Origin of the sequence: Bizionia myxarmorum, from assembly GCF_008086205.1 — a bacterium.
GTDB classification, from domain to species: domain Bacteria; phylum Bacteroidota; class Bacteroidia; order Flavobacteriales; family Flavobacteriaceae; genus Algorimicrobium; species Algorimicrobium myxarmorum.
Genome location: NZ_VSKK01000001.1, coordinates 1,038,084 through 1,499,456, shown reverse-complemented (window position 1 = coordinate 1,499,456; position 461,373 = coordinate 1,038,084). Strand labels below are relative to the sequence as shown.

The window sequence follows — 461,373 nt, the reverse complement described above, 5'->3', positions numbered from 1 at the left end:
TTATGACTATAAATTGTAAAGGAAACCTGATAGATATATCGTCACCAAAAGTGATGGGGATTTTAAACCTTACCCCAGATTCCTTTTATGACGGCGGAAAACACCAAGATATTAGCGCCGTACTTTCTCAAGTGCATGGTATGTTGCATGATGGAGCCACATTTATTGACGTTGGCGCTTACAGTTCTAAACCTCAGGCTGATTTTGTTTCGGAAGCTGAAGAATTAAATCGCCTAATACCTATAATTCAAGTCCTAATTTCCGAATTTCCAGATATTCAACTTTCGGTTGACACGTTTAGAAGTCAGGTTGCTAAAGAAAGTATTTTAGCAGGCGCCTCCATTATAAATGATATATCGGCAGGGAAATTAGATTCGCAAATGTTAGAAGTTGTTGGAATACTAAACGTACCTTATATTATGATGCATATGCGTGGCACACCACAAACCATGCAAAGTTTAACCGAATATGATTCGTTAATAAAAGACATTTTATTTTATTTTTCTGAACGTTTAGCTGCTGCCAAAAAGCATCAGATTCACGATATAATTATTGATCCAGGTTTTGGGTTTGCTAAAACACGTGAACAAAACTTCCAATTATTAAGACATTTGGAGCATTTTAAAATTTTAGAAAAATTACTTCTGGTGGGTTTCTCCAGAAAATCGATGATTTATAAAACATTGGAAAACACGCCACAAGACGCCTTAAATGGTACAACCGTTTTAAACACGATTGCTTTACAAAAAGGCGCGAATATTCTTCGAGTCCATGATGTAAAAGAAGCTATGGAGTGCATAAAACTTACTAATGAACTGACTTAGCAACCTATGAAATACTTAAAATTTTTAATCCCCTTTTTACTTTTAGCTTGTAATAATGACAAGATTATAATACTTCCAGAAGTAAAACAATCTAATATTCAAGAAGTTTTAGATGTTTCGCCTGCATACTTGTTTTATGATTTTACAGCAGTGAACGGTGTGGAACTAAATAGAAAGAACTTAATTATATCTACCAATTGGCTTGTTAATATTGATAAACGACTCACTTTAAAACAGGTTATTCCTCATATTCAATTTCTTCAAAATAAAAAGCGTAGCTCCGAATTACATAAAAACGAAGATGCTAAAAACTTCTACTCTTGTAATGATACCAGCATCAAAAATCTAGGTTTCATTGAATTTACAGAAGTCTATTATCATCTTAAAGATTCGGTTGCGAGTTATGATAAAACGTGGTCTAATTTAGAAGAAAACAGTCTGAAAATTCAGGTTGAAAGCTTGAAGGAAATTCAAATATCCTCCTTGGATAGCACCATTAATCTTCAAGGATTGGTTACTGAATTAAAAAATAAGCCTAAAACAGAAACCGAAATTGTGGTTTTAAAATTGTCTGAAACCTTAACATTTCAGGATTATATAAGTTTGAAATCGGCCTTAAATTCAGTCCTTTCAGATAAATTAGTTCTAGATGAAAATGAATTTATTTATTAATCATAAAGTATTACATTTACAAAAATCACACGCGTTTGGATATTTTTGACGACCTATTAAAATTTACTGTAATAGACATTATTGATGTCGTTCTGGTTGCCGCACTACTCTACTATGTTTACAAACTAGTAAAAGGCACGGTTGCTATTAATATTTTCATAGGTATTGTTATTGTTTACCTGATTTATTTAGTGACGGAAACCTTACAAATGAAAATGTTGAGTCGGATTCTGGGCGGTTTTATGAGCGTCGGAATTATTGCTTTAATTGTTGTTTTTCAGCAGGAAATAAGAAAATTTCTATTAATGGTTGGATCTACAAATTTTAGTAAACGTGGGAAATTTTTCAGACAATTTAAATTTTTACAGACTGAAACTGAAAATGAAACCGATGTGGACATTATTATTTCGGCTTGCAACAAAATGAGTGCTTCTAAAACGGGTGCCCTAATTGTTATTGAGCATAACAATAATCTAGATTTTTTAACCACCACTGGTGACGCTATGAATATTACCGTAACGCAACCTATTATTGAAAGTATCTTTTTTAAAAATAGTCCGCTGCACGATGGCGCTATTATAATTGCCAACAATATTGTAAAAGCAACACGCGTTATTTTACCTGTAAATAATGATAAGAACTTACCAAGTCGCTTTGGTCTACGTCACCGTGCTGCTGTTGGCATTACTGAAAAAACGGATGCTTTAGCCATTGCTGTAAGTGAAGAAACAGGACAGATAGCCTATTTTAAAGATGGCGAGTTTGTTATGTTTGACGACACCGATGAGTTAATTGAATTGATTAAAAAAGATTTAACCTAATGACCTGTAGAAACTGCGAGAAGGTTTTAGTGGAAACAGATGATTTTTGTAGTAATTGTGGCGCCAAAGTTATCAGAAACAGGCTAACTACTCGTAATTTATTTGCTCATTTCAGTGAAACTTTCCTTAATTACGACAACAAATTTTTAAGAACCTTTATTGCTTTATTCACCAAGCCTGAAGTTGTTATTGACGGCTATATTCAAGGTGTACGCGTTAAATACGTAAACGTTATTAGCTATTTTGCTATTTCATTAACGTTGGTTGGTCTACAGCTTTTTATAATGAATCAATTTTTTAAAGATGCTCTAGATTTTTCATCATTAAATAAAGATATGTCAGTAAACGCGAAGTCGCCAGAAGATTTCATAAAAATGCAAACGCAGATACAGGACATAGTAGCTAACTACCAAAGTTTTATATATATCTTATTTGTTCCTATAACATCATTTGTTACGTGGTTAGTTTTTAAAATCACCAACAATAGAACTTATAATTTTACCGAGCACATTGTAATTAACTTATATTACTCAGCCCAAGTTATAATCGTGATGGCTTTATCTACAATCATATTAATGATTTTGGGTGTAGACTATTATGCTATAACTGGTATACTAACAGTTTTGTCTTTTATATATTTAGCGCTTTTATTTAAAAAATTATATAAGTTAAATATTAGTGAAACCCTTTTAAGCATTTTACTATTTGCGCTGTTTTACGGTTTAATTTTATTACTTGTAATAATTTGTGGCTCTTTTATTGTCTTTATAACGCTTCTAATATCCGATGGAAATTTAAACACTTAAACCACTTCTTCCTTTGCAAATTGCACATCATGTAAATTTCTGTAGTAGCCGTTTTCTTTTTTAAGAAGTTCGGAGTGTGTGCCTTGTTCTACAATCTGTCCAGCGTCCATAACAATAATCTGATCAGCTTTCTTAATAGTTGCTAATCGGTGTGCAATAACAATAGACGTTCTATTTTTTGTTATTTTATCTGTCGCGTTTTGAATAAGTTGTTCTGAATACGAATCTACAGACGATGTCGCTTCATCTAAAACCAAAATACTTGGGTTGGTGACATAAGCCCGCAAAAAAGAAACTAATTGGCGCTGTCCAGATGATAACATAGCGCCACGTTCTTTTACATTATAATGGTAGCCATTTGGCAAGGTCATAATAAAATCGTGAATGCCAATTGCTTTTGCAGCTTCAATAACATCAGCTTCAGTAATGTTTGGATTATTTAAAGTAATATTACTTAAAATAGTATCTGCAAATAAAAACACATCTTGTAAAACCACGGCAATTTGCTGACGAAGTGACGCTAAAGTAAAGTCTTTAATATCCGTACCATCAATTTTAATAACACCATCATTAATTTCGTAAAAACGATTTAATAAATTAATAATCGTGGATTTTCCAGCTCCTGTTGCACCGACGATGGCAATGGTATCGCCTGCTTTCACATTTAAAGAAACACCTTTCAATACTTCTTCATCTGTTATATAACTAAAACGCACATTTTCAAACTGAATATCACCCTTAAAAGTGGAGGCCACTTCAGTTCCTGTATCATCAATTTGCGAAGTTGTTTCTAAAACTTTAAAAACGCGAGTTGCAGCAACCATTCCCATTTGAAGGGTGTTAAATTTATCAGCAATTTGACGCAATGGACGGAATAACATAGGAATCATCATAATGAAAGCCGTCAAATCACCTAAAGTTGCGGTGTCATCAACAACAGCGTTCAAACCACCATACCAAGCAATTAAACCAATGGTTATAGATGATGATAATTCAGCAATCGGGAAAAATATGGAGTTATACCAAACCGTTTTCAACCAACCTTGCTTGTGGCGCTCATTAATTTTAATAAAGTTTTTATATTCGGTATCTTCTCTAGTAAATAACTGAAGAATTTTCATTCCTGTTACCCGTTCTTGAACAAAGGAATTTAAATTGGAAACTTCAGTACGCACTTCTTCAAAGGCTTTTTTCATATACTTTTGAAAAATTCGCGTCGCATATAAAACCAAAGGCAACATTAAAAACACAATAAGACTTAACTGCCAGTTCATGTAAACCATCACACCTGAAACGACGACCATGGTTAATAAATCGCGAAAAATCATAAATAAACCTTCGCCAAAAATATCAGCTATTCGCTCCATATCTGTAACAGCTCGGGTGATTAAAACACCAACCGAGGAATTATCATAATACTTCATTTTAAAACGAAGCATGTGGTTAAATAACGTAACCCGAATATCTTTTACAACCGTTTGCCCAAGCCAGCTGGCATAAAAAATAAATAGTAATTGGCTAATAACTTCAAAAAGTAATAAAGCAGCCATTATTAGAATATACGGCAGAAAACCTTCAAGTGTTTTTGTAGCAATATTTTTATCGATTGCTTGTTGCAAAATATAAGGTCTGGCGGCACTTAAAAGCGCCAGCAAAACCACCACGAATAATACGCCCACAAAAACGTGGTTGTAAGGCTTCATGAATTTTACAAGCTTTTTTAGTAAGTTGGTGTCTAGTATTTTATTTTCTGTATTAGTTGCCATTTTTAAGCGTCTCTGGATACGATATATGAATTAAATACAAACCATGAGCCGGAACCGAATAGCCAGCCTCTTGTCTGTTTTTAGATTTTATGATAGTGTGTAAGTCGGATAAATTTAATTTTCCTAACCCAATATTAATTAAAGTGCCCACAATAGCACGAACCATATTGCGTAAAAACCGATCGGCTTGAATGGTAAAGTGTAACTCATCATCCACTTGATCGAATTTCACGTTCATGATGTTACAATTATAAGTTTTTACATCGGTATTTGTTTTGGAAAAGCATTGAAAATCTTTATAGTTTAATAAGCTATCTGCCGCTATTTGCATGGCATGAATATCCAATTTTTTCTTTATGAAATATGCCGAATCAAAATTGAAAGGATTTTTCTCCAAGGCAATTCGGTACAAATAAGTTCTACTTGTAGCATGAAAACGCGCGTGTGCATCTGCAATTACCGGAAATACACTTCGAATGGCCACATCCTTTGGTAAAAAGGCATTTAGATTATAACAAAGCCTTACACAATCAAGTTCATCATTGCAGTCAAAATGCGCAAACATTTGTTTAGCATGCACGCCAGCATCTGTTCTGCCCGCACCCATAATAGCCATTTTTTGACCTAATATAGTAGACATGGCTTTTTCAATAACTTCCTGCACTGAAATAGCATTTGGCTGATTCTGCCAGCCGTGATATGCTTGTCCATTATATGAAAGTTCTATAAAATACCGCAAGATTGTCTATTTTTGTAAAGCGCAAAGATAGAATTTTAATCGTTCTTGAAATTTCAAAAAAAAGTTAAATAAAAGTACATCAACTAATACTAAAGATTCCCATTTTCATGGGAACTGCCGATGAAAAAAATATTACTCCTTTCCGATACCCATAGTTATATAGATGACGATGTTTTAAAATATGTCAAACAAGCTGATGAAGTTTGGCACGCTGGCGATATTGGCAATTTAAAAGTTACCGACGCTATTCAAGCTTTAAAACCTTTACGCGGCGTTTATGGGAATATTGATGATGAAAAAGCACGATTAGAATTTCCATTAGATAACCGGTTTATGTGCGAAGAAGTTGATGTTTGGATCACGCATATTGGTGGCTACCCAAATAAATATAACGTGAGAATAAGAGAGATGATTAAGGTGAACCCGCCAAAAATCTTTATTTCAGGACATTCGCATATATTAAAAGTGATGCCAGATAAAAAATTGAATTTAATACATATGAATCCTGGTGCTGTAGGCAAACAAGGTTTTCATCAAGTAAGAACCATGTTACGTTTTACTATTGATGGGAAAAAAATTGAAAATTTAGAGGTGATTCAATTCAAGAAATAACTTTTATTTTTTTTATAATCCAAACTAAAAAAGGATAAGATTCCTGTAAATATGCCAACAAATATAGATGTTACCAAAGAAAAATCCGCTAATGTGTAGAGCACTATTGAAAGTACGGCACCTGCAATAAAATGTTTGATAATGGTTTTTAACATTAAGTTTCTCACTAATTAATAGCATATTTATTAGCTCCAATCTTCCGCAAAAACACACCATGTTCGACTGTTTTATCAGAACTAGTCACTTTTAGGAAAAAAATTGATTCGCGGGTTTCTACATTCAAAGATTTTAAAACTTCAAAAGACGTAAAATGAATTTTATTTAAAGTAAAATCCTCATTGAATTCTGCTGCCCACTTTTGTTTTAAATAATCAGTAGACACCAAATTTTCTTGATTATCTACCAAATCATAAAGTTTTACATGAGTAATATCTTCCAAGTTTTTAGATTCTTTTCCTACGATAAAATCCTGTTCCTCGTTACTACAGGAAGTGACTACTAATAATAAAACTAGAAGCAATAAATTAATTTTTCTCATAATAATAAATTTAACGGTTAATATACCCAATAATAATAACCTAATAATCAGCAATATTATAACAAAAAAAAGCCCAAGATCTTCACCTTGGGCTCACTTTATATTTACATATTTATACAATACTATTTTACACAAATAGACATACCTCCCAAAAGACCACCATGGTGAACCACAAAGTTAACAATATCTCCATTTTCCATCTGCGATAAAATACCTCCTACGGCATCCGCTACGCAATCCTCACTCCAACAAACATCAACTACACTCATTCCATCTGGACAATCCCACACAGGTGGAGCCGCTGGGCCACCAGTATCAGTTTTATTAGACTCTGTCATGCTACCATCTGTAACATCATCTAAAATAAAGTCTTTTATTATCACTTCTTTGTTGTTAGCAATTATTCTATATGAACAGCCATAGAAATTAGCATCATTTTTTGCCCGAAAATCAAGTTGATTATTTATTTTGTTTATAGCTTCAACGACATTGTTGGCGTCTAATACTTGTTTTGAAAAACTATCAACCTTTAAAACAATGCTTTTAGAATCATTGAAATTAATATTTAAATCTAAATCATCAAAATCCATTTTTGAAAATAATTTATCTGATTGATTTGTTTCATCAGTTGAATTTGCATCACTACTACAAGCACTAATAAATACAAACGCAAAGATAACCAAAATTGCTTTTAATTGATTTTTCATAAGTTTTAAGGTTAAGGTTAGCTTAATAATAATAATAATAATAATAACACCAACCTAATAAAGCACAATATAAAAACAAAAAAAAGCCCAAGATCTTCACCTTGGGCTCACGCACTAATACTACTAAGATGATAGGTTTATCGTAATCGATCTACAGATTTCACAAGATCTTCATCCTTTTTGATGGCCTTATTGGCTAATGCCAATAACACGATAGAAATAATAGGAAGGAAGATCCCAATACCCTTCTCAGAAACAACCGTTTCTCCAGATAAATTTAGCGATTGATACACAAATAATCCTAGTAAAAAAAAGTTTAATATGATGTTAAGGCGCCCCATAATAAATTGAGACTTCCTTTTTTTATAATTAGCTATAGATAAAACAGAGACTACTGCAGATATTAAAAACATAGCAAATACGTAATTAACATCCATAGCAAATACTTTTACACCTTCTGGCGTAGTCCATAAGTCAAACACAAAAATTAAACCACCAGACACTATAGCGGCCAATAAAAGAAATACAGTTTGAATTCGTTGAAGCATTAATTATCTTATTTATCAGCGGCAAAAATAGCAGTTTCTTTTAAAATTAACACAAAGAAAAGAAAATAAAGTTGTATAATTGCAGTAATGATTTACAACTATCAGATTTGTAAGCCATTAATTCTTCAAAAAAATAAGATCAATTTTTCTACGGAAACATTCAACTTAACAACATTAAAATAAAACATTCAATTCAACATCAATGTTTGAAATATCTCAATTAAAAGCGATGAAGCTTCCTGAATTGCAGGACATAGCTCACAAACTGAACGTCTCAAAATATCGTTCTTTAAAAAAATTAGATCTAGTATATCAAATTTTAGATCAGCAAGCAGCCAATCCAAAAGCAGTTAAAGAAGTGGTTGCTGTAGAAACCAAAATGGAAACTCCCGCTGAAAAGACTGCTGATAAACCAGCAGAAAAATCAGTAAGAGCTCCAGCAGAAAAAGAACCAAGAAAACGGGTTCAAAAACCAACTCGCGACACTACGCCTAAAGTAGAAACGCCAGTTGAAACAAAAAAACAAGAGGATTCTACTCAAGAAAATTCTAACAATAGCGAAAAGGTCGTTTCAAGAAATAAGCCTAATCCAGTGCAATCTAGAGACAACACCAAAGAAGCTGTAAAAACTCCTTCAAAACCAAACAAACCTAATCCTAGACCAAAACCTAACCCACCACAGAAACGTGAGCGTGAGGATAAAAACGGTAATACCCAGGATGACAATCAAAAGGACAATCGTCCAAATAAACACGACAAAAAAAATAACGGTAATAAAGATACCCGCAATCGCTATAGAGAACCAGACTTTGAGTTTGACGCTATTATAGAAAGTGAAGGTGTTTTAGATGTTATGCAAGACGGTTACGGCTTTTTACGTTCGTCTGATTATAACTATTTATCGTCACCAGATGATATATATGTATCACAATCTCAAATTCGTTTATTCGGATTAAAAGTTGGAGATACTGTTTTAGGTCGTGTTAGACCTCCAAAAGAAGGTGAAAAATATTTTCCACTTATAAAAGTTATTAAAATTAATGGTCAAAGTCCAGATGTAGTAAGAGATCGCGTTTCTTTCGAGCATTTGACACCTTTATTTCCGCAGGAAAAATTTAATCTAGCTGAAAAGCAAAGTACGATTTCAACACGAATCATGGATTTGTTTTCACCTATAGGAAAAGGACAACGTGGTATGATTGTTTCACAACCTAAAACTGGTAAAACCATGTTACTAAAGGATGTGGCGAATGCTATTGCAGCGAATCATCCTGAAGTTTATCAAATGATTTTATTAATTGATGAGCGTCCTGAAGAAGTGACGGATATGCAACGTAATGTGCGTGGTGAAGTAATTGCTTCTACATTTGATAAAGAAGCACATGAGCACGTTAAAATTGCTAATATTGTTTTAGAGAAAGCAAAAAGATTGGTAGAATGTGGCCATGATGTGGTAATATTATTAGATTCTATTACCCGTTTAGCAAGAGCTTATAACTCGGTTCAGCCAGCTTCTGGAAAAATATTAAGTGGAGGTGTGGATGCCAATGCATTACACAAACCAAAGCGTTTCTTTGGTGCGGCTCGTAATATTGAAAATGGCGGATCTTTAACCATTATTGCTACGGCATTAACGGAAACAGGTTCTAAAATGGATGAAGTAATCTTTGAAGAATTCAAAGGAACTGGAAACATGGAACTACAATTGGATAGAAAAATTTCTAACCGTCGTATTTTCCCTGCTATTGATTTGACCTCATCTAGTACACGTCGTGATGATATATTATTAGATGAAACAACAATTCAAAGAATGTGGGTGATGCGTAAATACCTAGCGGATATGAATCCTGTAGAGGCTATGGAGTTTATTAATGAGCGTTTTAAACAAACAAAAAACAATGAAGAATTTTTGATTTCCATGAATGGATAAAAAATCCTTAATTGATACCATTAAAAAATGCCTTGAGAAATTCTCAAGGCATTTTTAATTATGAACTAAACTGGATTTAAACTTTCTTAATTTGAAGGTAAAGCACAAAAAAAAGCCTCTCATAAAGAGAAGCTTTTATATTATGAACTTTTCTTAATTAGGCTAGTGCAGCAATATGCTTCGCTAAACCAGACTTTAAGTTGGATGCTTTATTAGCGTGAATAATATTCTTCTTCGCTAATTTATCGATCATAGCAGTAACATCAACAAACAATACTTCTGCTTGTTTCTTATCAGCCGTGTCACGCAATTTTTTAATTGCATTACGGGTTGTCTTATGCTTATACTTATTTGTTAAACGTTTAGATTCGTTACTTCTAATTCTTTTTAACGCTGACTTGTGATTTGCCATTTGTTTCTTTTCTTATTAAAAATTGTAGCCCGTAGGGGAGTCGAACCCCTCTTACCAGGATGAAAACCTGGCGTCCTAGCCGATAGACGAACGGGCCATTTTGTTTTTCAGTTGGCAAATATAAAACATTATATTTAAACTTGCAAACCTTTTGTTTTTCAAAATAACTTACAATGTTCCCATTGCGGATGCAAAAATACAACTATTTTTAAATGTTGCAACAACTATTTGAAGTTTTTTAAAAAAACTTTCAATTAGTAGGCTTTTGCAAAAAGCACACGACGTTTAGAAGGCTTTCCAGTGTACACACAATCACCGCTTTGCGTGTCGTTATCCATAGGAATACATCTAATTGTAGCTTTGGTTAATTCTTTAATTTTTGCTTCGGTTTCTGCTGTTCCATCCCAATGTGCTGAAATAAACCCACCTTTTTCTTCTAAAACAGTTTTAAAAGATTCAAAATCGTTCACTTCCGTCATATGTGAATCTCTATAATCAAGCGCTTTTGTATATAAAGCGGTTTGAATTTCTGTCATTAAGCTTTCTACACGAGCCGTTAAGTTATCTATAGAAATCACTTCCTTTGTCATAGTGTCGCGTCTAGCAAGCTCTACAGTTCCATTTTCAAGATCTTTAGGACCAATAGCCATTCGCAAAGGCACACCTTGTAATTCGTGTTGTGCAAATTTAGCACCTGGTCTAAAGGTGGTTCTATCATCAAACTTCACTGTAATGCCTTTAGAGCGTAATTCACCCACTATTACATTAACAAGCGTTGTAATCTCTTCTAACTGCTCATCATTTTTATAAATAGGAACAATAACAACTTGGTTCGGTGCTAAATTTGGTGGCAATACTAAACCATGATCATCACTATGTGTCATAATTAATGCACCCATTAAACGCGTAGAAACACCCCATGAAGTTGCCCATACATATTCTTGGGTACCTTCTTGGGTAGCAAATTTCACATCAAAAGCTTTGGAGAAATTCTGACCTAAAAAGTGTGATGTTCCTGCTTGCAATGCTTTTCCGTCTTGCATTAAGGCTTCAATACAATACGTTTCTACTGCACCTGCAAAACGTTCGGTATCGGTTTTTACGCCTTTAATAACGGGAATAGCCATGAAATTTTCAACAAAAGTAGCATACACATTATTCATTAATTCTGCTTCTTTGATCGCTTCCGCTTTAGTAGCGTGCGCGGTATGACCTTCTTGCCATAAAAATTCGGCAGTTCTTAAAAATAAACGTGTCCGCATTTCCCAACGCACCACATTGGCCCATTGGTTAACCAAAATTGGTAAATCTCTATAAGATTGTATCCATCCTTTATAGGTACTCCATATAATAGCCTCACTAGTTGGTCTTACAATGAGCTCCTCCTCTAGTTTGGCGTCTGGATCAACACGCAATTTCCCTGGTCTATCTGGATCGTTTTGCAACCTGTAATGTGTAACAATGGCACATTCTTTCGCAAATCCTTCGGCATTTTTTTCTTCAGCTTCGAATAAACTTTTAGGAATAAATAGAGGAAAATAAGCATTTTGATGCCCGGTTTCTTTGAACATACGATCCAACTCCGCTTGGATTTTCTCCCAAATAGCGTAGCCATATGGCTTGATTACCATGCAACCCCTTACTGCTGAATTCTCGGCAAGGTCCGCCTTGACAACCAATTCATTATACCATTTGGAGTAATCTTCGTCTCTAGTTGTAAGTTTTTTGCTCATATACAGGATTTTGGCACAAATATTGCGTCTATGTTAAATATAGAAATAGTTTCGCAAAACTAACTATTTTTGTTATGTTCAACAATAAAATTAAGAGATATGTCCTATAAAAACTACTTTACAGAAAAAATGCCCACTATAGCAATTATTAGCAGCTTGCTTTTAATGACAGCTTGTGGTACTTACCAACAAGTAGGTACTGATAATGATGGAATTTACAGTTCCACTACACCTTCAGTTGAACAAGAAACGTATGCAGAGGTTAATAATACGGGCAGTAATTATTATGAAAATTACTTTAAGGAGAAATCATCTGAATTGGAATTATATGCTGAAGATGAAGTTTTCACGGATGTTGATGATTATGAAGGGGATTATGTAGAAAACGATTCGGTACAAGTTCAACGCGAATCTTACGCTGGATGGGGGCAAGAAAATTCCAACGTTACTATAAATGTTTACGGAAATTCTGGTTTTTATAATGCCTACTACTCACCTTTCTACTATGGTTATGCTAATTTTTATTACGGCTATTACCGAGATATAATTATGGTTACTACTCCCCTTATTATGGATACGGTTACGGTTACGGATATGGCGGTTACTACCCACCTTATTATGGCGGTGGTTATTACCCACCTTATTATGGCGGTTACTACGGTGGATCTTACTATAGAAACAATGTAGCTTATGTAAATGGTAGACGTGGCTCTTATGCTAATTCATCTGGACGATATGCGTCTTCTAGATATTATGACACGGATAAAATTTACACAAATAACACGAGACGTAATGCGACAGATAATAATACAGTAACAAGACGTAGTAGAACAAAATCAGCATATCCTTCAACAGGAACACGTTCAGAAAACGACGTTCGTACACGTACGAATTCAGATGTGAATACACCAGGTGTAAGAACTAATACGAATAGTACACCACGAGTCAGAACGAATACAAATAACACACCGCGTGTGCGAACTAATAATGTTCCTGCACGTACAAATACAACACCTACTGCTCCACCAAGGAGTAATAATACGAATGTAACGCCAAGAAGGAACTCAACTCCGAGTCCTAATATGAGTGGTTCTAGTGGCGGTAGTAGAAGTTCTTCGGGTAGCACGAGAGGAAGTTCTGGAGGTAGACGTGGAGGCGGAAACTAACAGATAATAAGAAAAAGAAAAAAACGTATTATGAAAAAAGTAATTTTACTGTCAGTAGCCATACTGACTATGTCTCAAATTTATGCGCAAGACATAACAGATGCCTTACGCTACTCACAAGATAACATTCAAGGAACTGCTAGGTTTAGAGCTTTAAGCGGTGCCTTTGGAGCTTTAGGAGGCGATATGAGCGCTGTAGGTATTAACCCTGCAGGATCGGCTGTATTTAACGCTGGACATATCTCCATGTCTTTGTCTAATAATTATACCAAGAACAAAACGGGCTATTATGATGGCTTTTCGGAAACAACAGGGTCTAGTTTCGATTTAAATCAAACAGGTGCCGCTTTTGTTTTTTACAATACGAATCCTAATTCAGCTTGGAAAAAATTCACCATTGGAGCCGCTTATGATAAAATTAGCAATTATGATGATAACTGGTTTGCTTATGGAACCAATCCAAATCGATCTATTGGATCCTATTTCACCAGTTTTGCCAACGGTTTAAGATTAGATGAAATTTCAGGTTTACCTGGCGAATCTTACTCCCAGGCATACAGCGAAATTGGCGGGATTTATGGTTATGCAAACCAACAAGCCTTTTTAGGGTATGAGTCTTATATATTGCAACCATTGACTAATGATGATGCTAACACGGCTTATTCTTCTAATATTGCACCAGGCAATTATTACCAAGAATATAGCTACGCATCTAGAGGTTATAATGGGAAATTCACATTTAACGTGGGAACGCAATTAGGTGAAAAACTATATTTCGGTATTAACTTAAATTCTCATTTTGTGAATTATGAGCGTTCCACCTTTTTAAATGAAAACAATAGTAATACGGGCTCCGTAGTAAGTAAAGTTCGTTTTGAAAATAATTTATTTACAACCGGTTCTGGTTTTTCATTCCAATTAGGAACTATTTATAAAGTAACCGAAAGTTTACGTGCTGGTTTAAGTTATAACTCGCCAACATGGTTTACAATTAATGAAGAATCATCTCAATCTATTTCAACATTAAGAGATGATAGTGGTGTAAATGTGTCGCAAGTAGTTAATCCATACATTACTAATATTTACCCAAGTTACCGCTTACAAAGCCCAGGTAAATTTACAGGGAGTTTAGCTTATGTTTTTGGTACTTATGGTTTAATAAGTTTTGATTATTCTTTAAAAGATTATGGAAATACGCAATTTAAACCAACATCTGATGGTTATTTTAATGCTGAAAATAACAGAATGAGTAATTTATTAACGAGCGCTTCTACCTACAAGATTGGTGGAGAAGTTAAATTTAATAATTTAAGTGTTCGAGGTGGATACCGATTTGAAGAAAGTCCTTATAAAAACGCTTCTGTTGTTGGAGATATTAATGGTTACTCTGTTGGTTTAGGTTATAATTTTGGAAGCTCTACTAAATTGGACTTAACCTATGATCAAGCGCAACAAAATAACGAAACACAATTGTATAACGTAGGTTTAGTTGATCGTGCTAACATTGATAGTCGTAACTCTAACATAACGCTTACTTTGAGTTTTAATCTATAAAGTTACTATATACTGCTTTCTTTAGTAGAAATAAATATAGAAACCCTGAAACAAATTTGTTTTGGGGTTTTTTGTTTTGTGAAAGGTTCCATCATTGAGACTTCTCTACAGTTGAGCATACTAAATATTTCAGCAGCGTTTCAGACTACTCCTTTTTTCATGTGCGCTTGTATAATGCCCGTTTTAAAATATCTTATTAGAAAACTTCATATACTAAAACCAATCTCAATGCGTAGTGTATTTATGTTTGAGAAAATATTAGTGTTCCCATACACTATCCATACACTATCCATACATCGTCTATACACCATCCATACACCATCAATGAATTACACATAATTGTCCTTAATTCGAAGAGCATTAAGCATTACAATAAACAGGTATCTATTCAGTCTTTCATTGTATCCTACTACTTTAAACCTACTTATTCAGCTCAATTCCCTATTCCTTTTCAAGCGGAGTTTATGTTTTGTTTACATTGCAAATCAAATGGAGCAAGCAAAAAAAAAGACCAAACAATTATATTTCTATAAAAGTTTAGTCTTTTCAATGGTTGATTGGTTAATCTGTTATCGTTTCAAAGTGAAATGCGCTTTAAATTGCTTCATTCCTTCATCTGGTAATTCCTTATAATCTATAGTAAACCAGTAATCACTGGATGGTAAATCGTAGCCATTAAGCGTTCCATCCCATCCTGGTCCATTAGGATTTAGTTGTTTTAGTAATTTTCCATATCTATCGAAAATTAATATTTTAACATTCGCTAATGCTGGACTATTGGTTATTTGCCATGTGTCATTATCACCATCGTTATTAGGTGTAAAGAATAATGGGTAGTCTAACACCAACACCGAAGTAACGGCTTCACCACAACCATTAATGTCACGTGCTCTAATAACATGGCTGCCAATAGAAACGTTTGAAAAGGTATAGGTATTTGTACTTGGTGTATTGCTTAACCATGGACCATTATCAATACTGAACTCGAATTGAGCTGAACCTGTTCCTGTTGCAGTAGCTGCAATTTCGTGATTATTAGCAAATGCAAATGTTGTAACCTCAGCAACCAAACTTGGTGGTGAACTTAAAATAACTTCTGTTGTCAACATACTTGGACACAGATTCGTATTATCTGTAACCAATATAGTATAAGTTCCTGCGGCAGTTGCCTCATAACTAGAATCCGTTCCAATAATAACTGTTGGATCCGCAGCTTCAGTCCATTCAAAAGTAAATAAACTAGCATCTAATTCTGTATCTAAAATAGGCGCTCCTACAACTTCCGTTCCGTTGGTGTCCACACATAAGGTGTAAGAATCTTCCAAGGTAAAAGCTGGAATAGAATCTACTGTTAAGGTCATAGTTGTAATATCAAAACAAATATCATCCGCTGTTGTATCATTGTCTACACGTACATAAATAATTTGAGGATTTACCGTGTTTTCATAAGGTGCATTTGTATCAATTGCATTTTCTCTGATATCAGCATCTGCTTGATTTTCATAGTACGAAACGATAAAGTTTGCTGGATCTTGTCCATCTAAAACAGATCCATTTTGCGATACTAAATCAAATCCTACAGAATCATTAGTTGTATTACCATCAAACTCCATATTATCATCACATAAAGAAAATTCTAATGGCATATTATCTGGGTTTGCTACGGCAGCTTCTTGCACTATAATAAAGAAACTCGTTGTTGCAATATCACAATTAGTAGTTGTATTTCTAATATTTACAAATATCTCTTGCGGATTAACCGTGTTTGTAAATCCTGTTGGATTAACAATCCCTCCTGCTCCCAATTCCGCTGCAGCTAATGTTGTATAATAGGTAACATTAAAGTCCACATTGTTTTGGTCACCTAAAATTTGGGCTTCTCTATCTTTTAAGTTAAAAGTATAAAAGGTATCAAACGGATCATCACAGGCAATAATATCATCAACGGATGCTGGTGCATCTGGCAATGGATTTACAATAATATCAAAAGTTACAACTGTAGCACAACCGGTTCCTAAATCTAAAGGATCATTAGGATCACCCGTTTTCGTTACACGCACATAAATAGTTTGTGTTGGCGTAAGGTTGGTATATGTTGTAGGATTTGGAATTGGATTTGCTCCTGATTCTGCATCCGCCATATTTATATGGTAAGTTACCGACTCATTGAATTCATTCATCATGGCAGCTTCATTAGCTGTAATATCAAATTCCTCTTCTAGATCGCCAGGATTGTTATCATCACATAACTCCATATTTAGCAAGGTCGGTGTTGGTGTTGGCAAGGCATTAACTATTAAAGTTAAGGTTGTTATGGCCGTACAATTACTACCACTAGTTGTTTCTGTTACTTTTACAAATATAGTTTGTGGATTGTGAGGTAAACCGTTTACAGAAGCATTGGTATAATCCGCATAGTTTGGAATTGGCGTTCCAGCTATAACATCTGCCATGCTTTCGTAATAGTCTACATTTAAAGATGGGTCATAACCTGTTATTATATCGTCTTGTGAGATTAAATCGAAACTTGCATATCCATCATTACTGATATCATCATCACAAATTGGGAACAACCCATCACGCACAGCTATAGTTGGTGGTAAATTAACAACCAAATTAAACTGACCTGTCGTAACACAACCATTTAAACCTTGTAAACGCACATAAATAATAGTATCGGCGCTCACATAGTTGGATAATTGCGGTTCTAAAATTGGATTAACACCAGGTTCTGCTTGCGCATCTGCTAATGTTTCATGATAGGTTAAATCATAATCCGCTGGATTTTGAGTATCATAAATAGTAGCATCCATATTCGTTAAATTGAAGGACGTAATGCCATCATAATCCACATCACACTCTTCATAATCTGCGATATTTTGTGGCACAACTGGCGTTGGATCTACAATTAACGGTAATGGCAATATGGTTGGACAGTTGGCACTTGGTCCATAATCTACACGTATGTAAATAATTTGGCCCATAACGTTTGCTAAAACATTTGGCTGTGGGTTTACATCATCAATGGCATTTTGATTGGTTAAGTGAAAGGACACTTCAAAAGTAGGATCCATTGCTTCAATATCATTTCTAATATCTGTTAAGTCGAAAATACCAAATCCATTATTATCTGGATCGCAATAATGTAATGCTGTAGGCGCCGGAACTGCTGGCGCTTCTACCACGTTTAACGTTAATGATGTGGTATCAAAACATCCTGTAGTAGCATCTTCCACGCGTACAAATACCACTTCATTATTGGTACCTATATACGCATTAGCTGAAGGCGTTACTTGTGGTGTTCCAGCAATGGCTGCCGCTGCTGAATTATAATAAGTTACATTATAATTGGGATTGTTTCCTGTTATTCCAACATTTTTAATGGTTAAGTTCATTACAGTCATACCATCTGCCACATTATCGTCACACTCCACTAATGGTGCTGGTGCGAAGATTGTTGGCAATGGATTAATAGTTACAACAAAACTATTTTCAGCGGAACAATTTGGCGTTGTCCCAGTTTCAGCATACACATAAATAGTTTGAGTCGCTGTAATAGTTTCACCCGCAGTTAAAACTGTTCCAGTTCCGCCTGCTCCTGAATAGTAGGTCCCATTTGTTATTGCTGGTAAGGTGTATGTGACACATTCCGTAACATCAGCAGGATCGTCCACTAAAGGTGTGGTATTAATAGTGACTGTAAAGTCATTTTCATCAAAACAATTTGGCGTAGTTCCCGTTTCTGCAAACACATAAATAACCTGTGTCGTGGTTATACTTTCACCTGCATTTAAAACAATTCCTGTTCCTCCTGTACCTGTATAATAGGTTCCAACGTTTAAAGCTGGTAAAATATAGGAATCACAAATGGTTACATCAACAGGCGCATCGGCTATTGGTGTATCATTTATAGTTACTAAAAAGCTGTTTTCAGCTGAACAATTTGGTGTTGTAGCGGTTTCAGCGTAAACATAAATAGTTTGCGTACTTGTAATATCTTGTCCGGCCGTTAATGCTGTTCCTGTTCCATTAGCACCTGTAAAATAAGCACCATTGGTTAAGGCTGGCAGGGTATAACTATCACACATAGTTACATCTATGGGTGCATCTACTATAGGAGTTGTATTAATGGTTACATCAAACACATTTTCTATAGAACAATTTGGCGTGGTACCTGTTTCGGCATACACATAAATAGTTTGTGATGTAGTAATGATGGTACCTGCAGCTATAATACCGCCAGTTCCACCAGTTCCATTAAAGTACTGCCCACCTGTTAAGGCGGGAAGCTCATAGGAATCACAAGCAATAACATCTGCTGGAGCATCTATAACTGGCGTATTATTAATAGTAACATCAAAGCTATTTTCATCTGTACAGTTTGGCGTTGTTGCCGTTTCACCATACACATAAATAGTTTGGCTTGTTGTTACAGATTCACCCGCATTTAATAAAAAGCCTGTTCCGCCTGTACCTGTATAATAATTTCCACTTCCTAAAACTGGTAACACATACGTATCACATGCAGTAACATCTATAGGATCATCCACAATTGGTGTGGTATTAACCGTGATAGTTACCGTATTGGTTGCCGTATTATTTGGTGCTGTTAACCCACTATCCGTTAAGGTTACTTCATAGGTTGTTGTTACGGCTGGTGGTGGTGAAATAAGATATGTATCGTTAGTACCTAAAACCGTTGCATCCCCTTGAACATTCCAGCTATAGCTGTAAGTTCCTATAGCTGCTGCTGGCGTAGGCGTTGCTGATAAAGTAACGTCCAATCCGGCATCATTACAGATGGCTAGCATATCGGCATTAGCCGTTACAGAAATGGTACAAATATTAATAGTAACGTCAAAGCTGTTTTCTGTGAAGCAATTTGGAGTTGTACCCGTTTCAGCATACACATAAATTGTTTGTGAGGTTGTAATTGTATCTCCAGCATTATATGACGTTCCTGTTCCACCGGCACCTGTAAAATAGGTTCCATTAGTAAGTGCAGGTAAAACATATTCATTACAGATGGATACATCTCCTGGTGCATCAGCAGCTGGCGTATCATTAATAGTCACTACAAAACTATTTTCAGCCGAGCAATTAGGAGTTGTTGCTGTTTCTGCATATACATAAATGGTTTGTGTGGTATTTATAAAGGAGCCAGCCGTTAGTAAACCGCCAGTACCTCCTGGACCATTGTAATATTGTCCTCCTGATAATGCAGGTAATTCAAAAGTATCACAAGCGGTAACATCTGCCGGGCTATCTATAATTGGTGTATCATTGATAGTAATTAGAAAACTATTTTCATCTGAACAATTTGGCGTGGTTCCTGTTTCGCCATATACATATAAGGTTTGCGTGGTAGTAATTGACGTTCCATCCGCTACTAAAGTCCCTGTTCCACCTGGACCTGTATAATAATCACCACTTGTTAAAGTAGGCAAGGTATAGGTATCACATTCTGTAACATCTGTTGGGTTATCTACTATAGGTGTGGTATTTACAGTAACAGTAACCGTGTTTGTTACCGTATTATTTGGTGCTGTTAAGCCATCATCTGTTAAAGTGACTTCGTAAGTTGTGGTAACTGTTGGCGGTGGTGAAATAACATAAGTTGAATTAGTTTCTAAAGGTGTTGGATCACCTTGAACATTCCAGCTATAGCTATAGTTTCCAATAGGTACTGTTGGTGATGGTGTGGCCGTTAGCGTTACATCAGCCCCTGCATCACTACAAATTGTAACATTGTTTGCACTTACAGCAAGTGTACAGGCATCTATTGTTATAGTAAACATATGTTCGTCAAAACAATTTGGTGTAGTTCCTGTTTCAGCGTATACAAAAATATCTTGTGTGGTTGTTATAACATCCGTTGCATTTAAAAGAGTTCCAGTTCCGCCTGGTCCACCAGTTGCTGTATAATAATCGCCAACTGTTAAGGCTGGTAATTCATAATCATTACAAGCGGTCAAATCTGCTGGTTCATCTACAACTGGTGTTGCAAAAACACTAATGGTTGTTGCTAAAGACAAGGGCCCACCACAAACTGAATTCAAGTTGTCTGTATTTGTTATAGTTAACACTTGATCTACTGTAGCGCCCACAATTGGCGGTACATTAAAAATTCCCGTAGCATCTAAAGTAACAGTCTCCGTAGGGGCTCCGTTGATATTAAATTGGACTACATCATTTTCGCCTCCTGTTAATGTAAAAACGGCATCATCACCCTCACATATATCACCACCTGTTGTTACAGTGATAACTGGTGTTGGTGATACAACTACAGTTATTGGTTTATAAGCCACATACTCTGCTCCTGTTGTAGTATCTGTATAGGTCACTTGCGCTACATAGGTAGTTGTTTCACTTGGAGTAACCGTTAATCCTGTTGGATCTGTACTTAAAACGGTTCCATCTTCAGCTAACCATTCAAAAGTTGTTATAGTAGTTCCGCCATTCGGCAAAAACTGATAGGCTTCAGGATCAAGAAAATCAACCGTAAAAACATTATTTGCTCTGCCTGGAGGATAAGCTCCTTGCGTCATAGCCGGATTCTGGATACCTATTGAGGCTAAACTACCATTCCAAGAACATAAGCCTTTTTGAGAGATATAAGTTTCTATAATATTAGTAGACTCATAAAACACAATCATTTGATAAGTTTTTTCAGCTGTGCACTGAAAATGGGCCACATTACGAGTACTAAAAACAAAGGCTCTAAAAGGTGCTTCTCCTTTAACTTGATAATTAATATCGTAATCCACACCTTGCACCCCAGATGTCCCTGGATTCGTGTCGTGCATAGCACCAAAAATATTGGCGCCATTCCACGGTGCGGCTGTATTTGGTAAAACCGGTGGCGCTCCCTGCATATTCCATGGATGGTAAACACCTGCTTTACCTAAATTAAAACTTACCGCCCCATTAGTAGATAGCACACACTGGGTGTAAGTTTGTCCGTAAAACTTAAAATCAAAAATAAAATTCAGTACACCACTCCAGTCGTCATCTGAAGTTAAAGGAATACCAGCACTAGCCTCTGCATAAGAAAAAGGTGGGTTTGGATCAATAGGATTTACAACATAGCTATTCGTATTTCCTACTACATTGAAATCAGCAGATAAGGTTAAAGGTGGAATGGTACCCGTATTTAAATCTACACAGTACTCGTCGGTAATACATACACTTCCACCACAATTAATGCCACCCGTATCCGTTGAAACTGTAATTTCAGAAGAACCAGAACCGGAGCTTATAGTGGCTGGAAAAACGCGCACTTCTATTTGAGCCGTATCACAATTAGTAGGATTGGCATTTTCGCAAATTTGATAGGTAACATAATAAATACCTTGTGGGGTATTTGGCGCTATACTTACAAAACCTAATGGATTAAATGTAATAAAGCCATTTGGATCTGCCACTGTTTCCGTCATTGTAAACGTAAGATAGTTGGCAAAGGTAATTGCCGTTCCATTAAAGTAATCGTTTATAAAAATACGATCACCAATAGCTGGCCCACCGATTGGATTATCAGCTCGCCCAACCACCACGTCATCTATAGCAATAAGTTGTGCGTAGGTTGAAGTAATAAACAATAAACAGACTAATGTAATTATCTTTTTCATAAGAATTTAACTATACTTTCTATTGAAGACTGGGGTGCTCCTCAATAAATGTTAATATACTATTAAAGTTTTGCGGTGTAAATTAAGAAAAATTTAAGGAATCCCGCCAAATTTTTGAATGGAAATTAATTGTTTGTTAATTCCCTTAACAAAAAAATGGAATTCCTTATCTTTGCGGATTAAAAACCTTTTTATTTCGAAATAATGAAAATTAATGATAATACAGCTGATTTTGACGCTATTGGTGATGACCATGTTGGAACGTCAGCTGACACACCATTGCGCAAAGATGCTTTTGTTTTAAATTCAGAAGAGAAAATTGCTATTATCAAAGAAGATGTACGCCATATAATGGAAACATTGGGTCTTGATTTAACAGACGACAGTTTAAAAGGCACTCCAAACCGCGTGGCTAAAATGTTTGTAAATGAAATTTTTAGCGGCTTAAATCCTGCCAAAAAACCAAGCGCATCCACTTTTGATAATAAATATAAATACGGTGAAATGCTTGTTGAAAAAAACATTACTGTTTATTCAACCTGCGAGCATCACTTACTTCCTATAGTTGGGAAAGCACATGTTGCTTATATTTCCAACGGTACTGTTGTTGGTTTATCCAAAATGAATCGGATTGTTGATTATTTTGCTAAACGTCCGCAAGTACAAGAACGTTTGACAATTCAAGTGGTTAAAGAACTTCAACGTGTATTAAACACGGAAGACGTGGCCTGCGTTATGGATGCCAAACATTTATGTGTGAATTCTAGAGGCATTCGAGATACGGAAAGTAGCACAGTGACGGCAGAATTCGGCGGTAAATTTAAAGACCCTGGAACACGACGTGAATTTTTAGATTATATTAAATTAGAAACGCAATTTTAGTTATAGAGTTGGTCGTGGAGTTGTTAAGTTGTGGAGATAACATTTTAACGACTCCACAATTTAACAACTCCACAATAAATACCTAACCTAGTAACATCTCAACTCCTAAACAACCAAGCATGCAATTATATAACCATCAAAGCATTCAGATTTACAATACCTTAAGTGGTGAAAAAGAATCCTTTCAACCCATTACAGATGGTTATGTTGGTATGTATGTTTGCGGACCTACGGTTTATAGCAATGTGCATTTAGGAAATGTGCGAACTTTTATGTCTTTTGATGTTATTTTTAGATATCTAAAACATTTAGGCTATAAAGTACGCTATGTTAGAAACATTACCGATGCCGGTCATTTAGAAAATGATGCCGATGTTGGTGAAGACAAAATCACGAAAAAAGCACGGTTAGAAGCCATTGAACCCATGGAAATTGTGCAGCGTTACACTGTTGATTTTCATAATGTACTGAATACTTTTAATTTTTTGCCACCAAGCATTGAGCCTACGGCAACGGGTCATATTATTGAACAGATTGAATTAATACAAACTATTATTGACAATGGGTTTGCTTACGTAGTAAATGGTTCCGTTTATTTTGATGTTCACAAATACAACGAATCCAACGAATACGGTATTTTAAGCAAGCGTAAATTGGAAGATTTAATACACAACACGCGTGCGCTTGATGGACAAAGTGATAAGAAAAATCCGCAGGATTTTGCCCTTTGGAAAAAAGCTGAACCCACTCATATTATGCGTTGGCCTTCACCTTGGAGCGATGGTTTTCCGGGTTGGCATTTAGAATGTACAGCCATGAGCACGAAATATCTTGGTGATCATTTTGATATTCATGGCGGTGGAATGGATTTGAAATTTCCACATCATGAATGTGAAATTGCACAAAACCAAGCTGCCAAAAAGCAAACGCCAGTAAAATATTGGATGCATGCTAATATGCTCGAATTGAATGGCGCTAGAATGAGTAAATCTACAGGGAATTATATCAATCCTGCGGAATTGCTTTCTGGGGACAATGATATTATGTCCAAAGCCTATAAACCAAGCGTTGTTCGGTTTTTTATGATGCAAGCTTCCTATAGAAGTGTATTGGATTTAACGGATGCCGGACTTCTGTCCAGCGAAAAAGGTTTTAACCGTTTAATGGACGCTGTAAATTTATTGCATAGTTTAAAAGCATCTTCTGCATCAACACATGATATTTCTGCATGGAAACAATCGTGTTACGATGCTATGAATGACGATTTTAATACACCCATTCTTATTGCTAATTTATTTGAAGCCGTAAAATACATCAACCAAATAAACGACGGTCAAGCTACTATAACGGCAGAAGATTTAGACATCTTAATTGCAACTGTATATGCTTTTGCTTTTGATATTTTAGGACTTGAAAATGTAGCCAAAACGGATAATTCTTCCGGAAAATTAACGGGTGCTGTTCAGTTATTGATAAAATTAAGACAAGAAGCACGTGCCAATAAAGATTTTGCTTTATCGGATCAAATTCGTGATGAATTAGCTGAAGCTGGAATACAATTGAATGATAGTAAAGAGGGAACTAGTTTTACATACTAAAGTGTGAAGGTGGCTAGTTGTTTGTCGTGTAGGTGTTAAGAACATTTAGTTAAAATTAAACTATATTGGCCTGTAATTCAAAAACTTAAGAAATGCACATTTATTCATTTGAAAAATTAATTGTTTGACAGGAATCCATAGATCTCGCCATAAAAACTTATAAAACAACTGATTTATTTCCATCGCAAGAAAAATATGGATTGTGCTCGCAAATGAGACGATGTTCTGTATCTGTTTCCTCTAATATAGCTGAAGGCACTTCAAGATTGACAAATAAAGACAAAGCTCATTTTATGACGATTGCATATAGTTCAGCTATCGAATTATTAAATCAAGCCATTATATCTAAAGAGCTGAAATTTATTTCGGAAGCATCTTATTTAGAAATTAGAAAAGATATCGAATCGATAACCAACAAAATAAATGCACTTAGAAAAAGTTTTTTAACAAGTTAACGACAAACATCTTAACTTCTCAACGACTCAACAACTTCTCATCTTAACAACTCAACATTCTATTTTGTTAAAAAAAATCCTCACATACCCATTTCTATTAATAATAAAGGTTTATCAAACTTTTATTTCGCCATTAACACCTGCGTCTTGTCGTTTTCAGCCTACTTGTTCGCATTATGCGAAAGAAGCTTTGGAGAAACATGGTTTTTTTAAGGGTGGTAAATTAGCGGTTATTCGGATTTTTAGTTGTCATCCTTGGGGACGTTCAGGATATGATCCAGTTCCGGACAAGGATGACAACTAAAAATTGCCAACGCGCCTGCTCGCCCGTTCTCTAAAAATGTACACCGTACATTTTCTTTACGCTCCGTCGCCTTGGGGACGTTCAGGATATGATCCAGTTCCGGACAAGGATGACAACTAAAAATTGCCAACGCGCCTGCTCGCCCGTTCGCTAAAAATGTACACCGTACATTTTCTTTACGCTCCGTCGCCTTGGGGACGTTCAGGATATGATCCAGTTCCGGACAAGGATGACAACTAAAAATTGCCAACGCACCTGCTCGCCCGTTCTCTAAAAATGTACACCGTACATTTTCTTTACGCTCCGTCGCCTTGGGGACGTTTAGGATATGATCCAGTTCCGGACAAGGAGCAAGCTTAAAATCCTCTCCTGAATCCTCTCCAAAGGAGAGGACTTTTCAAACTGCATGAAAAAGTTTTATCAAATTTTTATTTCAACTCTGACACCAGCGACTTTCTGCTTTCAGCCTACTTATTCGCAATAAGCAAAAATGATGATTTCGTAGTAAGCGCATTCGTGAAATTCGTGTCAAAAATTGAAGTTGAGGTTAAAATTCAAAAGATACAAGTATGGTTTGATTTTGCTTTTTCAATGGTATCACTTCACATTGTATTCGTATTTCTTCGTAAAAAATATCTAAATAAAAGAATTAACATGTCATTATAAGTTCATGGCTTTCGTATCCATTTGCAATTGTATATATTTACGCTTATAAAAAATAACGCATGTTAGCACTACAATTTGATTGGAATCCCATAACTGGGATTGATCTTTTCGGAATTCTTGAATTACACTTCTATAGTGTTATGTGGATAGTTGCTTTCCTTTTAGGATGGCAAATCATGAAATATATCTTCGTAAAAGAGCATATCAAATTAGAATATTTAGATCCGCTTTTCCTATATACCGTTTTAGCAACTATGCTTGGTGCGCGTTTAGGTCATGTGTTTTTCTACCAATCGGAATTAATTTCGGAAGATTTTTTTAGCATCTTTTTACCTTTCAAATTTAAAGGTGGCGTTGAGTTTACCGGATTTCAAGGTTTAGCGAGCCATGGTGCCGCTATTGGAATTATTATAGGTATGTATTTGTATCGTAGAAAATACAAGTATAAATCGCTTATGTGGATTTTAGATCGTGTGGTGATTTCTGTAGCATCTGGAGCTGTTTTTATTAGAATTGGTAATTTTATAAATTCCGAAATTATTGGAAAAGTAACGGATTCGCCTTTAGGTGTTCGTTTTGTTCAAGATTATTATAGCAAGCGTCAAATAGTTGGTGAAACCGGTATTGAAAACTATAAGGATGCGTATGCGGCTGTTACTAGTAATCCGCAGTTTCAGTATTTATTAGATGCGGTTCCTGTTCGTCATGCAGCCCAATTATATGAATCATTTTGCTACATATTTGTATTTCTTATTCTTTGGTTTATCTATCAGAAAACTAATAAAGGCCAACAAAGTGGCTTTTTATTCGGTTTGTTTTTAGTGTTACTATGGACGGTTCGATTCTTTGTAGAGTTTGTAAAAGAATCTCAAGGCGATGAATACATTACCATGTTTGGTTTAAATACCGGACAAATTTTGAGTATTCCATTTATAATTATTGGTCTTTATTTTATGTTTATGTATAAACCGAAGCCACAAAGTAAATAATATGATACGTCGTTATTTTAAAGTTATCTGTTTATCCGCAACCTTGGTGGCGTTGGCTGCCACATCTTGTAAAGAGGAACCCAAAAAAGCCGAACAGGCCGAAGTGGTTTTTAAAAAAGAAGGTGAATTGCAGTTATTAGAAAAAACTACGGATTCGGTTTTAGTAAAATTGGATATTGAAATTGCCGATAATGAGTTTGAAACCCAAACCGGCTTAATGTATCGGGAGTCTATGAAAACGAATCATGGGATGTTATTTGTTTTCCCAAATGAACAACCGCGCTCCTTTTATATGAAAAACACCCGAATTGCTTTAGATATCATCTATTTAGACGCCAATAAAACCATTGTAAGCTTTCAAGAGAATGCCCAACCCTTTAATGAAGGCTCTTTGCCTTCTGAAGGTGCAGCTAAATATGTGCTAGAGGTTAATGCTGGATTAGCTAAAACTTGGCAATTGAAAGTCGGTGATAAAATGAGGTATTCAACTTCTAAATAAACTGACCTTTTAAATCCACTGCTACTACTTGTATGACTGTTTAACGCCTAATGAGAGCCAAAAGGTTTCGTATAAACATTCTTAACGCGTAACACCAAAATATCCACTCGGACTACCCTCGGCTTTAGGTCGGAGTTAGGTCGGAGTTAGATCAAATCTAAAATGGCCCTTTTTCCATGTCATAAAATATCTATTGAAAACAGGTCTTTTAGCAAAACCTATATATTCTTATAGCATATTTGAAATAGGTGTCATTTGTAGTATTTCAAAAAAAATCTATTAACAGTAATAAGATTATAATTCGAAGCATTAAATTATCAAATTACAGTCCATAAAAAAAGCCTTTTTGAGAATCTCAAAAAGGCTTTTTTAATAAGTATTGACATGTAGATTACACTATTTCAGCTTCTTCTACTTTCTGCTTTTCTTTTAAAGATTCTGCAGCGTTACCTCTTTTCACAGCATCATACATTAAAGGTGTTGCAATAAATAATGAAGAGTAGGTACCTACAACCACACCAACTATTAATGCAAACATAAATCCTCTAATAGAATCTCCACCAAAAATGAAGATTGCTAATAATACCACTAAGGTTGTTAAAGACGTGTTTAATGTTCTACTTAAAGTACTACTTAAAGACACATTAATTACTTTATTAAATGGCCAAACAGAATGCTCGTTGAAGAACTCACGAATTCTATCAAACACTACCACGGTATCATTTAACGAATAACCAATAACGGTTAGAATAGCCGCAATAAATGCCTGATCTATTTCCATACTAAATGGCATGTATTTGTATGTTAAAGAGAAAACTCCTAACAAAATCAATACATCATGGAATACAGCCGCAACCGCACCCAATGAGAATTGCCATCTTTTAAAACGTACCAAAATATATAAGAATACTACGATTAAAGATCCTAAAATAGCCCAGATAGAAGCAGTTTTAATATCATCTGCAATCGTTGGACTTACTTTATAGTATTTCATTAATCCCACCGTTTTATTGGTGTCTCCACTAATGAACTCGTCATAAGTTAGACCCTCAAAATACGGTTGTAATTCGGTAAATAATGTATTTCTGATTTCTTCATCAATAGCATTATCTGTTTCGTTGACTTTATACTTGGTTGTGATTTTTAACTGATTAGCACTACCAAAGGTTTTAGCCTCGGCGCTCCCAAAAGCATCAGATAATTTTTCTGAAATTTCATTAGCACTCACATCATTTGCAAAACGCACTTGATACGTTCTACCACCCACAAAATCCACACCTTGATCTAAACCGTTAGTGAATAAAGATCCTAAACTAATAACAATAGCTACTGAAGAAATGATATAAGCAATTTTACGTTTCTTCAAGAAATTGATATTGATATTTCTGAATAAATTTTTAGTAAGAGCCGTTGAGAAATCTAAATTCCCATTTTTGCTTGCATACCAATCTACTAATAATCTTGTAATAAAGATGGCTGTAAATAAAGAGGTAGCAATACCTATGATTAAGGTAGTAGCGAATCCTTTAATTGGACCAGTACCGAAAATAAATAATATTAAAGCGGTTAAACCCGTTGTAATGTTAGCATCTAAAATAGAAGATAAGGCATTACTAAAACCGTCATTAATGGCCGCTTTAAGATCTTTACCTTTAGCAATCTCTTCCCGAATCCTCTCAAAGATAAGTACGTTCGCATCCACGGACATACCGATGGTTAATACAATACCGGCAATACCAGGCAATGTTAAAACAGCTCCTAATCCTGATAGTACACCAAAGATTAAAAGAATGTTGAATAACATAGCGATATCAGCAAATAAACCTGCCTTACCGTAGTATAAGAACATCCAAACCAATACTAAAGCCAATGCAATTAAGAATGACATTTGGCCACTTTCAATAGCTTCTTGACCTAATGATGGTCCAACAACTTCACCTTGAATAATATCTGCAGAAGCAGGTAATTTACCAGCGCGTAATACGTTTGCTAAATCCGTTGCTTCATTTAATGTGAAATTTCCTGAAATAGATGAGTTACCACCAGCAATTGGTCCAGTTGTAACACCTGGTGCAGAATACACCACGTTATCTAAAACAATAGCAATGTTTGAACTTTGTGTAAAAGCTGCTCCAGTCATTTCTTCCCAGATTTTAGCACCTTTAGAGTTCATTTGCATCGATACCGTTGGTTTACCCATTGGATCGTATTCTTGACGTGCGTCTGTAACAACAGCACCACTTAATCTAGGAATGTTATCTCTATTTCCTTCTAAAGCATATAATTCAACAACCTCACTATCTTTAGCTGGCTTACCAAATGCGAATTTCACAAAACGCTGGTCGCCAGGCAATAAAGAACGCACTTGAGGCATATTTAAATAATTCAATACTTTTTCTCTGTCATTCAAATTAACCATAGCAATAGCTGCTGGGTTTTGAGACTGGAATAATAAATCACGTAATGGATTTACTTCTGTAGCCGTAGAATCAGGATCAGATCCTAATAAATCTTCAATAGTTGAATTTTGTGCATCTTCAGCATCTTCAACATCTTGAGGCTCCATTTCTTCTGTTTGATCTGCAATGTCCTCTGTTTGATCAGTACCATTTTCTTTTGAAACAGCTATTTCTTTTAAAAGTGTGTTAGCATCAAACAAAAACTGTCCAAACATATCACGTTTGTACACATCCCAAAATTCTAATTGAGCCGTACTTTGTAATAAACGAATAGCACGTTCTTTATCTTTAACACCTGGAAGTTCCACCAAAATTTTACCAGAACTACCTAAACGCTGAATGCTTGGAGATGTTACACCAAATTCATCAATACGCTTACGCAATACTTCAAAAGCAGAAATGATGGACTCATCAATTTTTCTTTTAATAATAGGCTTCACTTGATCATCCGTCATGCTACCTTCTATCTCGCCATCTAAGGAACGGGTGTAGAAAATCTCTGGAGACGCTAATTTAGTATCACCTTTTATTTTATCAAATGCTGTAAAGAAATCAGAAACGTAATCTTCTTGACTTGACTTCTGCATTTCAGAGGCATCCTCTAAAGCTTGGTTAAAAACAGGATTCTTGCTGTAGTTTGCTAATCCTTTTAAGATATCTTTTACAGATACTTGAAGAATAACACTAACTCCACCTTTTAAATCCAAACCAAGATTCATGGAATTTTCCTTAACTTCAGCATAGGTATAATTGGCAATTCCCAAGTTATAAACTTCTACATTATCAAGAGAATCCAAGTACTTTCGCTCTTTTACCTCATCGCCATTTGCATATGCTACAGCACTATCGTCAATACTATTCGCCTTAAAAGTGAAAGACAACTGGTAAATACTTACCAGCCCAAACAAAATTGCAAACAGTTTTACTAATCCTTTATTTTGCATTATGTGTTAAATTATGTTACTTGTTGATATTTTTAAAAACGAGCAAATATATATCTTCTATAATGATTTAACAAAAGGTTTGCATAGTTTCTATTGCATTTTAAACAAAAAAAAACAGCTAATTCAGCTGTTTTTTCTTCAAATTATAAATTTAGGAAAATTACATTCCCATTAATTTATCTGTTTTTGTGTACCCTTCAGGTGGTGTCATATCAAATTTTTCAGCTGAAACAGTTTCCTTTTTAATAGAAGTGACTTCATTGGTAATTGTCAAAGACATTCCCGCTTGACTCACATCCATTTTCATATATAAAGGAAAACCTTCCAATTTAGCGCCCATTTGAGCCACTTGTTGAGACATAGCTTTAATTTGATCTGTAACATACACATCCATCATAACTGTTGCACCACCTTTTTCTAAAGAAACGTTATACTCTTGGCATTCATAACCTAAAATAGTTTTGGTTTCATCACCTTTAGTTACAGTTACGCCTTCCATATCTTCTGCAGAAGGTTCTGTACTTGCCGTGGTGTACATTTTACCAACCATTTCGTTGTCCATGTACATTAGCATTTCTTTAGCATCGCCGTCCATAATAGTGGTAGTTGTACCAGACATTAGGTTAAACGTTTCAGAGCGTGAATTGCCTTCTTTGAAATACGTTGTTGTTAATACATCACCAACCATTGCTAACTGCGCTTGCATTTGCTCGTTATCACTAGACATGGTTTGTTTAGATTTTATAACACCTTCGTTTATGGCTTCTTGCGCAAAACTGGTTAGGCTTAATGCCAATACTAAAACAAAAAGTAGTTTTTTCATGTAAAATTATTTTTTATAAATTATTAATTAAGAGCCGTTTTAGCCTTCTAAAACAGCTGGTTTCAGTTTATACAATTATAATGCCAGAAGGTCATTTGTTTTCTTAACACCTTCAGCACTTTCTTTCATGTGGGCTTTTTCGGCATCATTTAATTCAATCTCCACGATTTTTTCAATACCATTGCGACCTAAAATTACAGGCGCTCCAATACAAATATCGTTTAAGCCATATTCACCTTCTAAAAGAACTGAACATGGAAACATTTTTTTCTGATCGCAAGCAATAGCTTGAACCAAACCACTAACAGCAGCTCCCGGAGCATACCAAGCAGATGTTCCTAATAATTTGGTAAGCGTTGCACCACCAACTTTGGTATCTTCTTTAACTTGGTTTAAACGCTCTTCTGATAAGAAATCAGAAACCAACACACTATTACGAGTTGCTAAACGTGTTAAGGGCACCATTCCAGTATCACTGTGTCCACCAATTACCATTCCATCAACATCACTAATAGGAGCTCCCAAAGCCTCTGCTAAACGATACTTAAATCGTGCAGAATCTAAAGCGCCACCCATTCCGATGATGCGGCTTTTTGGTAAACCTGTTGTTTTGTGAACCAAATACGTCATCGTATCCATTGGATTACTCACAATAATAATGATGGTTTTTGGTGAATGCTTAATTAAACTAGACGAAACCGTTTTAACAATTCCAGCGTTGATATCAATTAATTCTTCACGTGTCATGCCTGGTTTTCTAGGAATACCAGAGGTAATTACACAAATATCACTATCGGCAGTTGCCGTATAATCATTAGTAATTCCGGTTATTTTTGTATCAAATCCGTTTAAAGAGGCTGTTTGCATTAAATCCATAGCTTTACCTTCAGCAAAACCTTCTTTAATATCTAATAAAACAACTTCTGATGCGAAATTTTTAATAGCGATATATTCTGCGCAACTGGCTCCTACTGCTCCAGCTCCTACTACTGTTACTTTCATGTATATATGTTTTTTTACTTGTGAAACATTAATTTTCACAAATTTAATATTTTTAAATCACATTTGATTATAGATTTTATGAAATCTAAAACGAAAATTGTAATCCTAATGAAGCTGAATTAAATTCGGCCAACGTATAATCGGCATTTATTGCAAAAAATCCCAACTTTAAATTAAGACCTAACGTGGTGCGCATTCCGGAATCTTTTTCTTCAATAGAAAATGGATTGACAATAGACTCCGAGAATAAAAACCCATCTGAAACCACATAGGTTCCTAATAAATCCGTTTCAGTTTTTCCGCTTATATAACCCAAAGCACCATAAACATTCAGCATTTTAAACTTGGTGGAAACAATAAGCTCATAAAGCATGGTATTAACTTGTGTTTCCACTTGTTGATTTTGCCCATTTACGACTCCTTGGTCCGTAAAATCATAATTCCCGTCCAAATGTGTGTACGCTATTAATCCGGAAATGGCCACTGGAAATAACTCTTCTTTAGGAAGCCAGGCCGTAAATTCTTGCTGTAAACCAAATCCGTACAATCCTGTTTCAACATTGTCCACTTCAATTTTTGGAAAATAGCGCGCTTTTAATTGCGTTCCTCTAAAGGGTGAAAAACCTACTTGTAAAAAAGCTGCGGGAATGACGTTAATATCACTAGATCCTAAACCGGTTGGTAAGGTTATTTCTGTTTCTTGATTTCCAAAAATAGGATCTTCATATCTTAATATAACGGTTATATCCGGCGTGTTACTTCCTAATGCTGTGGCTACCATTTTAGAAGCACTATTATCTGGAAAGCGAATATTATCATAATCACTAACGCGCATTTCAAAAGATTTTTTACTGGAATTAATAAACGCGGTATTGGCAATTAGTCCTATTTCAAATCCAAATTGCTTCTGCCCTTTTCCATGATTAAACCAGCCATTATTTATACCATAAACTAAACCTTCGGTGGCAGGTGCTAAATAATCTTTACTGAAACGTTCGGCATCTTTTACACCCGCCGCCAGTAAATCATCAATATTTTGTTGCGCGTAGATGCCGGATGAAAGTAGAATTAAAGCACCCAAAATTATATATTTCATATTTGTCATTTTTAAATGGTCTTTCCAATATAAACGAAAAAACGCGCTTATTGGTTTAAAAGCGCGTTTTTTTTTAATGTGTAAAAGTTGTTATTTAGGCATCAATGTTTGCATAAATAGCATTCTTTTCAATGAATTCTCTTCTTGGTGGAACCTCATCTCCCATTAACATAGAGAAAATACGATCCGCTTCTGCACCGTTATCAATTTGTACTTGACGTAACGTTCTAAACTCCGGATTCATAGTTGTATCCCAAAGTTGTTCTGCATTCATCTCTCCAAGACCTTTATAGCGTTGAATTTTACTTCCATCACCATATTCATCCATAATGGCAATACGTTCTTGATCTGACCAAGCGTATTGCTTTCTAGCACCTTTTTTAACTAAAAATAATGGTGGTGTTGCAATATAAATATGGCCGTTTTCAATTAATTCCTTCATATATCTGAAGAAGAAAGTTAAAATTAACGTTTCAATGTGGCTACCATCAATATCGGCATCACACATAATCACTACTTTATGGTATCTTAATTTTGATAAATTAAGTGCTTTACTATCTTCTTCAGTACCAATAGTAACACCCAATGCGGTAAAGATATTTTTAATCTCTTCGTTTTCAAAAACCTTATGCGTCATGGCTTTTTCTACATTCAGAATTTTACCACGTAAAGGCAAAATAGCTTGAAAAGCACGATCACGACCTTGTTTAGCCGTTCCACCTGCGGAATCACCCTCAACTAAAAACACTTCACATTTTGCAGGATCTTGCTCCGAACAGTCACTTAACTTCCCAGGTAAACCACCAATACTCATAACGGTTTTACGCTGCACCATTTCACGTGCTTTTTGCGCTGCGTGACGGGCCTGGGCTGCTAAAATTACTTTTTGAACAATAATTTTAGCTTCATCTGGATGTTCTTCTAGATAGTCCGTTAACATTTCAGAAACCGCCTGACTTACAGATGCAGATACTTCACGGTTACCTAATTTGGTTTTTGTTTGACCTTCAAATTGTGGCTCTTGAACTTTTACAGAAATAATAGCTGTTAATCCTTCACGGAAATCATCACCTGCTATTTCAAACTTTAAATTCTTTAATAAACCCGAATCATCAGCATACTTTTTAAGGGTATGTGTTAATCCACGACGGAAACCTGATAAATGCGTTCCACCTTCATGTGTATTAATATTGTTTACGTACGAGTGTAAATTTTCGGCGTATGATGTATTATAAATCATAGCAACCTCTACAGGAACACCGTTTTTCTCACCTTCAAAAGCAATAACTTCTTTAATTAAAGGCTCACGGTTTCCATCTAAAAACTTGATAAACTCTTTTAAACCTTCTTTAGAATGAAATGTTTCACCTTCAAAAGAACCATCATCTTTTTTATGACGCTTATCAATTAAATGAATTGTAATTCCTTTATTAAGATAAGCCAATTCGCGCATTCTACTTGCAAGCGTGTCATAACTATATTCTAAACTATGAGTAAAAATTGTTGGGTCTGGTTTAAAAGTAACAGTCGTTCCTCTTTTATCCGTTTCGCCAACCTTTTTAACAGGATACATAGGTTTCCCTTTTTCATATTCCTGCTCCCATATTTCACCTAATCTATAAACTGTTGCTGTTAAATGTTCAGAAAGTGCATTCACACAACTCACACCAACACCGTGCAATCCACCAGAGACCTTGTAAGAATCTTTATCGAATTTTCCACCAGCACCAATTTTAGTCATTACTACCTCCAGTGCAGAAACGCCTTCTTTTTTGTGTAAATCAACTGGAATACCACGACCATCATCTTCTGTTGTAATAGAGTTGTCTTCATTGATGATAACGGTAATATTATCACAATGACCTGCCATGGCTTCATCAATAGAGTTATCCACCACCTCATAAACCAAATGGTGTAATCCGCGAACACCCGTATCTCCAATATACATGGAAGGACGCATACGCACGTGCTCCATGCCCTCTAGGGCCTGAATACTATCTGCGGAATAATTATCCTTATTAAATTCTTCTCTTTTATCGCTCATAAAAAAAACGTTTGTTTTATGTTGTTAATTTCGTTGATGACTCATTAAAAAAATGATTTCACAAAAAAATCCCATTCTATATCGGGATTTTTTGGATACTAGCAAATATACGCATATTTAACGCTTTTTAAAAGCATTTTATAGATAGAAGTTGATAATTATCAACATTTGTTAATTAGTTGAAACGCGCTTAAAAAGCTTAAAAAGCATCTTAAATTTGATCTGAATGACTTTTTGAGTTTCTAAAAAATTGCAAATCACTAAAGTGGATACAAAGGCTTTATTTTACGTGAAAAAGCTGTTTCTCATTTAAAAAGTTCCAAAGAAAAACAGCTTTTTAAACTTATTTAAACTTACTTCTTAATTAATAGGCATCGGCATGCACATTAGCAACCGCTCGCCCGCTTGGATCATTCATGTTTTTAAAACTCTCATCCCATTCTAAAGCAATTTTGGTGCTACAGGCTACGCTAGCTTCTTGAGGCACGCAAAGTGCTGCCGCATCACTTGGGAAATGTTCTGCAAAAATAGAACGGTAATAAAATTCCTCCTTACTGGTTGGTGTTTGCAATGGAAATTTATACTTCGCATTTCGTAATTGCTCATCGGTAACTTCTCTCGCAACAACTTGCTTAAGCGTATCAATCCAGCTATAACCTACGCCATCACTGAATTGCTCCTTTTGGCGCCATACCACACTTTCAGGAATCATGTCTTCAAAAGCTTTCCGAACCACCCATTTTTCCATGCGTTCACCATTAATCATTTTATCTTGCGGGTTAATGCGCATAGCCACATCCATAAATTCTTTATCTAAAAATGGCACACGACCTTCAACGCCCCATGCCGCTAAACTTTTGTTGGCGCGCAAACAATCATACTGGTGCAGTTTGCTCAATTTTCTCACCGTTTCTTCATGAAATTCTCTGGCGTTAGGCGCTTTATGAAAATATAAATAACCGCCGAATAATTCATCAGCCCCTTCACCAGATAAGACCATTTTAATTCCCATAGATTTAATAACGCGTGCCATTAAGTACATAGGCGTACTAGCGCGAATGGTTGTTACATCATAAGTTTCCAAGTTATAAATGACATCACGAATAGCGTCTAACCCTTCCTGAATAGTAAATTTTATTTCATGATGAATAGTTTTAATATGATCGGCTACTTTACGAGCTGCAGCTAAATCTGGAGAACCTTCTAAACCTACTGAAAAACTATGTAACTGCGGATACCAAGCATCTGCAGTGTCATCACTTTCAATCCGTTTTTGGGCATATTTTTTTGCTATAGCAGAAATCACAGAAGAATCTAAACCACCTGACAATAAAACGCCATAAGGCACATCACTCATTAATTGTCTATGCACGGCCGCTTCTAATGCTGCTTTAATTTCAGAAATACTGGTTTCGTTATTTTTTACAGCATCAAACTCGGTCCAGTCCCGTTTGTACCATTGCACAAATTCACCATCTTTACTAGACAAATAATGTCCTGGAGGAAATAATTCTATTTTAGTACAATAACCTTCTAACGCTTTTAATTCTGAAGCTACATAAAAGGTTCCATGTTCATCCCAACCAATATATAATGGAATAATTCCCATATGATCTCGTGCCACAAAATATTCGTCTTTTTCAACATCATAAATTGCAAAACCAAAAATGCCATTCATTTCATCTATAAAATGAACGCCCTTTTCTTGATACAGTGCTAATATTACTTCACAATCACTTTCGGTTTGGAAGTTGTAATCTGAAAATTGCTTACGCAACGCTCTATGGTTATATATTTCACCATTGGCTGCTAATACTAATTTTTTATCAGCGCTAATTAAAGGTTGTTTACCAGATGCTGGATCTACAATAGCCAAACGCTCATGCGCCATAATAGCTTTATCATTATCATAAATTCCGCTCCAATCTGGTCCGCGATGACGAATTTTTTTCGCCATTTCTAATACTTGAGGTCTTAAGTCTGCTGTTTTTTGTTTCAGCTCAAATGCACATACAATTCCACACATAATATTTCGTATAATTGATTTAAAGAAGCAAATATCATAATTATATTATGAATCTTAAACACTAAACGCTAATTTGATTTCAATTGACAACTTTTATTTATCAATTACATTTCGAATGAAAGTATTTGGTCACATTTTTACAAATAATTCTTTTAATTTGTAAATAATTAAGAATCCTTACGACTTTTAAGAAATTATTAAATATTTTTAGCTAAATAAATTTTACAAAAAAGAATTATGAAAAAATCATCATTAATTACATCCGTAGCATTTACGTTTGTTATGCTATTTACAACCACGCTTTCTGCTCAAGAATTTCCTAGTCTAGATAAAAGCCCAATGGATGTGGCTTCGTTTCCTTCCGACTATAAAGACGCTAATAAAACGGTAAAAGTAGTTTACAGTAGACCTCAACTTAATGACCGCTTATTATCTAAATTAGCGCCTAATGATAAGGTTTGGCGCACTGGAGCAAATGAAGCTGTAGAAATCACCTTTTATAAGGACACGGATTTTGGTGGAAATAAAATACAAGCAGGTACGTATTCTTTAGCAACTATTCCTGGTGATAAGGAATGGATTGTTATAATCAATAAAGACCTGAATACTTGGGGTTCTTATTCCTATAAAAAAGAAAACGATGTTGCTAGAGTAACGGTTCCTGTAAAAATGGCTGACGAATCTTTAGAAGCATTCTCCATTAGTTTTGATGAAAACGCAACTATGCATATGGGTTGGGATAAAGTACGAGTTTCCGTTCCTACTTCAACAAAATAATCAATTACAGTTTAAGTAAAAAAAAACGCCTTGAAATTTCAAGGCGTTTTTTTATTAAGGTATATTCAAATATTTATGTGTTTGAAGGGATACTTTCCATTGCGGATTATTCATTACGTATTCCACTATATCTGGCACCATTTTATCACGCTTACTCCATTCCGGTTGTAAATATAAAATACAATCTTTATTTACTTTTGCAGCTTGCTCTTCAGCGAAACGGAAATCATCTTTATTAAATATAATCACTTTTAGTTCATGTGCCTTATCATAAACTAGTTGCGTTGGCAATTTTAGTTTTTTAGGTGACAAGCAAATCCAATCCCAAGTTCCTGTTAATTCATAGGCGCCGGAAGTTTCAATATGCGTTTGTAAACCTTTTGCTTTTAACTGGCTCGTTAAAGGATTCATATCCCACATTAAAGGTTCACCACCCGTTACAACTATGGTTTTACTGTATTTTTCAGCATTATCAACAATTTTTTCAATTTCTGTTGGCGGATGCAATTCAGCTAACCAGCTTTCTTTAACATCACACCAATGGCAACCCACATCACAACCACCAATTCGAATAAAATAGGCAGCCGTTCCTTTATGGAAGCCCTCACCTTGAATGGTGTAAAACTCTTCCATTAGGGGCAATAACAACCCTTTATCTAACAACTCTTGTCTTTCACTTTTTGTCATAGTCTGCAAAGATATAAAACGGATTTCAGTAAGTCCTATGATGTCCGTTATTTTTAGCATGGATATCCGCTGCACTTGTTAGTTTGATTTCAACCGAAAACTTATTTGCAAAAGGTCATTCAAAGTTTTATAAATGCTGATATTCTTAAAAAAATTTCCACAGATTAGCTTAAGAATTGTATTTTTATACAAATTTTCAAAAATGACCAGAAAGGAGACTTTTTTCAACCATATTCAGGAAGGTAATACCAACAAAGGTGAGTTTATAACTTTAGGTGCTGCCATGCTAGATGGTGAAACCGTTACGAATGCTTTTGTAAACGTACCCTTACGAACCATGAATAGACATGGTTTAATTGCGGGAGCAACAGGAACCGGAAAAACGAAAACGCTGCAAGTTCTTGCTGAGAATTTAAGCGAAAAAGGCATTCCTGTTTTATTAATGGATATTAAAGGCGATTTAAGTGGATTGGCCCAAGCAAGTCCGGGTCACGCCAAAATTGATCAACGGCATGCACAAATAGGACTTCCTTTTGATGCGAAAGCATTTCCAGTTGAAATTTTAACGCTTTCTGAACAGAACGGTGTTAGACTTCGCGCTACCATTAGTGAATTTGGCCCTGTTTTAATTTCTAGAATATTAGATGTTACAGAAACCCAATCGGGTATCATTTCTGTAATTTTTAAATACTGTGATGATCATAAATTACCACTTTTAGATTTAAAGGATTTTAAGAAAATCCTGCAGTATGCCACCAATGAAGGTCGGAAAGAATTTGAAGATTCTTATGGACGAATTTCTACCGCATCAACAGGCGCTATTTTACGTAAAATAGTAGAAATTGAGCAACAAGGTGGCGATTTGTTTTTTGGTGAAAAATCCTTTGAAGTGGATGATTTATTGCGTTTAGATGAAAACGGTCGTGGTTACATAAACATTATTCGCTTAACCGATATTCAGGATAAACCAAAATTATTCTCGACTTTTATGTTGAGTTTACTGGCAGAAATATATTCAACTTTTCCAGAAAAAGGCGATACAGACCGACCCGAATTGATCTTGTTTATAGACGAGGCACATTTAATTTTCAATGAAGCTTCCAAAGCCTTATTAAATCAAATAGAAAGTATTGTCAAATTAATTCGTAGTAAAGGCGTTGGAATATATTTTGTGACTCAAAACCCTACAGATGTTCCAGAAGCGGTTTTAGCCCAATTAGGTTTAAAAATTCAGCATGCATTGCGTGCATTTACGGCCAAAGATAGAAAAGCAATTAAACTTGCTGCTCAAAATTATCCTGACAGTCCTTATTATGATACAGCCGAAATTTTAACGGCATTGGGAACAGGAGAGGCTTTGGTATCTGCTTTAGACGAAAAAGGCCGCCCAACACCATTGGCAGCAACTATGATGCGAGCGCCTATGAGCAGAATGGATATTTTAAACGATTCTGAACTTCAAAATTTATTATCGGAATCCAAATTAGTTAAAAAATACGCTGAAGAAATAGATCGTGAAAGTGCTTACGAATTACTTAATAAAAAAATTGAAGAAGCCGAAAGTGAGGAATTAAAAGAAAAAGCAAGGCAAGAAAAAGAAGCACTTAAAAAAGCAGAATCCAAGAAAAGCACCACAAGATCAAGCAGTAGAATAAATCCTATAGTAAAGGTTTTAACAAGTGCCACTTTTATTAGAAGTGTCTTTGGTATTTTAAGCAAAGCCATGAGTAATTCAAAAAAAACATAAATAATAGAATCCTAAAAACGTATAATACGCATGAAGAAAATAATTTTAAGTTTAGTAATTGTTGGTTGTTTATTGTCAAGTTGCTCTAAAGAACAAGATCCTTTTTTAATTGCCAATAAGCAAATTGGCATGTTAACGGATTCTACTCAAGTCAGCGATTTAAGCATGGTATTCCCTAACGATTCTATTGTTAAATTAAAAAACGAAGAAGCCTTTCAAAGTGCCAATTACGATATTGAAGTATTTGATAAAAGCGGAAAATTATTATTGATTTTAAGTCCTAAAAAAATGTTGGACTCCACGTCTTTAATTAGTACTATTAAAATTGAAGATGCCCGTTTTAAAACCAAAAAAGGAATTAGCATAAATAGTACCTTTGGCGATATTCAAAAAAACTACAAAATTTCTAGCATTCATAATACGTTAAAAAATGCCGTAATTTTTGTGAACGAAATCAACGCCTTTTTCACTATTGATAAAAAGGAGCTTCCTGCCAGTTTACAATTTGACACCGATACAGAAATTGAAGCCATTCAAATTCCAGAAACAGCTAAAATAAAATATTTCATGATTGGCTGGAACTAAAAACATATGAGACCCTACTTAACAAATTTATTAAAAAAGATTGCTCGCATGCAGCTTGGTTCAAGCCAAGCGAGCGTTAGCGATGGTCAACTGGTTCCTCTAGTTAAAAACCTTCGGGTAGAATTATCTCATGCTTTAAAAGAATCACTGTTTATATGTGTTGGCGTTTTTTCAGCTGGTTTTGGCTTAAAAGGGTTTTTATTACCCAATCGCTTCATTGATGGTGGCGCTACAGGTATTTCGCTATTATTAAAAAACATTACCCATTTAGATTTTAGTTTGTTATTAATTCTAGTGAATATTCCGTTTATTATTCTGGGCGCCAAAACGTTCAGCGTGCGTTTTGCGGCTAAAAGTATTGTGGCTATTGGATTATTAGCGCTTGTTGTTCATTTTGTGGAATACCCAACTATCACCGATGATAAGTTATTGATAGCCGTTTTTGGTGGCTTTTTTCTAGGTTTAGGAATTGGTATGGCCATGAGAGGCGGCGCTGTTATTGATGGCACCGAAGTTTTAGCATTGTACGTCAGTAGAAAATCATCCATAACCGTTGGTGATGTATTATTATTAATTAACCTAATCATCTTTTCTTTTGGTGCCTATGTACTTTCGGTAGAAATAGCACTCTATGCAATTTTGACCTATTTAGCAGCAGCAAAAACAGTAGATTTTGTGATTGATGGTGTGGAAGAATATGTAGGCGTCACCATTATTTCAAATCATCACGAACAAATTCGTGTTATGATTGTTGAAAAATTAGGACGCGCTTGTACTATTTATGCAGGAAAAGGTGGTTATGGTGGTAACGGTGAAAGGTATGATAAGGATATTATTTACACGGTTGTTACCCGCTTGGAGCTAGCTAAATTACATACCGAGATTGATAAGATTGATGATAACGCTTTTATTATCATGGGCGTTGTAAAAGATTTGCGGGGTGGCATGATTAAGAGAAAACCTTTAAAATAGTTAACATGAAAAATTATAAAATCCAAGATAGTCCGTTTGTAGTTCCAACTACAGATGGAAAAATAATTAAAGAACACTTTGGATTAGCAACGGATGGTAATTCAGAAATAAGTATTGCCCACATGATTGCACCTGCCGGTTGGAGCGAACCGTTTCAAACGCCACAGTTTGATGAATACACCTTTATTATTCAAGGGAAGAAACAATTTATTATTGATGGTGACGAAATTGTTTTAGAAGCTGGTCAGTCTATAAAAATCAATAAAAATACACGGGTACAATATTCCAATCCGTTTACCGAGCCTTGCATTTATTTAGCTATTTGCAGACCGGCGTTTTCAATGGATTTAGTAAACCGGGAAGACCTATGATATTTATTCAAAAAAGCGTTGGTTTTGTTATAAATTTTATTGGAATATTTTCAAAAAGAACAGCGGGACAAATGGCTATGTATTTATTTACAACGCCACGAGCTGGACAGATAAATGAAAAGCAGTCCGATTTTTTAGACACGTCTTTTAGAGAAGAAATTAAGGTGAACAATTTCCCTGTTATGACCTACAGATGGTTGGGCAAAGGAAAAACTATAGTGCTGGTTCATGGCTGGGAAAGCAATTCGGCTAGGTGGCAATATTTAATTGAACCGCTAAACAAATTACAGTATAATATTATTGCCTTGGACGCACCAGCGCACGGCCGTTCCGGAAGCAAACGCTTTAATGCCGTGCTTTATGGTGAATTTATTAAAGTAGTTACTAAAAAATTTAAAGCAGATTATATTATTGGGCATTCTGTTGGCGGCATGGCTTCTGTTTTTTCGCAAACCAATACGGATTATAATGCCATTACTAAACTTATCTTATTAGGTACACCTTCAGAATTCACCGATGTTTTAAGTCGCTATTACTCAATGATGGGCTTTACAAATCGCACGGTAAAAGGAACAAACCAATTTATTACAGATAAACTAAACGCAGAACCTGAAAGTTTTTCTACGGCGAAGCATTTAGAAGCTTTAAATTTGGAAGGCCTAATTATTCACGATGAAAAAGATAGCATTATTCCATATGAAGATGCACTCCTAATTAAAAATAGTTTGAAGAATAGCCAATTAGTTACCACTACAGGTTTTGGCCACTCCTTAATTGATGACAGCATATCCAACCATATATATGAGTTTTTAAAAGGCTAAATTGATACCTTTGTACCATGGAAGAAAAATTAACGAGACTCAATAAATATTTAAGTGAAGTAGGTTATTGCTCACGCCGTGCAGCCGATAAACTTATTGAAGCAAAACGCGTAACCATAAATGGCGCTGTTCCAGAAATGGGAACTAAAGTAAGCGAAAACGATGTGGTTGAAGTTGATGGAAAAGAAATAGTTTCTAATGATAAGCCCTTTGTTTATTTGGCTTTTAATAAACCCATTGGCATAGTTTGCACAACCGATACCCGTGTTGAAAAAGATAATATCATTGATTTTATAAAATACCCTAAACGGGTTTTTCCTATTGGCAGATTGGACAAGCCGAGTGAAGGCTTGATTTTCCTTACAGATGATGGTGATATTGTGAATAAAATTTTACGCGGAAGCAATAATCATGATAAGGAATATATTGTAACAGTAGATAAACCTATATCACAAACGTTTATTGAGCGCATGCAAAATGGAGTGCCCATTTTAGATACCATTACGAAGGAATGTGTGGTTGAAAAACTGGACACTTTTAGGTTCAAAATCATCTTAACTCAGGGTTTAAATCGTCAAATTAGACGCATGTGTGAGTATTTAAATTATGACGTTGTTGCCTTACAACGCGTTCGAATTATGAATATTTCACTAGACATTCCGGTTGGCGAATACCGTGAATTCACTAAAGACGAATTGGCCGAATTAAATATTCTATTAGAAGATTCTGACAAGACATTTGAAGAAAATTCTAAAATTAAGAGATAGATATTTTCTGTTTTAATTTCAAGTTTTTTGTAAAGTGCAAATCATCCTTTTTTTATTCTAAAATATTTTCAAGACCCCTATTTTCTTCTATTTTAGAGGTGAAGTTATATGTGTTAAAATATTTTTGAAATGAGATAATTAGATACATGAGGTTTCTTATCTTCCATCAAAATAGATAAAATTATGATTAAAGTTTTAGCATTAGTTTTAACGATAGGTGGAATGATTGGTTTGATACTGGGTATTCTAGGAATATTTGGAAACGATGTAGTTGGTTTGAGTCCTTGGGCCTTGACCATTTTAGGCGTCATTTTCTTTATTGCGGGCGTCACGATGCTTAAGTATAGAAAAGATGAAACCGCTTAAACCGAATATTATATGATTTCAAAAATAAGTCCATTTCACATTGCCATTCCCGTGCACAATTTAGAAGACTGTCGCCTATTTTATCGCGATGTTTTAAACTGTGAAGAAGGCCGAAGCAGCGATCATTGGTTCGATTTTAATTTCTTTGGACATCAGTTGGTTATTCACTACAAACCTAAATCAGAAGAAGTCGTTCATACCAATAGTGTGGATGGGAAATCCGTTCCCGTTCCACATTACGGCGTTGTATTGGATTGGGATAAATTTCAAGAATTTTCAGCGCACTTAAAATCTAAAAACATCGAATTCGTTATCGAACCTTATATTCGCTTTGAAGGTTTGGTAGGTGAACAAACCACCATGTTTTTTTATGATCCTGCTGGAAATGCTTTGGAGTTTAAAGCTTTCAAAGATAGGAATCAGCTATTTGCTAAATAACATTTTCTAGTTGGTTTGATAGAATTCTTATTAAATTAAAATTTCTTAAAAGAAAACAATGTAAGTGGCTATTCTAATTGGAAAAACCAGAATATCCTTAAACTAATTTCTTAAAATTTCCTTCTTTTTAGTAATATAAAATGGCAAATAAATCAATAAAAAGAATGGGATTAAAATAGCTTCCATTACTAATAAATAATATGGCCATTCACCCAAATAATCTAAAGCAGAAGCAGATTTAGGTTTTCTATTTAAATACGAATAATTAGCATCCAGTAAATAGTTTATTCCCATTACAACAACAGCATATACTTGAAGCGTTAAGAAGGATTTAAAAACACTTTTTAATGTTGGTCGCATTTTTAAAACAATCGTGGCATAAATAATAATCGTTAGTAAGCCTAAATGTACAATCCAATACCTGAAATAATCAAAACTGGGAAAACCTTCAGAAATATCAGGCGTCACAACACCTTGCAACGTTCCAGCAATTATCCAAAATAAGAGAATTTCATACATCCAATATTTCCTGAAGTAAGTGAAAACCGGAATAATCAAAGCTAAAAAGCTACATAAGAATAATGGCAAATCTTCCGACAAATTATAGCCGCCAAGACTAATTTTATGAAGATGAAATAATACGACAGCTAAAGATACGAATGCACCCAAAAGCTGAAAAATATTTTCTTTTTGTTGTTGAAGAACTCTCCGATTAGAGAAGTGAATAATAGCAATCCCCAATAGTATAGCGGAAAAAATTGGCACTAGATGTTCTGCACTACCAATTGAAACACGATTTAAAACGACTATAGATAGAATCAAATAGGAAATCATGTTGCCATATAAATAGTTTATTTTTTACGATGCAATTCACGCGCAAGAAGCGTGTTTTTCAATAGCATTGCAATGGTCATCGGTCCTACACCACCTGGAACAGGCGTTATAAAACTCGCTTTTTTGCTGACATTTTCAAAATCCACATCACCTGTAATAACATAGCCTTTTGGTGCCGTATCATCCGCAACGCGCGTAATACCGACATCAATAATTACCACATCATCTTTAACCATTTCGGCTTTAAGGAAATTAGGAACTCCTAAAGCTGTAATAATAATATCTGCTTGAGAGGTTATTTGTGTAATGTTTTTTGTGTGGCTATGGGTAGTGGTTACCGTAGAGTTTCCTGGAAAACCTCTTCGTCCCATTAAAATACTCATAGGACGGCCTACAATATGCGAACGGCCAATAACTACCGTATGTTTCCCTTTGGTTTCAACATTATACCTATCCAATAACTCTAAAATACCGAATGGCGTTGCTGGGATAAAAGTAGACATATCTAAAGCCATTTTTCCAAAATTCATGGGATGAAAACCATCCACATCTTTATCAGGATCAACAGCCATTAATACTTTTTGCGTATTAATTTGCGGTGGTAATGGCAATTGAATTATAAATCCATCGATATCTGGATTCTCATTTAATTCTGCAATTTTATCAAGTAGTTCAATTTCACTAGTGGTATTTGATAAGCGCACCATGGTAGATTCAAAACCCACACGCTCACAAGCTCTAACTTTACTTGCAACATAGGTTAAACTAGCACCATCGTTTCCAACAATAACAGCAGCTAAATGAGGTACCTTCTCCCCTTTTGCTTTCATTTTTGTTACTTCTTCCGCAATTTCATTTTTAATGTCGTTGCTTATTTTTTTACCGTCTAAAATTGTCATAAAATTCAGTTTTCAGTCGCAGTCGCAGTTTTCAGTGCCTACTATTGCGGATTACTATGTCTAAAATTAATTAGACTTCTTTAACTCCGAATTTACCCGGATTATGTATCATATAATTAATTAATTTACCAACTTCAATTCCTTTGTTGGCTAAATCAACATGCTGTTGTTTTGAAATATAATTACAAGCTAGAGCAAAAAAGTAACCATGTACTTGTTTCAGAATTTTCACCATCAGCATCCGTTAACTTACTAGTAAAATGCTTCGTATAAATTCTTTTTCTATAAGCTTCAGCTAAATTAGCGTTCACAGCTCGAGAACTTCTTCTTATTTGATCAGTTAGTGAGTATGTTTCCTCTTTCGGAAAACTTTTAGACATTTCAAAAATGCACATCGCTAAATCAAATGCCTTTTGATACGCTAAAAGATTTTTAAATTCCATTTTATAGTTACTGTTAAATTGTAAAATATGGATCATAGCTGACAACTGCGACTGAAATTTATTGCATATTCTTCATAGCCTGCATCATACGTTTTCCGCCACCGCCTTGCATCATTTTCATCATTTTACTCATTTGGTCAAATTGCTTTAATAGCTGATTAACTTCTTGAACCGATGTTCCCGATCCGCTACCAATACGTTTTTTTCTACTCGCATTTATAACAGATGGATTGGTACGCTCTAAAGGTGTCATGGAATGAATAATGGCTTCAATACCTTTAAAAGCATCATCATCAATATCAATATCTTTCATCATTTTTCCTGCACCAGGAATCATGCCGATAAGATCTTTCATATTACCCATTTTCTTAATTTGCTGAATCTGTTTTAAGAAATCATCAAACCCGAATTGGTTTTTTGCAATTTTCTTTTGAAGCTTTCTCGCTTCCTCCTCATCATATTGCTCTTGCGCTCTTTCCACAAGTGAAACCACATCTCCCATTCCTAGGATACGTTCTGCCATACGAGCTGGATAGAAAATATCAATAGCTTCCATTTTTTCACCAGTTCCAATAAACTTAATTGGTTTATCTACAACCGATTTAATAGAAATAGCCGCTCCACCACGCGTATCACCATCTAATTTTGTTAGGATTACCCCATCAAAATTCAATACATCGTTAAAGGCTTTTGCTGTATTAACCGCATCTTGACCTGTCATGGAATCCACAACAAATAAGGTTTCTTGGGGTTGAATGGCTTTATGAATATTTGATATTTCGGTCATCATAGCCTCATCAACAGCTAAACGACCTGCGGTATCAATAATCACCACATTATGCCCGTTTGCTTTTGCAAAAGCAACACCTGCTTTGGCAATAGCTACCGGATCCGTATTTCCTTTATCACTAAAAACGGCTACCCCAATTTGATCACCTACAACATGCAACTGATCTACGGCTGCAGGACGATAGACATCACAAGCTACTAATAAAGGGTTTTTAGTTTTCTTTGTTTTTAAGAAGTTAGCCAATTTACCAGAAAAGGTAGTTTTACCAGAACCTTGTAAACCAGACATTAAAATAATGCTTGGATTTCCAGATAAATTAAGGCCTTCAGCTTCACCACCCATTAACTCCGTTAATTCGTCTTTAACGATTTTAACCATTAATTGGCCTGGCTGAAGTGTTGTTAATACATTTTGTCCTAATGCTTTTTCTTTTACACGAACGGTAAAATCTTTAGCAATTTTAAAGTTAACATCGGCATCTAAAAGGGCTCTACGTACTTCTTTTAAAGTTTCGGCAACGTTTACTTCCGTAATGCTTCCGTGACCTTTTAATACGTGTAGCGCTTTATCTAACTTTTCACTTAAATTATTAAACATAATCTTATATCAATTTTAGGAGGCACAAAAATAGCAATTTCAAGTGTAAATTTAAAGTTTAGTTTGTATTATAATTATATAAAAAAGGCCACTAAAAATAGCAGCCTTAGAAACTTAATATATTTTGAAATATCTTTAAACTAAAATGTTAAGAATCCTCAAACCCATGAACGGTTGCAATAGATTCTACATACGTTCTGGGACTTGAATACCTAATAAACCAAACCCTTTTTTAATGATTTGTGCCACAGATTGAGCTAATTGTACTCGGAAAATTTTCTCCGTTTCAGAATCAGCACCAAGAATAGATACATTTTGATAAAAGGAATTAAAGCCTTTTACCAAATCGTAAATATAATTAGCCACTAAAGCGGGGCTATGGTTTTGAGCCGCATTTTGAATCACTTCTGGAAACAATTCTATCTGTTTAATCAAATCACGCTCTTTTTCGTGCAAGCTAATCTCTTTGATAGCTTGAGAATAATCGAAATCAGCTTTTCGTAAAATAGCTTGAATTCGCGCATAGGTATATTGAATAAAAGGTCCTGTGTTTCCTTGAAAATCGACCGATTCTTTAGGATCAAATAAAATACGTTTTTTAGGATCTACTTTTAAAATGTAATATTTTAAAGCACCCATTCCAATAGTTTTATATAGCTCCTGCTTATCCGTTTCCGAGTAACCATCCAATTTCCCTAATTCATTAGAGATTTCTTCAGCTGTATCCGTCATATCTTGCATTAAATCATCTGCATCTACAACCGTTCCTTCACGACTTTTCATTTTCCCACTAGGTAAATCTACCATCCCATAACTTAAATGGAATAGATTTTTAGCCCAATCGAAACCTAATTTTTTCAGTATTAAAAATAAAACCTGAAAGTGATAATCTTGTTCGTTCCCAACCGTGTAAACCATTCCGCCAACATCTGGATAGTCCGTAACACGCTGAATAGCGGTTCCAATATCCTGCGTCATATAAACTGCTGTACCATCAGCACGCAAAACAATTTTTTCATCTAGTCCGTCTTCGGTTAAATCGCACCAAACAGAACCGTCTTCTTTTTTGTAAAAAACGCCGGTTTTTAAACCTTCACTTACAAATTCCTTTCCTAATAAATAGGTTTGGCTTTCAAAGTATAAACAATCAAAATCAACACCTAAATTAGTATACGTTGTTTCAAACCCTTTATAAACCCAAGCATTCATCTTCTTCCAAAGCGCAACAACGGCTTCATCACCAGCTTCCCATTTACGAAGCATATTTTGTGCCTCCACTATTATGGGTGCTTCTTGTTTAGCCTGGTCTTCTGTTTTACCTTGACTTATAAGTTCAGCGATTTCCTTTTTATATTCTTGGTCAAATTTAACATAGTAGTTCCCAACTAACTTATCACCTTTTAAACCTGTTGATTCTGGCGTTTCGTTATTTCCATAGCGTTCCCAAGCCAACATACTTTTACAAATATGAATGCCTCGATCGTTAATTACCTGTGTTTTATATACTTTTCTACCCGATGCTTTTATAATTTCAGCAACACTAAAACCCAATAAATTATTTCGAATATGTCCTAAATGCAAAGGTTTGTTCGTGTTTGGAGAAGAATATTCTACCATAACAGCCTTCTCATTTTCGTTAGGTGATACAAAACCGAAATCGGCATTATTTAAAACTTCAGAAAAGAAATTAATATAATAAATATCTTCAATTTCAATATTCAAGAATCCTTTTACAACATTAAAACCTTTTACTAATGCTACGTTTTCTTGCAAAAACTGACCAATTTGTTCCCCAATTTGCACTGGATTTCCTTTCACTTCACGCAACATAGAAAAAACAACAACAGTTAAATCACCAGGAAATTCCTTGCGTGTTGCTTGGAATTCAACCGAAGAAATATCGACGTTATAAATGGATTTTACAGCTTCTTTTACAGCTTGTGAAAGGGTTTCTTGAAGATTCATTCGTTTGCATTTTAAGAGGGCAAAGATACTATTTTAATACAAGTTTTTGTGTTATTTTCTATCTAGACTTAAAGCTAACATCCAATCAGAGGGAATTTTTCAACTTACCAACATTTCTATTTATGCATGAAATATGCTCCAAAATTTCAAAAAATCACTCAAATAATGACATTTATACGTTAAACAGCATAAAAAGCGCATGTGCATTTCATCGACAAAAGTGTCGTTATTCCAAGATAATTACCTTTAAACGGAAACACTAAATTTGAAGAATTTCACTCTTGTCATTTCAACTAATTTATTGGTATTAAAACCTAAAAATTAGCTTATTATAACTCTTTTAACAACTTTTGTTAAGTAAATGCTATTAATCCCCAAATTGATGGGCTTTCTAACTAACTAATATTTTTTGTGCTTAAACGTTGTAAATGAAGGTTTCATAAAACCCGATTTCCAACTTGTTGTGGCCGTTTAATTGTATGAGGCAATTCATTACTTTGTTAATTTTTCTACCTATATTTTGTTTTTCACAAACAAAAGAACAGGATAGTCTTACTATACAATTAGCCTTTCAAAAACCAGACACTTCCAAAGTTAAAACGTCCCTGAAATTAATTAAAGTTCTCTACAACCAAGGTTCCTTTGATACCGCATTAAAATTTATTACAGAAAGCGAAAAATTATCCAATTTCTTAAAATTTGATAAAGGAACTGCTGAAATAACATATTTTAAAGCTTTAATTTTTGCGGAACATGATGATTATATCAATGCTCTTGACAATTATACCAAATCCAAAGATTTATTTATTGCGTTAAATGATACATTAAGTATTGCAAAAGTAAATAACAGCATTGGCATCATAGAAATTGAACGCGGCAACTACAATAAAGGCATGCAATATGCGATTTCTTCTATTTTAGAATTTGAGAAACGCGGTTTGTATTCAGAGTTATGCATGGCCTACAAAAATTTAGCGAATGCCTATGAACGCACTAACAACCGACCAAAAGCTATAGAATTTAATTTAAAGCGATTAGAGGTTGAAAAAATAATGCATAAAAAGGAAGGCATTATTGAAAGTTATAAAAAACTAGCAGAACTGTATTCCCTAGAAAAAGAAAGCAGAAAAGCCATAGATTTTTATGAAATGGTGCTTCGGGACATATCTCCAAATAATGATTCTATTAAAGGTGAAATTTTACCTAGATTAGGTGCGGAACACTTGCAATTTAGAGATTACGAAATAGCTTCCAATTATTTAATGGAAGGTTTAGCTTTAAACAGAAAAACTGAAAACTCATTAGGTCTATTAATTTCTTTAAATAATTTAGGAAAACTTAATCTTCAGCAAAACAGAACACGCCTCGCCGAGGAGCAATTAATAGAAGCTGGCGCCATTGCCAAAAGTATTGATAACCCATCCGAATTACTTATTAATTATAAATTGAGAATTGCTTTGGACTCTACCACAAGAAATTATCAAGGTGCTTTTGAGTGGCAACGTGCTTATTATACCTTAAAACAAAACATGGCTGTTGTTCATGCTGGTGAATCTAGAGAATCAAAGGAGGCTTTGCCTGGATTTACCGATATTAACGCCATCAGCGCATCGGTTGAAGCTACCATCTTGGAGCAACACGAACAAGAGAATTCTGAAAACGAAAAAAAATTAAATGATTTAAGATTTATATTTTACATTCTATTAGCGGTTTTTGCCATTGTCCTTACCTTTTTTATTTTAATTTACGTAAAACGAAATAATCGTTTAAAATACACGCGAGATTTAGAAGAGAAAAATCAGAAGATTGAATTACAAAATGCGGCCATTTTAGAACAAACCAGACATCTTGAAGATATTAACAAGGTGAAAGATCGCTTATTTTCAATTGTTTCACACGATTTAAAGGACTCTTTAACTTCCATCAAAGGATTTATAGATTTATTAAATGAAGGCTCACTTACCCAGTCTGAATTTAATTCCCTACTTCCAGAATTAAGCGAAAATGCCAACAATGCTTCTCTATTACTTTTCAACTTATTAAACTGGTCCAAATCCCAACTACAATCTTTAGAATCGCATCCGAGTTTATTTGATATTCAAGAAGTTTTCACAGAGAAAACGCATCTTTTAGAACAAAAACTAGAGAAAAAAGGGATTATTTTGCGCAATACAACCTTACGCGATTATGTATATGCAGATAGAAGTATGATAGAAATTGTTATTCAAAACTTACTGACCAACGCTATTAAATTTAGTAAATCTGGTGATACCATCACCTTGACCAATCATATAAGTAACGGGCGCAGCATCATAAGCATTTCAGATACAGGCGTGGGAATATCTCCCGAGAATATTGAAAAATTATTTAAGAATAGTACGTTTACAACCGTTGGCACTAGCAACGAAAAAGGCACAGGTTTAGGACTAACTATTTGTAAGGAATTAGTAGACCTAAACCATGGTAAAATTTGGGTGGAAAGTTCACTAAACAAAGGCAGTACTTTTTATATTGAACTACCAAAATCCAACCCTAACCCCTAAAATTTATGCTTTTGGCAAAAATATTTCTGCCATCATGCAACGTGCACTTCCACCACCGCAGGTTTCAATAGTTTCTAAAGAACTAGAAAGTATAGGACAGAAACTTTCAATCTGTGCAATTTGCGCTGCTGTTAAGCTCTTATGAGCCGCTTCACTCATTACTAAATATCGATTGTTTAAATGACCTTGAACTTGTAGCATATTGCCTGCAAAATGGTGCATTTGTTCTTCAGAAATGGCTATAACCGTTTTACCATCTTCTTTTAAGTTACTCAATACAAATTTACGCTCCTTTTTATCATCAATCGAATCTAAACATATTACCGCGAATTTTTCGGCTAAGCACATCATAACGTTTGTATGATATATTGGTAGGCGGGCATTATCCACTGTTTGGTATGCTTTAAATAGAATAGGTGCATAATCAAAATCCTCACAAAATTCTATAAATAACTCTTCATGAGCTCTGGCAGATAACGCACAATAGGCTTTTTTATTAATACGATCTAATAACAAGCTTCCTGTTCCTTCTAAATACACACCATCCTCTTCTGCTTCCGTATAATCAATAATATTTTCAATTATAAACCCGCGTTCTTCCAAATTACTGAATATATCTTCACGTCTTTCAGCGCGTCTGTTTTCTGCAAACATCGGGTAAAGAGCAACATCCCCATTTTCATGAAAACTTACCCAGTTATTAGGAAAAATAGAATCGGGCGTATCTTTAGATTTAATATCATCTTCCACAATTACGTTCACACCAACTGCTCTTAATTTTTCTACAAAAGCATCAAATTCTTCTTGAGCTTTCGCATTAATTTCAGCATTTTTTAAATCCAAATCTTCTTGGAAATAATTATTTACAGCTGTTTGTTCATTCATTCTAAAATGAACCGGACGAATCATTAAGATTGTATTGGTTGTTTGTGGCATACTATTTCAATTTGATTGCAAAACTATGATATTTTAAAGAATCATGAGCATGCTTTATCAACAAAAATAAAAATGATTTAAACAAAAAAAGACTGCAAAATGCAGCCTTTTTTTATTCGTTATATATGCGTAATTATTTACTACTACCCACAATTATTTTTTGTGAAAAATTATTTCCCGAAAGAATATACACGCCAGTTGCTGTTGTTGGTGGAATGGTAATTCTAGCAGTGCCATTAAATCCATCATACTGTGTATTTGAAATGGTAATAAGACGCCCACTTACATCATATAATTTATAGTTGTCATTTGCTGATGCATTAGTAACATAAAGATTGCCACCAGAAGCTACAGGATTTGGATAAATGGTGGATACATTGGTATTAAAGGAGTCTGTTCCCAGTGTGAAATTTTTAAAATATGGAAGCGCGAAAATATAGGCTTCAATACCCACTGTTTCACCAATTAAACGCCCCGGAATATCGTCAGCTGGCGGATGGATACCACCCCAGATTCTTGATAAACTACACTGATCGGATGCATCACGATAGGTTGCCCATTGTAGTGTAACATCCATTGATGGTCCATTTTCAAAAACTAAAAACTCATCTTTTCTTGCTACAAATTCTGCAACGCCGCCAGGGAAGTACTCATCACCTGTAATAAGCGTCATAACTTCCGCACCAGCTCTAGAGTACGTAGAATGTCCTGAAATAAAACCAGCAAAAGGTGGTGTTACGAAAGATGGTCTTTGGTAAGGCCACCAATTTTCAGATAAAATCCAACCCACGCCAGCCGTATCTGTATCCGTATTATTAACATTAGCATGCCCTTTCCATGAGAATAGTTTAATTTTACCAACATTTTGATTGAAACCACCAGCCAATGGATCACCAGCTTGTACTATTTCAATGTAACCAGGCTCCAATTTAATACCTTGAGGATGATAACTTACTAATTGGTCATCTGAACTTTGACCTAAATCTGCCATATAACGAATGGCGGAAATTGGACGAATATAATCATACCATCCTTTAATTCCCCATGCTGTAATAGCGGCATCATGCATAGCACCACTTAATATAAAGTAGGATTTTACATCCCATTCTATCGGATCTAAATCTGGACCAACACCATTAAATTTCTTCTGAAATAATGGATGATCTGAAACCTGATTTAACAACGTAAACCAATGTCCTGGAGGTGTTTCAGAATCTGGACCATCTGCCCAAAATTCTGCTAATACACGCGTGTAATCACCACGAGGCACAACTTGAGACTGATAAGGTTGATTGGTAACAGGATTTAAATTGCGTCCAGTTCCAGGATCCCCTCCATTTATATAATCATAGTAGTTTTCATACTGCGAATAATCTGATGGGAAAGCTGAAATATCTGTATTTCCAATAGCGTTTGGTGAAATATCCATCATCACGCCATCTGTAGGATCTAAATGAGCACCCCAAATAGAAACCATTGAGAAATTCCATTTATAAGCCTCACTTGAAGCACTTGTATTGGTGTTATCAATATACGGTGGTGCACTTGGGTTGTGGTACACATTATAAGTATCACCATCACGCATAAAGGTATCTTTATCACCATCATTCATAGCAAATGGAAGAACATTTCCCCATTCTGGACTTAAAAAGTTAATTACGTCGCCATCAATTAAGTTTCCACTTTGATCAATATAGGTATCTAAACTTAAGGATTGCCAGCGGTTTGGATCTGTTAAAGAAACGGCTTCGTAAGCAGGAGCTAAAGGTGGATTTACAGGAAGATAATAAGCATTATCATAACTTGTAGCTTCTCTAGCGCCATCTGAATTTCCATAATCAATTAAAATTTGACCAATGTAATTTCCTAAAGCTGCCGCGTCCCCAGTTGTATAGTCCGTTGACGTTACACCAACGCTATACCCTAATTGGGACATTAAGAAATTAAATCGCTCTTGTGTTTCAAAAGCACCAGGAGAATTTTGAAACCTATGCATTAACAACCTGTACATAGCATAACTTACTGCTTTGTTTATGTTGTTAGTTTGGTTATTTTCTGCAGGTATGAAAGGTTCTAAAGTACTCGTAAAACCATTCAATGTATTTCCTACTATATAAGTAACTGGATTATAGGCACGTGTAGGATTGGCTATTTTATCATAAATAGCCCAAGTATCGTACATAGCAACACTAGTGTGAAATAAATTTCTCGCATGAACGGTTGGTCTCGCAAAATCTTTTCGAATAGCGCTTAAAAGTGTCTCATTCCAAAGTCGAGCTATAGAAACATCACTTTGAGTTTCATAAATAACTATATTAACATTTAAAGATGCAACAGGACTAGAGCATAAAACGCTTTTTTCGGTAACCGAAATTTTACCTGTTGTATTCACACCCCATTTTACTTTAACGGTTGACGTGCCATGACCACTTATAATTTCACCGCCTGAAACTGTCCACTTTGCAACAGAATTCGGGTCGGTTAAATTATAGGTGTAATTTTCTTCTCGTAAAAAACCAACTGTTGTAGTTCCTGTTATAGCACTTGCTGGCAAATAGGTACAAGAACCATCGTCTACCGTTGCCAATGGATTGTATGAACAAGAGGTTATATCGGTACAACCTAAAACCTTAACGCTTGGAGAAATATTTAAATTCACCATATCTACACCTTCAGTCGCTTTGAAGTGCGAATCGCCAACGATGTTTGTATAGGTTTCAATTAATCCTGATGGCCATTTAATTTTAACCTCACTAATTTCAGTTTCTGTATTTAAACCAAAATGAACCGGTTTAATACTCTGTCCTAAAAATCCAACACCCGTAAAATAGCGTTTGAAAGTTCCTAAATTCGTGGTGATGCTTACCTCTGTTCCAATGGCACTTTTATTAGACGTAGTTCCTTCCAATGATAATTTAAAGTAATGTATCGGATTTGGTTCACCCACATTTAATGTGGTGTTTTCATATAAAAAGGAAGTAATATCACTATTGGTTAGATATAAATCTAAATCGCCATCGTTATCATAATCAAAATCTACGGCTTCAATACTGATAGTTAAATCATGAAGATTGGATGCAACCGTTGCATTCTCAAAGTTATTTTGACCTTCAACATACCTATTTTTATAATACACATTGTATTCGGCATTTCTGTTTTCAAACGTATATCCATTGGCAATAAACAAATCCTCATCACCATCTAAATCAAAATCAGCCAAAGTATTACCCCAAGCCCAGCCATTTCCAGCAATATTATTTGCTACACTTTGCTCTATAAAGGTATTTGTTCCTGTATTTGTAAAAAGCGCAATTTCATCAATTCCAGTAATGAAAAAGTCGAAGAAACCATCATTATTATAGTCACACATGGAAATGCCCATGTCGTCAAAATTATTATCTAAACCTACCGCATTGGCATCTTCAATAAAACCTGTTCCTGCTTGATTAAGGTATAAATAATTAATTGCATCAAAATCGTTACTAACGTATAAATCCATGTAACCATCTCCATTAAAATCGAATGGCATAGCCGTAAAACTTGATCTTGGCGTAATTTCGGCAATACCCATAGCAACGGTTACATCGCTAAAAGTTCCATCGGCGTTGTTATGGTATAATAAGTTTGTGGAACATCCGCCCCAATCATTTATATAAATATCCAAATAACCATCATTGTCATAATCAAACCAAGTAGCTCCCATATATTGGCAGTTGCTTGCTAAATTAAATCCAGCTGTTGCGGTGATATTGGCAAAAGTACCATCACCATTGTTTTGGTATAATAACACATTAAAGGTATTGGTAATAAATAAATCTGGAAAGCCATCATTATTATAATCACCCCAAAATGCACCTTGTTTAAAACCATCAAAACTATAGAAAACGCCATCTTGGCTATAATCATTAATTAACATGTTATTTAAACCTGCTGCAACCGTTACATCGGTAAAAGAGCCATCGTTATTGTTTTTGTATAATTTACTATGTGTGCGTTCCACACCATTTCTATCAATAGCTTCTGCTACCACAAAAATATCCATGGCATTATCACCATCGAAATCTGCAACAGCAACACCACTATTTTGTTCAAGGTTTCCTAATCCGGAAACAGCTTCGGCTCGTTGAAAAACTTGTGCTGAAGTTTGTAGTGCACAAGTTAAAAAAAATAGACCTCCTAATAAGCCTTTGAATAGTTGATTTTCCCTCATTTGATTAATATTTTACCCAAATGAAGACATATTTATTCTCACCTAAAAATTTATTCTACAAACTGCTAAATAATTACTTTCAATGGTAAAATACATGCCAAAATCTCTTAACTAAACGTTAAACAAAACCCTCAAGATTCTGATTTATCGAATTTTAAGGCGTCGAATTTGAAACTTGTAAAAGTTTTCCATTGTAGAATTTTTGGCCAGTTGTTGCAAATTCAAAAATATAATTCGCCATAGATTCTGGTTTTGTTGGTACTTCAAAACCTGGAAAAGCTTCCGCTAACATTTCAGTTTGAACAGCACCTAAAGCCAAGACATTAAAACAAATTCCAGATTCCTTATATTCTTCAGCCAAAAGTTCGGTTAAAGTAATAACCGCACCTTTACTGGAGCTGTAAGCCGATAATCCAGGGAATTTCATACTTCCTTGAACACCACCCATAGAACTAATGGTGAGAACATGACTTTGTTGCTTCATAAAAGGAAGAATAACACGGGTCATTTCAGCTACACCAAAAACGTTGGTTTTATAAACATATTCGAAATCGGCTAAAGTGGTTTCTGAAAACGGTTTATTTACAATGGCTCCGGCATTATTGATTAAAATATCTACCTGCTTCCATTCCTTTTTTATGAATTTTTCTACCTTTTGGAAATCGGCCTTTTCTGATAAATCAAAAGAAATTGCCGTAACATTTGCCAAATTTAGTGCGTTGACAGGCTTTTCATTTCTAGAAAGCGCCAAAACTTGATATCCATGATTGGCAAATTGTTTCACTAATTCAAAGCCTATACCTCTACTAGTTCCTGTTATAATAACGTTTTTACTCATTGTTTAATATAATTTCTTGGGTTGCCGTATTACTCATATTTTCAATTCCTGGGATAAGCTGATTAATTAAATTAGCCATATGCTCATAATCTAATTGTTCAATTTCATCATGAACATGGTGGTAGAAATCATAGTTGGATAAATCGCAAGAGGAAATAGTATGTGAAGGCATTTTAAAAACTTCATAAAACGGATAGTTATCCGAAGCTTTAAATAAATTGTATTGTTTCGCAATTTCCGATTCGCCTAAAAATTTAGAACCTACATAATCATTAATCTTTTCAGCCATATTGGATTTGCCGTAACCTGTTACAAAAGCCACATAATCGCGATCTTTAAACGGTACACCAATCATTTCCATATTAACAACCGTATATAAATTAGCATTTTCAACTTTCAAGCGGTTAGCCAAATGTTTTGAACCTAACAGGCCCATTTCTTCTGCTGAAAAAAGCACAAACATTAAACTACGCTTATTGGTTTTTTTAGCTCCAAAATAACGAGCCATAGCCAAAACAGATGATGTTCCCGCCGCATTATCATTAGCGCCATTGGCAATTGAATCGCCTTCAACCATTTTTGCTTTTGTTCCAATATGATCGTAATGTGCACCAATAATGATAATCTCATTTTTTAATTTAGGATCATTTCCTTCTAAAAAACCTACAACATTATATGCATCCATTTCTTGCACTTTAAAAGGGTCACGATAGGTTTCATAATAAGGTTTGATACCAAAAGCTTGTAGTTTTTTCTCAATATAAGTTGCTGAAACGTCTATTCCTTCGCTGCCAGTTCCACGACCCATTTGATCATCCGATGCTAAAAAAGCAACGGTTTCTTTCACTTCGTTGGCTGTAATAGTGCTATTTTCAACGGCTTGAAATTGTTGACTTTCCTGTTTTGCTTTACAGCTAAACATGCTGATGGCAACTAATAAAATGATAAGCTTTTTCATAAAAATAAATCGAGTTTACAGTAGTTAGATATAATGCTAATGATTAAAAAATGATTAAAGTTTAAATATAAAAAAATCCCGCTTGATTAAGCAGGATTTCCTATATATAAAAGCTAATACATGGTATTTATTAAATTAAACCAGCATGGTAATTGGATTCTCAATATAACCACGTAGAGTTAATAAAAATTGAGCACCTGTTGCACCATCAACCGTTCTATGATCGCATGCCATTGTTAATTTCATCGTGTTACCAGCTAATACTTGTCCGTTTTTAACAACAGGCTTTTCTAAAATAGCGCCAACAGATAAGATTGCTGAATTAGGCTGATTAATAATAGAGGTAAAACTTTCAATACCAAACATCCCTAAGTTAGAAATCGTAAAGGTACTACCTTCCATTTCTTGAGGCGTTAGTTTTTTGTTTTTCGCTTTACCAGCATATTCTCTAACAGCTGCTCCAATTTGCGGTAAGGATTGCTCATTAGCAAAACGAACTACAGGAACCACTAAACCATCAGGAACCGCAACGGCAACACCAATATGTACGTGATTATTAAGTCTCATTTTATCATCAAACCACTGCGAGTTTACTTGCGGATGCTGTTTTAAAGCTAACGCACAAGCTTTCACAATAATATCGTTGTATGAAATTTTAGTATCAGGAATAGAATTGTATTGCTCACGGAATGCCATAGCATTTTCCATGTCAAATTCTACATTTAAGTAATAATGTGGGGCCGAAAATTTAGATTCCCCTAAACGTTTCGCAATTACTTTACGCATTTGCGAATGTTTCACCTCATCAAAATCCTCTTGACCCGTAGGAACAAATTTCCCAACGGTTGCAGCAGAACTAGCTCCTGGTTTAAAGTTCTCGATATCGCGTTTTACAATACGACCATTTTCTGCAGAACCTGTTACTTGTGACAAATCGATGCCACGTTCTTCAGCCATTTTTTTAGCTAAAGGCGAAATGAAAACACGACCTGTTGAATTTGAAGTAGTAGTTTTTGCAGGAGTCGGACTTGAAGTTGCCTCTTTTTCTACTTTCGGTTCTTTCTTATCCTCTGATTTCGATTCTTTTTTAGCTTCTGGCTTCGCTTCTTTATCCGCTTTTGGTTTTTCTTCTTTTTTATCAGAAGTTGCACCAGTTTTAAAGTTTTTTGCAATACCTGAAACATCCGTTCCTTCCGGACCGATAATGGCTAAAAGTGCATCCACTTTAGCTGATTCACCTTCATCTAAACCAATATACAATAAGGTTCCAGATTGAAAGGACTCGAATTCCATAGTGGCTTTATCTGTTTCAATTTCAGCTAAAATATCACCTTCTTGAACTGTATCTCCTATTTTTTTTAACCACGTAGCAACCGTTCCTTCTTCCATAGTGTCGCTTAAACGCGGCATGGTAACAACGATTACACCTTCTGGTAAATCAGAATCGTTTGATTCTTTATTCTCTGAATCTTTAGAAGACTTCTCTTCTTTTTCTTTAGAATCATCATCAGATTTTCCCTCTTCATCTGAATCATCATCCGATTCATCTGTAGTTTCAGATTTATCTTTGGTATCTTCAGAAGCATCATCCTCATCTTCATCCTCGTCTGCAGATGAATCTTCTTCTTTTGTGGCTTTTGAACCGCCTTTAAGTAAATCCGAAATATCTTCACCTTCTTCACCAATAATGGCTAAAAGCGTGTCTACTTTTGTAGTTTCACCTTCTTGAACACCTATATGTAATAAGGTACCTTCATGAAAGGATTCAAATTCCATTGTGGCTTTATCAGTTTCAATTTCAGCAAGGATATCACCTTCTTCAATCTTATCTCCAACTTGCTTTAGCCACGTTGCCACGGTACCTTCTTCCATGGTATCGCTTAAACGGGGCATGTTTATAATTTCAGCCATTGTTTAAAGTTTATGTTGTATAAATGGGTAATCTTCTTGGTCATAAACCACGTCATACATAACAGATTTCTCTGGGTATGGCGAGTCTTCAGCGAACTTTTCACATTCTTCAACCAACGCTTTTACACGTTTATCAATTACTTTAATTTCTGCTTCTGTAGCATATTCTTCAGCAAGAATAATATCTTTTACTTGTGTAATTGGATCTATTTTCTTGTATTCAGCAACCTCATCTTTGGTTCTATAATGCTGCGCATCACTCATAGAGTGACCTCTATAACGGTATGTTTTAAGCTCTAAAAATGTTGGTCCATCACCGCGTCTAGCACGCTGAATAGCTTCATCAAAAGCTTCTGCTACTTTAATTGGGTTCATACCGTCTACGGGTCCGCAAGGCATTTCATAACCTAAACCAAGTTTCCAAATATCAGTATGGTTTGCCGTGCGTTCAACTGACGTTCCCATGGCATAACCGTTATTTTCACAAACGAAAACTACTGGTAATTTCCACAACATAGCCATGTTAAAAGTTTCGTGTAAGGATCCTTGTCTAGCAGCACCATCACCAAAACAACATAAAGTTACAGCATCACTTCCATGATATTTATCACCAAATGCAATACCAGCACCTAAAGGAATTTGTCCACCGACAATACCATGACCACCATAAAAACGGTGTTCTTTAGAAAAAATATGCATAGAACCACCTAAACCTTGTGATGTTCCTGTTGCTTTTCCATACAACTCGGCCATAACACGTCTAGGATCCACACCCATACCTATTGGCTGTACGTGGTTTCTATAAGCGGTAATCATTTTATCTTTTGTTAAGTCCATAGCATGCAAAGCGCCTGCTAATATGGCCTCTTGACCATTGTATAAGTGAAGAAATCCTCTTACTTTTTGTTGAATGTAAACGGCTGCTAGTTTGTCTTCAAACTTTCTCCAGAAATACATGTCTTCATACCACTTTAGGTATACTTCTTTGGTTATCTTTTGCATTGGTAACGTTAATTTGATAAACGAATAGACAAAAGTAACACTTTAGTTAGTAACGAAAAAACCGAAAAACGTAAAAATTGCGTTAAAAGAATTTTTAGAAAGCCTGAAGTCTTTATAACGAGCTTTTATCGAAAATTAAGGGTAAAATATTGGCAAGCGAATCTGATTTCACCACTTTCCCTGTTTCACCCATAAAATAGATTTCAATAGGCGTGTTTTGTTTTACTTCATATTCCGCAATGGCTTGTCGGCAAGCGCCACAAGGCGGAATTGGTGTCATGGTATGCTTTACATTAGAACCTGCAATTACAGCCATTCTAATTATTTTAGCATCTGGATATTGTGAGCCTGCATAATAAATAGCCGTTCGTTCTGCACAAAGTCCAGACGGGTAAGATGCATTCTCTTGATTACTTCCTGTTATAACCTCATCATTGTCCAATAATATAGCCGCCCCAACACTAAAGTTAGAATAAGGCGAATACGCTTTACTACGAGCTTCAGTAGCTTGGGTCATTAAAGCCGCTATGTCTTCTGGAAGTTCATCATAATTATCATAAACTTGTAGAATGGTTTCAATTTTTACTTCTTTCATAATCTATTTTATAACGCACTAAATTAAGAAACTATTTCATAGCAATCTAACCAAATAATGAAGTAATAAATCGTTTAATATTTAAACCGCATAATTAAATTAAATTGGTATTAGACAAAAAAAACTATTGCTAGCAGCAATAGTTTTTTTGTTATTCTTTATTCTATTAATTAATATTCTCTGTAAGTTCCAGGACCAAAGTTAAAGGTTAGAGAAAAACGCAACGTGTTCTCCAACGGGTTTTGCACTTTAGAAGCCGAGAATAGATATGATAAATCTAAACCAATTACATTGTATTTAAATCCGGCACCAATAGCAAAAAATTGTCTTGCACCTTTTTCATCGCTTTCATTGAAATAACCAGCTCTAAAACCAAAAGAATCTTGGTACATATATTCCGCACCAACAGCATAGGTAAATTCTTTTATCTCTTCTTTGAATCCGCCTGGCGCATCACCAAATGATTGAAACATCCCTTTGAAAAAGCCAACATTAGGATCCTTACCTTCTACAATCACATTTGGAGTTACAACAGCACCTAAAGTATCTTCATCACTCTGAAAACCTGGATTTGCACCACTTTCAGTATAGTTAAACTCTGTTCCATATACTGGAGGAGTTGGCACTAATAACTTCGTTACTTCAGCCGTTATAGATACTTTATTAAAGTCGTCCAAAATAAAATCAAATCCACCACCTAAACGTAAGTTAGTTGGTTGGAAGTTTTCTTGGCCACCATCATCATATTTAAAAGTTGGTCCAATATTTTGAATGGCAAATCCTAAACGGGTACGTCCATTAAAACTAGCATAAGCTTGCTCTTCACTTTGGTAATAACCGGCTATATCCACACCAAATGAATTTGCTGCAGTAGCATCGGCATCAATAGCATCAATTTTTAAATCCGAACGTGAATAACGCATAGCTACAGACATAGCAAATTGCTCACTTAATTTTAGAGAGTAAGATCCGTCTAAAGAAATTTCATTCGGCTTCACCACTAACGGTGTCGAATTTTCATCTTGAACCAATTCAATTTCTCCTAATCCGAAATATTTCAAACTTACGGCAAAACCACTGCGTTCATCAATTCGGTTATAATAAGTTAAATACGCTAATGATATGTCATTTACAAGCTTGGTAAGGTAAGGTGTATAACTTAAACTGAAGCCTTGCTTATTTTCTGAAAAGGCATATTTAGAAGGGTTCCAGTTTTGAGAAAACGCATCAACCGATGTTGCAACGCCCATATCTCCCATAGCGGCACCTCTAGCCTCTGGCGCAATTAACAAAAATGGCATACCAGTTGTTATAACACGAGAATCGTTCGTGTTAGGTAAAACAACAGTTTGCGCATAAATTTGATGCCCAAAAACAAGTGTAAATAGTAATAAAATTCGATTTTTCATGTATTGATTTTATTTAGCAAATATAATGTATTATTAAAGTATTACAAGTTTCTCAATTTTTTCAACGGATTTATTTAGGAGTGGCGATCTAACGGTTAATTTATATATATAAACGCCTTTTCCTATTTTATCTCCAAAATCATCACGACCATCCCAAACTATATCTCGGGATAAAGCGGATGTACCTTTTCCGCAGCATTCTGAAGAATTGGTCTGACCATTTAATGTTTTTACCAACTTCCCAGAAACGGTGAATATCTGTACTGAAACGTCCAAAGCATCGGAACTATTGTGGTTGAACCAAAATTCGGTGTAATTAACGAAGGGATTCGGATAATTTAAAACATTTTCGATAACAAGGCTCTGATTCTCGTTGTGTACCACAAATTGAATCTCTGAAATAGATGAATTGTTATAAACATCCCATGCTTTTAAACTTAACGTATGTAATCCAGGCTGAATATTTCTTAAGGGGAAATTAGCAGTTCCCTTTTGATAATCGTCTATTTCCGTTTGATAGTAATCATTTAAAATATACGGATTGGTTTCATCGCCATCCAAAATCGCTACAATGTCATGACCAATTCCGCTGGCGGTATTAATCCCGTTTTCATCTTCTAACTTCACCAATAAACTTGGTGATTCGTTGGTGATACCTCCTGAAACGAAATTTTCATCGTTCATATATAATTTAATAACAGGTCCAATAGCATCTTCTGGTGCATTTTGGTTCAGGCCTCCAATAATTACTGCAGTAGAATTTGCACCGGATTGATCATCCAATGAATTATTTTTCTTCGCATAAAAACTAACGCGACCATTACCTTCTGGAATACCAATGTCACGAGGCACGATAAATTCAAATTCAAATTTTCCGTTAGTTACAGAAGCTTGACCTCTAAAAATAGTTGCGCCTAGGGTTTCAAAATTCATTTTAATAAGCTGTCCAGCTTCACGAATACGGTCATTTGCCAAAGTTGTACGCTGTACTTTTTTGTCATATATATTTACGGAAAGCACCCCGTTATAATCTGTAATAACATTTCCTGTTTGGTCTGTAACTTCTCCGGTTAATTTAGCGCGACTTAAGGCTTTTAAGGGCGGCGTAGCCTGGTTAACAGGCACATCATTTACTTTAGTTAAGCGAATACTTGGTTTTGGAATGGCCAATTTCATGGCAGGATCTCCAATAAAAAACACCAAACGTCTTTGACCAATTCCTGAAATGGCTGGATTTGTTTTAGTTAAACGCAAGGCTTCTGCCATACTTGGATATTCATCATCATCATAATCATCATTCGCATTAAAAGAGAATAAATATTCTTCTAATATAATATTGAATGAAATACCAACACTCACAAAAATCTGTCTGGTAGTTGTAATTAAACCAATGGCACCTCCAGTTTTATTCCAATACGTGTATTCACCAGCGGTTGGACGCATTGGATTATCAAAACGGGTATATTCACAGGTTACAGTTACAAAGCAATTTAATTTACAAACGTTATTCAAGTTTTGTGCATCTGGCTTCGTAAAAATTCGCTCTTTAGCCAAGCCATCTTCACCACCATGACCAAAATAATTCACAACTAAAACGCCACTTTCTATAGCATTTGTTATAGCCGTAGTAACAGAAGGATAGGCATCACCACCAGCGGAAGATTCTTGGATATAAGCATCCGTATGTATTTTAGTTACGTTTATAAAAGGTTTGGCTAACGAAATATTATCACCAATGGTATTAGTTGTTAATTGAATATCCTTTTCCCAGCCTTCATCTACATCATCCGAAATTACCACCACATTATTACGCCAATTTCCATAAGATGATTCTATATAATATGAAGCCACTTTATCCACCAATTCATTAGCACGTTGAGGAGAATCGGCTAAAACACGACCAACTGCAATATCCAATTTATCAGAAGTTTGCATATTCCCTTCATTAGCGTCCATCATTCCATAAAAATCATCGGACACAAAAGAGCTGGTTAAATTAAAGCTGTCATAAGCATGCCATAAAGGAACAATATTGGTGTTATTAGAAACTCTGTCTTTATAATCAAATGAACCATCGCCAAACAAACACAGATATTTGAGTCGTTTTTCTGGAGCGCTTGCATTATCATATACATATTTAACGAAATTACGAATGGCGCCAATATCTTGAACGCCTGGTCCAAACTCGGTATAGATATCTGCTAATTTTACAACCTTAACGTTTAAATTATATTGGTTTCTATTAATTTGAGCCAAACGTTCGGCTTGTGAATAAAGATTAGCTGGCGTTATAATGATATAATCTACATCTTGAAAAACACCTTGAGCATTATTGAAAATGCTACCTTTTAAATTTAGGTTGCTAACATAAGGATTGGAAATTAAAGTAGGTTCATGATATCCACCCGAAGCTACAACCGCAAAATTTCGCAAGGTTCCTAAATTTGAAGTAAAGGAAATTATAGGATTAGCGTTTGTGTTTTTTAATGCTTTAATGTTGTATAAATCCGTGATTTCCCATATTTCGTTAACCTGCGCTGCATTGGTCATGGTGTACTGCCCTATTCCCGAAGCCCCTGCAACAGCACGATTTCGGAACGTAAAAGGCTTTCCTGCGTATGTCAATTCCCGAGTAGCTTCTAAAGAAATATAATCTATATACGCTAAAGCAGAGGGATTACCACCATTATTATATTCTAATGTTACGGCTAAATTAGGACTGGCAACAGAAATATTATTATTGTAAATAGCTTCACTGGCCAAAGTAGAATTTGTTACAGATGGAATGACCAAGTTTGCTATAGCAGCACTGTTTACATTTAGCGCCATGGTTGTAGTAATTTCGGAAGTGGAAGCTACATAAGCTTTTAAACGAACCGGTAGCGAGGTAACTAGATTAGGGAAAGAAAAATCGAAAGTTTTTGTCGTTTCTATTCCAAAACGATCGCCAAACCAGCGCCTTCCTACACTAGCTAAATTGTACTCATCTACTTCATGATATTGATAATCTTGAAACGTGTTAATCATCATATCAGGCGCGCCAGATGGTTGAATCATGGACTGGATTCGTTTCCCGTTTCCAGAACTTATATTAATATAATAGGTAGTTGCTGTATTATAAATATTAATGTTGGTGTTTCTGGCAACATCATAACCATTTGGACCTTCAGCATAAAACAACATATAATCGCCATCATGAAAATACCCATCTGATTCACCTATAATACGAACTGCATTTTCTTGCAAATCCATAGGATAAGGCGCCGAGTTAGCATACGGAATCATACGCCCACCATTACCAAATAATTTAATGGTTCTTGGATCTACGCTATCTATATTAATTCCTAACTGCTCCAAAAAGCGTCTCGTGATAATAAATACGCCTGATTTGTCCACTTGAAAACGATACCAAGAGCCCGAACTTAAAACGGAATTGGTAATGGCTGACCGGTTACCTGTTCTTAAACTATTTTTGGTGCCATAATTTATAGTGAAACTTGTTACTTTTTTATATGCGCCATTTTCTCTAATAATAGGAGAAAGCGTTAAAAATGCACCATTTTTATTTCGAGCAGTACTATTCTGAAGTGAAAATTCCAATTTATTTGGAATAGTATTTAGATCCACATCTTTTAATTCATTTTTTGAAATGGGTGCGTAGGAAATATTCGAAATTTGTGCAGAATTTTCATTTACTAATTGCGTCATCTCCCATTGAGCAATAAACTCCAAGCCATTATCGAGATTGTAGCTATAATATTCAGAATTGAAAGCGGGAACTTCAATAGAAAAACTTTCATTACTAAAGGATTTCGTTCCATTCCAAGTGATGTCGAAGCGCTTTTGTTGCGAAAAAACCGCAACAGAAACGCATAAAGCAAGTAGTAATAATTTCTTTTTCATTACACAAATAACGCAATTAAGTGTTGCTTATTATTAAATATCAAACAATTTTAATAAAAGGAAACGAAATTACGATAATAAATTATAAAATTGGGCGTTATAATTAGACATAACATTAGCTAAAAGTTTTGAAAGCATCGTTAAAACGTTGAATTAACGGGATGAAATGCGCAATATTTTAAGTTAATTTTAAATAATTGCTTGGATAATTACGCAGAATTCATATATTGCGTCACCAAAAATATTAATAGCTTACTTAAACGTATGGATATGAAAAAAGTATTAACAATAAAATTATTGTTAGTTTTAACACTAGCTGTTACAGCTGTTGGTTGTAAACGATCTTCTAGCTCCAATAGCTCTCGCGCTACTGGTTGGGATATTAACTCAAAAGATGGAGGCTTCCAATACAACACAAGTTTTAAAGGACAAGAAGCAGGTCCTGGATTAGTTTTTGTAGAAGGTGGAACCTTTACAATGGGTCGCGTTCAAGATGATGTGATGCATGATTGGAATAATACTCCAAATCAGCAGCACGTTCAATCCTTTTATATGGATGAAACTGAAGTTACCAACTTAATGTATTTAGAATATTTAGATTGGATTAAACGTATCTACCCACCTATTGAAGATAATTTCAAAGCTATTTACGATGGTGTTCTTCCAGATACTTTAGTTTGGAGAAACCGTTTAGGTTATAACGAAGTTATGACAGAAAACTATTTGCGTCATCCTGGTTATGCTGAATATCCAGTTGTTGGTGTAAGTTGGATTCAAGCAGTTGAATTTGCTAACTGGCGTTCTGATCGTGTTAACGAGTCTAATTTAGAAGATGCTGGTTATATTCAAAGAGATGCTAAATTAAATGATGTATCTGCGGATGCTACTTTTAACACAGATACTTATATTAATGCACCTTCACAAGTTTACGGAGGAAATACAGCACTTACAGATCCAGCAAATACACGTCGTCGTGTTCAAACTAATGCCGCAGGCGATCAAATTAACGTAAATGCTACAAGAGAAACAGGAATTATTTCACCCAAATATAGACTTCCAACAGAAGCTGAATGGGAATATGCCGCATTAGGTTTAACATCTATTCGTAGCTATAACGTTTATAGAGGTCGTAAAAAATATCCATGGGATGGCCAATATACACGTTCAGGAAAACGTAAAATTAGAGGTGACCAAATGGCTAACTTTAAGCAAGGAAAAGGTGATTACGGTGGAATTGCAGGATGGTCTGATGATGGTGCTGATATTACTAACGCTGTGAAATCTTACGAGCCTAATGATTTTGGTTTATATGATATGGCTGGAAACGTAGCCGAATGGGTTGCCGATGTTTACAGACCAATTGTTGATGATGAATTTAGTGATTTTAACTACTACCGTGGAAACGTTTACACTAAAAATGAGTTAAACGAGGATGGTACCGTAAGAATTGTTACGCCAGATGAAATTAAATTTGACACCTTACCTAACGGAAAAGTTGTAGCTAGAAATTTACCAGGTGAAATTCACCAAGTACCAGTTGACGAAAATGAAACGTACTTAAGAACAAACTTTGATACGAGTGATAACCGTAACTTTAGAGATGGTGATAAACGTTCTTCTCGTGATTACCGTGATGGTTTTAGTGAAGATGAAGAAGGTACGGATGCAACGCATACTAGTGTCATGTACAACTCACCAAAACATAATGTTGAACTAGATTCAGCAGGACAGTTGATTCGTGAGTATGACCGTTCAGATAAGCGTACTTCATTAATTAATGACGAAGTTCGTGTTTATAAAGGTGGTTCTTGGAAAGATAGAGAGTATTGGTTAGATCCTGCTCAACGTCGTTATTTCCCACAAAACATGGCAACTGATTATATTGGATTTAGATGTGCTATGTCTCGTGTAGGTTCCAAATCAGAGAATAAAAACAAAAGTAAAAACTAAATAGTTTATTTCAAAAATTATACAAAGTCCTGGCGGTAGTCAGGACTTTTTTTATACTTTTATTTTATGGAAATACAAACTTTACATGAACGCTTTTTATCCTGTGAGGGCGTTTGTACAGACACACGAAAAATCACTAAAAACTGCCTGTTTTTTGCCTTAAAAGGTGAAAATTTTGATGGCAATACCTTTACGCAACAAGCTCTTGAACAAGGGGCTAAATTTGTAGTTATAGATGATAGCAGCTATGAGAAAGATGACAACACCATTTTAGTAAATGATGTTTTAAGCGCTTTACAAAAACTAGCAATGTTTCATAGGGATTATTTAGGTATTCCTATAATTGCCTTAACCGGAAGCAACGGGAAAACAACGACTAAAGAATTAATACATACGGTTCTTTCTAAAAGATACCGAACAATAGCCACTGTTGGAAATTTAAACAATCATATTGGTGTGCCCTTAACTTTGCTATCCATGACCAAGAATACCGAAATGGGCGTGGTTGAAATGGGCGCCAATCATCAAGGTGAAATAGCGTTTTTATGTAAACTAGCTAAACCAGATTTCGGATATATAACTAACTTCGGAAAAGCGCATTTAGAAGGTTTTGGCGGAACTGAAGGCGTTATTAAAGGAAAAAGTGAAATGTATAATTATTTACAAGATTATGGTAAACAGATTTTCATCAACAACTCTGACCCTATTCAAGTTGAAAAAAGTAGAAACGCGAACACCATTTTATTTGCTGACAGCGAACTGGAGAATCAACTTAAAATTCACTTTTTAGATGCTAGTCCCTTTGTACATTTAGAATTTCAAAATCAGCATATATCCAGTCACTTAATAGGCTCTTATAATTTCAATAATATAGCCGCGGCTATTGCTATAGGAAACTTTTTCAAAGTTCCTACTGATTCTATAAAAGAGGCTATTGAAAGTTATATTCCCACCAATAATAGATCTCAAATAATAACCAGAGGTTCAACAGAAATTATTTTGGATGCCTATAATGCTAATCCATCAAGTATGACCGTTGCTTTGGTGCATTTTTCAAAACAGAAACACGCCAAGAAAATTGTCATTCTAGGTGATATGTTTGAATTAGGCCCTGAAGCCAAAATTGAACATCAAGCAATTGTAGATCTTGTTGAAAAACTTGACATTCAACAAGCACTATTTTTAGGTGAAAACTTCAATAAAGCTAAATGTAACAATCCCCAAACCATATTCTACGATTCATTTCAAGCTTTTAGAGAAGACTTTAATACTGAATCACTAAATAGCGCGCTTGTGTTAATAAAAGGCTCTAGAGGGATGGCTTTGGAGCGGGTTATGGAACTTTTAGATTAATTGCATTGATCCATAATAAATCTGGTTCTGCAAATGTAAATCGGAATGCTCACGCAAAATCCCATTTAATAAATCCTTATTACTAAACTTTAAATTAAGAAAACTTATTGGAGTTTCTTATATACGTCTTCAAAGCAAGCTTTGAAATTGTTTATTGGATTAATTGCATTGATCCAAAATTAACGCACTCCGACAAATGTAAATCTGAATGCTCACGCATTCTGGATTTTTTTATTGGAAAAAACCCTTCAAAGCGCGCTTTGAAGGGTTTTTTCCAATAAAAAAATCTGCATTCCCATGCAGATTTTCGCTTGATGTGGGTCATACTGGATTCGAACCAGTGACTTCCACGTTGTCGACGTGACACTCTGAACCAACTGAGTTAATGACCCCTATAACTAAAAAAAAGTCCGTTAGAAACGGACTTTTTTGTTGTGGGCGATGAGGGATTCGAACCCCCGACCCCCTCGGTGTAAACGAGGTGCTCTGAACCAACTGAGCTAATCGCCCTTCGTAATTGGATTGCAAATATACTAGAGTTTTTAATATTCCAAAACTTTTTTTGAAGAAAAATTAAATTATTTCTGCTACTACAAATGTACTGCCACCAACATAGATCATATCATCACAGTTAGCTTTACTTTTTGCAGCCATAAGTGCTTTATTTACACTACTATATGTACTGCCTTGAAAACCATGTTCTAAAAATATAGCGCTCAAAATATTTTCATCTAAACCTCTTGGCACCTCGGGTTTGCAGAAATAATAGACGGCATTTCTAGGTAAAAGGTCTAAAATGCTCAACACATCCTTGTCATTAACAACCCCAAAGACCACATGAAGGACATTAAAAGTTAATTCCTGCACTTGTTGCATCACCAATTTTAAGCCGTCTATATTATGAGCCGTGTCACAAACAATTAAAGGTTTATTTTGTAATATTTGCCATCGTCCTTGAAAGCCCGTATTAAGTGTTACTGCAATTAAACCATTGACAATATGAATATCGTCTATTTTATAATCAAGAGCTCTTAAAACCAGTACGGCTTGTAAAACGGTTTGTTTGTTTTCGGTTTGATAAATGCCTTTTAAATCAGATTCATAATCTACATGAGCTAGTTGGTCTGCAAAGGATATTGGTGAATGCAAGCGTTCTGCAATAGCTTCAAAAACAGGTTTTGTTTCTAATTGTGTTTTTCCAATAACTACCGGAATGGTGCTTTTAATAATTCCAGCCTTTTCAAAGGCGATTTTATCCAAGGTATCACCTAAAAACTGAATATGATCTAAACCAATGTTTGTAATAATAGAAAGTTCTGGTCTAATGATATTTGTAGAATCTAGACGACCGCCTAAACCGACTTCAATGATAGCAATATCCACATTATTTTTTGAAAAATAATCGAAAGCCATTCCCGATGTCATTTCAAAAAAAGATAAACCCGTATTTTCTAAATAGACTTTGTTGTGTTCAATAAAATCAATCACAAATTGCTCACTTACCATTTGGCCATTAATACGAATGCGCTCCCTAAAATCTTTTAAGTGTGGTGAAGTAAATAATCCAACTTTATAGCCGGCTTCTTGCAGAACAGACGCCAACATATTACTAGTAGAGCCTTTTCCGTTGGTGCCGCCGACATGGATGGTTTTGATTTGATTTTGAGGATTATTTAAATGATGAGCGAAACTTATAGAATTATCTAAATTCGCTTTAAAAGCAGATTTACCTTGTCTTTGATACATTGGAAGTTTAGAAAACATCCAATTTAAAGTATCTTGATACGTCATTAATTATTGGCCTAAAGTGAAATTTACATTTACAAATCCAACTTGCTTACTTGGTGCGTTGTTATCTGGTCGCCATTTATGAGATAAAGCTATTTTTCTAGCAGGCTCTAACAGACACGCAGCCGTATTAGTTGTGCCTTGAACACCCGGAGTGGCTTCAATAACATTTCCGGCACGGTTAACAATGATTTTAACGATTACTAAGCCCGATTCATTACAATCTTGTTTTAATGTTTGGTATGAGGCTTTACCCCTACCTTTTAAACCGTAACCTACGCCTCCACTTCCTGAACCAGAGCTCCCAAAATAGCTCGCCGCATACGGATCTCCATCTAACTGACCTTTATCGCCTGCTTGCTTATCATCACCTTCCCCACCAGTGGTTTTACCTTCTGATTTACTAACACCGCCTATTAAAGCATCTAGATTTTTCTTTTTAGCTTCTTTTTCAGCCTGTTCTTTGGCTTTTTTTTCAGCTTCCGCTTTAGCTTTGGAATCGGCTTCCGCTTGTGCTTTAGCCTTGGCGTCAGTTATTGCTTTTGCTTTGGCATCGGCAATTGCCTTTGTTTTAGCATCCGCTTGTTTCTTTTTTTCAATGGCTAGTGCCTCTTCATTTTCTTCAGTCATCAAATCTTCAGCTTTTGTTTTTGCCGCTGATGATGCTTCAGGTTTTGATTCTTGAGGTTTAGTCACCGCTTCTTCAGGTGGACGCTCAATATTTTTAGGTTCAGACTTAACGGGCTCTGAAGGTTGCACATTCCCGCTTCCTACTTCTGAATTTCCAAAGTTAACGGCCACACCAAACTCTTCAGGTGGATCCATATAAGGAGCTCCAACTACAAATAATAGTAAAACCAGGATAACTACTATTAAAGAAGTTATCTTGGCTGAATTACGTTCGTGTTTGGTCTCTAAATATTTCATGAATTTGTAACCTAATTAGGTTTAACCGCTAAAATAACCTTAATCTTATTTCTATTGGCAATATCCATAACTTTCACAACATTATCTACTGGCACCGATTTTTCAGCACGCAAAACCACAGTTGGTTTTTCCTGACTGGATAAAGCATTTAGCAACTCACCTTCTAACATGCTTTCGCCTACTAATTGCGAATCAATATAATAACGCAAATCTTTGGTGATGCTAACAGCAACAGATTTTTTATTTTCTGTTTTCCCACTTGCATTTGGCAGTAAAATATCAATAGCACTAGTTGTTACCAACGTAGAAGCTATCATAAAAAATATAAGTAAAAGGAATACAATATCCGTCATAGACGACATGTTGAATTCAGGCGTTACTTTATTTCTTCCGCGTATATTCATATTAAATAGGTTCGTTTAAATGATCTAAAAATTCTAAAGAATTTGCTTCCATTTGATACACCACCTTATTTGTTTTTACTACTAAATGGTTATAAGTAATGTAGGCAATAATACCTACAATAAGTCCAGCAACTGTTGTAGTCATTGCTGTATACAAACCGCTAGCAAGTACATCCATTTGAATAGTTCCGCCTGCATTTGCTAATTCGAAAATAGCGATAATCATACCAACAACGGTTCCTAGAAATCCAATCATTGGGGCAGCACCAGAAATAGTAGCCAAAACACTAACATTCTTTTCTAGTCCGTATATTTCTAAACGACCCGCATTTTCAATGGCTGTGTTAATATCTTCTAGTGGTTTTCCAATTCGCGTAATTCCTTTATTAATTAATCGAGAAACGGGTGTATTGGTTTGAGCACATAAAAGTTGAGCTGCCTCCGTTTTCCCATTACTAACATAATCTTTAATTTGATTCATGAAATTACTATCCACTTGAGATGCTGCTTTTATGGCAAACAAGCGTTCAAAATAAATGTAACATGCAAGAACTAGAAGTAAAAAAAGTATGGCAATTATAATTTGACCTGCCATGCCTCCACTAATAATTAATTCAATGATGGAGAGTGTTTTTTCAACTGGTTCACCGTCTGTAATTATTTCAGCACCTTCTTGAGCGTCCTGAACACTTTGGATTATTGTATTTATCATAAAATTTGTGACTATTAAATTGTTAACGCTATAAATCGATCAAAATTATACTAAAAAATGGTTCTTGTAAACATAAATGCTATGGCACCGACAATAAAGCCAACTAGGGCCAACCAAGAAATGTTTTTAAAATACCAGAAAAAGTCAATTTTCTCCATTCCCATAGCCACAACTCCTGCTGCAGAGCCAATAATTAACATACTACCACCTGTTCCAGCAGCATATGCGATAAAATGCCAAAGCTCATGATCTATGGAATGGTTAAACATTCCCAAACTCGCGGCGACTAAAGGAACGTTGTCAATAACAGCTGATCCGACGCCCATTAATAAAACCACCAAATCTGAAACGGGTCCACCAGTATCACCCACATTATGGAATTCTGTACCTAACATAGGCATGTTATCTTGTAAGGTTGTTGCAAAACCAAATAATATTCCTAAAGATTCTAAAGCCGCAACAGCCATTAAAATTCCTAAAAAAAATAATATACTCGGTAATTCAATTTTTGCTAATGATTTATGTACGGGACTATGATGTCCTTCATGATCTGCCGCTTGATCTGTATCAAAAGACATGGCAAATTTTCTATTACTATAAATTTCCGCAAAAATAGCGACCACACCAAGCGCTAACATCATACCAACATAAGGTGGTAAATGGGTAACCGTTTTAAAAATAGGTACGGAAACAATTCCACCTAAACCTAAATAAAGCATTTTGGCACTATATCTACTTTTTGGTTTTTCTTCACCTGCTTCTGGGTTATCAATATTACCTTTAAAGGCTGGTAAAAAAGAGGCAATAAATGTAGGTATTAACATACATAATAAAGACGGTACAAATAAGTAAACGAATAAATGTCCGGTAGTTACTTTTTTACCAATCCAAAGCATGGTCGTTGTTACGTCACCAATTGGAGACCAAGTACCACCAGCATTGGCAGCAATAATAATTAAACCAGCGTACCAAATTCTTACGTCACGATTATATATTAATTTTTGAAGAATAGATATTAAAACAATTGTAGCTGTTAAGTTATCAATTATTGCAGACAAGAAAAATGCTAAAAATGCGAATATCCAGAGAATGCGGCTTTTACTTTTTGTTTTTATAAAGCCTTTGATAGTTGCGAAACCATCAAAATAATCAATGATTTCAACAATAGTCATGGCACCTAAAAGGAATATTAAAATTTCTGCAGTTTTACCTAAATGATGTAATAGGCTTTCCTCCATGATTATTAACTTTTCTTCTTGACCTAACAATCCGAAATTATCAACAATCGCATGCTTTGCTGAATCAAACCAAAGCGGGAATGAATTTAAGCCTAAAGCAATTAGTGCCCAACATATGGCCATCATGACCAATGCAGGAATTAATTTATCAATTTTTAGGTTATGCTCTAAAGTAATGGCTAAATACCCAACAATAAAAACGATAATAATTATTGATCCCATAAAATTCTGTGTATTAAACTAGTTGACGTAATGCGATTTCAAAAGCAGTTTTACTCAATTCTTTTTTCGAAGTATTCTCCTTATAAACATTTTGTAAAGCCTTTTTAATGGTTGCTGAAGTATCCTCAAAAATAGATTCATCCGTCATTTCTACTTTACTTTCCATTAAATATGCAAATACACGTGCCATACCACAATTGGATATAAAATCGGGTATTAAACTAATGCGCTCATCGGTATGCTCCATAATAGGACCAAAGAAAATTTCTTTATCGGCAAATGGCACATTGGCGCCACATGATACAACTTCCAAACCACTATTTATCATAGCATCTACTTGCTCTTTCGTAATTAAGCGCGATGCAGCACATGGTAAAAATATTTCAGCTTCTAGTTCCCAAACTTTCTCATTCATTTCTTGAAATGGGATTAAGTCATCGCCACCAAGCGTATTTCCTTGTTTATTTAGATAGAGGCTTGTTACTTCTTCAAAAGTGAAACCGTCTTTATTAATAACGCCTCCAGCAATATCCATAATGCCGACTACTTTAGCGCCCATTTTAGACATATAAAAAGCAGCAGCGGCTCCTACATTTCCAAAACCTTGAACTACGACACGTTTTCCTTCTACAGAACCTCCAAAAATATCATAATAATGTTTTACCGCTGTAGCAACCCCAAAGCCTGTAATCATATCGGCAACGGTATATTTACGTTCTAAACTTGGCGAATATTTAGTGCTTTCAATAACTTTAATAACACCGTGACGTAATTGTCCTATTCTATTAATTTTTTCGCCTGGGGTTGGTTTAAAATGACCTTCAAAAACACCTTCTTGTGGATGCCAAAGCCCCGTTTGCTCCGTCATTGGAATCACTTCATGACTTTCGTCCACGTTTAAATCGCCACCCGTTCCATAATAACTTTTTAATAAAGGTGAAACAGCTTTAAACCAACGCTCTAAAACACCTTTTTTACGAGGATCTTGCGGGTCAAAATTAATTCCCGATTTTGCACCACCAATAGCTGGTCCTGAAACGGTAAATTTAACTTCCATTGTTTTGGCTAAAGATAATACTTCATTTACATCCAATCCTTTTCTCATACGGGTTCCACCGCCAGCAGCACCGCCTCTTAAAGAGCTAATAACCGTCCAACCTTCAGCTTCCGTTTCCGGATCTTTCCAATTGAATACAATTTCTGGTTGCTTATTCTCGTACTTTTGAAGTAAATCTTTCATTATATAGACATTAGTTTTTACTAGTAAGATATTCTAAATTTCCCAACAAATATAAAAAACAATAAACGGCAAAATATGAATTTTACCATAATTTTATGGATGATACATTTTTCCTGAACTATGATCGATTTTTGCTCCTGTAACACTGGCCAAACAATTTACTTCATTTCGAAATTTTAAGGCCCCCAATAAACTGAATATCAAGGCTTCTTTGTATTCGATTAAGGAATTATCGGGTATAGTAATTTCAGTAGATGTTTGTTCTTTAATTTGTTCCATTACAAACACATTATAAGCTCCGCCTCCTGTTATAAGCGTTTTACCTTTATTAATCTGATTTCCTATTTGAATAGCTACATGAATACTAAACGTTTTTAGAATATCAGGTGTTGCAAGATTAAAAGCATCTATACATGGAAAAATATACTGTTCAACCCATTCTAATCCCAGTGATTTTGGATACGGTTTTTTATAAAACTCTAGATTATTTAGTTCTTCTAATAAATTAGTATCACAATTTCCAGAAGCTGCTATTTTACCAGCATCATCATATTCTAATCCTAAAGTTGCTACGTAATGATTCAAAACAATATTAGCGGGACAAATATCATAAGCAATGCGTTTACCAGCTATTTCTGTTGAAATATTAGCAAAACCACCAAGATTTACACAGTAATTAAATTCTGGAAAAAGTAGTTTATCGCCAATAGGAACTAATGGCGCGCCTTGGCCTCCAAATTGCACATCTTGAAGTCTGAAATCACAAATAACATCATGGTTTGTTAAAACGGCAAGTTCTTTTTTATTACCAATTTGAACGGTTATACCATTTTCAGGCTGGTGCAAAGCCGTGTGTCCATGGGAACTTATGAAGTCTAATTCCGAAATATGATGTTTTTTTAAAAACGTATTTATAATGCCGCCTAGATACTGGGTATAATCCTCATCTATTTGGTTTAATTCTAATGAAGAAACCCCTACAAGGTTCTTCAGTTTAATGAGCCAATCCATGGAGTAAGCGATTGTTTCACAGGCTAAAAATTTGTAGTGCCATTTTCCATCATAACTCAAATTAATATATGCCAAATCCACACCATCCAGAGAGGTTCCAGACATAACACCTAATATTTTATAAGTAGAATTCATCATATCTGTAAAAATACTAATCATAATTGATAAAATGCGGCTAAAACATTATCTTTGCATTCACTTTTTTTTACAATTCAACAATTACAAATTACTATGGATTTTAATCTTACCGAAGAACATATAATGATTCGCGACGCAGCGCGCGATTTTGCACAGTCAGAATTATTACCTGGCGTTATAGAACGTGATAACAAGCAAGAATTTCCTCAAAAATTAGTTAGAAAGATGGGCGATCTTGGTTTTATGGGTATAATGGTAGATCCAAAATATGGCGGAAGCGGTATGGATGCCATTTCTTATGTTTTAATTATGGAAGAATTATCCAAAATTGATGCTTCGGCTTCAGTAATTGTTTCTGTAAATAACTCACTAGTTTGTTACGGTATTGAAGCTTATGGTAATGACGCGCAGAAAGATAAATATTTAAATAAATTGGCCACTGGTGAATTTGTTGGTGCTTTTTGTTTAAGTGAACCAGAAGCTGGAAGTGATGCCACATCCCAACAAACAACGGCAATAGATAAAGGTGACCATTATATTTTAAATGGCACAAAAAACTGGATTACTAGTGGTGGTCGTGCCGATGTTTATTTAGTGATTGCACAAACGGATAGAGATAAAGGACATCATGGAATTAATGCTTTTATTGTTGAAAAAGGTATGGCAGGTTTTCACGTTGGCCCTAAAGAAGATAAATTAGGAATTCGTGGTAGTGATACCCATACATTACAGTTTAATGATGTTAAAGTTCCTAAAGAGAATAGAATAGGTGAAGATGGTTTCGGTTTTACATTCGCTATGAAAACATTATCTGGCGGACGAATTGGAATTGCTGCACAAGCATTAGGTATTGCAGCTGGCGCTTATGAATTAGCTAAAAAATACTCCAAAGTGCGTAAAGCATTTGGTACTGAAATTTGCAATCATCAAGCTATTGCTTTTAAAATAGCAGATATGGCTACACAAATTGAAGCAGCGCGTATGTTAGTGATGAAAGCAGCTTGGGATAAAGATCAAGGTAATAACTATGATATGTCTAGTGCTATGGCAAAACTATTTGCTAGTCAAGTGGCTATGGATACTACTATTGAAGCGGTCCAAGTGCACGGAGGAAATGGATTTGTTAAAGAATACCATGTTGAACGTTTAATGCGTGATGCCAAAATTACACAGATTTATGAAGGTACTTCAGAAATTCAAAAAATAGTCATTTCTAGAGGTGTATTGAAAGACTAATCTTAAAAAGATTCTATAAATAAAATCCCAATGTTTCATTGGGATTTTTTTATTTAAGGCTTTCTAAAACTAGTCGTATTTCACCATAATCATACTTATCATCTAGCTGCTTTTTCAAGTCTGATAAATTTTCATAGGAAATTTTAGGAATGAGTTTTTCAAGTTCTTTAAAATGCGATGCACTCATTAAATCTGTTACTTTTATTTTACCACTGGAAATAAAAGTTACTAAATGACCAAAAATAGTATTCTCATTTAACTCCCGCACATTAGCAATTTCAGCAATAGTTTTACCAGATTTAAAAAGGTTTAAAGATTGCAATTTGGTATCCACTTTGGGTTCTTTCTTTTTTTCGGGTTTGGACAATTCTAATACTTCTTCAAATTCAATGTCATTTTCCTCACAAAATTCTTGAATCACTTCCAAAATAGCTGTGCCATATTTTTCAACACGCACTTTTCCCATATCCACAATATCTAAAAGTTCTTTTTTAGTTGTTGGCAAGGTTTCGCAAATGGCATAAAGCGCTTTTTGGGTGAATACTTGATAATGCACTAGATCATTTTCTTGAGCTATGTTGTTTCTTAAAACGCGAAGCAATTCAAATAATTCCACATTGGTAGTGCCATCAATAATTGCTTTCTTAAGTTTTTTAGGTTTTTCTTTAACCAAAAATACGGCTTTAGCGCGTAAATCTAAAAACAAGCGGGTTTTAAAACCATCAGTAAGTTCTTTAAAATATAAAATTTTAGTTTCTAAATGCTCTTCTATAATATCACTTTGGTTTGAAATATCCTTTTCCAAAGCCTGATTGTCTGTAGTGAAATTAAATTCTTTAAAAGAAGATACAATAGTAGAATCTAATTCCTTTTTAAAATACGAAACGGCTTTAATAAAACGCTCTTGAATTATGTTGCTCGTTTCAGGTAAATTTTCTTCATTAGAAATCGTTTTTAATTGATTATTGAAGGAATTACTAACTTTTAAAAGTTTAGTAACCGCATCTTTCATAGCTATTAAAGGTGCTTCTACTTTCCCTTCAATGCTCCCTCTATTTTTATAATATATATCCAAAATGCGATTCATAGGATATAAAAATGAATAGAAATCGAAAACTTCAGAAATCAATCCTAATTGAAACCTTTTTTGTGATGTTTCTAATTCCACTTCATCCGGCTGATTCTCATTGGCAGACTCATTAAACAAAATTACCTGACTATCACTAATTATTTGACTAGAGGTAATTTTACTCTTCAATACCAAACCTTCCAATGATTTACATCGGCTTAACGCTACATAAGTTTGCCCATGAGCAAAAGCACCTTGGGCATCAATTATAGCTTTTTCAAAAGTTAAACCTTGACTTTTATGAATGGTAATGGCCCAAGCCAAGCGCAAAGGTATTTGAGTAAATGATCCTATTTTATCTTCCGTTATAGCTTTTGTTTCTTGATTAACACTGTAGTTAATATTATCCCATATTTCAGGTTTAGTAACAATATTAAAATCGTCATCAGGACAACGCACTACAACTTCATCTTTATTCAACTTGATAACTTTGCCTATTTTCCCATTGAAATAACGTTTCTCTTGGGAACTATCATTTTTAATAAACATAACCTGCGCACCAACTTTTAAAGCTAAAGTTTCCTTATTGGGATAAGCATGCTCCGGAAACTTACCAGATAATTGGGCTTCAAAATTTTGAATTTTAGTTTTCAATGCGTCGAGCTCCTTTTGATTAGTAAGCTCTGCTCTATTATTATGCGTGGTTAACTGAATATAACCCTCATCTGCATTTGGACTGAAATCTGGTTGAAAGCGCTGATTTAATATTAATTCGGCTTCTTTAGAAAGTCTATTATTCCGAATTTCATTTAGAATGTTGATAAATTCGGGATTCTCTTGTCTATAAATATGTTTTAATTCTATAGTAATAGACTGACATTGTTGATAAGCATGACTACTAAAAAAGTAACCATTAGCATAATATTTTTTAAGCAAAGACCACTCATGATCTTTAATTACAGGAGATAGTTGTTGCAAATCGCCAATCATTAATACCTGAACACCGCCAAAAATCTTATTCTTATTCCGAAAGCGTCTTAATGTTTTATCAATACCATCTAATAAGTCGGCTCGTACCATACTAATTTCATCAATAACCAATAGATCCATAGATTTAATGATATTGATTTTAGTTTTACTGAATTTCCTATTAAAACCTTGAGATGCCTTCACATCCGCATCGGGTAAAATAGGCCCGAAAGGTAATTGAAAAAACGAATGAATAGTAACGCCCTTCGCATTAATAGCGGCCACTCCTGTTGGCGCAACGACAACAGTACGTTTAAGTGATTCGTTTTTTAATTTATGAAGAAAGGTTGTTTTACCAGTACCTGCTTTACCTGTTAGAAAGATAATTCTATCCGTTTCAGTGACAAACTGCCAGGCAAGATTAATATCAGGATTGGTATTCACGATTGATAATTTAGAATTTATCATGTAAATATACGAAGTATAAACATTTTAGAACAAAAAAAATCCTCTTCAGTTATGAAGAGGATTCTTAAAAAAGGCGGCGACCTACTCTCCCACGAGATGCAGTACCATCGGCGCAAACGGGCTTAACTACTCTGTTCGGAATGGTAAGAGGTGAGCCCCGTCGCTATAACCACCTTAAGTTATAGCTAAGGTAATAGGTTTTTAGGCCTATTACATCAGCGTCACATATAGATGTGACAAATATCTTAACATATTGAAAAAGAATTACATGATTTGTTTTGTAAACTTTGTATAAAAAAACAGGCGTACAATAAGCCTATGGGTTATTAGTACTACTCGGCTATGACATTACTGCCTTTACACCTATAGCCTATCAACGTGGTAATCTCCCACGACCCTTTAAAGAAATCTCATCTTGTGGTGGGTTTCGCGCTTATATGCTTTCAGCGCTTATCCCTTCCAAACGTAGCTACTCTGCAATGCTCCTGGCGGAACAACAGATACACCAGAGGTTTGTCCAACTCGGTCCTCTCGTACTAGAGTCAGATCCACTCAAATTTCTAACGCCCACTGTAGATAGAGACCGAACTGTCTCACGACGTTCTGAACCCAGCTCGCGTGCCACTTTAATGGGCGAACAGCCCAACCCTTGGGACCTTCTCCAGCCCCAGGATGTGACGAGCCGACATCGAGGTGCCAAACCCCCCCGTCGATATGAGCTCTTGGGGGAGATCAGCCTGTTATCCCCGGCGTACCTTTTATCCTTTGAGCGATGGCCCTTCCATGCGGAACCACCGGATCACTATGCTCTACTTTCGTACCTGATCGACCTGTATGTCTCTCAGTCAAGCTCCCTTATGCCATTGCACTCTACGCACGATTACCAACCGTACTGAGGGAACCTTTAGAAGCCTCCGTTACTCTTTTGGAGGCGACCACCCCAGTCAAACTACCCACCAAGCACTGTCCCCTTTTTTGAAGGGTTAGACTCTAGATAAGCAAAGGGTGGTATTTCAACAATGACTCCACAACGCCTAGCGACGCCGCTTCAAAGTCTCCCACCTATCCTACACATTACTTATCCAAAACCAATACTAAGCTATAGTAAAGGTGCACGGGGTCTTTTCGTCCCACAGCGGGTAATCGGCATCTTCACCGATACTACAATTTCACCGAGCTCATGGTTGAGACAGTGTCCAGATCGTTGCACCATTCGTGCAGGTCGGAACTTACCCGACAAGGAATTTCGCTACCTTAGGACCGTTATAGTTACGGCCGCCGTTTACTGGGGCTTCATTTCAGATCTTCGCCGAAGCTAAACCCTCCACTTAACCTTCCAGCACCGGGCAGGTGTCAGGCCATATACGTCATTTTTCAATTTAGCATAGCCCTGTGTTTTTGATAAACAGTCGCCTGGACTCTTTCACTGCGGCCCCCCCGGAGGGGGGCGACGCTTCTCCCGAAGTTACGCGTCTATTTTGCCTAGTTCCTTAACCATGAATCTCTCGAGCTCCTTAGAATTCTCATCCCAACTACCTGTGTCGGTTTAGGGTACGGGCTGCTTCACTCGCTTTTCTTGGAAGTCGATTTGCTGGATTATCACCGCAGCCGTAGCTTTAGTGTACTATCGGAGTGTTACCACATCCTTCAACGTACTATTCCGTCAGTACGCACCAACTTTTCGCCTCCGTCACTTTTAGTGTGAGCAGGTACAGGAATATTAACCTGTTGTCCATCCACTACCCCTTTCGGGTTCGCGTTAGGTCCCGACTAACCCTCAGCTGATTAGCATAGCTGAGGAAACCTTAGTCTTTCGGAGTGCGGGTTTCTCGCCCGCATTATCGTTACTTATGCCTACATTTTCTTTTGTAGCTTCTCCAGCAAGCCTCACGACTCACCTTCGACGACACTACAATGCTCCCCTACCACTTATTAATAAGTCCATAGCTTCGGTAATATGTTTATGCCCGATTATTATCCATGCCGAACCGCTCGACTAGTGAGCTGTTACGCACTCTTTAAATGAATGGCTGCTTCCAAGCCAACATCCTAGCTGTCTAAGCAGTTCAACCTCGTTTTTTCAACTTAACATATATTTGGGGACCTTAGCTGATGGTCTGGGTTCTTTCCCTCTCGGACATGGACCTTAGCACCCATGCCCTCACTGCTGATTATCATTATATAGCATTCGGAGTTTGTCAGGAATTGGTAGGCGGTGAAGCCCCCGCATCCAATCAGTAGCTCTACCTCTATAAAACTATAAAATCAACGCTGCACCTAAATGCATTTCGGGGAGTACGAGCTATTTCCGAGTTTGATTGGCCTTTCACCCCTACCCACAGGTCATCCGAAGACTTTTCAACGTCAACCGGTTCGGTCCTCCACTGTATGTTACTACAGCTTCAACCTGCCCATGGGTAGATCACACGGTTTCGCGTCTACCACTACTAACTAAAGCGCCCTATTCAGACTCGCTTTCGCTACGGATCCGGACCTGAAGTCCTTAACCTTGCTAGCAACGGTAACTCGTAGGCTCATTATGCAAAAGGCACGCCGTCACCCCCTAAAGGGCTCCGACCGCTTGTAAGCGTATGGTTTCAGGTTCTATTTCACTCCCTTATTCAGGGTTCTTTTCACCTTTCCCTCACGGTACTAGTTCACTATCGGTCTCTCAGGAGTATTTAGCCTTATCGGATGGTCCCGACTGTTTCATACAGGATTACTCGTGTCCCGCACTACTCAGGATACCACTATGTTTGTCTTCTTTACCTATACGGGACTATCACCCTCTGTGGTCGCTCTTTCCAAAGCGTTCTAATTCATATGACATTCAATGTTGTGGTCCTACAACCCCAAATTTGCCGTAACAAATCTGGTTTGGGCTAATCCGCGTTCGCTCGCCACTACTTACGGAATCACTATTGTTTTCTTCTCCTCCGGGTACTTAGATGTTTCAGTTCTCCGGGTTTGCTCACCTTACGGTGTAACATGTCTTCAACATGCTGGGTTGCCCCATTCGGATATCTGCGGATCAACTTGTATGTGCCAATCCCCGCAGCTTTTCGCAGCTTATCACGTCCTTCATCGCCTCTGAGAGCCAAGGCATTCCCCATACGCCCTTATTTAGCTTATTGTACTATTTGCTTTTTTAATGAGTTTACTGTGATTAATTAAAAGCTCGTAACCCTAATTAATCACTTTTTTAATCTAATAATTAGACGATTCTAATTATTAGATTTCATGTATCTTTTTCAATATGTCAATGAACGTTGGTTCTCTAATAAATTAGAGACCTCACTTGGTTGTCTTTCAATTAAATTGACAGCATTCCTTATGAGATACCCACTTTCGTGAGTATGTTTGTGGAGAATATCGGAGTCGAACCGATGACCTCCTGCGTGCAAGGCAGGCGCTCTAGCCAGCTGAGCTAATCCCCCATGTTCTAAATGAAATTTCGAAATATAAATTCCTAATTCCAAAAAGGAGAGGTATCTCAACTTCTAAAATTTCCTTTCAGTATGTAATGAACGTTTTCAAACCTTAATTAATCAAGTTTTGAACTCTTTTTTGTTGTAGTCTCAGGCAGACTCGAACTGCCGACCTCTACATTATCAGTGTAGCGCTCTAACCAGCTGAGCTATGAGACTCTTTTCAGTTTTTAAGTGTTTTAATTCAATTTTTAGTATTAAATACTGCATTATGAACTATTATACTGTGAACTGATATTATTTTAAATTAACAGCTTGAGAATAAGCCACTTCTTTTATTTAGAAGTATTCAAATTAGTCGTCTTTCTCTAGAAAGGAGGTGTTCCAGCCGCACCTTCCGGTACGGCTACCTTGTTACGACTTAGCCCTAGTTACCAATTTTACCCTAGGCCGCTCCTTGCGGTGACGGACTTCAGGCACTCCCAGCTTCCATGGCTTGACGGGCGGTGTGTACAAGGCCCGGGAACGTATTCACCGCATCATGGCTGATATGCGATTACTAGCGATTCCAGCTTCACGGAGTCGAGTTGCAGACTCCGATCCGAACTGTGATAGGGTTTATAGATTCGCTCCTGGTCACCCAGTGGCTGCTCTCTGTCCCTACCATTGTAGCACGTGTGTAGCCCAGGACGTAAGGGCCGTGATGATTTGACGTCATCCCCACCTTCCTCACAGTTTGCACTGGCAGTCTTGTTAGAGTTCCCGACATGACTCGCTGGCAACTAACAACAGGGGTTGCGCTCGTTATAGGACTTAACCTGACACCTCACGGCACGAGCTGACGACAACCATGCAGCACCTTGTAAATTGTCCGAAGAAAAGTCTATCTCTAAACCTGTCAATCTACATTTAAGCCCTGGTAAGGTTCCTCGCGTATCATCGAATTAAACCACATGCTCCACCGCTTGTGCGGGCCCCCGTCAATTCCTTTGAGTTTCATTCTTGCGAACGTACTCCCCAGGTGGGATACTTATCACTTTCGCTTAGTCACTCAGTCCGAAAACCGAACAACTAGTATCCATCGTTTACGGCGTGGACTACCAGGGTATCTAATCCTGTTCGCTCCCCACGCTTTCGTCCATCAGTGTCAGTGTATTATTAGTAATCTGCCTTCGCAATTGGTATTCTATGTGATATCTATGCATTTCACCGCTACACCACATATTCTAACTACTTCATAATAACTCAAGATAACCAGTATCAAGGGCAATTCTACAGTTGAGCTGCAGACTTTCACCCCTGACTTAATTATCCACCTACGGACCCTTTAAACCCAATGATTCCGGATAACGCTTGGATCCTCCGTATTACCGCGGCTGCTGGCACGGAGTTAGCCGATCCTTATTCTTACAGTACCGTCAAGCCCCGACACGTCGGGGTGTTTCTTCCTGTATAAAAGCAGTTTACAACCCATAGGGCAGTCTTCCTGCACGCGGCATGGCTGGATCAGGCTTGCGCCCATTGTCCAATATTCCTCACTGCTGCCTCCCGTAGGAGTCTGGTCCGTGTCTCAGTACCAGTGTGGGGGGTCCCCCTCTCAGGGCCCCTATCTATCGATGCCATGGTAAGCCGTTACCTTACCATCAAGCTAATAGAACGCATACTCATCTTTTACCGCCGAAACTTTAATTATCAATTGATGCCAACTAATAATACTATGCGGTATTAATCCAAATTTCTCTGGGCTATCCCACTGTAAAAGGTAGATTGTATACGCGTTACTCACCCGTGCGCCACTCGTCAGCAAATTAGCAAGCTAATTCCTGTTACCGTTCGACTTGCATGTGTTAAGCCTGCCGCTAGCGTTCATCCTGAGCCAGGATCAAACTCTTCATCGTTAATTCTTAAATATTATTTAACAACTAATCGAAATAGATTTAATTCTCTAATTACTCAAAATGGTTTATTCTCTTTTGTTCAACTTAACCGTTTCCAGTTAAATCTTACGCTGTCAATTCAATATGTCTATGAACTTTTTAATCTGTTTCTTAAGGCGTTTATCTCTTAAGCGGGTGCAAATATAATTACTCTTTTTGTAACCCGCAAACTTTATTTTAGAAAAAATTTAAATTTTTTCCCAAACTCCGTTTTCAATATTTCCTCTGGAACTTTCTAAGAACGTTGCCGTTTTTAGCGGCTGCAAATATACAACCTTTTTTATTCCTGCAAAGCTTTTTTAGATTTAAATTGAAATTAAATTCTAATGTCAAAATCTTAATCTTTATTGTGCTTCTCAATGAACGTAGCTTCCAACAGCGTTGCCGTTTTTAGCGGCTGCAAATATACAACCTTTTTTATCCCTGCAAAGCTTTTCTTGATTTAATTTGAAATTAATTTTTTAACCTCCTATCTTAATCCTTTTTTGCCTCTCAATGAACGTAGCTGCCAACAGTGTTACCGTTTTTAGCGGCTGCAAATATACAACCCAATCTTTCCCTTTTACAAGCTTTTTTTAAAGTATTTTTGATTTAATTTTCTAAAAGCAGAATATCAAGACGTTACAACTCAAATTTTATAATCCTAAATGCACTTTTAATGTGCTTTGAACCGCCTTTGTTTGGAAATGGGATTATAAGTGGGATTTTAGGTAGGAATTTGGGGTTGTGTTATACTATATATAGATATGAAAAGCACATTTCAGTTCTTCATATTATAAAAAGAAGTTCCAAACTACACCAAACCGAACGGCAAAATCTCTGTATGGATAATTGGGTGCTGAATAAAAATTGTATCCAGTCCAAGCCGAATTGAAATGTTCTGCCTTCAAGTAAATCCGTATTTGGCTAATTTTAGCATTTACGAAAAAATCGAATCTTGGGAAATTTCCATAGTCACGATCGTTCTGAACATAAAATTCTGCCAATAATGGATCATAGCCATTCATTTTATAATTACTGAAGTAGCTAAAGGTAATTCCCGTTTGCAGGAATAGCGCATCTTTGAAAAAGCCATTAGAATACATCAAGGTATTGCGCGTTGTTAATTCAGGCAGATTAAACACGGCGCCATTATCCTGAACATTCTGATACATGATGGTATTATATAAGGTAAACTTTCTAAAAAAATCAAAACCCTTCTCCCACCTCACCTTAACGTAACTTATAGATTGATCGGTTTGAAATGGTTTTATTAAATTATTAATACCATCTTTCTTAAAATAGGTGAAGTCGTTGATGTTTGTGAAATCTAAAGTGGCTGTTCCTAATAATTTAGATTCCACCAGGAAACCCAGTTGCTGTGTTTTGGTATTTTTAAAGCTGTTTTGCCAGTTGTAGTTAGCATATACACTTTGAAATAATTGATAGTTATAATTTGGCGCTCGGGAATTGTGGTTTACATGTGCTCCAAATTTGAAATTCTCGTTCATTGTATAAGAAGCGTTTCCGGATATATAGTTGCCATCGAAATCGCCAGTTACATTCAGGCCCGCTTCCGCATGAAGTTGGAAGCCGCTAATAATTTTGTTGTAAGCACCATTTACCGATACGACATCACCTTTCAATCTGTTGGTAATATACCGACCATTTAATAAGGCTACCTTATCATAACCATAATTATAGTTGGTATGGGCTACATTGAATTTTACATTACCTATAATGTTGTTCTCATAATTTAAACCCAATTCATTGTAGAAATTCTCCAGCGTTACACGATCTCTTAATCCTTTAGATTGAAAAGCATTACCAAAATAATCGTTGGCCGCATCTTGATTATATTCATAAAACTTATCTTCAAATGAAATAACATGATTAACACTTAACGCATTTTTAGATAAAGAATCTGTAGGTTTAATAATGTAGTAGTAATGATCTAAATGAAAACGCTTCCCTTTAAGGATGTTTTCAGCATCTTGAAAATTAACCGCTAATACCCCACGATCTAGAAATTCTGGATTGCCGGATTCGAAAAAAGGAATATTATCATCGCGAACGCCGCCGTTTTCTTGATTCATTAAATCTTGCATCACAATATGTGCATTGGCAAAATACCGTCTGTTTTTGGTATTATAACTAGTAGTAAACCTAAAATTCCCTGTACTGGTTAGGATATGTTGGTATTTACCTAAAGATCGCAATCCTTTATATGCTAGAGAAAAGTTGAGCTGTTTAGAGGTATTCACTGTAAAAAACGCATCAATCTGCTGACCTTGTTTAAATGCCGTTTTGTAATATAACTCCGTAAATGGTGTTGGAACTTGATAATACTTAATATCTTCAATTTCCATATAATTAAAATGGCGTGCTCTTGCTCCAAACAATGGCATGAGTGCATCTTGTTTATAAGTATAGCTTAAGGAATTATAGGTTTGGCCAGCATTTGAAAAAGGAAGCAATTCAAAATTATCGCGACGTAGGTAGTTGAATTTATACTCTTTTTGAATGGTTAAAGTCGTATCAACATAAGTGGTATCATTACTTTCTGTTATAATAAGGTACTGCTCTATTTTAGCATCTAGATTTTTAATATCCTTAATACTGGTACTTTCAGTGGATCCTCTTGAAACCGAATCGTTATAACGCGGGTTTGCTTGATCAACAGTTCCCTCGCTATTTATTCGCTGTTTTATTTGACCAACCACTAAATTCATGCAGAACACTAAAAAAAACGCTAAAATTATTTTCCTCATAATTATTTTTTCGACCTTGCAAATGTATATACAATTTATAATACCGTTGTTATATTAAGAATTATTTACATGCTAAAATTACACTATTCAAATTTTAAAAACGAATGCGGCACCGACGAGGCTGGCAGAGGTTGTTTAGCCGGACCTGTTACAGCAGCAGCCGTTATTCTTCCTGAAAATTTTAAAAACGGTTTATTAAACGATTCTAAACTTCTATCAGAAAAGAAACGCAATATATTGAAACCTATTATAGAGTCCGCCGCTTTAACATTTAGTTTTGCGCATATTTTTCCAACGGAAATAGATGAAATTAATATATTAAATGCTTCTATTTTAGCCATGCATCAATCTATAGCCAGTTTATCTATTAGTCCTGAATTCATTATTGTGGATGGCAATAGGTTTAAACCTTTTGAAAAAATTCCACATGAAACCATTGTAAAAGGCGATTCGAAATTTTTAAGCATTGCGGCAGCTTCCATTTTAGCTAAAACTTATAGAGATGCTTATATGGAAACTATTCATGAGGAATTTCCTATGTATAATTGGAAGCAAAATAAAGGGTATCCCACTAAAGAACATCGGGAAGCCATTAGAAAATATGGTCCTACAAAATACCATAGAAAATCCTTTCGACTACTGCCAGAACAACTAAAAATGCCATTATAAGTTCGGGAGTATTCATTTTAAAGCTATTATTTATTTATGTAGTTTTGTACAAACTCTCCCTTCAATGAAAAACATTTGGTTTTTATGTATTTTAAATCTGCTTTTTATAGGTTGTAATTCTTCACAAAAGAAAACGCAATTAATGGATTACTTAAATAATGACGCAGCCGTTATTATAAAGGTGAAAAATGTAGGCAGCTTGAAAAGCAATATTAGTAATAATGCTTTTTTAAAGGCTTTGGAGGTTTCGCCAAGTTATGACCGACTTTCAGAAAAACTGAATCTTTTACACTATTTAAAAACGGAAGATGATTTATATCTCTCCTTATTTCAAATAAAAGATAGTTTAGAGTTTTCTATTGTAACAAAATTAAAGTCTGATTTGTTTTTAATAGATTCACTTCCAAACCATAGTATTGAAACTTTAAAGTATGCCAAACACACCATTACTAAAAGCGCGGTTGGCAAACACGAGTTATTTAGCATTGTAAAAGATAGCGTTTTTATTGGAGCATCTACCAAAGACTTATTAATTTCATCTCTGGAAGATGCTAAAATAGACTCCAAAATTAAAGCCTTAATTAATTCTTCAAATGCCGAGAATCAACTTTCCGTTTTCATAAATAAACAAAAAGAGAATCGTTTAAATAGCTTTTTTATAGATGCGGAAATTAGCACCTTAACTTTAACCGACTATTTGTTTTTTGATATGGATATTGAGCAAAATGCTCTAAAACTAAATGGTGTTATAAAATCTGCCGATTCCACGAAAAAATTAATAGATGTTTTTAAAAACACATCACCACAAGAAAACAAACTTGCAACTATTACACCAGCTAATAGCGATGGTTTTTTAAGTTTGACATTTGGTGATTATGCTGTTTTCAATAAAAACCTCAACACTTTCCGAAAAGTAGATTCAATACAAACAACCACACTTTTGGATAATGTTATTGAAGCGGGTGTTATTTATGAAGGCTCCAATCGCGCCATTGTTTTAAACTCTTTGGATGTCTTCATTACTAAAGATGCCTTACTAAACGATCAAGATATTATAGAAAACTATCGAGAAATTGATATTTATAATTTTAGTCAACCGGAATTATTCTACAACATTTTATATCCATTTGTAACTTTTAAGGAAGCTAACAAATATTGCATCGTTGATAATTTCGTGATTTTCTCTAACGATTTAGAAATGCTTCACACTATTATTGCTAGCTATAAAAACCAAACAACCTACAGTTCCCGCAATCATTATAAAACGTTAACGGATCAGTTTAGTGATGAATCGTCTATGTTAAGTGTTGTAAATCCTAGTTATTTGGAAACTATTGTAAACCGAAATTTAAAGGATAGTTTAAATTTGATATTGGATGCTTTTAGCACAACGGGTTTACAATTTATATATGATACAGATTTTGCACATGTGAACGCTGTTATTCAAAAAGGAAAAACGCGAGCAGTAGAAAATGCTGTAACTGAAATTGCCGCCGTAAAAATAGATGCCGATATTTTAAACGTCCCACAATTGGTAACCAATCATAGTACTAGCGAAAAGGAAATTGCCGTTCAAGATATTAAAAACAATCTCTATCTAATTTCTAGTACTGGAAAAATTCTGTGGAAAAAACAACTTCAAGGCGCTATTCTAGGTAAAATTGAACAGATAGACATGTTTAAAAATGGCCGTTTACAATTAGCATTTGCCACCACCAATCGTGTTTATGTTTTAGATAGAACGGGGAAAGACGTGGCTCCTTTTCCTTTGAAATTTAACGATCCTATTACCCAACCGCTTTCTATATTTGATTATGATGGAAATAGAAAATACCGCATTATGGTTACCCAAGGAAAAAATGTCTTGATGTTGGATGACTCAGGGAAATCAGTAAAAGGTTTTAATTTTAGTGCTGCGGCAGATAATTTAATTCACAAACCCCAACATATTAGAATTGGCAGGAAAGACTATTTACTTTTTAAAACGGTTAAAAAGCTATACATTCTGGATCGGGTTGGAAAAACACGTGTAACGCCAAAAGGAGATTTCAACTATTCAGATGAAGCCGTATATTTATTTAATGGAAATTTCGCCACTACAACTACGAATGGGAAACTAGTCACTATAGATTCCAAAGGAAATACCTCTACTAAAGATTTAGGATTAACGGATAGTCACCATTTAGAAACCACCACTAAAACGCTGGTTGCTTTATCTGAAAATCGTTTAACCATTAAGAACAATACGTATGAATTGGATTATGGTAATTATAGCAAACCGAATATATTCTATTTGAATGATAAAATTTATGTATCCGTAACCGATAAGCAAACGCAGAAAGTATACCTATTTGACAGCAATGCTAAACTCATGGCAAACTTCCCTGTTTATGGTACTTCAGCTATAGATATGGCAAATATGGATAAAGGAAGAAATTTAGAATTTGTAACAAAAGGTGATGCGAATACGGTTTTGATTTATCAGATTAACTAATTAAAATCAGTTATTTAAAAATAAAATGATGTTTTTTCACAATAAAATGTAGTTAAATATGTTAACTTTATAACATACCCCATATTAAAGTATCTATTATATAATTAATATTAGAATTATGAGAAAAACGATTTTCACTCTACTCCCAATGCTCCTCCTTATTTTTATGGTAGTGAGCTGTGAAGACGACGAGGATTTAACTGGCGATAATAACGATAAAATTGTTTTAACCACTGAAAACAATTTGTATGAAGGTGATTTATATGTTATCTATTTAGAAGAGGAAATAGACGATACGCAAAACACCATTCTTATGCTTCAACAAATGATTGAAAATGGTGAAGGTACTGCTGAAATAGAATTACAGTTATCAGAATCAGAAGCACAATTGCAAATACTTAATGATAATTTAGCCTATCAAATAGGTATCGAAGTGGAATATCTTTTACCACCACGTAAACCTAGAAGACCACCAAATCCACCGCCTCCACCATCACCATGTATCGGTTGTGTTCCATTGGAAGGCAATTTTTCTTATTTAACGATTACTCCAGACATAACAAATATAACTATCCGGTTTTTAGATTATAATACCGAAGCGGAACTAGAGGTGGTAAATTTTAATGTCTTTAATCCTTCAGAAGATTATAATGGGGTTGTTTCTATCCAACCAGCATCTTTAAATAATTTTAAAGGTCAAGTTATTATTATTGTAGAAAGACAAGACGTCAATGATGTTAAAACTTCGTACAGCTTAAACGCTCGGTTTTATTAATCTAAATACATATCATTATAAAAAAGCTTTTTGTAGTTTTACTTAAAGCTTTTTTTATGCGCTATATTAAAATATTGGTTTTTATCATAACCGTTTCTCAAATCAGTTATGCCCAAAATGCATCTTATATAGATGATCTAGATGCAGACTTTGAAAAAGCCTATGAATATTATTACAGTTCTAAAGATTCCTGCTATTTTTATTTCAATCGAATTAAAACAACGGCGACAGCGAATCAAGATATCCCCTATTTACTTGAAGCTTTATTAAGAGAGTCTTGGTCAGCCAATTTTCATAATGATTTACCGATCATCAAAAAGAATCTGCGTCAATTAGATTCTATTGAAAGAAATAATAAGGGTGTTATAGATACGCTCTATTTGAGAAATTATTATAAAACATCTATTCAGTACACCAAAGGACTTTATGAATACGATTTAAACAATTATAAAAATGCCTTAAAGTATTTCAATCAGTTTGTAAAAACCATTGAAGATAATCCTGACTATTTAGAAGATCCGGAAGTTTTAAAATTGTATTTATCTACAACAAGTTTTATAGGAAACCTTTATGTTAAAGAAGGTAAATACAAGCTTGCTACAGATTTTTACGAAAAAAACTTAAGAACCATAAGACAAAATGATGACATTGGTATTGGCTTTTCTAATAACATTCAAATTTTACTGGCTGATATTTATCAAAAAGAAGGTCAATATGAAAAAGCGAATAGCAGTATCCTTAAAGTTTTAGATTATTATATTTCGATTACCAAAAACAACAATCGCGTTATTACTTCCTATCAACGCGTTGTTGAAAATCATTTAAAACTAGGCCAATCTGATAGCGCTCGATTCTATTTGGCTAAAATGAAACCTTTTATTTCGGAAAAGCATCCGCTATCAAAAATATATCTTGCCTCAAGTGCTCAAATAAATAAAGCATTAAACAATTATAGTGCTGCAGAAAAGGATTTAGAGCACGTAATCGGCTATCTCATAGCTAAAAACAAACCTTTGCCAGATGAAGAGTTAGCGCAAGCTTATCAGGAAATAGGCTTATTACATATGTATTTTAGGCAACCTAAAAAAGCTTTGTCTTCTTATGAATTAGCAATTCATAAAATTGCGGATCCTAGTAAATCGACCTTAAGCCAAACTATTTATTTGCAAATACTAAAAAACAAATTAGAAGCCTTAAACAGTTTGGGGTCTTATCAGGAAAGTTTAGAAACAACACAATTAGCTCTAGATGTACTTGATAATTTAAAGCCATCGTTTAAGAACAATTCAGATAAAATGTTTTTAATGGAGGACGCATTTCCTGTTTTCGAATCGGCGTTAGAAGCAAGCTTTAATTTGTTTGATCAAACACAAGAAGATTCTCTTATTGATAAAGCTTTTTATTATTCTGAAAAGAGCAAAAGTGTATTATTAACAGAAGCACTTTTAGGAATGCAAGCCACGGAATTTGCTAATATTCCTAAAAATATAACTGAAAAAGAACAGCTTCTGAAATCCCGAATTACCTATTTAGAAAAGCAATTAAACAATTCTCCCAATGATGAGTTGGCATCTGAATTATTTGATGTTAAAAAAACATACCGCGAATTGATCTCCACTATTGAAACAAACTACAAAACCTATTTCAATTTAAAATACAACGCTCAAGTTATTTCATTAAAGGAGGTTCAAAATTTATTGGATTCTAATACCGCTTTAGTTTCTTATTTCTACGGAAACAAGGCCATTTATAGCATTACAATTACCAATAACAGCAAATCGATAAATCAAGTAAATCATCATGATGCCTTGGAGAAAAATATTAATAGCGTTTATTCTATGTTGAAAAATCCGAAATCGAATTTGGAGGACCTCAACAACCAATCGTTTCAGCTATATTCTTATTTAGCGGAACCAAGCATAAAAAATCTAAATGAGGAAAACATCATCATTATAACAGATGGCTTGCTAAATTATATTCCATTTTCCAGTTTATCTGTCAATGGTGCTTCTAAATATTTAATACAAAATCACGCCATTAGCTATGTTAATTCTGCTACGTTATTTAAACAGCTTTCAGAAAAGGAAGTTATGAATACGAAGGTTCTAGCATTTGCTCCAAGTTTCACGGACTCAAAATCCAGTAAATTATTGGCTTTACCACATAACAGAACGGAAGCCGAAGATATTCTAAAGTATTTTAACGGTAAAACCCTAACGGATAATGATGCTACACTTCAAAATTTTAATTTAGAAAGTACCAATTATGGCGTTTTACATTTTGCAACCCATGCCATATTAGATGATGAAAATCCCGAATATTCCTATTTAGCATTTCAACCAAAAGAGAATGGTAGCAGTTTATTATATGTAAGTGATTTGTATAATTTAAACCTCAACACCAGTTTAGTAACCTTAAGTGCTTGCGAAAGCGGCATTGGTGACTTAAAACGAGGAGAAGGTTTTATTAGTTTAGCGCGCGGATTCTACTTTAGTGGCGTTACTAGTATTTCAAGCACCTTATGGAAAATTAACGATGCTTCCTCTTTGAACATTATGGAAGGCTTTTACAAAAACTTATCTGAAGGTTTAAATAAAAGTCAGGCATTGCAACAATCACAAATTTCTTTTATAAAGGACAATAGCCAAAATGCCTTGTCGCATCCGTATTATTGGTCGGGCTTTGTTATTTCAGGAAATACTAAAGCCATGGTGACTTCTAATAACTGGATTTGGTATGTCGTTGGCTTTACTGGACTTATTGTAGTTGGCTATATTATAAGGAAACGCCGGAAATCTAGTTAAGTTTTTTCAACAACTCTTTCGCTTCTGCTTGATTGTAACTGTAGTTGGCAATTAATTTTTCTAAATAATCGGTAGCCTGCTCTTTATTCTTTTCTTTAATAGCTATTAAAGCTAAATACCAAGTTGACTCCGCTGCGAAATCAGTTTTATTTGAAACTACTTGTATAAATAATGGCTTCGCTTTTTCAAGATTATCTATAATTAAATACGACTGTGCTTTATAAAACGGAATATATTTCTTTTGATCAGCTTCTGGAATCTCATTAAAATAATCTAAAGCCTTCTCATAATTTTTGGTTTCATAAGCTACAAAAGCATCGCGTTCTGCAGAAACAGCATCATCACCTCGCGTAATGGAATAAGCCGTATTTGGATAAGCCGTAAAATTAGAAGCGTATAAATTGTCATAATTAGTACGGAATATGGAATTATAGCCAAACCAGCCCATTAAAAACAATAAGCTCGCGGCAATGGCCAAAAAGGCAAATTTGAAATTCGTGTTTTTAGGTGTTTTAAGTTCACTTTCAAAACCTTGCAATTTGGTTTTTAAAGCATCAGACTCATGACTTTTAATAGCTTTCTTCAAATTATTTTCATAATCAAATTCAGACTTAAAGTCGGGGTCTGTTTCCAGAAGTTTTTTGAATGTAATTTCCTGTTCAGCGGTTAAGCTGTTAGAAAAATAGTGATATATTAAATCTTGATTATTCATTGCTATTGCTATTAATACGTTCTTTAAGGGTTTTCATACAACGTGATTTGGCACTTTTTACTACATTTTCGCTGGTATATTCACTAGTTTCAATGATATCTTTAATAGTATACCCGCGGTAATAAAATAAGGTAAGCAGTTCTTGACATTTTTTACCTAATGTAGAAAAGTGCTTTTTCAATAAAACTTGCTCTGTTGTTAAATCATCCAGATCTAAATCAAATGAGGCATCCACCAAAGCATCACGTTCTCTAATAAGCGACAAATCAAAATCTGGATTTATAGTCTTATTATTTTTTCTCATTTTATCAAAAATTAAATACTTCCCAATACTGAACAAATAGGTTGAAATAGAGCTTGTAAATCCCTCTATTTTACCTTCCATTACATTATTATAGAAAATAATATAGGCATCTTGATAGACATCAATAGTATCGTCTTGCGACAGATTATACTTTCTAGCAAAATTGAGAAACTTCTCCCGATTGTCTTCATAAATTTCTTTAAACAGTCTATCGGAGCCTTGTTTTAAGTCTTCAATTGTAATGTTCTCTTGAACGCTTTCCATTTAATAGCCTAGAATTAAAAAGGTTAACACATTTCTGCTAAATTAACTTTTTTTGTGAATATGTTATGATTTTTGTAGGAGATATGTCACACCTTAAGTAAATAGATACCCTTTATTAAACCTGAAAATAATTGGCTGTACAAGAATGTACCTTATAAAGCATCTGGATAAAAACATAAAAAGTCAATACATCAACTAAAAGCATTCATTTGTGTTCCTCACTTCACTTTAAAATTGAAATTCAATTTGCAAGATTATTTTTCAAAATCAACAATATGGCCAATAAGCTAAAACGAAATACATATTTATACTTTTTTATGATCTTATGTTAACCTTTAAGGTTATAGGACATTAAATTAAAACATCAATAATTTAAAATATTAAAAACATGAAATTAGTAAACATTAAACGATTCAAAAACAAAAAGGCCTTATTAGTATTTGGCCTTATTATTATGGGAGCTTTTCAAACTCAAGCGCAAATTGCCATCGGTGGCGGATTGGGTTATAATGAAAAAATATCTGCTCCAGGTGTCACCGTAAAGGCAGAATTTACTATAACAGATGACATTGCTGTATCACCAGGCGTTTCGTATTTCTTTGGAAACAGCTTATATGGATTCAATCAAAACACACTAGCTATAGACGTGAATGCTCATTACTTTTTTGAAATTATAGAAAGTAAACTCAAAATATATCCTTTGCTTGGTTTAAATTATTCCAGTTATAAATCTGGTGCTTCATATTACAGTTTTTATTATGACACTTATGAAGTAAGCGATAATGCTTTCGGTGTAAACATTGGCGCGGGTGGACGCTGGAAATTTTCAGAAAAATTAAGTGTGTATTTAGAACCTAAATATGTGATTAGTGAATACGAGCAAATAATAATTAATGCCGGTATTTTATTCCAACTCTAAAATTCTATTATTTTATTTGAATTAGTCTTCAAGTTAAAAGTCGGAAAATTATTTTCCGACTTTTTTTTATGATTTACGTTAACCTTTTATTAATCAACTTCATAAAAAAGTAAATCTAAAATATTTATACGATGAAATCATTTAAAAATCAAACCGAAAAACAATATATAAGAAAGACACTTATATATACCTTTTTAAAAACATGTTGTGTTTTTACTTTGGGAATTTTAATGTACAACTGTGAATCAGATGACAGTCCTACTAATGATGATCCGACGCCACCCTCACAAATCACGGCCTATTCGGAAATTAAGAATGCTAATTGGCGTGATAATATTGGAAAGGAATTTGAAGTTGAAGGCATTCTTATTGAAGAAAATGGTGTCGCTAAATTACTGATAGATAAAGACGACTATTATATTGATGCAATGACGCCTGAAGAAAATTATATCTATATAGATAGAATTTCAGAACTAGATAATAGTATAAACTTTAGTGAACATTTTGGCAAGAAAGTAAAGGTTAAGGGAATTTGTCAGGAAAATGATAATTCCACGATTCGAAATACTGCTGAATTATTTGGAAATAGGTCATTAGCAACTATAGTGATCCAAACCATTCCTAATTTTAAAATTATAACTACTAACATACTCATTCCAAGACCATCAATTATAAATATCTGTGTATTGTATCCACAATTATGTGAATTCGATTTTTCGCAAGAAAATAAAACAGCTTTGTTATATAGTGGGGGAATAAATGCTGCAAGTGCACATTTAAGATATTGGAACGATTTAAAATTAATGTATAGCATCCTACGATCCAAAGGTTATCCTGAAAATAAAATTCGCGTAGTCTATAAAAATGGTATTGGCGAAGATGATGAAATTCCAGTTCACTATGCCGCAAATCCAACAGGGTTAAATGAAGCTTTTAGCTATATAGATGAGTATATGAATTCCACAACCAAATTCTTCTTAATGATGAATAATCATGGAGGCGGCAAAGATAATTTTGGTCGTCGTAGTACAGGAGTAAATGATAATAACGGTGATGATAATAGAGGTAGTATTTCAGACAATACAGATGAGCAATATTTCTATTACAATTCGTCTACGCCATTAACAGATGATTATTTAGCCACTAAAATCAACGAATTGTCTATGGGTTCTATGATAGCAGTTGTTAAACCATGTTATAGCGGTGGCGTTATTTGGGATTTTAAAGGACCAAATAGAGTTATTATGACTTCTGGAACAGAATTTCAAGTCACTTGGTCTCACCGTTCTGGACAATATGGTGAATTTACATACCACTTTTTTGCAGCAATAACAGGAATAGACCCAATATCTGGTGCTACAGTTAATGCCGATTTAAATGGAAATGGAAGTATATCCATGTACGAAGCGCAAATGTATATTTTAGCAAATGACACCGCTTCTGAACAACCGCAATATGAAGATAACAATGATGGCATAGGAACCTCATCACCTAACGCAACTGGATTTGGTGCATCTACTTATTTATAGCTAAAACCTTGAGCATTTAAAAAACCGAAACGTGAACGTTTCGGTTTTTTATTTAGTTCATGTTAACCTTTCTAGCCTCACTGACATTAAACAAAACCAAGACATTGAAAAAATACTCAAAACTACAGGTTGCAACATATGTACAAGACTAAAGAACATTTGTGTTGTCCTAATTAGATGCTTCCAACTAGATTTGAACAGTATAACATGTTAGATATCACGTATTCATCTTTGATAGAACAATCATTGAAAATAATGTATTCACTAAAAATAATTAATAATCAATAAATTTTAAAATCATGAAAATAATTCAAACAACAATTCAAACAACAATTTCAAAATCAAAGTATGTCTTATTGGCGCTTTTAGTAGTATTTAGTTTTTCCTGTTCTACAGAAGATGGAGAAGATGGCCCAATTGGACCTGCAGGAACAAATGGTACAAATGGTACAAATGGTCAAGATGGTAATGCAAACGTTCAAACATTTATATATGATTTTTCGGCTAAAAGTGGGAGTTCAGTATCTCAAGCAATTCCAGAATTAACAACCGATGTTTTGACAAATGATGTGGTATTAACTTATATAAGTGCATCAGATGTTTATTATCAAGTACCCAATATAATGAACCCTTCGGGAACAACAATTTTTGTTAGAAATTTTTCGGAAACAGGTAATATGAATTTTAGATTTTCATTGGCTTCAGATAATACATCATATTCCCTGCCCGAAGGAACTATTGATGAACTAAAGGTAATAATCATAGAATCTTCTAGTATAACAACAACTGGACGAACAATATCGGGAAAACAACAAATCTACAATGAGCTTAATCAGGCTGGAGTAGATATTAACGACTATCATGCTGTTTGCGATTATTACGGAATTGCATACTAAACTAATCTATTATCAATTTTATAAAAACCGAAGTTAAAAGCTTCGGTTTTTTCATGTATAAATGTTAACCTTTTATTAATCCAAACATAAAGTAGAAATAAACAATAAATTTTAAAGTCATGAAAACAATTAAGAAAACGATTCAAACAACAATTTCAAAATCAAAGTATGTATTATTAACACTTTTAGTAGCTTTTAGTTTTAGCTGTTCACCAGAAGACGGAAACGATGGTGCAGTAGGACCTGCAGGACCTGCTGGCTCAAATGGTCAAGATGGTAATGCTAATGTCATAGCTTCAGATTGGATTCCAATAAGCCTTTCAGATGGTTCTGCTTCACAGTTTGATGTTATTGACACCAATATCAATGCCGAAACTTTATCAAGTAGTTTAATAGTGGTTTATGGAAAGTTCACCGCTCAAGATATTGTAGGAATACCATTCACATATAGCAATAGAACATACTATTTTGTAGCCTTTCAAGACACCAATACATTCCGAATTCTTGGTAGAAGTTTAGATGGAACTTCTGAAAGTTTTAATGATATTAGCGATGTTAGGTATATAATTATTCCATCTAACAATTCAACAAGAGGCAATATTGACTATACTAAAATGTCGTACCAAGAAGTCATAAACCACTTTGATTTGGAAGAATAACCTCCCAAACACTTCCCTAAAAACCGAAATTAAAAGCTTCGGTTTTTTTTATGCCTTTTTGCCTTGAAATGATTAGTATTGTAATCTCAATTTTAAGACTATGATTTCTAGAAAAAACGCCTCCATTTCCAAATGTATTATTCACAAAGTAGGAAATAAACATAATAACACAAAAAATGCGTTTTCTGAAAAAGAAGTCATTTTTGACGAGGCTAGTTATGAACTGATGTTACCGTTTTTATTAAGGCCATTTGCATCGGCTGTGCAAACATTCCGTTTTAACCATCATGCTGATATTTCTCTTAATGAAATAAACACCTATAGTGCGCAGGTTTTTGCGGATGAAGAAAATTTCATTGAAACGTCTCAACATATTGTAAAACATTTATTTGAACAATCCAATTCGGCACAAATAAAAACAGGCGATGTTTTGGTGGTACTTTTTGAAGGTATTGAATTTAATGAAATGACCACCAATGCTATTGGAATTTTTAAAATTGAAAACAAAGTGAATTTCTTTCAAACCTATTTGGAAAACAATAGTTATGATGTATTAGTTCAAAAAGGAATTAGCAGTAAAAAAGTAGATAAAGGCTGTTTAATTTTAAATCAAAGCGATACCGAAGGACGCATCATCTTCAGTGCGGATAATAACAACTACGATGCCCAATATTGGACCAATCATTTTTTGAATATTAAATATGCTGATGATGCCAATAGTCATACCCAACAATACATTGAGTTATGTAAAGATTTTTCTGAAGATATTTTAAAAATCTCCTATGGAAATCAAGAGCAAAATACGTTTTTAGCGAAAACCATCGACTTTTTCAAAGAACATGAGGTTGTAAATGTAGAAACCTTTAAAGATGAATTGTTTCATGAAGACAAGCACAAAACCTTGTTTGACGACTATAAGAAAACCTTTGAAAGCGAGAAAAATCTCGTGATTCGAAATCAGTTTGATGTAGCTGAACTCGTGGTTAATAAAGAAAAGAAAAAGATAAAAACTGAAATTAAACTGGACACCAACATTCAAATTAAATTAGATATTGATGCACCAGAAGCATCTAGCGAATATTTAGAACGTGGTTATGACGATGAAAAGAAAATGCATTACTATAAAGTGTTTTTTAATACAGAAGGATAAAGATTTCTGATTGTTGATTGTTAATTGTTGATTGTTGATTAAAAAGTAAACCCAATTTTAATACCACCATATTTGGCCGAAGAACCTGTTTCAAATTCCCTAGTAATAGCAGATCTGGAATATTCAAAATATAAGGTTTTAGTTTGCACCACAAAACCATAATTAAAGGTCGCAGTTAAGCGTTCAATCTCATTAGAATTTATAGTATAAACGCTTTTTCTATTCAATAAACCGCCTTGCAAAGTAGCATTATAACCAATAACATGTCCAATGGTTTCAGCATAAGCATAAACTCGAAACCCTTTTTTACTTTTAGAATCTGTAAAAGCCGTGTTTATTAATCCTAATGTCGCATTCAACCCTAAAGAAGCATTTGTAAATAGGGTTCCAATTTCAACACCAGTTTCGCCTTGCAGTGAAAACACATTTTGGATGTTGACTAGCTGCTTTTCATAATCCAAGCTGTAATTTAAAACCACATCATTCTTTACTTGATGCTGCCAACCTTGAGGAATTTTATTTCCGGTAGCTTCATGAATTCCTACTTGCATTTCTTTTCCAAATGCACCGGGCCCGATAATACCCAAACTATAGGATTGGGATAAACGATATTTCTGTTTGGTATTAATGGCAATTATAAACGACTTCAGCATAATGGCTGCAGCAAATGGCCTATCACCTATTTGTATTTCCTTGCTTGCATAATCATTAGGTGTAAAACCAATATGTTCAATAGCTAATCCATATTTGGTAGTTGATTCCTTCGCTTTGAAAAACAAACTATTAATTGGATTATTCTCTAAAATTGGCAAAACTATTTCCAAATTATAGCCTTGAGTATAATTTTCATCAGTAGCTGCAAAATAATCATTATCATAGTTAAACCTGAAATAGCGTTCACTTCCCATGTCGCGGAAGGATTTGAAGTGCTCAATTTTTTGGGCAAACACAGATAAAATGCAGGTAAGAAAAGTAATGAGAAGTAGCTGTTTTATTTTCATACCAATACCTACGAGAATTAAAGCGTGCTGGTTTTGATTTGTAATCATAAAAGTCGAACTTTAATTCAAATATTTTCATCATGAAACTTTCAAAAATAGTACTATCCCTTCTCCTTCTTTTATTTTCCCTAAACCTTTCAGCCCAAGATCGGGACATTAGTTATATGACTTCTGGTGGCGAAATTCATCCTATACAAGCTAATATGGATATTAGACATTACACTATTAATTTAGATGTGGATATTGAAAATGAGTCGATTAATGGTTTTACAGAAGTTACGATGCTTCTTGAAAAACCAAGCGATTCTCTACTGTTGGATTTAATACATTTTCTGAAAGTAAATAGTGTTTCTGTGAATGGTGAAACAACAGCGTTCTTTCAGAAAAAAGACTATTTATACATTGTAAACAAAAATTCCTTCCAAGCCGGAAAACAACTAGTAAAAATAGATTACGGAGGCAAACCACCTGTTGCTATTAAGCCACCTTGGGATGGTGGATTTACATGGACACAAGATAAAAGTGGTAATCCTTGGATTGCTATTAATTGCCAAGGTGAAGGTGGAAAAATATATTTCCCTTGTAAAGATCACCCAAGTGATGAACCCAATGAAGGTGTCGATTTATTTATATCCGTTCCTACAGGTTTAAAAGTGGCCAGTTTTGGACTATTACAAAGTAAAACTTCCCTACCAAATAACAAAACCCAGTTTCATTGGAAAACAAATTACACCATCAGCAATTACTGTGTGGTTTTTAATGTGGCCAAATACCATGTAGAAAAACGCATGTATACCACTATAGATAATAATGAAGTTCCTATGGAGTTTTATATTTTGGAAGAAGACAAAGAACACGCTAATAAAGTGTTAGATATTCGAGAACGCGATGCCCGAGTTTTAGAAAAGTATTTAGGTGAATATCCTTGGGTTAATGAAAAAATAGGCATTGCACATGTGCCAAACCCTGGAATGGAACACCAAACGATGGTTACTTTTGGCGATCCATTTGATTTTCAACAAGTCTATGGCCAACCGTACTCACCTAATTTATATCATGAATTTGGCCATGAATGGTTTGCTAATAAAGTCACCAATAGTGATTGGACGCATATGTGGATTCAAGAAGGCATTGACACGTATACCGAGTCTTTTTTATTTAAAGAAATTGGAGGCGAAAAAGCTTATGATAGTATTATAGCAAAATTTAAAAAAAGTATTAAAAATAAGCAAGCTCTCGTTTTGCGCGATCATGAAACGGAAGCCGCAATTTATACCGGAGATATTTATACAAAAGGCGCCTTTTTTATGCATTCCTTGAAAACCGTAATTGGAGATGATGTCTTTTTCAAAACACTTAAAGAACTAGCTACCAATCCAAAATACACCTATGACAATACAGTAACAACGGATGATGTGGAGCAACTATTCAGCATGCGCTCAGGGAAAAACTTAAAACCTTTTTTCGATTTCTATTTACGTACCACCAACACTTTAAATGTGCAAGTTAAAAAAGGAAGAAATGGAAATTATACCATTCTATCTTCCAACGCGCCTATTCCGTTACCCGTGAAAGTAACAACGAATTCAGGGATTGTTGAAGTTTTACTAGAAAAAAACAAGCCTGTTTCTATTTCGAGTAAAACACCTCCTATTTTAGATGCCAGTAAAAATTATATAACGGATATTGATTTTAAATAAAAATGAAACATAATTTCAGTGAATGAATTAATGCGAAACAGTAATAAATATTGATTTTTAAAATTTAGTAAAAGATTAAAGAATTATGAAAAAAACGCTTCAAATAAGTAATGGTGTGGCTTTAGTATCTACCATTATTATCAACTATTTATCGAATACCGGTAAAATAAATAATGCCACCATTGGAGAAGTTTCAAAAGAATTGAATTCCCTTTTTACACCTGCAGGTTATGCTTTTTCTATTTGGGGATTCATTTATTTATTACTTCTTGGGTTTATTATTTATCAAGGTCGCAGTTTATTTGTTAAAGTAAGAAACGACGATTTTATTCTAAAAACCGGTTGGTGGTTTGTCATTTCTTGCCTTGCCAATAGCGCCTGGGTATTTGCATGGTTGTATGGATATACAGGATTATCATGCGTTTTTATTTTCCTATTGCTGTTTTCACTTCTTAAAATTGTTTATGCCAATGCCATGGAGCTTTGGGACGCACCACTTTCAACTATTGCTTTCTTGTGGTGGCCGTTTGTGTTTTATAGTGGTTGGGTAGCCGTTGCTAGTATTGCTAACGTATCCTCCTATTTGGTTAAAATTAATTGGGATGGTTTTGGTTTATCACCAGTTTCATGGACACTTATAATGATTGGTATTGCCACTATTATTAACTTGGTTATAACTTGGACCCGGAATATGCGCGAATTTGCCTTGGTTGGCGCTTGGGCATTAATTGCCATCGCAATTAGAAACCAAACGAAACAGGAAACGATTTATGCAACCGCAGCTATTGCAGCGGCAATACTAATAATTAGTTCTGGAATTCATGGATTTAAAAATCGGGCTACCAATCCTTTTAAGAAATATATGGAGCGTCATGAAGGTAAATAAGCTATTAAATCGTGGTTGATTCCAATGTAAATGTCGATTCAAAAAGTGCTGAAAAATGTTTCAAAAGCTTGGCTTTGAGTTCATCTTCGTCTATCACTTTTTTACCTAATTCTACGTTTAAAGAGGTCACTGCTTTTCCTTTAATACCGCAGGGAATCATATGATCAAAATAACCCAAATCCGCATTCACGTTTAACGCAAAACCATGCATGGTTACCCAACGACTAGCGCGAACACCCATAGCACAAATTTTTCTCGCAAATGGCGTTCCAACATCTAACCAAACGCCTGTTTCACCGGGACTACGTTCTGTTTTAAGTCCGTATTCATCTAAAGTAAGAATAATCATTTCTTCCAAAAAACGCAGGTATTTATGAATATCCGTAAAGAAATTTTCTAAATCCAATATAGGATAACCAACCACTTGACCAGGCCCGTGATAGGTAATATCACCACCCCGATTTACTTTATAAAATTTGGCGCCTTTTTCTTCTAGTTGCTTTTCGGAAATTAAAAGGTTAGACAAATCACCACTTTTACCCAAAGTATAAACGTGTGGATGTTCCACTAATAAGAAATAATTAGCGGTTTCTAAATTGGCATCTTCCCGTCTATTCTTGATTTTCGTATCTACAATACGCTTGAAAAGTGTTTCCTGATAGTCCCAAATTTCTTGGTAATCGCGGAGTCCTAATTCTTGTAGTGTAATTTGCTTATTCATAGATGGCAAAATTACGATAATTTCTTATGAAACTTTAAGTGTAAATAGAGAAACTGCACATAGAATATTTCGACTTTAAACTAATTTTTTGGATTATTCAAGATAACCAAAGCAGCAATTACGCCAGGAACCCAACCGCAAATCCATAGTATAAAAACGATTAAAATAGAACCGCAGCCTTTATCCAAAACAGCTAAAGGAGGACATAAAATAGATAGCAAAACACGCCAAAAACTCATAATAAATTTGATTTAATGATTGATGTATCTATAGGACTACAAAAGTACCCAAACGTTACAGTTGATTTTCATTACAATATATTGAAATGCTAAGTAATAGTAATTATCTTTGTAGGCTTATAAAAACATTCAATTTATACATATGTCGCAGTTATCAGAGGTAGAAATCGTAAGAAGAGAGAAGCTAGCCAAATTACGTGAATTAGGAATTAACCCATATCCAGCAGATTTATATCCTGTAGAAGAGACTTCTAAACAGGTAAAAGATAGTTTTATTGAAGGCAAAAAGGTGGTTATTGCTGGACGTTTAATGACACGACGTATTCAAGGAAATGCTAGTTTTGCCGAGTTACAAGATAGTGCTGGCCGTATTCAATTATATTTTAATCGTGATGAAATTTGCACGGGCGACGATAAAACACATTATAATACCGTCTATAAAAAACTATTAGATATTGGTGATTTTATTGGTATTGAAGGTGAACTTTTCACAACTCAAGTTGGTGAAAAAACCGTTATGGTTAAAAATTTCACACTTTTAAGTAAAGCGTTAAAACCATTACCACAGCCACGTGAAGATGTGGATGGAAAAGTCCATGATGCCTTTACAGATCCAGAGCAACGTTACAGACAACGCTATGTTGATTTAGTTGTTAATCCGCAGGTGAAAGAGGTGTTTGTAAAACGAACCAAATTATATACAGCCATGCGTAACTTTTTTGATAGCGCTGGTTATATGGAAGTAGAAACCCCAATTTTGCAACCCATTCCAGGAGGTGCGGCCGCTAAACCATTTATAACACACCACAATAGTTTAGATATGCCTTTATACATGCGTATTGCCAACGAATTGTATTTAAAGCGATTAATTGTTGGTGGATTTGATGGTGTTTATGAATTTTCAAAAAACTTCCGTAATGAAGGTATGGACAGAACCCATAATCCAGAGTTTACGGCTATGGAAATCTACGTTTCTTACAAGGATTATAATTGGATGATGGATTTCTGTGAGAAATTATTAGAACATTGTGCTATTGCGGTAAATGGAACTTCTAAAGCGACTTTTGGCAAACACAATATTGATTTTAAAGCGCCTTATGCACGTGTTACCATGGCGGAATCTATAGAACACTTTACAGGTTTTGATATTACAGGAAAAACAGAAAGTGAAATTTTTGATGCTGCAAAAGGCATGGGAATTTCTGTTGATAAAACCATGGGTAAAGGCAAACTGATTGATGAAATTTTTGGTGAAAAATGTGAAGGAAACTATATACAACCAACTTTTATAACGGATTATCCAAAGGAGATGAGTCCTCTTTGTAAAGAGCACCGGGACAATCCAGAATTAACCGAACGTTTTGAGCTTATGGTTTGCGGTAAAGAAATAGCCAATGCCTATTCCGAATTAAATGACCCAATAGATCAGCGCGAACGTTTTGAACACCAATTAAAACTAGCCGCAAAGGGTGATGACGAAGCCACCGAATTCATTGATTATGACTTTTTACGCGCTTTAGAATACGGCATGCCTCCAACATCAGGTATGGGAATTGGCATGGACCGATTGATTATGTTTTTAACCAATAACCAATCCATTCAAGAAGTTCTATTTTTCCCACAAATGAGACCCGAGAAAAAACAAGTCGCTTTAAGCGATGATGCTAAATCTATTTTGGAAATTTTGAAAAAATCAGAGCGAATGGAATTAAATGATTTGAAAGAAACGTCTGGTTTAAGTAATAAAAAATGGGACAAAGCCATTAAAGACTTAACCAAAAATAAAATGGCTAGCGTTGAAAAAGTAGACGACGGATTATTTGTCCAAATTTCTTAAGTATATTTAAAAAGAACTGTTTTCACAAGCAGTTCTTTTTTATTTTAAAATAAGGTGATACATTTATAAACACTATATCCTCAATATGAAATCCCTAGTATCTCGAATTTATAAAACGGTTGTCCAGAAAACCTTTATGCTTCCGATATTGGCTTTTATTTCTATTACAGCATTAGTTTTTACGCTTTGGGATAAATCCGTCTTGGATTATCAGGTTTGGGTTAAAAGTCAAATTCAACAAGCGGGGGAAATAACGACACAGGAATTTATTAGCTCTGTACGAAAGGAAATCATCCAAATAGAAAATCTTAAAAATAGGATACAATTTACGGAAGGGAACCATCAAAAATTTTGGGATCAAGACGTGAACATGTTACTAGAGCAATCCAATTCCATTAAATTTGTGGAATGGATAGATACGTCTATGGTGGTCCGAAAAGTGAATCCGACCAAAGGCAACGAAGATATCTTAAATCTTGACATATCAAATTTAAATTACCGAAATGAAGAATGGATTGCTCATACTTTGGATAGTTCCATAAATATCACACCTTGGATAAAATTGACTCAAGGTGGAAATGCTTTACTTATTGATGTTCCTACCTATTACGACAATAAATTTCAGGGAACTGTTACTGCTGGAATGGATTTCACTTCCAATTTCAATAAATTCGCGGCAAGACTGCGCGATTACTGTGTTGAATTAAGAGATGATAAGGGAACTTTAATTTTCGAATATAATGAAGATAAAAAAGCGGTAACCGATTCAAGTTTCATCTTTACTAAACAACTCACCATTGATTATTTAGAAAAGCATTTCTGGCATTTAAAAATCTATCCTACTAATGATTTGTTGTTTCTAACGAATAAACGAACCTTCATTAATTACACCTTAATTTTCGGTATTACATTATCATTTTTAATTAGTATGCTTATTTACTTCTATTTAAAAGCATTAAATGCAACCTCACGCGTTTTAAATATAAACCGAAAACTAGCCAATGTAAATACGAGTTTAAATATACAAAAGCAGAAAGCTGAAGAAGCATCCATAGCCAAAACAGATTTTCTATCTAATATGAGTCATGAAATACGCACACCTTTACATGCTATTTTAGGTTTTATTCAGGTTTTAAAAGGAAGTAAGCTTGAAGAAAAAGACAAGGAGTATGTCAATTTAATGGATAAATCATCTAACAACCTATTAACAATTGTTAATGATATATTAGAAATTCACAAAATTGAATCAGGCGCTATCAGTTTAGAAGAACACCTGTTTTGTCCATCTAAAAAATTGCAAGAACTCATTGAAACCTATGCATATCATTTTAAAGAAAAAGGTCTTACACTTAATTTAAATTTAGTAGAACCAGCGGGTTTGAATGTAAAAAGTGACATGAGTAAATATTCACAAATCATTACAAACTTATTAAAAAATGCTTTAAAATTCACTATAGATGGAGGTGTTGAAGTTGAATATAAGGAAGAACGCATAGCCGAGAAATTAAAAATAAGCATCATCATAAAAGATTCGGGAATTGGTATTTCCAAAAATAAATTGAAATCTATTTTTAACCGATTCACACAGATAGAAAGCAGTTTAAAAAAACAGCATGAAGGTAGTGGTTTGGGTTTATCTATCAGTAAAGATTTTGCCGAACTATTAGACGGCTCAATTACAGTTATAAGCAAGCCAGAATCTGGAAGTTCATTCACTTTTAATGCTATGCTAAACATTAGTGACCAAAATATGCTTCAAATTAATGAAACTTTTGATAATTTGAAGCTGCCGCACTTAAAAGTACTGGTCGTAGATGATAATACGATTAATGTTATCGTGCTTAAAAAACTACTTCAAGATATTGATATTCAAGTTGACGCCGTTTCTAATGGACAAATGGCTATAGATAAATTCCGCACTGAAGATTATCAATTGATACTTATGGACGTTCATATGCCACAAATGGATGGTTATGAAGCCACCTCAATCATTAGGGAAGAAGATGATAAAATAATTATTATTGGACTATCTGCTAATGTTACTTCCACAGCCATTCAAAAAGCATTGGATAGCGGAATGACTAATTACCTAACCAAGCCTTTCACTAAAGAACGTCTATACAAGCTTATTTTAACCTATTTTACTTAAAATCAATATAAAAGCCTTTAAGACATTTTTGATCTGCCGCAAAAAACGTATTTTTAGTTTAATGAATTCTTAAAAAATCACTTGAAATGAAAAATCACCTTTTTAGTGTTATTTGCTTTTTGACGCTTTCCACTTTTACTTTTTCGCAGACTATTAATAGTGAAAAATCTGTGGTAGATTTTAATATAAAGGCAGGTGGTATTTTTAATGTGAACGGCACATTTACAGAAATGCAAGGCACATTTAATTTTGAAGAAGCTGCAGTTGAAAATGCCTGTTTTGATATTTGTATTAATGCGAAAACCATTAATACGGAAAACAATAAACGAGATACACATTTGCGAAGTGATGATTTTTTCGCTATTGAAAACTACCCAAGTATTTGCTATAAATCGGATTCGGTTTCTAAATTAAAGGATGGATTTAGTACTACCGGAAATTTAACCATTCATGGCGTTACGAAAACAGTTATAATTCCTTTTTCCTATAAGAATAATGTTTTTAAAGGCGAAATAGAAATTAATCGTTTCGATTACAATATAGGTGATGATTATGGGTCTTGGCGCGTTGGAGAAACAGCTTCCGTAATCATCACCTGTATCATTAATTAATCACGAAGTAAAGGCATGGTGCTGCAACGCAACAAACCTTCTTGCTTGGCAATTTCGGCGTAAGGAACTTCTTCAACCGTAATGTCATTGCTTCTCAACCACGCATTTAAACGTGTGAAGTTTTTCTCGGAAATAACCACATCTTCAGAAATTGAAAATATGTTACTATTCATATTATACATTTCATCTCGTGTAATATGAAACAGATTATCTTTTCCAATTAAATCTACTAAATACATATAATCACTCTCTTCACGGAAGCCACTTTTGTAAATAATACCCAAGTTTTTACCAACCGGTTGGAAACAACAATCTAAATGCAAGGCGTTATCACGCGGTTCAATTTTAGATTTTATCAAATCGAATTCCTTAACCGTCTTATTTGGGAATAAATCTTTGATGTATTGCACGCCTTCCATATTAGTTCTGGCAGTGATATAATTTTTATAATCGCTCCCTTTATAAGTTCCAATGAAAATATGATCATTATAAAGCATGACATCGCCACCTTCAATATGCGCCTTTTCTGGAGGACGCACCACTTTTTTAGGATCAATTTGATCTATTATATATTGAACTGCTTCCAGTTCTTCTTCACGATTAGGAAGAATATTCGCTTTAATAAAAACATCATCGATGACAAATGCAATGTCACGCGTGAAAATCTGATTGCAATCTTTAATTAATTCAGGTCTGTAAATTTTAACATCATATTTTTTAAAGATGTCTTCAACAGCCTGCATTTCTTTAACCATATCAGCTTCTAGCGGATAGGTTCCCGCTTTTATATGCTCCAACGATTTCGGGTCATAAGCTTCATGTTCCTTTGGTGTTGGTCCATTGCTTATTGCGGTGCCTAATACTACAGCACGCAATCTTGATGTTTCATTATGTACGTTAAGTTTTATCATAATTTTGTAAACCTAATAAATTAATTTTGGAATGAGAATTTCAATAAATTTTTGATATAAAAAAAAGCTCCATTAATTAAGAATGAAGCTTTTATATATTTTGAAAAACACTAACGTTTTTCGATAGCTTTGAAAGATCTTAAAGTTTCACCAACATAAATTTGTCTTGGACGACCAATTGGCTCATTGTTTAAACGCATTTCACGCCATTGGGAAATCCAACCTGGTAAACGACCTAATGCAAACATTACCGTAAACATATCTGTTGGGATACCCATGGCTCTGTAAATTATACCAGAGTAGAAATCCACATTTGGATATAATTTTCTATCTACAAAGTAAGCATCTTCTAAAGCTTCGTTTTCTAAAGCTTTGGCGATATTTAAAATAGGATCATCAACACCCAAATCATTTAAAATTTCATCTGCAGCCTTTTTAATAATTTTAGCTCTAGGATCAAAATTCTTATAAACTCGGTGTCCAAAGCCCATTAATCTGAAAGGATCTTCTCTATCTTTAGCTTTAGACATGTATTTAGCCGTATCACCACCATCTTCATTAATGGCTTCAAGCATTTCTAAAACGGCTTGGTTTGCACCACCGTGAAGTGGTCCCCAAAGTGCAGAAATTCCTGCAGAAAGTGAAGCAAATAATCCAACATGAGATGACCCTGCTATTCGTACCGTAGAAGTAGAACAATTTTGCTCATGATCCGCATGAAGTATTAATAATTTATCCAAAGCATTAACTACAATGGGATTGAATTTATAGTCTTCATTAGGTTGCTTAAACATCATTTTCAGAATGTTTTCTACATAACCTAAATTTTTATCACCGTAATCTAATGGTAAACCATTCTTTTTTCTGAAAGTCCAAGCCACTAATACTGGAAATTTCCCTAGTATTTTTACGATAGCTTTGTACATATCTTCCTCTGATTTCACATTGACAGAAGACGGATTAAAAGCAGTTAAAGCACTCGTTAAAGAAGCCAAAACACCCATTGGATGTGCAGACTTTGGAAATGCGTCAACAATTTTTCTTAAATCTTCATCAACAACAGATTGTTCTTTTATGTCTTTATGAAACTTGTCTAATTGATCTTGCGTTGGCAACTCTCCAAAAATTAACAAGTAAGCAACTTCTAGAAAATCGGCTTTTTCAGCCAGCTCTTCAATAGAATAACCGCGGTATCTCAAAATGCCTTTTTCACCATCTAAAAACGTAATAGCACTTTCACAAGAACCTGTGTTTTTATAGCCTGGATCAATAGTTACGACACCGTTGGTAGTACTTCTTAAATCTTTAATATCGATTCCAATTTCATTTTCTGTTCCTTTAACTAAAGGAAATTCGTACTTTTCGCCATTAATTTCTAAAGTAGCTGTGTTTGCCATATATCTATATAATTATTATAATGTTGTTTGAATTCTTATAGGTTTACGAAAATACAAAATATCTACCTATTTTTAAAGTGAATTAACAAGCTTTTATCAATAAAGACATTGGTAAAATTGATACAAAAAAAATAGCGATTACTAGGCTGCTAGTAATCGCTATTGAAATTTTACTCTCAAAAATTAGGGCTTAATTCTGAACGAAAACGAAAGCGAATTACTGTTTTACTTTAAATGCTTTCATTCTAGGGTAATAAGCTACATCCCCTAATTCCTCTTCAATACGCAGTAGTTGGTTGTATTTAGCCATACGGTCACTTCGGGATGCCGAACCTGTTTTAATTTGTCCGCAATTTAAAGCCACAGCTAAATCAGCAATGGTATTATCTTCTGTTTCTCCTGATCGATGTGACATAACAGTTGTATAACCCGCATTTTGAGCCATATTTACAGCAGCAATCGTTTCCGTTAAGGTTCCTATTTGATTTACTTTTATTAATATAGAATTGGCTGTTTTGGTCTCAAAACCTTTTGATAAACGCTCCACATTGGTAACAAAAAGATCATCTCCAACTATTTGCACTTTATCCCCAATTAGTTCGGTTAAATATTTCCAACCATCCCAATCGTTTTCATCCATTCCATCTTCCACGGAGATTATTGGATATTTATTGCACAATTCAGCAATATAATTTGCTTGTTCTTTGCTCGTTCTTACTTTACCTGAATCACCTTCAAATTTCTTATAATTGTATTTACCATCTACATAAAACTCGGCAGCAGCACAGTCTAAAGCAATCATAACATCATCACCAAGTTTGTAACCTGCGTTGTCCACTGCTTTCTTAATAGTATCTATAGCATCTTCCGTTCCGCCTTCTAAATTAGGTGCAAATCCGCCTTCATCACCAACGGATGTGCTTAAGCCACGATCATGTAAAACTGCTTTTAAATGATGAAAAATCTCGGTTCCCATTTGCATGGCATGGCTAAAGTTTTTCGCTTTAACAGGCATAATCATAAACTCTTGAAACGCAATGGGCGCATCACTATGAGAACCGCCATTAATAATATTCATCATTGGCACCGGAAGCGTGTTGGCGGAAACGCCTCCAATATAACGGTATAATGGTAAACCTAACTCATTTGCAGCCGCTTTAGCCGCCGCAAGGGAAACCCCTAAAATAGCATTCGCTCCTAAATTGGATTTATTTGCTGTTCCATCCAATTCAATTAATATTTGATCTATTGTGTTCTGTTCAAATATAGATGTTCCTAATAATTCTTGAGCAATAATAGTATTCACATTTTTAACGGCTTTGGTTACACCTTTACCCATAAATGCTTTACCGCCATCGCGTAATTCTACCGCCTCATGTTCACCTGTAGAAGCACCTGATGGTACGGCGGCGCGTCCTAAAAAGCCATTTTCAGTAGTCACATCTACTTCTATGGTAGGATTACCACGTGAATCAAAAATTTGTCTGGCGAAAATATTTATTATAATGCTCATAATTTTGGTTTTAAGTTTAGCAATGTCAATTTACGAAATCTTAAAATGACGGTAAATTCAATCTGCTAATTTTATGTAAAAGTTTTGCGAGAAGGTTCTCAAAATGAAAAAACCCCAGAGACATTTAAATATCTTTGAGGCTCTTGTGATTTTTATGTTTATGCGTTTTTTATATTTTCAATAAATTGATCAAAAAGATAGGTGGCATCATGTGGACCAGGACTAGCTTCCGGATGATATTGTACTGAAAAACAATTTTTACTTTTCATCTTAATCCCCGCAACCGTGTTATCATTTAAGTGAACATGGGTAATTTCAATATCTGTGTGCTTTTCTGTTTCCTCTCTATTAATAGCGAAACCATGATTTTGTGATGTAATTTCACCTTTTGTAGTAATTAAATTTTTTACAGGATGATTTATACCCCGATGGCCATTATGCATCTTATAGGTTGAAATACCATTTGCAAGTGCAATAACTTGATGCCCTAAGCAAATACCAAATAAGGGTAAATTACGCGAAATAATTTCTTTAGCTAAAGTTTGAGCTTCTACTAATGGCTCCGGATCGCCAGGCCCATTGGATAAAAAATATCCATCTGGTTTAAAAGCCTCCAAATCTTCAAACTTCGCATTGTAAGGAAACACCTTTACGTAAACATCGCGTTTGGCTAAATTCTTTAATATGTTCTTTTTAATTCCAATATCCAAAGCTGCTACTTTATAAGTGGCATTTTCATCACCATAAAAATAAGATTCTTTGGTAGACACTTTAGAAGCTAATTCCAAACCAGCCATATTAGGCACGTCTGCAAGTTGTTTTTTTAATTCGGCTATGTTATCAACATCGGTTGATATAAGCGCATTCATGGCACCATGATCTCTAATATAGCTTACAAGCGCACGTGTATCCACATCTGAAATAGCCAGCACATTCTGTTTTTCAAAAAACTGTTCTAAACTACCTTCTGCTGACGGTCTAGAATAACTAAAACTAAAATTTTTACAGATTAGACCAGCTATCTTAACAGAGTCCGATTCAGTTTCATCTTCATGCGTTCCGTAATTACCAATATGTGCATTGGTAGCAACCATTAGTTGTCCAAAATAGGAAGGATCCGTAAAAATTTCTTGATAACCCGTTGCTCCTGTATTGAAACACACTTCGCCAAAAGCGGTTCCTTTTTTACCAATTGATTTGCCGTGGAAGATAGTTCCGTCTGCTAAAAGAACTATGGCTTTTTCTCGTTTGTTATATTTCATTCGTTCAAAATGTTTGGCAAAATTGCATAAAAAAAAGGATAAACTAAAATGTTTACCCTCTTTTAAGACAATTAATTTCTTTTACCTTAAAGTGTTTTGTTATAACGAAGCATTTTTAAAAAATCAGCTTCATTTTTTATAGAAAGGTTATTATCTTTAATAAAATTTTTCATTTTTTTATCGTTGTCCTTAAAAAGGACTCTGAACGTTTTATTGTTAAGTTTTATTTCTTCTAATTTATCATTTTGGAGTAAATAAAAATCTTGATAAACAAAATATCTATCGTTTTCCATTTTTTCTTTAGTCATTTTACTAATAGAGCCCTTAATAATTTTGGCTTTAATTCGCTTTAAAATGGTAAATTCCTCATTCTGATCAAGAACAAAAAAGTATTTCATCTCATTATTTTTATCCTTAAGTTTTAAAGCTTTCGTATTATTTATCATAGCGAAGTCAATATCAGAATCATTGAATTCATAAAATAAACCATTTTCTAATTCTATAACCAATTTATCATTGAGACCATTATAATTACCTTCCTGGAACTTGTAATACTTATCATTTTTTGCATGAATTATTAACGTATTATCTTTGCCCTCAAAACCTAGCGGAGAACCATCAACGGGTTCACCCATTTTTGAATTGTTATTGAGTGGATTTAAAGCATCCGTAATATAAGACGATGAACCGAAATAATCTTGAGCAGCAAGCACCTGATTGGGCATCAATTCAATTGCTTGTGGAACATAATAGGTGTTTTCTGATATTTGAGAGAACCCAAACATAGAAGATGCAAGGAATGTAAAAAGTATATAATTCGTTTTCATGTGTAAGTATTTATCGTTCTGCAACTTAAAGTAATTAAAATTATTTACATGAGCAAACAAAATCTTAACTGCTGTATTATATCTATGAAAAAAATAATTTCGTTATTTAATAAAATATCTTTAAGAATTTAGGAAGCACGCTTGAAATAGTAGTTATCCAGTATAAAAAAAGGGATAAACATAAATGTCTATCCCTTTTATTTAAAAGTAAAATGGATTTATAAAGTCGAATAGTAATTAAATATTTTTAAGAAATCATTTTCATCTTTAATATTTAAGTCATTTTCCTTTATGTATTTCTTAATTTCAGTTTCTTTATCAGAAAATAATTTAGAAATCAGTTTCTTCTTTAACTTAAGACCTTCTAATTCATCACCATTTTTGATATACAAATCTTCAACCATATAATAACGATCGTTAGATGTACGAGCCTGCGTCATTTTATTAACACCGCCTGGTTTAATTTTGGATTGTCTTTTTTTAAGAATATAAACATCTTTGTTAGATGCTAAAACTTCATAAAAACGAGCGCGTTCTTTTTCACCGCTAAAACGTTTCATTTTTTTATTATTCATAAGTGCATAATCAATTGATAATGCATTCATAACATAAATAGAATCTTGACTAATTACCGATACAAACTGATCAATTTGTGCGTTATAGTTACCGTTTGGAATATTGTAATTAGTACCATCATTAGCTACTAAAACTAGTTTATTGCCACCAAGTTCAAAAGCTAAAGGCGTTCCATCTACGGAATATCTGTTTTCTACTGGTAACCAACTACCTCTTGAATTTAAAGCATCCATGGATTGACCCAATGAATTACTTTGTGTTCCTTGTAGATTTGATAGGCCACCACTACTGCCTTGCGCAAAGGAAGTCCATACTGATAGTGTTAGTACTGCTAAAATAAAAGCGTTTTTCATATTGTTTTTTTAAAATTACTGAAAACAAAAATAGGGTAAATTTTAAAAATTTACCCTATTTATACAATTCGTTAACAAAATTTAACGTTTATTCCTCTTCTTCGTTTGAAGTTTTGGTTTCTGCAGCAGGTGCAGCAGCTGGTTTAGAACCGCTTCTTCTGCTTCTACGCGTTGTTTTCTTGCTTGCTTTATCAGCGTTGTAGATTTCGTTATAATCAACTAATTCTATCATAGCCATATCAGCGTTATCACCCAAACGATTACCTAATTTGATAATACGTGTGTAACCTCCTGGACGATCACCAATTTTTGGTGCAACATCTCTAAATAGTTCAGTAACTGCATCCGTTTGTCTCAATCTAGCCATAACAATACGTCTGTTGTGAGTCGTATCTTCTTTTGATTTAGTAATCATTGGCTCAACAAATTGCTTTAAAGCTTTTGCTTTAGCAACTGTTGTGTTAATACGCTTGTGTTCAATTAATGAACAAGCCATATTAGCTAACATTGACTTTCTATGAGCAGTTTTTCTACTTAAATGGTTTATTTTTTTTCCGTGTCTCATGACATTTGTTTTATCATCTTGCTACTAAACTCGACATCGAGGAGCAAAATATGATTAATTAATCTTTATCTAATTTGTATTTTGATAAGTCCATTCCGAAGTTAAGACCTTTAACATTTACAAGCTCTTCAAGCTCTGTTAAAGATTTTTTACCAAAGTTACGGAACTTCATTAAATCGTTTTTGTTGAATGATACCAAGTCACCTAATGTATCAACTTCTGCAGCTTTCAAACAGTTTAATGCACGAACTGACAAGTCCATATCAACCAATTTGGTTTTCAATAATTGTCTCATGTGAAGCGATTCTTCATCATAAGTTTCTGTTTGTGCAATTTCATCAGCTTCTAATGTAATACGCTCATCAGAGAATAACATGAAGTGGTGAATAAGTGTTTTAGCAGCTTCCGTTAACGCATCTTGAGGGCTAATTGAACCATCTGTAATGATTTCGAAAATTAATTTTTCGTAATCTGTTTTTTGCTCTACACGGAAATTTTCAATGCTATATTTAACATTTTTTATTGGTGTGTAAATAGAATCCGTAAAGATAGTACCCATTGGTGCAGATGCTTTTTTGTTTTCCTCTGCAGGAACATAACCTCTACCTTTTTCTATGGTAATTTCCATATTGATATTTACTTTCGGATCTAAATTACAGATTACTAATTCTGAATTTAATACTTGGAATCCTGAAATAAACTTTTGGAAATCGCCAGCTGTGATTTGATCTTGACCAGAAATAGAAATAGAAACAGATTCGTTATCTACATCTTCTATTTGGCGCTTAAAACGAACTTGTTTTAAGTTTAAAATAATTTCTGTTACGTCTTCAACCACACCAGCAATTGTTGAGAATTCGTGGTCTACTCCTTCTATTCTAACTGATGTAACTGCAAATCCTTCCAAAGAAGATAATAAAACTCTTCTCAATGCATTTCCTACTGTTAATCCATAACCAGGTTCTAAAGGTCTGAATTCGAATTTTCCTTCGAAATCAGTAGAATCAATCATGATTACTTTATCAGGTTTTTGGAAATTAAATACTGCCATATTTTCTTCGTTTTAATTGTTATTTAGTTGCGCGATTTAAAAGCATGAAGAAAACTTATAAATCCTTTGGCTAAATACCAATATGTTAATTATTATTTAGAATAAAGTTCAACGATAAATTGCTCGTTGATGTTTTCTGGAATTTGAAGTCTAGCAGGAATAGATACATAAGTACCTTCTGATGTAGAATTGTTCCAAGTAATCCATTCGTAAACAGTGCTTGAATTAGCTAAAGAGTTAGTAATAGCTCCAAGTGATTTAGATTTTTCTCTAACAGCAACAACATCACCAGCTTTAAGTTGGTAAGATGGAATGTTTACTATTTCACCGTTAACAGTAATATGTCTGTGAGAAACTAATTGTCTAGCACCGCTTCTTGAAGGAGAAATTCCCATTCTGAAAACAACGTTATCTAAACGTGACTCACAATATTGTAACAATACTGTACCCGTAATTCCAGGAGCAGCAGTTGCTTTTTTAAACATGTTTCTGAATTGTTTTTCTAAAATACCGTAAGTATATTTAGCTTTTTGCTTCTCCATTAATTGGATTGCATATTCAGATTTCTTTCCACGACGCTTGTTTGCACCATGTTGACCTGGAGGATAGTTTCTTTTTTCAAAAGATTTATCTTCTCCGAAGATAGCTTCGCCAAATTTACGAGCTATTTTAGTTTTAGGACCAGTATATCTTGCCATTTTAAATTGTGTTATGAGAGTGATTATGAATTAAGGTCTTAATCTTATCCTTCGATAACCGTTAATCTCTCGTTGATACTTGTTATTAATTATTTTTTTCAGTTTGCAAATTTACATAATAATATTGACATCAACTATATAAATAATGTTGATGTCAATTATTAAAATATATATAAATTATACACGTCTTCTTTTAGGAGGACGACATCCATTATGTGGTAAAGGCGTAACATCAATAATTTCTGTTACTTCAATACCTGCATTATGAATAGAACGAATAGCAGATTCTCTACCATTTCCTGGACCTTTAACATACACTTTTACTTTTTTCAATCCAGCTTCTTGTGCTACCGCAGCAGCATCTTCAGCAGCTAATTGAGCAGCATAAGGTGTGTTTTTTTTAGACCCTCTGAATCCCATTTTACCAGCTGATGACCATGAAATTACGTCACCTTTTTTGTTGGTAAGAGAAACAATGATGTTGTTAAAAGAAGCAGCTATATGAGCTTCTCCAACAGCGTCTACTATTACTTTACGTTTTTTTGTACTTGACTTTGCCATATTGTTATAGTTTCTAGTTGTTAGTTTTTAGTGTTAGAATCCTAAACATTGCTATTTCAAACAGATTCATCTAACGGCTAAACTCTAATGACTAATGTCTATTAATTATTTAGTTGCCATTTTTTTGTTAGCAACAGTTTTTCTTCTACCTTTTCTAGTTCTAGAGTTGTTCTTCGTACGTTGTCCACGTAATGGAAGTCCGGATCTATGACGTATACCTCTGTAACATCCAATATCCATTAATCGCTTAATGTTTAATTGTGTTTCAGAACGTAATTCACCTTCAATAGTAAATGATCCAACAGCTTCACGAATGTTTCCAATTTCGTCATCTGTCCAATCTTGAACTTTTGCGCTTTCGTCAACTTTAGCAACTGCTAAAATGTCTTTTGCTCTACTTCTACCTATTCCATAGATATAAGTAAGCGAGATAACTCCTCTTTTGTTTTTTGGTATGTCTACACCTGCAATTCTTGCCATAATTATCCTTGTCTTTGTTTGAATCTAGGATTCTTTTTGTTAATGACGTAAAGTCTGCCTTTTCTGCGGACGATTTTACAGTCTGCACTTCTTTTTTTAACTGATGCTCTAACTTTCATCTGTTCCTTTATTATTAGTTTAAAACTGTTTAGATAAACCTTACGGATTTATCTTTTTAGTATCTATAAGTTATTCGAGCCTTAGTTAAATCGTAAGGACTCATTTCTAATTTCACCTTATCACCTGGTAACAACTTAATGTAATGCATACGCATTTTACCGGAAATATGGGCTGTCACAATGTGACCGTTTTCTAGTTCAACACGAAACATAGCATTTGATAATGCCTCAATAATTGTTCCGTCTTGTTCTATTGCTGATTGTTTTGCCATAGTATAATTATTGAGCTACTGCTTTTCTATTTTTACCGGTTTTCATCAGGCCATCATAATGTCTGTTTAACAAGTAAGAATTTACTTGTTGCATTGTATCAATTGCAACTCCAACCATAATTAAAAGTGAAGTTCCTCCGAAAAACAATGCCCATCCAGATTGTACATTCATAAGTTTAACGATAATCGCCGGGAACACAGCAATAAGTGCTAAAAACATAGAACCTGGTAAGGTTATTTGAGACATAATTTTATCTAAATATTCAGATGTTTCTGTTCCTGGACGAATGCCTGGAATAAAACCACCGCTACGTTTTAAATCATCTGCCATTTTATTGGTAGGTACTGTAATTGCCGTATAGAAATATGTAAAAACAATAATCAATAATGCAAATACTAAATTATACCAGAAACCAAAAATGTCAGTAAAATTTGTAGCCATCCATTGGCCAGAAGCCGTATCCTTAAGAAATGATGATCCACCAATTAAACTTGGTACAAACATAATAGCTTGAGCAAAGATAATAGGCATTACACCAGAAGCATTAAGCTTTAATGGAATATACTGTCTAGATCCAAAGACGTTTTTCTCATAACCACCAGAAGCAGTTCTTCTTGCGTATTGCACTGCAATTTTCCGAACTCCCATGACCAGCATGATAGAAGCTAAAATAATTAGCAGCCAGATTACCAATTCAAAAAGAATTAGCATAACACTGTTTGACTCTAATCTAGAAGATGCGTTTAATAAGAAGTTTTTAGGTAATGTAGCAATAATACCCACCATAATTAATAGTGAAATACCATTACCGATACCTTTATCAGTAATTTTTTCACCTAACCACATCGCGAAGATACAGCCTGTTACTAAAATGACGATAGATGAGAAATAAAACAAACCACCTTGACCTAATAAGAATGCCGATGGTGGAATTCCTAAAGCTGGTAAACTTGCTAAATAACCTGGAGCTTGAACTAAACAAATAGCAATGGTTAACCATCGCGTAATTTGATTAATTTTCTTTTGTCCACTAGCACCTTCTTTCTGAAGTTTTTGTAAATAAGGAATCGCAATTCCCATTAACTGAACTACAATAGAAGCCGAGATATATGGCATGATACCCAATGCAAAAACAGAAGCATTTGCAAACGCACCTCCTGTAAAAGCATTTAATAAACCTAATAATCCGTCTTCAGTACTACCTTGTAAACCTTCTAATTGCGCCGCATCAATACCCGGTAATACAACCTGGGCACCAAAACGATAAACCAATAACAAACTTAATGTAACAATAATTCTGTTTCTTAATTCTTCTATTTTCCAAACATTTTTTAATGTCTCTATAAATTTCATGCGCTTAAACTAGATTATAACGTTACTACTTCACCTCCTGCAGCCTCAATAGCAGCTTTTGCTGAAGCGGTAAACTTATGTGCAGATACTTTTAATTTTGACTTTAATTCGCCACGACCCATAATTTTAACAAGATCATTCTTGTTAATAAGACCTAAACTCATTAAAGATTCAAAATCAACGACATCATTTATTTTCTTTTCGTCTACCAATTTTTGAAGCGTATCAAGATTAACACCTTGATGCTCTATACGATTGACATTCGTAAAGCCAAATTTAGGAACACGTCTTTGAAGAGGCATTTGCCCACCTTCAAAACCTACTTTCTTAGAATAACCAGAACGAGACTTTGCTCCTTTGTGACCACGAGTTGCAGTACCACCTTTTCCAGAACCTTGTCCTCTACCTATTCTTTTTCCTTGACTTTTAACTGAACCTTCTGCAGGTTTTAAATTACTTAAATCCATTTTCAGTATTATTGTTTAGAATCTTCAACAGAAACTAAATGTGAAACTTTAGCTACCATACCAAGGATGTTTGGGCTGGCTTCATGCTCTACAACTTGACCAATTTTTCTAAGACCAAGAGCTTCTAAAGTTCTTTTTTGTCTTAGGGTACGATTGATTGCGCTTTTAACTTTTGTTACTTTTATCTTTGCCATCGTTCTTATCCTTTAAATACTTTTTCAAGAGAAATACCTCTATCATTAGCAATTGTTTTAGCGTCTCTTAATTGCAATAAAGCATCAAAAGTTGCTTTAACAACGTTATGTGGGTTAGATGAACCTTGAGATTTTGATAAAACATCATGAACTCCTACTGCTTCCAAAACTGTTCTCACAGCTCCACCGGCAATAACTCCTGTACCAGGAGCTGCAGGAATAATGTTTACTCTTGCTCCACCGTATTTACCTTTTTGTTCATGTGGTAAAGTTCCTTTAATAATAGGAATACGAACTAAATTTTTCTTAGCATCTTCTATTGCTTTAGCAATTGCACTAGCCACATCTTTAGATTTACCTAAACCTTGACCAACAACACCTGCTTCATTTCCAACAACAACAATTGCTGAAAATCCGAATGCTCTACCACCTTTAGTTACTTTTGTAACTCTCTGTACACCAACTAAACGATCTTTAAGATCTAATCCACTTGGTTTTACTAGCTCTGCGCTTTTGTATTTATGATACATAATTTCTTAAAATTTAAGTCCTGCTTCTCTAGCACCATCTGCTAATGATTTAACTCTCCCGTGGTATAAATAGCCACCTCTATCAAAAGAGATTGTATTTACACCTGCTTTAAGGGCTTTTTCAGCAACAGATTTTCCTACCATTGTAGCAATTTCTGATTTTGTACCTTTTGCAGAACTAATGTCCTTATCTCTTGAAGATGCTGCGCTGATAGTTTTACCAGAAACGTCATCTACAACTTGTGCATAAATTTCTTTATTGCTTCTAAAAACAGATAATCTTGGTCTAGCTTCTGTTCCAGAAACTATTTTACGAACTCTGCTTTTTATTCTTATTCTTCTCTCGTACTTTGTTAATGCCATAACTATCTTATTAAGCTGATTTACCTGCTTTTCTTCTTAATTCCTCGCCCACAAACTTCACACCTTTTCCTTTATAAGGTTCAGGTGGTCTAAAGCCGCGAATTTTGGCAGCTACTTGACCAACAAGTTGTTTATCATGAGATGTTAACTTGATTATTGGGTTTTTACCTTTATCTGATACTGTTTCAACCTGTACTTCTGGAGCAATGTGTAAAACAATATTGTGAGAAAAACCTAAAGCTAAATCAAGTTTTTGTCCTTGATTACTTGCTCTATATCCAACACCAACTAACTCTAAATTTTTTGTCCATCCTTTAGATACACCTTCAATCATATTATTGATAAGTGATCTATAAAGACCATGCTTTGCTTTTTCGTCTTTCTTATCAGAAAAACGTTCAACTATAACATTTCCTTCTTCAACTTTAATTGCTACGTCAGAAAATTCTTGTGTTAATTCACCTAATTTTCCTTTAACCGTAACCAACTTATCGTTGATTTCAACTGTAACTCCTTCTGGAATTACTACTGGGCTATTACCTATTCTTGACATGCTTTATAGTCTTTTTTAATTAGTAAACGTAACAAAGTACTTCGCCACCAACATTATCTCTTTCAGCTTGTTTGCCTGTCATTACACCATGAGATGTAGAAACGATTGCAATACCAAGACCGTTAAGAATTCTTGGAAGTTCTTTTGAGTTTGAGTACTTACGTAAACCAGGTTTACTTATACGCTGAATCTTTTTAATTACAGATTCTTTAGTATCCTTATTGTATTTAAGCGCTATTTTAATAGTTCCTTGTACAGCTGAATCTTCAAATTTGTAACTTAAAATATATCCTTGATCGAATAATATTTTAGTGATTTCTTTCTTTAAATTAGATGCTGGAATCTCTACCACTCTGTGGTTAGCACGCACTGCGTTTCTAATTCTTGTTAAATAATCCGCGATTGGATCTGTATTCATAATTATAAATTTACGGTAACGGTTTTCAATCCCGACTATTCCGGACTAAACCTGAAACCAATTAATATTTTTTACCAACTTGCTTTTCTAACACCAGGTATTAAACCTTGGTTAGCCATTTCTCTAAACATTACACGAGACAAACCAAATGTTCTCATATAACCTTTAGGTCTTCCTGTTAATTTACAACGGTTGTGCAAACGTACAGGTGAGGCATCTTTAGGTAACTTTTGTAATGCTTCGTAATCGCCTGCTTCTTTTAAAGCTTTACGTTTTTCAGCATATTTCGCTACTGTTTTTTCTCTCTTAACCTCACGGGCTTTCATTGATTCTTTAGCCATATCTTAATTTTTTTGAAAAGGTAATCCTAATTCGGTTAATAGTGATTTTGCTTCTTTATCAGTTTCTGCATTCGTAACAAATGTTATATCCATTCCTGAAATTTTGTTCACTTTATCAATGTCAATTTCTGGAAAGATAATTTGTTCTGTAATTCCTAAATTGTAATTACCTCTACCGTCAAAACCGGTTGCTTTAATACCACCGAAATCTCTAACACGTGGTAATGCTGATGTAATTAATCGATCTAAAAATTCGTACATATTTTCACCACGTAAAGTAACTTTAGCGCCAATTGGCATTCCTTTACGTAATTTAAATGAAGCAACATCCTTTTTAGAAATTGTTGCTATTGCACGTTGTCCTGTTATAGTTGTTAATTCTTCCACTGCGTGGTCAATTAACTTTTTGTCTGCAACTGCTGCACCTACACCTTTAGATAAAACTATCTTTGTAAGTTTAGGTACTTGCATAACATTTTTATAACCAAATTCGTCTTTAAGAGCTGCAATTACTCTGCCTCTATACTCTTCTTTAAGTCTCGGTGTATATGCCATAACTATATTACTTCATTTGATTTTTTAGAAAATCTCACTTTTTTGTCGCCTTCCATTCTGTATCCAACACGAGTCTCTTCACCTTTAGCGGTTAATAAAGACAAGTTAGAAATATGAATAGCTGCTTCTTTTTCAACGATTCCACCTTGAGGACTTTGTGCACTTGGTTTCATATGTTTTTTCACCATGTTCACACCCTCAACAATCGCCTTGTTCTTATCTGTTAATACCTTTAGTACTTTACCTTCAGATCCTTTATGATCTCCAGCATTTACTTTTACGGTATCTCCTGATTTTATTTTAAGCTTTGTCATTTTATTTTTCATTAAAGCACTTCAGGTGCCAATGATACAATTTTCATGAATTGTTTATCACGAAGTTCTCTAGCAACAGGACCAAATACACGTGTTCCTCTCATTTCACCCGTTGGGTTTAATAAAACACATGCGTTATCATCAAATCTTATATAAGATCCGTCTGGTCTTCTTACTTCTTTCTTAGTACGTACTACTACTGCAGTAGAAACAGCACCTTTTTTAATGTTTCCATTAGGTGTTGCATCTTTTACGGAAACAACAATTTTGTCTCCTACAGAAGCGTATCTTCTTTTAGTACCACCTAATACACGAATGGTTAAAACCTCTTTCGCGCCGGTGTTATCAGCTACTTTTAATCTAGATTCAGTCTGTAACATAATTACTTCGCTCTTTCAATTATTTCAACTAATCTCCAACATTTAGATTTACTCATAGGTCGTGTTTCCATGATCTTTACAGTATCTCCAATGTTACAATCGTTCGTTTCATCGTGTGCAACATATTTCTTTGTTTTCAACACGAATTTTCCATACATAGGATGCTTTACTTTCTTAACTTCAGCTACTACAATAGACTTCTGCATCTTGTTGCTAGTAACAATTCCTATACGTTCTTTTCTTAAATTTCTTGTTTCCATCATTCTGCAGAATTATTGTAATTCTCTTTTTGTTAATTCTGTTGCAATTCGCGCCACGTTTCTTCTTGCAGAACGCAACTGAATTGGATTTTCTAGAGGCGAAATTGCATGAGTCATCTTCATTTCTGAATAGCTCTTCTTTGTCTCACCAAGTTTCTCTTGTAACTCGGCTACAGATAATTCTTTAATTTCTGATTGTTTCATAGTATCAAATAAATTATGCTTCGTAATCTCTAGCAATTATAAATTTAGTTTTAACTGGCAATTTCTGTGCTGCCAATCTTAGTGCTTCTTTAGCAACCTCAAGTGGTACACCACCGAGTTCAAAAAGTACCCGGCCTGGTTTAACTACAGCTACCCAATATTCTACGGCACCTTTACCTTTACCCATACGTACTTCAAGAGGTTTCTTTGTAATAGGCTTGTCTGGAAAAATTTTAATCCAGATAGATCCTTCTCTCTTCATGAAACGTGTGGCGGCAATACGTGCAGCTTCTATTTGACGTGCTGTAACGAAACTTGTCTCCATTGACTTTATACCGAAGGTTCCGCTAGAAAGTAAATGCCCTCTTCCGGCATTTCCTTTCATACGTCCTTTTTGCATTTTACGAAATTTTGTTCTTTTAGGCTGTAACATTCTTTCTTTTCTTTAAAAAATTACTTTCTACGACGAGGTTTACTGTCTTTACTTGGACCACGTCCACCTTTTCCTTGCTTTTTAGATAATCCAACAAGCGGAGAAAGCTCTCTTTTTCCATATACTTCACCTTTCATGATCCATACTTTTACACCTAATCTACCATAAGTAGTATGTGCTTCAACTAAAGCATAGTCAATATCGGCTCTAAAGGTTGATAAAGGAATACGCCCTTCTTTGTAGTGCTCGCTACGTGCCATTTCAGCTCCGTTTAAACGACCACTAATCTGAATTTTGATTCCTTCAGCATTCATTCTCATAGTTGCAGCAATGGCCATCTTAATCGCACGTCTGTAAGAAATACGATTTTCAATTTGACGCGCCACACTAGATGCAACTAAAAAGGCATCAAGTTCCGGTCTTTTGATTTCAAATATATTTATTTGAACTTCTTTACCAGTAATCTTTTTAAGTTCTTCTTTTAACTTGTCTACCTCTTGGCCACCTTTCCCGATAATAATACCTGGTCTAGCAGTAGTGATAGTAACGGTTACAAGTTTAAGCGTACGCTCAATAATTACTCGTGAAACACTAGCTTTAGATAGACGTGCATGAACGTACTTTCTGATCTTATCGTCTTCGGCTAGTTTATCACCATAATCGTTTCCTCCGTACCAGTTAGATTCCCATCCTCTGATAATTCCTAAGCGATTTCCGATTGGATTTGTTTTTTGTCCCATATCTCTATCTTAACTTTGTGTGTTATTGTTAGCTCCAACCACTATTGTTACGTGGTTTGAACGTTTTCTAATTCTGTGAGCACGACCTTGTGGTGCTGGACGCAATCTCTTTAACATTGAGCCACCATCCACACGGATCTCCTTAACAAATAATTCAGCTTCTTCAATACTTGCATCTTCGTTTTTAGCTTGCCAGTTTGCAATAGCAGACATTAACAAAGTTTCTAAACGGTTTGATGCTTCTTTTTGGCTAAATTTCAAAATATTAAGCGCCTTCTCTACGCGTTCACCTCTTACTAAATCGGCTACTAAACGCATTTTTCTCGGTGATGTAGGACAGTTATTAAGTTTAGCAAAAGCGATTTCCTTTTTTGCTTCCTTAATAGCGTCTGCCATTTGTTTTTTACGACTTCCCATAGCTTACTACTTTTTACCTTTATTTTTAGCACCTGCGTGACCTCTAAAAGATCGTGTAGGTGAAAATTCTCCTAACTTGTGTCCTACCATGTTTTCAGTTACATATACCGGAACAAACTGACGTCCGTTATGTACTGCTATAGTTTGACCAACAAAATCTGGAGTAATCATAGAGGCTCTAGACCACGTTTTGATTACTGTTTTTTTGTTGCCCTCTACATTGGCAGCCACCTTTTTCTCTAATTTATAATGAACGTAAGGTCCTTTTTTTAATGATCTTGACATGACTTATTATTTCTTTCTACGTTCTACAATATATTTATTACTCGCTTTTGTTTTAGAACGGGTTCTATAACCTTTAGCAGGTATACCATTTCTAGAACGTGGATGACCACCTGATGATTTACCTTCACCACCACCCATTGGGTGATCGACTGGGTTCATCACTACTGGTCTTGTACGAGGTCTTCTTCCTAGCCATCTTGATCTACCAGCTTTACCTGATACTAACAATTGATGATCTGAATTAGATACCACACCTACTGTAGCCATACATGTAATTAACACTAAACGTGTTTCACCTGATGGTAATTTAATAGATGCAAATTTTTCACCTCTAGCCATTAATTGTGCAAATGTTCCAGCACTTCTAGCCATAACAGCTCCTTGACCTGGACGTAATTCAACACAAGAAATAATAGTTCCTAATGGGATTTGAGAAAGTGGCATTGCATTACCAATTTCTGGAGCAACATTACTTGTTCCTGAAACGATAGTTTGACCTACTTGTAAGCCAGTTTGAGCAACAACATATGCTTTCTCACCATCTTGATAGTTTAACAACGCAATAAACGCTGTTCTGTTTGGATCATACTCGATAGACTTAACTTCAGCTGGAATTCCAGTTTTGCTACGTTTGAAATCGATTATACGATACCTTTGTTTATGACCACCACCTATGTAGCGCATAGTCATTTTACCTTGACTGTTTCTACCACCAGACCTTTTTTTCGGAGCTAATAGACTTTTCTCCGGCTTATCAGTAGTAATGGCGTCATACCCATTTACTACTCTAAATCGCTGTCCTGGTGTGATTGGTTTTAATTTTCTTACTGACATTTTTTTTTGTCTTTAATTACATGTTACTGTATAAATCAATCATTTCACCTTCCGCCAGTTGTACAATTGCCTTTTTAACAGCATTTGTTTTACCATGTTGAATACCTGTTTTTGTAAACTTGGTACTTCTATCTGGACGGACATTAATAGTACGAACTTTTTCAACAGAAACGCCATAAGCAGCTTCCACCGCTTTTTTGATTTCTACCTTGTTCGCCTTCGTATTCACCGCGAATGTATAGCAGTTTCTTAACTCGCTATTTGCAGTCGCTTTTTCCGTGATTATAGGTTTAATTAAGATGTTCATCTGTTTCTTATTTACTTAAATTCGATTCAATTCCTTCTAAAGAACTCTCAAAGAGCACAACTCGATTTGCATTTAAAATCTTGTAAGTGCTTATTTCTGAACTAGTTATAACTTCAGAGCCTTTTAAATTACGTGAGGACAAATATACATTATTATTTGAACCACCCAACACAAAGAGAGATTTTTTGTTTACTAGGTCTAATGCTTTTAAAACTGCCGTGAAATTTTTTGTCTTTGGAGACTCAAAACTTATGTCTTCTAAAACTACAATTGACTTCTCATTTGCTTTCATTGTTAAAGCAGATTTACGAGCCAATCTTTTCACGTTTTTGTTTAATTTAAAGCTATAGCTTCTAGGTCTTGGTCCGAACATACGTCCACCACCTTTAAAAACTCCAGACTTAATACTACCCGCACGAGCAGTACCAGTTCCTTTTTGTTTTTTTATCTTACGTGTACTTCCAGAAATTTCTGCACGCTCTTTTGCTTTATGAGTCCCTTGTCTTTGGTTAGCTAAATATTGTTTAACATCCAAATAAACTGCATGATTATTAGGCTCAATAGCAAACACATCATTTGACAAGTCAACTTGTCTTCCTGTGTCTTTTCCGTTTATATCTAAAACTGCTACTTTCATTATTTTCTAATAATTACATAAGCGTTTTTATGTCCAGGAACACATCCTTTAACAACAAGTAGATTCTTTTCAGCAACTACTTTTAAAACTCTTAAATTTTCAACTTTTACTTGATCAGTTCCCATTCTTCCAGCCATCTTCATTCCTTTAAATACTCTTGCAGGATATGAAGCCGCACCAATAGAACCTGGAGCTCTTAATCGGTTATGCTGACCGTGAGTCGCTTGACCTACACCAGCAAAACCATGACGTTTTACAACACCTTGAAATCCTTTACCTTTAGATGTTCCAGAGATATCTACGAACTCACCTTCCATAAAATGTTCAACAGTGATAGCATCACCTAATTTGTACTCCTTATCAAAACCTTTGAATTCAACGATCTTGCGTTTTACAGAAGTTCCTGCTTTTTTAGCATGACCTAAGTCAGCTTTAGTAGCGCTTTTTTCTGTCGCGTCATCGAAACCAAGTTGTACAGCATTATAACCGTCAACTTCTTCAGTTCTGACTTGGGTAACGATACATGGTCCAGCTTCGATTACTGTACATGGAATGTTTTTTCCATTTTCATCGAAGATGCTGGTCATACCGATTTTTTTTCCAATTAACCCAGACATAATTTATCTTTATTATATTATGGACAACTCGCGATTTGTCCTGCTTGTTTTTTGTATGATTTAGTCGCGACTAAACCGTTTTTTAGAACAAGTATTTTTGTTCCTAAAAGAATTAAGGCTGAAAAATACATTTCAGCCTTGAATTGTAATTTTCCGTTTTTCCTTAACCAATCGTTAAGGACATGTAAGTTTATAACTAAACTTTGATCTCTACTTCTACACCACTTGGCAACTCTAACTTCATTAGAGCGTCAATTGTTTTTGAAGAAGACGAGTAAATATCTAATAAACGCTTATAAGAGCTTAATTGAAATTGTTCTCTTGACTTCTTGTTAACGTGTGGTGAACGTAATACAGTGAAAATTTTCTTGTGAGTTGGTAATGGAATTGGTCCCGTTACTACTGCACCTGTACTTTTAACTGTTTTTACAATCTTCTCAGCAGACTTATCTACTAAATTATGATCGTAAGACTTTAATTTTATTCTAATTTTTTGACTCATTTTCTTAAGATTTACGATTCGATACCTTTAGCAGCTTTTATAACTTCTTCTGAAATATTAGAAGGCGTTTCAGCATAGTGTGAAAATTCCATTGTTGATGTTGCACGTCCTGAAGACAATGTTCTTAATGTTGTTACATAACCGAACATTTCTGATAAAGGTACAGTAGCTTTTACAGTTTTTGCACCTGCTCTATCTCCCATATCACTCATTTGTCCACGACGACGGTTTAAATCTCCTACAATGTCACCCATGTTTTCTTCAGGAGTAATTACCTCAAGCTTCATGATTGGCTCCATTATAACAGCTTTAGCCGCTTTTGCGCAATTTCTAAATCCTATTTTAGCCGCTAATTCGAATGATAATTGATCCGAATCCACATCATGGTAAGACCCATCTCTCAATGTTACTTTCATTGAATCAATTTCATAACCAGCTAAAGGTCCATTAACCATGGCCATTTTAAATCCTTTTTCAATTGAAGGGATAAATTCTTTAGGAACGTTACCACCTTTAATTACAGACTCAAATTGAAGACCTACTACACCTGGATCTGCTGGTTCAACCGTAAATACGATATCAGCAAATTTACCACGACCACCAGATTGTTTCTTATAAACTTCTCTATGATCAGCTGCAGCCGTAATGGCTTCTTTATATTCTACTTGTGGCTCACCTTGGTTCACCTCTACTTTGAATTCACGACGTAAACGATCTACAATAATATCTAAGTGAAGCTCACCCATTCCTGATATAATTGTTTGACCTGAATTTTCATCAGTTCTAGCTGTAAACGTTGGATCTTCTTCAGCTAATTTAGCTAAAGCCATACCTAATTTATCAACATCTGCTTTCGTTTTTGGTTCAACCGCAATACCAATTACTGGGTCTGGGAAGTCCATAGATTCTAAAACAATTGGATGTTTTTCATCAGACATGGTATCACCAGTCTTAATATCTTTAAATCCAACTGCTGCTCCAATATCACCTGCTTCGATATAATCAATAGCAATTTGTTTGTTAGCATGCATTTGGTAGATACGTGAAATACGCTCCTTCTTCCCTGAACGGTTGTTCAAGATATACGAACCAGCATCTAAACGACCTGAATACGCACGAAAAAATGCTAAACGACCCACAAAAGGATCTGTTGCAATTTTAAAGGCTAAAGCAGCAAAAGGCTCCTTAACATCTGGTCTACGTTTTTCTTCTTTATCTGTATCTGGATTAACGCCTATTACACTTTCTCTATCCATAGGAGAAGGTAAATAACGACAAACAGCATCTAATAAAAACTGAACACCTTTATTTTTGAATGATGAACCACAAACCATAGGAATGATTGCCATATCCATAACAGCAGCTCTTAAAGCAGCATGTACTTCATCTTCTGTAATAGAGTTTTCGTCTTCCATGAATTTCTCAAGAAGATTCTCGTCGTAACTTGCAACTTCTTCAATCAATAAAGCACGATATTTACGTACTTCCTCTTTCATATCTTCTGGAATCTCTACTACATCAAAAGTAGCCCCATAATTTTCATCATGCCATACGATAGCTCTATTCTTTACTAAATCTACAATACCTTTGAAGTTTTCTTCATCCCCAATATTTAAAACAATTGGCACCGCATTGGAACCTAACATTTCCTTAACTTGCTTACAAACCATCATAAAATCAGATCCTTGACGGTCCATTTTATTAACGAAACCAATTCTAGGCACTTTATAGTTATCTGCAAGTCTCCAGTTAGTTTCAGATTGTGGCTCAACACCGTCCACTGCACTAAATAAGAAAACTAAACCATCAAGAACACGTAATGAACGGTTTACCTCTACGGTAAAATCTACGTGACCTGGTGTGTCAATAATGTTAAAGTGATAACTTTGTGCATCTGCAGTAGGCTCCGCGTTTTCCATAGGAAAAACCCAGTCACAAGTTGTTGCAGCAGACGTAATTGTAATACCTCTTTCTGCTTCTTGCTCCATCCAGTCCATTGTAGAAGAACCCTGGTGTGTTTCACCCATTTTATGGTTAACACCTGTATAAAAAAGAATACGCTCTGTTGTCGTTGTTTTACCAGCATCAATATGAGCAGCAATTCCGATATTTCTTGTTAATCTTAAATCTCTAGCCATATGTTAAAATCTAAAGTGTGAGAATGCTTTATTCGCTTCTGCCATCTTATGCGTGTCAACACGTTTTTTAACCGCCGCGCCTTCTTCTTTAGCTGCTGCTAAAATTTCTGATGCTAAACGTTGTGCCATAGATTTTTCGTTTCTCTTACGTGAATAGGTAATTAACCATTTCATTGCTGTAGAAACTTTACGATCTGGACGAATTTGCATTGGAATTTGGAATGTTGCACCACCAACACGACGACTACGCACTTCTACGTGAGGCATCACATTAGACAAAGCATCTTTCCACAACTCTAAAGCTGTTTTCTCCTCATCTGTTTTCTTTTCTCCTACGATATCAATTGCATCGTAAAATACTTTAAAAGCTACTGACTTTTTACCATCCCACATCATCATGTTTACGAATCTAGTTACTAACTGATCGTTAAAACGTGGATCTGGCAAAAGAGGTCTCTTTTTTGCTGCTTTTTTTCTCATGTCTTCTTCTTAAAGTTTTTTAATTACTTCTTAGGGCGTTTAGCACCATACTTAGATCTACGTTGCGTTCTACCTGCAACACCTGCTGTGTCTAAGGCACCACGTACAATGTGATATCTAACTCCTGGTAAATCTTTTACCCTTCCACCTCTAACCAATACTATCGAGTGCTCTTGTAAATTGTGTCCTTCTCCTGGAATATAAGCGTTTACTTCTTTACCATTTGTTAACCTTACCCTTGCAACTTTACGCATCGCAGAGTTAGGTTTTTTAGGTGTAGTAGTATAAACACGCGTACATACTCCACGTCTTTGTGGACACGAATCTAAAGCAACCGATTTACTCTTCTTGGTTATTTTGGTTCTTCCTTGTCTTACTAATTGTGAAATTGTTGGCATATATTTCTATATAATTTATGTTTAACCTCTCATTTGAGGGCTGCAAAGGTAGAAATAAATTTTTATTTTTCAAATCATAATCCATTAATTTTCAATAGAAATTAAAAATCAACACTAAATTTATATCAAAACAGTTCTTTTTGCGTTAGTTTTACAGTTCTAACACCAAAAAACAAGCGTGCAGAAATTTTTAATTTTTCTCCTCATAATATACGCTAGTTCATCAACCGATTTGATGGCACAAAATTTCTATTTAAAAATAGAGGACTCTATATCAAAACAACCCAATGTTCTAGATTCTATAAATTATTTTAAACGCCATTCGGATTATAGCGCTTTAAAACAAGAAGTAGATAGTGTAAAAAGCAAATTATACAAATTGGGGTATTTGGATGCCCATTGGAATAATTTAGAAAAAGAAAATGATTCTGTATTTCATGTAGCTGCTACTTTAGGACAACCTTATAAAAATATTCGAATTTATTATGATACTAAGAAATTACCGCCAACCGCGTTAAGACAATTGCGGATTCATGATAGTAACACGTATTTCACTTTACCATTTAAAGAAGTGGAACAAACCCTCAAGTTTATAAATCAAAAAATATCTGACCAAGGTTTCCCATTCAACACCGCTCAACTTCAAAATATAACAAAAGCAGATAATCATAACTTAACTGCAAATCTTATAATTTCAGGCCAAGACAGCAAACGTTATGTTGACAAAATTTTAGTTAAAGGCTATGAGAAATTTCCGAAATCTTATTTAAAATATTACTTAAAACTTAAAACGGGTAAAACTATTAACTTATCCGAAGTGAAACAGCAAACCAATTTATTACAAGAACTACCATTTGCTAATCAAATTAAAGAACCGGAAATATTATTCAGTAAAGATTCTACCATATTATATGTATACATAGAAAAAACCAAAAGCAATACCTTTGATGGCTTTTTAGGTTTTGGCACCAATGAAGAAACAAGTAAGCTAGAACTTACAGGTTATTTGAATTTAGAATTGACCAATAACTTAAATTATGGCGAATCCTTATCACTAGCATACCGAAGTGATGAAAGCGAACAAAAATCCTTCAACGCTCAAATTAAATTACCCTATTTATTCAATTCACCTATTGGAACAGAATTGGAGTTGGACATTTTCAAAAAAGACTCCTCTTTTACAACGGCATATCAAGCGGCGAAAGTGACCTACCAATTAAATTCTAAAAATCAGTTTTCGTTGGGGTTAAAATCCATCAAATCCAATAATCTTTTAAGTACGGCTAATTTAAATCCGTTTATAAAGGATTATCAATCCACTTTTTACAACATAGGTTATCAATTTATTAACCGTTTGAAAAATGAACGCCTTTTTAAGCGCAATGCCCAGATACTATTTGAAACAGGTTTAGGAAATAGAACTATAAAAACCACAAAGGATAGACAAGTACAATATTATCTGAACGCATTTAAAATATTCAACTTGAACGTTACCAACAGTATTTATCTAAAAACCGCTAGTTTCGGCTTATTTTCCAATAGCTATTTAGAAAATGAATTATCGCGGTTTGGAGGTATTAATTCTATTAGAGGTTTTGAAGAAAATAGTTTAAATGCTACTTTTTACACGCTTTTGGCAACAGAATACCGATATGCTCTGAGTCCTATTTTATACATTCATTCCATTATTGATATAGCCTATTTTGAGAACCAAATAATTGATCAAAAAGAGAAGTTATATAGCTTTGGTTTTGGATTCGGATTAGAGACCAAAGCAGGCCTGTTGCGCTTTAACTATGCCAATGGTAAAAGCGAAAATCAAACTTTCCAATTTTCGAATTCCAAAATACACCTCAGTTTATCAGCACTATTTTAGCGTTAATAGTAGATAAATTGGGAAGCTTTTTAAAATAATTTGAAATTTTAACCCTTATTTATTGTTTAATTAACTTTTTATTATGATTTTTGGCGTAGACTAATTCAAATAAAATATAAAATGAAAACAAAGTTTAGTGGAATTTTAACGCTGTTTCTAGCGTTTGTTGTGCAACTTACGTTTGCGCAAGAAAAGACAATTTCAGGAACGATTTCCGATGAAAACGGATTACCTCTTCCCGGAGTTAATATTATTGTAAAAGGTACTACAACTGGAACACAATCGGATTTCGATGGTAATTACGCCATTAATGCGAGTACTGGTGCTGTATTAGCTTATTCCTTCATTGGTTACACAACAAAAGAAATGACTGTTGGTACATCCAACAAAATTAGCTTTGCAATGGAAGTGGACAGTGAAGCCCTTGAAGAGGTAATTATTACAGCTTTAGGTGTGGAAAGAACTGCAGGTCAGTTAACAGCCGCTACGAAAGTAGTAGACGCTGAAGAACTGACGCAAGCAGCTAACCCGAATGCTGTACAGAGTTTAACAGGTAAAGTATCTGGTTTAAAAATTAACACTACGAATAATGGTGTTGATCAAACAACTAGAATTGTATTAAGAGGTAGCCGTTCATTAACAGGTAACAACCAAGCGTTGATTGTTATTGATGGTGTAATCTCTAGTGCAAATACTTTAGCTAACTTAGCTCCAGAAATCATTGCTTCTACCAACGTAATTAAAGGTGCGGGTGGTAGTGCTTTATATGGTTCTCAAGGTTCTAACGGTGTTATCATCGTAACAACTAAAAGTGGATCTGCAAGCGAAAAAATTGAAGTATCTATTAACTCATCTATCTCTTTTGAAGATGTAGCATTTGTTCCTGAGCGTCAGACTAAGTACGGTCAAGGTTGGGATGGTGTTCACACATCTTACGAGAATGGTGGTTGGGGTCCAGAATTTGATGGAACTATGCAGCCTGTAGGTTTACCTCAAGCTGATGGAAGTTATATCATGGCGCCTTACACGGGTGATAGTGATAACATCAAAGAATTCTTTAAGACTGGTACTATTTTACAAAATGGTGTTACGCTTTCTTCTGGAGATAAAACAGGAAACGTTTTACTTTCTGTTAACAACCAACAAACTGAATTCGTTGTTGAAGGTGATGAATTAAACAGAACTACTGTTTTATTTAAAGCTGGAAAACAATTAGGTAAGTGGAATGTAGGTGGTAACGTATTGTATAACACATCTTCTGTTAAAACTACAACTTCAAACTTATTTACTGAATTATTACAAACAGCGTCTAACGTTCCTGTTGCACAATTTGCTAACTCTGGAAACGAAGGTCACTGGACTGCATATTACAGAAGTCCATATTGGATGAGAGATAACATTAGAAATGCTAGTAATACTACTAGAATGAATGGTGTTATGAATGTTAAGTACGACATTAATGACAACATTAATGTTGTAATGAACTCAAGTGTTCGTAACTTCAAGTCTTACACCAGAAATTACACTAACGAATATATTGATAACATCGGTATTGGTGGTGGAGATCATTCTACAATTTCTCAATTTGGACAAAGCAACAGTGAAGAAACTAATATCTACAATGATATCTTCGTGAATTTTGACTATATGTTAACTGATGATATTTCGTTAACTGCTTTAGTAGGTAACAACATTCAAGATAACATGTTTACTGCAACTCAAGTATCTGGTAGTAACTTAACTATTCCTGGATACTATAACATTGATAACATTACAGGTAAACCAACTACATTTAACACTATTCAGAGAGACCGTCGTTTTTCTTTATTAGGAAGTGTGGATTTAGGTTATAAGGATTTCTTATACTTATCCGTAACAGGACGTAATGACTGGACTTCAAGATTAGCTTCAGATCGTAACAACTTCTTTTATCCATCTGTAGGTTTATCATTCGTACTTTCAAACGCTTTCCCAGATTTGAAAAAAGGTGGTGTATTAAATTATGCTAAAGTTTCAGGAAACTGGGCTAAAGTAGGTAACGACCGTGTTGGGCCTTACCAAATTCAGTCTACATTAAACCAGGCAACTGGATATCCATTTGGAGGTTTAAACTCTTTCGTATTAGATCAAACAATTGCTGATCCATTATTAGTGAATGAGTTTATTGAGTCTTATGAGTTAAACCTTAGTTTAGCTTTCTTTAAAGGTGATAGAGTACGTTTAGATGTTTCTGTATACGAAACTAAAAACACGGATTTAGTTACAGGTATTACTACCTCTGCTACTTCTGGTTTAGCTAACACAACTGTTAACGTTGCTTCTTCTACAACTACTGGTTTTGAAGTAGATTTAGGTTTAACACCTATTAGAACAAAAGATTTCCGTTGGGATTTAGATCTTAACTTTGCTACGGATAAAACTATCATTGACAAAATTTCTGATCAATCAAACGAAGTTGCTTTAGCTGCTTTTGATGATGTAGGTATTTTTGCTACAGCTGGAGAAGAGTTTCCTTTAATTAAAGGTACTGCTTACCAAAGAGATGATCAAGGTCGTGTATTAATTGACCCATCAACTGGTAACCCATTAAAAACTGGAAGTTTCCAAGTTTTAGGTAAATCTAACCCTGATTATATAGTTGGTTTAAATACAGCTGTTAACTACAAAGGTATTAGACTTGCTGCTGTAATGGATTATAGAACTGGTCACCAATTTTGGGCTGGTACTAAAGACTGGTTATCTTGGTCAGGTCACTTAGTAGAATCTGCTGAAGGTGGACGTAGAGGATTTATTTTCCCTAACTCTGCAATCAATACAGGTACTGCTGCTAACCCAGTTTACCAAGCAAATACAAATATTATTACAGGAGGTACAACTTATTCTAATTACCTAAACTATTTCTCTAATGAGTATAGAAGTGTAAGTGAAAACTTTGTATTAGATGCAACTGCCTTTAAAGTAAGAGAATTATCATTAAGTTATGCTTTCTCAAAAGAGATGTTAGATAACGTAGGATTAACAAGTTTAAGACTAGGTATTAACGCAAGAAACCCTTTCACTGTATTACCTGCTGAAAACAGAGGTTATGCGGATCCAGAAATCGGAAGAAGTTCTGGTAACGATCAAGGTTTAAGTGTTACCGGTCAATATCCTATTACAAGAACATACGGTATGACTCTTAATTTAACTTTTTAATAAATAAACATGAAAACGAAATATAAATTTTTATTATTAGTAGTCCTTGCGATTACTGTATCATGCAGCGACTATTTGGATGTCAACGACAACCCAAATTCACCTTCTGCTGATGATGTGACACCGGATTTAATTCTAGCAGGTGCTATGAGTAATACTTATAGAACACAAGCTAGATCTATGAACCGTCTAGGTAATGTTATGATGAACAACTGGGGTGCCAACGTAAATTCATATACGGGTGGCTTCGCTGAAGAATTCTCATTAGCTATTAACAACAACTTCTACAATGATATCTTTACAGGATTATATAGAGGTACTTATAACTTCCAAGCAATCATTGATTATGAAGGAGATGCGTATAACAACCACAAGGCTATATCTAAAATCATGAAATCTTTCTACATGCAATATGTAGTAGATTTATATGGTGATGTACCTTACTTTGAAGCACACCAAGGAATTAAAAACTTGACGCCTGCTTATGATAATGACCGTGTTGTTTACGAAGAATTATACAAGCAAGTAACAGAAGCTATTGATTTAATCAATGCTGCTGATGCTAACACTATTCCTGTAGGAAGTGAAGATATCATCTTTAACGGATCTATGTCTAGCTGGATTGCTTTTGGTAACTCTTTAAGATTACGTATTTTATTACGTCAAACTATAGATGCTGAATCTGGAGATGCTGAATCTTTAGCTTTCATTACTTCTAAATTTCCTGACTTACAAACTGTTGGTTTTTTAAACAATAATGCAGCTATTAACCCAGGCTACTCCAATGGTAGTACTGCTCAACAAAACCCTTTTTATAACCTTTTTGGTTTTTCTAATAACGAAACAACTTCAACTGGTTATAATTTCTATAGAGCTTCTAAATATGCTGTAGACTTCTTAACTAATACTGGTGATGATCGTCTTAACAGATTATATGACAAAGCTGATGATGGTAGTGGTGTGGTTGTTGGACATGAGCAAGGAGCTGATAGTGATAACTCTCCAGCTGGATTATCTCCACTTGGCGAAGGTGTTTTAATCAATTCTGCTCAAGATGGTTATGTAATGACTGCTGCTGAAAGTTTATTAATGCAATCAGAAGCGCAGTTAAAAGGTTACATTCCTGGAGATCCAAAAGCAAGTTTTGAAGCGGCAGTTACTGCTTCATTCCAATTGTTAGGTGCTGATGAATCAGGTTATGATACAGATGGTCTTCCAGCCGGTATTGGATGGACCGGAACTCCAAGTGATCAGTTTGAAGCTATCATGAGACAAAAATGGATTGCTACAAATGGTGTAAATGCTATTGAATCTTATATCGAGTTCACAAGAACTGGTTTCCCAGATGATATTCCTTTAGCTTTAACCGCTCAATCTTCAACAAGACCAAAGCGTTTAATGTATCCATCAGATGAATACATTTCAAACTCTGCAAACGTACCTGCACAAGTTAGTGCTGATGTATTTGCTACTGGTCCATTTTGGGCACAATAATATAAAAAAATAGAAATTATGAAAAATTTAAAAATTTATTTTACAGCCATCATGGCTTCCGCGTTATGCTTCTCTTGTTTAGTAGATGACGAGGTAGAAAATACAACTCAAAATGAGGACTTATCTAGAATCATTGGTTTTAAAGAAGATGTTACTTTAGGTAACTTCGTTCAAGATGCCGGTGCTACTTTTAACTTTGGGGTTCCAGTTCACCTTTTAGGTGGTAACAATGGACAACCAGCGGATGCAAATATTACTGCAACCTATGAGTTAGGTGACATTGAAGATTTGAACTTATCTCCAACGGATTACACGAGTATTTTTACTTTAAGTAAAGATCAAAGATTAGCTTTAGAAGCTGGAACTGCAACAATCTATGATTATGTAGTTAAAGGTGAAGAAGGTACTCATTTTGATTTAGTTGATACGACGTTGGAATCTACAATTCCTGCTAACACAACGTTTGACTTAATTGACACAAACATTTATAATGATGCATTGGATGCTGGTAAAATCACGTTTTTTGTTTTAAATTTAAAAACGATTACCACAGTAGGGGATGTTGTTATTGCTGAACAATTAAAAACTACTATTGTTAAATTACAATTATGTAGAACTGATTTAGGTGGTAACTACACGATCAACTATGCTACTGGACCACAAACGTTCGTAATTACAAGTTTAGGTTCTGGAAACTACCAAATGAGTAGTATGTTCGGTTGGTCTGCAGCCGCTGGTTACACATCATTCTTTTATGCATGTGCTGGTCAGTTAGTATTTACAGAGTGGGCTTTCTCTAACGCAATTATTCAAGGTGTTCCAGGTTATGAAGCAGCTAACGGTAATTTAGTTTTCGAACAGTTTGGTATAGAAGATGTATATTCCAACAGAACGTATACTTTAGTTCCTCAATAAGCATTACTAATAATTAAATTTAAAAAAAATGAAATACATAAAACATTTAATGCTTTCAGCTTTAGTTCTAGCAAGCTTTACGTCGTGTGAAGATGATGATACAGATTACACGTACCGTACAAAAGCTTTAGTAACTATAGATAATGTATCTGAAAGTGCGATTACTGAAGGTGAAAGTGTAACTGTTACCTTAACAGTAGATACTCCTTACAAGGAAACTTTAGATTTCAAATTAGAAATGATCTCTGGAGGAAACAACGCTGATTTTAACACGGGTGACCCAAGTGAGCCAAACGCAGAAACTACTGCTGATGACGGTTTTGGTAGCACAGGTTATTTAGTTCAGATTCCTGCTTATGCATCTTCTTACACATTCCAAATTAACTCTTTAGTTGATTTAGATGTTGAAGGTACTGAAAAGTATACTTTTAGATTAACTAATACTAGAAATAGTAATGCGTTAATTAGTGGTAATAACATTATTTCTTTTGATGTTGCTAACTACGAAGATGACAACATGGGCTTACGTTTAAGCTGGTCAAAAACTGAAAACTATCAGATTTTAAAGCTAAACCATGAGGATATTCTATTGGACGACGATGGTAATGCAGTGCTAGACGCAAATGGTGACACAATACCAGTGGCTTTTCCTAGTGATGATCAAACGTTAGCAAAATCTAAAGATTTATGTGATGTTGTTGATTTTGACATGTTTTTAGATGCAGCTAACGTATTTGCATACACTGGTGATTGTCCAGAACTTGCTATGACTGGAACGGCAGTACCTAACGCAAATAACACTGAAGTTCTTGCAGATGGAACATACCAAGTTATAGTAGACATGTGGACGTTTGATTTAGCCTTGAAGGATGATGAGTCTTTAATTGGTAGTTTTGCAGTTCCTATTGAAATAGAAATTGCTAAAACTGGTAAATTCAAAACGAGTATTTCTTACCCTAGTCTATATTTCTCTTACACTGAAGTAAGTGATGATGTAGCTGGTTCAGGAGAAAGAGTTGTTGCAACAGTTGTTGTAACAGGTGGTAAATACACAGTTTATGATAATGAGGGTACTTTAGTTGCTCAAGAATAGTAAATAATCATTTTATATTTTAAAACCGCTTCCCTTTGGAAGCGGTTTTTTTATACCTTTGTTTTATGGAAAACGACACACTTATTTTTGGTTTACATTCAGTTATAGAAGCTATTCAAGCCGACAAGACTATTGAGAAAATATTTATTCAGAAAGGCTTGCAAGGAAGTCTATCACAAGATTTAGAATCTCTTATTAGAAAGGAAGGTATTAACGCTTCCTATGTTCCTGTTGAAAAGTTAAATAGATTAACCTCCAGTAATCATCAAGGTGTGGTGGCGCAAATTTCGCCAATAGCTTATTATGATATTGAGAATTTAGTAATGGATGTAATTGAATCTGGTAAAACGCCTCTATTCTTACTATTAGATCAGTTAAGTGATGTCCGGAATTTTGGTGCCATAATTCGCACAGCCGAATGCACCGGGGTAAACGGTATCATTATTCAGAAAAAAGGAAGTGCACCAATTAATGGTGATACTATTAAAACAAGCGCTGGTGCTGTTTTTAAAATGCCTATTTGCCGCGTGGATCATATTAAAGATGCCATGTTTCATTTACAAGCTTCAGGTATAACCGTTGTGGCTGCTACTGAAAAGACAAACGATACTTTATATGATATTGATTTTACGGTGCCTTGTGCCATCATCATGGGATCTGAAGGGCGTGGAATTAATCCATCTGTATTAAAACTTGCAGATCATAAAGCGAAATTACCCATATTAGGAACTATAGAATCTTTAAATGTTTCTGTAGCCTGCGGTGCGTTTTTATATGAAGTAGTAAGACAACGTTTAGTCTAATGGTTCATCCGTCTTTTTGAAGATATAATTTATAGTCATTGGCTGTTGTTCCTCCTGCCCTATTTCTGGTTCCAATTCTATTGGTTCAGGCTGGCTTTCAATAAAGTTTCCATCGGCATCAAAATGTTTTAAAAACGGATCGTCTTCTTCCTTATAATGTGGTTGTTCCCAATGGTATTTATTAGGTTTCGGAATATCCTTCTTAAATAAAAAGGCGAAGACCAAACCCACAATTAATCCTGATAAATGGCCTTCCCATGAAACGCCTTCCTTTATTGGTAATACATACCAAATCATACTTCCATACAGAAATATAACTAATAAAGACAAAGCAATCAATCTGAAATGTTTTGTTATTATTCCTTTAAAAAAAAGAAAGCTTACTAATACGTAAATCAAACCACTGGCACCAATATGGTAGGCAGGCCTTCCAATACTCCAGGTTAGTAATCCGGATAATAAAACACCCATTATCAAGATTTTCCAAGCCATGTTTCTATAGAAATAAAATAGAGCGGCCGTCAACACGAATAAAGGAATGGAATTATGATAAAGATGCGTTATATTAGAATGAATAAACGGACTAAATATGACGCCACGTAAACCGAAGAGTTTTTGAGGAAAAACACCAAAATTAGTAAAATCGAAGCCAAAACGAATTTCAAACCAGAACACAGACCATATAATCAAGGTGAATGCCACGGGAACTAAAATCACGCTGTTTGAAAATTTAAACTCCTCTGGGTTTTTCATACATCCTATTTTACAAATAGCTATCCATTTTTGAAATTATGTAAAATTGTCAGTCTTACTATAAAACTCATATTTACAGATTAATAAGCAAAATGTACAAAACCGTTCCCATAGAACCTATAATTTATTTTAAATTTGCATTATGAATGAACCTTTAGCAGAACGTTTACGCCCCAAAACATTAGATGACTATATTAGTCAAGCGCATTTAATTGGTCCAAATGGCACATTAACCAATCACATTAAACAAGGGTTAATTCCTTCACTTATTTTATGGGGACCTCCTGGCATTGGAAAAACAACATTGGCGAATATTATTGCCAAAGAATCAAACAGACCTTTTTATACGTTGAGTGCTATAAATTCTGGTGTTAAGGACATTCGTGAAGTTATAGATAAAGCCAAACAGTCTGGCGGTTTATTTACCACTAAAAATCCCATTCTGTTTATTGATGAAATTCATCGTTTTAGCAAATCACAACAAGATTCTTTATTACAAGCTGTTGAAAAAGGTTGGGTTACCTTAATTGGTGCCACTACTGAAAACCCCAGTTTTGAAGTTATTCCGGCGCTTTTATCCCGTTGTCAGGTTTATATTTTAAATGCCTTCAATAAAAGTGATTTAGAAGCGCTTTTAAAGCGCGCCATGGAAAAAGACAGCTACTTGTCTCAAAAAAACATTACGCTTAAAGAAACCGAGGCTTTGCTGCGTATTTCTGGAGGTGATGCCCGTAAATTATTAAATATTTTTGAGTTGATTGTTAATTCTCATGAAACTGAAGATATAGTTATTACCAATGAACTCGTCATGCAGCGCATTCAAAATAATACCGCACGATATGACAAAACTGGTGAACAACATTATGATATTATTTCAGCACTTATAAAATCCATTCGTGGAAGTGATCCTAATGCTGCCGTTTATTATTTAGCACGCATGATTGAAGGTGGCGAAGATGTGAAATTTATTGCTAGACGTTTACTCATTCTTGCCAGTGAAGATATTGGCAATGCCAATCCAACAGCTTTGGTGATTGCTAACAATACGTTTCAAGCTGTTTCTACCATTGGAAATCCCGAGTCGCGTATTATTTTAAGCCAATGTGTAACATATTTAGCGTGTTCAGCTAAAAGCAACGCTGCTTATGTAGCCATTAGTAAAGCACAGCAAATAGTGAGGGAAACGGGCGACTTAAGCGTGCCATTATCCATAAGAAATGCGCCAACAAAATTAATGAAGGAAATTGGTTATGGTGAAAATTACCAATATGCGCATAATTACGAAAACAATTTTGCCAATCAAGAATTCTTACCAACAGAAATTAGCAATATAAGATTCTATGAACCGGGAAATAATCCGAGGGAAAATGCACAACGCGACTTTTTAAAGCAACGTTGGAAAGATAAATATGGTTATTAAAAATTGGTGTTTAATTTTTCAACTTTTAATGTGCCATCCGCCAATTTTTTGGCAATAACCCAACTTCCATCTTTTTTGTAAACGGTAGCTTGCATGTCTTTTACCATATAAAATTCTTCTTTTCCTGAAAACAGCAAGGTGTACACAATTTCAGAATTAGCATTCAGCAATTCATAATCTGAACCATTAGCTTTGGCTTTAAGCACTTGAGAGTTATCGGTTTTAATTTCAGTAATGCTAACTTTAGAAGGTTTTGGAACGGAATTCGTTTCTGCCTCAACTGCTTCCACTTCTGTTTTAACATCCTCAATTCTGGGTTTCATTTCGGCAGCAGGAACCTCCATTACTACAACTTGAGTTTCCGTAATGCCTTCAGGCTTGTAGCTATAATTTAGAGTTTTAAAAGATTCAAATGCTTGACGTAAGGCCAAATTATAAGCAACTTTATATTTCTTTTCTCTAGACTGCCCCATTCCAGAAGTGTAAACAACCTGTTTACGGCAGTTTTTAAGTTCAATGACAAATTTAGTAACAAACATATTCGATTCATTTCTAACATCAGCCCATAAAGCCAAGCAGCCATTATTAATTAAATCTTCAGGCAAAGCGTCATCAGCCATAAGGACTTCAAATCCTTCCTTCTGAAATAAAAATTTGGACAACGTATTTAATTGATATTGATCTGGTTCTATGGTGAAATCAAAGGAATTTGGCACAATAACATATTTAAATGCATCCAATTCGCTTTGTGCAAAACTAGATTGAAACGTAAAGTATAAAACAAAAAGTAAGCAGATTTTTTTTATCATGATTCCATTATATATTATCAAATAAATATACTGTAAAATTACAAATAGCTTTTCAATTCTAGCAAATTTGTAACTTGTTTTATGTGTTCATCAATTTTCGAACCATGATAGTTAAAACAAATGGCATCCATACCGTAATTCAAAGCACCCAAAACATCAGCTTCCATATTATCGCCAATCATTAAACTTTTCGTTTTTACCGTTGTGGCACTATTTAATGCGAAATCAAATATGATGGGGTTTGGTTTTTTAACTCCCGCTAATTCCGAATTGGTAACCGTAGTAAAATATTCAGAAATTTTACTTTGCTGCATTTTTTTATCTTGCGCTTCTTGAAAACCATTGGTTATTATATGTAAACGATAATTTGGTTTTAGATATTCCAACAAATCTAAAGTCCCTTCAAACAAATGATTGAAAGTGGGCAAACTTACTATATAATCTTCAGCTAATTTATTAATTACCTCATCAGAAACTGAAGTTTGAACGGCGTCAAAACTTTCTTTTAACCGTCTATATCTCAAAGATTCTTTATCAATTTGATCATCTCTATAAAGTTTCCAATACCTTAAATTTATGGGTTCATAAACTTTTAAAAAATCAACTATATTAATTGAGATTTGATGGGTTTTAAAAATTTTATCAAATGTTAATGCTGAATTTTTATCAAAATCCCATAGCGTGTGGTCTAAATCGAAAAAAACATCTGTTATCCCTTTAATCTTCATTTCCTGCATCCAATATCATATTAAATAATTCCTTAAAACCATTCCATCTTTCTATATCACTAAAGGTATAATTGTGAAAAACCGATACAAATTCACCATTAACGTCCTTCACTTGATTAATGACACGCTGAAGCGCTTCTTTTTTATCTAGTAAGGAATTATGTTTTAGAAGTGTATAATCTAAAACATGATATCCTGTTATTTTTAAAGGTGTTTGTATTTCAAAATCTAAATCATAGAAGAAAAATGGCGTACACGTTCCGGCACGAAAACCAAGTTGATTGACATAACCCATAGTATAATCTTCTAAAATTTCTAACTCCACCAAATTCCTATAAGACATAGGTAAATTCAGTTTTGAAAAAGATTGACGCGATGCCACTAGAGAGGTGTTTACTATGGATTCCATCCGTTTCTTTTCTTTCCTTAAAAGCGCTATATTATCTAAAGCAAAAAAGGACGCTTTTAAACCCACATTGCAATAATCTGCTACTTGTTTAATGAGCGATATAAACTCTTTTTTCTGGGGATTTACGCCTTTATCATAGGTTGAATAATCACCCAATAAAAAGAAAAATTGAAATTTTGTTTTATAATGTTTTTGTCTGTTAATTATATATTTAAAAGTATCATCTGGATCATGCTTTAGTCCCAACAAAACCATGTACCGCGTGTATATTCTATGAAATTTTAAACCTAAAATATCCTTAAGTGTTCCGCCAACGGTTCGCATCATACCTTTAGCCTTAAAACTATATGCTGATGGTACGTCTATTATTGGTTTTACTGAAAATGTTCTCGTTGGAAATATAAAATCGGGAAACTGTTTTTCTAGAATTTTTTTGAATTTATAAGCCCAAATATCTACAACAGGTTGGTGCAAGAAACCATGTGCATAAGCTAAACTTTCGCCAGCGGTAAACCGGCCATATTCATCCTTTACATGTGGTAGATATTCTTCATACCGACTTAACATATAAAAAGTAGCGGCAAACAAATCATATGGAATGCAACTTTTCTCGTTGGTGGTAAAAAAGCATTTGGTCTCTTCCCAATCGTGTACTTGAACCTCTACATCCGATAAGCCTTGCTCAAACATTAAATCGTTGCTTTTTATAAACAATTCATTGCCTAGAGGTTGTTTGGTATAGGATATTTTTAATGAATGATGCGAAATAAAATCTTCAACAGTTGTTGTAAAAGAAACAGGAATTTGTAAAACGCGCGTAAAAATGTGCTTAAAAGCGTATTTAATTCTGGGCGTAATGTTGTGCGTGTATATGAGGATCATTAAAGTAAATTATCGTCGGCAAAGCTAAAATAAGCCTTTTCCGTTACTATAATGTGGTCTAAAACTTTAATATCTAAACTTTCACCCGCTTTTTTTAGTTTTTGAGTAATTTGCTTATCCGCTTCACTGGGTTTTAAGGTACCGGAAGGATGGTTATGAGCCAAAATAAGGCCGACGGCACCAAATTCTAAAGCCGTTTTAAGCACTAATCTCACATCTACCAACGTACCGGTGATTCCACCTTTGCTTAATTGTTGCTTTTGAATAACCTTGTTGGAATTATTTAAATAAATAATCCAAAATTCTTCATGTGGAAGTTCTCCAATTATAGGCTGCATAAGTTCGAAAACGGACGAACTAGAAGAAATTTGTTTCCGTTCCAAGGCTTCTTCTCCCCTACGCCTTCTACCTAATTCCATGGCAGCTGCAATAGAAATAGCTTTGGCTTCACCTATTCCTTTAAACGCCATAAGCTGCGTTAAACTTAATTTACCTAATTGATTTAAGTTATTATCCACACTGGCTAAAATACGTTTAGATAAATCTAAAGCGCTTTCATTTCGACTTCCGGATCCAATGATGATGGCTACTAATTCCGCATCACTTAAAACGGCTTTACCTTTATCGCGCAATTTTTCGCGTGGTTGATCATCTTGAGACCAATTTTTAATGGAAAATGAAGATTCTTTTTCACTCATAGTTTAAAGATAAATATTGTAAATTTCAACAGTCATTAATTATCAACTTAAAACATATTTCCAGAGATATCTGGATCCCTATTTTGAGCTATCCATCCAAACACCATCAAGATACGAATAAGAATAATATGATTCAGGTTATTAAAACCTATCCTTTAGCTACCGTTATATCGGTTTTAAATAACGAACCTATTATTACACATCTGCCTCTAATTTATAAAAACAATGAATTGGTTGGACATTTAGATCAGAATAATCCGCATGCAGAATTACTTAAAAACAATAACAAAGTAACGCTTATTTTTTCTGGACCGCAGTGTTATATTTCACCCAGCATTTATAAAACCAAACAATTGCCAACCTGGAATTATATTTCTGTTCATTTAAAAGGTATTGTTTCTGAAATTAAAGATACTGAAAGTATCAAGCAAAGTATGGTAGAAATGACAGAGTTTTTGGAGCAACCAGACCATAAATACCGCTTAAACCATAATGACCCTGATATGGAAAAATATATACCTTTTGTGAAGGGCTTTAAAATTAATATTACAGATTGGGAGGGAAAATTTAAAATGTCTCAAAACAGAAATCCCGAAGATTTTGAGTTAGCAAAAAATGAATTAATCCAACGAAATCAGGTACATTTATCTGACTTTTTAAATACTATATTATAATTTTAGTAAACTCCTTATGAAAAAAAACCTACTACTACTTACGCTTGTATTTTCAAGTCTATTTGCGGGAGCCCAAAACACGATTCTTTGGAAAGTAAGCGATACTATCAATAACAAAACATCTTATATAGTAGGAACATTTCATCAGTTTGGTAATTCTTTTGTAGATAGTATTCCACAAATTCAAGAAGCCATATTAAAATCAGATTTAGCAATCTTTGAGTCTATTGATGACGCTGATAGTACGCGTGAAATTATTGACGCTAGAGATGCGACAAATGCCATTGACAAAAATTTTAATAAACGCGATTTACAAAAACTTCAAGCTATTACCACTAATTGGAAAGTGGACATTTATAAGTTACAACCTATAGAACTACGTTGGAAATTGCAGCAAGAATTTCAGAAAATTATATGTGAAACGGTCAAACCAACAGACACTTGGGATCATTTTGATAACTATTTACTACACATTGCTAAAGCGCACAATATTAGCGTTTTAGGATTAGAAACCGATAGTTTACAATTGAAGTTGATATCAAAAGAAAATAAAAATCCGAATTGGAAACAAGAACGAAAAGTAATTTCAGAACTCATTGATCTGCTTACCCTTAAAAATCCCTCTGTAGATTACTGTGCACTTGCCAAAAAATACCGAAAATTTGAATTAGACTATGGCTTTAATGAACCATGTGATGAAAGTATTCTAATAAAAGAGCGAAATGAAAACTGGTTAGCCGTCTTGCCTGAATTGCTAAAAACAAACAACTGTTTTATTGCCGTTGGCTACGCGCATTTACGAAACAGCTGCGGATTATTAGAACAATTAAAACAGCAAGGCTTTTTGGTAGAATCTGTTATGTTAACTTCTCGAGATTAGCTTATTTATTGAACAAAATAAGTATCTAATCGGCGCTCAATGCTATGATGAGCCGTTGAAATAAATGAGGTCGTATCATAAATAAGTCCAATTCCTTCCGCATAATAGAAATGATCTAAACCAGGAAATTGTTCACCTTCTGTTGATTTTGCATATCGTTGTGAAAACACGCAATCAAATGCTCCGGCTTCCACAGTGATTGATGCTTCATCTGCATTTAAAGTTTCATAAGTAGTTCCCCAAGAATCCGTATTTAAAAGGCGTTCGCTATAATTTGAATTGGTGAATTTAACAGCACCAAGCTCATTCACAAGATTGCCAAGCGAATCTCTTAAATATTCAAAATGTTCGCCGTTAGGATTACAAAAAGTAATGTTTGCCTCATTCCCGATAGTATTTCTTCTAAATTTAAAATAGGTACTCCCATTAAATTCTTGTGTCCCAACAATGCTCACGGAGTCTATCACACCCGTGTCATCATAAGCTTCCGTATTAATATTACGTTTGTAGTTTTTATAAGTCCACGAATTGCCTACTTGAAGGGCATAAAAACCAGGATCAACTTGTTCATTTTCATCAGGCACTATGCTTGGTTCTACATTGGTATCATCTGAAGAGCAGGAATACGTTATTGTTAAAATAAAAATAATTAGAAGATTACGTATCATTTTTTATACATATTAGATGGTTAGTACAGGCCAATTAAAATCGATGTTATTAATTGGTTTACATGGCTTTAACGATTTAGATTTGTGATTATTGCCTTTTGAAATTTTAAATATTTATATTTGAATCTATTAATTTAATTTCTTAAACTTTAAAATGAACTTCAGCACATTTCCAGAAATTCAAACCGAACGATTACTACTTCGACTTTTAAGAACCTCTGACTGGGAGGCTATTTCTTATTTACGATCCGATAAGGATATCAATAAATTTATTAAAAGATCTACTGCCGAATCTAAAGAAAAAGCTTTCGAATTTATAGAGAAAATTGAAAAGGGTTTTAATAAAAACGACATGTTATATTGGGCCATAACTCATAACAATCCGGATGAAATGGTTGGAAGTGTTTGTTTATGGAACTTTTCTGAAGATAGAAAAACAGCCGAAGTTGGTTATGATTTAAGTGCCACGCATCAAGGAAAACGCATTATGGATGAGTCTTTAAAAAGTGTTGTTAATTATGGATTTAATACGCTAAACTTAAATACAATTGAAGCTTATACCCATAAAAGGAATACGCGTTCTAAAAACCTATTAAAAAGAAATGGGTTTAATTTATTGACAGAGAAACAGGATGAAAATAATTTGGATAATGCTGTTTATGAGTTGAAAAGGGCCCTATAACTATAAATTATGTATTTAAAAATATTTCGGTAAATCGCGACTACCATGCAAGACTCTAACAACATGTATGTAATTTCCTATTACATAATAAAAAATAACTTGTTGCTGCTCAACAATACTTATTAATCCATCTTTTATTTCGTTTCGCTTTCTCCCTATCTCAGGATTGGAAACCAAACTATTAAAAACCGCTTCTAAATTAAAAAGGTATTCTACAGCTTGATTGAAACCATATTCCTTTTCAGTATAATCAAATATAGAATCAATATCTAAATCAGCAGTATTTGAAAGCTCGTAATGCGTTATTTTACTAGACATTTAACTAGCCTTTCGTTTTTGTTTATCAGCTATGATATCTTTTACGGAACGGTTGCTAGTGCCACTAGTCCAACCTTTTTCGATTTCAGCTTTTAAATCTGCAATAATTTTATGTCTGTAAATTTCATGAAGCCGAAGGGCATCTCGAACTAATTCACTGGCATTTTGAAAATCTCCAGAAGCTATTTGTTCTGCAATATATTCCTCCTGTTTTTTGGTTAAGCTAACATTCATAATTCCTTATCTTTACTATAAATATACTAAAAGTGGCTATATTTAGCAAATATGGATATTGTTATTTAATTATTTGCTTTTATTCTATGCCATTTTCTAGTTCAAAAGATCCTTCACCGCATCAAAATCCAATCCTCCATAATTTCCTGAACTCATTAATAACAACGCTTTATTAGTAAAGTCTTGAGAAAACAAGAAACTTTTAAATTCATCAGGATTGGTATAAATAATTAAATCGTCACGCTCAAATGCATTGGCAATCTGTTCTTTTGAAACAGCATCTAATTTTTTAATTTCAACGGCATCCGGAGAATAAAATACTACCGCAACATCTGCAGCATCCAAAGCGCCTTTATATTCTTTTAAAAAATCGGCATTCAAGCTGCTATAGGTATGCAATTCTAAGCAGGCAATTAATGTCTTATCTATATATTGAGCTTTTACAGCTTGCGTTGTAGCCAAAACTTTACTAGGCGAATGCGCAAAATCTTTATAAGCCACGCTTGTTTTACTTTCGGCAATTTTTTCCAAGCGCTTACTCGCACCTGTAAATGTCGCAATAGCTTCATAAAAATCGTCTTCATCAATTCCCATATGCTGACAAATCCACTTGGCGCCTGCTAAATTGTTTAAGTTGTGTTTCCCAAAAATTTCTATCGGCAATGGCCCTTCAGGTGTTTCTAAAAACGTTTCACCATTTTCAACCGTATATTCCGGCGTATAATAAGGAAGTTTCCGAATAGGATTGATAGAAGACTCTACTGCTTTAACCACTTCAGTATCTTCAGCATTATAAGTGATGCTGCCACCATTAGCAATACTGTCTACAAATATTTTGAATTGCTCCACATAAAAATCATATGTAGGAAATACATTGATATGATCCCAAGCAATACCGCTTAACAACGCAATATTAGGTTTGTACAAATGAAATTTTGGTCGCTTATCAATTGGTGAACTTAAATATTCATCACCTTCCAAAACTATAAAATCATTGGTGTCCGTCAGTTTAACCATAACATCAAAACCTTCCAATTGTGCGCCAACCATATAATCTACATCACGATTATGAAAATGCATAACGTGTAATATCATAGAAGTAATAGTCGTTTTTCCGTGACTACCACCAATTACCACACGCGTTTTATTCTTGGATTGTTCATACAGAAATTCTGGATAACTATATATTTTTAAACCTAGTTCTTGCGCTTTCAGCAACTCCGGATTATCCGCTTTGGCGTGCATGCCTAAAACAATGGCATCTAAACTAGATGTAATTTTTTCTGGAAACCAACCTAATGTTTCTGGAAGTAAACCTTTGGCTTTCAAACGGGATTTTGATGGATCAAAAATAGAATCATCACTTCCTGTTATCTGATAGCCTTTATTGTGTAAGGCAATGGCTAAATTGTGCATGGCTGCTCCGCCTATGGCTATAAAATGTACGTTCATAGAGTTATTCTGAATAAAAAGTAAAGATAGGAATTGGAATTAGTTTGAATTAATAATTATACAGTAATTTTTTAGACACGGATTTCATAGATTTACCCAAATTGTTACGGGAAGATTTACGGAGTTTATATTAAAGAGAAAAAAATAATTTGAATAGATAGTTTTTAAGCAAACTGTTTTTGATACGAATTTCAAGGATTGACACAAATTGTTGCGGGAAGATTTGCGGAGTTTCGCCCTTTTTGAAAATAGATTAAATTTTATTAATGCTTTTTTTGGAGGCTTCCATAACCAAAAGTGCTTTTTCAGGTTGGTTTTGATTTTCGTAAAAACTAGCTAGCTTTTCATAACAGGTCACAGAACCGCCAATATTTACAGCCATTTTATAATATTTTTCTGCTAAATCAGGCTTTTTATCGTATTCATAAATAGTGCCTTTGGCCAAATAACCATCCACTTTTGAAATGCCTTCCAATTCATCGGCATATTTCAATGATTTCTTAATACTACCCCCAACAATTGCGGGTAATTTCATGTATAATTCCACTAAAGCCCATCGGGTATTAATATGTTTACTATCTAATTCCGCAGCCTTTAAAAAAGATTTTTCTATATCGTCAATCAACAACAAAGCACTAAACTTATTTACTTCCAAAGCCTTCATGCCCATAGCTCCGCCGTACTTATAATAGTAGTTGGCTTCATTTTGGTCCAATGCTACCAATTGTTTATATTGTGTAATAGCAGCGTCCCAATTAGCTTGATGGCCATAGGTATCGCCCAATAATTCTACAGCTCTTTTACTGGAATTATTTTGTGCAACAAAGGGTTTTAATAAGTTTTCAGCCTGTTTGTAATGCTTTTGTTGAAGCAATTTGTCAGCTTGGTCCAAAGTTGGTTGCGCTATTCCAATAAGCGGCAATAGTAAACAGAAAAGCACTTTTTTTATCATACCATTTTCAATTAGTCAAATATACCTTTTCCAATGCATATTTGGTATTAACGCTTTTACAGAAGCAAATATTATCTAATCTTAAACGCTTTGCTCCCTACCCCAAACCCTCAACTCACGAAACCAAACATCGTATTTACCCATTATCACTTTTTTGGAACAACTTTTGAATGTAACCTTTGAGAAATAAAAACGCCTTCAAACGGCTTCCAATAAAATATGGAAATCCATTTTGAAATGCGTAATTTTAACCAATGCTAAACCCCATAACATCAAGGAATAGCAATAAGATAATATACATGAAACAGCTGACAACACTTTTAATGATTATACTTTTCGCCAATTTTACCGAAGCGCAAAACACCGATTATACTATTTTATGGAAACAAGTTGAAAAACTAGAAAATGACGGATTGAGCAAGTCAGCTATGGAAATGGTATCCAAAATTTCAGCTAAAGCAAAACATGAAAACAACAAATCACAGATTATTAAATCTTTATTGTATAAAAGCAAGTATTCCCTGACGCTTGAAGAAGATGCGCAATTACAGATTATTTCCGACTTTAAAAATGAAATAGCTGGAAGCCAAGCGCCAACTAAAAATATTTTAGAAAATATGCTAGCCACCATGTATTGGCAGTATTTTCAACAGAACCGTTGGAAATTTTATGAGCGCACAAAAACGTCAGAAAAAGTAGATGAAACCGATTTCAGAACTTGGGATTTGGAAACGCTATTTGCAGAAATTCAATTTCATTATAATCAATCTTTAACCGATGAAATTATTCTTCAAAAAACATCTGTTTCTGATTTTAAAGACATCATTCAAGAGCAAAAAAATTCCAAGCAATTTAGACCAACCCTTTACGATTTACTAGCAAATAATGCCATAGATTTCTTTAAAACAGATGAAAATAGTATCAGTAAACCATCTTATAAATTTAAAATAGATTCACCTGAATTTTTAAGTCCTAACAAAACCTTCTCTCAATTAAAATTTACTTCAAAAGATAGTACATCATTACAATTACAAGCCTTGAAAATTTATCAGAAGTTGATTCAATTTCATTTAAAAGATTCAGATACTAAGGCTTTAGTAGATTTAGACATTGCCAGACTAAAATTCGTTTTTGAAAACGCTTCTTTCACCAATAAAGAGGAATTATTTTTGAAAACGCTACAAGCGGCAAGTTCTGCCAATACTTCCGAAGAATCCGCTTTATACGATTTCGAAATTGCTCAATTATGGCAAGATCAAGGTGCTAATTACGATCCAAAGGCAAATGATAATTTACAATGGAAAATTAAAGATGCTTATGAGTTATGTGCAAAAGTAATAGCGAAATTCCCTAATAGCATTGGCGCCGAAAAATGTCAAGTTTTACAACAGGAGATTCAGTTACAGAGTTTACAATTAAAAACTGAAATAAATCTTCCACTACAACAGGAGGCTAGAATGTTGGTAACCTATACTAATTTCAAAACCTTAAGTTTTAAAACGTTCAAAGTCAATGAAAAGGAATTCGAAGCCTTTAGCAATATGTATCGAGATGATGAGCAGTTAGCATTCATCAAAAAATTACAGGTTTCTAAAACTTGGGAAGCGAGCTTAAAAAATGAAGGCGATTATCAACAACACCAAATAGAAGTGCTTTTACCGGCCGTGGAAAATGGACGTTATATTGTAATGGCCAGCACGAATAATACAGAAGGTACTTTCGCCATTCAAGCATTGCAGGTTACAAATATTGCTTTGGTTGATAAATCTGAAAACGACAAGCAAACCTACCAGTTTATCAACAGATTAAACGGACAGCCCATTCCGAATCTTACTGTGAAAATTTCATATAAAAAGAATTATAATGGGGGTAATCTTTCTAAAACCTTCATTACCGATTCAAAAGGAATGGTTGAAATCATTAAAAATCAAGAGCGTTGGACACACATAAAAGTGGTAGCCAATTCAAAAACGGAAACGGCTCATTTTGGAGATTATCATATTAATTCAGAATTCAAACATACTAAAAATAAAACGGCTTATAAAGGCTTTCTGTTCACCGACAGAAGTATTTATAGACCGGGTCAAACGGCTTATTTTAAAGGAATTTTAATTAAAACAATAGATGCAAAATCTGAAATTTTAACAAATGAGGAAACGGATGCCGTTTTATACAATGTTAACGGTGAAGAATTAAAACGATTAAGCTTAAAAACAAATGAATACGGTTCTGTGTCAGGTGAATTTATTTTGCCAAATACGGGTTTAACTGGACAATATAATATTCGTTTAATAGGAAAATCGCATCATTTAGGAAGATCTGAAAGCTATTTTTCAGTGGAAGAATATAAACGTCCAAAATTTGAAACCAAATTTAACCCTATTTCAGAAACTTTTAAAATTAACGATTCTATAACCGTAAAAGGCAATGCATTGGCTTACGCTGGCAGTAATATTACGAATGCCAAAGTGGTTTATAAAGTTCATAGAAAAGTACAATATCCAGATTGGTATTACTGGTATCGCCCTTCCTTTAATAGTGAGCCGCAGGAAATTACTCATGGTGAAAGCAGCACTAATGATAAAGGCGAATTTGAAATTACTTTTAAAGCCCTACCAGACAACAGCGTCGACAAAAGCAGTTTACCGATTTTTAATTATGAAGTCACCGCAGATGTTACCGATATAAATGGTGAAACCAGAAGTAGCACTACCGTTGTAAATGTAGGTTATCATGCAATGACTGCTTCTATTTCTGTAGCTGATAAATTGGATAAAACAGATAAAAAACATAGCATAGAAATAGACACTAAAAACTTAAATGGTGAATTTGTACCCGCTACAGGAACCTTAAAAATATTTAAGCTTAAAGCGCCAGAATTTGTATTGCGTAATAATTCTTGGGAAACTCCAGATTATAAGATGCTTTCAGAAGAAGATTTTAAAGCGAAATTCCCGCATGATGCTTATGCAGAAGAAGCTAATTTAAACAATTGGAAAAAAAGCGAATTGGTTTTTGAAAGTAATTTTAATACGGAAAAGTCGAAAACCATCGCATTAGGAACTATTAAAAAGTGGGATTCTGGCCAGTATATCCTTGTTTTGGAAAGCACCGATAAATTTGGTCAGGCTGTTAAGGCAGAAGCTAAAACAAGTTTATATAGCCATCTAGATAAAACAGTTGCTGATAAGGCCTTATTCACTATTACAACTAATAAAAATCAGTATCACCCAACAGAAAATGTGGTTTTAACTATTGGTTCTGCTGCCCAGAATTTGGTGGTTACCATTGATATTGATAAAGACAGAAAAACTATTAATACCTATCTCTTAACACTTAACAATAATAAGAAATCACTTGAAATTCCTGTTACTGAAGCTGATTTTGGTGGTTTTGCCGTGCATTATAGTTTCGCATTCTCGAATAGTTATGTTTCTGGTTCAGAAATTATTTCGGTTCCCTATCCTAAAACAGATTTAGAAATTGAAACCACCACCTTTAGAGATAAACTACAACCGGGAGCGGACGAAACTTGGGCATTTAAAATTAAAGGACCAAAAGGCGATAAAGTGGCTGCTGAAATTTTAGCCAGCATGTATGATGCATCTCTAAATCAATTTCAACCACACAATTGGACATTTACTCCTTTAGAAAAACCAATGTATCAAGCGCAAGGCAGAAGACAAGCTGGGTATAGTTTTGGAATACTAAATTTTAGAACCCAAAATGGACCACGATTTATGGGTATTTTCCCGCATCAAGCTTATGACCAATTAAATTGGTTTGGCTTTTATTTGGGTGATAGCCATAATTTATACATTGATCGCGTGTATGATATGACCGCTACTGAAGGTAATGTTGTTGAAAGTTTACAAGGGAAAGTTTCAGGATTAGTAATAAATTCAGATAAAGCTGATTCTAATGCCGAAACAAAAATTGTATTGAGAGGAAATCGTTCTATGACTGGAGCTAATCAAGCCCTGATAGTAATTGATGGTGTCATATCCAGTGCTGAAACTTTGACCAGTTTAGCTCCGGAAAGTATTGAGTCCACAAATATTCTTAAAGGTGCCAATGGAACGGCGCTTTATGGATCTCAAGGTGCAAATGGTGTTATAATAGTTACTACAAAGAAAGATAATTTTACTCAAGTTAAAGTCCGCAAAAACCTCCAAGAAACGGCTTTTTTCTTTCCGCAATTACAAACGGATTCTGAAGGTCATGTCAGTTTTAGCTTTACCACGCCAGAAGCATTAACCAAATGGAAATTACAACTATTGGCGCATACAAAAACATTGGAAAGTCAAATAACGAGTCTGGAAACCGTAACTCAAAAAGATTTGATGGTTATACCAAATGCACCAAGGTTTTTACGTCATGGTGATGATATTACTATTAGTACAAAAATCGCCAATCTTTCTAACGAAAAATTAACAGGTCAAGCCCAACTTCAATTAATAGATGCCATAACAGGAAAACCAATTGATGCTATTTTAGGAAACACAAACAACACGAAAAGCTTTGAAGTAGACGCCAAAGGCAATACACAAGTTTCTTGGAATTTATCAATTCCCGATACTGTAAATGCTGTTCAATATAAAATAGTGGCCAAATCAGGAGACTTTAGTGATGGCGAACAAAATGCCATGCCGGTTTTATCAAACAGAATGTTGGTAACCGAAACCTTGCCTATGTGGATTAAAAGCAACGAAACCAAAACATTTACTTTAAATAAGTTGAAGTCGAATAGGTCTACAACCTTAAAAAACCACAATTTAACACTTGAAATAACCTCTAATCCCGCTTGGTATGCAGTTCAGGCACTTCCTTATTTAATGGAATATCCTTATGACTGTAATGAGCAGACTTTTAGTCGTTATTACGCAAACGCGTTGGCAAGTCATATAGCAAACAGCAATCCGCGTATTCAAGACGTTTTTAATCAATGGAAAAATTCAGATGCTTTACTGTCTAATTTAGAAAAAAATCAGGATTTAAAAAGTATTTTAATTCAAGAAACACCTTGGTTGCGCGATGCTCAAAGTGAAACGGAACAGAAAAAACGTATTGCACTTTTATTCGACTTGAATAAAATGACAAACGAATTGCAAAATGCATTAGGTAAATTAGAACAAAGCCAAATGGAATCGGGTGCTTGGCCTTGGTTTAAAGGCGGTCGTGAAAACCGTTTTATAACCCAGCATATTATAACGGGCTTCGGACATTTAGATAAATTAAATGCCATTAAAGAAAATGATCAAGTATCCGAAATGATTTACAATGCCGTTCACTATTTGGATGATGCCTTTGTAAAAGAATATAAAGATTTAAAGAAATATCAAAAAGATATCGATTTAAGCAAGGATCATTTAAGTTATACGCAACTGCATTATTTATATATGCGAAGCTTTTTTCCTGAATTACAACAAAGTCAGGAAGTCAAAGATATTTCGGCTTATTATATGACGCAAATTGAAAAATATTGGTTGTCACGTTCTTTATATGCCAAGGGTTTAATGGCGCTTATTTCGCATAGAAACAAAGCCGATAAAACCGCCGCTAAAATTTTAAATTCTTTAAAAGAAAACAGTATTACTAATGAAGAATTAGGCATGTATTGGAAAGATAACAAAGCATCTTGGCATTGGTACCAAGCACCCATTGAAACGCAAGCCTTGATGGTTGAAGTGTTTTCAGAAGTTGGTCCTAGCATTCAAAGTGAAGCTAAGAATCTAAATGATATTGATAACCTCAAAATGTGGTTGTTAAAAAATAAGCAAACCAACAAATGGGAATCTACGAAAGCTACAAGTGAAGCCGTTTATGCACTTTTATTGCAAGGCAGTGATTGGTTATCAGTAACAGATGCCGTTACTGTTTTAATTGGAAATAAGAAAATTGAGCCTTCAAAACTAGAAGCCGTAAAAGTGGAAGCAGGAACGGGTTATTATAAAACCTCTTGGAAGGGATCTGAAATAAATTCAGAAATGGCCAATGTTACACTAACTAAAACAGGCGATGGTATTGCTTGGGGAAGTTTATACTGGCAATATTTTGAAGATTTAGATAAGATTTCAACAGCAAAAACACCACTAGAATTGAAGAAAAAACTTTTCATAAAAACGAATACAGATTCCGGTGAAGTTATTTCAGAAATAACTCCTGAAACAGCCTTGAAAGTAGGCGATTTGGTTCGAGTACGTATTGAATTACGAAGTGATCGTGACATGGAATTCATTCACATGAAAGATATGCGTGCGGCTGGATTAGAACCTGTAAATGTGCTTTCCGAATACAAATGGCAAGCTGGTTTGGGCTATTATGAAAGCACGAAAGATGCCAGCACAAATTTCTTTTTCGACTTATTACCAAAAGGCGTTTATGTTTTCGAGTATGATTTACGGGTTAATAATGCGGGTAATATGAGTAATGGTATTACAACTATTCAAAGTATGTATGCTCCAGAATTTACTAGTCATAGTGAAGGCGTACGTATTTCAGTAGATTAAATTAATCTTATATATCATAAAACATGTAATGACTTATAAATGAAAACACTATTTTTATCGCTTTATAAATTAAGCTATTACTCATGAAACATACCCTTATTATAATAATAATCCTTTTTGCGGTAAACACAACTGTTCTCGCGCAAAGCAGTCCGTTAATTCAGCAGACTGAAAAAGCAACAGATAGCATGGTTTTTCTAACCTATCACATATCTAAAACTTCTAAAGCAGCTTCTAATTTAGAATACAAGAAAACTATTTTAGCCAAGGGTCGGATTAAAGGTTTTCATGCGGAAAAAGCGCTCAATAAAAAAGGAAATTTAGTGTGTGAATTATTAGATGCCGATTTAAATGTTATTGAAAATCTTTACATAGAAAATCCATTAGAAAAAATTATTGAGTTTGTAAACGACTCTGGTGATTTGGAAAAACGTTCAATTTCATTGGATAAAACCGATTTCACTTTCAGAATGCCTTACACTAGCGCAGCTAAATTTGTACGTATGCATATTATTGCTAATTCTGACACCATCAATTATATAATGCTCAAGCTTTAATTGTTATGAAAAAAATACTACTTCCCTTATCATTCTGCCTTTTTGCAGCATTAGCATTTTCTCAAACTTTTGAAGTTGAAACTATTAAATATGCTGGTGATAATGATAAACGTATTAACATTGTTATTTTAGGTGATGGTTACACCGAAAGCGAGATGACTACATTTCGTGACCATGCTTTAAATTTTTCAAATGATTTCTTTGGCCAGTCGCCGTTTTCACAGTATGCTGATTATTTTAATGTGCACATTATAAAAGTTATTTCTAATGAAAGTGGTGCCTCGCATCCGCAAAATACTGCAGATGCAGGTTGTGCAACACAACCCATAAAATCTGTAGATAATTTCTTTGGTAGCACTTATGATGGTTATGGATTTCACCGTTTATTATTTGCTCCAGAGTATGATTTAATATTGAGCGTTTTAGCAACTAATTTTCCAGAATATGATCAGGCTTTAATTTTAGTTAATGAAACCTATTATGGCGGAAGTGGCGGCCAGTTCCCCGTTTCGGCAACAGGCTCTAGTGCTGAAGAAATTGCCATTCATGAAATAGGACATTCTTTAGTAAATTTAAAAGATGAATATTATCCTGGTGACGCGTTAGCGGAAGAAGGCATTAATATGACTCAAATTACTGATCCAGCTTTAGTGAAATGGACCAATTGGATGGGAACCACTGGTGTAGGAATATACCGTTATTGTGCATCTGGAAGTTGTGCTTCTTGGTACAGACCTCATCAAAATTGTAAAATGCGTTATTTAGGAAGTCCTTTTTGTGCGGTTTGTAAAGAAGGCATAATTGAGAAGATTCACGATTTAATATCGCCAATTGATAGTTTTTCACCATCTAGTTTAACGGTTGAAAACCCAATTTTTCCTATTGATTTTAATCTAACACTTATAAACCCAACTACTAATTCGTTGGAGAATTCTTGGACCTTAAACGGTACTATTTTCGACACGAATGTTAGTATGGTTTCAGTACTTGAAACAGATTTAAACGACGGTTTAAACAGCCTTTCAGTGGTGGTTTCAGATAACAGTGATTTTCTGCGAATTGATGATCACCAAACAATTCATGTCAATGTGGTAACCTGGAATATAGACAACAGTACTTTAGGTATTACAGATATTCAAGCTGAAGAAAACGCATTTTCATTGAGCTTATATCCAAACCCAACAAGCAATCAACTTTTTGTAAAGTTTGATAGTTTTCACACGACATCTTTACGATTAGAATTAACCAGTATGGACGGCAAACAGGTTTTGTCTACCAATTTGGAGGCTGGAAAAACAAACACGATAAATTTAAATCAGCAAGCTGCTGGAATATATATCGCTAATTTCTACAGTGACTCCTTGTTATTAGCACGCAAAAAGATTGTGAAAAATAGATTTATTTTTTAGGCGGATATTTCTCTAGTAGTTTCAAAACAACTTTTTGAAATTGTGCAGAACGTGCTTCTGGCGAATTTGCAGGAGCCGATGGTTCACTGCTTACACCTTGCCAAAATAGCTGCTGATTATTAGCGTCTACAAAATCTAATATAATACGTCGGGAAACGGAATTCTGACCTATAGGAATACCAACTGAAACGCCTCCGCCACCTGACCCAACACCCATTCCAACTGAACTGGATTGTGGCGTTTGAAAGGTTCTACTTTTTACATCAATAATAAAATCTGGAGTTTCAGAAAGCACAAAGCCTTTGCTTTGAAGTGAAGTATCTAAAACCTCAAAAAAACGTTTAGAATCCAATTCACTCAAACCGGTTTCCATATTATCAAAATAATTATAGGTTTTGTATTGGGTGAAGTCTGTACCTTTTTCGTAATCGTAATTTACGGAAACGCCACAAGAAGTTAGTAGCAAGGCTAGAATTAGGGCTTGAAATATTTTCATTTTTTATTTTAAATATACGAAAATTATTCAGTTTTACTATCTACGGATTTGGTTAAAGCCGAGGAAATAATACCTGTTGGAATAGCCACAATCCCCAAACCAATCAGTAAAATGATAAAGGTAAACACTTTTCCTCCAACGGTTATTGGGTAAACATCGCCATAGCCAACGGTTGTTAACGTAATAATGGCCCACCAAAGACTATCAAAAATAGAACGGAAGTGTTCAGGCTGCGCTTGACCTTCAAAATAGTAAATGCCAACAGCCGAAAAGTATATTAAAATTAAAGTGATAAATAGGAATAGGATTATTTGTTCTTTGGCAGATTTTATAGCAAAAATGAAATCATTTAAAGCTTTGTTATAGCGCACCAATTTCAGCACGCGGAACAGTCTTAAAAGTCTCAACGCACGCAACGAACGTAAATCGATTCCAAAGGATAAATAGAAAGGTACAATAGCGAACAAATCAATAATACCAAAGAAACTGAAAACGAATTTGCGTTTGCTATCCGCTACATAAATACGGAAAATGTATTCAAACGTAAATATAATAACACTAAAGGTTTCAATAACGCGTAAAATTTTACGCGTGGTTGGTTCCAAATCGGGCTCGGTTTCTAACGTAAAGGTAACAATAGATATTAAAATTAATAGTTGAATGGCAAAAGCAAAAATTTTACTTTCTAAATTATCATTAATTTCAATTATGTTTTTAATACGTTTTTTCATACCCCATTACACGTTCAAAGATTTCCAGAGTTTATCTTTTAATTCTTGAAGTCCTTGTTGTGCAACAGATGAAATAAAAAGGTAATCTACGGGCAAATCCCCGTCTAATTCGGTTTTTAATTCGGCTTTAAGCTCATCATCCAACATATCACATTTTGTAATAGCAATAATACGTTCCTTATCTAAAATTTCTGGATTGTAACGTTTCAATTCGTCTAATAGAATATCATATTGCTTTCTAATATCATCCGCATCTGCTGGAATTAAAAATAGCAAAAGTGAATTTCGTTCAATATGTCGTAAGAAATAATGTCCAAGACCACGACCTTCGGCAGCACCTTCAATAATTCCTGGAATATCTGCAATAACAAAAGACTGATGATCACGATACTCTACAATACCTAAATTGGGTTTCAATGTCGTGAATTCATAATCTGCAATTTTAGGTTTCGCAGAGGTTAAAACCGACAATAATGTTGATTTTCCAGCATTTGGAAAACCGACCAAGCCTACATCTGCTAACAATTTTAATTCTAAAACGACTTCAATTTCTTCACCAGCAATTCCTGGCTGTGCATAACGCGGTGTTTGGTTTGTAGACGTTTTAAAATGCCAGTTTCCACGACCACCTAAACCACCTTTGGCTATAATGCGTTCTTCACCTTGCTCGGTAATTTCGAATAAAATATCATTCGTTTCTTTATCACGAACAACGGTTCCTAAAGGCACATCCATATACACATCACCACCATCAGCACCGGTACTTCTACTTCTACTGCCATGCTCGCCATGATCTGCTTTAAAATGTCTTTTAAATTTATAAGTATATAATGTCCAAAGATTCTTATTGCCACGCATAATTACATGACCACCACGACCACCGTCACCACCATCTGGGCCACCTTTTTCTAAATATTTTTCACGATGTAAATGTGCAGAACCTTTTCCGCCATTTCCAGAGGACACATATAATTTTACGTAATCCACGAAATTTCCTTCAGTCATAATTATCTCTTATTTTTTTTAACTTAAATTTGAAATTTTCTCCAAGCTATTTTATGCGTTGAAGGTCAATCCGCTAATAAGTTGCAACTAGTTCCCTAAACGGGATTCTTTATATAATTTCTAATTCTAGAACTTATTAAACATTTAGACGTTAAATAAGTAAGAAAAAAGATTTTACAGCTTGTCAATTACCTGACTTAATCTTTTGGTAATGTCCTCAATACTGCCAACACCATCTACTCCAAAATATTTATCTTGGGCAGAATAATAGTTTTTTAATATGGCTGTTTTATTGTAGTATTCCTTAATTCGGTTTCTTATAATAGACTCGTCCGCATCGTCTGCTCTACCACTTGTTTTTCCGCGTTCTAATAAGCGTTTTATTAACACCTCATCATCTACTTCCAAAGCAATCATAGCATCAATTTGCGAATCTTTTTGCTCCAATAATTTATTTAAAGCATCAGCTTGCGCATTGGTGCGTGGAAAACCATCAAAAATAAAACCTTTAGCATCGGCATTTTTATCTACTTCGGCATTCAACATATCTATAGTGACATTATCTGGTACCAATTCACCTTTATCCATAAAGGATTTGGCCAACATACCAAGCGCCGTTTCATTTTTTATATTAAAGCGAAACACATCACCTGTAGAAATATGCACTAAACTATATTTCTGTTTTAAAAACTCGGCTTGTGTTCCTTTCCCTGCTCCTGGAGGTCCAAATAGGACTAAATTGGTCATGTGTTGTGTGGTTTTAAGTTGGTATATTTCAGGTAAATCACGCCCTAATCCATTGTAGTCTAAACCGTAGCCCACAATAAATTTATTTGGAATTTCAATACCTACGTAATGTAATTTATAATCTTTTTTATAAGCTTCTGGCTTGTAAAACAACGTGGCAATAAGCAGTTGTTTTACTTGCTCATTTTCAAAAATCCGGTGGACTTCCGTAAGCGTGTTTCCAGAATCAATAATGTCTTCTAAAATTACAACTGTTCTACCTGTTAAATCCTGTGTTAATCCAATAAGACGTTGAATATCTTCTGTAGATTTTACACCTTCATAGGAAGCTAGTTTTATAAACGTGACTTCACATGGTTTCGGGTATTTTTTAACAAAATCACTCACAAACATGAACGATCCATTTAATATTCCAATAAACACAGGTATTTCATCGCCTAGTTCATCTGCAATTTCATGAACCATGCGTTCTACAGCAACCGCTATTTCTTCTTGAGAAATAAACGGCTTAAAATATAAATCGTGAAGCTTTATCACTTGTTATTAATTTTAGAAAGGCAAAGATAATCATTTGATTAACGTTTTACGAATTCTGATATATATTGTTGGGAAATAAGTTTTTTCGCAGACCTAACCTTTGTATTTTTGTTGTGAACTAATTATAAGGTCGTAATCCGGCTTTAACTTAAAATCTAATGAATTACTTTTCTTCAAAATTTAAATTAGGCATTTTAGGCGGTGGCCAATTAGGAAAAATGCTTTTGAATGACACGCGAAAATTTGACATTTACACCAGTGTTTTAGATGCTAGCAACGAAGCACCTTGCAAAATTGCCTGTAACGAATTTCACATAGGAGATTTAATGGATTATGATGCCGTTTACAACTTTGGAAAGCAGGTAGATGTTTTAACTTTTGAAATTGAAAACATCAATATCAACGCTTTGGAAGATTTAGAAAAAGAAGGTGTTAAAGTATATCCGTCCTCCAAAACTTTACGCACCATTCAAAACAAAGTCACTCAAAAATTATTTTATATAGACAATGGCATTCCCACGGCCGATTTCACACGTTTTGCGTACACCAACGAAATTGAAGATGCTATAGATAATGGCGGTTTAAAATTACCGTTTGTTTGGAAAAGTGCACAATTTGGTTACGATGGAAATGGCGTTAAAGTGGTTCGGAAAATGGAAGATTTAAGTGGCCTTCCCAATGTAGAATGTCTGACAGAATCCCTAATTCCGTTTAAAAATGAATTAGCTGTTATTGTTGTTAGAAACGCTAATGGTGACATGGCAACCTATCCCGTTGTGGAAATGGAGTTTCATCCAGAAGCCAATCAAGTGGAATATGTTATTTGTCCAGCACGAATTGATATGGAAGTCGCTCTAAAAGCTACAGAAATTGCATTGCGGGTTTCCAAGGCTTATAATCATGTTGGTTTATTGGCGGTTGAAATGTTCCAAACTCAAAACGATGAGATAATAGTTAATGAAGTGGCTCCAAGACCGCATAATTCAGGGCATCAAACTATTGAAGCCAGTTATACATCTCAATTTGAACAACATTTACGAGCTATCTTAAATTTACCATTAGGAAGTACAGAAAGTAAAGCTGCTGGTGTTATGGTAAATTTAGTGGGAGCTGAAGGCCATACTGGTGACGTTATTTATAAAAATATTGAAGAAATAATGGCTATGCCTGGTGTAACGCCTCATATTTATGGCAAGAAAGAAACCCGTCCGTTTCGAAAAATGGGTCATGTCACTATTGTAAGTCCATCTGTGGACGAAGCAAGACGCATTGCTGAAGAAGTGAAGAAAACAATTAAAGTAATTAGCGAATAAATAAGAATAAACAAATTCTAACAATTTGGAATTTGGAATGTAAAATTTGGAATGTATTATGAAAGTAGGAATAATCATGGGAAGCAAAAGCGATTTGCCAATAATGCAAGACGCGATTGACATTTTAACCGATTTCGGAATAGACATTGAAGTGGATATTGTATCGGCGCACCGAACTCCAGAAAAACTTTTCGATTACGGAACAAACGCCCACAAACGCGGCATAAACGTTATCATTGCTGGCGCTGGAGGTGCCGCTCATTTACCAGGAATGGTGGCCTCACTATCCCCATTACCAATTATTGGCGTTCCAGTAAAAAGTAGTAATTCTATTGATGGCTGGGATTCTGTTTTGTCTATTTTACAAATGCCAGGTGGCGTTCCTGTTGCTACAGTTGCTTTAAATGGCGCTAAAAATGCGGGTATTCTAGCAGCCCAAATTCTAGGTTGCTCCAATCAAAAAATCATGGATAAAATTATCGCGTACAAAGAAGATTTGAAAACGAAGGTTATAGAGTCTGCCAAATCTTTAAATCAAAATTAATACAAAAAATAAACCCCGACTGTGAGGCCGAGGTTTAACGCTATTAATCAATAATTTAAAATGAGCATGAAACTCTCATGAAAAATCTACTGCAAAAGTAATACTTATTAGCAACACCTTTTTAAATTAAAATCTTAAATTTTAGTTAATAATAAGCCTTTAATTGTTGTTGTACGAAAGGATATACAACTTTACAGTCTCAATACAAATTGAATCAAATTCAAGGTGAAATTTCACCACGTATTTACGTTTTAAAACACATGTTATGAATATACTGAACACCAAATTCCAAACACCTTTTCAAACCGCACCTTTTTCTAAAATTACCGATAGTGATTATCTACCTGCTTTTGAAATAGCAATAGATAAAGCCCGTTCAGAAATTGATGCCATAACAGCAAACACCGAAGCACCAACTTTTGAAAACACAATTGAAGCTTTAGATTTTTCAGGTGAAGAATTAGATCGGTTATCCAGTATATTTTTTAATATGAATTCCGCTGAAACAAATGACGCGATTCAAAAAATAGCACAAGATGTTTCACCATTATTATCGGATTTCAGTAATGATATTACTTTAAATCAAGCCTTGTTTGAACGCGTTAAAACTGTATATAATCAAAAGGATACACTTCAATTAAACACAGAGCAACAAACGCTACTGGATAAAAAATATAAAGGTTTTTCTAGAAATGGCGCCAATCTTCCAGAGGATAAAAAACAAGAACTCCGTGATATTGACAAAGCTCTAAGTAAATTTAAATTAACCTTTGGAGAAAATGTTCTAGCAGAAACTAATAATTTCGAATTACACATCACCGACGAAGCCGATTTGGCAGGTTTACCAGAAGGTGAAAAAGAAGCGGCCAAAGATTTGGCTGAAAGCAAAGATAAAACAGGCTGGTTAATTACTTTGGATTACCCAAGCTATATTCCTTTTATGACCTATGCTGATAATCGGGAACTTCGCAAAAAACTAGCTATTGCTTCAGGTGCTAAAGCATTTCAAAATAATAAATTTGATAATCAAGAAAATGTTTTACAGATTGCCAAACTTCGATTTAAACGCGCCAATTTATTAGGTTATAAAACCCATGCACATTTCGTTTTAGAAGAGCGCATGGCTAAAAACCCAGAAACGGTTGAAACCTTTTTAAATGAATTATTAGAAAAAGCGAAGCCTGCTGCCGAAAATGAGTTTAAAGAACTGGAAGCTTTTGCTAAAGATTTGGACGGTATTGACCAGCTTCAAAAATGGGATGCTTCTTATTATGCTGAAAAATTAAAGCAGAAACGTTTCGATTTAGATGACGAAAAACTAAAACCCTATTTCAAATTAGAAAACGTTATCAAAGGCGCTTTCACCATTGCTCAAAGATTATATGGTTTACATTTTGAAGAAATAACAACTATTGATAAATACCACGAAGACGTACTTACTTATAAGGTAACCAACACCGAAGGCGATTTAATTTCTATTTTTTACGCCGATTTCTTTCCTAGAGCAGGCAAACGAAATGGTGCTTGGATGACGGTTTACAAACCTCAATACGTTAAAAACGGAGAGAATAGTCGACCGCACATTTCCATAGTATGCAACTTTACCAAGCCAACAAAAACAAAACCATCATTATTAACTTTCAATGAAGTAACCACTCTATTCCATGAGTTTGGTCACGCGCTTCACGGCATGTTAGCTAACACCACCTATCCAAGTTTATCTGGAACGAGCGTATTTTGGGATTTTGTGGAATTACCAAGCCAAGTGTTAGAAAACTGGTGTTATGAAAAAGAAGCCTTGGAAATTTTTGCCACGCATTATGAAACTGGTGACGTCATTCCAATGGATTTAATTAAAAAAATTAAAGCATCAGCAACTTTCCATGAAGGCATGCAGACCATGCGACAAATAAGTTTCGGATTATTAGATATGAACTGGCATGGCCAAGACCCAACAGCCATTACTAATGTTAAGGCTCAAGAATTACAAGCTTTTGACAACACCAAATTATATCCTGATGTTGCGGAAAATTGCATGAGCACGTCATTCTCTCATATATTTCAAGGGGGTTACAGCTCTGGGTATTATAGTTATAAATGGGCTGAAGTTTTAGATGCAGATGCTTTTGAATATTTTCAAGAAGAAGGCATTTTCAATGAAGAAGTAGCTAAAAAATTTAAAGATCATGTTTTATCTCAAGGTGGAACAGAAGACCCCATGATTTTATACAAACGTTTCCGTGGAAAAGAGCCACAACCAGATGCCTTATTAAAACGTGCGGGACTGATTGAAAAATAGTCTATTTTTGAATTAAATTGTTGAAACACCCATATGCCTAAACACCTTATAAATCCAGATCATTGGATTGATCGTTATTCGGATTACTTGTTTAATTTCACGATTTCGCGTGTTAGCGATCGTGAGATATCCAAGGATTTGGTGCAGGATACTTTTTTTGCAGGGTTAAAATCCATGAAAAATTTTAAAGGAGAAGCTAGTGAACGGACCTGGTTAATTTCCATATTGAAGCGAAAAATCATTGATCATTACCGGAAGATAAATTCAAAAAAAGGTCAGGCTGAAGTTCGGATGACCTATAATACCAATGAAGATGAAGGCGATTGGTTGGAAGAACGCGTTGCCGATCCTTTTGATAAAACAGCTCAAGACACGCTTGAAAACGAAGAGTTAGGCGATGCCATTTATAGTTGTTTAGAAAAACTTCCTGAAAAGCAAGCCATCGTTTTTAAGATGAAAACTATTGAGGGACTTGAAACCGAAGCTATTTGTAATGAATTAAATATTACGCCGTCTAACCTATGGGTAATTGTTCATAGAGCCCGTACAGCTATGGCAGAATGTATGGAAAAAACCTGGTTTAATTAATGGCATGAAAAAACGATTTTTATTTATTTCTTTTAAAGAGGCACAGCATATTTGCGACAAAGCGCAATATGATGAAGCAACAGGTTGGGAAAAAACCAAACTAATGATGCGTTACGCCTGGTGCCGAATAACACGCGCTTACGTCCAAAGAAACTCCAAATTGTCTGACTCGGTGAAAACATCAAAATTGAATTGTTTAAACGCCACAGAACGCCATCATATTAAAGCGCAGTTTGATAAAGAGTTAACCAAACAAGAGCGTTAAAACCAGCCATATTATTGGGATGCTTTCTACCCAAAATCCGCTAAAATACCGCCCCTGATTCTTTCTTGAGAATATAATACTGAAAATTAAAAGCAGTGTAATTCCCAATTGAATTAGCAATTTACTTAAAGGCTTTTCAGGCATAAAAAACTCCAATCCAAAAAATAGCAGACTTAAAACGAGCCCCATTATTTTCGTGTTTTTAATACCTATGCGTTGCGGTATGGTAGCTAATTTTATACTATCAAATTGCATATCCCGAATTTCAAAAGGAAGCATAAGTGCTAAAACCAAAAAAAAACGTTGTGCAAAAGCCCAAATAACGGTTGTATCTAAAAGCTGATTGTTGTTAATAAGCGGAATCAATACGGTTACACCAGCCCAAACTAATGCAATAACATACACTTTCAACCCGCTTACATTTCGCAAATTTTGTTGTGTATCTAAATAGAACTTTTTAGGGATAAAAGGAATGGCATATAGAAAAGTTATCGTTGCAAAAACACCTAAATACAAAATAGTTTTAAGCTGCAATTTAGAAGCAAAATAACCCATTATTAAAAAACAGATAAAAGACATTAGTTGGATGAATTTTAACCAACTAGAAAGACTTCTATGGTGAAATTTGGCGAGACCGAAGAACTTCACAAAATTATAACCTGTAATAGACGCAAAAAATATAAAGAAAAGCACGGCGGCATCAAAGGGAATTTCATATTCAATTAAGGTTAACCAACTTAAAGAAAACACGGCTAAAGCCACGTGTAAACTGCTGTTTAAATAAAAATCGAATACTTGTTTTGCTAATCGCATATAACAAAAATACATAAAGTGTTAATAACAAAATCAATTGGTTAAAAACTTTCATTTTCATTAACACATTAGCGTGAATAATTCCGTAAATTTGCAGCCTAAATTCAACACAACTTTTAATGAATACAACTGCATTTGCACAACGTCACATTGGTCCTAGAGAAGAAGATCAAAATAGCATGTTACAAACCATTGGTGTAGACTCCTTAGATCAACTTATTTATGAGACTGTTCCTGATGACATCCGCTTGAAAAACGAGTTAAATTTGGATGAAGCCATGAGTGAGCAAGAATACTTGACCCATATTCATGAATTATCTAAATTAAATAAAACCTATAAAACTTATATTGGTTTAGGGTATCATCCAACCATTTTACCAGCGGTTATTCAGCGTAATGTTTTAGAAAACCCGGGTTGGTATACTGCTTACACTCCTTACCAAGCAGAATTAGCACAAGGTAGATTAGAAGCACTTTTGAATTTCCAAACCATGATTACCGATTTAACCGGAATGGAATTGGCTAACGCTTCTCTTTTAGATGAAAGTACCGCTGCTGCTGAAGCTATGAGCTTATTATTTGCTGTAAGGCCAAGAGAACAGAAAAAAGACAATGCAAATCAGTTTTTTGTTTCTGAAAACATTTTACCTCAAACCTTATCATTGCTTGAAACACGTGCTAATCCTATTGGGATTGAGTTAGTAGTTGGCAATGAAGAGACATTCGATTTTTCTTCGAAATTTTTCGGAGCCTTACTGCAGTATCCAGGTAAAGATGGACAAATAACGGATATTAAAACATTTATTGCTAAAGCCAACGATAATGATATTAAAGTAGCTGTTGCTGCTGATATTTTAAGTTTAGTAAAATTGGAAGCACCTGGAAAATTTGGTGCAGATGTGGTTGTTGGAACAACGCAACGTTTTGGCGTACCTATGGGTTACGGCGGACCTCATGCGGCTTACTTTGCTACGAAAGAAACCTACAAACGTGATATTCCAGGACGTATTATTGGTGTAACCAAAGATATGAATGGTAACCGTGCTTTACGTATGGCTTTACAAACACGAGAACAACATATTAAGCGTGATAAAGCAACTTCTAACATATGTACAGCTCAAGTGCTTTTAGCGGTTATGGCTGGTATGTACGCGGTTTATCATGGTCCAAAAGGATTAGAATTTATTGCGAATCGTGTGCATAGCACAGCCGTTTCGGTGGCCAACGCATTAGAGAAATTAGGATTTGACCAAACTAACACAGCTTATTTTGATACTATTAAAATAAAAGCAAATTCGGAACATATTAAAGCAGCTGCTGAAAAAGCAGGTGTGAATTTCTTTTATCCAGATGCTGAAACAGTTACTATTTCTATAAACGAAACCACAACGCTAAAAGATGCTAATCAAATAGTATCTATTTTCGCTGGTGTTTCAAATAAAGAAACCGTTGTAATTGAAAGTCTTTCAGAAACTAATATGGTTATGGAATCTTTACAAAGAACTTCTGAATTCTTAACATTTGATGTATTTAATTCTCATCATTCTGAAACGGAATTAATGCGTTATATCAAGAAACTAGAACGTAAAGATTTATCCTTAAATCATTCTATGATTGCTTTAGGGTCTTGTACGATGAAATTAAATGCAGCGGCAGAAATGTTACCATTAAGCTCGCCAAACTGGGGAACTATTCATCCGTTTGTTCCTGCAGATCAAGCCCAAGGTTATTTAACCATTCTAAAAGAATTAGAAGATCAATTAACAGAAATAACTGGGTTTGCAGCAACATCTTTACAACCAAATTCTGGTGCACAAGGTGAATTTGCTGGACTAATGGTTATTAAGGCTTACCACGAATCGCGTGGTGATCACCATAGAAATATTTGTTTAATTCCATCTTCAGCCCACGGTACCAATCCAGCAAGTGCTGTTATGGCCGGAATGAAAGTGGTAGTAACCAAATCTACTGAAAAAGGAAATATTGATGTGGAAGATTTACGTGAAAAAGCGGAATTACACAAAGATAATTTATCCTGTATTATGGTAACCTACCCATCTACACATGGTGTTTATGAGTCGGCTATTAAAGAAATTACGCAAATTATTCATGACAATGGCGGCCAAGTTTATATGGATGGCGCCAATATGAACGCACAAGTAGGAATTACAAACCCTGGAAATATTGGGGCTGATGTGTGCCACTTAAACCTTCATAAAACCTTCGCTATTCCTCATGGAGGTGGTGGACCCGGCGTTGGGCCAATTTGTGTAGCCAAACAATTAGCACCATTTTTACCTAGTAACCCCATTATTAAAACAGGCGGAAGTCAAGCTATTTCAGCTATTTCGGGCGCACCTTTCGGATCGTCATTAGTTTGTTTAATTTCATACGGATATATTAAACTGTTAGGCGCTAAAGGTTTAACCCAAGCTACCAAAATTGCTATTTTAAATGCCAATTATATTAAGAATCGCTTACAAGGCCAATTTGACACTTTGTATTCTGGTGAACGCGGAAGAGCGGCTCACGAAATGATTGTTGACTGTCGTGCTTTTAAAGAAAATGGTATTGAAGTAACTGATATTGCGAAACGTTTAATGGATTATGGATTCCACGCACCAACGGTTTCTTTCCCGGTTGCGGGAACTTTAATGATTGAACCTACAGAAAGCGAAAGTAAAGCTGAAATGGATCGTTTTTGTGATGCTATGATTTCTATTCGAAAAGAAATTGAAGCCACATCAAAAGAGGATACTAATAACGTTCTGAAAAATGCACCGCATACTTTGGATATGATAACCGCAGATGAATGGTTAATGCCATACACCAGAGAGCAGGCTGCTTTTCCTTTAGATTTTGTACGCGACAATAAGTTTTGGCCAACTGTAAGGCGTGTAGATGATGCTTATGGCGACAGAAATCTGTTTTGCACCTGTGCGCCTATTGAAGAATATATGGAAGCATAAACCTAATTAATATAGTAATAAAGCCTTCTCTACGGAAGGCTTTATTTTTATGAAATATTGAAAATCGTCGTCTTTTTTTATCATATTCATAAAAAATTTAACAATTACACAGGCTATAGCTATTAAGACTGATATAATACTTAATTTAGCCGTTGCCCACTAACATCAATGCAACTCTATGGCAATAAGAATTACAGGAACGGGAAGTTATATACCCAACAGTATTGCACGGAATGATGACTTCAAAAAGCATGAATTCCTTAATAGCGATGGATCTACTTTAAACCAAAACAATGAAATTATCATTGAAAAATTTAAAGCAATTACCGGAATTGGTGAACGTCGCTATGCAGATAATGATTTAAACACATCCGATTTAGGTTTTTTTGCCGCTCAAAAAGCAATTGCAGACGCCCATATTGATCCTGAAACACTAGATTATATTATTGTTGGTCATAATTATGGCGATGTCAATCACAATCACGAACAGAGTGATACGGTTCCAAGTATTGGATCGCGTATCAAACATCTTTTAGGCATTAAAAACCCTAAATGCGTGGCTTTCGATCTTCTTTTTGGTTGTCCAGGTTGGAACGAAGGTCTTATTCATGCCAACGCTTTTATTAAAGCCGGAATTGCAAAAAAATGTTTGGTTATTGGGACCGAAGCTTTATCGCGCGTCATTGATAAGCATGATAGAGATTCCATGATTTATAGTGATGGCGCTGGAGCTGTTATTTTAGAAGAAACAGATCAAGCAGGCGGCATTATTTCTCATGAAAGTGCAACCTATGCTTTGGATGAAGCGCATTTTATATTTTTTGGAGCCACTAATAATACGGCCAGTGCAGATCAGCGTCGTTATATAAAAATGTACGGCCGAAAAATTTATGAATTTGCTTTAAAAAATGTGCCATTAGCCATGAAATCCTGTTTGGAAAAAAGTGGATACGGTATTACAGATTTAAAGAAAATTTTAATTCATCAAGCTAACGAGAAAATGGATGAAGCCATTGTACAACGTTTCTACAAGCTTTATAATATGGAAATGCCTGCTAATATTATGCCTATGACCATTAATAAACTAGGAAATTCTAGTGTGGCGACCATTCCAACCTTATTAGATTTAATTTTAAAAGGCAAATTGAAAGGGCATTCCATCAACGAAGGTGATGTAATTATGTTTGCTAGCGTTGGTGCCGGAATGAATATTAATGCTATCGTTTATAAATATTAAATAGCTTTCTTTTTTTAAAGTTTCAATGAGCTTATTGCTTGGCAGAAAATGTTATGTACGAAAAGACTTATCCAAATAAACGCTTTAAACACACAGCTGAATTTCTTCAAAAACACATTTCTACTAATTCTGAAATTTTAGATTTAGGTGTTGAAAATCCGTTTACACCTATAATGAAAGGTTTGGGGTATCGCGTAAGCAATACGTCTGGTGAAGATTTAGATTTGGATAAAAATACTATTGAAAATTCCACAGCAGATGTTGTGACAGCTTTTGAAATTTTCGAACATCTATTAGCACCGATGAGCGTTTTGCAAAGTATAAAAGCGACAAAACTAGTAGCGAGTATTCCTTTACGTCTATGGTTTTCTCCTGCCTACAGAAGTAAAACTGATATGTGGGACCGTCATTATCATGAATTCGAAGATTGGCAATTTGATTGGCTTTTAGAAAAGGCTGGTTGGAAAATTATAGCTCGCGAGAAATGGACCAATCCAACCAAGAAAATAGGCATCAGACCTATTTTACGATGGTTTACACCAAGATATTACATAGTTTATGCGGAACGCATTTAGGGCTGAACATTAAGGCCCTCTTTCATCTTTGCAAATCAAGATTTCGTAATCATTTTATAGACGAATTGTTCTAAAATATCTTCTATCTTTTTAATGTGAAGTGCGATCTATAAGATCTATTTTCCCCTTCATACATATACTCCACAAAAAACCAATAATCACTTGTTGGCATTTGCTGTCCTCTGTAAATTCCATTCCAAACATTATTTTGAGGCGTCAAGGTTTTAAGAAGTTTTCCATACCTATCAAATATCTTTAGGTTATAATCGCAACCTTGAGAAGAAATAAATTCAACGGACCAAGAATCATTATAACCGTCATCATTGGGCGTGAAAACCTTTTTTACCTTGATACATTTTAAGTCATCCACTAAACACTGTAATTCTACAGGAGATAAATTTTCAGAACAACCGGTTGAAGTTTCTACTAATGTAAACTGATTATAAATTCCCGATTTTAATCCTGTTATGCTTAATTCTCCGTTGGCATTTGTAGTTAAGCTTACAGTTTGAACTGAACCATCATCAAAACTCACCGTGTATTCTGTATTGCCAGATAAACCTGCTATGGTTATGCTCCCATCGTCTGAACTGCAGTCTGATGGATTCACGGATGATATACTAGCATTAAAACCTGTAGAGATTAAAGTTATGTCACCAACAGTTCCAGAACATCCCGTTACTGAAGTTTGCACGATAATATCACTATAAATCCCTGGTGATAATTCGGATAAAACCAGTTCTCCATAAGCATCTGACAACAACATTACACTTTGTAAACTACCATTGTTATAACTTACTATGTATTCTAAATTTACTGACAAACGGGAAATGGTTATAATGCCATCATTCGCGCTGCAATCTGTGGGATTTACATGAGTAATACCGGCGTTTAAACCGGTTGATGTCAAGGTAATTTCACCTATATTGTATATACAACCGCTTCCTATTTCTTCTAAAACAATATCTCTATAAAAACCAGATAGCAAACCTGTAACAACAATTACGCCACTACTATTTGATGTTAAGGTCTGGGTTTGGGTTAAACCATTATTATAACTAACGGTGTATTGCATATTGGGCAGCAAGCCAGAAATAATTATACTACCGTTATTTGAACTACAATCAGTAGGTACAGTTAGCGATATAACAGGATTTATACCGGTGGCGATTAAAGTAATCTGGCCTAAATTAAAAGTGCAATCTGTGTGATCCACATCCACAATAATATCATTATAAATTCCTGGTGTTAAACCGGATAAAATGATGTCGCCATTTGCATTGGCAACTAAAGTTAATAGGTGATCTGACCCATCATTGTAACTTATGGTATGCTGTGTGTTGGCAGGAAAACCACTTATAGTTATAACACCGTCGTTAAAACCACAATCTGAAGGATCTTCAAAAGAGGATATGCTATAAGATATTTCACCTAAAGTTAAAATATAAACAGCTCCTTTTCTATACCCATTTTCACTGTCTCTATAAGATCCTATAGCCATTTTAAGATTATTCGGATCTTTCGTTAAAAAACTGACAGAGCCACCAAATAAAACATCATGTTCTAATTCTGCTGTAAAGCAATTTTCACGATATGTGTACATCCTATCTTCTGAAACCGTTCCATCAGCATTTAATTCAATTAAAAAGAAAGCACCTGTAGAAAGAGAGAAAAAAGTAGGATTCACTTGTTTCATAGCGCCTACAATTATCTCGATCTTTCCATCGTTATCAATATCAACAACACCAGCAATTGACTCCCCAAATAATGCATTGGGCGTAATTTCATGTGTTAATCCACCTTCTAAATTAGAAATCTTGGAATGACTTTTTACAGTTCCATCGGTATTTAAAAATAAAATATAAACGCTTCCAGAATTAATTAAAAGGTCATCATCTCTGCTACATCCAACAGCAATATCCACAACGCCGTCACCATCTAAATCGCCAATATTTGCAACGGAAGAGCCGAAGAAATCACCTAGCTCCAAATTCCCTGTAAAACCGCCTTCTACACTACTAATTTTCTGGGAACTATTGACCGTTAAATCAGTATTCATAAACAAAATCCAAACGGCTCCTGTATCTCTTCCACCGTCATGATCTTGATTTGAACCTACAGCTAAATCATCAACGCCATCACCATTAAGATCACCAATATTTTCTATATCAGCTCCAAAAATTGCTGAACCATTTATTATTCCATTAAAATTGCCTTCAATATCGCTAATCTTTACATGAGAATTTACAGTCCCATTCGTGCTTAAGGATAAAATCCATACGGCTCCGTGCATCAAGCCACCATCATTATCAAAATCAGCACCGACAGCCAACTCCTTTAGTCCATCATTGTTAACATCACCTAAATAGGAAACGGCGCCACCAAAACGATCGCCATCATTAATCTCTCCTGTAAAACCACCACTAATACTGCTGATTTTTGTATGAGAAAGTACGCTATCATCAGATTCTAAAAAAAGTATCCATACCGCACCTCTGTTATTGCCGCCATCATCATCAAAATAGGAGCCAACAGCCAAATCATTTACACCATTTCCATCCAAATCACCGATTTGTGTAATGGATACGCCAAAATTATCTTCATTATTTAAAGTACCCGAAAAACCACTATTAATTTCATTGATTTTTTGAAAATAACTGACACTATAGTTTTGAGAAAAGCTAAAATTGATGAAGAGTAAGAATGATATAAGCAAACAGGATTTTTGCATTGAAATTTTAATGTTTTTTAAAAATTAAATAAGCTAATTGAAAACATCCTTACCCGAAATGGAGTAAAATTATTCAGTCAGGTATTTCATTAGCTTCTATAAACATATGATTATTTGATTACTTAAACACATTGAAACCGAGTTTATTCTGTTTTAAAAGAATTAATTGACATGCATTTCTAATATATTTAGACCTATATGTTGTTTAAACTTTCTAATGAATTTTATTAGAATTAGAACAAACTAACTAATTGAACATTTCAATATTGAAAAAAAATTCAAAGCCTAAAAAACGAATTATGGCATTAGAATCTGTTACTTTGTATTAAAATTAAACTTTTGAACTATTATATTGTTATTCCTGCTCATAATGAAGCGGCTTTTATTGCTTCGACTTTAGAGTCTTTGGTTCATCAAACGTTACTACCCAAAAAACTGGTGGTTGTGAATGATAATTCTACTGATGATACTCAATCTATAGTGGCAGAATTCGCCTCAAAATATAACTATATAACCTTAATCAACTCAAAATCTTCAAATGAACATTTACCGGGCTCAAAAATTATTAATGCGTTTTATAAAGGCTTTGAAACATTCGATGCTAACTATGATGTGATTTGTAAGTTTGATGCCGATTTAATATTTCCAGAGAACTATTTAGAAACTTTAACACAACACTTTCAAAATAACGACAAACTCGGCATGGCTTCAGGATTTTGTTATATCGAAGATACTGGACAATGGAAATTGGAAAATCTGACTCGGAAAGATCATATTCGTGGCGCACTAAAAGCTTATAGAAAAGCATGTTTTTTAGAAATAGGGAAGTTGAAACCCGCTATGGGTTGGGATACTATTGACGAATTACTAGCTAAATTTTATAGTTGGGAAATTTTAACCGATGAAACGTTGCATGTAAAACATTTAAAACCCACTGGCAAAAGCTACAATAAAGCTTCAAAATATCTCCAGGGTGAAGCTATGTATAAAATGCGTTATGGGTTATTAATTACGTTCATTTCAGCTATAAAATTAGCTTATAAAAAAGGAAGTTTTACTTTATTTAAAGATTATGTAACTGGATATTTTAAGGCGAAAAACGAGGAAATAGAACCTTTAGTAAATGAAGAACAAGGTGCTTTTATTAGGAAACTTCGTTGGAAAGGAATGATTGGAAAATAAATATCAAAAAACAAAAAAGTCTACTTTACAGCAGACTTTTTTACTATAATTAATTTATAGATTTTAATACTTCACAAATTTAATATTTTGGATAGCACCAGAATTCATTTCTAGTTTCAAAATATAAACGCCTTGAGTGATTTTTGCTATATCAATTTTTTCTGATTTTATATCTTGAAGAGCATGCACTTCTTTTCCTTCCAAAGAATAGATATAAAGGCCTTTTACAGAACTTAAATCATCTAAACCCAACAATTGAAGCGTTTCGGTGTTCTTATCAAATAGCACTTTTACCGATTGATAATTTTCGAAGTCATCAACACCCAATGTTGCTTGTTGATATACAATAGAATATTGATTATTATAAGTTCCAGCTTGAAAAGCAATACTTGCATCACCTGCTTTTAAATCATAAAATCTATTCGTCTGATTATCTTTTAAATAAATAGCGGTGTCTTCTGGGAAATTTAAAGTCCTGTTCAATCCAATAATATAAGTTCCAGAAGTTGAAATCTTTATCGATAAGGCAATATCATCTTCCACATTAAGCTGTTGTAATCCTTGAATAACTAATAAATTATCTGCTGCATCCCACAACATGCTATCTGGATAATCACTTAAATCAATAGCGTCATAACCTTTGTCAAAGCCTTCGGAAGCATTTTCGTCATAACCTAGAGCTATTTCTCTCATACGTCCCGATGAGTCCGCAAAACTTAACCAAAATTTAGTTCTGCTATCGGTTTCACTGTTCACGTTACCATCTCTGAAGAAAATAGACTGATCCATTGATTCTTTGGCAAATACACGTTGCGTGTTATTAAATCGAATATCACTATTTTGAATAATGCTAACAAAAAACCCTTGACCTACAGCTATATTATTGGTTGGAGCTCCTTTGGTACTTGAACCTTCTGAACCTAATCCTGATGTAGCTTCTGTAGCAGCTGGAACGCTGCCTAATAAATTTAAAGTAGCGTAACCTCCTTGGTAATCTCTTAAAATATGGGTGTTATTGGTTTGAAATTGTTCATAGAAATACAAAGTTCCAGTTGTAACATCCAGATTATCTTGAATGAATTTATTAGCATTAAGAGCTGAAGGATAAGGATTTCCAATTAGAAAATCATTACCTGAGGTGGCTATATAGGAATAATCACCACTGTTTGCTGTACCAGAAAACACATATTCCTCCTCTGTTAAGCTAGGGGCTGAACCCGATCCTTTTAATGTGTAGCCAATTCCAGGCTCAATGTTAGTGGTTGTATTTATCCGAGCCCAGCCCATAATACCATTAGCTAATGTTACAGATGCGTTATATTTATATAACCAACGACTACTTAAAGTAACGGGATTGCTAGTTGGAATTTGTGATTGAGCGGGACTAAATAAAACGTTACTATTTTCTTGTTTTAAAAAACCAATTTGCCAAAAACCGTCCGTACTTACAGGCGAACTCCAATAATTATAATTATGTAAATTGGTTGTACCCTGTTGTCTTATTTTTAACTTTCCAGATCCTGAATTTATATTGGCTCCTTTATGGTTTTGAATAAGCTGAGCCTCTCCCAATAAATCAATTGTACCATTATTTACTATTCTATTTTGAACAGTAAGCTCTAAACCATCCGCAATATTTAAAGTTGCTCCAGTTTGAACTTCTATTTCACATACAAATGCATTTTCGTTCAAGGTTACTGCAGTGTTTTCTAAAATCACTAATGATTTATTCGAGTCTGAAACAGATGGCGCACCTACAACTCCCGAAGCATTGGTGAAATTTGTGCCATTCCATACGATTTTCTCATTTTTACGATAGCGTAATGTAAAATGACTGCCGTCATTCATAGTTACACCGCTTGCTGAAGCTATTCCACCTGAAACATTTAATTGATAAATTTGTTGCGGAATTTCAAAAAGATCAATGTATTGATTAGTAGTTCCCGTAGAATAATCAAAAGTATCGGCACCTATTACAAGTTCTAATGAATAACAACCTATTATTTCAGGAAAGCTTGATATTTCGAATGACATATCTACGGCTTGAAAATCTTTATGATCTTCACTTTTACTAACACGCCAAATAACATTTAGATGTTGATGATTTTGTAAGATTCCTGCACCATCTTGGGCCTGGATTTCAGTATTAAAATCATAAATAGAACTCATTATATTTTGCCCCCAGAAAAAATATTTATCATTGGTATCGCCTAGATTAAGTGGATTATTAACGCGTAAAATACCACTGCCTTGAGAATCTAAATGTGCGGCATCAGAAACTCTTGCTATACCCGCAACATGGTGATCAAAATTGCCCTGGACAATTTCATCTTGAGTATAAAAATTATTTAAAGTTAACGGTGTATTGTATTTAGCTGATAAATAGTTGTGTACAATGGTTCTTTCTGCTATGTTTAATTTATAATTAAAATGAATAATCTCGGCAAGTTCTTCTGTAGCATGTCTTCCATCACCAACATTTAACTGGCCAATAGTTAAAGGTGCCGTAGAAGCAAGAACACTTTCCGAGGTTTCTCTAGCTGTTCTTAAGAGGATTCCATTACGAGACATAGAACTTCTAGAAACTTCAGGTAATGAACCGTCAAAATCAAAACTTAATACATAAGTAGTATCGTTGGAGAAAACATAGTTTGAGTCATAGCGATCATTTGCGTCCGTGATGTCATTTGTTAGCTTGTTATTATAAAAGAAAAAAGTATAAGCAAATTGATTATTTGAAGTGTTATAACCGTTTCTTTTAGATACCATGGCTTGCACTACTTGAGTTTTAGCAAGTCCTTTGGGTTTAACTACAGTAAAATAATTTATGGAAGTAGTCCCGTCTAAAATATTAGCATCTTTTACGCGCAACCAATCGTTACTTCCATCAAAATCTATAGAAGGATAATTATTGAAAGAAGATTCGCTGATAAATTTAGGTGATTGTTCCGATACTGTTTGGTTAGCATGATTCTCATTTCCAGAGGCATCTTGCCAGATAGCAACTCCTTGTCCATCAACTAAATTTAAGTCGTCTGCTTTTAACCATAAACCATTTGTAGAGCTGTTTCCAACGCCTCCTGGGCCAGTTTGCGCAAAAATTGGGTAGATAAAAAAATAAATTGCAAAAATTAATAATGTTTGTAGGTGTTTTGTCATGTTAAATTTGGGTAAATTTTATGTGCAAAAATACCTATAAACTAACATTTAAAAATAGCTTTTGTAGGAATTTAGCTGAAGCGCAGAAAACAACGTTATGTATAGCACAAATTTGAAATATATGTTGAAAAATGAGGTTAAATTCTAGATACTCATAAAATATCAATGGATTCAAGTCCTTACGTCAAAAAATAAAGGATTATGGTTTAGCCTTTTCTATTTGAACTTTACAACATAAATACTTTCCAACCACAATTTTTAAAGTGACGCGTTTCAGCATAAAAAAAGCAATAGTAAATTCTTAATCTTTCGATAAAAATCTACTATTGCTTATTGTAAACTGCTCAAAATAATACTACATAAAAACGCAGAAAGGCGTTTATCCAGATTTATACTTATAAAGATTTTATTTCAGGCTCGCTAAACTACTTTTTAAAGTCTCAATTTTAGCTAAAGCATCTGCCTCTTTGTTACGTTCGTTGGTAATTACTTGTTCTGGAGCTCCAGCTACAAAACGCTCATTGGATAATTTTTTCTGAACGGATTTTAAAAAACCTTCGGTGTATTTTAATTCTTCCTCAAGTTTAATAATTTCCTCTTCCACATTAATGGCGCCAGCTATTGGAATAAAATACTCATTGGACTTAACGCGAAAGGTTAAGGCACCATCAACGGCCCCAGCCACATATTCTATGGCTTCTAAATTTCCTAATTTTATAATAACGGAATCTAAAGATTTAGAAACCGCATCATTATTAATTACGGAAAAACCAACAGCATCTTTAAAAGGAATATTTTTATCCTTACGAATATGACGAATACCTGAAACCACATCCTGCATAAAAGCAAATTCAGAAATTACTTCAGAATTTACTGCTTTTTGCTTTGGCCAAGCGGTTACAATTAAAGCATTCTCTGGTTTACGTTCTTCCATGAATTGCCAGATTTCTTCAGTCAAGAATGGCATAAATGGATGTAGTATTTTTAAAATATTTTCAAACTGATCTATAACCTCTTGAAGCGTTTTAGCATCTATAGGTTGTTGGTAAGCTGGTTTTACAATTTCCAATAACCAAGATGCAAAATCGTCCCAAATAAGTTTGTACGTTGCCATTAAGGCATCAGATAATCGGTATTTACTGAAATGATCTTCAATTTCGACTAATGTTTCTTGAAATTTAGCATCAAACCATTGTAAAGCAATCTTGCTAGATTCGGGTTGTTCAATAGTTTCGCTTACTTCCCAGCCTTTTATTAAACGGAAGGCATTCCATATTTTATTAGCAAAACCTTTTCCTTGTTGACAAAGTGCTTCATCAAACATTAAATCGTTTCCGGCGGCTGAACTTAATAATAAACCAACACGCACACCATCAGCACCATAATCTTCAATCAATTTTAAGGCATCTGGTGAATTCCCTAACGATTTACTCATTTTCCGGCGTTCTTTATCACGAACTAATCCCGTTAAATAAACATTGTTGAAAGGTTTTTCTCCTTTATATTCGTACCCAGCAATAATCATACGGGCTACCCAAAAGAAAAGAATATCTGGACCTGTTACTAAATCGTTGGTAGGATAATAGTATTTTATTTCCTCGTTTTCAGGATTTCTAATGCCATCAAAAACACTCATTGGCCATAACCAAGATGAGAACCACGTATCTAAAGCATCCTTATCTTGACGTAAATCGTTGGCTGTTAATTGTTGGTTATTGGTTTTTTCTTTGGCTTTTTCTAAAGCTAATTCACTAGTTTCTGCTACTACAAAATCTTCTTTTCCGTCGCCGTAGAAATATGCTGGAATTTGCTGTCCCCATAATAATTGTCTAGAAATATTCCAATCACGAATATTCTCCATCCAATGTCTGTAGGTGTTTTCAAACTTTTTAGGAAATAGTTTTATTTCAGCATCTTCACCTAAAACAGCCTCAATAGCTGGTTTAACTAAATCTTCCATTTTTAGAAACCACTGATCCGATAGTCTTGGTTCAATGACGGCTTTGGTGCGTTCCGAAGTTCCAACCTTATTTAAATGTTGTTCGGTCTTGATTAAGGTATTACTTTCTGTCAGTTCTTTTACAATTTCTTTTCGAACCACAAAACGATCTTTTCCTTCATAATGCAATCCGAAGCTATTCAACGACGCATCATCATTAAAAATATCAATGACTTCTAAACTATGTTTATCTCCTAAATTCTTATCGTTTTCATCATGAGCCGGTGTTACTTTTAAACAGCCTGTTCCAAATTCAACATCTACGTACTCATCCTCAATAATAGGAATAACGCGATTGCAAATTGGCACAATAGCTTTCTTACCTTTTAAATGCGTAAAACGTTCATCATTTGGGTTGATACAAATAGCAGTATCACCAAAAATAGTTTCAGGACGTGTGGTTGCAATGGTTAACGTTTCATCACTTCCTTCTATTTTATATTCTAGATAATATAAGTTTCCTTGTTGTTCAACATGTATAACTTCCTCGTCAGACAAGGTTGTCTTTGCTTCAGGATCCCAGTTGACCATGCGAAAACCACGATAAATTAAACCTTTGTTATATAAATCTACAAAAACTTTAATTACCGATTCAGACATATCGTCATCCATGGTAAATTTGGTTCTATCCCAATCACATGAGCAGCCTAATTTTTTAAGCTGTTCTAAAATTACGCCTCCATATTCATGAGTCCAATCCCAGGCATGTGCTAAAAACTCATCACGTGTCAGGTCATTTTTATCAATTCCTTGTTCCTTTAATTTAGCCACTACTTTTGCCTCTGTTGCAATTGACGCATGATCCGTTCCCGGAACCCAACAGGCATTTTTTCCTTGTAAACGCGCTCGACGAATCAATACATCTTGAATGGTATTGTTAAGCATATGACCCATATGGAGCACGCCAGTTACGTTAGGCGGCGGTATTACAATAGTATATGGTTCTCTATGATCGGGCTTGGAATGAAAATAATTATGTTTCATCCAGTAATCATACCATTTACTTTCTACTTGACTTGCATCATATTTTGATGGAATTTGCATACTTTGGAATAGTTTTTGAAATATAACATACAAAAGTACTTATATTTCTTTTTTCATTAAAATTATAAGGCGTGATAATGTAGAACATTTTAAGTTTAACATATAAAAATCGCTGTTATACATCTAATAATTTTGTATAATATTGAAAAAGTGAGTAAGTTTACAACCATATTAAACATATAAATTATGAAAAATTTAATTACAATTCTATTTGTTGGGCTTATCAGCTTTGCGGTAAATGCCCAAGAAAAAGTTGCAAAAATCGAATTTAAAGAAACAACAATCGACTATGGCGTTATAGAAAAAGGCGCTGATGGTGTTCGTGTTTTTGAGTTTACAAACACAGGTGATGCACCTCTAATTATTTCAGATGTAAAGTCGAGCTGTGGCTGTACGGTTCCAAAAAAACCAGAAGGTCCTATTGCTCCAGGAGCAAAAGGTGAGATTTCTGTAAAATATGATACGAACCGCGTTATGCCTATTCGTAAAACTATTACAGTTCTTTCCAATGCAGATACGCCAACTGTTGCGTTAAAAATTAAAGGTGATGTAATTGATCCTTCAAAATCTAGCGTTTTAGAGAAGAAAACTACAAGTGTTATGAATCAATAATATGCGATTCAATCATTTATAAACAAACAAGCCTTGAGAAATCAAGGCTGTTTTTGTTTTAGTAAATCTTTTAGATGAAATTCGTACAGAAATATTTTTTCGTTCCTTTCAATCTTTATACTTATTTTTTTTCCTTCACGTCCTTTAAATAAATGAATAACTTCCTGAAGTTTATATTTATTAACGTCCGTGCCATTTATTTCCAAAATAACGTCTCCCAATTGTAGGCCCACTAATTTGGCAGGACTATTAGGCCTTAGATTAACAATTTCAAATGCTGGAGCTGTTTCTAAACGAAAATCATCTTCTAAACTTTTATTCGAAATGTGTCTGGTTATATCTACGCTTTTACCAAAAATTAAGCGACCATTATCTAAAGTATATTGATAGTTTTTTACAATTCGAACACCACGATGCTCAATATCAATACCACTTTTATTGTAGCTAAATTCTCCATGAAAATTACTATTTTTCTTTAGGATAATATAAGATTCTTGATAATTGAATACAACGTGAAATCGCTTTAAAATTTCAGCTCCAATGGTGCCGTTCCTATCTTTTATTTTTTTTAATGTTTCAATTGATTCACCTGTGGGAAAAGCAACTAAAGATTCATATATAACAAATGACGCTATCGTTAAAGATTCCAGTTTAGAGCGCTTACCATAAAGACTACCGCTTAAACCGTGTCCTAAAAAATCATCAAAATAATTAGCGGTTGAAACAATTTCTTGAGAAGCATCTTCAAATAGCCAAAGGGCATCGCTTGCGCCTGTATCCAATAACATTTTTACAGGAATTTGTTTGTTTTCCATGGTAATTTCAGCCAAGATATAAGGTTTCGAATTATGAAAACTTAAGGGTAATTTTTCACAGCTTCTGCATAATTTATCGGAGTAGTTTTCAGGTGAAGTTAGTTTGATATATTTTGATCGATAGTTTATTTCAACCACAAAATCCTTAAACACATCATGACCAATAATGCCGTGAATAGGGATTCCTAATTTAGGCGTATAATCCAAATTACCATTAAAAATGGCAAAAATAGTTTGCTGCTGCTTTTCAGCATTCCCTATTGTAATTTTGTTGTTCTTGGACTTAATGGCTTCTAAAAGAGAACCCTCTCCCAAACCCTTTAAAAATATGATTTCATTTGTTTCTGAATTTAAAACTTCTAAACCATTCAGGTTATCAAATAAAATGGGCTTGGTAACGCCGCTATCCAGAATAAATGATAGCTCCATATCATTGATAACAATAGGAATTATTATGAGATTATTAATTAACTGAAAATTAATTTTATCGGAAGTTTTGCCATTTGTAAATTGAAACGATTGCTCCTGCGCTTGTGTATTAAAACAAACTAAGAGTGTTAAAAGAATAAAAACAAGTTTAGAGCGTTTCATCTGTTACCCATCCAAAGACGTATTAAATTACAATAAATTCCTGATAATTGTATAATTACAACGTCTTTTTAACAATGAAATCAATATAATTTTCAGAACTTCGCGCCTTTAATACTATAAGCTCATGCCAAAAATATCTCAAAAGGGGGCAGCTATGCCACAATCGCCTATTAGAAAGCTAGTTCCATTTGCGGAAGCAGCCTACAAAAAAGGGAAGACGGTTTACCATTTAAATATTGGACAACCTGACATTAAGACGCCAGAAATTGCTCTGGATGCCGTTAAAATTAATTCATTAGAAATTTTAGCCTATACTAGATCTGAAGGTTCAGATGAATATAGAGCCAAAATTGCTAATTATTATAGCCAACACGACATTAGCGTAACCAAGGAAGACATTATTGTAACAACTGGTGGTAGTGAGGCCTTATTATTTGCTTTTGGAAGTATTATGGATGTTGGTGATGAAGTTATTATCCCAGAACCATTTTATGCCAATTATAACGGATTTTCAACTGCATCTGGCGTAAATATTGTGCCAGTTATTTCTAAAATTGAGGACAATTTTGCATTACCTCCTATTGAAGAATTCGAAAAATTGATTACGCCTAAAACGAAAGCAATTTTAATTTGCAACCCAGGAAATCCAACAGGATATTTATATACTAGAGAAGAAATTAAAAAGTTAGCTGAAATAGTTATCAAACATGATTTATTTCTAATTGCTGATGAAGTGTATCGTGAATTCGCCTATGATGGCATCACGCATTACTCCATCATGCAGGAAGAAGGTTTGGAAGAACATGCTATTATGATAGATTCCGTCTCTAAACGTTACAGCATGTGTGGCGCTAGAATTGGTTGTTTAGTTTCAAAAAATAAAGAGGTTATGTCTACGGTTTTAAAATTTGCGCAAGCACGTTTAAGCCCACCAACTTTAGCTCAAATTGCGAGTGAAGCTGCTTTGCAAACGCCTCAAAGTTATTTTGACGATGTGAAAACAGAATATGTTGCCCGTCGCGATATATTAATTCAAGAATTAGAGAAAATTGAAGGTGTCAAAGTTGCCAAACCAAAAGGCGCATTTTATTGTATTGTAGAATTACCTATTAAAAACTCGGATGTTTTTGCCCAGTGGTTATTGGAAGATTTTGATGTGGATGGTGAAACAGTAATGGTTGCTCCAGCTGCTGGTTTTTATTCAACGCCTGGCGTAGGATTAAACCAAATTAGAATTGCCTATGTTTTACAAAAAGAGAGTTTAGTAAAAGCGGTCCACATTTTAAAAGAAGCCTTAAAAGTGTATAAAGATTAGTGCAAATCTTAAAAAACATATCATTAAAACCATATAACACCTTTGGTATTGATGCAACTGCGAAACATTTTATTTCGGTTAGCAGTTTAGCAGCTTTACAAAAGGTGTTGGCTTTACCAGACTATTTAGAAAAATTTATTTTAGGTGGCGGCAGTAATATGCTACTCACGAAAAATTTAGAGGCTCTGGTTATTCATTTGAATATTAAAGGTATTTCGGTTGTTTCTGAAACTGAAAATACCGTAAATATTAAAGCCCATGCTGGTGAAAATTGGCATGAATTTGTTTTATGGTGCTTGGAACATGATTTTGGTGGATTAGAAAACTTATCCCTAATTCCCGGCAATGTTGGAACGGCACCCATTCAAAATATAGGTGCTTATGGCATTGAATTAAAAGATAGTTTTGTGTCTTGTGAAGCTTTAGAAATTTCCACCGGAACTATTAAAACCTTTGATAAAACAGCTTGCCAATTCGATTATAGAAATTCTATTTTTAAACAAGAAGCAAAAGGTCACTATGTAATTTTTAGCGTCACGTTTCAACTCACTAAAAATAATCACGAATTACATACCAATTACGGTGCTATTTCGAATCAATTAGAGGAAATGAGCATTAAGAATCCAACTATTCAAGATATTTCAAAAGCTGTTATTGCTATAAGACAAAGCAAATTACCAGATCCCAAAGAAATTGGAAATAGCGGAAGCTTTTTTAAAAACCCCGTTATTTCTTCAGAAGCATACAGTATTCTAAAATCACAGTTTCCTGATGTACCTGGTTATGTTATTTCGGAAACAGAAGTAAAAGTACCGACAGGCTGGCTTATTGAAAAAGCCGGATTTAAAGGCAAGCGTTTTGGTGATTATGGCGTTCATAAAAAACAAGCACTTGTTCTGGTTAATTATGGCAACGCTAAAGGATCGGATATTTTAAAGCTTTCAGAGTTAATTCAGCATACCATTCAACGCCTGTTTAATATTCAAATTGAAGCCGAGGTAAATATCCTTTAATTGGCTAAAATTCTATAACTTTGGCCCTTGTTGCTAACAAAAACTAACAAACTATAACGTCATCTAATTAATATTTTGAGTACACCAATAGAAGAAGAAATAGTTGGCTTATTAAAACAAGGCGACAAAAGAGCCATTTCATTATTATATGAAAACTATGGTGATGCCCTTTTTGGCGTCATATCCAAAGTGCTCACCGATTCGGATTTAGCACAAGATGCTTTACAGGAAACCTTCATTAAAGTTTGGAAGAAAGGAAAATCTTACGATTCTAAAAAAGCTAAACTATTTACTTGGCTATATAGAATTGCCTATAACACAGCCATTGACAAAGTCCGCTCCTACAATAATAAAACGGGGAAGGAAATCCAAATGGACGCTTCAAACGTATATACATTAACAGGTGATAGTTTAAACCAGGACACGCTAGATATTCAAAAGCATTTAAGTTCTATTGATGAAAAATATCAGATTGTTATCCATGCACTCTTCTTTGAGGGCATGACACAACAAGAAGCTAGTGATGAGTTGGACATTCCTCTTGGCACTATAAAATCAAGATTAAAAATTGGATTGCGTGAGTTGAAGAAGATTTACGACCCAGAAACAAAACAGTCATGAATGATAAAATAACTACATTTTTAAATTCTGACCTACTAGAAAAGTATCTTTTAGGCCAAACGACTTCAGAGCAAACTGACATGGTAGAAATTTACCTTGCAGAATATCCAGAAGTAGAGCGCGCTTATAACAACATGCAGAATCAATTAGAATTGGTTTCACAAACGCAGGCTGTTAAAGCACCTCAAGCTGTCCTTAACTCCATTTTGGATAAGCTTGATGAGGAAACACCGGTTTATTCAATGCCTAAACCAAGATCTCGTAAAAGACGTTTTCAATTAAGCATTGCTGCTAGTGTTGTTGCCATTATGTTTGCCGGTACATCTTATATATTCTTTCAGCAAAATCAATTATTAAAAATTGAAAATCAGAAAATTGCTGATGAAATTTATGACAGGTTAGATGATTTGGATAATAAGAACAGACGTTTAGATGAAATTATGCGTCAGATGAAACAATTAAACAATCCAGAAACCGAGAAATATATTATAAATGGTAACAATCGTGCTAAAAACCTAAAAACAGTTGCTTACATAAATCCTAAAGATAAAACATCCATGATTGATGTGGTTTCTTTACCGCGATTACCAGAAGAGCAGTGTTACCAAATTTGGGCTGAATTAGAAGACAAAATGGTGAATTTAGGTATCCTAAATGAATCTGATAGAGAATTAAAATCTATCCCTTATACTGAAGATGCACTTGCATTAAGTATCACTATAGAACAAAGAGGTAGTAAAATGACTGCAAATAAAGAAAATTCTGTTGCAGAAATTACACTAAATAAATAACACTTTTTTACCATAATATTTGACCTCGGTTTTCTTTGATAATCGAGGTCTTATTATTTACGAAATTCCGTATCTTTGCAAAAACAAATTTTATGAAACTCTTTTTAATAACATTAGTATTGCTAGGGATTGCCGTAGCAGGAATTGCCATTAAATTATGGGCAAAAAAAGACGGAAAATTTGCTGGTACTTGTGCAAGCCAAAATCCTATGTTGAATACAACAGGTGAATCATGTGGTTTCTGCGGGAAATTACCAGAGCAATTTGAAAACTGTAACGAACCTCAACACTCGTAAATTTAATGCTCATATTAGACATTCTCTACTATGTGTTTATCATAGTAGCGAGTTTTCAGGTTGCCTATTATTTGATCTTTTTTAGTCAATTTGCTTTTCAAAAAGAAACGGTACCCGTTCCTAAAAACATTCCGATTTCCGTTATAATATGTGCTAAAAACGAAGAAGAAAACTTAAAAGAATTTCTACCTTCAGTAATTAGTCAAAATTACCCCAATTTTGAAATTGTTTTAATTAACGATGCTTCTTATGACTATTCATTGGAAGTTATGGAAGATTTTGCTTTTAAACATTCCAATATTAAAATAGTAAACGTTAGAAATAATGAAGCCTTTTGGGCCAATAAAAAATACGCACTAACTTTAGGCATCAAGGCTGCAACGCATAACCATTTATTATTTACAGATGCCGACTGCAAACCTATTTCAAGCAATTGGATTTCTCAAATGAGTGCTCATTTTAGTTCTGAAAAACATATTGTTTTAGGTTATGGTGGCTACTTTAAAATTAAAAAATCTTTACTCAATAAATTAATTCGTTTTGAAACCTTATTTACCGCCATGCAGTATTTATCGTTTGCTAAAATCGGAATGCCTTATATGGGTGTTGGCCGAAATTTAGCTTATACTAAAGACGATTTTTTTAAAGCTAGCGGTTTCATGAAACATATGCATATTCGCTCTGGCGACGATGACTTGTTTATCAATGAAATTGCAACAGCTACTAATACCAGTGTTTGCGTATCTAAAGATAGTTTTACTATTTCGCATCCTGAAACAACCTTTAAGTCTTGGGTAAATCAGAAAAAACGTCACGTTACAACGGCCAATCATTATAAACCAGTTCATAAAGTTCTTTTAGGTTTATTTTACGCGTCACAATTATTATTCTGGCTTTCTGGAATTATTCTTTTAAGCTTTTTATTTTATTGGGAAGTTATCTTGTGTTTTCTGCTTTTGCGCTTTATCAGTCAATTTATAATTGTAACATACACAGCCAAAAAATTAGACGAGCAAGACCTCTTGCCACTACTTCCTTTTTTAGAATTCTTTTTAATTATTTTTCAATTGACTATATTTATATCCAACCTCGTATCAAAACCTAAACATTGGAAATAAATCAAGCTATTGAACGTGCCAAAAGCAATGACCAAAAAGCCTTTAATTTTTTATTGGATACCTTTTGGGACTATGTCTATGGCTTCCAATTAAAACGGGTTAAAAACGAAAATGATGCCGAGGATATTACCATCCAAACGTTTTCAAAAGCTTTTGATAAAATAGATACTTACAAAAGTGACTATAATTTTAAAACTTGGTTGATTACTATTTCCAAGAATATTCACATTGATTTAGTGCGGAAACAAAAGAACTCCATTTCCCAAAATATTACGATTCGAGATGACGAGAACTATCAAGATATTTTAGATGATTCACCTTCACCAGCTGATAAATTAATTTCTGAACAAAATTTAGCAAATTTACTTCGCGACATTAAAAAATTGAAACCACATTACCAGGAAGTCATCAATTTAAGATATTTTCAAGAGTTGAGTTACAAAGAAATTTCAACAGAAATAGACGAACCCATTAACAACGTGAAAGTTAAGTTGCTTCGCGCCAAGAAATTACTCGCAGAAATCATTCATTCTAGCCCATCTTAAGTCTATTTTACTTAATAGGACTTTAACGGAATCCATATATTTTTTCCATAATACTTTGTATCTTTGCAAAGCAAATTTTAGTATATGAAAATAGAAACAGCTCCAAGTATTTTACCTGAAAGACAAGCCAAACCTAAATGGCTGCGTGTAAAATTGCCGACCGGTAAAAAATATACCGAATTGCGCACCTTGGTTGACAAATACAGTTTAAATACAATTTGCACCTCTGGAAGTTGCCCAAATATGGGAGAATGCTGGGGAGAAGGTACCGCAACATTCATGATTTTAGGAAATGTTTGTACACGTTCTTGCGGCTTTTGTGGCGTTAAAACCGGTAGACCAGAAACGGTAGATTGGGATGAACCTGAAAAAGTAGCACGTTCTATTAAACTCATGCAAATTAAACATGCCGTTTTAACCAGTGTAGATCGTGATGATTTAAAAGATATGGGAAGTATTATGTGGGCAGAAACTGTACAATCTGTGAGACGTATGAATCCTGATACAACTTTAGAAACGCTTATTCCTGATTTTCAAGGTATAGAACAACATATTGATAGAATTATTGCTGTTGCGCCAGAAGTGGTTTCTCATAATATTGAAACCGTACGTCGTTTAACGCGTGAGGTCCGCATTCAAGCTAAATATGATCGTAGTTTAGGGGTTTTAAAATATTTAAAATCGCAAGGACAACGCAGAACTAAATCGGGCATTATGCTTGGTTTAGGTGAAAAGCGCGAGGAAGTAATTGAAACACTTCACGATTTAAGAGCGCATGATGTGGATGTAGTAACCATTGGTCAATATCTACAACCTAGTAAAAAACACTTACCTGTTCAAAGTTTTGTAACTCCAGATCAGTTTGAAGAATACAGAGAAATTGGATTAGATTTAGGCTTCAGACATGTGGAAAGTAGTGCGCTGGTTCGTTCTTCTTATAAAGCACAAAAACATATTAATTAATGATTCGAATAGGCATTAACGGTTTCGGCCGAATTGGCAGACGTGTTTTCAGACTATTGCATAATCATCCACTTTTAGAAGTGGTGGCCATAAATGATTTAGCCGATTCTAGAACCTTGAGTCATTTATTAAAATACGATAGTATTCATGGTATTTTTCATGAAGAAATCTCCTATGACGAAGACCATATTTTGGTTAACGATCAGAAAATAAGTTTATCCCATCATAATTCTCCAGAAAATATTAACTGGAAAACGTCTAATGTGGATTATGTAATTGAAGCCACCGGTAAATTTAAAACAACCGAAGCTTTACAACATCATCTGGAAAATGGTGCCAAACGCGTTATTTTAAGTGTTCCTCCAGAAGATGATGCCATCAAAACTATTGTAATGGGCATCAATGAATCTAGTTTGGATGGAACTGAAACTATAATATCAAATGCGTCTTGTACCACCAACAATGCCGCACCCATGATGGATGTTATTAATAAGTTATGCGGCATAAAACAGGCTTATATTACAACCGTTCATTCTTACACTACAGACCAAAGTTTGCATGACCAACCACATCGTGATTTACGTCGTGCGCGTGCAGCTGGACAATCTATTGTACCAACTACAACCGGTGCTGCAAAAGCTTTAACACGTATTTTCCCTGAACTTTCTGATGTTATCGGTGGTTGCGGAATTCGCGTTCCTGTTGCAAATGGTTCCTTAACTGATATTACCTTTAACGTTGAAAAAGCGGTCAGTATTGAAGCTATTAACACGGCTTTTAAAACAGCTTCTGAAGGGTATTTAAAAAATGTGCTCGCTTATACAGAAGACCCGATTGTCTCCATAGATATCGTAGGAAATCCCAATTCTTGTGTTTTCGATTCAGAAATGACCTCGGTTATTGGAAACATGGTTAAAATTATTGGCTGGTATGATAACGAAACGGCCTACTCCCAAAGAATCATTGATTTAATTTGCTTTTTGTCGGCAAAAAAATAACTTTTATCTGCCAAATAATTATATTTGTTTATAATAGTTAAGCTGAAATGTCCCAGAAATATAAATATATAGGTGCTTTATTAATGCTGTTAAGTTTTAGCCTTTCAGCTCAAAATGAAATTAATGAAGATCATGAGACTATTCAGATTAACATTGACTACAAAATAAATCAGGCGCAACAGGATATTGAAAGCAGCAACTATTTTGAGGCCCAAAAAAAAACTGGAAATAGCTTTAGCACTTGCTGAAAAAATAAGCACCAAAAAAAGTATCGGAATTATTTATGCCAAACTTGGTAAACTCCAATACATTATTGAAGAACCAGACGCTGCACTTGTAAGTTTATTTAGAGCTAATGAAATTCAACGCATTATTAAAGATGATGTTAACCGAGCCGAGACTTACAAAATTATTGGTAATGTTTACAGCAGTAAAAAAGATTACAGGCAAGCTCTAGATTATTACGTATCCGCCAACACGCTTTTTGCACAAGAAGGTTTAGACGATTTTGTAGCAGAAGTTCTTCTTAATGAAGGTAAAACACTCCTTAAATTAAATGATTATGATAAAGCCAACAAGCAATTGGAAAAATCCATTAGCTTGTCAAAACGCTACGATTTAGATAAAATTAGAAGTAGTGCCATGATCCATAATGGATTAGCTTTAACAAATTTAGGTAATGATAAAGAAGGATTACGCTACACAATGGATGGTGTTAAACTAGCGAAAGATTATAAATTTCATACTATTTTAAGCAATGGCTATTTAATTTTAAGCGAATTAAATGAAAAAAATGGCGATTATCAAGCTTCAGCCGATTACTTAAGAAAACACATGAATTTATCTGATTCTTTGCTTCAGGTTAAACGTGATAACCTTTCGCCAGAGAAACGCGTTAAAATCTTATTGAATAATCAAACTGAATTTCAAAAGGAACAAGCCGCGAATTTAGAGGAAAAAATCAAAGAAAATAATTTAAGTAAGCTAACTACTATTTTAAGTATAGCCTTAATTACTATTTTATCCTTACTAACATTATCACTTTACAAAAACAATAATATTCGTTTAAAAACCAACAATATGCTTCACATTAAAAATAGTGAACTGATTGTTGCCATGGAAAAAGCTGAATTAGCATCTAAAACAAAAGCTAATTTCCTATCTACTGTAACTCATGAATTACGAACACCGCTCTACGCTGTTACAGGATTAACAAATATGTTATTGGATGAAGATCCAAAACCCAACCAAGTTCAACATTTAAAGTCACTTAAATTTTCGGGAGAATATTTGCTAACCTTTATTAATGATATTCTTCAAATAAATAAAATTGAAGCGAGTAAAGTCGATATTGAACCAGAAAATTTCAACCTTAAAAAGAAAATGACCAATGTTATCGCGGCTCTTAATAATTCAGCCAATGATAATAATACCAAATTGCATTTAGAATATGACAGTGATATTCCTGAAACTTATAATGCAGATCAACTTAAAATTTCGCAAATCTTGATCAATTTAATAGGTAACTCCATCAAGTTTACAAAAGATGGAAATATTTGGATTCGTGCTAAAAAACTGAATCAAGATGGTGATAATTACACCATCCGTTTTGAAGTTGAGGATAATGGAATTGGCATTAGTAAGGAGAAACAGGAGCGTTTGTTTGAAAGTTTTTCTCAAGGATCTATTCAAATTAACCGTAAATATGGTGGAACCGGTTTAGGCTTATCTATTGTGAAAGGTTTAATTGATATTTTAAAAGGAAATATTTATCTAAAAAGTGAATTAGGCAAAGGCTCTAAATTTACGTTTGAAGTTCCTATGAAATATTCTGAACCTGTTGCTAAACCTAAAAAGATTGAATATTTCAGTAATATAGCGGATATAGATTTAGACAATATTAAAATTTTGGTTGTTGAGGATAACAAGATTAATCAAATGATTACTAAAAAGATCCTGAACAAAATGAAGCTTAATTGCGACATCGTTGATAATGGTGAAGAAGCCGTTGAAAAAGCCCGGAACGAAAATTACGATGTGATTTTAATGGATATTCATATGCCAGGAATCAGCGGACTTGAAGCGACTAGACTTATCAGGGAATTCAATAAAGACTTGACTATTTTTGCTTTAACGGCCGTGACTATTGAAGATAAAATGCATGAATTTGATGAAGCTGGTTTTACAGATATTATTTCGAAACCATTTAAACAAGAGGATTTTGAGAAAAAACTGTACGAAGCATTAATTGATAATGGCGAAACTAAAACAGTTTAAACCTCTGTATTTACATAGTTCAATATAGAAGTATTAAAAACTTCTTCCTCGTGAACAACTGCTTTAATAGGTAGATAAAACAAATTAGCATTCAGACTTTGAAAAGTTTTTAAACGCATAAAGTCTTTTTCCGTGGTAAGCAACAAACCTTTTTCCTCTAGTTTATTGATATCAGAATCCGTAAAAACGTGATGATCTGGGAAATTTAAATGTTCAAACTCTAATCCTTTATTTTTCAAATACGCAACCAACGGATTTGCATTAGCAATACCTGTAATCAGAGTAAAAGATTCTAAATCCATCAAACTTCTTGATTCATTTTCTGAAAAAACAAGATCAGAATACCCAATAGAACTAAAGAATACCTGTTGAAATGTTTCAGGTTTCAACTTTGAAATAATCTGTTCTTTTTCAGACGTTGAAATTTCTTCAGGACATTTAGTAACTACAATTATTTGAGCACGTTTAGCGCCTTGTTTTGGTTCGCGCAGATTGCCAGTAGGCAAAACCCAATCATCTGTATATAATTCGTGATAGGTGGTGAGTAAAATATTAAATCCCGCGCTAACTTTCCGATGTTGAAAAGCATCATCCAATAAAATAACATCTGGCTTTTTGCTTAAACCCATTAAGTTTTCAATACCTCGTTGGCGGTTGGAATCAACTGAAACTTGAATTTCGTTATGGTATTTATTATAAAACTGAAAAGGTTCATCCCCTAACGTTTTCGCATTATCAGAATCATTGGCCAGTCTAAAACCATCTGTTTCTCTTTTATAACCGCGGCTTAAGGTTGCTATTTGATAGGAGTTTTTAAGACGTTCAATTAAAAACTCAATCATAGGTGACTTTCCGGTGCCGCCCGTACTTAAATTACCAACGCAAATAATGGCTTGATTGTAAGATTTGCTCTTAAAAATTCCCCAATCGTAAAACCGATTTCGCAACCACGTTACCAAATAGTAAATGGGAACAATAGGAACTAATATTTTTCGCAGAAGCTTCATAACAACGAAAGTAATTATTTTATCTTTGAACTTAAACATAAAAAGAAATGATTGTTCAAGACGTTATAGATTCTTTAGAAAATTTCGCACCCACTTCCTACGCTGAAGATTTTGATAATGTGGGTTTATTGGTTGGTAATAACCAGGAAACTATTTCGGGAATTTTAGTAACATTAGATACTACAGAAGCTGTAATTGATGAAGCCATAGCAAACAAATGTAACCTGATTGTTAGTTTTCATCCTATTATTTTTTCTGGTTTAAAAAAAATTACTGGGAAAAATTATGTGGAGCGTGTGGTTATAAAAGCCATTCAACATAATATTGCCATTTTCGCTATTCATACAGCACTAGATAATTCGTTTCAAGGTGTAAATGATATGATTTGTGAAAAATTGAATTTAAAAAACAGACAGATTCTTATTCCACAATTGGGCACCATAAAAAAACTAACTACCTATGCACCCATTGCTGAAGCGGCCGCTATCCGAGAAGCACTTTTTAAAGCGGGCGCTGGAAGTATTGGCAATTATGATCATTGTAGTTTTAATTTAGAAGGAACTGGCACGTTTAGAGGTAGAGAAGATTCCAATCCTACTAAAGGCGAAATTTTAAAAGATCATTCCGAGTCTGAAACTCAAATTTCAGTAACCTTTCCAAAACATTTAGAATCGCAAATCTTAAAAGCACTTTTCACCACACATTCTTATGAAGAAGTGGCCTATGAAATCATCAGTATAGAGAACACCAATCAGCATATTGGCATGGGAATGATTGGTACTTTAGAGATTCCGATGGAAGAAGTTGATTTTTTGAATTATTTGAAAAATCACATGCAAACAAATACGATTAGACATTCTGCTTTACTAAATAAACCAATTCTTAAGGTTGCTGTTTTGGGTGGCTCAGGTAGCTTTGCTATTTCGGCCGCTAAACGTGCTGGAGCTGATATATTTATAACAGCAGATTTAAAATATCATGATTTTTTTCAAGCAGAAAAAGCCTTGATTCTTGCTGATATTGGACATTATGAAAGTGAGCAGTTCACAAAAAACCTTTTAGTAGCATTTCTTATGAAAAAAATCACTAATTTTGCACCTGCCTTACCGGAAGGTAGGCTCATTTTATCAAATACCAATACAAATCCTGTTAAGTATTATTAGAGTATGGCAAAGAAGAAAGAAGCAACGGTAGAAGAGCGTTTAAGAGCATTGTATGATTTACAACTTGTAGACTCTCGCATCGATGAAATTAGAAATGTTCGTGGAGAACTTCCTTTAGAAGTACGCGATTTAGAAGATGAAGTTGCTGGCCTAAACACCAGATACGAAAAGCTTGAAGACAGCTTGGATGTAATCAAAAATGACATCAGTTCTAAAAAGAACTTGATTGAAGAAGCCAAAGCACTTATCAAAAAGTATAACGAGCAACAAAAAAATGTTCGTAATAATAGAGAATTCAACTCTATTTCAAAAGAAATTGAGTTTCAAGAATTAGAAATTCAATTAGCTGACAAAAACATCAACGAGTTTAAAGTTCAAATTGAGCAGAAAAAGGATGTGGTAGCACAAACTAAAGAACGCCTAAAGGAACGCCAGACACACCTGAAGCATAAAAAAGGTGAATTGGATGACATTCTAGCTGAAACTGAAAAAGAAGAAGAAGCACTGGTTAAAAAATCGGACGAATTTAAAAAATCTATCGAAGAGCGTTTAGTTGCTGCTTACACGAGAATCAGAACGAACGTAAAAAATGGATTAGCAGTTGTGCCAATTGAAAGAGGTGCAGCAGGTGGATCTTTCTTTACTATTCCGCCACAAGTTCAAATGGAGATTGCAGCTCGTAAAAAAATCATCACTGACGAACACAGTGGTCGTATTTTAGTAGACGCGGCATTAGCTGACGAAGAACGCACGAAAATGGAAAAGCTTTTTGCTAAATTATAAAAGCAAATTCTTAATTATATAAAAGCCCTCAAACTATTGAGGGCTTTTTTTTTAATATAACTTTAGTATTTAATTTATAAGGATTTTACATTTCATTCGACTTAATACAAAAATAAAACTATGAATAAGTTACTCGTAATAGTCTTCGTGGCTATGTTATTTAGTTGTAATAACACAGCACAAGTTAACCCAAAACAACAAGATATTATGAATGCGGAACCTATTGAGGTTGCCATCCAAAACGGAAAAGCAAAAGCCTATTTTGCCAGTGGTTGTTTCTGGTGTGTAGAAGCCGTTTATGAAAGTGTAATAGGCGTAGAAGAATCTATTTCTGGTTATGCAGGTGGTCATACCGCTAACCCAACTTACGAGTCTAGTAATACGGGAAGAACGGGTCATGCCGAAGCTGTGGAAGTAATTTACGACCCGAAAGTGGTTAGTTTTGAAACCTTATTAGATGTGTATTTTGCATCTCAAAATCCAGCGCAAGTAAATGGTCAAGGTCCAGATAATGGTTCTCAATACCGTTCAATTATATTTTATCAGAATGCGGAACAGAAAGCTATTATTTCAAAAAAAATAGCAGCATTGGAAAAACAGTTAGACATAAAAGTTGCGGCTGAAGTCTATCCATTTCAAAAGTTTTGGAATGCGGAAGATTATCATCAAAACTATGAGCGTTTAAACCCAGATAATCCTTACATCCAAAATGTATCGATTCCTAGATTAAATAATTTCAAACGAAAAATGCCTGAAATTCTAAAAGCAAATCATTAAACAATTCAATCATTCTGACTACAAAATCGTGTATTCAGAATGATTTTTTATTTTATTTTAGTTGCTTTTAACGTGAAAATTAAAGGATACAAATCAGCGGCAGTCTTATACATGCCGTTTTTTGTTTTAATTAAATTAGGCAACACATTATAAGGACTTTCGGAATATTCATTTAAATATTCAATATGTAATCCAGCTACGGTTAACGCATTGATGACTTCACTTAAACCGTGATTCCAACCATATTCCTTACTTATCATTTTAGAATCTTGTTTGGCGTATGTACCTTCATATTCTTCATAAATAGGTTCATCCTGCATATAACCATATTTCATAGCGGGTTTACCTTCTAAATAATCAAACATCCAAACTATAGGATGAAATTCAGCCATAAAAAAAGTACCGCCAACTTTAAGACGTTCAGCAATCATTTTTCCCCAAGGCTTTAAATCCGGCAACCATCCTATCACACCATAACTGGTGAAAACAATATCAAATTGTTCCGAAATATGCTCCGATGTATCTAAAACATTGCAGCAAACAAATTCAGCATCCAATTGTAATTCCACGTTTAATTCTTTGGCTAATTTGATACCTTCATCACTTAAATCGACACCAACACATTTAGCTCCTAACCTACTCCAACTTAAAGTATCTTGACCAAAATGACATTGCAAGTGCAATAAAGACTTTCCAGAAACATTTCCTAAAGCCTCTAATTCATATGACATTAAAGAGGATTTGCCCGATTTAAAAGCACACATATCGTACATTTCACTTTCTGAATGAACTTTCACTTTAGTATTCCAAGTCTGTTTATTTATGAAAAAATAGTTTTTTTCTAAATCCATAATCGCGCAATATTTCTGCCTAATTTACTATAACTTTACAACTTCTTAAACTTTATACCCATGAAAAAATACGTTCTTCTTTTTACTATTTCACTAGTAATTATGTCTTGTAAAACAGATAAAGACAATAAAACCACGACCGAGTTAGATGAAACACCATTAACAGTTTCCGAAAAAATAGCACAAGCTTATGGTATCGAAAATTGGGACACGGTTAACGAAATAACCTTTTCATTTAATGTAAAAAAAGATTCAACGCTTTTTAAACGCTCTTGGAAATGGTCGCCAAAAACTAACGATATCTACTTTACATCAGGCAGCGATACGTTAAATTATAACAGAAATAATATGGACAGTACTTTAATTAGGGCAGATCAAGCCTTTGTTAATGATAAATTCTGGTTGTTAGCACCTTACAATTTAGTTTGGGATTCTGGAACAACAAAATCAGAACCCGTTCAAGAATTAGCGCCAATTAGCCAAAAAAAGCTTAATAAATTAACTGTAACCTATCCAAATGATGGTGGTTACACACCTGGTGATGCCTACGATTTTTTTTACAATGATGATTACCTTATTGAAGAATGGATTTACAGAAAAGGAAACTCTGCAGAACCCACTATGGTATCAACATGGGAAAATAACACGGATTTAAAAGGGTTATTGATGTCTTTAAGTCATAAGAAAACAGAAGATAATTGGGAGTTATTTTTTACCTATGTTAGCATAAATTAATTCGGAAACATCCAAACATATAGTTTACACGTATATATAGAAATATCCCGCTTCAAGCGTCTATATATATATTCAGAAAGCACTTCAATCAATGGTTGAAGTGCTTTTTCTTTTTAGCGGTCATTCCTAAAATTATAATTCTTATTTTTGTGTGAAACCGAAAAACAAAACACTTTGTCCAACTTCCAAACTGGTCTTGATTTCGCAAAAAACCAAGACAAAAACGACACATTAGCCGCTTATAGAAATCAATTTCATATTCCTAAAGACAAACAAGGAAGTGACATGATTTACCTCTGTGGAAACTCTTTAGGTTTACAACCAAAAGCGACCAAAGATTATATAAATCAGGAATTAGAAGATTGGGCAAATCTAGGTGTTGAAGGTCATACACATGCTAAAAGACCTTGGTTGCGATATCATGAATTTTTAACGGAAAGCATGGCAAAAGTAGTTGGCGCCAAACCTATAGAAGTGGTTGTTATGAATACCTTAACGGCCAACTTGCACTTTATGATGGTTTCTTTTTACAAACCAACTGCCAAGCGTTATAAAATTGTCATTGAAGCAGATGCTTTTCCATCTGATAAATATGCTGTAGAATCGCAGTTACGTCATCATGGTTACGATGATAAAGATGGTTTAATACTTTGGAAAGCGCGTGAAGGTGAGGAATTACTGCGTTATGAAGATTTAGAAGCCATTTTAGAAGCGCACGGCCAAGAAGTGGCATTAGTAATGATTGGCGGTGTTAATTATTACACAGGACAGTTTTTCGATTTGAAACGCATTACCGAACTCGGACATAAACACGGTTGCGTGGTTGGTTTTGATTGCGCGCATGGCGCCGGAAATGTGGAATTAAACCTTCACGATTCAGGTGCGGATTTTGCCGTATGGTGTACCTATAAATATTTAAATTCTGGTCCTGGCAGTTTAGGTGGTTGCTTTGTCCATGAGCGTCATGCACATGACGAAAGTTTAAATCGCTTAACAGGTTGGTGGAGTCATAATAAAGAAACGCGCTTTAAAATGCGGGATGAATTTGATGTTATTCCTGGTGCTGAAGGCTGGCAATTAAGCAACCCTCCTATTTTATCTATGGCCGCTATTTTAGCGTCATTAGATATGTTTGCAGAAGTTGGCATGAAAAAACTAAATGAAAAATCGCGAAATCTTACAGCTTATTTTGAGTTTCTACTAAAGCAAATAGGCGAAGATGCTATTCGAATCATTACACCTGAAAATCCAGACGAACGCGGATGTCAATTGTCTATTCAGGTTAAAAATGCGGACAGAAGTTTACATGATAAATTAACCGAAGCCGGCGTTATTAGTGATTGGCGCGAACCTGACGTTATTCGCTGTGCACCCATTCCATTATACAATTCTTATGAAGATGTTTACAGAATGGTGGAACGTTTAAAAGAAATATTAGAAAATTAATATGTTTCAAAAATTAATTTCTGGAGAAAAAGTAATCGTTAAAATAAAAACTAAAAGTGATATAGCCTTTTGGCAATACCAATTATTAGGAGTTTTAAGTTTATTTACAGAAAGAAGAAACAACTTTTTCATAATAACGGATAAGCGAATTATAATAACTCAAAAAGATAGTATTAAGCACAATATAGAATACAACGATTTTTACAAAATTAGTTTTAATTCAAAGTCCGATGTGCTAACCTTTTTCACACTAAATAACGAAGAAAAAAAGGTGTCGCTAACAGACTTAAAATTAGAATACGATGATTATCAATACATAAAACATCAATTACATGCAGAATAGCGGTTCAGAAAAACAAAACATACTCATCATTGGCGCCGGACTTTGTGGTTCACTTTTAGCCTTGCGTTTAGGTCAACGCGGCTATAAGGTTACCGTGATTGAAATGCGTCCCGATTTACGAAAAACCGATATTAGCGCTGGTCGTTCTATTAATTTAGCACTTTCCGATCGGGGTATTAAAGCTATGAATTTGGTAGGTATTCAAGATAAAATTGAACCACTTTGTATTCCTATGAATGGCCGTTTATTGCACGATATTGAAGGAAACACAACGCTTGCACCATATAGTGGTCGCGAGCATGAATATATTAATTCTATTTCTCGAGGTATGTTGAATGCTTTGCTTTTAGATGAAGCGGAAAAACATGATAATGTCAACATATATTTCAACAGAAAATGCGAATCGGTAGATTTTGAAAATACCACCGCGCATTTTACTGAATTCGATACCAAAAAAGAATTCATAGAAGATGCCGATATCATTATCGCTACAGACGGCGCTGGTTCTGCTCTTCGTCAAAGTTATTATTTAGGACGAAAATTTTTATTTAGTTTTTCACAAGACTATTTAAGCCATGGTTATAAAGAATTAAGCATTCTGCCAGGTGAAAACGGCAGTTATAAAACCTATAAAAACGCTTTGCACATTTGGGGACGTGAAGCTTTTATGCTAATTGCCTTGCCAAATTTAGATGGTAGTTTTACCGTAACCTTGTTTTTAAGTTATGAGGAAGGCGACTATAATTTCAATAACTTAACAACCAAAGAGCGCGTTTTAGAATTCTTTACCAAATATTTTAAAGATGCTTTGGATTTAATGCCGAATTTGGTGGAAGATTTCTTCGCAAATCCTACAGCACCTTTAGGAACTGTTAAATGTTCGCCATGGCATTATAAAGGCAACGCGCTTTTAATGGGTGATTCCGCCCATGCTATTGTGCCATTTTACGGACAAGGCATGAATGCTTCTTTTGAAGATGTTGTTGAATTTGATAAAGTTTTAGATGAAGGACATGAAGACTGGGAATCTATTTTTAAGGCTTATGAAAAATCTCGAAAACAAGATACCGATGCCATTGCGGATCTAGCAATCGATAATTTCCATGAAATGAAAGGTCATGTAAATCACCCGAATTTCAGAGAAAAACGCAGTTTAGAGATGGCTTTCGAAAAAACATTCCCTAATGAGTATTCCTCAAAATACTCATTAGTTACGTTTAATGAAGAAGTTGGTTATCGAGAAGCCATGTTGCGAGGTCGTGCACAAGATAAAGCCATATTGAATATGCTCGCGGATGGCAGAATTAGTCACAGTAAAAATTTAAGCAAAGAAGAATTAGGTCTAATTTTAGAGAAAGTAAAAGCAGAAACAGAAGCGATTTTAGCAAATAAGTAAAATCCCGCCCCTGCCCTCCCAAAGGGTGGGAGTATAGAAAACGGTAAAATTATTAATTAAGCACTCTTAACCGCCCGAGTAAGAGTCCCTTCCCTTTGGGAAGGTTAGGATGGGATTATATTATGAGCGATAAAAAAAATGAGGCTCCTGCCTCCGCAGGAACGAAGGTAACACCAAGAGGAGCCTATCCAGCCGTAAAACGTGTCGGCGATTTTATATTTGTATCGGGAACTAGTTCACGTAAAGCAGATAATACGATTGCTGGCGTCGATATTATTGACGAAATGGGAACAAAACACCTTAACGCCGAAGTTCAAACACGTGAAATTTTAAAGAATATTGACAAGAATTTACAAACCGTTGGGGCGTCTATAAAAGATGTGGTTGATGTGTCGTCCTTTTTAGTTAATATGAACGATTTTGCCGGTTATAATAAAGCCTACGCGGAATTTTTCGATAAGGAAACAGGTCCAACTAGAACAACGGTTGCCGTACACCAATTACCACACCCCGATTTGGTCGTGGAAATTAAGGTGACGGCTTATAAACCAACTCCTGCGTAGGTAGGAGTCTCATAAAAAGACGAAAAGAATTCGAGGTTACTAGATTCTTTTAAATCGGAATTTATAAAAATTCTATATTCTCAATACAGAGAACTTTAGATAAAATCACTAGCAAGTGGGAACCATAGCAGAAAACATAGAGATTCCTGCCTTCGCAGGAATTAAAAATTATATAAACGGAAAATTCATGCCTCCCATTGCTAATGGGTGGTTGGACAATTACGATCCTTCTTGTGGCAAAATATATGGGCAAATTCCAAATTCATCAAAAGAAGATGTTGAGAATGCCTATATAGCAGCAAAATCAGCTTTTCCTACTTGGTCGAAAACAACTTTAGATGAACGTAGTCGCATTATGCTTAAAATTTCGGAATTAATTGAGCAGAATTTAGATGCTCTCGCCGAAGCCGAAAGTAAGGATAACGGCAAACCTATTATTTTAGCAAAAGCTATTGACATTCCAAGAGCTTCAAGTAATTTTCGCTTTTTTGCCAACGCTATCACACAGTTTTCTAGTGAAAGTCATGAAAGTGTTGGTCAAGATGCCATAAATTACACGCTACGCCAACCAATTGGTGTGGTGGGTTGTATTTCACCTTGGAATTTACCGTTGTATTTATTTACTTGGAAAATTGCCCCAGCTATTGCTGCCGGAAACTGCGTAGTTGCTAAACCAAGTGAAGTGACACCCATGACGGCTTATTTATTAGGCCAAATTTGTAATGAAGCCGGTTTACCAAAAGGTGTTTTAAATATTGTTCACGGTTTAGGTGGCTCAACAGGTCAAGCTATTATTGAACATCCCGATATTAAAGCCATTTCTTTTACAGGTGGAACAGCAACTGGCGCGCATATTGCCAGAATAGCTGCACCGATGTTTAAAAAATTATCTTTAGAATTAGGCGGAAAAAACCCCAACATCATTTTTGCGGATTGTGATTATGACGATATGTTGAATACTACTGTCAAATCCTCATTTGCCAATCAAGGGCAGATTTGTTTATGCGGTAGTCGCATTTTTGTTGAAGCATCCATTTACGAGAAATTCAAAAACGATTTCGTTGCGAAAGTTAAAGCTTTAAAAGTGGGACATCCATCGGAAAGCACCACCGATATTGGGGCATTGGTTTCCAAACCACATTTAGAAAAAGTACTGGAATATATCCAAATTGCCAAAGACGAAAACGGAACTATTTTGTGTGGCGGTAATCAAGTAACCATTCCGGGATTTGAAAATGGGTATTATTTAGAACCGACCGTTATTGAAGTTCCAACGGATGAATGTCGGGTAAACCAAGAAGAAATTTTCGGACCTGTTGTCACAATTATGCCATTTCAAACAGAAGATGACGTTTTGCAAATGGCCAATAAAGTCAAATATGGTTTATCAGCTACCTTATGGACCAACGATTTAAAACGCACCATGAGAATGAGTAACAAATTACAAGTCGGTATTGTCTGGGTTAACACTTGGTTGATGCGCGATTTACGCACACCTTTTGGTGGTGTAAAAGCATCAGGCGTTGGTAGAGAAGGCGGATTTGAAGCTTTGCGCTTTTTTACCGAAGCGAAGAATGTTTGTATAAAGTATTAATCCCACCCCGACCCTCCCAAAGGGAGGTAGTGAGACGGGAATAAAAAATAAATATTAACGAACTCCGCTACCCAAAACAGGAGTTCCTTCCCTTGGGGAAGGTTAGGATGGGAACATTATGAATCTAAACTTAAATAATAAAAACGCACTAGTTTGCGGAAGTACAGCAGGAATTGGAAAAGCAACAGCTATGTCTTTAGCTTCCGAAGGCGCTAACGTAACTTTAATTGCCAGAAACGAAGAGAAGTTAAAAGCTGTTTTAGCCGAATTACCAAAAGGAGGAAGACATAGTTATATTGTTGCTGATTTTTCAAATCCAGAGGAATTACATCAAAAAGTATCAGAATTCATTTCTGAAAATAATGGGTTTCATATTTTAGTAAATAATACGGGTGGGCCAGCAGGCGGACCTGTTTTTTCGGCAAATCTAGATGAATTTCAAAAAGCGTTTACCCAGCATTTAAAATGTAATCACGTTTTAGCGCAAGCGGTTGTTCCGTTTATGAAAGAAGCGGGTTATGGTCGGATTGTAAACGTTATCTCTACATCCGTGAAACAACCTTTGGACGGTTTGGGTGTTAGTAATACCATTCGTGGTGCCGTTGCCAATTGGAGTAAAACCTTATCTAACGAATTAGGATCTTTTGGAATCACGGTTAATAATGTGTTGCCCGGCGCTACAGGAACGGATCGGTTAGCGGAAATAATTAAAAACAAATCGGCTAAATCTGGTAATACTGAAGAAGAAGCTGCCAATGCTATGAAACAAGCGGTTCCTGCCAAACGTTTTGCCAAACCAGAAGAATTAGCGGATGCTATAATTTTTTTAGCAAGTGAACGCGCTGGTTATATAAACGGTATCAATCTACCTGTTGACGGTGGGCGTACTAAAAGCTTATAAAAAAACATATGAAAACCTACATCACGTGCCTATTTCTGATGTTATCCGCCATTGGTCACGCTCAATATGTTATAGAAAATTATTCGAATGCGGAAATAGATCAGTTACCAGCGGTTGAAGAAATTGCTAATTGGATTCAATTTAACAATAGTAATAATGTGATACCGTTGTTGGAAAACCCCAATACGGTAGACCGTGTATACTTAAACACCGAATCGGCATTCTTATCATTAGAGTATACCAGAAAAAACGCAAATTCTAATGCGCACCATTATATTAATGATGACCGAAATATTGTTTGGTACGAGCGGAACTTTTACAAAAAGACAAAATCGGAATTAAAACCGCGGTATCAAATTTACTTTACGGTTGAATTCGTTAACGACTCCTATAAAATAATAGACCTTCAATTTGGTAAGAAGCGGAAAATAAATACCAGTGATTATATCACAAATTGATTCCAAATGAGAATTTACGTTTTCATAATTTATCAGTTAAGGTATAACCAATTCTAATGAACCTAAACAAGGTGAAGCGTTCGAAAAACGAACAAATTAAAATTGTTTATAAAAATAGACCTCACAGGTTTTCAAAACCTGTGAGGTCTTTGTATATTTATAAGATTATTCTGCGTTAAGGATTGAGCAATTGTTGGAGCTCTCCCGATTTTTTCATCGGGAAGCGACTTGCGAAAGCCTGACGTTACGCAGCTTAAGCGAAGTAACGGAACGCCCAAAAAAACAAATAGCTTATGAGTCAATTAGTTTCGCCTTTAAATTTCAAGGCTTGGATTGAGGAAAATAGACATTTATTAAAACCACCAGTTGGAAATAAAGTAGTCTGGAAAGATGGCGATTTTATTGTGATGGTTGTTGGTGGACCGAATAACCGAAAGGATTATCACTACAACGAAACACCCGAATTTTTCTACCAAGTGGAGGGTGATATGGTGCTGAAAATAATTGATAATGGCACGCCAAAAGATGTGCATATTAGAGAAGGTGATATTTATTTATTACCACCAAAAGTACCTCATTCCCCGCAAAGAGAAGCCAATACTGTCGGATTGGTTATTGAATATAAGCGTCCAGAAGGTATGCGTGATGCCTTGTTATGGTTCTGCGAAAATTGCACAACCAAACTATACGAAGAGGATTTTACTGTTGAAAATATTGAAACCGATATGCCGGTAATTTTCGACAAATATTACAGCGATACCCAAAAACGCCAGTGTCCTAATTGTGGCGAAACGATGGAGCCGCCAAAAAAAGTTCAGATTGATTAAATAGCTTTTTTTAATATTAAACAAACATTTTACAGCGCACAATAACTTATGGAATCTAGACGAAAACTTCGCATTAACGGTCACTCTCACCTACTTCCCTATCCAGAGGAAATTCCGCAATTTATGCAGGATAAGGAAATTTTCTGGGTAGATAAAGATCGGAAATTCATGCTTCAAAAAGATTGGAACCGACCAATTACGGATTCTAGTTTCTTTTTAGATGAAAAGTTAGCGTGGATGGAGCGTTTTAATATTGACCATGCGGTGGTTTTAAACCTTTCTCAATTATATGGAAACGGGTTACGCGTGGAAGAAATGCGCAAAGCTTTACGTTTTCAAAATGATTTTAATGCGAAAGCCCAACGTGAAAATCCAAGTAAATTTACCTGTGGTTTTGTAGTTCATCCTGGTTTTGTAGATGGTGCTTGTTGGGAAATTGAACGCTGCGTTAACGAATTAGGCATGCAATTACTTTGCCTTCCAACGCATTACATGGATACGATTGGTACTTGGCGTTGTATTTTTGATGAAGAAAATGAGCCTATTTTTGAACTGGCCAACAAATATAATTTAGCAGTAGAAATTCACCCGTATGATGGTGAAAAATTTATAAAATTGGAAAATACATCTTGGCGTTTTCATTTGATATGGATGTTGGCGCAATGTGCTGATGCCTATCATTTTTTAACTTTAAATGGTTACCAAGATAAATACCCAAATATGCGAACCTGTTTTGCGCATGGCGGACAATTAGCACAAATTAATTTAGGCAGACGTATTCAAGGTTTTGATGGTAGACCGGATTTATTTGAAGGGAAAAGTCATCCAAGAAAAGCGGTTGGACACAAAAACATATTTTTTGATACGCTTGTTCATGATACCGGCGGACTGCAATTATTGATAAAAAATCAAGGATCCAAGCAAGTATTAATGGGACTGGATGATCCGTATCCTTTAGGAGAAATGGAAAGCGCCCAACAATCATCTTACCCAGGAAAGATTTTGGACTTGGCCATGGAACAAAAAATTATTAGCGAAACGGAGCGTGATGCTATTTGGGAAGATAACGTGATTCAGTGGCTTTGTGGTGATGATGAAGCTGCCAAAAAGAAATTAGTGAATCGGATTTTAGGATAAGGGTCTCTGCTCCAATACAACAGTAATTTATATTTTTATAGAATGTTATAAGTTGAATGCGCCTAGATTATATTTCACTATTTGAAATAGGTTTCGACTGCCTGCCTGTCGTGAGATATGGCGCTCAACCGGACAACCCATAACTCATAACAGATATCTCATAACTCATAACTTGAAATAATGCATTTCCTTTCAGAAGATTTAGATACGTATGTTGTAAACCATTCGGAAGACGAGCCGGCATTACTACAGCAATTAACACGCGAAACCTACCAGAAAATTTTGCAGCCACGCATGTTAAGCGGGCATTATCAAGGTCGTGTTTTAAGTATGCTTTCCAAATTGGTAAATCCTGAAAACATTTTAGAAATTGGTACCTATACAGGATATTCAGCTTTATGTTTAGCAGAAGGGATTCAAAAAACGGGCGAACTTCATACCATTGATATAAATGAAGAATTAGTAGATTTCCAAAGGATGTATTTTGACAAATCTGACTATGGAAAGCAAATTCACCAACATTTAGGAAATGCTTTAGATATTATTCCAACCCTTAATAAAAAATTCGATTTGGTGTTTATTGACGCCGACAAGGATAATTATGCAGCCTATTTTGAGTTAATTATAGCCCGTTTAAATACAGGTGGCATTATCTTGTCTGATAATGTGCTTTGGAGCGGAAAAGTGCTTGATACAAGCTTTAAAAAGGATGACACTTCTACCCCGGCACTTATTGCTTACAATAAATTACTGAAAGAAGATTCACGGGTAGAAACGGTTTTGTTGCCCATTCGTGATGGCATGACTATTAGTAGGAAGTTGTAAATTCCTGCGGAAGCAGGAATCTGTTTGTATAAATTTAGCTAACTTGGTTTCTGTCAGTTATAAATCAGATAAACGATTTCACATCATGTTGTTGTGTTATCTAAATCCTAATATATTACATTAATAAATTATCTTAATATGAAACTAAACCTATTGTCATGTGATGCTCAAAGACCCGACAAAAGAGCCATAGCCAAATGTATTGCAGAGGTTTCAATTAACATAAGTGATTCCTTATCTCATGAACTTGCAGATATACTTTTAGAAGGAGACGCTGTAGATATTGAAGTGGATGATAAAAACTCGGGATCAGCTTTGAGAGCTTTAAGAAAATTGGATATTGATTATGAGATTATAGAGTAATCCTAATTCCTTATAGCTTGTCATTTAGCAGAAAAGTTGAAACTTGACTTTCTTAAAAAAAAGAACGAACTTCGTTTACAATTGATATAAAACATTCAAACGATTTCATATCATGACGTTGTAAAGCATTAAAATGAACCGACTTTTATTAATAGTAGCCATATTATCATTTACCAGTTGTCAAAATGACACCGAACTATTTGATAACGTAAATGAAATGGCTCAATTTGATAGAGTTTACAAACCAACTTTGATTCAATCTGGAGAAGAAAACGGGTTTCTTGAACCTATGGCAGAGTACAGCCTATTCAGAATTGACTCTTTAGATTTTCAATATTTGGAAAATTCAATTTTAACAAATGATAGGTTTAAGAAAGGTACGTTCTACTTAAATATCGAATTGAACGACTACATTTATAATAATGACCTCGAAATATTGAATATGTCCAAATCATTAATCACGGAGAATAAATATGACAAAATCTACTATCTCTATTTACTGTCGGATAGAAAAACTTTTGCAGTTTGTAAAGTCAACCAGTAAATAAAAAACGCTTTACAACAATGTATAACCGCAATTACGGCGGATTCGACTGCGTCCGAATCCACGCCTAATTGCTACCGTCGGTGCATAACCGAAAAACATTAAATTTAATCCCGTAACTGCGGTTATACTAAACGTGAACTATAAAGAAAAAAAATCAACTTAACCAATTGCTCATATAACTTGAACACAACAATTCAAGAAAAGTAAAGTCTGTCAAGAAATTATTTGTCTAAATACTTTGTAAAAACAGATGTTAAAAATGAGATTAGCTTCTCTAAATCTTGGATTTCCTGCCTTCCTGCCTTCCTGCCTTCGCAGGAATTTATAACTTACGTCTCACGGAACCCGTAAAATCCTCTAATTGGTCTTTTACTTTATTAAGTTCGTCTTGAACGTCTTTAGTAACGCTGGTATCAATACCGTTTTTTTCAGCACTTTTCGTGATTTCCGATTTGATATCATTGGAAGCATCTTTCAGCATACGCATTCCTTTTCCTAATCCGCGGGCAATTTCCGGGATTTTATCAGCACCAAAAACCATGATTACTATAAATAGTATAAACATGATTTCGGTTGTACCGATGAATAAAAATATTACTTGCTGTATCACGATGCAAATATAGTAAGTAGAATGATACGAATAAAAAAAGCCGACTGATAAATAGTCGGCTTTTAATAAAATTTATTCTAATTAGTCTTTAGACTTATTTTTGAACTTGTCAAATTGGCTTTGAGTTACCTCTCTTGGCCAAGAGTTGTTAGATGTATCTACATCGGCAGTTTCTAAATTAGGATCTACTGTAATTTTTACAATTTCCTTATCTGAAGCAACCGCTTTACTAACTTCCTTATCATTTAATCTCCAAATTTGTGCTGGATATTTCTCCATTTTAGTAGTACCATCAGCATATGTATATTCTACAATAATAGGCATTACCAATCCGCCTGGTTTTTCAAACGTTACACTATAGAAGTATTTTGGTTGTTTGATATTCTTACGCTCTTCAGGCGTAAAGTTATCCATAACATACTCGTTTAAAGTTGGTGAATTTTCTAATAACGTTCCTTTTTTCATGTTCTCGTTGAACTCTTCACTTCCTTCTTCAACCATATAAACTAATGGTGGTAAATCGCTCATTTTCATACCACGCTGCTTAACCATAGCTTTAACTTGCTCGTTTGGTTCTGCAGATACGTAATATTTCTTCACATCTTTCACGCCCATATCCACATAATCTGTAGTATAGAACCAACCTCTCCAATACCAATCTAAATCAAATGCGGATGCATCTTCCATGGTTCTGAAAAAATCTTCTGGAGTTGGGTGTTTAAACATCCAACGGTGAGAATATTCTCTAAAAGCATAATCAAATAACTCATGCCCCATAACTGTTTCTCTCAAAATATTAAGAGCTGTTCCTGGTTTTCCGTAAGCATTATTTCCAAATTGGTAGGTATTTAAACCCTTGGTCATAATTGGTGCAATATAATCTTGATCACCGCCCATGTAAGGAACAATATTAGCTGCAGGTCCGCGGCTTGAAGGATATTTTGCATCACCTTTAGAGAGCGCTTTTGGATACCATCCACCAAAATCTTGCTCGGCAACATATTGTAAGAACGTATTTAAACCTTCATCCATCCATGTCCATTGACGCTCATCACTATTTACAATCATTGGGAAAAAGTTATGTCCCACTTCATGAATAATAACGCTTATCATCCCGTATTTTGTACGATCACTATATTTTCCATCTTTATCTGGACGACCATAGTTAAAACAAATCATTGGATATTCCATTCCTTGTTGCTTGGCATGAACCGAAATCGCTTTGTGGTATGGATAATCAAATGTCATTCTAGAATAAGACGTTAATGTACTTGCAACGGCATAAGTAGACCATTCTTCCCATAACGGATTTCCTTCTTTAGGATACATAGATACAGCCATTACCGTTCTATCACCGATTTTAACGGCCATCATATCCCAAATATATTTTCTTGAAGAAGCAAAACCGAAATCACGCACATTTTCTGCGTAAAATTTCCAAGTTTTAGTTCCTTTTGCACGCCCTTTTTCAGCTTTTTCAGCTTCAGCTTGTGTTACAATCATAACTGGCTTATCGTATGATTTCTGGGCTTGTTCAAAACGGTTCATCATGTCTTTTGAAAACACTTCCTTACGGTTTGTCAATTTTCCAGTTGCATCTAAAATATGATCTGAAGGAACGGTAATGTTCACTTCAAAATTTCCGAATGGTAATGCGAATTCATCACGACCCCAAAATTGGGAGTTTTGCCAGCCTTCAACATCATTATAAACAGCCATTCTTGGATAGAATTGCGCAATAATATAGTTTCTGTTGCCATCTTCTGGGAAAAATTCATAACCTGAACGTCCACCCATATTCACATAATCATTAATATTATACCACCACTTTACAGCGAAACTGAATTTCTCTCCAGTTCCTAAAGCTTTTGGTAACTCTACACGCATCATGGTATTATTAATCATGTGCGCTAATGCTTTTCCGTTTGTATCTGTAATAGATTCAATTTTAAAACCACCATCAAAACCGTCAGACATATATTCTGAAGCAAAAGCGCCTGCTTGTTGTGCTGGTTGTACGCCACTTCCTTCAATTAAAGGCGATTCTGAATCTTTAGCACGCATGTTTTGATCCAGTTGCACCCATAAATACTTTAACTGATCTGGGGAATTATTGGTATAGGTAATTGTTTCAAAACCAGAAATTCTGGCTTTTTCGTCATCTAAGGTAATGTCAATTTTATAATCCGCTTGTTGCTGATAATAAGCTGGCCCTGGTGCTCCCGAAGCTGTTCGGAACATGTTTGGTGTTGAAAACTCATCATACAACTGCTTAAATTTGTTAGTGTTGGTATGACCGGGTTTGCGCTCTGGCTTTTGTTCCTGATCTTGGGCAAATGCACCGACCGAAACAAATAAAGCGGATAGAAATAAATACTTTAGTTTTTTCATATTGGAGGTTGTTACTGTGTAATTGAATGGAAATTTAACACTTTTTAAGGTTTACAAAATAATTTATTAGAAATTTAACATTCCTTTATCATTTCGCTTTACGAGCATAAAGCTTTTGTTTTGACCGTTTATATCGGTTCTAACAATATTTTTCTGATCACTAAATACATCAAACAAAACTTGATTTATTATTTCGAAAGATTTGATAGATGTGACATTCTTTATTTCTAAATAGCAATATACCAAGTCGTTTTCATACTCTTTGCCAATAAAAACTAGTTTTACAGGCTTACCATTGATTTGAACGCCAATCTTTTCATTTAAATACTTACTGATATAATAATTTACTTTATCTGACTCGTTTTCTTTAGATAACGTAATGGTTTCATCATAACGCGTGCGTATTAAACGCTCAAAATCATCAATAAAAATCCTAGAAATAATTTGAACCGTTTCTTTCTCTTTTACATATTCCACTTGCGTAATACTGACATAGTATTTGTGTGCCGCCGTAAAGGCCAAAAGTGGAACTACTATAAGAATCAATATATATTTAAGAGATTTCATTTTCTTTTAGGTTTAAAGTGCTAAAGTACATATTTGATACTTTCAAAAAGTATTCCAAGCGGCAATTAATTGGAGGTGATATTTTATTTATTTAAAAAAGTTGATTGGTTTTAAGTTTCAAAACTATCTAAAGGTACCATCATTCGCTTCTGTTTTCTTTGTAAACTTCTAACTTTTCTATTAAATATTGCAAAACTAAAACACCGTTTTTATTTTTACAACGTTCCAAAAAATCGGGGCCTTCAGCACAAAAATACCAAAATTCCATCCGCAAATTGGATTCTAAAGGAAAGCTAGCAAATAAATTTTCTTCCTGTTCTGCGCGAATTTTATGGATTAGTTCCTCCTTTTCTTCCAACTGCACTTGCATTTTGAAACGTTTAATATTTCCGTTTAAACTATTTACTATCATTCCTATCATTCCGCTGCGGGCATAACTCAATCGTCTTTCACTTTGGGTTGGCATTTTGCCTTGATAACTTGGTATGCCAGCTTTTAAAGCGGTCATTGGTGTGCAGTCAACATTTTGCAAATCTTGCATTAAATTTCCTGAAAGTACTTTTCCAACTACAACCTCATCTAACAGATTAATTAAGGGTTTTAGGAAAATTTGAAATTTCTTATTCTCTAGCATTTCCGCATCAATTATTACCGAAACCAATTCATGTTGAATGGATGAAATAATAAGCGTATCATGTAATTTACTCGGAATTGTGAAAAACCCAGTCGCATTTGTAATGGTAAACTTTTGAGAAGTTCTATTTATGATATGAATATTTTCAGCTTCTAAATCGGTAATAACTTGACCATGCAGTTCTGTTGTTTGCGAAAACACACTTGACGTAAACCCCATTAGAAATATTACGTATCCAAGTCTAATCACTTTCATTGGAATCAACACTTTCAAGTTTGCCCTTATACACTTGCAATTTTTCAATTAAATAATCTAAAACAAGTATCGAAGATTGATTTTTACAGCGTTCTAAAAAATCAGGTTGTTCTAAAACAAAATAGAAATATTCCATGACGTATTGTTCCGGCAAGGGATTTTCGGAAAACAAATCGTCAGATAAACGATCTTTTATTGAAAACATCAAATCGTCCTTTTCCTCTAATACAATTCGTTTTTTCAGCATTTTAGTTCTGCCAGTTATGGCATTAATTATGGGATTCAAGGGAATGAAGCCTCCGCCCGTTGTAGCTTCATTAAGTTTGCGTTCACTTTGCGTTAACAGCGGTCCTTGATAACTAGGTATTCCCAATTTCAAAGACGTTAAAGGTTCACCTTCCACGTTAGAAATATCAGAATTCATATTTCCCGTTAGTATTTTTCCAACAACTACTTGATCGAGTTCGTTTAGTTGCTCTTCCAAAGAAATTACCAACGTTTTATTTTTAATTATTTCTGCATCCACAACCACTGTCAACGTTTTATGTTGAATGGATGTAAAAATAATGGAATCGTTTAAGCTTGCTTCAATTCTGAACGCACCTTCTATATTGGTAACGGTGAATTTTTGAGCTGTTTTATTTATAACATGTATGTTCTCAACATCCATTTTACTTTGAACTTTTCCTAATAAATCAATAGTTTGAGAATAGCTTTGCTGCACGAAAACAAGAAAGATTAAAACAACTAACTTATTTCTAATCATTTTCTGCTTTTAAAAACAAATTACTTTGAGTTTTTAAAAACTCCATACGTTTCATCTCATTTTTTTTTCCTAGCAAACTGGCCTTAAAACCATTTTCTGTAACAAAGGCAAAAAAGGCTTCAACCCTATTTAATGGAATATTATAAGTTTCGTTTATATATTTAGGTGAATAAATATCGCTTAAATCCAAAGGTCTATTTTCATCTAAATTCTTGATAGTATCCTTTTTCAAGGGCTTGTTAACCCATTTATTTATTCCTAAAATAGAGGCGACATTAATTCCATTATAAAAATCACCTTGATTGGTTACCGTATTTATAGGTTTTGTAAAAGCATCTTCAGGAAATTCAAAGTTGCTTAAGTTTCCGAAACTCATAATAATGGCTTTTTGAACTTCAGCATTTTTAATATCCACTAGTAAATCACCAGTTAATTTGGATGGAAGCAAAAGGACTTCACTTAAAGTGGTTAAAGATTCCACTAAAAACAAACGTAATTTTTTAGAATCCATAACATCTTGATTAATAGTAACGGTTCGCGGTTCATACTGTAATGCAGAAATTTCCAATATATCATTCAATCCCACTTCTATAGTAAAATCGCCATCAACGCTAGCAATTGTTCCTTTTTTAGAAGATTTATTGAAAATAGCAACGCCTTCTACATCGTTGCTGGCAATAATTTTTCCTTCTACTTCAACACGTTTAGTGGTTTGAGAAAAAATGGTTCCAAAAGTAAGTAGAAAAATAAATCCGAGTAATTGTTGTTTCATAGTGGTTAGTTTAGTTTGAATAAAGAAACTATTTCAAATCTTAATTAAAATGCAAAGTGCTGATAAACTTTTGTTAAAAGCAATCTTTCCTTAAATTTACAAAAAATCGGCTCATGAAACAATTATTGATAGCAAGTACGTCCACCATTCACGGAAGTGGTTATTTAGACTATTTATTGGAAGATTTAAAGGTGTTTTTTAAAAGCTGTAAAACTATTTTATTTATACCCTATGCAAGACCGGGCGGAATTTCTCATGATGCCTACACTGAAAAAGCACGTGAAGCTTTTCGTAAAATAAATATGGACCTAAAAGGCATTCATGAATTTGAATCAGCTGCAGAAGCTATTAACCAAGCTGAAGGTATTTTTACTGGCGGTGGCAACACCTTTGTTTTGCTCAATCATCTGTATAAAAATAAGTGCATTGAAGCCTTGCAAGATGCTATAAGTTCAGGTATTCCGTATTTAGGAACTAGCGCCGGCAGTAATATTTGCGGACTAACCATTAACACAACCAATGATATGCCTATTGTATATCCGCCAAGTTTTAAAGCGTTAGCCTTTGTGCCTTTTAATATTAATCCGCATTATTTAGACCCTATTCCTGACACCAAACATATGGGTGAAACACGCGAAACCCGAATTAAAGAATTTCATGCTTATAATTCCTTCCCTGTTATTGGTTTACGTGAAGGCAGTTGGTTGGAAGTGACAGATAAAACCATAATCTTAAAAGGTGTTTTAGATGCACGTATTTTTGAATATGGGAAAGAACCTTATGAAATTAAGACCGAAACAACCTTGCAGCATTTAAAATAATATGGAAAATAATTTAGCTGAAATCAACCATTCCAATTACAGCATTCGGCTGGTTCCTGCGGAAGACACCTACCCGATTAGACAAGCCATTTTAAGAGCTGGAAAACCAATTGAAGACTGCGTTTTTGAAGGTGACACTTTAAAATCCACCTTTCATTTGGGATTATTTTTTAAAGATTCTCTTATTGGAGTAGCCTCATTTATACAGAATAATCATGATGATTTTATAGAAGATTTTCAATACCAATTACGTGGAATGGCTATTTTGCAAGATTTTCAAAAGAAAGGTTTAGGCGAAATATTAATTATTGCTGGCGAAGAATATTTACGGAAAAGAGATGTGTTCCGCTTATGGTTTAACGCTCGAGAAAAAGCTGTCAACTTTTATAAATCCCATAAATACAGCATAGAAGGTGATGCTTTTGATATTCTAGGAATTGGAATCCACTACCTAATGTCTAAAGAAATAGATTAGATTATTTATAGCATTACTCATCATAAATTACGTCTTTATCAAGAACTCCGCTTTAAGTTGAATACCAATTTTGGAACCCGTTTTCAAACCCAAGACAGAATAATCGCTTACCTTTGTAGCATAAATTTTCACCATGAATAAAAAAGTTATACTGATGATTTTAGATGGCTGGGGGAAATCTCCCGACCCTAAAGTTTCCGCTATAGATAACGCGAACACGCCTTTTATTGATTCATTATATTCAAAATATCCGCACGCTAGTTTACGAACGGATGGTTTGCATGTAGGACTTCCTGTAGGCCAAATGGGAAATAGTGAAGTGGGCCACATGAATCTTGGTGCTGGCCGCATTATATATCAAGATTTGGTGAAAATTAATTTAGCTGTTGAAAATAAAACACTTCAAAACGAGCCAACACTTATTGATGCTTATGAATATGCCAAAACCCATAACAAGCCTGTTCATTTTTTAGGATTGGTAAGTGATGGTGGCGTACATTCTCACATCAATCATTTATTTGGTTTAATTAATGCTGCTAACAATGCGGGTGTTCCAAAATCATACGTTCATGCCTTTACCGATGGTCGTGATGTAGATCCGAAATCAGGTTACGGTTTTATTTCTTCATTAGAAAATTTCATTATTAATTCACCCACAGAATTAGCCAGTATTACAGGCCGCTATTACGCCATGGATCGTGATAAACGCTGGGAACGTATTAAAATAGCTTATGATGCTTTGGTTCGTGGCGCGGGTGAACATTCACAAAATGCTACAAAATCTATTGAGCAAAGTTATGAGAATGGCGTTACCGATGAATTTATAAAACCTATTATAATGGTTGACAGTAATAATCAACCGAAAGCCATTATAAAAGATGGCGATGTTATTATCTATTTTAATTTCAGAACGGATAGAGGTCGAGAATTAACTGAAGCCTTAACGCAGGCAGATTTTCACGAGCAGAACATGCATAAACTCGATTTATATTATGTTACCATGACAAGCTATGATGACACCTATCAGAATATACATGTGGTTTATCATAAAGACAACCTCAACAATACATTAGGTGAAGTATTAGAAACCTATCATAAAAAGCAAATTCGTATTGCGGAAACTGAAAAATACCCACATGTTACCTTTTTCTTTTCTGGAGGTCGTGAAAAACCGTTTGAAGGTGAAACACGTATTTTAAGAAACTCGCCAAAAGTAGCCACTTACGATTTAAAGCCGGAAATGAGCGCCTATGAATTACGCGATGCTTTAATCCCTGAACTAGAAAAAGGCGAAGCCGATTTTGTCTGCTTAAATTTTGCCAATGGAGACATGGTTGGCCATACGGGAAGTATGCCAGCAGCTATAAAAGCTTGCGAAGCGGTGGACGTTTGCGTAAAAGATGTGGTTACATCTGCATTAGAAAACAGCTACACCACCTTATTAATTGCCGATCATGGAAATTGCGAAACCATGATGAACCCTGACGGTTCGCCACATACGTCGCACACCACGAATCCGGTGCCGATAATTTTAATTGACAACGATTTAAAATATATTAAAGATGGTGTTCTAGCGGATTTAGCACCAACTATTCTGAAACTTATTGGCATTCCACAGCCAGAAGTTATGACACAAAAACCCCTTATTTAAGCCTAATTTTAGTATTTATATTATATTATGAATTTTACAGATAAACTTATTATAGCCGTAGATTTTGATGGCACCATTGTAGAAGACGCGTACCCGAAGGTTGGAAAGCCTAAATTATTTGCTTTTGAAACTTTAGAGCGCTTACAAAAGGAAGGCCATCGCCTTATTTTATGGACGTATAGAAGCGGTTCACGTTTGGATGATGCTGTTGATTTTTGTAAAGAAAATGGTTTGGAATTCTATGCTGTAAATAAAAGTTTTCCTGAAGAACAATTTGATTATTCTAAAAGCCGAAAAATCCATGCCGATATTTTTATTGATGATCGGAATATAGGAGGACTTTTGGGCTGGGGCGAAGTGTATCAAATGCTTGCCAACCCAAAATACCATCCTAATCATTTAACGAAGAAGAAAGGTTTTTTCTCGTTTTTGAAACGTTAAAACTCTAACTTCTAATTAATTTAAAATAACTTTTATCAATAGATTCTTGGTGATCTGGATGTGCAATATTAACCAATGCTTTCACACGTTGATCAATAGTTTTACCATATAAATTGGCAATTCCAAATTCCGTAACCACATAATGAACATGTGCTCTCGTGGTAACAACGCCAGCACCAGGTTTTAAATTAGGTACAATACGACTGATTCCTGTTTTAGTAACAGATGGCAAGGCAATAATAGCTTTTCCACCTTCACTTAAGGAAGCGCCTCGGATAAAATCCATTTGTCCACCCACACCAGAATACATGTGTGCTCCAATAGAATCTGCACAAACTTGCCCAGTAACATCCACTTCAATAGCGGAGTTTATGGCTACCATTCGTGGATTTTGTTTAATTATTGACACATCATTTGTGTAATTAGATGCGCGCATTTCTACAAAAGGATTATCATCTACATAATCATAAAGTCTTTTGGAACCCACTAAAAAAGTGGTTAAAGCACGACCACGATTGATGCCTTTATAGTTTCCGTTGATGACATTATTTTTTATTAAATCGATTACACCATCAGAAAACATCTCCGTATGTAAACCTAAATCTTTATGGTGCGTTAAACGCGCTAAAACAGCATTTGGAATACTTCCAATTCCCAATTGAAGCGTACTTTTATCTTCGATTAAACCCGCTACGTGAACACCAATTTTATTTTCAATTTCTGAAGGTTCTGCCATATCATGTGTTGGCAAAGGCTCATCACATTCCACAAAAATATTAATTTCAGACTGGTGAATAATGCCTGCGCCATGTGTTCTTGGCATTTGCTTGTTTACTTGTGCAATTACATAATCTGCATTATCAATGGCTGCTAAAGTTGCTTCCACCGAAACACCTAAAGAATAATAACCATGTTTATCTGGTGGCGAAACATGAATAAAGGCATATTGTAAATCGATGATATTTCGTTTAAAAAGCAACGGCAATTCGCTTAAAAAAACAGGTGTGTAGGAACCATTACCTGCTTTCAAGGTATGGCGCACGTTCTTACCTATAAAAAAAGAATTCACGTGAAAACTATCACGATATTCTGGGTTGGCATAGGGCGCTTCACCTTCCGTATGTAAATGGCAAATTTCAACACCATGCAATTCCTCGTATCGAGCAGATAAAGCACGAATAAGCAATTGCGGTGCGGCAGCTGCTGCTTGAATATATATTTTACTATTGGATTTAACAATTTTTACAGCTTCTTCAGCTGTCACTGACTTATACATAGAATAAATTTTATAAGGCAAAGTTGCTAAAAAAGAATCAATAAAAACCTATCAAAAGTCATATAAGCTAAAGATTACCTAGGTGATCAAAATTCAGTATCTTTGCCCATATTTTTGAATTTATGATAGTAGTTAAAACAAGAGAACAGATAGAATTAATGCGCGAAAGTGCTATAATTGTTTCAAAAACTTTAGGCATGTTAGCCAAAGAAGTGAAGCCTGGTGTAACCACTTTACAATTAGATAAATTAGCGGAAGATTTTATTCGTGAACAAGGTGCTATTCCCGGGTTTTTAGGGTTATATGATTTCCCAAATACGCTTTGCATGAGTCCAAATTCGCAAGTCGTTCATGGATTCCCTACCAAGGAACCGTTGCAAGAGGGTGATATTATTTCTATTGATTGTGGTGCCATAAAAAATAACTATTATGGCGATCATGCTTATACTTTTGCCGTTGGCGAAATTGCGCCAGAAACGCAAACGCTTTTAGAGGTTACCAAACAATCGTTATACGAAGGGATTCGTGAATTTAAAGTTGGCAATCGTGTTGGTGATGTAGGATTTGCCATTCAGAAATATTGTGAAGACCGCGGTTATGGTGTTGTTCGTGAATTAGTAGGTCATGGACTCGGCACTAAAATGCACGAAGATCCAGAAATGCCTAACTACGGAAAACGTGGTCGCGGTAAAAAGTTTATAGAAGGTCAAGTAGTTGCTATTGAACCTATGATAAACATGGGAACTCATAGAATTAAACAGCATCGTGATGGTTGGACCATTACAACTTTAGATAATAAACCATCAGCACATTTTGAGCATGATGTGGCTATTTTAGATGGCAAACCAGAATTGCTTTCTACATTTGCTTATATCTATGAGGCGCTAGGGATTTCTTCTAATGAGGAGGATGAGTTTAGACAGGAGGCGATTATATTATAAAATTAGACACAGATTTCACGGATTAACACGGATGGAAACGTCTAAATTAATATCACGGATTTACAATATATAATTAGCTAAAATATTATGGGACAATTACTTTATAATGAAGACACTTATAAAATAATAGGTTTATGCATGACTGTTCATAATGAATTGGGAAAAGGATTTAACGAAATTGTTTATGGAGATGCATTAGAAATAGAGTTTATAGATAATAATATAAATTACTCAAGAGAAACTATTTATGATATTACATATAAAGGAAACTTATTACCTCATAAATACAAAGCTGATTTTGCTATTGATAGCAAAATCGTATTAGAAATAAAGGCTATAAGCTCACTAACGGACGCGTACATTAAACAAACGCTAAATTACCTAGCTGTTTCAAAATTAAAATTAGGACTACTAATTAATTTCGGAGAGGATAGCTTAAAAACTAAAAGAGTAATCCTTTAATCCGTGCAAATCTGTGAAATCTGTGTCTAAAAAACTATTCAAAAAAATCCTAAACACCGTTCCAAGACCAATTCTAATTAGGTTAAGCTACGTTGCACGTCCTGTTTTGGCTATTTTCATGAAAGGTGATACCTTTACAGATCCTATTGATGGAAAAAGTTTTAAATCCTTTTTACCTTATGGTTATGGCAACCAGCGGAACAATGTGTTATCACCTTCTACCCTATCTTTAGAACGACATCGTTTGCTTTGGTTGTACTTAAAGAATGAAACGGAATTTTTTACTAAAGAAAAGAAAGTGCTTCATTTTGCGCCAGAACAATGTTTTTTAAAGCGTTTCAGGAAACTTAAAAACCTCAACTATACCACCACCGATTTAGAGTCGCCAATTGCTGATGTTAAAGCGGATATTTGCCAACTTCCATTTGAAGATAATAGCTATGATATTATTTTATGCAATCATGTATTTGAGCATATTCCTGATGATACGAAGGCCATGAAAGAATTATATCGGGTTATGAAACCAGATGGATATGGCATATTTCAAATTCCGCAAGATGTATCACGAGAAAAAACTTTTGAAGACAATAGCATAACCGATAGAAAAGAACGGGCTGCCATTTTTGGACAATATGATCATGTTCGGATTTATGGTCGTGATTTTTTTGATAAACTCCGAAGTATTGGATTCACGGTTGAAGAAGTTGATTATACAAAGAAGCTTTCAGAAGCAGACGTTGAAAAATATTGTTTAGCTAAAGGTGAAATTATTCCCGTAGTTTATAAGATCTAAAAATAATATGACACAAGATATTATAATTGCAACAGCTGCACTTTTCGGAATGTTATCTGTAATTTTTGGCGCTTTTGGTGCGCATGCTTTAAAGAAAACTTTATCTGCAGAACAATTACAGAGTTTTGAAGTGGGGGTAAAATACCAAATGTATCATGCCATTGTTTTATTAGTTTTAGGCTTTAACTACACAAATCTATCACCAGCAATCTATTGGTGTTTCACAATAGGAATTCTACTATTTTCATTTAGTATTTACGGACTTGTTTTATCGGATTCAAGAGGAAAGAAACTGCGGTTTTTAGGGCCGATAACGCCTATTGGCGGTTTGCTTCTGGTTATTGGTTGGTTGTTACTTTTAATAAACGCATTTTAGATATTATTCTGGAAAACCATTAATAGATAACGTTTCAAATTCTTTTGCATCATTCTCATAAATCAAAAACACTTTTAAATCGGTATGTGTTTTTAAAAATGACTTCGTAGTTTCCAATCCCATAGCTTTAAAAGCCGTTGCATAAGCATCAGCCGACATACAATCTTTGGCTAATACAGAAATACTCAATAAATTTGTTTTGCTCGGATAACCCGTTTTAGCATCAATAATATGTGAATAGCGGTTGCCATTTTCATCCACTTTAAATTTTCGATACGTTCCAGATGTGGCCATGGCTTCATTATGTAAGCTGATGGCATTTAATATAATTTGTTCACCATCAAAATTGGGTAGCTCTACGCCTACTTTCCAGTCGCTTTGTTTTTCTTTATTTTTACCACGCGTGCGAATTTCGCCTCCTATTTCAACCAAATAGTTTTTAATGTTTTTTGACTCCAAGAATACAGCAATAACATCCACGCCATATCCTTTTGCTATGGCATTAAAATCTATAAAGGTAATTTCTGGTTTAATAATCTGGTTGTTTTGAACAGAAACCTTGTTAAAACCAACGCCTTCCATAAGACTATCAATTTTCACGCTATCTAATGCAATTATTTTTCCTTCAGGACCAAAATCCCAAGCATTTACAATAGCGCCAATAGTAGGATCGAAAGCGCCTTCTGTAGCTTGGTAAATTTCGTTAGATGCATTAAAAACATGTAAAAAGTGTGAATCAACAGTTACAGGTTCATTTCTATTTAATTTCGAAATATCAGAATCAGGAATATATGTAGACATGGATTTATTGACTATAGCAAAAAGGCTGTCAAATTGCTTTTCATAATTTACATCAGAATCATAAATTACTGAATAAGACGTTCCAAAAACAGACCCTGATAATTTGGTGTTTGTTGGTTCTTTTTTACAAGAAAAAGAAATGAATATTAAAAAAACGCACAAGGTCTTTGCAACGCTCAAGGAGAGATTAGAATCATGGTTACTCTTTAAAAATAACTCCGTGAATCTTTGCGTTTCCTCTGTGAATCTCTGTGTCATAACTTAATTTAAATTATTTTCAATAACTTGAATACCGTTATATTCAATTAGATATTCTTCATTTAAATATATAGGCAAATCTTCGCTGTCTGGATTTCCAAGTCCTACGCCGGCGTAAAGAACTTTAGCATCTTTTTCACGAGCATGATCTTTAAAGGTTTCCATCCAAACTATATCATAATTATTGGGATTATCTGGCAATAGAACAGCCCGCACAATCACAAAGAAATACTGACTATTCTTGTCGATGCAAACAAATTGCGGATGCTTTTTTAGTTTGCTATTAATAGCTACAAATTCAAATCCACGTGACTCTAAATCTTTACCCACATGGTTCATAGCCAAATTATGGCGTTCCTGTTCTGTAAGTGCTTTTTTCATCTTGCAAAATTACTAATTTATTGGAGTCCTAACCAATTAGGTTACCTATACTTAAAAAATAAAATATTTTTTTGTAACTTTTACTGACGCAAACTAAAAAAACGTAGAACTATGAAAAATTCGTTTCGTTTTAATCAATCTATTGAAAAATTATATTCGGCGTTTCATAATAACACCTTAAACCCTGAAGACTGCAAACAATGTGCTGTTGGTAATATTGTAGATAACAATGATTTGTGGAAACACCTAACCGACAATCATGGTACCGAGAAATTAAATTATTTGGGTTCACTTCATCAAAGATTGGGCAGACGATTTAATGGCTATTCACCCTTAGAATTATTACAGATTGAAAGATCTTTTTTGATAGGCTGTGGTTACAAAATCACTAAAAATAACAGACTACTTAAACCAGAAATACTAGATAATAATAGCCTATTCCATGGTTTATGCAGTGTGGTTATACAACTTTGCAAATTGGACGGCGTAAAAGATGTTATGGATTGCACGGCGTTATTTAATTTTAAAATAGAGTTGCTTGATCTTCACACGTAATTATCCATAAAAATTCATATAAAAAAAACCAGCACAATATGCTGGTTTTTTCTTACTTCCTATTGCTTTCCAAGCATTAAGCTTTTTATTTTCAAATTTAGACCTTAATTAATCATGCAGAAATTATCAAATCCTAAATACATTTTTCCATAATGATTAAAAGGCAGGTGGGAATTGGTAATCATAATATGGTTAATTCCGTTTGTTGGGAACGCTAATAAGCTTGTATCTATAGTCAAGCTAGTTGTAATCCAAGCGTTTGTTGTGCTTGCTGTTACGATTACTTCACCTAAAAACACCGTATTTGTCGCACCAAATAAATCCAGGTTGCTTGGCGTTGCAATGCCTGTTGGACTAGCTGGTAATGGGTTTGCAGTAGGATGGTAAACACCGTATACACCAACCTTAACATCGTTGGAACTCGCACAATTTTCACTCATGTTGGCATAGTCAAAAGATAATGTATATGAACCTGTATTCTGATTTATGGTCGTTGTTAGCTCATTAAACATACCTTCTCTATAAAGGGGTCCGCCTGCTGGATTAGTTGTGTTTTCAATCCACATGCCAGCAAAAACGCCAGACAATGGTGTTGGTCCACTAAAGCAGCCCGTGCCATAATTAGCTGTTGAATCATCAAACAAATCAGCAAGACTTCCGGTTTGCCAAAGTGCTTTCCAGTTCGTGGCTAAATCTATATCTTCATCAATCACGTTATTTGGATTGCCTATTATAATTTCAAAATCACCATTTTGAATAAAGCCAGGACAAGATCTTATAATTGGGAAATCTGGAATACATTGACATTCATCATTTATCGTTCCGTCATTAATTCCATCATTGTCGGAATCACAGGCATCACCAATATTAAGTTGCAGATCTTGACAATCAAAAACACGATTATCTGGCAAACATTCACAAGAATCACTTACAATGCCATCCATAGAGCCCGTTCCATCAAAATCACATGGATCGCCTATATTAAGTTGCAAATCTTCACAATCTAAAACACCTGAATTGGGTAGACATTCGCAAGCATCGTTTACAATTCCATTTTTAATTCCATCTCCATTAGAGTCACAAAGATCGCCTACATTTAGCAGCAAGTCTTTACATTCAAAAGAACTTTGGTCTAGAGAACCTTCATCATAAGCGCAAACATCTTCTTCGCTGCAAGACATTACTGACATGAGTATCATAACGCAAAGAAACTTGAAAGCGTTATTAATTATGGTTGATAACATTGGGTTTTCGGGGTTTATATATAAATATTTCATGTTTTTTAAATTTAAATCAAGGCAGCAATTAACAACTGCCTTGATTGGATTAATGATTAATAGCAGACTCATTCAAATATTATTAAAAGCAAACCACTTTAAATTCTGTTCTACGGTTTACACGGTGCTCATCATCTGTACATGGTACATTATTGGCACATTTTGCATTTTTTAATTCGGTTTCTCCAGCACCTCTGGCAATCAAACGATCTTTTGAAATGCCTTGTTTAGCTATGTAATTGACAGTAGCATCTGCACGACGTTGTGATAGTTTCTTATTATAAACATCAGATCCTTGACTATCTGTATGCGATGACATTTCAACTTGAATGTTAGGATTATCTTGCATTAATTTTACAATGCGTTCCAAATCTGGAATGGATACAGGGAGAATATCAGATTTATCTAAATCGAAATTAATATTATCCAGTTTAATAGCTTTACCACATGGATCTACACACATTTCAAAATCTATAAACAAGGTTTTATCACGTTCGTAGGAATCCGTTGAAACCTCTACTTCACTTGAATAGTAACCATCTTTTTTACCGTTTAAGGTGTAAGTTGATGCTTGTTTTAAGTGAAACATAAAGTCGCCTTCAACATCGGATAGTGTATGTTTTTCACCGGTATTTAACTTGTCTTTTAATATAATATTGACACTTTGAATTCCTTGGTCTACATTACATTCTACAACATTTCCTTTAAGAATAAAGTTTTCATCGGTATACAAAATCACTTTTTGAATTCCAGCGCTATCTTTTTGACAGTTTTTAAATTCTTCTTTTGAAATGCGTTCATCTTCTAAATTTACCGTGTAGAGTTTCCCACTTATTACGTAATCATTCTCTAATACCTCATTAAAAACCACAACACCGTAAGCGTTTGTTGTGCCACTTTGCACAATATCTCCATTTAGATTTTTTAGGATTATATCTGTTTCAGGTAAAATTTCGCCTGTAAATTTATCTTTTGCCATTATAGTTATTCCACAACCACAGGTTGCACAGCAATGAGGCAAATGATCTTCCTGACAAACTGGACAAACGTTTTCAACCTCTTTAACTACTTTGTTTTTGGTAAATTTATAGGTTACACCTGCAAAAACACCAATAGATGAAATATCGCAATCACAAGGTTCTGATCTAGAAAAAGCTTCACGATCTAAAACGTTTATTGGTTGCTCCACATTTTCGGTTACTAATGTGGATGGATGATATAATGCCGAAACACCAGATTCATTCAACTCTTGTACACCGAAATGCTTCATATAATAAGCGCCTCCGTTTATTCCCCAGTTTTTATTCAGGAAATAAGTTAAACGAACTTGACCTTTAAAAGTTAAAACACCAGAATCTTTATAGCCAGCATGAAAATTTAAAGGATGTGTGGTTAAACCCAATAAATTGGTTGAAGTACCTTCCAAATTAGTTCTTCCGCCAGAAATAGAAGCCAGTCCTATTCGTGTATTCAGTTCAGCAGTAAACTTTCCTGTTTTAGTTCTGTATTGTGCATTTGGTCCAATACCATAAAACATACGTGTGATTTTATCTTCACTTAAACTGAATGTATTTATAGGTGTTACGCGGTCTGATTCATAAAGATCAGTGGTACCATAGGTGCTTTCGGGGCTATTTGTTATATAATCAAAATCAGCACCTACACCAAACCAGTTCCAGTAATAGTCCAATGAAAGACCAAAATCTGGTCCACCTTTATAATCTATATAAGGCGTATTGTTATTATAAGAAGGAAAGTCATATCCTATTCGTGGACTTAATTGAAAATAATTCCGATCCAATGGCTCGTCCTGTGCCATGGCTGAAAATACGTTTGCGAACACAAACGACATTAGCAGTAGTTTTAATAAATTCTTCATTTTAACGTGATTTAAATTATGTTACTCGCTCTTAAATCAAAAAGCACATAAAATTGTTACCCGTTTTTAGAAATAATTTTTAAAGAAAACACCAAACCTCGAAAATGATATGGAAAAATGACACGCTATTTTTTCGAAATACACGGTATTTAAATACAGCAATTGCTCAAACAGAAAGGCAATGAAACCAGAAGTATTTCACTAAATTTGGGCTGGATATTAAGTTTAAAAACTCTTAACATTTATGGCCTATCAAAACAGCACAATAAAATCAAAAAACAACCCTTTAACGCTGGATGAACTTCATTTAAACAATGAAGTCCGAGATAAAATAGACCAGCTTTTAGAGGAATTTACTTATATAGATGCGCTTAATAAATTACATATACCGGTTGATAATAAGATTTTATTACATGGACATACTGGCTGCGGAAAAACAGCAACGGCACATGCCATTGGATTAGCGCTCAATAAAAATGTTATTACTATAGATTTAAGTGGATTTATTTCCTCGCGTTTAGGTGAAACAGGAAAAAATCTTGCTGAACTTTTCAAGCGCGCTTCCACTGAAAATGCCATCCTTTTTATAGATGAATTTGATTTTATTGGAAAATTAAGAGATTATGACATTAAGGATTCAGGTGAAATGAAACGACTCGTGAATTCCTTAATTCAACAAGTTGATTATTTAGCAGACAATTCCTTATTAATTTGCGCCACCAATCATATTGATATAATTGATACGGCAATACTTCGTAGATTTCAAATAAAACTAAATTACGAGTTACCAAGTAAGGATAATTTAGATCGTTATTATAATCGGCTCCTTTCCAGTTTTCCAGAAACCATCACAAATATCAATAGAACCTATGGCATTTCTTATGCAGAAGCCAAAGATTTAACCTATCAGCAAATTAAAGCTCATGCCATTCAATTAGAAAAGAATAAAAAGCATTTAATTTTCATGTATGCGGGCTTCCTTATAAATAATTTAGAGAATCAATTTTCAAGTGAAATTGGCCAAGAAAGAAAAGATAGTATCTCTGGTTATCAACTTCAAAATTTGAATAGTACAGAAGCTTTGACACATGACAAAGGCGAAAATATGATACCACAGATCGCCATGAAATCGAAAGTAGAAAATGATTTGATAGATGGATTTGTTTTTGAAATAACGGGTGAAGAACTTCTCAAAATTGATAAAAACATGCTTTCACATTACAAACGCGTTCAAGAAACCACGAATTTAGGAACGGCTGTTTGGGTTTATGTCTCGCGAAATATCTTATAATATGAAAAATGACATTCCAAAAAACCTTCAAAGCATTCTAAATCGCATTGAAATAGCTTGCGAAAATGCAGGTCGCAGTCGGAAAGAGGTCAGGCTTTTGTTAGCCACTAAAACGGTTTCCGCAGAAAATATTAAAATGGCGCTTGCAGCAGGTGAAACTTTAATTGGTGAGAATAAAATTCAGGAGATTAAAGAAAAATACGAGGACCTAAAAAGCGTCCGGCATGAACAGCATTTTATTGGTCACCTTCAAACAAATAAAGTCAAGGAATTGCTACGCTATGATGTGGCTTGTATTCAGTCATTAGATAGACTTAGATTGGCTAAAAAACTTCAAAACAGACTGGAATATGAAAACAAAACGATAGATGCCTATTTGCAATTTAATACCTCTTATGAAGAAAGTAAATTTGGCATGAATCCAGAAAATGCCGTTAATTTTGCTTTAGATGTTCAGCAGTTTAACCGTATTAACATTAAAGGCCTTATGACTATTGGACTATTTTCAGCAGAGGATGAAAAAGTTAGAAAATGTTTTAAATTATTAAAAAATATACAAACACAACTTCTTGACAAAGGCATTTCAGCCCATGAATTATCCATGGGTATGAGCAGCGATTTAGAAGTGGCTATCCAAGAAGGAGCCACCATAGTTAGAGTTGGAACCGCCATATTTGGAAAACGTGAACATCCCGATAGTTATTACTGGAACGAAACCAACTAAAATAGAGACTCTTTTACCTAATTCTACAATTTTAATTAATAAAAAAAAGCCGACTCAAATGAGTCGGCTTTTACTTTTGTATATAACTTTGAATTAACCTCCAAAGTCATCAAAACGAATGTTTTCATCTGGAATACCAAAATCTTCGCCCATTTTTTGAACAGCTTGGTTCATTAACGGAGGTCCACAGAAGTACAATTCTATATCTTCTGGTGCATCATGATGATTTAAGTAATTATCAATTACACAGTTGTGAATAAATCCTACGAAACCATCACCTGGCGCATCAATATTTTCTTTAACCTTCCAGTTATCTTCTGGAGCAGGTTCCGATAATGCCAAATAGAACTTAAAGTTAGGAAAATCTCTTTCTAACTCACGGAAATGTTCTAAATAGAATAATTCACGTTTAGAACGACCACCGTACCAATATGTTACTTTTCTACCCGTTTTTAAAGTTTTGAATAAGTGGTATAAGTGTGAACGCATTGGCGCCATTCCAGCTCCACCACCAACGTATAACATTTCAGAGTCCGATTCATTGATGAAGAATTCACCATAAGGACCAGAAATAATCACTTTATCTCCTGGCTTTTGAGCAAAAATATATGACGAGGCAATACCTGGATTCACATCCATCCAACCGTTCTTAGCACGATCAAAAGGTGGTGTTGCAATACGTACGTTTAACATAACTTCACGTCCTTCTGCCGGGTAAGACGCCATAGAATAAGCACGCTCTACCGTTTCTGTATTTTTCATGACTAATGGCCATAACGCAAACTTGTCCCATTCTGCTTGAAACTTATCTGGCGTTTCATGCTCTTCTGGATGCGCTGTAATATCTATATCTGCAAATTTAATTTCACACTCAGGAATTTCAATTTGAATATATCCACCGGCTTTATAGCCCATATCTTCTGGAATTTCCACTACAAATTCCTTAATAAATGACGCTACGTTATAGTTCCGAACAACAGTAGCTTCCCATTTTTTAATACCAAATACTTCTTCAGGAATGGTAATTACCATATCCTGTTTTACTTTAACCTGACACGCTAAACGAACACCATCTTTCAATTCTTTTCTTGAAAAGTGAGGTGTTTCGGTAGGAAGAGCTTCACCTCCTCCAGAAACAACGTGGCATTCACATTGAATACACGTACCACCACCACCACAAGCAGATGGTAAAAATATTTTATTACCACTTAGCGTAGATAGTAAAGTTCCTCCTGAAGAAACTTCAATTTCTTTTTCTCCGTTAATAGTTATTGTAACAGGTCCTGATGGCTGTAGTTTCTGTTTAACAAATAATAACAAACTTACTAGTACTAGCGTAATAATTAAAAACGCTATTACTGTAGTTGCAACTGTTCCGAATGTTTCTGCTGCTAAAATCATATTAGTCTACTGTTTTAGTATTTTCAGCAACATTTTCATGTTGCGTGGAATTAAATTCTGACAGGTCTTCAGTTTTAACCTGCTCTACTTGCACTGTTGGCTCTGTTGAAGGCTCACCTTCTTCATCACCACCTGTTAACATACCACCAAAACTTAAAAATCCAATTCCCATTAAACCAGTAATGATAAAAGTAATTCCTAAACCTCTTAATGGTGCTGGAACATTTGAATATCTAATTTTCTCACGAATAGCTGCAATAGCTAAAATGGCTAAAAACCAACCAATTCCCGAAGAGAAACCGTAATTAAGTGCTAAACCTAAAGTTTCAATTTCACGAGATTGCATGAACAAAGAGCCACCTAAAATAGCACAGTTTACAGCAATAAGTGGCAAGAAAATACCTAATGAGTTATATAATGAAGGAGAGAATTTCTCTACTACAATTTCCACTAACTGCACCATGGTTGCAATAGTTGCAATAAACATGATGAAAGAAAGGAAACCTAAATCATAATCAGCAAATTCTGGTCCTAACCATTTTAAAGCGCCCGGTTGTAATAAATACTGATCTAATAACCAGTTTAAAGGAACGGTTATAGCCAATACAAATATTACAGCTGCTCCAAGACCTACAGCTGTTGCCACTTTTTTAGAAACGGCTAAGTATGAACACATACCTAAAAATACCGCAAAGACCATGTTATCGATAAAGATGGACTTAAAAAATAATTCTATATGTTCTATCATTTTTTTATTTTTTTAAATTTTATACTATACATACTGTTAACTGCTTTTAAAAACGGCTAACGTACTAGTCCTCTATTAAAGCTTTGTTTCGACTACGTTGTACCCAAATAATTAATCCAACAATAATTAAAGCCATTGGCGGCATTAACATAAAACCATTATTTTCATAACCAAACGCATAAACCCCTGTCTTTTCAATTGGATCTCCTAAAACTGGAAAACCAAATAACGTTCCTGAACCTAATAACTCGCGGAAAAAACCAACTATTATTAGAATAACTGTATATCCTAAAGCATTACCAATACCATCTAAAAATGATCTCCAGGGTCCGTTACCTAAAGCAAAAGCTTCAAAACGACCCATAATAATACAGTTGGTAATAATTAAACCAATGAAAACAGATAAGGTTTTACTTAGTTCAAATGCAAATGCTTTTAATACCTGATCTACCACAATTACTAATGAAGCAACAACGATAAGTTGAACAATAATTCTAATTTTTGAAGGAATGATATTTCGCATTAAAGAAATAACCACGTTACCAATAGCCAAGACAAAAATTACTGCAATACCCATTACAATGGATGCCTTAAGTTCTGCTGTAATTGCCAGAGCCGAACAAATACCTAGTACCTGAATGGTAATTGGGTTATTATCTGCTAATGGATCTGTAATTAACTTCGCGTCTTTTTTTGATATAAGTGCCATATTAATTATTTTTTAGAGTTTGAAAGTATGGTAAATACAGTTTTAAATCTTTTTTAATCATATTAGCAATACCATCACCTGTAATAGTCGCTCCAGCTAACGCATCAACTGCATGATCTTCTTTTCTTTCGTTTTTAGGATCGTTGTTACCTTTGGCAACATTAATACCTTTAAAGGCACCCGATTCTGACAGCAAATGTTCGCCATAAAAATCGTCCATAAAATAACGTTGTTTAATGTTGGCTCCTAAACCAGGCGTTTCACCGGCATGGTCAAAGAAGGTTCCTTTAACTACCATATTTTCATCTACGGCAACATATCCCCAAATTTCATCCCATAATCCTTTACCTCTTATTGGTGCTACATAAACCGTTTTACCTTCCATTTCCCCAACGAATAAAGGTAAAAATCTAGATTTACCTTCTTTAGCTCTAGTTTGCTGCTTTTTAACATCAATTAAGTATGGTTCTTGCTTATTATTAGCAGCCATATAATCTTCACGTGTCATTACCTGAATAATTTGACCGTCTTTAGATTCTAAAACTAATTGTTCTGAAATTTTAGTTGAGAAAGCTTCAGCTACTTCAGAAGTTGAAATGAAGGAAATATCTGATGGTCCTTCATTTCCATTAATTCCTATAGCATACAGAATATTCTGTTGCTTTTCCATTCTTTCGTTTTCTTCAATATTAGGTTTTAAAGACGATGCCGTAAACGCTAATATGGAACCTACTACCACAACCATTACTACTGCAAATAGTATGGTGTATGAATTTTTATCTGTATTAACTGCCATAATTATGCTGTTTTAACTTTTAAACGCTTCATTCTACGTTTCACATTACCTTGAATCACATAATGATCAATAGTTGGTGCAAAAACGTTCATTAATAATATTGCCAAGAATACACCTTCTGGATATGCTGGGTTGAAAACACGAATCATAATAGACAAAAATCCAATTAAGAAACCGTAAATCCATTTTCCTTTGTTGGTTTGCGATGCGGTAACGGGATCTGTTGCCATATATACAGCACCAAATAAAATACTACCAATAATTAAATGTTGCCAGAAAGGAACACTCATTAATCCGTAAAATTTACTTGTATTTGTAATCCATCCAGCATCTACAACACCGTTAAAAATTAAGCCCATTACTAAAGCACCTACCAGTGTACTTACAATAATTCTCCAGCTTCCAATTTTCGTGAAAATAAGAATTAAAGCGCCTATAATGATTAAGAATTTAGATGTTTCCCCTACTGATCCAGGTATAATTCCCCAGAACATATCCCAGTAATCATAAGCTATAGAGCTATTTTGAGCATAGGAACCTAAAATGGTTTCACCTGAAATAGCATCTGGCGTTCCAGCACGTTCAACAGCACCGTGAACCCAAACTTTATCTCCCGACATCCAAGTTGGATAAGCGAAAAACAAGAAAGCACGTATAGTTAATGCGGGGTTCAAGATATTCATTCCTGTTCCTCCAAAAACTTCTTTACCTATTACCACACCAAAAATAACGGCCGTTGCTAACATCCATAAAGGAATATCTACAGGCACAATTAATGGCACTAACATACCAGTTACTAAATAACCTTCCTCTACTTCATGTCCTTTTATAACGGCAAATAAGAACTCTACTCCTAGTCCTACTCCGTAAGAAACAGCAACTAAAGGTAAAACGGTCCATGCACCAATTATTAAATTATCTAAAGTCCAGAAAGAAGCACCTAAAAAACCTTTAGCTGTTTCAATTTCACCTAGCGCGTAATAATGCTGATAACCGGCATTAAACATTCCGAAAATTAAACAAGGAACCAAAGCAAGAATAACAATATTCATGGTTCGTTTTAAATCATCGGCAGCTTTAATATGAGTCCCATTATGTGTGGTCTCATTTGGCAAATACAAAAAAGTATGAAGTGCGTTAAACGCAGGTGCCATCTTGGTACCTTTGTACTTCTCCTTTAAGTTATGTAAATTACTTTTTAAACTCATCTTTATATATATTTTTCATTTCACAAGGAACATGAATCATTAACCAATTTCTTTAATCATAACGTCCAAACCTTCTCTAATAATTTGCTGATGTGGTTGTTTAGACACGCAAATAAATTCTGTTAAGGCAAAATCTTCTGGAGCCACTTCGTACATACCTAAAGCTTCCATTTCATCCAAATCCTTATACATACAAGACTTTAAAAGTTGTAAAGGGTAGATATCAAAAGGAAAAACCTCTTCATATTTTCCAGTTAAAACAAAGTTTCTATGCTCACCGTTTGTATTGGTTGTTAATTCAAATTCTTTGTTTGGTGTTAACCATGAAAATGTCAACGCTCTTGAGGTTGAAATTTTATCGAAAACAGGTTTATTCCAACCAAAAAACTCGTAATCATCACCTTCTGGAATTACCGTAATGGTATTGCTATAATAATCCAAACTTCCGTCTGGCTTTACTTGCTTACCTGATAATACGCTACCTGAAATGATACGATCGTTTCCATCTTTTTCAACACCATTATCATAAACCATAGTAGCAACTTCACTACCTATTTTAGTTTTGAAATATCTTGGTTTTTTAACAGATGAACCTACTAAAGCAACCAAACGCTCGGCATTGAATTTACCAGTTAATAAAAGCTCACCGATAATAACCAAATCCTGCGGATTAATAGTCCATACGGTTTCTCCTTTATTAACAGGATCTATTTTATTAATCTGTGTCCCTACGTTTCCTATTGGATGTGGTCCAGATACATTGTGAAGTGTCATTCCGCTTAAACCTGCTAAAGGCGAATTGGTGTTTTTACCAACAGAAACGTGAACTTGACCTGTTGTTAACTTACCTAAAGCGTTGATAGCAGCTTGCAATTCAGGTTCTTTTCCTTGAAGCACATAATCGTAATTTGCTACTAGAGGCGCCGATGCATAACCCGAAATAAAGATTGCTTTTGGCGTTCTTTCTGGATCTGCAATAATATCATAAGGTCTTTGCTTGATAAAAGGCCAACAACCTGATGCTAATAAATGCGCTTTAATGGTTTCTGGAGTAGCATCTGCTGTGTTAAACGCACCATGATCGTGAAAAATTTGCTCTTTATCTGCTTGAATTTTAACTGATAAAATGCGACGTTTCTCACCTCTTGGAATATCAACAATAGTTCCTGAAACAGGTGCAACAAACATAACAGAATCTTGAGCCTTGTTATAAAAAATAGGCTCTCCTGCTTTTACTTTTGCTCCAACTTTTGCAATTAACTTTGGTGTAACACCGTGGAAGTCTTCTGGTCTAACCGTGCAGAAATTGCTAATAATAGCATTTTCAGTCACTTTTTCAGCAGCACCTTTAAGCTTGATGTCTAGACCTTTTTTAATGGTAATGTCGTTTGACATGTTTATAAATCTATTCGTTAGTAGTAAAAAATATGATTCTGACCTTTGATTAACTCAAAAAATCGGTGCAAATTTACGAAATTAAACATCATTTAACATGAGACTTGCCTGAAGTTTGTTATTTATACCCTTTCTAAATAAGGAAAAATTATAGCGTTCAAAATTTACTTATCTTTATCGTCTTAAAACAAATTACGTATGTTTAAAACGTTTACAACTTTACTTGTAATTGCATGTAGTTGTGGTGGTTATGCGCAAGTAGAGCAAGAAGTGAATCCTCCAGGTTATATAAAATCTATTAGCTTTCAAGGTCAAACACGAGAAAGCCAATTGCCTATTTTACAATTGGGTCAACAATTAAATTTGGAATTTGATGCCTTAAATGGTGATGAAGACGATTATTATTACAAAATAGAGCACTTTGACTATGATTGGACGCGCTCGCAACTCATGCAAACCGAATACTTAAACGGTATTGATAATCAACGTATTCGCGATTATGAAAACTCTTTCAATACCTATCAAATTTACTCACATTATAAATTACGTTTACCAAATGAGCAAACCCGAGGTTTAAAAGTTTCAGGGAATTATATGATTAAAATCTATAATGATTTCGATCAACTTATTTTTTCTAGAAAATTTATGGTTCAAGAAAATTTAGCCAGCGTAGGCGTTTCTATTAAAAGATCGCGCGATGTTAGAAAAGTGGAAACCATGCAAAGCGTTGATATTGTTATTAATTCCGGAAATATGCAATTTAATAATCCGGCACAAACGGTAAAAACGGTAATTATTCAAAATAATAACCTCAACACGGCTATTAGAGATGTACCACCACAATATACCATTGGAAACGAATTGATTTATAAGTACACCCACGAAACTCTTTTTGAAGGTGGCAACGAATATTTCTACTTTGAGAATAAAGATATTCGTGGCGCCAATTCGGCCATTCAATTTATAGAATTACATGAACTTTACAGCAATTACCTATTCACGAATGTGCCGCGTTTTAATCAGCCTTACACCTACAATCCGGATATTAACGGCAATTATTTGGTAACAGCCATCGATACCGAGAAGCCTTATATTGAAGCCGATTATGCCTGGATGCATTTTTCGTTATTAATGAAGGAGTTACCAGCCAATCAATCGGTTCACGTTTATGGAAACTTTAATAATTATGCCATTAGCAAATTCACTAAAATGACGTTTAATCCCAATCAAGGCATTTACCAAGTTCCTATTATACTAAAGCAAGGTTTTTACAACTTTAAATACGTAATCGTGGACAACCGAACAGGTGCTATAAGCGAAAGTGCCATTGGCGGTAGTTATTGGCAAACCGAAAATGATTATAAAGTCCTCGTTTACTATCGTGATTTGGGTGCTAGATATGACCGTATTATTGGCATTGGCGAAGGGAATTCGGTAAACATTTCTAATTAAGTTACCCTTTAATCGACAAAATTTAATTTGTTTTCTTTCTATGTGATTATTTCCTACATTAGCATAAATCTAAACCCTTGAAACCCTTAATAGCATGGTTCAGCAAGTTACAAAAGGTATTAAAATTTCGGTGGAAACCCATTTTGAAGGCTCATTTTATAAAGATTATAAAATGCAATTCGCCTTTGGTTATCAAGTAACCATAGAAAACCAAAGTAAAGAATTGGTGCAGTTATATGCTAGAGAATGGACTATTCTAGACGCTCTTAATAATGTTGAAATAGTTAAGGGTGAAGGTGTCATCGGGAAAAAACCTATTTTAAAACCTGGCGAATCACATACCTATACGTCCGGCTGCTTATTAACATCGCCCTTTGGTGCCATGCAAGGCTTTTATAGCATGATTAATTTAGAAACCACTAAAAAGTTTAAAGTTAATATTCCAACTTTTAGATTAAGTGCGCCTTTCGCTATAAATTAAAGTCCACTTTATTAATTTGAAAAAAGCATCTCTTGCTCCACCGTTTCCTGGTTTTGCAAATTGAGGTACCACATTTTTAAGAGCTGATTCGTCTTTTCTATTTGCGTAATACTGGTTGTTTTCACAATTTTACGATCCATGAGCAACCCAAAATCCAAATTGTCTTTTTCCGTTGTTGTATGAAACTTTAACCAGTTTTCTGCAGAAGCATCATGATTTTCTTTGAAATTTTTAAACCAAGTTTCTCGCAAACTCTTCATAGACTCGGTATATAAAGATGATGAAGACCATATTCGCGCTTCCATTGGTAATTGGTCAAAATGTTTGGTATTCCCATCCCAAACCAATTGATAGAGCTGTAAATCGTTTTCCCAATCTAGGATAACCATTGTAAATGGCTCTACGCCTATTAAATTATACGTTTCTATAGTGTTTAGAAAATCTGTAGCACATAAAACATCTTTCACAACAACACCGCGACTTAAGCGATAGGTTCCGCCGTGTTCATGCGCCATAAAGCCTCCATTCAATAAAGAAACTAATCTGCTTTTTTCGCTGACACCAATCCACGTGCCACCGGCTTTCTCATCTTTTGGATACAGTAATTTCACATGATTATCTATATAAAAATCAGGCGAACGTGTGGGTCTGTTGGATGCCTCATCACGATTGGAGGTAAGAATAAAATCGTTGTTACCTTTCGGAATAAAAGTTAATGTACACATAAGCATGCTGTCCTTAAAATTATCGAAACTTACAAAATTAGTTCAAGATTTAACGCGCATTTAAGAGCCTTTGTATCAAAAAAATATCTAAAAAACCTTACCTTTGCAGCTTGAAATTAACATAAACATTAAAATACACATACACTCATGGGAAAAGGATTCTTTAACGTACCAACTGCAGTGAACGAGCCTGTAAAATCTTATGCACCAGGATCGCCAGAACGCGAAGAAGTTTTAAAAGCTTACAAAGACATGTACAACGGACAAGTTGATGTACCAATGTACATCAATGGAAAAGATGTAAAAACAGGAAATACGAGAACAATGTCTCCGCCTCATGATCATAAACATATTGTTGGGACGTATCATTTAGCTGAAAAGAAGCATATTGAAGACGCTATTTCTACAGCTTTAGAAGCGAGAAAAGAATGGTCTCAAATGCCATGGGAACAACGTGCAGGCATCTTTTTAAAAGCTGCTGAATTAATTGCAGGTCCTTACCGCGCTAAAATAAATGCCGCAACCATGATTGCGCAATCTAAAAATATTTACCAAGCTGAAATTGATGCAGCTTGTGAGTTAATTGACTTTTTACGTTTCAACGTGCAATTCATGTCTGATATTTATAAGGATCAGCCAGAAAGTACTAGTAGTGCATGGAACCGCGTGGAATATCGTCCATTGGAAGGTTTCACCTATGCTGTAACACCTTTTAACTTTACAGCTATTGCTGGAAACTTACCATCCTGTATGGCATTAATGGGGAATGTTGTTATTTGGAAACCGAGTAACAACCAAATTTTCTCTGCTAAAGTAATCATGGATGTTTTTAAAGAAGCAGGTGTACCAGATGGCGTTATTAACGTGGTTTTTGGTAATCCAGGTATGATTACGGATACGGTTATGGCTAGCCCAGATTTTTCTGGTTTACATTATACGGGTTCAACACCTGTGTTCCAAGATTTATGGAAACAAATAGGAAATAACATTACCAATTATAAAACATACCCAAGAATCGTAGGTGAAACGGGCGGTAAAGATTTTATCGTTGCGCATAAAACGGCCGATGCTAAACAAGTAGCAACGGCTATTTCTCGTGGTGCTTTTGAATTCCAAGGCCAGAAATGTAGTGCAGCTTCTAGAGCTTACATTGCTAGCAACCTTTGGGAAGACGTTAAAAAATACGTAATAGAAGATGTGAAGTCCTTTAAAATGGGTTCTCCGGAAGATATGGGCAACTTTATTACGGCTGTTATCAACGAAGGTTCTTTTGATAAATTAGCAAAATACATTGACGACGCAAAATCTGATAAGGATGCTGAAATAATTGTTGGTGGAAATTACGATAAATCGAAAGGATATTTTATTGAACCTACGGTTATTGTAACAACGAATCCGAAGTACACAACTATGGTTGAAGAATTATTTGGACCAGTTATGACCATTTACATTTATGACGAGAACGATTTTACGGAAACTTTAAAAATGGTAGACGAAACGAGCCCTTATGCTTTAACAGGTGCCATTTTAGCAACGTGTCGTTACGCTGTTGAAGAAGCTACAAAAGCACTTCAAAATAGTGCTGGTAACTTCTATATTAATGACAAGCCAACAGGCGCTGTTGTAGGACAACAACCATTTGGAGGTGCAAGAGCATCTGGAACAAATGACAAAGCGGGTTCTTCACAAAACTTGTTACGTTGGGTTTCACCTAGATTAATTAAAGAAACATTTGTAACGCCAGTGGATTACAGATATCCATTTTTAGGCGAATAAAACTTACAAAATTTTATAAAAAACCCTTTTCATAACCTGTCAAGGGTTTTTTTATGTCGTTTATCCAAACAATTAGTTTGCTTCAAATGGAGACTGTATATTTAAATAACCAATACTTTAACCACATGAAAATTAACTACGTTCTTTTCGCTTTTTTGCTTTCTATTTCTGGTTTTTCACAGAATCAAAAAGCATTTGAAAAATTTGACAAATCTGGTATGGAAACCAGCATTTTAGTGCCGCAATCACCAGTTGTAGATATCACAGATTACAACCACAAAATCAATAATACCTATAGTTTTTATCAAGCATACAAAGCCATAGCGCAAAATGATTTTGAAAATCGTTTGAAGCCCCTTTCTAATTTGAAAAAACAAAGTGAACAAAGCCAATTGGACCATCGTGTTCCTTTAGCAATTTTACATAGTGATTTTGAATCTATCACAGAACACGCCATGCGAAGTCAGGCAATAACGCGTGATGCTCAAGGATCTATTTTAAGACGAGATTCTAATGAAAACATTTTTGAAAAGAAATCTATTTCTATCGCTTCCCCTTTACTTACAAACCATAAAGGTTTAAACACAACCTTTACCTTAACAGAGAATAACGTCATCAACACCACAGAAAACGCTATTGAGAGAATCTCTATAAATTTTGATGATGGTCTAGGTTTTAGATCCGTAACCGCGAATGAAACTATTCAGATTACGTTTTCAGAGGCTGGAAATAAAAATTTAACTTTTGAAATAATCTTTCAAGATGAAACCGTCATTGTACGCCATGCTTCATTGAAAATCAGTAATTCAAACGCCGATTTACAGTCACATTTCAACAGAACAGTAGCAACTTTTAATTCTACTATTACACCGGATTTATCACCTTACGGTGAAGCCATTTCATATGTAGGAACTGGTGAGTATGAATTATTTTTAAGCGCCGATAATATTCTAGACAAACCTATTATTTTAGTTGATGGTTTTGATCCTGGTGATGGTCGTGATATTACAGGTATTTATGAATTACTAAACTTTGAACAAAATGGTACAACATCCAATTTAGGCGATTTAGTAAGAAACGAAGGTTTTGATGTTATCATATTAAATTTTCCAGTTTACGAGCGTGCTGACGATTCTAAAATGATTGATGGCGGAGTTGATTTTATTGAGCGTAACGCCATGTTATTGGTAGAATTAATCAACATTATAAATGCAGAAAAAATAGGTGTGGAACCAAACGTCATAATTGGTCCAAGTATGGGTGGTTTAATTTCCAGATATGCTTTAAACTATATGGAAAATAGCAATATGGATCATGAAACGCGTTTATGGATTTCTTTTGACGCGCCACATCATGGTGCGAATGTGCCCATTGGATTTCAACATCAATTTAATTTTTTAGCTTTTGGATTAGATGATTTCTGGGTTTTAGGAAGTCAAAACGTAGAAGAATTACAACCAATTATTAATGGTATGCTGCGTTCATCGGCAGCCAGACAAATGTTAGTAGATCAATTTGAACCACATATTACCAATAGTGATAATGTATCATTCAATACTAGTTTAACATTGCCAATGGTTCATCCCTATAGAAGTATTTTCGATGCTAGAATGAAAAATTTAACGGCATCTGGTTTCCCAGAATTATCTCGAAATATTTCTATTATTAACGGTAGTGGTATTAATGCCAGAATCCCAGATAATACGGCTGCACAAAATGATTTAAATCCTGGAAGCCGTATTGTAAATGCAAATATTGATGTAACGACTGGCGCCGATATGAAAGTAAAGACCTATCTCACACCAAATGCGGGAAGCCGTGCATTTAATAGTAAAGTTCACTTGGATTTTGCTTGGTGGTTTCCTTTAGCAAATGATCGTATTAGCAATGCTGAATCAACTTCTCATAGTTTTTCTAACGGTGTAGATGCGGCTTCTGGTGGCATGTTTGATCTTATAAAATTAACGGCGGATTTATCTACAGACGGATTGGTTGGCGAATTTCTTTCTGCTTTAAGTACGGACTATTTCAATTTTATACCAAGTGTAAGCGCTATGGCTTTTCAAATTACGTCTAATGAAATTAATTGGTTTCATACACCATCAAACGTTACAACGGGTCGCGGAACAACTAGCACAACACCTTTTGATGCTTGGTATATGCCAAATGCCAACGAACCACACGTAACCTTGACGCCATTAAATGTAGAGTTTGCTTTAAACGAAATTATTTTGCAAACCTTAAATACGGATTCATTTACCCAAAATTCGATTAAATTAGAACAAAATCCTGTTTCCAAAAGCATAACAATTTTAAGTTCGCAAGTATATCAAGATGCTAAAATTTCGATTGTTGATATGACTGGAAAAGTGGTTTTAAATTCGATTGAAACTATTAATCAACGCACGAGTCTTCTAATTCAACTGGCCTCAGGTTTATATGTTTTAAATATAGAATCTGCTGATAACACCATTTTAAAAACGAAATTATTAGTGAAATAAATTCTAAATTATTATCAAGGAAAAAGCTCCAAAATACATTTGGAACTTTTTTTATTTTAATTAATTTCTATAGTAAAACAGAAAATCTAACCTCTAAATTTAATGGGTAAATGCACGACTTTTTTAGTATTGAAAAAATCTTCAGAATAAAAATCTGAAATATCATAAATAGTGGCGGTTCTATAATCTTGAAGTTCTTCAGAAAGATCACCACCTTTTAAATATAGAATTCCATTTTTAAGTTCGTGGTTTTGCTGTTTGGCAATCTTACCCTTTACCCAATGCACGAAAGTAGGCATTGCAGCAACGGCGCGACTGATAATAAAATCATAAGTTCCTTTAACATCCTCAACGCGAGCATGTGTGGTTTTTACGTTTGTTAGTTCCAAACCAGCAACAACCTCATCTACCACTTTCAGTTTTTTGGCTATGCTATCTACTAAATGAAAGGTACATTCTGGAAACAATATGGCTAAAGGAATTCCAGGAAAACCACCGCCTGTTCCTACGTCAATTAATTGGGTTCCTGGTTTAAATTCTATAACTTTCGCAATCGCTAATGAATGTAAAACGTGGCGTAAATACAGCTCGTCAATATCCTTTCTAGACACCACATTAATCTTCAGGTTCCAATCCTGATATAGCGTTTCTAATAAGGTAAATTTATTAATCTGTTCCTCTGTTAGGTTAGGAAAGTACTTTAAAATAAGCTCCATGCTTGAATATTTTCGACAAAAATAGGTAAATTTTTACGCATATTTTTATGAAAACTTTGTATACATACCCGTGCATATTATTTATATTTGCATAAATATGGAAATAACCCAAATAAGCGTTATTTCTTTTTAATATTAAATAGTATGACAAATAAAGCGCTTTCTTTCTCGCGAAACGACTCTGCAAAATTTTTCAGAACACTGAACAAACGTGTCAACGATTATTTTAAAGAGAATAATATAAAAAAAACAGGTAATTGGAAATTATACATCAAAGCAATTATCATGTTCACCTTACTTTTAGGGCCACTTATACTTTTATTAACGGTTAGTTTACCAGGATGGGCACAAATTATATGTGTAGTGGTAATTGGAATTGGTATTGCTGGTGTTGGGATGAATGTTATGCATGATGCCAATCACGGTTCTTTTTCTAGTAAAAAATGGGTTAACACCTTAATGGGAAGTAGTATTCATATTCTTGCTGGAAACGATTACAACTGGAAAGTTCAACATAATGTTTTACACCATACCTACACAAATATTCAAGGACATGATGAAGATATTGATGCGGGACGTATTATCCGTTTTTCTAAACATTCTAAATGGTTGAAAATTCATCAATACCAAAAGTATTATGCATTTCTTCTTTATGGATTATTAACGGTTAACTGGGCCATTACTACAGATTTTAAACAAACCTATATTTATTTGAAAAGAAAATTATCTTACGGTGATTTTCCTAATCCAGCAACCCAATGGACCAAGTTAATTATTGGTAAAATTTTATATTACTCCCTTTGGGTAGTGTTACCATTATCATTAGGTTTCGCATGGTGGCAAGTATTAATTGGATTTTTAATTATGCATTATACGGCTGGTGTTATTTTAAGTCTTATTTTCCAATTAGCGCACGTTATGCCAAACACAGATATGCCAATGCCAGATGAAAACGGCACCATGAAAAATACCTGGGCTATTCACCAATTATTTACAACATCTAATTTTTCTCCGAAAAGCTGGATGGTTGAGTTTTATACAGGTGGATTAAACAGACAAGTGGAACATCATTTGTTTGCTCATATTAGCCATGTGCATTATAAAAACATAGCAAATATAGTTCGGGAAACGGCTCATGAATTTAGCTTACCATATAACGAATACAATTCTATTTGGACCGCTATTGCAGAACACTACAACCAATTAAAAGTGCTTGGCGTAAAACCCGTATTAGCTTAATTAATTTTTCAATTTAAAAAGATAAATCTACATGAATGTACTTTCAGATAGAGTTTTAAACATGGCCACTTCAGCCACTTTGGCTATGGCTGCTAAAACACGTGAATTACGTGCGGAAGGCAAAGATATTATTGGTTTAAGTTTGGGTGAACCAGATTTTAATACACCTGATTATATTAAAGAAGCCGCTATTCAGGCTATCAATGATAATTATAGCGCTTATACGCCAGTTGATGGGTATGTAGAGCTAAAACAAGCCATTATCACTAAATTTAAACGTGATAACAACTTAACATATACACTACCACAAATTGTGGTTTCCACAGGTGCTAAACAAGCATTGTATAATGTGGCACAAGTAATGATTAACCCTGGAGATGAAGTTATTTTACCATGTCCATATTGGGTTAGTTATGCAGATATTGTAGAGCTTGCGGAAGGTGTTCCTGTAGAAGTACAAACAAGTATTGCTACCGATTTTAAAATGACGCCAGCGCAATTAGAGGCGGCTATTACACCGAAAACTAAAATGATTTGGTACAGTTCACCTTGTAATCCAAGTGGCTCATTATATAGCAAAGAGGAACTTCGTGCTTTGGCTGATGTTCTTGTGAAATATCCAAACATTTATGTGGTTTCTGATGAAATATACGAGCATATCAACTTTACACAAGATGGTCATGCAAGTATGGCACAGTTTCCTGATATGTTTGATAGAACTATAACTATTAACGGTGTTTCTAAAGCTTTCGCCATGACGGGTTGGAGAATTGGTTATTTAGGTGCTTCAGAAAAAATAGCTCGTGCTTGTACTAAAATGCAAGGTCAAGTAACTAGTGGCGCTAACTGTATTGCACAACGCGCTGTAATTACTGCTTTAAACGAATTGCCAACTCGTGTAAAATACATGATTGATGAGTTTAAAATTCGTCGTGATTTAGTTTTAACGTTGTTGGATGATGTGCCTGGATTTATTAACAATACACCAGAAGGCGCCTTTTACGTATTTCCAAATATCTCTGCTTTCTTCGGAAAAACATTGAAAGGAATAAAAATTAATAATGCAACCGATTTCTCATTGTTCTTATTAGAAGAAGCGTTGGTAGCAACCGTAACAGGTGATGCTTTTGGCGATCCCAATTGCATCCGTTTATCCTATGCTGCTAGCCAAGCGCAAATTGTAGAAGCGATTAAGCGAATTAAGGAAGCTGTAAGTTAAAAAGATTAAACACCTATTATATTATATAAAAAATCCACTTCAAACGAAGTGGATTTTTTAGTTTTAAGATTATCTATTTCGCCAGAAAAAAGGCGTCAATAATATTAAGACCGTAAAAAGTTCCAAACGTCCAATCAGCATTAAGAAGGCGGCCCACCATTTAGCTAAAGACGGTAAAGCCGCGTAATTATTAACGGGTCCGAAAGCTCCAAAAGCTGGACCTATATTACCTAAACTGGAAGCGGCAATTCCAATGGATGACATTAAATCGAATCCAAACATGGAGAATACCAAAGAACCTACTATAAAGGACAACATATACAGAATAAAGAAGGCCAGAATATTAAAAACAATTTCACCGGAAACGGCTCTTGAATTATAACGAACTGGCAGAACAGCATTGGGATGGAGCGCCCGTTTGAATTCTAAAAAACCATTTTTAATCAAAATTAAATGGCGCATAACTTTCACACCTCCAGAGGTACTTCCAGCAGAACCACCTAAAAACATCAATCCGAAAAAGAAAACCACTAAAAATGGCGACCATAAGGTATAATCGGCCGTAATAAAACCCGTGGTAGTAATAACCGTTATAACTTGAAATAAAGCATGACGGAAAGCACTTTCTGCTTGGCCCCAAACCATAGGATGATCTATAGATGAAATGGATGGATCTGCTTTAAAATATATAATCAATGCAGCTATAATAGCAAAAATAGCAGTAAACAGAAAATAGAGTTTAAACTCTTCGTCTTTAAGCACCTTTTGAACTTTTCCTTTAAAAGCAAAATAGCTTAAAACAAAATTGGTTCCCGCCAAAAACATAAAGAAAATAATAATGTATTGAATAAGCGGTTGATCATTCCAGTAAGCCACGCTGTCATTCTTAGTCGAAAACCCACCTGTAGACAAGGTACTTAAAGAGTGATTTATAGCATCAAAGAAATTCATACCTGCCAATTTCAATAAAATAGTTTCAGCAATCGTATAGCCTACATAAATAAGCCATAACCGTTTAGCGGTATCGGTAATTCTAGGATGTAATTTATCGCCAGTTGGACCTGGTGCTTCGGCTGCAAAAAGCTGCATCCCTCCTATTCCCAACAAGGGCAAAATGGCGATGGCCAAAACAATAATTCCCATTCCACCAATCCAATGCGTCATACTTCGCCAAAACAGCACACCTTTTGGTATACTTTCAATATCGCTTAAAATGGTAGCGCCTGTTGTCGTGTAGCCCGACATTGTTTCTAAAAAAGCACTAGAAAAATCGGGAATGGCACCCGTAAAAACATAAGGTAAAGTTCCTGAAAAAGCCATAATAAGCCAACCAAAGGTAACCACTATATAACCTTCCCGTTTATTCATAATCTTTTCATGATTACGGGTTGGAAGCATTAATGCAATACCGATTACGATAGTGCTGATAGCGGCCATCAATAAACGAAAGGTTATACCATCTGTATACGCGAAACTTACAAGTGTGGATAGCAGCATAAAGCCACCATTAAATAGAAGTAAAAGACCTAAAAAGTGAAATATAATTTTATAATTCAGTTTCATACCTATAAAAATAGTTTTTCAACATCTTTAATAGAACGCGGCAAGCCACAAATTACAACACGGTCTCCTTCTTGAATTTTGAAAGAACCTAAAGCAATATTTCCAACGCCGTCACGAATAACGCCACCAATAATAGCAGATCTTGGGAAATCAATATCCTTTATTAATTTATTACAAACTCTGGAACGCGCTTTAACTCTGAATTCTAAAAGTTCAGCGTTCATATTATTTAATTTAGTCATGGCTACTACTTCACCACGCCTTACATATCTAAAAATAGTATTGGCTGCCAAAAGTTTTTTATTGATTAGCGTATCAATACCGATGGATTGCGATAATTCAAAATAATCCATGTTTTCAACTAACGAAATAGTTTTTTTAACGTTTTTAGATTTTGCTACCAAACTGGACATAATATTCACTTCACTATTACCTGTTACCGCAATAAAAGCATCCATATCGCCAATATTTTCTTCTTCCAATAAATCTACATTTCTACCGTCGCCGTTTATAACCAATACATTTGGAAGTTCATCAGCAATATCAAAAGCCCGGTTTTTATCTTTTTCAATTAATTTCACATTAAAACCACTACCAGCCAAATCGCGAGCCGTTTTAAAACCAATTTTACTGCCACCAAGGATCATAACATTCTTAATTTCTCTATTGGTTTTTCCAGTAATTTTACATAATTCTTCGGCGCCACCTTCTGATGTAATAAAAACCACATGATCACCATCTTTTAATTGGGTGTCACCTCTAGGAATAATGGTAAACTGGGTTCCAAAGCGCTGAATAGCAATAGGAACAAAATGTATTTTCGGGAAAATTTCTGCCGCTTCTTTTACCGTTTTTCCAGCAAAAGCCATCGTTCTCGTTAAGTTAAGAGCTACCATAGTCAGTGCGCCTCCCTCAAACTCATAGGTATCACTAAAAGCCGATTGGTCCAACAACAATCTAATTTCCGCAGCTGCTAAAGCTTCTGGCGAAATTAGCTCATCAATTCCGAGTTTGGTAAAACCAACTTCGTCTTTGTGCTGTATAAATTCGGTATTGGAAATACGGGCTATGGTACGTTTAGCGCCTAATTGTTTGGCTAAAACGCAAACGGTAATATTGGTTGTTTCTGAAGAAGTTACAGCAATAACTAAATCGCTTTCCGCAACGCGTGAATCCTTTAAAATAGATATAGATGTGGCATCGCCTTTAACAACTTTTATATCTAAATGATTATCGGCGTTAAGCAAACTCTCTTTATCAGGATCTATTAGGGTAATTTCTTGCGATTCATAGGACAATAATTTTGCTAAATGAAATCCTACTTCACCAGCACCCGCAATAATTATTTTCATTGGTGTATTTTAATTGTTTTCTCAATATTCATAAGAAACCTCTGATTAATACCTATCACAATTTTATTTAGAACTGCAATACCTTAAATCTTTAAAGTTTCAAATGTATTTTATTAAAAAGTGGAACAAAGATATAGGAAAAAATAGGACTCGCATAAAAAACCGGCGTTTATAATAATTTACTAACTAGTTGCTTAATGGTTGGGTATTAGTTTATATTTGCAAAAAAAAACACCTTGTCAAAAGTAAATCCTTATAAAGACAGTGACCTTGGGAAGAAGGAACAGGTTACGCAAATGTTTGATGCTATTTCTGGAAACTACGATGGTTTAAATCGGGTTATCTCTTTTGGCATTGATGTGTCTTGGCGTAAAAAAGTGTTAGCCATTGTTAAAGCTAGCAATCCTAAAAACATTTTAGATATTGCTACAGGAACCGGTGATTTAGCCATTATGCTTGCTCAAACCAACGCCAAAAAAATTGTTGGTTTTGATATTAGTAGCGGGATGCTAGAAATTGGTAAACAAAAAGTAGCGCACAAAAACCTGAACGATAAAATTGATATGGTTTTGGGCGATTCCGAGAATATGCCTTTTAAAGATAATTCCTTTGATGCCATTACGGTTGCTTTCGGTATTCGAAATTTTGAAACTTTAGAAAAAGGCTTGGCTGAAATTTACCGCGTGCTAAAACCAAACGGTACATTTGTGATTCTTGAAACGTCCATGCCCACCAAAACACCATATAAACAAGGCTATAATTTTTATACTAGAAATATTTTACCACTTATTGGCAAACTATTTTCAAAAGATAAAACGGCTTACGCTTATTTATGTGAATCGGCTTCTGTTTTTCCTTTTGGTGAAGAATTAAACAATATTTTACGTAAAATTGGGTTTACTAATGTGAATGACTTGCCACAAACCTTCGGGGTGGCGACTATTTATACATTATCAAAATAGTTTTATGAAAAAAAACCTGCTTCTTTTTGGGCTTATTTTACTTTCACAAGTAGCTTCTGCCCAATTATTTTCAAAAGAAAAAATTAGAAATTTAGAAACTGATGACAAAAAGCTTTTGAGCTATGGCTTCTTTTTAGGCTACAATAGTTACGATTTCAATTTTGATTATAATGCGAATCAAAAAGATATTTTAGTCGAAAAAACAGGCGGTTTTAGTGTGGGTTTAATTGGAAACTTGCGGGTTATGGAATATATGGATCTGCGTTTTGAACCCGGTTTATATATTACGACTCGAAATTTGATTTATGACGAAAGTTACTTTAATGGTATGACCTATACCGATTCGGATTTAAAACGTGAAGTAAAATCAACCTACATTCATTTTCCGTTATTAATGAAATTTTCTACAAAACGAATTAACAACTTTAAACCTTTTGTGGTTGGAGGATTATCTACAGCTTTAAATTTATCCAGTAACGAAAATAACCCAGACGATAATAGTAGTGGTCAATTTAGAACCAAGAAAAATATGGTTTTTTATGAAGTAGGCTTTGGCGTAGATTTCTATTTATACTACTTTAAATTTACACCTTCCATTCGTGGCGTTTTCGCATTAAATAATGAAATTGTTCCAGATTTAGATCCGAATAGTCCTTGGACCGGAAACATAAACAGCATGAAAACACGTGGTGTGTTTTTGAATTTCACATTTCAATAGAGTTTTGAGGTTTGGGGTTTGAGGTAATTAAAATTTCAAAATTCCACATCTCCTCATCCACGCATCAACTCATCTGCAAATCCAAACATCTGCACATCTAAAAACTAACTCCTTCTAAATTCACTCAACAAAATAGCGGTTGCTGTGGCTACATTTAAACTTTCGGCGGCTTGAATTTCTCCAAATCGCGGAATGCTAATGCGTTTCGTAATGCGCTTTTCTATGTTTTCTGAAATTCCGTTGGCTTCGTTTCCCATAACCAAAACACCTTCCGGTAACAATTTCTCTTTATAAACGTTTTGTCCATCCATAAAGGCCCCATAAATTGGCAGCACGGACTCACTTAAATAAGAATTCAAATTGGTATAACTTACTTGAACACGCGTTATAGAACCCATGGTGGCTTGAATAACTTTAGGATTATAGCAATCTACCGTTTGTTCACTGCAAACTAATTGGGTAATTCCAAACCAATCGCATAAACGAATAATAGTACCCAGATTTCCAGGATCACGAACATCGTCTAATGCTAAAATTAATCCGGTTTCGGAATGGGTTTCGATGGTTGGAATTTCAAAAACCGCCAAAGCTTGATTGGGCGTTGTTAAAGCGCTTATTTTCTTTAAATCTTTTTCATCAATAATGGTTTCCTTATCAGCGTCCAAACCAAAGGTGGTTACCGTATATAATTGCTGTAAGATTAATGTTGAATTTAAAAGCTCTTGAATGGTTTTTATACCTTCAGCAATAAACAAACCGTCTTGCTGTCGGTACTTTTTTTGCTTTAAACGCGTTAGTTGTTTTATTTGGTTTTTTGATAACATGAAACCGCTTTTTATTGGTGGCTACTAAATTAAAAAGAATAAAATAAAAAGCTTTCTAAATGTGTCAATATATTAATGCTTTATTTCAATGGAAATAATGTATTTTTGAAACAATTTTGAGAGTATTTGTCAGCCGTAATTACGTACAAAAACCATCGCCAAATTTTTATAATTTTAAGAATCCTTGAGAATACATTCTTCAAAAATACCACTTTATATTAGTTTCGTTCTGCTCTTGGCATCTTGCAACACCATAAAACGTGTTGGCGACGATGAAAAATTGCTGACGAAAAATACGGTATATATAAATGACAAGGCCAATAATACCGAAACCATTACCAATTTATTATACCAAAAAGCCAACCGAAAACTTTTAACAGTTCCCATAAGGTTGCATATTTATAATTTAGCCCGACCAAATATTGATTCTATTTTAGAAGCTAATATTGCGAAAAAGCCTAATCGCGAACGAAATCTGGAACGTTTTTTATCTAAAAAGCAGCTGGATCAATATATTGATTCCCGCAAAGGTTTTAATAATTGGTTAAAGAAAACGGGGGAAGCGCCGGTTATTTTAAACCCAGAAAAAACCAAGCGCTCTATGAATCGGTTGGAAGCCTATTATTTTCACAACGGCTGGTTTACGGCTACAGCAACTTCTGAAATAATTAAAATAGATTCTAGTCGCGCGCAAGTGGATTATTATGTCACCACTGGCGATCCGTATTTTGTAGATTCCTTGACTGTTAATATTTCTTCTCCAGCAATTGACACGCTTTATAACAAATCCAAAAAGAAATCGCGAATTCAATTAAACAAACAGTACAGAACCTCCACTTTTGAACAGGAAAAAAATAGATTAACTGATAACTTCAGGAATAACGGCGTATTTCATTTTACTGAAGATTATGTTTATTTTGAAATGGATACCATTCAAACGGATAAAAAAGTAAAAGTGGAATTGCAAATTCGCAACCGATTAATTAAAAATCAAGATTCATCGAGACGCGAACCTTTCAATATTTACAAAATAAAAGAAGTTAATATTTTTACAGACTATTCGTATTCTGATAGAAATAAACAGCAAAAAGATTCAGCCAAATATAGAGGCTATAACTTATATAGTAATGACAAGTTGCGCTTTAGACCCAAAGCCTTAACTGACGCGATTTTTATTACGCCCGATTCTATATTTAGAGATCGAAATAGAACCTTGTCTTACAGACATATTTCAGAATTACGCACCTTTAAATATCCAAACATTGAATATATTGAAAATGCTGACACCACATTAACGGCCAATGTATATTTGACACCTTTAAAGAAATTTGGTTTGGAATTCAGTGCGGAGGTTTCTCAAAGTAATATTCAAACGGTTGGCTTGTCTTTTAATCCATCGGTTTTAATGCGAAATGTTTTTGGTGGTGCCGAAACCTTACAACTCACCGCTTTCGGATCTATTGGAGCCTCCAAGGATGCGGCAAACGATCAAGATAAATTTTTTGATATTAACGAATGGGGAGCCGATTTGAAATTAACCATTCCTAGAATATTCTTGCCATTTAACACCAATAAAATCATCCCTAAAAGCATGTCGCCAAGCACATGGATGAGTATTTCAACATCTAGTCAAACCAATATTGGTTTGGACAAACAAACGCTTACAGGAACGCTAAACTACCGTTGGAAACCGAATGAAAAGGTTACCAATCGTTTTGATTTATTCAGCATTCAATATGTAAAAAACCTGAATCCTGACAATTACTTTAACGTTTACAGCACATCATACAACACCTTAAATGATATTGCTCAAGACATTAACTATATAGGCCAAAATGAGGAATTAAGCATTCCCGACCAAGCCAACATATTTATTCAGGAATCTATAGGTAACAATCCACCAACTGGTTTAACACAGGATAATATTCAAAATATTAATTATATCAATGAGCGTCAAGAGCGTTTAACAGAGAATAACTTAATTATTGCTTCCAGTTACAACTATGTTCGCGATAACAGAACCAGTTTATTTGATGAGAATTTCTGGATTTTTAGAGGAAAATTAGAATCGGCTGGAAATTTAATGTCATTAGGATCTAGTTTATTTGGAGCTCCTAAAAACATGAGCGACAATTATGAAATTTTTGATGTAGCCTATTCCCAATATGTAAAAGTGGAATTAGATTATATTAAACATTGGGATTTAGGTAGAAAAAAAGTATTGGCACTCCGCACCTTTTTCGGGATTGCTATTCCTTACGGAAACTCCAATAGTATTCCTTTTTCAAAGAGTTTCTTTGCAGGTGGCGCTAATGATAACCGTGCTTGGACCGCTTATAATTTAGGACCTGGAAGTTCAGACAGTAATGATGAGTTTAACGAAGCCAACATGAAACTGGCTTTCAATTTAGAATACCGCTTTAATGTTTTTGAAGATTTCTATGGTGCCATTTTTGCCGATGCAGGAAACATCTGGAATGCGCTCGATAATATTGAAGATCCACAAGCCACTTTTACCAATTTTGAATCGTTAGAAGATATTGCATTAGGATCAGGCTTTGGATTGCGCTATGATTTTGGATTTATAATATTTCGCTTTGACGTCGGATTTAAAACCTATAATCCAGCTTACCAAAAAGGCAATCGTTGGTTCCAGGATTATAATTTCAACAACGCAGTTTACAACATTGGTATCAATTACCCCTTTTAAGCTATTTAATTTTATTATTTTTGTTTCACTAAAAAACAACAAATCATGTCACATTCTATTAAACCTGGCGTTGCAACCGGACACGAAGTTCAAGCTATTTTTAAACTAGCCAAAGAAAAAGGTTTCGCCTTACCCGCGGTAAATGTGGTAGGTTCTAGCAGTATCAATGGTGTTTTAGAAACAGCAAGGGACTTAAATGCACCTGTTATTATTCAGTTTTCTAATGGCGGTGGCGTTTTTAATGCTGGTAAAGGTTTAAGTAATGAAAACGAAAAAGCAGCCATTGCAGGCTGTATTGCCGGAGCTAAACACGTGCATTTAATGGCAGAAGCATACGGAATTCCTGTTATTTTGCATACTGATCATTGTGCCAAAAAGTTATTACCATGGATAGACGGATTATTAGATGCTAGTGAGCAACACTTTAAAGAAACAGGCAAGCCACTTTACAGCTCGCATATGATTGATTTAAGTGAAGAACCTATAGAAGAAAACATCGAAATCTGTAAAACTTATTTAAAACGCATGAGCAAAATGGGCATGACGTTAGAAATAGAATTAGGCATTACAGGTGGTGAAGAAGATGGCGTTGATAATACCGATGTTGACGATTCTAAATTATACACGCAACCAGAAGAAGTAGCTTATGCTTATGAAGAATTAAGCAAAATTAGCGACCAATTTACCATTGCGGCTGCTTTTGGAAACGTACATGGCGTTTACAAACCAGGTAACGTAAAATTAACCCCGAAAATTCTTAAGAATTCTCAAGAATACGTTTCAAAAAAATTCAATGTGCCGCATAATCATATTGATTTTGTGTTTCACGGTGGCTCTGGAAGTACGGTTGAAGAAATTCGTGAAGCGATTGGTTACGGTGTGATAAAGATGAACATTGATACCGATATGCAATATGCTTTCACAAAAGGTGTTCGTGATTATATGAAAGAAAAGGAAGCGTATTTGCAAGCGCAAATAGGAAATCCAGATGGAGACGATGTACCAAACAAGAAATATTACGACCCACGCGTATGGATGCGTAAAGGAGAAATAACATTTGTTGAACGTTTAAAAAAGGCTTTTGAAGACTTAAATAACGTGAACACTTTATAAAATAAAAGCGCAATAAACACGGCATTAAATATAAACGTGTAATTTTGCTAGTCTAATTAACGCGAGTCCTGACGATTTTTAATAGTGAAAATCGTTAATCGCATAACTAAAAATCGTTAATCGATATGTCTTGGTTTAAACGAAAAGAAAAAGGAATTCAAACTTCTACGGAAGAAAAGAAAGACACTCGTAAAGGGTTGTGGTATAAATCGCCTACAGGTAAAATTGTAGATGCGAAAGAATTAGAACAAAACTTCTATGTAAGTCCTGAAGATGGTTATCATGTAAGAATTGGAAGTAAAGAATACTTCGAAATCTTATTTGACGACAATTCATTCAAAGAGTTTGATATGAAATTAGAGTCTAAAGATCCCTTAAAATTTGAGGACACTAAAAAATATCCAGACCGTTTAAAAGCGGCTCAAGAAAAAACGCAACTAAAAGACGCTGTGCGTACAGCAGTAGGAAAATCTAAAGGAAAAGATTTAGTGGTTGCCTGTATGGATTTCACCTTTATTGGAGGTTCTATGGGATCTGTGGTTGGTGAAAAAATAGCGCGAGCAGGGCAATACGCTTTAAAGAAAAAAATACCTTTCATGATTATTTCCAAATCGGGAGGTGCCCGAATGATGGAAGCCGCCTTGTCCTTAATGCAATTAGCAAAAACCTCTGTTGTTTTAGCGCAATTAGCAGATGCCGGAATTCCTTATATATCTTTATGTACGGATCCAACAACAGGTGGAACAACAGCTTCCTTTGCTATGTTAGGCGATATTAATATTGCAGAACCTGGTGCTTTAATAGGGTTTGCAGGACCACGAGTGGTTCGTGATACAACGGGTCAAGATTTACCAGACGATTTCCAAACATCGGAATTTTTATTAGAACACGGTTTCTTGGATTTCATTACACACCGAAGAGATTTAAAAAACAAAGTCAATTTATATATTGATTTAATTACCAATCAACCGTTAAGAGCATAGCATATAGCATTTTACTTAAATTTGCAGCGTATGTCTTTTTTTAACAAAAAACGATTGAATACGTAAAATTTACTATATTTGCACCTTGAAAGAAAATCTTTCATATACATAACAATCATTTACAATAATATTAGAATGTATTTATCAAAAGAAGAGAAGCAAGAGCTTTTCGCAAAACACGGTAGCGGAAAAAACGATACTGGAAGTGCAGAAGGGCAAATAGCCATTTTTACACAACGTATTGAACACTTAACTGCACACTTAAAAAGTAATCGTAAAGATTATAATACAGAGCGTTCATTAGTTATGTTAGTAGGTAAGCGTCGTGCTTTACTAGATTACTTAATTAAGAAAGATGTTTTAAGATATCGTGCTATTATTAAGGAATTAGGATTAAGAAAATAATCACAATAAAAGAGGCTTCGCGCCTCTTTTTTGTTTTATAAGTAACTCATTCGTAAGAGTCTAAAATGCGTAAATAAGAAGCTATTATAGTTTTTCATTGGGTATACTACTACACAACACAACTACCAATGTTTAATTAGAATTAAAAATTTATGATTCCAAAAGTATTTAAAGAGGTTATAGACCTTGGCGATGGTAGAGAAATCACCATCGAAACAGGAAAATTAGCAAAACAGGCCCATGGTTCTGTTGTTGTTCAGTCCGGAAAATGTATGTTATTATGTACAGTTGTTTCCAATTACAAACAAAGTGATGTTGACTTTTTACCATTAACGGTTGATTACAGAGAGAAATTTGCTGCATCAGGTCGTTATCCAGGTGGTTTCTTCAAAAGAGAAGCAAGACCTAGTGATGGTGAAGTTTTAACAATGCGTTTAGTGGATCGTGTTTTACGTCCATTATTCCCAAAAGATTATCACGCTGAAACACAGGTGATGATTCAATTAATGTCTCATGATGATGACGTTATGCCAGATGCTATGGCAGGTTTAGCCGCTTCGGCAGCTATTCAATTATCAGATTTTCCATTTGAATGTCCTATTTCTGAAGCCAGAGTTGGTCGTGTAAATGGTGAATTCATTATCAATCCAACACGTGCACAATTAGCAGAATCTGACATCGATATGATGATTGGTGCTTCAGCTGATTCTGTAATGATGGTGGAAGGTGAAATGGATGAAATTTCTGAAGAAGAAATGGCAGAAGCCATCAAATTTGCTCACGAAGCAATTAAAATTCAATGTGCTGCTCAAGTAAGATTAGCAGAAGCATTTGGAAAAAAAGAAGTTCGTGAATATGAAGGCGAAAGAAAAGAAGACGATTTAGAGAAGAAGATTCATGATATGGCTTATGATAAAGTGTATGCCATTGCAAAAGCTGGATCTGCTAAACATGAAAGAAGCGCTGCTTTTCAAGAAATAAAAGAAAACATCAAAGCCACTTTTTCTGAAGAAGAATTAGCGGATTATGGTGGTTTAGTTTCTGATTATTACCGTAAAGCTGAAAAATCTGCTATTCGTGATTTAACCTTAAATGAAGGTTTGCGTTTAGATGGTAGAAAAACAGATGAGATTAGACCAATATGGTGTGAGATAGATTATTTACCTTCTACACACGGTTCAGCCATCTTTACACGTGGAGAAACTCAAGCTTTAGCAACGGTAACTTTAGGTACGTCAAGAGATGCTAACCAAATAGATATGCCATCTTATGAAGGTGAAGAGCGTTTCTATTTACATTATAACTTCCCACCTTTTTGTACAGGTGAAGCAAGACCAATCCGTGGAACATCTCGTAGAGAAGTGGGTCATGGTAACTTGGCGCAACGTGCATTAAAAGGGATGATTCCTGATGAATGTCCTTACACAGTAAGAGTTGTTTCTGAAGTTTTAGAATCAAACGGTTCGTCGTCAATGGCAACGGTTTGTGCTGGAACTATGGCACTAATGGATGCTGGGGTTCAAATGAAAAAACCAGTTTCTGGTATTGCAATGGGATTAATTTCTGATGCAGCTTCTGGAAAATATGCAGTTTTATCTGATATTTTAGGTGATGAAGATCATTTAGGAGATATGGACTTTAAAGTAACTGGAACGGCTGAAGGTATTACAGCTTGCCAAATGGACATTAAAGTAAAAGGATTATCATACGAGATTTTAGTAGCAGCATTGCAACAAGCTCGTAATGGTCGTTTACACATTTTAGATAAAATAGTTGAAACAATTGCACAACCAAATGCAGATGTTAAAGAACATGCTCCTAAAATGGTTACTAGACGTATTCCTAACGAATTCATTGGTGCTTTAATTGGACCAGGTGGAAAAGTAATTCAAGAAATGCAAAAAGTAACTGGAACAACTATCGTTATTAACGAAGATCCAGTAACTGAAGAAGGTATTGTTGAAATTTTAGGTGTAGGTAATGAAGGTATTGATGCTGTTATGGCAAGAATAGATTCTATCTTATTTAAACCTACAGTTGGTAGCGTATACGAAGTAAAAGTAATCAAGATGTTAGATTTTGGTGCTGTTGTTGAATATATGGATGCTCCAGGAAACGAAGTGCTTTTACACGTAAGTGAATTAGCTTGGGAACGTACTGAAAATGTTAGCGATGTTGTTAATATGGGAGACGTTTTTGATGTGAAATATTTCGGATTAGATTCTAGAACACGTAAAGAAAAAGTATCGCGTAAAGCTATTTTACCTAAACCTGAAGGTTTTGTAGAAAGACCACCAAGAGATGACAGTCGTTCTGATAGTCGATCTGGCGGACGTGATAACCGAGGTTCTCGTGACAATAAAGGTCGTGATAACCGTCGTGATGATCGTCGTGATGACAGAAAACCAAGAGAAGATAAGAAGGACGAATAATTAGTAGTCTTCTTTTTAAATAATTTCCAAACCTCACAGATTTTAAAACCTGTGAGGTTTTTTTGTACATTTATAGTTCAAGAATGCACTTTTAGCAATTATGTCTAATACATCACTTGAACCATTTACATAATTCACAACGTCCTATTGCCATAAAATTTAAATATCCTGACTTATTTGCGGGATATAGACAATAAAAGTTGTTATATAACGAGTTGCCACCAATTATGAAAAAAATCCTGCAAATAACAATATTTCTATTTTCAATCGGAGTTTTCGCTTGCACTTGCGATGACCCAAAAATAACTGAAAAATATATTGAATCCGATTTCGTTGCTAAAGCGACAATTGTAAAAAATTATAAAAACGAAAACTCAAGAGAACTTTATAAAGCTGATATTATAATTAGTGAAATATTTAAAGGAGAAAAATTAAAATCAATTTATGTTGCTGGAAGAAGTGATGGAGGAATGGGAAGTTCTTGTTCTATATTTATTCCAAAAAATACTGAATTAATTATTTATGCAAGAAAAAATAAGGATGGAAAATATAGCATTGGAATGTGTTCTGGATTACTATATTTAAACAATCGAAATGCAAAAAGACAAAAAAGAGAATTAGATATTTTAAAAATGTTTAAATCAAAGAATATTGACTTTACCGATAAAATAAATTACAGAGAAAGAGCAAAACTTCATAAAGATTTAGAGCAGTTTAAGGGAATCGAACTTGAGAAAAATTATGGAATTTATGAAATAGCATTTGAATCTGATTTGAAAATTAAAAATGTTACAGAAATTAGTGGTTTCGAAAATCCAATTGACCAAAAACTGATTGAGATAATAAAGAAAACAGAATGGTCGAGTTTCGACAAAGGAATAAAAGACAAAGTACCTGACAATAGCAAATTACTAATCGGAATATATTATTACGAAAAGGATAAAGAAAATCCGAGTTTTTTAAGTCAATGGTATCTCTGAATAAATAACTGATGGCAACATTGTATATAAAAAATGCGTAATTTAGTGCTAAACCAAAGGAAAGTGCGTACTTGCTTTCATCCGATTTTCGTTCCGAAAATCCGCTGACTCAAGCACGCACTTTTCAAATAAAAAACCGTTGTGCGTAAGTTAAGAAAACCTATCTGATATAATTTTTTATGAAAAAATATTTTCAAATTTCATAAAAAGCATATGAAAATAAAATTTTTAATATCTTCTATAATAATTTTTATGCTTTTTCAAAAAGATGATATTGTAGGAAAGTATAGAGACAATTTTGGAAGTGAATATATCTTTAATTCAGACTATACTTATGAATATAATGCCTCTTTCCATTTTAAGGGATTTTGGTCTAAAGGAAAGTGGAGAGTTAAGAATGACACTATTTATTACGAAGCTATTCCTTCTTATCATACTTTGAGAATTGCTGGAAAAAAGGACTCTTTAATTTTATCGAGAAATAAAACAGCTCAATTGATTTCAGCCAATAGTTACGAAGAAGTATTTTGGCCAAGATCATCTGGAGAACAAGATGTTCATAAAAATAAGTTATTTTTTAAAGATGGAAAACTTTATAAAATAAAAAAGAATGGAAAACTTATAACAAAAAAAAGAACTAAAAGTGATAGGATTGACGGTGAAAAATTTGACCCTTGGTTTAATAAAGTACACGACTAAAACCTACGCACAACATCCGTATATAACAAATAATACTACCTTTTTTTAATCCATTTAGATTCTCTACACCCAAAAGTTAAATCCTCCAATTTCCCTTCAAAAACGTTTAAATTCGATAAAAGGCATAATTTTTTCTTAATAAAAGATTAAAAAGCGTCTAAAACACTATCAAGCCCGTACATACCTAAAAGCATTAATAATATAACGACTGAAGGATACATGGCTGCCAAATTTACAACTCCGAATACATTAGAATCTCAAACTCCAAATAGAACCCAGAAACTTAAGAATTTTTTAGCACACACTTTTAATGGTAGTGGCAAAACTCAAAGTTCATACAATAAAATTATTTTAATAAGCACCATGATCTTTATAGCCATGGGCGTTTACTTATTCAGCGTATTTTATAATGACTTTGAACAATTTAACGCAGATAGAAGAAGCTCCGCAATTGGTTTAACCTTTTTCATCATAGCAGGTTCTCTATTTGCTTTCAAAATATTTTACTTTCTTTTTATAGCCTATAAATATTTTAAATATAAGGCTATTGAATCAGTTTCAAATGAAAAATTGCCAACCGTTACTATAATTGTTCCGGCCTATAACGAAGGGAAACAAGTATGGGATACCTTAATGAGTTTAGCTAACAGTGATTATCCACATGATAAAATACAGCTTCTTGCCATTGATGATGGAAGTCTAGATGACACTTGGGATTGGATGGTAGATGCTAAAAAAATATTAGGTAAGCGCGTAGAAATTCTCCAACAACCAGAAAATAAAGGAAAACGTCATGCTTTATACCGTGGTTTCAATTTAGGAACTGGTGATGTTTTTGTTACGGTTGATAGCGATTCTGTTGTTACGCCTGAAACCTTACGAAATTTAGTGAGTCCTTTTATTACAGATGAAAAATGTGGGGCTGTAGCCGGAAACATTCGCGTTTTGAATAATAAGAAAGCGATGCTTCCAAAAATGTTGGACGTTAGTTTTGTAATGAGTTTTGAATTTGTTCGTTCAGCAGAAAGCACTTTAAATTCTGTTTTATGTACACCAGGCGCTTTAGCTGCTTACCGCAGTGAAGCTGTTTTTGACTGCCTTCCAGAATGGATTAATCAAACTTTTATGGGGCAACCATCAGATATTGGTGAAGATCGCGCCATGACCAACATGATTTTAAAACAAGGGAGGCACGTGCTCTTTCAAAGAAGCGCTGTAGCTTATACAAACGTTCCAGAACAATATCCTGGGCTCTATAAAATGTTTATTAGATGGGGACGTAGCAATGTTCGAGAAAATATAAATATGGCTAAATATGTTTTTACCAATTTCAAGGAAGAAAACAAATTTGGAACACGTTTACTTTTTATAAGTCAATTTTCACGCATCATTATGAGTTATCCGTTTGTACTCTTTATGTTATTCTTTGTTTTAACGCATCCGTTATTATTTTTAGGATCCACATTATTGAGCATATTAGTAACCTCTACATTTTCGGTACTGTTTTACGCACATCGCTATGAAATTAAAGAATCCATTTGGGCTTATACCTACAGCGTATTATTTACATTCGGTTTATTCTGGATTACACCCTACGCTATATTTACAGCAAGTAGACGCGGCTGGTTAACACGTGGGTTAGAAGAAAAAAAATAAATTAGTTCTATTTTCAAGATAGAAAGAGAAGCCTTACAAGAAATTGTAAGGCTTTTTTTATGTGAAATTTTATCTGATTCATACTTTATATGCTGTTTTCCCGACAGCCTGTCACCTTTTTGGCAGTTTCAATAAAAATTGAAATTATCATATTCATAATAAATAAGCTAATTCATTACGAATTCCCTAACTATTAGAACTAGTGTTGTTCTATATGGGATTTCTTAAAATTAAATGTTTTTTATAGGCATTCCGTACAGTCCTTGCACTCTATATAGAAATTAATAGTGATAATCAATACATTACAATAACATGAAAGTATTAGTAATTGGAGCAGGAAATATGGGATTAACGTATTCTGAAGGTATGGCGAAATCGCCTTTATTAGGAAAACAGAATCTGAAAATATATGACACTGATCCGAAAAAAATTACAACCTTAAACAAAGAACCACATTTTGACGTCTACGACAATTTAGAAGATTGCTTACCAAAAGCAGACATCGTCTTTCTTGCCGTAAAGCCATATCATACGGAAGAATTATTCAAAACGATGGCGCCGCAAATTAACGAGCAGCAATTGTTTGTATCCTTAATGGCGGGTGTTACCATTGATACCATAAAAACCCAATTAGGTGCCACGAAAGTAGTTCGTGCTATGCCTAATTTACCAGCCAAAGTTGGTAAAGGTGTTACATCATATACAGAATCTGAAGCGGTTTCAAAAGTAGAACTCATCATGGTTCGCAATTTATTAGATACGACAGGAACCTCTATTCATGTAAGCACCGAGAAATTCATTGATGCCTCAACCGGTATTTCAGGAAGTGGACCCGCATATGTATTCTACTTTATGCAATCCATGCTGGATGCAGCATTAAAAATGGGCTTTTCTGCCTACGATTCTAAAGTATTAGTAAGCAACACGTTTGAAGGCGCTATAGAATTATTTAATCAATCAGATATTTCTCCTGAAACATGGATTAGCCGCGTAGCATCCAAAGGTGGAACCACACAAGCAGCCATAGATTCTATGGACGATAATAATGTAAAACAGCTCATTGAAGATGCCGCTTATGCCGCATTTGATAGAGCAGTAGAATTAGGAAAAGAAAAATAAAAACATGGACGACGACATTAAGCGCGTAGTAGTAAAAGTAGGAACAAACGTATTAACAAATAAAGATAACCGTATTCTTGGACCGGTTTTAAAAGAATTAGTCCGTCAAATAGCCGTCCTCTATGAACGCGATGTGATGGTGGTTTTAGTTTCTTCTGGTTCAGCTATTGCTGGAAAAGAAGTTTTAGGCGAATTGAAACTTACGGATAAATCCGTACGGCGCCAAGTCTATTCAGCCGTAGGACAACCCAGAATGATGCGTCATTACTATAGTTTATTTCACGACTACGGTATGCGATGCGCACAAGTTTTAGCAACAAAACGCGATTTTGCCCCTGGCAAACACCGCGAAAACATGATTAAGTGTTATGAAGGTTTATTGTCTGAAGGCATTGTACCCATAGCTAATGAAGATGATGCCGTTTCCATAACCATGTCTATGTTTTCAGATAATGATGAGTTAGCCAGCTTGGTAGCCGAATTAATTGGTGCCGACCGTTTAATTATATTATCAGATACTGAAGGACTCTTCACAGGTCACCCTGACGATGAAGATTCCATAAAAATTAATGAAGTTTCCTGTAATCAAGATGTGGAACAATATGTAAAAGCTTCCGGTAAAAAAGAAGGTGAAGGCCGTGGTGGCATGGCGTCCAAATTACGTATTGCAAAAGGATCTGCAAAAAGGAACATTCCGACCTATATTGCCAATGGAAAACGTGCAAACGTTATTGTTGATATCCTAGATAATAAGGAAGTCGGAACCAAATTTATTAACTAAAAACAAAACACATGGAATTATTACATACAGATAAAAAAAATGACGTTTTAAATTCAATGATTACACTTATTGATAGAGAACGGGATAACATTATAAAAGCAAACAAACAAGATTTAGATGCTTTTGATAAAGAAGATCAAGCCTTATACGACCGTTTAGTTGTGAACTCTGCCAAAGTTGATGGTATGATTCAGGCTATTAAAGAAGTTCGCGATCAAGAAGATCCAGTTGGTAAAACTATTTCGGATATGACATTGGACACAGGTTTACAAATAACCAATAAAACGGCACCTTTTGGAACCATCATGATTATTTATGAATCCAGACCAGATGTCACCATTGAAGCTGCTGTTTTAGCCTTTAAAGCCAACAACAAAATTTTATTGAAAGGTGGAAAAGAAGCTATTCATAGTAATCTTATTTTAGAAAAATTATGGCATGAAGCCTTAGCGGAAAACGGACTATCTAAAGACTGGATTAAGCTGTTGCATTTAAAGCGTGAAGAAACACAGGAGTTTTTAAGAAATCCGCCGGAAAAAATAGATTTAATCGTTCCTCGTGGTGGCGAACGTTTAATTAAGTTCGTTAAAGATCACGCCACCTGTGCCGTTCTAATTTCAGGTCGTGGAAACAACTTTTTATATGTTTCTAAAAATGCCGATTGGGAAAAAGCTGTTAAAGTGATTATCAATGCGAAAACAGATAAAATTTCGGGTTGCAATGCTTTAGATAAAGTATTGATTGACAAAAACATTTTCAATTATGAAGCTAAAGTTAATGAACTTCAAAAAACCTTAAAACATGTTGGTGTTGAATTGGTAGTTGATAAAAAAATCGGCGCGATTCTAACCAATGAAACTCAAATTCCGAATGAAGATACCTGGTATGAAGAATTTCTAGCCATGAAAATCCTAATTGGAGAAGTGGATGGACTAGATGAAGCTATAAGCATAATTAACACCTATTCCGGCGGACATTCCTCGGTTATTATGACGGAAGATAAAAACGAAGCCGCTACGTTTATGCAGCAAATAGACAGTGCTGCGGTTTACCACAATGCCTCTACCCGCTTTACAGACGGTGGACAAATGGGTGTTGGTGCTGAATTAGCTATTAGTACAGATAAGTTACACCACCGCGGACCATTAGGCTTAAAGCAATTGGTAACGAATAAATATTATGTATTTGGCGATGGTCATGTACGTGTTTAAATAGTATTAAAAGATATTTACAAACGGCATTGGTTTTAAACTGATGCCGTTTTTTTTTGCGTCATTTAGAGTGTCGCGATTTTTATAGGCAAGTATCAAGAACGCTTTTAAAGGGAGTCATGGACATATTAGACCAGAAACCATTATAATATATGCACCTGTAATTAGAGAAGGTTTACAGAAAAAAGTAGTTTTTGGATGCTGCCATAAATAAATTATATTTACGGGATAACAACAACAAAAATAGTTACTTATCATGACTTATTTCCGGGATATCAACAATAAAAATTATTATATAACGAGTTGGCAGTAAGTGAACAAAAAAACTAAAAAAATTAATAACCTTATATTTGTATGAACAAAATATTTACCTTCTTATGCTTTATTTCTATTTGGACAATTTCCAATGCTCAGCCTTATACAGTAGAAGAATTGCAAAAGAAATTCAAACCTGAAAATTATGCTGAAAAGGTTTTATTAGAATTCCAAAAATCAATAGAGCATTTAGAAGAAAAACCGGACCTTTACGAATATATTCCAGGAGAAGTAATAGCTTGGTCACTAATGGACGGGCGATTTCTTTTGAATAGTATGTTCCTTATAAAAAATGATTCAATAAAGGCAGTAGAAGCCTTACCAAAAGGTGATGATTTCTTAACAAAATTAAATAGTTATGTACCTGAAAAATCTAGATTTATTTATGGAAGAGAATTATGGACACTTCCAGCCGTAAAAGGAAAATTAGCTGATAATTCTTACTTAATCAGAGTAAATGTTAAATCATACAACCCTCGCCCTTACGAACCTAGTCCGGATATTCTAACATATAATTTAGAATATACAACGAAAGACTTTTTGAACTTTCGACTGACTCGACTTAAAAATGCGCATTCTGAAGAATGGATTGAAGCGGGTGAGTATTGAATACGTAGCAAATGATTAACAATACCTACCGCTAACAGCGTGTATAAGAAATAGCGGTTACAGTGTTAATTCAAAGGTCAGTACTATTAATAAAAGTCGGTGCCAAACTGAAATTGAAATACTTTTAAATCCGCTACTTCCCATACACGCAAACCGTTGCCAACAAGCCGAAAAACAAACCGCACGACGATTAAAAAACGAATTGATAAAGGCGAGTAAATTAAGAAATAAGTCAAGCCAATTTTGAAAATGAATTACTTCCGAAAGAAATCTCTCAACTGCCTAAAGAAATACCGTTACTGCATTTAGAATTATAGCTACTGCCAAAAGAAATCTCTTAACTGCCGAAAGAAATATCGTTACTGCATTCAGAATTATAGCTACTGCCAAAAGAAATCTCTTGACTTCAATTAGAATAATAGCAACTTCGTTTTAGATTGGAGCAACTTAACTTTATATTCTTGCGACTTCATTTTAAATTATAGCGTCCGCTTTAACACTACTCGCGTCCGCACTTTATATTTTCAATTCCGCATTAACAATTCTTGCATCCGCTTCAACATTTCTTGCATCCGCACTTTATACTCTCGCTTCCGCATTAACAATTCTTGCATCCGCCTTAACATTTCTTGTATCCGCACTTTATACTCTCGCTTCCGCATTAACAAATCTTGCATCCACTTTAACAATTCTTACATCCGCACTTTATATTCTCGCTTCCGCATTAACAATTCTCGCATCCGATTAGTCAATTCTCGCATCCGAACTTATAATACTGTCAAAAACTTTACCGAACAAAACTCAAAACGTTCATCTGATTAAAAGCAGAACGGAAAAAAAAGCCTGTTGGCAACAAAGTACTGTGGTAAAAAACCTGTCTACCGACAGGCAGGTAAGTGAAATTGATTTAATTTTTCACCAAAGTACGTCTGTAAATATTCTAATATTTTAATCCTGATTTAGCATTAGAAAAAGTGTGAACAAATAGTTTATTACATACCGTTATTAACGCTCATTATTGCGAAATACAAGAACGAAGGCGCAACTTTCATGCAACAAATGCCGTTTTTTAATTTCAAAATGGAAATTTTTTTATTTTCGTACCGGAAATTTGAATGCGAAATCTAAACTGACGAGATGTTCATATGTAAATTCAGATTTGGGCTGTATTTGATATAAGCTTGGCTTATAAACTACTCCAACAAAAAAGTATCTTCCAAATTGAAAGTATACATCCGTAGAAAGTCCGAAGCTTTGACTTTTTCTGGTAATTTTTATTTCGTTTTCATAGTCTGAATTATCCATAAAATTATAGGTATTAAAAGCATAATTTAATCCATAACCAATGGAAAATCGATTGATTTTGATATTATCTGTCAATGCAAAATTGAAACTACCCATGGTTTCATATTCGCCATCATAGTCAACTGGTGCGGGGAAAGGAACAAACAAATCAGTAGATGCAGAAACTTTAAAACTTACATATTTTTTAGGTTCGTAGAAATATTCTATTCCTGCAGAAATTCCGAAAAAACCAACATTAGATTTGGTGCCAAAACCTTGAGGTTTCAAATAAAACGCGTTAACGTAAGGTAAAGACGCTACTAAATTAATAGCATTCTTATTTTTAGGATAGGTTTCCGCAAAAAAATCGGTATAATATTTAGTGGCTGGTGGCACGATAATGCGCAAAGTATCATTGGTGTTTAAATAAACCTCTTTACCATAATAAAAACGCTTTTCATTAGTAAAATCAACCGCATAATTTAAAGGTGCAAAGTGTGCTCCAATTAAGTTCAAATAAAGAAAAGTAGGATTGGGTGACGTTTTTATAACGTAATGCACATCTAAACTATCTCTTATCAGTGTTAAATCTAAATCGTGTTTAGATCTAGTCACTTTTATTTTATTGGGAAGATTATAGATGCTATCATACACTTTAAGTTTGGCATTCGACTCGTTGGATAAAATGTGCAAATTATAAGTTTTCTTTTTTAAAATGGTAGCACATGATGTGAATAAAAAGCACATGCTTAAGGCGAAAAGGAATCTTTTCATACGTGTTGGTTAGTGTTTTTCGTGATGGTTTTATACTTAAAGATACATATATAACAAAAAGGTTGCGTTGGGCTTAAATATTGTGCGATTAATAAATTATTGTTCGTTTTTTGTTCTGCGTTAGGGATTGCAGCGGCATCCTTTTTTAGGAGTTCTATATACCTTCCGACGCTCTCCGAAACTCCTAAAACGACTAAAAAAGATTTAGCGTAAAGCCCGACTTTTTACGTATTTCAAAATAATTTAAAGTGTAACGAATTCATTTTAAGCGTAAAAAGGAACGCCCCTAAAAATACTTAAAGTTTTTTGTAACAAAATCTAGTATGCTTACGTATAACTATATAGAACACCTTGTTCACATAATCTAATCAGAGAAAGAACGTACATGAGACAACTTAAAATTACCAAGCAGGTTACCAACAGGGAAACTGCTTCGTTAGACAAATATCTTCAAGAAATAGGAAAAGTTGACTTAATTACCGCAGACGAAGAAGTAGAATTAGCACAGCGCATAAAAGCGGGTGATCAGTTGGCTTTAGAAAAGTTGACGAAAGCTAACTTACGTTTCGTAGTATCGGTAGCTAAGCAATACCAGAACCAAGGTTTAACTTTACCAGATTTAATTAACGAAGGAAATTTAGGCCTTATTAAAGCGGCTCAACGTTTTGATGAAACTCGTGGATTTAAGTTTATTTCTTATGCTGTATGGTGGATTCGTCAATCTATCCTTCAAGCTTTAGCGGAACAATCGCGTATTGTGCGTTTACCGTTAAACAAAATTGGATCAATTAACAAGATTAATAAAACTTTTGCTTTCTTGGAGCAAGCGCATGAGCGTCCGCCAAGTGCAGAGGAAATTGCCAAGGAATTGGACATGACTATTAACGATGTTAAGGAGTCTATGAAAAATTCAGGTCGTCACGTAAGTATGGATGCGCCTTTAGTTGAAGGTGAAGATTCTAACTTATATGATGTATTAAATTCAGGTGAATCACCAAATCCAGATCGCGAATTATTACAAGAATCGTTACGTACGGAAATTGAACGTGCTTTGGAAACTTTAACACCTCGTGAAGCAGATGTTATTCGTTTATATTTCGGTTTAGGAAACCAACACCCAATGACTTTAGAGGAAATTGGCGAAACCTTTGACCTGACTAGAGAACGTGTAAGACAAATTAAAGAAAAAGCTATTCGTAGGTTGAAACATACGTCTAGAAGTAAAATATTAAAAACTTATTTAGGATAAGTTTTAGATTTCAAGTTAAAAAACCCAAATACCAAGAAGTTGCTATTTGGAATTTTAACTTTTGAAATTTTACAGTAACTAACAGTATATGCTTACTTCGGTAAGATACCCGTTTAGGCGGGTAGCATAACTGTTCGTTTTTTGATTGATGAAAGAACCCACGGCTGATTACCGTGGGTTCATTCATTTTATTCCATCCCTGAATCCCTTCCCAAGGGGAAGGGACTTTATCTTCCCTTCTTCCCTCTTTCCACAGGCAAGAGACTTCTATATTTATACTACTTTCGACAATAAGCGCCATCTTGATTAATTAGAACTTGTTGCAAGTATTTATACGAAGCTTTGAAATGGACAAGTCGAAGACTTATTTTTTATTTATCTTTGACCAAACAACAAAACAACATACCAATGAACTCTAAATTAATAGCACCTTCCATGCTTGCTGCCGATTTTGGCAACTTGCAGCGCGATACTGAAATGGTTAACAATAGTGATGCTGACTGGTTTCATATTGATGTTATGGATGGACATTTTGTTCCAAACATTTCTTATGGTTTCCCAATCATTGAAGCTATTAAAAAGTACGCTACCAAACCGCTTGATGTGCATTTAATGATTGAAAAACCGGAGCGCTATATTGAAAAGTTTGCTAAAGTAGGTGCCGATATTATTACTGTTCATTACGAATCTACCGTGCATTTACACCGCACCTTATCTCAAATTGAAGATGCTGGTTGTAAAGCGGGAATTGTTTTGAATTTAACAACGCCTGTAAGTGTTCTAGAAGATATTTTACCAAAATGTTATATGGTTCTATTAATGTCTATAAATCCAGGTTTTGGTGGTCAGAAGTTTGAAAACATTACCTACAATCGTATTAAGAAATTACGTAAAATGATTGATGACCAAGGTTTAAACACGCGCATTGAAGTTGATGGCGGTGTTACCGATAAAAACATCAAGCAACTCGTAGAAGCAGGAGCGGATGCTTTTGTTGCCGGCAGTCACGTTTTTAAAAGTGACAATCCTACAGAAACCATTAAAGAACTAAAAGCACTTGCCAACTCATAAAAAAAAGCTCCTCACGGAGCTTTTTTCGTTTTAAATTTAGTTAGTTAAAATTGTTCAATTAAATAGTTAATTAAATCGGTAGTAGTAACAATTCCTACTAGTTCATTATCGTCCACAATTGGTAAGGCGTGGAATTCCTTAACTGCTAAAATTTCAGCCACTTCTTTTATGGTTGTAGTTGATGGAACACTTACTAAATTTTTGGCCATCACCTGCTCAATAGTAAACATATTATAAACAACGGTATCTACAGAATCATCATCTTCATCAACAGCATCTGCAAAACTAATACGTAGTAAATCGGTATAACTTAACATTCCTTTTATCTCTTTACCACTCACAACAGGAATGTGACGGATTTTTTTGCTTTTGAAGATTTTTTCAGCTGTTTCTAATTCATCCGTGTGATTTAATGTAATGACTGTTTTAGTCATAATTTCGGAAACTGGTGTGCGTTTTTTCATCTGTCTTGGTTTTTAATTTCTATATTAAAAGTACGCAAGAATCTCCATGAAAAGTATGATATAAGTCAGCTTAAAAATTAATAGCCATCAAAGTGGAAGTTCAGCATTTGTTTGGTTTTAGCATAGACGCGTGGAAATTGCGCCCGAAACTCCGTCGGTGTTTCAATAAAATTTTCAATAATAACGGCTACAAATTCGTAGGGGTTAGTATAGGCATAATTTCTAATATATCCTGAATTTAATAAGCGTTGGCGCAATTCAGGTTCTGCAGCTAATACTTCAGATAATTCTTTGAAAGAATCGGCGAAAATCATGGAACTCACATCGCGGTTTCTTAAACTATTAAAATGAATGGCGTGTGCAAATTCATGAATTCCTAAATTTAAATTATCATTGGAGTTGGAATAGCCTTCCATAAAATGTTCCCACGATAAAACGAGCGCTTTTAATCTGGGATTGTATTCACCTTTATGATGTTCTTCATTGGTTTCTGAATAGAAAGCGGATGGATAGACTATAATATGGCTAATCATTTTCAACTTATAATCGCGAAAGCCGAAGGTGAGCATAACCGCTGTTGCGGATGTCATGACAATAATTTCATCAGTGAGATCCAAATTATCGCGCGTAACAAACGTTTTAGATTTAATAAAGTAAGCTAACCGATGATTAAAAACCAGTTTTTGTTTATCTGATAAACGTTGGTAAAATCGGAATTGAGATTGTAAAAGATGTTGTTGCTTTGCGGGTAACTTTTTAGAAGGTGGCAGCAAATACCGGTATAAAGGTTTCCGTTTTATTAAAACATAGCCCGTATCCACCATATTTACAATAGCGTAAATGACGAGAGTAGAAAGCGCCATTACCAGAAAAATGGCCATAACTTTATAAAAAAGCGGTATTTCTTCAAGCTCGAACATAGATAGTTTTAGGGTGTTTCACTTTCGTAGGTTAGATGATTCAATATACGAAATGCCGTTAATTTTTATAAGAAAAAGATATTTTTGAATTGGAAGTGAAAAAGTTTTCATTTAAGAACTGTAAATATTTAGATTGAAGCACATTTTTTAAAGCTTTGATTCGAGAATATTTCAAATAAAAAAAAACGCTCAAGCAAGCTTGGCGTTTTCCCTAATTTATTTCTGCATTTGTGACCTCGAGAGGGCTCGAACCTCCAACCATCAGAGCCGAAATCTGATATTCTATCCAATTGAACTACGAGGCCATAAATTCCTGAAAAAGCAGGAATCTCTTATTTAAAAATATTTAAGACAACTTCGCCTTAACAATATTTGATATGGTTTTTCCATCTGCTTTACCAGCCAATTCTTGACTAACAATGCCCATAACCATACCCATGTCTTTCATACCTTCGGCACCTGTATCGGCAATAGTTGCCATTACAACCGCTTCTATTTCTTCATCCGATAAAGCTTCAGGTAAAAATTGATTAATTATTTCTGCTTCTGCCAGTTCTGGATCGGCTAAATCTTTTCTATTTTGCTCCAAATAAATAGCAGCACTATCTTTACGTTGCTTCACCAATTTTTGAAGAATTTTAAGCTCCTGCTCTTCGGTTACATCCATTTGAACACCAGATTCTGTCCGCGCTAAAAGAATTGCCGCCTTAACCGCACGAAGCGCTGTTAAAGCCGTTTGATCTTTAGCTTTCATGGCTATTTTCATAGCCTTCATTATATCGTCTTGTAAGCTCATAAAGGTGTTTTCTAATACAGACGCGAAGATACTAAGAAAAACCGTTTTTTGAGGTTATAGATAAAAAAAAGAAACCCGAAATAGCATTTTATGCCATTTCGGGTCAGTACAAATTATAAACACTAAACTTAATACTTGTTTTTAGTCGACGTTATCATGTAAAAACGAATTGTTATTACGTAACTGCATATCTTCATTATCATCTAAACTCAAACTCGTTCCAGATATTCTGGATTCTGAAGAATGTCTAGATTCCTCTAAATTTACTCCTGAACGCTTATAAGCTGGTATACGCTCAATATCATCAATTTTTGAATTGTTAAACTTATAATTAAAATCTTTCATTTTAAGTCTACGTTCTGCTGCGCGTTCTTTTAGCATTTCAGAAATCGGCGTGTGGATTGGATCTATTTCCTCTCTAGAAACCGCTTCTTCAACTTTATTTGTTTCGATTGTTTTCTTTTCAAAAACAACTTCTGAATCCTCAATATTTAAATGATGCTTCGGTTTTACTTCCACTTTAGTTTCGGTATTCATACGCGACTCTGCTTCAATATAATCATCTAAAGCATAGCGAATTTCACCTAGTTGATTGGATTCCGTAACTGGAATAATTTCAACATGATCCGTAACTTGCATTTTTTTGATATCCTCATCCAATTCATGAACTACCATATCTTCCGCCTTCTCAATAGGCTTACTGCTCATGGGCATATCAAAAGTTAAGGTAATTTGTTGCTCCTCTTCAGGTTCTTCAAAAATAGTTTCAGGTGTTATATTAACAACTGTTGGCGCATTTGTAATTATAAAATCATCGGCATCGACATCTGTTAAAACTTCATCATAAACCACGTTCACTTTGCGGATAGCTTCAGTTGTTTTAATCAATCCCGTGCCTTCATCTTTTTTTGGTTCAGGCGATTTTAAATCTTCTAGATCCTCAAGGTCTAAAGTATGTTTTACAACTTCTGGCTCAACTTTTTTCTCAAAATCGATACTTGGAACCATAATAGATGGATCTTTTTCTTTACGAGATAAATCCTGCTCCATAGATTGATCATCTTCCAACGCATGAATGACTTTTTTCACTTCTGTGTTAGAAATTTCATCTTGTTGTTCAATGTCAAAACCTGTAGCAATTATAGTTACAGCAATAGATTCACCTAAAGTTTCGTCTTCACCAACACCCATAATAATATTGGCACCATAACCAGCTTCATCTTGAATATGGTCATTAATTTCACCAATTTCATCTATGGTAATTTCTTGTGTTCCAGATACTATCAGCAGCAATACATTTTTAGCACCTGTAATTTTATTGTCGTTTAATAAAGGAGAATCCAACGCTTTTCTAATCGCTTCTTTAGCACGATCTTGACCGGACGCTTTAGACGAACCCATAATAGCCGTTCCGCTACTACTTAATACCGTTTTAGCATCTCGTAAATCGATGTTTTGCGTATAGTGATGCGTAATAACTTCCGCTATACCGCGTGCAGCCGTAGCCAAGACCTCATCCGCTTTAGCAAAACCAGCTTTAAAGCCTAAATTCCCATAAACTTCACGAAGCTTATTGTTATTAATAACCACTAAAGAGTCTACAACACTTCTTAATTTCTCAATACCAATTTGGGCTTGTTGATTTCGCATTTTACCTTCAAAAAGGAACGGCATCGTTACAATTCCAACGGTTAAAATATCCAAATCTTTGGCCATTTTCGCAATAATTGGTGCGGCACCTGTTCCGGTTCCACCACCCATTCCTGCGGTAATAAAAATCATTTTTGTATTGGTATCCAACATGCGGTGAAGCTCCTCATAACTTTCAACTGCCGATTTCTCGCCAATATCCGGGTTAGCGCCTGCACCCAAACCTTCTGTTAAGTTTAAGCCTAATTGAATTTTATTTGGAACACCGCTATTTTGAAGTGCTTGCGCATCGGTATTGCAAATTACAAAATCAACACCTTTAATCCCCTGTTGATACATGTGATTAATGGCATTACTCCCGCCGCCTCCGACGCCTATTACCTTGATAACATTAGATTGATTTTTAGGTAAATCAAAAGAAATGTTTGTTTCGAATTCTTTGTTGCTGCTCATGAATTTCGTTTTATATATGCTTAATTATTCTCTTATTATTAATTTGTTCTAAAATCGCTTTACTCGGCGTTATCTAAAAAATCTTTTATACGCTCCGTAAACTTGTCTAAAAAAGACCGTTTCGGCGGTTTTGGTGGTTCTATAATTTCGGTTTCTTCTTCGGTTTCTGTTTCCGTCTCCGTTTCAGGTTCCATTAAAGATTCTTCATAAGCTATTTCTAGTTTCTTACGCTCCTGTCTTTTTAAACCATCCATAACTAAACCAACCGCTGTAGCGTAAAGTGGACTTGTAATTTCATCATCACTATTTCCAGCCAAATGCTCATTGGGGAAACCAATACGCGTATCCATTCCCGTTATATATTCTACTAACTGCTTTAAATGCTTTAATTGTGCACCACCTCCAGTTAATACAATTCCGGCTATCAGTTTTTTCTTTTGTTCCTCATGACCGTAATTCTTAATTTCTACATAAACCTGTTCCACAATTTCTACCACACGGGCGTGAATTATTTTTGAAAGGTTCTTTAAAGTAATTTCTTTCGGGTCGCGACCACGTAAACCTGGAATAGAAACAATTTCGTTTTCCTTGTTTTCACCTGGCCAAGCCGAACCGAATTTTATCTTTAATAATTCTGCTTGCTTTTCAATAATAGAACATCCTTCTTTGATGTCTTCTGTAATAACATTTCCACCGAAAGGAATAACCGCTGTGTGACGAATAATTCCATCTCTGAAAATGGCTAAATCTGTTGTGCCACCGCCAATATCTAGCAACGCTACACCAGCTTCTTTTTCCTCTTGACTTAAAACGGCATTTGCCGAAGCCAAAGGTTCTAGTGTAATATTATCTAAATTTAAACCGGCACTTTTTACACAACGCCCCACATTTCGAATAGACGAAACTTGACCAACAACCACATGGAAATTAGCTTCCAAACGGCCGCCATACATACCAACTGGTTCTTTAATTTCAGCTTGCCCATCCACTTTATATTCTTGTGGAAGCACATGTATAATCTCTTCACCAGGAAGCATGACTAATTTGTGAACTTGGTTGATTAAACGATCAATATCTTCATCATCAATTACCAAATCCGGATTAGGTCTAGTAATATAATCGCTGTGCTGCAGACTGCGAATATGCTGTCCTGCAATACCGACCGTTACGTTTTCAATTTTAACATCGGCTGCTGCCTCCGCTTCTTGAACCGCTAATTGAATAGACTGAATAGTTTGGGTAATATTATTTACCACACCTCGATGCACACCAAGGCTTTTAGATCTTCCAATACCTAAAATCTCTACTTTCCCGTATTCATTTTTACGACCAATCATTGCCACAATTTTTGTGGTTCCAATATCTAATCCTATTGCAATATTTCCTTCCATGTTTTAAGATTTAGTGCATACTACTTGGCTATCAAACTGCAGATTCACCTTACTGTAATTATCTAATATTTTTTCTTTAAACGCTTTTTTGTAAAACGCTTTTAAGTTGTTTATTTTTTTATCCAATTGCGTTAAGTTTCCAACGTATACTTCAAAAGAGCATTGTCTTAACCGCAGTGAGATACTTTTGTCTTCGTGCTGATGAATATTTGTAACGTGCTTACTTAAAAACGCATCATTTTTAATTTTTACAGCCATTTTATACACCTGTTCTAGATCAGTTTTAGCAACGTCTCCCGTAACAAGCGGAACTCTAGCTGTATAATTTGTTGATAACGGCATATGAAAACCGTCTTCATCAATATAAAAAGACACCGAACTATCCACTCGGGCTATAGGTTTTTTCTGTTCAACTTCAGCTATTAAATGTCCGTTAACATCAACGAATACTTGGGCTGACTTAATCATTGGGTTAAAATTCAGGGCAGATTCCAATAGATTCAAATCTATGGTTTCTTTAGGCACATTTTGGGTTCCACCTTGTTTTTGTATTAACAATTTACTAACAGCTTCATGGGTTATAAAGAGGTTCTCTTCCCCATTAAAATTGATAGTTGCAGCACTTACAATCCGTCCATTATTTTTCTTGGAAGAAAACGCAAATAAGCCTACCACTAAAACTAGCAGCAGAAACATTTTTATGTAATTCCAATTAATTTTCATGACTTAATGCTTCTTTAATTCCTTTTACTTGTTCGCCAATATCGCCAGCACCAATGGTTAAAATAACTTCGGCTTTACTTGATTTTATTTTACTTATAATTTCTTCTTTTGAAATGAGCTGCTTGTTTTCATTCGTCATTTTATTTAATAACCAAGAAGACGTTATACCGTCAATTGGTTCTTCGCGCGCTGGATAAATATCCAATAACAGAACTTCATCAAACTTGGATAGACTTGCTGCAAAATCATCAGCAAAATCTCGTGTTCTACTAAATAAATGCGGTTGAAAAATCGCCAAAACCCTCTTGCCTGGATACATTTCCCGAACAGCCTGATGCACAGCATTTATTTCTTGAGGATGATGTGCATAATCATCAATATAGACAAGATTATCCCGTTTTATATGATATGAAAAACGACGCTTTACACCTTTGTAAGACGCTAATGCTTTGACGACCTGTTGGTGAGGGCAACCATATTCTACAGCCATCGCCAAGGCTATTAGTGCATTAGACAAATTATGTCTACCAGGTAGGTTAAATTGTATATTTTCAATTAATGCTGTTGGTGTTTTTACATCAAACACATAAGCACCATTTTCTATTATAATATTTTGAGCCGTATAATCTGAATCATCTTCAATTCCATAGGTTATACCTTCAATTGGTAAGCCATTCTTTACAAATAATTTTCCGCCTTCTTTCAATTTATGTGCGAAATCGCGAAAGGATTTCTCTAATTCCGAAGCATCACCATAAATATCTAAATGATCCGCATCCATGGATGTTATACAAGCCATATTTGGTGATAAGGTTAAAAATGACCTATCAAACTCATCGGCTTCTACTACCGAAACCTCTGTACCATTCAAAATTAAATTGGTATTGTAATTCTCACTAATTCCGCCTAAAAATGCTGTTACTGGAACATCACAAACCATCATAATATGCCCTAAAATACTGGTAGTAGTCGTTTTTCCATGCGTACCAGCAATAGCCAAACAATAGCTGTTTTCGGTAATCACGCCTAGAACTTCGGCACGTTTTAAAACGCGATAGCCGCTATACTCGAAATAGACCAATTCCTTATGACTTTTTGGAACGGCAGGTGTATAAACTACTAATGTATTCGTGCTATTTAATAAGTAATCTTCTAAAAAACGGACTGAATCTTCAAAATGAATTGGAATTCCCGATTCTATTAAGGCATCGGTAATTTCCGTTGGCGTTTTATCATAACCAGACACACGCTTGCCATTCGCCTGAAAATATCGGGCGAGCGCACTCATACCGATACCACCAATACCAATAAAATAAACGTTACGTATGGAGTCTAGATTCATTTATTTGATTTATTTAATAATAATTCCACTTCGTCTACAATCTGTTTTGTTGCATTCACCATGGCAAGTTTTTTAATGTTTTTGCCTAGCTGTTGTTGCTTTTCGGGTGACACAATGAGTTGAATGAATTTATTTTGAAAATCCACTTCTAAATCATTTTCTTTAATAATAATTGCTGCTTTTTCATCTACAATAGCCTGCGCATTTTTTGCTTGATGATCTTCGGCAACATTAGGTGAAGGAATAAAAATAACTGGTTTTCCTACTATGCATAATTCTGAAACTGAAATAGCACCCGCTCGTGAAATAATAATATCGGCAGCTGCATAAGCACAAGCCATATCATTAATGAACTCATGAACTTGAATGTATTTCGTGTTTCCGTAAATTTTATATTTTCCGTAATACAACTTCCCACATTGCCAAATCACTTGAACACTATGCGTTAGTAGGAAATCATATTCTTTTTCAATTAATTGATTAATGCGTCGTGCACCTAAACTACCACCTAATACCAAAATGGTCTTTTTCTCTCTATCTAGTGAGAATTTCGTAAAAGCTTCTTCTCGTTTTTCGGCAATATGTAGCAAATCTTCTCTAACTGGATTTCCCGTTTTTATAATTTTATCTTCTGGAAAAAAGCGTTCTAAACCATCATAAGCCACACATATTTTATCTGCTTTTTTAGCCAATAATTTATTGGTGATTCCTGGATACGAATTCTGCTCTTGAATTAAACTAGGAATTCCTTTTGATGTGGCCACTTGCAATAAGGGTCCACTAGCAAATCCGCCAGTTCCGATAACGACATCTGGTTTAAAATCTTTGATGATTTTTCGTGATTTCCATAAACTACTCATCAATTTAAATGGGAAGCTTAAATTTTTCAAAGTGAATTCACGCTGAATACCTGTAATCCATAAACCGATAATTTCATAACCGGCTTGTGGTACTTTGTCCATTTCCATGCGATCTTTAGCTCCTACAAATAGGAACTTGGCATTTGGAAAACGCGATTTCAATTCGTTAGCTATAGCAACAGCCGGATAAATATGTCCGCCGGTGCCGCCACCTGAAAGAATAATTTTATATGTTTTATTACGATCTATCACAAAAATGTATCTACTTTTTAATATTAAATTGCTTCACTTAAAATATCTAAAGGATTATCCTCACTTTGTTCATTATTGACTATTTCTTCGCGTTTGGCACTCACGCTTAATATAATTCCAAGGGCTAAACACGTCATCCAAATGGAAGTTCCACCACTACTAATTAGCGGCAATGTTTGTCCTGTAACAGGAAATAATTGTACGGCAACCGCCATATTTATCAAGGCTTGGAATACAATGGGCAACCCAACACCTAAAACCACCAAGGTTCCGAAAATGGTATCTGATTTTTGTGAAACGATAACAATTCGAAATAATAAGGCTAGGTAAAAAAACAATAATATAAACCCACCAATTAATCCATATTCTTCTACGATAATGGCGAAAATAAAATCTGATGATGATTGTGGTAAAAAGTTCTTTTGAATACTCTTACCTGGCCCAACACCTTTTACGCCACCCGAAGCAATGGCTATTTTCGCTTTTTCTATTTGATAATCTTCTTCTGTAATCGCATCATCAGAAAAACTTTCCACTCTGCTCATCCATGTATCTACACGGTTTGGCATGGCATCCGGAAATGCTTTGGCAGTTAATACAAATAGCGTTAAAGCTACAAGACCCGCTCCAACAATTACAGCTAAATAGCGAATAGGATATCCACCTAAAAAAACCAGAATAATGACCATTAAAAACATAATAGCCGCTGTGGAAAAGTTAGCTGGTAAAATAAGCGCCAACACAGAAAACACAGGCATCCACAAGGGTAAAATGGATTCTTTTAAAGTGATGGCTTTATCCTTAACTCGCGACATATAATGCGCCACGTAAACCATTAATACCACAAATGCAAAGGTGGACGTTTGAAAGGAAACCCCAACAACTGGGATTTGTATCCATCTGCTGGTATTTGTTCCCGTACTCGAAGAACCTTGCATTAATGTTAAAACTAACAACATCAAAACCACTGGTAATAACAATATAGAGATGGCTCTGAAATAGCGATATGGTATTTTATGAACTATAAAAACAATTAAAAAGCCCAACAACAAATGCATAAAGTGTCCGAAAAATATAGAAAACGTCCCTTTTCCAACGCCATTGTACGCCAAATTACTGGCAGCACTATAGACTGGTAAAAAGGAAAATATTGCCAATAGCGCTACTATTGCCCATATTAATCGATCGCCTTTTATGTTTTTAAAAATTGGTTGCACTTTTTGCTTATGTTTTTGTTATGATTTTTGGTTTATATACCTTCTAAAATAGAAGCATTTTACTTTTTATAAATTTCTTACCGCGTCTTTAAACTGACGTCCGCGATCCTCATAGTTTTCAAATAAATCGAAACTTGCACAAGCTGGAGATAGCAATACATTATCGCCTGATTCTGCAATTTTGTAGGCTATTTTTACGGCTTCGCTCATAAATTGCGTTTCTACAATAATATCTACCATAGATTCGAAATTTTCAAAAAGCTTCTTATTGTCAACACCTAAACAAATAATGGCTTTTACCTTTTCATTTATAAATGGAAACAATTCTGCATAATTATTCCCTTTATCTTCGCCACCAACAATCCATACCGTTGGTGAACTCATACTTTCTAGAGCATAGTAAGTGGCATTGACATTTGTTGCTTTGGAATCATTGATATAATTAACTTTATTTATTTTCAACACTTCTTCCAAACGATGCTCAACACCATGAAAATTTTCTAAACTTTCACGAATGGTTTGCTTTCTTATTTTTAATAAGTGTGCAACCGTAGACGCCGCCATTGCGTTCTTAATATTGTGTTTTCCTTGTAATGCTATATCCTTTGTTGGCATAATTATTTGATTATTATCTATTGTTATTTTCAGTGTTTCGTTTTCCAAATACGCGCCGTTTTCTATTTTCTTCACCAATGAAAACGGCAATAATGTTGATTGAACTGGGTGTTTTTCGAGCCAATTGATAATGACTTCATCATCGGCATCATAGATCAAATAATCTTCTGATGTCTGATTCATAGCAATTCTAAACTTTGAAGCGATATAATTATCAAACTCATAATTATAGCGATCTAAATGATCAGGCGTTACATTTAATAAAACCGCAATATGTGGTTTAAAGGCTGTGCAATTATCCAATTGAAAACTGCTTATCTCTAAAACATAATTCGGAAAATCATGCTCTAAAACTTGTTTCGCAAAACTATCGCCAATGTTACCAGCTAAACCCACTTCCAGTTCTTGCTTTAACACATGATGCGTTAATGAGGCGGTTGTAGTTTTACCATTACTACCCGTAATTCCTATAATGGTTGCGTAGGTGTAGCGTGAAGCAAATTCGATTTCAGAAATTACCTGAATGTCCTTTGCTTTTAGTTGCTTTACCATGGGCACCGTGTCCGGAATTCCGGGACTTTTTACCACTAAATCTGCATTTAGAATTTTTGATTCTGTATGCTGTTCAGCTTCCCATTCAATCTCATGATGTTTAAGAACGTTTATATACTTCTCTTTAATTTTTCCTTTATCCGAAACAAAAACATGATAGCCTTTCGCTTTTCCTAAAAGTGCAGCACCTACTCCACTTTCTCCTCCTCCTAATACGACCAATCGTTTCATTGTCTCACTAAAATTTTTATCTGATTTTCAAAGTGACTATTGAAATAATGGCTAGTAAAATGCCAATAATCCAAAAACGTGTTACTATTTTACTTTCGTGATAACCCGATTTTTGATAATGATGATGCAGTGGTGCCATCTTAAAAACACGCCGACCTTCACCGTACTTTTTCTTGGTATATTTAAACCAACTCACTTGCATAACAACTGATAAATTTTCAGCCAAGAAAATTCCGCATAAAACGGGGATTAACCATTCCTTTCTTACAGCTATGGCAATAACCGCAATGATTCCACCAATAGTTAAACTTCCTGTATCTCCCATAAAAACTTGGGCCGGATAGGTATTATACCATAAAAAACCAATTAATGCACCAACAAATGCGGCTATATAAATCGTGATCTCCTCGACTCGCGGGATATACATGATATTTAAATAATCTGAAAAAACGATGTTACCCGATACCCACGCAAAAATTCCAAGTGTAAGCACAATTATGGCTGATGTTCCTGCTGCCAATCCATCAATCCCATCGGTAAGATTGGCGCCATTGGAAACCGCAGTGATAATAAAAATAGTTGCTAGAATAAAAATAATCCAAGCATATTTGGCTAAATCTGGACTAATCCATGTAATTAAATCCGCGTAATCGAATTCATTTTCTTTAACAAATGGAATAGTTGTTTTCGTCGACTTTTCTTCCATTTTAAAAAGCTTGGACGACTCCACTTTCGGGTTGGATGCTAATATTTCTTGTTGTTGCGCTTGTGGTAATTTTTCTTTCAACATAACATCAGGATGAAAGTATAAAGTAGCACCAACAATAATTCCTAGTCCAATTTGACCAAGGACTTTAAAGCGACCTTTTAAACCGTCTTTATCATTTTTAAATTTCTTGATATAATCATCAATAAACCCAATGGTTCCCATCCAAAGCGTGGTGATAATTAGGAGAATGATATATATGTTTTCTAATTTAGCAAAAAGCAAAACTGGTATTAAGGTGGCTAGAATAATGATAACACCACCCATTGTAGGCGTTCCCGCTTTTTCTATCTGGCCGTCCAAACCTAAATCTCGAATAGACTCTCCAACTTGCTGCTTTTGAAGAAATCTAATAATGCGTCTACCAAAAATGGTGGATATTAACAAGGATAATATGATAGTAACCGCTGCTCTAAAGGTTATAAAACCAAATAAAGACGATCCTGGAAAATCATAAGCCTTGTCTAAATATTCAAATAGGTAATACAGCATATTATTTATCTAATTGTTTTAATAATTCTTGAACAATTTTAAAGTCATCAAAGTCGAAACGTTCACCGTTAATTTCTTGATAGTTTTCATGACCTTTCCCAGCAATTAAAATGATATCGTTAGGTTTCGCCATTTGACAAGCCGTTTTAATAGCTTGCTTTCTATCCATAATAGATAGTGTTTTTTTGAAATTTTGCGGCTCCACACCTACTTCCACTTCATTCAATATTGTTTCCGGATTTTCGGTTCGCGGATTATCATTGGTAAAAACAACTTTGGTGCTTAAAGCCGAAGCGATATGTCCCATTTTTGGTCGTTTTGTTTTATCACGATCGCCCCCACAACCTACTACAGTTATGAGTTCTTCGTTTTTAGTGCGAATACTATTGATTGTTTCCAATACATTTTTCAAGGCATCAGGCGTGTGCGCATAATCTACAATGGCGGTAATTTTCGTTTCTGAAATCAGATATTGGAAACGTCCAGAAACACTTTTTAAATCGCTTATAAGTCTTAAAATTTCGACCTTTTCTAAACCTAATAATTCCGCGGTTGCATAAATGGCCAAAACGTTATAAGCGTTGAAACTGCCAATTAAACGGGTCCAAACTTCGCTATCATTTATTTTTAGCAATAAACCTGTAAACTGATTTTCTAATATTTGTGCCTTATAATTCGCATAGCTTTTTAAAGCGTAGGTATGTTTTTTTGCTGCGGAATTCTGCAACATCACCATGCCATTTTTATCATCCACATTTACCAATGCGAATGCATCTTTAGAAAGACCATCAAAAAAGGCTTTCTTCACATCGCGATATTCTGCGAAACTGTTATGATAATCTAAATGGTCATGCGTTAAATTTGAGAAAATACCACCTTCAAAACGCAAACCTTCGGTGCGTTTTTGATGGATACCGTGAGAGCTTACTTCCATAAAGCAAAACTCAACACCAGCATCATTCATTTGCTGCAAATACTTATTTATAGTCAAGGAATCTGGCGTAGTATGCGTGGCTTTAAATTCAGTATCATCTACCATAATTTTAACTGTAGATAATAAGCCTACTTTATAACCAGCACTTTTAAAAAGCTGATACAATAAAGTAGCAATAGTTGTTTTACCATTGGTACCAGTTACTCCTACAAGTTTTAAATTAGCAGAAGGCACGCCATAAAAATTGGAAGCCATAATGGCCAGCGCACTAGACGTATTGGTAACCTCAACGTAAACAACATTTTCAGCTCTATTTTCTGGAGTATGCTCACAAACAATAGCCGCACAACCTTGGTCTATGGCAGTTTGAATATAATCGTGACCATCAGAAAGCGTTCCTTTAATGGCAACAAAAACATCGTTTTTAGCAACTTTTCTAGAATCAAAAACAACATCGTTAATAGACACACTTGTACTGCCTGCAACTGCAAGTAATGGTACTTTGTATAATATGTCTTTTAAAATCATCATGATGTTTGAATGGTTACCGTCTGAATAATTACTTCTTGATTCTTCTTAATTTTTTCGCCTTTTAAAATGGATTGTACTTTCACTTTTCCAACACCATCTGAACTTACTTTTAAGCCCATGTTTTCTAATAATGCAATCGCGTCCATAGCTGGTAAACCAACTACATCTGGCATAATAGTTCTGTAAGTTTGAGCCGTTTTGAAATAAGCTTCGTATTCTTCATTTACAGCGATATCGTTCACTTCCAAAGTATCAATTTCATCAATAATTGGAGTGTCTGTAAATATTTTTTGAGCAATACGTTTAAACACTGGACCTGAAACATCGGCGCCATAATAGCCCTTTTTCACACTTGGCTTATGAATAACCACAATACACGAATATTTAGGATTTTCAGCGGGAAAATATCCTGCGAAAGACGATACATAACGCGGATTATCTTCCCAGTCTTTCATCCAATATTCAGATTTAGCCGTTCCCGTTTTACCAGCCATAGAAAAATAAGGCGAGTATAATGAGCGTCCGGTTCCACGAACCACCACATTTTTTAAAATTTCTTGCATCTCGCGAATCGTTTGTTCAGATGCTATTTTTTTATTGATAACATATCTATCAAAAGACTCTATATTCTTATCTAATTCTTTAACCTCTTTAATAAAGCGTGGTTTCACCATAACACCATTATTTGCAATAGCATTATAAAAGGTTAAGGTTTGCAAAGGGGTTAATTCCATATTATACCCATAGGCCATAGACGGCAGTGCATTTTTACTCCAAATTTTATCTCCTGGACCCGGAACAACAGGTTGCCCTTCACCCATAATTGGTAAACCTAAAGGCTTATCTAAAGACCAACTTTTTAAACGGTTGATAAACTTTTCAGGATTTTTGGAATAATGCTCATCTATAACTGTTGCAATACCAATATTAGAAGAAACTTCTAAGGCACGAGCAACGGAAATTTTTCCATAACCTCCATGTTTAGAATCGGTAATCGTTCTTCTATAAAACACTTTTCTGCCTCTTCCAGTATCTACGATTGTTGATGTATCCACGACCTTATCCTCTAAAGCTGCCATTAAAGCCATAACTTTAAAAGTAGAACCCGGCTCATGGGATTCTCCAACGGCGTAATTCAATTTTTCATAATAACCGCCACCTTTGGTTTTTCCTAAATTGGAAATGGCGCGAATTTCACCCGTTGCCACCTCCATAACAACTACAGATCCATGTTCTGCTTGGTAAAATTCCAATTGTTGCAATAAAGCGTGATGGGCTATATCTTGAATATTGACACTTAGTGTGGTGTAAACATCATAGCCATCTCTAGGTTCAATTTGATTATAATCTGCAATAGGCTTCCACTGCCCTTTTCCTATTTTTTGTTTTAAACGTCGGCCGTCTGTACCACGTAAATACTTTTGCCCAAAAGCACCATCAATTCCAGCACGCGTTGCATTTCCTTTTTCATCAAAGCGCTCATAACCTATAGATCGTTGTGCAATTCCACCCAATGGATGTTCGCGTTTTGTTGTTTGCTCTACAATTAGGCCACCTTTAAAAGCCCCTAATTCCAACAAAGGAAAATTTCTTAAACGCACGTAATCGCCGTATCCAATGTCACGAGCCAACAAATAATATCTGTTTTTATTAGCGCGCGCTTTTCTAATTTCTTTTTGATAATAAGCCGAGGGTTTTCCTGAATACACAGATAAAGAATCACAAAGTGGCTTTAATAACTGTTCGAACCTAGCAGCTGTAGGCGTAATAGCATCTAAACGAATATCATATTTAGGAACCGACGTGGCCAACAAATTGCCATTTGCCGAATAAACATTACCACGGTTAGCAGGAATTACCACATCTTTTATAGTGCGCTCTTCTGCCATGCTGCGGTATTCTTCGCCATGAAGCACTTGAATACTTAAAAGTTTAAACACAACTGCTATAGCGAAGATGAACATACATCCTGCTACAAAATACAATCGGTTTAATATGTTCTTCTCGTTTGTTGCCAAGCTGAACTACTTTTTAGATTTAACTTTAATTTTTGTTGGTGGAATTTCAGAAATAGCTAATCCCTTTTTTTCCATTTTCAACTCTACTACGGTTTCTTTTTTTAATTCCATTAGGCGTGTTCTGCCATCCACAAAAGCCGACCGTAATTCTTTTGCTTCATTATTTAACCGCGCAATTTGATGCACTTTTTTATCTGCACTATGGGAACTGGCAATCATAACAATGGCTAAAACTGACACAAACAGAATCATCCGCCAGCTTTTTGGAGCGTCCTCGTTTACTAAAAACGCACCTTTCATTATGTTATTAAAACCGTTTTTCATGTGACTCACCTGATAATTCAGGAATTCATTTTTTAGTTTATCAGACTCAAATAATCTGCTACTTATAATTTTTTAGCAATGCGAAGTTTCGCACTACGTGCGCGATTGTTTAGTTTTATTTCTTCTCGCGAAGGCACTATTAAACCACCTACTTTTTTCATTGGCACTTCAAAATTGCCATACATATCGCGTTCCGGTTCTCCTTCAAAAAGACCGTTTCTTATAAAGCGTTTCACCAATCTATCTTCTAGAGAATGATAAGATATTACACTTAATCGCCCGCCTTTAGCCAAGGTTTCTGGCGCTTGCATTAAGAATGCTTTTAACACCTCAATCTCTTGATTTACTTCAATGCGTATGGCTTGATAAATTTGCGCCAATACTTTATTTTCTTTTTGATGTTGTAAAAATGACTTCAAAGCCGTTTTCAACTGATCGCTCGTTTTTATAGGTTCTGTTTTGCGATGCTCAACAATAGCACTTGCCATGGCGGCTGCTTGACGCAATTCACCATACTGCCAAAGCACTTGTTTTAGTTGTTCCTCATCATAATCATTTACCACATTATAAGCAGAAAGCGCACTTTTTTGATTCATCCGCATATCTAAATCAGCTTCAAAACGGGTAGAAAAACCACGTTCTGCCACATCAAATTGATGAGATGACACGCCAAAATCGGCCAGAATACCATCTACTTCTTTCGCGCCATAAAAACGTAAAAACCGTTTCATAAACTGAAAATTTTCATGAATTAACGTAAAACGCTCATCATCAATCGTATTTTCAAGCGCATCTGGATCCTGATCAAAAGCGAAAAGCTTCCCGTTTTTTCCAAGTCTGCTTAATATCTCTTTACTATGTCCGCCACCTCCAAAAGTAACATCCACGTAAATCCCGTCTTCTTTGATGTTTAAACCATCAACGGTTTCTTTTAGTAAAACAGGGTTATGATATTCCATAGTCGTCATCGTCTTGTCCCATTACCTCTTCAGCTAAATCTGCGAAGTCGCCAGCAGCATCTTCAATAGCTTTTTCGTACTTATCTTTATCCCAAATTTCCACAATGTTGATAGCTGACGACATGACGATTTCTTTCGAAATATCCGCGAATGCCACCAAATCTTTTGGAATTAACAAACGCCCAGTTGCATCAACCTCAATAATTTTCACGCCTGCTGTAAAGCGACGAATAAAATCATTGTTCTTTTTTTTGAATTTATTGAGCTTATTTATCTTTTGCATTAATTTCTCCCATTCAGCCATAGGATACAACTCCAAGCAAGGCTGAAAAACCGCTCGTTTTAAAACAAAGCCATTTTGAAGAGCAGGCGCCAACTGTTTTTTCAGCGCAGCAGGCAACATAAGCCGTCCTTTTGCGTCTACTTTACATTCGTATGTTCCTATTAATGAGCTCAAAACAGTATTTGTTGAATCTTGGGTTTAAGTTTCAAATATATTGAAAATATTACCACCTTTTACCACTTTCTACCACTTTGTTAATAATTTTTCTATTTTACCATTAATAATCATCACACAAATAGTCTCTAATCCGCCTTATCAACTACCAATCAGATACTTAAATTGCCAAAAACTTTAACATTTTAGATATGTTAATATCTTACTTAGAATAGAGCCGTGTAGCTTTTAAGAAAAGTGAATATATTATCAATGATTTAACTATATTTGTTTGAAGAAAAGACGAACTAATTAATGGCGCATAGATTAAAAAAAGAAAAAAGTTACAGTTATATTGAAGTAGGAGAAGGCACACCCATCATCGTTTTACACGGATTAATGGGCGGTTTAAGTAACTTTGATGCTGTAACAAATTATTTTAGTCAGAAAGGCTATCGCGTAATTATTCCTGAATTACCTATCTACTCCATGTCGCTTTTAAAGACTAATGTAAAAAGCTTCGCCAAGTTTCTTCATGATTTTATTGAATTTAAGGGCTTGGACAATGTTATTTTATTAGGAAATTCTCTTGGTGGCCATATTGGCTTATATCATACCAAATTATATCCTAAAAAAGTGAAAGCTTTAATAATTACAGGAAGTTCTGGACTTTATGAAAGTGCTATGGGCGGTGGTTACACCAAACGAAGCGATTATGAAGTGATTAAGAAAAAAGCACAAGATGTTTTTTATGATCCTGAAGTGGCCACCAAAGAAATTGTAGATGAAGTTTACGAAACCGTAAACGACCGAAATAAATTAATTAAAACTTTAGCTATTGCCAAAAGTGCCATTCGACATAATATGGCTAAAGATTTACCTAAAATGACCACCCCAATTTGTATTATTTGGGGAAAAAACGATATTGTTACACCGCCTGAAGTTGCCGTAGAATTCGATCAACTTTTACCAGATTCTGAACTATTTTGGATAGACAAATGCGGTCATGCCGCCATGATGGAACATCCAGATGCGTTTAATACTATTTTAGATGGTTGGTTGACAAAGCGCGGCTTGTAAACACTAATTTTAAAACCCAAATTTCTGGGAAATAGCTATGGAAATTAAATCGGCAGAATTTGTAATGAGCAATTCTGATGTTGCTAAATGTCCTAAAAACTTACTTCCCGAGTACGCTTTTATTGGACGTAGTAATGTTGGAAAATCATCATTGATTAACATGCTTACCAACCGAAAAAGTTTAGCCAAAACATCCGGTAGACCAGGAAAAACACAGCTTATAAATCACTTTTTAATCAATAAAAATTGGCATTTAGTGGATTTACCAGGATACGGTTATGCTCGAGTTTCTAAAAGCTCTAAAAAAACATTCCAAAAATTTATTACAGACTATTTCAACCAACGGGAACAATTAGTTTCTGCTTTTGTTTTGGTAGATATTAGACATAAACCGCAACCCATAGATTTAGATTTTATGGCTTGGATGGGTGAAAATGGAATTCCTTTTTCCATCATATTCACGAAGGCAGACAAGCTAAAACCACAAGCTATTTTAAATCATGTAGCAGATTATAGCGCCGTTTTATTGGAAACCTGGGAAGCTATGCCTAATTATTTTATCACATCTTCTTCAAAAGAAGTGGGTAAAGATCAGCTTTTAAAATACATTCATGATTTGAATGAAAACATGGAGGCATGAAACTAGCTTTTACCATTATAATTATTCTATTCTTTTTTCAATCTACAAGCGCTCAAGAAAATATTTATATTGATGAAAATGGCAAAATCATAAGCAGTGAAGCGTATTCTGAAAAATTGAGAAACCAAGATTTATCTTATAGTAAATGGCTTCACATAGATGAAAATGGAGATACGCATTATACGTTAACGCAAGGCTATTATTCTAAAGGTGTCTTCGATTATTTTGAAATAAAAAGTGAAATAGAGAATTTAATCAACAGAAAGATACCGGACAGCAATACTATTCTTATAGAGTATAGGTATAAAGATGATTTATGTACAGCGCGCAGGGATAATAAGTGGACAAAAGATGAAATACTGGATCGCAAAAACTTTTTAAATCCTTTGCGAACAGATATTGAAAAGAATAAAATTACCTTTATTGTATTATTTGAAAACGGCATGACCTTGCGAAACCGTCCCCATAAAAAAGACGAATACTTTTATATAGATTCAAACAACTTTTTCAGGAATAAAATCTTCATTAAACCAACATGGTGCGGTTCTTATGCATTGATTAAACCAAACGGTGAAACCTTAATTCGAAATGGCGAATACCGACCAGATTGGATGGCAGAACACCTAAAAAATGTAAATTGGAAACTATTTTTCGATAGCAAAAATTAAAATGCTTTTACGATTTCACATCTAAAGCATCACGAAGCGCATTTCCCATAAGCATAAACGCCATTACCAAACTCATAATACAGAATCCCGGAATTAAAGCTAAATAAGGCTTACCAAGAATTATGTAATTGTAGTGATCTTTTATCATAGCTCCCCAACTTGCCATAGGCGGTTGCGCACCAATTCCTAAAAAGCTCAAACCACTTTCTATAAGAATAGCTGCTGCAAAATTGGCTGCCGAAATTACAATAACGGGCGCCATGATATTGGGTAAAATATGTTTAGTTATTATGCGGAAATCATTAAATCCTAAAGCGCGAGCGGCTGTTACATATTGCATCTCTTTTACGCCCATTACTTGACCGCGGACAACACGAGCTACTTCCACCCACATGGTTAATCCTACTGCTATAAACACTTGCCAAAAGCCTTTCCCTAGTGCTAAAGTAATCGCTATAACCAAGAGTAATGTGGGGATGGACCAAGACACATTTATAAACCACATAATAATAGCATCCACACGACCTCCAAAATAACCAGCCACACTTCCCATAAAAATTCCAATAACAAGGGAAATAAAGACGGCTATAAATCCTATAAAAAAAGAAATTCTAGCGCCTACCAAAGTTCTACTTAATAAATCACGACCATATTTATCGGTGCCGAAAAGAAAGGTTTTATTTGAAATTATATCGGATGCAGAAGCATCCTTCAAATCTAAAGATTTGGTCATACCTTCTAATCCATCTGAAGCATATTCCGTATAAGTCAGTGTATTATTTTCAACAGAATAGGCTGTAATTGGGATTTCAGTATCTTGAATTTTCTTCCCAAAAAATACTTTAGAAAACACCGATTGTTCTATTTCGGAATCTTGAGAGATGGTAAGCATTTCAACAGAAAATCCCGGTCTTTTAGAGTGAATAGACAAATGCATTTGGTTAGCATACTCTGAATTATCTGGGGCAATAACATAAGCAAATATAGAGACCAGCCCTACCAATATGATAAAACCAAAACTAAAAACGCCCCAGAAATCTTTTTTGAATTTCTGGAGCGCTAATTGACTTAATGAGTTAGATTGTTGACTCATGAATTTTTTAATCCTTAACTGAAGCTACTTTTTTAACAGAATACGACGCTTTTAAATCTTGTAATACATGTAGTGCTTCTTCAACATAAACATCTTTGCTCAAGCTTTCATGCCAGCGTTGACGCTTATCTTGCAGCACAGTATCCTTTTCAAAAAGTTTCTGCTCATATGGCAAGGACGTGTATGTTAAGTTGGTTGTATATTCACCAATTTTCTCGAACGTTTTAGATTCACTTTCGTTGCGATCTAATTGTGCTTTATAATCTGAATAATTTAATGGATAAATTTTTTCGTCCATTCGTGCACGAACCCATTGTGCATTATCAGAAATTAATTTCAACTGATCGTTACCTTTCATACGTTCATTACTATTAGTAATTGTAGTGGTATAATCAAAATCACCTTGCCATATTTTATAATCGGCAGCATCAATTTCATCCCAACCTAATGGATTTTTTTGATCCTTTTCACCAATATCAATAAAGCTAAAACGATCTGGAACAACTACATCACTTTTCACACCTTCTAATTGTACAGAACCACCATTAATACGGTAATACTTCTGTCTTGTTACTTTTAGAGCACCTAAATCACCTTCTTGATTATTCTTAACCAATTCGTTTAGATCGTAGAAAGATTGAACTGTTCCTTTACCATAAGTTTGTTTACTACCAATAATAATGGCACGCTTGTAATCTTGCATGGCCGCAGCCATAATTTCTGAAGCAGAAGCTGAAAATTCATTTACTAGAATAACTAAAGGACCATCCCAAGCAATGGATTTATCAGTATCATTTAAAACTTCTTTCGGTAATTCAGTAGAACGTACCTGAACAATTGGGCCATCTTCAATAAACAATCCAGCCATTTCTACAACCGTTTGCAAAGATCCGCCGCCATTATTTCGAAGATCTAAAACTAGACCTTGCATGCCTTGTTCTTTCAAACGCATAATTTCTTTCTTAACATCAGAGGCTGCATTTAATTTCTTGTAATCTGTGAAATCAGCATAGAATTTCGGCAGATTTATGATACCAAATTTCTTTCCATCTTTATCTACAAAAGCAGATTTAGCGTAGGTTTCTTCAATTTCAACCACATCTCTCGTAATTTTGATAACCTTGGATGTGCCATCAACCTTTTTAACCGTTAAATAAACATTAGTCCCTTTTGGTCCTTTTATTAATTTAATGGCATCATCAATACGCATTCCTGTAATAGTGATTGGTTCCTTTTCGCCTTCTTGGCGAACTCTAACAATAACATCGCCAACCTCTAATTCTTTTCCTCGCCATGCTGGACCTCCAGATATTAATTCTAGAATTTTAGTATTGTCATTTCGCTTTTGCAAACGTGCGCCAATACCTTCCAATTTACCAGCCATATCTTGATTAAAAGCCTCCTTATCTTGAGGTGCAAAATAGGTAGTATGCGGATCAAATTCTTGGGTAATGGCATTTATGTAAAATACAAACCAATCATCACGATGCATATCATCAATATAATCGTTGTAATAAATATCGATAGTTTTCAGGGTCGATTCTCTTGCTTCTTTTTCAACCTCTTTAGGCGATTTTTTTACAATAGGATCAAGTTTCAAGGAATCCGCTTTCTTGTTTAAATCAACAAGATTTTTCTGCTGCTCCATCAAATCATCATAACTCGCTAAATTGGTATATTTCAGCCTTTGTCTCCAACGCTCGGTTAATTCGCGCTTATTTTTAACGTAATCTATAGACTCATAATCTGCATTATAGGTTTCGTTTTTAGAATAATCAAATGGTGTTTCTAAAATATCTCTGTAGATAGTTTTAGCCTCTCCAATTCTTTGAATTAAACGATCATGCGTAAGTGCAAAAAATGAAATATCCAATGCTTTTAATTGATTGTCTATTTCCGTTTTATATTTCGAAAATTCTTCAATATCCGATTTATAGAAATATTGTTTTAGCGGATCAATTTGATCTAAATAGTCCGTATAAACTTTAGCTGAGAACGAATCGTCCATGGCTTTTGGGTCAAAATGACCATTCTCCAATACATAAGTTATTACCTGAATCAGCAATTTATCTTTGTCGGGGTCTTGAAATGTTTTTGTGGTAAAGCTACAAGAAGCAAAGGCTAGTAGGAGCACCAAAACTAAAATGTTATAGTTCCTTTTCATAATTCTAAAAAAATGCATAGTATATTTTTCACTAAATTAACGAAAAAACCATGCCAATATATTCAAACGCTATTAATTTTTTGTTAAACCAGATAAATTCAGACATTACGCATGATTTTATGTATTTTAGCTTCTTGAAGAATCGGCAATATATATGACAAAAAGACCTCTTATTTTAGTAACCAATGATGACGGTATTTCGGCGCCTGGTGTTCGCGCTTTAATTGAAGCCGTAAAAGATTTAGGTGATATAGTTGTAGTTGCTCCGGACAGCCCACAAAGCGCTATGGGACACGCAATTACTATAAATTCTACGCTGCATTTAGAAAAAGTTACTATTGATGATTCTGGCCGAATAGAATATAGTTGTTCAGGAACACCTGCCGATTGTGTAAAGTTAGCAGTAAAAGAAATTTTAGGCAGACGTCCAGATCTTTGTGTATCGGGTATTAATCACGGATCCAATTCATCAATAAACGTAATATATTCGGGAACTATGAGTGCCGCATTAGAAGCTGGTATTGAAGGGATTCCGGCTATAGGGTTTTCACTTTTGGATTATAATTATAATGCCGATTTTACTGCCGCCAAAATAATTGCTACTAAAGTAACCCAAGAAGTTCTAAAAAACGGCTTACCAGAAGGTGTTGTTTTAAACGTAAACATTCCAAATATTTCTACTAAAGATATTAAAGGCATTAAAGTTTGCAGACAGGCAAAAGCCAATTGGGAAGAAGAATTTGATAAACGTCAAACCCCTCAAGGCAAGGATTATTATTGGTTATCAGGCAAATTTGTGAATTTAGATAAAGGTGAAGATACGGATGAATGGGCTCTGGAAAACGGTTATGTTTCCGTTGTTCCCGTTCAATTTGATTTAACAGCACACCATTATGTTCAGCAATTAAATACATGGAATTTTAATGATTAAGAAAGAAGTTTTTATTGGTTTTTTTGTTGGTCTAGTTGCCAACGCCATTGGCGTTTATTTAGCCGCAATGTTTTTAGGAACGCACGACGATTTTATATTAGCGCTAAAAAATGCATCAGCTGAAGGATTTTTAGGAAAATTGGTAAGTCTAGGCGCTATTTTAAATTTGGCCGCCTTTTTTATATTTTTGAAAAAGAAACAAGATTATCGCGCACGAGGTGTGCTTTTAGCAACAGTTGTTATTGCTATTTCCACCTTTCTTTTTAAATTTATGTAGTATGAAATATTATATAATTGCGGGTGAAGCTTCCGGGGATTTACATGGTTCTAATTTAATGAAAGCTTTAAAAAATGAAGATTCTCAAGCTGAATTTCAGTTTTGGGGTGGCGATTTAATGCAAGCTGTTGGTGGCACTTTGGTAAAACATTTTAAAGAGCGTTCTTTTATGGGTTTTGCGGAAGTTATCATGAACCTTTCCGCGATTTTTAAGGATATTGATTTATGCAAAACCGATATTCAATCCTACCAACCAGACGTTATTATTTTTATAGACAATTCTGGTTTTAACTTACGCATCGCCAAATGGGCGAAACAACAGGGTTTTAAAACAAATTATTATATTTCTCCTCAAGTTTGGGCGTCACGAGCTGGTCGTGTTAAACATATTAAGCGCGATATTGATGCTATGTACGTTATTTTACCTTTTGTAGAAACGTTTTATAAAACTCATAATTATCCTGTAAATTTCGTGGGACATCCACTTATTGATGCTATTTCTGGGCGTGATCAAGTTGATGAAGCTACCTTTAGAGCAGAATACGAATTAAGCGAAAAACCAATAATAGCCTTATTACCAGGAAGTAGAAAACAAGAAATCTCTAAAATGCTTTCGGTAATGTTGAGTTTAGTTGAAGATTATCCGACGTATCAATTTGTGATTGCTGGTGCACCAAGTCAAGATTACGAGTTTTATAAGCCCTTTATAAAAAATGCCAACGTGCATTACATTGCCAATAAAACCTATGATTTATTAAGTGTCTCTTACGCCGCTTTAGTAACGTCAGGCACAGCAACTTTGGAAGCGGCGCTATTTAAAGTTCCAGAAGTGGTATGTTATAAAGGTAGTTGGTTATCCTACCAAATTGGCAAACGCTTAATTAAACACATCAGCTATATTTCATTGGTGAATTTAATTATGGACAAGGAAGTTGTAACCGAACTAATTCAAGATGCGTTTACGCGAAAGAATTTAAAATTAGAATTGGATAAGATTTTAGATAAATCCACTCGAAAAACCCTGTTTTTGGAATATTACGAATTAGAAAAAAAGTTAGGCGGTAAAGGTGCTAGTGCAAAAACGGCGCAATTAATTTATAAGTCACTTATTCGGTAATCGGTAATTCATCAAATAATTTTTCTGTTGAAATATCTGTTCCATCAAGCGTTTCCTTCAAGATTTTAGCGACCGCATAACCCAACAATGGCGGCACCGCATTTCCTATTTGCTGATATTGACTCAAGCCTTTCTCCCAACTCATTTTTGTTCTCATACCTTGAAAAATAAAATTATCAGGAAAGGACTGCAATCGCGCACCCTCTCGAGCTGTAAAATTTCGATGTAAAAAAGGATGAATAAAATTACTTTGAAACGAAGCTGCAATCGTTGGCGCGGGTTTATTAGCATGCAAGCGTTGATTATTTTGTGAAAAAACAATTTTCGATTTCTCTTTGGGATTTCCACGTTTTACCGCAGCATGCTCCTGCGAAACATGCGCTAAAGATTCGCCCGCTTTTATTACCTGAAACCGATTGATTAATCTTTGGGTATGGCGCATGGCCACATGATTATTGACTTTTTTACTATCCTTTCTAATAAACGCCTGAAAGTTATTTTGGGCTTTGGTTTCATAAGTCATTTTTTTAGTTCCCTCGGAAGCTTTTATTTGGGGTAAATCTGAAATTGCTTCCCAAACAGTAACGGGGTTTTCATAGATTTTTTTAGGGAAAATTGGTTGCTTCTCTAAATCCTTCCGGATGCCAATCATGATAACACGGTGTCTATTTTGCGGCACACCATAATCTGAAGCCAGCAAAACTTGATAATCCACTTGATACCCTATCCCAGCATTTTCAAAAGCCTCTCTCATCAGTTTAATAACTTCACCTTTTTGCATGGAAAGTAATCCTCGCACATTTTCCATAACAAAAGCTTTGGGTTGCAAATCGGTAACCACACGAACAAATTCATAAAACAATTCGTTTCTTGGATCGTCTTTTACTTTATTCCTGTTTTTATTGGCTAATGAAAAACCTTGACATGGCGGACCTCCAATAACCACATCCGGATTATTAGTTATTATATTTTTAATTTCAGTTGTTGAAATTTCCCGTAAATCTTTGGTAATAAACGGCACATTTGGAAAGTTATGGGTATATGTTTTTTCGCAATTTTCATCCACATCACTTGCAAAAACCGTTTCAAAACCAGCCCATTTAAAACCCAGTGCTAAACCACCACAACCCGAAAACAAATCTACTACATGCATATTCCAAAATACTATTATGAGCTAAAAGTAACCGTTTTAAAATTGGTGAGCAATGAACTTTTAAAGATGTATTTATTTTTTTAAACAAAATTGTGTATTTTCGGGATATGCAAAAAGCTTTTATCATCCTACTCTGTTTTTTATGTTTTTCGGCATGTAAATCGTCCATAAAAGTGACTAAAACATCGAAACGCACACATAAAACAGCGACAGCTCCTAAAGCAAGAGTGTCTAAAAATACAACTTATGACGCTAAAGCTGAATCTATTATAGATTACGCTAAAACCTTTGATGGTGTAAAATACAAGTATGGTGGCACTACCAAAAAAGGTATGGATTGTTCTGGTTTAATTGTAACTTCCTTTCAAAAAGAAGCCATTCAGTTGCCAAGATCTACCTCTCAATTAGCCGTTGTGGGTGATTGGGTTGACGTAAAAGAGGTTCAAAAAGGCGATTTATTATTTTTTGCAACCAGTAAAAATAGCAGAAATGTTAATCATGTTGGCATTGTTACCGAAGCTAGAACGGGCTTTGTGGAATTTATCCACGCATCTACAAGTCGCGGTGTTATGACTTCCGAATTGTCGGAGCGCTATTGGTATTTCGCTTTTGTTCAAGCACGACGTATATTGTAAGATATTTTTGTAACTTACTATTGTGAAACTACTTGATTTCCCAATAGTTAAACTAACATGTTGTTTCATGTTAGGCATTCTAGTGAGTTTGCATTTGGCATGGTCACTCGCGCTTTCTGTACTGCTAACTGGCATACTTCTACTAGCTTTATTAGTCCTCTACTTTTATAACAGAAATCAGTTTAAACAGCATATTTGGTTTGGGCTAGTTGCGTATGTAACTATTATAAGTTTGGGAAACCTAACGGTTATTACGCACAACCATTTACACAAAGAAAGCCATTATACCCATCACTATGATATTTCAGAAGCGCAAATTTCGCAGTTTCAAATTAGCATTTCAGAAGTACTAAAACCAAATGCTTACAATAGAAAGTATATTGCTAATTTACAAAGTATAAATGGTAAACCCGTTTCTGGAAAAGTGTTATTGAATAGTTCCAGAATTGACAGTATTTCGAGATACGCAGTGGACGACAAATTGATTGTATATGGCAAATTACAAGAACTTTCCAGACCATTAAATCCCTATCAATTTGACTATAAAAAGTATTTAGAAAACCATCATATTTATGCTCAAATATATAGTAATCCAGGAGCTATTTCGGTTCTATCTACCAATAAACATAGTATTTATGGTTACGCAGACTATGTCAGACAAACCTTAAACCAAAAACTTAAAAAATATGAATTTGAGCCATCAGAGTTAGCCGTTATAAATGCTTTATTATTGGGTCAACGACAAGATATAGATGCCAGTTTATATACTGATTATGTCAATGCAGGCGCCATTCATATTTTAGCAATTTCCGGTTTGCATATTGGCATCATTCTCCTTATTCTGCAAGGACTGTTAAAACCGTTGGTTTTCGCCAAAAATGGTCACTATATAAAAGCCATTATAATTCTTATCATTCTATGGACTTATGCCGTAATTGCAGGCTTATCACCTTCTATTTTGCGCGCTGTAACCATGTTTAGTGTCATTACGGTAGGGATGTATTTAAAACGGCCTTACAACATTTACAATACCTTGGCTATTTCGGCTTTTGTACTTCTTATTTGTAATCCCATGCTCCTTTTTGAAGTGGGTTTTCAATTAAGCTATTTGGCCGTTATTGGCATTGTGGCCATTCATCCGCTACTATATAATAAGTTGAAAACACGCTTTTGGCTTCCAAACAAAATCATCTCATTAATTTGCCTTTCATTGGCTGCGCAATTGGGAGTTTTTCCATTAAGTATTTTTTATTTTCATCAATTCCCCGGTTTATTTTTGCTTACCAACGTGGTAATTATTCCATTATTAGGATTAATTCTCGGCTACGGATTAATTGTTTTTTTGTTCGCAGCATTGGATATACCGAAATCATTATTCACAGATGGATTTGGTGAGGTAATAAGCACCATGAATCAATTCTTTAAATGGATTGGTCAACAGGAAGCCTTTATTTTTAGGGACATTCCAAGTAATTGGTTTCTGGTAATTGGATTTTATCTAATTACCCTGCTGGTTACTCAATATTTTATTTCGAAATCTTACAGCCGTTTAGTAGTTGCTTTATCTTGCATTTGCCTATTCCAAATAGGATTATTCTTCACTAATTACTGGTATCATAGTCAAAATGAAATGCTCGTGCTTCATAAAAGCAAACACAGTATTATTGCGAATAAACAAGGATACAACCTTTCCATATTTCACAATCTAGATACGCTCAATACGATATCAGATTATAGTATTTCGAATTATAAAGTTGGAAATTTCATCAAGGAAGTACGCTATAAAAATCTACCAAATAGTTATACGTATAATAATCAGCAATTTTTAGTGATAGATAGTTTAGGAATTTATAAAAACTTGACCTTTCAACCAGATTATGTTATTTTGAGCCAATCGCCCAAAATAAATCTGAATCGTTTAATTGATTCTTTGAATCCGAAAGTGATAATTGCGGATGGCAGCAACTACAAATCCTATATTAAAAGATGGGCAGAAACCTGTATAAACAGAAAACGCCCATTTCACTTTACAGGTGAAAAGGGCGCTTTTATATTGAAATAAACTAATTGCTAGTTTTTAAATTCGGGTTTAAAAGCTTGGGCATAAGCTTGAAAATCTTGCTGCGTTTTGAAAGCTGCATGATCATTATTTTTAAATAACTTTAGGTACAGTTCCAATTGCTGTGGCGTTTGGTAACCAATTACAGGCGCCAACAAACTTCCATCTTCCGCTAAATAAATAATTGTTGGATAAGAGCGAACACTAAAATAACGCGCTAATTCATGCCCAGAGTTTCGATTATTCGCTTTGGCGGGATTATAATTAGGATTCGTATATGTTTTCCCATTAAAATTTACTACGTCATTACCTTCTGCATTAAACTTTACAGCATAAAAATATTTATTTACATAATCAGCAACATCTTTATTTTGAAAGGTGTTTTTATCAAGCATTTTACAAGGACCACACCAATTGGTGTACATATCCATCATAATCTTTTTAGGATTTTTCTTTTGAAGTTTAACGGCTTCCTCCAAAGTTAACCAATTAATTTCTTGTGCTATTCCTACGGCGGAAAAACCAACGACTAGCATTAAAGTGATATATATTTTTCTCATGTTGTCTTTGTTGTTATATAGGTTTCGAACTTACAAAAAACGCGCCAAAAGGGCGCGTTTTATATCAATTTTAACAATTTTATCAATTAACGCACACCGTGCATTAATTTTTTAAGCAATGGGTTAAGAAGCATGGAAATGACACCCACTCCTAAAGGAACTAAAGTAAATATTAAAAAGAAAATACTTAAAGAGTATTGCTCGCTTATAGAGTCAATCATTCCTCCCATTTTTCCCGCAGCTTTTTGGCCAATAGCGATAGCCAAATACCAAATTCCAAACATAAAACCAATCATTCTACCAGGAACCAATTTACTTAAATAGGACAATCCTACAGGTGAAATGCACAATTCTCCCATAGTATGGAATAGGAATGCTACAATTAGAAATATCATGCTTACAGAGGCTGTTTTGGCTCCTTGAGGTACATCGCCAGTACCATATGATAAAAACGCAAAACCTAATCCTAATAAAATTAAACCAATACCATATTTCATGGCGGCACTTGGATTGTATTTACTTTCCCACCATTTCGAAAACAGAGGCGCCAATGTTATTATAAAGAATGAATTCAGAATCCCAAACCAAGAAGCGTCCACCTCGTTTCCATCCTGTGAAAATTTATCGATCAATCTGAAAATTACCAAAATCCATAAACCTATAAATGAAATAGCTAGAAAAACGTTAGACAAGCCTATTTTTTTATATGTTTTTTTAGCTAAAAGAATCAGTACCCAAGTAATAATCATTAATGGAACCGTTGTTAACAGCAAATCAACAATTTTGAATATCATGGCAGAATTACCAACTAAACTTCTATCCGTATAGTCTCTTGCAAATAAGGTCATAGATCCTAATGCCTGTTCAAAGAATGCAAAGAAAAATACGGTGAAAACTCCAAATATAGAAACCGCAATAATACGATCTCTCACGATTGGCAAATAGCGTGAAATTCTAGTAACTAATAAAATTAGAAATAAAATTAATGCTGAAAGTACCACAAAATTGGAACCACTCATATTACCTACTGTAAAAGGTAGTAAATTGGTATTCTCAATTTTTTCTAGTGGATCATTAAATAAGTACAATAATCCTCCCACAGAAGATAAAAGGATTAACACTTTATCAAACATTGTAAATGGATTCAGTTTTTCTTTAGCAACTGCAGACGTATCGTGTTCCTTTGGACTTTCCTCATTAATATTTTGAGGCAACTCTACTTCATGAACTCCAGATGGCTTTCCACCAATTTTTCCAAAAAGATCTTTTGCTAACCAAAATTGAATTAAACCTAATAGCATGAATATTCCAGCTAAACCAAACCCATAGCTCCAACCGTAGTTTTCTGCTAAATAACCACAAAGCATCATTCCGAAGAAAGCACCAGCATTAACACCCATGTAATAGATAGTATAGGCGCCATCTTTTTTGGACTCCTTACCTTTGTACATATCAGAAATCATAGACGTCATATTGGGCTTAAAAAAACCAGTACCTATTATTAGAAGACCTAAGCCTATGTAAAAAGTGTTTGTAGTTTCAAAAGCCATAGCAGCGTGACCTAAAGTCATAAGTAAGCAACCTATTACTACAGCTACGCGATATCCCGTATAATTATCTGCAATCCATCCGCCAAGAATTGGCGTAAGGTATAATAGTGAACCATATGTACCGATTAGAGATAAGGCATTTTCGCTTGTCCATCCCCAACCTGCATTGCCACCTACTAAAGGTGCCGTTAAAAATAAAATTAAAAGAATTCGCATTCCATAGAATGAAAAACGCTCCCACATTTCAGTAAAGAAGATGACAAATAATCCAGCTGGGTGGCCAATTACTGTATCCTTAAATAAATTTTCAATGTCAGTATTCATATACGTTATGTTTAATTGTTGGTAGGTTCTGCTACTTCATAGCCTTCATTTTCGTCTCCAATTTCGCGCTCATTATCTTCGGCACCATGTGTTAATTTCTTCAATTTCTTCAAGAATAATAACAACAATAGTCCGAATGCGACTGTAAATATAGTTAACCACATAAACGTTGCAAACTCTTGCTCACTTTGTTCTTCTTCTAAAACAAAAGACACACCGTAATCTTTACCATCTCCCTTATTTTCTGAAATTTGCGCCTTATCCATATCTTTTTCAAATACCAGTTTCGCATGATAAGGATTAGAAGCCGTAACATTATTTTCAATTAAATCTTGAAGTAATTTTTTAGTGTTGGAATCATCTCCATCAGACATATTAAACAACCCGTTTAAATCTTTTAAAGACGTATAATCTTTGAAAATCACTTGACCATTTTCTGGATAAACTTTAGACCTGATGCTAAAATTTTTATCTTCATTTATTGGATAATCATAAATCTTTACCACCTCATTCTTAAGGTTTTTCACTTTCATAGAGTCTTTAGAAATAAACGGCAAAACGTCTTGTTTACTAACAATCATTTCTCCTGTAAAAGATTCTAATTGGGAAGATTCACCAATAGTTCCAGCTAACTTGTTTCCAAAACCAGTGGCTGCAAAATAAACACCCATCATAATAGATGCGTATTTTAATGGTGCCAATTTGGTAATAAATGATAAGGATACTGGTGATGTACATAGCTCTCCAATAGTATGGAATAAATAGGCCAAGAAAATCCAATACATGGCTGCTTTACCAAACGTTTCAGCACTTGCTTCTTGTGATGCAAACATCATAAACACATAACCAAGTCCCATGATAATAGTACCAATAGCCATTTTGAAAATGGAAGATGATTCTTTCCCTTTCTTTTTCCACCAAATCCAGAAACCACCTACAATGGTCCCAAAAATGATAATATAACCCGCGTTAAGCGATTGGAATACGGCTGCTGGAATTTCTTGTAACCAACTTAATCCAATATTTCTATCGACTTTGGCATCTGTGTAAAGATTCATTAATCCGCCGGCTTGCTCAAAAGCACCCCAGAATACCACTACAATTAAGAAAGATATTAATAGAACAATAACACGATCTTTTTCAATTTTATTTAAAGGTCGTTTAGCTGCTAAACGCTCGGCTTCTGTAGCTTCACTTCCACCGGTAAATTCACCAACACCTTTTAAGAATTTCTGTCCCCAAATAAATACGGCCTGACCAACTAACATACCAATACCTGCTAAACCAAATCCGTAATGCCATCCGTAGTAATAAGCTACTAATCCAACTGTTATACTTGCTAAAAACGCTCCAATGTTAATACCAATATAGAAAATGGTAAAACCACTATCCCGACGAATATCGCCTTCATGATACAAACCACCAACCATAGTTGAAATATTTGGCTTTAGTCCTCCTACCCCTAAAATAATTAAAGAAAGACCCGTGAAAAAGGCCCAACTTTGCGGGATTGCCAAAATACCATGACCAACACATAGTAAAGCACCACCTACCATTACAGTTTTCTTTTGTCCTAAAAACTTATCGGCAATCCAACCTCCAGGAATAGAGGCCACATACACTAACATAGTATACCAACCATATAGCCAAAGCGCGTCTTTATTGGACCAGCCTAATCCTGGATCTATAGCTGTAGCCGAAGCTGCCATATATAAAACCAAAATACCACGCATTCCATAATAAGAAAAACGCTCCCACATTTCTGTGAAAAACAGGATAAAAAGACCTACTGGATGTCCAAAAAGTTCTTTTCTATGTATCACCTGAGTCGTATTTGCCATAATTGTATCTATTAGTTAGTAGTTGTTAGTTATTTAAATATTAAGCCGAAGTTACTTATAATTTTACTCGCTTATTTTATCGCCTAAAGTTTTGTCAATAAAATTAGTCATCTTTTTATATAAATGTAAACGTGTATTTCCGCCGTAAATTCCGTGGTTTTTATCTGGATAAATCATCCATTCAAATTGCTTATCCGCTTGAATTAATGCTTCCACCATACGCATGGTGTTTTGAACATGTACGTTATCATCACCCGTTCCGTGGATTAATAAGAAATCGCCTTTTAATTTATCAACGTGATTGATTGGTGAATTTTCATCATAACCACTTGGATTTTCTTGAGGCGTTGTCATATAACGTTCTGTATAAATAGAATCGTAAAAACGCCAGCTTGTAACAGGTGCCACAGCAATAGCCATTTTAAAAACATCATTTCCTTTAAACAAAGCGTTACTACTCATAAAGCCACCATAGCTCCAACCCCAGATTCCTATACGAGATGCATCAATATAAGATTCAGCTCCTAATTTTTTAGCGGCATCTATTTGATCTTCCACTTCGAATTTTCCGAGTTCTTTTTGAGTTACTTTCTTAAATTCAGCACCTTTATACCCAGTTCCACGACCATCCACACAAGCAATAATATATCCCTTTTGGGCTAAAAATTGATACCAATAGTCGTTTGCACTATTCCAAGTGTTCGAAACACTTTGTGATCCTGGACCTGAATATTGAAACATAAATAAAGGATAGGATTTAGAAGGATCAAAATTAGCTGGTTTAATCATCCACATATTTAAATCGTTGCCATTAATGGCGATAGTAGAAAATTCTTTTTCCGACATAACATAGTCTTTCAGTTTGTTTTCTAGAGCTGTATTGTCCTTAATTAATTTAATTTCTTTTCCGTTTTTCGCATTATTTAAAGTGTAAACAGGCGCCTTGGAAGCACTTGAGAAAGTATTAATGAAATAAGAAAAATCTGCACTAAAAGAAGCACTATTAGTTCCTTCATTGGTTGACAAACGCATTTTATCGCGACCATTTAATTTAATTGAATACACATCGCGATTGATAGAACCATTTTCTGTAGACTGGTAGAATATAGTTTTATGTTTCGCATCATAACCGTAATAATTAGTAACTTCCCAATTACCTTTCGTTATTTGGTTAATCAATTTCCCTGTTTCATCATAATGATAAATATGATTATACCCATCTTTTTCACTGGTCCAAATAAAGCTGTGGTCTTCTAAAAAAGTTAAGTTTTCCGTAACATCAACATAGGCATTATCATGTTCTTCCAAAATCAATTCTGTCGTATTTGTTTGGGCATTTACAAACCATACATCCAATTCATCTTGATGTCTGTTCATATATTGCGCACTTAAAATATCAGCTTTATTGGTCCATTCTATTCTTGGAATATAAAAATCACTATAAGTCTTACTTACCTTAACATCTTTTAATTCATCTGCATTCACATCATAAATATGCAAAGACACAATAGCATTTGGCTCACCTGCTTTTGGATATTTAAACACGTTTTGGGTTTGGTATAAATCCTTGCCATAAACATCCATAGAAAATTCTGGAACGTTTGCTTCATCAAAACGAATAAAGGCAATTTTATTACTGGCAGCATTCCATTCAAAGGCACGAACGAAACCAAATTCCTCCTCGTAAACCCAATCCGTAATACCGTTAATTATTTTATTTTTTTCACCATCAAAGGTTATCTGTTGCGTGTTTCCCGTTTTTAAATCTTTTACAAACAAATTATTATTATAACCGTAGGCTAATTTAGCACCGTCTGGCGAGAAAGTAGGCTCTTGAATTTTTTCTGCAGCCACCAGAGTTACTTGCTTGGTTTTGGTATCATATATATAATACATACCTAAAGAAGAACGTCTAAAAATAGATTCCACGTCAGTTGCTAAAAGTATCTGACTTTCATCATCGCTAAACGTGTAATCTGAAAAGTATTTAATAGCTTCCAAATTACTAGAATTTACCAATGTTGACACCTTATTTAAGGTTTTGTAATCGTAAACGTCAATAGTTGTTGAACCAGCAGCTCTATCAAAATTTAGCACTGAATATTGCTGACCATTGTTCATAGAATGTAAAGCGTCCATGCCTTGTGTTCTAAAAGTGCCTGACCAAATGTCTTCAAGTGAAATTTTAGTATTTTGAGCCGTTGAAGCAAGGCTTGTAATAAAGCAAACTAACAGAAGTTGTTTTGTGAATTTCATTAAAAATAATATTAAGAATAAAAATATGTCAAGTTTACTAAAAAATAAGGTAAAAACCGTATTTATTAACACTTAAATACCCATTGTTTACAGAACTCATACATTAATAGTATCTTTACATTTTCAACAAAACCCGAATGAATACATCTATATCAGGCTTTTCAAAATTATCGAAATCAGAGAAAATCGATTGGATTGTGACGACTTATTTCACCAACCAAGAAGACGCCAAAAACACCTTAAAACAATATTGGAATTCAGACAGCAAGTTGCAACAGCTTCATGATGAATTTATTGAAAACACCATTACCAATTATTATTTACCATTTGGTGTAGCTCCTAATTTTCTAATTAATGGAAAACTGCATACCATTCCCATGGCTATTGAAGAAAGTTCTGTAGTTGCAGCCGCCAGTAAAGCGGCTAAATTTTGGTTGGATCGCGGCGGTTTTAAAGCCGAAGTTTTATCGACTACCAAAATTGGTCAGGTACATTTTATGTTTCATGGTAATGCCGAAACATTAAAGCAATTTTTTGATACAGTAAAACCAAAATTATTTGCAGATGCCAAATCCATTACAGAAAACATGGAAAAACGCGGCGGCGGTATTCTAGATATTGAACTGCGTAATAAAACAAAAGATTTAGATGGATATTACCAATTACACGCCACTTTTGAAACGTTGGATGCCATGGGCGCCAATTTTATCAACTCGTGTTTGGAGCAATTTGCAACGACTTTTAAGCGAGAAGCGATGCTTTTTGAAAATTTCTCCGAAGCCGAAAAACAGATAGAAATTGTAATGAGCATTTTATCTAATTATGTTCCAAATTGTATCGTTCGCGCGGAAGTTTCTTGTCCTGTCAAAGAATTATCCGATTCTAAAAATATAGATCCCGAGGCCTTTGCTCAAAAATTTGTGCAAGCCGTAAATATTGCCGAAATAGAACCTTTTCGCGCCGTGACTCATAATAAAGGTATCATGAATGGTATTGATGCTGTTGTTTTAGCTACAGGTAATGATTTTCGTGCTGTAGAAGCTGGCGTTCATGCCTATGCTTCTCGAGATGGCCAATATCGCAGTTTAACGCATGCCAAAGTAGAAAACGGACTATTTACCTTTTGGATGGAAATTCCTTTAGCGTTGGGAACCGTTGGCGGTTTAACAGGATTGCATCCTTTAGTGAAATTTGCTATGGAATTATTACACAATCCATCTGCTAAAGAATTGATGGAAATAGTTGCCGTTGCTGGATTAGCACAAAACTTTGCAGCGCTACGTTCATTGACTACAACGGGCATTCAAGAAGGTCATATGAAAATGCATTTAATGAATATTTTAAATCAATTTAATGCCACAGACAAAGAAAAGATAGCTATAATCCATCATTTTAAAACGCATGTGGTAACCCATAGAGCGGTTGTGGAAGCTATTGAAGCCATTCGTCAATAAAAAAAAATTAAATATCACTTCAGAAAATACGCATCTAAACATGGAAAGCTTTTATAGCAATGGTAAATTACTGCTCACAGGAGAATATGTGGTTTTGGATGGCGCCAAAGCTTTGGCTGTACCCACTAAATACGGGCAATTTTTAGATGTAAAAGCAACAGACTCCAAAAGCATTCTTTGGAAAAGCACGGGTGAAAAAGGTTCCATTTGGTTTGAAGACACTTTTACCATTTCTGAAGGCACTATAATTAGCGCGTTGCAAAACAATCCTATTTCCGAACGTTTAATTCAAATTCTGGAAACTGCGAAACACTTAAATCCAGAATTTTTAAATTCCGGTTATGACATAGAAAGTCGCTTAACATTTCCTAAAGATTGGGGTTTGGGTTCTTCTTCTACGCTTTTAAACAATATTGCCGATTGGGCAAAAATAGATCCGTATCAGTTATTAGACAAAACATTTGGTGGCAGCGGTTATGATATGGCTTGTGCAAAACACAATACGGCTATTACCTATCAGTTAATAAATGAAAAGCGACATATCCAGCCTATTCATTTTAATCCTGTTTTTAAAGACAATCTCTATTTTGTTTATTTAAATCAAAAGCAGAATAGCCGAGATGGGATTGCGAGTTATAGAAAAACGTCCAAAACAAATACGCTAGCGCTTTCAGAAATTAGTGAAATAACAGAGCAAATTATTATTTGCAAGGAATTATCAGATTTCAATTCGTTAATTATCCAGCATGAGTCTATTATTTCAAAACTCATTAATCAGCCAACTGTCAAATCCCGTTTGTTTCCCGATTTTAATGGAGAACTAAAAAGCCTTGGCGCTTGGGGTGGTGATTTTATATTAGCGTCTTCTTCAGAAAATCCAACAGCTTATTTTAAAGCTAAAGGATTTCATACTATTTTACGATACCAAGATTTAATTCTATAAAATAAAAAAGGCCTTACACATTGGTAAAGCCTTTCTAAAATAATTTAAGTACTAACTAAATTATTGAACAGTATTTGCGCGGTTATCTTCAATTTTAGCAACCTCTTTTAAGGCTGGATACAAATTAGTATTTACGGCACTAGCTTTAGTTGACTGCACTTGATTTGCGACACCTTGGTAGTTATCTAATTCTGCAGCAGGCGTAACCTTTTCTACAAGAATCATATAAACTCCTTTTTCTCCTTCAATTAATTTTGAGGTTTGACCTTCTTTCATTCCAAAAGCATAACCAACCACTTTTGGTTCGTTTCCTGCACCTGAAATAGTCGGGTTTTTCATATTAATTGCTAATGCAGAACGCACTGATGTATTTTCAGCAGAAGCAACAGCTTCTAATGTTGTAGCAGAAATTCTACTCTTAATTTGTTCTGCTTTCTTTTGTTTACGAATTGCTGGCAAAGCTGTTACTGATGCATCTTCTGATTTCATCATTCCTGCTTTATTTTTAGACGTTAACTGTACAATAGCATAACCGCCTGGTACATTAAAACGCTTATAATCGCCTATATCCGTTCCACTTTCAAAAGCCCAACGCGTAATAGCACGTTGATTTCCTAAACCTGGGATATTTTCATCTAATACTTTAATGGTATTTACTGGACGTGTTTCAAGATCTTTCTCTTTCGCTAATGCAATAAAATCTTTTTTCTCTAAACCTATTTCAAAGTTAGAAGCATCTCTAAACACATTATTTACTGTTTGTTCAGATGGCTCTACTTTTCTAGCTATAGTTCCAATTTTAATAGCACGTTGCTTATTTTTCTGACCTAAAATTTCTATAACATGGAAACCGAAATCAGATTTCACAACACCTACAGTACCTTCATCATTTGTAAAAGCGAAATCTCTAAATTCAGGAACCATAGCATCGTATGTAAACCAATCTAAAACACCTTCTTTTTCATTACTTACTTTATCTGATGAGAAATCTAATAAAGAAACAAACTTCTTCTTGTCTGCTTTAACAACGCTCATTATACTATCTGCTGTTTTTTTAGCTTCATCTTCCGTTTGCGTTGTAGTTTCAGATTGTGAACGTGAACCCACAAAAGGAATTAAAATATGTCTTGCTTTAACCGAGTCTGGTAATTGCGCTACTGCAACAACCTTTGTTAACTTAATAAAACCGTTATCCTTGTATGGACCGTAAACATCACCAACGTTTAAGTTGAAAATGTCTTCTGCAACGGCTTCTGGTAAAGCTGTTTTTTTAATAAAACGATCGTCAAATTTAATGTCAGAGTTTGCTACAAAATTAATATAGTTCACATGGTCTTTAACTTTAGAAAACGCTTGAATGGTATCAGTTCTGCCATTTACAAATTCCGCTTGATCTGTTTTAAACTTGATAATGTCCTTTTCCATTTCCGCTTCATCTTCTACAGATGCTTCTTCTTTGAATTGCACGTATTGTAAGTCTCTAGATTCTTCAACTTCGTATTGTTTCTTATGTTTTTTCATATAAGATTCAATTTCCGATTTTGAAACTGTAATAGTACTATCAGGAATTGAAGCATATGCAATTTGCACAAATTTAATATCCACATTATCACCTTCTAGTTTATGCTCTAACTTCCCTTCTGCAATTGTTCCAATCATTCCCGCTTTAACCATGTTAAAGTAATTTTGCTGCAACGCGTTTACAGCAATAGAATTTTCGTAATCAATCCATTGTTGGTAAGCAATGGCTGAAGTTGCTTTAAGGTTAGCAATGTATTCCGTTAATTTATTATCGTCAAAAAGACCAGCTTCGTTTTGGAAATCTGGATTAGTGGCTAAATTAGTACGTAAAATATCACGCATTTGCTCTCTTTCAACCGTAATACCTAATTTTTCGAATTCCGTTTCTAAAACAGCATTTCGAACCTCTTGTTCCCAAACGCGGTTCATTATTTGTGTTGAAGTAGCTTGACCTCCCATTTGGCGGGTTGCATTTTCTACTTTTTGCATAAAGTCTACACGTGTAATGTCTTTACCATTAATAGTAGCAACTACGTTTTGAGATTTTGCTGAAAGCGCATCACTGTTTCTAAATAAATCTGATAATACAAAAGCAAATAATGCTAATGCAATAATTAAGATTAAGAAAAGTGAGCGTTGTCTAATTTTATTTAAAACTGCCATCTGTCATTTAAATTTTTTACGATATAGTGCGCGAAAATACCATTTTCTATTTAATAATAAAAGTAGAAATTGGCATAAATTATTTTAATTATCAGGAAACTAGTCTTGCTCTAGAATTTTGAGTTTAACTAAATCGATTTTTGTGGTAGAAACTTCTAAAATATTAAACTGAAAGTCCTCGGTTATAACAATTTCACCTTTCTCGGGAATACCTTCTGTAAAGTCCACAATTAAGCCACCGAGCGTTTCATAATTTTCACTTTCTGGCAAATTTAACTTGTAAGTTTCATTGAGGTAATCCACTTCCAAACGGGCAGAAAATAAGTAATTTTCATCATCAATTTTTTCTTCGGTTAAGACAACGGTATCGTGTTCGTCTTCTATTTCACCAAAGAGTTCTTCAACAATATCTTCTACAGTCATTATTCCAGCCGTACCACCGTACTCATCTAAAACCACAGCAATACTCTTGCGTTTCTTAATTAAAGCGCTTAAAACATCTTTAATTAGCATGGTTTCTGGCACAAATTCAACAGGTCTTATAATGGATTTAAGCGTTGCCGGTTTTTTAAAGAGTTCAAAGGAATGCACATAACCCAATATTTCATCAATGTTTTCTTTGTAAACCAATATTTTAGAAATACCTGTTTCAGTGAATCTAAGGTTAATGGCTTTTAAAGATTTACTTACGTCAATAGCAATTATCTCGGTTCTTGGTACCATAACTTCACGGGCTTTCACTTCTGAAAACTCCAAAGCATTTTGAAATATTTGAATTTCAGTATCTACATCATCGTGCGGTTCTGATGATTCCATTTGCTCACTGATATAATGACCCAATTCAATTTTTGTAAAGGCTAGCTGCACTTGATCGCCTTCTGTTTTAAAGAATTTTTTTAGAACGAAATCGGTTATCCAAATAATGAAATCGCTAACCCACGAAAATAAAAGGTAAAAGAAATAGGCTGGCAAAGCCAATATTTTCAGCAGTGAATTGGCATAAATTTGAAAGAATACTTTGGGCAGAAATTCGGCTGTGATTAAGATTATCAGTGTAGATATCACTGTTTGTGTGAACAAACTAAAATCTATCAACAGATAATTTACAATACCAATAGAGGACGGCAGCATGGATTTAAACCACGCCACAAGCAAATCGCCCATAAAAAAACCATAAACTACCAGAGCAATATTATTACCAATAAGCATGGTAGCAATAAACTTGGAAGGTTTGGCGGTTAGTTTGGATAATATTTTAGCCAATAAGCCACTTTGCTTTTTTTCAATTTCAATGTGAATTTTATTAGAAGACACGTAGGCAATTTCCATACCTGAAAAGAAAGCGGAAAGGATTAAGGATGTAATTATGATAATAACATCTGGATTCATAGGCTATTTCCGATCTCTGTCTTCGAAACGTGTATTAAATTTCTTCCTAAAGAAAAACATAAAGATAGCGGTAGCCGCTAATAATAAGGATAAGTAATCTATTATTTCGGCGTCTATATATTTTTGAACTGCCACATAAATAAATAGTGCGGCAAAAAATAAATAGGCATACTGAAAAAACTTAAAGATTTTCATCTTGATAATTTTGAGTTGAAATTAAAAACAAAGGTAAATAAAAAAACCTCATGCCTTTACAATTCATGAGGTTTCCATTCTTTAATTTTATACTGATGTTATTCATCAATTAATATAACACCTTCTTTTGATTCCGTAAGTTGAACTTCCGTGAATTTAACATTGGAATCAAATATATTACCTTTTAAAATATTCCCCTTGGATTTAAATGTAATAGGTTGATTGGTAAACAGCCATTCTCTATTTTGATCATAATACAATTGTTCGGCATATAAGGTATCTTTTTTAGAAGAAGCCAAAACCACATTTCCCTGCATATCAATTAAGCCTGTTTTATCGTAAATAATGGCATAATCGGCAGTAATGGTGCTTTTTTGGTTGTCATCATCAAATAAATCTAGCTCTACATGATTTGGAAATTCAGAAAACGGAAAATCTCTATTTGAGAAATCTAACATTTTTGGACTTCGTAAATTGGCCGTAACCCGACCTGAATCTGTATATTTCAAATTCATGTTTTCGGCAACACCAATAGGCGCATTTTCCGAAACACCAATTTTTTTAACGTTGTCAAAATTGTTTTTACAAGAAAAAACCATAGTCAAAGCAACTGCTATGACTATGGTTTTGTATATATGATTTTTTAAAACAATCATTAGATTGTAGGTACGGTAACAGATTTACCAATCCAACATCCAATATTAATAGTTTTTCCAGACATTCCAGATTGGAAAATCTCTGATTTCTGTGGCGCATTTGCCCTGTAACTAGCAGCAGATTGTGCAGCGGCACTTTTCATTGTTGGATCTACACGACCAGCTTTTTCAGCTTCGTCTGCAGCTAACCAGAATACCGCACGCTTGTTAAAGTTGCTATCTCCACAGTCATTTGCACTTGAGCTATACATTGCTGCAATACGTAAGTGTGGACGACCGTTTGATGGGTTTAATTGTAAAGACTTCATGTAATAAGTACGCGCATTTCCATAACGACCTTTTCCTCTTAACTTATCACCAATTTTTTCGTTTAATCTAGCCTTCTTGAATTTATCAGTTTCTAAACTAACAGCTTGCTCATAGAAAGACAATGCTTCGTTTACCTTACCTTCTTTATCTTTTAAGATTGCTAAATAGTAAGCTGAATTTGCCGATGGGCTAATTTCATGATAAGCGTTTACTAATTTAAAGAATAACGGATCATCAGTACATTCTTTTTCAGACATTTTACCAGCAGCACGTTGTAACCAAACCGCATTTGTTTTGTTGTCTTCAAAGCCTTTTTGGTATAATGGAATTAAGTTTTCACAGTTTGCGCGATCTCCTAATTTTTTATCTACACCAGTTGCAACTTGATCATAAGCATTTAAATAACTTTCATATGATCTTTGGTAACTAGCTTCTTTACTAGTTAAATCTGTTCCAGCTTCAACTTTTTCAATAAGAACATTTAATTTTTCTGAATAGTTACCTACTTCTGTTTGAATTTTTTCAGCAACATCATCATACTTATTAAATAAGTCAGCATCTGATTTACTACCCGCATCATATAAATCTACCATTAATGAAAAGTAGGTATATAATGATTTAGGATTGGTAAAGTTCTCCTTATCTGAAGTAAATACCGCATCAAAACAGTTGTACAACTCCAAATCTGAAAGACCTAAAGCCTCTTTATTGTCATATTGTAACTGACACGCTTTAGTTTGGTATTCACCAACTGGCGAATCACTAGCAAAATGAACCTGACGCTCTTCATACAACTTGGCTAAATCCTTAATAAAGTTTACTTTATCAGCACCTGTTGCGTTACTAATTTTATAATCTAATATATCAGACCCTTGGCTATAAATAGCCTTATGTAATTTTGGACAGTTAGTTCTAACATACATCCAAGGTTCATAAGCGGCGTCAAAATTTTTCGCTTTAGCATATTCAGAGAAAATGGAGAGCTTGGTCATGCATTCCTCATCTTGTTGCGCATTTACAGCTTGAAAGCCTAAAAATAGCATCACGGCTAATAATGTGATTTTCGTTTTCATAGTTTTTGTAATAAAGGTGTTAATCATATCTTTTCTTTTGGAACCATCTATCATTTAAGGATAAACTCAAACTAAAATTTAAAAAGTTCTCTTGTATTAAATTGTTATTAGTAGTTCCACGCTTTCCGTATTCTATACCTAGGTTGGCATTCGAGAAGAAATCAGCTCCTACTGGTAGTCCTACTCCAAAAGATATGCCAAACTCATCAATAGAGGTGTTATTGATATTCAAACCAGACGACTCATAACGCAGTCCAGCCCTGTAAACAACTCGTTTATAGTAACTTGAAAATGAATTATATTTTGGAATAAAAAATCCACCTAATGCAATAGTTGAACTGTTGGAATAGTCCACACCGGCATCACCATATAACTCATTTTTAAAATCTTTAGTGTTTTGGAAGGTGTATTCAGCACCCACAAACCAAATTCTTGGTTGTCCAATACCAGCACCAAAAGAATATTTAGCTGGTAAAATAAAATCAGTTTCATCCAAACCTGACGCTGCTAAATCCGCATCAATTGTATCAACTAATAATTCTTGTCCTGTTTCTGGATTGAAAATTATAGAACTAAAAGCGCGCTTGTTTTTAGATTTCAAGCTTGTTTCAGGCGTATAGGTAAAGCCAGATTTCAATTCTAAATTATCTGTAATCATGGTTTGATAGGTTAAACCAAAATTTAAACTAACACCCGTTAAATCAGAACGGTTTGTTTCTCGTGATTGATATTGTAATAATGTATTATCATTCGTATCATAATCAAAAACAATTGTGTTGTTTAGAATATTTCCGAAGTTATAATTCAAATCTACACCAACACTGAAATTTTTATTAATATAATATCCAGCAGATAAATAGGTTCTGTTAACGCCACCTTCGCCACGAAAACGCTCATTTAAACTCATGTCATTATTTCGAGTTTCCAATTTATAGCCAACAGATGTATATGGAATTAATCCAATACCAACTCCTAACCTTCCAAGTGGCAAAGCCATGGATATATAATCGAAGGTTGACGATTTTAAATTGTCTTCTCCAGAATCACTTTTAAGTTTTAATCGGGAGTGAGATCCAGCTACTGAAAACGTAACCGGTCTGTTTTCATTACCATAAACCGCTAAATTAGCACTACCATAAGAGGCAGGATTTCGTAGATTTAGGTGAATACTATCGGTGTAAATACTTAAACCTCCCATACTGCGATTTTCCACAGTACCTTTGAATTTCAAGCTTCCAATTCCATAAAAAGAATAGGGTGATGCTGTACCTTCTTGCGCATAACTTTTAATTGCAAATACAGCAATAAAAACTACTACCAGTTTTTTAATCATTCGTTTGAATTATATTGTAAAATGTGGTTTAAACCTTCTAATAAGAAATTAGAATGGGCAAATATGCTACTTTTTAATTGTTTAGACAAAAAATTAGCGTCTCCTCCTGTTAAAATAACTGTTAAATTTGAATATTTATTTTGATAGGTTTCTATCACCCCATCAATTTCAAACAAAATACCATTAACAATTCCCGAGTGAATAGCGGATTTTGTGGTATCTCCAGTTATAGTTTCAGGCATCTCTTTAGTAAGTAACGGTAAATTAGCTGTTAAATTATTTAAAGCCGTATATCGAAGTCTTAAGCCTGGCGAAATAGCGCCGCCTAAATAATGGTTGGCCTCTGAAAGAAAATCATAAGTAACACAGGTTCCCACATCAATTATTAAGATATTTTGAGTTGGAAAGTTTTTAACGGCTGCACTTACTAAGGCAATCCGATCCACGCCCAAAGTTTGAGGCGTTTTATAATTGTTAATAAATGGCAAGGATGTTTCGCCATTTAAGATTAGCACATTTAAGCTTTTTTGAACCAATTGCAACTGCTTATTGTTAAGTAAACCGACCGAAGACAGGATGCCTTTATCTATTTTAGGATACTTTTTTAGAAGTATTTCAAAATTAATTTCGAAATCGTCTAAAACACTTTGGACCTTATCAATCAACTCATCGTTCTGAAAGACAGCTAATTTGGCTAGCGTATTACCAACATCTATTATTAAATTCATCGTTTATTTTAAAGTTGTAAAACTACAAAACGATTTTTTATAAAAATTCTTTTGGTGAATAATAAAAACACGCTATATTTGCAACCGCATTTAGCGCTGGTGCCTTAGCTCAGTTGGTAGAGCAAAGGACTGAAAATCCTTGTGTCCCTGGTTCGATTCCTGGAGGCACCACCAGAAAACCCCATAAACGTAATGTTTATGGGGTTTTTCTTTTTTAAGGGGACAACATTAGGGACAACATGCTTATATTATTATTAAATATTCCATTCAATTAATAATTCTGGTTGATCAATAAAATTTTGATAAAAGTCCTTTCTAAATGCAATCGTTGGCGTTGCTATATTATGGTTTTGATTTAATTCTCGCCAATTCTGATATATTAAATTCCTTCCCATACTCCTACTTGCCTGTCCAGAAGGACTTGGTCCTGTAATAATTATTAATTCTTTGTGGAAATTTTCAAACTCAACCAAATTTATCATAACTTTATTTATAGTTGAGATTCTCAATTTAGAATACGCCTTAAATCTATAGGAGGTGTTTAAATATTCCGCGCTTTCTTGATTTATGACAATCCAATTATTATCGTTCATCAAATTTACTTCGAGTTTAAATTCCAACTTTTGTAGAATTTTCAAAAACAAATTGTAAGACCCCACTATACTTTCTCTTAAATCTCCAGCAATATGAACTCCATGATTATTTGGTACTATCCCTAATTCTTGATTACTGAAAACCGTTGAAGTATTGAAATTAAGATATACAGCATTTTCATTGGTTAAAATATGACAAATTAGTTTATAATTTGGAACGATATTATGCAACGATTGGTCTTTCGTGTCATAAGCAGTCCTTTTTACTGAATAAATTATATCAGAATAATTTATTTCTTTTTCATTCAATTTATCTATAATTAATTGTCGTTGATTAAATCTTTGGTCATTATCGGCAATCATTGGACCAATTTGATCAAGTTCATGCTCATCAAAAAAAACTTTCCACATAACACAATCATTTCCGTGATAAAATGGAATCTTCGGCTTTACGAGCACTGTACCTAATTCATTTGGTATATTCAATTGATCTCGCATATAACCAATTGGGGGAAACGTACCGATTATATACTTATTATAGCTCTGCAATTCAAACATATCCAAATAAGGATGTATTTCAACTGGAGTTTCTTCTGGAAAATTGAAATTATTATTAATTAAACTCTCTCTAAAATCTTCATTATTTGCTTCGATATTGGCCAAATAATATTCTTCGTTAATATTATTATTTAACTTTCTTAAAATCATTGATGTAGCGTTAGAATTAAACGATTGACATTAAATATATAATAAACCTCACAATTAAAACAATTGACTTGTATTAAAACGTAGTTTTTAAGCAATGTAAAAAGTTAATCAATATTATTATTTCGGTTCAAACAAATATTTTCAAAGCCAACATAAGTTTCATTTTGAAAATCGGAAATAGTATTCTTCAAATGCCAGCGGTAGAAAACATGGTCATTATTTTCCAAAAATTCCACTTCCGAAATCTTATGATTTTGAATCATCTGCTTCAAGTTGTCCTTTTCAATAAAACTATGATCACTTAAATAATCAGACATGGTTAATAACAAATTCATCTCACGTTCTATCGTTTCTTTTGCAAGCGAATAACCCTTTTTTATAGTTTCTTGAATTTCTAATTCCACAGCTTTAACATCATGAATGGCAAGGGCATCAGTTGCATCCAAATTATAATAAATTGGCAAAGCACCAAGACCTTCTGTTTTATACATGCGACTTAAAAATTTGGTAGCAGATTGAATATCATTACTGCTTCCTGTGGTCATATTTTCTTCTCCAAACACCAGTTCTTCAGCAACAAATCCACCCAAATACATGGCGACGCGCTTCACAATCTCCTGCTTTGCAACATATTTCCAAGGAAACTTACTATATACAAATCCGTTGGCATCTGTTTCGGTGGTAACGGAGTATACATGATCAGGAATGACCCTTAAAAGCAAAGCTGAAATCAGCGCATGTCCACTTTCATGAACAGCTGTTATAGCTTGCATATCATCTTTTTTAGAAACACGGATGTCCTCCAGTGGCGTTTCTATATAAACCGCTTTTTCATGAACCTCGTCATTTTCATCACTATAAAAACAAATGAGCTGCTTTTCAGCAACAACAAAACGTAATCGATTCACTTGTAGATTATGTATCAATATCTCTGAAAAGTATACAGGTAAATTAGTTTTTATTAAATAATTAATAGTTGTTAATAAAGGTCTCACGCCTTGGGTGGGAAAAACACCTTCTTTATAAATTAGTTGTCTAACCGAGCCTTCAAATTCAAGTTCTAAATCCAAATCTTCACGCGTTTGTTTCTTTACGTTCTCCAATTCATGTTGAATAATATTTTGATACGCTTTTTTGTTTAAAGCTGGATAGATTATATGAATGTTACCCAGTCGAGCAATTTGTTCATTTCTAAAGCGTTCCGTTAGCGCACGTTTTATTTGTGGAACCGTAATTTTTATCGATGCTTCATAAAAAGTATCTGCATCAATATCAGCACTTAAATTAGCACTCATACTATATGCCTCATCCAAATTACCAATAATAAAAATGAGGGCTTTTGAGAAGTTTTTAACTTGTGGCCTACTTGCTATACGTATAACATCTATCAAAAAGTTAACAGATTCTTCACCATTCAAAGTAAATAAATAAGCTTTGAGCTCACTTTCAAGAGTGAAATTATAATGTGCTCCAGCATATTCCATAATCTTATCGTAATTACCGTTATCTATAAAGTGTTTCTCTGCTTTGCTGCTGGGCACAGAAAACGCATCGTCTTCATTAAATTCAGCGGAATATTGGGTCCAACCTTTAACAACCAGTCCATTTTTAACAGCTACACCATTTTCAATAAAATATTTAAGTTTTTTTACATAAGCACTCAACCTACTTAACCCATGATACCAATTAAAATAATCTATTTTACCCGAATCAATAAGCTCCCAGACTTTTCGATTGGCATCGCTATCCACCTCTGTCCGCATAGGACCTTTTAACGTGCGACAATGCTGAAATTCATCTAACACAATTATTATTGGCTCGTTTTCATCTTTTTCGCACACGTCATTAATATTATCTTTAAAAGAATTACTTCCGTTTTTATCGCCTAAATCAAATTTAAAAAGTCGGTCTTGGTAAGACAGTAACTCTGCTAAACGTGTTATCAAAGATGTCTTGCCGACACCAGTTAAGCCCCAAAGATTAACAACTAATGGTCTATTTTGATACCCATTTAGCACATACCAGGAACGGGTGTTGTTTATTAGCTCATCAATTGCTTTATCGATACCAAAAAACTCGGATTTTAAAGTGGTTCTGGTAATTTCAAGCTGGGCTTGTTTGCTTAAAAATGATTCTTTCAATGTCAATAATTTCACACTCATAACTATGGGTTTTTAAGATTATAACACAAAACAACAAAAGCACATCGCCAAACTATGTCGAACTAAAAAAGAATCCCTATATTCCTGTCTGCCAAAAGGCAAATATAACATCGTCATGTTTTGACGGTTTCACTTATTAAATTCGTATTATATGTCTAAATACCATATATCAAGACGCTTACAATTCGTAATTCAATTTATAAATGATGAAAAACACGCTTCCAAAGAACGGATTTTAGAGTTTTTAACGGAAAAGGATTTTACAGTATCACCAAGAACATTAGAACGTGATTTTGAGAAAATAAAATCTGATTTCGGAATCGAATTGACTTATGATAAACAGCATAACGGATATTATATTGATAAAGAGAAAAGTGTGAAAGTAGAATCGTTTTTTAAATTTTTGGAATTGGTAACACTCACCGAAGTGTTCTCGGACGGCTTAAAAGGCAGTCAAAAGATATTAGATTATGTGTCCTTTGACGATTCCAGTAATTTAAAAGGCTTAGACAATTTGGAAACGATATTGTTGGCAATTAAACAAGAACGTGATTTAGAGTTTACACATTATAATTTTCATCGAAACAGTCATAATGCCAAAATCATAACCCCAATAATACTGAAAGAGTATATTAACAGATGGTATGTGATTGGCGTTCCAGAAGGAGAAAAAGAAATTAGAACCTTTGGTATTGAACGCATTTCAAATATCAAATTAGGTAAAACGTCGAAATTGGATAAAGCCCCATTTTTAAAACAAACCAAACGCTTTTACAATGTTGTTGGTTTAAATTATAGTCAAGACAAACCAGAACAGGTCGTTTTAAAAATAACCGATAGACATAAAAAGTATTTAGAAAGTTTGCCTTTGCATCATTCTCAAACCATCACAGCATGCAACGAAAATGGGTACTGGCACGCAAATTATTACCTCATTCCAAATTATGAATTTACTATTGAAATATTAAAAATGAGTATTGAATCGGAAGTCTTGGCTCCTAAATCATTCAGAAATATAATTAAACAACACTTGAAAGATATAAGTAATAAATACAACAACTAATGAGCAAACCAAAGCCAAGACACCTAACCAAGTCCCGTTTTAAGTTGGCACTTGATTGCCCAACCAAATTGTTTTACACCAGAAAAGAAGCGTATGAAAACCAAAGTGAAACGGATTCATTTTTACAAGGTTTAGCACAAGGCGGATTCCAAGTAGAAGAATTGGCACGCATGTATTATCCTGATGGTATTGCCATTTTAGGAGACGATTGGAATTATGATCTACTCGCTCAAAAAACAGCAGCGTTATTAGAACAAGAGAATGTAACCATATTTGAAGCAGCCTTTCTACACGATGGCTTATTTATAAGGGTCGATATTTTAGAAAAGAAAGGTAACAACATCAACCTAATTGAGGTTAAAGCCAAATCTATGCGAAGTGCGAATCATCAATCCTTTTTTAATGGAAATGGCTCGTTAGGCGGCGGATGGACAACATTCCTATATGACATTGCTTTTCAAAAATTTGTAATCCAAAAATGCCATCCAAATTGGCAAATAACGTCATTTTTAAAATTAGTAGATAAAGATGCCACTACTACTGTGGATGGGTTAAATCAATTTTTTAAGGTCGCAACTTCATCAGATAATCGTACTGGAATTATTAAAAAAGAAGGTATTTCCATTTCAGATTTAGGTGAATCCATTCTTACCAATATTTCAGTCAATGAAGAAGTTAATTACATTCTAAGTGAAAACCCTGTCGACGAGACAAAGTCCTTTTCAGAATTAGTTAATTATTATTTAGAGAACTATATTAACGATACAAAACTAAAGACTGCTATTGGTGGACATTGCAAAGGCTGTGAGTATTATTTAGAACATATAACTCCTGAAACCAAAAGTGGCTTCCACGAATGTTGGCAAGAACAATTAAAGCTGTCACATGAAGCCATAAATCAACCGAAAAGCTATGATGTCTGGTTTAATCCCGCAAAAAACGCATTGGATGATGGTCGATATTTCATGAAACAACTCACAGAAAACGATTTTAATATCAAAATAGATGCTGACAAGTTGAGCCGAAGTGAGCGTCAATGGCTACAAATAGAAAAGGAAATAAATCAAGACACAACACCTTATGTTGATTTAGTAAATTTAAGAAACGAATTAGCAAGTTGGAAATACCCGCTTAATTTTATCGACTTTGAAACAACAGCAGTCGCTATTCCATTTTTAAAGAATTTACGTCCTTATGAGCAATTAGCATTTCAGTTTTCACATCATATTGTTTATGAAGATGGACGATTAGAGCATCACCATGAATATCTAAATACAGAAATTGGTGTTTTTCCTAACTTCCATTTTATCCGAGCTTTAAAAGAATCTCTATCGGTAAATGACGGCAGTATTTTACGTTATCACAATCATGAAAACACCATCGTGAATGTTATTTATAATCAGCTTCAAAATTCAAATGAAGAAGATAAAACCGACCTCATGGACTTCATTCAATCTATAAGTCACAGTACAAATAGCAGTTCAGCAAATTGGACTGGAGATAGAGATATGATTGATTTACAACGAACGGTCGTTAATTATTATTACGATCCTATAACAGTAGGCTCCAATTCCATTAAAGCCATTCTTCCAGCGGTTTTACATTCAAGTACTTTTCTTCAAGAAAAGTATAAAAAGCCTATTGGTGATATAAATCTAACCAGCAAGAATTTTAATAATACACATGTGTTCATTCAGATGGAAAACGGTATGGTAGTCAGCCCATATAAAAACTTACCCCCTATTTTTGAAGGATTTGATTATGATACGCTGGAAGCAGCAGCAGAACACGCTTCTCAAAGCGTGCCTGAAATAGCAGATGGTGGCGCTGCCCTATTTGCCTATGGCAAGTTGCAATTCCTAGAGATGCCAATAGAAGAACGAGACGCAATTCATCAAGGACTATTACGCTACTGCGAATTGGACACCTTGGCTATGGTTATGATTTATGAATATTTTAAAGACATTACAAACCAATGAACATTTTATACATACACGGATTAAACGGGACTCTAAGCCCAGAAAAAAGAGAGATATTAGAACAATATGGAGAAGTAGATGCACCATTCATAGATTATGAAGTGATACCAGATTCTATAACCAAGTTAAGCGCTTCTTATCATAATCGCAAAATAGACGTCTTAATAGGCAGCAGCATGGGTGGTTTTGCTGGATATTATGTGTCTAATGTATTGCAATGTCCTGCCCTACTTTTAAATCCTGCTTTAGCAGAACGTTCAGTCTATCAAAATGTACCAAATATCCAATATAAAAAAAGTCCCTTTAAACAAATTGTTTTAGGAACACAGGACGACGTGGTAAAACCGAAAGGAACACTTAATTTCTTGGCAAATACTTTAGACAAGCATCCAAACTACCAAGTAAACGTTTATAATGATTTAGCGCATAGGATTCCTTTAGATGTTTTTCAGAAGGAAGTGGAGATGTTTTTCAAGCAGTTGTGTTATTAATTAATTATATTTCAAATAACAAAGAAGAATTAACCAAAACAAACATTAGGTGACTCCGAAATTAATAACTTATTTAAATACTATTTTTTAAAGTTTTAATAAACTATTATTTGAAGAACATATTTAAAAACATGAAAACGCATATAACGTTTTCAATTATGTTAAAGGAGAGCTCAAATCCAAAAAGCTTTTTACAACTGATTAATCAATCAATTAGTCTTATTTCACAAGTACAAGCCTCTCCGTCTGGAAGGGAATATAATACGGCAATATGGCTAAACTGTTGTCTTATCAATTCAATAGTTTCAGCAGTGGGCATTTTATCTGGTTCTAAATGGATTATAGATTCTGTTAGTAATTGAGAAGGTTTAATTACAACCCCTTCTTCTACTTTTGATGCTGTTCTACATTTTATTTCTATACGACTCATAATAATTTTCTATTTATCTCTTATATAAATATATTTCAAATATCATTTTAATCCAATAAAATCAATAAATAGTTTCAGCACCCCCTTTTCTTTATCCATTATATAAACTGGAATTGCTTTTTCTTTTACTTTTTTTCTAATAAAGTTATCAAAATTTAAAAACTGTGCGTAAGCATCGTTCATTAATTGCGGAGAAGAATTGTCAGCATATGCTTGAAGGAAATTATCAAGCCTAAAGTCCTTATCCCTTAAACTTTGCTGTAAATTTTCAAGTTCATTAATATGAATAACAGTAACTTTATTTATTCTCCATTTAATACTATCTCTGCTTATCCCTTCTTTATTTAATAACTCTTCAAATTTTTTATCAAAATTATAAGAAGCGACACCTGATGAAACTATTGGTTCATTAATTACTAATACAGGGTAAATAAACAGTTTGTTTTTAGGTATTTCAGGGTCAATGATATTTATGTATTTATCAAACTCTCTCAAAGATGTTTCGACAAGTTGATACAACCCAAAACGTCTGTAAAACTCCTCCTTATCAATATTATCATAGTCCTTTAAAGAATATACTTCTTTATAAACAATTTGGGGTAAATATGTACGTTTAGCTTGTCCAATAATAAGTTGTCTTTTCCTTCTTATATAAAAATCAGCATATTCTTTACCACTTATGAGTAATTCATTAGTAGTTTTCAAGAGAACATCTCTTTGTGTTTCAAAAGAATATTTTAATATAAATTCGATATGCTCTTCAAAAAACAATCCTACATACCCTCCCCAAGCCTCTAAATTCAAGCCATTATTTTTTAATTGGTCAAAATAAAAATCCCAAAAAAACAAATCATAACATTTCTCTGCAAAAAAAACATTGTCCATCAATATGTAAATATTATGGTCTTCACCTTCATTACAATAAAATGGTGCTTTCTTTATTTCAAGAAATTCAAACTTCTTTATTCCCGTATTCGATTTTCCTTGACCTCTTACACTAAACTGATTGAGCCTTAAAATTGCATCCTTATCGTTATGGGGAATGTAAAAAACTTGTAATTGTTGAGGAAGAGACCCTTTGGACAAAAAAAAGTTACCAATAACACTTATGAACTCCTCTGGTGATTTGACTTTGAAATTAGAAACAAAATCATTAAGCTCTTTAGGATATGATTTGCCAATATATTTAAAAAGATGAACAGCTCTTTGAAATAAATTTAAAGGGTTTTGAATATAGTAATATTGATTGTGTGGGATCTCTTTAAACATGAATACTTCAAAAAATTTATTCCCTAAATTTTTTGAATTTATTTCATTACGATAATTATCATTATAGCTTAAAAGCTCCGCATTACATAGAATCAAAAACTTAAAAATATTTTCGGTATCAACTGAAGTAAATTTATATTTTGAAACATCTTCATGTATAATTTCTTTGGAAAATATTATTTCGTTTAATCCATACAAACAAGAAACTCTTGTAAACAAAGTTACAGAACCATTTTCCTTTTTGTAAGTATCCACAAATTTTCTGCAATGTATATCAGAATATTGCCTATTAGATTCATTTTGATTGACAAGAAATATTATCTCTATAAGTTTAATTTGGTTTTTCCAAGAATTATCAAAATCGACACTTATTGGGTTCTTTATATTATGATTAACTCCCGATATTGTAGCAATTAATTCTACTCTAGGTATATTCTTAACTAAATCAAATTTATTAACAGGAGGAGCAGCAGCAAAAAAATCAGAATATTTAAGTATTCTTCCAATCATATTTATCTAATTTACGTCCATTGCATGTAAAGCAATAAATTCAAAAAGGAATCTACCGTCATAATTTAAACGATGGATCGTCATAGCAAATGTACCTCCATTATTGTGAATGATTCCTGAATGGTATGTAATCAAATAATTAAATAGTAAATCTAATTGTACTATATTCAATGTTCTACCACCTATAAAGGGGGTCAAGAAATTAACCCATTCCTCCTTTGTTTTTTTGTTCCAATTAGCAGATGATTGTTGTTGATTATTATGTAAATTAGATACAATTGCCTTAAAAACAGTTTCATTCACACCAGAGTCAAATATTTCTCTTAAAGATATTATTCTCATCCTTAATTCTTCCTCGTTTTTAATATCAAGATTCAATTCAATTGGATAATTTCTAAACATGATTTGATTTTTTATTTTGATTACACTCAACTATTAGCCTCTGATTTTAAGCACTCAAAATGTTAATTTACTTAATATCACTTTAAATTAAATATTTTGTGACATTATTAATTGAATAGCCTAATAAAATTTTCATGTAATAGGCAAATTATTCAACTTCCATTTATACGTTTTACAGTTTGTAATAAACCTGTCTAAAAAGAGCCTAAAATTATGATTGTGTTCCATAGAATACATTAATTACGGAACATTAACATATTCTATACAATGCTTTTAATTTTTTAATTATTTTTTAACTTTTATGATTAACAATTAATACTTCCAATCCACATGCCTAAAAGGCAAGTTATTTAATTCTTCTCTATACAGTCGCCATTTAGGCATAAATTCGTTCATATAGCTTACAAAAATTTCGCTATGACTGCGTTCTAACAAGTGTACAAGTTCGTGTACTATAATAAATTCGATACATTTTAAAGGCTTTTTAGCTAATTCTAAATTAAGCCAAATGCGTTTTGCTTCGGTGTTACAAGTTCCCCATTTAGTTCGCATTTTCTTTATGCTAAACTCATTAGATTGAACACCTATCACTATTTCCCATTTGCTTATGAGCTTTGGAAGCATAGATTTTAATTCAGAACGATACCATTCATCAATAACCTCTTTTCTTTTTTCCAACGACGTATTTGGTTTTATATAAAGCTCAATTGTTTCATGTTTCAAAATTACTTTTGGTGACTGATCGTGTTCTATAACTTGCAACAAATAACGTTTCCCTAAAAAATAGTGGCTTTCTTTAGTCAAGTATTCGCGAGGTGTTTCACGCTCCTGATTTTTAAAGGTTTCTTGCTGTTTTTTTATCCACTTTAATTTATTTAAGGCAAACACACGAATCGTATCCATATCCATTCTATTGGGTGCTGCAATGCGAACAGCTCCATCTGGTGGGTAGACACTTAAATGAATATTTTTAATATCCTTCTTTTCTACTTCAACTTTTATACTTCCTAATTCTATATGCTCCATTAGTACTCTTTCTGTTCTCTTACAATATTGAAAATATATTCCACTTTGTTTTCTAACCCAAAAGGTGCTGGTGGCTCCTGTGCGATATCAATTCCTGTTTCAACTTCATATGTAGCAAGCTGCTTATAAATTTCCGCTTTAATCTCTCGCTCTTTTGGTAAATTACCTCGCCAACCGTCTCGCTTAACGTTTCTAACCGCATTATCAAGTTGCATAGCTAACGCTTCATTTTTATCCAAATTGTTATACAAAGCTCTTTGTGCCATGGTGACCAATGCGTCAGGCGTTTCTTCTCCTTTGCCTTCATTTACCTTTTTTGCCAATTCAGCAATCTTCTTCAAATACTCTGCATAACTGATAGCATTTGCCTTTCGTTCTTTAATTATTTCCGCTAAAAGCTTCGACATTTCATCAAAAAATGCGGGATCAATTAAATGATCCTTAATAATTTTTTTTCGAACATTATTTTCAATTGTTTCGGCAATGGCTCCTTGATTATATTTGATACCATCTGGCATGGAGTTTATCGCATCTGCAATTCCAGTCTTTACTATAATATCTAATAATGACATATCTGCAAAAGGAGAGATTGTTTCAGGCTCATCAGCTTGAATATACGTGTCAATCAAATGGCGCATATCTGCTTCATAGGTCTTTAAGTCTAATACTTCTCCACTTGCTTGTCTAATTTCTTCACGCAATTTTAAGTAATAGTCTAACTCTTTTTTTATGCTAATAACGTCTCCTTCAGTATAACCAGCTCCTTCCATGTCGTCTGCTATATTTGCATAAGCACGGATTAATGAAACCGTTTTTTTATACAAAGCATTACGTTGTGTTTCCCTCGCTTTTAACTCCTCTTCAATCTCGGTATTACCACAGAAATAACGAATATAATCCATCGTGCCTTTTGGGTGAGCAACAGGTTCACATAAAATATGTAATTCTTCTAATGCATCATCTAAACGTTCTTTCCCCATTTTCATTCGATCTTGAAGCATAACGTCTATATCTTTAGCCTCAAATTCATCATAGTCTAAATCTGCTGTGTAAACCGCTACGGCATTTTCTACTTTTGTAAATAAATCCATATAATCTACAATGTATCCAAATTGTTTGTCTTCGGTATCCAATCGATTTACTCGACATATTGCTTGAAACAAACCATGATCCTGCATGCTTTTATCAATATATAGGTAGGAACAACTTGGTGCGTCAAAACCAGTTAATAATTTTGACACAACAATTAAGAGTTTCATGTTAGCAGGTTCATTACAAAATTTCGCCTTCGCCCAATCTTCGTATTGTTCTGTGGATTTATCGCCCAATAGATCGGTGTATAAATTATACATAAACTCTTTTTCAGTGTCTGTGCTCGCTCCGGTATCTTCGGTAGTAATATCACTGGTTTGTGGGCTATATGAGGTAATAATTGCAAATTTGTTTCTTAATTCGGAATTAGTACGCTTAAACAACTCATAATATTTACAGGCTTCGTAAATAGATCTTGCCACCAAAATGGCATTTCCCCTTTCTGAACTTAAACGGCTTTTAGTACTAAAATCTAAAATAATATCGGCTACCACCTTCTCCATACGAGAACGGCTGCTTAATACTTTTTGCATAGTTCCCCATTTCTTTTTCAATTCTGATTTCTGAAAATCATTTAGACCTCTTGTTTTAGCATCAAACCATTCGTCTATTCTTTTTTGAGAGGTCAAATGTTGGTCAATATCTCGTGCTTCGTAAACTAAATCTAAAATAACTCCATCTTCAACACCCTCATTAAACTTATAGGTATGTATATACTTACCGAATATTTCTAAACTGGTTTGTTTATCTTTTTTAAGTAAAGGTGTCCCTGTAAAACCAATAAAAACTGCATTAGGTAGCATGGCTTTCATAGTACGATGTAAACGACCACCTTGTGTTCTGTGGCATTCATCTACAAACACAAATAATTCACCTACCGTTTGTGATGGCTGACTTTCTAATTCTTTAATGAACTGATTAAAATTGCCTGTATCTTTTTTGCCGAACTTATGTACTAAAGAGCATAATAACCTTGGTGTTGGATTGCTTAATTTCTGCATTAAGTCTTTTCCGCTTTTTGTGCGGTAAATTTTCTCATCGGCATCTTTAAAAACGCTCTCAATTTGTTTATCCAGCTCGTCTCTATCAGTTAATATAGCCACTCTTGAATTCGGATTATTTTCTAAAACCCATTTTGCCAGATACACCATTACAATACTTTTACCACTTCCCTGTGTGTGCCATATAATACCTCCTTCATAACGGTTTATATATTTTTGAGCTTCTTTAACACCAAAATATTGATGTACTCTTGGTAATTTTTTGACACCACCATCAAACACAATAAAGTCATAGATAATTTCTAAAAAGCGTTTTTTATCACACATTTTTAGAAGGTATTTATCTAACAGAATCCTACTGTTGTCTGTTATATCCTCTTTCCATTTTAGATAGTATTTTTCGGGCGTTTTAATTGCTCCATAGCGGAAACCCTCTGTATCATTACCTGCAAATAAATATTGAACAGTAGCAAAGAAAGGTTCAATAAATCGGTCTTGTTGATTGGTAATATTTTGGCGAATACCATCATTTAATGTTATGGTACTTCTCTTTAACTCTAATATGCCTAAAGCAATACCATTTACATAAATAACAATATCTGGTCTCTTGGTTTTATTTCCTTTTATGGTGACTTCCTCTGCAATAGCGAAGTCATTTTTATCCCAATTTTTCCAATCTATAAAATGAACTTTCTCTGTATTTTTACCAACTTCCGTTTTTATATCCGCTCCATAGCGTAATAACTCATATACATTTTTATTGGTTGTATATAGACTATCGCTAAAATTATTAGCAGTATTTTTTAGCTCGTAAATGGCTTTAGATATTTGTAAATTATTATATCCTTTTCGTTTTAAATAAGCTGTGAGTAATGCTTCTTCAATATTACTATTGCTTTCGCGTTCTTCCCAATTACCTAAATAGGTGTAGCCTAATTCTTCTCGGAATAATTTAACTACTCTGTTTTGTGTAATACGCTCTATACTACCTACTTTTGTCATATTCAAATTGAATTATTTAATTCAGTAAATTTATTTAACAAACCATCAACGTGTATCTCCAAATCAGCATCAGAAACTATATTTTTTAAATAAGCAGGTTCGATATATTTTTCTGATAAATAATAACCACATGAATTGAGTATTTCTATAATGTAGTTATCGAAACGTAATCCTTGCTGTTCTCTAAAGGAAAATCGCAATTCATATTCTCGATTAATATATCTTATATCCATAAAGTAGGTCATTCCCTTATATTTCCAGTTATCAAAAAATGCACAAGGCTCCTCTTCTTGCTTCGTTACGTCATCATATTTTAAACTTTCAAAAGGTAATATTGATTTTCCTGACATCTTATAGTTAATCTCAAAAAACTTACTTCTCAATTCACGTTGCGTGCCTCCAGCATTCTCATTTTTTAATAATCTAACTTTATAACCATCATCAGTCTTTTTAAATGTTCTGTTATTACACGCTTTCCATAATTCAGGCGATTCTATAAAGTATTTTCTCCAAGAACTACCATTATATTGTTTTATAATTTCTTTTAAAGACTTCTCCATATTGGCAATATCTAAACGATCAAGAAGTTTTTTTAAATTGTCCCTATTATTTGCAAAAACAATACGCCAACGTTCCTCTTTAAGTCGAAAGTTAGTATTTGAATCACAAAACATCCAACGACTATGACCTTGTGAAATAAAATAATTAGAATAAGTTAGCAATGCTCTATCAAACAATTTCTGATCAGATGTGTTCATTTCACTTGAGAACAGAAACAATAATTTCTCTCTATAATCTATAAATCTCTCAATATCAAAAAATTCTAAATCTCCACTCATTTTTACAACAAAGCCAATCTGACCTTTAAAATAAGGATGTCTTTCAAATTTAATAAACTCTTTTTCATAAGAAGCATTTATTCTAATCAAATCAAGCTTTAGAATCTCCTCCTCAATGGAATTTTGTTTAAACTTAATAGTATCACTTCTTAATAATTTGGGATTCTCATAAAGTTTGTTTCCTACTTTTGAAAGTTCTATAACGGATAAAATAGCTTGACCAAAAGTTTCAGGGCTTTGTATATAATTTTGATTATAAACTAAATTATAACATAATCGAGCATAGCGTTTAAATGAAATTTCTAAATTTTCTTGATTAAATCTATTTCTCTTGATAAATGAAATAATAGCTATATAAAATGTACGATCATAATATGCTATTTTTTGAGACGATTCGTTAAAATGAGAGAAAAGCAATGAATCTAATGCATTCTCATGGTTAATAAAGCCAGTTTCATCAAAAATGAACTTTTCGTCCTGAAGCCATTCAATAAATCTATCGATATAAGCTCTATCTTCAAATATTTCTAAAAGTTTAAATGTTTCTATAACGCTTTCGAGCGTAATTAAGGATTTGCTTTTCATCTGTTGAAACGAAAGGCTTTCGTATTTAGAACTTTCGTTTGTATTTTTCAAATAAAGCTTAATTACATCAGCATCTATTCCTTTATTCTTATCATTCTCTTTTATATTTTGTTTTTCAATGTAAGTGTAGAGAATACTTAATTTAAAAAAATTAAAATAGTTTTCTTGTATATCAAAGATGCCCTTACGTTTTACACCCCAAAATATATCTAACCAAGTGGTATCTAATTTATGTGCATACTCCGCAATATCATTTTTAGTTAGCGTTTCTGGGTGATTTATTAAACATTCTTCCAGAAATTCAAGTAAAGAGTTTTTAAATATCTCAAAATCAGATAACTGCTTCCCTCTCGCATTCATCTTTATATATATCTCATCATCTATATTGTGTTCGTCTAATGGTAAAAAACTAAAACAAATTTTATTATTATCTCCCGTTAAGGCATCCCACCATGATTTTATTGAATCATCCCAATTGGTAATACTTGTAATTTGTTTCCAAATTTCATCTAACATAACAAGCATACCTTTTACAGTAGGATCATTCTTCCATTTATAAAAAAACCAAGGTTGATTTTGAATAACTTCAGCGTACGATTCACATATTATAAGATTGCAATTATGTTTCAATAGTGTTGCACAAAAATCGCGGGAGCTCTTTCTTGTTTTATAAGTGAAATTCATCATCCATTCTGGCATATAATCTAACTGATGCGCTATCACAAAATGCAATAACCATAAGGTTGTTAATCGTTGTTGCCCATCAAGTGGAAGGAATTTTTTGTTTAAGGCTATTAATTCCTTTCTATCAACAACGGGTAACTCTCCAGATAATTTAACATCTAATGAAGTGTGATATTTACGTAAAATACTTAAAAGCTGTTCTACACTTTCCGCATTCTTTTTCAATGAATCGGTATTTAAATCATCTATAATTCGACCATATATAAAATCTAAATGATGCAAGTCATTTTTATCAGAAATTAAATTATCTAATAAATCTTTTACAAATTGCTCTCGTATTTGGTGAGCTTTTGCATCTTCCCTCCCTTGAACATAATCGCGTTGAATAACAGGGATTTCAATTTTATAATTTTTAAGAGTACTCGCTAATGTTTCCATGTTATTGAGGCAAATATTTTATAGAAGACTGTTTTGAGTCTTCATCATTAATTACAGTGGGTTTTGTTTTTTTTTCATAACACAATGCTCTGTTTATAGCTTCTTTATAAGAAATAGCATCTTTTTCAGCCCAGTACGAAAATTGCAAGTCATGGCTTTGAGTAGTATAAAATTTAGTAAACACATTTAATGTTCCTAAAGGAATAAAACTGGTTTTAAGATTCCCTTTTCTTAAACTTTGACTAAAGTTTATTATTTCTGCACGCTTGGCTTTAAACGGTTTGTTACCAATTGATGAATTTTCATTTTGATGCAATAAGGTTAAATTACCTATGTGATCTAAACCAAATTTTTGAATAATAGTGGTTATCAGTTCTTGCATCTCACCCTTTAATTTCTGAAAACCAGAATCGTTAACATGTTTTAACTTTTCTTCTAAAATCAATATATCATCAAACTCTTGCTTATCCTTTTTTGTATCTAATAAAGACTTATAATCTTCCAGGAAAAGCATTGCTTCGTCTTTTTCTTTTATTACAGCTAAGTTTTGCGGAAAAATATGCTCCAATGTCCATGTTTGACTATAAAACTCTTTAAAGTTTACTTTATAATTGGTGATAAGATTTTCATACAAGCATATATTATATAGCACCAATACATGTGTTATTGCTAATTTATTTGTTTTGTAGGACAAAGAATCTAAATGATAAAGTTGAGTGATTACTCCCTCTTTTATTTTGACCTTGGAAAATGCATTTTTAATTTCATCATCTAAAGCTTCTTTAAAATTTTCCTTACTCAAACGAATACTTTTTTCATTTAACTTTTTAAGACTATTTAATTTATTGTCTCTTTGAAACAACAAAAACCCAACACGATGATAGATATAAGGGTCATTATACCATTCTACAAGTTTTTGAAAAAACAGCTTTACAGTATTCCAATTTAATTCTTCTTCTTTATTTGCATACATTCTATAAGCATACAAATCGTCTTCTTTGTCTATAACATTTAAAATAACGTCAAATAAGTAGCCTATTCGCGATGCATATTCCCTTTTAGTTTTACTTTTTATAAAATACCAGAAATCACTTTGCTGCATTTGATATTCTATCTCATCCCATTCTATTGCCAATTCATTAATTTTAAATTGAACTACCTCGGAAGAAATACTATTATTTTGTGGAGAAAGATGTAATACAAAAAGAGCTTTAATTAATTCTGCTCCTGTTAGTTTTATTTTACCACTATTTAAATCTGCAAATAGTTTTTTAGGTGATTTATGAACCTCGTTGTACCAAATTACTTGTGTGTATAAACTTATTTTATTTATAAATGCCTCTTTGTTTTTGTAAGGATAATTACAAATTAATTGTGCAGCTTTGTAAAAATGATAATTATCTACATTGTCAAAATGCTTATGCTTCTCCACATAGCCTTTCCACGAATTATTTAATGCAATTTTTAAATCCTCTAACTCGACTTTTAAATCGATACTCGCATCTATAGGCTGGGTTTTAATTCTATTTACGTAATCCTTACTGCTTGCTCGAGTTCTGTAAATAATTTTATGATGCTTATTAGCAGTTAAAAGACTTAATATTAGAAAAATAGTTGTAAGTCTTTGTTGACCATCTATTAATTCAAAAATCTTTTCAAATTCATTGATATTTAAGTCTTCGTCTTCAATTAATTGAGCCAATTCTTGCCTCTGTATTTCTTTGACTGCCACGGGTTGTAAACAATAAAATTGTTGTGCCTGTGCGTTTGGCTCAAAAGTATCAATATCATTTAGTAGATCTAATACTTGTTGTTCATCCCACTGATAACCACGTTGGTAGTCTTCAACTAAAAACACATAATTTTTCAAACTTTCTATGGTACGAAGTTTAAAATTGTTATCTTCTTGTAATCCTATCATTCCAACAAACTTTTACTTTTTAACAATTATTAAAGCTATCTATTCTTTAACACTTTTCAACTCCCTCCAATATCTCTCATCCCAAAACCGCCTGGCACTACCAGAGGTAGAAGGTGCAACATATAATTTGGTTTCGCCAATAGTTTCGGGTTGTAAACCATAACTTATATATTTTGTTTTAGTATCAAAAAAAGTAGCAGCCGCTTTTTTACCATTGAAGCAAACCATCTTTGGTTTGTAAGCTATCATCTTTTTCTTAAACTCTAAAACATCAAAATCCTGTTCGTTTAAAACATCATCATTACCACTGGTATGTTTTACCAAATCTGTTAATCCTAAATTATAATGTACTAAATCAGTATAATTCTGTGGTGTTATTTGTTTTGGCGTTAAGCCTATCTTATGGAGTATTGGATAAAACATATTTCCAGCACCAGCATAATATGCTCCCTTTTTTTCAGAATCTTTGCTTACGGCAGTCCCACAAAACACAATGTCCAAATTAGGTTGTAACAAATCTTGTAAAATCATGCTATTTTATATTAAAATTGGAATTAAAAAATTCAATAGTATTCATATTTAAGTCAGGCATATATTGATCATCTGCCATTTTAAAGATTGAACTAAATAAACGCATTTTTAATTTTTGACTACCAAACACCATATGAATATCCTTAACTATTTTAAGTTGATAGTCTTGGATAAGTGCCCAAACTACTTCTGAAAAATCTTCTGGAACCCAATCTATTGTGATTGATTGTTCTTTTAAATTTAGAAGCTCTAATTCATCGGGAATAAAATTCATGTTTTCAACAAATCCATCAAAGTCTTCAAACCTGTAAAGTTCTATGGAAGCTATTAAATAATCATGGCACAAATATGCGAAAGCTGTTGCATAAAGCCTGCCCTCCAGATCTTCATCTTCTCCTATTTCTGGATAATTAAAAAGAGAACTTACTACACTATATAATTTTGCACTTTCAGTTGCATAACTATCTAATATGCTTTCAAATGGTTTTGAAATTTTCATATTTAATTTATTTTAAAAATTTCGTTTTTGTTAGATATGTAATACGACTTATAGCCTTCATTCTTACATTCTTGTTCCCAAATATGTTGAATGATTTTACTTCTATTATAAATATCATTCATTCCTTTATGCCATGCCTTCCATATTTTAGCATCTAACCTACCTTCTTTGTACCAATAATATTCTTCTGAACAGATATTAAAAAAATCCACTACATCACCGTAAATCAATGCTTTTTCCTTTTCGTCTTTCTGTGCTTCCCATATAACCACACTCGTTTTAGAGATTTTATCTAATTTGTTATTAATTGTATCATAACGAATATTAAACTCTGTAAATAGGTCTTTCATCATTTCATCATTAGCCAATTTCTTGGCATGCCTTTGATAACGACTTGTTAGCCAAATGGCAACACCTGAAATAATTAAAGGAGCCAAATCCTTTAAAATACCAACTAAAAACAGCACATTTTCTTTCATTTTCTGTTAAAAACTTTTACAAATTGTGATAAACTTACTTGATCCACAATCCACCCATTTATTAGTAATTGTATCTACTCCAACTTTTTTAGCATGTTCATTAAAACATGTTTGCCAATCTGCATCGTTTTTAAAAAGTTTTCTTCGATTATAATCCATGTCATGACAATTTAAGAAGCCTAAATAAACCAATACAACAGGAACTCCTTGGTTTGCCAACCACCATGAATATGCTATACGATTTGATAGTTGATAGCAATTATCTCGAGAAATGTTAATTTCAGGATGTGAATCTTTAATATATTCATTGGCCTCGTTAATGGCTTCACCAATTCTTTCATGATTTTTTAAAGAGCCCTCTTTAGAACCTGAATCAGAAGTCTTTTTTTTAGGTTTATCATTTAACTCATCCGAATGCGCTTTTCCTTCTACGAGTAATAGTCCTTTTTTGCCATTGATAGTACAGGTTGAGATTAAATCCCAAACAGGTGTTCTATTAGACCAAGAATTTGTGTATAACCACCACTCTACTATTTTATTAGCAATTTGAAGGTTGAAATTATATTTCAAGAAATTTTTTAATTCTGCTTCCTTATCATTATACAAACTTTTAGGCATCCAATTGTCATATCTTGAAATTTCTGCCTTTGTGCCTTTTATTAATTTATTAATATTTTTAATAAAGTCATTTGATTCAACAAGTTTTATAACAGCATACTGACTTCCTTTCATACTAATCTAATTTTAACTGTTAATAATTATTTCGTTACAACTTTTTAAAAATTTCATTCTTATTAGATAAGTAATAAGATTTATAACCACCATTTTCACATTCCTCATCCCAAAGTCTTTGGATTACTTCGCTCCTATTATAAATATCATTCATCCCTTTTTCCCAACTCCCCCAAATATTTCCATTTATTCTACCTTCTTTATGCCAAAAATGTTCTTCGGCACAGATATTAAAAAAGTCCATTACAATGCCATATCTAATAACCTTCTTCTCTTCTTTCTGACCTTCCCATTTTTTTACACTCATTTTAGAGATTTTATCTAATTTATTATTGATTTTATCATAACGCCCATTAAACTCCTTAAAGAGCTCTTTCATCATCCTATCACTTTCAATTTTCTCTGTTTGTGCAAAGTGTGTTTTCGAGTTATTATTAAATCTATAAGTTAGTATCCCTCCAAAAACGCCAATTAGCGAAGACACAGCAATACTGGCTAAACCAATAATTAATTCTATACTCATACCAACCTAATTTTACCCATTAACAAATTTTGCATTAAACCTTGTTTTAACATTATATATTTAGATAACTTTTGCTCTAATTGTGCTATTTCCTTATTCATATCTATAAGAATAGTGGCTATCTCTGTTTGTTCTTCTTTTGTTTTTGGTAACGGAATAGGGCACTCTAAAACATCATTCTTTTTTAGATTGGTTTGCCCTGTACCACTATCAAAAGCTAAATAGTATTTGTTTCTATTTAGAATGAAATATAAAAATTTAGTATCAACATCTTCTGTTCTTATTGCACAAATACGTTGGTTTAAAGTGTATTTATTATCTATTGGGACAACAAAACATTTTGCCAATGCTTTACCATTAGGAATATCACTCATAACCATTGTAATATCTCCTTTTTTAAGAGGACAAAGATTTTCAGTTGAATTTTTAAATACAGTTCCATTCCTTGAAATAAACTTTGAATTTATTACTGTAAACTCTCCATTAGCATCAATAAACTGCTCGTGTGCTTTACCGTTGTAAAAGTGAGCGATAGTACCCAACTTTTTAATTTCCCAATCTTCTTTAGGAGTTAAGAGTTGTTGCATAGCACCTTGTTTTATGGCTCTTTTTTTAGTGATTTTTTGCTCTATGGCTTGTATTAAATTATCGGTATCGCTTAATACTTGGGCTATGGCTTTTTGTTCTGGAAGTGGTGGAACTAAAATATTGAATTTTCTTTGTGCAGAAATTGGAACTTGATTCCTTGTTGATTGTGACATTACTGAACTATACTGCTTTATAAAATGCTCAGATTGAAAATAATATAACAAATAACTATTAGAAAGATTATTTTCATTGCATCTGAAATAAGTAACTGTAGTACTTAATATCACATATTCTAACTTGGTTTTTAAAAGAGCTACAGGACCTACTGTTGCATTATGTGCAAATAAAACATCGCCATTTTTTGAAATTCCTTTTTGAAATAATGCAGACCTTTCCTTTGATAAAAACTTACACTTGTTAAAATCTACTCTGCCATTTTTAAAATCATTGGCAGCTATATATGGAACACCTAACGATTTAAATTCATTGCTTTTCGGATATAAAGCACCGTGATTACCATCAAGATGACCTAAAATTACATTTGAATCGATTAAATCTTGAATTTTTAATAGCTCCCAATCTTCTGTGAAACTCTTGTTTCTTTTTTCTAATTCCATATGAATCCCATTTTTTGTAAATGTGCATTCACTTTGGTTTCTAAACTTTCTACTTCATTATCAATAAAAGGTAAAGGGTTTTCATAACGTTCTGCCAATTCTTTTACACGGTTGGTTAAACGTTGGCTAATATGGTTTATTTCTTCTTTTATGGCCGTTTCTATGGTTATCATCCATTTATCATCTACTACCAACTGTTTTACTTCATCTTCTGTTAAGGTTGGGTATTTAACATAAAGCTTTGCATCTAATTTGGCCTCAGCTACTTTAATCTTTTTGTTGTTGGCTGTTTGTTTATCTAAAAAAGCAATGTATTGTTTAAGCACTTTTAATTCATCAACACTATCTGTTTCATCTTTTAATTCTTTAATACGAGCGTTTATAGATACCTTGTTTACTTTTTCCATCTCCCCAAAATAACCATCTTCACTACTGTGTTCTTCCTCCAATTCAGTTAAATCACTTGCAATGATTTCTTTAATAGCTTGTAAATTGTTTAAGGCTTCTTTTTCGGTTTTAAAATAACGGGTTATTACTAAATCTTTAGGTACAAGGTCGCACGTCCAACCTTTATCAATAATTTTATTCTCTTTACCCTTAATTTCTCTCTCAACTATTATTCTATAGGCTTCAGCTTTCCAGCCATCTTGGGTGATTAAATAACTATCATCTTGCATAGTTTCAAACCAAAAGGTCATAATGTGTTGGTACATGTCGTAAGGATCTATTAAAGCTTTATTCTCATATTGCATTAATAAACTTTCGGATATGTTATGAATGAGTTCTTTTGGATTAAAGCCTTGATTTAATGATTTTAAGGTAGATGTCGTTTCAGTTTTCCAAATATTAAAAAGTGTATTCATCTCTTTTGTGAATGCCACAAACTCGGGATGCTGATAAATAGTGTCTCTAATAACATCTTTATCTATTTTTAAAGCCGAATACTTTGGTCTATCTCCTGATGTGAATATGCTTTTTTTAAAATTTGGAAATACCTCCCAAAAGCGTTGTAGCACATCAATATCCACATTAGGAATACCACCTAATAAATGGGCTTCAATATCTTGAATATCTTCTGTTTCTTGGCTTTCTATATAACGTGGAATATTGAGGTTAAAGTCGTTGGCTTCAATATCTGTAATTGAAACCATTTTACTAAAACCCGGAATGTGTTCTTGCTGGTTAAATACATCTGCTACACGGTGAATATCTTGTTCGCGTAAACGGTTTTTATTGCCGTCTTTCACAAAACCTTTCCCTGCATCTATCATGAAAATACCTTTTCGGTTTTGGGCATTTTCCTTATCAATTAAAATAATACAAGCAGGAATACCAGTACCATAAAATAAGTTGGCAGGTAAACCTATAATACCTTTAATATAGCCTTTACGGATTAAGTTTTGACGAATAACTGCTTCGGCATTTCCTCTAAATAAGACACCATGAGGCAAAATGATAGCACCTTTACCATGGCGTTTTAATGAACGTACTATATGTAATAAAAAAGCATAATCCCCATTCTTTTCAGGTGGCACACCATAGTCTTGAAAACGGTTAAAAGGATTGTCTTCTGGTAAGTTAAGTCCGTTACTCCAACGTTTATCACTAAACGGTGGATTGGCAACCACATAGTCGAAGGTTTTTAGGTTTTCTTCTTTATTAAGAAACAAAGGATTTGCTAAAGTGTTTCCTTGTTTAATGAGTGCGGTAGGTTCATTATGCAGAATCATATTCATACGCGCCAAACCAGAAGTCGCAGCATCTTTTTCTTGCCCGTATAAAGTTACTTTTCCGTTAGCCACATTGCTAATTTTTAATAAAAGCGATCCAGAACCACAGGCAGGATCGTAAACGGTAGTTTCGGCAGTAGTTTGCTCTTTATCAATGCCTATAATTTTGGCCATGATTCGGCTAACTTCGGCAGGTGTGTAAAATTGCCCTTTACTTTTTCCACTTTCAGTAGCAAAGTGACGCATGAGGTATTCGTAGGCATCTCCTAAAATATCATCACCCTCGGCTTGATTTTTACTAAAGTCGAGTTTAGGGTCCTCAAAAATGGCGATTAAATTAGTTAATCTATCTACCATTTCTTTTCCGCTACCTAATTTGGAAACATCATTAAAGTCGGGCATTTCAGCTAACTGATTAGCTTCTGCAATAGGTGCAATAATTTTTTTGTTGATTTGGTCTCCAATATCGGTTGCACCTTTAAGTGCAATCATATCTTTAAAGCTTGCTCCAGTAGGGATTGTAATCGGAGCATAAGCTTGACCAGCCCATTTATCACTTATATATTTTAGAAAGAGCATGACCAATACGTAATCTTTGTATTGACTTGCATCCATTCCACCTCTTAATTCATCACAACTTGCCCATAAGGAGCTGTATAATTCGGATTTCTTTATTGCCATCTATCTTTAATATTTTTTGTGTAATAATCAAAAGCTTAAAAATAGGATATTTAGATAACAATGGCTTATGGGTTTCCATAATTGTCCATAAATATTTAGAGCTAACAGTGTTCTACATACTTTTCATTTTAAATAAAAACTTCAAATTCTGTATCTCTTGTTTTAATGCATCAACATCCCCTTTCGTTGCAGGTAATGTTTGAGGCGCAAACAGTTTTTTACCTGCATAAATTGTAGCGTCCGCAGCAGCAGAACCAATAGCCACATTTGATATAGAACCACCATTTATTTCAGGTTTAGCAATTATACTATCTATTTTAGTTTCCAATGCTTTAATACCATCGAAAAACTCATTGGAAACAGGCAATTCATTTTCAGGGATATCGAGTGCTATTTCTTCTTTTTTATAGTGACCTGTAACATATTTATAGCCATTCCTTTTATAGCTTGCTTTTGTCTTACAGCTTAATGTGCAATAGACATGATTGCTTCTTCTGGATTCAAATGACTCATAACAATATTTGCAATTTTTAATCTTTTTCATGGTATCTTACTTTTTTTGGTTGATTTTATACTCGATTTGGCGTGTAATCCGTTAAATAAGGTTTTATTTAACCTTTTATCATTTTCTTAGACTTTGACCTGTGAATGTGACGATGTTGAACATTTCGAATAATCTATCGTAAACTCTATGTCCATATTTTTCACCTAAAGCTGATAATGTTTCTTCCACACTATTCGCTGAAGTCGCAAAATTTGTTGTTATATAGGTTACTTGATTTTTGTCATATCGGTCAGATATAATGTTCCCAATGACATCAAATAAACCATAATTACTGGCATTGTTTTCTGATCCTATGTCATCAATAAATATTTGCTTCCTATCTTTATCTTTAAAGAAATAGTCCTTGTCCATTGGAGAAGCACATTTCTCATATTCACGAACAAGAGATTTGGCATTATAGCTTTTAAACCGAAAGGAATTTATTGGCTGAAAAATATTTTCGAAGCATTTCATATTATCTGTTTTACCGACACCCACGTCACCAATAATTAATAAACCTTTATCAAAACTTGGCTCATTGAGTGTGGTAATTAAATTTTTGCATTTAAAAAATGCTGGATCTTTTAGAAAATAGTGAAATAGCACTTCCAAATTACCGAGAATTTCCTTGGTTTTGATGAGTGGTTTCCCGTATAATTTTTGAAATTCAGAACAGAAACGATTCCAAAGCTCTTGTTTTACAAAAATTGGCTTGACCTGTTTTTCTGGCGATGTTTTTCCCGTCTCGACTTTAGGTGTACAAATTGTTCTAGTTATTTTTCCTATTGATTGTGGTTGGCTATGTCTCATTAAATTGTTGGTCTATTGGTTTGTAATTCAGTTTTCTTCTTATTGCTTTCTAATTTTGGTCTTTCATTAGCTAACCACTTTGGTAAACGTTTTTCTATTTCAAAAAAGCGCTGGGTTTCAAACCGCATGGTTGTCTTATCTGTATTTAACTCACTCCAATAATCAAAAAAAGAAGTCAAAATTTTAGTATTAAAAGTTGAGTGAGAGAATACACGCTCTCTAAATATCTTTTTTCTATTTTTTATTGTTTTATTATTAGTATTAGTAGTTGCTAATTGATTGTCAATAACCTGCGATTCGTTTGTTAACTGCTTGCTATTTGGTTTGTCAAGTCGTGTGTCATTTGGTGTGCTATTATTTTCAGTAGAAGTTTCAGCCATAAAATCATGCAACCTTAAAACACCTATTTTAGTGTAATTCACGGTAGTCTCGACCAAAATGTATCCTGTAGAATCTAATTTCTTTAAGGAGGTTCTTACTTTGCTTATTGTAAGACCTGTTTCCACAGCAAGTTTCTCATAAGATGTTATAAATTCACCTTTCTGGATTAATATTCCTTGCCAGCGTTTCTTACTATAATTTACTTTTAGTAAACAATGCGTAAATACTTTATACGTATTTATGTCTGTGTACCATTCCCATTCGGTTAGCTCCCGAAAAAGCATAATAAATCCCTTATTCATCATCATCTGGCACTTGTTTTATAAGTTTAGAATTTATATCGCTTCTCTTTATATAGACTCTATTGCCTAAACGATAACTGGGAATTATTCCTGATTTACGCCAATTCCATAGCGTTTGGTTGGAACATTTCAAAATGGTTAGGGCTTCCTCAATTGTGAGCAGCTCCTCTTCTTCATTTTTTTTTGAAGGTTGAAGTTTATCAAAAAACTCCTGCAACTTGCCATCAACACCTTTTAAGATGTCGTTAGTAAGTTCTTCAGGAGTTGTCTGATAGAAATGTAATGGGTTTGATTTCATTTTATGGTATTTTATTATTTGTATACCACAAATCTACAGCTACACATCTGTTTTTCATATATTTAGGTGTATACGCTCGTATATATACACCTCAAAAAATCAAGTAAAATCGGCTGGTGGAAGTGAGAACCCTGCGCCATCAAAAATAGTTTTAGCGTTAGTATACCGTTTACTTCCATTACTTAAATATATTTCAATAGTTTTAGGAGAATCGGATTCCGCAATTGTGAAGGCTTGCATTAAGTCTCTTGAAAGACTCGCACAGTTTATTTCACCATTCCTTTTATCAGCTTCCATATACCCTTGATCAATTAACTCCCTTACAATTATCGCTAATTGAGAAGGCCTACCAATCCATTTTAAAGGTTTAACAGCACGATTATCAATGTAAGCTGTAAGAAATGAAGATATTAATTCAGATCGTTTTATGAGATTATTTTGAAGTTTATCCAAACCAGCCATATGAAACATCAAACTATATTCATATTGAGAATTTTTTATCACACCTTCGGTTTCAACAAAACCATCTTCTAATTTTATTTCTTTATAGTAATCTCCCGAAGCCTCTAAACATACTTCTGCATTTTCAATTATTTCATTTATTTTTGGAACTATTTCTAATTCTAAAACTGAAAAATATAATTCAGGATTATCACAATAATCGTAATGATATTGGAGGAAATCTTTAGCATCTAAAATGTGTAAATCAAACAAGAGCTCTCGAGTAAAGTATTTAATATAAAAGTCTGGAATTAATTTAGGCTCATAGTAACTGTAGTTATTTAATTGAAATGGATGAGGCGTGTAATTATCATCTAACTTTCTCTCTGCATAAGATTTTTCATCAACGGCAAAAGCCTCTTTATAATTTTTTCTGATCATTTATACTGTTTTAATTATTAAAGAAAGCACTATCAGCTATCTTAACTGCGCGTTCTTGTGGTGTTACTTTTATATACTTGTAAAATTCGCGTTCTGTGCTATGACCACTAATAGCCATAATATCTATGGCAGGCATTTTAGATAAGTAAGCGTTTGTGCAAAAAGAGCGCCTCGCTGTATGCGAAACAATAAGGGTATGTTTAGCCACAGACTCAACACTCTTAACGCCTCCACTTATTTTTTTAACGGTTATCATTTCATTGATTTCTGCTTTTCGCCCAGCTTCCTTAATATATTCATTTATATCTGGATCATTAAGAATACGAGGTGGAAAACCATTATGTCTTTTGTTCATAATCGCTTCTACGCGAGAATGAATCGGTACATAAACCTTTTTTCCAGTTTTTTGCTGCTTAAACTCAAAGACTCGCCTATCATCAAAGGTTTTAATTTGATCTTTGGTAATTCCGTTATAATCCGAAACTCGCTGACCTGTATAATATCCAATTAGAAAAATATCGCGTGCTAATTCCCAATCTAGAGTTTTTGATAAATCAACATTGTAAAGTGATTCTATCTCCTTTTCGGTAAGGTAAATTGATACTGTCTCCTCGGATATCGTTTTAAACTCTCTGTTCTTATATTTTAGGTTCGTATTAACTCCATCTTCGGTAGCTCTATTTAATAGAGTTATTAAGTTCTTTATGTGCTTACCAATTGTGTTTACAGCGTAATTATTTTCCTCCAAAAATTGTACGAAAGCATAATAGAACTTTAAGTCAATGCTACTAAAATCTAAATTGTACTTTTTCGCATCATTAAAATTCTTCATTCTACTTACAGTTTGCTTATAAGAACGAACAGTTATTGGACTCAACTTCACGGAGTCTATATTTTTAGCTTGATTTTCTTTTCGCTCAATGTAGTCATCCGCATAATCAAAAAAAGTAGTTATTGATCTATCATTTTCATCAATATCACGAACAATTTTAGACAGCAATACTTTTAAAGTGTTTTTGTTCTGTTTTTCTAAATCATCCAATTTAGAAACAGCATCTGCAAATTCACTTGAAAATTTCAACAAATCACTGTTAACTTTTTCCCTATTCCGAATTGTAGAAACCGCTCTAATTCGCTGATTAATTTTATCCCAATTTTTAGGTTGTACTTTATAGCCTGTTGAAAATTTTATCCGCTTAGTTCGACCAAAACTGTAGTCTAAAATTATGGAAGTTTCTCCTTTTACTTTAGGGTCTTTTAATCTATATTTAACCGTTCCTGAAGTGGATTGAATTGCTTTATTCATAACATTATAAAAATCACATAATTAAAAGGGGACAACAAAGGGGACAACATATTGTTTATTTGTTGTTATGTCAAAATTATAAAATTTAAACGAAACAGCCGCTACATATTGTAAATAAAGGGTATTTAGCCATAAACAGTTAACACAACATAACATAACATAAAGCTAAAAGTGGTACTGGAGGCACCACCATCAAAACCCAATCTGAAAAGATTGGGTTTTTTGGTTTTATAGGTTTTTTTAAATTGTTAAAAAGCCATTAAATTCCGCTTTCATCAGCCATATGATTGATTAAATTTCACGGTTTTCTTCACGTTTTAATGTTTACGTCCCTCAACCTTATAATATTTACTGAAAAATAATATATTAGCGTTGTAGTGTGGAAATATGTAATTGCTTGCATCACATTGTTGAAAATCATTAAGCCAATTCGAAAATAAATGACCTATAAATATTCTATTTGCCATCCAGAAAAAGAAAATATTGAATATATAAATAGACCAATATTAGGAAATGAAGTTGCAGAAATAGCAAAAAATTATCCTTGGATTGAAAAACTGAAATTTTCAGAGTCAATAAACCCAGAAGATATGCACTACAGTCCTTCAATTGATTTTACTTGTATCGAAAACGGAAAAAGCTTCGGTTTAACTGCTAATTTTGATAAGAACGAAAATCTAGAATTTTCTTTATGGTATAAAAGACCTAAAATAGTTAAGGTTTTATTTGTGTTATTGGGAGAAAAAGAAAAAATGGTCGTTGACGATATTTGGTCAATTAATTTCGAAAAATCTTTAAAATATTTGGAGCATTTCGTGAATGAAAACTACTTAATAATAGAGGAATTATATAAAAAATAGCGGCGTACGAAACCGAAACTACTCTTTTATATAAACGGTAGTCAAAATTTGAAACACCATTAATTATGAGAATTTTCAGAATTGTTTTAGTATCTTTTTTATTAATATCCTGCAAAAGCGATGAGGAAAACAAATTTCTAAAAAAATTCAATCCTGCTGAACATATTGAGCAGATGCTAAAAATTGAAAAAGCCATTGAGCTTTATGATGAAGGCACAGAATTTTTTAAGATGGGTGACTTTGAATCTGCAAAAAAATCATTTCATAAATCATTTGATATTGAAAATAGCCCAATTTCACTCAATGAACTGGGAACAATTGAAGTTGCAAAGAAAGACTACGCAGAAGCAATCAAGTATTTCAATCAAGGCAGAAAACTAGATCCTAATTATTGGCCAGTTTATATAAATGAAGCTAGATGCTATGAAAAACTGACTGAATTTAAGAAGGCAGAGGATTTACTTCTACTTTTAAAGAAACAATGTAAATCAGACTATTGGATTACTCAAGCGGACTTTATTTTAGCTTTAATTTATTTTAATAGTAGACAAGGTTGTGAAAAAGTTTATGAATTTCTAGACAAGTCTCAAAGCATGACTACATATCCTGAATTAAAAGATCCATACATGAATTTCAAAAACTATGTAGAAACAAATTGTGAATAAATATGTGTGTAAAAAAGGCTTAAATTACAGCCAAACTTAAAGAAACTCCTCCTTAAGACAACTAGCCAAACAGATAAAAGCAAGTTGTGCAAAAAAGCATTGCGGCAAATAAAACGATAAATTAGATAACCTCATCTTTATTTTTCATTTTTATAGCTAAAATCTCTTTTTAAAAATTATATAAATTCCCCATTCCTATAATTCCAATACTAGGGCTACAGGATTAATAATTTCATTTATGAAGCTAAAACTATACAAGACTTTTAGCTACCTTGAAGAATCTTACAACAGCTTTGAAGGATTCCTTTATTTAGAATAAAAACCTGATAGCATTTAAAATCCCAAGAATGGAACTCTTTAAAAAAATTAAGCAAATTACCCACTTAATGAAAAACATAGATTTTGCCGAATTAGGTAAAATTTCAGAAAAAATAGATTTGCCCAAAATCATGAAATCGGTTGGCGAATTGGATGATGCACAACTTAAAGATTTAATGAAAATGCTAACCGAAAAAGCCAAAAAAGGACAACACAAACTCCCGCCTATTGATGGCGATTTCTATGATTACGATTTAAAACTAACCCAAGAACAGCGTGAAATTCAATTAAAAGTCCGCAGTTTTATGGAAACAGAAATAGAGCCGATTGCTAATTATTATTGGAATAAAGCTGAATTCCCAATGGAAATCATTCCGAAATTGGCTGCTTTAAATATTTGTGGTGTGGCGTTTGAAGGTTACGGATGCCCGAACTTACCTTTTATGATGGAAGGCATAATTGCTGAAGAATTAGCACGCGTGGATGTTTCCATTTCTACATTTTTTGGTGTTCACAGTGGTCTGGCCATGGGTTCCATTTATCTTTGTGGTAGTGAAGAACAAAAAGAAGAATGGCTACCAAAAATGCAAAAAATGGAAGCTATTGGTGCCTTCGGTTTAACGGAACCAAACGTTGGTAGTGGCGTTGCTGGCGGCATGGAAACTACCTGCCAAAAAGTTGGTGATGAATGGATTTTAAACGGCCAAAAGAAATGGATAGGTAATGCTACCTTTGCCGATGTTATAATTATTTGGGCCCGAGATATTGATGATAACCAAGCTAAAGGATTTTTAATGCGCAAAGGTAATCCTGGTTATACGGCTGAAAAAATTGAAAATAAAATGGCGCTGCGAACCGTTCAAAATGCCCTCATTACCATAACGGATTGTAAGATTCCTGAAACTGACAGGCTACAAAAAGCCAATTCTTTTAGAGACACCGCTAAAGTTTTAAGGATGACGCGGGCTGGTGTTGCGTGGCAAGCTTTAGGTTGTGCTCGAGGTGCTTATGAAAGTGCCCTGAAGTATACTAAAAAACGTGAGCAGTTTGGAAAACCAATTGCCAAATTTCAGTTAATTCAAAATCATTTAGTGGAAATGCTTGCAAACCTGACGGCTATGAAAGCTATGGTGTTTAGACTATCAGAATTACAAGATCAAGGATTACTAACAGATGAACACGCCTCATTAGCCAAAGTATTCTGCTCCATGAGAACCAGAGATGTGGTTAGTCGCGCTCGAGAAGTTATGGGTGGAAACGGTATTTTATTGGAATATGACGTGGCGCGCTTTGTTGCAGATGCCGAAGCCATTTATTCCTATGAAGGGACAAAAGAAATTAACTCGCTCATTGTTGGTCGTGCCATAACCGGCTATAGTGCGTTTGTATAGAGAAGATAATCGTTTTGTATTAGAGTTGAAATTTCAAATTAAAACCGAATGATTCACTTTTTTTTGGCGATAATCATTATCAAAATCAAGAGGTTTTCATAGCAGGCGGTGCAAGCATCACGCCATTTATAGCCATTTTAAAAGATTTGGAGAAACAAAATAAAGTTTCAAAAAAAAAAATTGATTTTTGCGAATCAAACTTCAAAGATATTATTGAAATAGAATTTTTGATTTACTTCTAGGGAAAAACTTTATAAACGTTTTCTCCAAAGAAGAAAAACCCGGTTTTGAATATGGGTATATTACAAAAGAACTTATAGAGGCCCAAATACAAAACCCCGATATCAACTTTTACAGATGTGGCCCACCACCAAAGATGGATGCTGTATTAAAAGCATTGAAAGATTTGAATATCGATGATTCAAAAATCATCAAAGAGGTGTATTAATTGAAATATTCGAACTCATTTCGAATTAAAATCTAATTACACACATCAGATATTTCAAATTTAGCCATCTTTCATTAAGCTAAAAGAAAGTTGAAACAAAAAAAAACCTGAACAATGCGTTCAGGGTTTAACTTTTCTATAGTAATTTTTAAATATTAATGAGGTAATTTATCTTTAAGTAAACCATAAACATAAGTTCCTGAAATTGCCGAAGCTATCACCACTAAAATGGGCCAATAACCCGCTCCAACCAAAACATACATAGGTCCAGGACATGCACCAGCTAAAGCCCAACCCAATCCAAATAAAGTTCCACCTATCATATACCGTTTAAAGCCTTTTTCTTTGGCCTCAAATTGAAGTGTTTTTCCGTAAAATGATTTTATTTTAAAGCGCTTAATAATAAAAGTCATGAAGACGCCAAGTCCTAAAGCCACTCCTATAATACCATACATGTGGAAAGCTTGAAATTGAAACATTTCAAAAATTCGAAACCACGACGCCGCTTCAGATTTAAACATAGTGATTCCAAAAATCACACCTATTACTAAATATATACCTGTTCTCATGATCTAAAAAATTAAAGGGAATACTAAATGAACCATAATTAAGCCGCCTAAAAAGAATCCAATTACAGCAATCAAGGATGGCAATTGCAAATTACTTAATCCGGAAATGGCATGACCTGAAGTACAACCGCCAGCATAACGTGCTCCAAAACCAACTAAAAAACCACCAATTATTAAAACCAATATGCCTTTCCAGCTTGTGAAAACGTCGTTTCCAAAAAGTTCTGTTGGCATATAAGCTAATCCAGCACTTTCAAATCCTAGCGTTTTTAAATCAGATATGGTGTTTTCACTTATAGCGACAGCATCGTTTGGCGATAAAAACTCGGATGCTATAAAACCACCAATTACGGCACCAATAACCACAACCAAATTCCAACGCTGTGATTTCCAATCAAAATCGAAAAAATCTGTTTTGTTTCCGGCTCCAGCCATACTGCAAAGTGTGCGTAAATTAGAAGACATCCCGAAACGTTTGTCTACCATTATGAGTAGAAACATTACGAAAGCAATCATAAAGCCCGAAAAATACCAAGGCCAAGGTTCAAGAAAAAATGCCATGCTTATTTGTTTAATTTTTGGGCAAAGAAACAGATAATAAGCTTAAAAACTAAATCCTTTGTAACATTCGTTACACACTTTAAAACCTCAAGAACGTATCTTTGTAAACATTTGCATTTTCTTCAGTAACTTTGCAAAACAATAAATTGCTATGTGGGAGTATATTAACGCTTTTAAAGAATCCTTTATTGGAACACTTGATTGGACTTGGAAATCCATTATTTTCGAGGTGCCTTGGTATACCAATTATTTTTGGGGACTTATAGCAATTTCTGCTCTTGTTTGGGGATTAGAGATTCTTTTTCCATGGCGAAAAAACCAAGCTATTTTTAGAAAAGATTTTTGGTTGGATGCTTTTTATATGTTTTTCAACTTCTTTATTTTCGCTATTATTATAAGTGGTATTTACCGCTTAATGGAAGTGGCTTTTGCCGATTTCGGTATTTCCATGACCAGTTTAGCTTTATTAGACATGAGCGCTTGGCCTATGTGGTTACAGTTGTTGGTATTCTTTATTGTTTTAGATTTCGTGCAATGGTTTACCCATGTTTTATTGCATCGTTATGAATTTCTTTGGCGTTTTCACCAAGTACATCATAGTGTAAAAGAAATGGGCTTTGCGGCACATTTACGCTATCATTGGATGGAGAATATTCTTTACAAACCACTGAAAATTTTCGGTGTTATGATTCTTGGAGGTTTTGAACCAGAACAAGCCTATATTGTTCATTTTATTGCTATTTCTATTGGTCATTTTAACCATTCCAATATTAAAATAACCTACGGCCCTTTAAAATATATTTTTAATAATCCAGTGATGCACTTATACCATCATGCCTACAACTTACCGGAAGGCAAACAATATGGTATGAATTACGGGATTAGTTTAAGTGTTTGGGATTATATCTTTAAAACGGATTATATTCCAGAAGAAAGTGGCACGATAGAATTAGGTTACGAAGGTGATGATATGATGCCTGATAGCTTTTTAGGGCAAATGAAATATGGATTCTTCGGAAAGAAAAAGTAGAATAATTACTTTTTAATCAATTTTATAAAGAGCTCGCTGTCTTTTCTACTTTCCATAGAATTATAACTTGGTTCAAAAATATCCAAGTCGAAATACGGCTCAAAATAACGCATATATTCCGCTTTAGAACCTCCAAAAGGCGGCTTGTCTGTATTTAAAGGTTTATCAAACATTAAACCGACTAACTTACCATGTGGTTTTAATAAACTATGAATTTTCTCGGCATAAGCTGTCCGAAGTTCTGGGTTTATAGCACAAAAGAAAGTCTGTTCTATAATCAAATTAAATATTTCTGAAATATCAAAAACATTAGTGTGCAGTAAATTTTCACTTGGAAAAGCTGGAACGCGTGTTTTAAAATTTTCTAAAGCGGTTTGTGATAAATCGGCAATAAATACATTTCTAAAACCCTTATTGAATAGATATTCCGCTTCATAAGAATTACCAGCACCAGGAATTAGAATTTTGACGGATCTATCTTCTAATTGATCGAAATAAGTTTTTAAGGGCCGAGAAATTTCGCCTAAATCCCAACCTGTTGCTTTGGTTTGATAACGACCATCCCAAAACGATTCTGATAAATCCATGAATTACACGTGAGATTTTATAAGAGACACCAAATCCCTTTTAGAAGACAAACCGGATTGGCGCCATAACTGTTTACCTTGCTTATATAAAATAAGCGTTGGAACGCCACGCACTTTAAATTGGGCTGCTAATTGCTGATTTTTATCAACGTCAATTTTCAAAATCGTAACGTTTTCACCAAGTTCCTCTTTCACCTCTTTTAAAATAGGGCTCATGGTTTTACATGGACCGCACCATTCAGCAAAAAAATCAACTAAAACGGGTTTGTCTTTATTTATTAAATCTGAAAAATTACTCATAGTTAAAATTATTTATCGAATGAAATACTCCAAATACCGCGCACCTCATTTTCCATATAACCAATAGCTTCATCCATTGGGTATAATGCTTTGATTGATTTATAGACTTCCGGTTCTATGTTTTTACCATGGCATTGCAAACACATGGTATTGGTAGAAATTGGATAATAAAATTGAACCGTATCATCCGTTTCTTCAACTATAGCTTTCGGTTCTTTTTTAGCCGCGACTGATGCTTTAAATTGAGCAATATACTTAAGCTCCTGATTATTTGCTTGATTATTCGGGTTTCTAGGTTTATCTGAAACACGTTTAATATTGGCGTTTTGAACTACAGACATACTGTCGGTTAACGGATAGGCAGCTACATTACAAAATTCAACTGCAGCCAGCGTGCCTTTCTTTTGAATGGTTCCCATTAAATTTTTACCCAATTCCGCTTGCGTACTCATAGCATATTTCAGGCCAATCTCCTCATAGGACATAGCAGAATCCCTTAAAAAAGCTTGCTGCTTTTTCATGTTCTGCTTTCCAGAACGGTTCATATTACCAAGACCTTTACCGCCTTGTTCTTTAACATGATCATCAAACCATTCGGGTTGGTCAATGTCATAATCGAAGATATAATCGGCAATTTGAGTTATGGTGTTTTCGGGATACTGTGCTTTAGGCATAACACCAAATCGTCTAACAGCACCTGGCATTTTTGAGTTGGCTTCAGTAGGATTTTTAACATAACTTTCAATGTCACGTATAAAGTCGGCTTTGGTAATACCTTCACTTAAATAGTGGTTCTTAATTGCAGCCATTGGTGGCGCAATTCGCTCATCATGGTTAGCTGTTGGACTATGACACACATAGCAGTTCACCTCCATGAGTTTCTTACCTGGATGATTTTGCTGTTTGTCAATAGTTGCCGAATTCACATAATCTTGTCCTTCTTGCTTCTCGTTTTTACAACTGGAAACAACCGCTAGAATAATTGTTAGTAAAAATATATTACGAATCATGATTTGTCATTTTTCCAGTTGCACAACTAATTAAAGATTTAGCTTTTGAAACCACAGAATTAGTCGAATCCGCTGCAGGATATCCTAAAGATTTTAGTTTTTGTTTTGCCGCTAATAAATTCTCTTCCGTTTTATAATTGAAAGTAACTTCATTAGCCTCTACTGCCACAGATACGTTTTCAATACCTGCAACGCTTGCCAATTTAGTTGTAACCGTGTTTGCACAACCGCCACATTTCAAATTTTGAATTTCAAGTGTTGTTTTCATATTATTTCCAGTTTAAATAACCGCCTTTTAAATCGTAGATTTCTGTAAAGCCCATTCCTGCCAACTTATTGGAAGCCTGTTTGCTTCTAGCACCACTACGACAGTATAAATAAACAGGTTTTTCTTTGTTTAATTTCGAAATTTTCTCGCTGAACGAACCTGCAAAAGCATCGATATTTTTAGCGTTTTTAATGTGTCCTGAACCAAACTCATTTGGCGTTCTCACATCTACCAATTGGATGTTTCCTTTTCCTATTTGAGTTTTAAATTCCTCTGGTGATAAAACTTTTACTGCGGAATTTTGTGCTGTTCCGAACAACATAGATAGTAATGACATACTTATAACAATTTGATTTTTAATTTATTTCAATTTGATATAAAATTACCCTAAATATCCATTCCTATACGTAACAATTGTTACCAAAAAAGAGTGGCTTTCACCACTCTTTTAAATATACGAAATTTTAAGATATTATTTCAATGTCGTCGGACAAACAAAGTCTGTAACTGGAATCCCAGCGTCTTTTATAGCCGCAAAACCGCCAGCAACATCTACTAAATTATGAATCCCGCGACTTTTTAAAATTGAGGCAGCAATAACACTTCGGTAACCACCAGCACAATGCACATAAAAAGTCTCATTTTTTGGAAATTCGCTTAAGTGATTATTCAAAAAATCTAAAGGTGCTAATTGCGCTTCATTTATATGAGCAGCACTAAATTCACCTTCTTTTCGAACATCAAAAACCGGGATTTCTTCACTTTCTAAAATGGTTTTAAATTCGGTTGCTGGAATAGATTTAATAGTATCTATATCTTTACCTGAATCTTTCCAAGCATCAAATCCTCCTTTTAAATATCCAATGGTATAATCAAAACCAACACGAGATAACCGCGTAATTGTTTCTTCCTCCCGACCTTCAGGAGCCACTAATAAAATAGGTTGTTTAACATCGGCTATTAAAGCACCAACCCAAGGTGCAAAACCACCATCAATACCTATAAAAATAGAACGTGGAATATGGCCTTTTATATAATCATCTTGATGACGCACATCTAAAATTACAGCTTCCGTTTCGTTAGCTGCAGCTTCAAATGCGTCAGGTGATAAAGCTTGGGTACCGCGTTTTAGTACCACATCAATATCTTCATAACCTTCTCGGTTCATTTGTACATTTAAAGGAAAATATTGAGGTGGCGGAGCCAAGCCATCTGTTACTTCTTGCACAAATTCTTCTTTAGTCATATCGGCACGTAAAGCATAATTAGTTTTCTTCTGATCGCCAATACTCCCTATGGTTTCTTTACTTAAATTTTTACCACAAGCAGAACCGGCACCATGTGCGGGATATACAATAACATCATCTGCCAAAGTCATTATTTTAGTTCGTAAACTATCAAATAAAATACCAGCTAAATCTTCTTGCGTAATACTACCCGCTTTCTGGGCTAAATCTGGACGACCAACATCTCCTAAAAATAAGGTGTCGCCACTAAAAATAGCATAATCTTTCCCATTTTTATCTTTCAATAAATACGTGGTACTTTCCATGGTATGACCTGGCGTATGCAAAGCAGTAATGGTGATATCACCTAATTGAAACACTTGGCCATCTTTGGCTATAATAGAATCAAAACCTGTTACAGCAGTTGGACCATAAACGATATCAGCACCTGTTTGTTTTGCTAACGTTACATGACCACTTACAAAATCGGCATGAAAATGCGTTTCAAAAATATATTTAATTTTGGCATTATCTTTTTTAGCACGCTCTAAATACGGCTTTACCTCACGTAAGGGATCAATGATAGCCACTTCGCCTTGACTTTCTATATAATAAGCACCTTGTGCTAAACACCCGGTGTATATTTGTTCAATTTTCATAATTGTTCCGTTTAATATTTTACAAATTTACTAGTTACGCTCTTAAGGACTGTAACATCCGTTACACTACCTTTTTACAAAAAATTCCATATAAAAAATAAAAATAGCCATGGCAAAAACAAAATAACCGAAGCCTTTTTTCAATTTTTTACCATCAATAAAATTTCCTAAATAACTTCCAACAAAAATTCCCACAAGCGAAATAGATGTAAAGGTTAATAGAAACTTCCAATTAATATTCATAGTTAATGCATCACCTAGAAAAAAGCCTGACAAAGCATTCATGGCAATAATTATAAGCGATGTGGCCACCGCTACTTTAATTTCAACGTTTGCTAATAGTACCAAAGCCGGAATAATTAAAAATCCACCGCCGGCTCCTATCATACCTGTAATACCGCCAATTAAAATACCTTCAATTATAATTAAAGGATAATTATACTGTACAATTTGACCTTCAGGCTTCACTTTCTGCTCTTTTAACATGGATATGGCTGCCGGAATCATTAGTACTGAAAACAAGCCAAACATGACCATGCGTCTGGTAAATTCAAAATCGGCAACGGTAAATATAATTTCAGGGAGTGCGGGGATTACAAAATGTCTGACTAAAGAAATACCAACTATTGCAGGAATACCGAAAACAATAGCTGTGCGCCAATCTACCAAGCCTTTTTTATGCTGTTTTAAACCGCCTACCAAAGCACTCACTCCTACCACAAATAAAGAATATGCAGTAGCCACTTTTTCATTGACTAAAAATAAATAGGCTAAAACGGGAACTGCTAATATAGAGCCACCGCCACCTATTAATCCAAGAACAACGCCAATAAGCAAGGCACTTATATACCCTAATATTTCTAATAATCCCATAATATGGTTTTCAACTTTCTAGGGCAAAAGTATGTTTAAATTTTAATTTAAATTGTAACTAAAGCTACATAGCCAACTAATCAAGAATCAGAATAATATGATTTCGGTTTAATTGCACTTTACCCATATTTTCTAATTTTTTGAGCAAACGGGATATAACCACACGTGACGTATGCAACTCATAGGCAATTTCTTGATGTGTACTATAGATAATATGATCTTCAGAAACCCGTGCTTTTTCGTTTAAATATTTCAACAAACGCGCATCCATTTTTAAAAAAGCAATACTATCAATAGTATCTAGCATTTCATTTAAGCGGCTGTGGTAACTTTCAAAAACAAAATTTCGCCAGCTTTTGTATTTGGCAGACCATTCCTCCATTTTTTCAATAGGAATCATAATCAACCTTGAATCTATTTCAGCAACGGCTCTAATTTCACTTTTAGTTCTGCCTAAACAGCAGGTTAAAGTCATGGCGCAGGTATCTCCTTTTTCTAAAAAATAGAGCAATAACTCATCACCATCATCATCCTGACGCATAATTTTAATAGCGCCAGTAATTAATAAAGGCATGGATTTTACATAAGATCCTATTTCAATAAGGGTATCGCCTTCTTGCACATCTTTAAGAATACCAACTTGATTAATTTCATCCAGTAGTTCTTTTTCGAAAAAAGGCGCATAGTTATTTTCTAATTCCTGCATCATAGAGTAAAAGTTTTCAATTGGCAAGATAACCATTTTTTCTGTGTTCAATTCAGGGCAAATGCCCGGAAATTTTCTGTAATTTTTAATGAATTGCTACGACTTAAAACCGTAAATTCAATTTTTACGTAACTACTATACAATTACTTTATCATGCAAAAAACATATTACGATCCCGCAGACCTTAAAAAATTCAGTAAAATATCCGAATGGAATGAGGAATTAGGCGCTAAATTTTTTGATTATTATGGAAAAGTTTTTGAGGAAGGTGCTTTATCCGAACGGGAAAAATCCCTTATTGCACTCGCGGTGGCACATACCATTCAATGCCCATATTGCATAGACGCATACACAGGCGACGGTTTAAAACGTGGTATTACTAAAGAAGAAATGATGGAAGCTTTACATGTTTCAGCCGCTGTACGTGGTGGTGCTTCTTTAGTACATGGTGTACAAATGATGAATAAAGTGAATAAACTGGATATGTAAATGCACAATGAATTTTCATTTTAAATGGAATGGCATTTTAAAATGAAGATATAAGTTTTATCACACCAAAAAAGCCGAACACTAAAAGTATCTGAAACAAATTTCGAAATGACAAAATTTTGAATTTCGAATAATAAACTTTGAACATACGCATGATTAAATCCCTAAAGCAACAGAATAAAGAATTAGCAAATAGCAAACGGCAGGTAGAAATTTTGTCCAATGGTATTTTTAAATCTGGAGAATTACCTACCTTTAAAGATAAAATTTCAGAATCTAACCAATTTCCACTAAAAGCTAAAAAGTTAGAAATTCTGCAAATTAATGTGGGTTATATGTGCAATCAAGTTTGCTCTCATTGCCATGTGGATGCAGGTCCAGACCGAAAGGAAATCATGACCCGAGAAACGATGTTGCAATGTTTGGAAGTCATAAAAAATACGGAAGCACATACTTTAGATTTAACTGGAGGCGCACCTGAAATGAACCCAGATTTTCGCTGGTTTGTTGAAGAAGCAGCCAAAGCTGGCGTAAAAGATTTTATTGTAAGATCTAATTTGACCATTATTCGTGCTAATAAGAAATATTATGATTTACCAGAATTTTTCAAAAAGCATAATGTTCATGTTGTGAGTTCTATGCCGCATTGGACACAAGGTAAAACCGATAAACAACGTGGTGATGGTGTTTTTACTAAGTCCATCAAAGCTTTACAGGAATTAAACGCCGTTGGGTATGGTTTACCAGGAAGTGATTTGCGTTTGGATTTAGTTTATAATCCATCCGGAGCTTTCTTGCCAGGCAATCAAGCAGCTATGGAAAAAGATTTCAAAAAGGCACTTTTAGAAGATTTTGATATTCAATTTCATAATTTATTTGCAATAACCAACTTGCCAATTGCTCGGTTTTTAGATTACTTAATTGCTTCAGAAAACTATGAAGATTATATGTATAGTTTGGTAGAAGCTTATAATCCAGCAGCTGTAAATAATTTAATGTGTACCAACACCCTTTCCATTAGTTGGGATGGTTATTTATATGATTGCGATTTTAACCAAATGCTTAATTTATCTGTAAACAGTTCCATAAAACATATTTCTGAATACAATAATGATTTATTGGAAGGTAGAAATATTGTTATTTCACAGCATTGTTATGGTTGTACTGCTGGTGAAGGAAGCAGTTGTCAAGGCACCGTTACCTCATAATTATAGCCAACTTCAGTAAATGGATATAATTAATTGGCAATGGCTTTTAATTTTCGCATCGAGTCTTATTTTCTTTTTAATTTCACCTTGGGCTAAAACAACGAATCAGTTTTTTAAAGCGGTCAAAAAGAAAAAAGCACCCAGCACAATTGTGCTAACTGGAAGCCTAATTATTTCTTGGATTTTTGCAAAAAGTATTACTAATGCCGCTAATCTTGGTTGGGAATTTGGCTTGGTTGGCGGCGTTGCCTATGCCGGCTATTACGTATCTTTTGCAGTAGCTGGCGTACTTATTTATAAGTTACGAACGCAAGGTGGCTATACGAGTATTCATCAATTTTTGAGGAGCAAATTTGGAAAAGGCGCTATGCTGGTTTTCTCTATTTTAATTGCCATTCGTTTATTTAACGAGGTTTGGAGTAACACCATGGTCATTGGGAGTTACTTTGGCGAATTTGGAACTAAAGCCTATTATTTTTCCATAATAGTTTTTACATTTTTAACTTTAGCATACGCCCTAAAAGGTGGTTTAAGTAGTTCTATTTTTACGGATATTATTCAAATGATTCTATTCTCTATTCTGATTATTATTATACTGTGGCATATTTTTTCTGTTGAAGATTTTTCGCCAAAAAATGTGGTAACATCTGGAACCTGGAGTTTAGAATTTGGTCTTAATTTATTTTTTGCAGCCGTCATTCAATCTTTTAGTTATCCTTTTCATGATCCTGTTTTAACGGATCGCGCTTTTATTAGTTCGCCGAAAACCACCTTAAAAAGTTTTTTATTGGCTAGTGTTTTAGGTGCACTTTGTATTGTGCTTTTTAGTATTGTTGGTATTTATGCGCAATCCCAAGGTATGGAAGGTCAGGCAGCCGTGCAAGTAGGAAAAGCATTTGGCATCGTAATCCTTTTAGTTATTAATTTTATTATGATAACATCGGCAGCATCCACATTAGATTCCACTTTTGCCTCATTTTCAAAATTATTGGCTATCGATTTAAATTTAGGTAAAAACTTAACATTTGGTCGCTTGTCCATGATAATCATTGCTGTTTTAGGAACGATTCCGGTATTTTTTGATGCCGAAATTTTATCGGCCACTACCATTTCTGGAACCATGGTTATTGGGCTAACACCCGTATTTTTGTTCTGGAAAGTTAAAACACCACGCATAAGTTTTTACTTAAGTATTGCTTGTGGTTTGATTTTTGGTTTACTGTTAATATTAGAGATTTTTCCAAAATCATTAATTTTTAGTGAGGGAAAATATGCCGATTTACTTTGGATTAATATTTGGGGTATTTTAAGTTGTAACATTTTATATTGGATTCCGAAATGGATAAAAAAATAGAAAACATAGGAACGTTGTCAGGTAAAGTTCTGCTTTTTGGTGGGGTTTACAGCAATTTACAAGCTTTAGAGGCTTTGAAGACTTTCGCGGAAGCAAATGAAATTTCACCTGAAAATTGCATTTGCACGGGCGACATTGTTGGCTATTGCGTACAACCCGAAGAAACGGTTCAGCTTTTTAAATCTTGGAAGGCTAAAAGTATTGCTGGAAATGTAGAAATGCAATTGGTTTCAGGTGCCGATAATTGTGGCTGCGCTTTTGAGGAAGGTTCGCGTTGCGATGTCTTGTCTGAACAATGGTATGAGTATGCCCAAAGTAAAATCTCCACAAGTTCTTTGAGTTTCCTGAAGGATTTGCCAGAACATATTCAATTTAACTATGCCAATAAACAAATTACCCTTGTTCACGGTTCATTTTTTAATACCTCTGAATTTATATTTAAATCCACGAATTGGGACGTTAAGCAAGCAAATTTTGAAGCCACAAATAGCGATGTCATTATAGCGGGACATTGTGGATTACCGTTTTACGAAGAAAATAATAACAAAATCTGGATAAATCCTGGTGTTATCGGTATGCCAGCAAATAATGGCTCACCACATGTTTGGTTTGCTATTTTAGAGGATACTAAAGGTCAATTTAGCTTTAAATTTCATAATTTAGATTATGATTTTGAACTGGCAAGTCAGTTAATGCAAAGCAACAAACTACCAGAGTCCTACGCTCAAACGCTTAAGATAGGAATTTGGGATAATATGGAAATTTTACCCTTAACAGAGCAAAAGCAACAAGGCTTAAAAATTAATTTATAGTAGTATGAAAAAAATTCTATTTGTAATAATCGGCATAGCCTCCATTAATATGCATGCTCAAGATTCTTTATCCAGATTATTAAGTCGCTACAACACGCAGGATATTCCGTATTTTAGTGTTCAGGAATTGGCCATGCCTAAAACCAATTACAAAATTTTAGATGCTCGTGAACCTAACGAGTATCAAGTTAGCCATATTAACAATGCGCTTTTTGTGGGTTATAAACACTTTCAATTGGAGGAGGTTTTAAAAGAAATCCCTAATAAACAAGATACCATTGTTGTGTATTGTTCATTAGGTATTCGGTCTGAAAATATTTCGAGAAAGCTTAAAAATGCCGGTTACACATCCATATATAATTTATACGGCGGCATTTTTGAATGGAAAAATAATGACTTTCCGGTTTACAATTTGAAAAACAAAGAAACAGATAGCGTTCATGCCTTTTCAAGAATGTGGGGAAAGTGGCTTGAAAAAGGCGAAAAAGTATATAACTAGAGTTTATCTCCATGGGAATTTTAACAAACAACAACACAAATAGCGATCAAGGTCAGGTAGCTGATTTTTATTTTCCAAGTTTTAAAAGTGCCCTTATCATTTTCACGAGAAATCCGGAATTGGGAAAATGTAAAACACGATTAGCCAAAACTATTGGAGATGAAGGCGCATTAGAAATTTATAAGCACCTTTTAGTGCATACTGCGGAAACAGCTAAAAAAGTAGCAGCAGATCGGTATGTTTTTTATTCGGAAAACATTCAGAAAAAAGATATTTGGGATCCAGAATTCTTCAAAAAGAAACTTCAAGAAGGTTCTGATTTAGGCGAACGCATGGAAAATGCATTTTCAGAATTATTTCAATTAGGTTATGAAAAAGTGCTAATCATTGGAAGTGATTTACTGGATTTAAATGCCGAGCTCATTTCCGAAGGGTTTCAAAAATTAAACCAATATGATTATGTTTTAGGCCCAGCAGAAGACGGCGGATATTACCTTTTGGGCATGAAAAAATTGCATCCTAATATTTTTAGAAATAAAGAATGGGGAACTGAAACAGTGCAAAAAGACACGCTTAACGATTTGCAAAACGAGCAAACAATCTTATTAAAAATATTAAATGATATCGATACCTTTGAAGATATTGAAGGCATTGAATCCCTTAAAAAATACTATACATATCATGATTAAATATATTACAGAAACTACAGAATATTTACAAAGCAAAGGATTTGAAAGCCCAGAATTAGGCATCATTCTTGGCACAGGATTGGGCAAATTATTGGATGACATTGATATTATTGCCGAAGTGAGTTATAACCATATTCCAAATTTTCCAACAGCGACTGTGGAGTTTCATAAAGGAAAACTAATTTACGGTACATTTTCGGGCAAGAAAGTAGTAGTTATGCAAGGTCGTTTTCATATTTATGAAGGCTATTCACTTCAAGATGTTACGTATCCGGTTCGTGTTATGAAGCAATTAGGCATTAAAACCTTACTTGTTTCCAACGCTTCAGGTGCCATAAATCCAAACTTTAAAAAAGGTGAATTGATGTTAATAGACGATCATATTAATTTGCAAGGAAGCTCCCCTCTAGCATTTAGAGGCGTTGAAACTCTAGGTGAACGTTTTACCGATATGAGTGCGCCTTATGATGCGGAAATTAATAAGAAGTTTGAAGCCATTGCAAAAAAAGAAGGTATCACTTTGCATAAAGGTGTTTATGCAAGTGTGGTTGGACCACAATTAGAAACACGCGCCGAATACCGAATGCTTAAAATTATTGGTGCGGATGCCGTTGGTATGAGTACGGTTCCTGAAATTATTGTAGCTAACCATTTAAACTTGAAAGTAGCTGCGGTTTCAGTTTTAACAGATGAATGTAATCCTGATAATTTAAAGCCCGTAAACATTTCAGAAATTATAGAAATGGCGGCCAAAGCAGAACCACAAATGATTACTCTTTTTGAAGAATTAATAAAAACCTTATAATTTTTAAGGATTTAAACTATATAAAAAATCGATACTTATGAAAAATCGTATTTCTATCTTAATTGTTCTAATTGGCTTAAGCATGAATGCTTTTGCACAAAAAATAGAGCATTCCGATTGGACGAATTTTCTACAGAAACATGTTTCAAAAGAAGGTGCTGTAGATTACAAAAGTATTAAAGTAAATGCTGCGGAATTAAATAAATACCTAAACCAATTTAGTGAAATTTCACCAAAAGACTCCTGGAGTAAAAATGAAACATTGGCCTATTGGATTAATGCTTACAACGCCTTTACTGTGAAGTTAATTATTGATAATTATCCTTTGAAAAGCATCAAGGACATTAAGAATCCTTGGGATCAAGAGTTTATTCCAATCAATGGAAAACGCCTGTCTCTTAATCATATTGAACATGATATTTTACGAAACATGAAGGAGCCACGCATTCATTTCTCCATAGTTTGTGCTTCCGCTTCTTGCCCAAAACTGCAAAATAAAGCCTTTACCTCCGAAAAATTAGAGCAACAATTAACGGCTGCAACTAAAGAATTTTTAGCTGATGTTTCTAAAAACAAAGTCCAAAAAGAGAACATAGATATTTCAAAAATATTCAAATGGTTCTCTAAAGATTTCAAAGAAACTGGAAGTATTATTGATTTTCTAAACACATATTCAGAAATAAAAATTTCTCAAAACGCCAAAACAAGTTATATGGATTACAGTTGGGAATTAAATGACTAACCGAATTTCCATCGTTATTCCCATGCTGAATGAGGCCGATAATATCACTTCGGTTTTACAACATGTATTGGATTCCCTTTATTCAAAAAATAATGTTGAAATTTTCGTCATTGATGGCGGAAGCTCTGATGGATCTGACAAATTAGTTTTGGATTTTAAGTCAACATTTCCTCTACAAGAAATTCCCATAACATTGTTAAGCTCCGAAAAAGGAAGAGCAAAACAAATGAATTTAGGCGCCAAAAATGCATCAGGTAACATCCTATATTTTTTACATGCAGATTCATTTCCACCCAAAAATTTTGACCAATTAATTATTAATGAAGTATCAAGAGGCCATTTAGCCGGTTGTTTCCAATTGCAATTTGATTCTAATCATTGGTGGTTGCGTTTAGCGGGTTGGCTCACGCATTTTAAATGGCGCGCCTGTCGTGGTGGCGATCAAAGTCAATTTATTACCAAAAAATTATTTAATGACATTGGTGGTTTTGACGAATCCTTTACCATTTATGAAGACAATATTTTAATTAATGAACTTTACAATAGAAAGGAATTTGTGGTTATCCAAGATAAAATAAAAACATCTGCCCGACTTTATGAAAAGCATGGTATTTGGACACTACAATATCATTTTTGGACTATTTATGTAAAGAAATGGCTAGGCGCTACACCAGATTCGCTCTATAATTATTACCAAAAACATATTTCTTAAATTTCTGACCTCTCATCTGTTACATGTTAAAATAAAGGTAAATCTTACTTAATAAAATATTAAAAAGGTATTTCATACGTTTGAAAAGAATACTTTTCGCTTCTGAACCAACCAATATGAAATCAATCAATCTTTTATTAGCTATTTGCTGCCTCACCGTATTTTCAGCAAAAGCGCAACGTACTATTTCGGCCAAAATTGTCGATTCTACTAAACAACAACCCATTCCTTTTGCTACCATTTCTTTAAATGATAAAACAGGCGTTATTAGCAATGATAAAGGCGAATTTAGCATCACTATTAATCGCGAAATAACTCAATCCGACTCCCTTTTTATTAGCTGTTTGGGTTATGAACAGAAACAATTTGCCATCCAAAGTTTTACAGACAGTATCATTCCATTAAATAGTAAAAACATTGATTTAAGTGAAGTATTTATCACCAATAAAAACTATACAATTGATGAAATTTTAGACAAAGTAAAAGAAGGCCTAAAAACCAATTATGATTTTGGCTATACCAAACGTAAATTATTTTTCAGGGAATCCTATTATACCAAAATGCTGAAAACGGATGTGAAAATTGAAAAATCTACCATACCAGAATTCAATCAGGCATTTATAGATAGCATTATCACTTCGGTTCCAAAAAATACAAATCAACACACGGAGATTTTAGGTGAATTGTACGGCAAAATGGCCGCAGAACAGCCTCAAAAAATGGCTATTTTAAAAGCCTCTCGTTTATATGATAAGGAAAGTGAAATTACCTTTGAAAATTATGAAAAACGTTTTAACGAAATCATGAGAAAACATGTGAAACGCGATTCATATTTCAAAATAAAATCAGGATGGTTTGGCACCAAAGAAGAAATAGATTCTACCTTTTTTGAAGATGAAACAGTAGATACGGAAACTGCTGAATTCCTTGAAAAAAAGAAAGAAACGGAAGCTAAACGTCAGGAAAATTTCTTGAAATGGAAAAAAGGGTCTGTTCATCAAATGGAAAATGCTAATTTTTTAAATGAAAAATCTGACTTAAACTTTATTTCTAAATCAAGACGTTATGAATTTGAAATGCAAAATTTCGCCTATTTAAATAATGAATTTGTTTACACCATTACTTTTAAACCAAAGCGTAGCGAAGATTACGAAGGCACTTTATATATCAACACCCAAGATTTTGCTGTAGTTCGCGTGGATTATAAAAATGTAAAACCATTGCGTTCGTTTAGTTTACTGGGTATTTCACTTAAAGAATATTTGAAAGAAGGTACTATGATTTTTCAAAAAAATGAAAATGAAAAGTACACACTTAAATATGCTGATGAATCTTCGGGACAAGAAGTAGGCATTAAAAGACCGCTTAAAATAATTGAAAAAAATAAGCACGTAAAAGGCAGACGTAAGCAGAATGAATTAGCGGCCGATATTCATTTTATTGTGAGAAATATGGATAAAAAAGAATTGGTTGTCTTTGAATCCACACCCATTCTAGAAACCGAATTTACTAATTTTACCGAAGTTCCAGAAGTAACGCCAACGTATCTGCCGGCTTACGATCCTGAATTTTGGAAAGGTTATAACATTATTGAACCTAATCAAGCTATTAAAGACTTTAAGATTATTGATACCATGGATTAAAGTATAAACTTTTTTCAGATTACAACATAAATCGAGATGGTTTTTTTTAACCAATCTCGATTTATTTTTTTATATCATAAAATGATTTTATCACCGTTTCGGCCGGTTTATTCTGTGGTGTAAATTGATTATCCGTTTCGCCACCACGCTCTTCATAATTATGAAACCATTTCCAAACAAAGCCTCCTGCAAACCAATTTTCGTCCCAAAAAGTTTCAAATAAAGCTTCGGTTGCATTTTCTTGAGCTATTAAATTTAATGAAGTAATTTCATAATCGCTTACCCAAGGTTCTTTACCCGTATAATCCATACTTCTATAACCGAATTCAGTGAATAATATAGATTTATCATAAGTTTCCGAAAGTTCTTTTAAAAGTTTTTTATGGGGTTGCCAACCTATAACGCAATCTTCAACGCTGGGTGTTTTTTCATCACTAATTGGGAAATAAGCATCAATTCCTATAAAATCTAATTCAGACCAAAAAGGTGTTCGCTTGTACTCATCCCAATTAGCGGCATAGGTCAGTTTCCCTTTATACAACTCGCGAATTAGCTTGATTAATGTTTGCCAATATTCCGGTCTGTGAGCTATAAATTGTTCTAATTCGGTTCCTATACAAAATAAAGCCACGTGTTTTTCTTGCGCTAATTTCGCATACTCTAAAATGAAATTAGAATAAGTTTCCTCTAACTCTTTCCATGCTAATTCTGTTGGCATTTTAATATGACCCGTATATTCACCGCGCCAAACCCAAATTTGAGGTTTAAGCATAATTTGAATATTTTGCCTCTCTAAAGCATCAATATATTGGGAAACTCCCATTAGGGTTTCACCAAACCACTGTCTGTCCGTATTATAAATAAGTTCCGGATGCTCCAAATTTTTTATAAAACCAAAAGGCATAATAGCCGCATAATTAGCATGTAAATCAACCACAGGTTTCAAATGTTTTTCAGAAATAGAATCTCGAGACGCTACAAAACTCACACCGTTTATTTTTGAATGTTGTGCTGTATTCATGCTACAAGAACAGAGTATTAAAACTAAAAAGCACGTTAAATATCTTGCCATAACCCATTAATTATGTTTAAATTTAAACAAATTGCACAAAGAACCTTAAGGTTGAACAAAAAGCTTCGACCAAGGCCATACTAAAACCATTTTATGGAACACGTTGTTATTATTGGAAACGGCATTTCTGGCGTGACGGCTGCGCGGCATATTCGCAAACTGTCTAAAAACAGAATTACTATTATCTCTGCCGAAACCGAGCACTTTTTCTCACGTACCGCCTTGATGTATATTTATATGGGCCACATGAAATATGAGCACACGAAACCTTATGAAGATTGGTTTTGGGAGAAAAACCGTATTGAACTAAAATCAGGATTTGTAAATAATATTGATACACGCTCAAAAACACTTCATTTTGCGGAAGGTGATTCCTTAAAATATGACAAACTCATTGTAGCAACAGGCAGTAAACCCAATAAGTTTGGTTGGCCAGGACAAGATTTAAAGGGTGTCCAAGGTTTATATAGTAAACAGGATTTAGATAATTTAGAAATTTACGCACCCGATCAATCCGTTTGTAAACGCGCTGTAATTGTTGGTGGCGGTTTAATTGGCATTGAATTGTCTGAAATGTTACACAGCCGAAATATTCCTGTTACCTTTTTAGTGCGCGAGCCAAGCTTTTGGGATAATGTGTTACCAAAAGGCGATAGTGAATTGATTAATCATGAAATTAAAAAACATGGCATCGACTTGCGTTTAGCAACCAATTTAAAAGAAATAAAATCGGATGAAAATGGCCGCGTAAAGTCGGTTATTATCGAAGAAACTGGCGAAGAAATACTCTGTGATTTCGTTGGCTTAACTGCTGGTGTTTCGCCCAATATTTCTATTGTAAAAAACAGTGATATAGAAACCAAAAAAGGCGTTTTAGTCAATCGGTATTTAGAAACCAATATTCCAGATGTGTATGCTATTGGCGATTGTGCCGAACAACATGAACCTATTGGAGAGCGAAAATCTATTGAAGCCGTTTGGTATACGGGTCGTATGATGGGCGAAGTTGTGGCCCAAACTATTTGTGGAAACCGCATGGCTTACAATCCGAGTCACTGGTTTAATTCTGCTAAATTTTTCGATATTGAATATCAAACCTATGGTTGGGTGTTTTCAGAACCTAAAGAGAATCACGCTCATTTTCATTGGAAACATGAAAATGAAGACAAATGCATCACGATTGAATACAATGATGAAACGCAAGAATTCAAGGGCATCAATACATTAGGTATCCGAATGAAACATGAGATTTTTAATCGTTGGTTAAGCGAGAATCAATCGGTTGATTATGTTATAAAACACCTTTCTGAAGCTAATTTTGATCCTGAATTTTTTAAACGTTTTGAGTCTAACATTCAAAAACAATTTGAAAATCGCTTACATACCGTATAATTCCAAGCATCATTAAACAAAAAATCATGAGTCATAAACTAAATCATAGTCTTTCATTAGCCAAACCAGATGCTTTTCACACATCGCCCAAACAAAAAATATTTCTTGCCGTTGGGGTAATTGGCTTTTTTATGCTGGTATTAGCCTTGTTTAATATGGGTTCTTTTTCGGCTTGGGGATTTTCTTTAGCCATAGCTCTTATAGCTATTGGTATTGGCGGTTTTGCAACTAATGCTTACTTGGCAAAACCGGCAGGCATAAAAAACGATGGCGTTTGGTTTAATTCTATTTCTTCACGCGGACTTTTAGGTTGGTTAACGGGAATGGTTTTAACGCTTTTTTATATTGTACTCTATTTTTACCCACATTTATTGGGGTTGGGAGCAGATGGCGCTGCAAACACAGGATTAATTTCATTCTTTGATCCCTTTAGTAAACTTTTAAATGGCGGTCCGGCCAGTCAGTGGTTTGTTTACGGAACGCTTTACACCTTGGCTATTTTAGCATTCGGATATAAGTTTTTATTGAAATACCGACACAATCGTTACGAGCAATTACGAACGTATTCCGTCATGTTCTTTCAGTTAGGTTTTGCTTTTCTGATTCCCGAGTTTATGTCAAGATTAAATTCTGAAAATTTCAGCTTACCATACTACGACTTAAAAAATATTTGGCCTTTAAATTATTATAATTTTGAGCAATATCGTGTGGATTCCATGATTAGCGCTGGTGATGTTGGTTTAGGAATTTTGATTTTTGGAGTCGCATCCATATTAATTATTACGCCTATTTTAACTTATAAATATGGTAAACGTTGGTATTGTTCTTGGGTTTGCGGCTGCGGCGGATTGGCGGAAACAGCTGGCGATCCCTTCAGACATTTAAGTGATAAAACGCAAGCAGCTTGGAAAATAGAGCGTTGGGTGGTTCATAGTGTTTTGGTTTTTGTTGTATTGATGACGACGGCCGTTATTTACACCTATTTAGGTTACGATGCTGAAAAATATTGGCTTACCAAAGATATTTTCTTGTTTCTAGTTGCTGGATTACTGACACTGGTTTTTGCTTTAGTTATGATTTTTAAACGTCATGAATTAGGGAAAGATGCTAAATTTGGTGCTATTGGTTATTTCGTCATAATCCTATTTTTAATTGGAATGCACTATTTTTCAAAGGAATCCAATTTATTCTTATTCGAGGCTGAAACTTTACGCTCCTCTTATGGTTTTTTAATTGGTTCTATTTTTTCAGGCGTTATTGGAACAGGCTTCTACCCTATTTTTGGAAATCGGGTTTGGTGCCGTTTTGGTTGCCCAATGGCTGCCATTTTAGGTTTTCAACAGCGCATGTTATCCAGATTTAGAATTACAACCAATGGTGGACAATGTATTTCATGTGGAAATTGTTCTACCTATTGTGAAATGGGAATCGACGTTCGTGCTTACGCCCAAAAAGGTGAAAACATTGTTAGATCTAGTTGTGTAGGCTGCGGAATTTGCAGCGCTGTTTGTCCACGTGGCGTTTTAAAATTAGAAAATGACAGCATGAAAGGTCGAATTAATGCCAATGAAATTCTATTAGGAAATGATGTGAATTTAATGGATTTAGTAAACCAGAAATAAATATAAACGTCCTTTTCTAATCTCTTCAAAGCTTTCAAAGTGCAAGCCGAAAAAACCGTACTTTTGCATCTTCAAATAAAACCTCTAATGCCCACAATTAAAGTTATTATTCCTGCTTATAATGAAGCCGATTCTATTGCGCTGGTTATTAAAGATATCCCAGAAATTGTAAGCGAAATCATTGTGGTTAGTAATAACTCTACTGATGCTACAGAATTCAATGCGAAAGCGGCTGGTGCAACGGTTTTAAAAGAAAGCAGAAGAGGTTATGGCTACGCCTGTTTAAAAGGAATGGCTTATGTGGCTGAACAAAATGAAAAGCCAGACATCATTGTTTTTTTAGATGGCGACTACAGTGACTTTCCTGAAGAACTCACCAAAATCATTCAACCTATTCTAGATAATACTGTAAGTTTCGTTATCGGCGCGCGTTGCAAAGAACATCGTGAAAAAGGCGCGATGACCATTCCGCAAGTATTTGGAAATTGGTTAGCAACAACTTTAATGCGTATCATGTTTGGTTCAAAATTCACAGATTTAGGTCCATTTCGTGCCATAAAATACAATGATTTGTTGGCCTTGAACATGGAAGACAGAACCTATGGTTGGACCGTAGAAATGCAATTAAAGGTTTTAAACCGCCATATTCCATACACCGAAATTCCGGTACATTATAGAAACCGAATTGGTGTTTCAAAAGTATCTGGAACAGTAAAAGGCGCTGTATTGGCTGGTTTTAAAATATTACTTTGGATTTTTAAATACGGTTTCAAAAAATGATACTTGAAGCTATTATTATAAGCATTTACACCTTGGCATTGCTACTCATCTTCATGTATGCTTTGGCACAACTTAATTTATTATTCAACTACTTATCCGCTGAAAAACAAGTTGAAAATTCACCAAAATTCGATTTATCCGTTCCTGAAGAAACACCGGTTGTAACCATTCAACTTCCTATTTATAATGAATTGTATGTAATAGAACGTTTACTAGAAAACATTTCAAAAATAGAATATCCTGAAGGTAAATTAGAAATTCAAGTTCTGGATGATTCTACAGATGAATCCTTTGCTATAACTGCCAGAATAGTTACCGCATTACAGAAAACAGGGCTGGATATTAAGCACATTCACCGAACCGATAGAACGGGTTTTAAAGCTGGCGCACTTAAAGCCGGATTAGAAACTGCAAAAGGCGATTTTATAGTCATTTTTGATGCGGATTTTCTACCAAAGTCCGATTGGTTATTACAAACCATTCCCTATTTTAAAAATGAAAACATAGGTGTTGTGCAAACGCGATGGGGCCATATTAATAGAGACTTTTCCATTCTTACCAAAATTCAAGCCTTTGCTTTAGATGCGCATTTCACATTAGAACAAACCGGTAGAAATATTAAAGGTCATTTTATAAACTTTAATGGAACAGCCGGCGTTTGGCGTAAAACCTGCATTTTAGATGCGGGCAATTGGGAAGGTGACACCCTGACTGAAGATTTAGATTTAAGCTATCGCGCCCAATTAAAAAACTGGGAATTTAAATATTTAGAACATGTGGAAACACCTGCTGAACTTCCTATTATTATAAGTGCTGCAAGATCACAACAGTTTAGATGGAATAAAGGTGGCGCTGAAAATTTTCAGAAAATGTTTTTTAAGATTTTAAAAAATAAGGATATTTCCACCAAGACTAAAGTGCACGGTTTTCTACATTTGTTAAACAGCACCATGTTTTTAAGCATTCTAATTGTGGCTATTTTAAGTGTCCCGATGCTCTACATAAAACATGCAAATGAAACGCTTAAAATGTTTTTCTATGCCACTAGCTTTTTCATCATTAGTTCAGTAATATTCTTTATTTGCTACTGGGCTATTTATAAACGCCTACATGGTTCAAGTTTAAAAAGTTTTGTAAACTACATAGGTATGTTTTTTACATTTTTCTCAATTGCCATGGGTTTTTCACTTCACAACACCATAGCCGTTATCGAAGGGCATTTAAGAAAGCGCAGTGATTTTATTCGTACACCAAAATTCAATGTAAACTCCATTAAAGATTCTTGGAAAGACAACATTTACTTAAAGAAGAAAATATCCATGCATGTTATTTTTGAAGGTCTATTCATGCTCTATTTCGCTTTTGGAATGTATAGTGCATTTGTAGTAGGAAAAGCAGGCGATTTCGGATTATTCGGATTTCATCTAATGTTATTTCTAGGCTTCGGTTATGTGTTTTTTAAATCTTTAAGAAACGATTAACAACTCCTCCCAAAACTATTAAAGTCTCGTTAAACTGCTGTCAGTTTTTGGAAAACCTTGCCTTTAGTCGTATATTAAGGTATGGAAAATGTTTTAGTAGCCGGTGCTCATGGTACCACAGGAAAAAAAATAATTAATCTTTTAAGCGAATCTCAATATTTCAATCCCATTGCTATGGTGCGAAAAGAAGAGCAGATTCCGTTCTTTAAAGCGAAAAATATTGAAACTGTTTTAGTAGATTTAGAACAGGATGTTTCACATGCTTTCAATAGCAAAATTGACAAAGTGATTTTTGCGGCAGGTTCTGGTGGAAAAAATGTGGAGGCCGTGGATCAAAATGGAGCAAAGAAATTAATTGATGCTTCTAAAACCAATAATATTAAGAAATTTGTGATGTTGAGTTCTATGGGAGCAGATGAGCCAAAATCTGTACCCGATTTAGAAGCCTATTTGAATGCCAAACAAAATGCCGACAAACATTTAATGGAAAGTGGCTTAAATTACACCATCGTAAGACCAGGCGCTTTAACAAACGACGAATTTTTAAATAAGATAGAACTAGAGCAGAAACTAAACAAAAATGGGGAAATCAGCCGAAATGATGTGGCTCAAACTTTAGTCAGAACGTTAAACGACGATATTGCTAACAAAGCAACTTTCGAAATGATAAAAGGCGATATGCTTATTGCAGACGCTTTACATAAAGTATCAAAAATGGAAGCTTAAAATAATTTCAAGTATGTCATTTTTGAAAAAATCAACTATACCTAATGGTTGATTTTTTTTGTGCAATTTTAAGTTTTCCTTGCGAAATATTAATAGTTTAAGAAAGCCATCTAATCCTTATATTTACGGGATGCAAGTTTCTCAATTTCTAAAGATTTATAAATTTCCTTTACTGCTGGTTTTTTCGAGTGTATTATTTTATGGGGCTTTTGCTTATAATTTGGAACGAACAGATAGCATAAAACTACTGATGCTTTACACAGCATTGTTTGTGTCTTTTTACAAAATTATTCAACTCACTAAACATAATCTTCAGTTTTTAACGTGGTTGGCTTTCGGGTTTCGAGCGGTGTTTATTTTAGCTATCCCTAATTTATCTCAAGACTTTTACCGCTTTATTTGGGATGGCCGCATGATTTTAGAAGGTTTTAATCCATATTTATATACGCCAGAATCTTTCATAACAAATGGTGAATTCCCAGTTGCTCAAGCACAAGAACTTTATAACGGAATGGGCGCTTTAAACGCGAGTCATTTCACCAATTATCCGCCTCTAAATCAGTTGTGTTTTATATTTGCTGGACTGTTTGCTGGTAAAAGTATTTTAGGATCCGTCGTCGTTTTACGTCTGCTTATTATTGCTGCCGATTTCGGGATTCTTTACTTTGGAAAAAAACTATTAACCCAACTTCATTTACCTGCTCATCTCATTTTTTGGTATATTTTAAATCCGTTTATTATTATAGAGCTTACGGGAAATTTACATTTTGAAGGAATCATGCTCTTCTTTCTAATTTGGAGTTTATATTTACTAGACAAAGAAAAGTGGATGCTAGCCGCTTTTGTTTTTGCCTGTTCTATTTCGGTAAAATTAATTCCTTTGTTGTTCTTGCCCCTATTTTTTAAATGGTTTAGAAAAGAAAACGTGGATACAACTGAAAAGTTGAAATCAGCTCAAAACAATTGGTTAAAATTATTAGCATTTTATGGCATTGTGGGTATCTCTACTATTTGCTTTTTTCTACCCTTTTATTCAACAGAATTTTTAAACAACTATGCCAATACGGTAGCTTTATGGTTTCAAAACTTCGAGTTCAATGCCAGTTTATACTATATATTCAGAGAATTAGGATTTTGGCTTTCTGGTTATAATCAGATTGCTGTTATAGGAAAAGCAACGGCCATTTTCATCTTTCTTTTTGTTTTGGGGTTAGCATATTTCAGAAAAGTGAATCACAGCAAGCAATTTATAGCTACTATGCTAATTGCTTTAACGGTTTACTATTTTACAGCAACAACGGTTCATCCTTGGTATGTGGCGACATTAGTTTTATTGGGTGTTTTTACAAATTACAGATTCCAGCTGCTTTGGAGCTTTATGATTATTTTTAGCTATTTAGCTTATTCTAATACCGATAACTCGGAAAATCTTTGGATTATCGCTCTAGAATATACAGTTGTTTTTGGTGTTTTCTTGCATGATATTTATAACCGAAGCGACTTGAACTCAAATTAAAACTGGCGCTGGAATTATTACACTTGTAGTTTCTTTTAATACATATACAGCAGCTAGTATTTTAAACGCAGTAGCTAGTATTCTAAATGCAGTAGCTAGTATTCTGAATGCATTAACTAGTATTTCTTTGGCAGTTGCTGAAAGACGCTTTACAGAATCTACAATTTAAAATATGAAGGTCTTTAATATAAACGTGACTATCCATTTTTTTCAAGCCTTTAAAATGGTTTAATTCTTCAATTGAGATGGAATGTATAAAAACACAGTAGTTCTCTTGAGTTTTATAGCAGTTTATTTGGTGTTTTATTGGCTAACATAACGGCCCGAATATTGGTGTGTATTGATATTTTAATAAGAATGAATTTTTAAGGCAAAAAACAGCAACTGGAAAACAATTGCTGCTTTTTGTTTTTATAAGAATAGTTCTATTTCTAATATAGCCTTTTATTTTAATGCTTAAAAGTTTCAGTTGGTTTTTTAAAGCTTTTAAATTCCAGCATATACCCATTTGGATCTTCCACAAAAAAGGATTTATGCTGTCCTATTTTCCCTTCTAAAAAGGTGCTTTCCGTCACTAATTTCATCCCCGAATCCTGAAGGTTAGCATAGATTTTTTTCCAAACAATACTATCTACAATAACACCAAAATGAAAAGTGGGCAAAACTTTACTTTCAAATACATAACTGGGTTTAGAAAACTCAAATTTCGCAGCTTTAATAAAAGTGAGTTGATGTCCGAATAAATTAATATCTAACCACGTTTGTGTATGCCTTCCTAATTTAGCACCTAATTTATTAACATAAAAATCCTGCGTGCTGCTTACACTGACACAAGGTAATGACATATGAAACGATGTTTCCATACAAATGTTATTATAGTGGTTTTAAACTTTCAACTCTGTAAATCGCTAAATCGTCATCAGAAGCAGCAGGTACTTCCACAAAAACAATTCGGAATTCCTGATCGATAAACGTATCGTCATTTTTCAAATCGTATTGTTTTAATACACGTGGATGAACGTCTTCAAAAGCAAGTTCTTCACCATTGTCAAACCAGAATGTGAAATATCCATTCTCGTAAGATTTAAAAACAGCTGTTCTCATTTTAAAAGAAATTTAATCAACGTCTTCTTCGGCGTCTTCATCGGTTAATTCAATTTCTGGATCTTGAATAGCTTCTGGATCTGTTTCCTCAAAATCCTCATAATCATCTTCATCATAATTCTCCATGGTAGCAGCTAATTTCATACTAACTTTAACCAAATACTTGGTATCCACTGTCGTAACTTCTACAGCTTCAATGAGTTCATTTTTCGCATTTTTAAAGGAGACAATCTGATCTTCATCATAACCATCAGGATATTTTTCAACGAGTAACGCTAAAATTTCTGGCGTTAACTTTTTAAAGTCTACGATTACGCGTTTTAAATTATCATTTTTATTTTTCATCACTAGGCAATTATTTATACTTTTTTAAAAAAACAAAATTACTATTTATTGTTATTAATTCGGATAACATCATAAAAATCTTTTCGTCTGTCTTTTAGGTTTTTAACGGCTCCAAAGGAATGAAGTTCCCGCAATAAACTCAAATCAACGTCTGCTACAAGGATCATTTCGGTGTTTGGTGTTGCCTCTGCTTTAATACCATTGCTTGGAAATGAAAAATCGCAGGGTGTAAAAACAGCCGATTGGGCATATTGAATATCCATGTTACTTACATTTGGTAAATTGCCCACACTCCCAGAAATGGCTACATAACACTCGTTTTCAACCGCTCGTGCCTGCGCACATAAACGCACACGCGAATAACCATTTTGGGTATCCGTTAAAAAGGGAACGAATAAAATATCCATGCCTTCGTCTGCCAATAAACGTGATAATTCTGGAAATTCCGAATCATAGCAAATTAAAATACCAATTTTTCCTGAATCTGTTTCAAAGGTTTGCAATTTATTTCCATTCTGCATGCCCCAAACCTTGGCTTCATCTGGTGTTACATGAATTTTCTCGTAACGTTCCACACTACCATCACGGCGGCATAAATACCCCACATTAAATAACTTATCACCTACCACTTCAGGCATACTTCCTGAAATAATATTGATGTTATAGGAAATTGATAATTGACTTAATTTATTCACGATGGTTTCCGTGAATTTCGCCAACTCTCTAATTGCTTCCGGTTCGTGCATATGGTTAAATTCCGCCATTAAAGGAGCGTTGAAAAACTCCGGAAAAACAGCAAAATCAGAACGGTAAGCAGAAACACTATCAATAAAATACTCCACTTGCTGCATCAAATCGTCCAGACCTTTATAAGAACGCATTTGCCACTGAATAAGGCCTAAACGCACAATGGTTTTAACCGTACTTGCTTTCTTTTTAGGCTTGGTGTAATAAATATTATCCCACTCCATTAAAACAGCGTACTCGTTGGAAGCCGTATCACCTTCCAAATAACCTTTTAAAATACGAACGGGGTGAAAATCATTAGAAATTTGAAAGTTTAAAACAGGATCATGAATTTCCTTATGTTTTACCTTTTCGAAATATTCTTTAGGTGTTAAATGTTTATGTTGATGATAATTTGGCATACGCCCACCGAAAACAATGCCTTTTAAATTAAGGTTTTCACAAACTTCCTTCCGGTAATCATAAAGACGTCTACCTAAACGTAAACCGCGATATTTTGGTTTTATAAAAACGTCAATACCATATAAAACGTCACCATCTGGATCATGATTCCTAAAGGATTCGCCAGCAATAATATCTTCGTAGGTATGCTCATCATCAATACTATTGAAATCAACAATTATGGACAAAGCGCAACCCGCAATGTCGCCATCAATTTTAATAACCACTTGTCCTTCCGGGAACTTGGCGGTTAAATCTCTAATGTGTTGTTCTTTCCAATACGAATTTAAAACACCGCCGTAAGCCTCCAAAGTTGCCGATTTTAATTCTTCATAATCGCCAACCGTTAGGTATTTTAATTCTATATTTTCTATTTTTTGGATGTCCATGATTACATTCCTAGTAGGTAAGCAAAAACCAATGGTGCAACAATGGTTGCATCACTTTCAATTATAAATTTCGGCGTATTAATATCTAATTTTCCCCAAGTAATTTTCTCATTAGGAACGGCTCCTGAATACGATCCGTAACTTGTAGTGGAATCACTAATCTGACAGAAATAACTCCAGAATGGCGTGTCTGTTCTCTCCATATCTTGGTATAACATAGGCACCACACAAATTGGGAAATCTCCCGAAATACCACCACCAATTTGGAAAAAACCGATACCATTTTGAGAATTGGCTGTATACCATTCTGCTAAAAACGTCATGTATTCAATACCAGATTTCATGGTACTTGGTTGCAATTCACCTTTTAAAACATAGCTGGCAAAAATATTCCCCATCGTACTATCTTCCCATCCTGGACAGATAATAGGCAGGTTTTTTTCGGCTGCAGCATACATCCAAGAATCTTTTAAATCAATTTCATAGTGCTCTTCTAAAGCACCTGAAAGTAATAATTTGTACATATACTCATGCGGCAAATAACGTTCGCCAGCCGCTTCTGCATCTTTCCATATTTTTACAATATGTTCTTGAATCCTTCTAAAAGCTTCTTCCTCTGGAATACACGTGTCTGTAACACGGTTTAAACCTTTCTCCATTAAATCCCATTCATCTTGCGGTGTTAAATCGCGATAATTAGGAACACGTTTGTAATGAGAATGTGCTACTAAATTCATAATATCCTCTTCCAAGTTTGCACCTGTACACGAAATAATTTGCACTTTATCTTGGCGAATCATTTCTGCAAAAATCTTTCCAATTTCTGCTGTACTCATAGCTCCAGCAAGTGAAACCAGCATTTTAGCGCCATTGTTTAATTGATCTTCATACCCTTTTGCGGCATCCACTAAAGCAGCTGCATTAAAGTGTAAGTAATACTTTTCTATAAATTGTGATATGTGTCCTTTAGTTGTCATCGTCTTCATTAAATTTAGAAAATTTATTCGTATTTTCTTTTGATTCGTTAAAATTGTTATCGAAGCTATCGCCTGCCGCTTCATCTAGAAACTTATAAGATAGCATTTTGTAATATAATTTGGCTGCTAAAAAGTCTGATGAACGTTCGGTTTCATTTGGACATAATTCCACAATATCAAAACCTACTACATTCTTTTCAGCAAATACCTGACGTAAGAAGTCAAGCGTTTCATACCATAATAAACCACCTGGTTCTGGTGTTCCTGTACTTGGCATAATCGACGGATCAAAAGCATCCAAATCGATTGTGATAAACACATTTTCTGTCATCTGATCTATTGCAGAGTCCATCCACGTATCATCCACAGCCATATCATGAGCGAAATATGTTTTTTCGAAATCCATTACCGTGGTTTCAATAACATCCATACTACGAATACCAACTTGAATTAAATTGGTGTTTTGGCTAGCTTCATAAACCGCACAAGCATGGTTACATTTACTACCGTGAAATTCCTTGCGCAAATCTGCATGCGCATCAATTTGTAAAACAGTCAGGTTATTAAAACACTCATTAAATGCTCTAATAGTTCCAATAGAAATAGAATGTTCACCACCAAAAGCCGTTACAAACTTATTGCGTTTAATATACTTTTTAGTGGCTTCATGAACCGCCTCTACCATTTTTTCTGGCGATGAATTTTCGGTGATAGGTTTCGCCAAATAAACGCCTTGCTTATAAACTTCCGTTCCCGTTTCAATATCATAAAGTTCCATATTCTCGGATGCATTTAAAAATGCTTCTGGTCCTTTATCAGCACCTTTTTGCCAAGTACTTGTACCGTCATAAGGCACTGGGATTAATACGATTTTTGAACTGTCTAATTTGGAATATTGTTCTTCTATTCCGGCATACGTTTTATTCTCCATGGTAACCTAAAATTTTAAGTAAGTCTTCACTTGTTTGTTGTTCAGCAAATAGTTTTGTGGTAATATTTCCATCAGCATCTTTATCAATTAAAATATGTTTTGGTGACGGGATTAAGCAGTGTTGCAGTCCGCCGAAACCGCCAATACTTTCTTGATAAGCGCCGGTATTAAAAAAGCCAATATATAAGGGTTTATCCTTGTTGTATTTAGGTAAGTAAATAGCATTCATATGCTGTTCACTGTTATAATAATCATCACTATCACAGGTTAAACCACCTAAAAGCACACGTTCATAACTGTCATACCAACGGTTAATTGGCAACATAATAAAACGCTTGTTGATAGCCCAAGTATCTGGTAAAGTTGTAATAAATGAGGAATTAATCATGTTCCACTTTTCACGATCATTTTGTTGTTTTTGATACAGTATTTCATAAATAGCTCCACCACTTTCTCCAACGGTAAAACTACCAAATTCTGTAAAAATATTTGGAACAGCCACATCTTCATTTTCACAGGCTAATTTAATTTGATTCAGAATTTCATCAATCATGTATTCGTAATCAAAATCAAAAGCTAATGAGTTTTTAATTGGAAATCCACCGCCGATATTTAAGCTATCCAATGACGGACAAATCTTTTTTAAGCTGGTGTAAACCTTTAAACATTTCGCCAATTCGTTCCAATAGTAAGCATTATCACGAATTCCGGTATTGATAAAAAAGTGTAACATTTTAAGCTTAACCTTTTTACTATCCTGAATTTGATTTTTATAAAACGGCACAATGTTTTTATAACCAATACCTAATCGAGAGGTATAAAACTCAAACTTCGGTTCTTCTTCTGATGCAATACGAATACCAATATTAAACTTTCCTTTTATCTCTTCAGAAAGCAAGTCTATTTCTTCGTAATTATCAATAATTGGAATACAGTTTTTCTGTCCGCCATTAATTAATCGGGCAATGTTTGTAACATATTGCGCACGTTTAAATCCGTTACTAATAACGTAGGTCTTATCTGTTATTTTCCCTTCAGCTTTCAGGCTTTCCACGATATCAATGTCGAAAGCAGATGATGTTTCAATATGAATATCATTCTTCAACGCTTCGTCCAACACATGTTTAAAGTGTGAACTTTTGGTACAATAGCAGTAACTGTATTTACCTTTATATTTGTTGTTTTTTATAGCTTTTGCAAACCAACCTTTCGCGCGCTGAATATTATTGGATATTTGCGGTAAATAGGTGAATTTAAGAGGTGCTCCATAATCTTCAACCAATTGCATGAGGTCTACATCATGAAATTGGAGGGTTTTGTCTTCCAATTTAAATTCCTCTTGTGGAAAATCAAAAGTTTGACTAATTAAATCAATATACTTTGTGTTCATTAGTTTGAATGTTTAAAATTTAAAGATACGAACTGAATAGCTTATTCAGAATTAATATAGCGTTAAATATTAATAATTCAAACTTGAATTTGGGGATGGGTCGTAGGAATGAAGCCAAACAAATGTTGGCTTGATTTAATAAAAGACACAGAAGTTAGCTCTAAAATTCGGTTACTTAATCGGTAAGCAGCTTTTGAAAATGACTTCCAAATGGTCAAAAGCCCGAACATAAAAACAGTTCTCAATTTGTTCAGCTAAATGCGGTGCAAAAGAAATATATTTTCTTCAGTTTAACGATTATTTTTTAATTTTTTTTAAATATTTTAAAAGCTGTATTACAGCATTTTAAGTGTATTAATTTCCTGAATTGTTAAATGTTTCCAATGGCCTCTAGGAATATCTTTTTTAGTAAGATGGGCAATTGCTACACAATCAATTTTAATAAGATCGTAGTTTAAATGCTCAAAAATAGTACGGATTATGGTGTTCCCTGTATTCTTAATTTTTAAACCTATTAAGTTTTTACTCTGACCTTCAATATAACTGATCTCTTCAACAGGAACCAATTTACCTTCAATCTTTATACCGTCTTGAATACTTTTTAAATCTTCAAATTTTAGATTTTTATCTAATTCTACTTGAAATAAGCGTGAAACACCTGTTTTAGAATTGGTGAATTTTTTCACAATTTCTTCGTCATTTGTAAATAACAACAAACCTGTAGAATTTCTACCTAAACGACCAATTGGTTTAACCCGTGAACTTGTAGCATTTGCTACTAAATCCATAACTGTTCTACCTTTACCATCACTAGTCGTTGTAGCAAAACCTTTAGGTTTATTTAATAAAACATAGGCTTTTTTCTCTGGATTAATACGTCTGCCATCATAGCGAACATCGTCCTCCAACAATACTTTATAACCCATTTCGGTTACTATTTTACCGTTGACCGTTACGAGGCCAATGGCAATATGCTCATCAGCTTCACGACGTGAACAAATTCCGGAATTAGCGATGTATTTATTCAACCGCATTTCTCCAGAATCATTACTTTTTGAAGTTGCAACTTTAGCTTTTGAAGTCGTTACTCTAGGTTTTTCAGGGGATTCCTTTTTCTTTATAGGGGCATTTCCTCTGGCAAAACTTTTACTTTTGGCATTATCAGATCCACGGCCGGAAACGTTGTCTCTTCCATCTTCTTGTCCTCTTCCTGCGGATTTACTTTTTCCGCCACTTCCTTGCTGTCTGCTCATAATTAATAAATTTTAGGCAAAGGTAATACAATAGTTGACAATTATAATTAAATAGGCAGCGCTTTGAATACCAATTCGTTTAAAAAATTCGGGAAAGTACTACATCTACATTAATAAGAAGGATACTGAACACTCCCGAAACAATGATAAATTTTAGAATATTGTGTAATATTAAATAATGAATTTTGGTTTTGGAAAGCCATAAAAGCAATAAGAATACAATTAATAACACCACGCAGGTATAAAAAAATAAGTACATATGGCCAATTTCATACTTATACAAAACCAAATAACTCGGTATAAGTGTTAGCAGCGTTAAAACAGTCAACATTACTTTTGAAACCTTCTCCCCATAAACCACGGGAATAGTGTGATAATTTTGGACTAAATCGCCTTTAATGTTTTCCAAATCTTTTGTCAGTTCACGCATAGATACAATTAGGAATAAAAAGGTAGCATGAACAAAAATTACGGTTTCAAAATTTCTGTAATAGATGAAAATAGCAAAAAATGGTGTAATGGTTAAAATTGCTGACGTTAGATTTCCAATAAATGGCATTTTTTTTAATTTATGCGAATAAAACCAAATACCAAAAATATAGATTGAAAAGAACAAAACGGCTTTAAATGATACATAGCTTGCCAAAACGACAGATAAAAAATTCAAAACGAAGTAAAAAGAAAGCTTGGTATTTTGGCTTACAAGTCTATCTAAATTGGATTTAATAGGTCTATTTATTAAGTCCTTTTCTGAATCGTAGAAACTATTTATAATATATCCTGCTGCAATAGTTGCCGAGGAAGCTAGCACAAGCATAAACAAATTAAGATCGAAAACTACTTCGTGCAAAGGCCTATCATGCGCTAAAATATAAATAGCTGTTAGATATTGCGCAATGATAATTATGAGAATATTATAACCCCGAATAACAGAAAACAGACTAAAAAATTTTAGTAAAATATGTTTTTGTCTGCGAGAAAGCATGGTGAAAAAGTTTAGAAGTTGTAAACGACTTCTAATTTATAATCTACCAGTGAGACTTTCGCTTTATCAATATCTTCAGTAAAACCTAAAATATAACCACCACCACCAGATCCACAAAGTTTCAAGTAATAATCGTTAGTATCAAGGCCTTTTTTCCAAAGTTCATGAAATTGCAAAGGAATCATAGGTTTGAAGTGATTCAAAACTACTTTTGAAAGTTGCTTGGTGTTTTTGAAAAGCGACTTGATATCACCTTTAAGAAAATCGTCCACACATGCATCTGTATGTTTAATGAATTGATTTTTAAGCATATTTCGGAAACCTTCTTGCTTCATATTTTCCATAAAAATATGAACCATTGGAGCCGTTTCTCCAACAACACCACTATCTAACAAGAAAACAGCGCCTTTACCATCTGCTTTTTGCGATGGAATTCCGGTAGCTTCAATATTATCTTTAGAATTGATAAGAATTGGAATACTTAAATAACTGTTTAAAGGATCAAGTCCCGAGGATTTCCCATGGAAAAACGATTCCATTTCCGCGAAAATAGTTTTTAATTGCAATAATTTTTCACGGGTTAAATTTTCTAAAACGGTAATTTTATTTTGAGCGTATTGATCATATAAAGCTGCGACCAATGCACCACTACTTCCTACACCGTAACCTTGAGGAATTGAGGAATCAAAATACATACCTGCTTCCACATCTGCTTTTAAAGTTTCAATATCAAAAATTACCAATTCGGGATTGATATTTTCTAAATAATCAGCAAAATGCTTTAAGCTAGCGTTTGATTTAATGGAAGTTTCTGTCGGGTTTTCGGCCACCTTTAAAGCACCATTATAAAAATTATAAGGTATAGATAAACCTTTGGAATCTTTGATAATTCCATACTCCCCGAAGAGTAAAATTTTTGAGTAAAAAAGGGGTCCTTTCATAAGTCAGTTTTCAGTTACTTGTAATATATAAAAATAACTGCGTAGCAAAGATACGTAATAAAATTATAATTGATTCGCACCCTTTCCAATTTGGTCACAAATAAAATGTTCATTTTGGCAATAGGCAACTAGCTCGCTCTTAATAAACTCCAATACAGGAATAGCATCCCGCTTTGGGTATAAAACATGCACATTAGCTCCAGCATCCAATGTAAAACTAACAGGTAATTTGGTTTTTTCTCTGAATCCCCAAATAGCATTTATAACTTTTAAAGTATTAGGTTTCATTAAAATGAAATAGGGCATACTGGTCATCATCATAGCATGAAGCGTTAAGGCTTCACTTTCAACCAAGGCATTAAATTCATCTAAATTCCCAGTTTCTAAAATGGTTTTCATTTTTTCCAAGTTGTCATGAGCTTGTTGAAATCGATTTTGAGCAAAAGGATGTCCATGCATTAAATCATGACCAACTGTACTACTCACTTGCTTTTCACCTTTATCAACTAGTAAAATAGTGTCTTGATACTCCTTAAAAATATCATGAACTTTAAAAGGATATTTTGTTCCAAATAAGTCACTACTACCCTTAACCACTTTGTTTTCACCCCAAACAATTAAATCGCCTTCAATACTTCTGCAAGCCGATCCCGATCCTAATCGTGCTAAAAAAGATGCTTTTTGATTGAAATAGTCTTCAGACCTTTCCACTGCGCTCAAGGTGACATCAAGATCTAAAATTTGTTTCTCCAAGCTCATTAAGCACAAAGCCAAAGCACTCATGCCTGAAGCTGAGGATGCTATGCCTGAACTATGTGGAAAGGTGTTTTTTGTTTCAATAGTAAAATGATAATCTTTTAGAAATGGTAAATACACCAGCACACGTTCAAAAAAAGATTGAATTTTCGGTTTGAAATCGGCCTTCTTTTCACCATCTAAAAACACGTCAAAAGAAAAATTATCTTTATTTTCCTTCACTTTATAGGAAAGTGTGGTAATGGTTTTACAATTACTCAATGTAAAACTAATAGAAGGATTTTCTGGAATTTGATTTTTTCGTTTTCCCCAGTATTTAATTAAGGCAATATTACTGGGCGATTCCCAAGCAACTTGACCATTTGGACGTTTTTCTGAAAGGTTTTTAGGGATAAAGTGCTCTTCTGTCATGGGAATTATATTAATCTAGCAAAGATAATAACTTTAACATGGAGTTGTAATTTCTAGAACAAGGAAATGTTTTATTACCTTATGCAAAGTATAAGACTGAGTCCGACTATTTAGAAATCTTGGGATTGATTTAAAAACCTATAAACCAAAATACTATTTGGTTGTACTTCATAATGAATCGAGTAGTTAAATTTCTCCAAGAAAACGATTCTTATGTTTTTATAGCGAATTTGAAAAGCATCTGGAAATTCTTTTATTAACTCAATGTGTTTTTCTACGTCTGACCAAAACTCATTTTCTTGCCCATTAAATTCCATAAAACATTTTGCTCTATGAAACTCAACTCTTGCTTCATCAGTAAAATCAACATACCTAGCGACCATATTGTTTTTTTATGTCTTCCCAGGAATGGGTAATTAGTTCACCTTTTTCATGACGCTCAAGCATATCATCCATCATTTTTTTATATTCTTCGGATGGTTCACTATAGCGTAAAGCAGTTTCTTCCAACATATATTCTATGTAGTTTTTTAATGAGCGTTTTTCCAATTTGGCTTGCTTTTCCAAAATAGCTATGGCTTTATCGTCTAATTCAATTAATTTTTTTGTCTTTGCCATGATATATAGATTGTATATACTAAATATACATAAAATATATTAACTTGATATAGATTTTGCCGCAATAAATCCGCCAGTCCAAGCATTTTGGAAGTTAAAACCACCTGTAACAGCATCGATATTTAAAACTTCGCCAGCAAAATAGAGGTTTTTATGAATCTTGCTTTCAAAAGTTTTAAAATTAATTTCCTTTAAATCCACACCTCCAGCAGTTACAAACTCATCTTTAAAGGTACTTTTTCCCGTAACTTGAAAAATGGCTTTGGTTAATTGGCTGACAAGATTATCTAGTTGCTGTCTGTTTAAATCACCCCAACGGTCTGTTTCAGAGATTTCTGCTGCCAAAACCAATTTTCGCCATAAGCGTTTAGGCAAATCAAAGTGTGCTAACTTATAAACTGTTTTCTTGGCAAGCTTTTGTTTAAGTTCTTTTAGTCGCTCCATACAATCTTCAGGCGTTTGCTTAATAAAATTAATTTCAATTTGAAATTTATAATCACGTTTAGCCAATTCCAAAGCGCCAAAAGCAGATAATTTCAAAATAGAAGGCGCGCTCATTCCAACATGTGTAATTAATAGTGGGCCTACAGAATATAAATCGGTATCTAAAACCGTAATACTTACATCTAAAGCCACAACGCCAGGAATATCTTGAATCCGCTCATCCTGAATATCAAAAGTAAATAAGGACGGAACGGGCTGAACAACAGTGTGTCCTAAACCTTCCAAAAGCTTCCAAAATTTAACGCTGCTTCCCGTAGCAATCAACAATTTATCAGCATGATAGGTTCCATCTTTTGTTGAAATTATAAAACCCTCTGAATTTTCTTTGACATCAATATTTGCCACATTCTGACTATACTGAACCTTAATTCCTTTTGCTTCGTTTAGAAAGCAATCAATAATAGTTTGGGATGTATTTGAAACGGGAAACATGCGGCCATCATCTTCAATTTTCAATTCTACGCCGCGCTTTTCAAACCATTCTATCGTATCACCTGTCATAAATTGATGAAATGGCCCTAGCAATTCTTTTTCGCCTCTTGGGTAGTTTTGAGTCAATTCTGAAGGTATAAATTCCGCATGGGTAACATTACAACGTCCACCACCTGAAATCCGCACTTTCTGTAAACCTTCTTTGGCTTTTTCTAAAATAGTAATAGACAAACTGGGGTTTTGTTCTGCCATATTTATAGCTGCAAAAAATCCTGCAGCGCCACCTCCAATAATTATAACCTGTTGTTTTCTCATATTTTATCGGGTACATCAGAAATAATACCATCTACACCATACGTTTTCATACGTGAAATTGTATCCGCATCATTAACCGTCCAAGCATTAATTTGATAACCTTGACTTTGCGCAAATTTCACGTTATCAGTAGAGAGTAGTGCAAAATTAGGATGGATTATTTTAGATTTAATAGTTTTTGCAAAAGTAATAGCTTCTGCCACACTAGCCTTTGTTAAAACCGCCAATGGTATATTTTTATTAATTTGAAATGTTTTTTCTAATTCTACCTGTTGAAAACTAGAGATGATAAAGTCCTTATATGTCCAGCCATGATTTCTTATATAAGCCTCCACTATTTCAGATGTCCTTGAGGCCGTATTTTTTCCTTTGAGTTCAATATTTATAATGCACTCTTTATTAATACGTTTTAAAACGTCTTCTAAAGTTGGAATTTGAAATCCGCCATTTACTCGTAATTTTTTAAGTTCTTCAAGTGAATGCTTCCCTACTTCACCTACGCCATTTGTCATTCTATCTAAGGTAAAATCATGAAAAACAACTAATTCACCTGTCGCACAAACATGAACGTCTATTTCAATACCATCCACTTGAAAACTTAAAGCTTTTTCTATTGATTCCAAGGTGTTTTCAGCAAGATATCCTTTGGCGCCACGATGGCCAAAAACGCGGACTGGATGTTTTAACATATTCTGATTTTTTTAGTGTCACTTAATGTTTGTAAATTTATGGTAAAATAAACGTGATTTGAAATTTAATACAGCGCTTGCTTTAGTTGCATCCATATTTTTAACTTGTAAATCCGGAAAACCGAAAGTTATTGCTAATTTACCAAGAAGTTTACCTGAAATTTCCGCTATTGAAAAAACGACTACATCTAATTTATTTTGGGTAATTCAAGATGCAGGCAATAACAATCATGTTTATGGATTGGATAAAACCGGCTCTATAAAAGCAGATATTACAGTTGAAAATGCTAAAAACAGAGACTGGGAAGATTTAACAGCTGATAAAGACGGCAATCTCTATATTGGTAATTTTGGAAATAATGATAAGAAGCAAATCCAATTTTCTATTTTAAAAATAACCAATCCACAAGCAAAATTAAAAAAGGTGCAAGCGGAATTTATTCACTTTAGTTTACCAGACAATGTGAAACCAGAAGATTTTGAAGCATTTTTTCTATTTACGGACTATTTTTATGTGTTTAGCAAAGAATCTAAAAATTTTATAACGCTGAAAATTCCGAATAAAACTGGAACACATGTAGCTGAACTTATTTCAACCTTTAAATTTAGCGGAAAACATAATGACATTACATCAGCAGCGATAAGCGCGGATGGAAAACGGATTTATTTGCTAAATCATGACAAGGTTTGGGAGCTTTCACAATTTAAAAATGATGCTTTCTTTGAAGGTAAAATATCATCTATTCCATTTGACCATAAGACTCAAAAAGAAGGCGTCTGCGTTATAGAAAACAAAATTTATATTACTGATGAATTCAAAAAAAATAAAGGCGGTAATTTATATGAATTGACTTTAGATTAAGTTTTGGGAATTGGACGCATTAAACCTTCTTGCGCAACAGAAGCTACCAAAACACCATCTCTAGTGAAGATGTTTCCTTTGGCAAAACCTCGGGCATTTCCAGTGCTTGGCGTTTCTAATGAAAATAGTAGCCAATCATTAAAATCAAATTCCCTAAAAAACCACATGGAATGATCCAAACTTGCTGTTTGCAAATTTCCCCAATGAGCTTTGCTGGCGTGTGGTTGAAGTGCAACCGACAAAATATTATAATCTGAAATATAAGTTAGAATTTGTTGTTTGATAGCCAAGCTTAAATTGGACACATCGCCTTTTAACTTAAACCAAACATCTGCAAATGGCGGTAAATCTTGCTTATCAAATGGATTTGGAAGTACGGTTGGCTTAAAATCTACAGGTCGTGGAATTTCTAAAAAAGACTTTGTTTTGGATGGCAGCATACTGCCAAATTGGTCTAAAATATCATTCCAACTCATCAAATGTTCAGGCTGCTTCAAATCTGATTTCATAGTAATTTGATGTTCATACCCTTCTTCTGCTTTATGAAATGACGCCGATAATATAAAAATAGTTTGCTCTTTCTGTGTGGCAGTAACGCGACGTACGGAAAAACTGCCGCCATCACGAACGATGGTGACATCATAATTTATAGGATAATCCAAATGTCCTGCCTCCAAAAAATAGGAATGCAAGGAATTTAAAACCCGTCCATTCGTAATGGTTCTGTAAGCTGCATTTAACGATTGCGCTAACACTTGTCCGCCGAAAACATTAGGACTTCCAACGGTTTCACTCACCCCTTCAAATTGATTTTCTTTAATATGTTTCAATTCAAGAATATGTAACAAGTTATCTACAGAATTCATAAAATTTAATTTTTTTACAAGATATTATTTTTAACGGTGGTTTTAGAAATTTAATCCTAATGAAAAGGCAAAACGTAAACCTTCATTACTATTAAACAGTGAAATATTCCCGGTAAAAACTTCGGCTGCTATAAGCAATACGCCACCACCATAAGAATTATGCCATTTTTCTGAAGGATCTTCTTTCATCCAAACGCGACCATAATCTACGCCAGAGTACACGCCTAAATTGATAGGTAAAACACCTGTTTTCACTTTTTTGAACATAAAGCGTAAATCGGTTAATTGGTAAAAGGAATTTTTTCCTGTGAAACGCTGATTTCGAAAGCCACGAAGCCCATCAGATGCACCAATGGAAGCTGCTTGATAAAACTCATAATTATCACCCAATGTAATATGTCCTTTTAATTTAGTAGCTAGAACTAATTTTCCGGTGGGTTCCAAATTATAATTGAAACTAACGTCTGGAATGATATAACCCATGTTTTTGGATTTATCTAAATTAGTACGAAAACCCAATTTTAAATTCGTTTCAAACCCAAGAGATGGATAGGCCGTATGATTGCGATTTTCAAAATGATAAGAAGCATAAGCGCCTACAAAGGAGTTGCTGCTTTGTGATAAATTTGCTAAATAATAATCATTAATATAGCGTCCATCTGTTTTTTCTACTTCAATGGTTTCATAGGCCAAACCTAACTTAAATACACCATCTAAAAACCCTTTATAAATTAATGAGGGTGCAAAGCGAAAGGTTTGCAATTTCACCCGGTTGTAATCTTTATTATATAAATCGTGATTATCTTCATTGGGATTTCGAGTTTCATTCCCAAATCCAAAAAAGTTAATACTGTAATTTGGACTCGTAAAAACAAGATCAAGTCCTAAATTAAAATCTCCAATTACATTGGCAAATTCACCTCTATACGAGACATCAAAACCATAGGTTGCAAAATAATACGCAGCTGATAATCTATGTTGAGCGCTGAATGGATTTCTATCAAAACCATAAATAGTGTAGGTATCTCTTAAACCGAGCTTAATTCCGTCATCCGGATTATACCCTACAATTGGAATGGCCTGATTTGTATTATTCTTAATTTTTAAATAATTGTAAGTATTTATGTTATACCGATTGGTAATATGCTTTCTACCTTTAGCAGTTTCAAAGGTATTTTCTTTTGTTTTATAATCGTAAAAATGGGTTTTACTACCATTTTTAATATTGTAGGTGTCATTATTTTGTCCACCGATTAATCGTAATTTTATATACTTATTTCCATTACCATGCACGTGAAAAACATCATTATCATCTAAAGCATAAATCCATATTTCTTTTGTTTCGTCTTTAGAAAAAGTACGCTGAAAAAATATGTCGCTTTTTTCGCCTTTTTTAATTCGATAGGCAGTAACGCTTGTTTTTCCATCAGGCAAACGTTCAATATCAAAATAATCATCTTTATCTGTGCCTTTTACCATGGCGAATTTATTCACATACGCAAAATACTTGTCTGATATTTCTTGAAGATTAGCACGTCTAGATTTCAATTTATCTTTAATATCTTCCACGTTTTTACCTTGTAATTCACTGGGAATATTTTTGAAAGCTTCCTCTATAACGGCATCGGTTAAATTAGTTGTTATATAGTTTACTTGTGCATCCCAAACGGCTTTCGCTGATTGACTTATCAAAGCCATATCCAGCGGATATGGTTCCGTATTAAACCATTTCGGGCTATTTAAATCATTATCATAACCCCGAAGAAGTCTTGCTGGCTGAAGTATTTCTGTGGTTATTCCTAATATGAAACCATCGTTCATATTAGAAAATGCTTGATCGCGATCCCGAGGCACAGGAAGATAAACCGTTTTGCCATTTTTTTCGGTCTTCGCCCAGCGCCATTGGTCATGATGCCTGTCCCAATCCCCTATAAGCATATCAAATAAGCGAACACGAATATAAGCGGCTTCATCTATAACAATATCTTCATCTGATCTGATTTCTTCAAACATATCATCTGTTCCAATTAATTTATTGGAATAGGCAAAACTCTTTAAATATCCATGATCATCACCGGCATGTTCTTCAATCATATACAATTCATCACCAAAGCTATCATTAAAAGGTTCAATTGCTTTTTGATTTGGCACATAGTACAAAACCGGATTGGTATGCAAAACACCAACAGCGTCCGATAGCGTAGCTGTTACAAAAGGCGCAAATGGATAAGATCCAGAAAACACATGAAAAATTAATTCTTCAGCAACAGTATCATCAAATTGACCTTCCACATATTGATCTTTAAACGCAAAGGCTTGAATATAATTTAAAGCATTTTTTCGTAAACCGCGCATTACATATTCTCGACCTGTTGAATCGGCTAAACGCAAGGAATTTGATTGCGTTCCACCACCTTTTCTAATTGGTTTTAAACCACCAAAAAGCGTATCTAGCATGACCGTTTTTACGGTAATAGGCGTGCTATATTCTTGAGCATAACGCTTACCCCATAAAAAATTGTAAAAAGGACTCTTATCAGTTTCTTCAGATGTGTAAATAGAAGCTTGAATTGTTTGTGGCACGTTTTGAGGATAATTTTGATCGGCCAGAATTTTAGGTTTATGAATTTCTTTTGAAAATAATTCGGCGTTTTCATTTGCCGCTATAAAACGCACTACAGACGAGCCATCTTTAAAAACATCTAATCTAGCATAACCGGGTTCGCTAGATGAAAACAAACCACTTCCTACGTTCCTGGTTGCTGTAGATTTGGAACCTGAACCACTAATTATTTGCACTAAATTATCCTGCACTAAATACTGCAAATTATGATCATGTCCAGCCACGAAAATAACGCGATCGTTTTCCTGGGCTATGGTTATAATCCGCTTTCTAAAATCGTTATAACGTTTGTTTTGAATATCTTCTGGACTGATGCCTGTTGTTTTTCTTAAGATGTTTTTTAAGGTTCCTAAAATTGGAAGGGGCTTCATATGATCCATAAAACTATACTGTCCGCCATGTGGTCCATTTGTAAAAATAGGATGATGCATGGCAACAATAGTTGTTTTGCCGCGCGCTTTTTTAATGCGACTTTCAAATTCATCTAAAAAAGCATCGCGTGTTTTAATTTCGCATTTATCATTTAGTGTTGGATGCTTGTCCCAATTGACCATGTACCATTTAGCATCTACATAAATTAATTCAATGTCATCGGTAATGGTTTCGTTTTCAATAGGACAGCCATGTTCAGGCAAAAAGGAATTTTTCCCTAATGCGCTATCTATATATTTCTCTTGGCGCTCCAACCCTATTAATCCATCCGAATACCAATCATGATTTCCTGGCAAAAAAATAGTTTTTCCTTTAAAGTTTTTTACGGCATCAATTTGAACATCCAATTGGTGCTTAGCGAAGGCATAACTTTCGGACGTTTCTTCAGGTAACCCTCTTGGATAAATATTGTCTCCTAAAAAAAAGGCTGAACTATTTTTATCGGCTTTATTTAATGCGTTTTCAAAAGCTTGAAGCGCATCAGTTTTTGTACCTATGGGCGAATTTCCGGCATCACCAATAAGATAAAAGCTATGATCAATCGTTTTATTCGTTTCTGAAACTGGCACAAAAGGTTCTTTGTACTGCGTTTTAAATGTAGCACAACCGTAAAAGGAAATGAGGAAAATAAAACTAAAACCTAACTTATACGGGTTTTTCATGCTTTTGGTACGCTCAATTTTTTATAAAACTATACAAATGAACAATTATTTTTCCCAAAGACTATCAGTAAAATAATGTTTACAATCTAAAAAGTGTGATTTGGTTTTAAATCCGGATATTTCTGCTAATTTTTCAATCTCTGAAAGATCGTATTTTTTCGATAATTCCGTCCAAATAAGTTCGTTTTGGTCAAATTCTATTACTTTATCTAATTTTTTAATCAAAACGGTTTGTTTTTTCAAACTGACAATATAACTTTTTACGCGTCCGGTTTCCGGATTGTAATAGCAATAAAAATCGAAGTCGTCTATTTTAAAATCGGCATCCAATTCTCGATTCATTCGAATTAATAAATTAATATTAAAACGTTTGGTGATCCCTTCTTTGTCATCATAAGCATTCCGAATTGTAATGGGATTTTTCTTCAAATCCAACCCTATTAAAAGTTTATCACCAGAATTCATGGTTTTATTAAAAAGTTTCAGCAAATCTATAGCATCCTCTTTTAAGTAATTACCAATATTACTTCCTAAAAAGAGCAGTAAACTGGGTGTATCAGATTTGCTCATGTCATTTAATATTTCAAAATAATCACCTACCTGTGGTTTTATGGATAATTTTGGTAATCTATCTTGAAGTTTTTTGGAAAGAATATCAATGGCTTCTTCTGAAATATCAATGGGAACATAATGAAAACTGATGTTTTGACCCACAAGATATTCTAATAATTTGAAGGTTTTAAAACCATCACCAGCTCCTAGTTCAATAATGTTGAAAGATTTATCAAAACCTAATGCATCAACAATTTGTTTGGCTTGAAGTGATAATATTTCAAATTCAGAATCAGTTAAATAATAATCAGGCATATTCATTATTTCCTGAAAAATGCGACTCCCATTATCATCATAAAAATATTTAGAGGGCAACTGTTTTTCTTTAGCCGTTAACCCTTCAACAACGTCTTTTGCAAAATTTCTATTCATATTATTTTACTAGTCTAATACCCGAAAATTGCCATCTCATGTCTGGATGAAAAAAATTTCGGTAGGTATGTCTACTGTGGTTTTTTACGGTTGCGACCGAAGCACCTCGAAGCACCATTTGATTAATCATAAATTTACCATTATACTCGCCCAAAGCACCTGGCGCTTTGCTAAAATTGGGATAGGGCAAATAGGCGCTATTAGTCCATTCCCAAAGCTGGCCATAATTGAAATTTTTGGATGCCACTTCCCATTCAAATTCGGTTGGTAAACGCATCTGCTTCCATTCTGCAAATGCAAAAGCTTCGTAAAAACTGATGTGTGTAACGGGCTTCATTTTTTCAACAGGCATAAACCCATTTAAGGTGTAATGATGCCAAACACCCTCTACCTCGTGCCAATACAAAGGCGCTGAGATAGCGTTTTGTCGGATAAAGTCCCAACCTTCAGCATGCCATAAATTAAAATTTTGATAGCCACCCGCTTTTATGAATTCTAGATACTCACCATTTGTGACGAGTTGATCACTAATTTCAAAATCCTGAAGATAAACTTGATGATTCCCTAATTCGTTATCATAAGAAAAGCCGTTTCTTTTATGTCCAATTTCATATAGTCCTTTTGAAATTTTCATAAATTCAGCAGTATTTAAAACTGGTTGTAATTCAACTTTATTCTCGATTGCTGGGAATGTGGGCTGATTTCCTAAAATATAGGTAATGTCATAATAAAACAACTCTTGATGTTGCTGTTCATGATTAATGCCTAATTCTACAATTGACAAAGCATCTTCTGATGGGTTATTGTTTAAAAACGCCGTCATTTTTTCATCTATAAAAGCGCGATATTCATAGACTTCATCAACAGATGGACGGGTCATTAAACCTCTATTTGGGCGTAAAACACGTTTTCCAGCATTGTTGTAATAACTATTAAATAAATAGGCGAAATCCGCGTCAAAAACTTGATAATCTTTAACAAACTTACAAAGCACAAACTGCTCAAAAAACCAAGTAGAATGGGCTAAATGCCATTTTGGTGGTGACACGAAAACAGCAGGTTGCACCGAATAATCTTCCGTTTTTAAAGGCTTACAAATCTCTAAAAAGCGGTTTCTGGTGTATTGGTATTGTTCTTTTATAGTCATTTATACAAGTTCAGTTTCTATAATTACTTCGTTTTGCAAGGTTTTATGCACAGGACATTTTGAAGAAATTTCCATTAAACGTTGTTTTTGAGCGTCATCCAGATTCCCTACAAATTTTAAGCGTTTTTGCACATAATCCAAACGTAATGGTTTGTCTAAATCCAGTTTTAAATCATCGCTATGTTTTTTGGAGTAAGTAATATAAGCAAAAACTTCCTTTAAATCCCACTTCTTACGTTCAGCATATAGTTTCAAAGTCATTACGGTGCAAGCTGCCAGACCTGCACATAAATAATCGTAAGGTGAGGGACCATAATCATCGCCACCAGCAGATTTTGGCTCGTCAGCAATCATAGAATGTTCTTTAGTTTGTATAGATGTGGTGAAATTATCTTCTTGTAAATTTAAATGCGCTACTAATTGTTCACCTTCCGTGTCCAACAAAATATTTTCTTGCGGCTCAAAATAGCGTTGTACCCATGATCCTATAATATTTCCCACATATTGACTGTCTTTTGAATTGCTTAATAAGTGATCTGCGCCATCCAAACTGATGAAACTTTTAGGATGATGGGCATTGAGATATAATTTTTCGGCATTATCAATACTTACAATTTTATCAAATGGCGAATGCATAATTAGCAACGGTTTTCGTAAATTTTTGGTGATTTCTGGTAGATCTATTTTACTGAAATCGTCCACAAATTCTTGGTTGATTTTAAATGGTCTACCACCAATATTAACTTCAACTTCACCTTTTTCTTCAACAGCATCTAAACCATGCGAAAATAGTTTTGTAACGTGTCCAACGGTTGCAGGAGCACCCATTGTAGCTACTGCTTTTATGTTATTTAATTTAGATGCAGCTACAATAACAGCCGCACCACCCAAAGAATGACCAACTAACAAACTAGGTGCTTTGTAATTTTCTTCCAAATAGGAGTTTACAGATAGTAAGTCGTCAACGTTAGCTGAAAAATGACTTTCTGAAAATTCACCTTCACTCCTACCCAAACCTGTAAAATCAAAACGGACAACGCCAAAACCATGTTTAGTTAATTCACGACTAATATTTTTTACGGCACTTAAAGTACTAGAACAGGTGAAACAGTGTGCAAAAATGGCATAATAATTCGGTTTTTGATTGGCGGGTAACTCCAAATAAGCTTGAAGTTTATGACCGTTTTTATTCGGAATATCTAGCTTGGTGTTTTTCATTTCTTATTAAATGTTTTAATGTGTTGGGATTGGTATAGGCTGAAAATTGTTTTAAAAGCAATTGAAGTTTTGGGTTGATAAAGGTTTCACAAAATGGTTTCTCCGGATTTTTTTGATAGTAATTCTGAATATCTTCACGAGAGGCTTTAAATTCTGAAAATGGTAAAACTTGCGTTATCAATTTATCGTTAAAATCTATTTGAAAACTTTCAATGATTTGCCATGTTTGCAGTTTTTGTGCTTCAGAATAAAAATACACAGCAGAACGATATTTATCGCGCCTGCTGTGGTTGGAAGTGCTTTTGTGTGTATACAAATGAATTTCAATTAAAACGTTAAGCAAAATATCATCTGCATTAAAATGCACAATAACCGCTTCTGAAAACCCACTATTTTTTCCCGTGGATGCTACATAACCTTGCTCTACTTTTTGAACACCAATTAAAGCTTGAAAAACAGCTTCTGTACACCAATGACAGCCTCCTCCAAATGCTATTTTTTCAACAAATTTCATAAATTAATCTTTTACAACCTCAACACCTTTCCAAAAAGCAACATGATTTTTTATGCCTTTTGCTAGTTCAGAAACTTCTGGATAAAACCAAGCTGCATCGGTATTCTGTTTACCATCCACTTCTAATGTATAATAAGACGCTTTTCCTTTCCAAGGACATGTTGAATGCATTTTACTAGGTTTAAAAAAATCTTTTTTAATACTATCATGCGGGAAATAATGGTTGTTTTCTATTACAACGGTATCCTTACTTTCTGCGATGATCTGATTATTCCATATGGCTTTCATAGTCTTCGTTTAGTTAGATGCAACTTTTATCAAAACGCGTTTTTTAAATAAAACTATCCGTGAAACGCTCAAAATGACAAGTATAACCGTCTGGTTTTCTTACCAAATAATCTTGATGTTCTGGTTCTGCAGCCCAAAATTTTGTGAATGGCTCTAAAGTAGTAACTACATCAGCGTCCCATTTATTAGAATCGTTTACAATTTTAATTAGTTCTTTGGCATCTTCCTTTTCTTCTTCATTTTGAAAAAATATAGTAGACCGGTAGCTAGAACCTAAATCATTACCTTGTCTATCTATAGTTGTTGGATTATGAATGCGGAAAAAGTAGTCCAAAATATGCTTAAATGTTGTTTCATTCGCATCATATGTTATCTCTATCCCTTCGGCGTGACCTGGATGATTTTTATACGTTGGATTTTCATTTTGGCCACCTAAATAACCTACTTCAGTATCTTTTATCCCATTTTGTGTGCGGAATAAATCTTCCATTCCCCAAAAACAACCGCCTGCTATATAGGCTTTTTTATATGTACTCATTTTCTGTTTTATTTATTATTTGTATTGTGTTTTTCTTATCTAATTTTCAATGTGTATTTTCTCGCCTGCAAATGAACATGTTTATAACACGATTCTCGATACTAATTTCATTCGTAAAAACAAATAAAATTCACGCGATTTGACGTAATTTATGAACTACAAGACAGCATGGAACAACCCACTTTATGTCGTGCCCAATCCGGACGTTTAGCAAACCATTTTTCATATTTTGGCTGCTCAGAATACGGTTTTTTTAACAGTTGAAATAATTCATCAATCAAATCATAATTTCCTTTATCGGCGTCATCTATGGCTAATTGCGACATATAATTTCGCAACACATATTTAGGATTCACAGCATTCATCAGTTCTTTACGTTCAGAATCCGAAAGCGTTTCAGTCTCTAGACGTTTGGCATAAAGTTGAAACCATATATTCCATTTCTGTCTAATTTCCGATGAAATTTCATTTGGAACATAAAAAGCATCTGCCACTACTTTTAATCCTTCTGCATGATTGTCTTTAGTAAATTGACTTAAATTTCTGAAGAAAATAGTCATATCTGTTTCAGAAAGTTGCAGATTATCTTCCAAATCCTGCATTAATTTTTGATCTGAATCTTCTTCTCTTTGCAAGCCTAATTTGGAACGCATCATGTTTAAAGATTCTACTTCAAAATCCGTTTTATAAGCATCTAATACGGCTTCTAATGGTTTCGCATCTTCTATTAATGGATACAAAGCATTGGCTAATTGGTATAGATTCCAAAGTCCCATATTGGGTTGATTTCCGTATCTATAACGTTTATGCTGACTATCTGTTGTGTTTGGCGTCCAACCAAAATCAAAATCTTCCAGCCATCCATACGGTCCATAATCAATGGTTAAACCTAGAATAGACATATTATCTGTGTTCATTACGCCATGCACAAAACCTACGCGCTGCCAATGAATAATCATTTCTAAAGTGCGTTGTGAAACTTCTGCAAAAAATTGGATATAGCTTTCTTTTGAAGGAACTCCTAAATGTGAAAAATGATGTTTTATAGTATAGTCTACTAAAGTTTTTAATGTTGCTACATCTTGTCTAGATGATAAAATTTCATAACTACCAAAACGCAAAAAACTCGGGGAAACACGCGTAACTATCGCCCCTTTTTCATAAGCTGAATTGCCATCATATAACATATCTCTTAAAACGGAATCACCGGATAAAGCTAGAGATAAAGCGCGGGTAGTTGGAACACCTAAATGAAACATGGCTTCACTGCATAAATATTCCCGGATTGATGAGCGTAATACTGCCAAACCATCTGCTGTTCTAGAATAAGGCGTTTCACCAGCACCTTTAAGCTGCACGGCCCAATTGGTATGATTATGTTCTATTTCAAATAAATTAATAGCGCGACCATCCCCTAATTGCCCAGCCCAATTCCCAAATTGATGTCCGCCATAACACATGGCGTAAGGATGGGTGTTTTCTAAAACTGTATTACCCGTAAACACCTTTAAAAATTGCTCGGAATGACTATCAGCTTCGGTTAAACCCAAATTTATAAGCATGTCATCTGAAACATGTAACATTTCTGGATTCTCTGTTAGCTTTGGTTTAACCAAAGAAAAGCAAGCTTTTGAAACCTGTCTTCTGGAATTTTCCAAAATAGGATCCGCTGGTAATTCGGTATTAAATTTATCTTTTATGTTTAGTTTTAAATTTTCAGTCATTTTAATAATTCCTTTTCATTGTGATTCTTTAAGCGATTAAATTTATCATATTTCGCTTAAAGAATCACCTTTTCAATTTGAGTATAAGTTACGTAATTCGGAAGCAAAATCAGCCTACTTTAACAGATGAGAAAATGTCATATTGACATTTTTATATATTAAAAAATTTGATAAAAATCATGATTTTCAACTGATTAAACCTCATTTAATATTCATTGAATTCGATAAAAGGCAATTTGAATATTTTAACTTTTCAGAAAATTTCTGATGTAGAATTCCCAATTTAGGGACAATAATTGTCATACAATAAGAAGCATTTGGGTTATTTTTATAATAGTCTTGATGCTCTAATTCCGCTTCGTGGAATAGTGTAGCTAATTTCACTTCGGTTAGAATGGGCTTTGGGTTCCTTTCCTGTAATTCATGAATGACATATTCCGCAGTCGCTTTTTGACTTTCCGATTTATAAAACAATACAGAACGGTATTGAGATCCATACGTCCCTAAATTTTTACGGGCATAAGAAAGCGTAGCATCGTGAATTGCAAAAAAAAAATGCAATAAGTCCGTATAAGAAATGTCGCTTTCATTAAACCAAATTTGAACAACTTCTGCATGACCCGTTAATCCAGAACATACTTCACGATACGTTGGCTTTCCAGGAACGGTTCCGCCCATAAATCCAGACACCACCTTTTCAACACCTCTAATTTCATTAAAAACGGCTTCCATACACCAAAAACACCCAGCACCAACAATCATGATTTGTAAATTATTGCCCATGCTGGCTATCTATTTTTCGGTTTTATCCAATACCAAAGACTCTGAATTCACACAATAACGCAAACCACTAGGTTCTGGACCATCAGGAAAAACATGTCCTAAATGCGAATCGCACACATTACACATCACCTCAACGCGCACCATGCCATATGTTGAATCTTTATCATATTTAATAGCATTTTCTACAATTGGTTGCGTAAAACTTGGCCATCCTGAACTAGATGCAAATTTTATAGTGGAATCAAATAAAGGTGCATTACAACAAACACAATTATATTTTCCAGCTTCATGAGCACTACAAAGCGCACCGGTTCCAGCCATTTCTGTTCCTTTTTTTCTAGTAATTCTGAATTGCTCGTTTGTTAAAATTTCGCGCCATTCATCTTCAGTTTTTTCCACTCGATGATCTGGTTCTGGATTACCATTAACACTATAACTAATGACTTCTTTCCATGTTATCATACTATTCTCTTTCTTTTGGTTATAAAAACAAGTTTACAAATCTTGATTAAAATCAATCAAAAACCTGTAGTAATTTACAATGTTACAAAATGCAAACAACTGGTTTCATAGTCGGTTTTTCAACATTATCCTTACAATGAACTGAAACCCAACTAAAGTGAATTTTGACGTAATTTTTTAGTAATTTGTACGTCCAAAGTATCCTTGATATCAAATTTATGACAAATATTATTGAAAAAGCGGAAGCCTATGTTTTTGATTTATTTAAAAGTCAATTAGATGCCTCTTTTGTATATCACAATCAAACCCACACGGAGCGCGTTGTTAAAAGTTTACGCGAAATAATAGACAATTCAGATATTTCTGAAGCAGATTCAAACATGCTTCAATTAGCGGCTATATTTCATGATACCGGTTACACAAAAACAATTGACGATCATGAAAGTGAAAGCGCTCAAATTGCCGAAGATTTTTTAAAGGATAATAATGTTAACACTAAAACCATAGAAGCTGTAAAGGCTTGTATTATGGCGACTCGATTTGAAATCATACCAGAAACGCTTCATGAGAAAATTATTTGTGATGCAGATTGTTCTCATTTTGGTAAAGAATACTTCCAGGAAACTAGCGAATTTTTACGTAGAGAATTAGAAATTCAAGGTATTGTGAAGTTTTCAGCGAGCGAATGGCTGGACGAAAACATTAAAATGCTTTCTGAAAGACATGTTTTTTATTCAGATTATGCTCTGAAAAATTGGCAGCATCAGAAGGAAAAAAACCTATCAGCTTTAATAAGTTCTAAAAATAAATTTAATAAAAAATTAAAGAAGGAAAAACTCAAAGCTAAATATAAAGCGCAATATAAAAGCGAAAGTCCAGAGCGAGGAATTCAAACGTTTTATAGAGTTGCCTTAAGAAACCATATTAAATTAAGTGATATTGCGGACACCAAAGCAAATATTTTACTCTCTGTAAATGCTATTATTATTTCTTTGGTTATTTCTAATTTGTTTTCAAAATTGGATAACCCTTCTAATAGCTATTTAATAATTCCGACCATTATTTTTATTTTATTTAGTGTAATCACTATAGTTTTATCTGTTTTAGCAACTAGACCAAATGTTACACGTGGTGAATTTACTAAAGAGGACATTGCCGAAAAACGCGTGAATTTAAGTTTCTTTGGAAATTTTCACAAAATGGAACTTAAAGAATTTGAATGGGCGGTTAGCGAACTATTAAAAGATAAAAATTACGTATATAACTCCTTGACAAAAGATCTTTATTTTTTAGGAAAAGTTTTAGATAGAAAATACCGAATTTTAAGAGTTACCTATTCTATTTTTATGATTGGCATTATAGTTTCTGTATTGGCTTTTGCCATTTCTTTTAAGATGCAAAATTTTGATTTCCTATAATATCTATAACATCATGATAGGTAAAATAGCTGGTTTCTTCCTTCATTTTGTTATTATACAAAATACTAACACGAATGGCCTTTAAGCCTGTTACGCCTTGTAAATCCTCCAATTCCAAGACTTCCAATTCCGAGCCTAAAATATTTTTGGCTTGAAAAAAGTGAATATATTTTAAGTATTCCGTTTCATCATCTTGCTGGGAAAACACGATGCTTAATTTTCCTTTTGCGGTAATACGTTCTGTTGTTCCTTTTATGAATGCTTTATCTACGCGTTTTTTCACCACTTCATATCGTGCATTATAGGTTCCATCTACATCAAATTGCTTTTCATCCATTCTAAAACGAATAGATAGCGGCTGATTAAAGACCAGAATCATAGACGCGACATCCAATGAAAGTGGGTATAAATCCTGATTATTATAAAATTCGTTTTCCATTTCACACATTACCTGTATTTGCCAAAGTCGTAAGTTATAAAGGTAAATAAGGCTAAAACTATCTTCTCGTGTAATGGATTCGCCAATGTACATATTGTGCTCTACGCCATCGGTTTTAAAACGTTCAAAAAAGTGCGGATACATTTTTTGTGCTTCAATTTGCTTATTATCCATGATAGTCGACATGTTTTTATTTATCAAACCAATAGTTCTATCATAATTCTTTCTGTGATGATATAATATGCTTAAATCTGAATTTATTCTTGAAAAATAGTCATCTATTTCCAGTTTTAATGCAAGGTTCTTTTTAGAAATTAGCTCTAATAACGGTGTAACATCATTTTTTAAAAACTGGGTAATAACATGTTCACTATCCACTTTAAAATACGTTTCCAATTGTTTTAAATAAGCATTAATTTGAAATGTTATTTGTTCAAAAATGGGCATTTTAATGAGATTATTTGCTTTTTCAATAAAATGTTTTGTTTGCTTTAATTGATCTGATAAATCTTTTTGAGTCGCCAAATTTCTAGCTTCTGATGAACCTTTTACATCAATTTGCCCAAATAGCGGATAGACGTTTTCAAAAGCGATTTTGCCAAAGGGCACATTTTTCTTTAAAATAATATTCTCCTTAATAAAGTATTGGGCAGCTTGTTTAAATCGCCAATGCACACTAGGGTGAATAGAGGTGCACTCCTGCTGTATTACAGCTTCTATTAAATTTTCCTGATCAGATTTACTGCGCTCAACCGTTGCTACGATATAAGGCATAACATCTTCCAATTTATTGGCGTTGATGCTATTTAATGCTTTGGGTTGATGAGATACTAATTCCAAAATACCCATTAAACCATCTTTATTTGCTATTGGTGCAAAAATGGCACTTTTAAAGCCTTGATCATTAAGCACTTTTATGTGTGGCACTTTGCCTTGAGTTTCTTTATAGGCTTTTTCTATGTTAGAAACTGAAATGTGTTTTTTTTCTTTTAATAATCTTTTATAGGATGACTTACACAGCATATCAGCGCAATTTCCCATGGGATTGTCATTCAGCAGAAAACTATGCATGCCTTCACCATAAACACGCTCAAAAATACCTTCATCTTTATTGAAAACCGAAAAGCCCACCCGAATATCTGGAATTCTTAAAAAGGATTGAAATATAGATTGAAGATCTTTTATGAAGTTTTTATCTTGACGTTTCCCTTCTGCAATTAAATTGGATTTTATTTCAGAAATAGCAAAGTCATCCGTGACATCAAAAATATTTGAGATGACAAAACCTTTAAAAATGTAACTGTTTTCTGGAAATTTTTGCTTCCATAGCATAATATTATCATAATTATCCAATAATTCATCAACATCTTCTTGGGTGATGTTTGGTGCTTTATCCGTTTTAATTATTTCGGTAAAATTCGCATTATAAAGTATTTTATAATAACGCATAATGCCATTTTTATCGGGTATTTCGTAGTGAAAAGGTCTTTTCAGGTTCAAATTATAGTTGTAGCAATCATTTAAGATAATAGTACAAGCCATGATATACCTTTCATTTTCTGCCATGTTCTTAATTTCCAACTGAAATTGGCTGCCCGATTTGCTAATAATATCGTGAAAACGAGATGAGAGGTTAAAAATAGTATCATGAAATGGAACCGAAGCCGCTTTTATTTCATTGTGTGTGAGTAAACTGCTAAATAAATCTTGAAGAATTTCGGCAATTTCCTTTTCGCGATTTTTTAAAATAGTCACATCAGCAAATCCATGTCTTAATTCTGGAAATTGTTCACCTAAATGCAAAATAGATCGGGCCTTTTCCGATATTAACGGATTAGGGTGTTGCGCTAATTGTTCATATTGTTGAAACAACGTATCAAAACTGATAAGCAATTCCATGGGCGAAGTAAATTGACTATTAAGTGACATGTGTAATAATTTAAGTAAAAATACAACTTATTAGCGTTGGTCGCGTCGTGATCTCCTTCATAACATAAAAAGCCTTTTAGATTGAATAATTCCACTTGAAAAACCAAGATTGTTTTATTATATAATCGGAAAAAACGAAACTTTTATCGAAATTCAGTCAAACCATACCGTCTATCGTGCTTAAAACGAATAACTTGTACTAAATAATTTCTTTTTAAAACTGAAATGTTACTATATGAAACGCTTATTTTTTAACTATCCACTTACACTATGCATTTTACTATTACTAATTGTAAATACACAGTTGGCAAATGCGCAAACATGGATAGAAGTTGATGAAAGTGAAAATTATACAGCCAGACATGAGTGTGGATTTGTTCAAGTAGGTGATAAATTCTTTTTATTTGGCGGTCGTGAAGCCTCGCAAACATTAGATATTTATGATTATGCAACTAATACTTGGACTCGAGGCAGCTCGGCTCCATTTTCATTTAATCATTTTCAAGCGGTTAATTATCAGGGTTTAATTTGGGTTATTGGCGCTTTTAAAACGAATGTTCCCAATCCTGAAGAAAACGCAGATAATGTTTTTATGTATAATCCAGCTACAGATCAATGGATTCAAGGCACGGAAATACCGGAAACTAGAAAACGCGGGTCTGCTGGATTGGTAGTTTACAATAATAAATTTTATGTAATTGGTGGCAATACAAACGGACATAGTGGCGGCTATGTTCCATATTTAGATGAATTCAATCCTGTAACTGGAATTTGGACACCGCTAAATAACGCACCGCATGCTCGTGATCATTTTCAGGCAGCCGTTTTTGGCAGCAAATTATACGCAGTTGGCGGCAGGTTAACGGGTGGTCCTGGCGGATTATTTGAGCCTCAAGTCCCCGAAGTAGATGTCTACGATTTTAATACTTCAGAATGGTCCTCATTAGGGTCGAGCCAAAATATCCCAACTCCAAGAGCCGGTTTAGGAGTGGCTATTTTTAATAATGAAATTTTTACTTTAGGCGGTGAAACAACCTTCAACAGACCCGATAATGGTCAAGTTTCTAAAGTAGAATCTTTTAATACTGAAACAAATACATGGACTACTAGAAATAGTTTAAACTATCCTAGACACGGCTTTCAACCTATTATTTCTGGTAATACAATTTACGTTGTAGCTGGATCTTCCGGAGGTATACCGATACGGAAAATGGAATATTATGGTACAGGAAATATTACAGGAGAGGCTAACATAAACAGTATGTTCTCTTCAGATGAAACCACTAAAACATTTGAATATGGTGAAGATTTTGGAAGCGTCACAATTGACATCATCTTAAATAATTTGAATGGAACAACAGGAACCTATATTGATACTATTTCCATTTCCGGAACTGAATATGAACTCGCTTCTAATTATTCGAACTTGTTAGTTGCGGCAAATAGCAGTTTAACCATTCAGGCTTTGCTTAATAACACGGCACAGGATAATATGCTTGGTTCTGTGACTGTAACTTACAATAATAATTATACGCTGACTATTTCTTTGGAAGGCACTTTAAATCCCACTTTATCAATGGATGCTATTGGAGATTCAAATTCGACCTTGCTCCTTTATCCGTCTCCAACAAAAAACACCTTCTCTTTAAACCAAGCTATTTCAGAATTACAGATTTACGATATTTCTGGCAAATTAGTAAAAACGTTTGCAGGCGAATTTGAAGAAAATCAGCACTTCAATATTTCTGAATTATCTGTGGGAATTTATATTATTAAAGCTAGAAATTCCCAAGAGCATTTCACTAGTAAATTTATTAAAAATTAAAAGAAAGATTTGTAAAGATCCGGATTCCAATACATAACTAAATAAAACAAACCAAAGGCGAAAAAGGCAATTAATAAGGCCCAAACCCAAGCTGGAATGGCTTTTGGTGTTTCAGAACCACGGATTACAAAAAAGTCAGATGTTTCACTTCCATAAGCGTTGATAGTTATAGGAATATGTGAATCTACCGTTTCATTTTCTTTTAAACCAACTACAGCAATTTCAGGACCATTTCGTACAATAAAAGGAATTTCTCGAATACCTTCTATATTGTTTGAGGATTTAGCCACAATTTTTAAAACATGTTTACCATCTGGTATTTTAGTCGTATCCAATACAATTTTAACCGGTGGTGCAAAAGATGCAAACGGCTTCGGATCATTGTCCAAAAAAACTTTTATGATTCTATTGTCTTCCATAATTTTTAAAATCCTTCGTTTCTAACAATGTTCTTTATATGATCTGGATTGGTTTCTTTCGGTTTTATTAGATATTTCACACTATAAAACAGTGTAAAACCAACAATAATAATAGCACTCCAAATTATAATAAAATCGAAGTTTCCTGACGGTCCAGCACCATGGGTAATATTTTCAAATCCTTTAGGCTGATCTTTCTTACAAACATCGCAAGCAAAGCTTATAAAAGAGCCTAAAGAAAATAATAGCGTAAATAACAAAGTTCTATTTTTCATCTTTTACTTATTTAGTTCCATCTCTACATATTGACGAATTTTAGCCACATCATCTGCTGTAACAGGCGGTGCATCATTACCCCAGCTACTACGTTCATGAGTCAGAATAGCTGCAATTTCAGCATCGTTAAGTTGATCTCCAAATCCCGGCATAACGCCATAATCCGTGCGCGCATCATATCCTTGAATAACAATTCTAATTAATTTTTCAGAATTTTCATCATTCACAATAGCACTTCCAACTAAAGAAGGAAAGGCACCAACCACACCTTTACCTGTTTCTTGATGACATGCTGCACAAACTTGTGAAAACAATTTACCGCCATCAAATCCACCTTCTTGGTTTCCACCAGCCACACGGTCTGCTTGAATTTTTTTCAAAGCAGGAATAAAATCGTCTACATTATCGCCTGGTAATTCCGTTTGTTTTAAATATTTTAAATAATCTACTAGCCTTAACGCATCATTAGATGCCACAATTTTTTTATTGGGATTTTTCAAAAATCCTCTAGGAACAGCTACAACTTTATCGTCTTTTCCTACGGATGAACTATCTACTTCTTCAAACAACCACGGATAAGATGGCATTACAGACGCAGAAACTACAGCCCTTGGATTATACAAATGTAGTAAGTGCCAATCTTCACTAGGCTGACGTTTTCCAATATTTGTAAGGTCTGGTCCGGTACGCTCACTTCCTAAAATAGAAGGTGATTGTCTCCAAATATCCAAACGTTTTTTGCTGTAATAATAATCTGAAGGAATAGACGGTCTATTTCCCCACATATTATCCATTTCAATGTTACGAACCTGTTGCGTGTGGCAGGCCATACAATTTTCTGATACGTAAATTTCTAAACCTTCTCGTTCATTCGCCGTTAACGGCTTTTCATCGGGAATTGGTTCAGTTTCCTGCATTTGAAACGCCGGAATAATAGCAATTAAAGTACTTAAGGCAATAAATACACCGCCAGCCGTAAGCACCAAGTTTTTATGTTCTTTATGGAAATTAAGCATGTTACTCGAATTATTAAACAGTTATTTCTTCTACTTTTATTGATGTTTTAGTCTTACTATATCCTTTCACCATATAATAAAAATTGTAGGCAAATACCAAGTGAGATGCAAACATCAACGTACCACCAACGGCGCGCCATATCCAATAAGGTTTCATCAATATTACCGACTCAATAAATGGTTCGCCATCTATCCAGCTTAATCCTTTATAGGTTCCTCCAGCCATAAGCGAAATCATATAGGCAAAAAGCCCAATAAACGCTAGCCAAAAATGTGCACCTACAAATACTTGCGCAGGTTCTTTTCCGGTTAATTTTGGTAGAATAGCATAAATACAAGCCCAAAGAAAGAAAGCAATAATGCCATACATCGTCATATGCGAGTGGGCAACATTAAAGTCTGTAAAGTGCCAAACAAAATTTGTAAATCGGAAAGCCTGTAAACTTCCTTGCATAGAGCCGACAAAATAAAACACGGTTCCTACTAAAAAGAAGGGTAATACATAACTTTTGGAAATGTGATTCCAACTGCCTTTCATGGTCATGAAAAAATTCGTAGTTCCTGCAACAACTGGTATAACCATTCCTGCACTAAATACAATAGCAATAGTTTGTAACCACCATGGCAATGGACTAAATACAAAATGGTGCGTTCCTATCATGGTATAAAAAAGCATTTGTGTCCAGAACGCTAAAACCCCTAAAGAATAAGAATAAATAGGTTTGTTTAAAGTTGAAGGCAGGTAATAATAAACCAAACCTAAGGTAAACGTCATAAACCACATGCCCACACCTTGGTGCATATAATAACCTTGAATTACCGTTTCACCTAATCCGTCTTGATAGAATGGTAAATAACCAATAATTGATAAGACAATAGTCCAGATTAAAGCGGCCAGTATAAACCAGTTTGAAATGTATATTTCCGAAATTTTACGGGTTGCAACCGTTTTATAGAAATTGACAAACGTAATAATCAAGCCAATAGCAAAAAGGAGCATAACTGGCCAAATATATTCTCTATACTCACCACCACCGTTGTTAATCCCAGCCATTAAAAATAAAGTGCCTAGAATAATTGTAGCATTAATAAGTTTCCAAGCGTGCCAAGCCCAACTATAATTATAGATTTTATTATTAGATGTTCGGGCAATTACAAAATAACCCAATCCAATCATGGCCATTGATGACCAACCCCAAAACACCATATTGGTATGCACGGGTCTTAATCGGCCGAAAGCCAACCAAGATTGACTATCCATTTCAGGCCAAAGAAACTTCATGCCTAAATATTGACCTATTAAAGTACCTAAAACCAGCCAAAAGGCTGCGGCACCGATATAATAGATAACTATTTTCTTTAATTCTAAAGGTGTTTCTAAACCTAAAGATGTTTTTTTCTTTTCATCAAAAAAAGCGTTGTTCGGATCTTTTTCAAAACGATGAATAAGACCTTTATCATCGCTTGCTAGATTGTCACCCGATAATTCGTCGCCTTTTAATTTATATTTTAAAGCTGCTTTTCGTTTTTCAAGAATGGCATCGATATCGCCTTCATCCATGGCAACAAGTTCATCATCAAACGCCATCCGGTTTCTATCCACTTGCCGGCGCTTCATATTATCTATATAAGCATTCAATTTTACGAATAATATAACGATTGCAATAATCATCACAATGGCTATTAAAACGAAGGTTCCAATTATACCAGGACTGGAAAGCCAATTGTCTGTAGTTATTTTTTCTTGAGCACTTATGATATTTGGAATTACTCCTAAAAACAATAAGATTGCCAACTTACATTTCTTCATAAAATTAATTTATTACTTTTTTTGACTCGTATTTTATAATGCCAGAAACACTACAAATTCATTGAATATAAAGTTCTTTATGTAAGCTAAAGAACATTGAAATACATCTGATACATGCAAAGATAAGCTGCGAATCTATTTCAGACAAATTTATCCGATATTAATTAAAAAAAACTTCTGTAGAAATTAAAAACACGATTCTATATAACCAAAATCACATATATCATTTAAAAATTGATGTATATCAATACAATAGGGTTTAATAAAAAAACCAGAAGCTTATATAAATGTCGGAATTTAAAATATTTAATAAAATAAATCAGGAGATTTTTTATCAACTTTTAAATGAACAAGAGAAATCTGAATTCTTTAAGAGAAAGAAATTGATGTTAGAATAATTAGAGAATTTGAAGAGAATTTGGAGAAATTATGAAGTGAAATTATTTCAACTTCACACATGATTTTTTACTGTTCGAATTCTAAAATATCTTTAGAATTGAAACCAATATGAATAATATCTGCCACGTTTTTATCTTGTGTCATAACCGTTAATTGTTCGCCAGATTCAAGTTTTAAAAGCAGTTGAATAGAGTCGCCAAGTTCAATTTTCTTGATAACTTGAGCGGCGGTTATATATTCACATTCAAAATCGCCCGTAGAAGGATTTACTTTTATCTTTTCATTACGAATGGCATGACAGCATGTTTCGTTTAACGGACACTTAAAAGCAGTTTGTAAATTCTTGTTAATATGAACCGTGCTTCCAAATAATGACGCCACATATAAGGTATTGGGCTTTACATATAAATTAGCAGCCACATCTTTTTGAACCACTTTACCATTTTGTAAAATTAAAATTTCATCTGCAACAGAAAGTGCATCTTGGGTATCGTGGGTAACGAATAACACCGTTACCTCGGTTTTCTTAATAATATCAAAAACCTCATTTCGTAATTGAGTCCGTAACATAGCATCCAAATTACTAAACGGCTCATCTAAAATTAATAAAGAAGGCTCTGGCGCCAAAGCTCTTGCCAGGGCAACCCGTTGCTGCTGACCACCAGAAAGTTGATGAGGATAACGTTTACCCATGTCATTTAAACCTACCAAATCCAGCATGTCTTGAGCTCTTTGCTTCTTGTTTTTAACCTTTGAAATGCCGTATAAAATATTATCCAGAATGGTTAAATGTGGAAAAAGCGCATATTCCTGAAAAACCAAACCGATATTTCTTTTTTCAGGCTGAACAAATTTATCTAACGACGCAATGATGTTCCCATTCATTGAAATACGGCCATGATCGGGTCTTTCCAATCCTGCAATTAAGCGTACCAAGGTTGTTTTTCCACTTCCACTTTCACCAACAATGGCACAAACGTGACCTGCTTTCAAATTGAAAGTCACATTTTCTAAAGCATAATTTTTGCCTTTATCAAAACTTTTGGAAAGTGAATCTATTGTTAACATGGTTATTTTTTAATCAATAATTTATTTAAAAATATCACAGGAATCATGGCTGTAAAGATAATGAAAAGAGACGGAATGGACGCCTCCATAACCATTTCATCACTGGCATATTCAAAAGCTTTTACCGCCAACGTATCAATATGATACGGTTTTAAAATAAGTGTTAAAGGTAACTCTTTCATAACATCAATAAAAACCAGAATCACGGCACTAAAAACACCAGTTTTAATCAGCGGAAATTCAATCTTAAAAAAGGTTCTTAAATTGCCAACACCTAAAACTTTAGACGAATCGGGAATAGAATTATCCACTTTTAAAGCTGTAGAATCTATGGGATTATAGGCCACAGCCAAGAAACGAACGGCATAAGCGTAAAATAATGCTATCAAGGTTCCGTTGATAATTAAGCCTGAATCAATACCTAAATTGCCAAGCATTTTAATCAACCATTTGTCCAATGCTAAAGTGGGAATCATAATCCCTATGGCAATTACAGCTCCAGGAATGGCATAACCTAGAACACCTATTCGCGCTATATTTCGAATAGAACGAAGCGCGCTCCATTTGGAAAAATAAATTAATAAAAGCGCAAAAAACACGGTAATAACTGCGGAGGTAATAGCTATTCCAAAACTTTGTAAAGACAGAATTATAAATTTAGCATCAAAAACAGTGGAAGCTGTTAATACGGCCCAGTAAATTAATTGCGCTACTGGAAAAATAAAGCCTAGAATTATAGGCAATAACACAACGGAAAAAATTAGCCATTTTATAGCTTTTCTAGGTTTCTTTCTTTGAATTTGTGTGCTGTTTGTTTTGGAAGACGTAAACTTCACTTTTCGTACTTGCCATTTTTCAAAAAGAATTAAAGCAAAAATAATGATTACTAATAAGGCAGATAAATACACCGCTGTTTGAGGCTCTTCTAAAGAAAACCACGATCTAAAAATTCCTGTTGTAAATGTATTAACGCCATAATATTTAGCGGCGCCATAATCGTTTAGAACTTCCATTAATACTAAAACCAATCCCGCCACAATGGCTGGTCTGGCAAGTGGCAACATGAGTTTAAAAAAGGTTTTTCGCTCACCAATTCCTAACATTTTAGACGCTTCTAAAAGGTTATTGGCTTGATTCAGAAAAAAGGCACGAGCACTTACATATACATAGGGAAAGAGGGAAATACTTAATACGAATGCCAGTCCGGCTCTATTCATAATATCAATTCGGATAAAATCCAGATTCAATTGTCTGAAAATTAAATCCATGCTTCCGCCGTAATCAAAAATCCCAGCGTAAGCATAACCAACAATATAGGAAGGGATTGCTAAAGGAAGAATTAACAACCATTCCATTTGCTTGCGAAATAGGAAGTCAAAGCGTGACACAAACCAGGCCGAAGACACACCTAAAAGCAAAACGAGTATACTACAGAAAAAGACGAGATATAAAGAATTCCAAATATAGTCTGGCAATAAATAAGTAACAATGTGACTCCATGTTTCACCAGGACCTGAAAACAACTCTACCCCAATAAAAATAATGGGTAAAGCCAAGAAAAAAACAATGGCCAGTGTAAATACTGACCATCGGTTACTATCTCTTTTAAGTCTTTTAAGCCTCGTTTTTAAGGAGAAAGCTTCGCTATTATTTCCAACCTGCTTCATCAAAAATCAAAACTGCTTTTTTATTATTTTCTCCTAATTGGTTTAAACCTAAATTATCTTCTTTAAAATCACCCCAATCCTTGATATCTTGAACGGCTTCTACGCTTTCTAAAATTGGATATTCATAGTTAGCTTCCGTAAATACTTGCTGTGCTTCTGCGCTAGCCAAATATTCTATAAATAAAATAGCATTCGCTTTGTTTGGTGCATTTTTAGCAACACCTGCGCCACTAACGTTTATGTGCGTTCCCCTATCCGTTTGATTCGGAAAAAACAAACCGACTTGTTTAGCAGCTTTTACTTCTTCAGGATCGGGAGAATTCAGCATTTTACCAATATAATAAGAGTTTACAATGGCTAAATCACCTTCGCCAGCAACAACCGCTTTTACTTGATCTCTATCTGAACCTTTTGGAGAACGTGCCATATTTGCAACAATTCCTTGAGCCCAAGTTTTAGCCGCGTCTTCACCATCGTTGGCAATTAGAGAAGCCATTAAAGATTGATTATAAATATTTGAGGATGAACGAACCAAAATTTTGCCTTTCCACTTTTTATTGGCTAAATCTTCATAAGTTGAAAGATCTTCTGGTTTCACGCGATCTTTAGCATAAGCTATAATTCGGGCTCTTTTAGTTAAACCAAACCATTGGTTATCCACATCTTGTAAATGTGTAGGAATAGATTTTTCTAAAAAATCAGATTCAATACTTTGCAGTAAGCCTAATTCTTTAGCGCGGCCTAGTCTTCCAGCATCCACAGTTATTAAAACATCGGCAGGAGATTGTTCACCTTCCATTTTCATTTTCTGGATTAACTCATCGGCACTAGCATTAATTACTTTCACCTTAATACCCGTTTTATCTTCAAACATTTTAAAGATATTTTGGTCTGATTCATAATGACGGTGCGTGTAAACAGTTACGACTTGGTCTTTTACAATTTCTTCAGGTTTAGGCGTCTCCTCTTTTTTAGTATCATTGCCACAGGCAGCTAATAAGGACAAAGTAGCTACAGCTAATATCAATTTCTTCATTACATGTTTTTTTAGAAGTACAAATATAGTAATTTAGAATGGATGTAAATAACAGAATGCAAGTGAAATAAATATTTTAAGAAGGTTTTGGGAAAATAGTAAAATCTTGAGGACGTATATTTTGATTATTTCTCATGATTGAAGCGTTAATGAAATAATAAATAGAAGGCATATAAATTTAGAATTTAAGCATAAAAAAAGCTCCAGTTTTCACTGAAGCTTCTCGAGTCGCTGTGCGGGCGGGGAGACTCGAACTCCCACACCTTGCGGCACTAGATCCTAAGTCTAGCGTGTCTACCAATTCCACCACGCCCGCATTAATAAGATTACAAAATAACCGTAATCGGGTGCAAATATAAACAATAGTTTGAATAATCAAACGCATCTTATCATAAAAATGTTCAGCGTGTTTTGTACTTTTGAAGAAACACAATAAAACGATTTCTGCTACTTCAGAAATTACAAAACCTAATATTATGAAAAACATACAAGGTTACGTTGCCGAACATAAACAACGCTTTCAAAATGAATTAATTGAACTTTTAAAAATGCCATCCGTTAGTGCCGATCCTGCTTTCAAGCACGATGTACTACGTACTGCTGATGCCGTAAAATATAGTTTAGAAAAAGCAGGTTGCGACCATGTGGAAATTTGCCAAACCGATGGCTACCCAATTGTTTATGGCGAAAAAATGATTGACGAAAATCTCCCAACGATATTAGTTTACGGACATTATGATGTGCAACCAGCCGATCCTATAGAACTTTGGTCCTCTCCCCCATTTGAACCTGTAATTCATAAAACAGATATACACCCAGAAGGCGCTATTTTTGCTCGCGGTGCTTGTGATGACAAGGGCCAAATGTATATGCATGTAAAAGCCATGGAATTCATGACTTCTACCAATCAATTGCCGTGTAATGTTAAGTTTATGATTGAAGGTGAAGAAGAAGTGGGAAGTGTAAATCTAGCCACTTTCGTAAAAAATAATCACGAGAAGTTAAAAAATGATGTCATCTTGATTTCAGACACCGGCATGATTGCGAAAGATGTTCCAAGCATTACAACCGGATTACGCGGATTAAGTTACGTGGAAGTTGAAGTTACGGGTCCGAATCGCGATTTACATTCTGGTTTATATGGTGGCGCTGTTGCCAACCCTATTAACATTCTGACCAAAATGATTGCGTCTTTGCATGATGAAAACAATCATATTACTATTCCTGGGTTTTATGATAAAGTAGAGGAATTATCAAAAGAAGAACGCGCAGAAATGGCCAAAGCGCCTTTCTCATTAGATGCCTATAAAAAATCTCTAGACATTGAAGCTGTTTATGGTGAAGCAGGTTATACAACCAACGAACGCAATTCCATTCGTCCAACATTAGACGTAAACGGTATTTGGGGCGGCTACACAGGTGAAGGTGCTAAAACGGTTATTGCGAGTAAAGCATTTGCTAAAATATCCATGCGTTTGGTACCGCATCAAGAATGGGAAGAAATTACTGAACTTTTCAAAAAACACTTTGAAAGTATGGCACCAAAAGGCGTGACAGTATTAGTAAAACCACATCATGGTGGACAAGGCTATGTAACACCAATTGACAGTTTAGGCTATCAAGCGGCTAGCCAAGCTTATGAAGAATCGTTTGGAAAAAAACCAATTCCACAACGTTCTGGTGGCAGTATTCCCATTGTGTCCTTGTTTGAACAAGAACTAAAAAGTAAAACTATTTTAATGGGCTTTGGTTTGGATAGTGACGCTATTCATTCGCCAAATGAGCATTTTGGAATTTGGAATTACCTAAAAGGAATTGAAACGATTCCGTTGTTCTATAAATATTTTACAGAACTTTCTAAAAAGGCTTAAAAACGTTTCATACCGCACAGGTTTTGAAAACCTATGGGATTTTTTTGTATTTAGAATCATAAAAAAGTATCGAAATTTAACGGTAAGTTGAATTATTCGATACTTTTTTTTGCTTTGATTTAAAATTTTTCAACTCTACACTTGTAGAATAGAAATTTATATTCTATGTTTGTAGAACACAATCTAAACTTGTAGAACATGCAACTGTCAAAATCGGAAGAAGCCTTAATGAATCACCTTTGGAAATTAGAGAAAGCCTTTATGAAGGATTTACTAGAAGCCTATCCAGAACCAAAACCTGCATCAACGACTCTTGCAACCTTGTTAAAACGGATAACAGACAAGGGATTTGTAGGGTATAAAACTTTTGGGAATTCTAGAGAATATTATCCATTAGTAAAAAAGAAAGCCTATTTCTCAAAACAGGTTAATAGCTTGATAAAAGATTTTTTTAATGATAGCGCCTCACAGTTTGCGTCTTTTTTTACGAAAGAAACCAATTTATCAAAGTCAGAATTGGAGGAACTGAAAACACTGATTGATCAAGAAATTAAAAATAAGTAATTATGGAAATCTTCATTCTAAAATTCAGTGCTTGCTTGGCCGTTTTCATGGTATTTTACAAATTGCTACTGGAAAAAGAAAGCATTCATCACTTTAAACGATTCTATTTATTAGCGGCTTTAGTAACTTCAGTTGTCATCCCCTTTATTACGTTTACAAACTTTGTTGCAGCTGCTCCAATTTTAAATACGGGAAGTTTTACCACTTTAGAAAATAACACTACACTATTAGAAGCATCCCCTACGCTTTTGCATTATATGCCTACTATTTTATGGAGCATATACTTTATAGGTGTTCTTATTTTTTCCATTCGATTTACGAAAAATATTGTGCAATTGCTAAAGCGCATCAAAGAAAATCCGAAATATAAAACACAGGGTTTTATTCATGTTTTGATGACGGATTTAATATATCCACACACTTTTTTACAGTACATTTTTTTAAATAAGTCGAAATATGAATCGGGTGCCATTCCTAATGAAGTTTTACTTCATGAAGAAACGCACGCTAAACAAAAACACGCTTTAGACATTTTATTTATTGAAATATTTCAGATTGCATTTTGGTTTAATCCGTTGTTGTATTTCATAAAAAAAGATATTAAACTTAATCACGAATTTCTGGCAGATCAAGCCGTTCTTAATACGGGAACAAATACAAAAACCTACCAGCATATCCTATTAGCATTTTCAGCTTCCAGTAATATGGGAGACGCACAGACTCATCATCTGGCGAATGCTATTAATTATTCATTAATCAAAAAACGATTTACAGTTATGAAATCACACACATCCACCACCGTTAAATGGGTTAAAGGACTTATTATCCTGCCCATATTGGCTGTATTAATTTACAGTTTCAGTACCACCAAAGAAGTTTATGCGCCAGCGCCTCCCAAAGCTATTGAAAACAACATGTTGCAGGATATTCAAAAAGGAGCCTCCAAAGAGCAAATTGCAGAATATAACAAGCTGGCTAAATATTATAATTCTCAAAGTAAAGACAACTACATTCTTAAACTAAAAGACATGGAGCGTCTTCAATATTTATATGGTTTAATGACAGAAGTGCAGAAAAGAGCAGCAGAACCATTACCTAACTTTCCACCGCCACCGCCACCACCTGCCCCAAATTTATCCAAAGCACAGCAAAAAGAAAATGCCGAAATGTCCAAAAAAGCGCAGAAGGGAGAAAATTATTCATACCAGTATAGAGATAAAGACGGAAAATTAGTGAATGTAACAATGGATACAAATAATGCAACTATACCGCCACCTCCACCACCACCAATTCCTGAAAATGCAACACCTGAACAAAAAGCGAAATACAAGAAAGTACAGGAGGATTATAATGAAAAATATAAAGTGCAAAAAGGAGAACCTAGCAATATTCCGCCACCGCCACCGCCACCTGCTCCACCAAAATTAACACCTCCACCACCGCCACCTGCTCCAACAGAATTAGCGCCACCACCTCCGCCGCCTGCTCCAGCAAAACCAATGGCTGTTGGAAGTAAAATAAATCAAGATTATTATGATTCCTTGGGAGCATTAAAAACGGAAGAAACGACCAAAGAAAAAAGTCCTTGGGGAATTAGCACCACAGCCATTTCAGATAGCAGAACGGAATCCACCTCAAATAAAAACGTACCAGAAACGCCACCTTCTCCATTAGAACATATTGAGGAGCTTGCCAAAGAAGGCGCCACTTTCACTTATAATGGCAATAAGATTAAAGGTTCAGAAGCCATTAAATTAACAAAGGAGAATTTCAACTTACACATTTATGTTTCTAAAACCGATACATCCACGAAACCTATGGTAAGAATTTATGACAAAATTGAAACCAATGTAATGTCTGAAGAAATCACTGAAGTTCCAGCAGGTCAATTAGATACCAATACACCTAATACCGCTTACAATTTCATAAAAAGTTTAAAAGATGATGATATTAACTATTATTACAATGCCAAACAGGTAACTTATAATAAGATTTTAAAAATAACTAAAGATGAAACACGTATAAATGTGTCCTCAAAAATTAATGATGGAAAAGGCACGGTACATTTTACGTCTGTGAAATAACAATTTAATTAAAACATATTAATCGGACCTTAAAGGAAATTCTTTAAGGTCTTTTTTATTTAACGAAATCCTTCACTTTAAATTTTAGTTTGTACTTTTAAAAAACAAATTAATAATCATCTTATGAAATCTCTATATCTTATTTTAAGTCTATTGTTTTCCATTGGACTTATGGCACAAAAGGACATATCAAAGACACAGCAAGAAGATAGTCAAGCTATTCGTTTCGTTTTAAACACACAACAAGATGCTTGGAATAAATTTGATTTAGAAGGTTTTATGCAAGGCTATTGGAAAAGTGATTCCTTACAGTTTTACGGCAGCAGTGGTCTTACCAAAGGCTGGCAAAAAACATTAGACAATTATAAAAAAGGATATCCTAGCCAAGCACATATTGGCGAATTAAAATTCACCGTTAAATCCATTGCACCTATAGAAAACGAATCTTATTACGTAATGGGCCAATATCATTTAAAACGAACGGTTGGTGACGCCCAAGGCGAATTTCTAATAATCTTCAAAAAAATTGAAGGCGAATGGAAAATTATCGCAGATATGTCTAGCTAATTAGGCGGCATCATTGGTTTTAAAGTGGTCGTATAAATCTTTGCAACCAAAACCAACAATAGATAATTGCTTCTTTTTCTGTAAGGATTCATTATGCAATTTGGCCAAAGCCATAACACCAAATTTATCGATGCTATCTAATTCTTCGATACTAATAGTAACAGATTGTAAATTGTCGAAAACGTGTTCAAATTCATTTTGAAACATACTTACCGACTTTTTATCGAGGATGCCTTTAACTTTAAAAAAGTTGTTGTAGTGTGAAATTATTAAGCTCATAACATATGATGTTTAAATATTAAGTAATAACTAATTTGCTATTAATCATATGAGGGATGCCGTAAATATAAGCTGTTAAAACAATTTCGCATCTTGTTTTCGACATACAGCAGAACTTTTAGTTAATCGTAATTATAATGTAGGTAAAGTCGACAAACAACTGCTTTTTAATGATTTACATATAAGATAAATCCTGAAAAATACTTTTCATCCTATTCCCTTCTTGAAGTTTTCAAGCTATTTTCGTTCCGTTTGGTATAACACGCTCGGGTTGTAATAATACTACATCTTTATCATCGCCCAATCCACCTAAAATTAAACACTCGCTCATCATATTCGCAATTTGTTTGGCTGGAAAATTCACAACAGCAACCACTTGTTTTCCTACAAGTGATTCCACGCTATATAAATTGGTAATTTGCGCAGAGGTTTTTAAGTTACCTAAAGTTCCAAAATCAACTATTAATTTATAAGCGGGATTTTTAACTTCTTTAAAAATTTCAGCCGAAATAATGGTTCCAACACGCATGTCCACTTTTTCGAATTCATTCCAGGTTAAGTTTTTATCTATCATCATTTCTAAAACAGTTATGTTTAGGCTAAATTAAGAATATTTCCCAGACGCGGCATTTCTAATGTATGTGAAGTTTCAAAAATACATACGCTATTATCCCAATTTCTACTTGAAATTCAACTAATGAATACTATTTGATTATTTTTGTGTTTGAAGTCCTTAAAATTTCAAATGAAAGTACTACCCTTTAAAATACCGAAACCCGAGCAAGATGCTTTTGTGTATCAAGTGGATTATGTACCTGCTTTTTATGACAAACTTCATCAACATGAAGAAATTCAAGTAAGTATTATTTTGGAAGGAGAAGGAACACTAGTGGTTGGCGATAGCGTGAATTTCTATACAAAAAATGACATTTTGGTTCTGGACAGTCACATGCCACATGTTTTTAAAAGTGATGTGGAAGCTTCTGAAAACTCGCACATGCTTTCCATGTTTTTTACAAAAGAATCCTTTGGAACCGACTTTTTTAATCTTGAAGAATTACATGAAATACAGCCATTTTTTAAACGGTCCAAACATGGTTTTAAAATAACGTCCAACAAAAAAGCCATTAAGAAATTATTTCTGCAATTGGAATCCGCTTCCAAAATAGAACGTTTCATCATTTTACTTCAATTACTAAAAATAGGTGCTACTGCGGAATATGAAAGTCTCTCATCTTTTATTTATAATAAGAAATATTCCGATAATGAAGGAAAACGCATGCGTCATGTTTTGGCTTACACCATGAATCAATACACGAAAGATATTACTTTGGATGCCGTTGCAGATGTATCCAACATGACCAAAAATGCTTTTTGTAAATACTTTAAAAAGCGAACCAATAAAACCTATTTTCAGTTTTTAAATGAATTGCGAATCGAAAATGCGTGTCGTTTAATGTTATCGCAACCGGATGATGCTATTTCGGAAATTGCCTACCAATCGGGTTTTAATAATATATCAAATTTCAACCGTCAGTTTAAAATGATTAAAGGGAAGTCGCCAAACAACTACCGGAAAAATCCTAGTTCATAATTTGAGATATTATAAGACAATTGCGGGATATGAAATTTAGGTTTTCTTCACGTATTTGGTGATTATCACAATTTGCTGACCATCTACTTTACCTTCAATAAATTCGGCATTTTCATGATCCAAACGAATATTTCTAACAGCGGCACCTTGTTTAGCAACCATACTAGAACCTTTCACCTTTAAATCTTTAATTAAAACCACAGAATCGCCGTTTTCTAAAATAACGCCATTCACATCACGGTGGATAATTTTGTTGGCTTCGTCTTCATGTTCGCCAGTTGCACGTGCTAAAGCCAATGCTTCGTCGTCTAAATACATCATATCCAACAAATCTTTTGGCCAACCTTCACCACGCATACGTTGCAGCATACGCCATGCCATGATTTGAACCGCTACATGCTCACTCCACATACTATCATTCAAACAACGCCAGTGATTGGTATCCATTTCTACATTACCTTCTATTTGATCTAAACAGGTTTTACAAACCAAGACATCATTAGCCACATTCTCATTTAAAGATGGTGGAATGGTATATTGTGATAAGCCTTCAGTTGAAGTACATAATTCGCAGGTATTATGGCTGCGTTCTTGAATCATTTGCAATACGCTCATTTTGATAAATTTTGAAGATTAAAAGGGGTCTATTTCAAGTTGCGAATATACCACTTTTATTGGAGTGAATCACGTAATTTTTTAGTCATGCCTTTTACAACCATATCATAGGAATGGTCTATCAATTCCATTAAAAATGAGGCGGATATTTCGCCTTCGTGAATAAAAACAGTATTCCAATGTTTCTTGTTCATATGGAAACCTGCGCGGATACTTGAATGCTGCTCACGCAATTCTATAGCATAATCTGGATCTGCTTTTAAATTGATAGATGCTTCACCGCATTCCCATTTTCCCAAAGGCACCAAAGCAAATATTTTATCCAGAACTTTAAAAACTAGTGTATCTTCATCAAATGGAAAATTCTCGGTAACGCTATGCTTCGAAAGGCAATAGCTGCGGAGTTCTTCCATATTCATGATTTAAGCATTACATGTTCCTCAAAATTAATTTTCTTCTATTTCAAACAAAATCGGCTTACTGGGCGTCGCATCATTTTCAAAAGGCGCTATTTGCAAGTTTAAAAAATAGGTGCCATCTTCAACAGAATTGGGAACAAAAATTAATTCGGTGATGGTTGCATCCATACGTTTTCTGCCTGTTGTATTCCAAAAAGCGTGATGAGCCAAAAGTTCGCCATCATCTTTTTCTTTATCAACGCTAGGCAAATCTATTAATAAATGTTTCACACCTCTTTCACGTAGATAAATCGCCGCTTCTTCTAATAAATAAGGCGGATTGGTATCAGAATATTGATGGTTTAATTTCTCTCGTGTATTAGGAATGGTGCGAATAATAACGGCATCGCGCTTTTTATTTCCTAAAGCGAATTGAATTTGTTTTTTAGAAATAACAAAGTCCTTCTTACTTTTTTCTGGTGCCACTGTAATGACTTGAGCTAAAAAGAAAAATTGTTTCAAATTCTGATTTACAGAGTGCAACTTTTTAGTAATATGCCCAACACATTCTGTATGCGTTCCATGAGCATGCGGATTAAAAGTAATAGTATTGAAATTAATATCAGCACCTTCAGCCACACTTGCAGTCCATTCCCCATCCACTACGGGTTCAATTTTTGGCGGATCTTGATACCAAGCATTCACATTATTTTCTGAAGCGCGAAGTGGTATGGAAATATCTATAGCTTTGGATAAATCTATTTTATACTTTTTAGAATTGGTTTCAATAGTTGCAATCATGTATAAGGTTTTTCTGTATTCAATATGTTTATAATTAAGGCAAAAGTCTGCAAATAACCTACTTTGAAAGACCTTAATTTAATAGAAATAAATCGGAAGCAATGCCATCACTTAAAAAAGCACCTTTCTTGGTAACATGTAGGGTTTCATCTTCAATTTGAAGCAAATTATTAGCTATATGTTTTTCTGATTCTTTGAGTAAAAACGCCTTAAAATGCAATCCAAATTCACGTTCTATTTTTTCTAATGAAACGCCCCAGATCGTTCGTAAACCAGTCATAATATATTCATTATATTGATCGGTTTTCGATAACTTTTCGATTTCCATCGGTAAACAACTTTCCGAGATTGCTTGAATGTATTTTGAATTATTTCTAATATTCCAGCCACGTTCTATTCCATTAAAGGAATGTGCTGAAGGTCCAATTCCTAAATAGGATTTGCCTTGCCAATAGGCCGAATTATTCCGACTGAAATAATCGGGTTTCCCAAAATTAGACAATTCATAGTGTATAAACCCACGATTGGTTAATGTTTCTACCAGAATATGAAATTGCGCTTCTGCTAACGCATCGTCTACATTTTCGATAATTCCTTTTTTAATAAAATTGGCTAGAGCGGTTTTGGGTTCAACCGTTAAAGCGTAACTGGATATATGCGGAATATTGAAAGACAAAGCCATTTCAATATTTTCTAGCCATTGGGCATTTGTGGAACCGGGAATACCATAAATTAAATCGACAGAAATATTATCAAAATGTTGAGTTGCTTCTTGTAAGGCTATTTTAGCTTCTTCGGAATTATGCGCACGATTCATCAATTTTAAATCGGCTTCAAAAAACGATTGAATTCCTATGGACAATCGGTTTATGCCAATGGCTTTATAATCTTGAAAAATAGTTCTAGACTGCGCTCTAACGGAAACGATATCATCTGGATTGGCTTCTAAAGTGATTTCAGGCGTATCAGAAACGCGATAATTTTCATAGACAGCATCAATAATTAGCTTCAATTCTTCAGCAGATAAAAGACTGGGTGTTCCGCCACCAAAATAAATAGTTTCAACTTTTTTGTTCTCAAATTCGGCTTTGCGCAGTTTAATTTCAGTAATTAAAGCTTCAATCAGTTCATCTTTCTTTTTTAAGGACGTTGAAAAATGAAAGTCGCAATAATGACAGGCTTGTTTGCAAAACGGGATATGAATGTAGATACCAGCCATTTTTTTAGTTTTGAGTTTTCAATAAAAGTGGAAAGTCGTTTCTTAAAACTTGTGATTTTATCATATTTCAATTATTATTCCTGCAAATCAAGTAAAACTGAATACTGCAACTGCGACTGCGACTGAAAACTGCTTACTTCTTTTTAACCCGATCCGCATTTTGCTTCACAAAACTATCCCAACCTGAATAACTTTTACCAATTTCAACGCGGCCTTCATTATAAAAATGACAAACGGCTGCTGCCAATCCGTCCATAGAATCTAAATTTTTTGGTAAAGTTTTTAGTCCTAATAAACTTTGAAGCATTTTGGCCACTTGCTCTTTACTAGCATTACCATTTCCTGTGATAGCCATTTTAATTTTTTTAGGCGCATATTCTGTAATAGGAATCTCCCGACTTAAACCTGCTGCCATGGCCACACCTTGAGCGCGCCCTAACTTGAGCATACTTTGTACGTTTTTCCCAAAGAAAGGTGCTTCAATTGCAATTTCATCTGGATGGTGGGTTTCAATTAACTCAATAGTCCGTTCAAAAATTAGTTTAAGTTTTAAGTAATGATCGTCGTATTTCTTTAAATCTAATTCATTTAATTGTAAAAAAGACATGTTTTTGCCAACCACTTTTATGAGTCCGAAACCCATAATAGTTGTACCGGGATCTATACCTAATATAATTTTTTCTTTACTCATTAATCACAATAATAGCAACCACTTAATGAAACTGAAACTCCTACTGTTGCCGTAATTAGGTTTCCGTTAAATGACCCAAACCCATCAGAAACGGGTTTAAATTCCGAGCTAAACCCGTAAATATAAGACGTATCTAAAAACACGGAGAGCGTTCTTGAAATAGTATAATGAAATTCCAAACCAGCCATAGCATTTAAAAATGATGTATTATTTTCTGAAAAGCCACTCAAAGGTTTAACTATAGAAAATCCGGGGCCTGCATGCGCAGCAATTCCTAAATATGTTGGCAGAAAATTAGCTATCGGTGATAAATCATATACAAATTGGACATTAATTCGCGAGTAATTAATTTTGAAATAGGGCGAACTAGCGTCATGATCTAGTTTATTAAAACCATAGTCTAATTTTACACCATATTCTTTTTTAAACATGCGTTGCACACCTAAATGAAAGGTAGGGAAATTAATAGATTTACCCTCATAACCAATAGCAAATCCATCCGAATTTGGGCTATTTACTCCTACAACAAACTGCGCTTTCCAACGGCTAGCTTCACTTTGAGCAAAACTATTTGGTATCATCAACAGTAAAAATGCTGCCAAACTTATGTTTCTAATCCGTTTAAAAGTTATGTACATAAAATTTCATGTTTAAATTTGTAATATTACCCTATTAAAGAACCCAGCAAAATATGTTTGGAACTATTCCTCACAAAACTAAACAATTCTTTTTTGTGCTCATGAAATTGAGCATTGTTGTTGCTGCTTTTTATTTTATTTTTTGGAAACTAACCCGTAATCCAGATCTAGACTTTAGCAGTTTTGTTCATTATTTAATAGAAAACAATCGATTTTCTGTAATAACCATTATTTTTCTAATCATTTTGAGCAGTTTCAATTGGTTTTTGGAAATTTTAAAATGGAAAACTCTCGTATCTACTTTCAAAGAAATTTCTTTATATCAAGCGTTGGAACAAAGTTTAAGTTCACTAACAGCATCCTTACTAACACCCAACCGCATTGGAGAATATGGTGTAAAAGCTTTATATTTCGCTTCAACAGAACGGAAAAAAATTGTAGCTTTAAATTTGATAGGAAACAGTTTACAAATGCTCGTAACTGTTTTATTGGGATGTATTGGCTTATGCTTTTTTTTAAACAGCCATGAAACTGACTTAAAATACGGTCATATATTTATATTTACGGGTGCCGTTTTTGGATTATTTCTTATTGGACTATTCTTTCTGTTAAAAAGTAATAGAACCATTAAAGGTATTTCACTTCCTAAAATTAAAAACTATTTTAGGCAACTTCCTTCTTATATTTATGGACAGGTATTTTTAATAGCTTTTTTACGGTATACCTTATTTTCGTTTCAATTTTACTATATTATGACTTTATTTGGCGTGTCTTTTTCTTATTTCCAAGGCCTTATAGTTATAACAAGTATGTATTTTTTAGCATCTGTAATCCCGTCTTTATTTATTTTTGATGTGGTCATAAAAAGTAGTGTTGCCGTATATTTGTTTAGCCAAATTGGTGTAAACGCATTTACTATTTTAAGTACCGTTACAATAATGTGGCTATTAAACGTTGTATTACCTAGCATTTTTGGCAGCATTTTCGTTTTAAAATTTAAACAAATTATACCTTAAAAATGGTTTTCATAATTGCTATATCCATTACGCTTGCATACTTAATTTTAATAAGTGTGTTGGTTTACGGGTTTGATAAAATTCCTAAATATTACATAGAAGATATCCCGGCTATAACGGCTTTTAGTATCATTGTTCCTTTTAGAAATGAATCTAATAATTTACCGCAGCTTTTAAAATCCATTAAGGATTTACACTATCCTCCTGATCTCTTTGAAATTATTTTAATTGATGATGCATCCGAAGATAATTCGGTTCAAATCATTAAAACATTTATTGAAAATGGCTTAAAAAATGTCACCATTATAAAAAACAAAGGCGCGCTTATTTCGCCAAAAAAAGAGGCCATAACTAGAGCTATAAATAAAGCGAAATACGATTGGATTATTACTACAGATGCCGATTGTCGCGTACCCAAATTTTGGCTTCATAGTTTTGATTGTTTTATTCAAAAAACAACCTGCCGTTTAATTGCAGCGCCTGTTAATTATTATGATATCGCTTCTTTTTTAGATCGCTTTCAAACTATGGATATCTTAAGTTTAATGGGAACGACCATTGGCGGATTTGGAATAAAGGAACCATTTTTAGCTAATGGCGCCAATTTAGCCTATCAAAAATCCTTATTTATTGAACTTTCTGGATTTAAAGGTTCGGCCGAAATAGCTAGTGGTGACGATGTTTTCTTCTTACAAAAAGCCGTTAGAAATAACCCTAATGATGTGTGTTATTTAAAATCCATTGAGGCAACGGTTGAAACCAAGCCACAACGAAATTGGAGCCAATTAGTGTCTCAACGCCTACGTTGGATGGCAAAATCTACACATTATAAAAGTTTTTTTGGGATACTGACAGGCATTGTTGTGATGCTCATGAATTTGTTGCTTATTCTTTTAATTCCCTTTTTAATATTAGGCTATTTAAACTTTGCAGACTTCCTTTTTATGGTGCTTATAAAGTTTGGAATTGACTTTCTTTTAATATTTAAAACGAGTCGGTTTTTACAGCAGGAATCCGTTTTACCCTCCTTTTTTACAGCCAGTCTTTTTTATCCATTTTTTAGTCTGTATATAATTTCTTTATCTTTATTTGCAAGTTATACTTGGAAAGGTCGAACCTTCAAAAAATAGCACTATTTTTTAAAAGTTATAATTTAATTTATATAGATTTACAGGTACTCAAAATCAGCAAACAACATGAAAAAGATCTACTTTTTAATTGGTTTCTTAACTTTAGGGTTTTTAGGTTTCTCGCAGAAATCCTATACCATTAACAATGAAACTATAGAATTGGAAACTGCCATTGAAGGTAATCTAGATTTGCTTTGGACGATTGATGACGGCACGTATCGCTATTTTGTAAAGTCAAAAGATGGGCGTATTCAAGAATTGGTGAACACCAAAAATCCGGAAACTAAAAAATATCAAGAGCAATATAAATCTGTTTTAAATACATTAACGGAAGGTTACGGCGTTCCAACAGAAAAAGTAAAACTAACATTACATAGTTTGGAAAGTTTTTTCAATATGTATAATGCCACAACCGATTTAAGCTATAATTACGATGCTCGTGCCAAATTACAAGCTCGATTAGGCGTTTTTGGTGGTATTACCAATCAACCTTTCGTAGAAAACCCAAACAATGCCAGCGTCCCTTTTTTCGGTTTGGAGTTTGAGTTTTTCGAAGCCACTAAATTACCACGTCACGCCTTATTCTTTTCTTTCAGACATGCCTTGGAAGCTGATGATTTTGAATATTCGTCAACCCAAATGGCTATTGGATACCGATACCGTTTTGTCAACGCGGAACGCTTTAATATGTATGGGAATTTAAAACTGGTGACATATGATTTTGGGAATGCAACCTATCAATTGCCTATACCAGAAATAGGAACCTATAAAGAATCGTTTTCTGGAATTGATGTACCGTTTATTTTAGGAATTGGCGCAGATTACCGCGTAACGGAAAACAGTTTTATCACCTTTGCTTATCATGATATTTATTCTCTGTTTAGTGATAACAGCGATAATTTTCCAATCGATTTCGCTTTAGGATATAAGATTAACCTTTAATATTTCAGCAAAAACGCATTTAATTTACTTTAATAATAACAGGCAAAGTAAAGGCCGTTTTCACTTGCTGACTGCGTCTTATTGCTGGATAAATTTTAGGAAGAGAATCTACACTTTTATGAAGTAATTCTTTAATATTCGGTATTTCCTGAAGTGTTATAGAATCCGCTTTAATGGTAAGAAGCGATAAAATTCCTTCTTTTGAAATTTCAAAATTTATATAAACCGTATCATTAATATCCTGTGTTACTACTAGCGTATCGCGCTGCAGTTTTTCAGTAATAATGTTTGTTAAGGTATTCTGAAAACAATGTTTTTTATCTTCTTTTGAAGCGCTACCATCGCAACTTTCAAACATGGGATATTCATCCACTTCATTCCAGTTAAAAGTGAGAAGTTCGTTTTCCAAAATTACTTCAGATGATGTTTTTTTAACATCGAAATAATTACAGGATGTTACCAATAAACAAATTAAAATAAAGGAAAGCTGTTTCATGGGTTGTTATGAAAGCGAAAAATACGATAATTTTAGATTCTAATCTGTATTCATAAATTTTTCTTGCTTCAATTCCTGCAGTCGACTTTTCGCTTTATACAAAAATAAATTTTTAGGATATTTTAAAATGAAATCTTCATATAATTTAATGCGGGTATTAACATCTTTATAATACTGATCTTTGGTGAAAACTAAATAAAAAGCAGCATACTTATTATTTGGATTTTCATATAAAGCCCTTTGAAAAGACTGGATGGCTTCCGCATATTTTTTTTGTTGATTTTGAATAGTTCCTAACTTCATATATTCAATATCCAAAGGCACGTCTACTATTTCAATGGCCTTTTTTATATAGTTTTCCGCTTGCTTATAATCGCTAATTCGGGTGTATAATAATCCTAATTTATAGATGTTTTCCACATTGTTAGGGTCTTTGGCAATGGCTAACTTTTGTTGGTCAATAGCTTTATGAACTTCTGACATTTCAGAATAACAAGAGCTTAATTTTTCATGAACAAATTGCGAATTCTCACCCAGTACCAAAAGTTTCTCAAACCAAATAGAAGCGTTTTCAAAGTCTTTTTTCCAATAGGAATTTTGTGCTTTTAAACTAATCAGTTCCACATTGTTTTCATAAGCTTTTAAGCCTATATCCACATAATAATCTACCGAATCATAATTCCTAATTTGCAATTGGCGCTTGGCCAATTTAAAAATAGATTTTTGATGCCCATTGTCTAATTTAAAACTTCGTTTAAAGGATTTTAAGGCCAAAGAATCTTGTAATTGTTCATATACCAAACCCAATTCATATGGATAATTAGGATGCAAAGAATCCATTGCTATGAGCTGATTAAAAACAGATTTAGCCGTTTGATAGTTTTTCGTTTTGGCTAAAAGTTGCCCATAATCGTATTTCAAAAGGACATCATTAGGAAACACTTTTATACGCACTTGATAATAGTGCAAAGCTTCATCATAGTTTCCAATGGCAACATAAGATTTTGCTAATTTATAGGATACGGCATCTACATTTTCATAGGATTTATAGGTTTTAATAGCTTCAGAAAAGTTGCCATTTGCAAACAAGCTATCGGCAACATTTAAAACCGAAGTTTGCGCTTCGGTTTTAAAAAAAATTAGAATACATACTAATAGGATACCTTTATTCATTTACTTGAAACTTGATAGGTAAGTAATAGGCAACTCTTACTTTTTGACCCTTATTTTTTCCTGGAATTAAATCGGGCAACATGTTTAAAACACGTTTTGCCTCTGCTTCCAATTCTGGTTTTGGAGCTCTTGCTTTAATGTCCACAATTTTACCGGTTTCACTTATTTTAAAGAAGACTCTAATCTGCTGAATACCCGTTAAATTTAAAGTAGTCGCTAATTCTGTATTGAAATTTTCGGCAACAAAAGCATTCAGTTTTTTACTCATACATTGTTTATTTACTTCATTTGAACTGCCGCTTTCACAACCTGGAAAAACAGGAACTTGATCTACCACGGCAAAAGGAACTTCTTGAAAAGTCCCATCCGCATGTAATTCAGAACCTTCAACAACCTTTTTATTGGCGCTTTGCATTAAAAGTGTTCGTAATGCTTCTTTATTAATTTCGGATAATTCACCATTAGCTTCAATAGAATTTTTTAAAGCTTCTATCTGATTTTCAATTGTTAATTCCTGTTCCACCACTTCTGTTTGAGTAGCATCTGCAGAGCATGATGAATATAGTAACATGGCTGAAACCATTGGAATTAATAAGGCGTACTTGATTAATTGTACTTGTTTGGATTTTGATTTTTGTAACATAATAATTCGTTTTTTGATTAATGATTGTTTGAAAAATGGATTGATGAATGATACGTGATTCGCATCGAATATTTGTGCTAATAAGTTTTCGTAATATTGTTTTTTGTTGTTTTTTACAGCTTTGGAATCGGCTATAAACTCATGTAATTCAGTCATGCGATTTTGATACATATAAACCAATGGATTAAACCAAATTGCAATACGTAACAATTCAAAAAATAGTAAATCCCAGCTGTGTTTTTGGTTTACGTGCACGATTTCATGCTTTATTATTTGAGCACGTTCTGTTTCCTGAATATTTTCACCTAGGAATATGTAGTTGAAAAATGAAAAAGCGACTGTACTTTTCAGAATGCTTACATAATAAATAGATCCTTGTTTTTGCTTGGAATTTTGAAAGCTTAATTTGAAAATTTGAAACAAGCGCACAGTAAAAAACACGAAGGCCAAAGCACTTCCTATTAGCAAAATAAGTGTGGTATACCACAAAATACTATGGGATGAATTGCTGCCATTAATGACCACTTCTTCCAAAAAAATAGTATTTGGCGTTTGCGATAAAACCTGTGGCAGACTTACTATAAAATCTGGTGAAACAGCATTTTTAAAACCTTCAATTTTAATAAATGGTAGTAAAACAGATAAGAGGGCCGTCATTAATAAATACGCGCGATTCCAATTAAAAAATGTTTCCCTTTTTAAGAATACATCATAAATGAGCAAAAAGAATACTTGAAACGCGATGACTTGAATAATGTAGTGTATCATGATTTTTCGTCTTTATGAATCTCGTTTAAAACGGATTCTAATTCTTGTAAACTGATATCATTTTTCTTCATAAAAAAAGATACCATACTTTTAAAGGAGCCCTGGAAATAATTATCAACCAGTGAATTAATACTTTGATTACTATAATCCTGCTTTTTTACTTTCGGAAAATACACATGTCCTTTCCCCTGCTTTTCATAATCTACAAATCCCTTACTTTCTAAAATTCGGACAATGGTAGAAACGGTATTATAAGCAGGTTTCGGTTCTGGCAACTCTACTATAATATCCTTAACGGCTGCTTTTTCCAAATGCCATAAAACCTGCATAATCTCTTCTTCGGCTTTCGTTAATTGCTTTTTCTGTATCATATTTACGCTGCTCTAATTTATTCAACTAATGTTTTAGTTTATCAAATATAACTAAAAATTTAGTTTTAACTAATTATTTAGTTGATAAATTGTGAGATTCTTTTTTTATCTTCGTTTCATATAGCACAAATCCATGGATATATTATTAGTTATTTTAGGCTTTATTATCATGCTTGTTGGCATTGCGGGAAGTTTTTTACCAATTTTACCTGGAGCACCTTTGAGTTGGATAGGTTTACTTCTACTCTATTTAACAGATGCTGTACCCAATAACTGGTGGTTTTTAGGAATTACTTTAGCCATAGCCCTATTGGTTTTTGCTTTGGATTATATCATTCCTGCTATAGGGACCAAGCGTTTTGGTGGCAGTAAGAAAGGTGTTATTGGAACCACAATAGGACTTATAGTTTCCATTATTTTTCCAGTTTTAGGTCCTTTTGGTATTATAATTTGGCCTTTTGTTGGCGCTTTTATTGGCGAAATGATAAATAAAGCAGATTCTAAAATTGCAGCAAAAGCCGCTTTCGGTTCTTTTTTAGGATTTTTAGCCGGAACATTTATCAAGTTTATTGTGACGATTGTTTATCTCGGCTTTTTTATTTGGCGCGTTTGGGAATATAAAAGCGACATTTTTTCTTTTTAATAAGAAGAAACCTCATGGTTTCCAATTCAAAAAATGAAAATCCATGAGGCTGTTGTAAATGCTATTAATTCAACAAATTTCTTAATGAGGGATTTATTTGTCGTTGACTTTTTAAAAGTAAACAATAGTTTTAACTTGCTGTTGCGGTTTTACCGTAACAGGTTTACGGTTAAACCGTAATTGCTACTAATAGCAAGAGTTTTGAACCGTAAAAATTTGAAATAAAATTGATTGTTTAATAATTTTAAAGCACAAAGCTTTTAAATAAAGCCTTCTTTCTTGGCAACGGCCAATAAATTTTCATCGCTGCCATCTTGAACATCAAAAATTAATTTAAGTTGTTTCTTGCGTTTTTCAATGGCGCTTAAGGATATTTCGAAATGATCTTTTAAACTTTTTGTTCTTACACCTTGCGAAAGTAGATATAATATTTTCCTATCTATTTCATCTATACTAATCGTGTTTACAATGGTTTTTCGGATAATATTACTAACAGAGGCGCTATAAAATGGTGGTTTTTTTAAAACGGCTTGAAAGGCACTGGCCAATTCACGCGACGTTAAATCGCTTTTAATTAAAAATCCTTCAGGATCTATATCCTTAATAATGTTATGAATCCTGTAGGGTTCATTAAACATAGTAAGCATAATAATTTTACATTTCGGCATAATGCGTCGTGCATATTTTGCTAAATCTTCGCCAGACGTAAAGTCACCATCACTAGAAGGTGGTAAACTGATATCCATAAATAGAATATGGTAGGGTTTTTCAATATCTATTGCCTTGCGCATAAAATTTAAGGATTGATCGCAATTATTAGCAATATCAATTTGCAATTCTTGGTTTTCTTTTTTAGTAGCTAGTAACGTATTTTGATATCCTTCAATAATCATTGGATGATCGTCGGTCATTAATATACGCAGTGTTTCTATCATTTTTATTTTAAATTTAAGGTTGATTTGGTATTTTTATAACAATAGTAGTTCCTATTTCTTTTTCAGACTCAATTTTAAGTTGACCTCCAAATTCGCTAACACGTGCCTGCATATTTTTTAAGCCAATGCCTTTTCTTGATTTTTGGACTTCAAATCCAGTTCCATTATCACTGATTTGCAAGCAAATTACATTTTTTTCTTGCGTAAAGCTAATATCTACATGGCTTGCTTGTGCGTGTTTAAATATATTTTGAAGTGATTCTTGCAGCATTCTGTAAATGTGAATTTTAGTTTTATTCGGTATATCTTCCCACGGAATATCGCTATTTGAACTGAAATTAAAGCTTAAGTTATAAATTTTAGCTTGCGTTTCTATTAAAGATTCAATAATATCTGGAAATCCTGAATTCGTGATAAAATCAGCATTTAATTCATGAGAAACTTCCCGAATATCCTGTTCAATAATTTGAAGTTCGTTTATATAGGTTTCGCGAGTTTTCATGGCTTCATCAGTCGTGCTTAAATTCAAACTATCTAAACTTAATCGCGTGCCAAATAAACGTCCTAAAATACCATCATGCAAATCTTGCGAAATCCGTTTTTTCTCTTGAGACCGCGCTTCATCTACTTTATCCTGTTGGCTTAACATTAAATTATAGATTTCTTCATTCGCTTCTTGTTGCTGCTGTAATAGCCGCAATTCTTTATTTTTAGCGCGTTGTGTACTTATTATATACAAAAGTATAATGGTAAAAACCATACTTGCTGAAAATATAATTAGCCATAAACGCTCTCGCGAAATGCGTTCGTTTTCTATTTCTATCTGTTCAGTTTCAAAATCTATTCGCGCAAATTTATTTCGGATGGCGCGTTCTTTATTTACTAAACTATCATTCAAGTGAATATAATCGTTTAAATAGGATACGGATTTCTGCGGGCTTTCAATTTTCGATTTTAAAAATAAGGCGTTTAAAATAACGTCATTGGTTTGGGAAGTTTCACCTTTTTGATAGGCAATATTGGCAAAGATTAATGCGGAATCTGGTTGTTTTAAGTCCAGATAAAATTCCGAAGCATTTAATGAAACAGACATGATACTAGAATCATCTTCAATACTATCACTAACATGATAAGCTTCTAACAACATTTTCTTTATATCCTTACTTTCAAAATTACCGGATTTATGTTGTAACAGAGCGTAATCGCCCAAAATCAAGGCATAATTAGCTGGTTCCTGTTTTAGTAAACTTTCCTTTTCAAATAATTCTTGATAAATTTTTAAAGCTTTATCAAACTGTTTTTGCTCTTTATAAATAAGCGCAATATTACTATTAGAATACAGTGTGTATAAAAAATTATCTGCAATTCGGTTACTGTAGGATAAGGCTTTGTAGTGATATTCAATGGCATTATCATAAAGTTTCAACTCATCGGAAGCTATAGCGACTAAATTAAACAGACCCCATAATCTATCAAGAATATCTACAGTTTTAGGCAAACTTTGATAGAGTCGAATAGCTTTAAAAGCATTGCTCTCACAACCCACATAATCCCGTTCTTCAAATTGAATGGTTGCCATGGAATTAAAAGCGCTTGCCTGATCTTTTACCATCTGTAAAGATTCGAAATCTTTGGAGGCGTTGTAATAATAGGTATAGGAACTATCATTCTGATATTTTTCGGAATGATACCAACCCAGCACATTATTTATATAGGCTATAGCCAAAGTATCCTTTAGCTTTTTGGCCAACTTCAGGTTTTCAAGATTTAAATCATATAGAGAATCTACTGCAAATTGCCGTAAATAAAGCGTGGCCAATTGGCGCTTGGTTTTTAAAATAGTAGAATCTATTTTAGATTTTTCAGAAAAAACAATTGCTTTTTTTATATAAGAAACGCGCTGATCCAATTCAAAAGATTTGGTCTCCGCCAAGGCGCGATAATAGGCTACACTATCTAAATAATTTTGTTGACGATTATTTTGAGCCGTTAAAAATCCGCTAAATGATAATGTTACAATAAAAATAAGGTGTTTTAAATACATAGAAGCCCATCAAGTCTTTTCAAATTTAAAATTTTTTATTACAAGTAAGGGGCTACAGCAGATTTATAATCACAATAAAACTTAATAGCAAAAAAACCCTTTATAAATAAAGGGTTTTAAATTGAATATTATAAAAGTATTATCCGTTTGTTGGAACGTCTTTTCCTCTTTTCACATGTCTCTTTGTTTGAAACGCATAAGTGAAATCATCTTTTTCAGAAACGGTTTCTTCAGTGGTGTCGGGAGTTGTTGTTTTGCTTTGTAATGTTAATCCTGTAAGTGTCATACAAAAAATGGCTGCTACTAAAGTAATTTTAAGGGTTTTCATGTTAGTTTGTTGTTTAGGGTTATTTATATTAAAAATTATACGTGTTTATAACAAAAACAATTGATTTTTTTTAATAGAAAATGACTAACAGAATAATGCCAATTAGCATTTTAAAAAGCGCGTAGCAAAAATGCTACTAACTAAAAAAATCAAACATGAGGGAATAGACAAAAATGTCTTAAATGGATTAATGAACCTTGAATAAGTAGAATACTACAATTTAGGGACTTACTAAAGGCTTGCAAACATAATTTAAATATACGTAAATTTAACAATAAACAAGTTTAAACGTATAATTTTATCGATTAAAAGCTAAAAAGCAGCGTATTTCCTACTTAAAATGTTAATAAGTGGCTTAAAAGTTTAGCTCAAAAAATAGTTTTCCTACAATTTGATTTTTTTTTATTAAAAATGTTGAACTTGTAATCCTAAAATAAAAGCATGAAATCCCTTTACAACCGTTTTATTAGTTTTATAAATACCATTAGAGGCAAAATAGCCTTCTACCCGACGCTTTTCAGTTTTTTTGGCTTCAACTTTGCCATGCTGATGCTGTATTTAGAAAAGAAAGGTATTTCAGCTTTTATTATTGAACATGTTCCACAATTAGTTATTAATAATGCCGACACCGCCAAAACACTTTTAAGTTTTTTAACGGGCGGAATTATTTCCATTATGGTTTTTAGTTTCTCCATGGTTATGGTTTTACTAAATCAAGCTTCCAGTAATTTTTCACCACGGGTTTTGCCCGGATTAATTTCCAATAGAAATCACCAATATGTTTTAGGAATTTATTTAGCCACTATTTTATACAACACGTTTACGCTGGTGGGTATTAATCCGCAGGAAACTGACAAATATCAATTACCGGGTTTCTCTGTACTTATTGGTATTATTCTAACAGTTATTTGTTTGGGTGCGTTCCTGTATTTTATTCACTCCATTTCGCAATCCATTCAGGTTAATAATATTTTAGACAGCATTTATAAGAAGGCAAAAAAGCGCTTGGACCAATTAATAGAAAGAGAATCTGAAAGCGCAGCTGACTTCCCAGATACGGCTAATTGGAAATCTTATTACAGTTCTGAAACGGGTTATTTTCAAAATATAGCCAAAGCAAATTTGATAGATATTTGCGAAGAACAAAACATTCAACTAAAAATTTTAGTTATTCAAGGCATGTTTGTTTTAGAAGGCATACCCATTATTCAAGTCAGTAAAGAAATTGATGCTGAATTAGTTGAAGATATACTCTCAAATTTCAATTTTGCTCGAGGCGAATTTGTAGAAGACAATTACACCTTGGCTTTTAAACAAATTACGGAAATTGGCATGAAAGCCATGTCGCCAGGCATAAACGATCCTGGAACCGCCATTAGCACCATTGATTACTTAACGGAACTATTTGCCTTGCGCCTTAAAAAAAACGACCGTACTATTTTCACCTCTAAAGATAACGAGCGCTCTTTAATTGCCGTAACTACCATAGATTTCAAGGAATTATTATACCAAGTTATGGTATCTTACAGAACCTATTGCAAACATGATTTAAGCTGTATACAAAAACTCTTTATCATGTTTAAATATTTATTATTGCAAAAGGCACATTTACCTGAATATCAAGATGCTTTGCAAGCAGAAGCCAAATTACTTTATGAGGACAGCCAAGCAAGTATACAAAACGCTACGGATTTGCGACGGATTGAGAAATTATATCAGGCTTTGCCGGAGGTGAGGCGTTAAAATGCTATTTAGAGTATGCACCACAATTTAAATAGAAAGAACCTTCAGTTCTAAAGAACTGAAGGTTCAATTATAAGGTAATATCTTTAATTTTTTTATTCACTTATACTATCTAGCAATTAAGTTTAGCGATACCGTTAGCATGTTTCCTGCACCAGAAAATCGCTCTGCCCAAATTTCAATATAATCAGAATTTTTCATTTCCACAGTTCCTATTGTCGGTAGGGCTACAACATCATTAACACCGTCAGCTTTACCGTAAACTTTTGTTTGCGTAATAACAATACCATTTTTAGCGATGTAAAGGATTAAAATCATTTCAGCAGTAGCCTGAAAAGAAACAGATCCAGCTACTTGAAAATATCTAGTCTTATTGCCCTCATAAGTTATTTTATTATCTCCATCTCTCGAGAATCTAAACAAATTATTAGATGTAGTGGTACCATCTATTTTTTTTCTACTTGAAGTACCTACTCCTGAAAATGAAGTCGTTTGACCGGTTCCAACTGACGATGAAAAATTAATATCTCCAGTAGCTTCTGCATCACCTTCTCGTGGAATACCCGGTGCACTAACAGACCAAGCATTACTAAAATTAAAACCAAGATATGTTTGAGCAGGAGCATATCCTTTAATGTACCCTGAAGGTGCGCTAGTTGCGCCATTAAAAACAGTCGCTTCTATAATTCCTGTTCCCACAGCTAAACCAGCAGTACTAACGTCTAGGGCAATATCAGATCCATTAACAGAGCTAAAGCCACTCCCTTTTTCAATAAGGTCGAAGTTACCCGTAAACTTTTCAAATGTTCCATTATTGGAATCTAACCATGCCTGATTATCCAAAAGACAATTACCAATATTTGAATAGGTAATGCCATTTGTATTCCCTACAAACTGAACAATCCCACCATAATATAAACCTAAACCGGAAATACTTCCAACACTACTGCTCATACCAAATATAATTGTATTTTGGACTAAAAGCGATGAATTAGTGGCAATTCCAGGACCGATTATCTCAAAAGCTTTAGCTCCTTTTAATGTTAGATTTTTAATACTTCCTCCCGTGTTTCCCTTAAAAACAGTACCTCCAGTGTTTGATAAGATATCTTCATTGGCATCCATACCAGCAATATAAGCGTTGTTTAAATTAATAGGTTTAACTAATGTTATCGTACCATTAATTTCATAAAAGGTATTTGTGTTTAATAAATAACTTGTACCTCCACCGTCTATTGACTCTTGTGCCAAATCTGCTGCAGATTTAATCAATTTATAATTATTTCGTTTATTCGCAGCATCATTAGCTAGCTTTACCCAAGTAGTAGTAGTTGTATTATAGAAATAAAAGGCTTTCTCATCTGTGTCAAATACCAGTAAGCTTTCTGCTGGCGAGGCTATTGCTATCCGATCAGTGGACCTCATACGTGGCGCTAGCAAGCCTTGAGAAGTAGATGTAATATCCAACATGGCTGATGGATCGGGTATTAAATTACCAATACCCACTTGGGCATAAGTTGTGGCGGTTAGTAACATCACAGCTATTAAGCCGCAGGTATTCAAGAATAGTTTTTTTGCTTTCATAATGAGTATTTTATAGTATTAATATTTTATAATTTTAGTGGATTTTTCACCCGTATTCATTTTTAAAACAACGAGATAAACACCGTTGCTTTGATTAAAAGGAATGCGTATGATGTTCTGCTTGTTAAGATTTTCTGTAACTGCTAAAATTTGCTGGCCTATCATATTGTAAACCGTAACAGCATTAACCGTTAGATTATTAAGATTAGAAACGACTATTTCTTCCTGTCCGTTATAAAAAACGTTCACATTACTTATTTGAGTTTCCGGATTAGATAAGGTGTAAATGGGCTCAAACACAATAGAAAAACGATTTAAATAGTCACCTGGAAGTAAATTAATTTCATAATCAGAATCTGATAAATTAAAAGTAACATCTAACTCATTATCTTTTAAATACACAATGCCTTCAAAATTCTCAACAGCATCCAACATAAATTTATGAGATCCATTACCAGACATAACTAAACCGATTGGAAATTCCATAGCTTCTGAAAAACCATCTACACCTTGAATGGCGTAACGTTTGGCTGCGTCGTTTTCAATAATAAAAAACATATCATCAGCTCTAGACATCATTTGCAGCGCATCATAACCCGGATTATAATTTAAATCAGCCGCTGAATCAGGCATAAAACCTAACAAAAGTTGTCGGTGAAAACCTTCCGGACCTTCATAGCCAATACGTACATATTTATCATTGGCGCCTCTGGCAGGTTCCATTTCAAAAACTCGCTGTGAATTTTTGAAAACGATAGTTCCGTCACTTGTGGCTTTAACGAAAAAACCTTTTCCAATAGGTACAAATGGTAAAGATATAACTAGATCAGCACTACCAGCGTTAGCAATTTCCGATGGCACATAAGCTAACGTTTGACCAGTTAAGTTTTTAACAGCATAACCGCCTTCATAATCGGATAGGATATGAGAGTTTGAACCACCATCTACCCAAAAATATAGGGCTTGTAAAATATCAATGTTATCACCAATGAATTGTTCAGAATTCAAGGCAGATGGATACGGATTACCTAATAAAATTTCTTGACCATCAAAAATTTCAAATGAATAATCACCATTATTCGGCGCACCATAAAACACATAGTTTTGTTTTGGCGTCAATGTGGTATTAGCGCCTTTCATGATATAACCTTCACCTGGATTAAGTGTACTCCCACTATTTAATCGAATCCACTCCCAATAATCACCTGAACCACGCGCGTACTTATATAACCAACGGCTACTTATAGTTAAAGCAGTGGTTACGTTTCCAGATACGTCAACAGTAGAAGGCAAGCCTTCTCTAGCAGTAGTAAACTGAATTTGAGTTGGATTAAAAGGTTTCAGTGATGAATCCGTACCATCAAATTTCCCACCCAATAGTGCAAAAGTTCCGCCATTATTAACCGGAGATGACCAATAATCATAAGCATAAGGGGAAACTGTTCCTTTCTGATCTCTTAACAATTTTCCAGAAACGACAGTATTACCATTTACGCCGGGATGCATTTGAATTAGTTGCGAACGCCCAACCAGCCTTAAATCACCACTTTGAAAATTCATAGCATTTTCAACCTGAAGATTAAACTCATCTGCTACTAAAACACCTTTTTTACCTGTGCCAGTAACATTAATTTCCAGATTGTAAAAAATAGCTTTTTTACTAGTTCCAGTTAATTCAATTAAAGGATTCGTAGCACTTTTGAAAAAGGTTGTACCAGCAGCAGCAACCGTTGTTCCATTGTTTATAAAATCATGGTTTAGATGCAAGTTACCATCGGAATCATGAGTTGCCGCAACTGCATTCGTGTAGGCGTTCTGGAAATACACATCTGTACCTGCAGATATTTTCAGAATTCCTTTATTTACTATTTGGGCATTCGCCAGGAAGCAAATACTCAAAATAAAAAATAGGGTTAGAGTAGGTTTAAATTTCATAGTAGTAGGATTTAGATTAGGGTCTAGATTATTTTTTTAAAGGGTTCGTCTTGACTGATGCTAACAGACTTATCTAATAAACTTTTAAGCTTATCAACTGTCAAAGGTTTTGTAATATAGCCAGCACAGCGCGATTCGTTTTGTGCTTTTTTAATATCATCCGGACTGGTAGAAGATGACAATATGTAGACATCTATCTTATTTTTATGCATAATATTAAGTTGCTTAAATTCTTCGAAGAAATTAAAGCCACTCATTTCAGGCATATTAATATCCAATAGGATAACGCGAGGGATTGCTACCGATTTAATAGTAGCATTCAATTCCAATAATTTAAAAAAGCTTATTGCCGAAAGGCCATTAGTAAAAGCCCTTGTTTTTACAGCAGGATTATACTTTTCAATAATTCTTTGATTAACAAACAAGTCTATCTTGTTGTCGTCAATCAGCATAATATTATCAATTGTCATTTTCTTTTTATTCTTTTAGATTTGGTAAACACACATTAAATGTTGTGCCCTTATTAATTTCACTGGTTACGCTTGCTTCGCCATTAAAGTCGTCCACAATACGTTTTACTATATATAGTCCAAGACCGGCGCCTTGGGATTTTGAACTGCAAGCTCTGAAATAGAGATCGAACACTTTGTCTATATGATTTTCACTTATTCCAAAACCGTTATCTTTTACAATTATATTAACGTCCTGGCTCGTAACCTGAATCTTCACGCTAATGGTAGGCATATAGGTTGCCGTTTTTGTTTTAATAAAGCTGACGGCATTATGTATTAAATTTTGTAAAATGGAATCTATTAAATCCGTATTGAAATAGAAATCTACGTCTTGCTCAATGGCAATATGAAATGCGGCCGACCGAAAGTTTTTAAGGCCTTTCAGCGCTGTCATTATACCACCTATTACCTTCTGAAAATCGACTGCTGAAATATCGTGTCGCTTTTCTGAAATAACAGAGGCGAAAGCCAAATCATCTAACAACATCATGCCTTTACCTAGAGTTTCATCTAGCATATTCACAATTTGTGACGCATTTTTATCTAGATTTTCTTCTTTCAGCAAATGCAAAAGGCCTTCAGCAGATGTTAATGGCGCTTTTAGGTCGTGAGCAGAACGGTATAGAAACAGCTCCAAATCTTTAGAAGTCTTGGTTAATTTTGCTTCTAGAGCCTTACGTTTGGTGATATCCAACATAAACGCACAATAGAAATTTTCCTTCCCATTTTTCCAGTGACTCACGGCAAATTCCACAGGAAATTCTTCACCATTTTTTCGCTGTCCAAGCATTTCAATATTCTCACTGTAAGAATCCTTATCTAGGTTATCTTTAGCTTTTAAAATCGCCTTAATTCCTGTATCTACTTGCTTATCTGAAATTAAAATAGTTAAAGGTTCTCCAATAATTTCTGAACTGGTGTAACCAAAAGCCAGTTCGGCACCTTTGTTCCATTCAATAATATTTCCCACACTATTGGCAACCACAATAATCCCTACGTTAATAGACTGGAAAATATTACTGTATTTGGTTTCAATAGCCTTAAGTTGGGTATTGGTTTTGGTACTATCTTTTTGCTTTTTAGTTTTTACCGTAGCATAAATAATTTCCTTATTTAGATTGTAAACAGGCTTTATTTTAGAAATGTAAACCGTCTGATTTCCTTTGGAAGACAAACCTAAAGACTGATACTTACCTTTCTTGCCTTGGTTAAAAGCTTTTTGAATTTGATTTTGAACAAAATCGTAATTAATAGGATTAACAAAATCAAATAAGCAACAACCTACAATATGATCTTGGCTTTCTTTTAAAGCATGTTCCGAGGTATTGATAATTTTACCCTGCTTATTAATATACAAAATATCTTTTGAAAAACTTTCTAACCACAAATTCTCTTCACATGAAGAACGTCCGCGATCCAATGTTTTCGGGTAAAATTTGCTAACATCATTACAAACAGTTACATACTGAATAACGTCCCCTTCAGAATTATGAATAGGTGTAATAGTGGTATTCAGAATATAGGTTTTAGTGGCTGTAGCTTTATGATATAAAACACCCTTCCACTCATTTCCTGATAGAATCGTTTTCCAAACATCCCAAAAAAGTTTTTTAGAATGAATAGTAGCTTTCAGCAACTGATGGGTTTGATTTATAGATTCGTCATCTGATGCACCTACGATTTTTAAAAAATTCCTATTGGAATAAATTAATTTTCCGTGCGCGTCTGAAATAGCAATAATGTGATGGTTATCTAAAACTGCCAATAACGATTTGTCAGGCATATTTAAAAAAGCCTTTTTAATTGTTGTTAGCATTATATATTTTTAGAGATTTTGCACAATAAGCTAAAGCTTCTGCTTTAGTTGTACATACTTCAATATGGATATCCGGGGCATAAATTCTAGAATAAGAACTTATTAGCAATTTCCCATGCAAGGTATCTGCAATAAATACACGAAAACTAAGAATACTCAACATGCTACTCCCGGCAAATATTTTAGCTGCGTTTGGCTCGAAATTTCCGGTAAAACCACGAGCGTCAATAACAAATGGCATGCGTTTGCCTTTGGTGAGCTCTTCTATTTTGGAAACTTGAGATTTGGCATCATCTTCTGACCAATGATAATCGTTTTGATTAAAATTACAGAACAAAATATCATTTTCAATCCAGAACTTGACACTCTCTAGCTGATGTAAAGTAAGCGCGTTCATATATTAGTAAATTTGGGGCAATAAGAGTATGCCAATATATGTGCCAAACTTAAAATAGCTAGAACAACAAAGCGTATATAACTGGTTTTAAGTGAAGTAAAATAAAAGTATGTTTATAGAATTCAATTCGATTTCTCGGTATACCGTGCAGAATGTTCGACAAACTGCAAAACCACGGTATACCGTTAGAAGCGATTAGCGCTCCATACCTAATTTCTTCATCCTGTCTCTCAAGGTACTGGGATGTATTTCTAGATATTTGGCGGCACCTTCAGGACCGTCAATTTTACCTTTACATTGTTTTAACACCTTTTTAATATGAATTCGTTGCACATCATCAAGAGATAAAATAGTATCTGAAATTAATGTTTCTTCAGATGACGATTTAAAATTTGGAATAATTAATTTTTCGTCATTTGATAAAATAACCGCACGTTCTATCAAATTTTCTAACTCACGAATATTGCCAGGCCACAAATAAGCTTGCATATTACGCTTGGTTTTTTCAGAAATATATTTAATGTCTTTATTATATAGTTTACTGAACTTATTAACAAAATGCTCAATTAAAATAGGAATATCTTCAATACGATCACGTAAAGGCGGGATGGTAATTGGAAACACATTAATTCTGAAAAATAAATCTTCACGGAAGTTTTTCGCCTTAATTTCTTTTTCCAAATCTCTGTTGGTAGCGGCGATAATGCGAATGTCTACTTTCTGCGTTTTAGTCCCACCTATTTGCTCTATTTCCGATTCTTGTATAGCTCTTAATAGCTTGGGTTGCATTTCCAGAGGTAATTCGCCAATTTCATCTAAAAACAATGTTCCGCCGTCTGCCAATTGAAACTTACCCAACTTATCTTGAAAAGCCCCCGTAAAGGAACCTTTTTTATGCCCGAATAATTCACTTTCAATTAACTCTTTAGGAATTGCCGCACAGTTAACCTTAATTAACGGTTTGTTTTTTCTGGCACTGATATTATGAATAGCACGGGCTATTAATTCTTTACCAGTTCCCGATTCTCCTAAAAGTAAAACCGTTGCGCTGGTTGGCGCTACTAACTCTACATTGGTTAAAACATCACTAAAGGCGCGGCTCCCATAAACCATTTCTTCATAATTAAAAACCAAATCAATTTCCTCACGCAAATACGTGTTTTCCTGCTCTAACTCTTTTTTCAGCGTATGTAATTCACTGTTAACATATTTAAGCTCACTAACTGCTTTTATAAGTTGATTTTCAGCAGTTATGCGTTCTCTACTTTCTACCATAAGCCAAATAATATTAGCTACAGAAGCCGCAAAGCTTTCTTCTTCATCAGAGGCTTTACATGCTTCTCCAAAACGCTCATAACTCATAATCCCGTATCGCATATCTTTACCGTGAATTACCGCATCCATCCTACTTGTAATTTGAGAAGGATGGTTAAACGTTTTAGCATAAGCTTTCATCATGGGATGCGTTTTTATATTGGCAACGCTTAAGCTTGAATTGGTATCAAATACTTCAAAATATTTAGGGAAATCGGTTTTATTTAATACCAAATCTTCAGTTCCTAATACATCTTCTTTTACATTATAAAAAATCTTACTTACTAGTTGATTTTCCTGATCTTTAAATTCCCACAACGTTACCCTATCCGCATCTAGAGCCTCAGCAGATAATTTAGCGATAAGATATATGGTGGACTCATAATCCTGGCCAACTATAGATACTAATTTTGAAATAACCTCTTTGCGTTTTAGAGAAAGTTCAATACGTTCCTGTAAGACTTCTTCTTCCCTTATTTTTTCTGAAATGTCTATAATAGTGGCAAAATAGGCTATGGTAATGCCGTTTTTATCCTTTACTGTTGAAAATGCAATGGAAGCCGGAAATCGTTGGCCATTTTTTCGCATTAACGTTAATTGGCGCGTACCATTTTCTTCCTGACTTACATTACGGAATGCTTTGTAAATTTCATCAAAACATTCCGGCGGGAAATATTTAAATGGCAATTTATCACCTATTAATTCATCTTCCGAAAATCCAGTAATTTGACATAAAGCATTGTTAACACGAATAATTTTTTTATCCAAATTAACAACGGACAAACCTTCTAACAAAGAATCTACTAATTCTTCTGAAAATTCCTTTTCTATAAGCAGCTTCGTTTCAACCTTTTTACGTTCAGAATTTTCCACTGCTAATGAAACTATACTGGCAATCATTATGGCAAACTCTTCTTCTTCATCGGTCCATTTTCTAGGCTCACCTTTATGTTCAAAACAGATAACTCCAAAAAGTCCATCACTACCTTTTATAAAGACATCTAACACCGAAGAAATTCCTAAAGGACCTAGATATAATTCAATAAACTCTTTTGTTAAATCACTTTCAAAAGCATTATCCACCCTAATACTTCTGTCCTTGTAAAGTTTCTTAAAGTAATTTGGATAATCTTTAGTATGTACTATGGAATCACCGTTAAAACCATCTTTATTTAAGCTAGAGGCACTTATGCACTGCATAGCGGTTTCCATGGCATTGAACTTCCAAATACGCACACCACTTACCTCCATAACTTGAGCAGCAATTGTTGTAAGTTCTTTGAGCGTTTCATTAAAATCCTTGCCAACTAAATCCACCAACTTTAAAATTGCATCTTTTTTTTGAATAGATTTTTTAGAATTTTCCAGTAATTCATTTTGAAAACTTAATCGTTCTGATATATCAATGGCCGTAGAAACATAGCCTATAATTTTGTTGTTAAGATTCTTGACAGCACTGGTAGAAATAGAGATTTCGAATCTTTCTCCATTTGCTTTACGCATGGTTAGCTGCTCCCGTTTATCAATGGAACCATTTAAAATTCTTTTTAAGTAGTCTTCAATAGCATCATAATGTTCAGGAGGCCAATGAATGAATGGTACTTTTGTGCCAATTACTTCGCTATCTTTAAAGCCCGTCAATTCAAAAAATGCTTTATTAACTTTTATACAAACAAGATTAGCATCATATACGAATATAGCCTCATGCATACTATCTAATACACTCTCCGTAAAGTTATTAGCAAGAAATAATTCTTTTTCAGATTCTTTTAATTCACTAACATCTAAAATGGTTGAAACCACATAAGTTAACTCTCCCAATGTTATAAATTTAAAGGTAGCCAACCCATAAGCTGACTCTTCATCTTCTTTTTTTATTTCAACTTCGTAATATTTAAATTGTTCGTTCCCATCTAAAATATCTCTTTCGGCATCTGAATGAAACAAAATAAGATCCAACTTTTTTATAGAGACACCTAAAACATCTTCTCTTTTATAACCCGTAAACCGCTCCCAAGCCTCATTGACGTCAATAATATTTCCATCCGTTTGATTGAAAAGGGATTGAGGGGTTGGATTACTATGAAATAATTTTGGGAAAATACCTTCGCCAAATGGAAAGCCATCTGAAGCACTCAATATTTTAGGGAATTGGCTCATGTATAAAATATTAGGGGAAAATTATGCGCAATGCAATATCAGCAATTCAGAAGCTATATGCAAAATTATGATTTTATTAAATTAACTATTTTTTAATATAAAAAAAATTATTAAGCAAGAAAGTTTCAATATTCAAATCATTATAACCTCATTTTTAAAATATTGGCACTAATGTTTAAAATACTCGTGTTCAGAACCTTGAAACATATAAATTAAGCAGAACCTCAACTTGTTAGAATTTTTTGGTACTGAACTGTAGTTTGTATCAAATACCATAAAATTAATTTGAACCTAGAAAAAGAAGTTCCTGTAAATTTGTACTACCGGCCTAAAAAGCCTTTCAATTAAAGACTGGAACACCTAAAGTAAAAAAGGACACCTTTTAAGCTCCCTTTTTAAAGTTAGTTTTTACTCTTTTCAGAGATTACAAACAGTCCTAAAACAAAAAAGCATCCCAATCTTCTTATTCAGAAAAAAGGAAAGCTTTCCATCGGTTTAACTACTTAAACCCTTGATAGACTACTACATCTATCAAACAACACAACTAAATTTTTAACTACCTACGGCAGTTTTATGGCCAAAAAAAGCTTCAATTTCTTGAAGCTTTAGCAATTTTAGCGGTCTGGACGGGACTCGAACCCGCGACCTTCGCCGTGACAGGGCGACATTCTAACCAACTGAACTACCAGACCGTTGCTTTATTGCTTGCTTAAGCATTTTTTACTTACGTAATAACCTCTCAAGCGGCTGCAAATATAAGCAGCTTTTTCAATATGCCAAATGTTTTAGTCATAAATTTTAAACTTTTTTTGACTATAAAAACTTTTCACGCGCTATCATATAGGTTGTCAATATGTTATTGAAATCTTTATTGATATCTGCCTCCACATAATTAATCCGATATTGACCACATTTAAGTCGGATGGCTTCAAAATAATCTTTCACTGCGGTTTCATAGGTTTCTTTAATGCGGTCTGCGTATAAATTAATATGTTCACCGGTTTCTACATCTATAAAACGCTTTGGAGCATTATCAAAATCGAATTGCTGCTCCTTTTCCTTGTCAAATACATGAAATAATACCACTTCATGCTTATTATGTTTTAAATGCCTTAAAGCATCAAATAACTTATCGTCCTCGGTTTCTGTTTGAAACATATCTGTAAATAAGAAAATCAAAGAGCGTCTGTGAATTTTCTCTGCTATTTGATGTAAATAGGTATAGGTATCCGTTTGCCGACCTTCTGGTTTATTAACCAACATCTGGTTTAATTGATGTAATAACATTTGATGATGACGCTCACTTCCTTTCTCTGGTGCGTAAAAATCATAATTATCACTATAAATACTTAAGCCAACGGCATCACGTTGTTTTTTTAAAATATGCATTAATGAGGCTGAAGCCAGTGCCGAAAAAGCAATTTTATTCAACTGATTTAGTCCATATTCTTTAAGCTCTGGATAATGCATGGAACTACTATTGTCTACAATTAAATGACAGCGGAGGTTGGTTTCATCATCATAACGTTTGGTGAATAATTTATCCGTTTTAGCAAATAGCTTCCAATCAATATGACGGGTACTTTCGCCTTGATTGTAAATTTTATGTTCCGCAAATTCAGCAGAAAAACCGTGAAAAGGACTTTTATGCATACCCGCAACAAAACCTTCCACAACTTGTTTGGCTAACAATTCCAAGTTTTTAAAACCGCCTGCTTTATTTAGTTCTTTTTGTAAATCCATTCCCTTTCTGTCCTCTGGACATCTTTCCCAAAGGGAAAGAATAATTGATTAATGATTTTTATCTCATCTGTCGCTTTTGCGTCATCTTCCCAAAGGGAAAAATAGAATCGTTTGATT

At 34.3% G+C, this 461,373-nt stretch carries 413 protein-coding genes, 9 tRNA genes, 3 rRNA genes and 1 pseudogene; 171 read left to right on the top strand and 255 right to left on the bottom strand.

Annotated features, from left to right (window positions below):
• Positions 1-2 precede the first annotated feature (2 nt).
• Genes folP through ES674_RS06745 form a run of 4 tightly spaced genes read left to right on the top strand, consistent with a single transcriptional unit; the run spans position 3 to position 3,123 of the window.
• Complete coding sequence (gene folP, locus ES674_RS06760) at positions 3-824, top strand: dihydropteroate synthase (protein WP_148403190.1); 822 nt, start codon at positions 3-5, stop codon at positions 822-824.
• A gap of 6 nt (positions 825-830) precedes the next feature.
• On the top strand, positions 831-1,496 hold the full coding sequence (locus tag ES674_RS06755) for a hypothetical protein (protein ID WP_148403189.1): 666 nt from the start codon (positions 831-833) through the stop codon (positions 1,494-1,496).
• A gap of 35 nt (positions 1,497-1,531) precedes the next feature.
• Positions 1,532-2,317, top strand: a complete 786-nt coding sequence (locus tag ES674_RS06750) for a diadenylate cyclase (protein ID WP_148403188.1) — start codon at positions 1,532-1,534, stop codon at positions 2,315-2,317.
• Complete coding sequence (locus tag ES674_RS06745; protein ID WP_148403187.1) at positions 2,317-3,123, top strand: DUF3667 domain-containing protein; 807 nt, start codon at positions 2,317-2,319, stop codon at positions 3,121-3,123. The genes ES674_RS06750 and ES674_RS06745 overlap by 1 nt, the downstream gene beginning before the upstream one ends.
• Here the strand turns inward: ES674_RS06745 and ES674_RS06740 are convergent.
• Both ES674_RS06740 and truA read right to left on the bottom strand, forming a co-directional pair.
• Positions 3,120-4,889: an ABC transporter ATP-binding protein gene (locus tag ES674_RS06740; RefSeq protein ID WP_148403186.1), complete on the bottom strand. Its 1,770-nt coding sequence runs from the start codon at positions 4,887-4,889 to the stop codon at positions 3,120-3,122. The genes ES674_RS06745 and ES674_RS06740 overlap by 4 nt on opposite strands.
• Entirely contained in the window at positions 4,879-5,628 is a 750-nt protein-coding gene (truA, locus tag ES674_RS06735) for a tRNA pseudouridine(38-40) synthase TruA (protein ID WP_148403185.1), read from the bottom strand. Before truA ends, ES674_RS06740 begins: the two co-directional genes overlap by 11 nt.
• Before the next feature lie 120 nt (positions 5,629-5,748).
• Here truA and ES674_RS06730 point away from each other — a divergent pair, with 120 nt between their 5' ends.
• A complete protein-coding gene (locus ES674_RS06730; protein WP_148403184.1) occupies positions 5,749-6,240 on the top strand; it encodes a metallophosphoesterase family protein in 492 nt (163 codons plus the stop codon).
• A 166-nt stretch (positions 6,241-6,406) separates the two neighbouring features.
• Here ES674_RS06730 and ES674_RS06725 read toward each other — a convergent pair whose 3' ends face one another.
• The 3 genes from ES674_RS06725 to ES674_RS06715 all read right to left on the bottom strand — a co-directional run bounded on the left by ES674_RS06725 (position 6,407) and on the right by ES674_RS06715 (position 8,033).
• Positions 6,407-6,778: a lipoprotein gene (locus tag ES674_RS06725; protein ID WP_148403183.1), complete on the bottom strand. Its 372-nt coding sequence runs from the start codon at positions 6,776-6,778 to the stop codon at positions 6,407-6,409.
• Between the two features lie 122 nt (positions 6,779-6,900).
• Positions 6,901-7,485, bottom strand: a complete 585-nt coding sequence (locus ES674_RS06720; RefSeq protein ID WP_148403182.1) for a hypothetical protein — start codon at positions 7,483-7,485, stop codon at positions 6,901-6,903.
• A gap of 137 nt (positions 7,486-7,622) precedes the next feature.
• On the bottom strand, positions 7,623-8,033 hold the full coding sequence (locus ES674_RS06715) for a DUF4293 domain-containing protein (RefSeq protein WP_148403181.1): 411 nt from the start codon (positions 8,031-8,033) through the stop codon (positions 7,623-7,625).
• Positions 8,034-8,235: 202 nt separating this feature from the next.
• On the opposite strand from ES674_RS06715, the gene rho reads away from it, so the two are divergent.
• A complete protein-coding gene (gene rho / locus ES674_RS06710; protein WP_148403180.1) occupies positions 8,236-9,963 on the top strand; it encodes a transcription termination factor Rho in 1,728 nt (575 codons plus the stop codon).
• Positions 9,964-10,120: 157 nt separating this feature from the next.
• On the opposite strand, the gene rpsT is transcribed toward rho, so the two are convergent.
• The 3 genes from rpsT to proS form a co-directional block, all read right to left on the bottom strand.
• Positions 10,121-10,375 (bottom strand): 30S ribosomal protein S20, encoded by a 255-nt coding sequence (gene rpsT / locus ES674_RS06705; protein ID WP_148403179.1) that lies wholly within the window; start codon positions 10,373-10,375, stop codon positions 10,121-10,123.
• A 25-nt stretch (positions 10,376-10,400) separates the two neighbouring features.
• A tRNA-Glu gene (locus tag ES674_RS06700) sits at positions 10,401-10,472 on the bottom strand.
• A gap of 157 nt (positions 10,473-10,629) precedes the next feature.
• Positions 10,630-12,108 (bottom strand): proline--tRNA ligase, encoded by a 1,479-nt coding sequence (gene proS, locus ES674_RS06695; protein ID WP_148403178.1) that lies wholly within the window; start codon positions 12,106-12,108, stop codon positions 10,630-10,632.
• A 99-nt stretch (positions 12,109-12,207) separates the two neighbouring features.
• Here proS and ES674_RS06690 point away from each other — a divergent pair, with 99 nt between their 5' ends.
• The 3 genes from ES674_RS06690 (at position 12,208) to ES674_RS06680 (ending at position 14,828) form a co-directional block, all read left to right on the top strand.
• Positions 12,208-12,795, top strand: a complete 588-nt coding sequence (locus tag ES674_RS06690; RefSeq protein ID WP_148403177.1) for a hypothetical protein — start codon at positions 12,208-12,210, stop codon at positions 12,793-12,795.
• A gap of 212 nt (positions 12,796-13,007) precedes the next feature.
• Positions 13,008-13,274, top strand: a complete 267-nt coding sequence (locus ES674_RS06685) for a hypothetical protein (protein WP_148403176.1) — start codon at positions 13,008-13,010, stop codon at positions 13,272-13,274.
• 30 nt (positions 13,275-13,304) lie between these two features.
• Positions 13,305-14,828 (top strand): OmpP1/FadL family transporter, encoded by a 1,524-nt coding sequence (locus ES674_RS06680; protein ID WP_148403175.1) that lies wholly within the window; start codon positions 13,305-13,307, stop codon positions 14,826-14,828.
• Positions 14,829-15,397: 569 nt separating this feature from the next.
• Here ES674_RS06680 and ES674_RS06675 read toward each other — a convergent pair.
• On the bottom strand, positions 15,398-22,456 hold the full coding sequence (locus tag ES674_RS06675; protein ID WP_148403174.1) for a T9SS type B sorting domain-containing protein: 7,059 nt from the start codon (positions 22,454-22,456) through the stop codon (positions 15,398-15,400).
• Between the two features lie 204 nt (positions 22,457-22,660).
• On the opposite strand from ES674_RS06675, the gene folE reads away from it, so the two are divergent.
• The 6 genes from folE (at position 22,661) to ES674_RS06645 (ending at position 27,849) form a co-directional block, all read left to right on the top strand.
• Positions 22,661-23,338, top strand: coding sequence for a GTP cyclohydrolase I FolE (folE, locus tag ES674_RS06670; RefSeq protein ID WP_148403173.1), 678 nt, complete (start codon positions 22,661-22,663; stop codon positions 23,336-23,338).
• Positions 23,339-23,457: 119 nt separating this feature from the next.
• A complete protein-coding gene (gene cysS, locus ES674_RS06665) occupies positions 23,458-24,936 on the top strand; it encodes a cysteine--tRNA ligase (protein WP_148403172.1) in 1,479 nt (492 codons plus the stop codon).
• Between the two features lie 137 nt (positions 24,937-25,073).
• Complete coding sequence (locus ES674_RS06660) at positions 25,074-25,391, top strand: four helix bundle protein (RefSeq protein WP_246126000.1); 318 nt, start codon at positions 25,074-25,076, stop codon at positions 25,389-25,391.
• A gap of 64 nt (positions 25,392-25,455) precedes the next feature.
• Complete coding sequence (gene yidD, locus ES674_RS06655) at positions 25,456-25,695, top strand: membrane protein insertion efficiency factor YidD (RefSeq protein WP_148403171.1); 240 nt, start codon at positions 25,456-25,458, stop codon at positions 25,693-25,695.
• A gap of 725 nt (positions 25,696-26,420) precedes the next feature.
• Positions 26,421-27,350, top strand: a complete 930-nt coding sequence (gene lgt / locus ES674_RS06650) for a prolipoprotein diacylglyceryl transferase (protein ID WP_148403170.1) — start codon at positions 26,421-26,423, stop codon at positions 27,348-27,350.
• 1 nt (position 27,351) lies between these two features.
• Positions 27,352-27,849: a DUF192 domain-containing protein gene (locus ES674_RS06645; protein ID WP_148403169.1), complete on the top strand. Its 498-nt coding sequence runs from the start codon at positions 27,352-27,354 to the stop codon at positions 27,847-27,849.
• Positions 27,850-28,240: 391 nt separating this feature from the next.
• Here ES674_RS06645 and secDF read toward each other — a convergent pair whose 3' ends face one another.
• From secDF to asnB, 6 genes are all read right to left on the bottom strand, one after another.
• The gene (gene secDF, locus ES674_RS06640) at positions 28,241-31,252 is read right to left on the bottom strand and encodes a protein translocase subunit SecDF (protein WP_148403168.1); all 3,012 of its coding nucleotides are present in this window, start codon (positions 31,250-31,252) and stop codon (positions 28,241-28,243) included.
• Between the two features lie 160 nt (positions 31,253-31,412).
• The gene (locus ES674_RS06635) at positions 31,413-32,075 is read right to left on the bottom strand and encodes a hypothetical protein (RefSeq protein ID WP_148403167.1); all 663 of its coding nucleotides are present in this window, start codon (positions 32,073-32,075) and stop codon (positions 31,413-31,415) included.
• Positions 32,076-32,150: 75 nt separating this feature from the next.
• Positions 32,151-33,077 (bottom strand): malate dehydrogenase, encoded by a 927-nt coding sequence (gene mdh / locus ES674_RS06630; RefSeq protein ID WP_148403166.1) that lies wholly within the window; start codon positions 33,075-33,077, stop codon positions 32,151-32,153.
• 85 nt (positions 33,078-33,162) lie between these two features.
• Entirely contained in the window at positions 33,163-34,173 is a 1,011-nt protein-coding gene (locus tag ES674_RS06625) for a DUF6588 family protein (RefSeq protein ID WP_148403165.1), read from the bottom strand.
• A 94-nt stretch (positions 34,174-34,267) separates the two neighbouring features.
• Complete coding sequence (gyrB, locus tag ES674_RS06620; RefSeq protein WP_148403164.1) at positions 34,268-36,217, bottom strand: DNA topoisomerase (ATP-hydrolyzing) subunit B; 1,950 nt, start codon at positions 36,215-36,217, stop codon at positions 34,268-34,270.
• 364 nt (positions 36,218-36,581) lie between these two features.
• The gene (asnB, locus tag ES674_RS06615) at positions 36,582-38,243 is read right to left on the bottom strand and encodes an asparagine synthase B (RefSeq protein ID WP_148403163.1); all 1,662 of its coding nucleotides are present in this window, start codon (positions 38,241-38,243) and stop codon (positions 36,582-36,584) included.
• 237 nt (positions 38,244-38,480) lie between these two features.
• On the opposite strand from asnB, the gene ES674_RS06610 reads away from it, so the two are divergent.
• Positions 38,481-39,020 (top strand): DUF2911 domain-containing protein, encoded by a 540-nt coding sequence (locus ES674_RS06610; protein ID WP_148403162.1) that lies wholly within the window; start codon positions 38,481-38,483, stop codon positions 39,018-39,020.
• A 54-nt stretch (positions 39,021-39,074) separates the two neighbouring features.
• Here the strand turns inward: ES674_RS06610 and ES674_RS06605 are convergent, their stop codons facing one another.
• Positions 39,075-39,707 carry a 7-carboxy-7-deazaguanine synthase QueE gene (locus ES674_RS06605; RefSeq protein WP_148403657.1) on the bottom strand — a complete coding sequence of 211 codons (633 nt, stop codon included), beginning with the start codon at positions 39,705-39,707 and terminating at the stop codon, positions 39,075-39,077.
• A 202-nt stretch (positions 39,708-39,909) separates the two neighbouring features.
• Here ES674_RS06605 and ES674_RS06600 point away from each other — a divergent pair, with 202 nt between their 5' ends.
• From ES674_RS06600 to ES674_RS06565, 8 genes are all read left to right on the top strand, one after another.
• On the top strand, positions 39,910-41,454 hold the full coding sequence (locus ES674_RS06600) for a helicase HerA-like domain-containing protein (RefSeq protein ID WP_148403161.1): 1,545 nt from the start codon (positions 39,910-39,912) through the stop codon (positions 41,452-41,454).
• 30 nt (positions 41,455-41,484) lie between these two features.
• Positions 41,485-42,039 carry a hypothetical protein gene (locus ES674_RS06595; protein WP_170233972.1) on the top strand — a complete coding sequence of 185 codons (555 nt, stop codon included), beginning with the start codon at positions 41,485-41,487 and terminating at the stop codon, positions 42,037-42,039.
• A gap of 6 nt (positions 42,040-42,045) precedes the next feature.
• Positions 42,046-43,011, top strand: a complete 966-nt coding sequence (locus ES674_RS06590) for a YitT family protein (RefSeq protein WP_148403160.1) — start codon at positions 42,046-42,048, stop codon at positions 43,009-43,011.
• A gap of 5 nt (positions 43,012-43,016) precedes the next feature.
• Positions 43,017-43,382, top strand: coding sequence for a cupin domain-containing protein (locus ES674_RS06585; protein ID WP_148403159.1), 366 nt, complete (start codon positions 43,017-43,019; stop codon positions 43,380-43,382).
• Complete coding sequence (locus tag ES674_RS06580; protein WP_148403158.1) at positions 43,379-44,203, top strand: alpha/beta fold hydrolase; 825 nt, start codon at positions 43,379-43,381, stop codon at positions 44,201-44,203. Before ES674_RS06585 ends, ES674_RS06580 begins: the two co-directional genes overlap by 4 nt.
• A 17-nt stretch (positions 44,204-44,220) precedes the next feature.
• The gene (gene rluF / locus ES674_RS06575; protein ID WP_148403157.1) at positions 44,221-44,970 is read left to right on the top strand and encodes a 23S rRNA pseudouridine(2604) synthase RluF; all 750 of its coding nucleotides are present in this window, start codon (positions 44,221-44,223) and stop codon (positions 44,968-44,970) included.
• A 183-nt stretch (positions 44,971-45,153) separates the two neighbouring features.
• Complete coding sequence (locus tag ES674_RS06570; RefSeq protein WP_148403156.1) at positions 45,154-45,336, top strand: hypothetical protein; 183 nt, start codon at positions 45,154-45,156, stop codon at positions 45,334-45,336.
• A gap of 15 nt (positions 45,337-45,351) precedes the next feature.
• A complete protein-coding gene (locus ES674_RS06565) occupies positions 45,352-45,774 on the top strand; it encodes a VOC family protein (RefSeq protein WP_211359277.1) in 423 nt (140 codons plus the stop codon).
• Positions 45,775-45,876: 102 nt separating this feature from the next.
• Here ES674_RS06565 and ES674_RS06560 read toward each other — a convergent pair whose 3' ends face one another.
• From ES674_RS06560 to argS, 5 genes and pseudogenes are all read right to left on the bottom strand, one after another.
• Positions 45,877-46,608 (bottom strand): YwaF family protein, encoded by a 732-nt coding sequence (locus ES674_RS06560; RefSeq protein ID WP_148403154.1) that lies wholly within the window; start codon positions 46,606-46,608, stop codon positions 45,877-45,879.
• A 17-nt stretch (positions 46,609-46,625) separates the two neighbouring features.
• Complete coding sequence (locus tag ES674_RS06555; RefSeq protein ID WP_148403153.1) at positions 46,626-47,507, bottom strand: bifunctional 5,10-methylenetetrahydrofolate dehydrogenase/5,10-methenyltetrahydrofolate cyclohydrolase; 882 nt, start codon at positions 47,505-47,507, stop codon at positions 46,626-46,628.
• A 70-nt stretch (positions 47,508-47,577) separates the two neighbouring features.
• A pseudogene (locus tag ES674_RS06550) lies at positions 47,578-47,950 on the bottom strand (four helix bundle protein).
• 58 nt (positions 47,951-48,008) lie between these two features.
• Complete coding sequence (gene ffh / locus ES674_RS06545; RefSeq protein ID WP_148403152.1) at positions 48,009-49,337, bottom strand: signal recognition particle protein; 1,329 nt, start codon at positions 49,335-49,337, stop codon at positions 48,009-48,011.
• 186 nt (positions 49,338-49,523) lie between these two features.
• On the bottom strand, positions 49,524-51,302 hold the full coding sequence (gene argS / locus ES674_RS06540) for an arginine--tRNA ligase (protein ID WP_148403151.1): 1,779 nt from the start codon (positions 51,300-51,302) through the stop codon (positions 49,524-49,526).
• Between the two features lie 479 nt (positions 51,303-51,781).
• Between argS and ES674_RS06535 the strand changes: the two genes are divergently transcribed.
• Positions 51,782-53,845, top strand: coding sequence for a tetratricopeptide repeat-containing sensor histidine kinase (locus ES674_RS06535; RefSeq protein ID WP_148403150.1), 2,064 nt, complete (start codon positions 51,782-51,784; stop codon positions 53,843-53,845).
• Between the two features lie 3 nt (positions 53,846-53,848).
• Here ES674_RS06535 and ctlX read toward each other — a convergent pair whose 3' ends face one another.
• The 9 genes from ctlX to porU all read right to left on the bottom strand — a co-directional run bounded on the left by ctlX (position 53,849) and on the right by porU (position 69,607).
• Positions 53,849-54,781: a citrulline utilization hydrolase CtlX gene (ctlX, locus tag ES674_RS06530; RefSeq protein WP_148403149.1), complete on the bottom strand. Its 933-nt coding sequence runs from the start codon at positions 54,779-54,781 to the stop codon at positions 53,849-53,851.
• A gap of 133 nt (positions 54,782-54,914) precedes the next feature.
• On the bottom strand, positions 54,915-58,991 hold the full coding sequence (locus tag ES674_RS06525) for an FG-GAP-like repeat-containing protein (RefSeq protein WP_148403148.1): 4,077 nt from the start codon (positions 58,989-58,991) through the stop codon (positions 54,915-54,917).
• A gap of 154 nt (positions 58,992-59,145) precedes the next feature.
• Positions 59,146-59,829 carry an SDR family NAD(P)-dependent oxidoreductase gene (locus tag ES674_RS06520; protein WP_148403147.1) on the bottom strand — a complete coding sequence of 228 codons (684 nt, stop codon included), beginning with the start codon at positions 59,827-59,829 and terminating at the stop codon, positions 59,146-59,148.
• Positions 59,822-60,787 carry a M28 family peptidase gene (locus ES674_RS06515; protein WP_148403146.1) on the bottom strand — a complete coding sequence of 322 codons (966 nt, stop codon included), beginning with the start codon at positions 60,785-60,787 and terminating at the stop codon, positions 59,822-59,824. The genes ES674_RS06520 and ES674_RS06515 overlap by 8 nt, the downstream gene beginning before the upstream one ends.
• A gap of 135 nt (positions 60,788-60,922) precedes the next feature.
• Entirely contained in the window at positions 60,923-62,698 is a 1,776-nt protein-coding gene (locus ES674_RS06510; RefSeq protein ID WP_148403145.1) for a pyruvate dehydrogenase complex dihydrolipoamide acetyltransferase, read from the bottom strand.
• A 3-nt stretch (positions 62,699-62,701) separates the two neighbouring features.
• The gene (gene pdhA / locus ES674_RS06505; RefSeq protein ID WP_148403144.1) at positions 62,702-63,700 is read right to left on the bottom strand and encodes a pyruvate dehydrogenase (acetyl-transferring) E1 component subunit alpha; all 999 of its coding nucleotides are present in this window, start codon (positions 63,698-63,700) and stop codon (positions 62,702-62,704) included.
• 112 nt (positions 63,701-63,812) lie between these two features.
• On the bottom strand, positions 63,813-64,295 hold the full coding sequence (cdd, locus tag ES674_RS06500; protein ID WP_148403143.1) for a cytidine deaminase: 483 nt from the start codon (positions 64,293-64,295) through the stop codon (positions 63,813-63,815).
• 170 nt (positions 64,296-64,465) lie between these two features.
• The gene (gene porV, locus ES674_RS06495; protein ID WP_148403142.1) at positions 64,466-65,704 is read right to left on the bottom strand and encodes a type IX secretion system outer membrane channel protein PorV; all 1,239 of its coding nucleotides are present in this window, start codon (positions 65,702-65,704) and stop codon (positions 64,466-64,468) included.
• A gap of 33 nt (positions 65,705-65,737) precedes the next feature.
• Entirely contained in the window at positions 65,738-69,607 is a 3,870-nt protein-coding gene (gene porU, locus ES674_RS06490; protein ID WP_148403141.1) for a type IX secretion system sortase PorU, read from the bottom strand.
• A gap of 264 nt (positions 69,608-69,871) precedes the next feature.
• Here porU and gldJ point away from each other — a divergent pair, with 264 nt between their 5' ends.
• On the top strand, positions 69,872-71,557 hold the full coding sequence (gldJ, locus tag ES674_RS06485; RefSeq protein ID WP_211359269.1) for a gliding motility lipoprotein GldJ: 1,686 nt from the start codon (positions 69,872-69,874) through the stop codon (positions 71,555-71,557).
• A gap of 66 nt (positions 71,558-71,623) precedes the next feature.
• Positions 71,624-72,910: a UDP-N-acetylmuramoyl-tripeptide--D-alanyl-D-alanine ligase gene (locus ES674_RS06480; protein WP_148403139.1), complete on the top strand. Its 1,287-nt coding sequence runs from the start codon at positions 71,624-71,626 to the stop codon at positions 72,908-72,910.
• 317 nt (positions 72,911-73,227) lie between these two features.
• Here the strand turns inward: ES674_RS06480 and ES674_RS06475 are convergent.
• From ES674_RS06475 to ES674_RS06435, 9 genes are all read right to left on the bottom strand, one after another.
• A tRNA-Val gene (locus ES674_RS06475) sits at positions 73,228-73,302 on the bottom strand.
• A 43-nt stretch (positions 73,303-73,345) separates the two neighbouring features.
• Positions 73,346-73,420 (bottom strand) — tRNA-Val (locus ES674_RS06470).
• 63 nt (positions 73,421-73,483) lie between these two features.
• Positions 73,484-74,701, bottom strand: coding sequence for a bifunctional folylpolyglutamate synthase/dihydrofolate synthase (locus tag ES674_RS06465; protein WP_148403138.1), 1,218 nt, complete (start codon positions 74,699-74,701; stop codon positions 73,484-73,486).
• Between the two features lie 3 nt (positions 74,702-74,704).
• Positions 74,705-75,625, bottom strand: coding sequence for an energy transducer TonB (locus ES674_RS06460; RefSeq protein ID WP_148403137.1), 921 nt, complete (start codon positions 75,623-75,625; stop codon positions 74,705-74,707).
• Between the two features lie 11 nt (positions 75,626-75,636).
• Positions 75,637-76,029 carry an ExbD/TolR family protein gene (locus ES674_RS06455; protein ID WP_148403136.1) on the bottom strand — a complete coding sequence of 131 codons (393 nt, stop codon included), beginning with the start codon at positions 76,027-76,029 and terminating at the stop codon, positions 75,637-75,639.
• A gap of 1 nt (position 76,030) precedes the next feature.
• Positions 76,031-76,741, bottom strand: a complete 711-nt coding sequence (locus ES674_RS06450; RefSeq protein ID WP_148403135.1) for a MotA/TolQ/ExbB proton channel family protein — start codon at positions 76,739-76,741, stop codon at positions 76,031-76,033.
• Positions 76,742-76,791: 50 nt separating this feature from the next.
• The gene (gene nhaD, locus ES674_RS06445) at positions 76,792-78,201 is read right to left on the bottom strand and encodes a sodium:proton antiporter NhaD (RefSeq protein WP_148403134.1); all 1,410 of its coding nucleotides are present in this window, start codon (positions 78,199-78,201) and stop codon (positions 76,792-76,794) included.
• Between the two features lie 13 nt (positions 78,202-78,214).
• A complete protein-coding gene (locus tag ES674_RS06440; protein ID WP_148403133.1) occupies positions 78,215-79,441 on the bottom strand; it encodes a Glu/Leu/Phe/Val dehydrogenase dimerization domain-containing protein in 1,227 nt (408 codons plus the stop codon).
• 93 nt (positions 79,442-79,534) lie between these two features.
• Positions 79,535-80,611, bottom strand: coding sequence for an anhydro-N-acetylmuramic acid kinase (locus tag ES674_RS06435; protein WP_246125981.1), 1,077 nt, complete (start codon positions 80,609-80,611; stop codon positions 79,535-79,537).
• A gap of 72 nt (positions 80,612-80,683) precedes the next feature.
• Between ES674_RS06435 and ES674_RS06430 the strand changes: the two genes are divergently transcribed.
• A complete protein-coding gene (locus tag ES674_RS06430; protein ID WP_148403654.1) occupies positions 80,684-81,826 on the top strand; it encodes an acyl-CoA dehydrogenase in 1,143 nt (380 codons plus the stop codon).
• Between the two features lie 49 nt (positions 81,827-81,875).
• On the opposite strand, the gene ES674_RS06425 is transcribed toward ES674_RS06430, so the two are convergent.
• The 7 genes from ES674_RS06425 to ES674_RS06395 form a co-directional block, all read right to left on the bottom strand.
• On the bottom strand, positions 81,876-84,308 hold the full coding sequence (locus ES674_RS06425; RefSeq protein WP_211359267.1) for a helix-turn-helix domain-containing protein: 2,433 nt from the start codon (positions 84,306-84,308) through the stop codon (positions 81,876-81,878).
• A gap of 92 nt (positions 84,309-84,400) precedes the next feature.
• A 5S ribosomal RNA gene (gene rrf / locus ES674_RS06420) occupies positions 84,401-84,509 on the bottom strand.
• Positions 84,510-84,638: 129 nt separating this feature from the next.
• Positions 84,639-87,466: ribosomal RNA gene (locus ES674_RS06415) — 23S ribosomal RNA — on the bottom strand.
• Positions 87,467-87,695: 229 nt separating this feature from the next.
• Positions 87,696-87,769 (bottom strand) — tRNA-Ala (locus ES674_RS06410).
• A 136-nt stretch (positions 87,770-87,905) separates the two neighbouring features.
• Positions 87,906-87,979 (bottom strand) — tRNA-Ile (locus ES674_RS06405).
• A gap of 153 nt (positions 87,980-88,132) precedes the next feature.
• A 16S ribosomal RNA gene (locus ES674_RS06400) occupies positions 88,133-89,658 on the bottom strand.
• The 16S, 23S and 5S rRNA genes sit together here with 2 tRNA genes alongside, the layout of an rRNA operon.
• Positions 89,659-90,470: 812 nt before the next feature.
• Positions 90,471-92,447 carry a putative porin gene (locus ES674_RS06395; RefSeq protein ID WP_148403131.1) on the bottom strand — a complete coding sequence of 659 codons (1,977 nt, stop codon included), beginning with the start codon at positions 92,445-92,447 and terminating at the stop codon, positions 90,471-90,473.
• A gap of 69 nt (positions 92,448-92,516) precedes the next feature.
• Between ES674_RS06395 and ES674_RS06390 the strand changes: the two genes are divergently transcribed.
• The 4 genes from ES674_RS06390 to ES674_RS06375 all read left to right on the top strand — a co-directional run bounded on the left by ES674_RS06390 (position 92,517) and on the right by ES674_RS06375 (position 99,189).
• Positions 92,517-93,116, top strand: a complete 600-nt coding sequence (locus tag ES674_RS06390) for a ribonuclease HII (RefSeq protein WP_148403130.1) — start codon at positions 92,517-92,519, stop codon at positions 93,114-93,116.
• 64 nt (positions 93,117-93,180) lie between these two features.
• Positions 93,181-95,610 carry an NHL repeat-containing protein gene (locus tag ES674_RS06385; RefSeq protein ID WP_148403129.1) on the top strand — a complete coding sequence of 810 codons (2,430 nt, stop codon included), beginning with the start codon at positions 93,181-93,183 and terminating at the stop codon, positions 95,608-95,610.
• A gap of 118 nt (positions 95,611-95,728) precedes the next feature.
• A complete protein-coding gene (locus ES674_RS06380) occupies positions 95,729-96,385 on the top strand; it encodes a hypothetical protein (protein WP_148403128.1) in 657 nt (218 codons plus the stop codon).
• A gap of 56 nt (positions 96,386-96,441) precedes the next feature.
• A complete protein-coding gene (locus tag ES674_RS06375; RefSeq protein ID WP_148403127.1) occupies positions 96,442-99,189 on the top strand; it encodes a CHAT domain-containing protein in 2,748 nt (915 codons plus the stop codon).
• Here ES674_RS06375 and ES674_RS06370 read toward each other — a convergent pair.
• Positions 99,182-99,901, bottom strand: coding sequence for a tetratricopeptide repeat protein (locus ES674_RS06370; protein ID WP_148403126.1), 720 nt, complete (start codon positions 99,899-99,901; stop codon positions 99,182-99,184). The genes ES674_RS06375 and ES674_RS06370 overlap by 8 nt on opposite strands.
• Positions 99,894-100,469, bottom strand: a complete 576-nt coding sequence (locus tag ES674_RS06365) for an RNA polymerase sigma factor (protein ID WP_148403125.1) — start codon at positions 100,467-100,469, stop codon at positions 99,894-99,896. Before ES674_RS06365 ends, ES674_RS06370 begins: the two co-directional genes overlap by 8 nt.
• A gap of 388 nt (positions 100,470-100,857) precedes the next feature.
• Here ES674_RS06365 and ES674_RS06360 point away from each other — a divergent pair, with 388 nt between their 5' ends.
• The 5 genes from ES674_RS06360 (at position 100,858) to ES674_RS06340 (ending at position 105,622) form a co-directional block, all read left to right on the top strand.
• Positions 100,858-101,388 carry an outer membrane beta-barrel protein gene (locus ES674_RS06360; protein WP_148403124.1) on the top strand — a complete coding sequence of 177 codons (531 nt, stop codon included), beginning with the start codon at positions 100,858-100,860 and terminating at the stop codon, positions 101,386-101,388.
• A 131-nt stretch (positions 101,389-101,519) separates the two neighbouring features.
• Positions 101,520-102,917, top strand: coding sequence for a C13 family peptidase (locus tag ES674_RS06355; protein ID WP_148403123.1), 1,398 nt, complete (start codon positions 101,520-101,522; stop codon positions 102,915-102,917).
• Between the two features lie 356 nt (positions 102,918-103,273).
• Entirely contained in the window at positions 103,274-103,813 is a 540-nt protein-coding gene (locus ES674_RS06350) for a hypothetical protein (RefSeq protein ID WP_148403122.1), read from the top strand.
• A 119-nt stretch (positions 103,814-103,932) separates the two neighbouring features.
• Entirely contained in the window at positions 103,933-104,472 is a 540-nt protein-coding gene (locus ES674_RS06345; protein ID WP_148403121.1) for a hypothetical protein, read from the top strand.
• Positions 104,473-104,572: 100 nt separating this feature from the next.
• Positions 104,573-105,622 carry a nucleoid-associated protein gene (locus ES674_RS06340; protein WP_148403120.1) on the top strand — a complete coding sequence of 350 codons (1,050 nt, stop codon included), beginning with the start codon at positions 104,573-104,575 and terminating at the stop codon, positions 105,620-105,622.
• Positions 105,623-105,660: 38 nt separating this feature from the next.
• On the opposite strand, the gene ES674_RS06335 is transcribed toward ES674_RS06340, so the two are convergent.
• Positions 105,661-106,671, bottom strand: a complete 1,011-nt coding sequence (locus tag ES674_RS06335; protein WP_317132037.1) for a lipid A deacylase LpxR family protein — start codon at positions 106,669-106,671, stop codon at positions 105,661-105,663.
• A gap of 32 nt (positions 106,672-106,703) precedes the next feature.
• Here ES674_RS06335 and ES674_RS06330 point away from each other — a divergent pair, with 32 nt between their 5' ends.
• Together ES674_RS06330 and ES674_RS06325 are read left to right on the top strand one after the other, a co-directional pair.
• Entirely contained in the window at positions 106,704-108,323 is a 1,620-nt protein-coding gene (locus tag ES674_RS06330) for a M1 family metallopeptidase (RefSeq protein WP_148403119.1), read from the top strand.
• Between the two features lie 85 nt (positions 108,324-108,408).
• Positions 108,409-109,209, top strand: coding sequence for a tryptophan-rich sensory protein (locus ES674_RS06325; RefSeq protein ID WP_148403118.1), 801 nt, complete (start codon positions 108,409-108,411; stop codon positions 109,207-109,209).
• A gap of 4 nt (positions 109,210-109,213) precedes the next feature.
• On the opposite strand, the gene lipB is transcribed toward ES674_RS06325, so the two are convergent.
• Both lipB and ES674_RS06315 read right to left on the bottom strand, forming a co-directional pair.
• Entirely contained in the window at positions 109,214-109,930 is a 717-nt protein-coding gene (gene lipB / locus ES674_RS06320; RefSeq protein ID WP_148403117.1) for a lipoyl(octanoyl) transferase LipB, read from the bottom strand.
• An 80-nt stretch (positions 109,931-110,010) separates the two neighbouring features.
• The gene (locus ES674_RS06315; protein ID WP_082986016.1) at positions 110,011-110,169 is read right to left on the bottom strand and encodes a YqaE/Pmp3 family membrane protein; all 159 of its coding nucleotides are present in this window, start codon (positions 110,167-110,169) and stop codon (positions 110,011-110,013) included.
• 142 nt (positions 110,170-110,311) lie between these two features.
• On the opposite strand from ES674_RS06315, the gene lysS reads away from it, so the two are divergent.
• The 3 genes from lysS to ES674_RS06300 all read left to right on the top strand — a co-directional run bounded on the left by lysS (position 110,312) and on the right by ES674_RS06300 (position 114,766).
• Entirely contained in the window at positions 110,312-112,006 is a 1,695-nt protein-coding gene (gene lysS / locus ES674_RS06310) for a lysine--tRNA ligase (protein ID WP_148403116.1), read from the top strand.
• A gap of 85 nt (positions 112,007-112,091) precedes the next feature.
• On the top strand, positions 112,092-114,155 hold the full coding sequence (locus ES674_RS06305) for a hybrid sensor histidine kinase/response regulator (RefSeq protein ID WP_148403115.1): 2,064 nt from the start codon (positions 112,092-112,094) through the stop codon (positions 114,153-114,155).
• Between the two features lie 86 nt (positions 114,156-114,241).
• A complete protein-coding gene (locus ES674_RS06300; RefSeq protein ID WP_148403114.1) occupies positions 114,242-114,766 on the top strand; it encodes a YceI family protein in 525 nt (174 codons plus the stop codon).
• On the opposite strand, the gene ES674_RS06295 is transcribed toward ES674_RS06300, so the two are convergent.
• The 38 genes from ES674_RS06295 to rpsL form a co-directional block, all read right to left on the bottom strand.
• Positions 114,763-115,677, bottom strand: coding sequence for a dimethylarginine dimethylaminohydrolase family protein (locus ES674_RS06295; protein ID WP_148403113.1), 915 nt, complete (start codon positions 115,675-115,677; stop codon positions 114,763-114,765). The genes ES674_RS06300 and ES674_RS06295 overlap by 4 nt on opposite strands.
• A 110-nt stretch (positions 115,678-115,787) precedes the next feature.
• The gene (locus tag ES674_RS06290; RefSeq protein WP_148403112.1) at positions 115,788-117,074 is read right to left on the bottom strand and encodes a citrate synthase; all 1,287 of its coding nucleotides are present in this window, start codon (positions 117,072-117,074) and stop codon (positions 115,788-115,790) included.
• Between the two features lie 217 nt (positions 117,075-117,291).
• On the bottom strand, positions 117,292-118,587 hold the full coding sequence (eno, locus tag ES674_RS06285; RefSeq protein WP_148403111.1) for a phosphopyruvate hydratase: 1,296 nt from the start codon (positions 118,585-118,587) through the stop codon (positions 117,292-117,294).
• Between the two features lie 158 nt (positions 118,588-118,745).
• Positions 118,746-119,849, bottom strand: a complete 1,104-nt coding sequence (carA, locus tag ES674_RS06280; RefSeq protein ID WP_148403110.1) for a glutamine-hydrolyzing carbamoyl-phosphate synthase small subunit — start codon at positions 119,847-119,849, stop codon at positions 118,746-118,748.
• A gap of 86 nt (positions 119,850-119,935) precedes the next feature.
• Positions 119,936-120,676 (bottom strand): hypothetical protein, encoded by a 741-nt coding sequence (locus ES674_RS06275; RefSeq protein WP_148403109.1) that lies wholly within the window; start codon positions 120,674-120,676, stop codon positions 119,936-119,938.
• A gap of 218 nt (positions 120,677-120,894) precedes the next feature.
• On the bottom strand, positions 120,895-121,605 hold the full coding sequence (locus ES674_RS06270) for a hypothetical protein (protein ID WP_148403108.1): 711 nt from the start codon (positions 121,603-121,605) through the stop codon (positions 120,895-120,897).
• A gap of 88 nt (positions 121,606-121,693) precedes the next feature.
• Complete coding sequence (gene rplQ, locus ES674_RS06265; RefSeq protein WP_148403107.1) at positions 121,694-122,170, bottom strand: 50S ribosomal protein L17; 477 nt, start codon at positions 122,168-122,170, stop codon at positions 121,694-121,696.
• Between the two features lie 58 nt (positions 122,171-122,228).
• The gene (locus ES674_RS06260; protein ID WP_148403106.1) at positions 122,229-123,221 is read right to left on the bottom strand and encodes a DNA-directed RNA polymerase subunit alpha; all 993 of its coding nucleotides are present in this window, start codon (positions 123,219-123,221) and stop codon (positions 122,229-122,231) included.
• Positions 123,222-123,313: 92 nt separating this feature from the next.
• Complete coding sequence (gene rpsD, locus ES674_RS06255) at positions 123,314-123,919, bottom strand: 30S ribosomal protein S4 (protein WP_148403105.1); 606 nt, start codon at positions 123,917-123,919, stop codon at positions 123,314-123,316.
• Positions 123,920-124,096: 177 nt separating this feature from the next.
• Positions 124,097-124,480: a 30S ribosomal protein S11 gene (gene rpsK, locus ES674_RS06250; RefSeq protein WP_148403104.1), complete on the bottom strand. Its 384-nt coding sequence runs from the start codon at positions 124,478-124,480 to the stop codon at positions 124,097-124,099.
• Between the two features lie 105 nt (positions 124,481-124,585).
• Positions 124,586-124,960, bottom strand: coding sequence for a 30S ribosomal protein S13 (gene rpsM, locus ES674_RS06245; protein ID WP_148403103.1), 375 nt, complete (start codon positions 124,958-124,960; stop codon positions 124,586-124,588).
• Positions 124,961-124,962: 2 nt separating this feature from the next.
• Complete coding sequence (gene ykgO, locus ES674_RS06240; RefSeq protein ID WP_013305171.1) at positions 124,963-125,079, bottom strand: type B 50S ribosomal protein L36; 117 nt, start codon at positions 125,077-125,079, stop codon at positions 124,963-124,965.
• A 56-nt stretch (positions 125,080-125,135) separates the two neighbouring features.
• Positions 125,136-125,351: a translation initiation factor IF-1 gene (gene infA, locus ES674_RS06235; RefSeq protein WP_008636002.1), complete on the bottom strand. Its 216-nt coding sequence runs from the start codon at positions 125,349-125,351 to the stop codon at positions 125,136-125,138.
• A 7-nt stretch (positions 125,352-125,358) separates the two neighbouring features.
• A complete protein-coding gene (secY, locus tag ES674_RS06230) occupies positions 125,359-126,705 on the bottom strand; it encodes a preprotein translocase subunit SecY (protein WP_148403102.1) in 1,347 nt (448 codons plus the stop codon).
• A 14-nt stretch (positions 126,706-126,719) separates the two neighbouring features.
• The gene (gene rplO / locus ES674_RS06225) at positions 126,720-127,172 is read right to left on the bottom strand and encodes a 50S ribosomal protein L15 (RefSeq protein ID WP_148403101.1); all 453 of its coding nucleotides are present in this window, start codon (positions 127,170-127,172) and stop codon (positions 126,720-126,722) included.
• A gap of 8 nt (positions 127,173-127,180) precedes the next feature.
• The gene (rpmD, locus tag ES674_RS06220) at positions 127,181-127,366 is read right to left on the bottom strand and encodes a 50S ribosomal protein L30 (RefSeq protein WP_148403100.1); all 186 of its coding nucleotides are present in this window, start codon (positions 127,364-127,366) and stop codon (positions 127,181-127,183) included.
• Positions 127,367-127,371: 5 nt separating this feature from the next.
• Positions 127,372-127,896 (bottom strand): 30S ribosomal protein S5, encoded by a 525-nt coding sequence (rpsE, locus tag ES674_RS06215; protein WP_148403099.1) that lies wholly within the window; start codon positions 127,894-127,896, stop codon positions 127,372-127,374.
• A 6-nt stretch (positions 127,897-127,902) separates the two neighbouring features.
• Entirely contained in the window at positions 127,903-128,259 is a 357-nt protein-coding gene (gene rplR, locus ES674_RS06210; protein ID WP_148403098.1) for a 50S ribosomal protein L18, read from the bottom strand.
• Between the two features lie 10 nt (positions 128,260-128,269).
• Complete coding sequence (gene rplF, locus ES674_RS06205) at positions 128,270-128,812, bottom strand: 50S ribosomal protein L6 (RefSeq protein ID WP_148403097.1); 543 nt, start codon at positions 128,810-128,812, stop codon at positions 128,270-128,272.
• Positions 128,813-128,831: 19 nt separating this feature from the next.
• The gene (rpsH, locus tag ES674_RS06200) at positions 128,832-129,230 is read right to left on the bottom strand and encodes a 30S ribosomal protein S8 (protein ID WP_148403096.1); all 399 of its coding nucleotides are present in this window, start codon (positions 129,228-129,230) and stop codon (positions 128,832-128,834) included.
• Between the two features lie 71 nt (positions 129,231-129,301).
• Positions 129,302-129,571 (bottom strand): 30S ribosomal protein S14, encoded by a 270-nt coding sequence (rpsN, locus tag ES674_RS06195; RefSeq protein WP_148403095.1) that lies wholly within the window; start codon positions 129,569-129,571, stop codon positions 129,302-129,304.
• Positions 129,572-129,574: 3 nt separating this feature from the next.
• The gene (gene rplE, locus ES674_RS06190; RefSeq protein ID WP_148403094.1) at positions 129,575-130,126 is read right to left on the bottom strand and encodes a 50S ribosomal protein L5; all 552 of its coding nucleotides are present in this window, start codon (positions 130,124-130,126) and stop codon (positions 129,575-129,577) included.
• Between the two features lie 2 nt (positions 130,127-130,128).
• Positions 130,129-130,440 (bottom strand): 50S ribosomal protein L24, encoded by a 312-nt coding sequence (gene rplX / locus ES674_RS06185; protein WP_148403093.1) that lies wholly within the window; start codon positions 130,438-130,440, stop codon positions 130,129-130,131.
• Positions 130,441-130,451: 11 nt separating this feature from the next.
• Positions 130,452-130,820 carry a 50S ribosomal protein L14 gene (rplN, locus tag ES674_RS06180; RefSeq protein ID WP_148403092.1) on the bottom strand — a complete coding sequence of 123 codons (369 nt, stop codon included), beginning with the start codon at positions 130,818-130,820 and terminating at the stop codon, positions 130,452-130,454.
• A 2-nt stretch (positions 130,821-130,822) separates the two neighbouring features.
• A complete protein-coding gene (gene rpsQ, locus ES674_RS06175; RefSeq protein WP_040288031.1) occupies positions 130,823-131,080 on the bottom strand; it encodes a 30S ribosomal protein S17 in 258 nt (85 codons plus the stop codon).
• A 12-nt stretch (positions 131,081-131,092) separates the two neighbouring features.
• Positions 131,093-131,284 carry a 50S ribosomal protein L29 gene (rpmC, locus tag ES674_RS06170; RefSeq protein WP_148403091.1) on the bottom strand — a complete coding sequence of 64 codons (192 nt, stop codon included), beginning with the start codon at positions 131,282-131,284 and terminating at the stop codon, positions 131,093-131,095.
• 13 nt (positions 131,285-131,297) lie between these two features.
• Complete coding sequence (gene rplP, locus ES674_RS06165; protein ID WP_148403090.1) at positions 131,298-131,717, bottom strand: 50S ribosomal protein L16; 420 nt, start codon at positions 131,715-131,717, stop codon at positions 131,298-131,300.
• A 20-nt stretch (positions 131,718-131,737) separates the two neighbouring features.
• On the bottom strand, positions 131,738-132,457 hold the full coding sequence (rpsC, locus tag ES674_RS06160) for a 30S ribosomal protein S3 (protein ID WP_148403089.1): 720 nt from the start codon (positions 132,455-132,457) through the stop codon (positions 131,738-131,740).
• 9 nt (positions 132,458-132,466) lie between these two features.
• The gene (gene rplV / locus ES674_RS06155; RefSeq protein ID WP_148403088.1) at positions 132,467-132,874 is read right to left on the bottom strand and encodes a 50S ribosomal protein L22; all 408 of its coding nucleotides are present in this window, start codon (positions 132,872-132,874) and stop codon (positions 132,467-132,469) included.
• Between the two features lie 6 nt (positions 132,875-132,880).
• Entirely contained in the window at positions 132,881-133,159 is a 279-nt protein-coding gene (gene rpsS, locus ES674_RS06150) for a 30S ribosomal protein S19 (protein ID WP_148403087.1), read from the bottom strand.
• Positions 133,160-133,165: 6 nt separating this feature from the next.
• Positions 133,166-133,993 carry a 50S ribosomal protein L2 gene (gene rplB / locus ES674_RS06145; protein ID WP_148403086.1) on the bottom strand — a complete coding sequence of 276 codons (828 nt, stop codon included), beginning with the start codon at positions 133,991-133,993 and terminating at the stop codon, positions 133,166-133,168.
• 16 nt (positions 133,994-134,009) lie between these two features.
• Positions 134,010-134,300, bottom strand: a complete 291-nt coding sequence (gene rplW / locus ES674_RS06140) for a 50S ribosomal protein L23 (RefSeq protein WP_066252504.1) — start codon at positions 134,298-134,300, stop codon at positions 134,010-134,012.
• Between the two features lie 7 nt (positions 134,301-134,307).
• Complete coding sequence (gene rplD, locus ES674_RS06135; protein ID WP_148403085.1) at positions 134,308-134,937, bottom strand: 50S ribosomal protein L4; 630 nt, start codon at positions 134,935-134,937, stop codon at positions 134,308-134,310.
• Entirely contained in the window at positions 134,937-135,554 is a 618-nt protein-coding gene (gene rplC / locus ES674_RS06130; RefSeq protein ID WP_148403084.1) for a 50S ribosomal protein L3, read from the bottom strand. Before rplC ends, rplD begins: the two co-directional genes overlap by 1 nt.
• Positions 135,555-135,750: 196 nt before the next feature.
• Entirely contained in the window at positions 135,751-136,056 is a 306-nt protein-coding gene (gene rpsJ / locus ES674_RS06125; RefSeq protein WP_010181931.1) for a 30S ribosomal protein S10, read from the bottom strand.
• An 11-nt stretch (positions 136,057-136,067) separates the two neighbouring features.
• A complete protein-coding gene (gene fusA, locus ES674_RS06120) occupies positions 136,068-138,194 on the bottom strand; it encodes an elongation factor G (protein WP_148403083.1) in 2,127 nt (708 codons plus the stop codon).
• A 3-nt stretch (positions 138,195-138,197) separates the two neighbouring features.
• Complete coding sequence (gene rpsG, locus ES674_RS06115; protein WP_148403082.1) at positions 138,198-138,674, bottom strand: 30S ribosomal protein S7; 477 nt, start codon at positions 138,672-138,674, stop codon at positions 138,198-138,200.
• A gap of 23 nt (positions 138,675-138,697) precedes the next feature.
• Entirely contained in the window at positions 138,698-139,072 is a 375-nt protein-coding gene (rpsL, locus tag ES674_RS06110; RefSeq protein ID WP_148403081.1) for a 30S ribosomal protein S12, read from the bottom strand.
• A 235-nt stretch (positions 139,073-139,307) separates the two neighbouring features.
• Between rpsL and ES674_RS06105 the strand changes: the two genes are divergently transcribed.
• The 6 genes from ES674_RS06105 (at position 139,308) to rlmB (ending at position 148,448) form a co-directional block, all read left to right on the top strand.
• On the top strand, positions 139,308-140,948 hold the full coding sequence (locus ES674_RS06105) for a POTRA domain-containing protein (RefSeq protein ID WP_148403080.1): 1,641 nt from the start codon (positions 139,308-139,310) through the stop codon (positions 140,946-140,948).
• Between the two features lie 120 nt (positions 140,949-141,068).
• Entirely contained in the window at positions 141,069-144,143 is a 3,075-nt protein-coding gene (locus ES674_RS06100) for a SusC/RagA family TonB-linked outer membrane protein (protein ID WP_148403079.1), read from the top strand.
• A 9-nt stretch (positions 144,144-144,152) separates the two neighbouring features.
• Positions 144,153-145,637: a SusD/RagB family nutrient-binding outer membrane lipoprotein gene (locus ES674_RS06095; protein WP_148403078.1), complete on the top strand. Its 1,485-nt coding sequence runs from the start codon at positions 144,153-144,155 to the stop codon at positions 145,635-145,637.
• Between the two features lie 18 nt (positions 145,638-145,655).
• Positions 145,656-146,552: a hypothetical protein gene (locus tag ES674_RS06090; protein ID WP_148403077.1), complete on the top strand. Its 897-nt coding sequence runs from the start codon at positions 145,656-145,658 to the stop codon at positions 146,550-146,552.
• 28 nt (positions 146,553-146,580) lie between these two features.
• Positions 146,581-147,645, top strand: a complete 1,065-nt coding sequence (locus ES674_RS06085) for a hypothetical protein (protein ID WP_148403076.1) — start codon at positions 146,581-146,583, stop codon at positions 147,643-147,645.
• Positions 147,646-147,710: 65 nt separating this feature from the next.
• Positions 147,711-148,448 carry a 23S rRNA (guanosine(2251)-2'-O)-methyltransferase RlmB gene (gene rlmB, locus ES674_RS06080; RefSeq protein WP_148403075.1) on the top strand — a complete coding sequence of 246 codons (738 nt, stop codon included), beginning with the start codon at positions 147,711-147,713 and terminating at the stop codon, positions 148,446-148,448.
• Here rlmB and ES674_RS06075 read toward each other — a convergent pair.
• Positions 148,440-149,201 carry a rhomboid family intramembrane serine protease gene (locus tag ES674_RS06075; RefSeq protein WP_148403074.1) on the bottom strand — a complete coding sequence of 254 codons (762 nt, stop codon included), beginning with the start codon at positions 149,199-149,201 and terminating at the stop codon, positions 148,440-148,442. The genes rlmB and ES674_RS06075 overlap by 9 nt on opposite strands.
• A gap of 142 nt (positions 149,202-149,343) precedes the next feature.
• Here ES674_RS06075 and ES674_RS06070 point away from each other — a divergent pair, with 142 nt between their 5' ends.
• Positions 149,344-150,621 carry a replication-associated recombination protein A gene (locus tag ES674_RS06070; protein ID WP_148403073.1) on the top strand — a complete coding sequence of 426 codons (1,278 nt, stop codon included), beginning with the start codon at positions 149,344-149,346 and terminating at the stop codon, positions 150,619-150,621.
• Here ES674_RS06070 and ES674_RS06065 read toward each other — a convergent pair.
• From ES674_RS06065 to radC, 4 genes are read right to left on the bottom strand one after another with little or no spacing between them, the layout of a single operon-like run.
• The gene (locus tag ES674_RS06065; protein ID WP_148403072.1) at positions 150,618-151,430 is read right to left on the bottom strand and encodes a hypothetical protein; all 813 of its coding nucleotides are present in this window, start codon (positions 151,428-151,430) and stop codon (positions 150,618-150,620) included. The genes ES674_RS06070 and ES674_RS06065 overlap by 4 nt on opposite strands.
• Positions 151,431-151,468: 38 nt before the next feature.
• Entirely contained in the window at positions 151,469-152,158 is a 690-nt protein-coding gene (locus tag ES674_RS06060; RefSeq protein ID WP_148403652.1) for a YjjG family noncanonical pyrimidine nucleotidase, read from the bottom strand.
• On the bottom strand, positions 152,148-153,449 hold the full coding sequence (locus ES674_RS06055) for a polysaccharide deacetylase family protein (protein WP_148403071.1): 1,302 nt from the start codon (positions 153,447-153,449) through the stop codon (positions 152,148-152,150). The genes ES674_RS06060 and ES674_RS06055 overlap by 11 nt, the downstream gene beginning before the upstream one ends.
• Entirely contained in the window at positions 153,449-154,147 is a 699-nt protein-coding gene (gene radC / locus ES674_RS06050; RefSeq protein WP_148403070.1) for a RadC family protein, read from the bottom strand. Before radC ends, ES674_RS06055 begins: the two co-directional genes overlap by 1 nt.
• Before the next feature lie 83 nt (positions 154,148-154,230).
• On the opposite strand from radC, the gene ES674_RS06045 reads away from it, so the two are divergent.
• Both ES674_RS06045 and ES674_RS06040 read left to right on the top strand, forming a co-directional pair.
• Positions 154,231-154,821, top strand: a complete 591-nt coding sequence (locus ES674_RS06045; protein ID WP_148403069.1) for an FMN-binding negative transcriptional regulator — start codon at positions 154,231-154,233, stop codon at positions 154,819-154,821.
• Positions 154,822-154,837: 16 nt separating this feature from the next.
• On the top strand, positions 154,838-155,701 hold the full coding sequence (locus ES674_RS06040) for a TraB/GumN family protein (protein WP_148403068.1): 864 nt from the start codon (positions 154,838-154,840) through the stop codon (positions 155,699-155,701).
• Between the two features lie 5 nt (positions 155,702-155,706).
• On the opposite strand, the gene ES674_RS06035 is transcribed toward ES674_RS06040, so the two are convergent.
• Positions 155,707-156,369: a hypothetical protein gene (locus tag ES674_RS06035; protein ID WP_148403067.1), complete on the bottom strand. Its 663-nt coding sequence runs from the start codon at positions 156,367-156,369 to the stop codon at positions 155,707-155,709.
• Positions 156,370-156,523: 154 nt separating this feature from the next.
• On the opposite strand from ES674_RS06035, the gene ES674_RS06030 reads away from it, so the two are divergent.
• Positions 156,524-157,051 (top strand): GNAT family N-acetyltransferase, encoded by a 528-nt coding sequence (locus ES674_RS06030; protein WP_148403066.1) that lies wholly within the window; start codon positions 156,524-156,526, stop codon positions 157,049-157,051.
• A 15-nt stretch (positions 157,052-157,066) separates the two neighbouring features.
• Here the strand turns inward: ES674_RS06030 and ES674_RS06025 are convergent, their stop codons facing one another.
• From ES674_RS06025 to ES674_RS06010, 4 genes are all read right to left on the bottom strand, one after another.
• On the bottom strand, positions 157,067-157,369 hold the full coding sequence (locus tag ES674_RS06025) for a type II toxin-antitoxin system RelE/ParE family toxin (RefSeq protein ID WP_148403065.1): 303 nt from the start codon (positions 157,367-157,369) through the stop codon (positions 157,067-157,069).
• Positions 157,370-157,603 (bottom strand): type II toxin-antitoxin system ParD family antitoxin, encoded by a 234-nt coding sequence (locus ES674_RS06020; RefSeq protein WP_148403064.1) that lies wholly within the window; start codon positions 157,601-157,603, stop codon positions 157,370-157,372.
• A 96-nt stretch (positions 157,604-157,699) separates the two neighbouring features.
• Complete coding sequence (locus ES674_RS06015) at positions 157,700-159,055, bottom strand: UDP-N-acetylmuramate--L-alanine ligase (protein ID WP_148403063.1); 1,356 nt, start codon at positions 159,053-159,055, stop codon at positions 157,700-157,702.
• A gap of 253 nt (positions 159,056-159,308) precedes the next feature.
• Entirely contained in the window at positions 159,309-160,007 is a 699-nt protein-coding gene (locus ES674_RS06010) for a tetratricopeptide repeat protein (protein WP_148403062.1), read from the bottom strand.
• A gap of 299 nt (positions 160,008-160,306) precedes the next feature.
• Here ES674_RS06010 and ES674_RS06005 point away from each other — a divergent pair, with 299 nt between their 5' ends.
• The 3 genes from ES674_RS06005 (at position 160,307) to ES674_RS05995 (ending at position 168,482) form a co-directional block, all read left to right on the top strand.
• On the top strand, positions 160,307-166,516 hold the full coding sequence (locus ES674_RS06005; protein ID WP_148403061.1) for an alpha-2-macroglobulin family protein: 6,210 nt from the start codon (positions 160,307-160,309) through the stop codon (positions 166,514-166,516).
• Positions 166,517-166,599: 83 nt separating this feature from the next.
• Positions 166,600-167,073 (top strand): hypothetical protein, encoded by a 474-nt coding sequence (locus tag ES674_RS06000; RefSeq protein ID WP_148403060.1) that lies wholly within the window; start codon positions 166,600-166,602, stop codon positions 167,071-167,073.
• 5 nt (positions 167,074-167,078) lie between these two features.
• Positions 167,079-168,482, top strand: a complete 1,404-nt coding sequence (locus ES674_RS05995) for a M64 family metallopeptidase (RefSeq protein WP_148403059.1) — start codon at positions 167,079-167,081, stop codon at positions 168,480-168,482.
• Here the strand turns inward: ES674_RS05995 and ES674_RS05990 are convergent.
• The 4 genes from ES674_RS05990 to ES674_RS05975 all read right to left on the bottom strand — a co-directional run bounded on the left by ES674_RS05990 (position 168,472) and on the right by ES674_RS05975 (position 171,998).
• Positions 168,472-168,978, bottom strand: a complete 507-nt coding sequence (locus ES674_RS05990) for a DUF4136 domain-containing protein (protein ID WP_148403058.1) — start codon at positions 168,976-168,978, stop codon at positions 168,472-168,474. The two genes, ES674_RS05995 and ES674_RS05990, sit on opposite strands and share 11 nt — an antisense overlap.
• A gap of 23 nt (positions 168,979-169,001) precedes the next feature.
• Positions 169,002-169,709, bottom strand: coding sequence for an ion transporter (locus ES674_RS05985; protein WP_148403057.1), 708 nt, complete (start codon positions 169,707-169,709; stop codon positions 169,002-169,004).
• Positions 169,710-169,715: 6 nt separating this feature from the next.
• Entirely contained in the window at positions 169,716-170,714 is a 999-nt protein-coding gene (gene obgE, locus ES674_RS05980) for a GTPase ObgE (RefSeq protein WP_148403056.1), read from the bottom strand.
• Between the two features lie 174 nt (positions 170,715-170,888).
• Positions 170,889-171,998 carry an adenylate kinase gene (locus ES674_RS05975; RefSeq protein ID WP_148403055.1) on the bottom strand — a complete coding sequence of 370 codons (1,110 nt, stop codon included), beginning with the start codon at positions 171,996-171,998 and terminating at the stop codon, positions 170,889-170,891.
• Positions 171,999-172,156: 158 nt separating this feature from the next.
• Between ES674_RS05975 and ES674_RS05970 the strand changes: the two genes are divergently transcribed.
• From ES674_RS05970 to ES674_RS05950, 5 genes are all read left to right on the top strand, one after another.
• Positions 172,157-173,311: a 5-(carboxyamino)imidazole ribonucleotide synthase gene (locus tag ES674_RS05970; RefSeq protein WP_148403054.1), complete on the top strand. Its 1,155-nt coding sequence runs from the start codon at positions 172,157-172,159 to the stop codon at positions 173,309-173,311.
• Between the two features lie 55 nt (positions 173,312-173,366).
• Positions 173,367-173,855 carry a 5-(carboxyamino)imidazole ribonucleotide mutase gene (gene purE, locus ES674_RS05965; RefSeq protein ID WP_148403651.1) on the top strand — a complete coding sequence of 163 codons (489 nt, stop codon included), beginning with the start codon at positions 173,367-173,369 and terminating at the stop codon, positions 173,853-173,855.
• Between the two features lie 265 nt (positions 173,856-174,120).
• Positions 174,121-176,154: a M3 family metallopeptidase gene (locus tag ES674_RS05960; RefSeq protein WP_148403053.1), complete on the top strand. Its 2,034-nt coding sequence runs from the start codon at positions 174,121-174,123 to the stop codon at positions 176,152-176,154.
• Positions 176,155-176,187: 33 nt separating this feature from the next.
• A complete protein-coding gene (locus ES674_RS05955; protein WP_148403052.1) occupies positions 176,188-176,742 on the top strand; it encodes a sigma-70 family RNA polymerase sigma factor in 555 nt (184 codons plus the stop codon).
• Between the two features lie 4 nt (positions 176,743-176,746).
• The gene (locus ES674_RS05950) at positions 176,747-177,007 is read left to right on the top strand and encodes a hypothetical protein (protein ID WP_148403051.1); all 261 of its coding nucleotides are present in this window, start codon (positions 176,747-176,749) and stop codon (positions 177,005-177,007) included.
• Here ES674_RS05950 and ES674_RS05945 read toward each other — a convergent pair.
• On the bottom strand, positions 176,987-177,820 hold the full coding sequence (locus ES674_RS05945) for a UbiA prenyltransferase family protein (protein ID WP_246125980.1): 834 nt from the start codon (positions 177,818-177,820) through the stop codon (positions 176,987-176,989). The two genes, ES674_RS05950 and ES674_RS05945, sit on opposite strands and share 21 nt — an antisense overlap.
• Before the next feature lie 119 nt (positions 177,821-177,939).
• Here ES674_RS05945 and gcvP point away from each other — a divergent pair, with 119 nt between their 5' ends.
• From gcvP to ES674_RS05930, 3 genes are all read left to right on the top strand, one after another.
• On the top strand, positions 177,940-180,789 hold the full coding sequence (gcvP, locus tag ES674_RS05940; protein WP_148403049.1) for an aminomethyl-transferring glycine dehydrogenase: 2,850 nt from the start codon (positions 177,940-177,942) through the stop codon (positions 180,787-180,789).
• A gap of 178 nt (positions 180,790-180,967) precedes the next feature.
• Complete coding sequence (locus tag ES674_RS05935; protein ID WP_148403048.1) at positions 180,968-182,026, top strand: 3-oxoacyl-ACP synthase III family protein; 1,059 nt, start codon at positions 180,968-180,970, stop codon at positions 182,024-182,026.
• Between the two features lie 53 nt (positions 182,027-182,079).
• Complete coding sequence (locus ES674_RS05930; protein WP_148403047.1) at positions 182,080-182,601, top strand: class I SAM-dependent methyltransferase; 522 nt, start codon at positions 182,080-182,082, stop codon at positions 182,599-182,601.
• Positions 182,602-182,683: 82 nt separating this feature from the next.
• Here the strand turns inward: ES674_RS05930 and ES674_RS05925 are convergent, their stop codons facing one another.
• The gene (locus ES674_RS05925; protein WP_148403046.1) at positions 182,684-185,332 is read right to left on the bottom strand and encodes a T9SS type B sorting domain-containing protein; all 2,649 of its coding nucleotides are present in this window, start codon (positions 185,330-185,332) and stop codon (positions 182,684-182,686) included.
• A gap of 339 nt (positions 185,333-185,671) precedes the next feature.
• On the opposite strand from ES674_RS05925, the gene ES674_RS05920 reads away from it, so the two are divergent.
• Positions 185,672-186,514 carry a glycosyltransferase family 2 protein gene (locus ES674_RS05920; RefSeq protein WP_148403045.1) on the top strand — a complete coding sequence of 281 codons (843 nt, stop codon included), beginning with the start codon at positions 185,672-185,674 and terminating at the stop codon, positions 186,512-186,514.
• 63 nt (positions 186,515-186,577) lie between these two features.
• Here ES674_RS05920 and ES674_RS05915 read toward each other — a convergent pair whose 3' ends face one another.
• Together ES674_RS05915 and ES674_RS05910 are read right to left on the bottom strand one after the other, a co-directional pair.
• On the bottom strand, positions 186,578-189,673 hold the full coding sequence (locus ES674_RS05915) for a T9SS type A sorting domain-containing protein (RefSeq protein ID WP_148403044.1): 3,096 nt from the start codon (positions 189,671-189,673) through the stop codon (positions 186,578-186,580).
• A gap of 406 nt (positions 189,674-190,079) precedes the next feature.
• On the bottom strand, positions 190,080-192,716 hold the full coding sequence (locus tag ES674_RS05910; protein ID WP_148403043.1) for a valine--tRNA ligase: 2,637 nt from the start codon (positions 192,714-192,716) through the stop codon (positions 190,080-190,082).
• A 186-nt stretch (positions 192,717-192,902) separates the two neighbouring features.
• On the opposite strand from ES674_RS05910, the gene ES674_RS05905 reads away from it, so the two are divergent.
• The gene (locus tag ES674_RS05905; RefSeq protein WP_148403042.1) at positions 192,903-193,328 is read left to right on the top strand and encodes a DUF1573 domain-containing protein; all 426 of its coding nucleotides are present in this window, start codon (positions 192,903-192,905) and stop codon (positions 193,326-193,328) included.
• Positions 193,329-193,369: 41 nt separating this feature from the next.
• Here ES674_RS05905 and ES674_RS05900 read toward each other — a convergent pair whose 3' ends face one another.
• Entirely contained in the window at positions 193,370-194,734 is a 1,365-nt protein-coding gene (locus tag ES674_RS05900; protein ID WP_148403041.1) for a PDZ domain-containing protein, read from the bottom strand.
• A 124-nt stretch (positions 194,735-194,858) separates the two neighbouring features.
• Between ES674_RS05900 and ES674_RS05895 the strand changes: the two genes are divergently transcribed.
• The 10 genes from ES674_RS05895 (at position 194,859) to ES674_RS05850 (ending at position 204,671) form a co-directional block, all read left to right on the top strand.
• Positions 194,859-196,049: a pyridoxal phosphate-dependent aminotransferase gene (locus ES674_RS05895; protein ID WP_148403040.1), complete on the top strand. Its 1,191-nt coding sequence runs from the start codon at positions 194,859-194,861 to the stop codon at positions 196,047-196,049.
• Positions 196,049-197,062: a UDP-N-acetylmuramate dehydrogenase gene (gene murB / locus ES674_RS05890; RefSeq protein ID WP_148403039.1), complete on the top strand. Its 1,014-nt coding sequence runs from the start codon at positions 196,049-196,051 to the stop codon at positions 197,060-197,062. Before ES674_RS05895 ends, murB begins: the two co-directional genes overlap by 1 nt.
• Before the next feature lie 75 nt (positions 197,063-197,137).
• Positions 197,138-197,683 (top strand): RNA polymerase sigma factor, encoded by a 546-nt coding sequence (locus ES674_RS05885; RefSeq protein ID WP_148403038.1) that lies wholly within the window; start codon positions 197,138-197,140, stop codon positions 197,681-197,683.
• Positions 197,680-198,474, top strand: coding sequence for an anti-sigma factor domain-containing protein (locus tag ES674_RS05880; protein ID WP_148403037.1), 795 nt, complete (start codon positions 197,680-197,682; stop codon positions 198,472-198,474). The genes ES674_RS05885 and ES674_RS05880 overlap by 4 nt, the downstream gene beginning before the upstream one ends.
• A 92-nt stretch (positions 198,475-198,566) precedes the next feature.
• Positions 198,567-198,770: a membrane or secreted protein gene (locus tag ES674_RS05875; RefSeq protein WP_148403036.1), complete on the top strand. Its 204-nt coding sequence runs from the start codon at positions 198,567-198,569 to the stop codon at positions 198,768-198,770.
• 5 nt (positions 198,771-198,775) lie between these two features.
• Positions 198,776-199,888, top strand: coding sequence for a glycosyltransferase (locus ES674_RS05870; RefSeq protein ID WP_148403035.1), 1,113 nt, complete (start codon positions 198,776-198,778; stop codon positions 199,886-199,888).
• Entirely contained in the window at positions 199,879-200,433 is a 555-nt protein-coding gene (locus ES674_RS05865) for an RNA polymerase sigma factor (RefSeq protein WP_148403034.1), read from the top strand. The genes ES674_RS05870 and ES674_RS05865 overlap by 10 nt, the downstream gene beginning before the upstream one ends.
• Before the next feature lie 84 nt (positions 200,434-200,517).
• A complete protein-coding gene (gene lipA / locus ES674_RS05860) occupies positions 200,518-201,396 on the top strand; it encodes a lipoyl synthase (protein ID WP_148403033.1) in 879 nt (292 codons plus the stop codon).
• Positions 201,396-202,394: a type I glyceraldehyde-3-phosphate dehydrogenase gene (gene gap, locus ES674_RS05855; protein WP_148403032.1), complete on the top strand. Its 999-nt coding sequence runs from the start codon at positions 201,396-201,398 to the stop codon at positions 202,392-202,394. Before lipA ends, gap begins: the two co-directional genes overlap by 1 nt.
• A gap of 204 nt (positions 202,395-202,598) precedes the next feature.
• On the top strand, positions 202,599-204,671 hold the full coding sequence (locus ES674_RS05850; protein WP_246125979.1) for a tetratricopeptide repeat-containing hybrid sensor histidine kinase/response regulator: 2,073 nt from the start codon (positions 202,599-202,601) through the stop codon (positions 204,669-204,671).
• Here the strand turns inward: ES674_RS05850 and lpxK are convergent.
• Complete coding sequence (lpxK, locus tag ES674_RS05845; protein WP_148403031.1) at positions 204,668-205,678, bottom strand: tetraacyldisaccharide 4'-kinase; 1,011 nt, start codon at positions 205,676-205,678, stop codon at positions 204,668-204,670. The two genes, ES674_RS05850 and lpxK, sit on opposite strands and share 4 nt — an antisense overlap.
• Positions 205,679-205,725: 47 nt before the next feature.
• On the opposite strand from lpxK, the gene ES674_RS05840 reads away from it, so the two are divergent.
• The 3 genes from ES674_RS05840 (at position 205,726) to msrA (ES674_RS05830) (ending at position 208,401) form a co-directional block, all read left to right on the top strand.
• On the top strand, positions 205,726-206,841 hold the full coding sequence (locus ES674_RS05840) for a Nif3-like dinuclear metal center hexameric protein (protein ID WP_148403030.1): 1,116 nt from the start codon (positions 205,726-205,728) through the stop codon (positions 206,839-206,841).
• A gap of 3 nt (positions 206,842-206,844) precedes the next feature.
• Positions 206,845-207,624 (top strand): zinc ribbon domain-containing protein, encoded by a 780-nt coding sequence (locus ES674_RS05835; RefSeq protein WP_148403029.1) that lies wholly within the window; start codon positions 206,845-206,847, stop codon positions 207,622-207,624.
• Between the two features lie 120 nt (positions 207,625-207,744).
• The gene (gene msrA / locus ES674_RS05830; RefSeq protein WP_148403028.1) at positions 207,745-208,401 is read left to right on the top strand and encodes a peptide-methionine (S)-S-oxide reductase MsrA; all 657 of its coding nucleotides are present in this window, start codon (positions 207,745-207,747) and stop codon (positions 208,399-208,401) included.
• A gap of 47 nt (positions 208,402-208,448) precedes the next feature.
• Here msrA (ES674_RS05830) and ES674_RS05825 read toward each other — a convergent pair whose 3' ends face one another.
• Complete coding sequence (locus ES674_RS05825) at positions 208,449-209,252, bottom strand: class I SAM-dependent methyltransferase (RefSeq protein ID WP_148403027.1); 804 nt, start codon at positions 209,250-209,252, stop codon at positions 208,449-208,451.
• Positions 209,253-209,312: 60 nt separating this feature from the next.
• Between ES674_RS05825 and ES674_RS05820 the strand changes: the two genes are divergently transcribed.
• The 13 genes from ES674_RS05820 (at position 209,313) to ES674_RS05760 (ending at position 220,384) form a co-directional block, all read left to right on the top strand.
• The gene (locus ES674_RS05820) at positions 209,313-209,987 is read left to right on the top strand and encodes a hypothetical protein (protein WP_148403026.1); all 675 of its coding nucleotides are present in this window, start codon (positions 209,313-209,315) and stop codon (positions 209,985-209,987) included.
• A gap of 174 nt (positions 209,988-210,161) precedes the next feature.
• Positions 210,162-211,433 (top strand): kynureninase, encoded by a 1,272-nt coding sequence (kynU, locus tag ES674_RS05815; RefSeq protein WP_148403025.1) that lies wholly within the window; start codon positions 210,162-210,164, stop codon positions 211,431-211,433.
• A 1-nt stretch (position 211,434) separates the two neighbouring features.
• Positions 211,435-211,776 (top strand): hypothetical protein, encoded by a 342-nt coding sequence (locus ES674_RS05810; RefSeq protein ID WP_148403024.1) that lies wholly within the window; start codon positions 211,435-211,437, stop codon positions 211,774-211,776.
• On the top strand, positions 211,766-213,172 hold the full coding sequence (locus tag ES674_RS05805; RefSeq protein WP_148403023.1) for an FAD-dependent oxidoreductase: 1,407 nt from the start codon (positions 211,766-211,768) through the stop codon (positions 213,170-213,172). Before ES674_RS05810 ends, ES674_RS05805 begins: the two co-directional genes overlap by 11 nt.
• A 122-nt stretch (positions 213,173-213,294) precedes the next feature.
• A complete protein-coding gene (locus ES674_RS05800) occupies positions 213,295-213,735 on the top strand; it encodes a RidA family protein (RefSeq protein ID WP_148403022.1) in 441 nt (146 codons plus the stop codon).
• A gap of 187 nt (positions 213,736-213,922) precedes the next feature.
• Positions 213,923-215,329, top strand: a complete 1,407-nt coding sequence (locus tag ES674_RS05795) for an aldehyde dehydrogenase (RefSeq protein ID WP_148403650.1) — start codon at positions 213,923-213,925, stop codon at positions 215,327-215,329.
• A 118-nt stretch (positions 215,330-215,447) separates the two neighbouring features.
• Entirely contained in the window at positions 215,448-216,230 is a 783-nt protein-coding gene (locus tag ES674_RS05790; protein WP_148403021.1) for an SDR family oxidoreductase, read from the top strand.
• 8 nt (positions 216,231-216,238) lie between these two features.
• The gene (locus ES674_RS05785; RefSeq protein ID WP_148403020.1) at positions 216,239-216,688 is read left to right on the top strand and encodes a hypothetical protein; all 450 of its coding nucleotides are present in this window, start codon (positions 216,239-216,241) and stop codon (positions 216,686-216,688) included.
• Positions 216,689-216,981: 293 nt separating this feature from the next.
• Positions 216,982-217,515 (top strand): 3-hydroxyanthranilate 3,4-dioxygenase, encoded by a 534-nt coding sequence (locus ES674_RS05780; RefSeq protein ID WP_148403019.1) that lies wholly within the window; start codon positions 216,982-216,984, stop codon positions 217,513-217,515.
• Between the two features lie 48 nt (positions 217,516-217,563).
• Positions 217,564-218,652 carry an amidohydrolase family protein gene (locus tag ES674_RS05775; RefSeq protein ID WP_148403018.1) on the top strand — a complete coding sequence of 363 codons (1,089 nt, stop codon included), beginning with the start codon at positions 217,564-217,566 and terminating at the stop codon, positions 218,650-218,652.
• Positions 218,653-218,832: 180 nt separating this feature from the next.
• Positions 218,833-219,477 carry an O-methyltransferase gene (locus ES674_RS05770; protein ID WP_148403017.1) on the top strand — a complete coding sequence of 215 codons (645 nt, stop codon included), beginning with the start codon at positions 218,833-218,835 and terminating at the stop codon, positions 219,475-219,477.
• A gap of 138 nt (positions 219,478-219,615) precedes the next feature.
• Positions 219,616-219,840: a hypothetical protein gene (locus ES674_RS05765; RefSeq protein WP_148403016.1), complete on the top strand. Its 225-nt coding sequence runs from the start codon at positions 219,616-219,618 to the stop codon at positions 219,838-219,840.
• Between the two features lie 133 nt (positions 219,841-219,973).
• On the top strand, positions 219,974-220,384 hold the full coding sequence (locus ES674_RS05760; protein WP_148403015.1) for a hypothetical protein: 411 nt from the start codon (positions 219,974-219,976) through the stop codon (positions 220,382-220,384).
• 325 nt (positions 220,385-220,709) lie between these two features.
• Here ES674_RS05760 and ES674_RS05755 read toward each other — a convergent pair whose 3' ends face one another.
• The 6 genes from ES674_RS05755 to ES674_RS05730 form a co-directional block, all read right to left on the bottom strand.
• Entirely contained in the window at positions 220,710-220,997 is a 288-nt protein-coding gene (locus ES674_RS05755; RefSeq protein WP_148403014.1) for a Sec-independent protein translocase subunit TatA/TatB, read from the bottom strand.
• A gap of 81 nt (positions 220,998-221,078) precedes the next feature.
• Positions 221,079-223,388 (bottom strand): M1 family metallopeptidase, encoded by a 2,310-nt coding sequence (locus ES674_RS05750; RefSeq protein ID WP_148403013.1) that lies wholly within the window; start codon positions 223,386-223,388, stop codon positions 221,079-221,081.
• A gap of 66 nt (positions 223,389-223,454) precedes the next feature.
• Positions 223,455-223,955, bottom strand: coding sequence for a DUF6702 family protein (locus ES674_RS05745; protein ID WP_170233970.1), 501 nt, complete (start codon positions 223,953-223,955; stop codon positions 223,455-223,457).
• A 139-nt stretch (positions 223,956-224,094) separates the two neighbouring features.
• The gene (locus ES674_RS05740; RefSeq protein WP_148403012.1) at positions 224,095-224,808 is read right to left on the bottom strand and encodes a peptidase associated/transthyretin-like domain-containing protein; all 714 of its coding nucleotides are present in this window, start codon (positions 224,806-224,808) and stop codon (positions 224,095-224,097) included.
• Positions 224,809-224,830: 22 nt separating this feature from the next.
• Complete coding sequence (locus ES674_RS05735; protein ID WP_148403011.1) at positions 224,831-225,610, bottom strand: peptidase associated/transthyretin-like domain-containing protein; 780 nt, start codon at positions 225,608-225,610, stop codon at positions 224,831-224,833.
• Positions 225,603-226,382 (bottom strand): hypothetical protein, encoded by a 780-nt coding sequence (locus ES674_RS05730; RefSeq protein WP_148403010.1) that lies wholly within the window; start codon positions 226,380-226,382, stop codon positions 225,603-225,605. The genes ES674_RS05735 and ES674_RS05730 overlap by 8 nt, the downstream gene beginning before the upstream one ends.
• Positions 226,383-226,495: 113 nt before the next feature.
• On the opposite strand from ES674_RS05730, the gene pepE reads away from it, so the two are divergent.
• The 4 genes from pepE (at position 226,496) to ES674_RS05710 (ending at position 229,770) form a co-directional block, all read left to right on the top strand.
• Positions 226,496-227,203 carry a dipeptidase PepE gene (gene pepE / locus ES674_RS05725; protein WP_148403009.1) on the top strand — a complete coding sequence of 236 codons (708 nt, stop codon included), beginning with the start codon at positions 226,496-226,498 and terminating at the stop codon, positions 227,201-227,203.
• Between the two features lies 1 nt (position 227,204).
• The gene (locus ES674_RS05720; protein ID WP_148403008.1) at positions 227,205-227,678 is read left to right on the top strand and encodes a GNAT family N-acetyltransferase; all 474 of its coding nucleotides are present in this window, start codon (positions 227,205-227,207) and stop codon (positions 227,676-227,678) included.
• Positions 227,679-227,811: 133 nt separating this feature from the next.
• Positions 227,812-229,329: a 2,3-bisphosphoglycerate-independent phosphoglycerate mutase gene (gene gpmI / locus ES674_RS05715; RefSeq protein WP_148403007.1), complete on the top strand. Its 1,518-nt coding sequence runs from the start codon at positions 227,812-227,814 to the stop codon at positions 229,327-229,329.
• A gap of 27 nt (positions 229,330-229,356) precedes the next feature.
• Entirely contained in the window at positions 229,357-229,770 is a 414-nt protein-coding gene (locus tag ES674_RS05710) for a BT0820 family HAD-type phosphatase (protein ID WP_148403006.1), read from the top strand.
• Between the two features lie 4 nt (positions 229,771-229,774).
• On the opposite strand, the gene ES674_RS05705 is transcribed toward ES674_RS05710, so the two are convergent.
• Positions 229,775-231,046, bottom strand: coding sequence for an acetyl-CoA hydrolase/transferase family protein (locus ES674_RS05705; protein WP_148403005.1), 1,272 nt, complete (start codon positions 231,044-231,046; stop codon positions 229,775-229,777).
• Positions 231,047-231,168: 122 nt separating this feature from the next.
• On the opposite strand from ES674_RS05705, the gene map reads away from it, so the two are divergent.
• The 4 genes from map (at position 231,169) to ES674_RS05685 (ending at position 233,618) form a co-directional block, all read left to right on the top strand.
• A complete protein-coding gene (gene map / locus ES674_RS05700; protein WP_148403004.1) occupies positions 231,169-231,987 on the top strand; it encodes a type I methionyl aminopeptidase in 819 nt (272 codons plus the stop codon).
• A gap of 87 nt (positions 231,988-232,074) precedes the next feature.
• A complete protein-coding gene (locus ES674_RS05695) occupies positions 232,075-232,449 on the top strand; it encodes a GxxExxY protein (protein WP_148403003.1) in 375 nt (124 codons plus the stop codon).
• 22 nt (positions 232,450-232,471) lie between these two features.
• A complete protein-coding gene (locus ES674_RS05690; RefSeq protein WP_148403002.1) occupies positions 232,472-233,242 on the top strand; it encodes a class I SAM-dependent methyltransferase in 771 nt (256 codons plus the stop codon).
• A gap of 7 nt (positions 233,243-233,249) precedes the next feature.
• Positions 233,250-233,618: a DUF423 domain-containing protein gene (locus tag ES674_RS05685; RefSeq protein WP_148403001.1), complete on the top strand. Its 369-nt coding sequence runs from the start codon at positions 233,250-233,252 to the stop codon at positions 233,616-233,618.
• 3 nt (positions 233,619-233,621) lie between these two features.
• Here the strand turns inward: ES674_RS05685 and ES674_RS05680 are convergent, their stop codons facing one another.
• Both ES674_RS05680 and ES674_RS05675 read right to left on the bottom strand, forming a co-directional pair.
• The gene (locus ES674_RS05680; RefSeq protein WP_170233969.1) at positions 233,622-234,677 is read right to left on the bottom strand and encodes an FAD:protein FMN transferase; all 1,056 of its coding nucleotides are present in this window, start codon (positions 234,675-234,677) and stop codon (positions 233,622-233,624) included.
• Between the two features lie 3 nt (positions 234,678-234,680).
• Positions 234,681-235,058: a Na(+)-translocating NADH-quinone reductase subunit F gene (locus ES674_RS05675; RefSeq protein WP_148403000.1), complete on the bottom strand. Its 378-nt coding sequence runs from the start codon at positions 235,056-235,058 to the stop codon at positions 234,681-234,683.
• A gap of 111 nt (positions 235,059-235,169) precedes the next feature.
• Between ES674_RS05675 and ES674_RS05670 the strand changes: the two genes are divergently transcribed.
• Positions 235,170-235,613: a Na(+)-translocating NADH-quinone reductase subunit F gene (locus ES674_RS05670; RefSeq protein WP_148402999.1), complete on the top strand. Its 444-nt coding sequence runs from the start codon at positions 235,170-235,172 to the stop codon at positions 235,611-235,613.
• Positions 235,614-235,717: 104 nt separating this feature from the next.
• On the opposite strand, the gene ES674_RS05665 is transcribed toward ES674_RS05670, so the two are convergent.
• Both ES674_RS05665 and ES674_RS05660 read right to left on the bottom strand, forming a co-directional pair.
• Positions 235,718-236,890 carry a hypothetical protein gene (locus tag ES674_RS05665; RefSeq protein WP_148402998.1) on the bottom strand — a complete coding sequence of 391 codons (1,173 nt, stop codon included), beginning with the start codon at positions 236,888-236,890 and terminating at the stop codon, positions 235,718-235,720.
• An 82-nt stretch (positions 236,891-236,972) separates the two neighbouring features.
• The gene (locus ES674_RS05660; RefSeq protein ID WP_148402997.1) at positions 236,973-238,769 is read right to left on the bottom strand and encodes an OmpA family protein; all 1,797 of its coding nucleotides are present in this window, start codon (positions 238,767-238,769) and stop codon (positions 236,973-236,975) included.
• Positions 238,770-239,013: 244 nt separating this feature from the next.
• Here ES674_RS05660 and ES674_RS05655 point away from each other — a divergent pair, with 244 nt between their 5' ends.
• Together ES674_RS05655 and ES674_RS05650 are read left to right on the top strand one after the other, a co-directional pair.
• The gene (locus ES674_RS05655) at positions 239,014-240,060 is read left to right on the top strand and encodes an AAA family ATPase (RefSeq protein ID WP_148402996.1); all 1,047 of its coding nucleotides are present in this window, start codon (positions 239,014-239,016) and stop codon (positions 240,058-240,060) included.
• 1 nt (position 240,061) lies between these two features.
• Positions 240,062-240,784 (top strand): YggS family pyridoxal phosphate-dependent enzyme, encoded by a 723-nt coding sequence (locus tag ES674_RS05650; RefSeq protein ID WP_148402995.1) that lies wholly within the window; start codon positions 240,062-240,064, stop codon positions 240,782-240,784.
• Positions 240,785-240,877: 93 nt separating this feature from the next.
• Here ES674_RS05650 and nqrF read toward each other — a convergent pair whose 3' ends face one another.
• The 6 genes from nqrF to ES674_RS05620 form a co-directional block, all read right to left on the bottom strand.
• Entirely contained in the window at positions 240,878-242,185 is a 1,308-nt protein-coding gene (gene nqrF / locus ES674_RS05645) for an NADH:ubiquinone reductase (Na(+)-transporting) subunit F (protein WP_148402994.1), read from the bottom strand.
• Between the two features lies 1 nt (position 242,186).
• A complete protein-coding gene (nqrE, locus tag ES674_RS05640; protein ID WP_148402993.1) occupies positions 242,187-242,933 on the bottom strand; it encodes an NADH:ubiquinone reductase (Na(+)-transporting) subunit E in 747 nt (248 codons plus the stop codon).
• 64 nt (positions 242,934-242,997) lie between these two features.
• A complete protein-coding gene (locus ES674_RS05635) occupies positions 242,998-243,642 on the bottom strand; it encodes an NADH:ubiquinone reductase (Na(+)-transporting) subunit D (RefSeq protein ID WP_148402992.1) in 645 nt (214 codons plus the stop codon).
• 1 nt (position 243,643) lies between these two features.
• Positions 243,644-244,438, bottom strand: a complete 795-nt coding sequence (locus tag ES674_RS05630; RefSeq protein WP_148402991.1) for a Na(+)-translocating NADH-quinone reductase subunit C — start codon at positions 244,436-244,438, stop codon at positions 243,644-243,646.
• A 2-nt stretch (positions 244,439-244,440) separates the two neighbouring features.
• Complete coding sequence (locus ES674_RS05625) at positions 244,441-245,646, bottom strand: NADH:ubiquinone reductase (Na(+)-transporting) subunit B (protein ID WP_148402990.1); 1,206 nt, start codon at positions 245,644-245,646, stop codon at positions 244,441-244,443.
• Between the two features lie 39 nt (positions 245,647-245,685).
• The gene (locus ES674_RS05620; protein WP_148402989.1) at positions 245,686-247,041 is read right to left on the bottom strand and encodes a Na(+)-translocating NADH-quinone reductase subunit A; all 1,356 of its coding nucleotides are present in this window, start codon (positions 247,039-247,041) and stop codon (positions 245,686-245,688) included.
• A 198-nt stretch (positions 247,042-247,239) separates the two neighbouring features.
• On the opposite strand from ES674_RS05620, the gene ES674_RS05615 reads away from it, so the two are divergent.
• On the top strand, positions 247,240-248,493 hold the full coding sequence (locus ES674_RS05615; RefSeq protein ID WP_148402988.1) for a type IX secretion system plug protein: 1,254 nt from the start codon (positions 247,240-247,242) through the stop codon (positions 248,491-248,493).
• A gap of 94 nt (positions 248,494-248,587) precedes the next feature.
• Positions 248,588-248,974, top strand: coding sequence for a Co2+/Mg2+ efflux protein ApaG (gene apaG / locus ES674_RS05610; protein ID WP_148402987.1), 387 nt, complete (start codon positions 248,588-248,590; stop codon positions 248,972-248,974).
• 11 nt (positions 248,975-248,985) lie between these two features.
• Here the strand turns inward: apaG and ES674_RS05605 are convergent, their stop codons facing one another.
• The gene (locus tag ES674_RS05605; RefSeq protein ID WP_148402986.1) at positions 248,986-249,699 is read right to left on the bottom strand and encodes an NRDE family protein; all 714 of its coding nucleotides are present in this window, start codon (positions 249,697-249,699) and stop codon (positions 248,986-248,988) included.
• 147 nt (positions 249,700-249,846) lie between these two features.
• Here ES674_RS05605 and pruA point away from each other — a divergent pair, with 147 nt between their 5' ends.
• The gene (gene pruA / locus ES674_RS05600) at positions 249,847-251,475 is read left to right on the top strand and encodes an L-glutamate gamma-semialdehyde dehydrogenase (protein WP_148402985.1); all 1,629 of its coding nucleotides are present in this window, start codon (positions 249,847-249,849) and stop codon (positions 251,473-251,475) included.
• Positions 251,476-251,600: 125 nt separating this feature from the next.
• The gene (locus ES674_RS05595; RefSeq protein ID WP_170233968.1) at positions 251,601-253,976 is read left to right on the top strand and encodes a T9SS type A sorting domain-containing protein; all 2,376 of its coding nucleotides are present in this window, start codon (positions 251,601-251,603) and stop codon (positions 253,974-253,976) included.
• Positions 253,977-254,062: 86 nt separating this feature from the next.
• Here ES674_RS05595 and rsmG read toward each other — a convergent pair whose 3' ends face one another.
• Complete coding sequence (rsmG, locus tag ES674_RS05590) at positions 254,063-254,692, bottom strand: 16S rRNA (guanine(527)-N(7))-methyltransferase RsmG (RefSeq protein ID WP_148402983.1); 630 nt, start codon at positions 254,690-254,692, stop codon at positions 254,063-254,065.
• 144 nt (positions 254,693-254,836) lie between these two features.
• On the opposite strand from rsmG, the gene ES674_RS05585 reads away from it, so the two are divergent.
• Together ES674_RS05585 and ES674_RS05580 are read left to right on the top strand one after the other, a co-directional pair.
• Complete coding sequence (locus ES674_RS05585) at positions 254,837-255,931, top strand: fatty acid desaturase family protein (RefSeq protein ID WP_148402982.1); 1,095 nt, start codon at positions 254,837-254,839, stop codon at positions 255,929-255,931.
• A 31-nt stretch (positions 255,932-255,962) separates the two neighbouring features.
• The gene (locus tag ES674_RS05580) at positions 255,963-257,150 is read left to right on the top strand and encodes a pyridoxal phosphate-dependent aminotransferase (RefSeq protein ID WP_148402981.1); all 1,188 of its coding nucleotides are present in this window, start codon (positions 255,963-255,965) and stop codon (positions 257,148-257,150) included.
• A gap of 69 nt (positions 257,151-257,219) precedes the next feature.
• Here ES674_RS05580 and ES674_RS05575 read toward each other — a convergent pair whose 3' ends face one another.
• A complete protein-coding gene (locus ES674_RS05575) occupies positions 257,220-258,713 on the bottom strand; it encodes a TrkH family potassium uptake protein (protein ID WP_148402980.1) in 1,494 nt (497 codons plus the stop codon).
• Positions 258,714-258,715: 2 nt separating this feature from the next.
• Positions 258,716-260,065: a Trk system potassium transporter TrkA gene (trkA, locus tag ES674_RS05570; RefSeq protein WP_148402979.1), complete on the bottom strand. Its 1,350-nt coding sequence runs from the start codon at positions 260,063-260,065 to the stop codon at positions 258,716-258,718.
• Between the two features lie 236 nt (positions 260,066-260,301).
• On the opposite strand from trkA, the gene ubiE reads away from it, so the two are divergent.
• Both ubiE and porT read left to right on the top strand, forming a co-directional pair.
• Positions 260,302-261,027: a bifunctional demethylmenaquinone methyltransferase/2-methoxy-6-polyprenyl-1,4-benzoquinol methylase UbiE gene (gene ubiE / locus ES674_RS05565; protein WP_148402978.1), complete on the top strand. Its 726-nt coding sequence runs from the start codon at positions 260,302-260,304 to the stop codon at positions 261,025-261,027.
• A 4-nt stretch (positions 261,028-261,031) separates the two neighbouring features.
• Entirely contained in the window at positions 261,032-261,745 is a 714-nt protein-coding gene (gene porT / locus ES674_RS05560) for a type IX secretion/gliding motility protein PorT/SprT (protein WP_148402977.1), read from the top strand.
• 104 nt (positions 261,746-261,849) lie between these two features.
• Here porT and ES674_RS05555 read toward each other — a convergent pair whose 3' ends face one another.
• Positions 261,850-262,569 carry an RNA methyltransferase gene (locus ES674_RS05555; protein WP_148402976.1) on the bottom strand — a complete coding sequence of 240 codons (720 nt, stop codon included), beginning with the start codon at positions 262,567-262,569 and terminating at the stop codon, positions 261,850-261,852.
• A gap of 184 nt (positions 262,570-262,753) precedes the next feature.
• Between ES674_RS05555 and tamL the strand changes: the two genes are divergently transcribed.
• The 12 genes from tamL (at position 262,754) to ES674_RS05495 (ending at position 277,582) form a co-directional block, all read left to right on the top strand.
• Complete coding sequence (gene tamL, locus ES674_RS05550; protein WP_170233967.1) at positions 262,754-265,279, top strand: translocation and assembly module lipoprotein TamL; 2,526 nt, start codon at positions 262,754-262,756, stop codon at positions 265,277-265,279.
• 45 nt (positions 265,280-265,324) lie between these two features.
• Positions 265,325-266,392: a class II fructose-bisphosphate aldolase gene (gene fbaA, locus ES674_RS05545; protein ID WP_148402975.1), complete on the top strand. Its 1,068-nt coding sequence runs from the start codon at positions 265,325-265,327 to the stop codon at positions 266,390-266,392.
• 125 nt (positions 266,393-266,517) lie between these two features.
• A complete protein-coding gene (accD, locus tag ES674_RS05540; protein WP_148402974.1) occupies positions 266,518-267,375 on the top strand; it encodes an acetyl-CoA carboxylase, carboxyltransferase subunit beta in 858 nt (285 codons plus the stop codon).
• Between the two features lie 135 nt (positions 267,376-267,510).
• Positions 267,511-267,780, top strand: coding sequence for a 30S ribosomal protein S15 (gene rpsO, locus ES674_RS05535; RefSeq protein ID WP_148402973.1), 270 nt, complete (start codon positions 267,511-267,513; stop codon positions 267,778-267,780).
• Positions 267,781-267,932: 152 nt separating this feature from the next.
• Entirely contained in the window at positions 267,933-270,212 is a 2,280-nt protein-coding gene (locus tag ES674_RS05530) for a polyribonucleotide nucleotidyltransferase (RefSeq protein ID WP_148402972.1), read from the top strand.
• Between the two features lie 227 nt (positions 270,213-270,439).
• The gene (locus ES674_RS05525; RefSeq protein ID WP_148402971.1) at positions 270,440-271,192 is read left to right on the top strand and encodes a hypothetical protein; all 753 of its coding nucleotides are present in this window, start codon (positions 270,440-270,442) and stop codon (positions 271,190-271,192) included.
• A 213-nt stretch (positions 271,193-271,405) separates the two neighbouring features.
• Complete coding sequence (locus tag ES674_RS05520; protein ID WP_148402970.1) at positions 271,406-271,891, top strand: hypothetical protein; 486 nt, start codon at positions 271,406-271,408, stop codon at positions 271,889-271,891.
• 219 nt (positions 271,892-272,110) lie between these two features.
• Positions 272,111-273,547, top strand: coding sequence for a glycosyltransferase (locus ES674_RS05515; protein ID WP_148402969.1), 1,437 nt, complete (start codon positions 272,111-272,113; stop codon positions 273,545-273,547).
• 312 nt (positions 273,548-273,859) lie between these two features.
• The gene (proC, locus tag ES674_RS05510; RefSeq protein ID WP_148402968.1) at positions 273,860-274,666 is read left to right on the top strand and encodes a pyrroline-5-carboxylate reductase; all 807 of its coding nucleotides are present in this window, start codon (positions 273,860-273,862) and stop codon (positions 274,664-274,666) included.
• 4 nt (positions 274,667-274,670) lie between these two features.
• On the top strand, positions 274,671-275,447 hold the full coding sequence (proB, locus tag ES674_RS05505) for a glutamate 5-kinase (protein ID WP_148402967.1): 777 nt from the start codon (positions 274,671-274,673) through the stop codon (positions 275,445-275,447).
• Between the two features lie 11 nt (positions 275,448-275,458).
• Positions 275,459-276,658 carry a glutamate-5-semialdehyde dehydrogenase gene (locus ES674_RS05500; protein WP_148402966.1) on the top strand — a complete coding sequence of 400 codons (1,200 nt, stop codon included), beginning with the start codon at positions 275,459-275,461 and terminating at the stop codon, positions 276,656-276,658.
• Positions 276,659-277,012: 354 nt separating this feature from the next.
• Positions 277,013-277,582, top strand: a complete 570-nt coding sequence (locus tag ES674_RS05495; protein ID WP_148402965.1) for a hypothetical protein — start codon at positions 277,013-277,015, stop codon at positions 277,580-277,582.
• A gap of 1,092 nt (positions 277,583-278,674) precedes the next feature.
• Here the strand turns inward: ES674_RS05495 and ES674_RS05490 are convergent.
• Positions 278,675-279,640, bottom strand: a complete 966-nt coding sequence (locus ES674_RS05490; protein ID WP_148402964.1) for a hypothetical protein — start codon at positions 279,638-279,640, stop codon at positions 278,675-278,677.
• 385 nt (positions 279,641-280,025) lie between these two features.
• Between ES674_RS05490 and ES674_RS05485 the strand changes: the two genes are divergently transcribed.
• A complete protein-coding gene (locus ES674_RS05485) occupies positions 280,026-280,889 on the top strand; it encodes a sigma-70 family RNA polymerase sigma factor (protein WP_008637385.1) in 864 nt (287 codons plus the stop codon).
• Between the two features lie 408 nt (positions 280,890-281,297).
• The gene (rpe, locus tag ES674_RS05480; RefSeq protein WP_148402963.1) at positions 281,298-281,960 is read left to right on the top strand and encodes a ribulose-phosphate 3-epimerase; all 663 of its coding nucleotides are present in this window, start codon (positions 281,298-281,300) and stop codon (positions 281,958-281,960) included.
• 44 nt (positions 281,961-282,004) lie between these two features.
• Here the strand turns inward: rpe and ES674_RS05475 are convergent, their stop codons facing one another.
• The 17 genes from ES674_RS05475 to mraZ form a co-directional block, all read right to left on the bottom strand.
• Positions 282,005-282,424, bottom strand: a complete 420-nt coding sequence (locus tag ES674_RS05475; protein ID WP_148402962.1) for a CBS domain-containing protein — start codon at positions 282,422-282,424, stop codon at positions 282,005-282,007.
• A 77-nt stretch (positions 282,425-282,501) separates the two neighbouring features.
• Positions 282,502-283,344 carry a zinc-dependent peptidase gene (locus ES674_RS05470; protein ID WP_148402961.1) on the bottom strand — a complete coding sequence of 281 codons (843 nt, stop codon included), beginning with the start codon at positions 283,342-283,344 and terminating at the stop codon, positions 282,502-282,504.
• Between the two features lie 231 nt (positions 283,345-283,575).
• Positions 283,576-283,649 (bottom strand) — tRNA-Arg (locus ES674_RS05465).
• Positions 283,650-283,690: 41 nt separating this feature from the next.
• Positions 283,691-284,140 (bottom strand): GatB/YqeY domain-containing protein, encoded by a 450-nt coding sequence (locus ES674_RS05460; protein ID WP_148402960.1) that lies wholly within the window; start codon positions 284,138-284,140, stop codon positions 283,691-283,693.
• 141 nt (positions 284,141-284,281) lie between these two features.
• On the bottom strand, positions 284,282-286,243 hold the full coding sequence (gene ftsZ / locus ES674_RS05455; protein WP_148402959.1) for a cell division protein FtsZ: 1,962 nt from the start codon (positions 286,241-286,243) through the stop codon (positions 284,282-284,284).
• A gap of 59 nt (positions 286,244-286,302) precedes the next feature.
• Complete coding sequence (ftsA, locus tag ES674_RS05450) at positions 286,303-287,634, bottom strand: cell division protein FtsA (protein WP_148402958.1); 1,332 nt, start codon at positions 287,632-287,634, stop codon at positions 286,303-286,305.
• A 3-nt stretch (positions 287,635-287,637) separates the two neighbouring features.
• Positions 287,638-288,357, bottom strand: a complete 720-nt coding sequence (locus ES674_RS05445) for a cell division protein FtsQ/DivIB (protein ID WP_148402957.1) — start codon at positions 288,355-288,357, stop codon at positions 287,638-287,640.
• Positions 288,347-289,699, bottom strand: coding sequence for a UDP-N-acetylmuramate--L-alanine ligase (gene murC, locus ES674_RS05440; RefSeq protein ID WP_148402956.1), 1,353 nt, complete (start codon positions 289,697-289,699; stop codon positions 288,347-288,349). Before murC ends, ES674_RS05445 begins: the two co-directional genes overlap by 11 nt.
• Positions 289,696-290,811, bottom strand: coding sequence for an undecaprenyldiphospho-muramoylpentapeptide beta-N-acetylglucosaminyltransferase (gene murG / locus ES674_RS05435; RefSeq protein WP_148402955.1), 1,116 nt, complete (start codon positions 290,809-290,811; stop codon positions 289,696-289,698). Before murG ends, murC begins: the two co-directional genes overlap by 4 nt.
• Positions 290,812-290,834: 23 nt before the next feature.
• A complete protein-coding gene (locus tag ES674_RS05430) occupies positions 290,835-292,028 on the bottom strand; it encodes an FtsW/RodA/SpoVE family cell cycle protein (protein WP_148402954.1) in 1,194 nt (397 codons plus the stop codon).
• Positions 292,029-292,094: 66 nt separating this feature from the next.
• Positions 292,095-293,426: a UDP-N-acetylmuramoyl-L-alanine--D-glutamate ligase gene (murD, locus tag ES674_RS05425; RefSeq protein ID WP_148402953.1), complete on the bottom strand. Its 1,332-nt coding sequence runs from the start codon at positions 293,424-293,426 to the stop codon at positions 292,095-292,097.
• A 16-nt stretch (positions 293,427-293,442) separates the two neighbouring features.
• On the bottom strand, positions 293,443-294,684 hold the full coding sequence (gene mraY, locus ES674_RS05420; protein ID WP_148402952.1) for a phospho-N-acetylmuramoyl-pentapeptide-transferase: 1,242 nt from the start codon (positions 294,682-294,684) through the stop codon (positions 293,443-293,445).
• A 1-nt stretch (position 294,685) separates the two neighbouring features.
• Positions 294,686-296,149, bottom strand: coding sequence for a UDP-N-acetylmuramoyl-L-alanyl-D-glutamate--2,6-diaminopimelate ligase (locus tag ES674_RS05415; RefSeq protein WP_148402951.1), 1,464 nt, complete (start codon positions 296,147-296,149; stop codon positions 294,686-294,688).
• A complete protein-coding gene (locus tag ES674_RS05410; protein ID WP_148403646.1) occupies positions 296,146-298,113 on the bottom strand; it encodes a penicillin-binding protein in 1,968 nt (655 codons plus the stop codon). The genes ES674_RS05415 and ES674_RS05410 overlap by 4 nt, the downstream gene beginning before the upstream one ends.
• Positions 298,114-298,173: 60 nt before the next feature.
• Positions 298,174-298,491, bottom strand: coding sequence for an FtsL-like putative cell division protein (locus ES674_RS05405; protein WP_148402950.1), 318 nt, complete (start codon positions 298,489-298,491; stop codon positions 298,174-298,176).
• A 62-nt stretch (positions 298,492-298,553) separates the two neighbouring features.
• Positions 298,554-299,450, bottom strand: a complete 897-nt coding sequence (gene rsmH / locus ES674_RS05400) for a 16S rRNA (cytosine(1402)-N(4))-methyltransferase RsmH (protein ID WP_148402949.1) — start codon at positions 299,448-299,450, stop codon at positions 298,554-298,556.
• A complete protein-coding gene (gene mraZ, locus ES674_RS05395) occupies positions 299,437-299,907 on the bottom strand; it encodes a division/cell wall cluster transcriptional repressor MraZ (protein ID WP_148402948.1) in 471 nt (156 codons plus the stop codon). The genes rsmH and mraZ overlap by 14 nt, the downstream gene beginning before the upstream one ends.
• Positions 299,908-300,201: 294 nt before the next feature.
• Between mraZ and ES674_RS05390 the strand changes: the two genes are divergently transcribed.
• From ES674_RS05390 to ES674_RS05380, 3 genes are read left to right on the top strand one after another with little or no spacing between them, the layout of a single operon-like run.
• The gene (locus ES674_RS05390) at positions 300,202-300,966 is read left to right on the top strand and encodes an alpha/beta fold hydrolase (RefSeq protein ID WP_148402947.1); all 765 of its coding nucleotides are present in this window, start codon (positions 300,202-300,204) and stop codon (positions 300,964-300,966) included.
• Between the two features lie 37 nt (positions 300,967-301,003).
• Entirely contained in the window at positions 301,004-301,606 is a 603-nt protein-coding gene (gene yihA, locus ES674_RS05385; protein WP_148402946.1) for a ribosome biogenesis GTP-binding protein YihA/YsxC, read from the top strand.
• Positions 301,603-302,274: a hypothetical protein gene (locus ES674_RS05380; protein WP_148402945.1), complete on the top strand. Its 672-nt coding sequence runs from the start codon at positions 301,603-301,605 to the stop codon at positions 302,272-302,274. The genes yihA and ES674_RS05380 overlap by 4 nt, the downstream gene beginning before the upstream one ends.
• Positions 302,275-302,281: 7 nt before the next feature.
• Here the strand turns inward: ES674_RS05380 and ES674_RS05375 are convergent, their stop codons facing one another.
• Together ES674_RS05375 and ES674_RS05370 are read right to left on the bottom strand one after the other, a co-directional pair.
• Entirely contained in the window at positions 302,282-303,367 is a 1,086-nt protein-coding gene (locus ES674_RS05375; protein ID WP_148402944.1) for an ABC transporter permease, read from the bottom strand.
• Between the two features lie 7 nt (positions 303,368-303,374).
• On the bottom strand, positions 303,375-305,531 hold the full coding sequence (locus ES674_RS05370; protein WP_148402943.1) for a carboxy terminal-processing peptidase: 2,157 nt from the start codon (positions 305,529-305,531) through the stop codon (positions 303,375-303,377).
• 154 nt (positions 305,532-305,685) lie between these two features.
• Between ES674_RS05370 and surE the strand changes: the two genes are divergently transcribed.
• From surE to lpxB, 3 genes are read left to right on the top strand one after another with little or no spacing between them, the layout of a single operon-like run.
• Positions 305,686-306,462, top strand: a complete 777-nt coding sequence (surE, locus tag ES674_RS05365; RefSeq protein ID WP_148402942.1) for a 5'/3'-nucleotidase SurE — start codon at positions 305,686-305,688, stop codon at positions 306,460-306,462.
• Entirely contained in the window at positions 306,455-306,739 is a 285-nt protein-coding gene (locus ES674_RS05360) for a hypothetical protein (protein ID WP_148402941.1), read from the top strand. Before surE ends, ES674_RS05360 begins: the two co-directional genes overlap by 8 nt.
• A 1-nt stretch (position 306,740) precedes the next feature.
• The gene (gene lpxB / locus ES674_RS05355) at positions 306,741-307,856 is read left to right on the top strand and encodes a lipid-A-disaccharide synthase (RefSeq protein WP_148402940.1); all 1,116 of its coding nucleotides are present in this window, start codon (positions 306,741-306,743) and stop codon (positions 307,854-307,856) included.
• Here lpxB and ES674_RS05350 read toward each other — a convergent pair.
• A complete protein-coding gene (locus ES674_RS05350) occupies positions 307,846-309,009 on the bottom strand; it encodes a DNA cytosine methyltransferase (protein ID WP_148402939.1) in 1,164 nt (387 codons plus the stop codon). The two genes, lpxB and ES674_RS05350, sit on opposite strands and share 11 nt — an antisense overlap.
• A 173-nt stretch (positions 309,010-309,182) precedes the next feature.
• Here ES674_RS05350 and ES674_RS05345 point away from each other — a divergent pair, with 173 nt between their 5' ends.
• Complete coding sequence (locus ES674_RS05345) at positions 309,183-309,644, top strand: C40 family peptidase (protein ID WP_148402938.1); 462 nt, start codon at positions 309,183-309,185, stop codon at positions 309,642-309,644.
• A gap of 67 nt (positions 309,645-309,711) precedes the next feature.
• A complete protein-coding gene (locus ES674_RS05340; RefSeq protein ID WP_148402937.1) occupies positions 309,712-311,706 on the top strand; it encodes a ComEC/Rec2 family competence protein in 1,995 nt (664 codons plus the stop codon).
• Between the two features lie 8 nt (positions 311,707-311,714).
• Here the strand turns inward: ES674_RS05340 and ES674_RS05335 are convergent, their stop codons facing one another.
• The 4 genes from ES674_RS05335 to ES674_RS05320 all read right to left on the bottom strand — a co-directional run bounded on the left by ES674_RS05335 (position 311,715) and on the right by ES674_RS05320 (position 318,234).
• Positions 311,715-312,263 (bottom strand): thioredoxin family protein, encoded by a 549-nt coding sequence (locus ES674_RS05335; protein WP_148402936.1) that lies wholly within the window; start codon positions 312,261-312,263, stop codon positions 311,715-311,717.
• Positions 312,264-312,349: 86 nt separating this feature from the next.
• The gene (locus ES674_RS05330; protein WP_148402935.1) at positions 312,350-314,137 is read right to left on the bottom strand and encodes a peptide MFS transporter; all 1,788 of its coding nucleotides are present in this window, start codon (positions 314,135-314,137) and stop codon (positions 312,350-312,352) included.
• 11 nt (positions 314,138-314,148) lie between these two features.
• Entirely contained in the window at positions 314,149-315,978 is a 1,830-nt protein-coding gene (locus ES674_RS05325; RefSeq protein ID WP_148402934.1) for a peptide MFS transporter, read from the bottom strand.
• 63 nt (positions 315,979-316,041) lie between these two features.
• Complete coding sequence (locus ES674_RS05320; RefSeq protein ID WP_148402933.1) at positions 316,042-318,234, bottom strand: S9 family peptidase; 2,193 nt, start codon at positions 318,232-318,234, stop codon at positions 316,042-316,044.
• Positions 318,235-318,371: 137 nt separating this feature from the next.
• On the opposite strand from ES674_RS05320, the gene ES674_RS05315 reads away from it, so the two are divergent.
• A complete protein-coding gene (locus ES674_RS05315) occupies positions 318,372-319,688 on the top strand; it encodes a hydroxymethylglutaryl-CoA reductase, degradative (RefSeq protein WP_148402932.1) in 1,317 nt (438 codons plus the stop codon).
• A 40-nt stretch (positions 319,689-319,728) separates the two neighbouring features.
• Entirely contained in the window at positions 319,729-320,631 is a 903-nt protein-coding gene (locus ES674_RS05310) for a GYDIA family GHMP kinase (RefSeq protein ID WP_148402931.1), read from the top strand.
• Positions 320,632-320,691: 60 nt separating this feature from the next.
• On the opposite strand, the gene ES674_RS05305 is transcribed toward ES674_RS05310, so the two are convergent.
• The 7 genes from ES674_RS05305 to ES674_RS05275 form a co-directional block, all read right to left on the bottom strand.
• On the bottom strand, positions 320,692-322,815 hold the full coding sequence (locus ES674_RS05305) for a peptidylprolyl isomerase (RefSeq protein WP_148402930.1): 2,124 nt from the start codon (positions 322,813-322,815) through the stop codon (positions 320,692-320,694).
• 99 nt (positions 322,816-322,914) lie between these two features.
• Positions 322,915-324,204 (bottom strand): hemolysin family protein, encoded by a 1,290-nt coding sequence (locus tag ES674_RS05300; protein ID WP_148402929.1) that lies wholly within the window; start codon positions 324,202-324,204, stop codon positions 322,915-322,917.
• Positions 324,205-324,207: 3 nt separating this feature from the next.
• Positions 324,208-324,399, bottom strand: coding sequence for a hypothetical protein (locus tag ES674_RS05295; RefSeq protein ID WP_148402928.1), 192 nt, complete (start codon positions 324,397-324,399; stop codon positions 324,208-324,210).
• 98 nt (positions 324,400-324,497) lie between these two features.
• Complete coding sequence (gene lptC / locus ES674_RS05290) at positions 324,498-325,055, bottom strand: LPS export ABC transporter periplasmic protein LptC (RefSeq protein WP_148402927.1); 558 nt, start codon at positions 325,053-325,055, stop codon at positions 324,498-324,500.
• Positions 325,055-326,437 carry a hypothetical protein gene (locus ES674_RS05285; protein WP_148402926.1) on the bottom strand — a complete coding sequence of 461 codons (1,383 nt, stop codon included), beginning with the start codon at positions 326,435-326,437 and terminating at the stop codon, positions 325,055-325,057. The genes lptC and ES674_RS05285 overlap by 1 nt, the downstream gene beginning before the upstream one ends.
• Positions 326,438-326,456: 19 nt before the next feature.
• Positions 326,457-327,770, bottom strand: coding sequence for a hypothetical protein (locus ES674_RS05280; RefSeq protein ID WP_148402925.1), 1,314 nt, complete (start codon positions 327,768-327,770; stop codon positions 326,457-326,459).
• Complete coding sequence (locus tag ES674_RS05275; protein WP_148402924.1) at positions 327,767-328,498, bottom strand: type III pantothenate kinase; 732 nt, start codon at positions 328,496-328,498, stop codon at positions 327,767-327,769. The genes ES674_RS05280 and ES674_RS05275 overlap by 4 nt, the downstream gene beginning before the upstream one ends.
• A gap of 98 nt (positions 328,499-328,596) precedes the next feature.
• Between ES674_RS05275 and ES674_RS05270 the strand changes: the two genes are divergently transcribed.
• Positions 328,597-328,672: transfer RNA gene (locus ES674_RS05270), tRNA-Phe, on the top strand.
• Positions 328,673-328,752: 80 nt separating this feature from the next.
• On the opposite strand, the gene ES674_RS05265 is transcribed toward ES674_RS05270, so the two are convergent.
• Together ES674_RS05265 and ES674_RS05260 are read right to left on the bottom strand one after the other, a co-directional pair.
• On the bottom strand, positions 328,753-329,799 hold the full coding sequence (locus tag ES674_RS05265; protein ID WP_148402923.1) for a hypothetical protein: 1,047 nt from the start codon (positions 329,797-329,799) through the stop codon (positions 328,753-328,755).
• Positions 329,800-329,903: 104 nt separating this feature from the next.
• Positions 329,904-331,961 (bottom strand): AAA family ATPase, encoded by a 2,058-nt coding sequence (locus tag ES674_RS05260; protein ID WP_148402922.1) that lies wholly within the window; start codon positions 331,959-331,961, stop codon positions 329,904-329,906.
• A 151-nt stretch (positions 331,962-332,112) separates the two neighbouring features.
• On the opposite strand from ES674_RS05260, the gene ES674_RS05255 reads away from it, so the two are divergent.
• From ES674_RS05255 to ES674_RS05245, 3 genes are read left to right on the top strand one after another with little or no spacing between them, the layout of a single operon-like run.
• Entirely contained in the window at positions 332,113-333,024 is a 912-nt protein-coding gene (locus tag ES674_RS05255; RefSeq protein WP_148402921.1) for a helix-turn-helix transcriptional regulator, read from the top strand.
• Positions 333,024-335,003 carry a DUF2779 domain-containing protein gene (locus tag ES674_RS05250; RefSeq protein WP_148402920.1) on the top strand — a complete coding sequence of 660 codons (1,980 nt, stop codon included), beginning with the start codon at positions 333,024-333,026 and terminating at the stop codon, positions 335,001-335,003. The genes ES674_RS05255 and ES674_RS05250 overlap by 1 nt, the downstream gene beginning before the upstream one ends.
• Positions 335,000-335,494: a YqiA/YcfP family alpha/beta fold hydrolase gene (locus tag ES674_RS05245; RefSeq protein ID WP_148402919.1), complete on the top strand. Its 495-nt coding sequence runs from the start codon at positions 335,000-335,002 to the stop codon at positions 335,492-335,494. The genes ES674_RS05250 and ES674_RS05245 overlap by 4 nt, the downstream gene beginning before the upstream one ends.
• A 205-nt stretch (positions 335,495-335,699) precedes the next feature.
• Here the strand turns inward: ES674_RS05245 and ES674_RS05240 are convergent, their stop codons facing one another.
• The 20 genes from ES674_RS05240 to ES674_RS05145 form a co-directional block, all read right to left on the bottom strand.
• Positions 335,700-335,924: a hypothetical protein gene (locus ES674_RS05240; protein WP_148402918.1), complete on the bottom strand. Its 225-nt coding sequence runs from the start codon at positions 335,922-335,924 to the stop codon at positions 335,700-335,702.
• A gap of 42 nt (positions 335,925-335,966) precedes the next feature.
• Complete coding sequence (locus ES674_RS05235; RefSeq protein ID WP_148402917.1) at positions 335,967-337,703, bottom strand: hypothetical protein; 1,737 nt, start codon at positions 337,701-337,703, stop codon at positions 335,967-335,969.
• A 6-nt stretch (positions 337,704-337,709) separates the two neighbouring features.
• A complete protein-coding gene (locus tag ES674_RS05230) occupies positions 337,710-338,105 on the bottom strand; it encodes a hypothetical protein (protein WP_148402916.1) in 396 nt (131 codons plus the stop codon).
• Between the two features lie 312 nt (positions 338,106-338,417).
• Positions 338,418-339,131, bottom strand: a complete 714-nt coding sequence (locus ES674_RS05225) for a M48 family metallopeptidase (protein ID WP_148402915.1) — start codon at positions 339,129-339,131, stop codon at positions 338,418-338,420.
• Positions 339,131-342,226 (bottom strand): type I restriction endonuclease subunit R, encoded by a 3,096-nt coding sequence (locus tag ES674_RS05220; protein WP_148402914.1) that lies wholly within the window; start codon positions 342,224-342,226, stop codon positions 339,131-339,133. The genes ES674_RS05225 and ES674_RS05220 overlap by 1 nt, the downstream gene beginning before the upstream one ends.
• 2 nt (positions 342,227-342,228) lie before the next feature.
• Complete coding sequence (locus ES674_RS05215; protein WP_148402913.1) at positions 342,229-344,772, bottom strand: GmrSD restriction endonuclease domain-containing protein; 2,544 nt, start codon at positions 344,770-344,772, stop codon at positions 342,229-342,231.
• Position 344,773: 1 nt separating this feature from the next.
• On the bottom strand, positions 344,774-346,693 hold the full coding sequence (locus tag ES674_RS05210) for a DUF262 domain-containing protein (protein ID WP_148402912.1): 1,920 nt from the start codon (positions 346,691-346,693) through the stop codon (positions 344,774-344,776).
• Between the two features lie 39 nt (positions 346,694-346,732).
• The gene (locus ES674_RS05205) at positions 346,733-347,224 is read right to left on the bottom strand and encodes a mismatch-specific DNA-glycosylase (protein WP_148402911.1); all 492 of its coding nucleotides are present in this window, start codon (positions 347,222-347,224) and stop codon (positions 346,733-346,735) included.
• Position 347,225: 1 nt separating this feature from the next.
• Positions 347,226-347,723 carry a hypothetical protein gene (locus tag ES674_RS05200; protein ID WP_148402910.1) on the bottom strand — a complete coding sequence of 166 codons (498 nt, stop codon included), beginning with the start codon at positions 347,721-347,723 and terminating at the stop codon, positions 347,226-347,228.
• Positions 347,724-347,725: 2 nt separating this feature from the next.
• Positions 347,726-348,202 (bottom strand): hypothetical protein, encoded by a 477-nt coding sequence (locus ES674_RS05195; RefSeq protein WP_148402909.1) that lies wholly within the window; start codon positions 348,200-348,202, stop codon positions 347,726-347,728.
• Between the two features lie 6 nt (positions 348,203-348,208).
• Positions 348,209-348,934: a hypothetical protein gene (locus ES674_RS05190; protein WP_148402908.1), complete on the bottom strand. Its 726-nt coding sequence runs from the start codon at positions 348,932-348,934 to the stop codon at positions 348,209-348,211.
• A gap of 34 nt (positions 348,935-348,968) precedes the next feature.
• Positions 348,969-349,457 carry a hypothetical protein gene (locus ES674_RS05185; protein WP_148402907.1) on the bottom strand — a complete coding sequence of 163 codons (489 nt, stop codon included), beginning with the start codon at positions 349,455-349,457 and terminating at the stop codon, positions 348,969-348,971.
• Positions 349,454-350,662 (bottom strand): restriction endonuclease subunit S, encoded by a 1,209-nt coding sequence (locus ES674_RS05180; protein ID WP_148402906.1) that lies wholly within the window; start codon positions 350,660-350,662, stop codon positions 349,454-349,456. The genes ES674_RS05185 and ES674_RS05180 overlap by 4 nt, the downstream gene beginning before the upstream one ends.
• The gene (locus ES674_RS05175) at positions 350,653-353,073 is read right to left on the bottom strand and encodes a type I restriction-modification system subunit M (RefSeq protein WP_148402905.1); all 2,421 of its coding nucleotides are present in this window, start codon (positions 353,071-353,073) and stop codon (positions 350,653-350,655) included. The genes ES674_RS05180 and ES674_RS05175 overlap by 10 nt, the downstream gene beginning before the upstream one ends.
• Before the next feature lie 112 nt (positions 353,074-353,185).
• A complete protein-coding gene (locus ES674_RS05170) occupies positions 353,186-353,617 on the bottom strand; it encodes a hypothetical protein (protein WP_148402904.1) in 432 nt (143 codons plus the stop codon).
• A gap of 78 nt (positions 353,618-353,695) precedes the next feature.
• Complete coding sequence (locus tag ES674_RS05165; RefSeq protein WP_148402903.1) at positions 353,696-354,427, bottom strand: P-loop NTPase family protein; 732 nt, start codon at positions 354,425-354,427, stop codon at positions 353,696-353,698.
• Positions 354,427-355,116, bottom strand: coding sequence for a hypothetical protein (locus tag ES674_RS05160; protein ID WP_148402902.1), 690 nt, complete (start codon positions 355,114-355,116; stop codon positions 354,427-354,429). The genes ES674_RS05165 and ES674_RS05160 overlap by 1 nt, the downstream gene beginning before the upstream one ends.
• Positions 355,103-355,408, bottom strand: coding sequence for a helix-turn-helix domain-containing protein (locus tag ES674_RS05155; protein ID WP_148402901.1), 306 nt, complete (start codon positions 355,406-355,408; stop codon positions 355,103-355,105). The genes ES674_RS05160 and ES674_RS05155 overlap by 14 nt, the downstream gene beginning before the upstream one ends.
• Before the next feature lie 99 nt (positions 355,409-355,507).
• A complete protein-coding gene (locus ES674_RS05150; RefSeq protein WP_148402900.1) occupies positions 355,508-356,290 on the bottom strand; it encodes a hypothetical protein in 783 nt (260 codons plus the stop codon).
• Positions 356,291-356,300: 10 nt separating this feature from the next.
• Positions 356,301-357,596: a site-specific integrase gene (locus ES674_RS05145; protein WP_148402899.1), complete on the bottom strand. Its 1,296-nt coding sequence runs from the start codon at positions 357,594-357,596 to the stop codon at positions 356,301-356,303.
• A 440-nt stretch (positions 357,597-358,036) separates the two neighbouring features.
• Here ES674_RS05145 and ES674_RS05140 point away from each other — a divergent pair, with 440 nt between their 5' ends.
• From ES674_RS05140 to ES674_RS05130, 3 genes are all read left to right on the top strand, one after another.
• On the top strand, positions 358,037-358,456 hold the full coding sequence (locus ES674_RS05140) for a hypothetical protein (RefSeq protein WP_148402898.1): 420 nt from the start codon (positions 358,037-358,039) through the stop codon (positions 358,454-358,456).
• A 65-nt stretch (positions 358,457-358,521) separates the two neighbouring features.
• Positions 358,522-359,121, top strand: coding sequence for a tetratricopeptide repeat protein (locus tag ES674_RS05135; RefSeq protein WP_148402897.1), 600 nt, complete (start codon positions 358,522-358,524; stop codon positions 359,119-359,121).
• A 347-nt stretch (positions 359,122-359,468) separates the two neighbouring features.
• Positions 359,469-360,830, top strand: coding sequence for an acyl-CoA dehydrogenase family protein (locus ES674_RS05130; RefSeq protein WP_148402896.1), 1,362 nt, complete (start codon positions 359,469-359,471; stop codon positions 360,828-360,830).
• Between the two features lie 603 nt (positions 360,831-361,433).
• Here the strand turns inward: ES674_RS05130 and ES674_RS05125 are convergent.
• Positions 361,434-361,847: a DUF6691 family protein gene (locus tag ES674_RS05125; RefSeq protein ID WP_148402895.1), complete on the bottom strand. Its 414-nt coding sequence runs from the start codon at positions 361,845-361,847 to the stop codon at positions 361,434-361,436.
• A gap of 3 nt (positions 361,848-361,850) precedes the next feature.
• Positions 361,851-362,408: a YeeE/YedE family protein gene (locus ES674_RS05120; protein ID WP_148402894.1), complete on the bottom strand. Its 558-nt coding sequence runs from the start codon at positions 362,406-362,408 to the stop codon at positions 361,851-361,853.
• A 151-nt stretch (positions 362,409-362,559) separates the two neighbouring features.
• Here ES674_RS05120 and ES674_RS05115 point away from each other — a divergent pair, with 151 nt between their 5' ends.
• Positions 362,560-363,438: a sterol desaturase family protein gene (locus ES674_RS05115; protein ID WP_148402893.1), complete on the top strand. Its 879-nt coding sequence runs from the start codon at positions 362,560-362,562 to the stop codon at positions 363,436-363,438.
• 5 nt (positions 363,439-363,443) lie between these two features.
• On the opposite strand, the gene ES674_RS05110 is transcribed toward ES674_RS05115, so the two are convergent.
• The 8 genes from ES674_RS05110 to ES674_RS05075 all read right to left on the bottom strand — a co-directional run bounded on the left by ES674_RS05110 (position 363,444) and on the right by ES674_RS05075 (position 369,070).
• Positions 363,444-364,025 (bottom strand): class I SAM-dependent methyltransferase, encoded by a 582-nt coding sequence (locus ES674_RS05110; RefSeq protein WP_148402892.1) that lies wholly within the window; start codon positions 364,023-364,025, stop codon positions 363,444-363,446.
• A 3-nt stretch (positions 364,026-364,028) separates the two neighbouring features.
• The gene (trxA, locus tag ES674_RS05105) at positions 364,029-364,325 is read right to left on the bottom strand and encodes a thioredoxin (protein WP_148402891.1); all 297 of its coding nucleotides are present in this window, start codon (positions 364,323-364,325) and stop codon (positions 364,029-364,031) included.
• A gap of 8 nt (positions 364,326-364,333) precedes the next feature.
• Positions 364,334-365,335: a c-type heme family protein gene (locus tag ES674_RS05100; RefSeq protein WP_148402890.1), complete on the bottom strand. Its 1,002-nt coding sequence runs from the start codon at positions 365,333-365,335 to the stop codon at positions 364,334-364,336.
• Positions 365,325-365,603, bottom strand: a complete 279-nt coding sequence (locus ES674_RS05095; RefSeq protein ID WP_148402889.1) for a heavy-metal-associated domain-containing protein — start codon at positions 365,601-365,603, stop codon at positions 365,325-365,327. Before ES674_RS05095 ends, ES674_RS05100 begins: the two co-directional genes overlap by 11 nt.
• Position 365,604: 1 nt before the next feature.
• Positions 365,605-365,940: a rhodanese-like domain-containing protein gene (locus tag ES674_RS05090; RefSeq protein ID WP_148402888.1), complete on the bottom strand. Its 336-nt coding sequence runs from the start codon at positions 365,938-365,940 to the stop codon at positions 365,605-365,607.
• A 135-nt stretch (positions 365,941-366,075) separates the two neighbouring features.
• The gene (locus tag ES674_RS05085; protein ID WP_148402887.1) at positions 366,076-367,488 is read right to left on the bottom strand and encodes an MBL fold metallo-hydrolase; all 1,413 of its coding nucleotides are present in this window, start codon (positions 367,486-367,488) and stop codon (positions 366,076-366,078) included.
• A 66-nt stretch (positions 367,489-367,554) separates the two neighbouring features.
• Positions 367,555-368,361 carry a sulfite exporter TauE/SafE family protein gene (locus tag ES674_RS05080; RefSeq protein ID WP_148402886.1) on the bottom strand — a complete coding sequence of 269 codons (807 nt, stop codon included), beginning with the start codon at positions 368,359-368,361 and terminating at the stop codon, positions 367,555-367,557.
• Positions 368,362-368,437: 76 nt separating this feature from the next.
• A complete protein-coding gene (locus tag ES674_RS05075) occupies positions 368,438-369,070 on the bottom strand; it encodes a Crp/Fnr family transcriptional regulator (RefSeq protein WP_148402885.1) in 633 nt (210 codons plus the stop codon).
• 150 nt (positions 369,071-369,220) lie between these two features.
• On the opposite strand from ES674_RS05075, the gene ES674_RS05070 reads away from it, so the two are divergent.
• The 10 genes from ES674_RS05070 to ES674_RS05025 all read left to right on the top strand — a co-directional run bounded on the left by ES674_RS05070 (position 369,221) and on the right by ES674_RS05025 (position 378,020).
• Positions 369,221-369,556, top strand: coding sequence for an arsenosugar biosynthesis-associated peroxidase-like protein (locus ES674_RS05070; RefSeq protein ID WP_148402884.1), 336 nt, complete (start codon positions 369,221-369,223; stop codon positions 369,554-369,556).
• 152 nt (positions 369,557-369,708) lie between these two features.
• Entirely contained in the window at positions 369,709-370,764 is a 1,056-nt protein-coding gene (gene arsS, locus ES674_RS05065) for an arsenosugar biosynthesis radical SAM (seleno)protein ArsS (RefSeq protein ID WP_148402883.1), read from the top strand.
• A gap of 19 nt (positions 370,765-370,783) precedes the next feature.
• On the top strand, positions 370,784-372,118 hold the full coding sequence (locus tag ES674_RS05060) for an SLC5/6 family protein (RefSeq protein ID WP_148402882.1): 1,335 nt from the start codon (positions 370,784-370,786) through the stop codon (positions 372,116-372,118).
• Positions 372,103-372,930 (top strand): metallophosphoesterase family protein, encoded by an 828-nt coding sequence (locus ES674_RS05055; protein ID WP_148402881.1) that lies wholly within the window; start codon positions 372,103-372,105, stop codon positions 372,928-372,930. Before ES674_RS05060 ends, ES674_RS05055 begins: the two co-directional genes overlap by 16 nt.
• Positions 372,931-372,934: 4 nt before the next feature.
• On the top strand, positions 372,935-373,429 hold the full coding sequence (locus tag ES674_RS05050; protein WP_148402880.1) for a rhodanese-like domain-containing protein: 495 nt from the start codon (positions 372,935-372,937) through the stop codon (positions 373,427-373,429).
• A gap of 11 nt (positions 373,430-373,440) precedes the next feature.
• Positions 373,441-374,118 carry a TIGR04282 family arsenosugar biosynthesis glycosyltransferase gene (locus ES674_RS05045; protein WP_148402879.1) on the top strand — a complete coding sequence of 226 codons (678 nt, stop codon included), beginning with the start codon at positions 373,441-373,443 and terminating at the stop codon, positions 374,116-374,118.
• On the top strand, positions 374,111-374,923 hold the full coding sequence (locus ES674_RS05040; RefSeq protein WP_148402878.1) for a purine-nucleoside phosphorylase: 813 nt from the start codon (positions 374,111-374,113) through the stop codon (positions 374,921-374,923). The genes ES674_RS05045 and ES674_RS05040 overlap by 8 nt, the downstream gene beginning before the upstream one ends.
• A gap of 37 nt (positions 374,924-374,960) precedes the next feature.
• Positions 374,961-375,665 carry a DUF547 domain-containing protein gene (locus tag ES674_RS05035; RefSeq protein WP_148402877.1) on the top strand — a complete coding sequence of 235 codons (705 nt, stop codon included), beginning with the start codon at positions 374,961-374,963 and terminating at the stop codon, positions 375,663-375,665.
• Complete coding sequence (locus ES674_RS05030; protein WP_148402876.1) at positions 375,658-376,377, top strand: TIGR04283 family arsenosugar biosynthesis glycosyltransferase; 720 nt, start codon at positions 375,658-375,660, stop codon at positions 376,375-376,377. Before ES674_RS05035 ends, ES674_RS05030 begins: the two co-directional genes overlap by 8 nt.
• An 80-nt stretch (positions 376,378-376,457) precedes the next feature.
• Positions 376,458-378,020, top strand: coding sequence for a carboxypeptidase-like regulatory domain-containing protein (locus tag ES674_RS05025; RefSeq protein ID WP_246125976.1), 1,563 nt, complete (start codon positions 376,458-376,460; stop codon positions 378,018-378,020).
• A gap of 61 nt (positions 378,021-378,081) precedes the next feature.
• Here ES674_RS05025 and ES674_RS05020 read toward each other — a convergent pair whose 3' ends face one another.
• Positions 378,082-379,041 carry a glycoside hydrolase family 113 gene (locus ES674_RS05020; RefSeq protein ID WP_246125975.1) on the bottom strand — a complete coding sequence of 320 codons (960 nt, stop codon included), beginning with the start codon at positions 379,039-379,041 and terminating at the stop codon, positions 378,082-378,084.
• Between the two features lie 144 nt (positions 379,042-379,185).
• On the opposite strand from ES674_RS05020, the gene ES674_RS05015 reads away from it, so the two are divergent.
• The 6 genes from ES674_RS05015 to ES674_RS04990 all read left to right on the top strand — a co-directional run bounded on the left by ES674_RS05015 (position 379,186) and on the right by ES674_RS04990 (position 386,609).
• On the top strand, positions 379,186-380,484 hold the full coding sequence (locus tag ES674_RS05015; protein WP_148402873.1) for an NAD(P)/FAD-dependent oxidoreductase: 1,299 nt from the start codon (positions 379,186-379,188) through the stop codon (positions 380,482-380,484).
• Between the two features lie 26 nt (positions 380,485-380,510).
• Positions 380,511-382,106, top strand: a complete 1,596-nt coding sequence (locus ES674_RS05010; RefSeq protein WP_148402872.1) for a 4Fe-4S binding protein — start codon at positions 380,511-380,513, stop codon at positions 382,104-382,106.
• Between the two features lie 87 nt (positions 382,107-382,193).
• The gene (locus ES674_RS05005; protein WP_148402871.1) at positions 382,194-382,886 is read left to right on the top strand and encodes a glycosyltransferase family 2 protein; all 693 of its coding nucleotides are present in this window, start codon (positions 382,194-382,196) and stop codon (positions 382,884-382,886) included.
• Positions 382,883-384,367 (top strand): cellulose synthase family protein, encoded by a 1,485-nt coding sequence (locus tag ES674_RS05000; protein WP_148402870.1) that lies wholly within the window; start codon positions 382,883-382,885, stop codon positions 384,365-384,367. The genes ES674_RS05005 and ES674_RS05000 overlap by 4 nt, the downstream gene beginning before the upstream one ends.
• An 81-nt stretch (positions 384,368-384,448) precedes the next feature.
• Positions 384,449-385,093: an SDR family oxidoreductase gene (locus ES674_RS04995; protein WP_148402869.1), complete on the top strand. Its 645-nt coding sequence runs from the start codon at positions 384,449-384,451 to the stop codon at positions 385,091-385,093.
• Between the two features lie 130 nt (positions 385,094-385,223).
• Complete coding sequence (locus ES674_RS04990; protein WP_148403645.1) at positions 385,224-386,609, top strand: mannosyltransferase; 1,386 nt, start codon at positions 385,224-385,226, stop codon at positions 386,607-386,609.
• A gap of 449 nt (positions 386,610-387,058) precedes the next feature.
• Here ES674_RS04990 and ES674_RS04985 read toward each other — a convergent pair whose 3' ends face one another.
• From ES674_RS04985 to ES674_RS04915, 15 genes are all read right to left on the bottom strand, one after another.
• Positions 387,059-387,472 (bottom strand): VOC family protein, encoded by a 414-nt coding sequence (locus ES674_RS04985; protein WP_148402868.1) that lies wholly within the window; start codon positions 387,470-387,472, stop codon positions 387,059-387,061.
• 10 nt (positions 387,473-387,482) lie between these two features.
• On the bottom strand, positions 387,483-387,713 hold the full coding sequence (locus ES674_RS04980) for a hypothetical protein (RefSeq protein ID WP_148402867.1): 231 nt from the start codon (positions 387,711-387,713) through the stop codon (positions 387,483-387,485).
• Positions 387,714-387,725: 12 nt separating this feature from the next.
• Positions 387,726-388,058 carry a hypothetical protein gene (locus ES674_RS04975; protein ID WP_148402866.1) on the bottom strand — a complete coding sequence of 111 codons (333 nt, stop codon included), beginning with the start codon at positions 388,056-388,058 and terminating at the stop codon, positions 387,726-387,728.
• Positions 388,059-388,099: 41 nt separating this feature from the next.
• Positions 388,100-389,635, bottom strand: a complete 1,536-nt coding sequence (locus ES674_RS04970) for a bifunctional GNAT family N-acetyltransferase/carbon-nitrogen hydrolase family protein (protein WP_148402865.1) — start codon at positions 389,633-389,635, stop codon at positions 388,100-388,102.
• Between the two features lie 2 nt (positions 389,636-389,637).
• Positions 389,638-390,612 carry a deoxyhypusine synthase family protein gene (locus ES674_RS04965; protein ID WP_148403644.1) on the bottom strand — a complete coding sequence of 325 codons (975 nt, stop codon included), beginning with the start codon at positions 390,610-390,612 and terminating at the stop codon, positions 389,638-389,640.
• A complete protein-coding gene (gene speB / locus ES674_RS04960) occupies positions 390,602-391,543 on the bottom strand; it encodes an agmatinase (RefSeq protein ID WP_148402864.1) in 942 nt (313 codons plus the stop codon). The genes ES674_RS04965 and speB overlap by 11 nt, the downstream gene beginning before the upstream one ends.
• Positions 391,533-392,933: a type III PLP-dependent enzyme domain-containing protein gene (locus ES674_RS04955; protein WP_148402863.1), complete on the bottom strand. Its 1,401-nt coding sequence runs from the start codon at positions 392,931-392,933 to the stop codon at positions 391,533-391,535. The genes speB and ES674_RS04955 overlap by 11 nt, the downstream gene beginning before the upstream one ends.
• A gap of 335 nt (positions 392,934-393,268) precedes the next feature.
• The gene (locus ES674_RS04950; RefSeq protein ID WP_148402862.1) at positions 393,269-394,186 is read right to left on the bottom strand and encodes a pseudouridine synthase; all 918 of its coding nucleotides are present in this window, start codon (positions 394,184-394,186) and stop codon (positions 393,269-393,271) included.
• Positions 394,187-394,265: 79 nt separating this feature from the next.
• Positions 394,266-395,171: a geranylgeranylglycerol-phosphate geranylgeranyltransferase gene (locus ES674_RS04945; RefSeq protein WP_148402861.1), complete on the bottom strand. Its 906-nt coding sequence runs from the start codon at positions 395,169-395,171 to the stop codon at positions 394,266-394,268.
• An 11-nt stretch (positions 395,172-395,182) separates the two neighbouring features.
• Positions 395,183-396,112, bottom strand: coding sequence for a mevalonate kinase family protein (locus ES674_RS04940; RefSeq protein ID WP_148402860.1), 930 nt, complete (start codon positions 396,110-396,112; stop codon positions 395,183-395,185).
• 63 nt (positions 396,113-396,175) lie between these two features.
• A complete protein-coding gene (locus ES674_RS04935) occupies positions 396,176-397,279 on the bottom strand; it encodes a diphosphomevalonate/mevalonate 3,5-bisphosphate decarboxylase family protein (protein WP_148402859.1) in 1,104 nt (367 codons plus the stop codon).
• A gap of 110 nt (positions 397,280-397,389) precedes the next feature.
• Positions 397,390-397,662 carry a type II toxin-antitoxin system RelE/ParE family toxin gene (locus ES674_RS04930; protein WP_148402858.1) on the bottom strand — a complete coding sequence of 91 codons (273 nt, stop codon included), beginning with the start codon at positions 397,660-397,662 and terminating at the stop codon, positions 397,390-397,392.
• Positions 397,652-397,897 (bottom strand): hypothetical protein, encoded by a 246-nt coding sequence (locus tag ES674_RS04925; RefSeq protein ID WP_148402857.1) that lies wholly within the window; start codon positions 397,895-397,897, stop codon positions 397,652-397,654. Before ES674_RS04925 ends, ES674_RS04930 begins: the two co-directional genes overlap by 11 nt.
• Positions 397,898-397,936: 39 nt before the next feature.
• Positions 397,937-399,148, bottom strand: coding sequence for a BaiN/RdsA family NAD(P)/FAD-dependent oxidoreductase (locus ES674_RS04920; protein ID WP_148402856.1), 1,212 nt, complete (start codon positions 399,146-399,148; stop codon positions 397,937-397,939).
• Positions 399,145-399,837 (bottom strand): glycerophosphodiester phosphodiesterase, encoded by a 693-nt coding sequence (locus tag ES674_RS04915; protein WP_148402855.1) that lies wholly within the window; start codon positions 399,835-399,837, stop codon positions 399,145-399,147. The genes ES674_RS04920 and ES674_RS04915 overlap by 4 nt, the downstream gene beginning before the upstream one ends.
• A 58-nt stretch (positions 399,838-399,895) precedes the next feature.
• On the opposite strand from ES674_RS04915, the gene ES674_RS04910 reads away from it, so the two are divergent.
• Positions 399,896-400,699 carry a PQQ-binding-like beta-propeller repeat protein gene (locus ES674_RS04910; protein ID WP_148402854.1) on the top strand — a complete coding sequence of 268 codons (804 nt, stop codon included), beginning with the start codon at positions 399,896-399,898 and terminating at the stop codon, positions 400,697-400,699.
• On the opposite strand, the gene ES674_RS04905 is transcribed toward ES674_RS04910, so the two are convergent.
• The 11 genes from ES674_RS04905 to msrB form a co-directional block, all read right to left on the bottom strand.
• Entirely contained in the window at positions 400,696-401,565 is an 870-nt protein-coding gene (locus tag ES674_RS04905; protein ID WP_148402853.1) for an acyl-CoA thioesterase, read from the bottom strand. The genes ES674_RS04910 and ES674_RS04905 overlap by 4 nt on opposite strands.
• A gap of 42 nt (positions 401,566-401,607) precedes the next feature.
• Positions 401,608-405,282 (bottom strand): metallophosphoesterase, encoded by a 3,675-nt coding sequence (locus ES674_RS04900; RefSeq protein WP_148402852.1) that lies wholly within the window; start codon positions 405,280-405,282, stop codon positions 401,608-401,610.
• Between the two features lie 45 nt (positions 405,283-405,327).
• Positions 405,328-406,266: an L-histidine N(alpha)-methyltransferase gene (locus ES674_RS04895; protein WP_148402851.1), complete on the bottom strand. Its 939-nt coding sequence runs from the start codon at positions 406,264-406,266 to the stop codon at positions 405,328-405,330.
• Position 406,267: 1 nt separating this feature from the next.
• Positions 406,268-407,413: an ergothioneine biosynthesis protein EgtB gene (gene egtB / locus ES674_RS04890; protein ID WP_148402850.1), complete on the bottom strand. Its 1,146-nt coding sequence runs from the start codon at positions 407,411-407,413 to the stop codon at positions 406,268-406,270.
• Positions 407,414-408,631, bottom strand: coding sequence for a bifunctional alpha/beta hydrolase/OsmC family protein (locus ES674_RS04885; RefSeq protein ID WP_148402849.1), 1,218 nt, complete (start codon positions 408,629-408,631; stop codon positions 407,414-407,416).
• Positions 408,600-409,145, bottom strand: coding sequence for a peptide-methionine (S)-S-oxide reductase (locus ES674_RS04880; RefSeq protein WP_148402848.1), 546 nt, complete (start codon positions 409,143-409,145; stop codon positions 408,600-408,602). The genes ES674_RS04885 and ES674_RS04880 overlap by 32 nt, the downstream gene beginning before the upstream one ends.
• A gap of 3 nt (positions 409,146-409,148) precedes the next feature.
• Positions 409,149-409,433, bottom strand: a complete 285-nt coding sequence (locus tag ES674_RS04875) for a DUF427 domain-containing protein (RefSeq protein WP_148402847.1) — start codon at positions 409,431-409,433, stop codon at positions 409,149-409,151.
• 43 nt (positions 409,434-409,476) lie between these two features.
• Complete coding sequence (gene msrA / locus ES674_RS04870) at positions 409,477-409,971, bottom strand: peptide-methionine (S)-S-oxide reductase MsrA (RefSeq protein ID WP_148402846.1); 495 nt, start codon at positions 409,969-409,971, stop codon at positions 409,477-409,479.
• A gap of 149 nt (positions 409,972-410,120) precedes the next feature.
• Positions 410,121-411,695: a protein adenylyltransferase SelO gene (locus tag ES674_RS04865; RefSeq protein ID WP_148402845.1), complete on the bottom strand. Its 1,575-nt coding sequence runs from the start codon at positions 411,693-411,695 to the stop codon at positions 410,121-410,123.
• Between the two features lie 201 nt (positions 411,696-411,896).
• A complete protein-coding gene (gene msrA / locus ES674_RS04860; RefSeq protein WP_148402844.1) occupies positions 411,897-412,478 on the bottom strand; it encodes a peptide-methionine (S)-S-oxide reductase MsrA in 582 nt (193 codons plus the stop codon).
• 9 nt (positions 412,479-412,487) lie between these two features.
• Positions 412,488-412,940, bottom strand: coding sequence for a peptide-methionine (R)-S-oxide reductase MsrB (gene msrB, locus ES674_RS04855; RefSeq protein ID WP_148402843.1), 453 nt, complete (start codon positions 412,938-412,940; stop codon positions 412,488-412,490).
• Positions 412,941-413,158: 218 nt separating this feature from the next.
• On the opposite strand from msrB, the gene ES674_RS04850 reads away from it, so the two are divergent.
• Entirely contained in the window at positions 413,159-414,358 is a 1,200-nt protein-coding gene (locus tag ES674_RS04850; protein WP_148402842.1) for a Pycsar system effector family protein, read from the top strand.
• Here the strand turns inward: ES674_RS04850 and ES674_RS04845 are convergent.
• Positions 414,330-416,726 (bottom strand): GAF domain-containing protein, encoded by a 2,397-nt coding sequence (locus tag ES674_RS04845; protein ID WP_148402841.1) that lies wholly within the window; start codon positions 416,724-416,726, stop codon positions 414,330-414,332. The genes ES674_RS04850 and ES674_RS04845 overlap by 29 nt on opposite strands.
• A gap of 235 nt (positions 416,727-416,961) precedes the next feature.
• Between ES674_RS04845 and ES674_RS04840 the strand changes: the two genes are divergently transcribed.
• Entirely contained in the window at positions 416,962-418,551 is a 1,590-nt protein-coding gene (locus ES674_RS04840) for a Kelch repeat-containing protein (RefSeq protein ID WP_148402840.1), read from the top strand.
• Here the strand turns inward: ES674_RS04840 and ES674_RS04835 are convergent.
• From ES674_RS04835 to ES674_RS04800, 8 genes are all read right to left on the bottom strand, one after another.
• Positions 418,548-418,970 (bottom strand): cytochrome C, encoded by a 423-nt coding sequence (locus ES674_RS04835; RefSeq protein WP_148402839.1) that lies wholly within the window; start codon positions 418,968-418,970, stop codon positions 418,548-418,550. The genes ES674_RS04840 and ES674_RS04835 overlap by 4 nt on opposite strands.
• Positions 418,971-418,975: 5 nt before the next feature.
• Positions 418,976-419,245: a hypothetical protein gene (locus ES674_RS04830; protein ID WP_148402838.1), complete on the bottom strand. Its 270-nt coding sequence runs from the start codon at positions 419,243-419,245 to the stop codon at positions 418,976-418,978.
• Between the two features lie 3 nt (positions 419,246-419,248).
• Positions 419,249-420,262, bottom strand: a complete 1,014-nt coding sequence (locus tag ES674_RS04825) for a cbb3-type cytochrome c oxidase subunit II (protein WP_148402837.1) — start codon at positions 420,260-420,262, stop codon at positions 419,249-419,251.
• Positions 420,263-420,275: 13 nt separating this feature from the next.
• Positions 420,276-422,072: a cbb3-type cytochrome c oxidase subunit I gene (locus ES674_RS04820; protein ID WP_148402836.1), complete on the bottom strand. Its 1,797-nt coding sequence runs from the start codon at positions 422,070-422,072 to the stop codon at positions 420,276-420,278.
• A 465-nt stretch (positions 422,073-422,537) separates the two neighbouring features.
• On the bottom strand, positions 422,538-423,539 hold the full coding sequence (locus tag ES674_RS04815; RefSeq protein WP_148402835.1) for an ABC transporter ATP-binding protein: 1,002 nt from the start codon (positions 423,537-423,539) through the stop codon (positions 422,538-422,540).
• A gap of 2 nt (positions 423,540-423,541) precedes the next feature.
• A complete protein-coding gene (locus ES674_RS04810) occupies positions 423,542-425,206 on the bottom strand; it encodes an ABC transporter permease (RefSeq protein WP_148402834.1) in 1,665 nt (554 codons plus the stop codon).
• Complete coding sequence (locus ES674_RS04805; protein WP_148402833.1) at positions 425,187-426,242, bottom strand: Fe(3+) ABC transporter substrate-binding protein; 1,056 nt, start codon at positions 426,240-426,242, stop codon at positions 425,187-425,189. The genes ES674_RS04810 and ES674_RS04805 overlap by 20 nt, the downstream gene beginning before the upstream one ends.
• Positions 426,243-426,476: 234 nt before the next feature.
• Positions 426,477-426,558, bottom strand: a tRNA-Leu gene (locus ES674_RS04800).
• 160 nt (positions 426,559-426,718) lie between these two features.
• On the opposite strand from ES674_RS04800, the gene ES674_RS04795 reads away from it, so the two are divergent.
• From ES674_RS04795 to ES674_RS04780, 4 genes are all read left to right on the top strand, one after another.
• Positions 426,719-428,113, top strand: a complete 1,395-nt coding sequence (locus ES674_RS04795; RefSeq protein WP_148402832.1) for a dipeptidase — start codon at positions 426,719-426,721, stop codon at positions 428,111-428,113.
• 198 nt (positions 428,114-428,311) lie between these two features.
• Positions 428,312-428,677 (top strand): BlaI/MecI/CopY family transcriptional regulator, encoded by a 366-nt coding sequence (locus ES674_RS04790; RefSeq protein WP_148402831.1) that lies wholly within the window; start codon positions 428,312-428,314, stop codon positions 428,675-428,677.
• Between the two features lie 2 nt (positions 428,678-428,679).
• Positions 428,680-430,761 (top strand): M56 family metallopeptidase, encoded by a 2,082-nt coding sequence (locus ES674_RS15695; protein ID WP_148402830.1) that lies wholly within the window; start codon positions 428,680-428,682, stop codon positions 430,759-430,761.
• 123 nt (positions 430,762-430,884) lie between these two features.
• Positions 430,885-431,328: a YybH family protein gene (locus ES674_RS04780; RefSeq protein ID WP_148402829.1), complete on the top strand. Its 444-nt coding sequence runs from the start codon at positions 430,885-430,887 to the stop codon at positions 431,326-431,328.
• Here the strand turns inward: ES674_RS04780 and ES674_RS04775 are convergent, their stop codons facing one another.
• Positions 431,329-431,607 (bottom strand): STAS domain-containing protein, encoded by a 279-nt coding sequence (locus ES674_RS04775; protein WP_170233965.1) that lies wholly within the window; start codon positions 431,605-431,607, stop codon positions 431,329-431,331.
• A 232-nt stretch (positions 431,608-431,839) separates the two neighbouring features.
• Positions 431,840-432,181 (bottom strand): tRNA-binding protein, encoded by a 342-nt coding sequence (locus ES674_RS04770; RefSeq protein WP_148403642.1) that lies wholly within the window; start codon positions 432,179-432,181, stop codon positions 431,840-431,842.
• 171 nt (positions 432,182-432,352) lie between these two features.
• On the opposite strand from ES674_RS04770, the gene ES674_RS04765 reads away from it, so the two are divergent.
• Positions 432,353-433,201 carry an AraC family transcriptional regulator gene (locus tag ES674_RS04765; RefSeq protein ID WP_148402828.1) on the top strand — a complete coding sequence of 283 codons (849 nt, stop codon included), beginning with the start codon at positions 432,353-432,355 and terminating at the stop codon, positions 433,199-433,201.
• Positions 433,202-433,237: 36 nt separating this feature from the next.
• Here the strand turns inward: ES674_RS04765 and ES674_RS04760 are convergent, their stop codons facing one another.
• From ES674_RS04760 to ES674_RS04735, 6 genes are all read right to left on the bottom strand, one after another.
• Positions 433,238-433,816: a PhnA domain-containing protein gene (locus tag ES674_RS04760; RefSeq protein WP_148402827.1), complete on the bottom strand. Its 579-nt coding sequence runs from the start codon at positions 433,814-433,816 to the stop codon at positions 433,238-433,240.
• A gap of 56 nt (positions 433,817-433,872) precedes the next feature.
• Positions 433,873-434,235, bottom strand: coding sequence for an MmcQ/YjbR family DNA-binding protein (locus ES674_RS04755; protein ID WP_148402826.1), 363 nt, complete (start codon positions 434,233-434,235; stop codon positions 433,873-433,875).
• A gap of 27 nt (positions 434,236-434,262) precedes the next feature.
• Positions 434,263-435,015 (bottom strand): cyclase family protein, encoded by a 753-nt coding sequence (locus ES674_RS04750; protein ID WP_148402825.1) that lies wholly within the window; start codon positions 435,013-435,015, stop codon positions 434,263-434,265.
• Between the two features lie 73 nt (positions 435,016-435,088).
• Positions 435,089-436,234, bottom strand: a complete 1,146-nt coding sequence (hemW, locus tag ES674_RS04745) for a radical SAM family heme chaperone HemW (RefSeq protein WP_148402824.1) — start codon at positions 436,232-436,234, stop codon at positions 435,089-435,091.
• Between the two features lie 133 nt (positions 436,235-436,367).
• Entirely contained in the window at positions 436,368-436,925 is a 558-nt protein-coding gene (ruvC, locus tag ES674_RS04740) for a crossover junction endodeoxyribonuclease RuvC (RefSeq protein WP_148402823.1), read from the bottom strand.
• Positions 436,925-437,563: an outer membrane beta-barrel protein gene (locus ES674_RS04735; protein WP_148402822.1), complete on the bottom strand. Its 639-nt coding sequence runs from the start codon at positions 437,561-437,563 to the stop codon at positions 436,925-436,927. The genes ruvC and ES674_RS04735 overlap by 1 nt, the downstream gene beginning before the upstream one ends.
• Before the next feature lie 53 nt (positions 437,564-437,616).
• On the opposite strand from ES674_RS04735, the gene ES674_RS04730 reads away from it, so the two are divergent.
• From ES674_RS04730 to ES674_RS04720, 3 genes are all read left to right on the top strand, one after another.
• Positions 437,617-438,579 carry a lysylphosphatidylglycerol synthase domain-containing protein gene (locus tag ES674_RS04730; protein ID WP_148402821.1) on the top strand — a complete coding sequence of 321 codons (963 nt, stop codon included), beginning with the start codon at positions 437,617-437,619 and terminating at the stop codon, positions 438,577-438,579.
• A 2-nt stretch (positions 438,580-438,581) separates the two neighbouring features.
• Positions 438,582-439,709 carry a glycosyltransferase gene (locus ES674_RS04725; RefSeq protein ID WP_148402820.1) on the top strand — a complete coding sequence of 376 codons (1,128 nt, stop codon included), beginning with the start codon at positions 438,582-438,584 and terminating at the stop codon, positions 439,707-439,709.
• A 66-nt stretch (positions 439,710-439,775) separates the two neighbouring features.
• The gene (locus tag ES674_RS04720) at positions 439,776-440,651 is read left to right on the top strand and encodes a hypothetical protein (RefSeq protein ID WP_148402819.1); all 876 of its coding nucleotides are present in this window, start codon (positions 439,776-439,778) and stop codon (positions 440,649-440,651) included.
• Positions 440,652-440,670: 19 nt separating this feature from the next.
• On the opposite strand, the gene ES674_RS04715 is transcribed toward ES674_RS04720, so the two are convergent.
• Genes ES674_RS04715 through ES674_RS04700 form a run of 4 tightly spaced genes read right to left on the bottom strand, consistent with a single transcriptional unit; the run spans position 440,671 to position 444,102 of the window.
• Complete coding sequence (locus tag ES674_RS04715) at positions 440,671-441,147, bottom strand: hypothetical protein (protein WP_148402818.1); 477 nt, start codon at positions 441,145-441,147, stop codon at positions 440,671-440,673.
• Between the two features lie 39 nt (positions 441,148-441,186).
• Complete coding sequence (locus tag ES674_RS04710) at positions 441,187-442,320, bottom strand: tetratricopeptide repeat protein (RefSeq protein ID WP_148402817.1); 1,134 nt, start codon at positions 442,318-442,320, stop codon at positions 441,187-441,189.
• Positions 442,313-443,731 (bottom strand): M56 family metallopeptidase, encoded by a 1,419-nt coding sequence (locus tag ES674_RS04705; protein ID WP_148402816.1) that lies wholly within the window; start codon positions 443,729-443,731, stop codon positions 442,313-442,315. The genes ES674_RS04710 and ES674_RS04705 overlap by 8 nt, the downstream gene beginning before the upstream one ends.
• Positions 443,728-444,102 carry a BlaI/MecI/CopY family transcriptional regulator gene (locus tag ES674_RS04700; protein WP_148402815.1) on the bottom strand — a complete coding sequence of 125 codons (375 nt, stop codon included), beginning with the start codon at positions 444,100-444,102 and terminating at the stop codon, positions 443,728-443,730. The genes ES674_RS04705 and ES674_RS04700 overlap by 4 nt, the downstream gene beginning before the upstream one ends.
• 133 nt (positions 444,103-444,235) lie before the next feature.
• On the opposite strand from ES674_RS04700, the gene ES674_RS04695 reads away from it, so the two are divergent.
• Positions 444,236-444,745 carry a DUF456 domain-containing protein gene (locus ES674_RS04695; RefSeq protein WP_148402814.1) on the top strand — a complete coding sequence of 170 codons (510 nt, stop codon included), beginning with the start codon at positions 444,236-444,238 and terminating at the stop codon, positions 444,743-444,745.
• Between the two features lie 260 nt (positions 444,746-445,005).
• On the opposite strand, the gene ES674_RS04690 is transcribed toward ES674_RS04695, so the two are convergent.
• The 3 genes from ES674_RS04690 to ES674_RS04680 form a co-directional block, all read right to left on the bottom strand.
• The gene (locus ES674_RS04690; protein WP_170233964.1) at positions 445,006-445,680 is read right to left on the bottom strand and encodes a response regulator transcription factor; all 675 of its coding nucleotides are present in this window, start codon (positions 445,678-445,680) and stop codon (positions 445,006-445,008) included.
• A gap of 13 nt (positions 445,681-445,693) precedes the next feature.
• A complete protein-coding gene (locus ES674_RS04685) occupies positions 445,694-447,724 on the bottom strand; it encodes a tetratricopeptide repeat-containing sensor histidine kinase (protein ID WP_148402813.1) in 2,031 nt (676 codons plus the stop codon).
• Positions 447,725-447,863: 139 nt separating this feature from the next.
• Complete coding sequence (locus ES674_RS04680) at positions 447,864-448,052, bottom strand: hypothetical protein (protein ID WP_148402812.1); 189 nt, start codon at positions 448,050-448,052, stop codon at positions 447,864-447,866.
• Positions 448,053-448,493: 441 nt separating this feature from the next.
• Here ES674_RS04680 and ES674_RS04675 point away from each other — a divergent pair, with 441 nt between their 5' ends.
• Positions 448,494-449,795: a DUF2254 domain-containing protein gene (locus ES674_RS04675; protein ID WP_148402811.1), complete on the top strand. Its 1,302-nt coding sequence runs from the start codon at positions 448,494-448,496 to the stop codon at positions 449,793-449,795.
• Between the two features lie 108 nt (positions 449,796-449,903).
• Here ES674_RS04675 and ES674_RS04670 read toward each other — a convergent pair whose 3' ends face one another.
• The 8 genes from ES674_RS04670 to ES674_RS04635 form a co-directional block, all read right to left on the bottom strand.
• The gene (locus ES674_RS04670; RefSeq protein WP_148402810.1) at positions 449,904-451,379 is read right to left on the bottom strand and encodes a hypothetical protein; all 1,476 of its coding nucleotides are present in this window, start codon (positions 451,377-451,379) and stop codon (positions 449,904-449,906) included.
• A gap of 18 nt (positions 451,380-451,397) precedes the next feature.
• Positions 451,398-453,314, bottom strand: a complete 1,917-nt coding sequence (locus ES674_RS04665; protein ID WP_170233963.1) for a T9SS type A sorting domain-containing protein — start codon at positions 453,312-453,314, stop codon at positions 451,398-451,400.
• Between the two features lie 23 nt (positions 453,315-453,337).
• Complete coding sequence (locus tag ES674_RS04660; protein WP_148402809.1) at positions 453,338-453,784, bottom strand: response regulator; 447 nt, start codon at positions 453,782-453,784, stop codon at positions 453,338-453,340.
• 7 nt (positions 453,785-453,791) lie between these two features.
• Positions 453,792-455,609, bottom strand: coding sequence for a PAS domain-containing protein (locus ES674_RS04655; RefSeq protein WP_246125973.1), 1,818 nt, complete (start codon positions 455,607-455,609; stop codon positions 453,792-453,794).
• A 16-nt stretch (positions 455,610-455,625) separates the two neighbouring features.
• Complete coding sequence (locus ES674_RS04650; protein ID WP_148402807.1) at positions 455,626-456,039, bottom strand: DUF7793 family protein; 414 nt, start codon at positions 456,037-456,039, stop codon at positions 455,626-455,628.
• 195 nt (positions 456,040-456,234) lie between these two features.
• Positions 456,235-459,513, bottom strand: coding sequence for a sigma 54-interacting transcriptional regulator (locus tag ES674_RS04645; protein WP_148402806.1), 3,279 nt, complete (start codon positions 459,511-459,513; stop codon positions 456,235-456,237).
• Positions 459,514-460,131: 618 nt separating this feature from the next.
• Positions 460,132-460,205, bottom strand: a tRNA-Asp gene (locus tag ES674_RS04640).
• A gap of 121 nt (positions 460,206-460,326) precedes the next feature.
• Entirely contained in the window at positions 460,327-461,256 is a 930-nt protein-coding gene (locus ES674_RS04635; protein WP_148402805.1) for a DUF58 domain-containing protein, read from the bottom strand.
• Positions 461,257-461,373 lie beyond the last annotated feature (117 nt).

Coding starts and splice junctions, on each gene's coding strand:
- folP (WP_148403190.1), top strand. CDS start 3: ATGACTATAAATTGTAAAGGAAACCTGATAGATATATCGTCACCAAAA.
- ES674_RS06755 (WP_148403189.1), top strand. CDS start 831: ATGAAATACTTAAAATTTTTAATCCCCTTTTTACTTTTAGCTTGTAAT.
- ES674_RS06745 (WP_148403187.1), top strand. CDS start 2,317: ATGACCTGTAGAAACTGCGAGAAGGTTTTAGTGGAAACAGATGATTTT.
- ES674_RS06740 (WP_148403186.1), bottom strand. CDS start 4,889: ATGGCAACTAATACAGAAAATAAAATACTAGACACCAACTTACTAAAA.
- ES674_RS06730 (WP_148403184.1), top strand. CDS start 5,749: ATGAAAAAAATATTACTCCTTTCCGATACCCATAGTTATATAGATGAC.
- ES674_RS06725 (WP_148403183.1), bottom strand. CDS start 6,778: ATGAGAAAAATTAATTTATTGCTTCTAGTTTTATTATTAGTAGTCACT.
- ES674_RS06720 (WP_148403182.1), bottom strand. CDS start 7,485: ATGAAAAATCAATTAAAAGCAATTTTGGTTATCTTTGCGTTTGTATTT.
- ES674_RS06715 (WP_148403181.1), bottom strand. CDS start 8,033: ATGCTTCAACGAATTCAAACTGTATTTCTTTTATTGGCCGCTATAGTG.
- rho (WP_148403180.1), top strand. CDS start 8,236: ATGTTTGAAATATCTCAATTAAAAGCGATGAAGCTTCCTGAATTGCAG.
- rpsT (WP_148403179.1), bottom strand. CDS start 10,375: ATGGCAAATCACAAGTCAGCGTTAAAAAGAATTAGAAGTAACGAATCT.
- proS (WP_148403178.1), bottom strand. CDS start 12,108: ATGAGCAAAAAACTTACAACTAGAGACGAAGATTACTCCAAATGGTAT.
- ES674_RS06690 (WP_148403177.1), top strand. CDS start 12,208: ATGTCCTATAAAAACTACTTTACAGAAAAAATGCCCACTATAGCAATT.
- ES674_RS06680 (WP_148403175.1), top strand. CDS start 13,305: ATGAAAAAAGTAATTTTACTGTCAGTAGCCATACTGACTATGTCTCAA.
- ES674_RS06675 (WP_148403174.1), bottom strand. CDS start 22,456: ATGAAAAAGATAATTACATTAGTCTGTTTATTGTTTATTACTTCAACC.
- folE (WP_148403173.1), top strand. CDS start 22,661: ATGAAAATTAATGATAATACAGCTGATTTTGACGCTATTGGTGATGAC.
- cysS (WP_148403172.1), top strand. CDS start 23,458: ATGCAATTATATAACCATCAAAGCATTCAGATTTACAATACCTTAAGT.
- lgt (WP_148403170.1), top strand. CDS start 26,421: ATGTTAGCACTACAATTTGATTGGAATCCCATAACTGGGATTGATCTT.
- ES674_RS06645 (WP_148403169.1), top strand. CDS start 27,352: ATGATACGTCGTTATTTTAAAGTTATCTGTTTATCCGCAACCTTGGTG.
- secDF (WP_148403168.1), bottom strand. CDS start 31,252: ATGCAAAATAAAGGATTAGTAAAACTGTTTGCAATTTTGTTTGGGCTG.
- ES674_RS06635 (WP_148403167.1), bottom strand. CDS start 32,075: ATGAAAAAACTACTTTTTGTTTTAGTATTGGCATTAAGCCTAACCAGT.
- mdh (WP_148403166.1), bottom strand. CDS start 33,077: ATGAAAGTAACAGTAGTAGGAGCTGGAGCAGTAGGAGCCAGTTGCGCA.
- ES674_RS06625 (WP_148403165.1), bottom strand. CDS start 34,173: ATGAAATATATAATTTTGGGTGCTTTAATTCTACTTTCATCCGGCATC.
- gyrB (WP_148403164.1), bottom strand. CDS start 36,217: ATGAGCGATAAAAGAGAAGAATTTAATAAGGATAATTATTCCGCAGAT.
- asnB (WP_148403163.1), bottom strand. CDS start 38,243: ATGTGTGGAATTGTATGTGCATTTGAGCTGAAACAAAAAACAGCAGAC.
- ES674_RS06610 (WP_148403162.1), top strand. CDS start 38,481: ATGAAAAAATCATCATTAATTACATCCGTAGCATTTACGTTTGTTATG.
- ES674_RS06605 (WP_148403657.1), bottom strand. CDS start 39,707: ATGACAAAAAGTGAAAGACAAGAGTTGTTAGATAAAGGGTTGTTATTG.
- ES674_RS06600 (WP_148403161.1), top strand. CDS start 39,910: ATGACCAGAAAGGAGACTTTTTTCAACCATATTCAGGAAGGTAATACC.
- ES674_RS06595 (WP_170233972.1), top strand. CDS start 41,485: ATGAAGAAAATAATTTTAAGTTTAGTAATTGTTGGTTGTTTATTGTCA.
- ES674_RS06590 (WP_148403160.1), top strand. CDS start 42,046: ATGAGACCCTACTTAACAAATTTATTAAAAAAGATTGCTCGCATGCAG.
- ES674_RS06585 (WP_148403159.1), top strand. CDS start 43,017: ATGAAAAATTATAAAATCCAAGATAGTCCGTTTGTAGTTCCAACTACA.
- ES674_RS06580 (WP_148403158.1), top strand. CDS start 43,379: ATGATATTTATTCAAAAAAGCGTTGGTTTTGTTATAAATTTTATTGGA.
- rluF (WP_148403157.1), top strand. CDS start 44,221: ATGGAAGAAAAATTAACGAGACTCAATAAATATTTAAGTGAAGTAGGT.
- ES674_RS06570 (WP_148403156.1), top strand. CDS start 45,154: ATGATTAAAGTTTTAGCATTAGTTTTAACGATAGGTGGAATGATTGGT.
- ES674_RS06560 (WP_148403154.1), bottom strand. CDS start 46,608: ATGATTTCCTATTTGATTCTATCTATAGTCGTTTTAAATCGTGTTTCA.
- ES674_RS06555 (WP_148403153.1), bottom strand. CDS start 47,507: ATGACAATTTTAGACGGTAAAAAAATAAGCAACGACATTAAAAATGAA.
- ffh (WP_148403152.1), bottom strand. CDS start 49,337: ATGTTTAATAATTTAAGTGAAAAGTTAGATAAAGCGCTACACGTATTA.
- argS (WP_148403151.1), bottom strand. CDS start 51,302: ATGAATCTTCAAGAAACCCTTTCACAAGCTGTAAAAGAAGCTGTAAAA.
- ES674_RS06535 (WP_148403150.1), top strand. CDS start 51,782: ATGAGGCAATTCATTACTTTGTTAATTTTTCTACCTATATTTTGTTTT.
- ctlX (WP_148403149.1), bottom strand. CDS start 54,781: ATGCCACAAACAACCAATACAATCTTAATGATTCGTCCGGTTCATTTT.
- ES674_RS06525 (WP_148403148.1), bottom strand. CDS start 58,991: ATGAGGGAAAATCAACTATTCAAAGGCTTATTAGGAGGTCTATTTTTT.
- ES674_RS06520 (WP_148403147.1), bottom strand. CDS start 59,829: ATGAGTAAAAACGTTATTATAACAGGAACTAGTAGAGGTATAGGCTTT.
- ES674_RS06515 (WP_148403146.1), bottom strand. CDS start 60,787: ATGAAAAAGCTTATCATTTTATTAGTTGCCATCAGCATGTTTAGCTGT.
- ES674_RS06510 (WP_148403145.1), bottom strand. CDS start 62,698: ATGGCTGAAATTATAAACATGCCCCGTTTAAGCGATACCATGGAAGAA.
- pdhA (WP_148403144.1), bottom strand. CDS start 63,700: ATGCAAAAGATAACCAAAGAAGTATACCTAAAGTGGTATGAAGACATG.
- cdd (WP_148403143.1), bottom strand. CDS start 64,295: ATGAAAGAAGTAAAAATTGAAACCATTCTACAAGTTTATGATAATTAT.
- porV (WP_148403142.1), bottom strand. CDS start 65,704: ATGAAAAATCGAATTTTATTACTATTTACACTTGTTTTTGGGCATCAA.
- porU (WP_148403141.1), bottom strand. CDS start 69,607: ATGAAAAAGAAATTATTACTACTTGCTTTATGCGTTTCTGTTGCGGTT.
- gldJ (WP_211359269.1), top strand. CDS start 69,872: ATGGATATGAAAAAAGTATTAACAATAAAATTATTGTTAGTTTTAACA.
- ES674_RS06480 (WP_148403139.1), top strand. CDS start 71,624: ATGGAAATACAAACTTTACATGAACGCTTTTTATCCTGTGAGGGCGTT.
- ES674_RS06465 (WP_148403138.1), bottom strand. CDS start 74,701: ATGACGTATCAAGATACTTTAAATTGGATGTTTTCTAAACTTCCAATG.
- ES674_RS06460 (WP_148403137.1), bottom strand. CDS start 75,625: ATGAAATATTTAGAGACCAAACACGAACGTAATTCAGCCAAGATAACT.
- ES674_RS06455 (WP_148403136.1), bottom strand. CDS start 76,029: ATGAATATACGCGGAAGAAATAAAGTAACGCCTGAATTCAACATGTCG.
- ES674_RS06450 (WP_148403135.1), bottom strand. CDS start 76,741: ATGATAAATACAATAATCCAAAGTGTTCAGGACGCTCAAGAAGGTGCT.
- nhaD (WP_148403134.1), bottom strand. CDS start 78,201: ATGGGATCAATAATTATTATCGTTTTTATTGTTGGGTATTTAGCCATT.
- ES674_RS06440 (WP_148403133.1), bottom strand. CDS start 79,441: ATGAAAGATTTACTTCAAAAGTACGAGAATAAGCAACCAGAAATTGTA.
- ES674_RS06435 (WP_246125981.1), bottom strand. CDS start 80,611: ATGATTAGTATTTTTACAGATATGATGAATTCTACTTATAAAATATTA.
- ES674_RS06430 (WP_148403654.1), top strand. CDS start 80,684: ATGGATTTTAATCTTACCGAAGAACATATAATGATTCGCGACGCAGCG.
- ES674_RS06395 (WP_148403131.1), bottom strand. CDS start 92,447: ATGAGGAAAATAATTTTAGCGTTTTTTTTAGTGTTCTGCATGAATTTA.
- ES674_RS06390 (WP_148403130.1), top strand. CDS start 92,517: ATGCTAAAATTACACTATTCAAATTTTAAAAACGAATGCGGCACCGAC.
- ES674_RS06385 (WP_148403129.1), top strand. CDS start 93,181: ATGAAAAACATTTGGTTTTTATGTATTTTAAATCTGCTTTTTATAGGT.
- ES674_RS06380 (WP_148403128.1), top strand. CDS start 95,729: ATGAGAAAAACGATTTTCACTCTACTCCCAATGCTCCTCCTTATTTTT.
- ES674_RS06375 (WP_148403127.1), top strand. CDS start 96,442: ATGCGCTATATTAAAATATTGGTTTTTATCATAACCGTTTCTCAAATC.
- ES674_RS06370 (WP_148403126.1), bottom strand. CDS start 99,901: ATGAATAATCAAGATTTAATATATCACTATTTTTCTAACAGCTTAACC.
- ES674_RS06365 (WP_148403125.1), bottom strand. CDS start 100,469: ATGGAAAGCGTTCAAGAGAACATTACAATTGAAGACTTAAAACAAGGC.
- ES674_RS06360 (WP_148403124.1), top strand. CDS start 100,858: ATGAAATTAGTAAACATTAAACGATTCAAAAACAAAAAGGCCTTATTA.
- ES674_RS06355 (WP_148403123.1), top strand. CDS start 101,520: ATGAAATCATTTAAAAATCAAACCGAAAAACAATATATAAGAAAGACA.
- ES674_RS06345 (WP_148403121.1), top strand. CDS start 103,933: ATGAAAACAATTAAGAAAACGATTCAAACAACAATTTCAAAATCAAAG.
- ES674_RS06340 (WP_148403120.1), top strand. CDS start 104,573: ATGATTTCTAGAAAAAACGCCTCCATTTCCAAATGTATTATTCACAAA.
- ES674_RS06335 (WP_317132037.1), bottom strand. CDS start 106,671: ATGATTACAAATCAAAACCAGCACGCTTTAATTCTCGTAGGTATTGGT.
- ES674_RS06330 (WP_148403119.1), top strand. CDS start 106,704: ATGAAACTTTCAAAAATAGTACTATCCCTTCTCCTTCTTTTATTTTCC.
- ES674_RS06325 (WP_148403118.1), top strand. CDS start 108,409: ATGAAAAAAACGCTTCAAATAAGTAATGGTGTGGCTTTAGTATCTACC.
- lipB (WP_148403117.1), bottom strand. CDS start 109,930: ATGAATAAGCAAATTACACTACAAGAATTAGGACTCCGCGATTACCAA.
- ES674_RS06315 (WP_082986016.1), bottom strand. CDS start 110,169: ATGAGTTTTTGGCGTGTTTTGCTATCTATTTTATGTCCTCCTTTAGCT.
- lysS (WP_148403116.1), top strand. CDS start 110,312: ATGTCGCAGTTATCAGAGGTAGAAATCGTAAGAAGAGAGAAGCTAGCC.
- ES674_RS06305 (WP_148403115.1), top strand. CDS start 112,092: ATGAAATCCCTAGTATCTCGAATTTATAAAACGGTTGTCCAGAAAACC.
- ES674_RS06300 (WP_148403114.1), top strand. CDS start 114,242: ATGAAAAATCACCTTTTTAGTGTTATTTGCTTTTTGACGCTTTCCACT.
- ES674_RS06295 (WP_148403113.1), bottom strand. CDS start 115,677: ATGATAAAACTTAACGTACATAATGAAACATCAAGATTGCGTGCTGTA.
- ES674_RS06290 (WP_148403112.1), bottom strand. CDS start 117,074: ATGGCAAACACAGCTACTTTAGAAATTAATGGCGAAAAGTACGAATTT.
- eno (WP_148403111.1), bottom strand. CDS start 118,587: ATGAGCATTATAATAAATATTTTCGCCAGACAAATTTTTGATTCACGT.
- carA (WP_148403110.1), bottom strand. CDS start 119,849: ATGAAATATAACAAACGAGAAAAAGCCATAGTTCTTTTAGCAGACGGA.
- ES674_RS06275 (WP_148403109.1), bottom strand. CDS start 120,676: ATGAAAACGAATTATATACTTTTTACATTCCTTGCATCTTCTATGTTT.
- ES674_RS06270 (WP_148403108.1), bottom strand. CDS start 121,605: ATGAAAAACGCTTTTATTTTAGCAGTACTAACACTATCAGTATGGACT.
- rplQ (WP_148403107.1), bottom strand. CDS start 122,170: ATGAGACACGGAAAAAAAATAAACCATTTAAGTAGAAAAACTGCTCAT.
- ES674_RS06260 (WP_148403106.1), bottom strand. CDS start 123,221: ATGGCAGTATTTAATTTCCAAAAACCTGATAAAGTAATCATGATTGAT.
- rpsD (WP_148403105.1), bottom strand. CDS start 123,919: ATGGCAAGATATACTGGTCCTAAAACTAAAATAGCTCGTAAATTTGGC.
- rpsK (WP_148403104.1), bottom strand. CDS start 124,480: ATGGCAAAGTCAAGTACAAAAAAACGTAAAGTAATAGTAGACGCTGTT.
- rpsM (WP_148403103.1), bottom strand. CDS start 124,960: ATGGCAAGAATTGCAGGTGTAGACATACCAAAAAACAAAAGAGGAGTT.
- ykgO (WP_013305171.1), bottom strand. CDS start 125,079: ATGAAAGTTAGAGCATCAGTTAAAAAAAGAAGTGCAGACTGTAAAATC.
- infA (WP_008636002.1), bottom strand. CDS start 125,351: ATGGCAAAACAATCAGCAATAGAACAAGACGGAACAATTATTGAGGCA.
- secY (WP_148403102.1), bottom strand. CDS start 126,705: ATGAAATTTATAGAGACATTAAAAAATGTTTGGAAAATAGAAGAATTA.
- rplO (WP_148403101.1), bottom strand. CDS start 127,172: ATGGATTTAAGTAATTTAAAACCTGCAGAAGGTTCAGTTAAAAGTCAA.
- rpmD (WP_148403100.1), bottom strand. CDS start 127,366: ATGGCAAAGATAAAAGTAACAAAAGTTAAAAGCGCAATCAATCGTACC.
- rpsE (WP_148403099.1), bottom strand. CDS start 127,896: ATGTATCATAAATACAAAAGCGCAGAGCTAGTAAAACCAAGTGGATTA.
- rplR (WP_148403098.1), bottom strand. CDS start 128,259: ATGGCATTAACAAAGTACGAGAGAAGAATAAGAATAAAAAGCAGAGTT.
- rplF (WP_148403097.1), bottom strand. CDS start 128,812: ATGTCAAGAATAGGTAATAGCCCAGTAGTAATTCCAGAAGGAGTTACA.
- rpsH (WP_148403096.1), bottom strand. CDS start 129,230: ATGAATACAGATCCAATCGCGGATTATTTAACAAGAATTAGAAACGCA.
- rpsN (WP_148403095.1), bottom strand. CDS start 129,571: ATGGCTAAAGAATCAATGAAAGCCCGTGAGGTTAAGAGAGAAAAAACA.
- rplE (WP_148403094.1), bottom strand. CDS start 130,126: ATGGCATATACACCGAGACTTAAAGAAGAGTATAGAGGCAGAGTAATT.
- rplX (WP_148403093.1), bottom strand. CDS start 130,440: ATGACAAAGCTTAAAATAAAATCAGGAGATACCGTAAAAGTAAATGCT.
- rplN (WP_148403092.1), bottom strand. CDS start 130,820: ATGTTACAGACTGAATCTAGATTAAAAGTAGCTGATAACACCGGCGCG.
- rpsQ (WP_040288031.1), bottom strand. CDS start 131,080: ATGGAAACAAGAAATTTAAGAAAAGAACGTATAGGAATTGTTACTAGC.
- rpmC (WP_148403091.1), bottom strand. CDS start 131,284: ATGAAACAATCAGAAATTAAAGAATTATCTGTAGCCGAGTTACAAGAG.
- rplP (WP_148403090.1), bottom strand. CDS start 131,717: ATGTTACAGCCTAAAAGAACAAAATTTCGTAAAATGCAAAAAGGACGT.
- rpsC (WP_148403089.1), bottom strand. CDS start 132,457: ATGGGACAAAAAACAAATCCAATCGGAAATCGCTTAGGAATTATCAGA.
- rplV (WP_148403088.1), bottom strand. CDS start 132,874: ATGGGAAGTCGTAAAAAACAAATGGCAGACGCTATTAAGGAAGCAAAA.
- rpsS (WP_148403087.1), bottom strand. CDS start 133,159: ATGTCAAGATCATTAAAAAAAGGACCTTACGTTCATTATAAATTAGAG.
- rplB (WP_148403086.1), bottom strand. CDS start 133,993: ATGTCAGTAAGAAAATTAAAACCAATCACACCAGGACAGCGATTTAGA.
- rplW (WP_066252504.1), bottom strand. CDS start 134,300: ATGAACATCTTAATTAAACCTATAATCACGGAAAAAGCGACTGCAAAT.
- rplD (WP_148403085.1), bottom strand. CDS start 134,937: ATGAAAGTAGCAGTTTTAGATATAAACGGAAAAGACACAGGAAGACAA.
- rplC (WP_148403084.1), bottom strand. CDS start 135,554: ATGTCTGGGTTAATTGGAAAAAAAATCGGTATGACCAGCATCTTCGAT.
- rpsJ (WP_010181931.1), bottom strand. CDS start 136,056: ATGAGTCAAAAAATTAGAATAAAATTAAAGTCTTACGATCATAATTTA.
- fusA (WP_148403083.1), bottom strand. CDS start 138,194: ATGGCTAGAGATTTAAGATTAACAAGAAATATCGGAATTGCTGCTCAT.
- rpsG (WP_148403082.1), bottom strand. CDS start 138,674: ATGAGAAAAAAAGCAGCAAAAAAGAGACCTCTTTTGCCAGATCCACGT.
- rpsL (WP_148403081.1), bottom strand. CDS start 139,072: ATGCCAACAATTTCACAATTAGTAAGACAAGGAAGAACCAAAATAACC.
- ES674_RS06105 (WP_148403080.1), top strand. CDS start 139,308: ATGGCACAAAATTTCTATTTAAAAATAGAGGACTCTATATCAAAACAA.
- ES674_RS06100 (WP_148403079.1), top strand. CDS start 141,069: ATGAAAACAAAGTTTAGTGGAATTTTAACGCTGTTTCTAGCGTTTGTT.
- ES674_RS06095 (WP_148403078.1), top strand. CDS start 144,153: ATGAAAACGAAATATAAATTTTTATTATTAGTAGTCCTTGCGATTACT.
- ES674_RS06090 (WP_148403077.1), top strand. CDS start 145,656: ATGAAAAATTTAAAAATTTATTTTACAGCCATCATGGCTTCCGCGTTA.
- ES674_RS06085 (WP_148403076.1), top strand. CDS start 146,581: ATGAAATACATAAAACATTTAATGCTTTCAGCTTTAGTTCTAGCAAGC.
- rlmB (WP_148403075.1), top strand. CDS start 147,711: ATGGAAAACGACACACTTATTTTTGGTTTACATTCAGTTATAGAAGCT.
- ES674_RS06075 (WP_148403074.1), bottom strand. CDS start 149,201: ATGAAAAACCCAGAGGAGTTTAAATTTTCAAACAGCGTGATTTTAGTT.
- ES674_RS06070 (WP_148403073.1), top strand. CDS start 149,344: ATGAATGAACCTTTAGCAGAACGTTTACGCCCCAAAACATTAGATGAC.
- ES674_RS06065 (WP_148403072.1), bottom strand. CDS start 151,430: ATGATAAAAAAAATCTGCTTACTTTTTGTTTTATACTTTACGTTTCAA.
- ES674_RS06060 (WP_148403652.1), bottom strand. CDS start 152,158: ATGAAGATTAAAGGGATAACAGATGTTTTTTTCGATTTAGACCACACG.
- ES674_RS06055 (WP_148403071.1), bottom strand. CDS start 153,449: ATGATCCTCATATACACGCACAACATTACGCCCAGAATTAAATACGCT.
- radC (WP_148403070.1), bottom strand. CDS start 154,147: ATGAGTGAAAAAGAATCTTCATTTTCCATTAAAAATTGGTCTCAAGAT.
- ES674_RS06040 (WP_148403068.1), top strand. CDS start 154,838: ATGAAAAAAAACCTACTACTACTTACGCTTGTATTTTCAAGTCTATTT.
- ES674_RS06035 (WP_148403067.1), bottom strand. CDS start 156,369: ATGATACGTAATCTTCTAATTATTTTTATTTTAACAATAACGTATTCC.
- ES674_RS06030 (WP_148403066.1), top strand. CDS start 156,524: ATGAACTTCAGCACATTTCCAGAAATTCAAACCGAACGATTACTACTT.
- ES674_RS06025 (WP_148403065.1), bottom strand. CDS start 157,369: ATGTCTAGTAAAATAACGCATTACGAGCTTTCAAATACTGCTGATTTA.
- ES674_RS06020 (WP_148403064.1), bottom strand. CDS start 157,603: ATGAATGTTAGCTTAACCAAAAAACAGGAGGAATATATTGCAGAACAA.
- ES674_RS06015 (WP_148403063.1), bottom strand. CDS start 159,055: ATGAACGTACATTTTATAGCCATAGGCGGAGCAGCCATGCACAATTTA.
- ES674_RS06010 (WP_148403062.1), bottom strand. CDS start 160,007: ATGATAAAAAAAGTGCTTTTCTGTTTACTATTGCCGCTTATTGGAATA.
- ES674_RS06005 (WP_148403061.1), top strand. CDS start 160,307: ATGAAACAGCTGACAACACTTTTAATGATTATACTTTTCGCCAATTTT.
- ES674_RS06000 (WP_148403060.1), top strand. CDS start 166,600: ATGAAACATACCCTTATTATAATAATAATCCTTTTTGCGGTAAACACA.
- ES674_RS05995 (WP_148403059.1), top strand. CDS start 167,079: ATGAAAAAAATACTACTTCCCTTATCATTCTGCCTTTTTGCAGCATTA.
- ES674_RS05990 (WP_148403058.1), bottom strand. CDS start 168,978: ATGAAAATATTTCAAGCCCTAATTCTAGCCTTGCTACTAACTTCTTGT.
- ES674_RS05985 (WP_148403057.1), bottom strand. CDS start 169,709: ATGAAAAAACGTATTAAAAACATAATTGAAATTAATGATAATTTAGAA.
- obgE (WP_148403056.1), bottom strand. CDS start 170,714: ATGACTGAAGGAAATTTCGTGGATTACGTAAAATTATATGTGTCCTCT.
- ES674_RS05970 (WP_148403054.1), top strand. CDS start 172,157: ATGAATTACTTTTCTTCAAAATTTAAATTAGGCATTTTAGGCGGTGGC.
- ES674_RS05960 (WP_148403053.1), top strand. CDS start 174,121: ATGAATATACTGAACACCAAATTCCAAACACCTTTTCAAACCGCACCT.
- ES674_RS05955 (WP_148403052.1), top strand. CDS start 176,188: ATGCCTAAACACCTTATAAATCCAGATCATTGGATTGATCGTTATTCG.
- ES674_RS05950 (WP_148403051.1), top strand. CDS start 176,747: ATGAAAAAACGATTTTTATTTATTTCTTTTAAAGAGGCACAGCATATT.
- ES674_RS05945 (WP_246125980.1), bottom strand. CDS start 177,820: ATGCGATTAGCAAAACAAGTATTCGATTTTTATTTAAACAGCAGTTTA.
- gcvP (WP_148403049.1), top strand. CDS start 177,940: ATGAATACAACTGCATTTGCACAACGTCACATTGGTCCTAGAGAAGAA.
- ES674_RS05935 (WP_148403048.1), top strand. CDS start 180,968: ATGGCAATAAGAATTACAGGAACGGGAAGTTATATACCCAACAGTATT.
- ES674_RS05930 (WP_148403047.1), top strand. CDS start 182,080: ATGTACGAAAAGACTTATCCAAATAAACGCTTTAAACACACAGCTGAA.
- ES674_RS05925 (WP_148403046.1), bottom strand. CDS start 185,332: ATGCAAAAATCCTGTTTGCTTATATCATTCTTACTCTTCATCAATTTT.
- ES674_RS05915 (WP_148403044.1), bottom strand. CDS start 189,673: ATGACAAAACACCTACAAACATTATTAATTTTTGCAATTTATTTTTTT.
- ES674_RS05910 (WP_148403043.1), bottom strand. CDS start 192,716: ATGCAAATTCCATCAAAATATGATGCAAGTCAAGTAGAAAGTAAATGG.
- ES674_RS05905 (WP_148403042.1), top strand. CDS start 192,903: ATGAAAAATTTAATTACAATTCTATTTGTTGGGCTTATCAGCTTTGCG.
- ES674_RS05900 (WP_148403041.1), bottom strand. CDS start 194,734: ATGAAACGCTCTAAACTTGTTTTTATTCTTTTAACACTCTTAGTTTGT.
- ES674_RS05895 (WP_148403040.1), top strand. CDS start 194,859: ATGCCAAAAATATCTCAAAAGGGGGCAGCTATGCCACAATCGCCTATT.
- ES674_RS05880 (WP_148403037.1), top strand. CDS start 197,680: ATGAATGATAAAATAACTACATTTTTAAATTCTGACCTACTAGAAAAG.
- ES674_RS05875 (WP_148403036.1), top strand. CDS start 198,567: ATGAAACTCTTTTTAATAACATTAGTATTGCTAGGGATTGCCGTAGCA.
- ES674_RS05870 (WP_148403035.1), top strand. CDS start 198,776: ATGCTCATATTAGACATTCTCTACTATGTGTTTATCATAGTAGCGAGT.
- lipA (WP_148403033.1), top strand. CDS start 200,518: ATGAAAATAGAAACAGCTCCAAGTATTTTACCTGAAAGACAAGCCAAA.
- gap (WP_148403032.1), top strand. CDS start 201,396: ATGATTCGAATAGGCATTAACGGTTTCGGCCGAATTGGCAGACGTGTT.
- lpxK (WP_148403031.1), bottom strand. CDS start 205,678: ATGAAGCTTCTGCGAAAAATATTAGTTCCTATTGTTCCCATTTACTAT.
- ES674_RS05840 (WP_148403030.1), top strand. CDS start 205,726: ATGATTGTTCAAGACGTTATAGATTCTTTAGAAAATTTCGCACCCACT.
- ES674_RS05835 (WP_148403029.1), top strand. CDS start 206,845: ATGGCAAAGAAGAAAGAAGCAACGGTAGAAGAGCGTTTAAGAGCATTG.
- msrA (WP_148403028.1), top strand. CDS start 207,745: ATGAATAAGTTACTCGTAATAGTCTTCGTGGCTATGTTATTTAGTTGT.
- ES674_RS05825 (WP_148403027.1), bottom strand. CDS start 209,252: ATGGATTTAGAAAAAAACTATTTTTTCATAAATAAACAGACTTGGAAT.
- ES674_RS05820 (WP_148403026.1), top strand. CDS start 209,313: ATGAAAAAATACGTTCTTCTTTTTACTATTTCACTAGTAATTATGTCT.
- ES674_RS05810 (WP_148403024.1), top strand. CDS start 211,435: ATGTTTCAAAAATTAATTTCTGGAGAAAAAGTAATCGTTAAAATAAAA.
- ES674_RS05805 (WP_148403023.1), top strand. CDS start 211,766: ATGCAGAATAGCGGTTCAGAAAAACAAAACATACTCATCATTGGCGCC.
- ES674_RS05800 (WP_148403022.1), top strand. CDS start 213,295: ATGAGCGATAAAAAAAATGAGGCTCCTGCCTCCGCAGGAACGAAGGTA.
- ES674_RS05795 (WP_148403650.1), top strand. CDS start 213,923: ATGCCTCCCATTGCTAATGGGTGGTTGGACAATTACGATCCTTCTTGT.
- ES674_RS05790 (WP_148403021.1), top strand. CDS start 215,448: ATGAATCTAAACTTAAATAATAAAAACGCACTAGTTTGCGGAAGTACA.
- ES674_RS05785 (WP_148403020.1), top strand. CDS start 216,239: ATGAAAACCTACATCACGTGCCTATTTCTGATGTTATCCGCCATTGGT.
- ES674_RS05780 (WP_148403019.1), top strand. CDS start 216,982: ATGAGTCAATTAGTTTCGCCTTTAAATTTCAAGGCTTGGATTGAGGAA.
- ES674_RS05775 (WP_148403018.1), top strand. CDS start 217,564: ATGGAATCTAGACGAAAACTTCGCATTAACGGTCACTCTCACCTACTT.
- ES674_RS05770 (WP_148403017.1), top strand. CDS start 218,833: ATGCATTTCCTTTCAGAAGATTTAGATACGTATGTTGTAAACCATTCG.
- ES674_RS05765 (WP_148403016.1), top strand. CDS start 219,616: ATGAAACTAAACCTATTGTCATGTGATGCTCAAAGACCCGACAAAAGA.
- ES674_RS05760 (WP_148403015.1), top strand. CDS start 219,974: ATGAACCGACTTTTATTAATAGTAGCCATATTATCATTTACCAGTTGT.
- ES674_RS05750 (WP_148403013.1), bottom strand. CDS start 223,388: ATGAAAAAACTAAAGTATTTATTTCTATCCGCTTTATTTGTTTCGGTC.
- ES674_RS05745 (WP_170233970.1), bottom strand. CDS start 223,955: ATGAAATCTCTTAAATATATATTGATTCTTATAGTAGTTCCACTTTTG.
- ES674_RS05740 (WP_148403012.1), bottom strand. CDS start 224,808: ATGGGGTTTACGTCAAGTGTGTTTTCGCAAACAACAGAACTGCATGGT.
- ES674_RS05735 (WP_148403011.1), bottom strand. CDS start 225,610: ATGATTAGAAATAAGTTAGTTGTTTTAATCTTTCTTGTTTTCGTGCAG.
- ES674_RS05730 (WP_148403010.1), bottom strand. CDS start 226,382: ATGAAACAACAATTACTCGGATTTATTTTTCTACTTACTTTTGGAACC.
- pepE (WP_148403009.1), top strand. CDS start 226,496: ATGAAACAATTATTGATAGCAAGTACGTCCACCATTCACGGAAGTGGT.
- ES674_RS05720 (WP_148403008.1), top strand. CDS start 227,205: ATGGAAAATAATTTAGCTGAAATCAACCATTCCAATTACAGCATTCGG.
- gpmI (WP_148403007.1), top strand. CDS start 227,812: ATGAATAAAAAAGTTATACTGATGATTTTAGATGGCTGGGGGAAATCT.
- ES674_RS05710 (WP_148403006.1), top strand. CDS start 229,357: ATGAATTTTACAGATAAACTTATTATAGCCGTAGATTTTGATGGCACC.
- ES674_RS05705 (WP_148403005.1), bottom strand. CDS start 231,046: ATGTATAAGTCAGTGACAGCTGAAGAAGCTGTAAAAATTGTTAAATCC.
- map (WP_148403004.1), top strand. CDS start 231,169: ATGATAGTAGTTAAAACAAGAGAACAGATAGAATTAATGCGCGAAAGT.
- ES674_RS05695 (WP_148403003.1), top strand. CDS start 232,075: ATGGGACAATTACTTTATAATGAAGACACTTATAAAATAATAGGTTTA.
- ES674_RS05685 (WP_148403001.1), top strand. CDS start 233,250: ATGACACAAGATATTATAATTGCAACAGCTGCACTTTTCGGAATGTTA.
- ES674_RS05680 (WP_170233969.1), bottom strand. CDS start 234,677: ATGACACAGAGATTCACAGAGGAAACGCAAAGATTCACGGAGTTATTT.
- ES674_RS05675 (WP_148403000.1), bottom strand. CDS start 235,058: ATGAAAAAAGCACTTACAGAACAGGAACGCCATAATTTGGCTATGAAC.
- ES674_RS05670 (WP_148402999.1), top strand. CDS start 235,170: ATGAAAAATTCGTTTCGTTTTAATCAATCTATTGAAAAATTATATTCG.
- ES674_RS05665 (WP_148402998.1), bottom strand. CDS start 236,890: ATGAAATATTTATATATAAACCCCGAAAACCCAATGTTATCAACCATA.
- ES674_RS05660 (WP_148402997.1), bottom strand. CDS start 238,769: ATGAAGAATTTATTAAAACTACTGCTAATGTCGTTTGTGTTCGCAAAC.
- ES674_RS05655 (WP_148402996.1), top strand. CDS start 239,014: ATGGCCTATCAAAACAGCACAATAAAATCAAAAAACAACCCTTTAACG.
- ES674_RS05650 (WP_148402995.1), top strand. CDS start 240,062: ATGAAAAATGACATTCCAAAAAACCTTCAAAGCATTCTAAATCGCATT.
- nqrF (WP_148402994.1), bottom strand. CDS start 242,185: ATGATTTTAGCAGCAGAAACATTCGGAACAGTTGCAACTACAGTAATA.
- nqrE (WP_148402993.1), bottom strand. CDS start 242,933: ATGATAGAACATATAGAATTATTTTTTAAGTCCATCTTTATCGATAAC.
- ES674_RS05635 (WP_148402992.1), bottom strand. CDS start 243,642: ATGGCACTTATATCAAAAAAAGACGCGAAGTTAATTACAGATCCATTA.
- ES674_RS05630 (WP_148402991.1), bottom strand. CDS start 244,438: ATGGCAGTTAATACAGATAAAAATTCATACACCATACTATTTGCAGTA.
- ES674_RS05625 (WP_148402990.1), bottom strand. CDS start 245,646: ATGAGTTTAAAAAGTAATTTACATAACTTAAAGGAGAAGTACAAAGGT.
- ES674_RS05620 (WP_148402989.1), bottom strand. CDS start 247,041: ATGTCAAACGACATTACCATTAAAAAAGGTCTAGACATCAAGCTTAAA.
- ES674_RS05615 (WP_148402988.1), top strand. CDS start 247,240: ATGTTTAAAACGTTTACAACTTTACTTGTAATTGCATGTAGTTGTGGT.
- apaG (WP_148402987.1), top strand. CDS start 248,588: ATGGTTCAGCAAGTTACAAAAGGTATTAAAATTTCGGTGGAAACCCAT.
- ES674_RS05605 (WP_148402986.1), bottom strand. CDS start 249,699: ATGTGTACATTAACTTTTATTCCGAAAGGTAACAACGATTTTATTCTT.
- pruA (WP_148402985.1), top strand. CDS start 249,847: ATGGGAAAAGGATTCTTTAACGTACCAACTGCAGTGAACGAGCCTGTA.
- ES674_RS05595 (WP_170233968.1), top strand. CDS start 251,601: ATGAAAATTAACTACGTTCTTTTCGCTTTTTTGCTTTCTATTTCTGGT.
- rsmG (WP_148402983.1), bottom strand. CDS start 254,692: ATGGAGCTTATTTTAAAGTACTTTCCTAACCTAACAGAGGAACAGATT.
- ES674_RS05585 (WP_148402982.1), top strand. CDS start 254,837: ATGACAAATAAAGCGCTTTCTTTCTCGCGAAACGACTCTGCAAAATTT.
- ES674_RS05580 (WP_148402981.1), top strand. CDS start 255,963: ATGAATGTACTTTCAGATAGAGTTTTAAACATGGCCACTTCAGCCACT.
- ES674_RS05575 (WP_148402980.1), bottom strand. CDS start 258,713: ATGAAACTGAATTATAAAATTATATTTCACTTTTTAGGTCTTTTACTT.
- trkA (WP_148402979.1), bottom strand. CDS start 260,065: ATGAAAATAATTATTGCGGGTGCTGGTGAAGTAGGATTTCATTTAGCA.
- porT (WP_148402977.1), top strand. CDS start 261,032: ATGAAAAAAAACCTGCTTCTTTTTGGGCTTATTTTACTTTCACAAGTA.
- ES674_RS05555 (WP_148402976.1), bottom strand. CDS start 262,569: ATGTTATCAAAAAACCAAATAAAACAACTAACGCGTTTAAAGCAAAAA.
- fbaA (WP_148402975.1), top strand. CDS start 265,325: ATGTCACATTCTATTAAACCTGGCGTTGCAACCGGACACGAAGTTCAA.
- accD (WP_148402974.1), top strand. CDS start 266,518: ATGTCTTGGTTTAAACGAAAAGAAAAAGGAATTCAAACTTCTACGGAA.
- rpsO (WP_148402973.1), top strand. CDS start 267,511: ATGTATTTATCAAAAGAAGAGAAGCAAGAGCTTTTCGCAAAACACGGT.
- ES674_RS05530 (WP_148402972.1), top strand. CDS start 267,933: ATGATTCCAAAAGTATTTAAAGAGGTTATAGACCTTGGCGATGGTAGA.
- ES674_RS05525 (WP_148402971.1), top strand. CDS start 270,440: ATGAAAAAAATCCTGCAAATAACAATATTTCTATTTTCAATCGGAGTT.
- ES674_RS05520 (WP_148402970.1), top strand. CDS start 271,406: ATGAAAATAAAATTTTTAATATCTTCTATAATAATTTTTATGCTTTTT.
- ES674_RS05515 (WP_148402969.1), top strand. CDS start 272,111: ATGGCTGCCAAATTTACAACTCCGAATACATTAGAATCTCAAACTCCA.
- proC (WP_148402968.1), top strand. CDS start 273,860: ATGAAAGTATTAGTAATTGGAGCAGGAAATATGGGATTAACGTATTCT.
- proB (WP_148402967.1), top strand. CDS start 274,671: ATGGACGACGACATTAAGCGCGTAGTAGTAAAAGTAGGAACAAACGTA.
- ES674_RS05500 (WP_148402966.1), top strand. CDS start 275,459: ATGGAATTATTACATACAGATAAAAAAAATGACGTTTTAAATTCAATG.
- ES674_RS05495 (WP_148402965.1), top strand. CDS start 277,013: ATGAACAAAATATTTACCTTCTTATGCTTTATTTCTATTTGGACAATT.
- ES674_RS05490 (WP_148402964.1), bottom strand. CDS start 279,640: ATGAAAAGATTCCTTTTCGCCTTAAGCATGTGCTTTTTATTCACATCA.
- ES674_RS05485 (WP_008637385.1), top strand. CDS start 280,026: ATGAGACAACTTAAAATTACCAAGCAGGTTACCAACAGGGAAACTGCT.
- rpe (WP_148402963.1), top strand. CDS start 281,298: ATGAACTCTAAATTAATAGCACCTTCCATGCTTGCTGCCGATTTTGGC.
- ES674_RS05475 (WP_148402962.1), bottom strand. CDS start 282,424: ATGAAAAAACGCACACCAGTTTCCGAAATTATGACTAAAACAGTCATT.
- ES674_RS05470 (WP_148402961.1), bottom strand. CDS start 283,344: ATGTTCGAGCTTGAAGAAATACCGCTTTTTTATAAAGTTATGGCCATT.
- ES674_RS05460 (WP_148402960.1), bottom strand. CDS start 284,140: ATGAGCTTACAAGACGATATAATGAAGGCTATGAAAATAGCCATGAAA.
- ftsZ (WP_148402959.1), bottom strand. CDS start 286,243: ATGAGCAGCAACAAAGAATTCGAAACAAACATTTCTTTTGATTTACCT.
- ftsA (WP_148402958.1), bottom strand. CDS start 287,634: ATGGAAGGAAATATTGCAATAGGATTAGATATTGGAACCACAAAAATT.
- ES674_RS05445 (WP_148402957.1), bottom strand. CDS start 288,357: ATGAAAATTAATTGGAATTACATAAAAATGTTTCTGCTGCTAGTTTTA.
- murC (WP_148402956.1), bottom strand. CDS start 289,699: ATGAATCTAGACTCCATACGTAACGTTTATTTTATTGGTATTGGTGGT.
- murD (WP_148402953.1), bottom strand. CDS start 293,426: ATGAAACGATTGGTCGTATTAGGAGGAGGAGAAAGTGGAGTAGGTGCT.
- mraY (WP_148402952.1), bottom strand. CDS start 294,684: ATGCTGTATTACCTATTTGAATATTTAGACAAGGCTTATGATTTTCCA.
- ES674_RS05415 (WP_148402951.1), bottom strand. CDS start 296,149: ATGATGATTTTAAAAGACATATTATACAAAGTACCATTACTTGCAGTT.
- ES674_RS05410 (WP_148403646.1), bottom strand. CDS start 298,113: ATGTTCATCTTCGCTATAGCAGTTGTGTTTAAACTTTTAAGTATTCAA.
- ES674_RS05405 (WP_148402950.1), bottom strand. CDS start 298,491: ATGAAAAACGGTTTTAATAACATAATGAAAGGTGCGTTTTTAGTAAAC.
- rsmH (WP_148402949.1), bottom strand. CDS start 299,450: ATGGAATATCATAACCCTGTTTTACTAAAAGAAACCGTTGATGGTTTA.
- ES674_RS05390 (WP_148402947.1), top strand. CDS start 300,202: ATGGCGCATAGATTAAAAAAAGAAAAAAGTTACAGTTATATTGAAGTA.
- yihA (WP_148402946.1), top strand. CDS start 301,004: ATGGAAATTAAATCGGCAGAATTTGTAATGAGCAATTCTGATGTTGCT.
- ES674_RS05380 (WP_148402945.1), top strand. CDS start 301,603: ATGAAACTAGCTTTTACCATTATAATTATTCTATTCTTTTTTCAATCT.
- ES674_RS05375 (WP_148402944.1), bottom strand. CDS start 303,367: ATGAGTCAACAATCTAACTCATTAAGTCAATTAGCGCTCCAGAAATTC.
- ES674_RS05370 (WP_148402943.1), bottom strand. CDS start 305,531: ATGAAAAGGAACTATAACATTTTAGTTTTGGTGCTCCTACTAGCCTTT.
- surE (WP_148402942.1), top strand. CDS start 305,686: ATGACAAAAAGACCTCTTATTTTAGTAACCAATGATGACGGTATTTCG.
- ES674_RS05360 (WP_148402941.1), top strand. CDS start 306,455: ATGATTAAGAAAGAAGTTTTTATTGGTTTTTTTGTTGGTCTAGTTGCC.
- lpxB (WP_148402940.1), top strand. CDS start 306,741: ATGAAATATTATATAATTGCGGGTGAAGCTTCCGGGGATTTACATGGT.
- ES674_RS05350 (WP_148402939.1), bottom strand. CDS start 309,009: ATGCATGTAGTAGATTTGTTTTCGGGTTGTGGTGGTTTAGCACTGGGT.
- ES674_RS05340 (WP_148402937.1), top strand. CDS start 309,712: ATGTTAGGCATTCTAGTGAGTTTGCATTTGGCATGGTCACTCGCGCTT.
- ES674_RS05335 (WP_148402936.1), bottom strand. CDS start 312,263: ATGAGAAAAATATATATCACTTTAATGCTAGTCGTTGGTTTTTCCGCC.
- ES674_RS05330 (WP_148402935.1), bottom strand. CDS start 314,137: ATGAATACTGACATTGAAAATTTATTTAAGGATACAGTAATTGGCCAC.
- ES674_RS05325 (WP_148402934.1), bottom strand. CDS start 315,978: ATGGCAAATACGACTCAGGTGATACATAGAAAAGAACTTTTTGGACAT.
- ES674_RS05320 (WP_148402933.1), bottom strand. CDS start 318,234: ATGAAATTCACAAAACAACTTCTGTTAGTTTGCTTTATTACAAGCCTT.
- ES674_RS05315 (WP_148402932.1), top strand. CDS start 318,372: ATGAATACATCTATATCAGGCTTTTCAAAATTATCGAAATCAGAGAAA.
- ES674_RS05310 (WP_148402931.1), top strand. CDS start 319,729: ATGGAAAGCTTTTATAGCAATGGTAAATTACTGCTCACAGGAGAATAT.
- ES674_RS05305 (WP_148402930.1), bottom strand. CDS start 322,815: ATGGCAGTTTTAAATAAAATTAGACAACGCTCACTTTTCTTAATCTTA.
- ES674_RS05300 (WP_148402929.1), bottom strand. CDS start 324,204: ATGAATCCAGATGTTATTATCATAATTACATCCTTAATCCTTTCCGCT.
- ES674_RS05295 (WP_148402928.1), bottom strand. CDS start 324,399: ATGAAAATCTTTAAGTTTTTTCAGTATGCCTATTTATTTTTTGCCGCA.
- lptC (WP_148402927.1), bottom strand. CDS start 325,055: ATGATTGTTTTAAAAAATCATATATACAAAACCATAGTCATAGCAGTT.
- ES674_RS05285 (WP_148402926.1), bottom strand. CDS start 326,437: ATGAAAACGAAAATCACATTATTAGCCGTGATGCTATTTTTAGGCTTT.
- ES674_RS05280 (WP_148402925.1), bottom strand. CDS start 327,770: ATGATTAAAAAACTGGTAGTAGTTTTTATTGCTGTATTTGCAATTAAA.
- ES674_RS05275 (WP_148402924.1), bottom strand. CDS start 328,498: ATGAATTTAATAATAGATGTTGGTAATACGCTAGCCAAATTAGCTGTC.
- ES674_RS05265 (WP_148402923.1), bottom strand. CDS start 329,799: ATGATTTTAAGAAAGTTAAATAATAATATTAACGAAGAATATTATTTG.
- ES674_RS05260 (WP_148402922.1), bottom strand. CDS start 331,961: ATGAGTGTGAAATTATTGACATTGAAAGAATCATTTTTAAGCAAACAA.
- ES674_RS05255 (WP_148402921.1), top strand. CDS start 332,113: ATGTCTAAATACCATATATCAAGACGCTTACAATTCGTAATTCAATTT.
- ES674_RS05250 (WP_148402920.1), top strand. CDS start 333,024: ATGAGCAAACCAAAGCCAAGACACCTAACCAAGTCCCGTTTTAAGTTG.
- ES674_RS05245 (WP_148402919.1), top strand. CDS start 335,000: ATGAACATTTTATACATACACGGATTAAACGGGACTCTAAGCCCAGAA.
- ES674_RS05240 (WP_148402918.1), bottom strand. CDS start 335,924: ATGAGTCGTATAGAAATAAAATGTAGAACAGCATCAAAAGTAGAAGAA.
- ES674_RS05235 (WP_148402917.1), bottom strand. CDS start 337,703: ATGATTGGAAGAATACTTAAATATTCTGATTTTTTTGCTGCTGCTCCT.
- ES674_RS05230 (WP_148402916.1), bottom strand. CDS start 338,105: ATGTTTAGAAATTATCCAATTGAATTGAATCTTGATATTAAAAACGAG.
- ES674_RS05225 (WP_148402915.1), bottom strand. CDS start 339,131: ATGGAGCATATAGAATTAGGAAGTATAAAAGTTGAAGTAGAAAAGAAG.
- ES674_RS05220 (WP_148402914.1), bottom strand. CDS start 342,226: ATGACAAAAGTAGGTAGTATAGAGCGTATTACACAAAACAGAGTAGTT.
- ES674_RS05215 (WP_148402913.1), bottom strand. CDS start 344,772: ATGGAAACATTAGCGAGTACTCTTAAAAATTATAAAATTGAAATCCCT.
- ES674_RS05210 (WP_148402912.1), bottom strand. CDS start 346,693: ATGATAGGATTACAAGAAGATAACAATTTTAAACTTCGTACCATAGAA.
- ES674_RS05205 (WP_148402911.1), bottom strand. CDS start 347,224: ATGATTTTACAAGATTTGTTACAACCTAATTTGGACATTGTGTTTTGT.
- ES674_RS05200 (WP_148402910.1), bottom strand. CDS start 347,723: ATGAAAATTTCAAAACCATTTGAAAGCATATTAGATAGTTATGCAACT.
- ES674_RS05195 (WP_148402909.1), bottom strand. CDS start 348,202: ATGAAAGAAAATGTGCTGTTTTTAGTTGGTATTTTAAAGGATTTGGCT.
- ES674_RS05190 (WP_148402908.1), bottom strand. CDS start 348,934: ATGAAAGGAAGTCAGTATGCTGTTATAAAACTTGTTGAATCAAATGAC.
- ES674_RS05185 (WP_148402907.1), bottom strand. CDS start 349,457: ATGAGTATAGAATTAATTATTGGTTTAGCCAGTATTGCTGTGTCTTCG.
- ES674_RS05180 (WP_148402906.1), bottom strand. CDS start 350,662: ATGGAATTAGAAAAAAGAAACAAGAGTTTCACAGAAGATTGGGAGCTA.
- ES674_RS05175 (WP_148402905.1), bottom strand. CDS start 353,073: ATGGCAATAAAGAAATCCGAATTATACAGCTCCTTATGGGCAAGTTGT.
- ES674_RS05170 (WP_148402904.1), bottom strand. CDS start 353,617: ATGAAAAAGATTAAAAATTGCAAATATTGTTATGAGTCATTTGAATCC.
- ES674_RS05165 (WP_148402903.1), bottom strand. CDS start 354,427: ATGAGACATAGCCAACCACAATCAATAGGAAAAATAACTAGAACAATT.
- ES674_RS05160 (WP_148402902.1), bottom strand. CDS start 355,116: ATGATGATGAATAAGGGATTTATTATGCTTTTTCGGGAGCTAACCGAA.
- ES674_RS05155 (WP_148402901.1), bottom strand. CDS start 355,408: ATGAAATCAAACCCATTACATTTCTATCAGACAACTCCTGAAGAACTT.
- ES674_RS05150 (WP_148402900.1), bottom strand. CDS start 356,290: ATGATCAGAAAAAATTATAAAGAGGCTTTTGCCGTTGATGAAAAATCT.
- ES674_RS05145 (WP_148402899.1), bottom strand. CDS start 357,596: ATGAATAAAGCAATTCAATCCACTTCAGGAACGGTTAAATATAGATTA.
- ES674_RS05140 (WP_148402898.1), top strand. CDS start 358,037: ATGACCTATAAATATTCTATTTGCCATCCAGAAAAAGAAAATATTGAA.
- ES674_RS05135 (WP_148402897.1), top strand. CDS start 358,522: ATGAGAATTTTCAGAATTGTTTTAGTATCTTTTTTATTAATATCCTGC.
- ES674_RS05130 (WP_148402896.1), top strand. CDS start 359,469: ATGGAACTCTTTAAAAAAATTAAGCAAATTACCCACTTAATGAAAAAC.
- ES674_RS05125 (WP_148402895.1), bottom strand. CDS start 361,847: ATGAGAACAGGTATATATTTAGTAATAGGTGTGATTTTTGGAATCACT.
- ES674_RS05120 (WP_148402894.1), bottom strand. CDS start 362,408: ATGGCATTTTTTCTTGAACCTTGGCCTTGGTATTTTTCGGGCTTTATG.
- ES674_RS05115 (WP_148402893.1), top strand. CDS start 362,560: ATGTGGGAGTATATTAACGCTTTTAAAGAATCCTTTATTGGAACACTT.
- ES674_RS05110 (WP_148402892.1), bottom strand. CDS start 364,025: ATGGATTTATCAGAATCGTTTTGGGATGGTCGTTATCAAACCAAAGCA.
- trxA (WP_148402891.1), bottom strand. CDS start 364,325: ATGAGTAATTTTTCAGATTTAATAAATAAAGACAAACCCGTTTTAGTT.
- ES674_RS05100 (WP_148402890.1), bottom strand. CDS start 365,335: ATGATTCGTAATATATTTTTACTAACAATTATTCTAGCGGTTGTTTCC.
- ES674_RS05095 (WP_148402889.1), bottom strand. CDS start 365,603: ATGAAAACAACACTTGAAATTCAAAATTTGAAATGTGGCGGTTGTGCA.
- ES674_RS05090 (WP_148402888.1), bottom strand. CDS start 365,940: ATGTCATTACTATCTATGTTGTTCGGAACAGCACAAAATTCCGCAGTA.
- ES674_RS05085 (WP_148402887.1), bottom strand. CDS start 367,488: ATGAAAATTGAACAAATATACACCGGGTGTTTAGCACAAGGTGCTTAT.
- ES674_RS05080 (WP_148402886.1), bottom strand. CDS start 368,361: ATGGGATTATTAGAAATATTAGGGTATATAAGTGCCTTGCTTATTGGC.
- ES674_RS05075 (WP_148402885.1), bottom strand. CDS start 369,070: ATGATGCAGGAATTAGAAAATAACTATGCGCCTTTTTTCGAAAAAGAA.
- ES674_RS05070 (WP_148402884.1), top strand. CDS start 369,221: ATGCAAAAAACATATTACGATCCCGCAGACCTTAAAAAATTCAGTAAA.
- arsS (WP_148402883.1), top strand. CDS start 369,709: ATGATTAAATCCCTAAAGCAACAGAATAAAGAATTAGCAAATAGCAAA.
- ES674_RS05060 (WP_148402882.1), top strand. CDS start 370,784: ATGGATATAATTAATTGGCAATGGCTTTTAATTTTCGCATCGAGTCTT.
- ES674_RS05055 (WP_148402881.1), top strand. CDS start 372,103: ATGGATAAAAAAATAGAAAACATAGGAACGTTGTCAGGTAAAGTTCTG.
- ES674_RS05050 (WP_148402880.1), top strand. CDS start 372,935: ATGAAAAAAATTCTATTTGTAATAATCGGCATAGCCTCCATTAATATG.
- ES674_RS05045 (WP_148402879.1), top strand. CDS start 373,441: ATGGGAATTTTAACAAACAACAACACAAATAGCGATCAAGGTCAGGTA.
- ES674_RS05040 (WP_148402878.1), top strand. CDS start 374,111: ATGATTAAATATATTACAGAAACTACAGAATATTTACAAAGCAAAGGA.
- ES674_RS05035 (WP_148402877.1), top strand. CDS start 374,961: ATGAAAAATCGTATTTCTATCTTAATTGTTCTAATTGGCTTAAGCATG.
- ES674_RS05030 (WP_148402876.1), top strand. CDS start 375,658: ATGACTAACCGAATTTCCATCGTTATTCCCATGCTGAATGAGGCCGAT.
- ES674_RS05020 (WP_246125975.1), bottom strand. CDS start 379,041: ATGAATACAGCACAACATTCAAAAATAAACGGTGTGAGTTTTGTAGCG.
- ES674_RS05015 (WP_148402873.1), top strand. CDS start 379,186: ATGGAACACGTTGTTATTATTGGAAACGGCATTTCTGGCGTGACGGCT.
- ES674_RS05010 (WP_148402872.1), top strand. CDS start 380,511: ATGAGTCATAAACTAAATCATAGTCTTTCATTAGCCAAACCAGATGCT.
- ES674_RS05005 (WP_148402871.1), top strand. CDS start 382,194: ATGCCCACAATTAAAGTTATTATTCCTGCTTATAATGAAGCCGATTCT.
- ES674_RS05000 (WP_148402870.1), top strand. CDS start 382,883: ATGATACTTGAAGCTATTATTATAAGCATTTACACCTTGGCATTGCTA.
- ES674_RS04995 (WP_148402869.1), top strand. CDS start 384,449: ATGGAAAATGTTTTAGTAGCCGGTGCTCATGGTACCACAGGAAAAAAA.
- ES674_RS04990 (WP_148403645.1), top strand. CDS start 385,224: ATGCAAGTTTCTCAATTTCTAAAGATTTATAAATTTCCTTTACTGCTG.
- ES674_RS04985 (WP_148402868.1), bottom strand. CDS start 387,472: ATGGAAACATCGTTTCATATGTCATTACCTTGTGTCAGTGTAAGCAGC.
- ES674_RS04980 (WP_148402867.1), bottom strand. CDS start 387,713: ATGAGAACAGCTGTTTTTAAATCTTACGAGAATGGATATTTCACATTC.
- ES674_RS04975 (WP_148402866.1), bottom strand. CDS start 388,058: ATGAAAAATAAAAATGATAATTTAAAACGCGTAATCGTAGACTTTAAA.
- ES674_RS04970 (WP_148402865.1), bottom strand. CDS start 389,635: ATGGACATCCAAAAAATAGAAAATATAGAATTAAAATACCTAACGGTT.
- ES674_RS04965 (WP_148403644.1), bottom strand. CDS start 390,612: ATGACAACTAAAGGACACATATCACAATTTATAGAAAAGTATTACTTA.
- speB (WP_148402864.1), bottom strand. CDS start 391,543: ATGGAGAATAAAACGTATGCCGGAATAGAAGAACAATATTCCAAATTA.
- ES674_RS04955 (WP_148402863.1), bottom strand. CDS start 392,933: ATGAACACAAAGTATATTGATTTAATTAGTCAAACTTTTGATTTTCCA.
- ES674_RS04950 (WP_148402862.1), bottom strand. CDS start 394,186: ATGAGCAGACAGCAAGGAAGTGGCGGAAAAAGTAAATCCGCAGGAAGA.
- ES674_RS04945 (WP_148402861.1), bottom strand. CDS start 395,171: ATGCTTTCTCGCAGACAAAAACATATTTTACTAAAATTTTTTAGTCTG.
- ES674_RS04940 (WP_148402860.1), bottom strand. CDS start 396,112: ATGAAAGGACCCCTTTTTTACTCAAAAATTTTACTCTTCGGGGAGTAT.
- ES674_RS04935 (WP_148402859.1), bottom strand. CDS start 397,279: ATGACAGAAGAGCACTTTATCCCTAAAAACCTTTCAGAAAAACGTCCA.
- ES674_RS04930 (WP_148402858.1), bottom strand. CDS start 397,662: ATGGTCGCTAGGTATGTTGATTTTACTGATGAAGCAAGAGTTGAGTTT.
- ES674_RS04925 (WP_148402857.1), bottom strand. CDS start 397,897: ATGGCAAAGACAAAAAAATTAATTGAATTAGACGATAAAGCCATAGCT.
- ES674_RS04920 (WP_148402856.1), bottom strand. CDS start 399,148: ATGAGAAAACAACAGGTTATAATTATTGGAGGTGGCGCTGCAGGATTT.
- ES674_RS04915 (WP_148402855.1), bottom strand. CDS start 399,837: ATGTTAAAACATCCAGTCCGCGTTTTTGGCCATCGTGGCGCCAAAGGA.
- ES674_RS04905 (WP_148402853.1), bottom strand. CDS start 401,565: ATGAATTCTGTAGATAACTTGTTACATATTCTTGAATTGAAACATATT.
- ES674_RS04900 (WP_148402852.1), bottom strand. CDS start 405,282: ATGAAAAACCCGTATAAGTTAGGTTTTAGTTTTATTTTCCTCATTTCC.
- ES674_RS04895 (WP_148402851.1), bottom strand. CDS start 406,266: ATGAATAGAAATTTTGCAAAAGACGTTGTTGAAGGGTTAACGGCTAAA.
- egtB (WP_148402850.1), bottom strand. CDS start 407,413: ATGACTATAAAAGAACAATACCAATACACCAGAAACCGCTTTTTAGAG.
- ES674_RS04885 (WP_148402849.1), bottom strand. CDS start 408,631: ATGAAAAACACCAAGCTAGATATTCCGAATAAAAACGGTCATAAACTT.
- ES674_RS04880 (WP_148402848.1), bottom strand. CDS start 409,145: ATGAAATTTGTTGAAAAAATAGCATTTGGAGGAGGCTGTCATTGGTGT.
- ES674_RS04875 (WP_148402847.1), bottom strand. CDS start 409,433: ATGAAAGCCATATGGAATAATCAGATCATCGCAGAAAGTAAGGATACC.
- msrA (WP_148402846.1), bottom strand. CDS start 409,971: ATGAGTACATATAAAAAAGCCTATATAGCAGGCGGTTGTTTTTGGGGA.
- ES674_RS04865 (WP_148402845.1), bottom strand. CDS start 411,695: ATGACTGAAAATTTAAAACTAAACATAAAAGATAAATTTAATACCGAA.
- msrA (WP_148402844.1), bottom strand. CDS start 412,478: ATGGGCAATAATTTACAAATCATGATTGTTGGTGCTGGGTGTTTTTGG.
- msrB (WP_148402843.1), bottom strand. CDS start 412,940: ATGATAACATGGAAAGAAGTCATTAGTTATAGTGTTAATGGTAATCCA.
- ES674_RS04850 (WP_148402842.1), top strand. CDS start 413,159: ATGACAAATATTATTGAAAAAGCGGAAGCCTATGTTTTTGATTTATTT.
- ES674_RS04845 (WP_148402841.1), bottom strand. CDS start 416,726: ATGTCACTTAATAGTCAATTTACTTCGCCCATGGAATTGCTTATCAGT.
- ES674_RS04840 (WP_148402840.1), top strand. CDS start 416,962: ATGAAACGCTTATTTTTTAACTATCCACTTACACTATGCATTTTACTA.
- ES674_RS04835 (WP_148402839.1), bottom strand. CDS start 418,970: ATGGAAGACAATAGAATCATAAAAGTTTTTTTGGACAATGATCCGAAG.
- ES674_RS04830 (WP_148402838.1), bottom strand. CDS start 419,245: ATGAAAAATAGAACTTTGTTATTTACGCTATTATTTTCTTTAGGCTCT.
- ES674_RS04825 (WP_148402837.1), bottom strand. CDS start 420,262: ATGCTTAATTTCCATAAAGAACATAAAAACTTGGTGCTTACGGCTGGC.
- ES674_RS04820 (WP_148402836.1), bottom strand. CDS start 422,072: ATGAAGAAATGTAAGTTGGCAATCTTATTGTTTTTAGGAGTAATTCCA.
- ES674_RS04815 (WP_148402835.1), bottom strand. CDS start 423,539: ATGTTAACAATAGATTCACTTTCCAAAAGTTTTGATAAAGGCAAAAAT.
- ES674_RS04810 (WP_148402834.1), bottom strand. CDS start 425,206: ATGAAGCAGGTTGGAAATAATAGCGAAGCTTTCTCCTTAAAAACGAGG.
- ES674_RS04805 (WP_148402833.1), bottom strand. CDS start 426,242: ATGAAGAAATTGATATTAGCTGTAGCTACTTTGTCCTTATTAGCTGCC.
- ES674_RS04795 (WP_148402832.1), top strand. CDS start 426,719: ATGAAAAACATACAAGGTTACGTTGCCGAACATAAACAACGCTTTCAA.
- ES674_RS04790 (WP_148402831.1), top strand. CDS start 428,312: ATGCAACTGTCAAAATCGGAAGAAGCCTTAATGAATCACCTTTGGAAA.
- ES674_RS15695 (WP_148402830.1), top strand. CDS start 428,680: ATGGAAATCTTCATTCTAAAATTCAGTGCTTGCTTGGCCGTTTTCATG.
- ES674_RS04780 (WP_148402829.1), top strand. CDS start 430,885: ATGAAATCTCTATATCTTATTTTAAGTCTATTGTTTTCCATTGGACTT.
- ES674_RS04775 (WP_170233965.1), bottom strand. CDS start 431,607: ATGAGCTTAATAATTTCACACTACAACAACTTTTTTAAAGTTAAAGGC.
- ES674_RS04770 (WP_148403642.1), bottom strand. CDS start 432,181: ATGATAGATAAAAACTTAACCTGGAATGAATTCGAAAAAGTGGACATG.
- ES674_RS04765 (WP_148402828.1), top strand. CDS start 432,353: ATGAAAGTACTACCCTTTAAAATACCGAAACCCGAGCAAGATGCTTTT.
- ES674_RS04760 (WP_148402827.1), bottom strand. CDS start 433,816: ATGAGCGTATTGCAAATGATTCAAGAACGCAGCCATAATACCTGCGAA.
- ES674_RS04755 (WP_148402826.1), bottom strand. CDS start 434,235: ATGAATATGGAAGAACTCCGCAGCTATTGCCTTTCGAAGCATAGCGTT.
- ES674_RS04750 (WP_148402825.1), bottom strand. CDS start 435,015: ATGATTGCAACTATTGAAACCAATTCTAAAAAGTATAAAATAGATTTA.
- hemW (WP_148402824.1), bottom strand. CDS start 436,234: ATGGCTGGTATCTACATTCATATCCCGTTTTGCAAACAAGCCTGTCAT.
- ruvC (WP_148402823.1), bottom strand. CDS start 436,925: ATGAGTAAAGAAAAAATTATATTAGGTATAGATCCCGGTACAACTATT.
- ES674_RS04735 (WP_148402822.1), bottom strand. CDS start 437,563: ATGTACATAACTTTTAAACGGATTAGAAACATAAGTTTGGCAGCATTT.
- ES674_RS04730 (WP_148402821.1), top strand. CDS start 437,617: ATGTTTGGAACTATTCCTCACAAAACTAAACAATTCTTTTTTGTGCTC.
- ES674_RS04725 (WP_148402820.1), top strand. CDS start 438,582: ATGGTTTTCATAATTGCTATATCCATTACGCTTGCATACTTAATTTTA.
- ES674_RS04720 (WP_148402819.1), top strand. CDS start 439,776: ATGAAAAAGATCTACTTTTTAATTGGTTTCTTAACTTTAGGGTTTTTA.
- ES674_RS04715 (WP_148402818.1), bottom strand. CDS start 441,147: ATGAAACAGCTTTCCTTTATTTTAATTTGTTTATTGGTAACATCCTGT.
- ES674_RS04710 (WP_148402817.1), bottom strand. CDS start 442,320: ATGAATAAAGGTATCCTATTAGTATGTATTCTAATTTTTTTTAAAACC.
- ES674_RS04705 (WP_148402816.1), bottom strand. CDS start 443,731: ATGATACACTACATTATTCAAGTCATCGCGTTTCAAGTATTCTTTTTG.
- ES674_RS04700 (WP_148402815.1), bottom strand. CDS start 444,102: ATGATACAGAAAAAGCAATTAACGAAAGCCGAAGAAGAGATTATGCAG.
- ES674_RS04695 (WP_148402814.1), top strand. CDS start 444,236: ATGGATATATTATTAGTTATTTTAGGCTTTATTATCATGCTTGTTGGC.
- ES674_RS04690 (WP_170233964.1), bottom strand. CDS start 445,680: ATGATAGAAACACTGCGTATATTAATGACCGACGATCATCCAATGATT.
- ES674_RS04685 (WP_148402813.1), bottom strand. CDS start 447,724: ATGTATTTAAAACACCTTATTTTTATTGTAACATTATCATTTAGCGGA.
- ES674_RS04680 (WP_148402812.1), bottom strand. CDS start 448,052: ATGAAAACCCTTAAAATTACTTTAGTAGCAGCCATTTTTTGTATGACA.
- ES674_RS04675 (WP_148402811.1), top strand. CDS start 448,494: ATGAAATCCCTTTACAACCGTTTTATTAGTTTTATAAATACCATTAGA.
- ES674_RS04670 (WP_148402810.1), bottom strand. CDS start 451,379: ATGAAAGCAAAAAAACTATTCTTGAATACCTGCGGCTTAATAGCTGTG.
- ES674_RS04665 (WP_170233963.1), bottom strand. CDS start 453,314: ATGAAATTTAAACCTACTCTAACCCTATTTTTTATTTTGAGTATTTGC.
- ES674_RS04660 (WP_148402809.1), bottom strand. CDS start 453,784: ATGACAATTGATAATATTATGCTGATTGACGACAACAAGATAGACTTG.
- ES674_RS04655 (WP_246125973.1), bottom strand. CDS start 455,609: ATGCCTGACAAATCGTTATTGGCAGTTTTAGATAACCATCACATTATT.
- ES674_RS04650 (WP_148402807.1), bottom strand. CDS start 456,039: ATGAACGCGCTTACTTTACATCAGCTAGAGAGTGTCAAGTTCTGGATT.
- ES674_RS04645 (WP_148402806.1), bottom strand. CDS start 459,513: ATGAGCCAATTCCCTAAAATATTGAGTGCTTCAGATGGCTTTCCATTT.
- ES674_RS04635 (WP_148402805.1), bottom strand. CDS start 461,256: ATGGATTTACAAAAAGAACTAAATAAAGCAGGCGGTTTTAAAAACTTG.